This is a genomic window from Methylocystis sp. Se48 (assembly GCF_056269425.1).
On sequence record NZ_CM149850.1, the window covers coordinates 782,807 to 1,205,000 of the forward strand.

A 422,194-nucleotide genomic window follows, 5' to 3' on the forward strand; every position below is an offset into this window, starting at 1 on the left:
CCGATCGCCTTCGGACGCTCTTTCAGAAGCTGGGAGATCGCCTGCGCCGGCACATGGCCTTCGACGACAAAGCCGTCGATTTCCGCCGTGTGGCACGACGCCATCGCGTCCGGCACTCCGAGTCGCGCCTTCACCGCCTTCACGTCGGAATCGACGACTTCTTCCACGACGTAACCCGCCTCCCGCATCCGTTTCGCCCAGCCGCCGCAGCAGCCGCAGGTCGGGCTCTTGTGCACGATCATCTTCCTAGCGTCATCGGCCCGCGCGGCGCCCACAATCAGCCCGCCGACGGCGAGCCCGAAAAGCAAATTGGCCTGGCGGCGAGAGATTTTTCGCGACATGACCTCGATCGTTCCTTCTTCCGGCGGGTCCGGCGCGACCCCTCTCTCCCTTTCGTCGGGAGCCAACCTTAAAAATAGCGATGCGCGGCCTATCTTCCAATCGCCGGCCGAAAAAAGCAGCCGAAGGGAACCGCTCTCCGGCGCGGTAAGGTCTTGCAGTAAGGTCTTAAAGGAAGTCCGATCGATGCGAAAAACGATTCTTGTCGCCCTCGCCGCCGCCGTTCTTTCCTGCGCGGGCGCCGCGCAGGCGCAAAACGCCGAGAAGCCCGTAACCCCGAACGAGGATCAGGAGGACGCCTTCTCGCGCCCTGGCCGCATGTCGTCGGAGGACATGGCCGCTTTCGCGGAGGCGCGCATCGCGGCGCTCAAGGCCGGACTCCAGCTCAAGCCGGAGCAGGAAAGGAACTGGCCGGCGCTCGAAACGGCGCTGCGCGACGCGGCGAAGACCCGTATCGCCAATATGGAGGAATGGCGAGACAAGGCGCCGGCGGCCCTCGACACGGATCCGATCGGCGCGCTGCAACGCCGGGCGGCGCACATGAGCGCGCGCGCGGGCGCCTTCGACAAGATCGCCGCCGCCGCCAAGCCGCTTTACGACAGCCTCGACGACGGGCAGAAACGCCGCTTCGGCCCGCTGCTCCAGTCGGCGATCCGCGGCAAGGGAATGGGCATGGGCGTTGGCCGCGGGATGGACATGGGCGGCGGCCGAGGGATGGGCGGCCATCATCATCGTCATCATCACATGCACGGACGCTGAACCGAGCGGATCCGCGTCGCGCCTTTGACCTTTCCGGCGCGATGGGGCTTTAATGATTCCCATGCTGCCGTCCCGCTTCTGGACCGAATTGTCGCTGCGCGACATCCGCGCGCACGACATGGCGGGCGTGATCGCCGTGCTGCCCGTCGCGGCGGTCGAGCAGCACGGGCCGCATCTGCCGCTCGGCGTCGACGCCATGATCATGGAAGGCTGCGTCGCGCGCGTTGCGCGCCGCCTTCCGGACGACCTCGACGCGGTTTTCCTCCCCATACAGAGCGTCGGCGTCTCGCTCGAGCATCGCGAATTTCCCGGCACGCTCTGGCTTACGCCGGACACCGCGGCGCGCGTTCTCGCCGAGATCGCCGAGGGCGTCGCGCGCGCCGGCGTGAAGAAGCTCGTGCTGATGAATTCGCACGGCGGCAATTCGGCGCTGATCTCGACGGTCGCGCTCGATCTGCGCGCGCGCTTCGGGATGCTCGCGGTCACCTGCTCCTGGGCGCGCTTCGGCTACCCGGACGGGCTTTTCACGGCGCAGGAACAGCGCCACGGCGTTCACGGCGGCGAGATTGAGACCTCGCTCATGCTCGCCTTCCGGCCGGACCTCGTCGATATGGACCGCGCCAGGAATTTCCCGCCCGCGACGCTGGATTTCGAGCGCGATTTCGCTTGGCTGCGCGCCGACCGGCCGGCGGGATTCGGCTGGATGACGCAGGATCTCTCGCCTTCCGGCGCGATGGGCGACGCCTCGAAAGCCACGGTCGAAAAAGGCGAGGCGACAGCCGATTACTGGGCGACCGCATTCATTGAACTGCTGCGCGACGTCGAAGCCTTCGATCTGGAGCGCCTGCGCCGCTGACCCGGCGCTGGATCCGTGGATGGGTCGCTGACGATGTGGCGCCAAATTCGGGTCCGGCGCCGTAGGATGTCCGCCGCCCGGATCGTCGCGGTCTCAAATCCGCGTATTCTTCAACGAAAGCGCGACGGCGAGCAGCTTCCGCCGTTTGCGCAAGGGGGTTTCATGAAAAAATCTTGGACGTCGATCTTTCTCGTCGCGGCGATGATCGCGCTCGGCGGATGCAACGACAAGCAGGCTGCGACGTCGCCGGAGTCGGCGACTGCGCAAGCCGATGCGGAGGCGAAGGAAAAGGAGGCGCTGAAGGCCGGCGTGGAGGCGGTCGTCTACGGCCTGCCGCTCGTGATCATGGACATCACGAAAGACAAGTCGACCAATGTCGAAAAGCCTGAAGCCTTCGCCGCGCCGGTTAATCAGTTCGTCAATGTGCGGGCCTTTCCCGACGCGACCTTCAAGGACGTCGTGCGCGCGAATGTGGACACGCTTTATTCATCCGCATTCCTCGACCTCACGGCCGAGCCGATGGCGCTCTCCGTCCCGGATACGCATGGTCGTTATTACCTGATGCCGATGCTCGACGCCTGGACGAATGTCTTCGCGTCGCCGGGCAAGCGCACGACGGGAACGAAGGCGGGTCATTTCGTCGTCACCGGCCCCGGCTGGACGGGAACGCTGCCGAAGGGCGTCACCCAACTCAAGGCGCCGACCAACATGGTCTGGATCATCGGCCGCACGCAGACCAATGGTCCGAAGGACTATCCGGCTGTGCACAGGATTCAGGACGGCTACAAGCTCACGCCGCTCTCCGCTTTCGGCAAGTCCTATACGCCGCCTGCCGGCAAGGTCGACCCGGCGCTCGACATGAAGACGCCGCCGGTCGAGCAGGTCCGGAACATGAGCGCTGAAGCTTTCTTCAACCGGATGGCGACGCTGCTGAAATCGAATCCGCCGCCGGCGTCGGAGGCGCCCATCCTCGATAAACTGAAGGCCATCGGCGTTGCGCCAGGCGAGAAATTCGATCCGTCGAAGCTTGAGCCGGCGATCGCGAGAGGGCTCGAACAATCCGTGAAGGCGGCGCTGGAAAAGCTCGACGCGGCTTCGAAGGAAGTCGGCGCGCCGATCAACGGCTGGCGGGTTCCGCCGATGATCCTCGGAAACTACGAATCGGACTACGGCGCCCGGGCGGTCGTCGCGCTCGTTGGTCTCGGCGCCAATCTGCCGCAGGACGCCGTCTATCCGTCCGCCTTCGTCGACGGCGACCGCAAGCCGCTCGACGGCGCGAACAAATATGTCATCCACTTCGACAAGGGCGCGCTGCCGCCGGTCAACGCCTTCTGGTCGGTGACGATGTACGATCCGACGTCCTTCTTCGTCGCCAATCCGATCAATCGTTATGCGATCAGCAGCTGGATGCCGCTCAAGAAGAACAAGGACGGTTCGCTCGACCTCTATTTGCAGCACGACTCGCCGGGCAAGGACAAGGAATCGAACTGGCTGCCGGCGAGCGACAGGGGTTTCAATGTGAGCATGCGCCTCTATTGGCCTGCGGAGAAGGCGCCCTCGATCATCGACGGAAGCTGGAAGCCGCCGGCGGTCAAGCGGGCGCCGTGACGGATCCGGCCGCAGGCGCGCTTCACAGGGGAGGAGCTTGCTCCTCCTCTTTCCATCGTGCAAACGTGACTGCGTCAGGCGCAGGTTCCCAACTTCCCGACGCCATTCCGAGCGAGACCGATTTGACGCACGAGCCGCAATCCGACCCCACGCTCGCGGCGATGCTGAGTTGCTATCTCTCGCAGCCCCGCGTCGCCTGGCCCTATCTCGCGCTGATCATCGGAGCCATGGCTTTCATCGTCGGCGCGCTGTTCCTGCCGGTTTGACGTCACGCCGCCGGAGCCGACCAGGGATAGGTCCAGGTCTCGGTCAGCGTGCGGCCCTTCGCGCGCAGGAAGAGGCGCAGATCCGCCGTGTCGCCGGGCTTGACGGCGACGTCGAAGATCGCGCGCAGCCCGTCGATATGGGGATTGGCGGAGACGGTCGCCCTCAGCACGCGGCCGGCCGACGTCGTCGCCACGGCTTCCACCTGAGACGGATCGTTCACGTAATAGCCGAGATCGCCGCCGGCGAAATCGACGAGGAAGCGCCGCGCGCCCGGATCATTGGGCTCCGAGGACCCGAGCGCCCGCGCCGGCGCCTCGAAGGTGTGGGCCACATGGCCGTTAGGCGCGAGGCGCGGCATGTCGAGCCCCGCCGTGATGCGATAGGCGTAGGAAAAGGGCTTTCGCGGCTCCGGCGAGACGGCGGGGATCCAGCTCGCGACGATATTGTCGTTGGTTTCATCCGGCGTGGGCAGTTCGATCAGCTCCACGCGCCCCTCGCCCCAGTCGCCAACGGGCTCGACGAAATAGCTCGGCCGGTTCTGATAGTCGAGGTCGAGGTCCTGGTAGGACTCGAACGTCCGGTCGCGTTGCAGCAGGCCGAAGCCGCGCGGGTTTTTGTCGAGGAAGGCGGAGGCGCGCACGCGGGCGGGATTGCCGAGCGGTCGCCACAGCCATTCGCCTGCGCCGGTGTGAACGAGCAGTCCGTCCGAATCGTGCAGTTCGTCTCGGAAGCCGTCGCGCACGCGACGATCGTTCTCGCCCGTGAGATACATGGAGGTGAGCGGGGCCAAACCGAACTTCACACCGGCGCGGCGGGGGAAGATCGTCGCCTGAACGTCGACCGTACTCTCCTGACCGACGGCGAGGTCGAAGCGGAAGGCGCCGGTCGCGGCTTCCCCGTCGAGCAGCGCATAGATCGTCGCGCGATTGACGCCTGCGCCGGGCGTCTCGACCCAGAATTCGCGGAAGAAGGGGAAGGTCTCCTGGCCGGCGCCCGCCTCCACGCAGAGCGCGCGGGCGGAAAGCCCGTATTTCTGGTCGCGGCCGAGAAAGCGGAAATAGCTCGCGCCGAGGAAGGAAATCGCCTCGTCGTAGACATGCGGATCGTTGAGCGGAAAACGCAGCCGGAAACCGGCGAAGCCCGTGTTCACCGCCGGCGCCTTCTCGAGCTTGACCCGGCCGTAGTCGAACATGGCGGGGGAGTAGGGAATCGGCGCGGCGATTCCGTCGCGGATCGTGTTCACCGTCACGGCGCGGCGATAGAGAAAGCCGAGATGGAACGTCTCCAGCCGGAAGCCGCCGTTGACGTTGGCGAAGAGCGCATGATCGTTCTTGAAGCGGATGTCGCGCCAAGCGTCGTAATCCAGCGAATCGAAGGGCGCGGGCAGGCGCGGCGCAGGGTCTTCGAAAGGCGCTTCCACGAGCGCCTGCGCGCGCCCGAGCACGTCGTCAAAGCCGAAACGCGGGGCGGGATTTGGACCCTGCGCATAGGCGGGGCGCCTGAGTTGCGCGCCTGCGGCGGCGAGAGCGCCGATCATCTGGCGGCGGGTGTAAACGATCATTTTCGATACCGGAAACGGCGCTTCTTCGCGGCGGCGCGCAGCTTCAGCGCAAGGCGCGACGATTAACGGGAACGCTCCGGTTCCGCAAGCCGTTCGCGGCCCCGCCGGCGCTCCGGCGAAAGCTTCATGCGGGCCGTGCGTGTTCCGTTTGCGGCGCCCGGCAAAATATTCCGGGCGCCGGTCAAAAAATTCTTGTCATCGCTCGAAAAGCGCGTATCTACAGAGATGCCCAAATCGCACGTGCCTGTGGTCGTGTGTCGGTCGGCGGGGATCCGGACAAGAGGCCGGTCAACCGTCTGAGTAAAAACCGGCAGCCGGAGGCGAACCGGCGAACTCCGCCCTCAACGGAGGATCGCGACTTAAAGCAACGACGGACCGGGCTTTTTTGGTCTCTGTCGGCCCCTCCAAAGGCTGACTTACCGAAGAGGCTTGTCTTTCTTGCCGGGCGTGCGGAAAGGGTTCTTCCCCTTCCAATCGATGGCTGTTCGGATCGAGCGACATGCGCTGGCGCGCGTGTCTTTCGGCGTCCGTTAAGCCAACGGCGCATCACCGGATCGTTGCGCGCGCAAGCGCGAAACGGTCCTGGATTGCTGGCGCATTCGACCGTCGTCGCGTCTCCACCGCGCGCGAGGGAACGGCGTCGTGCATCCGCCGAAGCAAACACGTTCCTGGCGCGGCTCGACCCGCGCCCTTCGAAGGGGATGCCGCAAATGACCGACCGTATCCACGAATTCCTCGCCGAACGTCGTCGCGCGGGCCGCGACACGGGCCCCTGCCTCGTCGTCGATCTCGACGTCGTGCGCGAGAACTATCTCGGCTTCGCCAAGGCGCTGCCCGACACGCGCGTCTTCTACGCCGTGAAGGCCAATCCAGCGCCGGAGGTGCTGTCGCTGCTCGCGTCGCTGGGCTCCTGCTTCGACACGGCCTCCGTGCCGGAGATCGAGCAGACGCTCGCCGCCGGCGCCACGCCCGACCGCATCTCCTTCGGCAACACCATCAAGAAGGAGCGAGACATCGCGCGCGCCTATCAGCTCGGCATCCGTCTCTTCGCAGTGGATTGCGTCGAGGAGGTCGAGAAGATTGCGCGCGCCGCGCCGGGCTCGAAGGTCTTCTGCCGCATCCTTTGCGACGGCTCGGGCGCCGAATGGCCGCTCTCGCGCAAATTCGGCTGCGTCCCGGAGATGGCGACGGGCGTGCTGGAGCATGCGCATCGTCTGGGTCTGCAGGCCTATGGCGTGTCCTTCCATGTCGGCTCGCAGCAGACCGATCCGCGCAAGTGGGACGGCGCGCTGAAGTCGGCTTCGGACATTTTCCGTGATCTCGCGGAGCGCGGCGTCCATCTTCAGATGGTCAATCTCGGCGGCGGCTTCCCGACGAAATATCTGAAGAACGTGCCGGCGGTGAAGCGCTACGGCGACGCGATCTTCCGCGCGCTGTCGAAGCATTTCGGCAACCGCATTCCGGAGACGATCATCGAGCCGGGCCGCGGCATGGTGGGCAATGCGGGGATCATCGAGGCGGAGGTCGTGCTGATCTCGAAGAAGTCGGAGGCCGAGGGCGAATTGCGCTGGGTCTATCTCGACATCGGCAAATTCAACGGCCTCGCGGAGACGATCGACGAGATGATCCGCTATCCGATCCGAACGGAAGCCGACGGCGCGCCGACCTCGCCCTGCGTCATCGCGGGCCCAAGCTGCGATTCGGTGGACGTCCTCTATGAGAAGAAGCCCTACGACCTGCCGGTGTCGCTCGAAATCGGAACGAAGGTGCTGATCGAAGGGACGGGGGCCTACACGACCACCTATTCGGCGGTCGGCTTCAACGGCTTCCCCCCGCTCGAGACGTTCATCATCTGAGGCGGCGTCTTCGCCCTCTCCCGCTGGCGGGAGAGGGCGAAACCTCCCGAAACCGTTCCCGTCCGTCCGGCGCGTCGCCCGCGCCGGGCGAGAGGCCAGTTCGTCCCATGGAGGGGCCGATGACCTTCGATCTTCGCTCCGATATGGCGCCGTCGCGGCGCGACGCGCGCGCAGCGCGGGAAGAGCGTCTGGATGTGCTGCATCGCGTCGTGACCGGTCAGGCGGAGAACCGCAGGGAGTTGGGTTTCGCCGGCTATTTCGTCGCGGCGTGGTTCCTGATGGACCTCGTGCAATGGCTCGACTGGTTCATCGGCAAGCTCCAGTAGCCGCCAGCCTCCCCCTTCTCCCGTAAGCGGGGGAATCGAAACAACCGAGTTCAGTCCCGTACGGCGGGCGCGAAAGCGCCAGGCGCGAGGGTCGCTTGTCCTCTCGAAGGAGGAACAGATGACCTTTGATCTTCACTCTCAGCTTCTCCCGCCCGCCGCCGCGCCCACGCCGCCGCTGCGCGCCCGCGTCGCGATTCGCGACGAGCGGCCCGCCGACGTTCCCGCGCGCGAGGCGCTGCTCGACGCCGCCTTCGGCCCGGGGCGTTTTCTCAAGACCTGCGAGCGGCTGCGCGAAGGGAGCGCGCCTGCGCCCGGCCTCGCGCTCGTCGCCGCGGACGAGGAGGGCGATCTTCTCGCGACGATTCGCCTGTGGCCGATCCTCGCGGGCGGGCGGCGTCCCGCGCTGCTGCTGGGGCCGCTCGCCGTCGCGGAATGCGCCCGCTCTCTCGGCCTTGGCGGCGACATGATGCGCGCGTCGCTCGCCCGCGCCGCGGCGCTCGGCCATCGCGCCGTGCTGCTCGTCGGCGACGAGCCCTATTATCGCCGCTTCGGCTTCGAGCGCCGCTTCACGGAACAGCTCGTTCTGCCGGGGCCGGTGGAGCGCGCGCGCTTTCTGGGGCTGGAACTCGTCGCTGGCGCGCTGGAGGGCGCGAAAGGCCGAGTGACCGCGGCGCCCGCCGCCGCGGCGCGCATCCTGCCGCGCGCCGCCTGAAACTGGCGGCTTGCGCGCGCATGCGGCCGCGCCACATGAACTCCATGCGGATCGACGCTCCGGAACTCGCCTTCCTGCCGCCGGGCGGCCGCGCTGTCGTCTTCGGCGCGTCCGGGGGAATTGGCGGCGCCTTGTGCGCGCGGCTGCGCGGGCGTCCGGCCTTCGCCCGGGTCGTCGGCGTCTCCCGCGCGCAAAGCGGGGAGGCGGATATCTCGGGCGTCGACGCGACAGACGAAGCCGCCCTCGCGGAAACAGCGCGGCGTCTCGCGGAGGACGAGCGGCCGCTGCGGCTCGTCATCGTCGCGACGGGGTTTCTTCACGATCCGCGCGGCGGACCCGAGAAGGCCTTGCGCGATCTCGATCCAGAGCGGCTCGCGCGCGCCTTCGCCGTCAACGCCATTGGCCCGGCGCTGGTCGCCAAACATATCTCGCCGCTGCTGCCGCGCGAGGGCCGAAGCGTCTTCGTCGCGCTCTCGGCGCGGGTTGGCTCCATCGGCGACAACGCGCTTGGCGGCTGGCATGGCTATCGCGCGTCCAAAGCCGCGTTGAACCAGCTCATGCGCAATGCCGCGATCGAATTGAAGCGCACGCGCCCCGGCGCGATCGTCGCGGCATTGCATCCCGGAACAGTCGCGACGCGGCTCTCCGCGCCCTTTGCCGCGACGGGTCTCGACGTCGTCGCGCCGGACACGGCCGCGGCGCGGATTCTCTCCGTGATCGACCGGCTGGAGCCCGGAGATTCGGGCGGCTTTTTCGACTACCGGGGCGATGCGGTCCCATGGTGAAAAGACAGGCGCCCGGCGCGCGCGGCAAATCTCATCTGCCGGAGAAAATCTGCCTCGCGTGCGACCGGCCTTTCGCCTGGCGAAAGAAATGGCGCGCGTCGTGGGAGGAGGTGAAAACCTGCTCCGAGCGCTGCAAGGGCGAACTGAAGCGCGCGCGGCGCGCTCAGAACAACGACAGCGCGTAGCTCGACAGCGGAAAGGCGAGGGCGACGGCGAGCGCGATCCCCGCAATGACGTCGGTGGGATAGTGATGCGCCGTCGCGATTCGCGACCAAGCCATCGACAGCACGATGAGCGCCGCCGAGAGCGTCATGGCCGGCCAGGCGAGCACGATCGGCGCGAGCACGCCGGTGATGGTCATGGCGTGGCCGCTCGGGAAGCTGTGCTCGTCGAGCGTCTTCAAAAGCGACGGCAGCCGCGCGTCGACATGATAGGGGCGCTTGCGGCGAAAACGCCGCTTGATGATCGGATAGAGCGTGTGCAGCAGCGCTGCGTTGAGGCCCGCGAGCAGCACGACGCGCCAGCCGTTCCACCCCAGGCCCCAGAAGACGAGCGGCGCCAGGAAAAGGTAGATCCAGCCATTGCCGAGCTTGCTCACGCCGATGGCCAGATGGCGGATGGCGGCCGGCCGCGCCGAGCGCGAGAAGACATGAACGGCGGCGAGGTCGGCGTCTATGAGACGCTGCAGCCAGCGGGCGGTAGAGCCGTTGTGCGGGTTGGATGACGCGTCGCGCGTCAGCTTCCCCGCGAGGTCTGTCGTAAACGCCATGTCGCGAAGTTAGGCGCGTTGCGCTGCGGTTTCGCGACCGTTTGGCTGCGATTGCGTGACGGTTGGATTGAGGATGCGTGACGGCGGCGTGTTGGTTTCGTGACAGCGCGCCGCCGCGACGGCGCTCTCAAATCGCCCGCGTCGCCTCCCGCAGCCACTTCCGCGTCTTCGCGTCGGCGAGCGGCGAGAGCGTTTTCCTCACCCGCGCGTGATAGGCGTTGAGCCAGGCGATTTCCTCTGCGCTCATCAGCTTCGGCTCGATGCAGTTCAGATCGAAGGGCGCCAGCGTAATCGTCTCGAAGCCGTAGGTCTCCCGCTCGGCGCCGGCGATCTCGCGTTTCTCGACGATCACGAGATTTTCCAGCCGAACGCCGTATTCGCCCGCGCGGTAATAGCCCGGCTCGTTGGAGAGGATCATGCCGGGAAGAAGCGGCGTCGTTCCGAGTTTCGAGATGCGCTGCGGCCCCTCGTGCACGGAGAGATAGGCGCCGACGCCGTGCCCCGTGCCGTGGTCGAAATCGAGTCCCGCCTCCCACAGGTGGCGCCGCGCAAAGGCGTCGAGCTGGGCGCCGGACACGCCCTTGGGAAACACCGCGCGCGCAATGGCGATATGGCCTTTCAGCACGCGGGTGAAATGATCCTTCAACTGCTTCGACGCGCGCCCGACGACGACCGTGCGGGTCACATCCGTCGTGCCGTCGAGATATTGCGCGCCGCTGTCGACGAGATAGACCCCCTTGCCGATCGCGAGATTGCTCTTCTCCGTCACGCGATAATGCGGGATCGCGGCGTGTTCGCCGAAGGCGGAGATCGTCGGGAAGGAGATGTCGCGCAGATCGCCGTTCTCGCGGCGGAAGGTCTCCAGGGCTTCGGCGGCCGAGATCTCCGTGAGCGCGCCCTTCGGCGCGGCTTCCGAAAACCAGGCGAGGAAGCGCGTGAGCGCGAGCCCGTCGCGAATATGCGCCGCGCGCGCGCCAGCGAGTTCCGTCTTGTTCTTGATGGCCTTGGGCAAGGCGGCCGGGTCGTCGGTCACGCGCGGCTTGCCGCCCGCCGAGCGCAGCGTCTCGACGAGTTTCGCCGGCGCCGTCGCCGCGTCGAAGAGCAGCGTCTCGCCGCGGCTGCCCGCTTTCTTCAGATCGCTGGTCAGCGCGTCCGGCGCGCGCAGGACGAGGAACTTCTCCAGCGCCGCGCGGGTCTTGGCGTCGAGCTTGGCGTCGTCGACGTAGAGCGCCGGCGCGCCTTCTTTCGGCAGCAGGGCGTAGCACAGCGCGATGGGCGTATGGGCGACGTCGGCGCCGCGAATGTTGAAGGCCCAGCAGATCGAATGCGGATCCGACATCAGCGCGGCGTCGGCGTCTTTCAGCGCCTCGCGCAACTTTTTTATCTTGGCGGCGGCCGTCTCGCCGGCGTAGCGCGCGGGGTGGATCGCGACGCGGCCCAGGGGCTCGGCGGGACGGTCGGCCCAGAGCGCGTCGATCGGATTGGCGTCGAGCGGAACCAGTTCGATCTTTCTCGCCTCGCACGCCTTGGCGAAACGTTCGATCTGGCCGCTCGTATGCACCCAGGGATCATAGCCGATGCGGGCGCCCTCGCGCGCGTGGTCCGCCAGCCATTGCGCCGGCGCCGTCTCTGCAATGTCGACCGGCTTGAAAACGGCGCCGTCGATTTCCCGCCGCACCTGGATTACATAACGGCCGTCGACGAAGATCGCGGCGTCCTCCGCCAGCACGACGGCGAAACCCGCCGAGCCCGTGAAGCCCGTGAGCCAGGCGAGGCGTTCGGCGCTCTTGGGCACATACTCATTTTGATGCGCGTCGGCGCGGGGGACGAGAAAGCCGTCCAGGCCGAGGCGGGCGAGTTCGGCGCGCAGGCTCGACACCCGCGCGGCGCTGTCGTGAGACGAGGAGGCGTCGGCGAAGGACTGGAATTTTGCTTCGAACATGATGCAAAGCTAGTTCGCGCGCGCGCGTCGGGCAATGGCTCGATGCGGGTTCGGCGCCGATGCGCTATCGGCCGCCGCTGATCCAGATGCGTCCACCCTCCCGTTGCACCATCTCGTAGAGCCGCGCCGCGGCGCCAGGCGCGAGCCGGACGCAGCCATGCGAGACGGGGCGGCCGAGCGAGCGGGTTTCGTAGGTGCCGTGGATGGCGTAGCCGCCGCTGAAGAAGATGGAGTGCGGCATGGGCGCGTCGTCATATTTGCTGGAATAGTGCATCCGCTTCATCGCCTTCACCGAAAACGCCCCGCGCGGCGTGCGGTAGCCGCGCCGCGCCGTGGAGACTGGCCAGACATATTCCTCGCCGCTCGAAGAGACGACATGCATGCGTTGCGAGGAGAGGTCGATGTGGATGCGCACCAGCGCCTGAGCCGGTCCGGCGGCGGTCAGCGTCAGCAGAAGGGCGAGCGGAACCAATGGGGGTCGCAAGGCGGGTTGGTCCTTCCGGCGCTTTTCCATCCGCTTTAGAGAGATAGGCGCTGCCGGCGCCGGCCGCCATGGCCTCTCAGGGAAGGGGCAATTTTACGGTAAATGCGCTGCCCCGGCCCGACCCCTCGCTATGGGCGGAAATCTCGCCGCCATGCAGTTCGACGAGGTTGCGCGCCAGGGCGAGGCCGACGCCGAGGCCCTGCCCGGACGCGGGCCCCGCCTGGGCGAACAGTTCGAAGATCGAGGCGAGCATGTCCGGCTCGACGCCCGCGCCATTGTCGCGCACCGTCACGACGGCGTCGCCGCCGTCTTCTCGCGCGGTCACATTGATCCAGCCGCCGTCCTGCGTGTAGCGGGCGGCGTTGGAGAGGAGGTTGGCGAAGACCTGCGTGAGCCGCACCGGATCGCCCACGATCGGCAGGGCGGGCGGCAGGTCGAGAGAGAGGTCGAGCCGCTTCGCCTCGACGCCGGGGCGGGCCAGTTCCGCCGCATGGCCGAGAAGCTCGACGAGATCGGCGCGCTGCCGCCGCAGCTTGATCTTGCCGTAGCTGATGCGCGTGACGTCGAGCAGCTCGTCGACGAGGCGCAGCAGATGGTCGATCTGCCGCTCCGCCATTTTCAGCACATTCGTCTTTTTCTGCGCGGTTTCGGGCCCGCCGTCCGGTAGGCGCAGCAGCACGCTGATGGCGTTCTTGATCGGGGTGAGGGGATTGCGCAATTCATGTGCGAGGATCGCGAGAAACTCGCTCTTGCGCTGGTCCGCTTCCCGCAGCGCGCGCTCAAGTTCCTTGCGTTCGGTGATGTCGTAGACGGCGCCCATGGCGCGGAGCGCGCGGCCGTCCGGGCCGAAGCTCACCTCGCCCTTCGACGTGACCCACCGGATTTCGCCGTTGTCCGCGCGGACGATCCGGCAATCGAAGGAAATGTCGCCGTCGCCCGCGATCGCCGCGCGCATGTTGGCGTCCGCGGCCTGCCGATCGTCCGGGTGAACCCGCGCCAGATAATCTTCATAGGAGATTTCCGCGCCTTTAGGCAGGCCGTGAAGGTCATACCATTCGTCGTTGAGATAGGCGGCGTTCGTCGCGAGATCCCAGTTCCAGACGCCGATACGGCCGGCGGACTGGGCGAGGCGCAGGCGGGCGAGGGCGCCGGCGAGGGCGTCTTCCGCGTTCTTTTGCGGCGTGATGTCCTCGGTGAAGATGATGACGCCGCCAATCGCGCCCTCCGCGTCGCGCCAGGGCCGCACTTCCCATCGAAGCCAGACGACCGAGCCGTCGGCGCGCTCGAAACGGTCCTCGGCTTCGCAGATGTTTTCGCCCGCGAGGCAGCGACGATGAACCTCCCGCCATCGCCCGGGCATGTCGGGGACGACATCGTAATGAGACGCGCCGAGTTCGAGACCGTCGAGTCTGTGGTCCGCCAGCCACCGGGGACTGTAGGCGACATAACGCATGTCGCGGTCGAACATCGCCGCCCCGATCGGGGCGTCCTCGATGAAGCGGCGTAACATATCCATGAACGTCGATTGCTCGCAATGCGCTAGGGCGCGGAAAACTTCAATCGACGTTCTACAGATCGGGAACTGATTGGGCCAGCGGAAACGTCGTCGTTACATTCTGGCGACCACGACCAGCCGGCGCACCTCGCCGCGTTTGTAGGCCTGGAGGAAGGCGTTGTAGTCGCGGAAGGAAACGCAGCCGTTCGAGTCGCCGTTCGGCCCCAGCATGTAGGTGTGGGCGAGCAGTCCGGCGCGGCCGAAGACGTTTCCGCCGCCGACCGGCGTGAGGCGAAGCGCCTCGACCCCGTGGAACAGCGCCTCGCGCGGCGACAGCGCGTAAACGCTCGGCGGCGTCGGGCCCTTCATCCGCACATGCACGTAGCGCGGATCGTCGAGATGTTCGCGCAGGCCGGAATGCGCCTCGAGCCGGGTGCCGTCCGGCATGTAGACCGTATGGGCGGAGATGTCATAGACCGCCGTGCCGGCCCCCGCGCGCGGCGCGGGGCCGGAAGCGGCCGGCGCCGGCATGGCCGGGCTCGTCAGGCCGCCGAAAAGCCCGCCGGTCGGTTCCTGCGGGGCGTAGGCGAGGGCCTGCTGGGTGGGCGCGGCCGGCTGGCGGCGGCTCTGGCGGCCCATGGGCGCGGGTTGCGCGGGTTGCGCCGTCGTCTCGACGCCGGATCCTCCGAAAATCTTCTCGAAGAAGCTGCGATTGTCGGCCGGCGCGGCCGGCGTCGTCGGCGGCTGAGGCGCGAGCGCCGCCTGACGAAGCGGCGCCGAAACGGGCGCGGCTCGGCTCGCGAGGTTCTTCAGTTCCGGCGGCCGGCGCGGCGGCAACGGAACGTCGACGGCCGGATAGGGCGCCGCTTGGTCGGCGGTCTGCTGGGGCGCTGCGGCGGCCGGCGGCGGCGTCTCGGGCGCTTCGGCCTTGGCCTGGTTCTCCGCGCCGGGCGTCGGGGTCGTCGCCGCCGTGCGCGCCCAGGGGCCGAGGCTGACGATCATCGGGCCATAGGGATTGGCGACCGCGGCCGGCGGCGCCTTGGCGACGACCGGCGCTGCGGCGGGCGGATGGCGAAGCGCGGCGGCGCCCGCGAAGACGCAGGCCAGCGCTCCTGCGCCCAGGACAGTATAGGAAAGCAAGCGCCGACGGTCGTCCGCGAAGATTTTCTGTAGCGCTCGAGTGTTCTGCATCATCCGCCCCCGGAATGACTATATCCGTCGCGCGTTTCCTCGGGCTGGAGAGCCGCTCCGGCGAATCGCTTGTTCGCATCAGAAGAGGAGGGCGCGCGCAATTACGCCGCCGCAACACTTTGGAAAAGCATCGCGGCTGCGGATGGGCTGGATTTGGGCGGATTCTTGGCTGTTCGCAGGCGATTCGGGGAGCGGCGCCGTTGCGCGCTGGCAGGGAAAACGCCTCCCTGCCAGTAGGTTAGAGTCTGGAGACCACCGCGAGGCGCCGCACTTCGCCGCGTTTGTAGGCGGCGAGGAAGGCGTGGTAATCGCGAAAGGACACGCAGCCGTTGGAGTCGCCGTTGGGGCCGAGCATGTAAGTGTGGGCGAGCAATCCGGCGCGATTGTAGATCGTTCTCCCGCCGCCGCCGATCGGGTTCAGCCGCAGCGCCTCGACGCCATGGAACAGGGCTTCGCGCGGCGTCAGCTCATAGAGATGGGGCGGCGTCGGCCCGCGCATCCGCAGATGCACGTAGCGCGGATCGTCGAGATGCTCGCGCAGGCCCGAATGCGCCTCGAGCCGCGCGCCGTCCGGCATGTAAACCGTATGGGCCGAAATATCGTAGATGGCCGTATAGCGGTCGTAGCGGGCGGCCGGATTGACCGGCGCCACGGCGCTGCGCAGCCCGCCGAAGAGTCCGCCAGAGTCGGGCGCGGCGGCGTAGGCCATGGCCTCGCGGGGAGCGCGATTCGTCGCCTGCGGCGCCGCGGCCTGCGGCGCGCCGCCGAAGAGGCGCTCGAAAAAGCCGCGATTGTCCGGCGGCGCGCCGGGAACCGCCGTCGTGCGCGCCATTTGCCGGGGCGGCTGAGCGGGCAGCGCGGCGCGGACGGGGGCCGGCGGCTGCGGCGCCTGCTCGGGCGCCGGCGCGCGGGCGATCGCCACGGCCTGTTCCGGCGCCGGCGCGCGCGTTGCGACGGTCAGTTCCTGCGGGCGGCGCGGCGGCAGAGGAACGTCGACGACGGGGGCCGTCCGGGCCTCGGGCTCGGACATATCGGCGTGCGCGGCGGTCGCCAGCTCCGACGGACGCTCCGGCGGCAGGGGCGCCTGCGCGACGCGCGGAGCCGGAGCCGCGGCGGCCTGCGCGACGAAGACGTTGTGCGGTTTGACGCGCGCGCCGCGCGGAACGAAAGCGCCCGGCGCGTGGGGGCCGATGTCGGCGAGGACCGGCCCGGAGGACGCCGACGCGGTCGGCGCGGCTTCGGCGACGCCCAGCGTCGCGGCGCGGGGCAGGAGATAGGCGCCGGCCGCAAGGCTCAGCGCGAGAGCGCCGAGCGCCGGAACGATCCGGCGGAGATTGCGGGTTGTGGAGACGCGAGGATACGAAATTGTAGTACGCATGGCCCGACGCTAGCGCCGGGAACTTTCGGAATGGTTTACGGCGGCTTTACCGGAAAGCCGGGATTTCCCGAAAATATGTTGAAAATAAAACGGAAAAACGCCCGCATCGAATCTGGGAGAAGGTTAACGCGCGCCTAATCGGCCTCCCGCGACCCTACATAATAGTGAAAGCCGACGAGCAGTCCCTCGCGCGGCGATGGGTCGTGTTGGCCTTTCAGCAGCCGCGCGGTCGGCGCCGCCTCGGTCTGTGTGATGGTGACCGCCGCGCATCCGGGCGCCGCTCCGATTCGGGCGAAGTCGTAGCGCGTCACGAAACAGAACTGGTCGTCGGCCTCGACGGAAACCGGGGCGTCCGAGCCATGGAGGAAAATCTCCACGACGCCGGAGCGCGGCCCGCTGAGGAAGGAGAAAGGCCGAGGATTTCCACGCCTTCCGGCGCGGCCAGCGTGCGGCTTTCGCCCGCGGCCAATACGCCGGCGGTCAGTCGCAGCGAAAATTGCCTGCGCTCGCGCGCCGGCGCGGACGAACTGCCACACCTGCCCTGCCTGAAACTGCGCGCCCTCCTTGTCGGTGGGCACGGTGTCGCGCAGGAGGCCGCGGCAAAACGTCCGTCCTTCGTCGCGCGCCAGCCGGGCTCCGAGGTCGAGAAGCTGCCTGCCGTGGCGCGCCGCGAGCGATTCCGGCATCATGTCGTAGAGACGAAAGGGATAATCGAAATCGTCGCGATAGAGATTGATCAGCGCGACGCCGGCGCCGCTTCGCGCGACGCGTTCGAAGAGGTCGTAGAGGGCGGGGAGCGGCAAGGGATTGAGCCCGCCGACGCCGCAGACATGAACCTCGATCCTCGCCTCCGCGTCGCGCCTCGCCATGTCGGCGACGCGGAAGGCGTAGCCGTTGCGGTCGCCGGCGACGGAAAACCCCAGCAGCAGCGCGCGCCGCCGATCCGGAAGCGCCGCAGCAACGGCGCGAACGCCATTGACCGCCGCATCGCGCTTCCCTTAGGAGCAGCGCAGTCCCCGAGGAACGATCATGACCGCCGAAACCGACTATCTCTCCCCCACGCGCTCCTTTCAGGGCCTCATCCTCACCCTGCAGAACTATTGGGCGGCGCAGGGCTGCGTCATCTTGCAGCCCTATGACATGGAGATGGGCGCGGGCACCTTTCATCCGGCGACGACGCTGCGGGCGCTCGGCCCCAAGGCGTGGCGCGCGGCCTATGCGCAGCCGTGCCGTCGTCCCAAGGACGGCCGCTACGGCGAGAACCCCAACCGTCTCCAGCACTATTACCAGTTCCAGGTGATCCTGAAGCCCTCGCCGCCCGACCTTCAGAATCTGTATCTCGCCTCGCTCGCGGCGATCGGGATCGACCCGCGCCTGCACGACATCCGCTTCGTCGAGGACGACTGGGAGAGCCCCACGCTCGGCGCCTGGGGGCTCGGCTGGGAGTGCTGGTGCGACGGCATGGAGGTTTCGCAGTTCACCTATTTCCAGCAGGTCGCGGGCTTCGAATGCGCGCCGGTCGCGGGGGAGCTGACCTATGGGCTCGAGCGCCTCGCCTGCTATCTGCAGGGCGTCGACAGCATCATGGAATTGAATTTCAACGGCCGTGACGGCGCGGAGAAGGTCACTTACGGCGATGTCTTCCTTCAGGCCGAGCAGGAATATTCGCGCCATAATTTCGAGGCGGCCGACACGGCGAAGCTTTTCGAGGACTTCAGGGACGCCGAGGCCGAGTGCCGCCGCCTTCTCGATTTCGGCGCGGGCTCGGGCGACGAGAAACATCTGATGGCGCTGCCGGCTTACGACCAGTGCATCAAGGCGAGCCACGCCTTCAACCTGCTCGACGCGCGCGGCGTGATTTCGGTGACCGAGCGGCAGAGCTACATCCTGCGCGTGCGCGAACTCGCCAAGGCCTGCGGCGCCGCCTGGCTGCGCACGGCCGGAGGCGGGGCGAACGGCTGAGCGGCTTTACTTAAGCCAGCACCTCCAGGGCCGTTTCCGCCCCGACGATTTCGACCGGCGTCTCGCCGAGATAATCGCCGTCGATCTGCGCCGCCGCCGCGCCGCGCAGCGTGACGCGGCGCACCGGGAATTTGCGCACGCAGCCCGCCGCGTCGAGGCGCCCGGTCGCGAAATAGCGCGCTAGGGCGAGCGCGGCGCGCGGCGAAACCTCCGTGAGCGCGACGAGGCCGAGGCCCGGCCGCGCGACATCCGCTCCAGCGTCCACGACGAAGCGGCCGCCATAGAATTTCGATTTGGCGACGACGACGCATTTGGCGCGAATCGCGCCCGCGTCGCTTTCGGCGATCACGTCGGGGAAGCCGCCGCGCAGGAAACAGCGCGCGGCGGCGACGGCGTAGGCGAGGCGCCCGATCTTTTTCTTAAGGTCGATGTCGACGCTCTTGACCACGGCGGCGTCGACGCCGGCCGAGGCCATCAGCGTGAAGGGCCGGCCGTTGGCGAGGCCGACGTGAAGCGGCCTCGTCGCTCCGCGCGCGAAAATTTGGGCGAGCGCCGCGCCCGCAGGGGGCAGGCCGAGTTCTTGCGCCAGCACGTTCGCCGTGCCCGCCGGAACGATCCCGAGCGCGGGCCGCGGGCCGGGCCGGTCGAGCAGGCCCGCGACCGCCTGGTTGATCGAGCCGTCGCCGCCCGCGACGAGCAAAACCCCCGCCCGCGTCGTGCGCGCGGCTTCGCGGATGTCCCCGAGACGGCGCGCCTCCTCGACCGCGACCTCGCGGCCGCATGCCGTTAACCGCGCCGCGATCTCGCGCGCGGCGCGCCCGCTTTCGCCGCCGGCGTCGGGGTTCGCGACGAGAAGAAAGCTCAGGACCGGCGGCGCAGCCGCGCGCCGCCCGGCGTCGAGGATCAATTTGCGGCGCTCCCGAATGTGCGACGAACTGGCGGCGCTGGTAAACACCTCCTTGGCGTCGTCGGCAAGACGGCGCAGACGAGGCCGCGGCGGAATTGACCGCTAAGGCCATGAGGCGTCGAAAAAATCGTAAATCTTGTGAAAAACGTAAAAATATGGTTGACGTCTGCGAACAATTGCCGCAGTGGCGCGTTTCGTGAACGGCGACGCTTGTGATTTGGCCCCTGCAACGCCAAGTGCCATTAAGGTTGTCGCGGTTGGAGAGGGTCATGAGCGCTGGCGCACATCGCTTGTCATCTGTGCCGGGCATAAGTTTCGGCGAGACGCAAGGGCGTCTTGCGCCGCTGGCGAAGAGCGGCGCGGCGGGCGCCCGTCGAGGCCTTGTCCAGGAACCCGGGGCTTTGGCGGGCGCGCGCTTTCGAGCGTCTTGACGGATCGCGGCGTTTGTTCTATTTACGTTCCTGTAACGTTCCCTGAGGCAGGGCTGTCATGCAACGCTTTTTCTTTCCGAGCCCCTCCCTGCGACGTCCCGGCGGAGCGCTGTCGTCGCGTGGGCAGGAGCTCGACTCGCTCGTCGCGTCGGACGCCCTGCGCAGCCGCTTCTTCTCGTGGCGCGGCCTCTCCGGCCGCCGCTACGTCTGCTCGGTGTTCCAGCGGGGCGAAGAGGGTTTCGTCGCCGACGTCGAGAGTGGCGTGATCATCGGCGTCGCGCGCGAGGGCGCCGTCGCGCGCCCTGTCTGCGTGCTTCAGGCGAAGGAAGGCGGGCCCCGCCGTTCGCTCAGGGAACTCGCGCATGAACTGCGCGTTGTAGAATGGCATGTGCATTTCTGTGCGGAGGACGAGATCGCGCGGGATCTGGCGTCGTCCCTGCTCAGTTGATTTTCGTTCGTTGCGTTTGTTGCGTGCGTCCGGGTCTTTGCGTCGTTGCGTGAGCGTTGGGTGCGCGTTTGGTTCTTTGCGGTTTCGAGTTCTGTAGGGCGTGCCGCGTGTCTTGCGTTTTCTAACGGCCGGGGCTTGCCCCGGCCTTTTTTCGTCATGGGCCGGCCGGCGCCGGCGCTGCGCGGCAGGAGCATTGGTCGAGGCGGCGAACGACCTCGGCCAGTTCCTCGTCATGAATGTCCATTCGCCGCAAATGCTCATAGGTATTGCGCACATAGGCGGGGTTGTCGCCGTTGATCCCGACGCCCTCCGACACGAGGCGCGTCATTTCGTCCAGCGGCAGGCGTCCCGCGTACTGGCTATGGCTCCGGTCCACGACATAGGCGAGCGCATTCACGCATCCGCCTTCCGCGAAGCGCAGGCCGACCGTCTTTTCCAGATAGACCGAGGTCACGAGTTCCCGCTCGCGCAGATAAGCGATCGTTTCCGCGCGGTTTTTCGCCGCGACGCGAAAGGCGACCCCTTGGCAGGAGCCGCCGCGGTCGAGGCCCAGAACGAGTCCTGGGCGCTCCGGCGTGCCGCGATGGACATGGGAGAAAATGCAGAGTGAACGGTGATAGCCGTGAACCCAGGCCAGCGCGCTCTCGATGAAATCGAAACCGGGCCGCCACATGAGCGAGCCATAGCCGAAGACCCAGAGATCGTTGTCGCCCGTCGCGTCCAAAGCCAAGCTGCGCCTCGCCGTGTCGGTTGCCGCGCGCGCCCGCGAACCGATTCGCAGGCCCATTTTTCCGGCGCAACATACGCATTGCAACGGCAAATCGGCGGCGCCCGGCGCCCAGCGATTCGGCGTTGTTGGATCGCGTCTCGCGCTTCCCACAACATATTGCGGCCAATTCCTTGCAATCGTCATTCTTTTGTGACGGTTTTTTCAGGCATGAAATTCGAGCGCCTCAGACTTCTGGGCTTCAAGAGCTTCTGCGAACCGACCGACTTCCTGATCCAGCCGGGGCTGACCGGCGTGGTCGGGCCGAATGGCTGCGGCAAGTCGAACCTCGTCGAGGCCCTGCGCTGGGTGATGGGCGAGAATTCCTACAAGAACATGCGCGCGTCCGGCATGGACGACGTGATTTTCTCGGGCGGCGGGTCGCGGCCGGCGCGTAATTTCGCCGAGGTCGGCCTCGTGCTCGACAATACGGACCGGCTTGCCCCCGCCGCCTTCAACGACGCCGAAACGATCGAGGTCACGCGCCGCATCGAGCGCGAACAGGGCTCGACCTATCGCGTCAACGGCAAGGAAGTCCGCGCCCGCGACGTGCAGCTTCTCTTCGCCGACGCGGCGACCGGCGCGCGCTCGCCCTCCCTCGTGCGGCAGGGGCAGATCGGCGAGATCATCAACGCAAAGCCGCAGGCCCGCCGCCGCATCCTGGAGGACGCCGCTGGCGTCGCCGGCCTCCACACGCGCCGTCACGAGGCGGAGCTGCGCCTCAATGCGGCGTCAGAAAATCTCACGCGCCTCGAGGACGTTCTCAAGCAGGTCGAGAGCCAGGGCGACAGTCTCCGCCGGCAGGCGCGGCAGGCGGCGCGCTATCGCGAGCTTGCGGCGAAGATCCGGCAAAACGAGGCGCTCGTGGCGCTGGTCTCCTACCAGATCGCCGCCGACGCCCTGCGCGACGCCGCCGCGAAGCTCGATGCCGACGCCGCCAATGTGCAGGCCCGGACGCTGGAACAGGCTGAAACCGCCAAACTTCAGGCGATCGCGGCGCATGAGTTGCCCAGGTTGCGCGACGCGGAGGCCGAGGCGGGCGCGGCCGTGCACAGGCTCGTCGCGGCGCGTCAGGCGCTGGAGGCGGACGAGGAGCGCGCCAGGCGGCGCATCTCGGAACTCGGCCGCCAGATCGAGCAATTGCTGCGCGACCTCGACCGCGAGCGCGCCCTGATCGAGGACGCCGCCGAGGCGGCCGAACGTCTGGAACAGGAACGCGCCGGCCTCATCGGCGTCGATTCCGTTGACGACGACCGCGAGGCCGAGGCGCGGGAACGCCTGGCCGAAATCGAGGCGGCGCTCGCCGAAACCGAATTGGCGCTCTCCGACGCGCAGCAGCAACTCGCGGGCGTGAACGCCCGGCGCGCGGCCATCGAGTCGGCGCTGCGCGACGAAACCGCCCGCGTCGCCCGATTCGAGGCCGAACTCACGCGGCTCGACACGGAATTTGCTCTGATCGCCGGGCAGGGCGGCGGGGCGGAAGAGGCGGCGCGTCTCGCCGAGGCTTTCGACCTGGCCGCGGAGGAGGCCCGCGCCGCCGACGAAGCCGCCCAGATCGCGGAAGAGGCGCAGCGCGAGGCCCGCGACGCCGAGGCCGCCGCCCGCCAGCCCGTGGAGCAGGCGGCGCTGAAGGCGCATCGGCTGGAGACGGAAGTCCGCACCCTCGAAAATCTGCTGCAATCCGGCTCAGGCGGCCTCTGGGCGCCCGTCGTCGAGAGCATGACGGTCGAGAAGGGCTATGAGACGGCGCTCGGCGCGGCGCTCGGCGACGATCTTGACGCCTCGGCGGAGACCTCGGCTCCCGCCCATTGGGCGCTGACGCCGGACGCAGGCGACCCGCCGCTGCCGCCCGGCGTGCGGGCGCTTGGCGAGATGGTCCAGGCGCCGCCCGCCCTCCGTCGCCGTCTGGCGCAGATCGGAGTCGTGCTGCGCGCCGAGGGCGAGAGCTTGCGCAAGCTCCTGAAGCCCGGCCAGCGCCTCGTCTCGAAGGAAGGCGATCTTTGGCGTTGGGACGGCTTCACCCAGGCCGCCGAGGCGCCGACCCCCGCCGCCCGCCGCCTCGCCGAGAAGAACCGTCTCGCCGATCTGCGCGGCGAGGCGGAACGCGCGCGCGCCCAGGCCGACGCCCTCGCTGAGGAGCTGGAGGCCGCCCGGGAGGCGACGCGGCTCGCGGCCATGGCCGACGCCGGGGCCCGCGACGCGCAGCGCCGCGCCCGCGTCCGGCTGGAGGAGGCTCGCGAGCGTCACGCCGCCGCCGAGCGCCGCATGGCGCAGATCGGCCAGCGCCTGTCTGCGCTCGAGGAAGCCAAGGCGCAGACCCTCGCCAATCGCGACGAGGCGAAGCAGAAGCGCGACGCGCTGATGGCGCAGCTGGACGCGCTGGAGGAGCCGGCCTCCCTCGCCGGCGCGCTGGAGAGCCTGCGCGCCCGCGCCATGGTCGAGCGCGCCCAGGCGGGCGAGGCTCGCGCCGCGCTTGCGAGCCTGCGCAACGAGGCCGGCGCCCGGGCGTCGCGCGTCGCCGCCATCGCCCGCGAGATCGCCTCCTGGGCCGAGCGGCGCGACCGCGCCCAGGACCGGCTCGGGGAACTGGAGGAACGCCTCGAATCGGCTCGCGAGGAGCAGGAGCGCCTCGCCGAATCGCCCGACGCCTTCCTCGACCAGCGCCGCGCGCTGATGAACGCGCTGCAGGACGCCGAGACGGCCCGCCGCGACGCCTCCGATGCGCGCGCCGCCGCGGAGACGCGGCTCGCCGAGGCCGACCGCGCCGCCCGCGCCGCGCTCGAGGCCATGAGCGCCGCCCGCGAGGAGAAGGCGCGCAGCGAGGCGCAGCTGGAGGCGGCGAGGCGGCGCGTCGCCGACATCGAGCGCGCCATTCAGCACGATCTCGAATCGACGCCGGCCGCGCTCGCCGCGCTCGCCGGCGTGACGGAGGGCGACGAACTGCCGGAGATCGCGGAGATCGAGAAACGGCTCGAAGCCCTGCGCGCCGACCGTGAACGACTCGGCGCCGTCAATCTCCGCGCCGAGGACGAACTGGCCGAAGTCGATTCCCAGCGCGAGAAGATGATCGCCGAGCGCGACGACCTCGCCGAGGCGATCAAGAAGTTGCGCGCCGCCATCGCCAGCCTCAACAAGGAGGGGCGCGAGCGCCTCCTCGCCGCCTTCGACAAGGTGAACGCCCATTTCAAGGAGCTGTTCACGATCCTGTTTGATGGCGGTTCGGCCGAGCTTCAGCTTATCGAGAGCGACGATCCGCTGGAGGCGGGCCTCGACATTCTCGCCCGTCCGCCGGGCAAAAAGCCGGCGGCCATGTCGCTGCTCTCCGGCGGCGAACAGGCGCTGACGGCCATGTCTCTGATTTTCGCGGTGTTCCTGACGAACCCCTCGCCGATCTGCGTGCTCGACGAGGTGGACGCCCCGCTCGACGACTACAATGTCGAACGCTTCTGCGACCTCCTGGAAGAGATGCGCAAGAAGACCGACACGCGCTTCGTGACGATCACGCACAACCCCATCACCATGGCGCGCATGGACCGGCTCTTCGGCGTCACGCAGGCGGAGCGCGGCATTTCCCAGCTCGTCTCGGTGGATCTGGAGCAGGCGGAGAAATTCGCGCTGGCGAGTTGAGACGGCGCGCGCGACCCGAAAGGCTTGGCCGGCCGGCGCTTTCAGATTCGTTTTGGGCGTTGCCTCAAGGTCGCGCCCGTGCGATTTGCGCCGCCGTTTTTGGCGGCCGCCTATTTCCGGTTTTTCGTCCGATCGGCGGGCGGATCGGCGGCGGCCTTCGGCTCCATGCCAAGCCGCCAAGCGGAGCCTTGGCCTCTACGCTTTTCGCAAATGCACAAACTTTCAACCCGCGCGAATCGTCACAATCAGTTGTTTCCCGCTTTATTTCAGAGCGATATGACAAATCCGCGCCTCCTTGACTTCACGGTGGCCCCTCAATATGTTGCGCGCGGCTCGAAAGGGCTCGGCCGCAAGGCGGGGTTTTTTCGGCCGAGCCGTTCCCGGAATTCTGACTAAATTCCCCAAACCAGCCACCTCGGGCATCGTTCAATTTTGCGCGCCGTTTTCTTGCGCGACGGAGAGAGCCGATGATCGAGGACGACGAGCGGGACGCCGAACAGGACGCGCTGAACGCGCGGCTCGAGAAGCTCAACGAAGCGCTGCGGCGGCGCGAAGATGAGCGGCTCGCGCGAGAGGAGGCGACCCCGCCGGCGGCGAAGGGATTGACGCGGGCGTTGAGCGTCGGGCTCAACGCATTCTCCGAGTTCGTGGGGGCGGTCGTCGTGGGCGGGCTCATCGGCTGGAAGGCCGATGAATGGCTCGGCACCGGTCCCTGGCTGATGATCGGGCTTCTCGGTCTCGGCGTGGCGGCCGGCTTCTGGAACATCTATCGCTTGGCGAAGCCGAAGGCGGGCCCGGGCGAGGCGGATTAATTTTTGAAGGCGCGCGCGGCGCGCCGCCAATCGAGGGCCGGGCGGAAGCGTCCGGGAAGAGGACGATGAGTGCGGAAGCGCCCAATCCGATCGAGCAGTTCGAGCTTCATCGCTATTTTCCGCACCAGATGATGGGCGTCGAAACGTCCTTCACCAACGCCTCTCTCTACATGCTGATCGCCGCGCTCGGCGTCGTGCTGCTGATGGTTGTCGCGACCTCGCGCAAGGCGATCGTTCCAGGCCGCTTCCAGGCGCTGGCCGAGATGCTCTACGAATTCGTGGCGAATACGGTGCGCAGCACGGCGGGCAAGGAAGGGATGCGCTTCTTCCCCTTTGTCTTCTCGCTCTTTTCCTTCATCCTCATCGCCAATCTGATCGGGCTCGTTCCCTACACCTATTCGGTGACGAGCCAGATCGTCGTGACGGGCGCCTTCGCGCTGCTGGTTATCACGCTGGTGACGGCTTACGGCTTCTATCGGCATGGTTTCGGCTTCCTGAACCTTTTCGTGCCGCATGGCGTTCCGCTGCCAGTGCTGGTGATCCTCGTGCCGATCGAGATCATCTCCTTCCTGTCGCGGCCGGTGTCGCTGTCCATCCGTCTTTTCGCCAACATCCTCGCGGGCCACGTGACCCTCGCGGTGTTCGGCGGCTTCGTCGTGCTGCTGCTCGCGGCGGGCGGCGTCTATGCGGCGCTGGCGCCGGTGCCGCTGCTGGCGATCGTCGCGCTTTATGCGCTGGAGCTGCTCGTGGCCTTCTTGCAGGCCTTCGTCTTCAGCGTCCTCACTTGCGTCTATCTCAACGACGCGATCCATCCGGGCCACTGATAAACAGTCAACAATAAATGTCGCCCACAAAAAAGCAGGAGAGTACCATGGCTACTGAAATGCAACTGGTTGGCGCGGGCCTCGCCGCGATCGGCACCGGCGCTGCGGCGATCGGCGTCGGCCTCATCTTCGGCAACTTCGTCAATGGCGCCCTGCGTAATCCGTCGGCCGCCGCCTCCCAGTTCACCAACGCGATCATCGGCGCGGCGCTCGCGGAAGGCCTGGGCATCTTCGCCTTCGTCATTGCGCTGCTGCTGTATCTGAAGGCCTAAGGGCTTTCCTGCGCTCTTCGCGAGGCGCGCCCGACAGCGCGCCTCGCGGCCGTACGCCCCCGCAGAGGCGCCCCGCGTTCGAACCGAGCGCCGCGTCCGAAATCTTTGGATCATGTCCATGGCGATCATCTCTTCCGCCTTCGCCGCCGAGGCCGAGCAGGAAGCTCCCGAGACCCACGAGTCCGTGGGCGCGCCGGGCGGCGAAGCCCAACACGAAGGCGGCTTTCCGCCTTTCCAGACCGAGAATTTCGCGCCGCAGCTCGTTTGGCTCGTCCTGATTTTCGGTGTGCTGTATGTTCTCATGTCCCGCATCGCGCTGCCGCGCGTCGGCGGCATCATCGAGAACCGCGAGGCGAAGATCGCCGCCGACCTCGACGCGTCGCGCGACATGCAGGCGAAGGCGCAGGCCGCCGCCGCGGCGAACGACGAAAATCTGCGCCTGCGCCGCGAGGAAGCCCAGGCCATCGGCCGCGAGGCCCAGCAGAAGATCGCCAACGAGGCCGCGGCGCAGCGCGCCAAAGCGGAAGCCGACGCCGCCGAGAAGATCCGCAGCGCCGAGGCGCGCATCGCCGCCGCCAAGAATGCGGCCCTCGCCAATGTCGAGGAGATCGCGCTCGACGCCGCCGCCTCGATCGTCGAGAAGCTCACGGGCGCGCCCGCCGACAGATCCCGGCTCGCCGCCGAATACAAACCCGTGAACTGAGGAGTCGCGTGCCATGAATTTCGACGCGGAATTCTACGTCGCCGTCGGTTTCACGATCTTCGTCGCCGTGCTGCTCTGGGCCGGCGCCCATTCGAAGCTCGCGGCGATGATCGACGCGCGCATCAACCGCATCAAGAGCGAACTCGCCGAGGCCGAGCGTCTGCGGGCGGAGGCCGAGACGCTGCTCGCTTCCTTCGAGAAGAAACGCGCGGACGCCGAGGCGGAAGCCAAGGCGATCGTTGCGCAGGCCAAGGAAGAAGCGGAGCTCATCGCCGCCGAGGGCCGTCGCCGGCTCGACGAGTTCATGGCCCGCAGCGTCAAGCAAGTCGAGCAGAAGATTGCCCAGGCCGAAGCGCAGGCCGCCGCCGAGGTGCGCGCCGCCGCCGCCGACGCGGCCGTGAAGGTCGCCGAGCGCGTCCTTGCCCAAGGCGCGCCGGGCAAGGACTTCGTCATCGCCGGCATCAACGAGGTGAAAGCGCTTTCCGACCGCGCGCGCTTCGCGTCGAACTGACGTCGAGCCAAGGGCGCACGAGACGCTGAACAGGATCGCGCGCCTTTTGAATTGGGTCGGACGTCAGAGCCGGCCCTTTTTCTTTTTCCGAGCGGGTTTCTCGACCGGCTCGGCTCCGCCCTCGGTGAAACCGACCAGAATGTCGTAATCCTCCTGCGCCTTCGCGACGGACGGCGCCGTCATCGGCTCCGCTAGAAGCCGAAAGTCCGCCCGCGCGGCGCCCGCGGGGATCGTCGCGCTGACCCGATAGGTTTTCGAACTGACGATGGAGTCGTCCTTCGTGCGACGCAGCGCGATGCGCAGGTTGGCTCCATAGGCGCCCGGCGTTCCGGCCGGACCGAGAACGACGTCGCCCTCGACCCCGACGCGAATGTCGAGATGATCGCCCGCGACGATGCATTCCCGCACGGCCGATTTGATGGAGATCTGGTGCCTGACGCTGGCGGCGTCGGCCTCCGCCGGCGTGCGGAGCATCGTTGTGCCGGCGTCCATGACGACGAGCGGGCAATCCGCCGTCGCGCCGGGCGCAGGCGGGGCGTCCTTTCCGCCGCCGAAAAGGTCCGGAAGGCCTACCTTCGGCAATTCGAACGCCCATGCGCACTGTGCGCCGACGCCCAGCGCCATCGCCAGCGCCGCCAATTCCAGCCTGCCTGTCTTCATCTCTCTCGAACCCGTCGTCAGGGAAGTTTCGCGAAGCCTTCCTTGAAGCCCTGCAGCGCCAGCGGCAGGCCGATCCCCTCCTCGGGAACCTGATGAATGATGAAGGTCGCAACCTTGCCGCCCCGCAGCTGCTCGATCAGCTTGTCGTCCATGACGACTTCCGCGACGCAGCCCGTCGGCAGACATTTGACAAATCCGGCCCGGCCAATGTCGGTTTCGTCGATTTTCAGACCGAGCCCGTTGGGAAGCAGCACGCCGAGCGGCGCGATGACGCGAAGAAGCCTGCTTTTTCCGTCGCTTGTCTTCAGCACGATGACAACGAGATTGACGTTGCTCTTGTCCTCGGCGACGACGCTCTGAATCAGCGCACATTGTTCCGCGGATGCGCCGGCGGGCGTTTCGCAACGGATTTCCCAGTCGCCGAATTTCGATTTGACCACCCCCTGCGAGAGAGCATCTCCGGCTCCGACGGCGGCAAAGAGAAAGCCCAACGAGCCCGCGACCAGTTGTCGCAAGGGCGCGGAGATTGTCGCAGCGCGCAAAAACGTCATGATGGCTCCAGCAGCGGTTCGCCCAACTCTTAGATCCTGCGGGCAAAAGCGGGCCGCATCGCGGCGGCGCGCCATGCGCGGCGGAGCCCAGTTGGGTAGCAAATGGACCCGCCCTGTCAAGCCGGGCCGCGAACCGCGGCGCAACCTTGCGCCACGCCTCCCGGCGCGACCATTTGTCAGAGAAAATATGGCGTCGCAGCAATTGCGCGGGACGTGCGTTTGTGATTGAACCGGGGCCATGTCGCGCAAAAGCTTTCAGCGGCGGAAGCGCGCGCGAATTTTGCATTCAGAACCAAGTTGACGAAAAGGTGCGAAAGGCGACCTGCATGTCCACGAGCACTAGAAACTACCTTCCTCGCGGAGCCTTCGCGGCCGCAGTAGCGCTTCCGATGGTTCTCTTCGCCGGTTTCGCCTATGCGCAGGTCGAAGGGCAGCCAACCCCCGGCGGCATCGGCCTGCCGGCGACGGTGACGGAGGTGGGAAGGGAGACGCAGTTCTTCTATAACGGCATCCTGCTCCCGATCATCACCTTCATCGCGCTCTCGGTTCTCGGCCTTCTGCTCTATGTCTCCTGGCGTTACAACGAGCAGACCAATCCGGTGCCGTCTAAGCTGACCCATCACACCGGGCTCGAGATCGTCTGGACGCTGATCCCGATCCTCATCCTCGTGTTCATCGCCATTCCGTCCTTCCGCATCATGGCCCATCAGGTCGAGATTCCGGAGGCGAAAATCACGATCAAGGTCACTGGCAACCAGTGGTATTGGTCCTACAAATATCCAGAGGATCAGGGCGGAGGCTTCGCCTTCGACCAGCTGATGAAGCCGGAGGCGGAGCTCAAGGAGGGAGAGCCCCGACTGCTCGCCGTGGACAATGAGGCCTATGTGCCGGTCAACGAGGTCGTGAAGTTGCAGATCACCGCGGCCGACGTCATCCACTCCTTCGTGATCCCCGCTTTCGGCGTGCGAATGGACGCCGTTCCGGGACGACTGAACGAAACCTGGTTCAAGGCCGAGAAGGAAGGCGTCTATTACGGCCAGTGCTCCAAGATCTGCGGCAAGGACCACGCCTTCATGCCGATGGCGATTCGCGTCGTGAGCCGCGAGAAATACGACGAGTGGCTGGCGGAGTCGAAGAAGAAGTTTGCGGCCGCCGAATCGCCGGTGCGACTCGCTTCCGGCGAGCCGGCCCGCTGAACCAGACGCAAGACAACATAAGACATCGAGGACACAACGATGGCGAGTTCGACTGCCGGCGCGCATGACCATCCGACAGGGTTGCGGCGCTTTCTCTTCTCCACGAACCACAAGGACATCGGCACGCTCTATCTGATCCTTGCCGTCATCGGCGGCCTCGTCGGCCTGCTGATGTCAGTCGCGATCCGCGCCGAGCTGATGTATCCGGGCATCAACGTGTTCCCCGGCCTCGCCCAGCTGATCAACCACGCCGATCCCTCGATGGGCGCCGACGCGGGCAAAAATCTCTACAATGTCTTCATCACCGCCCATGGCGTTCTCATGATTTTCTTCATGGTCATGCCGGCGCTGATGGGCGGCTTCGCCAACTGGTTCGTTCCGATCATGATCGGCGCGCCGGACATGGCGTTCCCGCGCTTAAACAACATCTCTTTCTGGTTCCTCGCCGTCTCGCTGATCCTGCTGGTCATGTCGATGTTCGTCGAGGGCGCGCCGGGCATGATGGGCTTCGGCGGCGGCTGGGTGTTCTACCCGCCCTTGTCGTCGAACATCGGCCACCCCGGCCCGGCGATGGATTTCGTCATCCTGTCGCTGCATCTCGCGGGCGCGTCGTCGATCCTGGGTTCGATCAACTTCATCACCACGATCTTCAACATGCGCGCCCCGGGCATGACGCTTCACAAGATGCCGCTCTTCGCCTGGGCCATGCTGGTGACGGCCTTCCTGCTGGTGTTGACGCTTCCGGTCCTCGCCGGCGCGATCACCATGCTGCTGACCGACCGCAACTTCGGCACCATGTTTTACGATCCGGCCGGCGGCGGCGACCCGCTGCTGTTCCAGCATCTGTTCTGGTTCTTCGGTCATCCGGAAGTCTACGTGCTGATCCTACCGGCCTTCGGCCTGATCAGCCATATCGTGTCGACCTTCTCGAAGAAGCCGGTGTTCGGCTATCTCGGCATGGCCTACGCGATGGTCTGCATCGGCTTCCTCGGCTGCATCGTGTGGGCTCACCACATGTATACGGTCGGTCTGTCGCTCAATGCGCAGCGTTACTTCGTCTTTGCGACCATGGTGATCGCGGTGCCGACGGGCATTAAGATCTTCTCGTGGATCGCGACGATGTGGGGCGGCTCGATCTCCTTCCGCGCGCCGATGATCTGGGCGATCGGCTTCATCTTCGTGTTCACCATGGGCGGCGTCACCGGCGTCGTGCTGGCGAACGCGTCGGCCGACCGTCAGCTCCACGAGACCTATTTCGTGGTGGCGCATTTCCACTACACTATGTCGCTTGGCGCGGTTTTCGGCGTCTTCGCGGGTTTCTACTACTGGTTCCCGAAGATGACCGGCTATCTTTACAACGAGACGCTGTCGAAGTTTCACTTCATCGTGCTGTTCATCGGCATCAACCTGACCTTCTTCCCACAGCATTTCCTCGGCCTCGCCGGCATGCCGCGCCGTTACATCGACTATCCGGACGCTTTCGCGCTCTGGAACTACATCTCGTCGATCGGCGCGTTCATCGGAGCGCTGAGCATGCTGATTTTCTTCTACTGCGTCATCGAGGCCTTCATGAAGAAGCGGGTCGCCGGGGCCAATCCGTGGGGCGTCGGCGCGACGACCCTAGAGTGGACGCTTCCGTCGCCGCCGCCTTTTCACCAGTTCGAGGTGCTGCCGCGCATCACCGGCTCGGAGCACTGATACAGAATTCGCCGGCGCGACGCGCGCCGCGCCGGCGACACAATCGTCAAGCGCGACGGTTCGCGCTTTCTCAGAAGTAACTTGAGCGATCAGATCAGCGATGAGCGACGCTTCCTATTTCGAAGAGGGCCAGGCCCCGCGCATTCCCGTCGCGGCGCCGTCCGATTACCTTCGGCTTCTGAAGCCGCGCGTGATGTCCCTGGTCGTGCTCACGGCGCTCGCTGGAATGCTGCTCGCGCCGGTTCCGCCCCATCCGCTCATCGCCTTCACGTCGATCCTCGCCATCGCGGTCGGCGCGGGAGCGTCGGGCGCGCTCAACATGTGGTACGACGCTGACATCGACGCGGTCATGTCGCGAACCAGCAAGCGCCCCATTCCTTCCGGCCGGCTCGAGCCCGAATCCGCGCTCGCTTTCGGCGTGGTGCTGTCGCTGCTCTCCGTGTTCACGCTCGGCTTCGCCGCGAACTGGCTGGCGGCGGGTCTTCTGGCTTTCACCATCTTCTTTTATGTCGCCATCTACACGATGTGGCTGAAGCGCTCGACGCCTCAGAACATCGTCATCGGCGGCGCTGCGGGCGCGCTGCCGCCAATGGTGGGCTACGCGGCGGCGACAGGCGAGATCGGCTTCGTCAGCGTCGTTCTCTTCGCGATCATTTTCATTTGGACGCCGCCCCATTTCTGGGCGCTCGCGCTGATGAAGCATGACGACTACGGCCGCGCCGGCGTGCCGATGATGCCCAATGTTCTTGGCGCGGACCGCACCCGCCTCGAGATCCTCATCTATTCCCTCATCCTCGCGCCGCTCGGCGTCGCGCCCTGGCTGCTCGGTTTCGCTTCGCGCGCCTATGGGTTCATCGCCATGGCCTCCGGCGCATATCTCGCCTATCTCGCGGTCGAGGTTTACCGCAAACGCGTGGGAGATCCCGCGAGGCGGGCGTCCCTGAAACTCTTTCTCTTCTCGATCTACTACCTCTTTCTCCTGTTTCTGGTTCTCGTTTTCGAACGCGCGCTGCAACTTTTGGCCGTGATCTAGGCTACGGAAAGGTTACCGCTCATGAAGAACGAGCCGACCAGGAAGATGGCGACGAGCGGCGACGCCCAGGGCGGCGTCACCCTGACGCCGGAACAGGAGCGCAGCCGACGAGCGCGCAACATCGCGATCGGAATTACTGTCGCGCTGCTCGCCGTGCTGTTCTACGCCGTGACCGTCGTCAAACTCGGCGGCGCGGTCGCCAACCGGCAACTCTGAAATGGTCGCGTCCGGGCGCCAGACGTCTGGCGGACAGCGCAAGATCGCGGCGGCCCTCGTAGTGGGCTCGGTCGCGATGCTTGGCCTGTCCTTCGCCTCCGCGCCGTTGTATCGCGCCTTTTGCGCGGCGACCGGTTTCGGCGGCACGCCGCAGACCGCGAAGACAGGGCCGGCCAAGCCGGGAGAGCGTCGACTCGCCGTTCGGTTCGACGCCAATGTATCGAAGGAGCTTCCGTGGCGCTTCGAACCGGAGGTTCCGAAAGTGACGCTGCGCACCGGCGAAACGGCGACGGTCTATTACAAGGTCGCGAATCTTTCCGACCATGAAACGAGCGGTCAGGCCGCCTACAACGTCAGCCCCGATCAGGCCGGCGCCTTCTTCGTCAAAGTCGCCTGTTTCTGCTTCAGCGAACAGAAGCTCGCGCCCGGCGAGACGACGGAATGGCCGGTTGTCTTTTACCTCGATCCCGCGCTCGAATCCGACGAGGCGATGCGTCGCGTCGAGGAAATCACGCTTTCCTATTCCTTCTATCCGACCAGGTCGCCGGCGGGGGCCAAGACCAGCGAGGCCGGAACCGGAAAGCCGAAAATATAATCCCGCTGGCGTCGCTGGCGGAAATTGGCAAAACCGAACGCGCCGGGCGACCGGCGAATGACGAGGAAGAGTAAAAATGGCCGACGGACACGCGAAACCTCAACACGATTATCACCTCGTCGATCCAAGTCCGTGGCCGATCGCCGGCGCCTTCGCCGCGCTGGCCACCGCCATCGGCGCCATCATGTGGATGGCCCAGCACAAGGGTTCGCCGATCTACGGCCAGACCTGGGGCGGCACGCTCTTCTTCGCCGGATTCGCCGCCATTCTCGCCGTGATGTACGCTTGGTGGAGCGACGTTGTGCGCGAGGCCCAGGTCGAGGGGCATCACACGCCGGTCGTGCAGTTGCATCACCGCTACGGGATGATCCTGTTCATCCTGTCGGAAGTGATGTTCTTCGTCGCCTGGTTCTGGGCGTTCTTCAATTCCAGCATCTTTCCGGGCGACATCTGGCAGGTCTCGCGCACCGAGCTGTTCCAGGGCGTCTGGCCGCCGAAGGGCGTCGAAGTCTTGAGCCCGTGGAAGCTGCCGCTGCTCAACACCGTAATCCTGCTCACCTCCGGCGCGACGCTCACCTGGGCGCATCATGGCCTGCTTCACGGCGACCGCGGCCAACTTAAGAAGGGTCTGCTCGCGACGATCGGCCTCGGCCTGCTGTTCACGGCCATCCAGGGTTATGAATATGCGCATGCGCCTTTCGCCTTCTCCTTCGATCCGGCGCATCCGGCGGCCACGAATTACGGTTCGACCTTCTTCATGGCGACGGGCTTCCACGGCTTCCACGTCATCGTGGGCACGCTGTTTCTGATCGTCTGCCTCCTGCGCGCGATGAAGGGCCATTTCACGGCGAAACAGCATCTCGGCTTCGAATTCGCCGCCTGGTACTGGCACTTCGTCGACGTCGTCTGGCTGTTCCTGTTCTTCTGCATATATGTGTGGGGCAACTGGGGCGGCGCGATGGAATAGGCGTCGGCGCCGCCTGCGGCGGCGCCCGCCCTGGGCGAATTGACGGTCACGGCGCCGCCGTGACCGTTTTCTTTAGGAAATGAGTCTGAAATGTCCGAAGAGCACGTCTATCCTCCCGGCCAAATCTATATCGATGGCCTGCTCGGCAAATGCCCCCGTTGCAGCAAGGGCCATATGCTGCAAGGACTTTTGACCGTCGCCCCGAAATGCGAGGTCTGCGGGCTCGATTTCTCCTTCGCCGACACGGGGGATGGTCCGGCGATCTTCGTCATGACCATCGCCGGCTTCATCATCGTCGGACTCGCCTGGTATATCGAGGTCGTCTACCAACCGCCCTACTGGGTGCATGCGGCGATCTTCATTCCGCTGTCCGCGCTGGTCTGCATCGGCCTCCTGCGGCCGACCAAAGGTTTGCTCATCGCCCTGCAATATTTCAACAAGGCCGAGGAAGGCCGCCGCGAGTCATGAGCCGCGGCGCGAGGTCGCTGCTGTGGCCGGCGATCGCGACGACGGTCGCCTTCGCGCTGCTCGTGAGCCTCGGCGTCTGGCAGGTCCGCCGCCTTGGAGAAAAGGAAGCGCTCATCGCCCGCGTCGAAAGCCGCGCGGGCGCCTCGCCGAAAGCATTGCCGGAGCCCGATGCTTGGTCAGCTCTGGCGCCCGTAGATTACGACTTCACCCATGTCCGGACCACCGGCCGCTTTCTTGGCGGCCGCGACGCGCTCGTGTTCATGAAGCCGCCGGAAGGCGCGGGCAGCGAACCCGGCTATATGGTCGTCACGCCCTTCGCGGTCGCAGGGGGCGGGGTGGCGCTGGTCGAGCGCGGCTTTCTCCCAGCGTCCAAGGCCGAGGATGTCGCCGGCAGAGCCCCGCCAGCCGGAGAGATGACGATTTCCGGCCTGATGCGCGCGCCGCAATCTCGAAACATCTTCACGCCCGCCGACGCGCCGGAACGGTTCATCTGGTATACGCGCGATCCCGCCGCGATCGCCGCCGCCCTCGGCCTCGCCGGCGCGGCGCCTTTCACGCTCGCCCTCGACGGCCCCCCTGCGGCGGGACCGAACGGTTTTCCCCGTCTTGTCCCGACAACGCCCGAGATTGCGAACAATCACCTTTCCTATGCTTTCACTTGGTTTTCCCTCGCCGCCGCGCTTCTCGTCGTCTTCGGGCTTTTCGCCCGCGGCCGCCTCGCGCGCGGGCCGGCGGCGGACAGCCCCTGAAGCGCCTTGCGACGCGCGCGAATATGATATGAAAAGGCGACGACGCATCGCCGATCGCGTCTTTCGCCTCTCACGGACCGACTGTTGCGCTACCTTTCGACGCGCGGAGAAGCCGCGCAACTCGCCTTCGACGACGTCCTGCTCGCCGGCCTCGCGACCGACGGCGGGCTTTACACGCCTTTCGCCTATCCGCATGTCGCGCCCGGCGAGATCGCCGGGCTCGCCGGCGCGCCTTACGCGGAGGCGGCCGCGCGTCTCATCGCGCCATTCCTGACCGACGAGGCCTCGCGCGCCGGATTGCGCGCCCAGACGGAGGCCGCCTATGCGGGCTTCCGCCATCGCGCCATTGCCCCGCTCGTGCAGATCGCCGACAATCTCTTCGTGCTGGAGCTTTTCCACGGACCGACGCTCGCCTTCAAGGATCTGGCGATGCAGCTTCTCGGCCGCATGATGAACGATGTGCTGGAGAAGCGGAACCTGCGCGCCACCATCGTCGGCGCGACCTCGGGCGACACCGGCGCCGCCGCGATCGAGGCCTTTCGCGGCCTGCCGCGCGTCGACGTGTTCATTCTCTATCCGCATGGCCGCGTGTCGGACGTGCAGCGCAAGCAGATGACCTGCGTCGCCGACGACAATGTTCACACGATCGCCCTGCAGGGCACGTTCGACGACGCGCAGAACATTCTCAAGCGTCTGTTCCGCAACGCGCCGTTTCGCGAGCGGGTGGGGCTCGCCGGCGTCAATTCGATCAACTGGGCGCGCGTCGTCGCGCAAATGGTCTATTACTTCACAAGCGGGGTCGCGCTTGGCGCGCCGCATCGCCGCCTTTCCTTCGCGGTGCCGACGGGCAATTTCGGCGATGTGCTCGCAGGCTATATCGCCAAGCGCATGGGCCTGCCGGTCGAGCGCCTCATCGTTGCGACCAACGCCAACGACATTCTCGCCCGCGCGCTGGCGAGCGGCCGCTACGAGCCGCGCGGCGTGACCCCCACGCAGTCGCCGTCCATGGACATACAGGTGTCATCGAATTTCGAGCGCCTGCTGTTCGACGCCTGCGACCGCGACCATGCGGCGGTGCGCGCCGCTTTCGCGTCGCTCGACCAGTCGGGCGCCTTCGAGATTCCGTCTGCCGCGCTCTCCGCGATGCGCGCCGAATTCGACGCCATGTCCGTCGGCGAGGCGGAGACGACCGACGAGATCGCGCGGACCTGGCGCGAGGCGGGCTATGTGCTCGATCCGCACACGGCGACGGGCGTTCGCGCCGCCCGCACGCGGCTCGCGGCGGAACCGGCGACCCCGGTCGTCGCGCTCGCCACCGCGCATCCCGCCAAGTTCCCGGAGGCGATCGAGCGCGCCATCGGGCGCCGGCCGCGCCTGCCGGAGGCGCTAGAGGCGCGCTTCCAGGCGCCGGAGCGCTTCACCATTCTGGAAAACGACGAAAAGCGCATCGCCTCTTTCATCGAGGAGCGCGCGCGGGCGACGAAGGGCTGACATGGCGTTGTTTGGCGTTCTTGGCCGGCGGGACATGCCGATCCGGGGCGAAGGGGTGTATCTGCGCCCTTCCGAAATGCGAGACTATGTCGAATGGTCGTCGCTGCGCGAGCGAAGCCGCGCCTTCCTCACGCCCTGGGAGCCAATCTGGCCGGTCGACGACCTCACGCGCGCGAGCTTCCGCTATCGGGTGCGCCGCCACGCCGAGGAGATGGCGCGCGACGAGGCCTATTCCTTCTTCGTTTTCCGTGAGGAGGACGACGTTCTTGTCGGCGGCCTCTCCTTCGGCCATGTGCGCCGCGGCGTCTCGCAGGCGGCGACGCTCGGCTACTGGATGGGCGAGCCCTACGCCGGCAAGGGCTATATGACCCGCGCTGTCCGCGCGGCCTGCGCCTACGCCTTCGAGAAGCAGGGGATGCACCGCATCGAGGCCGCCTGCCTGCCGACGAACGAACCCTCGAAGCGGTTGCTGGAGCGCGTCGGCTTCAAGCATGAGGGCTACGCCCGCAGCTATCTCAACATCAACGGGCAGTGGCGCGACCATCTGCTCTTCGCGCTGCTCGAAACGGATCCGATCCCGCCCGACAAGCCGAGGGGTTGAGGGCGGCGTTGACCATATTGGAAAGTCGCGGCTGAGCTTGCGGGAAATTTCGCGTAAATTGCGTTCAATTTCGTCGCAAATTCGGAGTTCGCCGTGACCATCAGCGGAGTCGAGACAAGTTTCGTCGGCGGCGCGCCGGTAGCGCGCCTCAGCCTTGTCGAAACCGCGCGCATGATGCTCGACCTCGCGAAGGCGCCGGCGCGGGAGGAGGGGCCCTATTATCTCACCTCCGTCAACGGCGAGGTGCTGGCGCGGCGCGTCCTCGACAAGGAATTCGCGAAGCTCGTGGACTGCGCTGACTCGATCGCCGCCGACGGCCAACCGCTCGTCGCGGCCTCGCGGCTTTTGTCGAAAAAGCCGCTGCCCGAACGCGTCGCCACCACCGATCTTTACCCCATCGTCGCGCATCTGGCGCAGCAGACCGGCGCGACTTTCTACCTCCTCGGCGCGAGCGAGGAGGTGAACCGCGCGACTTACGAAGCGACCAGGCGCGTGGCGCCGCGCGTCAAGATCCTCGGCCGTTCGCACGGCTTTCTCAAGGGCGCGGCGCTGGAGGCGAAGCTCGACGAGATCAATGCGCTCGCGCCGGACATTCTCTGGCTCGCCATGGGCGTGCCGCTCGAGCAGCAATTCGTGCGCGACCATCGCCATCGCCTGAAAAACGTCAAGATCATCAAGACGTCCGGCGGCCTCTTCGATTTCATCGCCGGCGCCAAGAAGCGCGCGCCGCAATGGATGCAGGACGCTGGCCTCGAATGGGCGTTTCGTCTGGGGCTGGAGCCGAGGCGTCTACTGAAGCGCTATCTCACGACCAATCCGGTGGCGGCGTATTTGTTGCTGACGCAGACGCGTTAGCGAATCCGCACTTGGCGGAGCCTGGCGAAAAAAGCCGGAGCCGCTTGGCGGAGTCTCGACTCCTTCGCTTCGCTCCCTATGAACGCGAGGGCGGCGCGTCTTACGCTTCCAGCCGCCCCGCCAGTCTCCCCCACAGCGCATTGCCGGCGTGGAAGACGTAATCCAGCTTCGCGCTCGTCACGCTCTGCGCGCCCTTGCCGATCAGCCAGTCGGCCAGCGACGCGACCTGTTTCGTCGGGCAGGCGAAGACCGCCGTCTCGCCGTGGCGCTCGCGCAGAGTAGCCCCAAACGCCGCCTGCGCCTCCTCGACCGCCTCTCCGGAGAGCGCGACGGACGCGCGCACTTCGCGCGTTGAGCGCGCCTCTTCCTCCGCAGCGATGCGCGAAAGAATGACGCGGGCGGCCTCGCGCGCCGTCTCGCTCCACGGCGCGGCGAGAGAGGCGACGAGATTGGCCTGCGAACGCAGGATCACGCCATCGTCGAGCACCTTGAGCGCATTGGCCGCGAGGGTCGCGCCGGTCGTCGTGATGTCGACGATGAGATCGGCGGAGCCCGCCGCAGGCGCGCCCTCCGTGGCGCCGGAGCTTTCGACGATGCGATAGTCGCCGACCCCGTGCCGGGCGAAGAAGCGGCGCGTGGTGTTGATATATTTCGTCGCGACGCGCAGGCCGCGCCCGTGGCGCGCGCGAAAGCCCTCCGCGATGTCGGCGAGATCGGCCATCCCGCGCACGTCGATCCAGGCCTGCGGAACGGCGACCACGACATTGGCGTGGCCGAAGCCGAGCGGCGCGATGAGCTCCACCTTGCTGTCGGGATCGGCGATCTCCTCGCGCACGAGATCCTCGCCGGTGACGCCGAAATGCACCTCGCCGCGCGCGAGGCGGCCGGTGATTTCGGAAGCCGAAAGAAAGGCGACCTCCGCGCCCTCCAACCCCGCGATGGCGCCGCGATAGTCGCGCGCGCCGCGTCCCTGCGTCAGTTCGAGGCCGGCGCGGGCGAAAAAGGCGTTGGCGTTTTCCTGCAGGCGGCCCTTGGAGGGCGTCGCCACGATGAGTTTCTGCGTCATGCCGCGCCTCCCGCGCGCGGGGCGCCTTCGAGCCTGTCGATCCAGATGGCGGCGCCGACAGCCGGAATGTCCGACGGCGCGCCGAGCGTCTTGAGCAGCCGGTCGTATCGGCCGCCGCCGATGACGGGCTCGCGCCCCGCGACATGGCGGGCCTCGAAGACGAAGCCGGAGTAATAGTCGAGGTGGCGGGCGAAGCTCGCCGAGAAGATCATGTCGTCGAGATCGAGCCCGCGCGCGGCGATGAAGCTCGCCCGCGTGTCGAAACCGTCCAGCGCCGCGGTGAGGTCGAGGCGCGCGTCCTCGGCGAGATTGCGCAGGGCGGCGGAGGCGATGTCCGGCGGACCCTCGATGGCGAAAAAGGCTTCGGCGAGCGCGCGTTTCTCGGTCGAGACGCCAGCGCCCTCGGAGAGGGTCGCCTGGTCGAGGAAACGCTCGGCGATTTCCGCCGCGCTGCGGCCGCCGACCGCTGCGATGCCGGCAATGGACAGAAGATCCTCGACGAGGCGGCGGGCGTCGGCCGGGTCGACCGCCGTGAGCGCCGCCAGAACGCCGGAGGGATCGGCGCCGTTGCGGGGCGGCGGCGTAAAAATCTCGGCGACAGACTGGCCGCGCGCATGCCCCGCCTCAATCCGGCGCCGCCAGACCGGCGGCAGGCCGAGCCCGTCGAGGAAAGCCGCGACGAGGCCCGCGTCGCCGATGCGCACGGAAAGTTCGGCCGCGCCGGCGGCCGCCGCAGCGTCGAGCGCCGCGCCAAGGATTTCGGCGTCCGCCGCCTCGCGGTCGTCGCGGCCGAAGCTCTCGATGCCCGCCTGCAGAAATTCGCCATCGCCCGCAACGCCGTGCTCGGGCGCCCGGAAGATCGAGCCGCCATAGGCGAATGCGGCCGGCTCGCGCGCGCCGCAGGCGAGATAATGCAGGCAGACGGGAATAGTATATTCCGGCCGCAGGCAGAATTCCGCGCCGGAGGCGTCCGTCGTGAGATAGAGGCGCCCGCGAAAATCCTCGCCGGAGCGGTCGAGAAAGACGCCCGCCGGCTGGAGAAGCCGGGGCTCGTGGCGCGCGAACCCCGATCGCTCGAAATGGGCGACGATGGCCGCCAGTCTGTCGGAGGCCTGACGGTCGGGGGCTGGGGCTGTCGCGGCGGTCACGCGCAATTTTCCTTCCTGATTTTGCGCTTTCTTTAGCAACTGACCCGCCCGAGCGCACCCGCTTTCGGCGCGAAAGGTGAATGGCGCGCGGGATTTTTTGCGGCGCGCGCGCAGCGCCCGGCGGCCCCTCGAAGGATCACTCGGCCGGCAGCCGCTCCAGCACCTGCGCCAGCGGGTCGGCGTCGACCGATTTGGGCGGCGCATAGGGTTCGTCCACCGAAGCCACGAGCGCGATGGCGACGACGGCGGCCGCGGCGAAAATGGCCTGCGCCAGAAGCTGCGGCCGCGCGCTGTCGAGATGCACGGCCGCGAGGCTGATCTGGGTGATGAAAGCGATCAGAAGCACAGCCGCCCATTTGCGGTCGTCGGGATAGGCGCCCGAGATCGCGAGGCGCTGTTCGCGCGCCGAACGCAGCTTCATCACCGTGTCGACCAGCGCGTGCTGGAACGCCGGTTCGATTTTGGCGATGCTCACAGCCCGGGTCAGGGCGTTGAGCGCCGCCTCGGCTTCCGGCGACTCCTGGCCGTTCTCCATGGTCTTCCACTCCAGCCCGACGACGGCCTCCACATAGGCGCGGATGGCTTTGGGCGCATCGGCGGCGGCGCCTCCGTGGTTGTCGGTCAGGGCGGCGAGCGTGACGAGTTGCTCGCGCTCCATGGCGACGGCGCGATAGGCGCGTCGGTTGGCGTCCCACACGTCCTGGGACAAAAACGTCATGAGCAGTCCGAACAGCGTCGCCGGAACGCCGACGAAGGGCGGCGCGACGCCCTTCCAGTTCTGCACGATCGGCGCGAGCGGGGAGGCGAAGCTCAGCCAGCAAAGAAACAGCGCGACGGCGGCGAAGACGCCGCCCATCGTCAGCGCCATGATCTCGGTCGGCTGGGCCTTCCAGAGGTGGAGTAGGCCGATGTGAACCAGCACGCCGCCCCCTCGAATCGTTCGCCGCGCCGGCCGCCATGGAACACATTCATGGCGGCCGGCGCCAGCGATTTTCTCGCGCTCAGGGAGCCAGCGGCGTGAAGGCGAAGGGGTTCGAGCCGACTGCCGAAGGGGCGATTTCCCTGATCTTCGTCGTCGTCGCGGCGGTCCCGAGCGTCGACCAGGGTTCGACGTTGAACTCCGGCGGGTTGCTGGCGCTGCGCGAGTCGGCCGCCGAGAAGATCACGCCATTGCCTACGGCGGTGAAGTGATTGCTGTTGTCGCAGGCTGAAAAGCACCAGCCGACGCGGGTCGGATTGACGTCCTTGACGAGCTGAACGGCGCCGGTCGCAAGATTGTATCGGTAGAGCGCGTCATTGCAGCTCGCCGATTCGCCGCTGATCGGGTCTCTCAGATCGCCGCGGCAGCCGGGAATGCCGTATTGCATCGCGCGCGTATAGAGCCAGCCGCCGGCGATGGCGCCCCGGTCGTAGACGAGCAGTTCATTTCCGTTGAACATCGGGCGCAGTTGTCGCGTGCCCGCCGGCGTGCCGTCGGTGACGTAGAGCGTGACGCCATAGCCGTTCTGACGGCCGTTCAGAAAGTAGTTGTTGACGGCGATATAGGCCTTCCCCTGATAGGTCATGATCCGCTCGTCCGCGTAAGCCTCCTTTGCGCCCGCGTCAGAGGGAAAATTCGTCAGCCGCACCGTGCCGGCGGTCGTGCCGTCGCTTGCCCAGAACTCGGTCCCGTAGGTCGGGTCGTTCGCCAGGAAGATCAGCCGGCCGCCCGCGACGCGCGGGTTGGCGGCGGTTATCGACGTCATTCCGTCCGTCTGGCCGGGGTAGAAGGATCTGACGAAGCGTTTCCCTGCGTTCGTGCCGTCGGTGGACCAGAGCTCCACGCCGGTCGCGCGGCTCCAGGCGGCGAAGAGCAGCCGGCTCCCGACCTGCGTCTCCCAGTTCGCGCAGCAGACCCTGGAGGAAAGGCCGTAGCTGAAGGCGCTTACAAGACCAGTCGGCGTGATCCTGTAGACGATCGCCGGCGCCGTGGGAGTCGCGCTGTTCAAAAACGTCATATAATCCGCGCCGTTGAATCTGAAGATCCGGCCCACGCCGTTTCCGACGTAGCCCGGAACGAGACCGACGACCCGCGTGGAGGCGACTGTTCCCGCGCTCGCGTAGAGCGTCACCCGTCCCGTCGAAAACTCTTGTCGATAGAAATAGAATGTTGAGCCGACCGCCTGGCACCGTACGATCGCATTGTTGACGGGCGCTCGCCAATGCTCGACGGCGCCCGTCAGGCTGACATAGGAGACGGTGTCGATTCTCGGCCCGAGGCTCTCGTCGCGCTCCCAGCACATGGCGACCTTACCCGGCAGACGGTGCAGCGAGAAACCGACGCCTGTCTCGGGAAGCGGGATGCGCCGCGTTCCGGCGGCCGTGCCGTCGGTGATGTAAGGCTGGGGCCCGATCCCCGTGCTGTTGTCGGCCAGAAAGACGACCTTGGCGTTCGCCGGAAGCAACTGCGGCTTGGCGCTCTGCGCCTCACACACGCCCGGCGCCAGCGCCGCCGCACAAGCTGCCGCCGGATAGATCAACGCTGATTTGGCGCACATACGCAGCATGAAGCGCCCCCCTAATTTACGATTTCTGCGCGGGCGCCGCCCTAGAGGCGAAGCTCACGGTTCTGGGACAGTAGCTCTTGCCTCTGCGCGCGTCATCTGCCAAATAGGGTGCGGGAGGTTGGCGTTGGACGTTTCACTCGCCAACCGGGTCAGGTCCGGAAGGAAGCAGCCCTAACGAGCTTGAGCGGGTCTTCGTCCAGCCTCCTACCGTGGTTTCCGTCAAGGCGTTCGGCGCATGAGCGAGGCGTCCTACCACGGTTCCCGCCAGCGTTAGGCGGTCGAGTTCGACGCGACGCCGGACCTTAATCGCACCGTTGCCTGCAATTGCTCGCGCCGTCGGCGGCACGACGCAGCGTTGAGCTTTACGCCGGCTGGAAAGGTCCGCCTCAACAAGGGCGCGGAAGCGTTGAGCGAATATCGTTTCAACACGAAGAAGATCGGCCATCAGTTTTGCAAAATTTGCGGGATCGAGTCCTTCGTCTATGGCGTTGGGCCGGTCGGCGCGGTGAACGTCAACTGCCTCGACGGCGTCGATCCGCGCGCGCTGAAGTCAGCGCCTTACGGGGCGCAGCCTCCGAATTTTTGCGGGGCCGCGGTGGAAATGGCGGCCGCGACCCTTTAGAATTTCGCCATGGACGACGCGCTGTTCTCTGACCCGCAAGGCGCCGGCGCGCCCGCCGCCGCCTATCGCGTTCTCGCGCGCAAATACCGCCCATCGAGTTTTGCGGATCTCATCGGCCAGGAGCCGATGGTGCGCACGCTTGAAAACGCTTTCGATCTCGGCCGCATCCATCAGGCCTATCTGCTCACAGGCGTGCGCGGCGTCGGCAAGACCACGACCGCGCGCATCCTCGCCCGCGCCTTCAATTACGAACTGCCCGAAAAGGACGGCCGCCCGGCCATCGACCGGCCCACGATCCACATGCCGGAACTGGGCGTGCATTGTCAGGCCATCATCGATTCGCGCCATGTCGACGTTCTGGAGATGGACGCGGCGTCCCATACCGGCATCGACGACGTTCGCGAGATCATCGACAACGCCCGCTACCGCCCGGTGATGGCGCGCGCCAAGGTTTATATCGTCGACGAAGTGCACATGCTCTCCAAAGCCGCCTTCAACGGCCTGCTGAAGACCCTGGAAGAGCCGCCGGAACATGTGAAATTCATCTTCGCGACGACGGAAATCGACAAGGTGCCGGTCACCGTGCGCTCGCGCTGCCAGCGGTTCGACCTTCGCCGCATCGACGCCGGGCTGCTTGCGGAGCATCTTCGCAAGATCTGCGAGAAGGAGGGCGTCGAGATCGAGTCGGACGCGCTCGCCATGATCGCGCGCGCCGCGGAAGGCTCGGTGCGCGACTCGCTGTCGCTGCTCGATCAGGCGATCGCCTATGGCTCGGCGCATGGCGCGGGGGGCGCGATCCGCGCCGACGATCTGCGCCTCATGCTCGGCGTCGCCGACAAGTCGCGGGTGATCGACCTGTTCGAGGCGACCATGGCGGGCGATGTCGCCAAAGCCATCGCGCTGCTCGAAGAACAATATAACGGAGGCGCCGATCCGGCGCAGGCCTTGCTGGAAATGGCGGAGTTTGCGCATCTCGCGACGCGTCTGAAGCTCGCGCCCGAAACCGCGCAATCGGCCGCGCTCACCCCCGAGGAGCAGCGGCGCGGGCGGGAGGCCGCCGAACGCCTCTCCGTTCCCGCGCTCACGCGCGCCTGGCAAATCCTGATGAAGGGCGTCGACGAGCTGCGCGGCTCGCAACGCCCCCTTCAGGCGGCGGATATGGTGCTGGTGCGGCTCGCCTACGCCGCCGACATGCCGACGCCGGCCGAGGCGCTGAAACAATTGGGCCATGGCGCGCCGGGCGGCGGAGGGACGCCGGCGCCGGCGCCCGCGCCGCCGCGCGGAGCGCCCGTGGCGACGGGCGGGGCCGCGCCAGCGATGCGCGGGCCTGTCTCCGCCCGTCCCGCCGTCGCGCAGCCCGCGCCCGACGCGCCGGGACGCGCCATCGCAAGTTTCGGGGCGCTGGTCGCGCTGGCCGAGGAAAAGCGCGACATTCGCCTCAAGCTCGCGCTGGAATCAGAAGTGCGTCTCGTCCGGTTCGAGCCGGGCCGCATCGAATTCGAACTCGCGCCCGGCGGCTCGCGCGATCTCGCCTCCGTCCTGACGCAGAAATTGCAGCTGTGGACGAATCAGCGTTGGATGGTGTCGGTCGTCGCCGCCGGCGGCGCGCCGACGCTGAAGGAAAAGCGCGAGGCGCAGGAGCGCGAGCGGCGCTCCGGCCTCGAAGCCGATCCGGTCGTCGCGAGCGTGCTCGCGGCGTTTCCCGGCGCGCAGATCGTCGCCGTTCGCGGCAAGGAGGACGCCGCTCGCGTCGAGACGGACGAGACGGCGGATGTAGGCTATGACGACCTTTCGGCTCCCGAGGAAGATTGAGGAGAAGCGTCGATGGTGGACTTCATGGGCCTGATGAAACAGGCGCAGCAAATGCAGGCCAAGCTGGCAGAGGCGCAGCTCGAACTCGAGAACACCGAGGTCGAGGGAGAGGCAGGCGGCGGCCTCGTCAAGGTGCGGCTGACCGCCAAGGGCGCCATGAAGGCGGTCTCAATCGATCCGAGCCTCGTGAAAGCCGACGAGAAAGAAATTCTCGAAGACCTGATCGTGACCGCCCATATGCAGGCGCGCGCCAAGGCCGACGAGCTGATGGCCGAGAAGATGAAGGCGATGACCGGCGGCTTGCAACTGCCGCCCGGGTTCAAGCTGCCGTTTTGATCCCTTCCCCGCGATCGCGGGGAGAGGCGGAGGCTGCGCATGAAGAGAGAGCATGGCTGATCGCGTCGCCGGTCCTGAAATCGAACGCCTCGTGCAGCTGCTTGCGCGCCTGCCGGGCCTCGGGCCGCGCTCGGCGCGTCGCGCCGTTCTTCATCTCATCCGCAAGCGCGAGGAATTGCTCTCGCCTCTCGCTGACGCGATGGCCGTCGCGCGGGAGAAAATCGTCGCCTGCCCGGCCTGCGGCAACATAGATACGAGCGACCCCTGCACGATCTGTCGCGACGCGCGGCGCGATCCCTCCATCCTCGTGGTCGTGGAGACGGTTTCGGACCTCTGGGCCCTGGAGCGCGCGGGGCTGCTCAACGCGCGCTATCACGTGCTCGGCGGCGTTCTGTCGCCGCTCGACGGCGTCGGGCCGGAGGATTTGACGATCGCGCGTCTGATCGACCGCGCGCGGGGAGGGGAAATCCGTGAGATCGTCCTTGCCGTCAACGCCACCGTCGACGGCCAGACGACTGCGCATTACATCGCCGATCTCCTCGCGCCCACGGGCTTGAAGGTGACGCGCCTTGCGCATGGCGTGCCGGTCGGCGGCGAACTCGACTATCTCGACGAGGGCACGCTGGCGACGGCGCTGGAGCGGCGGACGGTTTTCTGATCCGCCGCCGTTGCGCGTCTCGCAATGCCGCTTATTTCGCCGGCGTCCTGGCGGCGATGATCTTGCCGAACTCCTCGACGCTGATCTCGCCGGCGTAACGGTCGCCGTTCACGAAGAAGGTAGGCGTCGAATTCACGCCGAATTTTTCGGCGGCGCGATTTCTGACCTCATTGACCTTTTTGTAGAGTTCCTGGTCCTTCAGCACCGCCTCGAACTTGTCCTGGCCGATTCCCGTCTGCTTCAGGACATTGGCCAGACCGTCGAGCGGCTTGTCGACGAAGGCCCAGTTCTTTTGCTGCGCGAAGAGCAGATCGACCGCCGCGTCGCGCTTGTCGCCGAGTTCACGCGCGAGCATGAAGGCGGCGGTGGCGAGCGGGTCGAGCGGGAACTCGCGCAGGATGAATTTCACCTTGCCCGTGTCGATGTAGTTCTTCTTCAGCGCCGGATAGACCTCGTGATGAAAGGCGGCGCAATGGCTGCAGGTCATCGAGGCGTATTCGACGATCGTCACCGGCGCGCTGGGGTCGCCCTGAACGATGTCGGGCAGCGCGTTCGGCGCCATCAAATCTTCGATCGCGACCTTGCCGGCGGCGGATTTCTCAGCCAGGGCGGGCGCCGCTCCGAGGACAAGAACGCTCGCGGCGGCGGCGAGGAGACGGCGGCGGGAAAGCGCGAAAAACGAAAAGAACATGTCGGGCCCATGGTGTGAATGGAGAGCGGAGCGACCATAGTCTCTCCGCCGATTGTGGCAAATCGAATTCGGACGCGCGGCCGGGCTCACAGGCCGGGCGGAATGCCGTGTTTGGGCTGCACGAAGTAATAGAACATGCCGATGGCCGCGACGACGACCCCGAACCAGAACACGACGTCGCCGATCATGAAATCCTGCATGCCGAAACTTGCGACGCTGATGACGAGGCCGACGATGGCGAACCACAGCGGCGACTGGCTGCGTTCCGGCTCTTTGGGTCGTTGAGACATGTTTTCCTCCCCGATCTGTTTTCTTTCATCTTAACCCGGCCTTCGACGGCGATGAAGGGGCGCCGGGAACGGGCTGATTTCCGCAATGGCGCCACTGACTGAAAATGCCATGGCGCCGCTGAATGTATTGTGTATGTATTAGCATGGCGGTCATTGTGTAGAGGCGGTCTCTATGGCAGTTTTCTCCTGGCCGATCTCGGACGATGACCTGACCATGCGCATTTCCTTTGCTTCCGCTTTCCTTCCCGCAGCGACATCTGCGCTGGTTGTGGCCGCGGTAGGGGCGATCGGTTTCATTGCCGGCCAGCCATGGCTGTTTCCTAGCCTCGGTCCGACCATGTTCATTATGGCGACCGCCCCCGAAGAGCACGCCGCGCGGCCCTGGAACACATTCGTCGGCCACGCCATTGGCGTCGCCGCAGGTTTCGGCGCCCTTTTCCTTTTCTCCGCGCAGGAGACGCCGTCGGTCTTCGCGGCGGACGCCCTTTCGGCAAGCCGCGTCGCGGCGACGGCGCTCGCAGTGGGCGCGACCATTCTGTTTCAGTCTCTTGCCGACGCCAGGCACCCGCCCGCCGCCGCAACGACGATGCTGATCACGCTCGGCGGCGTGAAGCCCGCATGGGGCACGGTCGTGACGATCGCCGTGGGCGTGACGCTGGTCGCAGGCCTCGCTGGCGCGGTTCGGTCGTGCGTCCGCTGGCGGCGCGAGGCGGCGTTCGAGAGGCCGGAGATGGCAAAGCAGCCCGACCTCGAGCCCGGCCGTTGAGAGCGCCTCGTCTCGGCGTCAGCCTTTGCGGCGCGGAACGAGATGCAGGAATCTCGCAAGCCGGCGCTCCGTCAGGAAAGCGAGACTGAAGAGCTGGACCAGATTCTCCGCTTCGATGAGCTCCAGGCCGATGCTGGCCGGAACGACTTCTTTCCGCGTGCCGAAGATGATGTCCCACACCGAGAGAACGATCCCGTAATTGCTGTCGTGCTCCGATCTCAACGTCGAGTGATGGGCGCGATGGAGATGCGGCGTGATGATGACATAGGAGACGAGCCTCTCGCCGGGGAAGGTGAAATTCCCGTGGTGGAAAAGGACGAAAAACATTCTGACGATTTCGCATACGACGACGATGCTCGCGGGCACGCCGAACAGCACCACGCAAACACATTTCACCAGAACTTCCAGAAACTGATCGAAAACATGGAATCTGAGGCCCGTCGTGACATGGTAGCTCTTGTCGCTGTGATGAATTTTATGAAACCGCCAGAGGAATTCGTATTTGTGCCCGAGGTAATGCCACACGTAGACGGCGAAATCGAAGAGAATGAAGCTCCAAATCCATTTGACCGGGCCGTCCTCCATGCCGCCGAGCAGGCCATATTGCGCATAATTCGAAGCGACCAGCAGCAGGCTCGAAACGGAGAAAATGCTCATGATGACATTGTTGACCAGAAAGGCTCCCGTGTTGGTCGCGAAGGATTTTTTGAGGGCCTCCTTCGGGACGGGCATGTAAGGAAATTTCTTTTCCACGATGAGCAGGACCGCGAACAGCAAGACGGCCCCGCCAAAAAAATAGCCTTCGATCCCCGGCGCGCTCATTTCAAAACTCCCGGCAAAGGCTCGAACGGGCCATACCGGGCAAACGGCCCAGCCGCCCGCGAGCGCGATAGATGACGGCGGGCGTTCCCGCGCTGCCCGCCCACTCCGCCGGAACCCGCCCATGCAATCATCCGGAGAATGGCTAGGATTGTCGGTTACATCCCGATATTGATGGTTTATATGAGCCAATAGCAATGGTCTATCAAGACTGTCGGGAGGAATTCATGCTCGGGATCGGGGGATCGAAACCTCTCGCCGGATCCGCGGAGGACGTGATCGACTGTCAACCATCGAAGGTCTACGAATTCATTGGGCCCGGCTTTTTCGAGAACTACCCCAAATGGTGCCCCCAGGTCGTCGAACTCGAGCAATTGTCGCCGCCGCCGGTGAAGGCGGGGGCGAAGGGCCGGCAGGTCACGAGAGATCGCGGGATCGACAGCGAATCCACCTTCGAAGTCTCCGAATACCTCCCAGAGAGCGCCTTCGAAATTTCCGGGATTTCCGAACCTTTCCGCGCGTCCTACGTCGTGTCCCCCGAGGGCGAGGAATCCACGCGCGTCGCCTTCACCTTCGAGCTCAAGGAAATCGACCTCGTCATGCGCCCTTTTCAAAAGCTGATCCGGGCGGCGCTGGAGGAGGGCGCGCTTCAGACCATCGAAAACATCAAGCGCCTGCTCGAAGACGGCGCCATCGCCTGACGCGCTCTCGATAGAAAACAGAAGTCCAGGGAGGAAACTATGTTCGTCGTCCAGAAGGATCGCGGCGTTATTCCGCATGTTCTGACGCAAATCCTCGACTCCTGCGTCAATGGCGTGACGCTCACCGACCCCGATCTCGAGGACGCGCCGATCGTCTACGCCAACAAGGCGTTCGAAGACATGTGCGGCTATACGCAGCAAGAGATCGTCGGCCGCAATTGCCGGTTCCTTCAAGGAACGGACCGCGACCAGCCCGAACTGAACCGTCTCCGAGAAGCGATCCAGAAAGGCGAGCCGGTCGAGGTCACGCTCCGCAATTATAGAAAGAACGGCGATCTCTTTTACAATCGCCTCGTGGTGAAGCCGCTCTTCGACGCGCGGGGAAACGTCGTCTATTTCCTCGGCGTCCAGTATGACATCAGCGAGCAGGTCCGTGCGCAGGAAGAAATCAAGGCGCTGTCGGAGAAGCTCACGCTCTCGGGCGTCTGACGTCGCGCCAGAGGCGTGGCCCGCCTTCCTTGCGCGGCGGACTCATCGCGTCATGAGCCGCTGAACCAATTATATCCCTGCTTCTCCCAGTAGCCGCCCGGATTGTCGTTGGTCACGAAAATCTCCGTCACGAACTTGGGATTCTTGAATCCGAGTTTCGTCGGAATCCGAATCTTGACCGGGTAGCCATATTTCGTCTCCCCCGGTTTTTCCGGAAAATCCAGGACGAGCAATGTCTGTGGATGAAGCGCAGTCGGCATGTCTATGCTCGTCCAATATTTGTCGGCGCATTGAAAGCCGACATATTTCGCGGTGAGATCCGCGCCCACGCGGTCCAGAAAGGCTCTGAACGGGACGCCGCCCCATTTTCCGATCGCGCTCCATCCTTCGACGCAGACATGGCGCGTGATCTGGGCGACTTGCGGCAAGTTTCGTAGCTCGGCGAGCGTCCACCCGCGTTTGTCTTCGATCAGACCTGACAGGCTCAATCGGTATGACGCGCCGTCGATGACCGGCGCCAGCGCTTCCTCGTAAAAGGCGTTGAAGGGGAAGGGCGTCGTAACTTCCGACTCGGGATAAGTCGGCGCCAGCTTGTCGGCGTCGAACAGCGCGGCCTGAACGCGATCGTTCCAACGCGACATCGACCACAGCAGCCGGTCCACCGCATCCTCGTCTTTCAGCGTGCATCCCGAGAGAAGCGACAGCGCGCCAAGCGAAAGGCCCTGCTTCAGAAAGAGCCGGCGCTCGACGCGTTCCAGCTGCGGTTTGAAATCGGCAAGCGAAGGTCGTTTTGATTTCGGGTTCGCTGTCATCGTCGATCGAGCCTTTCCAGCTGTCCTTTCGTCAACCGGCCCGTGAACATCGATTTGATCACGCCCTTGATGGCGAACGCCATGCTCACATGGATCAGGATGAACGTCGCCAGCACCGCCATCCCATAGAAGTGCACGTAGCGCGCCTGATCATAGCCGCCGAAAAACGCCGCCAGGTTCTGGAACTGGACCGGCTTCCACAGCGCTAGACCGGAGAAGAAGAGCAGCGCCATGTCGATTGCGACGACGACATAGAGGACGCGTTGCGCGACATTGTATTCACCGGTTCCGTGGAACAGCAGCCGGCGCATTTCCAGCTTGACGTTTCTGTAGGCCGCAATCGGTCCGATGTTGAAAATCTTGTGGAGAAAATGACCGGAGAACACGCCATAAAGCAGATAAGCGAGGCCATTGACGAACAGCAGCCACATCACCGCGAAATGCCAGGCCAATGCGCCGGCGAGCCAACCGCCGAGCGTCAGTTCCGCTGGAAAGCGGAACGGGTAAAGCGGCGAGGCGTTGTAAATCCTGAGCCCGCTCATCAGCATGGCGATGGCGGCGAAGGCGTTGATCCAGTGCGTGACGCGCACGAAGAGAGGGTGAATTATTTTTTCTTTGTTCCCCCTCTGGCTTGCTCGAGATTTTTGCGGCAACTGAGCCCACCTCCCTTTCTTTGATAGCCGGGCGCGCGGCGGGGGGAATGCGATCTTCCGCCAAAATGGCTGCAGTTCAAGCCAATGCAGAATTCAAAAAGAAAGAGATGAAGGGTTCCTCACGCTTTGTCCCAGGCGCGCGGCGCGCCGGGCTCCTCTCCGAGACGCGTCACCCGCGGCGCAGAGGTCGGAGGCGCGTGCACGTCATCGAAAACCGCGCGCCACAAATCCTTCCCGTATATGTCAGCGCAAAGGCCGTCTCAGTCTGAGGGAGAGCCGGGCGCGCAATTCCCGCCGCAGCGCGTCCGCGCCATTCCAGCAAATGCGCCCCGCGTCGCGCACATGAAAAAAGGCGTCAGCACAAAATATGCCGACGCCTGACCCTTCGCTTCTAAACGCTATATGTTGGTCTTGTAGCGTTTGTTTTATTAGCGCGAATAGAACTCGATGACGAGGTTCGGCTCCATCTGGACCGGGTAGGGCACTTCCGTCGCATGGGGGACGCGGGTGAGCTTGGCGGTCATCTTGGAGTGGTCGACATCGTAATATTCGGGCACGTCGCGCTCGGCGAGCGCCACCGACTCGAGAACGGTCACTGCCTGCTTCGAGGATTCCTTTACCTCGATTACGTCGCCAACCTTCACGAGGTAGGAAGGAATATTGACGCGCTTGCCGTTGACGCGGATGTGGCCGTGATTGACGAATTGGCGCGCGGCGAAGACGGTCGGCACAAATTTGGCGCGATAGACGATCGCGTCGAGACGGCGCTCCAGCAGGCCGATCAGATTGTCGCCCGAATCGCCCTTCATGCGGATGGCTTCGGCGTAATACTTACGGAACTGCTTCTCGGAGATGTTGCCGTAATAGCCCTTCAGCTTCTGCTTCGCCTTGAGCTGCGTGCCGTAGTCGGAAAGCTTGCCCTTGCGGCGCTGACCATGCTGGCCGGGGCCGTATTCGCGGCGATTCACGGGGCTCTTCGGGCGGCCCCAGATGTTCTGGCCCAGGCGGCGGTCGAGCTTGTATTTGGCTTCTGCGCGCTTCGTCACGTTACTTTCTTCCTCTCATGGTCGCGTTTGCGCGAGAGAGGCGAAAATACAGCGAGCCGCCCGGAGCGGATGGCCCGGGGCGTCATCGTGATCCGCGTCTCCCGCACGCGCCCGGCGGCGCCGGACTCGGGAACGCGCCCTCCTCTGCCGTGGAACCGGCCGACAGGCGTTCGGGATAGAACGCCACGGGTGCTCGCCCGGCGCGGACTTGCGCGTCAGGCTGAAGGCGGACTAACGGAAGCCGTCTCCCCAGTCAAGAAAAAAGCCCGGAGAACCAGGCTTTTTTCCAAGATCAAAACGGCAGGCCCTCGTCATAGGGCGCGATCACGTTCTGCGGCGGCCGCTGCGGCAGGGTTTCCTGCATATACCAGCTGCGCTGATTGGCCTCGACCGGATCCTGATTGAAGTAGGTCTGCTGAAGCATGTAGCGGTTCGTGCTGCCGACCGGAACCTTGTTGCCCGGCTCCAGCCAGCTGCGCTGGTCGAGGCCGGCGCGGCCGCGGCCCTCCTCGATCCCCCGGCTATAGGAGAGGTCGCGGTTCTGCTGAACCGAATAGCCTTGCTGGCGATTGCGCGATTTGGCGAGCGCGTCTCCTCCCGCGGCCATGGCGACCAGGCAGGCGAGGCCCACCGACATTTTGAACCTCTTGCGCATCTTCGGTTTCTCCAGCTCGACGCTTTCCGGACATCATATAGGATCGTTTCGCAAAAGCGATACGGGCTTGCGGCTCCTCTCAGTTTTTCGCGGCCTCAGGGTGAACGGCTGGCGAACGCGCGACGGCGTGGCCCTTCTTCGCCGCCGGCTTGGCGCGGGCGGCCCGGTGCGGCGGAATGGAGGCCGTCACATCGTCGCGCGAGACGTTCTGGCAGCCCTTGCCGCGGGCGAGTTCCGCGTTGAGGAAGAAGTCGTTGAGCGGCTTGTTGTCGCCGCCCGCCGAGTAGTTGAGCTTGTCGAGGATGCAGCCGAAGGCTGCGCGGTCGATCGGTTTCGCGGCGGCGCCGCAGGCAATGGCGGCGATTTCGAGCGGCGCCTTCGTCTCGACGAGCCGGGCCGCGAGGCAGGCGCGTTCGCTCCCTTCCGCGCCCTCGCCGCCGGGTTGCGACAGACGGATATCCGCCGCTTCGAAGGCGCCGAAGCGGGTCGTCAGCGCGCCCGGCTGGCCGATTTTCGCGACGTTGAGGCCGACCGCCTTGGCGTGACGCGTCATGTCCAGGAAGAAGTCCGCGTTCGTGACCTTCGGGTCGAGGTCCGGATGCACGTCGACGCGCAGGAAGGGCGCGCCCAGCGCGAACTGGCCGACGGTCAGACTGTCCACGCGCGGTTCGCCGTCCCTGGTTTCGCCGACGGCCGCGACCTTCTTTTCGCGCTCGAACTCGGGCGCATCGACGTCGATCCCTGCGGCGTTTTTGACCGTCAGGGCGGATTCGAGATCAGTTGGCGCCTTGGCGGCGATCTTCGCGGGGGATTCTGCGGCGGGGACGCTCGCGTCCGCCATCGCCTGAGGTCCTGCGGGACGTCCGACGAGGAGCGCCGCAGCGGCGAGAATGACCGAGGCGCCGGCGCCCATCCCCAAGGCCGCGCGTACGCCGGCCGGCCGGGCGCGGAGCGGGCCCGCATAGGGGGGAGGGGCAAAATCAGGGTCGAAAAAGTTCGCACTCATGACGCAACTCCGGCGCTAGCGCAAGTTGGGCGCATTCGGGATGCGCCGGATATTGCCGGCTTTGCAGAAAACTAACGTTAACGCCGGGCAAAGCCGGGTTTTATGGTGAATGAAGCGTTGACGGGCGAGGCGGCCCAAAAAGAAAAGGCCCGCGCGCGGGCGCGGGCCTCGTCGATGTCTGCAAGAACGGGGAGGCTTATTTATTCCTCGCCCTTCTTTCCCTTCTTGGCTTCGCCTTCGCGAGCCTTCAGCGCCGCGCCGAGAATGTCGCCGAGCGAGGCGCCGGAGTCGGCCGAGCCGTACTGGGCGATCGCCTCTTTCTCCTCGGCGACTTCGAGCGCCTTGATCGAAACGGCGATCTTGCGCGCCTTGCGGTCGAAGAGGGTGACGCGCGCGTCGACCTTCTCGCCGACGGCGAAGCGCTCGGGACGCTGGTCGGCGCGGTCGCGGGCGAGTTCGCTGCGCTTGATGAAGGTCGTCAGATCCGTGCCCGCGATCTTGACGTCGATGCCGGAGTCCTTGACCTCGATCACCTCGCAGGTGACCACGGCGCCCTTGCGGACGTCGCCGCCTTCCTCGCCGCCGCCCACGGTGGCGAAGGGATCGCCCGCGAGTTGCTTCACGCCGAGCGAGATGCGCTCCTTCTCGACGTCGACGTCGAGAACCTGAGCGTTGATCACGTCGCCCTTCTTGTACTCCTCGATCACCTGCTCGCCCGGACGGTTCCAGTCGAGGTCGGAGAGATGGACCATGCCGTCCACGTCGCCATCGAGGCCGATGAAGAGGCCGAACTCGGTCTTGTTCTTGACCTCGCCGGAGACGGTCGAGCCGACGGGGTGCTTCTCGGCGAAGGCCTCCCACGGATTCTGCAGGGTCTGCTTGAGGCCGAGCGAAATGCGGCGCTTGACCGGATCGACTTCGAGAACCTGGACGTCGACTTCCTGGCTTGTCGAGACGATCTTGCCGGGGTGGACGTTCTTCTTGGTCCAGCTCATTTCGGAGACGTGGACCAGACCCTCGATGCCCGGCTCCAGCTCGACGAAGGCGCCGTAGTCGGTGATGTTGGTCACGCGCCCATGGAACTTCGCGCCGATCGGGTACTTGGCCTCGATGCCCTGCCACGGATCCTCGAGCAGCTGCTTCATGCCGAGCGAGATGCGGTGCGTCTCGTGATTGATCTTGATGATCTTCACCCTGACGGTCTGACCGATGGTCAGCACCTCGGACGGATGATTGACGCGCCGCCAGGCGATGTCGGTGACATGCAGCAGGCCGTCGATGCCGCCGAGATCCACGAACGCGCCGTAGTCGGTGATGTTCTTCACGACGCCGTCGATCACCTGACCTTCTTCGAGGTTCGCTACGATCTCGTGACGCTGCTCGGCGCGGCTCTCCTCGAGCACGGTGCGGCGGGAGACGACGATGTTGCCGCGGCGGCGGTCCATCTTCAGGATGTGGAAGGGCTGCGGCACGTTCATCAGCGGCGCGACGTCGCGGATCGGACGGATGTCCACCTGCGAGCGCGGCAGGAAGGCCACGGCGCCGTCGAGGTCGACGGTGAAGCCGCCCTTGACCTGATTGAAGATGACGCCCTCGACCTTCTCATTGTTCTCGAAAGCCTTTTCGAGCTTGACCCAGCTCTCCTCGCGGCGCGCCTTGTCGCGCGAGATGACGGCTTCGCCCAGCGCGTTCTCGACGCGCTCCAGATAGACCTCGACCTCTTCGCCGACCTGCGGGGCGGGATCGCGGCCATAGCCGGTGAATTCCTTGAGGGGGACGCGGCCTTCGGTCTTCAGACCGATGTCGATGACGGCGACGTCTTTCTCGATGGCGACCACGCGCCCCTTGATGACGGAACCTTCGAAGGCCTCGTTGTCGCCGTAGCTCTGCTCGAGGAGGGCGGCAAAATCTTCGCGCGTCGGCGCGCGATCGGTCGTAGCGGACATTTGTTCTCCTGGGGGCCCCGGTCGGGGCGGCGCCGGCTGAAGGTTGGCGTTGCGGTCGGTTTCCGGCGATCGGAACGTCTCTTGGCGTAGAGCGCACAAAGAGACGAAAAGTTCGTAACCGAACTGGCCGGCGCGGCCCGAGGGTCGAAAACCAAGTGAATTGCGCAACGAGCCGAGCCCGCGGCGCGGCGATTGTCTAACAGCGGACCGTCTCCACGGCAAGCGCTGCGGTTCCGACTTCGTTGCTGCGGCGCGGCGGATGAGCTATTGCATTGCGGCAACGGCTTTGATTCCCGGCCACGAGCCGTTAGCCATGGCGCGGGCATGGCCGCCGTCTGGCGAAAATCTCGCTGGCGCATTCTGGACCGGGTGCTAATCTTTGCGGCAGTGGCGTGGTCTTTGCTTTACAATCGGGCGACGCGCCGCGCAAATTTTCGGAGTTTCGCTTATGTCGATGAAGATTGTCGCCCGCGCCGCGATCGCCTCCGCAGCGGTGTCCCTCGCCCTCTCGGGCGCCGCGCCCGCCGCCGCCAAAGGCAAGGCGCGCCAGTCGAATCCCGCAGCGACCGGGAAGATGGCCTGCGGCGGCAAAGGCGCCTGCGGCGCCAAGCATCAGTCCGGCGCGCAGTCGCCCAATGGCGCGCCGGCGGCGCAGACGGCGCCTGCGACGGGGCCCGCTCCCGCCGCCAACATGCCGGCCAATTGACGTCTTTCGGCGCGGCCAAGGCATCCGCCGCAGCGTGCGCCGTGTCGCCCCCCGGGGGCATTTCAGAGGAGAAACAGATGAAGTCGAAGGTCGTTTCCGGAGCCGCGCTTGCCGCAGCGGCTGTCGGCCTGGCGCTCAGCGGCGCGGTCGTCACGCCGGCCGCCGCCCATGGGTCGCACGCCTGCTCCATGGCTAAGGGCCAGTGCGGCGGCAAGATGAAGTGCATGACAAAGACCGGCGTCTGCAAGCACAATGTCGGCTCCAGCAAGGCGGCCTGCCGTCACGGATGCCATCACAAGGCCAAGTGCCATCACAGCAAGGGCGCTTGCCACCACAAGGCCAAGTGCCACACGAAGTAAGCTCGCGCGCCGGCTCTTCGTCCCGGGGGGCCGGCGCGATTGCGGCGCCCCGGCCGCGCTTCGCGGCGGCCGGGAGGAGGACGACAAGATGCAGAAACCGGCGCCGCTGGGCTACGGCCTCGGCCTCAGACCCGTCTATTACGACGAAATTCTCTCGACGAATCCGCCGGTGGACTGGTTCGAGATCATATCAGAAAATTACATGCTGGCGGGCGGGCGTCCGCTCTCGATGCTGGAGCGCATACGCGCCGACTACCCCATCGTGATGCATGGCGTGGCCATGTCGCTTGCTTCCACCGATCCGCTGGATTTCGACTATCTGGCCGAACTGAAGGCGCTCGCCGAGCGGGTCCAGCCGGCATGGGTGTCGGACCATGTCGCCTGGACGGGCGTGCACGGGCTGTCGCTGCATGACCTCTATCCGATCCCCTACACGCGCGAATCGCTCGATCACGTCGTCGAACGCATCCGCCGCGTTCAGGATTATCTGAAGCGTCAGCTCGTCGTGGAAAACGCGTCCACATACGTCTCCTTTGTCGACTCCGAGATGAGCGAGCAGGATTTCGTGCGCGAGATGGCCGAACGCGCGGACTGCCTGCTGCTGCTCGACGTCAACAATGTCTTCGTGTCGAGCTTCAATCACGGGTTCGATCCAATCGCCTTCCTCGACGGCGTCCCGGTCGACCGAGTCGTCCAGTTTCACATGGCGGGCCATACGAACCACGAGACCCACCGGGTCGACACGCACGACCAGCCGGTCTGCGAGGAAGTGTGGGCGCTCTATGAACATGCGCGCCGGCGCTTCGGCGACGTCTCGGCGATGATCGAGCGCGACGACAATTTCCCGCCTTTCGAGGAACTGCTCGGCGAGCTTCAGCGCATGCGCGACATCGACGCCCGCATCGCGGCGGAGCGGGCGCTGACCGCCGCATGAAACTCGCGGAATTCCAGTCCCTCTTTCAGGCGCGCATTCTCGCCGGCCCCGGCAAGGAAGACGCGCCGCTGCTCGCGGCGCTGCGCCCGTCGACCCGCGGCGCCGGGCGGGAGGCGCTGCTCGGGGTCTACCAGACCGGCTATCGCGCCCGTCTGGAGAGTTTCTTCTACGAGGACCATCCGGGCCTCCGGCGGCTGCTCGGAGACGAGGCGTTCGAGGAGTTGATCGGCGCCTTCGTCACCGACAATCCGCCGCGCAATCGCAACGCCCGCTGGTACACGACCGGCCTGCCGGACTACATGCGCGCGCATCCGCGCTGGCGCGACGACAGGGCCGCCGTCTCGATGGCGCTGTTCGAGCGCGCCATGGTCGACGCCTTCGACGCCCCGGACGCTGAGCCGCTGACGATCCAGTCTCTCGCGCCCTTTGCGCCAGAAGACTCGCCGCGCCTCGTCTTCGCTTTCGACCAAAGCCTCATCCTGCTCGAACTCGCCGCCGGCACGCTCGCAGCCTACGCCGCGGCGACCGAAGAGACGGAAGAAGAAGACGCGGCGGAATCCGGAGAATCCGCGACGTCGGGCGATGGCGTCGAGACGGTCGCCGTCTGGCGCCTGAACGAGGAAACCGCCTTCCGCGAGCTGGACCCCGACGAATATGTCGCGCTGAACGAAGCCAGAGCGGGACGCGCCTTCGGCGACATCTGCCAGATGGCCGCCTTTCAACAGGCGGGCGAGATCGAGCCCCAACGTCTCGCGCAATTTCTCGCGAGCTGGTTCGAGGAAGGCATGATCGTCGGCGTTTCGTTGCAGGCTTAACGCCGCCAGATTGCGAATCATCCTTTAAATCGCTAGCAATCTCTTCTTGACGCAGGCGCACAGCGTGCGGCGGCTCATTTGCGAGCAGGGAGATTTTCTATGGCCAAGGCAAAAACCACCAAGGCTGCGGCGACCCGGAAGGTCGGCAAGGCCGAGGCGCCCGCCATTCGTCCGGTCAAGGAAACCATGACGAAATCGGCGCTCATCAATCTGCTCGCCGAGCAAAACGACATTCCGCGCAAGACCGCCGCCGCCGTTTACGCCACGCTCGAAGGCGTGTTCCTCGGCTCGGTGCATCCCAAGGGCGTGGGCGAATTCACCCTGCCGGGCCTTCTGAAGGTCACGCTCCGAAAGGTGCCGGCGCGCAAGGCTGGAACGCTCGTGCGCAATCCCGCCACGGGCGAGATGGTGAAGGCCGCCGCCAAGCCAGCCAGCGTTCGCGTCAAGATTCGCGCGCTCTCCAAGCTGAAAAACGCCGCCACGAAGTAATGCGCGCCGCTCCCTGTCGCGTCCCATCGGCCGCGGCGGATGGGACGAGGGTTTTGCCATGGCGGACCGAATTCTCGAAGGACGCAAGGCGCTCGTCGTCGGCGTCGCCAATGCGCAGTCCGTCGCCCATGGTTGCGCCAGAGCGCTTGGAGAGGCGGGCGCGGCGCTTGCGTTGACGTGGCTGAACGAAAGGGCGCGGCCCCACGTCGAACCGCTCGCCCGCGACATCGGCGCAGAGATTGTCGCGTCGCTCGACGTGACCATTCCCGACCAATTGGAGGAACTGTTCGAGACCATCCGTCGCCGCTGGGGGCGTCTCGACATTCTGGTGCACTCTATCGCCCATGCGCCGCCCGCGGATTTGCGCGGCCCGCTGCTCGATTGCTCCCCCGAGGGCTTCGCGCGCGCAATGGACGTCTCCTGCCATTCCTTTATTCGCATGGCGCGGCTCGCAGCGCCGATGATGACGGACGGCGGCGCCATGTTCGCGATGAGCTTCCTCGGCGCGGCCCGCGTCGCGCCCAATTACGGCCTCATGGGCCCCGTGAAGGCGGCGCTGGAAGCCTCCTGCCGCTATCTCGCCCATGAACTCGGGCCGAGAAACATTCGCGTCCACGCTTTGTCGACCGGCCTGCTCCCGACGCGGGCGGCGTCCGGGATCAGGGATTTCGATCAGATGCGCCGCGCGTGGGCGGAAAGGGCGCCGCTGGGCGAGATCGACGCGCTCGACATCGGCCGGACCTGCGTGTTTCTGGCCTCGCCTTTCGCGCGCCGCCTCACGGGCGAGACGATCCATGTCGATGGCGGGATGCATCTTTTCTGACCAATTTTTCCCGTGACGTTCGACTTTCACAATCGGGCGCTATCTAACGTTCGAAGAAAAAGACAGGGAGCCGGGGTTCGACGGTCGATGCGGGATGAAGGGACGCGCGCCTCGGGGCGGCATGTGGTCACGGTCGAGGGCCTTCAGGCGCTGATCGACTGCTTGCGCGGGCGGGGCTTCAGCGTCGTCGGGCCAACGGCGGTCGAGGGCGCGATTCTTTTCGAGGAAATCGACTCTGTCGAGGAACTCCCGCTCGGCTTGACGGACGCGCAGGACGCCGGGCGCTACGAATTGCGCCGCCGCGACGACGACGCGCTGTTCGGTTACGCCGTCGGCCCGCATTCGTGGAAGAAGTTTCTTCACCAGCCCCTGCTGCGCCTGTGGCGGGCCGAACGCCGGGACGGCGGGGTGGTCGTCGCGGCGCAGGAGCCGGACGCGAAAAGCTACGCCCTTCTTGGCGTGCGCGCCTGCGACCTGCGGGCGATCGCCATTCAGGACCGGGTACTCCTCGGCGGCGACTACATTGATCCGCATTACCAGGCGCGGCGCGAACGCGCCTTCATCGTCGCCGTGAACTGCGGCGAGGCCGGCGGAACCTGTTTCTGCGCGTCGATGGGCGCGGGGCCGAAGGCGCGCGCCGGATATGACCTCGCGCTCACGGAGCTTCTCTCGCCGGACGGCCATTTTTTCCTGATCGAGGCCGGTTCGCCGCAGGGTGAGGCGACGCTCGCGCAATTGCCGCGTCGGCCGGCGACCGAGGCGGAGATCGCCCAAGCGGAGGAGCTCGTCGCGCGGACGGCGGAAAATATGGGCCGGCGGATGCCGCAAACGGACGTTCACGCGCTTTTGTCGCGCAATTTTCAGCATCCCCGCTGGGAGGATGCGGCGCAGCGCTGTCTCTCCTGCGCCAATTGCACCATGGTCTGCCCGACCTGTTTCTGCACCTCGGTGGAGGACCACAACGATCTCGCAGGCGTCGAATCGTCGCGCACCCGCCGTTGGGATTCCTGTTTCACCATGGATTATTCTTACATCCACGGCGGCGCCGTTCGGCCGGGCGTGGCCTCGCGCTACCGGCAGTGGATGACGCACAAGCTCGCGACCTGGCATGAGCAGTTCGGGTCGTCGGGCTGCGTCGGCTGCGGCCGCTGCATTACCTGGTGCCCAGTCGGCATCGACATTACGGAAGAAACGCGCGCCATCGCCGAGAGCGAACAAGCCAGCGGAGCGAGCCTTGGAAAATCTTGAGCGCATCCTCTCGGGGCACCCGTTCTTCGCCGGCCTCGACGACAATTTCTGCAAGCTCGCGGCGGGCTGCGCAAAGAACGCCCGGTTCGAGGCGGGTCAATTCGTTTTTCATGAAGGCGAGCCGGCGGATCATTTCTATCTCATTCGCGAGGGCCGGATCGCCTTGCAGGTCTCGGCGCCGGGACGCGGAGAGTCGACCTTCCTCACTCTTGGTCCGGGCGAGGTTTTTGGCATAAACTGGCTCGTGCCGCCTTATCTGTGGAGCTATGACGCGAGGGCGCTCGAGCTGACGCGCGCGCTCGCGATGGATGCGACCTGCCTGCGCAACAAATGCGAGGCCGACCATAGTCTGGGCTACGATCTCATGAAGCGCCTGATGCCGGTTCTCATCGAGCGGCTGCACACGGCGCGCCTGCAGATGCTCGACCTCTATCGCGCCCATGGCTGACGCGCTGGTCGATCCGGGGCAGGCGGCGGCCCTCGCCCAGCCCATGGTTCCACAAATCGCGCAGGTGCGGCGCCGGCGCCGCGACGCGCCCGACGCCTGGACGCTCGAACTCGACATGGGGAACGGCGCGCCGTTCCGATACGCTCCCGGCCAGTTCAACATGCTCACCGCCTTCGGCGTCGGCGAGGCGGCGATCAGCATGAGCGGCAATCCCGCGTCCGGGCCGCTCACCCACACCATCCGCGCCGTGGGCCCGGTGTCGCGGGCGCTGACGCAACTGCGGCCGGGCGATACGCTGGGCGTGCGCGGGCCTTTCGGCGTCGGCTGGCCGATGGCGGAGGCCGAGGGCAAGGATGTCGTCGTCGTCGCGGGCGGGCTCGGCCTCGCGCCGCTGCGGCCGGCGATCTACCGTCTGCTCGGCGATCGCGCGCGTTACGGCCGGGTGACGCTGCTGCTCGGGGCGCGCACGCCCGCCGACATCGTCTTCCGCCACGAAGTCGAGGCGTGGCGCGGCCGGTTCGACGTCGAGGTGGAGGTCGTGGTCGATCACGCCGGGCCGGAGTGGCGCGGCCATGTGGGCGTCGTCACGACGCTGATTTCCCGCGCCGAGTTCAACGCCGCCAACGCCGTCGCCTTCGTCTGCGGGCCAGAGGTCATGATGCGCTTTTCCGCCATGGCGCTGCGCGAGAGTGGCCTCGCAGAAGAGTCGATCCATCTTTCCATGGAGCGCAACATGAAATGCGCCATCGGCCAGTGCGGGCACTGCCAGCTGGGCCCGGCGCTGATTTGCCGGGACGGGCCGGTCTTCACCTATGCGCGCCTGAAGCCGCTCATCGCGATCAAGGAGTTGTGACATGGCGGCGGCGAAAAAAAAGCCGCGCGTTGCGGTGTGGAAATTCGCCTCCTGCGACGGCTGTCAGCTCAGCCTGCTCGATTGCGAGGACGAACTGCTCGCCATCGCCGGCGCGATCGACATCGCCTATTTTCCCGAGGCGACGCGCGCCTCCGTGAAGGGCGTCTATGATCTGTCGATCGTCGAGGGTTCGATCACGACGCCGCATGACGCCGAACGCATTCAGGACGTGCGCCGCCGGTCGAAAAAGCTCGTCACCATCGGCGCCTGCGCGACCTCGGGCGGCATTCAGGCGCTGCGCAATTTCGCCGACGTGCGCGAATTCGCGTCGATCGTCTACGCGCATCCGGAATATATTGCGACGCTCTCGACCTCCACGCCGATCGCGGATCATGTGCGGGTCGATTTTGAATTGCGCGGCTGCCCGATCGACAAGCGGCAGCTCGTCGACGTCGTTTCCGCCTTCCTCGCCGGTCGTCGTCCCAACACGCCCGCGCACAGCGTCTGCATCGAGTGCAAGCTGAAGGGCAATGTCTGCGTGATGGTCGCGAAGTCGACGCCCTGTCTCGGTCCCGTGACGCACGCCGGCTGCGGCGCGCTCTGTCCCTCCTACGATCGTGGCTGCTACGGCTGTTTCGGCCCGAAGGAGACGCCCAACGCTCCGTCGCTGAGCGCGGGGCTCGGGAAGATAGGCATGGACGCGCGCGCATTGGAGCGCGTTTATCGCACCTTCAACGCCAATGCCGAACCCTTCCGCGAGGAGAGCGAACGCTATGGCGCGCAAGACCATCAAGGTTGACTATCTCGCCCGCGTCGAAGGCGAGAGCGCCCTGAAGGTCGTCGTGCGCGACGGGAAGGTGCGGCGCGCCGAGCTCAATATTTTCGAGCCGCCGCGTTTCTTCGAGGCCTTTTTGCGCGGCCGCCATTACGCCGAGACGCCCGACATCGTCGCGCGCATCTGCGGCATCTGTCCCGTCGCCTATCAGATGAGCGCCGTCCATGCTCTGGAGAATCTTCTCGGCGTCGCCGTCGACGGCCCGTTGCGCGAATTGCGCCGGCTTCTTTATTGCGGCGAGTGGATCGAGTCGCATACGCTGCATGTCTATATGCTCCACGCCCCGGACTTCCTCGGCTACGAGGGCGCGATCGACATGGCGCGCGATCATGCCGAAATCGTCAAGCGCGGGCTGGAGCTGAAGAAGGCCGGCAATGAAATCCTGCAATTGCTCGGCGGGCGCGAGATTCATCCGATCAATGTGCGCGTCGGCGGCTTTCACCGCGCCCCGCGCAGGCGCGAATTGGCGCCGCTCGCCGAAAAGCTGAAATGGGCGCGCGACGCGGCGCTGGAGACCGTCCGCTGGACGTCTTCCTTCGATTTCCCGGATCGCGCGCGCGATTATACGTTCGTCACGCTGCGTCACGAACGGGAATATCCGTTCAACGAGGGACGCATCGTCTCGAATCGCGGCGTCGACATCGCCGCCGCCGATTTTGACGCGCATTTCGAGGAGGCGCACGTTCCGCACTCGACTGCGCTCCACTGCCGGCTGCGGGATGGCGGCGGCGCTTATCTCACGGGCCCGCTCGCGCGCTTCAATATGAATTTCGGCCAGCTGTCGCCGCTCGCGCAGCAGGCCGCGCGCGAGGCGGGCCTCGGCGACGGCTGCCGCAATCCCTACAGGAGCATCGTCGTCCGCGCCGTCGAGATTCTTTACGCCTGCGACGAAGCCTTGCGCGTGATCGAAGCCTACGAGGAGCCGGAGCGGCCGTTCGTTGCGATCGAGCCGCGCGCGGGCGTGGGCCATGCGGCGACGGAGGCCCCGCGCGGCATGCTCTATCACCGCTACGAACTCGACGCGCAGGGAACGGTTCTCGACGCGCGCATCGTGCCGCCGACGTCGCAAAATCAGGCGTGCCTCGAGGAAGATCTCGTCGATTACGTCGGCGGCTTTCTCGATCTGCCGGACGACGAGCTGACCCACAGATGCGAGCAGACCGTGCGCAATTACGATCCCTGCATTTCCTGCGCGACGCATTTTCTGCGTCTCGACATGGATCGCGAATGACAAAGACGCGAACCAAGACTGCGCCGGTCGTCATCGGCGTCGGCAATCCGGATCGCGGCGACGATGCGGCCGGCCGTGAAGTCGTCCGCCGGCTTCGCGGTCTCAGCGCCGCAGAAGCGCGCATTGTCGAGATCGAGGGCGAGGCGACGGCTGTGCTTGCGCGGCTGGAGCGCGCCGGCGCCGTCTGGCTGATCGACGCCAGCTTTTCCGGCGCGCCGCCCGGGACGATCCGCCGCTTCGACGCCGCCGCGACGCGCCTGCCGCGATCGGCCTTCGGCATCTCCTCCCACGGCTTCGGACTCGGCGAAGCGCTGGAACTGGCGGAGACGCTCGGCATGCTTCCCGAGCCATGCGTCGTCTATGCGATCGAAGGCGGCAATTTCGATGTTGGCGCGCCATTGTCGCCGGATGTGGCGCGCGCGGTCGAGGAAGTCGCTGAACGCGTGCGGAGGGAAATCCTTTCTTTCGTCAGCGCAGGAGTTGGCGCGCGTGCATGAAGCTCATCTGATGTCGGATCTCATGCGCCGGGTGCTCGACCTCGCCGCAGCCGAGAAGGCGCGGAAGGTCGTGAAGGTCTCGGTCTGGCTCGGCGCGCTGTCGCACATGTCGCCGGCGCATTTCGCAGAGCATTTCGCCGCGGCGAGCCGCGGCACGATCGCCGAGGGGGCGGAGCTAGAGGCGGAGGAGTCGACCAATATGCGCGATCCGAATGCGCAAAGCATTCTCATCCGCAGCGTCGACGTCGAGACATGACGCGGCTCGCGACGCGACCGGAGGCGGCCAGCGCGCGGATAAGGCGTCGCATCGTCCTCGGCGGCCGCGTTCAGGGCGTGGGAATGCGTCCGTTCCTTTATTGTAACGCTACCGCTTCGGGGCTGTCCGGCTGGGTGAGGAACGCTCCGCAAGGCGTCGTGGTCGAGGTGGAAGGCGGGCGCGACAGCGTTTCGGATTTCATCGAGAGGCTGCGCGCGTCGCCGCCGCCGGGCGCGCGCATCGACTGGATCGACGCTGAAGCGACTCCCATAGTCGGCGAGGATGGATTCCATGTGCTGACAAGCGACGCCGGCGGTTTGCCTGAGACCGAGGTCTCGCCCGATCTCGCGACATGCGGCGACTGCCTGCGCGAACTGTTCGATCCGAAAGACCGCCGTTATCGCTATCCCTTCATCGCCTGCGCGCATTGCGGTCCGCGTTATTCGATCCTCGAATCTCTTCCCTATGATCGTGCGCGCACCTCCATGCGGCGTTTCGCCATGTGCGAGGCGTGCCGAACGGAATATGAAAACCCGGCGGACCGTCGTTTCCACGCCGAGCCCATCGCCTGTCCCGCCTGCGGGCCGCGGCTCGACTTGCTGAACGCGCGAGGGGATCGTCTCGCGAGGGACGACGCGGCGCTTGCGCAAACGGCCGCCGCCTTGCGTGCGGGCGGCATTGTCGCGGTCAAGGGCGTCGGCGGATTTCATCTCTTTGCGGACGCGCGCAACGACGGCGCCCTGCGCCGGCTGCGCTTGGGAAAACGCCGCGCCGAAAAGCCCTTCGCCGTCATGTATCCGACGCTCGACGACCTGCGCGCCGATTGCCGCGTATCGCGGGAGGAAGCCGAACTGCTCGAAAGCGCCGCAAGTCCGATCGTGTTGCTGCGCCGCTCCGCGCCGCGCCTCAGCGCGCTTGTCGCGCCGGGCCTGCCATGGCTCGGCGCGTTCCTGCCCTATGCGCCGCTTCATCATCTGCTGTTGCGCGATCTGGGTTTCCCCGTCGTTGCGACGAGCGGCAATCCGGGCGGCGAACCGATTGTCGCGGAAGAAGGCGAGGCGCTCGAAAGATTGAGCGACGTCGCCGATTTGTTCCTCACGCACGACCGGCCGATCGTGCGGCCAATCGACGATTCCGTTTTGCGCGTGGTTGCGGGGCGCGCGCTCGTTCTGCGCCGGGCGCGCGGCTATGCGCCCGCTCCGATAAGGGTCGACGGCGTATCGTCCGGCGTCGTCGCCGTCGGCGGTCATTTGAAGACGACGATCGCCGTCACGCGCGCCGACGTCGTGATATTAAGCCCGCACATCGGCGATCTCGAAGGCGCCGGCGCGCGCGCGGCGCATCGTCGAGCGATCCAAGATATGCTGGCGCTCCACGGCGTCTCGCCGCGTCTTGCGGCCTGCGATCTGCATCCGGATTATGCTTCTTCGGCCTGTGCGGAAAGCCTCGACGTTCCGGTTGCGCCGGTCCAGCACCATCTGGCCCATGTGGCGGCCTGCATGGCGGAGAATGGCCTTGCGCCGCCGTTGCTCGGCGTCGCCTTCGACGGCGCAGGCTTTGGCGCCGGCGGCGGCCTGTGGGGCGGCGAATTTCTGTTGGTCGAGAAAGGGCGTTGGCGGCGCGTTGCGCATCTGCGTCCGTTCAGATTGCCCGGCGCCGACGCGGCGATGCGCGAACCGCGCCGGGCGGCGTTCGGGTTGCTCTACGAAGTGTTCGGGGAAAGAGCCGCGTCGCTGACCGGCCTTGCGCCCGTCGCCTCTTTTTCCGAAAGCGAAAGAGCGGTGATGACGGCCATGGTGAAGAGCGATCTCAACGCCCCTTTGACCACGAGCGCGGGGCGGCTGTTCGACGCTTTCGCGGCGCTGGCGGGACTGCGCCAGCGTGCGAGCTACGAGGGACAGGCGGCGGCCGAATTCGAGGGCGCGGCCGAAGGCGTAAACATGCCGCCCTATCCGTTCATTCTGGCCGACGGGGCCGGGGGGGCGCTCGTCGTCGATTGGCGTCCCGCGCTCGATGCCGCGCTCCGCGACATTCGCGCGGGACATGGGGCGGGCGTCGTTTCGGCCGCCTTCCATCTGGGTCTCGCCCGCGCCATCGCGATGGTTGCAGAACGATTTAACGAACGTCGCATTGCGCTTTCGGGCGGCTGCTTCCAGAATGCGCGGCTGACGGAAGCGGCGATCGACGCGCTGCGCGCGGCGGGGATCGAGCCGTTCTGGCATCGGCTGGCGCCGCCGAACGACGGCGGTCTCGCGTTCGGCCAGGCGGTCTGGACGGCGTGGAGCGAGAAGGGCGGAACGCAATGTGTCTAGCGGTTCCCGGACGAGTCGTCTCTGCGCCGGCGGACGATCTCATGCGTCTCGCGCGCGTCGATTTCGGCGGCGTCGTAAAAGAGGTCAGTCTCGCCTACGTTCCTGAAGCGAAGGTCGAGGATTACGTGCTCGTGCATGTCGGCTTCGCGCTCGCGGTCATCGACGAGGACGAAGCGCTGAAGACCGTCGCCTCCTTTCAGGAGGCGATCGGGCGCGCCTCCGAGGCGCGGGAGCGCGCATCATGAAATATGTCGACGAATTTCGCGATGGCGCCGTCGCGCGCGAGCTCGCCCGGCGTATCGCGCAAGAGGCGGAGCCGCGCCGTCATTATCGTTTCATGGAATTTTGCGGCGGGCATACCCACGCCATTGGGCGACACGGAATCGAAGATCTGCTTCCCGGCAATGTGGAGATGATCCACGGGCCGGGCTGTCCCGTCTGCGTGCTGCCGGCGGACCGCATCGACATGGCGATCGATCTCGTTCTGCGCCAGGACGCGACGCTGTGCGTCTATGGCGATCTCATGCGCGCGCCCGGCGCGCGGGGCGCGTCGCTGTTCGCAGCGAAAGCCGCGGGCGGCGACGTCAGGATGATCTATTCGCCGCTCGACGCGCTGCGTATCGCGGCGGCGGCGCCCGAACGGCAGGTCGTTTTCTTCGCAATCGGCTTCGAAACCACGGCGCCCGCGACGGCGCTCGCCATCCTTGCCGCCGCCGAGCGAGGTCTCGCGAATTTCAGCGTCTTTTGCAATCATGTGCTCACGCCGCCGGCGATGCGTCATATTCTCGCCGACGCCGACGGATCGACGGCGCGCATCGACGGCTTCGTCGGCCCCGCGCATGTCAGCGCCGTCATCGGGCCGGAGCCTTACGCTTTCGTCGCCTCGGAATTCGGAAAGCCTGTCGTCGTCGCCGGCTTCGAGCCGCTCGACCTGATGCAGGCGATCGAAATGCTTCTGCGGCAGATCAACGCCGGACGGCGCGATGTCGAAAATCAATATTCCCGCGCGGTGTCGCCTCTTGGCAACCAGCGCGCCCGGCGCGACATGGCGCGCGTCTTCGAGACGCGAGAGCGGTTCGAGTGGCGCGGCCTCGGCGAAATGCCGCTGAGCGCGTTGCGGATAGGAGAGGAATTCGCCGCTTTTGACGCGGAGACGCGCTTTCGGATGCGCGCGGAAAAGAGCCGCGACAATCCGGCGTGCGAATGCGGCGCCATTCTGCGCGGCGTGAAAAAGCCCGTCGACTGCAAATTGTTCGGCGGCCCCTGCACGCCGCAGACGCCGATGGGCGCCTGCATGGTGTCGTCGGAAGGCGCCTGCGCGGCTTACTGGTCTTACGGGCGCTTTCGGGAGGCGTCATGAGCAAGGCGCGACGTCCGCGACTCGACATCGGCGCCGGCCGCGTCGAACTCGCGCATGGCGCGGGAGGCGCCGCGATGGCGCAGCTCATCGAGGAGATTTTTCACGCCGCCTTCGAAAACGACTGGCTCCTGAAAGAGGACGATCAGGCGGTTTTCGACGTCGCGCCGGGGCGCCTCGCGATGGCGACGGACAGTTTCGTCGTGTCGCCGCTGTTTTTTCCCGGCGGCGACATTGGCGCGCTGGCGGTGAACGGCACGATCAACGACGTCTCGCTCGCGGGCGCGCGGCCGCTCCATCTCGCCGCGAGCTTCATTCTCGAAGAGGGCTTTCCGCTCGCAGACCTCGCACGCATCGCGGACAGCATGGGTCGGGCGGCGCGGGAGGCGGGCGTTTCCATCGTCACGGGCGATACCAAGGTCGTCGAGCGCGGCAAGGCTGACGGCGTTTTCATTACGACGACGGGCGTCGGCGCAGTGGCCGAGGGACTGGCGCTCTCCGCGGACAAGGCGCGTCCCGGCGACCTGATCCTCCTCTCCGGCTCCATCGGCGATCACGGCGTCGCCATTCTCTCGCAGCGGCAGAATCTCGCATTCGAAACGCAGATCGTTTCGGATCAGGCGGCGCTGCACGGCCTCGTCGCCGCAATGACGGAAGCGGCCGGCGCCGGCCTGAGGGTGATGCGCGATCCGACGCGCGGCGGGCTCGCGGCGGCGCTCAACGAGATCGCGCGGCGGTCGCGGGTCGGCTTCCATATCGAGGAAGCTGCGCTCCCCGTGAAGCCGGCCGTCGCGGCGGCCTGCGAAATATTGGGGCTCGATCCGCTCTACGTGGCCAATGAGGGAAAGCTCGTCGCCATCGCCGCGCCCGAGGTCGCAGGGCGCGTCCTCGCGGCGATGCGCGCGCATCCGCTGGGCCGCGACGCCGCGATGATCGGCAAGGCCGTGGCGGACGAGAATCGCTTCGTTCAAATGACGACGGCGTTCGGCGGAAGACGGATCGTCGATCGCCTGTCCGGCGAACAGCTGCCGCGCATCTGCTGAAATCTTTGCGTGAACGCGCCCGTTCGTTTGTCGCCGCGACGCGCGCAAATTAATTTCCCTGAATCGGCGGCCATTTTGGGAGCGCGCGGCCAAATGACGGAAAGCATCGGCGCCTATCTTGTCAGGCGGATTCGGGGTCAAGGTCGCCACGGAGCGGGAAATGGCGGCCGCGCTCGCTCGGGCGCGCGCGAATGCGCGAATGAAGGCGGCTGGTCGCCGATCCAGGTCGTGCTGGATCGTGACGACCGATCGCCTGCGCTGCAACGCCTCACGGGCAAGCTCGCCGAGCGTGTGCGCGCAAAGAGCTGAGCCGCAAGAATTTGAGGTTGACAGCGGCCGGGCTTGGATCGCATATGCCGCTACCGAACGGCGGGCGATGGCGCGCCGGCGTCTCGCCTCCCGGCGAGTGAGATGGGGGAATGTCCCGAGCGGCAAAGGGGGCGGACTGTAAATCCGCTGGCTAAGCCTTCGTAGGTTCGAGTCCTACTTCCCCCACCATCCCTTCCCTCGCTAGAGGAAAGAAACAGGCGGTCCGGACGCCGATCCGCCATTGAGAATAAGGTTCGTCTTTTCAGACGGGCGCCGTCCGGCGCGAGCAGATTGGCCGGGGCGGTCGGCGCCGCCGCTTCTCTCGGTCGCGCCATTGAAAATAATGTTGCTATGGCGATGGGCTAATAGCTTCCTTTCGGCCGAAGCTGGGTTGCTCTTCGAAATCCCGACTTCGGCGACGTCGCGCCGGTCTCGGCAGAGCGAATTCAGGAGGAAGTCGACAGGCTGTCCGCGGGAGCCGAGCTGATCGCCGCCCGTGGCGGGCGGCGCGCGTTATTTCTTCGCGTCGGCCTCGTTCTTTTGGCTTTGCGTTCGGCTGCGCGCGGGGGCGAATTTGTCGGGGGGCGGCGAGAGGTCCGGCGCGGAAAAACCGACGAGGCGCGCGGGCCGCGCCGGAGGTAGAAGCACGCTCGGATCCGAGGCGCGGGCGGCCGACCGCACCGGGGCGATCGGCGCGCCCATCACGGGCCGGGTCGCCGTATGGGCTGCGGGTGTGGCGGCGGTCAACGCGCTGAAATTGGAACGGTCGAGACGCGCCGGCACGACGGCGTTTTTCGCGGAGGCGCGCTGCGCATCGGGCGTGGCTACGGACGAAGGTTTCTTTTCCTCCCCTTTTTCCGGCGCATAGGCAAGCGGCGTTTCGTCACCCTCGCGAGCGGACGCTCCCTTTTCCTTGTCGACGAGATCAGCGATGGCGGCGTTGGCGTCGCCGCGCCCTTTGGCGGCGAGGGCCGCGGGACGGCGCGGGGGCGTCGGCGCCTTGACGAGAGGGCGCGCCGCAGCGGCAGGCTCTTCGGTCGACTCTCTCTCCGCCTGAGCGTCGACGGAGCTGCGCAGCTCGCGGGGGCCGCTCGCTTCGAGGCCTGCGACCTCGGCGGGCGCCTCGTCGAGCGGAGCCGGCTTGTCCAGCGCAGCGGGCCGCCCAGACGGCGGCAGCGGCACACGCGCGAATTTCGGCTTTTTCGTCGGGTCCAACGGCTGCTCCGACGCGGCTTCGACGGGCTCCTCCCGCAACTGGGACTGCGCCGCCGGCGGCGCCACGGCGACGGCGCCAGTCGCGGTCATGACGGTCTCGCCACGGGGTAGGTCGGCCTCGGCGCTGGCGATCTGATTGCGGCCCCGGCGGCCGGCGGGCGGCGATTCGGCGGCCCCGCCCTCGTCCTCGGCGGCGGCCTGCATGTCGGCCCCTCGGCCCCGCCGCGGGGCGAGCGCCGCCCATTGCTTGCGGGTGCTCGGCGCCGGCGCGGCGATCTCGGCGTCCTCGTCCTCGCCGCTGCTCAGGCCGAAGAGAGAGGCGAAGAAACCGCCGAAGGTGCGCCGGGGAGCCGTGACATAGGCTCCGTTGCCGCGCGCCTCGATTTCCGCCTTCGCTTCCTCGTAGCCGGGGAGCGGCACGCCGTTGGTGGGAAGATGCACGGTCTTGCCGTCTGGGAACAGCCTGACGAGCTGGTCGTAGGACATGCGCGGCCAGGAGCGCACATTGCCGACGTCGAGATGCACGAATGGCGTATTGGCGTTGGGGTAATATCCGACGCCGCCCCGCTGCATCCGCATGCCGATTTCTCGAATATGCGACATGGGCATGCCCGGCATGGTCGTGTCCATCGCCTTGCCGAGCATGTGCTGGGAATATTTGGCGACGGCGCGCGAGCGCGCCCGCAGCATGGCGTTGGTCTCGGGCGAACGATAGGCCGAGACGACATTGATGACCTGATTGCTCGCGCCGGCGGAACGATAGGCTTCCCACACCACGTCGAACAGGCGGGGATCCATATTTGTGGGCTCGTCGCGGCGCCAGTCGCGCAGGAACCAGTTCAACTGTTGCAGGACGCGGCTGTCGTACTGGCCGTTGACCAGATAGGTCGCCGCGATGTCCTCTCCCGTATGCGCGTGATGCAGATAGATCGTGCGCGTGTCGCCGTTGGCGACGGCGGTTTCCGTCATGTTCGGCGACAGACCTGCTGCGCAGAAAGTGAAAAAGCCGAGCGCAAGCGAGAACCGCGAGGCTGTTTTGCGTTTGTCGCTGTCGCGAGGCGTGGTCAACAGGATCGCTTCCCCGTCTTGCTCGGGGCCGCCCCGGAGGCAGGCCCAAGAGTGTGCTCCATCCCTTGCCCTTCGAGCCGGCGGAAGAACCGCTCTCAGGACGCCCCCGCCGTCCATGCGGAAGGCTCGATTATTTACGGCTTTCGCCGTTTTATCGGCGCAGGGCCGGTGCGGCTGCGAGCAGACTGCGAGACACAGGGGCTGGCGCGCCAGCCCGGACTCCCCTACGCCCGTCGAGGGGTAGGGTAACATCATGGCGAAATATTGCTCGAGGCGGAGTCGCGCCGGGCCTCACTTCGGCTCGCCGCGCAGGAAAGTCGCGCTCAGGATCGGCTGCGCGCCCTTGATGAGCGTCAATTTCGGCGATCCGACGTCCATTGCCGTGAAAGCCTCCGACGGCGGACGGCGCGGCGGCAACGGAACGTCGACGGCCTCGACCGCTCTGCGCGCGAGCGACGTCGTCTCGGAGCGGGCGACGGCGTCGGAGGAGGAAAAGCGGCTCTGCGGAACCGGCTGGCGGTCCGCCACGGCCACGCGAATCGAACCGCGCGGCTGGTCATCCGCGCTGGAAAGGGCGCTCGCCACGGCGGTCTGCACCTTGCGGGCGATGTCGCTCCAGGGGTCCGTAGCGGCGCTCGGCCGCGCGCTTGCGACGGCGACGGGCGCCGCCTGCCGCGGCCGGCGGCTGGCGATCAGCACGGGATTGTCGCCCTCGCAGTTTCTCATGCCAAGCGCGATGAGCTCCCTGCCGCTGAGAATGCGGTATTCGCGAGTCAGATAGCCGAGCCGGGCCTGGACCGGGGCCGGATAGGAGGCGAACAGCTTGGCGGAAACGCCGTAGTCCACCTCTTTGGTGATGGCGTTGTAGGCCTGATGGAATTTGACCTGCGCGTCGGGATAGACGCACACGTTCGGCAGGCTCAGCGCCAGCGTGCAGGCCGACCGACATTCGTGCAGGCGGACTTCGCGGTTCTCGCGCCTGTATTGTTCTGTCTGCGCTTCGTAATCGCTGACGAGTCCCCCGACGTCCTTGTAGACGATCACGGGCGCCGGCGACGGCGGCGGCGAAAGATAGCCCAAGACGCACCTCTACTCTAACGCTTTGAGGACTCTACGCTTCAGGCTATGTTCACCATGTCAGGGTGAACAAACGCTTAAAGAGCGGCGTCAGCTCTTTATGCCCACGCGAAGACCCGGCGAAGGACGTTCTTGCAGAACATTGCGGCGAAAATGAAATAAGGCCGCCGGCCGGCCGCCGGTCCTCAACGACATTTCTCCGGTCGGTTCTACAATTGCCGACGTTTCGACCAGTCTTCGGAAATTCTGCTTGTGCAGATGGCGTCCGGCGATCGCCTCGACTGTGCGTTGCAATTCCGTGAGCGTGAAGGCGGGGGGCATCAGCTCGAAGATGACGGGCCGATACTTCATCTTTGATCGCAACCTGCCCATGGCGGTGGCGAGGATGCGGCGATGGTCGTGCCGCATCGGCGCGCCCAGCGTCTCGAGCCGCCCGCGCCGCGCCGCCGCCTCGCGTCCGTCGCGCAGGGCTTCCTCCACCATGCCGGCCTCGTAGAGGAGTTCGTAGCGCTCGAGCACATTTTCCTCGTTGAAGCCGCGCGCGCCGAAGAGGAGATCGACGCGCTGCCGGCGCGACAGGCCCGCCGAGGACACGGCGTCGGGCGCCGCCTTGACCCAGTCGCGCAGCCCCGGCGCGATCGCCGTCTCGATGATCTCGGGGCGTCCTTTGCGCCAGTCCTCCCAAGGAAAGAAGTCGTGCCAGTTGCGCCAGGCCCCGATGGCGGGATGCTGCGTCTCGCCGCCGATGCGGGTGAGGGCCAGATAGCCGACGGACACGACATGCGGATCCCGGTCGCCGGCGCGGGCGTGGCGGCCGCGGTCGCCGAAGGTGTAGAGCTGTTCGACATAGCCGAGCGGCATGCCGGTCTGCTCCGTCACCCAGGCGCGCAGGCCGATCTCGAAGGTGCGGTGACGAACCGGATCGAAGGGGCCGGAGGGCAGAGCGGCGGCGTCGCCGGAATCGTCCGAGCGCGTCGTGAGAATGAGCGGTTCGTCGCCGCGCACGGCGACGATGGCCGCCGTCAGGCCGATCTCGACCGGGGGCGAAATCGTCCGGGCCGACTGATCCGCATCCACTTCGGTCAGGCGAGTTCGAGCGCGAAGGGCGCCCCCTCATAGCAATCCGCCCCGCGCCCGATGGCGGCGATCGCCGCGACCATGCGGCCCTCGCGGCCGAGGCGACGATCCGCGAGCGCAACAAGGCGCCGGTTGGGCGTCGCCGTCGGCGAGATGCGGCGCAGTTCCCGCGCCAACTCGAATTCGCATCGGTGGGGCGCAAGGGCGCAGGCGGCGACATAGGCGGCCGCCGGGGAGCGGCTCACCCCGGCGTAGCAATGGATGACCATCGGGTCGGACCGGTCCCAATCTTCAATGAAGGCCAGAAGCCGGTCGATATGTTCCTCCCCCGGCAGGACATGTCCGTCGAGCGGCCCGTCGATGTCGGAGACCGCGATGCGCAGGTGCCGTTCGCGGGCGATCTCGCAGGGTCGCACCAGCGACGCGCCGGCCGTGAGAATGGTGACGAGCGAGCGGGCGCCGCTCGCGCGGACGGTGTCGACCACCTTGGTCATGGAACAGACGTAAAGTCGCCCGTTCGACATCGAAAACCTCTCGGTCTTCCGCTATCCGCGGTCGATCGCGTTGAAACGGGCGAGGAACCGCGCCTGGGTCGTTTCCACGGCCGCCGGCGCGAGCTCGTCCACAAAGGACTGCGGCGAGAACGCCGGGCGGCCGAAGATGCGCTCGGCTTCGCGCCGTGTAAAGCCGGCAAGCGACACGGCCTCGAAAAAAGCCGCCGCGCGGTCCGCCTGTTTGGCGAGTTTCAGAACGGCCGGGGACGGGGTCGCCGGCAGGGAGAAGCGAAGCAGAATGGCGCTCAGAATGCGGTTTTCCACCGATTTGTATGCGTCGCCGATCACCGCCTTGAAGGGGGAGATCATGTCGCCGATGACATATTCGGGCGCGTCGTGAAGCAGCATGAACAGACGCTCCGTCCGGCCGATGGCGGTGTCCAGTTCGGCGGCGATCCTTTCCACGAGAAGGCTGTGCTGGGCGACCGAGAAGATATGCGGGCCGATCGTCTGGCCGTTCCAGCGGGCGACGCGGGCGAGGCCGTGGGCGATGTCCTCAATTTCGACGTCGAGCGGGGAGGGGTCGAGAAGATCCAGCCGCCTTCCGGAAAGCATGCGCTGCCAGGCGCGCGGCGGTTCCGGGGCCTTCGCGGGCGACCGTTTCCTGAGAGAGATTTCGGCCATTTTAGCTCTTTTTGCGCACATGGCAGTCAACGAGATGGTCGTCGACCATGCCGACGGCCTGCATGAAGGCGTAAACGATCGTCGGGCCGCAGAATTTGAAACCGCGCGCCTTCAGATCCCTGGCGAGGCGCTCGGAGATCGGCGAGCAGGTCGGGACGTCGCTCATCCGCGCGGGACGATTGACGATCGGCCGACCGTCGACGAACCCCCACAAGTAATCCGAGAACCCCCGGCTCTCCTCGATCGCGAGCCAGGCGCGGGCGGAGAGAACGGCGCCCTCGATCTTGGCGCGGTTGCGCACGATCGCGCCGTTTTGCATCAATTCGTGCACCCGCCGGTCGTCGAAACAGGAGATCGCCGCCGGGTCGAAGCCTGCGAAGGCGGCGCGGAAAGCCTCGCGCTTGCGCAGGATCGTGATCCAGGAGAGGCCGGCCTGAAAGCCGTCGAGAATCAGCTTTTCGAAGAGCGCGCGGCTGTCCCGCTCGGGTTTTCCCCATTCCTCGTCGTGATAGGCGACGTAGAGCGGGTCGAATCCCGTCCAGGGGCATCTGGCGCGTCCGTCGGCGTGAACCAGCGCCACGTCGCCCCAGCTTGCTGGTTGTTCGCGGGCCTCAGGCAAAAGCGGCTCCTTATTCTCTGCGGCGCGCGGCCGCATGCCCGGCTTTATTGCGCGTTCAGATTGCGTTCACAACCATGTTGGGACTATCGTTGCGACGCCGCAGACATGTCGTTGCAGGCTTATGGCGCGCGGCGTGCTTGTCGCGCCGTCGCAAGTCGCTGCCGAATCTTCAAAGCGGCTTCCATAAGGGGAGAATTTATATGGTGATCCGTCTCGTTGTTTCCCGCGCTGCGGTAGGCCTCGTCGCCTTGGGCCTCGGCGTGGCCGTCTCGGGCGATGCGCTCGCCCAGGCCAATGTGCTCAAGGAATGCGGATCTCGTTACCAGGCCAAGAAGGCGGCCAACGAACTCGGCGGCCAGAGCTGGCAGGACTTTCTGAAGGAATGTCGCGCGAGCCTCGCGACGCCGGAAGCCGCGCCCGCCGAAGCCGCCGCGCCGGCTCCCGCCCCCGCACCGGCTGCGGAATCCAAACCCGCCGAAACCGCCGCTCCGGCCCCTGCGCCGGCTCCCGCTCCTGCGCCGGCCGCGGAATCCAAGCCCGCGGAAACCGTCGCGCCGGCTCCTGCGCCCGCCGCCGAGGCCAAGCCCGCGGCGAAGGACGCCAAGGCGGCCCTGCAGAGCCGACAGAAGAAGTGCGCGGCCGAGTGGAAAGCCCAGAAGGCCGAACTCCTGAAGACGGACAAGAAACTCACCTGGCCGAAGTTTTGGAGCTCCTGCAACAAGCGTCTGAAGGACGCCGGCGAGTAAGCCTCGCGCGGATGATTCGAGACGCCCGGCGGAGTTTTCCGCCGGGCGTTTTTATTTTTGACGCTTTCGGAGGCGGCGCATCTTGCCCCTCGGGCGGGTTCATGTCACAGGACTGAAAAAGAGGCACGGAGGCGGGCTTGGACAAGGGCGAACTGCGAAAGCTGCAAGCGTTTCTGCGCCGTTCTTTCGGGAATGACGAGATCCGCGTCGCGCTCGACCCGAAGAATACGGAAAACGCCGCCGTCCATCTCGGCGAGCGCAAAATCGCGACGATTTCCGTCGATGATGAAGATGGCGACCGCTCTTTCGCCTTCGAGATGAAAATCCCGGTCGGCCGCGAAGTTTTGCAGTCCTATCTGCGCAAGCTGTTCGAGAATGACAGGCTCAGCATCGCCGCGCGCGGCCGCAAGACCGACTCGGTCGAACTGAACGCCGACGGAGAGTTTCTCGGCGTGATTTCCGCCGACGACGCGAAGCTCTCGAGCTTTACGCTTCAGATCGCCATTCTCGACTTCGACCTCGAAGAAGAGTGATCCGGCGCGTCAACGTTTTCGCTTGCCGGACGGGCGCGCGGTCATGCGCGCCAGAAGCGCCCGCGCGCCGTCGTGAAGCGCGTCCCACCGGTCGAGAAAAATCGCCGGATATCTCAATTCGACGTCGAGATCGCCATCGCGAAACACCGACAGGCATCCTTCGCCAGGCGCGCCGCTCTGCGGTTTTGGACAGCGCGCGAAAAAGCCGCGGCCGTCGGGCGGCGCGATGAACAATTCCTCCGAATCATAGGGCGAACCCGCCTCGAACTGCCGAAGGACGAGACCGCCCGGCCCTTCCCGCGTTTCGGGCGTGAGAAAGCGCGCGTAAAGCTTTGCGGGCCGTTCGGCGGGATCGAGACTGTCGTCTTTGGGCGTCAGGGTGAGCGTCACCCCTTCTGGCGCGGCGCGACGGCTAGTGGGAAGAGGGGAGAAAGCCGGGAAGGAGACGATGAAGGCGAGGCGGTCGGCCATGCCGCCCGCCGCCGTGCTTTCGTCGCGCGCGTAGGCGCGCGCATAGGCGAATTTCAGGCCGGCCAGTTCCGCCTGGACGAGGCCCGCCGGCGCGCCGTTGTGCGAGGCCAAAAGGAGCCATGAGCCCGTCCCGACCATGGCGACGATTAGCAGCGACGCGACGATCCCTTTCATCTGGCGACGCGCCGGCTCAACTTGTGACGCGCCAGTCGCCGTTCTGACGGCAAGCCTGGCCCTTCGCCTCTTGCGGGCGTCCGTCGATGAAAATCCTGTGCGTGTAGTCGCGGCAGGCGCCGTTCTCGGCTCCCGGGATTATGAAACCATAGGCGCCATGGCCGCCGCGCCAGCTCTTGCGCATGCCGGAGGACACCGCCTCCTGCTGGGCGGCGATGGCGGCCGCGCGATCCCTGTCGTCCAGCGACTGGCCGATGACGCTCCCGACGACGCCGGGCGCCGGCGGCGGCGGCGCAGCGGGCGTCGGCGCGGCGGCGACCTGCGTCGGATCGGAAGTCGAATTGCAGGCGGCGACGCCGAAGGTCGCGCAGAGGAGACCCATCGCCATGATCGCTTTCGCGCGCATCGTCGAGAACTCCAGTCCGTTGATCGAGTCGGAGAGAAACGACGTCATGCAGGATCGAACGGCGGCTGTCAAAAACCGGGCAGACGCAGTTGCGCGCGCAGTCCGCCGCCGGGACTGTCGTCGAGGCTGAGCACGCCGCCATAGGCCGCCGCGAGATCCACGACGATGGAGAGGCCCAGTCCCGAGCCGGGCTTGGTTTCATCGAGCCGCCGGCCGCGCTCGACAGCCTGTGTGCGCAGATGCGGCGCGAGGCCCGGGCCGTCGTCGTCAATCGTGACGAGCAGTCTGCCGCGGTTCGAACCCGCCGGGGCCGGCTCGACGACGACCGCGATGGAGACGGCGCTTTTCGCCCATTTCCCTGCATTGTCGAGGAGATTGCCGATCATCTCCTCGAGATCCTGGCGTTCGCCGAGAAAGCGCGCTTCCTGGCCAATGTCTCCGGAGAAGACGATTCCCCTGTCGCCGTAGATTTTCGTGAAGGCGCGCAGCAGCGCCTCGACGCAGGGCGCGACCGGCGTCGCCGCGCCGAGGGCGCCGCCGCGCGCCGCCGCGCGGGCGCGGTCGAGGTAGAAGGAAATCTGGTCGCGCATGATGCGCGCCTGTTCGGCCACTTTCTCGGCGAGCGGGGAGGGCGCAGCGTCCGCTTCGTTGACGATGACGCTGAGCGGCGTCTTCAGGGCGTGCGCGAGATTGCCGACCTGCGTTCGGGCGCGTTCGAGAATGTCGCGATTGGCGCTGATGAGCAGATTGAGCTCCTCGGCGAGCGGCGCCGCCTCGCTCGGATAGACGCCCGCGATCCGGTCGCGCTCGCCGCGACGGATGGCGGCGAGCTCGCGCTGCAACTGGCGCAGCGGGCGCAGACCGAAGCGCACCTGGAACGCCGCCACCATCGCGAGCGCCACGGCGAGCGCGGCGAAGGCGATCGTCAGCTCGATGCGGAAGCGCGCGATCTGCTCTTCCATTTCCTCGCCGCTCGCCGCGACCTGCACGAGATAAATGCCTGTGTCGCCCGCATCGATCACGCGTTCGATGATTCGCAGGCGCCGGCCATCCGGCCCCTGCGCGTAACCGCGTCGAAAGCCGCCGGCTTCGGCAGGCACGCCGAGATCGGCGAGCTTGGGCAGACGCTGGGCGAAGAGGGAGCGGGAGGCTTTGATGTCGTGCGCCTCGTCGTCCATCCTCGTGATCTGCCAATACCAGCCCGAACCCGGCAGTTCGAATTGCGGATCGCCGAGTTGGCCGGGCCCCGTTCGTCCCTCCTGGCCCGATTCGGAGACGTCCGCGACGATGGCGCGGAGATAAACGTCGAGACGTCGCTCGAACACTTCTTCCGCTTCCTGCCGGTAATAGGCGGTGAAGAAAACGCTCGCCAGCAGGAGAACCACCGAGCTCAACGCCGCCGCCGTCAGGAAGAGGCGCGTGGCGATGGAGCGGGTGGAGAAAGCTGAAAGGCGCATCGGCGGTCAGCGTTTACCGCCGCCGTCCCCCGCCGGCGCCGCAGCCATGTACCCCAGGCCGCGCACGGTCTGGATGATGTCGACTCCGAGCTTCTTGCGCAAGCGGCCGACGAAGACCTCGATCGTGTTCGAGTCGCGGTCGAAGTCCTGATCATAAATGTGTTCGATGATCTCGCTGCGCGAGACCACGCGTCCGCTATGATGCATGAGATAGGCGAGAAGCCGGTATTCGTGCGACGTGAGCTTCACTGGCGCGCCGTCGACGACGACGCGCCCCGCCTTGGTGTCGAGCCGCACGGGCCCACAGACGATTTCGTTCGTCGCATGACCCGCGGCGCGGCGCAAAAGCGCGCGGATGCGGGCGAGGACTTCCTCCATGTGGAAGGGTTTCGAAACGTAATCGTCGGCGCCGGCGTCGAAACCCTGGACCTTTTCGCTCCAGCGGTCTCGCGCAGTGAGGATGAGCACGGGCATGTGGCGTCCATCGGCGCGCCACTGCTCCAGCACGCTGATGCCGTCTTTCTTGGGCAGGCCGATGTCCAGCACCACGGCGTCATAGGTTTCGGTTTCACCGAGATACTGTCCCTCCTCGCCATCGAAGGCGCGGTCGACCGCATAGCCGGACTGCTCCAGCGCCTGCGCGATCTGGCGGTTGAGATCCCTATCGTCCTCGACGACGAGCAGTCGCACTCTTTCTCCTCCGGTGAAACGCGGTCCGACTCACTTTTCCTTGACGCCCGAATGCGGGCGTCCGGTCAACGCGTCGAAGACGATCTTGACGATATGGCCGTCCGACCGCAGCACGCTGATCTCGTATAGAAAGACTTCCTCGTGCCGGCAGAGCCGCGCGCCGAGCGCCTCGCCGTTCAGTTGTTGCGCGGCGGCGCGCATGCAGGCGAACGGATCCGTCAATTTGTGCGTTTCGATCGTCTCTCGCGTCTGCGCCGTAGTGAAACACTGACGTCGCGGGAGTGAATGTTCGGCGGCTTCCTCGGCGCGCGCGCAGACGGACGTCGCCGCGGTCGCGGCGGCGGCGAAGGCGCCGCAGAGACTGAGCAGGGCGGCTCGCATTCTAATCTCCCACTCGATCCTTTGCGCGGGGCGATGAACGACGCATGAACGGCCCCCGCGCCGCGAGAGCCCTTTAGACGATAATCATGGCGGGCTTCGGGGGCCGATGCAATTGGGCGCCTCAGCGCCGACGCGACGTGAGCTTGCCGGGCGGAGTCGTTGTGACGCTTCTCATGGCCGCCATCAGAATCGCCGACGCGACAGCGACGGCGCCGGCCTTGGGGTCGTCGAGGAAGGCGATCCAGTCCGTGGCGGCGAGGGCGCCGAAAATCGCGACGAGCGCCGCGGCGATATAGGTGCGATAGCCTGTCATGTCATGCTCCTTCGGGGTCGATCGGGGGATGGGTCGCGTCCACGGCGGCAAGCGCGCGTCGCAGCTGGTCGGCGGTTGCGTGAAGTTCCGTCGCGATCTGCTCGATGTCGTTCGCGTCCGCAACTTCCGCGCGGGCGGCGGCGAGCTCATGCGAGAGTTGGCGAATTCGCTCGACGCCGAGGAAGACTGCGGCGCGAATGTCGTCGAATGCGGCGGTCAGATTGGCGAGGGCGTTCATGGATGGGGCTCCTTCCGGGCGTTCCTGCGGCGGTCTGCGGCCTGAAAATGCATCGGGTCGATATCGCCGTCCGCGCCGCGCCAGATCAGCCCGCAGGCCTGAAAGGCGCGTGCGGCTTCGAGCGGGATGAAGCCCGGCCGCCATTTGGCGCGAAAGGGATTGCGCTGGGGGTCGATGTCGAGCGCGGCGCCGAAGCTGTGCGTGGACCAGGATTTCGTCGAGCCGCGCTTCAGCCGCACCATCAGCGAGCCGCCGGTGAGATGCATGCGATGCGCTTCGATATCCTTCTGCGTCCCGTAAAGTTTTTTGATCGCCAGCAGCGCCTCCCCGAAGGCGTCCCGGCATTTCCGGTGGAACCGCAGCCTCGTCACGGGCGGCCCCCAAGAATAGCGCATGGCGTAGGGAGGAACGAGGTCGACGATATTCTCGCGCTCCCATTTCGGATCGATGGAGCTGTGCAGCACGGGATCGCCAAAGAACTCGACGAGTTCGGCCGGGTTGCGTTCATTGGGCCATTTCATGGGCGTGACTTTCTTGGAGGCGCGCGGCGCGCCGGGAAAACGAGGCGCGGGTCAGGCCGAAATCGTCGCCGCGAGACGGAAGAGGTCGTCGAGCGCGGCGTCGTCGAGACCGAAAATCGCGGCGAGCGCCATGACGAAGGCGCCGTGACGCTCGACTTCGACAGCGTATTCCCACGCGAGCGACAGCGTTGGCGCGTCGAGCCGCTTCGACTCCACGTAAGCGTTCACGGCGTCGAGCAAATTTCCGCCTGTCGGGGCGGCCGTGCGGCGCAGCGCTTCGCGCGCCTGAAACATGGAAACGCTCGTCGCAGCGGCGGCGGCCTCGGGCGGCCGGTGAAAATCCTTGCCGTCGAAAGTCCAGCCGGGTCCGGCGTCGAGCGCGGGAAGAGCCTGTTCTCCCGCGTGGGGAATGAAATCCGCTTCGGCCTCGATGACATTGAGAACCAGACCGTCGCGGACAAGCGCGATTCGCATGGGGTTTGTCTCCAGATCAGAAGTATTCGATGATGACCGCGAAGCCGCCGCCGCCCGCGCCGCCGGCGCCAGAGTTCGCGCCGTTTTGGGAGGCTCCGCCGCCCCCGCCCCCGCCGCCCGGGAAGCCGCCTGCGCCGCCATTGCCCGGCGTCGTCGCGTGCGCGCCGCCGCCGCCGCCGCCGGAACCCGCCTGTTCGATCGGTCCCGGCGCCGCGCTCCATGATCCGCCCGGCGCGCCGTGCGTTCCCGCCGCGCCGCCCGCCGCGAAGCTCCCGGCCCCGTTGACGACGACGAAGCCGCCGTTGCCGCCCGCGCTCGTCGCATTTGAGGCGGTTACGCCGCCGCCCGATCCGCCGCCGGTCGGCCCGGACAAGGCGCCGCCGCCGACCGTTCCGGCGCCGCCCGTCGCGGGGGAGCCGCCGCCGCCCGCGCCGCAGCCGTCGATGAGCGAACTTTGCCCGGAGGACGCCGAGCCGCCATTGCCGGCGCCGAAGCCGGAGCCGACCGCGCCCGCGCCGCCGGTCGCGCCGGAGGCGCTGTTCCCGTTGGCCTTGGAAGCGCCGCCGCCGCCGCCCGAACCAACGCCAAGTCCGCCGCCCGAGCCCGCGCCGCCGCCGCCTGCGCGAAGCAGCGCGCCGAATGCGGTAAATCCGCCCGACGCGCCGTTGTTCCCGGCCGTCGAATTCGCGGGCTGCGCCGGGCCGCCTGCGCCGCCCGCGCCGATCGTGACCGCGATCGTCCCGCCGGATAGCGCCGAGGAGATCTGTTCGGCCGTGAAGCGCGCGCGCGCGCTGCCGGCTCCGCCGCCCCCGCCGCCGCCCGAGACGGCCGCGTTCGTGGCCTGACGACCGCCGGACCCGCCTCCGCCGCCGCCGCCGAACAACGTTACGTCGATGAAGCGAACCCCCGGCGACGGCGCGTAGGCGCCGCTCGAGGCGAAGGTCAGGATCTTGGTCGGGCCGCCGCTGGGGAAGGAAACGCCGCCCGTCGCGCGGTCGACGACGACCGCGTCCCGCCATGACGACCCGTCGGCGGAAACCTTGATGCGGAAATTGTCGTCGCCGGCGAGGCCCGTCTCGGCGCGGCCAGAGTAATTCGACTGATAGATCTGCGAGACGGTTTTCGCTGCGCTCTCCTTGTTGAGGGTCAGGCGCAGATCGCCGTTCCCGCCTTCCGCCCCTGTGCTCGCCGCGAAAAGCGCGGCGTTGAGTTTTGCTGAGAGCGGATTGGCGGCGTCGGCGGTCGTTCCTACGCCGAGGCGCGCGAGATTTTGCAGCGCGCGCAGCCCAGAGCCGAAATCGACCCAGTCCGCGCCATTGAAAAGAAGCACAAGCGACTCGGCCGCGACATAAGCCCGCCAGCCCGGCCGCGGCGCGAGGAAGGTCCAGTCGCCCGCGAGAAAAACGGCGATCTGCCCTTCCCTCCCCGCAAAAGCGCCTGTCGCCCCGGCGCCGACGAGCAGCCGGTCGCCTTCATTCGGCGTCGCTGGCGGAGAGGCCGCGTTCCGCGCGCCGACCGCGAGATGCGTGAGCGCGTCGAGCATCGCCAGCGCTTCATTGTGCGTGACATGCTTCTGGGCCTGCGCGGCGTCCATCAACGGCAGCGCAAGATGCGTCGTCTGCGTCATGTCGTGTTCCTATTGAACGGAAAGCGTCGCGGTTCGCGGGAAGCCGCGTCCCGCCGTGGCGCTCATCTGGTGAAGAGAGACGGTCAGCGACGTTTGCGGCGCGCCGAAATCCGCGAGTTCCTGCGACGCCGGATAGAGGATCGACGGCGACGCCGCCGAAAGCGTGCGCGTCCCGGCGGGCAGCGCGATGTCGATCTCGTACGCTTCGCGTTCTTCGCCGAGCGGAATGTCGAAGGCAGCCCAGGCGTCGGAGTCGATTCGCGACCGGCGCGTGAACGCGATGACGACGCCCTCCGCCGTTCGGCGCGCGCGCGGCTGGCATGGCGCATAGGGCTTCAGCGCCTTGGCGGTCGCGGTCACGGTGGCGCGCACATAGAGCGGATCCGCGTAGTCCCGATCCGCGGGGCCGATCGCATAAGCGATCGGCGCGCCGATGTCCGAGATGTTGCGCGCGAGCGGAACGAGCGCGTCGTCGAGCAGCACCACGGTCGCGCCTGACGGCGTCGCGCGCGCGGCGAGATGCTCTTCGCCGCCGAGTCCGCGGACGAGCCGCGACAGACGGTAGGTTCGATCGCCGACAAGCTCCGCGCACGCGAACGAAAAAATCTCCCAGGCTCCGTCGCTCCCCTGAATGGCCATCGCCGTGCGGCCGCCGAGCGCCGTCAGATCGTCGACGCTCGAAAGCTGGCCCGCGGCGAAACGCACGGTCACGCTCGATCCCCTGTCGAAACGGCCGACAGGCCCCGGCGGCAACTCGTCGAGCGTGTCCCCGATCATCGCGGGCTTCCGGATCATGCCCGCCGTTTCCGAACCGCCGGCGCTGGAAAGACTGACGATCGCGAGCGACCCCGGCCATGGGTCCGCAAAGGCGGCGACATAGGACAGGGCCGCCGTTTCGCGCATGATCGCGAGATCGAGAAAAACAACGCGCGGCGGGCCGAAAATCTTGGGCGGCGCAACTGCGCGCTTTTCGAGTTTCGGCGCCGGAACGTCGTAGACCAGCGGATCGACCGCGCGCGCGCTGACCTGGCGGGCGCCGCCGTCCGTAACGCGCCGGATTTGGAAAAGGCGTCCGCCGCCCGCCGCCCCAAGGCGCAACAGATCGCCAGGCTGAAGGGCGACGAGGCCCGGCCGCAAGGCGAATTCCGCCGTCTCGCGGCCGATCCACAAGTCCTGAAGCCAGACGTCCGCCAGCCGCTGCGCCTCGGCCCTGTGCGTCATCACCGCCGCTTGCGCCTCGCTCTGACGCGCCGAACGGCCGTCGAGACGGCGCGACAGCACGCGCGCCATCTGAAAATCATTCTCCGAATCCGAATAGGAGAGCGCAATCTCTCGCGGCAGCTCGCTTTCCTGCGCCCGTGTCAGCGTGACGAGCGAGCCGTCCTTTGCGGGAACAAGATCGCCCTCAGCAACGACAGGCGCGGCGCGGCTGCGTCGCTCGACGAACCGCAAACGACCGCCGCCGACGACGGCGTCGAAGCCGTAGAGCGCCGCGAGGGGATCAATGGCGTCGCGCGGCGACATGGGGCGCTCCAGCACATAGCCGTCGAGAAAGCCGCCGATCTTCGGACGCTCGACGACGAGGCCAGGCGCGTCGACCGCGGCGGCGAGCGCCGTCGCGAGACGGTCGAGCGGAACGCCTTCGAGTCGCCCATTGAGCCAGTGCCCCGTTTCCCAGTTTCCGCCGTCGCTCCAGACGCCCGTCTGCGTCGGAAAGGCGGGAAAAGGCCGCGCGTCCCAGCACCAGACGTGAAGGCGCGCCGGATCGACCATCGGCCCGCCATACACGCTCGACGTGGGATTGGCCGCGCCGCCGCCGGGACGCGCCGGATCGAAATGCGCGATCATCGCTTCGAGGAAGCGCGCCTGCATCAGATCGTCGCGGCCGTCGCGCGAAAAGTATGGCAGGCCGCCCTCGCTCGAGCGCGCGTCCGGAAAGACGTTGGGCGCGTTCGCGCCGCGATCGACGGCGGGGCATCCCGTCTCGGTGATCCAGATCGGCTTCGACTGCGGCGTCCAGGGCGTCGGCGCCGGAAGTTCGACGCCGCCCACGCGCTCGTAATGCGGTTGCGACCAGAAGGAGACGAAATCCTTCTGCCGATAGACCCATGGCTTGCCGAGACCGTCGGTGATGGGCGTGCGGATTTGATCGCGCCGCGCCTCGGCGTCGGCGTAACGCCAGTCGTAGCCTTCGCCGGAAGCGACGCGCGACGCGAGATAATCGAGATCGTAAACGCTTGCGGCCTCCTGCGCGTCGAGATGCGCGTCGCCGTCCCGCCAGTCGGAGAGCGGCCAGTAGACGTCGACGCCGATGAAATCGACGGCGGGCGACGCCCAGAACGGATCGAGCGGAAAGCGCAATTCGCCCGGCGTCGGAACATGCGCGCCATATTCCGTCCAGTCCGCCGCATAGGAGACTTTCGTCGCCGCGCCGAGAATGGCTTTCACATCGCCGGCGAGTGTCGCAAGCGCCGTCACGAAGGGATATTGCCCCGGGCCGGAGCGCACGCGCGTCAATCCGATGAATTCGGAGCCGACGAGAAAGGCGTCCACGCCGCCCGCCGCATGGCACAGATTGGCGTAATGCAGGATGAAGGTCCGGTAGCGCGCGACGAAGACGTCGATCTGCGCCGCCGCTGCCGCCGTTTCGTCCGGGGAGCCCGGTTGTCCCGGCGCGGGGTCGCAGGTGATGCGGCCGCGCCAGGGAAAAGCCGGTTGCCCGTTCGCGCCCGTGTAGGGGTTTGGCAGCGAATTTCCGGACGGAACGTCCATCATCAGGAAGGGGTAGAAAACGACGGAAAGTCCGCGCGCCTTCAGATCCGCGATGGCGCCCGCGACGGAGGCGTCGCTCGGCGTGCCGCCATAGGCCGCGCGTCCGTCGACATGGGACACAAGCTGCGCCGAGGCGCGCGTCGCGGCCCCCACGCTCCAGTCCGGCGGCCAGAACGGGCCGAGGATGTAGTTGAACTGGCCGATGGTCTTGAAGCGCGCGTCGACGCGCGGCGTAATCGTACAATGCGCGGCGCGAAGATCGTCGCCGAACCAGGCGACGACCAAAGCGACGCTTTCGAGATTCGGGCACAGCGCCTGAAGCGCGTCGATCGAGGCCTTCCAGTCGGTGGCGGCTGTGAGCTGGTGGCGATTTTCGGCCACAGTCGCGCCGGGCGACCAGAAATTGAGCTTCAGCGCCGGAAGATAGCCGGCCTCCGAGGCGCCGGGAATGAGATCGACGGCGCGGATCATCTGGCCGAGTCCCGCGACCGGCTTGACGATTTCAAACGTGAATTGCGGAATGCGATTGCCGAAAGCGGCGAGCGGCAGATCGTCGAAGACGATATAGGCGAGGCCGCGATAGGCGGGCGCATTGCCGGCGCCCTCCTTCGCGACGATGAGCGGATCGGGCTCCTGATCCTCGCCGCCCGTGTAGATGCGAATGGGCAGCGCCGTCATGTCGAGTTCCGAGCCGTCGGCCCAGATTCGCCGCACGAAAGCGATTGGCCCCTCGCACAGGCCGATCGCGAAATTGGCGGAATAATTGTAGGTGAAGACGATCTTCTGTTGCGGGCTTTCCGTGCCCTTGCCGCTCTTGGGCGCCTGCTCGAAGGAAACGGCGATGCGCTCCAGAAATCGCGTCGCCCAGATCATTTGGCCGCCGATCCGCGCGCGCCCGTAAACGCGCGGAACGCCGGCGCCCTCGGTGGAAGAGATTCCGTCCATCGACTTGAGCCGGGGGCCGACGCTGTAACGCGGGGACGCGTGCGGCTGCATCGCCTGATCGATATATGAGCCGCCAAGTCCGCCGATGAGCCGGCCGATCGTGGAGCCGATGGGGCCTGCGACGGCCCCGCCGACGACAGAGCCGATGGTTTGCAACACCAGCGTCGCCATGTGCGCCTCGATGCGTTGAGAGAGACGTTCAGACGGCGACGCCAGGAAAGGCGAAAGCCGCCGCAATGCGCTTGCGCCAGTGCGGTCCGATCGGGACTTCGCTGACGCAGGCGCCGCTATGGGCGTGGACCATGTGCGACGATGTCGTTGCGACGCCGACATGCTTCGCCGGCAGATGGTCGCGGAAACGGAAGATGAGCACGTCGCCGGGGCTGAAAGCGTCGATCGCGACCGGCGTAAAATGCCGACGCGCCGCTTCGAGCAAGGTCTCGGCGCCGAGCGCTTCCGCCCAGTCGGGCGTGTAGGGCGGCGCCGATTCCGGTTCGTCGCCGATCGTCTCGCGCCAGACGCCGCGCACCAGGCCGAGGCAGTCGCAGCCGACGCCCGGAAGCGAGGCCTGGTGCAGATAGGGCGTGCCAATCCAGCGCCGCGCCGCCGCCACGATCCGCGCGCGATCGAGGCTCATCGAAAAAAGCTCCCGCCGTCCATCGCCGGCGCCAGCGCGCTTGGATAGGCGATCACGCGATCATTGCCCGGCATATGCGGGAAGCCGCGAAAGTTGACGATATTGCCGAACTTCTTCTGGCACGTGGACGGCGACTTGTCGCAGCCGGCCGTCAACGTCACCGCGTCGCCGGGGGCGACTGCGGCGCCGGGCGCCGTCCAGAGCGCGATCGTTGCGCGCAGTCCGTCCTGGCCATGCGATTTGATCCGCAGCGTCGCGCCGGCGTTGTCGCCGCTCGTGAACGCCGCCGCGCCGCCTGTGAAAAAGCCTACGGCGACGGGCGATGCGAGATCGACGCTCAAAACGCCGCCCGTCATCGAGGCGACGACGCCCGTTCCCTTGAACGCTTCCGCATCGAGATCCACGCCGCAGCGCGCGTCGCCGAGATTCGCCGAGCAGCCGCGCTGAAAGGTCCGTCCTTGCGGCTGGTCGAATACATGCGCCGCGGAGCGCAACTCCGCGCTGAAAGCGGCCTCCCCGCGCCGGACTTCTCCGATCGTCGCGACATCGAGCAGGATGCGATCCTCGACGTTGCGCCAGTCGACCAGCCATGTCTCGACGGCGGCGCCGTCATAGAGACCATTCAGCAAGTCCTTTTCCGCGAGGCTGTCGTCCGTCAGCGCGCCGGCGGCTTCCGCGGTTCCCGGCGCGAGGCCGAGGCCCATTTCCAGTTGAGACGCCGAGAGCCCTGTGTTGGCGCGAAATGTCACGCCATTGAAGACGAGATCGCAATCGTGATCCGTGAAGCCCATGACGGCGCCGTCCGCGCGCCCGAGCCGCCAGCAATGGCAAAAACTCGTCGCAGACGCGTCGAGCTTTTCCTGAAGCGTTGCGGGAATATTCAGCATGGCCGCTCCTCAGGGCGCAATTTCGACGATGGGGATTTTCGGGATGGCGCCGGCCTCGAAGGCCTGCATGTCGATTTCGAGGAAATCCGTGTCGAAGCGAACCGGCACGTCGAAGAGAAAGCCCGCCGAAACGACGGCGCCCGCCGGCGGGATGCGGCTTGGCGCAAAGGTCACGACGCCCGTCGCGGAGTCGATCGACGCATCCGGCGCAGACATCTCGACGCCGTCGACGGCGATTCGCGCGCTTCCGGCAACGGGCTTCGCAATTGCTCTGTGATAGGGCGCAAAGGCGCCGCCATAGGTTTTCACGAGTTGAAAGCTTGCGCGCGCCCCGTCGCCGGTTCCAAGGACTTGGTCTGTCGGGGCGGGCGTCGCGCCGGGCGCGCAGGAGGAAAAATCCGCGCGATCGCGCCAGCGGAATCCATAAAGGCGTCCGCGACGCTCCTCGAAAAATGCGATCACTTGCGCAAGCTGAGCCAGCGTCTTCACGCCATAGCCCGCTTCATAGCGGCGTCGCGAATGCGCCCAGCGCGCGTTGCGCGATTCGCGGTTCGAGCCGAGCGTCACGATCTCGGTGCGCCGCTCCGGTCCGCCGCGTCCTTGGAGCGACACGTCGAGCGGAAAACGTATGTCATGGAAGTCCGTCATGCGGCGCCTCAGCGTTAGAGATTGCGTTGTCCGCGCGCCACGGCGCGCGCCAGCGCCCCCGTGATTTGCGCCTCGGATCGGCGAAAGCTGTCGACGTCCTGCGCCGCGATATTCACCGTCACGGAAACGGGTCGCGCGTCGGCGCCCTTGGCGATGACGCCGAGGCGGCCGTCCGCGCCGCGGGCAAGCGGCATGACTGCTTCGGCCCCGCGCTCGCCCATCAGGCCGACAGCGCCGCCAGTCGAGAAATACGCCGGGCTTGCGACGACGCCGCCCTCGGCGAAGGGCGTCACCGCCTGCTTGCCGTTGAGCGCCTGCGCGAACAAACCGCCGACGCCATCGACGAGCCCCTGGGCGAGCGCTTTTGTTCCCTCGCGCAAGGCGAGGCGCGCCAGCGATTGCGCGATCGTCAGAAGCGTCTCGTTGAAGCTCTTGCCGCTCGCGGCCGCCGCGCCGAAGCCGCTGAGAAGCGTCCGCGTCGCCCTCTCGCTCGATGCATTGATCTGGTCGAGAAGCTGTTTCATCGCCTTCAGATCATGAGCCGCGAGCGGCGCAGCTGCGCCGGCCTGATTGAAGACGTCGGGAAAATTGTCGGACTCGTTCATAAGGGCGCCTCAATCGGGGAAGTCGCGCATCAGGGCATCGAGCGTCGCGCGTCCGGGCGGGCCGCACGCGCGTCCGTAAATTCCCTCCGCCGCGCAAAAGAGTTCGCGCGGCGTCATGGACCAGAAATCTTTCGGCGCAAGCCGCAGGACGCCCAGGCCGAAGGCCATGGCGCGCGAGAAGGGAAAGGGCGCGCGTTGGGAGGATGCGCGCGCCGCCTTCGCCTTTCCCGCTAAAGGGCGTCCTGCGGCGTCCGAGGGTTTTGTGGCGCGCGCGTCTCCGGCTCGTCGCCGAAGGTCGCGGCGAGGAGGTCCGCCGCGATCCGCACATAGCCTGCAAGTCCCCCCGAGACTTTCATTCTCGAAATTTCGTCGTCCGTCAGCGCATGTCCGGCGCCGCGAAGCCCGCAGCCGATGATGCGCAAGATGTCGCGCGCCGAGAGCCTGTTCGCCTCGAAGCGCGCGGCGAGCGAGACGAGGTCCGCCGCGCCCAGCCCGCTTTCGAGTTCGGCGAGCGCGCCGAGGGTCAGGCAGAGCGTATAGGTCTTGCCGTCGAGGCGCGCCTCGATTTCACCTCGCCTGGTGTTCGCCATTGCCGCCTCAAATCGCAGTGAAGGTCACTTCGCCCGCGGAATCGAGCGAAATGTCGAACGTCGCTTCGGCGGCGTGTTCGCCGCGATAATCGAGATTGGAAATCTGGAACGGCCCCGCGATGACGCCGAAACCGGGCACGACGATTTGCCAGTCCCGCAACAGACCGTCGAAGAACGCCTCGCGCAGCAGAGCGTCGGACTCCTGGTCCTTGAAGATTCCCGTGCCGGAGACGCTGGCGCGGCGCACGCCGGCGCCGCCGAGAAGCTCGCGCCAGCGGCCCGTCGACTCGGCGTCCGTGACGTCGACCGTGTCAGCGTTGAGTGCGATGCGGCGCGTGCGCAGACCCGCGACCGTGACGAAAGCGCTGGCCCCGTCGCTGATTTTGAGAAGCAGATCCTTGCCTCTTTGAGCGGCCATGCCGGCTCTCCTTTCGGAATTAGAGATATTCGGTCGTTGCGCGGAACCGAAGGTTCGCGCGCGCGAAGCGTCCCGTCTGATCGCGCTTGGTTTCCAGCGAAACGAAGCGCAGATCGATCAGATGATGCCCTTCCGCCATGAGCGGCGCTTCGTCGAGCAGCGCCACGATCCATTGCGCGATGTTCAACGCCTCGGTGGCTCCGCGTTGCGTCGAGACGACGGCGATGTTCAGAAACTGTTCGGCGCCCCGCGAAAGATCGGTGGACCAATCGCGCATCTGCGTCTCCGCGAAGAGAACGTAGGGCGCATCGGCGTTGCGGGGCGTTTCATCGAAGACCTTCGGGCCGCCGAGACTTGCGACGAGCGACGCATCCGCGAGGAGACGGGCTCGAATCGCCTTTCGAAGCGCAAGGACGGGGGATGCGTTCATGATGTCTGTCTCACGATAGCTCCTCGCAATCGCAACGCAGGAAGCGGCCGGCTTCGTCGACGTCTAAAACGCCGCGGACGTAGAGCTTTCGCCCTTGCAGGTCGAAGCGCATCTGGCTCGTCACGCCCGCGCGCCAGCGGATCGTCACGCGAAGCGTGCGAGATTGTTCGAGGCGCTGTTCGGCGAATTGCTCGCCTGCGCCGGTCGCTTCGATTTTCGCCCATAGCTGTGCGACCGGCGCGAATTCACGGAGAAAGCCGCCGGCGTCGTCGGGCGCGTCCACCGGCGCTTCGAGCGTGACGCGGCGGCGCAGGGCGCCGATCTTCGGTCGGCCGTTCATCGCAAACGCTCCCGGCGGAAAGGCGCCGCAAGTTGCGCGACGGACCTGGGCAGGACATCGTCCGCGTCATCGCCGCGCTTTTCGCGCCAATGTGCGACGAGCGCCAAAATTGCGCGCCGCAGCGGCTCCGGAGTCTGAGTTGCGAGCGCTCCGTAACCAACGGAGACATCGATTTCGATTCCATCCGCCGCGCGGCCCGGAAGCGGCGGCGCGACTGTAAAGACGATGCGCCCTCCGAGATTCGCCGGGGGCGCGCGATAGGTCGCCGGCGCGAGGGGCTGCGATACGTCGTTCGCGTCGTAGACGCGAATGGCGGCGGCCGACTGGAACGGGGCGAAGGGAATTTCCAGCGTGGCGGTCGAGGCGACGGAAGCAGGCCAGGCGTCGCAAATGAGACGCCATGTCTGCGTTACGAAGAAGCGTCTCGTATAGGCTTCGAGCGTCATTCGCGCGGAGACAATCAGCCCCTGAATGAGCTGATCTTCGTCGCTTGCGTCTTCGCGCAGCCATGATTTCGCTTCCACGAGCGAGACGGGCTCGATCGCGGGCGCGCCGATGAGCATGGGTCGCATGCCGGCTCCTGTGGGGATTGTGGAAAGGAGCCCGCGGCGCGAAACCGCGGGCTCGGACGCCGGTCAGGACACGCCGAATTTGAGAAGCTTGATCGCCTCGAAATTCTGTATGCCGCCGCCGACGCGCTTCGTCGTGTAAAAGAGCACATAGGGCTTGGCGGAATAAGGGTCGCGCAGCACGCGAATGCCGACGCGGTCGACGACGATATAGCCGCGCTCGAAATCGCCGAATGCGATCGAGAAGCTGTTGGCGGCGGGGTCCGGCATGTCTTCCGCCTCGACGACGGGGAAGTTCATCAGCGACGCGGAGCCGTCGGCGGTCGCGGGCGGCGCCCAGATGTAATCGCCCGTCGTGGTCTTGAATTGACGCACGAGCGACTGCGCGCGGCGGCCCATCACGAATTTGCCGTTCTGGCGATAACCCGCGCGTAGCGCATAGATCAGGTTGAACAGCGCGTCGGACGGATTCGTCGCGGCGAAGGCGCCTGAGACGCCTGTCGTCACATAACCGACGGAGCCCCACGCCCAGCTCGCGTCGGCGACGGTCGCATAGGCGAGAAAACCTTTCGGCTTGTTGACGCCGTCGCCGTTGACGAAGGCTGCGCCTTCCTGCTCGGCGAAGGCGACCTGCACTTCGTCGGCGATCCATTGCTCGATATCGACGACAGCGTCGTCGAGCAGCGTTTGCGTCGCCGCAGGCATGGCGTAAAGCTCCATCGCCGGGAAGGTCATGTCGGCGATCTGCTGGTTCGCGGTCTGGGGGCGCGCGTCGGTCTCGGCGGCCCAGCCGGCGGCGGGACCGGTGGTGGAAAAGGCGCGACGCAACGACTGCGTCGAAATCTCGCGCACGCTGGCGATGGCCCGGATCGGCGAGAGTTTTTCGAGACGCCGGAGAATCTCGCGCTCCGCAGGAACGGGCACGAGATAGCCGCCGTCGGGCCCGGAGCCGCGCGACAGCGCTTTGGCTTCGAGCGCCCTCAGGCCAGAGGTCTCTCCGGAACGCATATAGAGTTCGAAGGCCGATTTGTGCTCTCGGGCGTTGCTCTCCTCCGGCGCGCCGCCGCCGATGCGCGGACGCGACAGGTCCAGCGCCAGTCGGTCGAGACGGCTCTTCGTTTCATCGAGCGTCTGGTCGATGCGGGCGAGCTTTTCTTCGGTGACGACGTCGGCGCCCATGCGCGTTTCGATTTGCGCGAGACGTTCGTCATTGGCTTCCTTGAAGGCGGAAAAGGCGCGGTTGAGATCCTCGACGATCGACTCGCCGGCGGATTTTATCTCGATTGATGACATGAGGAGCCTCGAAAATGGGACGCGCGACGGCGCACGGAGCGGCGGCCGCCCGCGTGCTTCGTCGCGCGTCGAAAGCGCCGCCTGATGTGTCGGTCCGCGATCGGCGGCGCGTCGCGGACGATTCATGGCGCGTCAGACGCGCGTTCGCGCGCCTAAGCTTTGCAGCTCGCGCTGAAAGCGAAGCGCCGCTTCCGTCGCGGCGAGGCGCGCTTGGGTGGCGCGCAGTTCGGCGATCGTCCGCGCAGGCGCGCGCTTGACGACGTCGACGCGCGCCTGCATCAGCATCGGGAAGGTCACGATGGAAATCTCCCAGAGGTCGATTTCATAAAGCCGGCGCAGGCCGCTCGTCTTGTCGGTCGTCGCGCGCCGCGTCCGGAAGCCGATGGAGAGTCCGTCGATCGCTCCGCCGCGCAGCAGCGACAGCGCTTCGCGCGCCCGCGCCACGGTGAGGTCCAGCCGGCCGGCGACTTTGAGGCCCTTTGCGTCCTCGACTATCGACGTCCAGACCCCGATGGGTTCGGCGGCGGCGTGCTGCCAGAGCATCTTCACGCCCGCCGCGCCGCGCCGCGCGAGGGAGCGCGCGAAGGCGCCCTTCATGACGATGTCCCCTCCCGAGTCCGCAACGCCGAAGAGCGAGGCGTAGCCTTCGATGACGCCCTCTTGCGTCGCGCGGGCGAGCGCCGCCTCGGCGCGCTTGGTCTCACGCGGGCGCATCGGCTTTCCCCGGACAGGCCGTGGCTCCATCGGCGCCGTGCCGCGCATGCGCCTGCATGCGCGTGAGCGTCTGCACGAAGGCCTTGAACACGTCATCGGAACTGTCCGCCCGGCGCGGCGGGCGCCGCCTTCCGCGTTTCGAGAAGGGCAGCCAGAATTTTCTTTGCGTCATGGGTCGCTCCTGCAACGTCGGTTGAATCGGGCTAGTTCGCGCACGAAGGCGTCGAGGCGCCGGGTCGCTTCGCTGACTTCGCGCATGGCGATATGCGCCTGCGCCGTTGCGACGCAGGCCCATAGGAAAAGCGCGAGATGGGCGAGATCGCCGCGATCGAGAATGGCGTCGAGAATGTCTGACATGCGTATTTTTACTTGCGCCAGGCGGGGTCTTTCGGCGCGGGGCCGTAGCCGACGGCTTCGCGTTGTTCGTCGAGCGTGAGGAAAGGAGCCTTGCCGACGCGCTCCCATTCGCTCGCGCGTTCGGTCGCGAGCGCTTCGAGGCGATCGGCGTTGTAGTCGAAGCGGAAGGGCCCGAAGCCCGGGGCGAGCCACGACTGGAAGCTCTTCTGGACGCGCGAGACGAGCGGCAGCACCGTCTGGCGCCAGAAAGCGCGATTGGCTTCGCTGAAATTGTTGAAGGTGTTGTCGCCGGGCAGGCCCAGCAACAACGGCGGGACGCCGAAGGCGAGCGCGATTTCGCGTGCGGCGCCGGCTTTCGACTCCATGAAATCCATGTCCTTCGGAGACAAAGACAGCGCTTTCCAGTCGAGTCCGCCTTCGAGCAAGAGCGGCCGTCCGGCGTTTTCCGTACCTGAGAAGTTTTCCTCGAGTTCCTGTTTCAAGCGATTGAACTGCTCGTCGGTGAGATGCGCGCCTTCCGGCCCGGCGTAGACCAGCGCGCCGGAGGGCCGCGCGGAATTGTCGAGCAGCGCCTTGTTCCAGAAGCTCGCGGCGTTGTGCGTATCGAGCGCGACCTGCGCGGCCGTGAGCGGCGCGAAGCCGTAATAGTCGTCGAGCGGGTGGAACAATTTGATGTGCAGGATCGGCTCGATGCCCTCGCCGCGCATCAGGTAGCGCGTTTCGTCGCCCATCGCGCGATAGACGAAAGCGGCGGGCCAGCCGTTGCGTCCCGGTTCGACGCTCATCCGGTCGGGCCGCAGCGCGTAGAGCTCGCGCAAGTCGCCGTCGAGAAGGACGGATTCGATATAGGCGTTGCCACAGAGCAGCAGGTTGGCGCAGATCGCCTCGATGAAGGAAACGCTGGTGTCGACCGGGTTGGGACGCTCGATCAGCGCGAGCAACGGATGGTCGACGAGTTCCTCGCGCCCCTGATACATGAGCCAGGGCACGGAGGCGGCGGCCTCCGCCACCATGCGCACGCAGCGATGACAGACGGCGTTGCGTTCATAACCTTCGCGCGTCATGGCCGCGCCGTTGCGCGCGGTCCAGTGCGCCTGTCCGATCGAATGCATGGCGAGCAGCTTCGCGGCGCGCGAATGCTTCGCCTCGCCCGCGGGCGCGCCGAAGAGGCGCGAGAGAAGTGATGGCATGATTTTTCCTGCGAGATGGAAAGCGCTTTCGGCGCAATCGTCGAATTACATGCGGCGCATGCGCGGCTCGGGCGTCTTCGGCGACAGCGCGAGTGCGGAGATCGCCCACACGAGCGCGTCGAGACGGTCGGGGGAGCGCCCGGAAGACAGTCCGTCGAGGCCGAAGTCGCACATTTCGTCCTCGAGCGCCGGAAAGGCGCCGACATGTTTCACGCGGCCCTGCTCATAGAGCTGCGCCACCGGCGCCGCGCGCAGATATTTGCCGCGCGTCGCGCGCACCATGGTCACGGGGGCCGACGGGTCCGCCTCGTTCAGCACGGCGCGCACCATTTCGCCACCCTGGTTGACTTCGGCGACGAGCGCGTCGGCCGACAGCTTGTGATACAGCGCGATCGCCGCGCGCGCCCATTGCGCCGGACGCGCGGCGGCGAGCGTTGCGTCTTCGATCACATGGACGAGCCCCTCGGCGTCGGCGCCGGCGGCGACGATTCCGCAATTGTCGGCGCGCTTGCCGGACGTCGCCGGCGGATCGACCGCGACGACGATGCGCGCGAGCGGCGGCGCCGAGGCGACGCGCAGGGACTCGATCACGTCGCGGCTCCACAGCGCATCCGCGCGCTCCTCGACCATCTCGCCGTCGAGTTCCTGGCGGCCGAGCCGCGTGCCGGCGTATTGCGCGATCACGCTTTCGAGGAAGGAGGGCGAGAGATGCGCGGCGTTCTCGCGCGTCAGAGCGCGGGTCAGCGCCGTCGAGGGATGGGAGAGAAGCTCCTTCAGCAGGGGCGTCGGCCGCGGCGTCGTCGTCACGATCTGTCGCGGCCAGTCGCCGAGCCGCAGGCCGAATTGCAGCATGTCCCATGTCTCCCTGGCGTAGCGCCATTTGGCGAGTTCGTCGCACCAGGCGGCGTGAAATTGCGGGCCGCGCAGGCTTTCGGGGTCTTCGGCCGAAAACGCCTGCGCGACGGCGCCGGAATCCCACACGAGACGCCGGCGGGACACTTCCCAGCGCGGCCTGTCGCGCTTGCCATGCACGGCGAGCAGGCCGGAAACGCCCTCGATCATGACGTCGCGCACGTCGGCCGCGGTTTCGCCGACGAGCGCGATGCGCCCCACCGGCCGCGCGCAGAACTGCGGCCGGCCGAGCGCGAGGCCCTTCACCCATTCGGCGCCGGCGCGGGTCTTGCCTGCCCCGCGGCCGCCGAGAATCAGCCAGACGCGCCAGGGCAGGCCGTTCTGCGCGCATCGCGGCGGCCACTGATCCTTGCGCGCGACGAACTCCCAGTCGTCGAGGAGGCGCGCCAGTTCGCGGGCCGTGAAACCGTCGAGCAGGTCATTCAGCCTGCCGTTCGCCGCGCAGGCGCTCGAGCCGTCGAGCAAGCTCCGCGCGGAGTTCGGCCAGTTCGCGGGGCGGCTCGTCGCGGGCGTCGTCATCGGGGCGCGTCGCGTCCTCTCTGGTTTCGTCGGCGTCGCGCCGCATGCGTTTCAGTTCGGCGAGCGTTTTCACCAGCGTCGCCAGCGTGCGCGCGCTCGCCTCGGTCGTCCTGGGCGCGTGTTTTTCCAGCGCGGCCTCGGCTCGCGCGAATTCGCGTTCGACCGCGTCTTCAAGCCGGGCGATGAGCCGCGCGGGGTCCGCCGGTCTTCTTGCGGGTTCGGCTTCGGGGCGACCGGTCTTCCGCCGGCAGGCGGACGGACGCAGCGGCCAATCATGTTCCTCGCGAAAGGCGCGAAAGCGGCCGGGGCTCATGGCGAGGAGCGTCGCGATCTCCGCGACCGGCGCGCCTGCGTCATAAAGGAGCTTCGCCTGCGCGATCTTCTCGCGCGGCGGAGAGGTCTTTTTCTGCATGGAAAACCGCGACGCGGCGTCCGCCCGCCAGCAGTGGGAGACGGAGGCGTTGGAGTTTGTCGTCGATGGAAAGGAGCCCCGCCGCCCGAGCGCAATTGTGGAGCATGGGCTCTTTCTACCTCGCCAGCGTTCGGCTGTCAAGGAATAATTTCATATCATGTGAAAAAATACCGATACATTCCGCCGGAGTCCAATGCTTCCTCGGCGTGTTCTCCTAAAACCGGCCGGGTTTCGTTGGCGGCTCGAAACGATCTTTCTTTCGTCTCGGGGGCCATGGCTCTCGCGCTTGTCGTGCGCATGGTTGCCGGCGCCTTCCCCGGAGCGGGCTCAGAGGACGTCGCGGGCGGCGACGGCTACGGCGATTGGCGCGACTTTGGCTATTGCGGCGGCGGCTGCGGAGAATTCCCCCGTCCCCACGACAGGGAGGCGCGGGCGTCCTCGGGGCAGGGACTCAATACCGCGCCTTCTTCGGCCAGCGTTTCGGCCACAGACGGATGTAATCGGGCGTGTCTTCCTCGTCGATGTCCGCTTCGCTGACCTCGACGCGTCCGCGCACCGAGACGCCGACGCGGTGCACGCTTTCGGGATCGCCGGCTATCAGCGGGTGCCAAGGGGGCAGGGGCTTGCCCTGGTTCCTGAGCACATAGGCGCAGGTCGGCGGCAGCCAGTCGATCTCCTGGAGCTTTTTCAGGGTCAGCCGCACGCAGTCCGGCACATGGTCGCGACGGTTCTCATAGTCGCGGCACAGGCAGGTTGCGTGGTCGAGCATCTTGCAGGAAACGCTCGTGTGATAGACAGCGCCCGTATCCTCGTCCTCGAGCTTGACCAGACAGCAGCGTCCGCAGCCGTCGCAAAGCTTCTCCCATTGCGCGCGGGTGAGTTCCGCGAGCGGTTTTTCCCAGAATGGGATCGCCGCGCCTTTTTTGCCGTTTTCGCCCGCCATCGTGCCTCTGACCCGTCGCTCCGCCGCGCGACGGAAACCATAACCGCAATGAGCGGGCGGGGCGCTGTCGTCAAGATGGTTTAAAAAGTGCTAACCTCATGCGCCGTCCGCGCATTCCGCCGGCCGGGGAGTCACGAGCCTTGTTCGAGCGTTTCTGGTCCTCGCCCCTCGTCAAGCGCGTGAAGCGCATCCTGCTGTCGGCCGACGCGCTGATCGATTCAAGCGTCTTTGACAGCGGCCGGCGCTCGCGTGAACTCTACGAGAATTTTTCGGCCTTCATGGAGCGATTCCATGTGTCAGGGCTGGCGCGGGTCGGCGTCGAACTCGCCTGCGAGTCGCTGACCTGGGGACTCGTTGGGCTCATCGGCCTGCTGGCGCTCGCGGGCTCCGCTTTCCAGATGACCAGCGAGGGCGACTGGCTGAAGCAGACCGATCTCGCCGTCACCTTCCTCGACCGTTACGGCAATGAAGTGGGCCAGCGCGGCATCAAGCACGACGATGCGGTTCCGCTGGAGGAATATCCCGATTACCTGATCAAGGCCGTGCTGGCGACGGAGGACCGCCGCTTCTACGAGCATTTCGGCATCGACGTCATCGGCACGATGCGCGCGCTCACCGTCAACGCGCGCTCGTCGGGCGTGGTGCAGGGCGGCTCCTCGATCACCCAGCAGCTCGCCAAGAATCTCTTCCTCTCCAACGAGCGCACGATCACGCGCAAGATCAACGAGGCCTTCCTCGCGCTGTGGCTGGAGCATCACCTCACCAAGCGGGAGATCCTCAAGCTCTATCTCGATCGCGTCTATATGGGCGGCGGCGCCTTCGGCATTCAGGCGGCGGCGGAGTTCTATTTCGGCAAGTCCGTCAAGGACGTTTCGCTCGCGGAGGCCGCCATGCTCGCGGGTCTGTTCAAGGCGCCGACGAAATACGCCCCGCACAACAACCTGCCGGCCGCCCGCGCGCGCGCCAACGACGTGCTGAACAATCTCGTCGACGCCGGCTTCATGAGCCAGGGCCAGATCATCGCCGCCCAACGCAGCCCCGCGACCCCCGTCGACCGCCAGAGGCAGGAGAGCCCGGACTGGTATCTCGATTACGCCTATGGCGAAATTCGCAAGCTCGCGGCGGCCGGCAAACTTGGCGACAATCGCGTGCTGACGGTTCGCACGGCGCTCGATTCGAACGTCCAGAAGCGCGCCGAGGAGGTCATCGAGAAGAATTTGCGCGAGCAGGGCCGGTCTTACCGGGTCAAGCAGGCGGCAATGGTGGCGATGGAGCCCGACGGCGCCGTTCGCGCCATCATCGGCGGGCGCGACTATGGGGCGAGCCAGTTCAACCGCGCGACGGACGGCTCGCGTCAGCCGGGCTCCTCCTTCAAGCCCTATGTTTATCTGACGGCGCTGATGACCGGCAAATTCAAGCCGACGACCATCGTCACCGACTCCCCGACCTGCATCGGCAATTACTGCGTTCACAATTACAGCGGCGGCTACGCCGGCTCCATGCCGCTCGCCATGGCGCTGGCGAAATCGCTCAACACGGTCGCGATCAAGCTTTCCATCGCCATCGGGAACGGCGATTCGCGCGTCGGCCGCGCCAAAATCATCGAGACCTGCCGCAAGCTCGGCATCACCACGCCGCTCGAGGATACGCCTTCTCTTCCCGTGGGCCAGAGCGATGTCATTCTCCTGGAGCATTCGGCCGCCTACGCCGCCTTCGTCAACGGCGGCAAGCGCACGATCCCCTACGCCGCCGTCGAAATTCGCAACCGTCAGGGCGATCTGCTGTACCGGCACGATCGCGACGCGCCGCCGCAGCAGCAGGTTCTGCCGTTCGAAAAGGTCGTCGATCTCGCGGGCATGATGAAAAAAGTGGTCGAAGAGGGAACGGGCAAGCGCGCCCAGCTTGGCGAGGGGATCGACGTCATCGGCAAGACCGGCACGACCAACGGCTACAGGGACGCATGGTTTTGCGGCTATTCGGGCACGATGGGCGGTTGCGTCTGGTACGGCAACGATGACAATGAACCCATGAACAACATGACCGGCGGCACGCTGCCGGCGGGAACCTGGCACGACGTCATGGCCTATGCGCATCAGGGGATTCAGCTCAAGCCGATCGTCGGTCTGAAGCCCGAACCGAAGCAGGAGACCGCCGCGGCGAACGGCGTCAAGGCGCTCGAACTCGGCGCCCCGCAGCGGCCGGCGACCTTGTCCAAGGGAGCGGTCCAGGCGCTCGAATCGATCGAGAAGAAAGCCAGGGCGAGCGGCGCCGGCAGGCAGGGCGCGCTCGATGCGCCAGCGACGATCGCGCAGTCGAAGGGACGCGGCGCCTTCCCGACTGTCGGCGCCGTCGAGTAACGGGACGGCTCGTGACGCGACCCTACGCCAAATATATGCGCGCCGGCTCGGCGATGATCGCGGGGCTCGTCATCGGTCTCCTCGCCACCGTCGCGTCGCTCGACAGCGGCTACGGATTTAATCCCCTGCGCGCGGGCCCCTGGACGGCCTGGCCCGCGGTCGGGGGACAGGACATCGATCCTTACGCGCGCGCGGTGGTGTCGCGCACCGGCGAGGCGCCGCTCGGCCGGGATCAGGGACTGGCCTTTGTCGCGCAGACCGATTCGGCGGGGTCGACCCTCGATGCCGCGTGCGAATACCGCATCGTCGATCCCACGCCCGCCGCCCGGTTCTGGACTCTCTCCCTCGCGAGTCCCGGCGGCGCGCTCTTGCCCAATCCGTCCGGCCGCTACGGGTTCACTTCGGTCGACATCCTGCGACGGGAGGGCGGCGCCTTCGAGATCGCGATTGCGCGAAACGCGCGTCCGGGAAACTGGCTTTCCCCGGGCGAGGCGCGCAAATTCATCGTGCTGCTTCGGCTCTACGACGCCGCGCTCGACGTCGACGCCAATCCCGATCCGCAATCCTTTCCCAAAATCGTGAAATTGACGTGCGGCTGACCATTCCCGACCGATATCTCGACTATCTCCCCCTGGCGGCGGCGACGCTGCTGATCGCCGGGATCGTGCACATCGTTTCGGTCCTGTTGATGCCCACGGTCGCGCCGCGCGACGCCTACGCCCGCGTGCTGGAGGCGGCCGGCGGCGCGCCGACCGGTACGCTTTTGCTGCTGCCGCCGGCCGCGCCCGGCGCGGAGCCCTTGCTCTTCGAGGATCCCGCCTTCGCGGAGGCCGTTTGCGTCTACGATCTCTCGCACGGGCTGTTGCGCGTGACGGCGACGGCGGATGGCGAGGATCTTCTTGCCCTCTCCTTTTTCGCGCGCGCCGGGCGACTCTATCACGCGATCACCGACAGGGCCGCGATCAGGGGCAAGATCGACATCGTAATCGGCGACGAACGCCAGATCGACGCGCTGCAAGGCGCCGAGGAAGAGGCGCCGCCGCAGGAAGTGCGCCTCACCGCGCCGACCAAACGCGGCTTCGTGCTGGTGCGTTCGTTCGCCAAGCGGCCGTCGGATCAGGCGCGGGCGCGCGAGCGGCTGAAGGCGGTGATCTGCGAGAGGTTCGATCCGCCGAAAGGCTGAAGCGTCAGTTGCCGTCGTTCGGCAGTTCCGGGATGGGCAGGATTTCGATCCCGTCCTCTAGCAGCGCCTTGGCTTCCTCGAATGTGGCCCGGCCGCGGATCGGGCGGCGCGCCGCGTCCCCTTCCTCGATCGCGCGGGCCTCCTCAGGAAAGCGGTCCCCCACGTCCTCCGTTCCGGCGACGACTTTTTCCCGCAGTTCGTAAATCATGCGACGCAGGCGCTGGGCGTCGTCGTCGCGTTTGTTTCGCGCCACATGCGGCGCCATGACGCCGCGCGAGACATTCGTCGAGGCGCAAAAGGGGCAGGAGATCAGCCCGTCTCCCGCCTGCTTCTCGAACGTCTCGCTGTCGCGAAACCAGCCGTCGAAATCGTGTCCGTCGTCGCAGATCAGCGTGTAATGGATCATGAAGCGGCTCCGGCGGCCAGCAGCGGGTCGAGCCCGCCCTTGGCGTCGAGCGCATAGAGATCGTCGCAGCCGCCGATATGCCGGCCGTCGATGAAAATCTGCGGGACGGTCGTGCGGCCGTTGGCGCGTTGGCTCATCGCGCGCCGTCCTTCCGGATCGCCGGCGACGCTGATTTCCTCGAAGGCGGCGCCTTTTTGCGTCAGCAGCTTCTTCGCGGCGATGCAATAGGGGCAGGTGGGCGTGGTGTAGATCTCGATGCGGGCCATGACGGCGGCAGACCTTGGTCGACGCTTTCGCTGCGCCGCTTATACGCCGGTTGTCAGGCGCTTGTCACGGCCCGCGCGAAGACAAGCAGATCGACCTGCGCGGCGCCCGACTTCAGCAGGGCGCGGGCCGCGGCGTTGGCGGTCGCCCCGGTCGTCAGAACGTCGTCGACGAGCACGACGTTGCGGCCGGCGATCAGGCCCGCGCGCTCGGGATCGACCCGGAAGGCGCCCGAGAGATTGGCGGCGCGCTGGGCGCGGGAAAGGCCCACTTGCGGCGTCGTCGCCTTCACCCGCTGGAGCGCGAGGGTCTCGACCGGAACGCCGCTTTCGCGCGAGACGATCCGCGCCAGCGCCGCCGACTGGTTGAAGCGGCGGACGAAGAGACGCAGGCGATGCAAGGGAATCGGAATGAGGAGGTCCGCTTCGGCCAGAAGCTCCGCGCCGGCGCGGACCATCCACCGGCCCATGGGGCCGGCGAGCTCCAGACGGTCGTGATATTTGAGCCGGTGCGTGAGCGAGCGCGCCTTTTCGCTGTCGTAGCGCGCTACGGCCCGGGCGCGGCGGAAGACCGGCGGATTGGCGGCGGCCTCCGGAGAGATCAGCCCGGACTGGCCGAGATCGCGCTCGAAGGGCGTTCCGAGCCTTTCGCAAAAGGGCCGCTCGATGAAGGCGATGTCTTGCCAGCAGGCCGCGCACAGCGCGCCATGCGCCGCCACCGCCTTGCGGCAGACGAGGCAGGAGGGCGGATAGACCAGGTCGAGCAGAAAGGCGCCGGCGCGGCGGGCGGAGAGGGCGGCGCGGCGGGGCAACGCAGGCTGCATCCTGGCAATATGCCAGAGACTTCCGTCTTGCGAAATTCCGTCCTGTCCTCAGCCCAGCAAACCGCCGCGCGTGGGCGCCAGCGGATTGTTCGTCAACGCCTCGGCGTCGGGCGCATCCACCGCCGGGCGATGGATGAGCGCCGCATAAAGCCCCTCGACGAATGTGCGGTCGAGATCCTTGACGATGAAGACGATCCGGGTGCGGCGGTCGTCGTCCGGCCAGGCCTCCAGCCGGTGGGGCGGGTGGAAGACATGTTGCACGCCGTGGATGACGACCGGCCGCTCCGGCGCGTCGGACAGGGCGACGATCCCCTTGACCCGCAGCAGACGCGACCCGTGGGTGTGGCGCAGCAGGTCGATGAATATATCGAAGGACGGCGGCGTGAAGGGCGTATCGCCGGTCAGGCAGAAGGCGCGGATGCGATCGTCATGGCGGTTGACGTCGTGACGATGGCCGTGGCCTTCGCGGCCATGATGATGATGGCCGTGATCGCCGTGTCCGAGGGCGTCTTCGACGGCTTCGGCGCTGAGCCATTCGCGCACGCGCGGCGTCTTGCCCGCCGGGTCGTAGAGGCCGCAGTCGAGCAGCGCGGCCGGGGTCGCCTCACCGGCCGCGGCGATGAGGATCCGGGCGCCCGGATTCAGCGCGCGCAGCCGCGCCTCGAGGCCCGGAAGGCGCGCGGCCCCCTCCGGCAGGTCGGTTTTGGCGATGACGAGGCGATCGGCGACAGCCGCCTGTTTCGCCGCCTCCTCATGCGCGTCCAGCGTCGCCTCGCCGTTCACGGCGTCGACGACCGTCGCCACCCCGTCGAGTCGAAAACGCAGCAAGAGATAGGGGTGGTTCATGATGGTGTGGAGAATGGGGGCCGGATCGGCAAGGCCGGTCGTTTCCAGAACAATGCGGCGGAAAGGCCTGATCCGGCCGTTGTCCAGCCGTCGCAGCAAATCCTCGAGCGTATGCGCCAGTTCGCCCCGGATCGTGCAGCAGACGCAGCCCGAGCTCATCATCACCATGTCGCCCTCGACCTTCTCGATGAAGAGATGGTCGAGGCCGATCTCGCCGAACTCGTTGATCAGCACGAGCGTGTCTGCGAGCTCCGGGCGCGCGAGCAGCCCGTTGAGCAGCGTGGTCTTTCCGGCTCCGAGGAAGCCGGTGAGAATCGTCAGCGGAATGGGCGGCGGCGGCCGGCGGTCGGCGGCCGAAGCGGATTCGGTCACTGTGCTTTCGCCTGCGGCTTCGCGGCGGGCGGGACGGGCGTCTTCGCCTTGTCCGCGGCGGCCTTGCCGGGGGCGGTCTTTCCGGCGGCGGGTTTGGCCGGCGTCTCGCGGGCCGCGTCGTTCGCGGGTTTGGCGGCGGTTTTGACCGGCGCCGGTCGGGCGGCGCCGTCCTGAGCAGAGGCTTTGGCGGCGGCCTTTGCGCCCGGTTTGTCAGCGGCCTTGGCGGACGCTGTTGGCTTTTCTTCGGGCGCGGCGCTATCGACCCGCACGATGCTCTCGACCGGCGCCGCGGCCGTCGCGACGCCTGCGCGCCTGGCGCGCTTGCCCTTGCGCAGGCTCGCCGCGTCCGGCGCGGGGCGGCTGATCGGCGAAGCGTCGCCGCCGGACGGTTCCGTATTGGCGTAAGCGGCGAGATCCGTTTGTTCGCCGATCGGGGCGCCCGGCGCGCGGGCCCGGGCGACGGGGCCGACGTAGCCCGGCGCGCGGCCGACATAGACCTGCACCGGCTGGAATTGCGGGCGGGGCAGGCGGGCGATGTTCTTCACGCTGATCTGCTGCGTCGCGCCGCCCATGGCGTCGAGCAGCGGGATGCCCGTCGCGGAGCCGACGGGGATCGACATGTCCTCAACTTCGTTCATAAACTCGGCCGTGGCGGCGCCCCTGTTGCGGCAGACGCTGTCGCGCATGTCGGGGGCGGCTGTCGGTCCGTAGCTGGGCAAGGAGGCGAGCGTGCCCTGCGCTGCGCCGGTCTGGAAGGCGCGGTCGAGCAGGGCGGCGGCCTTGGCGGTGCGCGCCGCCGCCGAAGGGGCGCCGAGAACCACGGCGATGAGCCGCTGTCCCCCGTGCGTGGCCGAGGCGACGAGATTGAAGCCCGCGGGGCAGGTGAAGCCCGTCTTCATGCCGTCGGCGCCGGGATAACGGCCGAGAAGGCCATTGTGCGTCGGGTGGATTTTCCCGCCGAGCTGCATCGCGCCAATGTTCCAGAGGTTGGCGTATTCCGGAAACTGCAGATAGAGCGCGCGGCCGAGAATTGCGAGGTCGCGGGCCGAGGTCACCTGGCGCGTGTCCGGCAGGCCGTTGGGATTGACCCATTGCGACTGGGTCATGCCGAGCGCGGCGGAGGCGCGGTTCATCTCGTCGGCGAAAGCCTCCACCGACCCCGAAACGCCCTCGGCGATGGTGACCGCGATGTCGTTGGCGGACTTCACCATCAGCATGACGAGCGCGTTCTGTAGCGTTACTTCCGTGCCCGGCCGAAAGCCCATCTTCGACGGCGCCATCCGGGCCGCGCGCGGCGAGACCATCAGCGGCGTGTCCATCGTGATGCGGCCGGCGCGAACCGCGTCGAGCGCAACATAGGCCGTCATCAGCTTGGTGAGAGAGGCCGGATACCACGACACCGTCGATTGATCCTGCGACAGCACCTGTCCCGAAGCGACGTCGATCACGAGCGACGGCGTCGCCTCCGCCGCGCGGGGAAGGGCCATTGCGGCGGCCGCGATCGACGCGAGCGCGCCAAGACGCAGCAGTCTTTTCATCGTCGTCATTGGCAAATGTCTCTCGAGGCCGCGCGAGCGGCGATGGAACGCTCCGCGACCATACTCATCATCCCGAAACGGTTCAAATATGGGCAAATTGTGGCCGCGAATCGGCCGGGCGAAAGCGTGGCTTGGCGTGAAGACGCCGGCGATGGGGCGTTTCATCCCTCGGCGCCTCTTTTCACATTATTTTTTCGGGCGTTTGCGTCGGGGTTGTGGTATGACTGAGCCTGCGCGGGCGGGCGGCGCCTCGTCCTGAAAACTTGGCGGATCCGAGGGGCGGGATCCGCGCGTTGCGCGGGCGGCCATCGGAACGCTTTGAAGTGATCGACAAACTCGAATTTCTCATCACCGTCGCCAGCGAAAAAAGTTTTTCGCGCGCGGCCGAGCTCTGCGGCGTGACCCAGCCTACCCTCTCAGCGGGGATCAAGCAGCTCGAGGACACGCTCGGCGTCCTGCTCGTCAATCGGTCGTCGCGTTTTCATGGCCTGACCGCGGAGGGCGAGCGCGTGCTGGTGTGGGCGAAGCGCATCGTCGGCGACTCCCGCGCCATGCGGCAGGAGGTGCGGACGTTGCGGGAGGGGCTCTCCGGCCAGCTCAAGATCGCCGTCATCCCGACCGCTGAGGGAATCGTTTCGGCGCTGACCACCCCCTATCGCGAGAAGCACCCCCATGTGCGCTTCTCGGTGCTTTCCGCCTCCTCGGCCGAGGTGCTGGCGATGCTCGACAATCTAGAGATCGACGCCGGGATCACCTATCTCGACAACGAGCCGCTGGGGCGGGTGCGCACCGTGCCGCTGTGCTCCGAGCGCTACAGGCTTCTGACCACGGCCGGCAATCCGCTCGGGGACCGCGACCGCGTGACATGGGCGGAGGTCGGGCGGATTGACCTCTGCCTGTTGACGCCCGACATGCAGAATCGCCGGATCATAGAGCGGCTAATTGGCGCAGGCGGAACCGAAACGGCCCCCATTCTCGAGTCGAATTCGGTGATCCTGCTGTTCGATCACGTGAAGTCCGGCAGGTGGGCGACGATTCTCCCGGAAAAGCTGGCCAAAACGCTCGGGGCCGAGCCGCCGTTGCGGTCGATACCGATCGTAGAGCCCGAAGCCGGCTACGAAATCGGCCTTGTGGCGCCACAGCGCGATCCGGTGATCCCGCTTGTCGGCGCCCTCGTCGCCGAGGCGAAAGCGCTCGCTGAAAGCGGCAGATTGGACGATTGATAGGCATGCCCTATCGTGCAACGGCGGGGACGCTATTGATCGGGGCGGGGATTTCCGGCACTGTCCTTGGAATAAAACCAATGAAGGGCGCTTGTCTTGAGCTCGACGCCCCAACGCTGGAAGGGAAGAAATGGCTGGCGCTGCTCCTTATAGCGATGAGCGGGCGCGGGAAATTATTGCGGCCCATATGGGTCTCGAAGGCCCCGCTCTGCCCATTTTGCACGCGCTTCAGGCGGAATTCGGATGCGTTCCCGAAGCCGCGGTGAAGGAAATGGCGAATGCGCTGAACGTCAGCCGCGCCGAAATGCATGGCGTTGTGACATTCTACCATGATTTTCACAGCGCCCCGCACGGACGTCACACGCTGAAAATCTGCCGCGCCGAATCGTGCCAGTCGATGGGCGCCGAAAAACAGGCCAATGAATTCCTGGCCCGCCACAAACTGGAATGGGGTCAGACCACCCCCGACGGCTCGCTGACGGTCGAGCCCGTTTATTGCCTAGGTCTCTGCGCGCACAGCCCCTCGGCCCTCTATGACGAGGAGCCCATCGGAATGGTCGACGCCGAAACGCTCGACGGAATCGTCGCGGAGGCGAAGGGCAAATGACCAAGATTTACATCCCCCTGGATATGGCCGCCATGGCGATGGGCGCCGACCGCCTCGCAGCCGCCGTCGCCAAGGAGGCCGCCGCCCGCGGCCAGCAAGTCGAGATCGTGAGAAACGGCTCGCGTGGAATGCTCTGGCTAGAGCCCCTGATCGAGGTGGAGACTCCCGCGGGCCGTGTCGGTTATGGGCCCGCCAAGGTCAAGGATGTCGCATCGCTTTTCGACGCCGGCTTCCTGACGGGCGGCGCCCATCCGCTGAACATCGGGGTCGTCGACGAACATCCCTGGATGAAGCGCCAGAACCGCGTCACCTTCGTGCGCTGCGGCGTCATCGATCCGCTCTCCGTCGCCGAATACGAGACGCATGACGGGTTCAAGGGCCTCGCGCGCGCCTTCGAGGTCGGCCCCGCCGCCGTCGTCGAAGAAGTCACGAAGTCTGGCCTGCGCGGCCGCGGCGGCGCGGGTTTTCCAACCGGCGTCAAATGGAAAACGGTCGCCGACTGCGCGCCTGGCCAGAAATATGTGGTCGTCAACGCGGACGAGGGCGACTCGGGCACGTTCGCGGACCGCATGATCATGGAGGGCGATCCGCTCTCGCTGATCGAAGGCATGATCATCTGCGGCTACGCCGTCGGCGCCTCCAAGGGCTACGTTTATCTGCGCTCTGAATATCCGGTCGCGGCCAAGGTCTTTCAGGCGGCGATCGAGAAGGCGCGCGCGGCCGGCTGGCTCGGCGACAACATCAAGGGCTCCGGTTTCGGCTTCGACGTCGAACTGCGCGTCGGCGCGGGCGCCTATGTCTGCGGCGAGGAGACCTCGCTGCTCGAATCGCTCGAGGGCAAGCGCGGCATCGTGCGCGCCAAGCCGCCGCTGCCGGCGCATGTCGGCCTTTTCGGCAAGCCCACGGTGATCAACAACGTCCTCTCCATGGCGACCGTTCCGATGATCATGGAGAAAGGCGCAAAGCATTACGCCGATCTCGGCGTCGGCCGCTCGCGCGGCACCATGCCGCTCCAGATCGCGGGCAATGTGAAATATGGCGGCCTGTTCGAGACCGATTTCGGCATTCCGCTTGGCGTGATCGTCAACGACATCGCCGGCGGCACGCGCACGGGACGTCCCGTGAAGGCGGTTCAGGTCGGCGGTCCGCTCGGCGCCTATGTGCCCGTGTCGCTGTTCGACCTTCCGATCGATTACGAGGCCTTCGCCGCCAAAGACAGCCTCATCGGCCACGGCGGCCTGGTCGTTTTTGACGACACGGTCGACATGGCGTGGATGGCGCGCTTCGGCATGGAATTCTGCGCCATCGAAAGCTGCGGAAAATGCACCCCCTGCCGCATCGGTTCGACTCGCGGCGTCGAGACGATCGACAAGATCCGCAAGGGCCAGGACGTCGAGAAGAACATCGAGCTTCTCAAGGACCTGTGCCACACGATGAAGTTCGGCTCCCTCTGCGCTTTGGGCGGGTTCGCGCCCTATCCGGTCGAGAGCGCCCTACGTCATTTCCCCGAGGACTTCCGCAAGCCGGCCCTTGAAGCCGCCGAGTGAGGTAGCCGCCATGACGCTTATCAAAGAGACCGATTACGGGACGCCGGAGTCTAAATCCGAGAACATGGTCACCCTGACCATCGACGGGAAGAGCGTCACGGTGCCCGAGGGCACCTCCATCATGCGCGCGGCGATGGAGATCGGCACCGAGATCCCGAAGCTTTGCGCCACCGACAGCATCAAGGCCTTCGGCTCGTGCCGCCTGTGCGTCATCGAGGTCGAGGGCCGCAACGGCACGCCCGCCTCCTGCACCACGCCGGTCGCGCCGGGCATCTCGGTCAAGACCCAGACGCCGCGTCTCGCCGCCATCCGTCGCGGCGTGATGGAGCTTTATATCTCTGACCATCCGCTCGACTGCCTCACCTGCGCGGCGAACGGCGACTGCGAACTGCAGGACATGGCAGGCGCTGTTGGCCTGCGCGACGTGCGTTACGGCTATGATGGCGCGAATCACGTTTTCGCCCGCAATAATGGCGAAGCGAATTTCGCATGGAAGCCGAAGGACGAGTCGAATCCCTATTTCACCTACGACCCGTCGAAGTGCATTGTCTGTAACCGCTGCGTGCGCGCCTGCGAGGAAGTGCAGGGCACTTTCGCGCTGACCATTTCTGGCCGCGGGTTCGACAGTCGCGTCTCCGCCGGCATGGACGAAGCGTTCATGGAGTCGGAGTGCGTCTCCTGCGGCGCCTGCGTGCAGGCCTGCCCGACGGCGACGCTCATCGAGAAGTCGGTCATCGCCATCGGCCAGCCGGAGCACAGCGAAGTCACGACCTGCGCCTATTGCGGCGTCGGCTGCACCTTCAAGGCGGAAATGCGCGGTGAGGAAGTCGTTCGCATGGTTCCCTGGAAGGACGGCAAGGCCAATCACGGCCACAGCTGCATCAAGGGCCGCTTCGCCTATGGCTACGCGCATCACGGCGACCGCGTGCTCGACCCGATGATCCGCGAGTCGATCGACCAGCCCTGGCGCGTCGTCTCCTGGGACGAGGCGCTGACCTTCGCCGCCGATCGGCTCAAGGCGGTGCAGGAGAAATACGGCCGCGGCTCCGTCGGCGCCATCACATCCTCGCGTTGCACGAACGAAGAAACCTATCTTGTTCAGAAGCTCGTGCGCGCCGGCTTCGGCAACAACAATGTCGACACTTGCGCCCGCGTCTGCCATTCGCCGACGGGTTACGGTCTTAATCAGGCTTTCGGCACCTCGGCCGGCACGCAGGATTTCGACTCGGTCGATGAAGCCGACGTCATCCTTGTCATCGGGGCCAATCCGACCGACGCCCATCCGGTGTTCGGCTCGCGCATGAAGAAGCGCCTGCGCGAGGGCGCCAAGCTGATCGTGATCGATCCGCGCCGCATCGACCTCGTGCGTTCGCCCCACATTGAGGCGGACTATCATCTGGCGCTTCAGCCCGGCACCAATGTCGCGATGGTCACGGCGCTCGCCCACGTCATCGTTAAGGAAGGCCTTGTGAACGAGTCCTTCGTGCGCCATCGCTGCGACTGGGACGAGTTCCAGGCCTGGGCCGACTTTGTCGCGCAGGACCGCAACAGTCCCGAAGCGCTCGAAGCGACGCTCGGCGTGAAGGCGGAAGACATCCGCGGCGCCGCGCGGCTCTACGCCACGGGCGGCAACGCCGCGATCTACTACGGCCTCGGCGTCACGGAGCATTCGCAAGGCTCCACCACCGTCATGGGCATCGCCAACCTCGCCATGGCGACCGGAAATCTGGGCCGTCGCGGCGTGGGCGTGAACCCGTTGCGCGGGCAGAACAACGTGCAGGGCTCCTGCGACATGGGCTCGTTCCCGCACGAGTTGCCGGGCTACCAGCACATCTCGGGCGAGGCTGCGCGCGCCGTCTTCGAGACGGACTGGGGCGTCAAGCTCGATCCGGAGCCCGGCCTGCGCATCCCGAACATGTTCGACGCGGCGATCGAAGGCCGGTTCAAGGGTCTTTATCTGCAGGGCGAGGACATTTTGCAGTCCGACCCCGACACGCGCCATGTTTCGGCGGCTCTCGCCAATATGGAGATCGTGATCGTTCAGGATCTCTTCCTGGTCGAGTCGGCGCACTACGCGCACGTCTTCCTGCCGGGCTCCTCCTTCCTCGAGAAGGACGGCACATTCACCAATGCGGAGCGCCGCATCCAGCGCATTCGCAAGGTGATGACGCCGAAGAACGGCTACGGCGACTGGGAAATCACCCAGTTGCTCGCCAAAAAGCTTGGCATGAGCTGGAACTACCGCAATCCGTCCGAGATCATGGACGAGATCGCGCGGCTGACTCCGTCCTTCCGCGGCGTCTCCTACGAAAAACTCGACGAGGTCGGCTCCGTTCAGTGGCCGTGCAACGACGAGGCCCCCGATGGCATGCCAATCATGCACATCGACGGCTTCGCGCGCGGCAAGGGCAAGTTCGTGATCACGGAATATGTGCCCACGGACGAGAAGGTCGGGCCGCGCTTCCCGCTGCTGCTGACGACGGGCCGCATCCTGTCGCAGTACAACGTCGGCGCGCAGACCCGTCGCACCGAAAACAGCCGCTGGCACGAAGAAGATGTGCTGGAAATCCATCCGCATGACGCGGAGGAGCGCGGGGTGCGCGACGGCGACTGGGTGCGCGTCCAGAGCCGCGCCGGCGAAACGTCGCTGCGCGCCAAGGTTACGGACCGCGTGGCGCCGGGCGTCGTCTACACGACCTTCCATCACCCCATGACCCAGGCCAATGTCGTCACCACCGACAATTCGGACTGGGCCACCAACTGTCCTGAATACAAGGTCACCGCCGTGCAGGTTTCCCCCTCAAACGGCCCGACCGAGTGGCAGGAGAAGTATCGCCATCTGTCCGAACAAGCCCGGCGGGTTGCGAGCACGATCGACGCGGCGGAATGACCGACGTTCCGTCGCCGACTCTTCGAGTAGATTGCCAGGCGCGCCGTCACGATGTGACGGCGCGTTCTTCTCGCGTAATCCCCGAGGAGACGCCGATCGCCTTCACCTATGGCGGGTCGACGCATGCGGTGATGATGGCGACCCCCGCCGACCTCGAAGATTTCGCAGTGGGGTTCGCCCTCACCGAAGGTTTGGTCGACGCGCCCCGGGACGCGGGGGACGTGGAAATCATTTCTTCAGACGCCGGCGTGGAATTGCGAACCTGGCTCGGCGGCGGGCGTCAGGAGGCCTACGCCCAACGCAGGCGTTCGATGGCCGGGCCGACCGGTTGCGGCCTTTGCGGCATCGAAAGTCTCGAAGCCGCGACGCGCCAATTGCCGACGCTCGACAATTCGCTCACTGTGGCGGCGGAAGCCCTGATCGACGCCATGGATCGCCTTCCGGCCATGCAGAAGATAAATCAGGAGACGCGCGCCGTTCACGCCGCCGCCTTCTGGAACCCTCCGTCCGGCGCCCTGATCGTGCGCGAGGACGTGGGCCGCCACAATGCTCTCGACAAGCTCGCCGGCGCGCTCGCGCGCCAGGGGATCGCCGCCTCGCAGGGCGTGGTGCTGATGACGAGCCGCATCTCCGTCGAACTCGTGCAAAAAGCCGCGCGGATCGGCGCGCCGATCATCGCGGCGGTCTCGGCGCCGACCGCATTGGCGGTTCGCAGCGCCGAAAAATGCGGTATGACGCTCGTGGCCGTGATGAGGGGCCGCGACTTCGAAGTCTTCACCCATCCAGGACGCATCCTCGAACAGGTTTCCGCACATGTCGCATGATTCAGTTGAGAAGCTCGTGAAGATGGCCAATCAGATCGGCGCGTTTTTCGCCCCCCAGAAAACCGGCGCCGCGGCCGGCATGGCGGAGCATCTGCGCAAGTTCTGGGCCCCCCATATGCGCGAGACGATCTGCGAACATGTCAAACACGGCGGCGCGGGCCTCGATCCGATCGCGATCGAGGCCGTCAAGATTCTCGACGCGGAAAAAGCCAAGGGCGCGGCCTGAGCGGCTGCATCTCCGAACCAGCGAAAAGCGGTCCGGCGTCATGCGGGCCGCTTTTCGGTTTTTCAGGGTCCGAAAGCATTGGACGCGCCCCGCGCCGTCGCATAGGTCTGTCCAGCGAAAAAACTGATTCACGAGAGCCGAGAGCATGACCGACGCGACCTGCCCCTGCCGCGTGACCGATAGCGACAAGCGCGCCTATGCGGACTGCTGCAAGCCCTTTCTCGAAGAGGGCAAGGCGCCGCCGACGGCCGAGGCGCTCATGCGCTCGCGCTATACGGCCTTTGTGCGCGGCGACATCGACTATCTTCACGATACGCTCGCGCCCGGCGCCCGTGACGATTTCGACCGCAAGGCGATCACGCACTGGTCTCGTCAGTCGCAGTGGCTCGGACTCGACGTCCTTTCGACAGAGCAGGGCCTCGAAGCAGACGACAGCGGCCATGTCGAATTCGTCGCGAGCTTCGTCAACGAGGGCCAAAGCTATGCGCATCGCGAGCGCTCGCTGTTCCGGAAGCTCGACGGGCGCTGGTATTTCCAGGAAGAGGCCAATCGAAAGAATGCGCCGATCGTAAAAGGCGCCCAGCCCGGGCGCAACGATCCCTGCCCCTGCGGCTCCGGCAAGAAATACAAGAAGTGCTGCGGAGCGGCCGCATAAAGCGCCCCGGGGCGCTTTAAGCGATCGTTAAGCGCGTTGCGGCATTGTTCTTCGCAACGACGCGACTTGATGTAAGGTCGCAACGTCGACGACAGTGATCGCAAAATTGATCGATCCCGTCGACGATAGCTTCGGACGGGCAGTTCGCCCGTGGCATGACGCCTCCTCCGTCGAGCCGGTGCGACCCCGGTATGTCCCTTGAAAACTCCAAAGTCAAAAAAGGGATCGACGAAACATGTCTAGCATTCTTGTGAACCCCTCCGCCATTACCGCCCTGCAGTCGCTGCGCATGACGCAATCCGCGTTGAACACGACGCAGAAAGAGATTTCGACGGGTCTGAAAATCTCCAGCGCCGCCGACAACGCTTCGACCTGGGCAATCGCCGAGGCGATGAAGTCCGACAAAGGCGTGCTTTCCACGATCAGCGACTCGCTGTCCGGCGCGCAATCCGTTCTCAATGTCGCGACCGCAGCCGTAAAAAGCGCGATCACGGTGATGAACGACATCAAGAACGCCGTGGCGCAGGCCCAACAGCCGGGCGCCGATCAGGCGAAGATCCTCACGAGCCTTCAGGAGCTTGGCAAACAACTCACGAGCATCGTTTCTTCGGCGACCTTCACCGGGCTCAATGTCACGGACGGCTCCCTCACCAGTCCAGTGAAATTCATCGCGTCTTACAATAACGGCGGCGGCGCGGCCGCCTCGGTCGTTGGCACGATCGATCTTGCCGTGACGGACCTGACCAACACCGGCGGCACGGGCATTCTCGAAGCGGCGCAGGCGACGGGCTCCACCGCGGCGACGAATTTCACGGCGCTCGTCGCAGGCGATCTCGCCGCGGGAACAATCGCGGATACGCTGTCGAACGCTGACAAGGCGATTGCCGATCTGACGACCTATGCTTCCGAGATCGGCGCGACAATGGCGCGCGTCAAAGCCCAGAACGAATTCATCAAGACGATGAACGAAGCGCTGACCACCGGCGTGTCGTCGCTCGTCGACGCAGACATGAATGAGGCATCGACCCGTCTTCAGGCGTTGCAGACGCAGCAGCAGCTCGGCGTCCAGGCGCTGTCGATCGCCAATCAGAACGCGCAGATGATCCTGAAGCTCTTCCAGTAACTTCCAGCCAGTATGATCCGGGGGCCGCGTCGCGCGAGGCGCGGCCTCTTCTCGTCGGGGCGCATTCCGCTAAAGGCGAAAGATGTTTGCGCTCATTATGCGCCCCTGCTTTTTGATGTGGCGCGATCTCATGTCGCTTGCATCGTTCCTTGTGCGTGGAAATCGCGCTCGCCAAGGATGAATCTTAACTATTTGTTAAGAAATAAAATTGCGCAAGCCGCGCAACGCTCGCGCAAGGCGCGACGACGACTGTAGGGCGGAAGAGTCGTCACGGAACGCCGCATTCGCCATGGACCGCATCACGCTGCTTCTCGAAAATCTGAAAGCTCTCGGCGGACGCAAGCTCGCCGCCCTCGCCATGACCTTCGCGCTGGTCGTTGGCCTGGTCTCCCTCGCCGCCTATTATCTGTCGCGCCCGACATTCGAAATTCTTTACGCCGGTCTCGACCGCGAGGACGTGAGCCGCATCGGGGCCGTACTCAAATCGACCGGCATCGTCTTCGACATCAATCCCGAAGGCAATGCGGTATCCGTTCCTTACGGACAGACCGCACAGGCGCGCATGCTACTTGCCGAACGCGGCCTGCCGCAGAGCGCCAACGCCGGATACGAATTGTTCGACAAAGTTGGCGCATTGGGCCTGACATCCTTCATGCAGGAAGTGACGCGCGTGCGAGCTCTCGAGGGTGAACTCGCGCGCACGATCCAGTTGATCCGCGGCGTCAAGGCGGCGCGAGTGCACATCGTCATGCCGGATGAAGGTTCTTTCCGCCGCCCGAAGCAACCGCCGTCCGCATCCGTCGTCATCCGTACCGAGGGGCCGGACGATTCGAGCGCGGCGCAGGCGATCCGTCATCTCGTCGCGTCCTCGCTCCCCGGCATGACAGTCGACCAGGTCACGGTGCTGAATACGGACGGGATGATTCTATCGTCGTCCGATGGCGATGCGGCGGACGCCGCGCCGGTGAAAACCCTGACCCTGGAAAAAAACCTTGCGAAGGATATTCAGGAAAACATCCGCCGCACGCTCACGCCCTATCTCCGATTGCCAAATTTCCAGGTAAGCGTTCGCGCTCGCGTGAATACGGACCGCAAGCAGACGAACGAGACGATCTATGATCCAGAGTCGCGCGTGGAGCGCTCTGTTCGCACTGTGAAGGAGACGTCGCAGTCGCAGAATAGCACCAACGCCCAGACGACGACTGTCCAACAAAACATTCCCCAGGCTCCTCCGCCGAGCGCTGATGGGAAACAATCGAGCGACGAAGCCAAGAAAAGCGAAGAGCTGACAAATTACGAGCTGTCATCCAAAACGGTCACGACGGTGAGCGGCGGATACAACATCGAGCATATCTCCGTCGCCGTTCTCATCAATCGCTCTGCATTCGTGGAACCGAATGCGAAGACATCCCCGCAGCCGGAGGCTGTGGAGCGCCAGATCAAGGAAATCGAACAGCTCGTTTCCTCCGCGGCCGGTCTGAAAAAGGAACGCGGCGACTCTCTCAAGGTGACGGCAGTCGACTTCCTGCTCGACGAACATGAGATCAGCCCCGTAGAGAGCCCCGGCTTCGTCGCGATGCTCGGCAGCCATCTGGGGGCTATCCTCAACGCGCTCACTGCGCTCGGCATCGCCGCTCTCGTCGTCATCTTCGGTCTTGCGCCGGCGCGCCGAGCCCTGCTCGCCGAACGAGTGGAAGAGAGACGCGAGCCGCCGCCGCTCATCGGCATAAGCGACCCAGCGCCGCTCGACACAGTTGGCGGCGAAGCATCCGCGCCATTGCTCTCCGCCCCGAACCACGGGTTGATCGAAAGCGCGGCGGAGAGCGCGAAGGAAGTCGCTCGCCGCAAGCTGGAACAGCTGATCGAGCGCGACGACGCGCACGCCGCCGCGGTCATGAAGCAGTGGATGCGGAGTTGATCAGCCCATGACGATCCACGGAGTTGCCTCTTATCTTGCGTGTTTCGACGCCCCGCCGACTCCAGCGCAAATATTCGACGATCGAAGCCTGCCGCCGCCCGCGCCAGAGGACGACCCAGCGGAACTGCGCCGTCAGATCGACCTCTTGCGCGCGGATCTGGAGGCGCAATTCGCGGAGAAACTGGCGCGGGAGCGCGCAGACGCGGAAGGGCGTCTCGCTCGCGCGCGCGAGCTGTGGACCTTGGAGCAGGCGGAACCGCTGATGCGTCGGACCATTCAGGCGATCGACGGCGCATTCGAAAGCCTTCGTAGCGACCTCGCGATCATTCTCGCGCCTTTCGTTTCGCAGGAGATCGCGCGAAAAGCGATCGATGATCTGGTCGGCGCGACGCGAAGCGCAATCGCCTCCGAGGACACACCGGCGCTCACGCTCGCGGGCCCGAAGGATTTGATCGAAAAGGTCGCGCGCGCGCTGGCGGCGGACAATTGGGCAATTTCGATAATCGAGTCCAAAGATGTCGACGTACGGATGACGATTGCGAAGACGACCATAGAAACTGGCGTTCGTGACTGGATCGCGCGCCTTGCCGATGACGGGAGCGAGCCGTCATGAGCGATGATCATGGCGGTCACGTTATCATCCGCAAGAAAAAGTCGGACGGCGAAGAAGAGCATCACGGCGGCGTGTGGAAGCTCGCCTTCGCCGACTTCATGACAGCCATGATGGCCTTTTTCCTCGTGATGTGGCTCATCAACTCCACCTCGAAAGAAACGAAAGCGTCCATCGTTCAATATTTCAATCCTGTGCAGCTCATCGACGCCAATCCGGCGCACAAGGGTCTTCACGACCCGAAGGAAAAAGGGCGAGGACAATCGATTGACCAAGCCGATGCCCAGAACGTTGTCGAGAGTCAGGAGCGGAAAAAAGAGGAGGCGTTGCACAAGGAGCCGATGAAGGCGTTGGAGCAGATCGCGCAGCGAGATCCGCCGCCCCAACCTTCCCACGATCGAGCGCCGCCGGCGGCGTCTGCGGAGACCAGAGACCCCTTCGACCGAGATGAAGGCGAAGCGGCGAGCCGGAATTTTGAGTCGCAAAGTCGCGCAGCTGGATTGTCGCGAGATAACGCGGCCACTGCGACAAAATTGGCCGCGGAGATCGCGCGCATGACGGCGCGCGAAAGCCATGCGCCAAAAGTGGAGGTTCGCCAGACGGAGGAAGGCATCCTGATCAGCCTAACCGACGACGCGAATTTCTCGATGTTCGCCGTCGGCTCGATCGAACCGAAGCCACAGCTTGTGCGCCTTCTTGCCCAAATCGGAAAGGCTCTCGCCAGCAGAAGCGGAGAGATCGAATTGCGCGGGCATACGGACGCCCGCGTCTATGCGAGCAAGAGTTACGACAACTGGCGTCTGTCATCTGATCGGGCGACGATGGTCAATTACATGCTCTTGCGCGGCGGCCTGCCGTCGACGCGTATTGGCAAGATCGTCGGATTCGCGGATCGGCGCCCGAAAAACTCGAAAGATCCCTTTGCGGCGGTAAACAGACGAATTGAAATCCTCTTGCACGGAGACGGCGGATGAGAGGACGTGTCGCGACCGCATGTGCGGTTCTGGCTTTTTGGCTTTATGTCGGTGACGCGGTAGCCGCTGACTTTCCGACGATCGTTCGCGATCTCACCATTCTTCAAAACCGCATGGTCTCCGGCGATGAGGAAGCACGGAAGGCTGTGGCGCGACAATTCGAGCGCGCAAACATGTTGGTCGAAGGGGTTGAGCCGGAACGTTGGATGGATGACCGGTACATGAAGGCGGCAATCGTCTATCTCCTATGCGGCGGGGCGCCGAAGCCGTTGCGAGAGATATACGAGGCGGGCTTTGCGTCTGGAAGCTTGGCGACGTTGTTGGATGCGAGCCTTCGATACGCAGAAGGACAGGATGCTCGGGGAAAGGCGCTGCTCGATTTCGACGCTCGCGACTTTCCTCCGCTTGTCGGAGGCCACATTGCGCTGATTCAAGGCGCGTCGCTTATTGGAACCGATGATGCGCGCGCAATTGATTTGCTGGATCTGGCGCGACTACTGATGCCGGGCTCTCTTGTCGAAGAAGCAGCGTTGAGACGAGAGATCGCATTGCTTGATCCCGTCGAATCAAGCGATAAGCTCCAACTCCTCGCAACCCGTTATGCTGCGAAATATAGCGCTTCGCCATACGCGGAGGGATTCTGGAAGCAGTTTGAGGCCGTCTATTTGACGGTGGCGTCGGGCCGAAGCGGGCAAGGCGTCGCCGGTCTGGACGGAATTCTGGAAAAGGCGCCGGGAGCTTTCCGTCGCGACGCTTATATGACGCTCGCACGTAATGCGCTGCTCGCCGGCGATTTCGATAAGGCAGGCCAAGCTCTTTCTAAAGCAGAGACAGTTGCGACCGATTCAAATGGACGCAAGCGCGTCGCGTTGCTTCGCGCAGCTATAAAATCACTTGGAGACATCGACGCGACGTCTCTCGACGCGGCGATGTTGGCGGGTGCAAGTCCCCAGGACCAGGAGCTTGCACGAATTGTCGCGGGCGTCATCGCTCGGATCAAGGCGTCGGAGGGAGGGCGGTTCGATCTCGAGAAGGCAGACAATGCGGCGTCGGAGCAAGTCGATAGCGTCATCCTTGCAGGACGCGAGGCGTTGGAGCAAACCGACGCGCTCTTGAAACGTGCGACTGCCCAATGATCCAGCAGCCAGGTTCATTGCCGCTATTCTTCGTTCCGACGCAGATGGCGTCGGGCGAAGCTTCGCCAAACAACAGGTCGGCGACGAGAGCGGACAGCTTTTCTGGGGTTCTTGAACAGTCGAACGAGGTGATGTCCGAAACAAGAAATGAGGGCGTCGATCGAGCGGAGGTTCCTCTTGAACGCATGGCGACACCGGCGCCGATAGAACCTGCGATCATACAGATTTCTCTATTCGGGCCGGCGGTCGGCGGCTCGCGGTCGCGAGAGAGAATCGAGCATACGACAGTTTGTGCTGGGATGTTGGGTCACGATGAAGCGATGAGAGGCGTGAGCGAGCTGAGTCCGGATAAAGATTTGCCGAGGGTCGGAAGGCTTATCGAAGGCTTGCCTGGCCCGTCCGATCTCCTGTTCGGCTCAGAAACTGACGATCGCGATCGAGTTTCAGGAGAGGCAAATACGCCCTCCCTGCTGCCGTCCACATCAATGCAACCCAGCGTCATCCACGTCAGCATGATTCAGACACATCTGCCGGCGGCGATAATTTCTTCTCTGGCGGAGATGGCCAGAGGTTCTCCAGAAACGCCGGGAGCGTCCGGCTTCCACCTGCTCATTCAGGAAAAGAGCGCCGTTCCAATCAAATTCGTCAAGTTCGATATCGAACCCGCGAGCTTGGGTCCTATCGTCGTCAGGATGCGGCTGACCCAAGCTAGTGTGGAAATCGAAATGAGCGCGTCGGCTGCGAAGACGGCGGTTCTGCTCGACGATCTCCGCGAGGCGCTGACGAAAGCTATCGGGGACCAAGGCTACGCTTTGAGTCGCCTCGATATTCAGATGGCTACGGTTGTTCCTGGGGCGGAAGCCACGCAACGGGGCGGCGATCGCGGCCCGCCGGTTTCCGATCATTCGCCGACACAGGATTTCGCTAATGACGAAAGTTCGAACCATTCAAACCACCGCGGCCGGTCCCCGCACCAATCGACCGCGGAGAGAGAGAGCGTGGGCGATCGGAGGGGCGATCGCGCTGGCGTGTTTCTCTAGCCCATCAAGCGCGAGCGAAAATATATGCGAGGCGGAAATGATGCGCGCAGCCCGCGAAAACGCGGTGCCGGTGGCCGTTCTTTACGCAGTTGCTCTCACGGAAACCGGACAGCGTGGCGCTTTGAACGCCTTCGCGATGAACATTCACGGACGACCCTCTTTCAATGCGACGCTACAGGAAGCCGTCGCGACATTCGACGACGCGCGTCGGCGTGGAATCAAGCTCATCGACATCGGTTGCATGCAAATCAACCATCACTATCATGGTAGAAAATTTTCTTCTGTCGAAGACATGTTCGAGCCTGCGCAAAATGTCGATTACGCGGCGAAGTTCCTAAAAGCGCTGCGCAACAGCGAAGGATCCTGGACAGGCGCGGTGGCGCGCTATCACGCCGGCCCAGGCAATCCGCCGGCCCAGCGCAGCTACGTGTGCGCGGTCATTCGAAACATGGTCGCGAGCGGCTTTGGCGCCTGGACGACGGAGTCGGCGCGTTTCTGTCGGGTTTGAGGGCGCACTTCAGTCTCGCGCAAGTCCCATAGCTTAACCAGAGCTTGTCGGCATGAACCTGCGAGCGTGATGAAATGAGCTTCGTCATTGGATTGGTCGTCACAATGGGCTGCATGCTGGGCGGTTTCGCCGCGCTCGGCGGGCATCTTGTCGTTCTCTGGCAGCCCTGGGAGTTCGTCATTATCATGGGCTCGGCGCTCGGCACCTTCATTGTCGCGAATCCGACCAAGGTCATCAAGGATACGGGAAAGGCGCTCCTGCAGGCGATTCTCGAGAAGACGCCCAAGCGCCGCGATTATCTTGATATACTCGGTCTGTTGCACGCATTGATGCGCGAGTTGCGCAGCAAGTCGCGAGCCGAGGTCGAGGCGCACATCGAGCAGCCGGCGGAGTCGCCCCTGTTCGCAGCGTTTCCGAATGTTCTAAAGAATGCCGAGATCACCACCTTTATCTGCGACTATTGCCGTCTTTACATGATCGGCAATGTGAAGACATTCGAGATCGAAAGTCTGATGGACGAGGAGATGGCGGAGATCAAGCACGACAAACTGAAGCCCTACCATGCGCTCACCGCGGTCGGCGATGGCTTGCCGGCGCTCGGCATTGTCGCTGCGGTGCTCGGCGTGATCAAGGCGATGGGCGCTCTGGATCAGTCGCCGGAACTCCTCGGCGGCTTGATCGGCGCTGCGATGGTGGGGACGTTTGCAGGCATCTTTGTTTCCTACGGGATCATGACGCCTCTTGCCTATAAGGTGAAAGTCGCGCGCAGCAAGGAGTGCCACGTCTATCTGATCATCAAGCAGACGCTGCTGGCCTTTATGAACGGCGCCCTGCCGCAGGTCGCGGTCGAGCACGGTCGAAAGTCGATTCCCGCGCACGAGCGTCCGTCGATCGATGAAGTAGAAAACGAAACGCTGAATGGCGGGGCGCCGATGGCGGAGGCGGCATGACTGCGGAAGAGGACCACTCGAGCGAGGAAAGATTCGCGGTTCGTGACGAACCCTTGGTCTCCGTCAGCGAGGCTGCGCTCGATAGGATGCCGGCGCTCACGCTGATCTTCGAGGAAAGCGCATCGCGCGCGACCCGCGCCTTTGCCGCCTACACAGAAATTCCGGTCGATTTTTACCTTGAACGTTTGGAAGTGTCTCGTCTGCTCGATCTTGCAGGGGCCGACGATGAAGGCAGGCCGATTTTCGTCTTTCGGGCGATCGGGCTCGACGCGAATATTGCGGCGGCGATGGACGACGCCATGTGGCGCGTCGTCGTCGAGGTCTTGCTCGGATCGGGAATGGTCGATCATGCGACGGACCGGAGACCGACGAAGCTGGAGAAGCGGCTGGCGGAATTCGCGGTGGGGCGATTTCTGAAGGAACTTGCGGAGGCGCTGTCGTCGCTCACGCTGGTCGCCTTCGAGAGGGATCCGCTCGCGGAAGAATCTGGCCTCGGAGCGCTTGGTCAAAAGACGGAAGTCGTGATTTCGGCGGTGATCGGTTTCCAGGCTCTGGAGAGGCAGGGAAGGCTCTCGGTTCTGATGCCGCGCTCGGCGCTAGATCCTTTTGCGACGGCGCTTGCACGGATGCCGGGGGCGGAGGGAAAGGCGCGCGACGAGCATTGGGCCGAGCGTCTTTACGAACAGATCGTGCGAACCGAAGTGAGGATCGATCTGAAACTCGAAGCTCGCGGACTGACGTTGGGAGAGATTTCCCGTCTTGCCGTCGGAGACGTGTTGCGTCTGCCCGTCGCTCCGGACGGTCTCATAAGGGTGACGTCGGAAGACGCAACGCTCTTCTGGTGCACGCTCGGTCAGAAGGACGGTTTCTACACCGTGCGGATCGAGGAATTTTCGGACGAACGTCAGTCTTTCATCGAGAACATTCTGGGCGTATGAAGCGACGCAGAGGAACTAGTCGCCATGAGCAATGTCGAGATCGGGCGCGAGCGGGGTGACCAGACGCGGCGCGCCATTGGGAAGGAAGACAAGGGACGGGATGGCGAACGCCCGCAGTCGGTGCGCGTCGACTCGATCATGCGCATTCCCGTCGTGGTGCAGGTCGTCGTCGGCTCGGCGACGCTTCCTGTTTCTACGCTGATGAAACTTGGCCGAGGGGCTGTCGTTCCGCTCGATCACCGCGTAGGAGATCCCGTCGATGTCGTTGTCAACGGCCGAACGATCGCACGCGGCGAGGTCGTGGTCGTGGAAGAGGACGGCGCCAGGTTTGGCGTGTCGCTCACGGAAATCTGCGACGCGCAGAATGAGTCCCGGAGCTAGCCGAACGAGGGGCTATGACGACTCTCGTTTCGCTCGATGAGGGCCGGCCTCTTGGCGGCGCCGAAAAGGTCGCCGCCGTGCTGCTGGGGCTCGATCGGGAGGCTTCGAGCCGAATATTGAAACACTTCGATCAGCAGGACTTACGGCGGATCGCGCGAGTGGCGGCTAGCCTCGGCGCCATTCCCGCCGCGCGCCTCGAGCAACTCTACAACGGGCTGATCGAGGAGATTTCCGACGGCGAGATCGACCTAGTCGGGGGCGTCGCGCAAGCGGAGAATCTCATAGCGGGTGTGCTGCCCGAGGAGCAGGTTGCGGACATCATGTCGGAGGTAGGAGGCCGTTCGAACCAGTTCTTCTGGCGCCGCATTGCCGCGATGCCGGAAAAAACCTTGGCGGATTATCTCGTCAAGGAGCATCCGCAGACCGTCGCCGTAATCTTGGGCAGACTCGATTCCGCCTTGGCTGCGAAAGTGCTCGCGCTTGCGCCGGCGGCCTTGCGGGCCGACTCGATGCGGCGGATGCTGATCTCGCGACCGCTTGCCGAGCCGGTGCTAAGGGTGATCGAAGACGCCCTGCAGGAAGATTTTTGTGCGTCTGCGGCGACGCCATCGTCGAAAGAAATCAGCGCGCGAGTCGCCGGCATCGTCAATCAACTCGAACGCGAACAGGTCAACGAAATTCTCGATGGAATCGCACAGAGCGAGCCGCTTCTCGCCGCTCAATTGAAATCCTTGATCTTCTCTTTCGAGGACATTGTAAAGCTCGGACAGCGCGCGCGGCTGATCATTTTCGATCAGGCGCCGACCGATCGAGTGATTTTGGCGTTGAGAGGCGCCGAGGCGGCTGTGCGGGATGCGGTATTGCCATGCCTTTCGGCGCGGACGCGGCGCATGGTTGAGGCTGAGCTCGCGTCGCCGGCCGAACCGTCGCGCCAGGAAGTCGTCGCAGCGCAGCGCGAGATCGCCAATCTCGTCTTGCGGCTGGCGGATCAGGGACTCATCGAACTCGCTGGCGATGACCCGCAATTGGTTGGCTGAGGAAACGCCGCGTGTCGGAGAATGACGATCCGGAGTCAAAAACCGAGGAAGCGACCGAGAAAAAGATCCGCGATACGCTCGAGCAGGGGAACACGCCCGTAGCGCGCGACGTGGGAACCGCCTTCGGCGTGTTCGGTCTGCTCGGCGCACTCGTTTTTCTCTTCGGCTCCGCGACTCCGCCCTTCGTCGAAGGGATGGGGATCCTGCTCGGCAATGTGGGCGCCTTGCCTTTGCGTTCCGGCGCTGACGCCCTGCGTTATCTGGAGGTGGTGGTTCAGGATTCGGCGCGCGCGCTCGCATCCGTTCTCATTGCAATTACGGTCTCCGGGCTCGCGGCGGCCTTTGTTCAGGGCGTTCCGCAAATTGTCTTTCAGCGGATCGAGCCCGATTGGTCTCGATTATCTCCTTATGCGGGGTGGCGGCGGATCTTCGGAATCGCCGGGCTCGTCGAGCTGGCGAAAGCCATTGTGAAAATTTCCGTGGTGGGCGGCGCCGTCGCCCTTGCCGGCGCCAGCGAGATGGCGGCCTGTATCGACGCCATGCGCACGGAGCCGGGGCGAACGCCGGCGCTCATTCTGCGACTGTTGATTCATCTCGCCAGCACGGTCGCCATCGCGCTCGCGGTTCTCGCGGCCGCGGATTATCTCTGGACGAAACTCAAATGGCGGCGCGATCTGCGGATGAGTCGCCAGGAACTGAAGGAGGAGATGAAGCAGGCGGAAGGCGATCCGCTCGTGAAGGCGCGCATGCGCTCGCTCGCGCTCGATCGGTCGCGCCGACGGATGATGGCGTCGGTGCCGAAAGCGAGCTTCGTGGTGGCCAATCCAACGCATTATGCGATCGCCCTGCGCTATGTGCGCGAGGAAGGCGGCGCGCCGCTGGTGCTCGCGAAGGGGAAAGATCTCATTGCGTTGAAAATTCGCGAGATCGCCCTCGCGCATGACATTCCTGTTCTGGAGCGCAAGGAACTGGCGCGGGCGATGTTCGATTTGGTCGAGGTCGACCGCATGATCCCGCAGGAGTTTTATCGCCCGATCGCGGAGCTGATACATTTCCTGAACACGGCGGGACAGCGGCGTCATTGAATGACGAGATCGGCCTGCAGCGCGCCGGCGCTCTTGATCGCCTGGAGGATTGAAATAATTCCGGTGGGTTTGAGGCCGACCTGATTCAGCCCTTTCACGAGCTGCTTCAAGGTCGGCCCCGCGAGTATCGCGACCTGGCCCGTTTGCTCCGCGGCCGAAATCGTCGTTTGCGACGTCACGACCGTGCGTCCGTTCGATAAGGGCGCCGGCTGCGACACTTCGGGGGTCTCGGTGATGCGCACCGTGAGTCCGCCGTGCGTGACGGCGACCGGCGATATTTGCACGTCGGCTCCGATGACGACCGTTCCCGTGCGTTCGTCGATGACGACGCGGGCCGGCGTGTCGACTGCGACTTTCAGTTCGCCGACTTCTGCGAGAAAACGCGTCGCATGCGCGCCTTTGGGCAAGGCGAGAAGGACGCTTCGATCGTCTCGCTCCCGCGCCAGAGCCGATTTGTAGCGTTGGCGCGTGAAGGCGTTCACGACGTCCGTGATGCGCACCGAGGTGGCGTAGTCGGGGTTGCGCAGTTGGAGGATGACCTTGCCGTCTTCCGTGGCGGCCGGACGCGGCGGCTCTCGCTCGATCGTGGCGCCGTTGGGAATGCGGCCGACAGTCGCGACGCCATGGGTAAGCGTTTCGCTTTGTCCTTGCGCGGCGAAGCCGGAAACAGCTATGGGCCCCTGCGCGAGGGCGTAGACGGCGCCGTCGACGCCCGAAAGCGACGTGAGCACCAGCGTGCCCCCCATCAGCGACGTCGCGTCGCCCATGGAAGACACTGTGACGTCGACCGTCGAGCCCCAGTTTGCGAATGGCGGCAGCGACGCCGTCACCATGACGGCGGCGATGTTGCGGGTGCGCATGCTGTTATTCGGCCGCACATTGACGCCCATGCGGTCGAGCAGCGCGGAAGTGGATTGCTCAGTGAAGGGCGCGTTGCGCATCGTGTCGCCCGTGCCCTGCAAGCCGATGACGAGGCCATAGCCGACCAGCTGATAGTCGCGCGGTCCCTGCGGATAGGTGATGTCCTTGATCCGCACCAGCGCATGGGCGGGTTCGACAAAAAATATCAGCGCCAGCAGGGCGAGCTTTCGTCGCATCATCCCTCGCCGACGCGCACGGAGCCGTCCGCTTGCACGCGGCCTGAAATGAACAGGCCGCTGTCCTGATTGCGCACGCGGATGATGTCGCCGACGGCGCCCGCCTGTTGCGCAACGCCATAGGCGACGATCTGAAGCCCACCTTCCAGAAAGACGATCTTGATCTGCGCGCCGGCCGTCACGATGCGGGGATTGTCGACGGCGATCGTTGGTATGGGCTGGCCCGGCAGAAGGGTGCGACGCGCGACCTTGCCGACCAGCGCGTCGCGCGACTGCGCATAGAGCGCTTCGGTTCCAGCCGCGAGCGCATAGGCGCGTTCGTCGATCATCGCCTCCGAGATCACGTCGCCGGGGTAGATGACGATACGGGCGACCGGCAGACCTTCGGCGAGGGCCCGCGAAGCGCCGACCGTGATCGCGACGCAGGCGACGCCGCGAAGGAGTCTCATCATCTGATCCCCTTGGAGATCGTGCCGGCCATTTCGTCGGCGGCCTGAATGACCTTGGAGTTGAGTTCGAAGGCGCGTTGCGCGGCGATGAGGCTGACGAGCTCCTTCACGGGATCGACGTTCGAGCTTTCGAGATATCCCTGATTGATGACGCCGAAGCCGGGATCGCCCGGCACGCCGACGATCGGCTGGCCCGATGCGGCGGTCTGCCGGAAGAGATTTCCGCCCAGCGCTTCAAGGCCTGCGTCGTTGGGGAAGGTGGCGATTGTCAATTGGCCGAGCTGTTGTGGTTGCGTCTGGCCAGCGATGATCGCGGAGACGAGGCCCGTCTGGCTGACGGTTACCGCCAGCGCATTGTCTGGAACGGTGATCGTGGGCGTGAGCTGATAGCCGTCGACCGTCACGAGCTGCCCGATGGCGTTGGTGCTGAAAGAGCCGGCGCGGGTGTAGAGGGTTTCGTTGTCCGTGCCGAGAATCTGGAACCAGCCGCGCCCGTTGAGGCTCAGATCGTAGGGGTTGCCGGTGTTGGTCATCGCGCCTTGCTGCTGAAGGCTGCGCACGGCCGCCGCGCGCACGCCGAGGCCGAATTGCGCGCCCTGCGGAACGGTTGCGTCGCGCCCCCGGTTGGAGACGCCCTGAAGCCGCTCCGTTTGATAGAGAAGATCCGTGAACTCGGCGCGCGAACGCTTGAATCCGGTAGTGTTGATGTTGGCGATGTTGTGCGCAATGACTTCGATATTGTGCTGTTGCGCGCTCATACCCGTCGCGGCGATGGCGAGTGCCCTCACGTGTGTGCTCCTCAGATCGCCATACGGCTGATTTCCTGATAGGCGGCGACGGCCTTGTCGCGCAGCGCGATCGCCGTTTGAAGGTCGCGCTCGGCCTGCATCACCGAGCTCACGACCTTTTGCAAGGAGACCTTGCCTTCGATCCCGCCGATCGCGGCGGCCTCTCCCTGTTTCAGGGAATCGACGGTCTGCGCGGCGAATTGCTGAAGAACCGCGCCGAAACTCGATCCCGCTGCTTCGACGGATTCGGCCGCCTGTGGCGCATTGGCGAGCGCTGTCGTCGCGGTCTCGGCGAGCGCGCCGATGGCGGATGCGGCGATGGGGGACAAGGAAAACATCAGGCGCCTTTCAGGAGATCGACGGTCATTGCGACAAGGTCGCGCGTCTGTTTCATGATCTGGAGATCGGCCTCATATGCGCGATTGGCTTCGCGCAGGTCGGCCATTTCGACGAGCAGATTGACATTGGGGCGTTTTACGTCGCCATTGGCGTTCGCCGCCGGATTTCCGGGATCGTGCTCGATCGCGAAGGGCGAAGGATCGACGCCGATGGCGCTGACGCGAACGAGCGGCACGCCGCTCGCGCGGTCGAGTTCGTTCGTGAAGGAAATGGTCTTGCGCGCGTAGGGGTCTGCGCCGGCCGTCTTTCCGGTAGACTGCGCATTCGCCATGTTTTCGGAAACGACGCGTAGGCGCGCGGATTGCGCAGCGAGGCCCGCGCCGGCGATTTTCATCGATGCGTCGAGCGGATCGATCATGAGCGCACCGTCGACATCCACATGCCGTGAAAGGCGCGCATCAGATTGGTGTCGAGCGTGAAGGCGCTGCGAACTTGTCCCGCCTTGATCATCTCGAGCTCCGGCGTGACGGAGTTGCCCGAATGCGTCGTTTCCCAGCTGTCGGCAGGTCTGACGGCGCCTGCGAGCGTTTCGGCCTGGGAAGGACGCATATGCCGCGGATCGGCGCCCGCCATCTCGAACGCCTGACGCTCCATCACGGCGGCGAAAGGCAATACGTCTCTCGCTTTGTAGCCGGGCGTGTCGGCGTTCGCGATGTTCTGCGCGACGATGGACTGACGCGCGGAAAGCCAGCTCTTTTGTCGATCGATCAGGTTGAAAAGATACACCGGATCCATATTCCGCCTCGCATGACCGGACGAAGCGAAATTAGGCTCGGGCGCTTGCGTCTGGCTGGAGGCGGATCAGGCCCGAAGCGCCGTGGCGCTTTCGCGCGCGAGCAGCGTGCGCTTGCGTTCGACGCCCCAGCGGTAGCCGGAAATGGAGCCGTCGGCGCGCAGCACGCGGTGGCAGGGAATGGCCACAGCCACGGGATTGGCGGCGCAGGCGCCGGCGACCGCGCGCGTCGCCGCCGGCGCGCCGATGCGTCGCGCGATGTCGCCATAGCTCGCCGTCGCGCCCGGCGGGATGGCGCGAAGCGCCGCCCATACGCGCTGCTGGAAAGCCGTGCCGCGCGCGTCGACGGGAAAGGAAACGGGCATGGCGGGCGACTCGACGAGCGCGAAAGCCGCGGCGTCGATCGCGTTTCCTTGCCGTGCGTCCTCGATGACGGCCGCGCCCGGGAAACGGCGGCGAAGCTCCTCGCGCAAGGCTTCCGGCGCATCGCCGAAGATGATCGCGCAAACGCCTCTATCGCTCGTAGCGACCACCGTCCATCCGAGACTACACGGGCGTATCGCGCTGTGGAGGCGTTCCCCTGCGGCGACCTTGGCCTGCCCGGCGCCGAAGGGGCCCGGATCGCATGCGTAAGGTTCGAACGGCTGATCGGGGCCCTTCGCGGCCCGGGCTTTGATTGACCCCATGCGCATCTCCCTTGACCTCGATCGGGAGTTTAAGGCGCGGCGAGGCGCACGGGAAGAGCCGGGCGCGTCTTGCGCCCGGCTCCCGGATGCGGAAGCGCGTTACGGCTGATGGCCGCGGATCGCGTCGCGGATTTCCGTCAGGAGAATTTCCGTTTTCGTCGGCTCCGGCGGCGCGCCGGGAGCCTCGGCGGGTTTCCGCCTCATGCGCTCGAAAGCCTGAATGACAAGGAACAATACGAAGGCGATGATGATGAAGTTCACCGCGACAGTGATGAATTGCCCGTAACCGACGACGGCGCCAACCTTTTTGGCCTCCTCATAGGTCATGTCCGTATGCGCGGCCTTGGATAGCGGAAGAAAATAGTTGGAGAAGTCGAGTCCGCCGGTGATGGCGCCGATGACCGGCATGATGACGTCGCTCACGAGCGAGTCGATGATCCTGCCGAACGCCGCGCCGATGATGACGCCGACGGCGAGATCCACGACATTTCCACGCAACGCGAAGTTCTTGAAATCCTGCAGCATGCCTTCCTCTAAACTGGCGCGCGGCGCTCTGCGCGACCCCGAGCCGCGCGACCTTTGCCGGCGCCGCGCCAGTTGGCGCCGGTCGAACGCGAGCGTCACGTTACGGGTTCTGGGCGCTGCGTCAATCGCCGCGGAATAGCGATTGTCTATTACGATGTTACTGACGCCAGCGCCGCCAGTTCGGAGTCGGAAAAGAGCCGCGAGCGCGTCAGGAATCGCTGTCCCGTGCCGTTGTCGAGCGAAAACATGCCCCCTTGGCCCGGCACGACGTCGATGATGAGCTGCGTATGTTTCCAGTAATCGAATTGCGCGGCCCCGATGTAAAAGGGCGCGCCGCCGATCTCGCCAAGCTTCACGTCATTGTCGCCGACGAAGAAGTCGCCTTGCGGGTAACACATCGGCGCCGAGCCGTCGCAGCAGCCGCCGGACTGGTGGAAGATAAGGGCGCCATGCGCACGCCGCAGGCGCTCGATCAGATCGAGCGCCGCGGGAGACGCGACGACGCGAAGCGGCGCCTCCATCAGAAGAAGCCCAGCTTTTTCGGACTGTAGCTCACCAGCATGTTCTTCGTCTGCTGATAGTGGTCGAGCATCATCTTGTGATTCTCGCGCCCGATGCCCGACTGCTTGTAGCCGCCGAAAGCCGCATGCGCGGGATAGGCGTGGTAGCAGTTCGTCCAGACGCGACCGGCCTGAATCGCGCGGCCGAAGCGATAGCAGCGGTTGACGTCGCGGCTCCACACGCCCGCGCCGAGCCCGTAGAGCGTGTCATTTGCGATGCGCAGCGCTTCCTCGTCGTCCTTGAAGGTGGTCACCGACACGACGGGGCCGAAGATTTCTTCCTGGAAGACGCGCATGCGGTTGTGGCCCTGAAGCACAGTCGGCTTCACATAGAAGCCGCCGGCGAGGTCGCCTTCGAGCGTGTTGCGCTCGCCGCCGGCCAGCACCTTGGCTCCCTCCTGCTTGCCGATGTCGATATAGCTCAAAATCTTTTCGAGCTGCTCGGAGGACGCCTGCGCGCCGATCATCGTCTCGGGGTCGAGCGGGTTGCCCTGCTTGATCGCGGCGACGCGCTTGAGGGCGCGCTCCATGAAGCGGTCGTATATCTTCTCGTGGATGAGCGCGCGGCTCGGGCAGGTGCAGACCTCGCCCTGATTGAGCGCGAACATCACGAAGCCTTCGATGGCCTTGTCGAGATAGTCGTCGTCCTCGCGCGCCACGTCCTCGAAGAAGATATTGGGCGATTTGCCGCCGAGTTCGAGCGTCACGGGGATCAGAGTCTGACTAGCGTATTGCATGATCAGACGGCCCGTCGTCGTCTCGCCGGTGAAGGCGATCTTGGCGATGCGGTTCGACGAGGCGAGCGGCTTGCCGGCCTCGAGGCCGAAGCCGTTGACGATGTTGAGGACGCCCTTCGGCAGCAGATCGCCGACGACCTCCGCCCAGACGAGAATGCTCGCGGGCGTCTGCTCGGCGGGTTTCAGCACGACGCAATTGCCGGCGGCGAGCGCGGGGGCGAGCTTCCAGGCCGCCATCAGCAGCGGGAAGTTCCACGGAATGATCTGGCCGACGACGCCGAGCGGCTCGTGGAAATGATAGGCGACGGTGTCGTGGTCGATCTCGGATATGCCGCCTTCCTGCGCGCGCACGGCGCCGGCGAAATAGCGGAAGTGGTCGATGGCGAGCGGGATATCCGCCGCCATGGTCTCGCGGATCGGCTTGCCGTTGTCCCAGGTCTCGGCGGTCGCGAGGAGGGCGAGATTTTCCTCCATGCGATCAGCAATTTTGTTGAGGATGCGCGCGCGCTCCGCCGCGCTGGTCTGGCCCCAGGCGTCCCTGGCGGCGTGCGCCGCGTCGAGCGCGGCCTCGACGTCGTCCTTGTCGGAGCGCGCGATCTCGCAAACCTTTTGGCCGGTGATCGGCGAGATGTTGTCGAAGGTGCGGCCCGACTTCGCGTCCGCCCATGCGCCATTGATAAAATTGCCATAGCGCGCCTTGAAAGGCGGCTTCGCGGCGGCGAAAGTCTCGTGCTTGGTCATGGGCGGCCTCTTTAGGGTTTCCTCGATTCGCGCGCTTTTGCCGCGCTTGTCCTGCGTCCGAAGATAGTAAGGCACAGGCGCGCGCCAAGAGAAAGAGCGGCGCGCGCCGGCTCTCCCCGGAATTGGCGGCTCGAGCTCGGGCGAAATGCCGCGGCGCGATCCTTCAGTCGAGACACGCCTTCGCCAGCGCCTGAAACGCCCTTGCGCGATGCGACAGCGCGCGGGAGCCGTCGCCGGGCAGGGCGTGCTTTTCGGCCGACATCATCTCGCCGAAGGTCTTGTCGAGTTCGTCGGGCTTGAAGATGGGATCGTAGCCGAATCCCTTGTCGCCCTTGGGCGGAAACACCAGAACGCCGTCGACGCGGCCTTCGAACTCCTCGATGTGCCCGTCGGGCCAGACAACCGCGAGCGCGCAGGTGAAATTGGCGCGATAGGGCGGAGTCGCGCCGCGCTCTTCGAGCTTCTGGCGCACGAGCGCGCAGGCGGCCTTGAAGTCTCTGGTTTCGCCCGCCCAGCGCGCGGAATAGACGCCGGGCGCGCCGTCGAGCGCGTCGACGCAAAGTCCCGAATCGTCGGCGAAGGCGGGCAGGCCCGCGGCCATAGCCGCCGCGCGGGCCTTCAGCGCCGCATTGCCACGAAACGTCGTCTCGGTTTCTTCGGGCTCCGGAAGCCCGAGGTCGCCGGCCGAAACCGCATCGACGCCATGCGGCGCAAGTAGTTGCTGAAGCTCCCAGAGCTTGCCGGGATTGTGCGTCGCAATAACGAGTTTGCCGTGGATCTTGCGGTGGGTCATGACGCCAGGGCAGCCTTTTGCAGCGCAACGAGATCGGCGACGCCTTTCTTCGCGAGCGACAGCATGGCGGAGAGTTCGTCCGGCGAAAAAACGGCGACCTCCGCCGTCGCCTGGATCTCGACGAGACCGCCGGAGCCGGTGATGACGAAATTGGCGTCGGTCTGCGCGGTGGAGTCCTCCGCGTAATCGAGGTCGATCACCGGCGTCCCGTTGAAGATGCCGCAGGAGACGGCGGCGACATGGTCGCGCAGCGGGTTCTCCTTGACGATGGAGCGCGCGCGCATCCACTCGAAACAGTCCCGCAGCGCAAGCCAGGCGCCGGTGATGGAGGCGGTGCGCGTGCCGCCGTCGGCCTGGATCACGTCGCAATCGAGCACGATCTGGCGCTCGCCGATCGCGGGCAGGTTCGTTACGGCGCGCAGGGAGCGGCCGATGAGGCGCTGGATCTCCTGCGTGCGGCCGGAGAGCTTGCCGGCGGAGGACTCGCGGCGCGTGCGCGTATGGGTTGCGCGCGGCAGCATGGAATATTCGGCCGTCACCCAGCCGCGTCCCTGCCCCCGCAGCCACGGCGGCGGCTTGTCCTCGAGCGACGCGGCGCACAACACCTGCGTGTTGCCGAATTTCACGAGGCAGGAGCCTTCGGCGTAGCGGGCGACGCCGCGCTCGAAACTGACCGGGCGCATCTCGTCGGGCGCGCGCTTGCTGGGACGCATGAAGACTCCTTTGTGCTCGTGATTAGAAGCGTTCTAACGCGCTTTGGCCTTTGGTGGAAGCGCCGCGGACAGCCGTCCCTTGCGCGAAGGGGAACATGGTGGGAGCATCACGCAACGGAGCGGCTCGAATGGCTCCGATGCAAAAGGGAGGAAACAATGGGCGAAACGACCTTCTCCCACGAAGCGAGAACGCGCGGTTCCCGGCTCATCGCGCTGGCCGGTCCCTTCCAGTGCGGCAAGACCACGCTTCTCGAAGCGATCCTCGCGCATGCGAACGCCATCCCGAAGCAGGGGTCCGTCGCGGACGGCTCGAGTCTCGGCGACTCGAGCGCCGAGGCGCGCGCCCACAAGATGAGCGTGGAGCCCAATATCGCCTTCGCCGACTACATGGGCGATCGTTATGCCTTTATCGATCTTCCCGGGTCCATCGAATTCGCGCACGACGCGCGCAACATTCTCCCCGCCGTCGACGCCGCGATCGTCGTGTGCGAGGCGGACGAGCGCAAGATCCCTGCGCTGCAACTGACGCTGCGGCAGCTCGAGGAACTCGGCGTTCCGCATTTCCTTTTCCTGAACAAGATCGACGCCGCCGCCATCGACGTGCGGGACGCCCTCGGCATTCTTCAGCCCGCGTCGCGCACGCCGTTGCTGCTGCGACAGATACCGATCTGGAACAATGGCGTCGCCGTCGGCTTCATCGATCTCGCGCTCGAACGCGCCTATGTCTATCGCGAGCACGCGCCTTCGGAAGTCGTCGAGATTCCCAAGGATCAGGCCGCGCCGGAGAAGGAGGCGCGCTATTCGATGCTGGAGCGCCTCGCCGATTACGACGACGCGCTGATGGAGGAGCTGATTTCCGACATCGAGCCGCCGCGTGATCAGATTTTCGACGATCTGACGAAAGAATTGCGCGCGGGGCTCGTCGCGCCGGTCTTCATCGGCTCCGCCGAACGCGGGGCGGGCGTCACCCGGCTCCTGAAGGCGCTGCGTCACGAGGCGCCCGGAATCGCGCAAACGCGCGCGCGCCTCGGAGTCGAGGAAAACGGGCCGCCCATGGCGCGCATTCTGCGCAGCCTACACACGTCGCATGGCGGCAAGCTCTCCATCGCGCGCGTGCTGCGCGGCGCTTTCGCCGACGGCCAGACGATCGTCTCCGCGCATGGCGAGGATCGCGTCTCGGGTCTGTCGCGGCTCATGGGCGCCAATGTGTCCAAGGCGGCCGACGCGAAAGAAGGCGACGTCGTCGCGCTCGGCCGGCTCGAACACGCGCACACCGGCGACACGGTCGTCGCGGACGGCAAGGCCGACCCGGGCAAGCTCGTCACCCGAGCGCCGATCCCCGATCCGGTGCATGCGCTGGCGCTTGCGGTGAGGGACCGCAAGGACGAGATGCGTCTGGCCGCGGCGATGGCGAAACTCGTCGACGAAGATCCGTCGCTCGTCTTCCTGCACGATCAGGAGATGTCCCAGATCAGGCTGTACGGCCAGGGCGAAATGCATCTGCGCGTCGCGCTGGAGCGGCTGCAATCGCGTTTCGGCGTCGTGGTGGACGTGTCGAGGCCGACGGTGGCTTATCGCGAGACGATCCGTCAGAAAGTCACGGTGCGCGGCCGCCATAAGAAGCAATCTGGCGGACACGGGCAGTTCGGCGACGTGGTGCTGGAGGTCGCGCCACGCGGGCGCGGGGAGGGGTTCGCCTTCTCCGAGCGCGTACACGGCGGCGCGGTGCCGAAGCAATATTTCTCGTCCGTCGAGGCCGGCTGTCAGGACGCCCTGCAACAGGGGCCGCTCGGTTTTCCGGTTGTCGACGTCGAGGCCGTGCTGACGGACGGCTCCTACCATACGGTCGACTCGTCCGACATGGCGTTCCGCACCGCCGCCCGCATCGGCATGAGCGAGGCGCTCGGCAAGGCGGAGCCGATCCTGCTGGAGCCGGTGCTCGCCGTCGACATCTTCGTTCCGAGCGAGGCCATGTCGCGCGCGACGGGACTCGTCTCCGGGCGGCGCGGGCAGATCATGGGCTTTGGCCCGCGCGACGGCTGGGAGGGGTGGGACAAGCTCGAAGCGCTCATCCCGGAGGCGGAGATGGATAATCTGATTGTCGAACTGCGCTCGGCGACGGCGGGCGCGGGATTTTTCCAGGCCCGCTTCGACCATCTGGCGGAGGTCGTCGGCAAGCAGGCGCGCGACATCGTCGCCGCGCACGCCGGCCATGCGCCGAGGGCGGCGGTCGGATAACGACGCACGGGACTGCGCGGGTGTTCCCGAGATCGGGCGCGTGGCGGGCGGCTATCCCGCCGCGCGCCGTCCTCGCGGATGGTTTTTCATCCAGACGGTTGATGTGCGGCGCCGCATCGCGGTCTATCTGCTTCTGGGGAAGACTCGGGCGGGTTCGGAAATACATCTGAACGGTCCGAAAATCGCCGGAGCGGAACCATGCGCATGTTCGTCTTTCTCGTTGCCGTTTGCTGCGCGTCCTCGCTGAGCTTCTTCGCCAGCGCCGACAATTCGCGCGGCCTTGCCTTTCGCCGGCCGGCCGAAGATAGCGCCTCGCCCTCGACGGCGTCCCGCTGCGTGAAGAAAGTCGCGCTCGGCGCGGACGGGGCGGAGACCGGCTGTCTGATGCAGAAGCGCAGGGGCCGGGCCTCCTGATCTCAGCAGGAGGCTCCCCGCCAGCGGTTCAACGCCAGATGAACCGGCGCGAACATCGCGAGCGGCAGTCCAGCCATCATCAGAGTCAGCCATGCCCAGGCGGGCGCAAAGCTTTGCGGGGCGGCGTCGCTGGGGCCGAAGACGTAATTGACGTTCACAGGCGTCAGCCCGGCGTCGGGTCTCGGCCCGGGCAGGAAAAGCCAGGAAATCAGCATCAGCGCCCAGGCGAGCGCAGTCCAGGCGGCGAGGGCGCGGCGGTCGTAGCCCAAACGCCCGACAAGATAGAGAAGCAGGAACGGCAACCAGCCGTGAAAGAGCGAGAGTCCGCGCAAGAGCGGCGGGGTCGCGACGTTGAACATATAATCTGTCATGCCCATGAGGCGGACGCCCGCAAGATTGAGCCCGAAGTCCGCCACCCACAGAAATTGCGGCGCGAGAATGCCGACCGCCGGCATGGAGACGAGAAACGGACTTTCCGTCCAGACGCCGGCGAGCGTCACGAGCAGGGCCATGTCGCAGAAGTAGAGGAAATTGGTCGGTCCGTAATTGACCCAGTACACCGGGATCAGCACCGCCATGAAAGCCGTATAGGCGAATTTCAGCGCGAGCGGGAGGCGGGGCCGACGCGCGGCGGGGCGTATGGGCGACATGATCGATCTCATCCTGAACTGTGTTCTATGAACTATGTTCCTAGTCTTGGCCCAAAGCCGGGTCAAGCCGCGGGCGCGGATGACCCGTCCATTTTTTGGCGTTTGGTTGATCGGGCGTCGCCGCGGACCGGCCCGGAAAGGGTCAGGGGGTCATGATGACGGTGGCGCCGACCGCGACGCGCTCGTAAAGGTCGACGATATCCTCGTTCAGCATCCGGATGCAGCCGTATGACGCGGCGGAGCCGATGGACTTGCGCATCTTCTGGGTCGTGCCGTGGATGGCGACCTGTCCCAGGCTCAGCGTCATGGCGCGAGCGCCCATGGGATTGTTCGGCGCGCCGCCGGGGATCACCTCGGGCAGTTCCGGATGATCGCGCTTCACGTCCTCAGGGGGCGTCCAGTCGGGGGCCACATATTTGGCGTCGACGTGAACGACGCCGGACCACTGCTTGCCGGCTTTGGGCACCGCCACCCTGTAGGCGATGGCGTCGTCTCCGTCGACGATCAGATAGAGCTTGCGCTCGTGTTCGCTGACGACGATGGAGCCGGGCGTCAGATCGGAATGGTAATGCACGACTTCGCGCACGGCGGCGGTCTGTGAGGCGGCGCCAGCGAGGGCGGCGGCGGCAAAGAGGGTGGAGGAAAGGCGGTTCATCGTTGCGCTCGGTTGTGGTGTCTCAATGAGCGCGTTCTAGAAGAGGGCGTCTGCTGCTTCCGTGCGCCGACGCACGGGAGGAGCGCCGCTGGCGCCGGTTCGCATCATGCCGACCGTCGTCTTGCCGATAATTTCCACAACCCGATTGCGAGAAAAAGAATGGCGAAGAGACTATGCGGCGCAGTGATCGAAAAATGGTACGCGAGCGCCGCCGAGAGCGCGCGCTCCTTCTCAACGCCGTGAGCGCTCATCAGATAGGCGACGATTCCGGCTTCGAAAACGCCGAGGCCCGCCGGGCTGGCGGGAACGGCGATCGCCAGCGCGCCGATCAACAGCACCGTCATCGCGCCGAAAACGTCGAAGTCCGCTCCCGGCAGCAGCGCGCGGAAGGCGACGAAGACGAGGCAGACGTTCGTCAGCCATATCGAGAGCGTGAAAACCGCGGCGCGCGCGGCGTTGTGGCCGGCGATTGCCGTCGCCGAGGCCAGAAGCGCATCGAGACGCAACGCCTTCACGATCCGAAAATCAAGGAGCGCAAGCAGGCGACGAAGCCCTTTCGCCCGGGCGAGTAACGCGATCCCGACGCCAATGGCGGCGATGGCCGCGAGGACCGCGGATGTCTTGAAACCCACGATGCGCCGTTCGGCCGTCGCGCCGAGCGTCATTGTCAGAACCGCCAGCGCGCCGGCGTCGTACAGCTTTTCCATGACGATGGCGGCGAGAAGGCTGCCGACCGCAAATTGGTAATAGGACTTGCCGAGATAGATCTTGACGCCTTCGCCGGCCCTGAACGGGATGAGGGCGTTGAACGTAAACCCCACCGTCGTGATGACGAAGCACGCCAGGACGCTCTTGCCGAGAATGGTCGACAGACGCAGGGCGTAAAAGGACAGGACCGCCGTATTCATCGTCATCGCGAGAATGACGGCCTTCGGTGGAATCCGGTCGATTTCCCGCATCAGTTCGGCAAAGTTGACGTTGCGCGCGAGCCAATACGCGAGGAACGCGAGGACGCACGCATTCAGAACGACCAAAAGCCGTCTTCTTCGTACAAAAAGATGGGCGACGGAGCTTCTCATGATGGGGCGGCCCGGCCGGGGCGCGAATATGGGCGGAGTCAAAAAAATGGCCGGCGCAGCGGCCGGCCATTCGCGCTGCGACGATGCGCGGAAACTAGGTCATATATTGGCCGCCGTTGATGGTCAGCGTCGAGCCGGTGATGAAGCCGGCGTCGTCCGAGGCCAGGAACACGACTGCGCGCGCGATCTCCTCCGGCTCGCCGAGGCGCCCGACGGCGATGTAGGGGATGATGTGCTTGTCGAGCACGTCCTGCGGCACCGCCTTCACCATGTCCGTGGCGATATAGCCCGGCGCGATGGCGTTGACGGTGATGCCCTTCGCGGCCGACTCCTGCGCCAGCGCCTTCACGAAGCCGATGTCGCCGGCCTTGGAGGCCGAGTAGTTCGTCTGGCCGGCCTGGCCCTTCTGGCCGTTGATCGACGAAATGACGATGATGCGGCCGAAGCCGCGGTCGCGCATGCCGTTGATGACCGGACGGGTGACGTTGAAGAGGGAGTTCAGATTGGTGTTGATCACCGCCTGCCACTGCGCCAGCTCCATCTTGTGAAACAGGCGGTCCTTGGTGATGCCGGCGTTGTTGACCAGAACCTCGACCGGGCCGAGTTCCTTCTCGATCTGCGCGAGGCCGGCGGCGCAGGCGTCGTAATCGGAAACGTCGAACTTAAAAACCGGAATGCCCGTCTCCGCCTTGAATTTGTTGGCGGCTTCGTCGTTGCCGGCGTAGGTCGCGGCGACATTGTAGCCGGCGGCCTTCAGCGCCTTGGAAATCGCTTCGCCGATGCCGCGCGTGCCGCCCGTCACAACTGCAACTCTCGCCATTTGATCTGTCTCCTCTGCTCATGTTCCCAATGAAAAGCCGGCGCCGGACCGCGCGCCGTTCGGCGCGCCCGTCCACGGCGCCGGATCAAGGCGCGCCCGCCCGCGCGCGCTCTGGCGTCTCAGCGCTCCACGGTCAGCGCGATGCCCATGCCGCCGCCGATGCAGAGCGTCGCGAGGCCTTTCTTGGCGTCGCGGCGGCCCATCTCATGCAGAAGCGTGACGAGAATGCGCGCGCCCGAGGCGCCGATCGGATGGCCGATGGCGATGGCGCCGCCGTTCACGTTCACCTTGTCGAGATCCCAGCCCATGTCCTTGTTGACGGCGATCGCCTGCGCCGCGAAGGCCTCGTTCGCCTCGATGAGGTCGAGATCGGCGACCTTCCAGCCGGCCTTCTCCAGCGCCTTGCGCGAGGCCGGGATCGGGCCCGAGCCCATCACGGTCGGATCGACGCCGGCGGTCGCCCAGGAGGCGATGCGCGCGAGCGGCGTGAGGCCGCGCTTCTGAGCTTCGGCGGCGCTCATGACGACGAGCGCCGCGGCGCCGTCATTGATGCCGGAGGCGTTCGCCGCCGTCACCGTGCCGTCCTTGATGAAGGCGGGCTTCAGCTTCGCGACGCCCTCCAGGGTGACGCCGTGCTTGATGTACTCGTCGGCGTCGACGGTCACGTCGCCCTTGCGGGTCGAGATGGTGAAGGGGATGATCTCGTCCTTGAACCTGCCGGCCTTCTGGGCGGCTTCGGCCTTGTTCTGCGACTTCACCGCGAACTCGTCCTGCTGCTCGCGGGTGATCTGCCACTGGCGCGCGACGTTCTCGGCCGTGATGCCCATGTGATAGTTGTTGAAGGCGTCGGTGAGGCCGTCCATGATCATCGTGTCGATGAACTTGACGTCGCCCATCTTGGTGCCTGCGCGCATATGGGCGGCGTGGGTCGACAGCGACATGGACTCCTGGCCGCCGGCGACGACGACGGAGGCGTCGCCCGCCTGGATTTGTTGCGCGGCGAGCGCCACGGCGCGCAGGCCGGAGCCGCAGACCTGATTGACGCCGAAGGCGGTCGCGCTGTCCGGAATGCCGGCCTTGATCGCGGCCTGACGGGCTGGATTTTGGCCCTGGGCCGCCGTCAGCACCTGACCGAGAATGACTTCGTCCACCGAACCGGGCTCGACCTTGGCGCGCTCCAGAGCGGCCCTGACAGCAGCGGCGCCGAGTTCGTGGGCCGGAACCGTTCCAAGGGCTCCGTTGAACGATCCGACGGCGGTGCGCGCCGCGGAAACGATCACGATATCGGTCGTCATGTCTGTCTCCTTGCAGGTGGTTCGGGCTCTCGAGCCTCTCAGGCGCCCGGCCCGGGGCGGACGTGGTTGAGCAGTTCGCGCTTGCGTTCGTCAAGCCGCGGCCCGTTTTGCACGGAATTGGGGCCGAACGAAAGCCACCGGCGAGGAAAATATTGCCGCAGGCGCCAAAATTCGCTTATCGTCCCATGGGGTGGGCGTGGCGTTATTTTGGGCGGCGGTCCGAGGCGAGGGGAACGGGTCAGGCGTATGGCGACCGAGAAGAAACCAACTGTGATCAAGAAATACGCCAACCGTCGTCTCTACGACACGGGAACAAGCACTTACGTCACGCTGGAAGACCTCGCCGCGATGGTCAAAAGGGGGGAGGACTTCGTCGTCTGCGACGCCAAGACCGGGGAGGACATCACCCGCCCGGTGCTGACCCAGATCATTTTCGAGCAGGAGGGCAAGGACGGCCAGAGCCTGCTGCCGATCGCCTTCCTGCGCCAGCTCATTCGCTTCTACGGCGACTCCATGCAGATGCTCGTGCCGAGCTATTTGGAGTTTTCGATCGACAAACTCACCAAGGAGCAGCAGAAATTCCGCGATCAGATCTCCTCCGCGCTGCCTGCCGGCCCCTTCGCCGAGCCGACCCGCGCCGCCTTTCAGGCGATGGAGGAGCAGGCTCGCAAGAATATGGCCGTGTTCCGTCAGGCGCTCACCATGTTCAACCCCTTCGGCCTGCAGACCGAGGGCGTGACCGGCACGACCGGGCCGTCTCTCGACGAGCATGAGGGCGTCGCGAAAGAGAGCGGCGACGTGGCTGAGCTGAAGCGGCAGCTCGATGAGTTGAACAAGCGGATCGATAATTTGTCTAAGGGGTGAGAAGACTCAGCCCGCAACGCGTTCCTTCACGTATTGAACCTGAAATGCATCACGTCGCCGTCGGCGACCTCATAATCTTTGCCTTCCAGCCGCAGCCGTCCCGCATCCCGCGCGCCCGTCTCGCCCTTGTTGGCGACGTAATCGTCATAGGCGATGGTTTCGGCTCGGATGAAGCCCCTTTCGAAATCCGTATGGATTACGCCGGCCGCCGCCGGGGCGCGCGTGCCTTTCTCGATCGTCCAGGCGCGCGCTTCCTTGGGGCCGACGGTAAAGTATGTGATGAGGCGCAGCAGCTCGTAGCCGGCGCGGATGACGCGGTTGAGGCCGGGCTCCGTCAGGCCGACGGCCTCCAGAAAGTCCTTCTGCTCCTCAGGCGGCATGACTGCGATCTCGCTCTCGATCTTCGCCGACACCACGACCGCCGCCGCGCCCTCTTCCTCGGCGCGCGCCGCGACCTTGGCGGAATTGGCATTGCCTTCGGCGGCCGACTCCTCTTCCACGTTGCAGACATAGAGGACGGGCTTGGAGGACAGGAGGCCCAACCCCTCGAAGGTCTTGCGCTCTTCTTCCGAGACTTTCGCCATGCGGGCGGGCTTGCCCTCGCGCAGCAGCACGAGGCAGCGGTTCATGAGGTCGACCTGTTCCTTGGCCTCTTTATCGCCGCCCTTGGCTTTCTTCTCCAGGGCGACCACGCGCTTCTCGAGACTTTCGAGATCGGCGAGCATCAGCTCGGTCTCGATCGTCTCGATGTCGCGGATCGGATCGACGCCGCCCTCGACATGGGTGACGTCCCCGTCCTCGAAGCAGCGCACCACATGGGCGATGGCGTCGCATTCGCGGATATTGGCGAGGAACTGGTTGCCAAGCCCTTCGCCCTTGGAAGCGCCGCGCACGAGGCCGGCGATGTCCACGAAGGTGAGCTGCGTCGGGACGATCTGCTTTGAGCCCGCGATCCGCGCGAGCGTTTCGAGGCGCGGGTCAGGCACCGCCACGGCGCCGACATTGGGCTCGATGGTGCAGAAGGGATAATTCGCGGCCTGCGCCGCCGCCGTCTGGGTCAGCGCGTTGAAAAGGGTCGATTTGCCGACGTTCGGCAGACCGACGATGCCGCATTTGAATCCCATATTCGTCCCGTTCGCTTAGAGAAGGTCGTCTTGGCGCGGGGTATGCGGGGCGGCGGCCGAAAAGGCAAGGGGGCGCATCCGGCGCGCGCGACCTTGACCGAAGGGACGGGCGCGCCCAAAAGCGGAACAAACCAACGGGCGCCTCCGCGATTCGCCTCGAGAGACATGTGATGACACGACTGAAAAGACCGCATGCCACGGCGCGGGTTTTCCTTCTGGCGGCGGTTTTCTCCTGGGCCGCTCCCGACGCCGCCCTGTCGCAGGGGCCCGTTCCGGCCGCGCCTCCCGCCGCTCCCGCCCCGGCGGCGCCCGCGCCTGTCGCGCCGGCTCCGGCTCCCGCTCCGGCGGCGCCCGCAGCGCCCCCGGCGGACGCGGGAACGCCGGGCCCAGCCGCCGAGGCCGCGCCTGCGCCCAAGCCCAAGCCCAAACCGCGTCCGCCGGCTCCGCCGCGCGAGACGGCGCTTTCCGACGATCCGACGCCGGTGCTGCAGCCGGAAACCTTCTTCACGACCTCCAAGGCCTCCGAGCGTTACGCCCAGATCGTCGATCTCGGCGGCTGGCCGAAGGTGGGCGTCTCCCTGCGTCCCGGCGCCAAGGGGCCGGCGGTGGTCGCGCTTCGACGGCGCCTCGCCGCCGAGGACGATACGCTCGGCAACACGACGAAAGCCGCGTGGGACGCGGAGCTGACGGCGGCTGTGAAGCGTTTCCAGTTCCGAATGGGACTGAAGCAGACGGGCGTCGTCGCGGGGGCGACGCTCAAGGCGCTGGACGTTCCGGCGACCGTGCGCTTCCGGCAATTGGCGTCTTCCGCGCAGCGTCTCGCGGGCCTCGATTTCCCCTTCGGCGACCGCTACATCGTCGTCAATATTCCCTCGACCGCGGTGGATGCGGTGGAGAACGATCGCGTCGTGCGCCGCTACGCGGCGATCGTCGGCGATCCCGAACATCATTCGCCGGAGGTTCAGGCGAAGGTCGTCGCGGTGAACATCAACCCGACATGGACCGTGCCCGCCTCGATCATCAAGAACGAAATCGCGCCGCGCATGTTGCGCGATCCGGGTTATCTGACGCGCTCGCGCATTCGCGTGCTCAACAGCAAGGGCGAGGAAATCAACCCGCGTTCGGTCGACTGGTCGAGCGAGCGCGCGGTCAATTACACGCTGCGGCAGGATTCGGGCGCGGGCAATTCGCTGGGCTCGATCCGCATCTCGATGCCCAATCCGCATTCGGTCTATATGCACGACACGCCGTCGCGGAACCTGTTCGCGAACGACTACCGCTTTCTGTCGCATGGCTGCGTGCGCGTGCAGGGCGTCGTCGATCTCGCCGCCTGGATTCTCGACGGCGCGAGCGGTCCGCAGATGTCAAAGGAGCAGATCGAGGCGAAGATCGCGAGCGGCGAGCGCGAGGAGGTGCGTCTGTCCCGCGCCGTGCCGGTGGTGTGGGTCTATATGACGGGCTGGGCGTCGTCGGACGGGACCGTGCATTTTCGGGACGATGTCTATCGCCTCGACGAGGTGGGCGGCGAGGCGGGGCAGTAGCGCTTCGCGGGCCCGTCCTGCCTCCTCTCCCGCTTGCGGATGAGAGGCTTACTCCCCGCGTTCCCGCGCGCTCTCATGCCAGCCGCGCAGCAGATAATGCGACAACGCCGCCAGCGCGCCGTAAATGGCGAGCCCTGTCAGCGATATCAGCGCTAGCGCCGCGAACATGCGCGTAATGTCCAGCCGAAACCCCGCCTCCACGATGCGATAGGCAAGGCCCGTCCCCTGCCCGGAGGCGCCTGCCGCGAGTTCCGCGACGATGGCGCCGATAAGAGACAGGCCGCCGCCGATCCGCAGTCCCGTGAGAAACTGCGGGAGGGCCGCAGGCAGGCGCAGATAGACGAGCTTCTGCCAGGCGCTCGCGCGATAGAGATCGAAAAGATCGCGTAAGGAATGATCGACCGAGGCGAGGCCAAGCGCCGTGTTCGACAGGACCGGGAAGAAGGCGACGAGAAAGGCGCAGACCAGCACGGCGTTTTCGGGCTGCATGTAGACGAGCAGCAGCGGCGCGATCGCGATGATCGGCGTCACCTGCAACACGATCGCGAAGGGCAGCAAGGCGCGCTCGAGCCATTTCGATTGCGCGAGCAGCAGCGCTAGGGCGCCGCCGCAGATCGTCGCGGCGAGCAGAGCTTTCAGCGTCACGGCGAGCGTGACGATCAGCGAGGAGAAAAGCAGCGCCCGGTCTTCGACCAGCTTGGCGAAAATCGCGGAAGGCGCCGGCAGGATATAGGGCGGAATGTCGTTCGCCGCGACGATCCACTCCCAGAGCCCGAGCGCGGCGGCGAAGACGGCGAGGGGAATCGCAATGTCGCGAAGTCTGGTCACGCCGCTTCCCCTGTCGCATGGCGCAGCGCGCGGGAGGCGCGCCGGCAAATGTCGGAGAAACGCTCGCTCATGCGAAACTCGGCGTCGCGTGGGAGACCAGGATCGATGTCGATTTCCTCGACGATCTTTCCGCGCGCCTTCGACATGACGACGATCCGCGTCGAGAGAAAGGCGCTCTCGAAAACCGAATGCGTGACGAAAACGATCGTCGCGCCGAGATCGTTCTTCAAAGCGACGAGATCGTCGTTGAGCTTGAACCGCGTCGGTTCGTCGAGGGCCGCGAAAGGCTCGTCCATGAGGATGAGCGCAGGCTTCGTCACCAGCGCGCGGGCGATCGAACACCGCATCTTCATGCCGCCGGAGAGCTCGCGCGGAAGCGCCCTTTCGAAGTCCGCAAGCCCCACGCGCGCGAGCGCCTCCATGACGCGCTCCCGCGCCGAGGCGCGGCTTTCGCCCTCGAGGCGCAGCGGGAGATAGACGTTGTCGAAGACATTCGCCCAGGGAAGGAGCGTCGGCTCCTGAAACACCATGCCGAGATTCTTCTTGGCGCCCGGGTCGCGCCATGCGATCGCGCCCGCGCTCGGACTGGAGAGGCCCGCGACGAGCCGAAGCACGGTGGACTTGCCGCAGCCGGAAGGCCCGAGCAGAGTCAGCGTTTCGCCCGCGCGCACGTCGAGATCGAAACCGGCGAGCGCGGTCACGCCGTTGGGAAAGGTCTTGGCGACGCCATGCAGCGAGACGACGGGAGCGTTCATTGTTTCGGCCGCAGCTCCATGCCGACCTTTTTGCCGATGAAGCGCAGTGTGTAGCCTTTCCTATAATCGAGGCCGGCCGGAACGACGCCCGCTCCGGCCATCTTGTCGAAGAAGCTTTTCATCCGCGCGTCGGTCATCGCGCCGACGCCCATCGTGAGCGCGTCGCCGGAATCGACGACGCCATGTTCCTTCATCTTCGCGAGCGAGAAGGCGATCTGCCCGTCCGTCATCTCCGGATTGTCGCGCTTGATCGCGGCGTTGGCGGCGGCGTTGTCGCCATAAACGTAATTGTACCAGCCGATGATCGAGGCGTCGACGAAGCGCTGCACGAGATCCGGATTCCGCTCGATGGTCTCGGCGCGCGCTTCGATTGTGGTCGAATAGCTGTCGTAGCCGAAGTCGGGCAGAAGAAAGACGTTCGGCTTGAAGCCGCCCTGCGTTTCGATCGCGTAGGGCTCGGAGGTGAGGAATCCCTGCTGGATCGACATTTTGTCAGCGATGAACGGCGCGGAGTTGAACCCATAAGGCTTAACTTTTTCGTCTTTGAAGCCATAGGCCTGCTTCAGCCATTGCCACACGGAGGCGCGCATGTCGTTCGCAATGAAGGCGGTCGCTTTCGGCAGATCCATGAAACGGTCGAGACCCACGCCCGGATGCGACATGAAGATCACGGGATCGATCTGGAACATGCTCGCGACCGCGACGATCGGCACGTTCTGCTGAACGGACTCGAACATCTGGATCGTATTCGCGCCCATGGCGAAATCGACGCGGCCCGCTGCGAGCAGAAGCCGCGCGTTGATCTGGGGTCCGCCCTGGTGGATCGTCACGTCGAGGCCGTAGCGGGCGTAGGTTCCGTCCGCCACGGCCTGGTAGAAGCCGCCATGCTCGGCCTGCGCGCGCCAATTGGTGGCGAAACTTACCTTTTCCAGCGCAGCGGCGGGAAGGATGAAGAGTGCGGCGAGACAGGCGATAACGGCGCGAAGGGTCATGCGGCGCTCCAGCGGGGCGTCCGCAACATACACGAAATCGCGCGTCAGATGCCGCTGGATTTGGACGAGAAGTGGAACTTCTCCGCCAGCATCGGGGGCGCCGCCGCCGCGCCGCCGCCGCCCGAGGCCCGCCAGGCGCGTTCGGTCCGTCCAAAGGCGATCACGTTGGCGAAGAGTTCGCCCAGCCGCTGGTTGAAGCGCATGTTGCGCACGGGCGCCGTGACGTGGCCGTTCTCTATGAGGAAATTGCCGTCGCGCGTGAGGCCGGTGAGCAGAAGGCTCTTCGGCTCCACGATGTTTTCATACCAGATGCGCGTGACGAGCACGCCGCGCTTCACGGAGCGGATCAGGTCGTCGAGCGTGGCGCCGCCGCCCTCGATGATGAAATTGCGGCCGAAGGGAACAGGCTCGGCGCCCGTCTTCTGCGCCCAGCTGCGCGAGCGGTAGAGCGCGCTCACAACGCCCCTGTCGATGAAGGCGCGGGCGCGATGCGGCACGCCCTCCCAGCCGACGCCGCTTTCCGGCGCCAGCGGATCGGCGGGGTCGATGCGGATGGTCAGTTTCTCGTCGAAGAGCTTTTCGCCGACCATCGTTCCGCCGCCGGGTCGCGCATAGAAGCTGCGGCCTTCGTCGGCGGCGCGCGCATCCATCGCGCTCATGAGCCAGAAGGCGAGCTCCGCGACGGCGGCGGGTTCGAGAACCACCGTATAGTCGCCGGGTTCGAGATCGACCGGTTCAACGTCATAGGCGGCCTTCGCGCAGGCGCGTTTTGCGACGGCGTCGGCGTCGAGGCGCGCGCCGAAGAAGTGATGCGCGCCCGCCCAGCCGGACCATGTGTCCGTCCTGTTTCGCGCGGTGGCGGAGAGATCGATCTCGCTGCGGCGCTCATAGGCGAAGAGGCCGTTGCTCGTGGCGAGCGCCTCGAACCGGCGCGCGCTCGCGGCGCAGCCGAAGGTGTCGACGCCGCGCGCCGCCCCCTCCGCGATCACGCGCGCCGCATGGGCCGCCAGCGCGTCGAGACCAAACGCGGCGTCGTTGTCGTCGTAGCGCGCGGAGACGTCATAGGTCTGCGGCCCGAGCGGCGCGACATAATCGGGATCGACCGGTAGCATGCGCGCGATTTCTTCCGATCGCGCGCGCGCCGCCTCGATCGCGTCGTCGTCGAGGCTGCCCGTCGTGACGGAGCCGACGCGCCCGCCGATATGCGAGGAGATGCGCAGGCTCGACTCGGAGGCCGTGACATTGGTCGTGGCGCCGCCGCGCGCGAAGCGCAGGCTGTTGTCTTCGCCGCCGTCGATCTTCACGACGCAGGCGTCGGCGGTCGATCGCGCGATGATTTTACCGGCGATGGCTCTGGCGTCTTCGGAAGAGAGGAACATGCTCTTATGCGCCGCCGCTCGTGTTCAGCACGCGCACCTTGCGGAAGCGCGCGGGCGGGCTGCCGTGCGAGACCGGCGCGACCTGCACCGGCTCGGCCTTGCCGCAGGTGAAGGTGCCATCGAGATGATAGGTCGAGGCGTCGCCGAGTCCGTCGAGCGCGTTCCAGAAGGGGATTGTGCGGCCCTGATAGGCGACGTCGCGCAGCATGTCGCCAAGCCTTCCGTTCCTGATTTCATAGAAGAGCTGGCCGCCGAACTGGAAATTGTCGCGCTGCTGGTCAATGCTCCAGCTTCCCGCGCCGACGATGTAAACGCCGTTGTCGATCCCGCTCACCAGATCGTCGAGCGAGCATTTTTCCGGGTTCGGGGCGAGCGAGATATTCGGCATCCGCTGGATAGGAAAGGCGGTCGGACTGTCGGCGTAGGCGCAGCCGTTCGACGCTGGGAGGCCGATGTAATGCGCCTGGCCGAGCGCCATCTGGAAATTCTTGAACACGCCTTTGTCGATGATTTTGAATTCGGCGGTTTCCGCCGGCGCGCCGTCGTCGTCGTAGCCGATTGTCGACAGCGCCCCCGGTTGCGAGCGGTCGGCGACGATGGTCATGAGCTCGGAGCCGAAGCGCAGCGTGTCGAGCATAGCGGGCTTCACGAAGGTCGTGCCCGCGAAATTCGCCTCCCAGCCGAGCGCGCGGTCGAGTTCGGTCGAATGGCCGACAGTCTCGTGAATCGTGAGCCAGAGATTGGTGGGGTCGATGACGACGTCGTAATCGCCGGAGACGACGGGCCGCGCCGCGAGCTTTTCGCGGGCCTGCCGTCCCGCGAGCGCGGCTTCTTCGAGCAGGCCGGCGCCGGCCACATACTCCCATCCGGCGCCGCGCGCCGGGGTGAGGCTGTCGCGCGACGCCACGCGGCCGGCGGCGCGGTCGATGGCGGTGGCGGTGAACGATGGGTGGACGCGCGTACGGGTCTGGTGAATGCGGGCGCCGAGGCTGTTGGCGAAGAATCGCTCCTCCCGCGCGAGCGACAGCGAGGCCGAGCAAAAATCCGCGCCATTGTCGCGCGCCGCCGCGCAAATCGAAAGCAGCAGGTCGGACTTTTCCCGCGTCGGCGCGGCGAAAGGATCGGTCGCCATGGGCATGACCCATTCGGCCTCATGCGCGGGGAGCCGCTCGAGCGAGATGGGCCGCCCCTGGATCGGCCGCACGGCGCGGGCGTTCGCCAGCGCGCGCGTCACGCCCTCGCAGACGCTCGCCGCGTCGAGCCGGCGCGCGCCGTAGAACCCCCAGGATCCGTCGAGGAGGACGCGGACGCCAAAGCCGCACGTCGAGCGTTCGTCGAACTGTTCGAGCCGGTCGTCCTTGGCGTAGGCAAATTCTCGCAAAGTCTCGCCGAAACGGATGTCTGCGTAGCTCGCGCCGGCGCGGTTGGCGGCCTCGATCGCGAGGCCGGCGAGGTCGTACAGCAGCCCGCGGTCGAGTGCGAAGCGATCGCCCCGCACGGCGGCGGGACGTTCTGGCGCGTCCCTGTTGGGCGCGAAATTGGGCGCCACGGAGTTCTCCTCGAAGTTATTCTGCCAATCTGAGCGCTTCATCGGCTTTTGGCAATTGCGGCGCCAGATTTACCTGAACGGCGCCGTCCTCCCGCCAGCCGCAGGCGGCCATGGCTTCGCGCATATGCGCCGGCGCGGGGGCTTCGGCCCGCACCGGCTCCTTGCTTTCCTTTATGGGAATGACGATCCCGCGCGCATGGAGATGCAGCGGCGGCGCGCCCTCGCGTCGGCCGCTACCGTATATCGGATCGCCGAGGATGGGCCATCCCATCGCCTGCGCGTGGACGCGGATCTGGTGCGTGCGCCCCGTGTGCGGGGTAAATTCGACGAAAGTCAGCGCGGCGTCCGCGGAACGGCCGAGCACGCGCCAGCTCGTGCGGGAGGGCAGGCCGAGCGGATCCGGCCGCATCCACCAGCCGCGGGCGGCGTCCAGACGGCCGAGCGCAAGGTCGATCTCGCCAGCGTTCTGCGCCGGCGCGCCCTCCACGACGGCCCAGTAGGTCTTGGCGATTCGGCCCGTTTTAAAGAGCTTGCCCAGCCGCTCCAGCGCTTTGCGGTGGCGGCCCAGCACAAGGCAGCCGGAGGTGTCCTTGTCCAGCCGATGAGCAAGAGCGGGGGCGCGGGGCAGGCCGAATCGTAATTGGTCGAAAGCGTCCTCCAGACTCGGGCCGCCCTTGGGGCCGCGGTGCACGGGAACGCCCGCGGGCTTGTCGACAATGAGCATAAGCCCGTCGCGGTGCAGTAGGCGGGAGAGGAGATCCATTGAGCGCTTATAACAGGAAAGCGCCTAATTCCGCTGGCTCGCTTTTGCGGGCAAGGTCATGGCGCCGCCGATGAAGGCTCCGTATTTGTGGTAGTATTCGTCGGTGAGATGCACGCCATCGAACAGATAGTATTCTTCGTGCCCTTCGAACTTGTCGATGAAGTCGTCGAATTCAAGTATGTGTAGATCGGGGTGGTCGCGCCAGAGCGCCACGCGGTATACGTCGTTCACCTGGAAATCGCAGCCGTCGTACACGCAGCGCAAAATGTTGCGCTTCATGCGGCTGAACAGATTCGGCGGTTTGAACCAGCGCTCGTTGACGCGCGGAATCGAAATGACTTCGACATCGTCGGCGTCCGAGAAATATTCCACGAGTTTCTTGGTGAATTCGACGTAGGCCGAAGCGCCGACATGCTGGATTTCGTCATTGACGCCAGTCATGAGAATGACCTTGTGGGGAACCATTCCCTCGTAAAGCGAATAAAGCTTGTATTTAGGGAATTTCTCGCGCAACTCCGAATAGAGCAGGCGAGAGTTGCGGCCATTAAATCCGATGCTGCACGCCTTAACGCCGCGGCCGCCGAGGCGCTTCGAGACGGCTTGGGGCAATTCGGGGAAGATTTTCCCGTCCGACGCCCAGCTTTCCCCCACGACCAGCACGCGATAGTCGTCCGCGCCGCCATTGGCGACGGAACAAGCCACTGACGGTTGGTCCGTGCGCTTCAGGCTCATCAGCGACAGGCCGCTCGTCACTGCGAAGATGACGAAGGCGCGCTGCAGGCCGGGCAGGAGCATTGCAAACCCTCGTGACGTCGACGGCGTTCGGGCGCGGCGGACGACCGGCCACCGGCCGCCGCGGCCATGGAGCCACGGCGGGCCGGAAGCTAACAGCTTTGCTCCGGCGGCGCCATACCGCGGCAAGTCGATTTGCGGAGGGGGAGCGAGGGCGAATTTTCTACGCGAAAACAATGCGCCGGGGAATTGCTTCCCCGGCGCATGGGATTTCCGGCGTCGTGCGGGGTCAGGCAGCCAGCGGCTGCAGGGCGGGCTCGAGGGAGATCAGACGGCCGGACACCCAGGCCGAACGCCGCTTACCGATGGGACGGTCGAAGAGCCGCCAGATGAGAAACGACAGCGCGAGAATGAGCGCGACGGCTTCCGTGCAGAGGAAGAGGCGCTGGAGATAGCCGCCTTCGCCCGTGCCCAGCGCGCCGATGACGGGCCAGTGCAGCAGATAGAAGATGTAGGAGAGTTCGCCGAACATCCGGTCGGCCGCGCCGCTCGTCTGACGCGTCGTATAGAGCGCGAAGGGCGTCATCAGCACGGCGATGAGAAGGTTCGTCTTTCCGCTGAAGGCGAGGAGGGGCGCGCCTGCCGTTCCGCCGCCCAGCATGAGGTTCTTCGTCAGAATAGCGGCGCAGACGGCCATCACCGCGAGCGCGGCGAAAAGGGCGCCATAGGCAAGCCTGCGACTTGGCCGCAGGTCGTGAAGGGCGGAGGCGACGCCGATGCCGAAGAAGTAAAGAAACGTCAGAACGCTCGTCGGCCCGCCGAGCTTTTGAGACAGCAGCGAGAGCGCGACGCAGCCGAGCAAAACATAAACATTCTTGGCGACCAGGAAGATCAGCAGCGGCGCGATGAGATAGAACTGCATCTCCATGTCGAGCGACCAGCCCGGCACATTCGCCTGATAGGACAATGAATTATAGCCGAGGATCATGACATTGGAGAGAATCTGGTGCAGGGCGCCTCCGGCGTTCTCCGGCGCGGCGCCCCGCAAGACCAGCAACGCCCAAGTGATCGCCGAGCATAGCGCGAAGACGGGGACGACCCGCCACATCCGCGAGACGAGGAAAGTGAAATAGGACCACGCCGTCTTCGAATAGGTCTTCCGCCACATGACCGCGACCCAGTAGCCGCTCAGCACGAAGAAAATCAGCACCGCGGACATGCCGAGGTTGAAGAGCGTCGTGTGATGAACGAAGACCGCGAAAGCCAGCGCCATTCTCAGCGCGCCCGGCGCGGCGAATTTGTCCGATTCGACCGTCATGGCCACTCCATTGCGTCGCACGGGTAACCATCGGCCGGCGATGAGGGACCATAACCGCTTCCCGTCGGCGCGCCCTGTGGCAGGAGGTCGCGATCGGCCTTGCGCGCCTGTGGCGAGTCGTCGCGGGCCTCCCGGGGCCGAGCGCGGCGCCCGTCGCAGTTTGACCCCAAAGCAAGGCTCAAATCCCGCCGCCTCGAAGCGGCGCGCGCCGATTCGCTTCGGGTCCGAAATCAAGGGGGTAGAGATGCAGAAATCGCAAAAGAAGACGGCCGGCCGGCTATTCGGCGCGGGCGTGGCGGCGCTCGTCGCCGCGCACGCCGCCCGCGCGCAGGAGGCGCCGGCGGCCGGGGAAGGCTATCGCGACCTTCGCCAGACATTGCTCGCCAAGGGCTGGAAGCCGGACGTCAAATACGGGCTCAAGACCGCGAAAGGAACGCCGCTCTATCGCTTTCCAGAGATCGTTTGTGGCCCGACGCTCTGCAACGCCAAATGGCGCGACTCCGGCGGCGTCGAACAGATCGTTTCCCTCCTGCGCGGCGACGGCAAGGAGGATTACCGCGTCGCGCCCTGAGGGCGGCGCGCGAGGCTAGCCTTTCGGGCGCTTCTCTTGCTAGAGAGCCGCATGGCCATCGTTTCACCGTCTTCGAAACTTCGCGTCGACGTCGAGCGAGGCGTCGCGCGCCTCTTCATCGACAATGGCGCGAAGCGCAACGCCTTTGATCTCGACATGTGGCGCGCCCTGCCGCCGTTGATGGCGGCGATCGACGCCGATCCTGAGACGCGAGTCGTGATCGTCAGCGGCGCGCCGGGATTGCCCTTCTGCGCCGGCGCGGACATTTCCGAGTTTGCGACCGTTCGCGCGACAAGCGCGGGCGGGCGCGCCTATGAGCAGGCCAATGTCGAGGCCTTCGACGCCATTTCCGCCTGCTCGAAGCCGACGATTGCGGCGATCTCCGGCTTTTGCATGGGCGGCGGCATGGGGATCGCCGCCGTATGCGACCTCCGCGTGGCGCAGCAGGGCGCAGTTTTCGGCGTTCCCGCGGCGCGTCTCGGCGTCGGCTATCCGCCCTCCGCCATGCGATATGTGGTGGCGGCGGTCGGCGCGCAGCAGGCGCTCGACCTGTTCTTCACGGCCCGGCGCATGACCGCCCGGGAAGCGCTGGAGATCGGCTTCATTGCGCGTCTTCTCGAGCCGGAGAGTTTCGAGGGCGCGGTGGACGAACTCGCCGAGACGATCGCCGGCAACGCCCCGCTGACGCTGAAAGCCGCCAAGGCCGCCATCCGCGCCGCCGCGCAATTGCCGAACGCGCCGGCGCCCGCGGAATGCGAGACCCTCGCCGCGCAATGTTTCGACAGCGCCGATTATCTGGAAGGACGCGCGGCGTTCCTGGAGAAGCGCGCGCCGCGCTTCGAGGGGAAATAGTCCGCGTCGTAGCCGATCGGGGACGTCGGAACCGCCCGCGCGATGACGTGACGCTGCGAAACGGAAAAGGAAAAGGCCATGCGCCCGGGCATGGCCTTTTTCATGCGCCGCCTTTTTCGTTTCGCTTACGCGGTGATGCGCTCGTCGGCTTCGTTGGGCTCGCGCAGCACATAGCCGCGGCCCCAGACTGTTTCGATGTAGTTGCGTCCGTCGCTGGCGTTGGCGAGCTTCTTGCGCAGTTTGCAAATGAAAACGTCGATGATCTTGAGTTCCGGCTCGTCCATGCCGCCGTAAAGATGATTGAGGAACATCTCTTTGGTGAGCGTGGTGCCCTTTCGCAGCGAGAGCAGCTCGAGCATCTGATATTCCTTGCCCGTCAGATGAACGCGGGCGCCGCCCACTTCGACGGTCTTCTGGTCGAGGTTGACGACGAGATCGCCCGTCGTGATGACCGACTGCGCATGGCCCTTGGAGCGGCGGACGATGGCGTGAATGCGGGCGACGAGTTCGTCCTTGTGGAAAGGCTTGGTCAGATAGTCGTCGGCGCCGAAGCCGAGGCCCTTCACCTTGTCCTCGATGCCGGCGAGGCCGGAAAGAATGAGGATGGGCGTCTTCACTTTCGCGACGCGCAGCGTGCGCAGAACCTCATAGCCCGACATGTCCGGGAGGTTCAGGTCGAGAAGGATGATGTCGTAATCATAGAGCTTGCCGAGGTCGATGCCTTCCTCGCCGAGATCCGTCGTATAGACGTTGAAATTCTCGGATTTGAGCATGAGCTCGATGCTCTGAGCCGTCGCGCTGTCGTCTTCGATCAATAAAACGCGCATGTTGGTTCCCCACCGAGCTCCATCGAATCGTCAAGGGCGACGTCACGCTATATTTGCGCGCGCCTGCGGCAGGCGAGAGACCCGGCCGCAACTCTTCCCGTCTAGTGTCGACGGTAAGCGGAATTGGTTAATAAACCTTCACTTGCACCCGCAATCCGGCCCAAAATCTTAATTCGGGTCTCGCATGCGGGAAAACGCCTGGACGCTACAGAGAAGGATGCTGAAGCAGCCGCTCGAATCACGACTGTTCCCAATCTATACGCCCTCGCGACTCCAAGGCGCAAAGGCAAAAAGTTGCAATCGGGAGAATTTGCGGCTTGCATTACGCCACGGGTCGACGGCCGTCTCGCGCGGTTGGGAAGGCGCCCGAATCGGCCTTCATCGCGGCGTCGGTCTGGCGACAAAATGATGAAAGCTGGGCAAATTTCAGCTTTCCGGACTTTGCAGAATTTTACCCGCCCGCTTTTTCTGACGCCTCTTTGGGCCGCAGGGCCGGCCGCGCTAGCAGGTGCGTCGCCAAAATCCGCCGTTTAGGCGGCCGGTCCTTCGCGAGGGCGTCTCGCCGCCGGCTTCGGTCGACGGCGTCGCGCTTCTCCGGCCGGACCGTGTCATTTCGGCAATACCGCGCGGCCCCATTTTTTCCTAATATGAAAAATGCCGCTCCTCCAATGCGAGACGATCCAAGATGGATTCTCCGACCCGCGCCGTCGTGGCGCTCGCTTTCGCCGCCGCTGGCCTCGCCGGCTGTAATTCGACCCGGAGCGCGGTCGACGATGCGGTCGCCATCGCCTCGCCGAAGCCTGAACCGCTCGAATCCGCGATCCACAATGCAGCGGCGGTTCCCGAAACCGCCGAGCTTAAGCATAGCGCGATTTATGGCGAGACGAGGGACGGCGAGCATATCGTCCCGGCCGTGAAGCTCAGTCAGATCAACCCGCAGTTCCTGCGCAAGAATGTCGTTTATGCGACCAGGGAGCCGCCGGGAACGGTCGTCGTCGATCCGGCGAATCACTTCCTTTATTTCGTTGAGGGCGGCGGTCGGGCGACCCGCTACGGGGTCGGCGTGGGCCGCGAGGGTTTCATCTGGTCCGGCGAGGCGACGATCAAGAACAAGCAGGAGTGGCCGGACTGGTATCCGCCCAAGGAAATGATCGAGCGCCGTCCCGACCTCAAGGCCAAAATGGTCAAGCTGCAGAGCGGCGAGGGCATGCGCGGCGGCCCCGGCAACCCGCTGGGCGCCCGGGCCATGTATCTCTGGCAGGGCGACAAGGATACGCTGTTCCGCATCCACGGCACCAACGAGCCCTGGACCATTGGCCACAGCGAGTCCTCCGGCTGCATTCGCATGATCAACCAGGACGCGATCGACCTTTACAACAAGGTTCAGCCGGGCGCCCGGGTCGTGGTGCTTGGTTCGCGCGGCGCGCAGCCGGTGGAGAAGCTGGCCCAGCGGTGACTCGCGCGCCCGGGCGTTCCTCGCGGCGATCGCCGGCCGAGCTGCGGGTTGCGTTGCGCGAGAGTTGGACCCGAGACGGACGACGCCCGGCCTTTGGCCGAAAACCATGGGTTCGCCGCATTGACTACGGCCGCGGCTTTCTCCTATATGCCTGCCAGCGGCGCCGCTCCGAAAGGGGCGGCGAATGCTTTGTGGCGGCTCGTTTAGCGGTCGCCGTAAGCGCCCGCGCCTTATTCCGCCCGATGCGCGAGAGCCGAGGGCAAGAAACGACAATCGAGAGCGCAAGGGCGAGCGATCGCTCTTCCGCCAGCGGAGAAGAACGGTGAAAAGGACTTATCAGCCCTCCAAAATCGTGCGCAAACGCCGTCATGGCTTCCGCGCTCGCATGGCGACCGTCGGCGGCCGCAAAGTGATCGCGACGCGCCGCGCGCGCGGCCGCAAGCGCCTGTCGGCCTGAGGTCGGCCAGGCGGATCGACGGAAAGGCGGACGGAGAATGACGACGGACGCCCCCGCCGAAGAGCAGTCGAAAGCCAAAAAGCTGGCGCGTTTGCGCCGGCGACAGGAGTTCCTGCGCGCGTCGAAAGTCGGCGCGCGTTTTTCTGCGCGTCTGTTCACGCTTCAGATGGCCGCCCGTCAGCCCGACGAAGGGTCTCGCGAAGCACGGTTCGGTTTCACCGTCACGAAGAAAGTGGCGGGCGCCGTGGGGCGCAACCGCATTCGCCGACGCCTTAAGGAAGCGCTTCGCGTCGGCGGAGACCTTGGCGCGCGGCCCGGACGGGACTACGTGTTTGTCGCCCGGCGAGAGGCGCTCGACGCGCCATTCGCCGATATCGTCACTCAAATGGCCGAAGGGTTCGCGCGGCTCGATGAGCGCCATGCCGCGAACGCCCGGCGCAAACAGAAAGACAGGCCTGCGGCGTCATGACTGAAAATACGAAAAACATGCTCATGGCCGCGGCGCTCTCGCTGATTTTCATCGGGCTGTGGGACTACTTCTACGCCTTTCCAGAGATGGACAGGCAGAAGCAGGCTCTTTCCGAACAGCAGCGCATGGCGAAGATTCCGAAGCTCGGGGCGCCGGACAAGGCGGCGGCGCCGGCGAAGCCGGTATTCCGCTCGCGCGCCGACGCCCTCGCCGCGAGCCCGCGCGTCGCCATCGACACGCGCTCGCTTTCCGGCTCGATCGCGCTGAAAGGCGCGCGCATCGACGATGTGTCGCTTAAGGCGTACCATCAGACGGTCGATCCCGCGAGTCCGATCATCACCCTTCTCTCGCCGGAGGAGGGGCCCGATCCCTATTATGCGGAACTCGGCTATCTCACCGCCGAAACGGAGAATGCGCCGCTTCTGCCGACGACAGAGACGCTGTGGACCGCAGACGGCGACAAACTCACCCCTTCGAAACCGCTGACGCTCTCCTGGGACAATGGCCAGGGCCTTGTCTTCAAACGCGTCATTTCGGTCGATGACGAATATCTCTTCACCGTCAAGGACAGTGTGGAGAACAAGTCGGGCAAGCCGGTCTCGCTCTTCACTTTCTCGCGCGTAAGCCGCATCGGCCATCCGCCGTCTGCGGGCTACGCCGCGCTGCATGAGGGCTTCGTCGGCGTCGTCGGCGACGTCGGGCAGGAAGTCACCTACGACAAGATCGAGAAGGAGCCCAACGCCACCAAGACCTTCAAGGGCGTCGGCGGCTGGGTTGGTTTCACAGACAAATATTGGGGCGCCGTCGTCGCGCCGGACCAGAATGCGGCGATCGAGGCCCGCTATATCGCCATGGGCGGGACGACCAAGACGTACCAGGCCGACACGGTGAGCGAGCCGAAGACGGTCGAGCCCGGCGCGACCGCCGAGACCACGACCTATGTCTTCGCCGGAGCCAAGGAAGTCGACACGCTCGACGGTTACAAGGCGAATCCCGGGTTGAAGCGTTTTGACCTCCTGATCGACTGGGGCTGGTTCTATTTCATCACCCGGCCGATGTTCCGGTTGATCGACTTCCTCTATCGTGTGCTCGGCAATTTCGGCCTCGCGATCCTGGCCGTGACGGTCATCGTGAAACTCGCCTTCCTGCCGCTCGCGAACAAGAGCTACAAGTCGATCGCCAAGATGAAGGAGATTCAGCCCAAGATCAAAGAGCTGAAGGAAAAATACGGTGACGACAAGCATGCCTTCAACATGGCGCAGATGGAGCTATACAAGCGCGAGAAGGTGAATCCAGCGAGCGGCTGTCTTCCGGTGCTGCTTCAGATCCCGGTCTTCTTCTCGCTCTACAAAGTGCTCGTGGTCACGATCGAAATGCGCCACGCGCCTTTCTTCGGCTGGATCAAGGATCTGTCCGCGCCGGACCCAACCAACGTCTTCAATCTCTTCGGTCTGCTGCCCTTCGACCCCACGCACGTCGCCTTCTTCGGCCCCTATCTGTCGCTGGGCGTATGGCCGCTCGTGATGGGCGTGACCATGTGGCTGCAGATGAAGATGAACCCGGAGCCGACGGACGAAATCCAAAAGACTATGTTCGCCTGGATGCCGGTGATGTTCACTTTCACCATGGGCAGCTTCGCCTCCGGTCTCATCATCTACTGGTCATGGAACAATCTGCTGTCGATCGTTCAGCAGGGCGTGATCATGAAGCGCGCCGGCGTGAAGTTCGAATTATGGGACAATCTCCGCAAGTCCTTCGGGCTCGCGTGACGAATTCCGGCGGCCGGGGCGGCGACGCTCCGGCCGCCGACTTTTGGACATCATGACAGAGCCCGATTTCCTTGAGGATGGCCGCCGTCTCTTCGCCGGCCCCTGCGAATTCATTTTCGCCAGCGCCAGAGCGTCGGACCTACCGCCGCTCGGCCCGCCTGAAATCGCGTTCGCCGGCCGCTCCAACGTCGGCAAGTCCTCCCTGCTCAACGCATTGACGAACCGGAAGACGCTCGCGCGCGTCTCGCATACGCCCGGTCGCACGCAGCAGCTGAATTTCTTCGCGCTCGGCGGCCCGCCGGGGGCCGAGCGCCTGCGTCTCGTGGACATGCCCGGCTACGGCTATGCCGCGGTCGGCAAGGAGAAGGTCGCGAGTTGGGGCGCGTTGATGCGCGATTACCTGCGCGGCCGCGCGACGCTCGCCCGCGTCTTCGTGCTGATCGACGGGCGGCGCGGCGTGAAATCCGTCGACGAGGAAATGCTAAATCTCCTCGATCAATCCGCGGTTTCCTATCAGGCGATCCTCACCAAACACGACGAATTGAAAATTTCCGAGCGCGAGGACGTCGTCGCGGCGACGGCGGCCGCGCTCGCCAGACGTCCCGCCGCCTATCCCGAGATCATTTTCACCTCGTCGCATTCCGGCGAAGGCGTCGCCGCCCTGCGTGGCGCGGTCGCCCGGCTTCTCGCTGAACGAAACGCTTGAAAGCGACGGAAACTCCGGTCTAGGTGAGTCGCCCGCGACGCTCTGCGGGTTCTTCCCGAGAGGCCACCGCCATGACTGCCGACTCCGCCGAAAGCGCGCTCGCACAGGCCCGCATCCTCATGCAGGCGCTGCCGCACATGCTGCGCTACGACGACGCCATCGTCGTGGTGAAATACGGCGGCCACGCTATGGGCGACGACGAAGTCGCGCGCAATTTCTCGCGCGACATGGTGCTGCTCGAGCAGTCCGGCGTGAACCCCGTCGTCGTGCACGGCGGCGGCCCGCAGATTGGCGCCATGCTGAAACGTCTCGGCGTCGAGTCGCGTTTCGCCGACGGGTTGCGCATCACCGACGGCGAGACCATGGGCATCGTCGAAATGGTGCTGGCCGGCGCGATCAACAAGCAGATCGTCGGCTACATCAATTCCGAAGGCGGCCGCGCCATCGGCCTCACGGGCAAGGACGGCCGACTGCTGACGGCCAAGAAGCTCGAACGTCCGGACGGCGTCGATCTCGGTTATGTGGGCGAACCCGACAAGGTCGACACGACGGTGCTCGACCAGGTGCTCGGCCGCGAGCTTATCCCCGTGCTGGCGCCTGTCGCGCAGGGGCCGGGCGGCGCGAGCTTCAACATCAACGCCGATACGTTCGCGGGCGCCATCGCGGGCGCGCTCGGGGCGAAGCGTCTCATATTCCTGACTGACGTTCCGGGCGTGCTCGACAAGAACAGGGAACTGATCCGCGAACTGAGAGTCGCCGACATTCCCGGCCTTATCGCCGACGGCACGATCACCGGCGGCATGATCCCCAAGGTCGAGACCTGCATGTACGCGATCGAGCGCGGCGTCGAGGGCGTCGTCATCCTCGACGGCAAGCTGCCGCATGCGGTGTTGATCGAGCTGCTGACCGACCACGGCGCCGGCACGCTGATCACGCGGTGAAGCGGCGCCGGAACGATTCGCGGCGCAACCAGCCTCCCGTAATGGCCGGGGCGGGACCGGCCATGACGATGGGGGAGGTCGCCGCCGCATGAGCGACGCGCATCCGAACGGCCGGTTCTCGCACATCGACACATGGGTGTTCGATCTCGACAACACGCTCTATCCGCAGACGGCCGATCTCTGGCCCAAAATCGATGCGCGCATCACCCTCTTCATGATGCGCATGTTTGGACTCGACGCGATTTCGCTGCGCGCGTTGCAGAAGCATTATTATCTGCGTTACGGCACGACGCTGCGCGGGCTGATGGAGGAGCACGACATCGACGCCGAGCATTATCTCGACTATGTGCACGACATCGACCGCTCGTCGCTCGACCCCAATCACTCGCTCGCGGCGGCGATCGCGGCGCTGCCTGGCCGCAAGCTGATCCTCACCAACGGCTCGCGGCACCACGCCATCGCGACGGCGAAACAGCTCGGGATCGACCATCTTTTCGACGACATCTTCGACATCATCGCCGCCGATTTCATCGCTAAGCCGGAGGAGGGCGCCTATGAGCGTTTCTTCCGCCATCTGAAGGTGGACCCGGCGCGCGCGGCGCTGTTCGAGGACATTCCGCGCAACCTCGTCGTGCCGCACAGACGCGGCATGACGACCGTGCTGGTGCGCCCGGGGGCGGGCGAGAATGTCGAGCGCGAGACCTGGGAGATCGCGCAAGGCGACGAGCCGCATATCGATTTCGCGACGGATGATCTCGTGGGGTTTTTGGACGACATCGCGGCGCGGGGCTGAACTTGCGCGCGAGGCGCGGTCGCGCCAAACTGATTTTTTGCTCTAAACCGTCAGGGAGATCCCCCGGCTTAGCCGGGGTGGCAGTAGAAGTTTGACGTTTTCAGCAGTCCACCGTCGACATTTCCAGTCGTGAGCCGCCAAGCACACGATAGGGAAATCCGACGATGGACGATTATGAGAGCTTAAGTCACACGCGATGGGACTGCAAATACCACGTTGTGTTCATTCCCAAATGTCGCAGGAAAGCGCTGTATGGCGAACTTCGGCGTCACCTCGGGGAAGTGTTCAAGAAACTGGCCGCGCAGAAGGAGAGCCGGATCGAGGAGGGGCATTTGATGCCCGACCATGTTCACATGATGATCTCGATCCCTCCGAAATTCGCGGTGTCCCAGGTGGTGGGATACATCAAGGGCAAGAGCGCGATCCATATGGCGCGGGTTTATGCGGAACGTCGGCGCAATTTCGTGGGTCAGCATTTTTGGGCGCGGGGATATTTCGTCTCGACCGTGGGTCGGGACGAACAGGGGATCCGGGAATATATCCGCAACCAGGAACTCGAAGACGCCCGATTGGAGCGGTTGAACCTGTGGCGTTGACGTTAAGCAGCCGCCTGTAGGCGGCAAAAGAAATCGGGGCCGCGTCAGCGACCCCGCAGCCGCTATGAGCGGCTCACATCATAAAGCCCCCGGCTTTGCCGGGGGATACTTACTGTTCCGCAGAGGGAAATCAAACCACGTCGCATTTCCTCGAGGCTTTGGCGCCATTCAATTTCCTTTTATTGGCGCCATGCGGCTGAAGTCCCTTCGACCTACCTCTCTTGTGACAAGGGAAGCAGGCCTCCCCGGCCCGCGCCCATAACCATCTCGGGAGGAACGTCATGAATACTTTCGCACGCGCGTCATTCGCGATTCCCGCTGTCGGGCTCTTACTCGGGCTCGTCCTCGCAGGGGCTGCGCCGGTTTCGGCCGCGGAAGGCGTGAAGACCGCCTTTCTGCACGAGTCGCATGGGCACGGCGGGGCGCATCGCGGATCTCATCACGGCGGGGGGTGCTTCGTCACCACGTCTCCGGGGCACCACACGAAAGGCATTCGTCATTGGCGCAATCCGTGTCCACATACGGAGCGCAAGCATATGAACCCCTATCATGCCCCGCACCACCGTCCGCACCGTCCGCATCCCGCGCCGCATTGGTGACGGCGTCGACGCGAAAATGGGCGCCTTCCGCCATTATCGTTAACCTTTGTTAAGGGTTCGCCGCGAAGATCAAAGCCGCGCGATATCGCGCGGCATGATTCGACGGGCGGTGATGACAGACGCAGCGAAGCGACGAGAAGCGGATGCGGCCTTCGCTCCGGCGCCTGGCTCCGGCAGCGGCCGGAAAGACCAGACGTGGACAGGCTCGATGCGGTCGCGTCTCGAGATGATGCTCGTCTCCGGCGGAGACGAGCGCATCTGGCCGGATCCGATCACCCGCCGCAACAGATATGGGACGCCGACGCCGCCCGCGCCGGACGAACTGTGGTTTTCCTCCTCGACCGCCTCGGCGATTTCGCCGCGCGGATACGCCGCCGCGCAGCGCGCGCTGGAGGCGCTCTCGAAAGACGACGCCGACCTTCCGGGCTGGTTCGACGATATTCGCGCGCGCATTCGCGCGCAGTTCGGCGCGCCGGGCGTCGAGGTCGTGCTCACGGCTTCCGGCACGGAGGCGGAACTCGCGGCGCTCGCGGTCGCCAAGGCGCTGCTGCGCCGTCCCATCGCGAATATCGTCGTCGCGCCGGACGAGACGGGCAGCGGCGTCGCGCTCGCCGCCACGGGGGCGCATTTCGCCGGGACTGCGGCCTTCGAGCCGCATGTCGCGCGCGGAGCGACGCTCGCCGGCTGGGAGAAGGACGAGGTGGTCCTGCGCCGCGTCGACATTCGCGATGCGACGGGGCGTCCACGCGCCGCCGCCGAGATCGACCGCGCCGCGGGGCTCGCCGTCGCGGACGCTCTGCGCACCGGCCGCGCCGCTCTCCTTCACCTGCTCGATTCCTCGAAGACGGGCCGCGGCGGTCCCAGCCGCAAAGCGGCCCGGGAGATCATGGTCAGCGCCGGAGAGCGCGCGCTGGTTCTCGTCGACGCCTGTCAGCTTCGCTGTTCTTTCGATCAGATAAGGGCGGATCTCGCAGCCGGCTTTCTCGTCATGGTGACGGGGTCGAAATTCGCCGGCGGCCCGCCCTTCTGCGGCGCGCTCCTCATTCCGCCGCAGCAGGCCGAACGGTTGCGCGCGCTCTCGTTGCCGGAGGGGTTCGCCGCCTATGCGGCGCGTCTCGACTGGCCCCAGACTTTCGAAGGCGCCTTCGAGGCCACGGGCTTCGCGCCCGCCAATCTCGGCATGGGCCTGCGCTGGGAGGCCGCGCTCGCCGAGATCGAGGCCTATGCGGCGATCCCCGCCAAGCTGCGGGACGACATCGCCGCGCTCTTCGCCGAGTCGGCGCGCCGTTGCGTCGCCGGCAACGCCGATCTCGATTTCCTCGACGCCGAATGCTGGCGGCTCGGCGGAAAGCCGGCGACGATTTTCCCCATTTTGACGCATCGCGGCGATCCGGCGCAGGCGCGTCTGATCTACGAGTCGCTGCGCGCCTCGACGGGATCCTTCGAGAAGCCGGAATATGCGCGGGTCTGCCACGTCGGCCAGCCGGTGGTCGTCGGGGGACGGGCGGCGCTGCGCCTGTGCTTCGGCATGCCCCACGCCAACGCCGTCGCGGAACGCGCCGCGCAGGACATGGATCTGGACGCCGCCTTCCGGCCGCTGCGCCAGGACATGGAGCTTCTCTTTCGCAAATGGGGCGCGCTCGCAAGGCGCGTCTGTGCGGGCGGCCCCACGCTCGCCGCCTCGAACAGCTGACAAATCTGGCGCCCGCGACCGGCGGCGCCGTACGAGACGGAGGATCGGCCGTGGCTTTTTCTTTTCTGAGCCGCAAGCAGAAAACCGAACAGCCGGCCGAAGCCGCAAGCTTCGACACGGCGCATGAGGGCGCGCAGGTCTCGATGGCGGAAGCCATGCAGCGCGCCGCCGCGGAGACGGGCGCGCCGCCGATGCAGCTGATGCGCGAATATTCGCGCCTCGCTTTCGGCCCCGGCAAGCTCTCCTTCGAGGACTATGTCAAGTACCGTCTCTTCGACGACGCTTGGCTCGCCGGCGCCGACAAGGCGGATTTCGTCGGCGCGCGCCGCAATCGCGATCTCGTCGTAGAGATCAATTATCGCCACGATTGGCACGGCCTGTTGACCAACAAGCTCGTCTCGCAAAGCTATCTGTCGACCTATGGTCTGCCGACCATTCCGCCGCGCGCCATTTACGCGCCGGGCATGACCGTCGCCTCGGAAAGGCTGCTGCGCTCGCGCGCGGAATTGCGCGCCTTTCTACTGGATTCGGCAAACTATCCGCTGTTCGGCAAGCCGCTGGAGAGTTTCCAGAGCCTCGGCGCGCTGGCGCTTCAGGGCTGCGACCCGCCGGCCGGCGAACTGATCGCCGTCGGGGGCAAGCGGCTGAAAGCGGAGGCGACGCTCGACGACATCGAAACGCATTATTCGGCGGGCTATCTCTTTCAGCGGCTGGTGACGCCTCATCGCGATCTCGTTCCCGCGATCGGCGAGCGTCTGGCGACCGTGCGTATCCTCACCATCGCCACGCCCAATGGGCCGAAGGCCTTCCGCGCGGGCTGGAAGATTCCGGCGGCGGGCAATGTCGCCGACAATTTCTGGCGCGCGGGAAATATGCTCGCAGGGCTCGACTTCGAAACGGGCCGCGTGCTGCGCGTCACGAGCGGCGCCGGATTCCAGATGAAGGACGTCACGCATCACCCCGATACGGGCGCCGGACTGATCGGGCTCGCCGTCCCGGAGTGGGAGAAGATGAAGGCCGTCGCCGTCGAGGGCGCGAAGGTGTTGCGCCACTTCGGCGTGATCGGCTGGGACATGGCGGCGACCGACGACGGGCCGGCGATCGTCGAGGCAAACGAGACCCCTGATTTTGGCCTCGTGCAGATCGCCGACCGCCGCGGGATCCTGTGCAAGGAGTTCAACGATCTCCTCGCCGCCCAGCAGGCCGCCGGCGCCGCACATGTGAAGAAGATCAAGGAGGCGGTGGCGCGTCTGTGACGTTCCGCGCGAGCCGGCTGTGACGCCGGCCATAAAGGAAATAGACAACGAGGCCGATCGCCATCCAGAGCAGGAAGCGCTCCCAGGCGATAGCCGGGAGCCGCGACAACAGCCATAGCGAAAAGCCCACGCCGACGAGCGGCGTGTATGGAACGAAGGGCGTGCGAAAGCTTCGCGGCGCGTCGGGCTGCGTCCGGCGCAGAACGACGACGGCGACGCAGATCACGACAAAGGCGGAGAGCGTGCCGATATTCACGAGCTCCGCCACCTCCTTGATGGGATAGAACGCCGCGACGATCGCGGTGAGCGCGCCGGCGATCAGCGTCGGCCGATGGGGCGTGCGAAAGCGCGGGTGAGGGACCGCGAACCACGCGGGCAGCAACCCGTCGCGGCTCATCGCGAACCAGATGCGCGCGCAGCCCAGAAGGAAGGCCAGCATGACGCTCGTAATGCCGGCGACGGCGGCGAGCGACACGATGAAAGCGACCCAGGGCAGGCCGATCGAGGCGAAAGCCGTGACGACCGGCGCTGGGTTGTTCAGCGTGTCGTAACGCGCGAGACCCGTGAGCACGAGCGACATCGCCACATAGAGCGCCAGCGCGACCACGAGCGACAGCAGCACGGCGCGCGGCAGATCGCGTTGCGGATCGCGCGCTTCCTCCGCGGCGGTCGTCAACGTGTCGTAGCCGAAAACGGCGAAGAACACGACAGCCGCCCCTTCCGCGACGCCGGAGAAGCCGAAAGGCATGAAGGGCGTCCAGTTGTCGACGCGCACATAGGGCAGGCCGACGACGATGACGAAGAGCGCGGCCGCGATCTTGAGAATCACCATCGCCGTATTGAAGCGCGCGCCCCATTCGATGCGCAGCGTGAGCAGCGCCGCGACCCCGAGCGCGCCCAGGGCCGCCATGAGGTCGATCGCATGGCCCGGTCCAGTGCCGGGCGCGCCGGCGGCCCAGTCGGGGAGGGGCAGGCCCAGTTGCGACAGAAGCGATTGGAGATAGCCCGACCAGCCTATCGAGACGACGGCGACGACAAGAGCGTATTCGAGCAGCAGATCCCAGCCGATGATCCAGGCGACCAACTCGCCGAGGACGGCGTAGGCATAAGTGTAGGCGCTGCCGGCGACCGGAATGAGCCCAGCAAACTCCGCATAGGACAAAGCCGCGGCGCCGCTTGCGACGCCGGCGATGAGAAAGGACAGGGCGACCGCCGGCCCAGCCTGCGTCGCCGCGACGACGCCCGTGAGCACGAAGACGCCGACGCCAATCAGCCCGCCCAGCCCGATGCTGGCGAGCTGCCAGACGCCGAGGACGCGGCGAAAACCGCTGTCGCGGTTCGCCTCGGCGCGCAACAGCTCGATCGATTTGGCGCGCGTCAGCTCTGTCCACTTCATCTTCGCCCTCCCGAGTTCCGGGAGAGTGACATAAGCGATCGGGCCAACGCTGTCATGCGCGCGAAAAAGAAGCGGCTTCGAAGTAGAAGCCGCTCCCGTTTTGGCCTTTTACTTCGTCGCCGCCTCGAGATGCGTCAAAGCTTCTTCCGCATGTTTCGTCGCGACATCGGCGTGTTTCTGCTTGCCGTGGTCGATCGCGGCGTCGAGATGCGTGATGCCTTCCTTGACGTGATCGTTGGGCTTTTCAGCCTGCGCTTCTTTCGCGTGCTTCAGAGCCTCTTCCGCGTGGGTCACGAGCACATCCGCGTGACCCATCTTGCCGTGTTCGATCGCCTGCTTGGTGTGCGTGATCGCTTCGGCGAGATGATGGCTTTCGGCGAGCGCTACTTTCGGCGCGAGGAATGTCGCGGCGCCGAGGGCGAGAGCGACAGCGAATATCCTTCGGTTCATCGACTTCTCCTCGAAATACGCCGGCGTCAGGCGCCGACGTGCCTTTGATATGGTGGCGGCGTAATCCTTCGTCCAGCCCCCGACCGCGCTACGAGACCTGGAGAGAGTCCAATTTCTGTTCCGCTCCCCGGGCGCAATGCGTCCTGCGTTCCACCGCTTGCGGGCGCCAACGGGCCCCGAGGCTCGGCTCTTGTCCGGCGCCCCTCGGCCTTTCATATAAATTGCGCGTCTCGCGTTTTGCGGAGCCGCCAAGCAGATATCTGGAGCAAGCGATGCGGATCGGGGCGCCCAAGGAAATCAAGGACAATGAGTTTCGTGTCGGTTTGATCCCTTCCTCGGTCGCTGAAATTACGCAGGCAGGACATGTCGCGCTCGTCGAGAGGGGCGCGGGCGTCGGCGCCGGAATTTCAGACGAGGATTACGCGCAAGCCGGAGCGCTGCTGGTCGATGGGCCCGAAAGGATATTTGCAGACGCCGATCTCATCGTGAAGGTGAAGGAGCCGCAGCCGCACGAAGTCGACAGGCTTCGTCCCGATCAGACTCTTTTCGCCTATCTCCATCTCGCCGCCGACGCGCGTCTCACGCGCGATCTGATGCGGAGCGGCGCGCATTGCATCGCTTATGAAACGGTGACGGCGCCTGGCGGCGGATTGCCGCTGCTCGCGCCCATGTCGGAGATCGCAGGACGTCTCGCGCCGCAAATGGGCGCGCGCTATCTCGAAAAGCAGGCTGGCGGCCGCGGCGTTTTACTTGCGGGAGCGCCCGGCGTGCCGCCCGCCGAGACGCTCGTTCTCGGCGCCGGCAGCGTTGGCGCGCAGGCCGCGGCGATTGCGCTCGGCATGGGCGCGAGCGTGCTCGTCGCCGATCGAAATCCCGATGCGTTGCGCCGTCTCGAGGTCAGGTTTGGCTTCGCGGTGCGGACGATTTATTCGACGCGGGCGGCGATCGCGGAGTCGATCAAGCGGGCCGATCTGGTCATTTGCGCTGCTCTGGCGCCCGGCGCCCGCGCGCCAATCCTTGTCACGCGCGACATGCTGACGACGATGAAGCGCGGCGCGGTGATTGTCGACGTTGCGATCGATCAGGGCGGCTGCTGCGAGACCTCGCGTCCGACGACGCATTCCGATCCGACCTATGTCGTGGACGACGTCGTGCATTACTGCGTCACCAACATGCCGGGCGTCGTGCCGCGCACTTCGACCTTTGCGCTCAATTCTGCGACGCTCCCCCTGATTTTGGCGATTGCGAACAAGGGCTGGCGCCGCGCCGTTGAGGACGATCCGCATCTGCGCGCGGGGCTGGAAATCACCGCCGGACGGCTCGTCTCCGCGCCGGTCGCCGCCGCGCACGACCTGCCCCTGACGCCGATCTCCGAAGTCTTGAATCGTTAATAAAATCTTAATGGTTGACATTCAACTGTCTCAACCGGGGAGCGTCTGTATATTATCTGATTGTATACTATCAGTATTCAGTTGACCGGGAGGTTTTCGCGACCTTAACTGGGCTCATCAGCCGATTCGAGACGGCGCGCCAATCATCGCGGAACCAGGAGCCAGAGCATGTTCATCATCGTCGACGAGCGCGATCTCGTAACGAATGGATACGCCTGCCGGTTCAGTCAGGAGGGCGTCGCCTCCGCCGGCTTTCGTCCAGGGCAATTTCGCGATTGGGTCGGTTCCGCCATGGAGGGCGATGTTCAGGCCGTTGAAGCCTTTCTGATCGGCGAGTGTCCGGAACGCGAAGAATTCCCGAAGCTCATCCGTCGACGCTCGCAGGCGCCCGTGATCGCGATGAACGATGCGTCTTCGCTCGAGCAAACGCTGGGCCTCTTCAGCGCTGGCGTCGACGACGTGGTGCGCAAGCCGGTTCATGTGCGCGAAATACTCGCGCGCGTCCACGCCATCCGCCGGCGCGCGGAAGCGCGCCAGGACTGCGCGAGCGTTCCTGGCATTCAGGTTTTCTTCAATGGCGGCGATCCCATCGTGAACGGGGAAATTTTGTCGCTGCCGCGCCGTGAGCGCCGCATTCTCGAATATCTTGTGGTCAACCGCGGACGCAGACTAACGAAGTCGCAAATCTTCAACGCCGTCTACGGATTGTTCGACGACGACGTCGAGGAGAATGTCATCGAGAGCCATATCAGCAAGCTGCGCAAAAAATTGCGCGCGCGCCTGGGCTACGATCCGATCGATTCCCAGCGATTCCTCGGATATCTGCTGACGTCGTCGAGCCAGACGCCGGCGTCGAATGACGATCTCGCGGCGGCTGGCTGATCTCGCAGAGCGCCGCTAATGCGCCCTTAGCAACTGTCACGTAGCGTGCCTGCGTGATGTTGCGTGGGGCGCGATGACGACCTTCGACGAAGTGCTCTCCAGAATTGAGGCGATAGAGGAGGCGCGCTGCGCGCCTCGATCCCTGTGCGTTCCGATCTCCGCGCCCATGTTGGATCCGTCGCCTCCCGCAAGCGGGAGCGCGCTTCGCGCCGTGCGTGCGGCCTACCTCCGCACGCGGGACGATGTCAAAACCAAACCGCCCGAAGCGTATGGGGAAACCCTCGCGCGCGAATTAAGGGCAGCGGCCGGCGACGTCGACAGCTTACGTCGGCTGCGACGCCGCTTCGCCTGGCTGCTGCATCCAGACCGGCAAGTAGACGTCGCTCAATGCGGGGAGATCTCGCTCGCGCGCATCAATGCGGAGATCGACGACGCTCTGCGACGACTCGAAACTAGCGTTGCTCAAGCACGCCCGCGCTCGTGACGACTGCCCATTTTCCCATTCTCTGACGAATCGAGACGATCTCGCCGATTTGGGGCAGTCTGTCTCCTGCGGAGACGCGCGCGACGCGTCCTTCCGGCAGCCGAATTATCGCATGGTCGCGCGACGCCTCGAGAACTTCATAGCCGGCGAGCGCAATCCGAGAAAAATTGCCTCTCGTCGAGCCCACCGGCGCGAAATCGATCTCCCGAGGCGTGGTGCGGCGCTTGGCTTGCGTAGACGAGGGCTTTGCGTAGATCGCAAGATGCTGAAGCCCGGCGATATCCGGCTTACGGTTTGTGTTGGCGTTCATGTCGATGGCGAAAAGGACGCTGCCCAGCGCGAGCGAAACGCCAGCGATGCCGAGCGCGGCGTCGGAGTCGACACGCGGGAGTCGAATTTGGCGCATGATTTTTTCCCCTTGTTCGTAACGACGAAACTATGTCGGCGCAATCGCGCGAAACTTTTCGCGGGCGCAAGGGGGTAAAGGATTTCTTTACCACACAAGCTCCGCAAAAGGTTGTGGAAATAGCTTCGTATGGCAACACCCGAGAGGTCTTTCCATGAATCATCTGGCTCAGTTGGATCAGCTTCGCAGACACATGGCGGAGGAGCTGACGCAGATCCCGCAGTATCGCGCCCTCAAGACGATGGAGCGGTTCATCGCGGAATTGTCCGCCATCTATGAAACGCCCGTCGAAACCGCAGAGGAAGAGGAAGAGGCTGACAATTCGAACAAGAAAATCGCTCAGGCGATAGAAAACCATTTACGCGGCGAGTCGGGGCCGTCGATCGTCAAGAACGCTGCATATCTTCCGGTTCACCGGGTAGCGTAACCGCCACACGCGCGCGGCGGACGACGGCCGCGCGCGCCGTCAGCGCGGCAAGTCGTCGCGCGAAACGAAAGTAAAATTCTTCACGAGCACCTCCTTGACGACGGCCTTGCCGAGACGCTGATTCACATTTTCGGCAAGTTGCTTGGTAAGGCTGGACAGGTCCGCGCGATCAAGTTTCGAGAAGTCGATTTTGGTGTCCGAGTAGATGAGGCGGAACGCTTCGTCCATGATGAAGCTTTCGGGATTGAGCGCTTCTGCATGGGCGTCGAGCTTGGGCGCGACCACGTTGAATTCGGCCGAGACATAGCCTTTCACGACGCCCTCCGCGATGATCGGAACCGTGATCGGCTTGATCCTCGCGATCTCAAGCTTTTCCGCATGTTCTTCGGCCGGAGCGTCGTGATGAGCGCGAAAATAGACGCCGCCGTAAGTCGCGGCCAGCGTCACAAGGCATGTCCATGCGCCAAAAAGAATCGTACGAAACATGCCTCACCGCCGCGCGACGCCATTAATGGAGTAGGTCCCGTCGGACTCTTCCTTGCGGATGCCGTCGATAATTAAGGCCGAGATTTCCCGTATCGCTTGCAGATGCCGCTCCAGCGTCTCCGCATTCTCCGCGAGCCGGTCCTGAAGATCGCGGATACGGTGACGGGCATGGACGAGACTTTCCTCGCGAACGCTCCGGGAGACCTGCATGAATTCGAGAAGCGCGTGGGTCTTTCGAAGGTTCAGCGCTTCGAAATCGATGCGTTCGCAATTTCTGAGCGTGGCGGTTTCGGCGTTGATCAGCGTTTCAAGCCGCTCGATACAGTTGATGAAGGCCTGATCGGCGTTCATTGAGCTTGCTGCCATGGCTGGGCTTCGCATGTTCTCAGGCGGTGTGGGTCGGGTCAGGCTTGGCGCCGCCGAGATCGAGAATTTTTTGTATTCCGACGCCTCCGGCCCGCGCAATTTGGGCGCCGAGTTGCTCGGCCATCATGGAGCGCCATACGCTGCCGGCTTCCCCCGATCCGAAGGACGCCTCGTTGGCTTTCGGTAATAGGAGTTCCAGCCAGCTTTGCAGGATGAAAGCCTCGAACTTTTGCGCGACGCTGGCTTCCGTCCCGGATGTGGGGGGCGTGGGTCGCGCCGTTGGCGCGGAGCGCGCCGTCAAGCCATTCGGGAGTGCAGCGGAAAAAGCTGTCGCATTCGCGTCAGGCGTTCTGGCGATCATACGGGCGCGCGGCGCCGTGAGGGAGCCCGCGTCGTCCAAGCGTTTCATGGCGACGTTAAGCCGACGCGGATCAGCGGCCCGGGCAACGTCCAACACAATGTCGGTTGACGGAAAGATCGACATGTCCCCTCCTGAGATGCGTCAAACATCATAGAGGCGCGGACTTACGGCGCGCTTACGTCGGGTTGGTCGCTGAGAGCCCGCATTTGAAGGGCGACGCGCTCGCGCCGCCAGATCGCATCGGCTTTTTCGAACAGCCGTTGCGTTTGCTTCGCGCGCCGACCATATCCGCGCGCGCTTTCCATTTGCCTTGCATGAGCCGCTTCGGCTTCCCGCCGCGCTGCGCTGAATTGAGAAAGTTGAGCGAGCGTCAGGCGGGGATCGATCAGTCCCTGTTCGAGCGCCGCCAAAGTGCGCTGCTCTGCGGCGCGCAACGCGTTCAATTTGGTCTCGATCTGGCCCAATCGCGTCAGTTCGAGACGCCAGAGACTTTGACTGACGACAAGTGCGCGTTCGAGGCGGTCGCGTCGAGCCTTCATCAGCGACCCCTCAGAAGCCAGCCGCCGACGTCGGCCGAAAAGGCGGCGAAGAAATCAGGGGCTATCACCGAAAGGGAATAGACGCCGAGAAGCGCGGCGAGCGGCGTGGAGACGAAGTAAACCTGAACTTGCGGCGTAAGCCGGGAGAGAAGCCCGAGCGCGACATTCAGAACGAGGCCGAAGATCAGGAAAGGACTGCACAGACGCAATGCGATCAGATGAGATTGAGTCAACACATTGGTCAATTCGATGAGAAGCGCACGTGGCGATGGCGAGGCGGCGACGGGCGCGGTTTCATAGGAAAGATAGATCGCACGCAGGAGGAGAAGATGTTGGTCCGAGACGAAGAAGAGCGTGACGGCGCATAGCAGGACGAAAGACGCCAGCGCGGGCGTCGGCTCTGGTTCGTTCACGGCGGCGCCGAAAATGTTTCCAAGCCCGAACGCCAGGGCGACGCTGGTCGCCAGCGTTTCGAGGGCGAGAAAGTAGAAGCGGGCGAGAAGGCCCAGGACGACGCCGATCATCAGTTCGGCGATAATTGTGGCGGCGAGGTCGATGGGTTCGCGAGTTCCGAGCGCAGGGTCGATTTGCTGCATCAGGGGCGGCGTTAGCGCGAGCGTGATCGCCAGGGCGAGGTAGAGGCGGGCGCGCAGCGGCACGCGGTCGCTCGATACGCCGGGCGCGGCCAGCAGGCAGGCGCCGACGCGGCAGAACAGGACGAAGGCGGGCAGGATTGGGTTTGGAAAAACCGTCACGAAACGAACCCCAACGATCTGACCTGAACCCCGCTCGCGATTTCGAGATGAGACAAAACCGCCTGCGCCGGAAAGGGACGGGCGAGGATCAGACGCACATAGGGCCTGGCTTCCGGGGTCGTCAAAACGACGAAAACTTCTCCACGCTCGAGACGCTCGCGGATCGCCGCGCCTGCCTCCTGCGAAAACGACTCGATCTGGGCCGGATCCGCGTCGAAACCAGCGAGTTCGCCTTTTGAGTCGCGTTTGAGATGTTCATGGAAAAAGAGATCCCATCTCGCGCCGAGCCGAAGTACGCCCAGGACGCCGTCGAGCGATAGATCGCTGCAAATCTGGGAAGCGAGCCGGGCGCGAACATGTTCGACGATCGCCTCGGCGCGTCTTGCGAAGGGCGCGATTTCGGCGACTGCTTCGAGGATCAGGGGGAGGTTTCGGATCGAGACGCGCTCGACCAGAAGAAGTTTCAGAACGCTCTGAAGCGTGGAATGCGTGATGAGATTCGGAACGATCTCCTCAAGAAGACGTCGATATTCAGGCTCTATTCCGTCGATGAGCGCCCGCATGTCCTTGTAGGTGAGGAGCTGGGCGAGATTGCTGCGCAACGTCTCCGAAAGATGCGTAAGGAGGACAGAAACCGGATCGATCGGCGTGAAGTCCAGTCGCCGCGCTTCATCCGCCATGACGTCGGGAATCCACATGGCCCGCATCCCGAACGCAGGGTCTGTCGTGACTTCTCCGCCGAGGTCCGGCGCCGCAGCCGCGCCTAGAATGACCATATGATGTCGTAGCCGAAGTTCACGGCTCGCGACGAGCGCGCCGTGAATGCGGATCTGATAGTGTTTCGGGCGGACGTCGAGGTCGTCCGTGAGTTTTATGTCGGGAAACACGAAGCCAAATTCACGCGCGAAGTTTCTGCGCATCTTGAAGACACGCTGGCTCAACTCGGGTTGGGACGCCAGGAGGCCCGCCCAAAGCTGTTTGCCGAGACGCAATTCGACAGGGGGGATCGCGAGAGCGTCGCGCGCGGATTTTTCCGCGTCCTTGCTCGCCTTGGCCTCGGCGGCCCGCTGATTTGCATCTTCCAACAGACGCGCCTGTTCGGCCTGCTTCGGGATGAGATAGGCGACGAAGGCCATGACCGAGCCGAGAGTTCCGAATGGCGCAAGGGGCAGGCCGGGAATGAGCGCCAGCACGAACATCAGCGCCGCCGCAACGAAGAGCGCGCGCGGATACATGCCCAGTTGTCGCAGGATGTTTTGTTCGGCGGAACCGCGCGTGCCGCCTTTCGACACCAGAAGGCCCGCGGAAAGCGACACGATGAGGGCGGGGATCTGCGATACGAGGCCGTCGCCGACCGAAAGCTTGGTGTAGACGTCCGCAGCGGCGGAGAGCGACATCCCGTGTCGCGTCACGCCGATGATGACGCCGCCGAAAATATTGACGGCCAGGATGATAAGGCCGGCAATCGCGTCGCCCCGAACGAATTTGGAGGCGCCGTCCATGGAACCGAAGAAGGCGCTTTCTTCCTCGAGTTCGCGTCGTCGCGCCTGCGCCTCGCGCTCGTCGATAAGGCCCGCGGAAAGATCGGCGTCGATCGCCATCTGCTTTCCGGGGATGGCGTCGAGGGTAAAGCGCGCCCCGACTTCCGCGATGCGCGTCGCGCCCTTCGTGATGACCAGAAAATTGACTGTAACGATGATCGCGAAGACAGTGAGGCCAATGACGAAGTCGCCGCTCATGACGAGCTTCGAGAAGCCGCTGATGATATAGCCGGCGGCCGTTGACCCTTCTGCGCCGTGCGAAAGAATGAGCCTCGTCGTGGCGATGTTGAGGGAAAGCCGTAGAATTGTCGCAACGAGCAGAACGGTCGGAAAGGAGGAGAAGTCGAGGGGCTTCTGAATCCAGAGCGCCACCATCAGAATGAGAACCGACAAACCGATCGAGACCGCGAGGCCAGCGTCGAGCAGAAACGGCGGTATCGGCAAAAAGAAGACGCACAGGATGAAGACGATCGACATGGCGAAGCCGATGTCTTTCGAACTTCCCTCGACGGGCCCCGGCTTCATGCCGACGGCGTCTGACATTCCTTGGCTCCCTGCCGCGAACTTTGGCGGTCTATGTCAGTATCCGGTTTCGATGCGCGAATAGACGAATTGCGCGAGCGCGTTGATCTTCGAACCGATGAATGGCGCGGCAAAACCGAGCGTTGCGACCATTGCGATCATTTTTGGGACGAAGGTGAGCGTCATTTCCTGCACCTGCGTCAACGCTTGAAGGAGCGCCACAACGATCCCGACAGCCATTGCGGCGCCGACGAGCGGACCGGAGACAACGAGGATGGTCGCGATGGCGCGATGCACGATTTCGAGGGCTTCGGCTTCGTTCATGTTCAGCTGATTGAAACGCCGGAGCCGAGCGGAAGCTCGCGCCCGTCAACGAGCTTGGCGATCAAGGTTCCATCGGAAATCATGATGGACTTGACGACGCCGCTGATCCTGCCGTCGGCCGACGTCACAGTCCTGCCGATGAGGGCGCTCGCCTGGGAGAGGGCGGAGTTGTCGGCGAGCGCGGCGAGCAAAGCGTTTGTTTGCACCGCCTGTTCGACAGAAGCGAAGGTTGCGAGCTGTGTGACAGTCTGGGTAGGATCCATGGGCTTCATCGGATCCTGGTTTTTCAGCTGGGTGACGAGCAGCTGGAGAAACGCATTATAGGTTCCGGCCTCACGGGAGGCGGTGGCGGCGGCGGCGCTCGCGTTCGAGCTTGTCTGTACTGGACCGATGATCATTGCAGGCCTCGTTCAGGCAATGTCGCGCGCGCAGGTCGGCGCGGCGGTCGAGGGCGTTTCGAGAGGGAAAAGCGCGCGGACGTCCTTGAGCGCATCGAACACGCGCTTTTCCTCGATGTGACGAACCGCTGCGGCGAGGCCGTCGAGGATCCGCCGATCGCGCACATTGTCGTTGAGCGAAACGAGAATATCCCGGCTGAGCGCGAGAGCGGCGTCACAATCGTTCGGAGACATGAGCATGGTCTGGATAGCGAAATAGAGCCGCCGAAGCGGGGTGGTCGCTTGCTCCGGCTGCATCACGTGATTTTCAAGAAGAAAGGTCACGTCGTTCAGGAGCTCGATGCAAACCTTCCGGTCGACCCGCAAGACGGCGCCATTGATGAAAATTCGCTCGCCGCGACGAAGTGAGATATTCATGTCAAATAAGTCCGTCGGCGATGAGTTGATTGACGTCGATCAGACCGTCGAAGTTTTCCGACTTTCCCTGATCGATGAGATCGGCTTCCCGCCTTACCCAGATGCCTATGGAGATGAGCGAGGCGCGCAGATCGGGCGGCAGGCCGTTGTCGTCATTGCTGAGATCCATGATGAAAATGGACCAGAGGCGGCGCAGAAAATCGGTGGCCTCGAAAGCCTCCGGGGAAAGAGCGCCGCGCGCTTTCCCGAGGGCGAGCTTGGCGATGGCGGTTTCGAGAGCCTGCCTTTCCCGTTGGCGCGCGCACTTCCCGGACTCGCTGGCGATTTCGGCGTAGCGTTGCTGATACATCGGGTTTTCTTTTTCTGGACTATAGATATCTGGCGAGGTTGAGCTGGCTGATTCGCGAGGTCAACGTGAAAGAGGTCTCGATTTGAGTCATCAGGTCGTTGATGCGTGCGGCCGTTTCGGTCTGTTCGACCGCTTCGAGATCGTGGAGCTGGGATTGAAGGGCTGCAGATTGGACATTCATCGTCTCGCTCGCGTTTCGGACCGTGCCGCGCATGACGCCGACTCTGGCCTGCGTTCTCGTGAGGTGGTCGATGGCGGAGTCGATCGTCTGCATCGCCTGGCGGAGGACGACCCGATAGGCGTCGCCATTCATGTTGGCGGCGCCGAGGTCGCCGACCATCGCATAGGCCTCGGCGAGCTTGCGAAGCGCGTGATCATTGGCGGTTACAGACGATTCTATCACGAGGGAGATCGAGACCTGGCTTCTGAGCGGCTCATCGGCTGCGACGGACCAGTCGGCCTTCCAGCCGGCCGGCGAGAATAGATCTCGGAAGCGGCCGGAGAGGAAGCTTTCCATTTGCGTCGGGGTGATGCCGGCGACCGCTGGGTCGGTCTGCGAAAATCCGAAGGCTGCGACAAAGGCGGCGTCGAGCGCGCGCTTGTTCGCTGGCGGCGGATCGGCGAAATAATTGGCGATCGGAGCGACGGCGGCGTTCGCGCCAGCGAAAAGAAACGCGCCGCCGTCGCTGGAGTTGAGCGATGCGATGAGCGCGGACAAGGCGTTGCGCGCCTGGGTGACGATCGCGGCGGGTTCGCCCCCGTCTGTCTGCGCCGCGAGCAGCGTCGCACGCATGCCCCGCGCGGCGGCGGCCAGCGCGTCAAGAGAGGTTTGCGTCAGGTCGAGACGGGCCGAGACGAGCTGGTTCGTCGATTGAATTGTTGAGATCGTCGCGATCGCGTCGCCGATCGAATAGCTGCGGCCGGCTTGCGCGCCGAGCGACGCCGCAAGATCGGCGCGGCGGCCCGTGGCAAGCTCCTGCTGCCGTCGAGCCATTTCGACTTGCAGCCTGCCGAGCGTAAGTCGGAGCGACGCTGTTGAGGAATAGGTAGAGACGAGGTAGGACATGGCGACACTCACGCGCGGACGGCGGCGACAAGGGAGTCGAAAAGCGCGTTGACCGTTTCGAGCAGCTTCGCAGACGCCTGATAGGAATTTTCGAGCGCGAGCATTTGCGACATCTGGTCGTCGAGATTGACTCCGGTCGCATTCGATAGCGCCTGCGTCGTCTGTGCGACCAGGGCGTTGAAATAGGTTTTCTCGCCGTCGGATTGCTTGCGCTGAGCGCCGATCCAGCCGATGGAGCCGGCGGCGATCGCGTTCAATGACCCGCTCGCGCCGAGTCCGGCGACGGGGTCGAAATCTTGCGGGGCGGCGGCGGCGCCCACGAGCTGAAGTAGACGCGCCGAATAGCCGGCGGCGCCGCTCGGGTTGTAGACATAGGCGGGGTTTCCGGAAACGCCGCCGTCGCGAAGGCGCGTGAGGACGCCGCCGCGCGACGGATCGACGTTGGCGTTGATCTCGATCGCGCCGGCGAGACCTGCGATCGACGTCGGGCCGGGCGCGCCGGCCGCGCCCAAGAAGGTGAAAAGTCCCGGAAGCGGCGGGCCGCCGGCGCCGGATTGATCGGCTTCGGCGAAGGCGACGACGAGGCCGCGGGCGATTTCGTCGAGCTGCGCCTGAAACTGGGGCGCGGCGACGTCGCGAATCTGCGTCAGTCCGAAAATTTCGCCGGACCGCAAGGCGAAGGGAGAGCCCGGGGCGCCGGTGGCCTGCACGCCGTCGATATAGACCTGCGCGCCTGCGACTCCGGGCGCGAGATTCGGGGTCGGCTGAAAGGTGATCTTGCGCGGCGTGGTTTCGAACAATGTGAGTCCGCTGTCGGCGTAGATCACCATATCGTTGTTGGGCCGCGTAACGGTGGTCACGCCGATCTTCGCAGAGAGTTGCGCGAGCAGACCGTCACGTTCGTCGAGCGCGTCGGTGATGTCCGCGCCATTCGTGGTTCCCGCGACGATCTCTCGATTCAACTCGGCGAATTTGGTCAAAATGTCGTTCACTTCGCCGACGGCGGAGGCGATGGCTTCGTCAGCGCGGCGGCGCTCGTCCTGGGTCGCCGCGGTCGCGTCGCGCAGGGAGGCGACCACGTCCTTCGCCGCCGCGAGCGCCATTTGCGCGGCGCTCTCGTTGTCCGGAGACGCGCTGTAGCTCTGCAAGGCGCTCGTGAGCCTCGTGATCGTCGCGGCCGGCGAGCGGCTCGTCGATGGATCGGAGAGGCCCAGGGCTCGGTCGATGCGGCTGAGAGCGTCGGAGACCGTCGCGGAAGCGCCTTGCGACGCCGTCGCGGAGAGAAGGCTGCGAAAGAGCGCGAAATCGGCCGCGCGTCCGACGCCGAGAAAATCGACGCCGTTCTGTCCCGCCGCGAGGAGCGGAGCCTTTCGACTGACGCCGGCGAGGCCGGCTCCGGCGATGTTGCGGGAGACGACGCTGATCTGATTGGAGATGACGCCGAGAGACTTTCCAGCGATCAATCCGGCTGTGGTGAGTGACATCGCGCTGCTCCGCGCTTACTTGAGATTGTTGAGAACCTGCAGGATTTCCGACGCGACCTGGAAGGACTGCGTGTTAGCGGTGTAGGCGCGCTGCGCGATGATCATCGTTGAGAGTTCCGTCGCGAGATCGACGGTCGAGGCTTCGAGAGTCGCGGAGGCGACGAGGCCGAGGCCGCCGCTTCCCGGCGCGCCGACGGCGATCTGTCCGGATTCGCCTGTCGCGGCGTAGACATTGCCTGTGTAGTTGGCCAGGGCGGTCGGCGCCGGGACATTGGCGAGGCCGATGCGGTAGGCGGGAGCCATCTGGCCGTTGTCGAGCTGGTAGCTCAATGTTCCATCGGAAGAGATCTGCACGTCGCGGATGGCGCCCGCGGCGTTGCCGTTGACCGTCGCCCTGTTGACGGCGAAGGGCGCGCCGAGCTGGGTGGTGTTGCTCATATCCAGCCTGATTGGCGATCCGCCTGGAAGCGTGAAGGCGAGTTCTCCGCCCGTCAGGATCGAGCCGTTGGCGGAATCGAATGTCAGCGTCTGCGTCGCAATCGGCGGGGATGAGTAAGGGAAGCCTCCGCTCGTTGCGCCAGCGGAGTCATAGACCGTCATTTCCCATGTGTTCGCGGCGGTCTTGGCGTAATAGACGTCGAGCACAACCGGCTTGCCGAGATTGTCGTAGACGGTGAGAGACGTCTTGGCGCTGAATCGCGCGCCGGCCGTATTGGTCGACGGCAGGTTTGCAGCGGGAATGATTTCCGCGGAGGAAGGCAGATTGACGGAGAGCGTTCCGGCGGTGGTCGGATTGGCGTAGAGGCGGTCGTTGCGAATGCGAACGACCTCCATGTTCGAGAGCGCGCCCGTTCCCGCGCCGGCGGGGAAGCCCATCAGATAATAGCCGGCGGCGTTGACGAGGCGGCCTTCGGCGTCGGGCACGAAGGAACCGGCGCGGGTTAGGAAGGTCGCCCCGGAGCGATCCGACACAACGAAGAAACCGTTGCCCTGAATCGCGAGATCGGTGGAGGAGCCCGTGTGCATGAGCGCACCCTGGCCCGTCACGTCGTAACGGCTACGCGTCGACACGCCGCCGCCGAACTGGTTCGAGCCCTGGAAACCGCTGAGCACGGTGAGAAAATGCGTTGTCGCGCGTTTGTAGCCGACCGTGCCGGAATTCGCGATGTTTTCAGAAATATTGGCGAGCGCGTCCGCCTGCGCGGACATGCCCATGATAGATGTATTGAACAGGCCGAATGTGGTGCTCATTACGCCGTCTCGAAGAGATTGACCCGAGGAGAGTTAAACCCGGGCGGCTTGTCCGAAGCTTTCAGCCTGCGCCGCGACGGCGTTGCGCGAGAGGCGGCGCGTCGCTTAACGAGAAGTCGCAGTCTGCGGAAAGAAAGCATTCATGAAAGAACCGCGGTTCGTCGAAGCCGTTCGCCTGGACGCCGGAATGTCGGCGCTGACGCGCTGGCGCGCGCAGCGCCGAGGTCTTGCGACTTTCGCGCGCCTGAACGAGACGGCGCCGGAAAGACGCAGCGAAAGGCGTCGCGAGACGCGGTTGAAATGGGGAAAGGCGCTCGACGCCGCCGACCGGTTCATTTGCGATTGCATCGTCGCCGATCGCACCGAAGGCGGCGCGCGTCTCGGCCTGACGCGCAATGTCGTTTTGCCGCCGCGCTTCCAGTTTTTCGATGAAGCGCGCGGCGAGATTTTCGCCGCGCAAGTCGTTTGGCGCCGCGGCGGCGAGGTCGGCTGCCGCCTGTCCCGCTCGCCGACGCCCGGCAAGACGCAGGCCGCGCGACGCATGCGAAGCCGATGGTACGCGCTTTAGCGCGCAGCCCGCAAGAGTCGACAGGCCTTCGCGATCGGAATGCGCGTTAGGCTTCGCCGCCAAGGCAATATCTCAGCCGCCGTTCCCCCGCCCATCGGGCTGCGCTGTCCGCGCTCGCGACGAATGAACTTTTGTCGAAAGCCATTCTCCGGTCTTCCGCCGCCCGCGCCACAAGGCCCGCGGCGATGGACAGCAGAACGGCGGAAGAGGCGGTTACGAAGATCGTGTCGTCGGCGCCGGCCTCGCTTGCTTCCTTGCGAATGCGGGAGACGAGGCTGCGGATCTCGTAATCGAGCACCTCGAGGTCGCGCCGCAGCGGCGCCTCCAGGCGCTGACATTCCTCGATCGACATTACGGCGATCTCGCCGGTTTTCACGACACGCATCTACGCCTCCGCATTACTCTCGGCCCTGGCGCCGACGGCGGTCCGGGCGCCTGAAAAATCTTCGCGCCCGTCCGCCCCCGGGGCGGACCGCACGGCGCGCGCAAAACTCATCCCTCGCGCGCCACGCAGCCGGCGCGTTCGAGTTGCTCGGCGAGCGCCAGCGCCTCGCCCTTCAGCCGGGCGACCTCCGCCTCGCGGTTTTCGTCGAACAACGTCGCCATCGGCGTGGGGACGCCGAAGGTGCGCGTGCGATCGTCGGCGTGATGCTGATCCTGAATGATGCTGGAGAAAACGAGGGAGCGCATGGTTTTCGCGTGCATCAGCGATAATTGGCGGCAGGTCGCCGGCTCGTAGGCGAAAGGCGGGATTGGCTCCGGCTCGATTTCCCCGTGGCGCCGCGCGCAGCCGGCGACGGCGCAGAAGGTCGAGAGGACCAGAATCGCGCCGCGCGTCCGTCGCAACATGTTCGTCTCCGCCTCCGCCGGCGGGCGCCGGCCTTCCCCGCCCTTTTTGCGCGGAGAGGCTGGCGCGAAGCCTTCCGCACGCGGCTCGCCGCGACATCATGGCTCGCCGGCGCGGCTTTCCGGACCCTATCGAATTGTAATAGAAGCCGCTTATATCGATGAAGGGCGCGCGGCGGGGGCCGTCGGCAGATATTTTTCGAGACGGACGCGACGATAGAACAAGACGCGCCCGACCAGTACGTTCATAATGAACGCCCGCTTCCGACGGAAGCGACGGCGCGTCCGGAACAGCTACGGGAAAGAGCATGACGATCAGTCGCGACGAAGAGCCTGCGGTCAAACGGCGAAAAGCTTCGCCAGGGACCGGGGCGGTTTCGGAGCGCAAGGCCAAGTCCGACAAGAAGGGCGGCAAGAAAGCCAAGACGAGCGAACCCGCCGCCGCCTCCAAGGCGAGGGTCAAGCCGCCGGCGAATAAGGCTGAGAACGGCGCCCAGGACGCGCCTGCAATCCCGAAGCCGACTGCCGGAGCCGTTTCGCCGCCAGCGGCGTTCGCGCCGCTTCCGGGGCCGCTGACCAGCGTCGATTTCGAGACGATGGCGGAGAATATGGCGGAGTTCGTCGACCAGGGCCGCAAGGCGCTCGCGGCGGCGATCGGCAGCGTCGAAGCTACGGGGCCGCGCAGCGAACTGGCCGCGAATGTGGCCGACGCCACCAAGACGCTCGGGACGGTGGCGGAATATTGGCTCGCCAAGCCCGAGCGGGCGGCGATCGCGCAGGCGGAGCTTTACGGCGGGCTGAGTGAAATCTGGCGCCAGACGATGCGTCGCTATTCCGGCGAAAAGGTTCCGCCGGTCGTCGAGCCCGATCCGGGCGACAAGCGCTTCGCCTCGCCCGAGTGGGAGCAGAACCCTTTCTTCGACTGGTTGCGGCAGTCCTATCTGCACGCCTCCCGCTGGGCGGGGGAGATGGTCGACAAGGCCGAGGGGCTCGATCCCCACACGCGCGCGAAGGCGGCCTTCTACACACGGCTCATCTCCAGCGCCATGTCGCCGTCGAATTTCGTCCCGACCAATCCCGAACTTTTGCGCGCGACGATCGAGAACAGGGGCGAAAATCTGGTGCGCGGCCTGAAGATGCTCGCGGAGGACATTTCCGCCGGCGGCGGCATGCTGAAGATCCGTCAGACCGACGACAGCAAATTCCGTCTCGGCGTCGATCTCGCCACGACTCCTGGCAAGGTCGTCTGGCGCAACGACGTTATGGAGCTCATCCAGTATGCGCCGACGACCGAGGAGGTTTATGCGCGCCCCCTGTTGCTGACGCCGCCGTGGATCAACAAGTTCTACGTGCTCGACCTCACCCCCGAGAAGAGCTTCGTGCGCTGGGCGGTCGATCAGGGCTTCACGGTCTTCATCATCTCCTGGGTCAACCCGGACGAATCCCAAGCCGAAAAGGGCTTCGACGCCTATATGAACGAGGGCATTCTCACCGCCCTTGACGCGATCGAGAAGGCGACGGGCGAGCGCAAGGTGACCGCGGCCGGCTATTGCGTCGGCGGCACGCTGCTCTCGCTCACACTGGCCTATATGGCGGCCAAGGGCGACGATCGAATCGAAAGCGCGACTTTCTTCGCCACGCAGGTCGATTTCAGCGAGGCGGGCGATCTCCAGATCCTCATCGACGAGGCGCGGCTCGAGGCGCTCGACGAGGCCATGGCCAAGACCGGCTATCTCGAAGGCGTGAAAATGGCCAACGCCTTCAACATGCTGCGTCCAAACGAACTGATCTGGAATTATGTCGTCAACAATTACATGAAGGGCGTCGAGCCAGCGGCCTTCGATCTTCTCTACTGGAATTCCGACTCGACGCGCATTCCGCGCGCCAATCACTCTTTCTACATGCGCAGCTGCTATCTCGAAAACCGCATCACGCGCGGCGAGATGACGATGAACGGCGTGCCGATCAATCTGCGGCTGGTGACGATCCCGATCTATTCGATCGCCACGAAGGAAGATCACATCGCGCCAGCGCGCTCCGTCTTCCGCGGCGTCAAATTTTTCGGCGGCGAGGTGACCTATGTGCTCGGCGGCTCGGGCCATATCGCCGGCATCATCAATCCGCCGGCCAAGGGCAAATACAACTACATGACCGGCGGGCCGGTGAAGGGAACCTTCGAGGAATGGGTCTCGAGGGCCGAGGACCACAAGGGATCGTGGTGGCCGCATTGGCTGCAATGGGTGACGGCGCAGGCGCCGGGCAAGGTTCCCGCGCGCGAACCCGGCGGCGGCAAGCTGAAGCCATTGTGCGACGCGCCGGGCGAATATGTGCGGGTCAAGGGCTGATGCGCGGCCGGCCGCCGACTTTCGCGGCAAAATCGGGGGCGGACGGCCCGACCCGGTCCGCCCCGGATGACGTCGCTCAGCCCGGCAGCACGCCGATGCGCTGCAGCAGCCAGTAGACGCCCGCCAGGGCGATGAGGCCCGAGATCGCGTAGACGAGCTTTTCGCTGCGCTTGCCGCCCGTAGCCTTGTCGATCCCGAAGAGGAGGGGCATCACCGCCATGACGATGGCGATCTGCCCGGCTTCGACGCCGATGTTGAAGGCGGCGAGCGCCGGCACGACCCCGCCTTGCGGCACGCCCATTTCCGTCAACGCCGTTGCGAAGCCGAAGCCGTGGATGAAGCCGAAGAGGAAGGTGTTGCGCCAGCGGTTGTCGACGTCTCGGGAAAAATAATTCTCCGCTGCGACGAAAATGATCGAGGCGGCGATCAGCGCCTCGGTGATGTTCGAGGGCAGGGCGAAGATGTTGAGCGCGGCCAGCGACAGGGTGATGGAGTGCGAGATGGTGAAGGCCGTGACGATCTTGACCACCGGCCAGACGCGCGTCGCCCACAGGATCAGCGCGAAGAGGAAGCACAGATGGTCGTAGCCGGTGACGATGTGTTCGATGCCGGCGAGGAAGAACTTCCACATCAACTGCCCGGTCGTTTCCAGCGGCTGGGCGAGATCGAGCGGGGGGTCCTGTGGGTAACGCATGGCCTCCCCGGCGTTTTCGCCGAGCAGGGTCACGAGATGCTTGCCCTTGGAGCCCTGCGTCGCGAGGAGCTTCGTCGGGTCGTAGTAAATCTTGCCTGTCGCGCCCGAGCAATCGAAGCGCATCACGATGAGGGCGCTGTCCTGGTTCGTCGGGTCTTCGCCAGATTTCTCGACGTCGCCGACGCAGGCGCGGCCGGTTTCGTCGCGCATGGCGACGCGCTTCGCGACGAATTTGCCGATTTCGGATTCGAGCGCGCCGGGCGGGGAGAGATCGACTCCCGCGCGCTCGTCCATCGTTTCCTGGAACATGCGCTCGAGGTCGGTCGCGAGGAAGCCGACGTCGACGACATAGACCTTGCCGGCCTGCGGCGCGATCTTGCCCGTGGAAATGTCGGGCGTGTGCGCAAGGGCGGGCGGGGCGGCGGCGAGGCTCGCCCCGGCGCAGAACAACAGTACGGCGGCCAATCTCCTCCAGAACCCGGTCATCGTCGGCGTTTCCCTTTGTTTTGGTTGGCGCGCAACATGCCAAAGGCGAGCAGGGCGGACAAGGTCGCGTGGGCGCGAATTTCTGCGTTCGGCCTTGTTTACGGCGTGAGTATGATGTGTTTATAAAAACATCATACTTTTGCGGCTGCGCCGCGCCCACGGAGCGAACGCAATGTCTCCAAAGCTTGTTATTGTCATGTTGAGCATCGTCGCGACGTCCTTTTTGGGCGCGCCTGCCCGCGCACACACGGCGGATATTTCCAGCGGCCGCGTCGTGCCGCAGGGCGGCGACAAGTATCGCGTCGACATCGGCGTTCTCGGCACGGACATCGAGCGTATGTTCCAGGAGACGCAATCAGAGCGGGAGGGGATTGATCTCTCTCCGCCCGGCGCGCTCGAATCCGAAATCGGCAAATTCATTCAGCGTCGGGTGGAGTTGCAGAATGAAGCCGGCGAGACCTGCGCAAGCCGAGTGGATTCCGTGGGCGAAGATCCAACCAATCCTTACGACGCAAAAATCGTACTTTACTTCGACTGCTCGCAAACGCGCGGACAGATTTTTTACCATCCGGAGAAGCTTCTGAAAGCGCAGGGCGCGCGCGGCAAGCACCTCTTCGGGATTGGCGAACGCTCCGCGACCGAGGAACTCACCGACGCGCAGAAGAGGGGAGCCGAGCCCGCACCCGGTCAGGTGATGCTCTTTGCGGGCGATGGCCCCGTCGATCTATCGAAGCCTCTGCTCTCGCCATGGGAGCTTGCGCCGAAATTCTTCGCGGCCGGCGTCGAACACATCATGACCGGCTACGATCATCTGTGCTTCCTGCTCGCGGTGGTTCTCTGGGCGACGCGCGTCTGGCCGGTGGTGAAGATCGTCACCGCCTTCACTGTCTCCCATTCGGTGACGTTGTCGCTCGCCGCGCTGCAGCTTGTCGATCTGCCAAGCTTCTGGGTCGAGATCGCCATAGCTTTGTCAATCATATACGTGGCGGTCGAGAATTTTTTCACCCGAAAGACCGACGGCCGCTGGCGCGACACTTTCGCCTTCGGCTTCATCCACGGTTTCGGTTTCGCGAGCGGTCTGATTGAACTTGGGGTGCCGCAGCGCGCGATCGTCCCGGCGCTGGCGAGCTTCAATCTCGGCGTCGAGGCGGGCCAGATCGGCGTTGTGATTGTCGTGCTGCCGCTGCTGGCGGCCATCGACCGGCTGTTCAACAAGGGCGAGCGCAGCTACCGGTTCGTCTACGCCTGTTCGGCGCTCATCGCCGCTCTCGGAACCTACTGGCTCCTCGTTCGTCTCGGCGTTGTAAATTAGCGCGGCCGCTGCTAGTTGCTTCGATGCGCAGAAAGCCGGAGCAACAGCAGTGCAGCGCGTGACGGTGACGATCGACGACGAGCTGATGAGTGCGCTCGACCGCTACATGGAGGCGGGCGGGCATCAGAACCGTTCAGAGGCGGTGCGCGATCTGGTGCGCGCGGGGCTGGTCAGGGAGCCGAAGGCGGACGACGGCTCCCGCCACTGCGTCGCGGCTCTCGTCTATGTCTACGACCACGAAACGCGGCAGCTGTCCAAGAAGCTCGTTCACGACCATCACACCCACGCCGACATGTCGATCGCCACGCTTCATGTGCATCTCGACGAAGCGACCTGCCTGGAAGTCTCCCTGCTCAAGGGGCAGAAATCAGAGGTCGAACATTTCGCGAGCCATCTCGTCGGCGAGCGCGGCGTTCGCTACGGCCAGCTCGTCGTGGTGCCGGCCGATCCCGAGGCGGAAGAGAAGACGGCCCTCGGCGGCGCGCATCGCCACGCGCATCCTTAGGTTGATCGCGCCTTAACCTTCTGTTGCAAAAAAGTAACATCCATCTCAATTCAGGCGCGGCAGATTGACAGCCCTGCATAGAGTAAGACAAGTTTCAAAAAAAATCACAACCGCGTCTTACGGGAGTTGCGCATGATCCGCCGCCGTCTCGCATCCGTCTCGCTTTGCGCGATCGCTACGGCCCTCTGGAATTGCGAGGCGCGGGCGCAATTCACCTCTTTGCCCACGATCGTCGTCGGCGGGCAGCAGCATCATCGCACGGCGGCCCCCGCCGCACCGTCTCAGGCGCCTCGCGCGCCCGCCCGCGCGGCGCGCGGTCCGGTTCCCTCGTCGCCGATCCTGCAGGCTGCGCCGGCGCCACAGCCGTCGGGACCGAAGCCGCCGCCGATCACCTCGTCGAGCGAGAAGTTTTTCACGGGTCCCCAGGTCACGGCCTATCCCTATTCGCGTCCGAGCGAATCGCTTGAAATTGTGCCTGGACTTGTTGTCACGCAGCACTCGGGCGACGGCAAGGCGAACCAGTATTATCTGCGCGGCTTCAATCTCGACCACGGCACGGATCTCGCGATCTATCTCGACGGCATGCCGCTGAACATGCGCACCCACGGCCATGGGCAGGGGTATGCGGACACGAATTTTCTGATCCCGGAACTTCTGTCCTATGTGCTGGCCCGAAAGGGGCCGTATAGCGCGGAAGACGGCGATTTCTCCTCCGCCGGGTCGATCTACATGCAATATATCGACAAGGTCGACAAAGGCTATTTCGGCCTCACCGGCGGCAGTTTCGGCTATGGCCGCGCCTTCGCCATCCAGCCCTACAAGGATTTCGCGGGCGGTTCGGCCTATGGCGCGGCGGAGGCCAACTATTACAACGGCCCGTGGGAGCGGGGCGACAATCTGAGGAAGTTCAACAGCGTGCTGCGCTGGTCGCGCGGCACGGAGACCGACGGCGCGGCGGCGACCTTCATGGGTTACGTCAACAAGTGGTATTCGACCGACCAGATCCCGATGCGCGCCGTGACCTCGGGCCTCAAGTCTCTGTGGGGCACGCTCGACGCCACCGACGGCGGCGCGACGTCGCGCTTCTCGCTCTCCGGGCGCTGGAGCCAGACGGACGGCGATCATTCCACCCGCGTAGAAGGCTACGTCGTTCGCCAGACGCTGGAGCTTTACAACAACTTCACCTATTTCCTCGCGCATCCCGACCTTGGCGACCAGTTCCGTCAATTCGACAATCGCACCATCGTCGGCGTCAACGCCCAGCACGGGATCAAATGGACCGACATGTTCGGAGTTCCCGTCGAGACGCGGATCGGCCTGCAGGGCCGCTATGACGACATCCGCCTGGGTCTGCAGGAGAGCCTGCGGCGCACGCCCTATCAAACGATCGGCAATAATTACGTCGGCGAGGGCAGCATCGGAATCTGGACGGACGCCTCTGTTCATGTAACGCCCTGGCTCACGACGATCGGCGGCGTGCGCTTCGATTATTTCAACGCCAATGTGGCCAACGTCCAGTCGCTCTACGACGCGCCGAAGGTCTTCGACAGCAACGGTTTGCCGGCCTTCGTCTGGGCCGGGCCGTTCAACCAGGGCGTCAAGGGCGCCGCGCTTGTGAGCCCGAAGGCGTCGATCATCGTCGGCCCCTTCTACAAGACCGAGCTTTACTTCAACTACGGCGAGGGCTTCCATTCGACCGACGCGCGCGGCGCGGTGCAGCGCGTCGCGACGACGGAGCTCGGGGATGACGACGCCTTCGTTCCGGTTGCGCGCATTCCGCTGCTCGTGAAATCGCGCGGCGCGGAAATCGGCGCGCGCACGAAATTCATCGAGGGCCTCGATTCGAGCATCAGCTTCTTCTGGCTCAATCTCGAGTCGGAGAACCAGTATGTCGGCGACGCGGGCACGACGGAATTCGGCCGCCCGAGCCGCCGCTACGGCATCGAAATCGCCAACCATTACAAGCCGACGTCCTGGCTGATGTTCGACGGCGACGTGTCCCTTGTGCGCGCCCGCTTCCGCGGCGTCGACCAGCAGGCCTGGCTCGGCTATCTCGATCTGATCGCCCCCGAGGCGCTGCCCTATGGAACCTATCTCGGCAATGCGCCGGGCAATTATCTCTTCAACGCGCCGGCGATCGTCGCGATGGGCGGGCTGGAGATCGGCGAGTCGACGGGCTGGTTCGGCGGGCTGAAATACCGCTATTTCGGCCAGCGGCCGCTGACGCCCGACGGCTACCTCAAATCGCCCGCGACCGGCACGGTCAATGCGCGCCTGGGCTATCGCTGGGCGGACGGCTGGCGCTTCCAGATCGACGCCTTCAACATCTTCAACTCCCGCTCGGACCAGATCACCTACGGCTACGGCTCGCTCCTGCCGAGCGACCCGCTCTACCAGCAGTGCGTGGCCGGAATCGCCCCCGCTCCGGTCTGCGGCGTCGGCGTCATGGACCGCCATTTCAAACCCGTCGAGCCCCCGGCCCTGCGCGTCAGCATCGGAGGGCCGCTGACCCTCGACGGCGGCCCGATCACGAGCTTGCCCGACGCGGCGGAGCCGTTCCGGGCGTTCTCGAACTGAGTGGCGGAGGCGCCCGCGCGCCGCTCCCTTTCGACTCTCGGAGTCCGCCCCTGAGATGCTACAACCGCAGTCCAGGGACTGCGGACAGATCATGCGCTTCTCACCCACTTTCCTCGATGAAATCCGCGCGCGCGTGCCGGTCTCGGAGGTCGTGCGCCAGAAGGTGAAGCTCAGGAAAGAGGGCCGCGAATGGCGCGGCCTCTCGCCCTTCAACGCCGAAAAGACGCCCTCCTTCTACGTCAACGACCAGAAGATGCGCTGGTTCGACTTCTCGGCGGGCAAGAACGGCAACATCTTCGATTTTCTCATGGAGACCGACGGGATTTCCTTCCCCGAGGCGGTGGAGCGGCTCGCCGCCATGGCGGGACTCCCCATGCCGGTCGAAACCGAGGCGCAGCGCGTCGAAGAAAGGAAGCGCGCCACGCTGCAGGAGGTTCTGGACCTCGCGGCGGAGTTTTTCATCCGGCAGCTCTCGGGCCCTTCCGGCCGCGAGGCGCGCGCCTATCTCGACCGCCGTCAGGTCTCCGCCGACTCCCGCGAGAAATTCCGCCTCGGCTACGCGCCGCCGGAGCGCCACGCCCTGCGCGACTGGCTCGCGGAGAAGGGCGCGAGCGTCGAGACCATGATCGAGGCGGGCCTCCTCATCCACGGCGAGGACATCGCGGTTCCCTACGACCGATTCCGTAACCGCGTGATGTTCCCGATCTGCGACCGCGCGGGCCGGGTGATCGCCTTCGGCGGGCGCGCCCTGGAGGCGGACGCGCAGGCCAAATATCTCAACTCCCCGGAGACGCCGCTCTTCCATAAGGGCGCGACGCTCTACAATCTTCACAACGCCCGAAAAGCGGCGCACGACTTCGGCGCCGTCGTCGTCGTCGAAGGGTATATGGACGTCATCGCGCTCACGGCGGCGGGCTTTCCGCACGCGGTCGCGCCGCTCGGCACGGCGCTGACCCCCGAGCAATGCGGCCTCTTGTGGCGCATGGCGGAGGAGCCGATACTCTGTTTCGACGGCGACAAGGCCGGACGGAAGGCCGCCTATCGCGCCGTCGACACCGCCCTGCCGCTCATCGGCCCCGGCCGCACGCTGCGTTTCGTGCTGCTGCCCGGCGGGCAGGATCCGGACGAACTGTTGCGCGCGGGCGGCCCGGGCGCGGTCGCCAAGGCGCTGGGCGCGCCTCTGCCGCTGGTCGACCTTCTCTGGATGCGCGAGACGGAGGGGGCCGTGCTCGACACGCCGGAGCGCCGGGCCGGGCTCGATCGGCGCCTGCGCGAGATCGCGGGCCAGATCGGCGACGAGACGCTGCGCCGCTACTACGCGCAGGAGTTGAACGATCGCCTCTCCCGACTCTTTGGCCGCGCGCCGGGAGCGCCCGCCCGCGGACGTGAATTCATGGCCCGCCGTCGCGCGCCCTTCCGGCCCGGCGCGCCCGAGACGGGACCCGTCCAGATAAGTCCTGCGCTCGCCAATTCCCCGCTGTTCAGAGGCGTCCAGCCGGCCATCGCGCCGCGTGACGCGCTGATCTTGCTCATCCTCATGAACCACCCCGAGGTTCTCTTGGCGCAGGTCGAGGAGGTCGCGGGCCTCGAATTCGCGTCGCCCGACGCGTCGTCCCTGCGCGACGCTCTGGTGCGTTTCGCGGAGGGCGGCGGCGGCGAACGCGAAGACCTGGCGCGGGCGCTGGCGGAGGCCGGCCTCGGCGGCGTGGCGTCCCGTCTCGAAGGCATGGTTGCGCACGCCGCGCTCTGGAGCGTGCGCCCCGAGGCGGCGGCCTCGGACGCGGCGGAGAGCCTTCGTCAGGCTTTGGTCTTGCATCGACGCTTCTTCGCGTTAAATAGGGAGCTTCGCGCGGTTGAAGCCCGTCTGGCCGCAAATCCCAGCGAGCGAGATTCAGCGCGACTGAGGGATATTCAAACGCAACTGACCGCGCTAGATGGCGCAGAAGCGGCTCTCGAGGGGTTCGGAGCCCTTTCGGGCCGCTTGTCGCGCCCACTTTGACTTTTTAGTCTCCGGGCGCGATTTCTGGTTGGTTAGCGGGGCGTTAAGACCCCGAGGCGAATGTTGGGGCGAATCGGAGCGCGTCGTCGCGCCCGCCCCCTGGCTGTATTGGGGGGAGGGGCCGAGGTTGGCGATCTCCGGAAGAATGTCGACAGATGCGAGGCCCGGCGTCGCTGTCCCGTAGGGGGCCGCGCCGGGAACCGTGTGGAGCTGTTTATGGCGAAGAAAGACGAAGACAAGGTCGAAAACGAGGGCGTCGCCGCGGTCGACACCGCCGACGGGCCGCTTCTCGATCTCAACGACGCCGCCGTCAAGCGGATGATCAAGCTCGCCAAAAAGCGCGGCTTCGTCACTTATGCCGAACTGAACGCCGTTTTGCCGTCGGAGGAAGTGTCCTCCGACCAGATCGAGGACGTCTACGCCATGCTCTCCGAGATGGGCATCACCGTCTCCGAGGGCGACGATCCGGACGACGAGGAAGAGGAGCAGGGCGCCGAGGAGGAGGAGGTCGAGGGGGGCGAACTCGTCGAGAGCCCGCGCGCGACCGCCGTCGCCACCCGCTCTTCGGAGCCTGCCGACCGGACCGACGACCCCGTGCGCATGTATCTGCGCGAGATGGGATCGGTCGAATTACTGTCGCGCGAGGGCGAAATCGCCATCGCCAAGCGCATCGAGGCCGGACGCGAGGCGATGATCGCCGGTCTGTGCGAAAGCCCGCTCACCTTCCAGGCCATCATCATCTGGCGAGAGGAGCTCGAAGCCGGCAAGGTTCTGCTGCGCGACATCATCGACCTCGAGGCGACCTACGCCGGGCCTGACGGCAAGGCGGCGGCGAAATCCGCCGGAGAGGGCGCGGTCGAGATGGCGCCCGCGACTGCCCCGCGCACGCCGCCCGCCGGCCTCGCCGAAGACGCCGCGCCGCCGGAGGAAAGCTTCGAGGAAGAGGACGACATGGAGAATTCCGTGTCGCTTTCGGCCATGGAGGCTGAGCTCAAGCCGAAAGTGCTCGAGACCTTCGCGCGCGTCGCCGACGCCTACAAGAAACTGCGCCGCCTGCAGGACCAGAACGTCGAGAACAAGCTCAAGAACGAGACGCTGACCCCGGCGCAGGAACGCAAATACAAGCAGCTCAAGAAAGAGATCGTCACCGACGTGAAGTCTCTTTCCCTCAACCAGAACCGCATCGAGGCGCTGGTCGAGCAGCTCTACGACATCAACAAGCGCCTCATCGGCTATGAGACGAAGCTCCTGCGCCTTGCCGACAGCCACGGCGTCGCGCGCGACGATTTCATCGAAAAGTTCCACGGCTCGGAACTCGACCCGAAATGGGTCATGCGCGTCGCGCAGCTCCGCTCCAAGGGCTGGAAGGAATTCGTCGCGGAGGAGAAGGACCGCATCAAGGATCTGCGCGCTGAAATCCATGCGCTCGCGACCGAGACGGGCCTCGAAATCTCCGAGTTCCGCAAGATCGTGCACATGGTGCAGAAGGGCGAGCGCGAGGCCCGGCAGGCGAAGAAGGAAATGGTCGAGGCGAATCTGCGCCTCGTCATCTCCATCGCTAAAAAATATACGAACCGCGGTCTGCAGTTCCTCGACCTTATTCAGGAAGGCAATATTGGCCTGATGAAGGCGGTCGACAAATTCGAATACCGCCGCGGCTACAAATTCTCGACCTACGCCACCTGGTGGATTCGTCAGGCGATCACGCGCTCCATCGCAGATCAGGCGCGCACGATCCGCATTCCGGTGCATATGATCGAGACGATCAACAAGATTGTGCGCACGTCACGCCAGATGCTGCACGAGATCGGCCGCGAGCCGACGCCGGAGGAGCTGGCGGAAAAGCTCGCCATGCCGCTCGAAAAAGTGCGCAAGGTCCTGAAGATCGCCAAGGAGCCGATCTCGCTCGAAACGCCGATCGGCGACGAGGAAGATTCGCATCTCGGCGATTTCATCGAGGACAAGAACGCCGTCCTGCCGATCGAGGCGGCGATCCAGTCCAATCTGCGCGAGACGACGACCCGCGTGCTGGCCTCGCTCACGCCGCGCGAGGAGCGCGTGCTGCGCATGCGTTTCGGCATCGGCATGAACACGGACCATACGCTCGAGGAAGTCGGCCAGCAATTCTCGGTGACGCGCGAGCGCATTCGCCAGATCGAGGCGAAGGCGCTTCGCAAGCTGAAGCACCCGAGCCGAAGCCGGAAGCTCAGGAGCTTTCTGGATAACTGATAAAAAGGGACGCTCAGGCGTCCCTTTTTGTTTGTTGCATGCGAGTCGTATCTTTCGTCTCCGGCATCGTCGCATAAACGACGAGCGACACGAAAATCGCCGCGCTCGCATACCAGTAGAACCAGCTCTCGCGACCCAGCGACTTGAACCACAGCGCCACATATTCCGCCGAGCCGCCGAAGACGGAAACCGTCGCCGCATAGGGCAGGGCGACGCCGGTGACGCGGATCGCGGCGGGGAAGAGCTCCGCTTTCACGACGGCGTTGATCGAGGTGTAGAGCGCGACGATCAGCCAGGCGAGGCAGACCAGCGCGAAGGCCGTCCAGTCGTCGCGCGTCTGCCCGATCGCCGTCAGCAGGGGGACCGTGAAGAGGGTTCCGAGCACGCCGAAGGCGATCAGCATGGGGCGGCGGCCGATGCGGTCTGAAAGCGCGCCATAGATCGGCTGCAGGATCAGCGCGAAGAGCAGGGAGCCGGCGGAAATCCATGTCGTCTGCGACGCGGTGAGCCCCGCCGAGAGCTTCAGGAATTTCTGCATGTAGGTCGTGTAGACATAGAAGGCGATGGTGCCGCCCAATGTCAGCCCCACGACGGTCGCCGTCTCGCGCTTGTGATCGAGAAGGGCGCGCAGCGATCCGCGCTGCGTTTCCTTCTTCGCCGCCTCGAAGGCGGACGTTTCCGCAAGATCGCGGCGCATGAGCAGCGCGACGATGGCGAGCAGCGCGCCGATCGCGAAGGGAATGCGCCAGCCCCAATCGCGCAGCGCCTTGTCGTCGAGCAAGAGGTTTTGCAGCACGAGCAGCACGACGAGCGCAAGAAGCTGCCCCGCAATCATCGTCACATATTGGAAGCTCGAATAGAAGCCGCGCCGCGCCGGCGTCGCCAACTCGGCGAGATAGGTCGCGCTCGACCCATATTCGCCGCCGAGGCTCGCGCCCTGCAAGAGCCGCGCGAGAAGCAGCAGGGCAGGGGCGGCGGCCCCGATCGTCGCGTAGGTCGGAACGACGGCGATGACGAGCGAGCCCGCGCACATCAGCAGCACGGAGAGCATCAACGCCGCGCGTCGTCCACGCCCATCCCCGATGCGCCCGAAGATATAGGCGCCGATGGGCCGCATGAGGAAACCGAGCGCGAAGACGCCCGATGTCGACAGCATCTGCGCTACCGGATCGTCGCCCGGAAAGAAGGCGTCAGCGAAATAGAGCGAGAAGGCCGAATAGACGTAGAAGTCGTACCATTCGACGAGATTGCCGATCGAGCCGACGAGTATTGCGCGAATGCGGGCTTGCTCGCTCGACGGCGATGCGGCCCGGTCGAGCATCAGACGAGCCCGCTCGAAATATTCACCATCAGCGCGAGGATGGTCGTGTTGAAAAAGAAGGCGACGACACCGTGCACCAGCGCCACCTTGCGCATGCCGCGCGACCATATCTCGACATCGGCGGTTTGGAAGGCCACGCCGATAACGTAAGAAAAATAGAGGAAGTCGATATATTGCGGCGTTTGCGTGTTGGGGAAGCGCAAGCCGCCGCGCCCTGCGACGGCGTCATGCGGCGCGCGGGCTTCCTCGCTGTAAAATTCATGCGCGTAGTGAAACGCGAATATCAAATGCATGAACGCCCATGACGTGAAGACGGTGGCCACGGCCAGAGAGATATGGGCGGCCTTTTCTTCTTCGAAGAACATTTTCGATTGGCCGAGTTCAGCGATGATCGCGCCGATCGCCACGCAGGTGGCCGTCGCCGTGAGAATGAGCACGGCGGTGCGGCCTTCGTCGCTCTTGATCGCGCGGCGCCGGATCGATTCATGCGTCGAGCGCAGGATGGTCTTGGTCGCCGCGATGAAATAGAGCAGGACGGCGACATTCCAGCCGACGAGTCCGCGCGTCACTGGCGTGAATTCCCAGGGCAGCCAGCCCGCCCCCCATGCGTTGTGATCGATCGTCGGCGGCAGCGCCAATCCGATCGCGGCGCCGACCGCGCCGCAGATGACGAGCCGGTAATGCGCCACCAAAACCCGCCACATGGCGCCGAGCGGCGATCGACTCAGCCAAGGTCCGCTCGCCGCCATTTCCTTGTCGCCTAATTGCGCCGCGCGGCGACGAAACGCGCCGCTTCCGCGAGGATGTCGGTCTTCTCGCCGAGCCCCGTGTCGAGCAAAGCGGTCGTGGCCTCCTGCACGAGCGCTTCGCAACGCGCCTTGGCGCCCTCGAGCCCGAGAAGGCCGACGAGCGTCGCCTTGCCGCGTTCGGCGTCCTTGCCCGCGCGCTTGCCGAGCGCGGCCGTATCGCCCTCCGCGTCGAGAATGTCGTCGGCGACCTGGAAGGCCGCGCCGAGCGCCTTGCCATAACGATGTAGAGCCTGCGCCTGCGAGGCCGTCGCGCCGCCGAGGATGGCGCCGGCGTCGACCGCGAAGCGCAGCAGCGCGCCCGTCTTCATCGCTTGCATTTGCAAAGTCTCGCTCTGATTGAGCGGAACGGCGGCGGTTTCGGCCGCGAGGTCGAGCGCCTGCCCGCCGACCATGCCGCCGAGCCCTGCAGCGCGGGCGAGCGCAAGCACGAGGGCTGCGCGCAGGGCGGGGTCGGCGTGAGTCGCCGGATCGGCGACGACGTCGAATGCGTAGGTAAGCAGACCGTCGCCCGCGAGGATCGCCGTCGCCTCGTCGAAGGCCTTGTGCGCCGTGGGGCGTCCGCGGCGCAAATCGTCGTCATCCATCGCCGGCAGATCGTCGTGGACGAGAGAATAGCAGTGGATCATCTCCAGCGCGCAGGCCGTGCGCAGCGCGCTCTGGCCCTCGACGCCGAAGAGGCGCGCGCTCTCGATCACGAGAAAGGGCCGCAGCCGCTTGCCGCCGCCGAGCGTCGCATAGCGCATCGCTTCGAGAAGGCGCGCCGGGCGCGTGATTTCCCCGGGCAGGGCGGCGGACGGCGACAGCAGCGCGTCGAGCGCGGCCTCGGTGGCGTCGGCGGCCGCATCCAGGCGGCGGCGAAACTCCTCGGCGCGGTTTGCGGCGTCCATCGGCGGCGGTGTCCTTTCGTCTGGTTTCTTGCGTCCCGCGGGCGGCGGGCGTTCCGCGCGCAGGCCATCCCGCGAGCGACAAGAAGTCGCGCCAAAACAAAAAATTGTAGCGCATTCTGACCGCAAGAGCCTGTCTACTCTTGCCAAATGCGCTCTAGCAAATTTGCCGCGAAACCCCAAGGCCCGCGCGCGAACCGGCTAGACGGCGCCCGAAAGATAGGTGGTTGGGGCGAGCTTGCGGCAAATTCACGGCCTTCGCCAAAGGCGAAGCCGTCAGCTGTTGCAAAATTGCGACAGCGAAGACGCTCCGGTTTATCTAATCTTCACCGAAACGCCCGAGCTTCGCGTCGTGGCGCTTGCAGGCTGCGCGGCGGGTTCCGGGCGTTGCGTCGAGAGGCGTTGCGGCATGCTCATGTGGAAGAGAGTTCGAGCGTCATCCCCAAAGGAGACATTGAATGAAGAAGATTTTGCTGCTGACGACGGTGATCGCCACGGCGGCGCCGTTGATGGCCTGTAATTCGCCGGGCGAACGCGCTGCGGGCGGCGCCGTCATCGGCGGACTGGGCGGCGCAGGCATCGGCGCGCTGGCTTCGGGCGGGCGCACGGGCGCAACGCTTGGCGGGGCGGCCCTCGGCGCGGCGACGGGCGCCATCGTCGGCGCGGCGACCGCTCCGCCGCAGCGTTGCGCGCGCTGGGGCTGGGACTATTACGGCCAGCGCGTCTGCGTCGCCTATTACAACTACTGAGACGCGAGCGAGTCTCGAGAGTCGCCGGCCGCGGGTTTTCCTACCCGCGGCCTTTCTTGTCAGCCGTTCGGCCAGAGAAATCCCGACAGCCCGGGAATCGGGTCCGTCATGCGCTGGAGCTTTTCCCGGCCCAGCACGATCTCGGCCCCGCCGAAAATCTCGTGCGCGAGACGCTTCAGCTGATCGCCGGAGAGGCCCAGGCCGGTCAGGTTCGACGTGAGCGCAAGCATGTCGCCCTTGGCGCCGCCCACCATTCCGCCGATGCCGTTGAGAACGCCGCCCAGCAGCTTGCGGCTGCGCTTGCGGGGACGGGCCGCCGCGGCCTCGGCGATCGCCGCGCGCGAGCCGGGGATTCGGTCGATCAATTCGTCGGCCGGCCCGTCGGGGAAGCGTTTCAACAGGAAGCCGAAGACATGTCCGACGGCGAGGCGCGCCGTCGCCGCATCCGTTCCCACCGAATTGGCGATATGAGCGACCCACTGATCCACGAAACGCCTCCAAGCTTTCGACAACGCGCGCTTTTTTCTCCCATCACGGGCGCGCGGGCAACAGTTTCGCTCACGCTTTTGCGGATTTGTTCACATCCCGATCCTGACGTCGGCGTCCACGGCCGTCGCCATGAGCAGGCCCGGCGTCGACCGCGCGGCGCCGCAGCGTCCGCGCCGATCGACGAGGATCAGCCCGCCGGACCCGTTCACCTTCCGCACGAGATAGGCGACAGCCTCTTTGGCGGCGCCCTCGGCCGTCATGCCCTGTTCGACCAAAAAGGCGGCCGTCCGCGCGAGGGAGGTGCGCAGGAAATGTTCGCCGACGCCCGTGCAGGAAATCGCGCAACTCTCATTGTCGGCGAAGACGCCCGCGCCGATGACCGGCGAGTCGCCGACGCGGCCGGCGATCTGATTGACGAGCCCGCCGGTCGAGGTCGCGGCGGCGAGATTGCCGTCGGCGTCGCGCGCGACGGCGCCGACCGTCCCGAGCTTGTCGTGCGCGGTCGTGGAATGATCCAGCGCCATCTCCTGCCGCATTTTTTTCGCGCGGGCGAGCTGCGCCAGCCGTTCCGGCGTCACGAAATAGGAGTCGTCCTCGAAGACGGCGCCATGGGCGCGGCCGAAACGCTCCGCGCCCTCGCCGATGAGAAAGACATGCCGGCTTTTCTCCATTGTCAGCCGGGCCAGCAACACGGGATTTCGGACCCGTTGGACGCCGGCGACGGCGCCGGCGGCGAGCGTGCGTCCATCCATGATCGAGGCGTCGCAAAAGGCGGCGCCGTCCGCGTTCAGCACGGAGCCCCGCCCCGCGTTGTAGAGCGGATCGTCTTCGAGCAGCGTCACGCAATGGGCGACCGCGTCGAGCGCGCTGGCTCCCGCGGCGAGACGCGCCGCGCCCGATTCGACGATGCGCCGCAGCGAGTCCGCATATTTCTCGGGGTTCAGAATGGCGCCGGCGCCGCCGTGGATCATGAGCGAAAAGGACATGGCCTCGCAATTTTCATGAAAACGCGCGCCGGGGCAAACGGTTCTGCGCCGCATTCCCGCGCGGCTTTGGCGAGAATCGCGCGTGGATTGGCGGGCGCGCGGCTGTCCGCAACCACGCCCTGAGTTATTTTGACGTCAGGAACCTCCCTTCTTCCACTTGGCCCGGGTCACACCGGGCCTTTTTTTATTGGTCAACCATCGCTCTGGGCTTGCGTCTCGCGCAGAACGCGCCGCAGCGTCTTCCCGAGCGGCGTCTTGGGAATTTCCTTCCGGAATTCGACGATGCGGGGGACTTTATAGGCCGCGAGATAGTTTCGGCAGAAGATTTTCAGCGCCTCGCCCGTCAGCGCCGGGTCACGGCGCACGACCACGATTTTGACCGCCTCGCCGGATTTCGGGTCCGGCACGCCAACAGCGCCGACGTCCGCGACGCCGGGATGCATCGCCACGACCTCCTCTACTTCATTCGGATAGACCTTGAGGCCGGAGACATTGATCATGTCTTTCTTGCGGTCCACGATACGCACGAATCCGGCGTCGTCGATCGTCGCGATGTCGCCTGTGCGCAAATAGCCGTCCTCCGTGAAAGCCGCCGCGCTTTCCGCCGGGCGGCTCCAGTATTCTCTCATCACCTGCGGGCCGCGCACGCAGAGTTCCCCCGGCTGGCCGACCGGCGCCTCCGCGCCGTCGTCGCCGCGGATCGAGACGTCGGTCGAAGGGATCGGCAGGCCGCAGGATCCGTTATAGCGTTCCAGATCGACCGGCGAGCAGGTCACGACCGGCGAGGTCTCCGTGAGGCCGTAGCCGTCGAGCAGCGTCTTTCCGGTAAGTTCCTTCCATTTTTCCGCCACGCGCTCCTGTAGCGGCGAGCCGCCCGACGCCGCGATGTTCAGCGCGGAGAAGTCGATCCGTGAGAAGGCGGGATTGTCCACGAGCGCGGCGAAAAGACGGTTGACGCCGACGAAGCAGGTGACGCGATGCTTCGCGAAGGCCTCGACGAGTCCGGATATGTCGCGCGGATCGGCGATGAGCACATTCGTCGCGCCAATCTTGAACGGCAGGAGGCAGCTCACCGTCAGCGCAAGGATATGAAAGAGCGGGATTGCGGTGAGAGCGACATCCTCTCCGTCCTGTAGACTTGCGCCGATGAAGGCGTGATGCTGCACGAGATTCGCGACGATGTTTCTGTGGGTGAGAACCGCGCCCTTCGGCGTCCCGGTCGTTCCGCCGGTGTATTGCAGAAAGGCGACGTCCTCGGCGTCGATCGTTTCGGCGCGCCAGATCAGCGCCTTCCCCTGTTCGAGCGCGTCGCGGAAAGGAATTGCGCCCGGCATACGCCAGGGCGGGACGAGGCGCTTGACGTATTTGACGACGACATCGACGAGAAAGCCTTTCGGAAATCCCAGCATGTCGCCGAGCCGCGTCACGACCACGTGCTCGACGTTCGTGCCGGCGAGCGCCTTTTCCACAACGGCGGCGAAATTTTCGAGCACGACGATGGTTTGGGCGCCGCTGTCGGCCAGTTGCTTTTCGAGTTCATAGGCGGTGTAGAGCGGGCTGCAATTCACCACGACGCATCCCGCCCGCAAGGCGCCGAAAAGAGCGATCGGATATTGCAGAATGTTCGGCATCATCAAGGCGACGCGCGCCCCCTTGCGCAGGCCGAGCGCGTTTTTCAGATAGGCCGCGAAAGCGCGCGACGCGCGCTCCACGTCGTTGAAGGTGAGCGAGGCGCCCATCTGGACGAAGGCGGGCCGGTCCCCGTAGCGTTCGACGCTGCGGTCGAACATGTCGATAATCGAGCGATGGACGTCGACGTCGACCTCGCGCGGGACGTTCGGCGGATAGCTCTTTAGCCAGATGCGATCCATGCGTTGTCCATTTCTCATCGAGGCGTTAGGTCGATGCGTTCGTGGGCGAGATCGGGCTCGCCGCAATGGGCGAGTATTTCCGCTCTGACGGCGTCGCGAAGCGCGACGCCCGCCTGAAAATCCTCGCCCTGCGGCAAGACGGGCGCGCTGAAGCGCACGCGAATGTTCCCACGCCGGGGCAGCCAGGAGCCGCTGCGCAAAATCGACCGCGTGCCGCTGATCGTCATCGGGACGACGGGAAGCCGCAGTTCGACCGCCGTGGCGAAGGCGCCGAGACGGAAAGGCAGCAGGCCCGGCATACGCGAGAAGGTTCCCTCGGGAAACCAGACGAGGCGCGCGCCGCCACGGGCCGCCTCCAGCGCGCGCCGCGCGTCGGCGACGCCGCCGGCGGGGTCGGTGCGGCGCACGAAGACCGCGCCGAGCCGCCGCAGGAAAATCCCCGCGAAAAACTGCCGCGCGAGTTCCTCCTTGGCGACAAAGGAAAGCGCGCCGGGACAGACGGCCGCGACAACCGCGCCGTCGAGATAGCTCGCGTGATTGGTTGCGATGATCGACTGCGCGGCGGGCGCGCGGCCTTCGACGTCAATGGCGAGCCCGGCGAGACGAAAGAAGAGCCGCGCGCCCGCGGCGAAGATCGCGTGACGCCAAGCGCGCCTCGGCGCCGCCGCCACGGCGGGCCAGACCACCGCCGCAATGACGGCCAGCAGCGCCCAGACATAGGCGCCGTAGGCAAGCGCCGCGAGCCGTCCCAACATGCGGCGCGCAAGGGGCAGCCCGCCGGAGAGGGCGAGCCGCGCCACTTGCCAGCGCGGATCGACGCGGGCGCCTTCCAGCGCGCCCGCTTCGTACAGGGCGCGCGCGGCGGCGCGGCGGATCTTGCCGCTCGAGGTTTTGGGAATGGCGTGCGGCGGCGCGAGCACGACGTCGTCTGGCGGAAGGTCTAGCAGCGCCTGCGCGGTTTCCACGATCGCCTTGCGCAGCCTTTCTCGAGCCGCCGGATCGCGCGACCGCGTTTCGGCAATGACGATCAGGCGTTCGGAGCCAGTCTGCGGATCGAGCGCCTGAAAGGCCGCCACGCAGCCTTTTCGCGCGCCGTCGAGCGCGCCGACAGCTTCCTCGAGCTCTTGCGGGTAGATGTTTCGGCCGCCGCGTATGATGACGTCTTTCACGCGGCCGGTGATGAACACGTCGCCGCCCGCGATATATCCGCGGTCGCCCGTGTCCAGCCAGTCGCCGTCGAAGAGCGCGCGCGTCTTTTCGGGGTTGCGGAAATATCCCTTCGTCGCGGAAGGCCCTCGGAATTGCAGGCGGCCCTCGTGCCGCTCCGGAGCCTCGAATCCCGATGCGTCGATGACGCGGATTTCGTGATGCGGCAGCGGCTGTCCGCAGGCGACGAGCAGCAACGGATTTTTGTCGTCCGCCCCGGCCAGTCGCGCAATTCCCTCGCGGTCCAGCGCGCGGCGGTCGATGCGTTCGACGATCGGTCCTCTCCCGAGCGGCGGAAAGGCGAGGCCGACGGAGTTTTCGGCGAGTCCATAGACCGGCGCCAGCATCTCGCGTCGAAATCCGTACGCCGCGAACTTCTCGATGAAGCGCGTCATCGTCGACGGACTCACCGGCTCCGCGCCATTCAGCAAGGCCCGCAAGGACGAGAGGTCGAGCCCCTCGATGCGCCCAGGATCCGCGGACTTCAGGCAAAATTCGAAGGCGAAATTCGGCGCGGCGGAAATGGTTGCCCTGTGCCGGTCGATCGCCCACAGCCATCGTGTCGGATCGGAGAGGAAGGCGAGCGGGGACATGACCAGGACCGGCGCGCCGTAGTAGAGGCTTCCGAGCCAGCAGCCGATGAGACCCATGTCGTGATAGAGCGGCAGCCAGCTCGCCACCCGGTCGGACGACGACGCTTTCAGCACGGCGCCCATGGCGCGGATGTTGGCGAGAAGATTGGCGTGGGTCAGCGTGACGCCCTTCGGATCGCCCGTGCTGCCGGATGTGTATTGAACGAGCGCCAGCGTTTCGGGGCCGGCGGGAAAGGGCGCCCGAAGCGGCTGCGCTTTACGAAGATTTTCCACTGTCGCGAGGCTGCGAAGCGTCGGAACCAGGCCGAGCAGCAATTGCCCAATCGTCATTATCTCTAAACTGGCGATGAGCGCGACGGTTCCCGCATTGTTCAATATGCCGGCCTGCCGGCGCAGATGGTCCTCAATCTGCGCCAGCCTGAAGGGCGGATAGATCGGGACAGGAACGCCGCCGGCGAAGAGGATCGCGAAAAAGGCCACGAAGAATTCGCGGCTCGTCGGCAGCATGAGGGCCACGCGATCGCCCGGCGCCGCGCCGCATTCGACGAGCCCACCCGCCGCGGCGAGCGCCTCGTCGTAGAGCGCGCGATAGCTCAGCGCGTCGGGCGGGCCGTCGGCCCGCCACAGCAGCGCATGGTCCCGTGCGCCATGGCTCCGTGAGTGGGACGTCAGCGCCTCGATCAGCGTCCGCGCGCCGATCGGCTCCTCGACGGTTTCGAGCGTCTCGGGCGCCTTCTCCGGCGGTCGGGCCTGCGGCGCGGGAGACGGCCGGGCCTGCAGAATCGCGGTCAAGAAATCCTGCGCCGTTTCAGCTTCTCCGATCAGCCGCTCCGGCAAGGCGACGCCGAATTGGCGGTTGAGCCGCAGCAGCAACTCGGCGCGCGCGAGGCTGTCGAGCGCGAGATCCCTGTCGAGATGGCTTTCGAGCCCGACGGCGCGCGGCTCTATGGCGCCGGGACGCAGTTCCGCGAGCAGCCCGCGCAATGTCTCGAGCGTCGCCGTCTGAACGTCTTCGCGACGCGTCGATTCGGTCTCGTTGTTTTGCCTACCGGAAACCGACATCGAACGTCCCCGAAACGCGCCCGGCGCCGAAAGGCGCGAGCGCGCGTCGATGATCTTCGCGCGCCGCGCGCCGGGCCGCAACGCCGGGCGCCGGCCGAGTTTCCGGTGGAACGGCGCTTATCCGCAGGATTTTATGAAACTCTTTTGCCCTTTTTGTAAGGACTTCGCCTTAGCGTCGTCGACCGATCAGGATTATCGGGGGGTCCACAGTGGTTTCCGTCGCACGCGCCTTCGCCGCCGTCGCCGCGACCCTCGCTGCGTTCGTCGCCGCGCCGGCGTTCGCTGGCGTGAACAGGGCTTTCGTATCCGCGACGGGTTCGAACGCGGCGAGTTGCGGGGCGGCGACGGCGCCGTGCAAGACGCTTCAATACGTCCACGACTCCATCATCAACTGGGGCGGCGAAATCGTCATCATGGGGTCGGGCGACTACGGGCCGCTGACGATCACGAAGGCGCTCACCGTGGCGAATGCCGGCGGGGCCGTCGCGAGTCTCACACAGCCGCTCACCGGCCAGAACGCAATCTGGATCAAGGCCGGGGCGGGCGACGCCGTGCATCTGCGCGGACTGACCCTCGAAGGCCTTGGCGCCGCGGCGTCGGGGATTTATTTCCAGTCGGGCGCGTCACTGACCATCGAGAGTTGCGTCATCAGACGATTCAGGAACTCCGGTCTCTATGCGGCGCCCAGCGGCTCGGCGAAACTACTGATGAGCGACACGCTGTTCTCGGATAACGGCGGCGGCGCCGTCATTGCGCCTGCGCAATCCTTTTCAGGCGCCGTCAGCGGCCTGCGGATGATCAACAATGGCAACGGGCTCGAGATCACAGGGCGCAACGCGCCCGCCGGCACGCCGATCTATCTCGTCGCCGCCGACAGCCTCGCCTCGGGCAACGCCATGGGCTTTTTGTCGACGTCCATCGCCGGCAAGGCGATCCCGACGCTCGCGCTCGATCGCGCCTATGCCAGCGGGAATGGTTTCGGCGTGACGGCAAACCGCGGCAACGTGCGCCTCTCCAATTCCACGATCGCGGGCAATGGCTACGGCGTCTCGATTTCGAGCGGCGTTGTGTTTTCGACGAAGACGAACAGCGTGGTCGACAACGGCTCGAAGGTCGCCGGCGGCGCTCTGACGGTCATCGCGCCCGATTGACGCATTCCGTCGCCTGGAATTCTCTCGGTTCGGAAAGCGCACGGCAAGATGGCGGCGTCCACGACATTTTTGCGTCCAAGGATCGTTTTATAGGGAAAGCGGCAAGAGTTCGCTCGTCAATTCCTGCGCTGGCTTTTTTGCTTTCGATCGCAGCTTTTATAGATGGAGGGGCTATGCGCCATCGAAGAAGGGCATTTGGCCCTGTCGCCGCGGCAGCGATGGCCTTCTCGACGGTCGTGCGTGCGGACGACGTTTTCCCGGGAAGCGCCGTTCAGCCCGGCGTCTCGCCGCCCTTGACCTACGGCTCGATGGCGAGGGCGAACCTCGGCGTCGGCGCCAATCTGAACGGGTCGATCCCATTCCCGAGGGACAACCGCTGGAACGTCGACGTTTCGCGGCTGCCGGTCGATCCGAATTCGGCGAATTTGATCGCGTCGATCGGATTGAGCGCCGGCTTGCATCCCGATTTCAGTTCGGGCACGTACGACGGCGCGCTCATCGGCATACCCTACGTGGTCGTGTCCAGAGCGCAGCCTGCCGTTTCCATTCGCTTCACTGATTACGGCGACGAGAGCGACCCCGGTCCCTATCCCGTTCCGCGAAACGCGCCGATCGAGGGGCGGCTGATTTCCGGCGCGCCGTTCGGCGGCGATCGGCATGTGCTGGTGATCAATCGCGACTCAAATCGCCTGTATGAAATGTACGACGCATTTCCGAACCCGAACGGCAGTTGGAACGCCGCGTCGGGCGCAGTCTTTCATCTCGACTCCAACAATGTCCGGCCAACGGCGAGACCCGGCTGGACCAGCGCGGACGCGGCCGGTCTGCCGATTTTCCCTGGGCTCGTGCGTTACGAGGAGGCGCACAACGGTCTCATCGCCCATGCGCTGCGCTTCACGGTGACGCGTGCGCGCCGCGCCTATGTTCCGCCGGCGACCCACTACGCCTCGACGCTGACGAGCCCGAATCTGCCGCCGATGGGCATGCGCGTGCGCCTCAAGGCGAGCTACCAGATTCGGGCAAGCTTCAGCCCCGAGGTCAAAGCGATCCTCGTCGCGCTGAAACGTTACGGCATGTTTGTCGCAGACAACGGAAGCAACTGGCGCCTCAGCGGCGCGCCCGACGCGCGCTGGAACAACGATCAGCTCGTCAGTCAATTGCGGCAGGTAAAGGGATCCAACTTCGAGGTGGTGAAGATGGTCGGGATCGTGACTCGCTGAGGCGCAATGGCGCGCGCGACGAATCGGCGCGCCTTCGCACGCGTGATGCGCGACGCCGTCACTCGCCCAGATGTTTCCCAAAAGCGAGATAGGCGTCGGGAAAGCAGCGCCTGACGTCGCGCAACGCAGAAGCGGCTTTCGTGCGGGATTCGAACGCCCCAAGGACGACGACGTCAAATCCAGGCGCAAATCCTCGAAATTTGTTCGAGAAATCGTTGAACGGATCGAACCCGCAGCGCGCCGCCGAGGCGCGAATTTTTGCAATTTTCGCATTCTGAACGATGGAAAGGTCCGGATTCGGAAGCGAAGCAAGAATGATCCACCAACCTTCGTCGCGAGAGCTTCCGCCCGCCAATGCAGACGACGCAAGAATCATACCGAAGAGCGGCAGGACGACTCTCATGAAATGGTCGCGGCGCATTGTTTTCTCCATCGGAGATGGCCCCCGTTGTTTGGACAGCTCCTCGCGGATTTTAACTGGATCTTTGTCGGGTGTTGCTGAACGCGGGGCGGTTCAATATCGTTAACTTCGTCAACATACGTTGACGACCTTGCGCCAAGGGTGAAACTGCGCGTAAGTCCGCGTAGAAAATTCATCATGGATCAGCCGGCATTTTTTGTCGACAAGGCAGGGACAGAAGCTTAGCAATGAACCTCGACGTATCGGAGAATCCCCCTTCAGGCGCCGAACAAGCAACTCGGCCCCTCGTTTCAATTATCATCCCGTGTCGCAATGAGAGAAATTATATCGCAAAACTCTTGGATTCGATCCTCGCGAACGACTACCCTAGGGACCAACTGGAGATTTTTGTCGTCGACGGCATGAGCGACGATGGAACGCAAGATATCGTTCGATCCTACGCTGCGCTTTACCCCTTCATCCGCCTGCTCGAAAACCCCGGAAAGACGGCGCCGGCCGCGCTCAACGTCGGGATCGCGAGAGCGGCCGGCGATATTGTGATGCGCATGGACGCACATGCCGAATACCCCGTTAATTATATTTCCGGGTTGGCGTCGGCCCTCATGGAAAGCGGCGCAGACAATGTCGGCGGCGTCTGCCGCACTCGGCCTGGCGACAACACTGCGATTGCGAAAGCGATCTCTCTAGCGCTCGCTCATCCATTCGGGGTTGGCGACTCCTATTTCCGAATTGACATGCTGTCGAAACCTCGGTGGGTCGACACCGTTCCATTCGGATGCTTCCGCCGGACCATATTTGAGCGGGTCGGCGTGTTCGACGAGGAACTTGTCAGAAATCAAGATGATGAATTCAACCTACGAATTATCAAGAACGGCGGCAAGATTTTACTTCTTCCTCAAATTCATTCAATTTATTATGCGCGTAGTTCGCTGGAAAAGCTCTGGCTGATGTATTATCAATACGGGTATTTCAAGCCGCTTGTGATAAAGAAAATTGGCGGCGTTTTCACGCTGCGCCAGCTTGTGCCCGCAACGTTTGTAATGTCGCTCGTCGGCTTCTCGATCTTGTCGTTATGGTTTGAATGGGCTCGTTATGCGCTGGCGGCCGTCGCCGTCGCTTACCTCGGCCTCAATCTGGCTTTTTCCGCAGTCGCAGCATGGCGAACGGAACCTGTCCTTGTTTTCCCGCTGTCCCTTGCCTTCATGCTCATTCACATCGGGTATGGGATCGGATTTTTGAAGGGCGTCTGGGATTTTCTGCTTATGGGCCAGCGCAGGAAGGCCCAGGGAGCGAACGTAATTTCATCGAGATAAACGGCAGCCAGAGCGAGGGGAGTGCGGAAGAGAAAAGGCCGAGAGCGGACGCTTCCATCGTTGATTAGCATTACAGTTGCATTATATTTGGAGTTCTGACTCGATGGGACGCCATGATTCGGCAAGGGGATCATGGGATGTCGGGAGCTTCGATCGAAACGACGCTGGAGTTGTGGGCGTCGTCTCTGCGTGACGTGAAGCGTCGGATGCGGCCTCTGTTCACGCAGGAGCGCGTGGCGCGATTGGCGGAGCGCTTTCTGGACGGGTTGCTGGGCGAAGAGCGGCGCAAGACGGGCTGGATGCGCGCCGAAGCGGCGGGCGATCCGGGACCGTGGCGGCGGCAGGCAATTCTGGGTCGCGCGCGCTGGAGCGCGGATGGGCTGCGCGACATTGTGCGCGATTATGCGCTCGAAGCCTTGGCGGACGAAGATGCGGTTCTCCTTGTCGACGAGACGGGGTTTCTGAAGCAGGGTAAGGCCTCCTGCGGCGTCGCACGGCAATATACAGGCTCAGCGGGGAAGATCGCGAATTGCCAGATCGGCGTTTTCGCGTGCTGCGCCACAGAGCGCGGCCATGCGTTCATCGACCGCGAGCTTTATCCGCCCAAGAGCTGGACCGAGGATAAAGCGCGCATGGCCAAGGCGCATATTCCGCAGGAGATCGTCGACAGCGCGTCTGGCGGCTTTGCGACCAAGCCGGCGCTGGCGCTCGCTATGATCGAAAGAGCGATCAAAGCGAAGGTCCCATTCTCCTTCGTAGCGGCCGACACAGTCTAGGGCGTCGGCGATATCGAAATGGCCTTGCGGCGCGCTGGCAAAGGCTACGTGCTGGGCGTCAAATCCAACGAGCCGTTCCACTCCTGGGGCAAGTCGAAATTGATTTCGGGCGCAGCCAAAGAAATTGCGGACGGCTTGCCGGCCTCCGCCTGGCGCCGGCTCTCGACGGGCGCGGGGACGAAGGGCGAGCGCCTGCGCGACTGGGCCTATCTCGAACTCGCCGACCTCGACGCGGGCGATTACAACGATGCGCTTGCGGGCGTTTCCTGGACGCGGGGACTTCTGATCCGTCGCAAAATCGCCGACGGCGATCTTGCCTTTTTCACGACATGGGCCCCGAGCGGAACCTCAATCGAAAGGTTGACGAAAATCGAAGGCCGTCGTTGGGCGATCGAAGATAGCTTTGAAACCGCCAAGAACGAACTCGGCCTCGACCACAACGAGACGCGCTCCTGGCGCGGATGGCGCCGTCATGTTTCGCTCGTCATGCTGGCCTTCGCCATGATGGCTGCGATCCGCGCTCACGCCAATGCCGTTGCGCCGCCCCCAAAAACAATCCGCCGCACAAAGACAAGCGCGCGTCGCTTGTCGTCGAAGATTCCCTGATCCATTGGTCGATGCAGGAAATCCGCCGCTTGGCGACGCCCTTGGCGAGAAAACGCATTCGACCCGAGTTTATCATTGCTTGGTCGCTCTGGAGACGAGCCCATCAGGCCCAAGCAAGACGCTCCCACATCAAAATGCAACTGTAATGCTAGGGAGGTCTCTTGCTTCCCATATGCTTCCCAACGGTAAGTTTTGGAAAGCAAGCTGATCGCCGGAGTGCGATAACTGTCTGTTTTTAATGGTGGGCGCACAAGGGCTCGAACCTTGGACCCGCTGATTAAGAGTCAGCTGCTCTACCAACTGAGCTATGCGCCCGCCCTGCGAGCGCCACAGCGCCCTTGGGACGGGCAGCGAATATCAAATGCCCGCCCCCCTGTCCAGCGCCGTGACGCCCCTGTGGAAATATTTTCGCTATTTGGCGACGGCCGAGGGCCAGCCGTGCGTCGCCCTGGCCTTGGTCACCAGCTCGGACCACGGGCCCTTATAGGCGTTTCCCGCTTCCGCCGTGGGCGCCGCCTGCATTTTCGCGCAAACCTCCCGGGCGGCGTCCGATTTCGGCCCCTCGACAAAGAAATAGATCACGTTGAGCCGAAGCGCCGAATAATACTGGTTCAGCACCGTGCCGCGTTTCAGCACGTTGATTCCCCATACGGCGTTCTTGCGCTGGCCCGGCGGCTCCGCGGGGTTCAGGCCGTAGCCATAGTCTCCCTCGCCCTTAACGAGATCGAAGCGCACGTAGCACAGCTCCCCCTTGGGCTGCTCGTCCTTGAACACAAGCTCCCGGGTTACGACCGCGTCCTGGTTGTTGTAACGGACAGTGGCGTCGACCGGGAAATGCCAGACGTCCACTTTCTCGAAATTTTTCAGCAACTCCGCCTCGTCCGGGTCGGCGGCCGCCAAAGCCCCGCCCGCGACGGACGCCGCCGAGGCCGCGACAAAGGCGGCCGCGATAGAGTTGCGCACGATTGAAATGCCCATTCTCTGCCCTCATCAGACGCCCGAACGGCGCTCACGCTCAACGTGGTGGGCGCACAAGTTTTGCGCAACCGCCTGCGACATTTGCGCCCGGTCCACCGTCGCGGGATTGCGCAGGTCCGAGGCGCCGGCCCGGGGCGCCGCGCTTTTGGGCGTTCGGCTGCGGCGTCGCGGCTTTGTTCCGGTTGGGATTTCGCAATGCCGAAAATCGCCCGAAACGTCTTCCCTCCCGCGTGAAAGCGCGCTAGCAAGTTGGAGAAATCACAGCACGAGATCGATTATGTCGCGAAAGAAAATCGCTTTGGTCGGCGCCGGAAACATCGGCGGAACGCTCGCCCATCTCGCCGGCCTCAAGGAACTCGGCGACATCGTGCTCTTCGACATCGTCGACGGCGTCCCCCAGGGCAAGGCGCTCGACATCGCCCAGGCTTCGCCCGTTTCGGGCTTCGACGCGGCGCTCTCCGGGGCGTCGGACTATTCAGCCATCGCCGGGGCGGACGTCGTCATCGTCACCGCCGGCGTGCCCCGCCAGCCGGGCATGAGCCGCGACGATCTTCTCGGCATCAATCTGGGCGTCATCTCCAAGGTCGGCGCGGGCGTCAGGCAATATGCGCCGGACGCCTTCGTCATCTGCATCACCAATCCGCTCGACGTGATGGTCTGGGCGCTTCAGAAGGCGTCCGGCCTGCCGACGAATCGCGTCGTCGGCATGGCCGGCGTGCTCGATTCCGCCCGTTTCCGCTATTTTCTCTCCGAGGAATTCAAGGTTTCGGTGGAGGACGTCAGCGCCTTTGTCCTCGGCGGCCATGGCGACGACATGGTGCCGTCGGTCCGCTATTCGACCGTCGGGGGCGTGCCGCTGCCCGATCTCGTCGCCATGGGCTGGACGACGCAGGCGCGCATAGACGCCATCGTCCAGCGCACCCGTCAGGGCGGGGGGGAGATCGTCGGTCTGCTCAAGACCGGCTCCGCGTATTACGCCCCGGCCACGTCGGCCATTGCGATGGCCGAGAGCTATCTCAAGGACAAGCGCCGCGTCCTGCCCTGCGCCGCCTATCTCGACGGCGAATATGGCGTGAAGGGCCTTTATGTCGGCGTGCCCGTGGTGATCGGCGCCAACGGGGTTGAAAAGGTGATGGAAATCAAGCTCGACGCCGCCGAGCAGGCGATGTTCGACAAATCCGTTTCGAGCGTGAAGGCGGTCATCGAGGCGGCGAAAGGGCTCAATTCCGATTTCGCCTGAGGGCGCTCGTTTCCGACCGCGCCCGCAGGCATTTTCCCGTCGCGCAGTGGCGCCGGGAGCCGTATGGAAGAGCGCCATGTCGGGCCCTTTCCCGGCTTGCCTTGCGCAATCTCGGCGCACGCAAGAGGCCTGAAGGGCGGTGCGCTGGACGTCTTCCCGTCTCGCGGCGATTTTCAAAGCCGGTCTTCTCGATCGTCTTATTTTCTGCGGTTCGACAGAAGCCAGCGGTAAGTCGCCGCGCGAATGGCGGCGCTCGCCGGCGCGAGATGGGGCCGTCCTGCTGCGCCCGGACATTCGCATTGCTCGGGAGCGGCGTCGCCTCTGCTTGCGGCGTCCACCTCATATCCTCTGCTGGCGATAACGCTTAAGCAGTCCATCGTGGGGCAAAAGGACTCGTCGCACCCGCCCCAGGAAAAAAACATGCGCGGCGGCGTCGCCCCAGCCTTCGATACGGCGGGACAACTCGCCTGCTGCCATTCCGCATATACGCCATGCGCAACGCCAGCGAGATAGGGTTGAAGGACCGGATCGAGCGCCCGATAAATCAGATATCTCGTGTCGTCGAACCCGAAGAATTGAACGCGGTCATGCGCAAAGCGCACATGTGCGGCGAAATCCCTGAGCACGTCCCGGACGGCCTCCGCCGGCACGAACATCCAGGCGGGACAGGCCGGCGAGCATTCCGCGCCGTCGCCGGCGTCGATCTTGTCGCGCAGCCACCGATTTCGGCTCCCGCCAGGGCCAATGAAGATGACAAGCGCGCTTTCGTAAAGTTGGCGGTGCGCCATGAGGGCGCCGTCGCCGGGCGCTCCGACGACGATCAACGGCATGCGGGACGTATCCCCGCTCGGAACGCGCGCGAGATAATCGATCCGGTCATCCCCGGTCCTGGGACCGTCATGCCACTTCTGCCCCACGAAGCGGGAATCGTTCGCGGCCGGCGCTTTCGGGAATGGGTCGCGCCAGGGATTTGACGTTTCGACTTGGCTCCCGGACGCGCCTCGTGCGTCCGAGGCCTCGCTTCGACTGGCTGCGCTCCCGGGCCGCGCGCCGGCTGACGCCGGCTCGAGGGAGGATCCTCCGACCAGCGCGAGGCCGGCGACCATGACGAGGGCCGGGAGCTTCACATACGCGCCGCTCATAGGAATCCCCCCGCATTGAAGGCGCCGCCCGCCGCCCCCGCGACCACCCGTCCGCTTGACGCCGCCGCTCCGCCATGGCCATTAAGCCAGGAGTCGCTTTCCGTTTGGAGCGCATTCTCATCGCAGAAGTCTGCGGCTTTTTCGGAATGCGCGCGTGGCGCGCCGGTTTTTGCTTCGAGGAGACACTCCCGCATGAATATCCATGAATACCAGGCCAAAGCCATTCTGCGCGAGTTTGGCGCGCCCATCGCCGCCGGCTTTCCGGTCCTGAAGGCCGAAGACGCGGCCGAGGCCGCGAAGAAACTGCCGGGCCCGGTGTATGTCGTCAAGGCGCAGATTCACGCCGGCGGCCGCGGCAAGGGCAAGTTCAAGGAAGAGGCGGCGGGTCCGCAGGGCGGCGTGCGAATCGCCAAGTCGATCGATGAAGCCGCCGCTTTCGCCAAGCAGATGCTCGGCTCGACGCTCGTGACGCTTCAGACCGGCGAGGCCGGCAAGCAGGTCAACCGCCTCTACATCGAGGACGGCGCTGCGATCGACAAGGAATTCTACCTCTCCATGCTCATCGACCGCGCGACCTCGCGCATCGCTTTCGTGGTTTCCACGGAAGGCGGCATGGACATCGAGAAGGTGGCCCATGACACGCCCGAGAAGATCGTGACCTTCTCGGTCGATCCGGCCACGGGCCTCATGCCGCACCACGGCCGCCGCGTCGCCGACGCGCTGAAGCTCACGGGCGACCTCGCCAAGCAGGCGGGCGACCTCGTCGAAAAGCTCTATGCGGCCTTCGTCGCCAAGGACATGGAGCTCCTCGAGATCAATCCGCTCATCACGACGAAGGACGGCAAGCTGCGCTGCCTCGACGCCAAGGTGAGCTTCGAGAACAACGCCCTCTATCGTCATCCCGAACTCGCCGAGCTGCGCGATCTGTCCGAGGAGGACGAGAAGGAGATCGAAGCCTCCAAGCACGATCTCGCCTATATTTCGCTCGACGGCAACATCGGCTGCATGGTGAACGGCGCCGGCCTCGCCATGGCGACCATGGACATCATCAAGCTCTACGGCGCCTTCCCCGCGAACTTCCTCGATGTCGGCGGCGGCGCGAGCAAGGAGAAGGTGACGGCGGCCTTCAAGATCATCACCGCCGATCCGAAGGTGAAGGGCATTCTGGTCAACATCTTCGGCGGCATCATGCGCTGCGACACCATCGCCGAGGGCGTCATCGCCGCGGTAAAGGAAGTGGGCCTTACGGTTCCGCTCGTCGTGCGCCTCGAGGGCACCAATGTCGATCTCGGCAAGAAGATCATCAACGAGTCGGGGCTGAACGTGATTCCCGCCGACGATCTCGACGACGCGGCGCAGAAGATCGTGAAGGCGATCAGCTGAGGCTGAATAAACGTTGGCTTTCTGGATCGGGCCGGCCGTCGCGCCGGCCCTTTCCGTTTGGCGGCGCGCATCGCCTACTTCGAGCGAGCCTTCTTCCGCCGCCTTGCCTCCCGGGCCCAAAACCGCCATCTTTACGCACGATTCTTGGACACGCCGGCCACTCGTTCCGGCGGATCGGCCGCGCGTCGCGATGTAGCCGTACCGCCCTCTGCTAGGAAAGCGCCTGTGCCTCACTTCGTTCGTCCGCTCGCCTTCGTTTCTCGCGGCGCAAGGCGCCTGATGCTGCGCACGGGCGTGGCGGCCGCCGCGGCATGCGCGGCGTGGTGCGCCTTTCCGGGTGCGAGTTTCGCGCTCGCCCGCGAAGCGAGCCTTTCCGTCGCGCGCCCCTTCGAGGTGGGCTCCAGCCTCTCCGGCAATTACCTCGCGGCCATCGTCGCCGGAGCGGAGCGGGACACGCTCGCCGCCTCGACCTTCTTTCGCGAGGCGCTCCGCGACGATCCCAAGAATCAGGATCTCGTCGACCGCGCCTTTGTCGCCGCGCTCGCCAACGGCAATATGGCGGAGGCGATTTCTCTCTCCCAGCGCGTCATCGCCCATGACAAAGGCAACGGCCTCGCCCGGCTGACCAAGGGCGTCGATCTCATCAAGAACCGCCGCTACGCCGCGGCGCGGGCGGAGCTTGCGCGCGGCGGCGGCGACCGGCGCCGCGACATCACCTCGACGCTGCTGGCCGCCTGGAGCTATGCGGGCGCGAAGGACACGCGCAAGGCGCTCGCGACGCTCGACCAGCTCAACGACGAGGCCTTCGTCGTGTTCCGCGATTACCACGCCGCGCTCATCGCCGATCTCGGCGGCGACAAGGCCGAGGCGGAGAAGCGCTTCAAATCGGCCTATGCCGCGGAAAAGAACACGCTGCGCCTCGTCGACGCCTACGCTCGGTTCCTCGCGAGCCGCGGCCAGCGGGACGAAGCGAAAAAGATTTACGAAGGCTTTGAGGAAGTGGCGCCCGGCCATCCGATCATCGTCGCGGGCCTCAAGGCGCTCGACGAAGGAAAGGCGCTGCCGCCCTTCGTCCGCACGCCCGACGAGGGCGCGGCGGAAGCGCTCTACGGCCTCGGCGCCGTCGGCGGCCGGCAGGGCGACGAACTCGCCTCGCTGATCTATCTGAGGCTCTCGCTCTATCTCGCGCCAGAGAACGCGCTCGCCATTATCACGCTCGGCGACGTCTATGAGCGCATGAAGCAGGAGGAGATGGCCATAGACCTCTACGACAGCGTGCCGAAGGACAGCGCGCTGCGCGTCAATGCGGACGTTCAGGCGGCGCTGCTGCTGGAGACGCTCGGCAAGTCGAAGGAGGCGACCGAGCATTTGTCGGCGGTGGTCGCGGCCAATCCGAAAAATCAGGAAGCGCTGACGGCGCTCGGCAATCTACAGCGGTCGCGCAAGCTGTTCGCGGATGCGGCGGCGACCTATTCGCGCGTGATCGAGCTTCAGCCCAATCCCGACAAGGGCCAGTGGCTGATCTATTACTATCGCGGCATCGCCAATGAGCGCCGCAAGAACTGGAAGGAAGCCGAGTCGGATTTGAAGAAGGCGCTCGAGCTCAACCCCGATCAGCCGCTGGTGCTGAATTATCTTGGCTACAGCTGGGTGGATCAGGGCGTCAATCTCGACGAGGCGTTCAGAATGCTGCGCCGCGCGGTCGACCTGCGCCAGCGCGACGGCTATGTCGTGGACAGTCTCGGCTGGGCCTATTACAAGCTCGGCCGCTATGACGACGCCGTGCGGGAGCTGGAAAAGGCGATCGATCTCAAGCCGTCCGACCCGGTCATCAACGACCACCTCGGCGACGCCTACTGGCGCGTCGGGCGCAAGCTGGAGGCGCAGTTCCAGTGGAACCACGCCCGCGATCTGAATCCCGATCCCGAAGACCTGCCGAAGATTCTCGACAAGATCAAGAATGGGCTGAAAGAGCCGGCGGTGGCCGGGGATGCGGCGAAGACGGGGGGATAAGGGGCTCCTGAAATCGCGCCCGGCCCGTTCCGAATCGTGTTAGCAAACCGGGCATGACGCCGCAGGAATTCATCCGCAAATGGAAGAACCACGCGCTGACCGAACGGGCGTCGGCGCAGGAGCATTTCATCGATCTCTGCCGGCTCTTCGAACACCCGACGCCTGCGGAGGCGGACCCCGGCGGCGAGACGTTCGCCTTCGAGAAAGGCGCCGCGATCACCGGGGGCGGCGACGGCTGGGCGGATGTCTGGAAGAAGGGCTATTTCGCCTGGGAATACAAGAAACGCCGCCGCAATCTCGACGAGGCGATGGCGCAGCTCGCGCGCTATGCGGCGGCGCTGGAGCACCCGCCGCTGCTCGTCGCCTGCGACACGATCCGTTTCCAGATTCTAACCACCTGGACCAATCTCGAAACCAAGAAATACGAGTTCGAACTCGAGGATCTCGCGGAGCCCGACAAATTCAGGCTCCTGCGCGCGGTCTTTCACGACCCCGAGGCCTTAAAGCCCAAGCGCACGCGCGCCATGATCACGGCGGACGCGGCGAGCAAGTTCCAGACGATCTCGGATGCCCTGCAGAGCCGCCATCCCGACCGCGAGGCGGTGGCGCATTTCGTCAACCAGCTCGTCTTCTGCTTCTTCGCCGACAGCGTGAAGCTGCTCCCCGAGGGGCTGCTCAGGAAGCTGCTCACCACCGCCGAAAAGCGCCCGTCGCGCTCGAAGGACTATTTCGACAAGCTCTTCGAGCAGATGGAGAAGGGCGGCGAATTCGACCTCACGGAAATTGCGCATTTCAATGGCGGGCTGTTCGACGGACGGCGCGCCCTTCCGCTCGAACACGCTGAAATCCAGCTCCTCTTCGCGGCTGCGAGCCTCGACTGGAGCCTCATCGACCCCACCATCTTCGGCACGCTGTTCGAGCGCTTTCTCGATCCCGACAAGCGCGCGCAAATCGGCGCCCATTACACCGACGCCGACAAGATCATGCTGATCGTCGAGCCGGTCGTGCTGCGCCCCTTGCGGCGGGAATGGGAGGCCGCGCGGGCGGAGATCGAGGCGCTCATGGCGCCCGCGCGCGAGGCCGGGCTCGCGGGACGCAAGGGGCAGGCGCAACACGGCAAGAAGATCGCGGAGGCGCGCGCCAAGGCCGCGCGGCTGCGCGACGATTTCATCGAGCGGCTGGCTTCCTTGCGCATTCTCGATCCCGCCTGCGGCTCGGGCAATTTTCTTTATCTCGCGCTGCAGGGCGTGAAGGACCTCGAAAATCGCGCCATCAATGAATGCGAGGCGCTGGGCCTCGACCGCCCCGCCATGATGCGCGTCGGGCCGGAGATTTTGCGCGGCATCGAAATCAATCCCTTCGCCGCCGAACTCGCCCGCACGACAATCTGGATCGGCGACATTCAGTGGGGGATCAAGAACGCGATCTATTCCCGCCCCTCGCCCATTCTGCGCAAGCTCGACTCCATCGAATGCCGCGACGCCATTCTGACCCCGGAGGGGAAAGAGGCGGAGTGGCCCGAGGCGGATTTCATCGTGGGCAATCCGCCTTTCCTCGGCGGCAAGCTGCTGCGCAAGGGCCTTGGCGACGATTATGTGAACGCGCTCTTCGCCGCCTATGACGGCGCCGTGCCCGCCGAGGCCGATCTCGTATGCTACTGGTTTTACAAGGCGTGGCGCGCGGTCGAGAGCGGCAGGGCGCGGCGCGCCGGGCTCGTCTCCACCAACTCCATCCGCGGCGGCGCCAATCGGCGGGTGCTGGAGCCCATCGCGCGGGCGGGCGCGATTTTCGAGGCGTGGAGCGACGAGCCCTGGATGCAGGACGGCGCGGCGGTGCGGGTGAGCATCGTGTGTTTCGCGCAACCACAAGGCCCTCATGCCGAGGAGGGCGCGGAGCAGGATGAGGCAGGGCAGGCTTGTCGGCTCGACGGCGTGGCTGTGGCGACGATCAACGCGGATTTGAGCGCGGGGCTCAGCTTTATCGAAGCAAAGCGACTTTCGGAAAACGAGAATGTTTGCTTCGAAGGCTTCAAGAAATACGGGCCTTTCGATGTTGCCGGCGGCATCGCGCGAGCATGGCTACGAGAGCCGCTAAATGCGAACGGTCGGCCGAACGCAGACGTGATTAAGCCTTGGCTCAACGCCATGGACGTGATGCGCAATAATTCCGATACTTGGGTTATTGATTTCTCTGGGCTTTCAGAACAAGAGGCGGCATTTTTCCAAGAGCCGTTCAAATACGCACAAGCCAATGTCTTTCCGATACGCATAAGCGATCGCGCAAAAAGAACAAGAGAAAATTGGTGGCTCTTTGAACGAGACCGCCCCGCCCTTCGCAAAAAGCTTCGCAACATGCAACGCTTCATAGCTACGCCTGTTGTGGCCAAGCATCGCGCCTTCGTCTGGCTCGATAGACGTAGTTTGATCGCCAATCTCCTTGACGCCATCGCCCGCGACGACGACACGACTTTCGGCGTTCTCCATTCGCGCTTTCACGAGGCGTGGTCGCTGCGGCTCGGCACGTCGCTCGAAGACCGCCCGCGCTACACGCCCACCACCACCTTCGAAACCTTCCCCTTCCCGGAAGGCCTCACGCCCAACATCCCCGCCAAAGAATACGCCGCAGACCCCCGCGCGCGCCGCATCGCGCAAGCCGCGAAAAAGCTCGACGAGTTGCGGCGCAACTGGCTCAACCCGCCCGATCTCGTCGAGATCGTTCCCGAGGTGGTTCCCGGCTATCCGGACCGCATATTGCCGAAGGACGAACAGGCGGCGGCGATCCTGAAAAAGCGCACGCTCACCAATCTCTACAATGAGCGCCCGCAATGGCTCGTGAACGCCCACGCCGAGCTCGACAGGGCCGTGGCGGCCGCCTATGGCTGGCCGGAGGACATTTCGACGGAAGACGCGCTGGCGAAATTGCTGGCGCTCAATCTGGCGCGGTCGGGCGGCGCCCGCGACAAATGAAAAAAGCTTAACTCTCCCCCGCCATCCCCATCACCACCGCCCACTCATCATCCGTCACCGGCTGCACCGACAGGCGCGAATTCTTCACCAGCGCCATGTCAGCGAGGCGCGGCTCGGCCTTGATCTGCGCGAGCGTCACAGGCTTTTTGAGCGCCTTCACGGCCTTCACGTCGACCATGCCGAATTTGCCGGTCTCGTCCGTATGGTCAGGGTAATATTCCTTGATGATTTCGACGACGCCGACGATCGCGCGCTCTTCGTTCGAATGGTAGAAGAAGCCGCGTTCGCCCTTTTTCATCGCCATCAGATGCTTCTTGGCGAGATGGTTGCGCACGCCGTTCCAGAACGTGCCCTTGGCCCCCGCCGCGACCTGCTGGTCCCAGGACCAGGTGGAGGGTTCGCTTTTCAGAAGCCAGTGCGCCATCAGATCCCGGCTCCGACGACGCGCTTCCAGCCGCGCAGCTCCACGCGCTCGAACAGGCCGGCCTTGGCGTAGGGGTCTTCCGCCAGGAGATCGCGCGCCTCGGCGTGATCGGCGCAATCGAGGATGAGCATGGAGCCGACGGGCTTGTCGCCGTCGAGAAAGGGGCCGCCGAGTTTCACTTTCGCCGCATGCTTGTCGAGAAAGGCGAGATGGTCGGCGCGGGTGGCCATGCGCAGATCGACCTGACCGGGCTTGTCGAAACAAAGGGCGACGAAGAGCAAGGCGGACCTCATTGAAAGGCGTGGGCGTCGCGCCCTTGTCCCAAAGGGGGCGGCGCCGGTCAACCCGCTCTCAGTTGGCGCGCTGCGCCGCCGGCTTTTCGGCGCCCTCCGCGAGTTCGGACACGCGGTCTCCGAAGGCGACGAGCGCCTCGCGCAGCGCCGCGACGTCCGCCTGCGACGGCGGCTCGCTCCTGACGAGCGAGAGCGGCGCGCCGCCCGCCCGGCGCCGTTCGGCGCGCTCGGCGCGCAGCACTTCCACCGCGCCATGCAGCATGGCGTTGTCGGCGCGCGCGATCTCCAGCTTGTCGGCGGTGTCGCGCGCTTCGGCGCGGGCGACGCGCAGCGCGTTTTCGAGATGGTCGACCTCGTTGCGCCGGCGCTCCTCCTCGGCGAGCAATTCGTTGCGCAGCCGATCGCGTTCGGCCGTCAGCGCCTGATGTTCGATCTGCAGCGTCTCGCGTTCCGTGGAGATGCGGTCCAGATCCCGCTGGAGGTGGGGAACGCGCGCGGCTTCCGCCGAAACGCGCTCGAACGCTTCCTTCAGCGATTCGAGATCGCGTTGCAGCCGGGTGTTTTCCTCGTGCAGCGCGCCGATCTTCGCTTCATGCGCCACGACGCGGCTGTATTGCGCCTCCTTCTCGCGGCCGAGCTCCTCCTTGTCCGATTCGAGCAGGCGCAGACGCTCGACGCCGCGGTCGGCGCGTTCGGTCATTTCGAGCAGCGCGAGCTCGGTCGAGCGGAGCAGATCGGTGCGTTCGGCCAGAACTTTCTGGGCTTCGCGCAGCCGCGCCTCCATGTCGCGATTGCCGGCCTCGGCGAGCTTCAGCCGGTTCTCCGCCTCCGCGACGCGCGCGGCGTGACGGCCGATGGCGGCGAGATCATAGGCCTTGGAGGCCCTGATCGCCTCCATTTGCTGTTCCATCCGGCGCTCGCGCACGGCGAATTCGGCGCGCAGCAGGTCGCGCTCGGCGACGACCTCCTCCATGGACATGGGCGCGAGCATCTGCAGCCGCCGCATGGAAAGACGCAGCGCGCGCCGCCAGAAGGCGGGCAGAAACATGAGCGTGAGAAGCCCGGCGACGAGAAAGCCGAGCGCGAAATACATCGCCTGTTCGATCAAGACTCGCAACCCCGCGCCGCCGCGCGCCCTGCCGCGCTCGGGCCGGCGCAGAGACTGCCACGTCCCGCGCGCGAAATCAAAAAAGGCGCGCGCCCGGCGATTGTGGCGTCAGAAAGGGTTCCAGGTCGAGTCGGGCGTGAATTTGAGATAGCCGAGCGCAAGCCCCAGACGCGCGCCGAGGCCCGCGCGCACGGGCATGACGACGACGTCCTCGTTGTTGAGCGCGGTGAAGCCGAGCCCGCCGACGAGATAGGCCGAGCCGTTGACGCCCGCGTAGCGGCGGTAGATGGCGTCGACCTCGGGCAGGTTGTAGACCAGCATCATCGTGCGGTCGCCGTCCGCGCCGGCGTCCACGCCGATCGAGGGGCCCTGCCAGAAGACGCGGCGCTGGCCGGCGTTGCGCGTATACATCGCACCCTCGCCGTAACGCACGCCGCCGACGAAGGCGCCGCCCGCCTCCTGTCCGAGAATATAGGCGTTGGGACGTCCCCACTGCTTGTTGGCGCGCTCCAGCCCCTCGGCGAGGCCGCGCGAGATGGAGCCGAAGAAGCGGTGCCCGTTCTCGACGATTTCGCCGCTCGAATAGGTCTCCGGGCGCAGGGCGGCGCGCGCCGCGCCGGGAAGCGCGGCCGAAAAGGCCGAGGCCGCCGCTAGACGAAGGAGATCGCGGCGAGACGAGGATTGCGAGGCGCTCATGATCGCTCAACTCCGAAAACGCGTAACCGTTACAGGCCTTCGACGCTTCGCGGTCGAATGCGGCCGTCGCGCGGCGCGGATGCGTCTTGGTTGCGACGGCGTTGCCGTTTTCGCTAAGAGTTGCGCGACGTCGTTAAGAAAGCGTTGCCGCTTCCGGATCGCCCCAGGCGATGAAGGAGCCGTTGCGGTAATGCGCGCTCGCCTTGTTGTAACGCAGGCGCTCGCCGGCGGGGTCGAGCACCACGCCGCCCGCGGCGCGCAGAATGGCGTCGCCCGCCGCCGTGTCCCATTCCATCGTGCGGCCGAAGCGCGGATAAACGTCCGCCGAGCCCTCCGCGACGATGCAGAATTTCACCGACGATCCCATGGCGACCTGCTCGGCCACGGGATAGGCGGTCAGAAACTTTTTGGTCTCCTCGTCGAGATGGGACTTCGACACGAGAGCGGTGAGGCCCTGCGGCGGACGCTTGCGGGTCTTGAGCGGACTCCAGTCCTGCGCGGCGGGCAGGGCGCCGCCCGGCGCCGCGGCGGCCGCGAAGCCCTTCGCGCCCGCGAACCAGACGCGGCTCTGCACGGGCGCGAAAATGGCGCCCACGGTCGGCTGATTGTTCACAATGAGCCCGAGATTGACGGTGAAATCCGGACTGCGCGCGAGAAATTCGCGCGTGCCGTCGACCGGATCGATCAGCAGGAAGGCGTCGCCATGGGTCACGGTTACGTCGCGCGCGGCGGCTTCTTCCGCCACCACGGGGACGCCGGGCAGCGCCGTCGCCAGTCTCTCGAGAAGGTAGGACTCGATGCGTTCGTCCGCCTCGCTCACCGGCGATCTGTCGGCTTTCAGCTGCGAGGAGATGTCGGGACGTTCCAGCACTTCCATCGCAATGGCGCCCGCTTCGACGACGAGCTTCGCGAAGAGTCGGGCGAGTTGTTCCCGGTCGGAATCATGGTTGGCGGCGCCGGCGGTCATGAGCGATCCTTTAGGTTTTGTTTACGACCCCACGGCGCGCAATTTGCAATCCGCGAGATGACGGTTACTTTTCTCATAGACTGTTTGCAGTGATTCGCGATTTGCGTCTGCCGGTCTGCGTTCGAATGGCGAAAGTTTCCGACGCTTTCTAAACCAGCATGCGCCGTGAGCGGCGCCATCGGGATGGCCCCATGACCCAGTTCTCGCTCGACGCCCTCGACCTCGCGGCCCTGCTGTCGTCGCGGGTTTGCCACGACGTGATTTCGCCCGTCGGGGCGATCGTCAACGGCCTCGAGGTGCTGGAGGAGGAGAAGGACGCCGAGATGCGCGGCCATGCGCTGGCGCTCATCAAGTCCAGCGCCAACGAGGCGTCGTCGCGTCTCCAGTTCTGCCGGCTGGCTTTCGGCGCTGCGGGCTCCAAGGGAGCCTCGATCGACACCGGCGACGCGGAGCTTGTCACCCGCCAGCTGCTCGCCGACGAGCGCACCCAGCTCAACTGGTCCGTGCCGCGCGTCCTGATGTCGAAGAACAAGGTCAAGCTGCTGCTCAACCTCTGCCTGCTTGCGGACGCCGCGATTCCGCGCGGCGGCGTCATTTCCGTGTCCTCGACGGGCGACGAGGAGCGCATCGCCTTCCGCATCGAGGCCAAGGGAACCAACGCCCGCGTCGCCGCCAACATTCCGGCCCTGCTCGCCGGCGAGGCGGAGGACGGGGCGATCGACGCGCGCGCGATCCAGCCCTATTACGCCGGCCTCGTCGCCAAGTCCTGCGGCCTCGAGGTTTCGGTGACGAGCGAGCCGGAACTCGTGACAATCGAGGCGAAGCCGGCTGCGGAAGCCCGCGCCGAGGCGGACGAACCCCAGAGCGCTGTCGCCTGACGCGGCTCCGGCGCGGCCCGCGCGACGCCGGCCGCGTCCGCCGCCTCAAACCTCCATCCTCGAATTTCGCTTCTTTTAACCCGTTTTGCCCATACTTCGCCCATTCGCCGCCTGCGGCGGCGCGGGGCGCGGAATGGACGATCTGCTAAAAGAGTTTCTTCAGGAAGCGACGGAGCACATCGACGCCGCGTCGGTGGAGCTGCTGCGTTTCGAGAAGGATCAGACAGATCCCGCGCTGATCGCTAGCTTGTTCCGCCACATCCACACGATCAAGGGGTCGAGCGGGTTTCTGAGCTTGCCGCGCGTGGCGCGCCTCACTCATGCGACCGAGACGCTGATTGGCCGATTGCGTGACGGCGCGACCGCCGCGCCCGCGCATGTCTCGCTGGTTCTCGCCGCCGTCGATCGCCTCTCGGCGCTGCTCATCGACATCGCCTGCAACGAGTCCGAGCCGGAGGGCGACGATTCCGATTTGCTGCGGGAGCTGGAACTCGGCGCGAACAGCCTGCGTTCAGGCCAGGCGGCGGCGCCCTCGGCCGACGGCGCATCGCCGAACGCGGCGGCCCCGCCGCCTTTCAATCCGTCGCATCTGGCGACGATGCCCGAGCATATCCACGCGCCGGGCGCGCGGATCGGCGAGACGGTGCGCGTCTCCGTCGGCGTGCTCGACCGACTGATGGGCATCGTTTCCGAACTGGTGCTGACGCGAAACCAGTTGCTCGAACTCTCTGGCGCGGTCGGCGACGAGACGGTCAAGGCGTCGGTGCAAAATCTGTCGAGCGTCACGAGCGACCTGCAGGACGCGGTGATGCGCGTGCGCATGCAGCCCGTCGAGCGTCTGTTCGCGACGCTCCCGCGTCTCGTGCGCGACCTCGCGATCGATCTCGGCAAGAAGATCGAACTCGTCACGTACGGCGCCGAAACCGAACTCGACCGCCAGGTGATCGAACTCATCCGGGCGCCGCTCACCCACATCATCCGCAACGCCGCCGATCATGGCCTCGAAACGGTCGCCGAACGTTTGGCTGCGGGCAAGCCGGAGATCGGCGTCATTCGCGTCAGCGCAACATACGACGCGGGCCAGATCACGATCGAGGTGCAGGACGACGGGCGGGGCCTCGATCTCGCGCGCATCAAGGCCAAGGCGATCGCGCGGGGGCTCGCGACGGAAGCGTCGCTCGCCCGCATGAGCGACGCGGAAATCTTCCAGTTCGTGCTGCTCCCGGGCTTCTCGACCGCCGCAAACGTCACCAAGGTCTCCGGCCGCGGCGTCGGCATGGACGTGGTGCGCGAGAACATTCAGTCGATCGGCGGCACGGTTTCGCTGAACTCCCTGGCGGGCAAGGGCACGACGGTCACGCTGCGCATTCCGCTCACGCTCGCCATCGCGCCGGCGCTCATCCTGTCGAGCGGCGGTTCGCGCTTCGCCATTCCGCAGATGGCGGTGGTCGAGGTTGTCGGCGTCGGACGCGGCTTCGACCATCAAATTCAGTTGATCCATGACGCGCCCGTGCTGCGCCTGCGAGGCGACGCCGTGCCGCTCGCCGATCTCGCCGCCGCGCTCGATCTCGTCGCCCCGGGCCGGCCGCCGCTGTGCGACGGCTACGTCGTCGTCTTGCGCGCCGGCGGCGTGCGTTTCGGCCTTCTCGTCGAGACGATCGCCGACGTTCAGGAGGTGGTCATCGAACCGCTCGTAGGGCCGCTGGCGCGCATCGGCGTCTTCTCGGGACAAACGATTCTGGGCGATGGAGCGGTGGTGTTGATCCTTGATCCGGCGGCGATCGTCGAACGCGTCGGGCTCGAAAACATCGCCGACACGCAGCAGCCGGCGTCGCTGGAGTCTTTCGCGCCGGAGCGCGAGAAAACCCGCGTAGTGCTGATGCGCGCCGGGCCCGGACCGTTGAAGGCGATGCCGCTTTCGCTCGTCATGCGCATCGAGGAGGTGGAGGCCGATCGCTTCGCGGCCGCCGGCGACGGCTATCTGATGCTGCACGAGGGGCGGCTTCTGCCGATCCTTCCCGCCGCCAAGGCCATGCGCCTCGAGAAGGCGTCCTATCCGGTGCTGATCCTCGCCGGGGCCGGCCAGGCGATTGCGCTTCTTGCAGAAGAAATCGTCGACGTCGCTGAGGAGGCGCTCGTATTTCAGAAGAAGAGCGCCGATCCCGGCGTGGTGGGAACGGTCAACATCAACGATCAGATCGTCGACATTCTGGATGTCGCGCATTTCATCGAGAGCGTCGATCCCAGCATTCTGTCGCGCGGCGTCAATCAGCGGCCGCGCATTCTCTTGGTCGACGACAAGCAGTTCTTCCGCGACATGCTCGCGCCGGTTCTGCTCGCCGCCGGCTATGAGGTGACGACGGCCGCCTCCGGCCGGGAAGCGCTGGCGCTCGTCGAGCGCGGCCTGCGCATCCATGTCGCCGTCACCGACATCGATATGCCCGAAATGGACGGCTATGCGCTCGCGCGCGCCCTGCTGCAATCGCCGGGCCTGGAAAAACTGCCGATCGTCGCGCTCGCGCCGCAACGGACTGCGAGCGCGGAGGAGGCCGCGGCGCTGTGCGGCGTGCGCGCGCTCGTGGGCAAGTTCGACAGGCGCGCCCTTGTCGAAACCGTCGGAAGGCTGCTCGAAGGCGTGTCGTCCCTGGGCGACGACATTGAGCGGCGCGTGATGGCGGAGATCGCGGCATGAGCTTCGACATTGCCGATTTCAGCTATAGCCGGAAACGCGCGGTCGCCGCCGTCGCGCTGAGCCGGCATTTCATGATCAAGGTCCGCGGACAGACGATCGGACTGCCGGTGGATTGCGTGAAGACCATCTTCCACGTGGACAATCTGACGCCCGTACCCCTCGCGCCGCCGGAGGTCGCGGGGCTCGTCAATCTCCGCGGACGCATTGTGACGGCGCTTCATCTCGACCGCTGCCTCTGGCGCGGCGAGGCCGGCGGGGGAACCCGCGGACTCGCCGTGGGCATCGAGCGCAACGGCGAGGAATATGCGCTGCTCGTGGACGAGACCGAGGACGTCGTCGCGACCAGCGAGAGCGATCGCATCGGCTGCCCGGCGCATATCGACCCGCGTCTCGCGGAGTTGATCGCCGGGTGTTACCGCCTCGATGAAGGCTTTCTGTCAATCCTGGACATCGACGCCGTCCTGCGGCGCGTCGGACGCGCTGACGACAGCGCGGTGCGCGAGGGCGGGCAGACTATTTGACAATAGAGGAGTGAGCAAATGAAACAGGTGCTGGTCGTCGACGACTCGGCCGTGATCCGCAAGGTGGCGCGGCGCATTCTGGAGGGCTTGCATTTCCGCACGAGCGAGGCGAGCGACGGAAGGACCGCGCTCGCCGAATGTGAGAAGGGCATGCCGGACGCGATCCTTCTGGACTGGAACATGCCGGAGATGGACGGTTTCGAGTTCCTGTGCGCCCTGCGCAAAATGCCGGGCGGCGCGGCGCCGAAGGTCGTTTTTTGCACGACGGAAAACGAGGTCGGCCATATCGCGCGCGCCATGCATGCCGGCGCCGATGAATACATCATGAAGCCGTTCGACCAGAACATCGTGCGGTCGAAGTTCGAGGAAATCGGCCTCGTATGAGGCCGGTTCTCCCGCGCCGGCCGAACCGCCGGCGCGTCGGTGAAAAGGCGTCGCGAGTATGCGTCATTCCCTTGCGTTCCGACGGAGGATTCCGTCGGCCTTTGCGTCTTGTCGTCCCGTCGGGAGGCGGAGCGCATGAATTTCACTTTCGCGCGCTTTCGGCGCCAGCTTGCCTCGCTCACGGGCATCGCCCTCGACGCCGACAAGCAATATCTCGCCATGGGCCGCCTCGCGCCGGTCATGCGCGACTACGGCCTCGCCGATTTCGTTCAACTCGTGGACGCCCTTGAGCGCCGCGACGATTCTTCTTTCGTCAGGGATGTGATCGACGCCATGACAACAAACGAGACGCTTTTCTTCCGCGACCGCACGCCTTTCGAGAATTTCCGCGCGCATGTTCTGCCGGATCTGCTCACGGCGCGCGCCAATGAGCGGCGGCTCCGCTTCTGGTGCGCGGCCTGCTCGACGGGGCAGGAGGCCTATTCGCTCGCCATGACGCTCGATCAGGAGGCCCGCGCCTTGCGCGGCTGGACGCTCGAAATCCTGGCCACCGATCTGTCGACGTCGGCGATCCAGGCTGCGCGCAGTGGCGCCTACAGCCAGTTCGAGGTTCAGCGCGGCCTCTCGACGAGCCAGCTTTTGCGTTATTTCCATCGCGAGGACGAGACCTGGCGCGTCAACGAGCATTTGCGCGCGCGAATCGACTTCCGCGACTTCAACCTGCTGTCGGATTATTCCGAGCTCGGAGCCTTCGACGTCATCTTCTGCCGCAACGTGTTGATGTATTTCGAGCCGGAGATGAAGCGCGCCGTTCTTGCGCGCCTCAGCCAGGCGCTCAACGAGGGCGGCTATCTCTTCCTCGGCGCGTCCGAGACGGCGAGCGAGGCCAACGCCTTCTTCACGCCGGCGTCCTTCGACGGCGTGTGGCGCGTCCGCCGCCGCGCATCGCCGCAGCTGCGGCTGGCGTGAGGCCGCCGCGAAGCGGCCGCCTGCGTCAGATCACATAATCGAAGGAATCATAGGCGAGCCCGCGCAGGATCTGGTCCATGTCCCGCGCGGGCTCGGATTTCGGCTCGACGCCGACGACCTTCGCCGGCGCGCCGGCGACGACGGAATGCGGCGGCACGGCGTGCAGCACGACAGACCCCGCCGCGATCCGAGAATAGGCGCCGATTTCGATATTGCCCAGTATCTTCGCTCCCGCGCCGATCATGACGCCGCGACGCACCTTGGGGTGACGGTCGCCGGCGACCTTGCCCGTGCCGCCGAGCGTGACGCCGTGAAGGATGGACGTCTCGTCCTCCACCACCGCCGTCTCGCCGACGACGAAGCCGGTTGCGTGATCGAGGAAGATTCCCTTGCCGAAACGCGCCGCCGGATGAATGTCGGCGGAGAGGGCGTCTGAGGCGCGACTCTGGATGTAGAAGGCGAAATCCCGCTTGCCTGCGCGCCAGAGCGCATGGGCGAGCCGCGAGGCCTGGATCGCGTGATAGCCCTTGAAATAGAGAACCGGCTCGATGAGCCGCCGGCAGGCTGGATCGCGCTCCACATAAGCGGCGGCGTCGACGCGGAAGGCCTCGCCGATCTCCGGCTCGCTCTCGAGCGCGGCGAGAAAGGCGTCGGCGATGGCCGAGGCGTCCATGGCGGAGGCGCCGAGCCGCCCGCTCACGCGATGTATGACCGCCTCCTCGAGGCTGCGGCGGTTCAACGCTTCGCCGATGAAAAGCGGCGCGAGGGACGGATCGAGACGGAGCGCGTCCTCCGCCTCCTGACGCATATGCGCCCACATGGCGTCGCGTCGCGCGCAAAGCGCGCAAAGCTCTTCCGGCGGGCGCTCGAGCACGGCGCGCCTCCTAGAACTTGACCTGCGGCGCCTGCTGCGCCGCCTCGCTCGCCGAAAATTCCGCCATGGGCTTGGTCCCCGAGAAAAATGTCTTCGCCCAGAGCAGCGTCGGGAAGGTGCGCAGCGAAGTGTTGAACTCGCGCACCGCGTCGATGTAGTCGCGCCGAGCGACATTGATGCGGTTCTCGGTGCCCTCGAGCTGCGACTGGAGCGCCAGGAAGTTCTGGTTGGATTTGAGGTCGGGGTAGGCCTCGCTCACCGCCATCAGCCGCCCGAGCGCGCCGGTCAGTTGCGCCTGCGCATCCTGGAACTGCTTCATTTTCTCGGGGTCGGTGATCGTCGAGGCGTCGATCTTCACCGCGGTCGCCTTGGCGCGCGCTTCCACGACCGAGGTGAGCACGTCCTTTTCCTGCTTGGCGTAGCCCTGCACGGTCGCGACCAGATTGGGGATGAGGTCGGCCCGGCGCTGATATTGGGACTGCACCTCCGCCCATTTGGCCTTGGCGTTTTCCTCGAGCGTGGGAATAGTGTTGTAGCCGCAGCCCGAAAGCGACAAGGCGGCGACGATCGCGACGGCGAACATGCGCCAGCGGGTCATGAGGCTCATAGGCGTCTCCGTATCAATTTGGGCGCTGTCGCCGCCCCGGAAAATTTCGACAAAGGGAAACTTAAGGCCTTGCCAAACGCATGGAAAGAGCGCGCGCGTTTGGTCTAAAATGCCGGAAAAGGGAAGAGGCGATGGCCATCGACGACATCATCGGCAATTTCGAACTGCTCGAGGAGTGGGAGGACCGCTACCGCTATCTGATCGAACTCGGCCGCACGCTCGAGCCGTTGCCGAAGGAAGCCTACACGGACGAGAACAAGGTCCGTGGCTGTGCGAGCCAGGTCTGGCTGGAAACGACGCGTGGGCGCGACGCCGCCGGCGCGCCCACGCTGACCTTCCGGGGCGACAGCGACGCCCATATCGTGCGCGGCCTCGTGGCGCTGGTGCTGGCGCTCTATTCGGGCCGCCGCGCGCAGGAGATCGTCGACACCGACGCCGCGCCGCTGTTCAAACAGCTCGGCCTCGCGGAGCATCTCACGCCCCAGCGCGCCAATGGCCTGCGCTCGATGGTGGAGCGGATCAGGAAAGAGGCGCGGGACGCGCTCGCCGCCTGACGCGCGGCGCGGAGTTGGCCGGGACGCGCCCGGCCAATGGGGGCGGCATTCAGAGCGTCGGCCGGTAGTCCTCCGCGCCCCAATGGGCGATGCCCCTCGACCGCGCCGGGCCCGCCGCCGCGCTCGCGAACCCGTAGTGACGCGCGAGCCGGTCGAGCGCGATTCGCAGCACCACCTTGCCCGAGCGCGCCGGCCAGCCGCGTTCGCTCTCCACCATTTCGAGCCCCTTCAGATAGCCGCAGACGTCCGTGAGCAGTCCGGCGAGATCCGGCCCCACCGCCGCACAGGCGCGCGCGAGACGTCGGCGCGCGTCCATGGCGACTTCCGAAACGGCGCCGCCGGCGTCCGCGCCGCGGCGCGCGGCGGCGATCGAGGCCTCCCAATTCGCCGTGACGCGCTGGAGAAGCTGCGCCTGTTCGACGTCGCGGCGGAAGCGCTCGCCCGCCTGAACATGCGCGGCGTCGAGGAAAGGCTGGCCATCGGGCCCCTTGCGTCGCGCCAGCCAGGCGAGGGGGCTTTCCGCCTCGTTGACCAGCGCGGGGCGCGCGCCTTTTTCCACGGCGCGTTTCTGGAATTCCCCGTGTTGGGCGCGGAACGGATCAAGCTGTGGCCGATCCGACGCGGCCCGGCGCAAATAGGCGCGGCCGGCGTCGGTGATCTTCATGCGCCGCGTCAGGCCGTCCCGCTCCCATTCCGCGAGGCCCTGCGCGAGCGCCGCGTCGCCCGTCGCGGCGGGCAGGCGGGCGCGCACGACGGTGACGCCGTTGCGCGGCGCCAGCACGACGAGCATGGCGTCCTCGAGGTCGCTCGCCGCCGCGCGGGCGCCGGTTTCGCCCAGCGCCTCCAGCAGACGGCGCAGCGCGCGCGGCGCCTCGGCGTTTCGTTTCTCTTGCGCAGTCTTGCTCATTGCGCCCCTCCCTCGATCGCGGCGACGAGTTCCGTCACCATGTCGCGCTGCGCGGCGAGCGCCTGTTCCAGTCGCGCGGCGCAGCGGTCGAAGCTCGGATCGTCCCGCATGTCCTCGATCACCGCGCAGGCGTGCCGCACCGTCGCGCGGTCGCGGCCGAAATGGCGGGCGCAGGCCGAAAGGCTGGCGCCGAAGGCGACATGGTGGAGATAGACCGCGAGCTGCCGGGCGCGGGCGACCGGCGCGCGGCAACGGGTAGGCGCGGCGAGAGCGCGCGCGGGAACGCCGACGGCCGCCGCGGCCGCGGCCGCGCTGAGCCCGAAAACGGGCGGGGGAACTGGCAGAACTGCAGCGGGGTCGAATGCGGGCATGAACAGGCCTCGTGACGTTGGTTGCCTGCCAAGGCTATGACGGAAAATAATCCTATACAAGAGATAAAAAGCATATCCCCAGGCGTATTGCGGAGATCATTCTTTGTCGCCTGGAGGAAAGAGCATGATCAAGACGCTGAATTCCGCCCGCGACGCCGACGCCCGCGCCATTGCGCGCCTGCGTTCGGCGGCGCGTCCGGCCGTGGAGCGCGCGCTCGATGCAAGTATGTCCGTCTATGACCGGCGGTCGGCGCTCTCGCGCTTTCACCGGCTGACGCCCGACGCCGTCATGAGCGAGACGCCGGAGGCGGCGCGCGCCATCCTGCGCGAGATCGAACGCGCCCTGCGGGCGGAGCGCGCGAGAAAGGGTCATTGGAGCTATGATCTCAACCGGCACATCGCGCTTCTCGTCGCCCATCGCTGCGAAAGCGCGCGACTCGCGCGGCTGGAGGCGGGGCGCGACGACGCTTGCGCTTTTCAGGACAGCCGCCTTTGCATAAATTCTGAAATTCGCTCAGCCGGCGCCAAGGGCAAATAATGCTGGAACGAATTTTGGCTCTCGCGACCGCTGCGGTGGTCGCCTTCTGTCTCGGGATCGGACTGATGATCCTGGCGTTCAGCCCGCCCAGGCCGGGCGGGGCGCTGCAGGCCCTGACGGGACCGCTGGACAAGGGCGCAGCGCGCCAGATCGTCGAAACGCTGATCGCGCAGACGCCAGATTACGCGCGTTTTTTCGCGCGCTTTCGCGAAACCTTCACCTCCGATTATGAAGCCGCGCTGAACGACTTCGCGGGGCGTCTCGCCGACACGAAGCAGGAGCAGAGCGTTGACTATTATCTCTCGGAGGGGGTGCGCCGTTTGCGTCAGGCGCGGGGCGGGCTCGCCGCCAAAGCGGAGCCGGAGCTGATGTCTCAGGTCTTCGCCCGGCAGCTCGAAGCGTTGCGGGCGGCCGCGCAGGAAGACAAGAAAATGTGCGTCGCTTTTCTCTATGGCGCGAATAATCTCGATTTCCAGCGCTTCGCCGCCGCCCGTCGCACGCTTGTCGCCGACATGGCGATCGCGGGACTCGAGGCGATGGCGAGCGGGCAGGCGAAGAAGATCGATCACGCGCAGCCCAACGAGGCCGATTTCAAGCTGCTCGAAAAGGCGCTCGCCGACCGCGGCCTTGGAAAGGCGGAGATCGACGCGCTGCTCGACGGCAAAATGCCCGATCCGCCGATCGAGGATGCGCGCATGTGCGACGCGGGCCAGACCTATCTCGACGTTTTGCGCACGCTGCCCGAGGCGTCCCGCACGCGGATTTACGGGCTTACGCTCGAACTGATGGCGAAGTCGTAAGCAGGAGCCGGGCGGCGCCCGGGGTCAGGCGTCGTCGCGCTCGACGCTTTCGCACTGGAAGGGGCCGCGCCAGCGGGCGTAGCGCCAGGGCGTGAGCGCGCTCGCGTGAGCCGGCAGATGCTCCGGCACGGGATCAAAACCTTCGCCGCCGCCCGGCCGGCAGCGGCAGATGCGCGCAAATCCCATCCAGCCGCCGGCCCAGAGACCGTGTTTCGCGATGGCTTCGTCGGCGTATTCCGAGCAGGTCGGCGCATAGCGGCAGGTCCGGCCGGCGAAGGCCGAGAAGGTGACGCGATAGAACAGGATCAGCGCGCGGACGGCGCGGGCGGGAAGAGAGAGGAGCGTCCCCATCATCGGCTAACCTGCGTAAAAGCAAAAGGCCGCCCGTTTCGGGGCGGCCTATTCGATTTCAGCTCAGCGCTCATTCCGCCGGCGGCAGGGCCGGGGCGGGCTCGGTCCCTTCGGCGCGCTGCGTGATGATGAGATCGTCGCGGCCCGAAGCGATGCCGCGGAACTTCGCCATCGCCGCGCCGGTGCCGGCCGGAATGAGGCGGCCGACGATGACGTTCTCCTTGAGGCCGACGAGCGGGTCGATCTTGCCGTTGACGGCGGCCTCGGTGAGAACGCGCGTCGTCTCCTGGAAGGAGGCTGCGGAGAAGAAGGACCGCGTCTGCAGCGAGGCCTTGGTGATGCCGAGCAGCACCGGCGTGCCATGCGCCGGCTTGCCGCCGTTCTCGATCGCCCTGGCGTTTGCCTCGTCGAGTTCGACGTGATCCACCTGCTCGCCCTCGAGGAAGCCGGTGTCGCCCGGATCGACGATGTCGACCTTCTGGAGCATCTGACGGACAATCACTTCGATGTGCTTGTCGTTGATGTTCACGCCCTGCAGACGGTAGACCTCCTGGATTTCATTGACGAGGTAGGCCGCAAGCTCCTCCACGCCCTTGATCGCCAGAATGTCGTGCGGCGCCGGATTGCCGTCGACGATGTAATCGCCCTTCTCGACGACGTCGCCGTCCTGAAGGTGAATGTGTTTGCCCTTCGGGATCAGATACTCGACCGGCTCCGCGCCTTCTTCCGTCGGCACGATGGTGATGCGCTGCTTGTTCTTGTAGTCGCGGCCGAACTGCACCGTGCCGGAGATTTCCGCGATGATCGCGTGATCCTTGGGACGGCGCGCCTCGAACAGTTCCGCGACGCGCGGCAGACCGCCGGTGATGTCGCGGGTCTTCGCGCTTTCGACCGAAATACGCGCGACAATGTCGCCGGCCCTCACCGTGCCGCCGGGCTCGACTGCGATGATCGAGTCGACGGGCAGGAGATAGCGGGCGTCGCCGCCGCGCGCGAGCTTGGCGATTTTGCCGTCCGGGCCCTTGATGACGATCGAGGGCTTGAGGCTCGCGGAACGCAGGTTGAGGCGATAGTCCATGACCATGCGCTTGGCGATGCCGGTCGACTCGTCGACCGTTTCCGACATGGACTGGCCTTCGACGAGATCCTCGAAGCCGATCACGCCGTCCACCTCGCTGATGATGGGACGGGTGTAGGGGTCCCATTCCGCAAGGCGCTGGCCGCGCTTGACCGTATCGCCTTCATCGACCTTCAGCTTGGCGCCGTATTGGATGCGGTTCACCGCGCGCTCCGCGCCATCGGGGCCGAGGATCACGATGGCGACGTTGCGCGCCATGACGATCAGATCGCCGTCCGAGTTGCGGGCCACATGCCGGTTGCGGATGTGAACCTTGCCCTCGAAGTTCGATTCGATGAACGACTGGTCCGCGAGCTGCGCCGCGCCGCCGATGTGGAAGGTGCGCATGGTGAGCTGCGTGCCCGGCTCGCCGATCGATTGCGCCGCGATGACGCCAACAGCCTCGCCCATGTTGACAGGCGTGCCGCGCGCGAGGTCGCGGCCGTAGCACTTGGCGCAGACGCCGTTCTTGGCCTCGCAGGTGAGGACCGAGCGGATCTTCACCTCCTGAATGCCGGCGGCGTTGATCGGCTCGATATGCCACTCCTGGATCATCTCGCCGGCCGGCACGATGATCTTGCCGTCCTGCGTCTTGAGATCCTCCGCCGCCGTGCGGCCAAGAATGCGCGTCGCAAGCGACGCGACGACCTGACCGGCGTCGATGATCGCCCGCATGCGGATGCCGCCCGTGGAGCCGCAGTCCGTCGAGGAGATGATCGAATCCTGCGCGACGTCGACGAGACGGCGGGTGAGGTAGCCCGAGTTCGCGGTCTTCAACGCCGTGTCGGCCAGGCCCTTGCGGGCGCCGTGGGTGGAGTTGAAGTATTCGAGAACGGTCAGGCCTTCCTTGAAGTTCGAGATGATCGGGCTCTCGATGATCTCGCCCGAGGGCTTGGCCATCAGACCGCGCATCGCCGCGAGCTGCTTCATCTGCTGCGGCGAGCCGCGCGCGCCCGAGTGCGACATCATGTAGATCGAGTTGATCGGCTTGTCGCGTCCGTGCTCGTCCTTGCGCACCGCGGAGATGCGTTGCATCATCTCTTCGGCGAGCTTGTCCGTGCACTTCATCCAGGCGTCGACGACCTTGTTGTATTTCTCGCCCTGGGTGATGAGGCCGTCGTTGTACTGTTGCTCATATTCCTTGGCGGCGGCGCGCGTCTCGGCGACGATCCTCTCTTTCGTTTCCGGCACGACCATGTCGTCCTTGCCGAAGGAGATGCCGGCCTTGAAGGCCTCGCGGAAGCCCAGCGCCATGATGCGGTCGCAGAAAATGACCGTCTCCTTCTGACCGCAGTTGCGGTAGACGGTGTCGATCATGTTCGAGATTTCCTTCTTGGTCATCAGCTTGTTGACGACGTCGAAGGGGATCTTCTGGTGTTTCGGCAAGAGCTGGCCGAGCACCATGCGGCCGGGCGTCGTGTCGAAGATTTTTGACACGCGGTTGCCGGCGGCGTCATAGGTCCAGCCGCGTCCTTTGATCTTGGTGTGCAGAGTGATGGCCTTGGCGGCGAGCGCATGTTCGATCTCGCCCTGATTGGCGAAGCACATGCCCTGGCCCGGCTCGCCGTCGCGCTCCAGCGTCAGGTAATAGAGACCGAGAACGATGTCCTGCGAGGGCACGATAATCGGCTGGCCATTGGCCGGATGCAGGATGTTGTTCGTCGACATCATCAGCACGCGCGCTTCCAGCTGCGCCTCGAGCGACAGCGGCACGTGGACGGCCATCTGGTCGCCGTCGAAGTCGGCGTTGAAGGCCGCGCAAACGAGCGGATGCAGCTGGATCGCCTTGCCCTCGATCAGCACCGGCTCGAAGGCCTGAATGCCGAGGCGGTGCAGCGTCGGCGCGCGGTTGAGCAGCACCGGATGCTCGCGGATGACTTCGTCGAGAATGTCCCAGACCTCGGGCTTTTCCTTTTCGACGAGTTTCTTCGCCTGCTTGACGGTCGCCGAATAGCCCTTCGCGTCGAGACGCGAATAGATGAAGGGCTTGAACAGCTCGAGCGCCATTTTCTTCGGCAAGCCGCACTGATGAAGCTTGAGCTCGGGACCGACGACGATGACGGAGCGGCCGGAATAGTCGACGCGCTTGCCGAGCAGGTTCTGGCGGAAGCGGCCCTGCTTGCCCTTCAGCATGTCGGCGAGCGACTTCAGCGGACGCTTGTTGGCGCCCGTGATGACGCGGCCGCGGCGGCCGTTGTCGAACAGCGCGTCGACGGCCTCCTGCAACATACGCTTCTCGTTGCGGATGATGATGTCCGGCGCGCGCAGTTCGATGAGGCGCTTCAGGCGGTTGTTGCGGTTGATGACGCGGCGATAGAGATCGTTGAGATCGGACGTTGCGAAACGGCCGCCGTCGAGCGGAACGAGCGGACGCAGGTCTGGCGGGATGACCGGGATCTCTTTCAGGATCATCCATTCCGGCTTGTTGCCCGACTGGATGAAGGCCTCGATGATCTTCAGGCGCTTGGCGAGCTTCTTGGGCTTCAGCTCGGTCTTCGCTTCGGCGATCTCCTGGCGCAGCGACGCGGCGATGCCTTCGAGATCCATCGACTCGAGCAGACGACGAATCGCCTCCGCGCCGATCATCGCCGTGAACGTGTCCTGGCCGAATTCGTCCTGCGCCGTCAGATATTCCTCTTCCGACAGAAGCTGACGCTCCTTGAGCGGCGTCAGGCCCGGATCGATGACGATATAGGACTCGAAATAGAGAATGCGCTCCAGATCCTTCAGCGTCATGTCGAGCAAAAGGCCGATGCGCGACGGCAGCGACTTCAGGAACCAGATGTGCGCAACGGGCGCCGCGAGAGAGATATGGCCCATGCGGTCGCGGCGCACGCGCGCGAGCGTGACTTCGACGCCGCACTTCTCGCAGATGACGCCCTTGTATTTCATGCGCTTGTACTTGCCGCACAAGCACTCGTAGTCCTTGATCGGCCCGAAGATGCGCGCGCAGAACAGGCCGTCGCGCTCGGGCTTGAAGGTACGGTAGTTGATCGTCTCGGGCTTTTTGATCTCGCCGAAGGACCAGGAGAGAATCTTCTCCGGGCTCGCGATGGAAATCTGAATCTGGTCGAAGGCCTGCGTCGCCACGACCGGATTGAAGAGATTCATGACCTCTTGCTGATTCATGGTCTTCTCCTGGGACGCCGCGGCGGCGGAGCCGCTCGACTAGCGTCGTAAAATTTCAAAGGCAGGCTACGCCGTCAGTGCAAGGCGCGAAGCGGCGAAAGATTCCGGAGCCGTTCGCCGCTCTGGATTGCTTCGCCGCGCTCGCACTGACGGGGGAATGTCGCATCGACTATTCCGCGGCCTCCGCGGTCGGCGGCGCGATTTCTTCCGTCTCCGGCGTCGCGCTGGTCAGTTCGACGTTGAGCGCCAGCGACCGCATTTCCTTGATGAGCACGTTGAAGCTCTCCGGAATGCCCGATTCGAAAGTGTCGTCGCCGCGAACGATCGACTCGTAGACCTTGGTGCGGCCAGCGACGTCGTCCGATTTGACGGTCAGCATTTCCTGCAGCGTGTAGGCCGCGCCATAAGCTTCGAGCGCCCAGACCTCCATTTCGCCGAAACGTTGGCCGCCGAACTGCGCCTTGCCGCCCAGCGGCTGCTGGGTGACGAGAGAGTAGGGACCGATCGAGCGCGCGTGGATCTTGTCGTCGACCAGGTGATGGAGCTTCAGCATGTAGATGTAGCCCACCGTCACCTTTCGGTCGAAGGCTTCGCCGGTGCGTCCGTCGAACAGCGTCACCTGTCCCGACGGGTCGTGGCCCGCCTTGGTGAGCATGTCGACGATGTCCTTCTCGCGCGCGCCATCGAACACCGGCGTCGCAATCGGCACGCCGCGACGCAAGTCCTTCGCGGTTTCCAGCAGCAGGCTTTCGTCGAGTTTCTCTATCTCTTCGTCCTTGCCATATATGTCGGTCAGCGCGTTGCGCAGGATCGCTGCGTCTCTCGACTTCATATAAGCGTCGACCGCCTTGCCGACCTGCTTGCCGAGGCCCGCGCAGGCCCAGCCGAGATGCGTCTCCAGAATCTGGCCGACGTTCATGCGCGAGGGCACGCCGAGCGGGTTCAGCACGATGTCCACGGGTGTGCCATCTTCGAGAAACGGCATGTCCTCCTGCGGCACGATCCGTGATACGACGCCCTTGTTGCCGTGGCGGCCGGCCATCTTGTCGCCAGGCTGAATTTTGCGCTTCACCGCGACGAAGACCTTCACCATCTTCATCACGCCGGGCGGCAGCTCGTCGCCGCGCTGCAGCTTTTCGACCTTGTCGAGGAATCGGTTCTCGAGGCCCTTCTTCGACTCGTCGTATTGCTTGCGGACGGCTTCGATCGCGGCCATCAGCTCGTCGTCCTCGACCACGAAGGTCCACCATTGCGAGCGGGGATATTCGTCGAGGATCGCCTGCGTCAGAACCTGATCCTTCTTGAAGCTCTTCGGGCCGGCGATCGCATTCTTGCCGATGAGCATCTCGGCGAGACGCGCATAGACGTTACGGTCGAGGATGGCTAGCTCGTCGTCGCGGTCCTTGGCGAGACGCTCGATCTCCTCGCGCTCGATCGCCTGCGCGCGCTCGTCCTTCTCGACGCCGTGGCGGTTGAAGACGCGCACTTCGACGATGGTGCCCTGAACGCCCGGCGGCACGCGCAGCGAGGTGTCGCGCACGTCGGAGGCTTTCTCGCCGAAGATGGCGCGCAGGAGCTTTTCTTCCGGCGTCATCGGGCTCTCGCCCTTCGGCGTGATCTTGCCGACGAGAATGTCGCCGGCCTGCACTTCCGCGCCTATATAGACGATGCCCGCCTCGTCGAGATTCTTCAGCGTCTCTTCCGACACGTTCGGAATGTCGCGGGTGATTTCTTCCGGACCGAGCTTGGTGTCGCGGGCCATCACCTCGAATTCGTCGATATGGATCGACGTGAACACGTCCTCCTTCACGATGCGCTCGTTGAGAAGGATCGAGTCCTCGAAGTTGTAGCCGTTCCACGGCATGAAGGCGACGAGAACGTTGCGCCCCAACGCCAGATCGCCGAGATCCGTCGAGGGGCCGTCGGCGATGATGTCGCCTTTCTTCACCAGGTCGCCGACGCGAACGAGCGGCTTCTGGTTGATGCAGGTCGACTGGTTTGAGCGCTGGAACTTCATCAGGCGATAGATGTCGACGCCAGGCTTGGCCGGGTCGAGCTCTTCCGTCGCGCGGATGACGATACGCGTCGCGTCGATCTGGTCGACGACGCCGGTGCGGCGCGCGGAGATCGCCGCGCCGGAGTCGGCCGCGACGACGGCCTCCATGCCCGTGCCGACGAGCGGGGCGTCCGCCTTCACCAGCGGCACGGCCTGACGCTGCATGTTCGAACCCATGAGCGCGCGGTTGGCGTCGTCGTTCTCGAGGAAGGGGATGAGCGCCGCGGCGACCGAGACGAGCTGCTTGGGCGACACGTCCATCGCGTCGACCTTTTCGCGCGGGACAAGCATCACATCGCCGGCGTGACGGCAGAGCACGAGGTCTTCCGTCAGATTGCCGTCGGCGTCGACCGGCGCGTTGGCCTGGGCGACGTGATACTTCGCCTCCTCCATGGCGGAGAGATAGGCGACCTCGTTCGTCACCTTGCCGTCGCGCACGCGGCGGTAGGGCGCTTCGATGAAGCCGTATTTGTTCACGCGCGCAAAGGTCGCGAGCGAGTTGATGAGGCCGATGTTCGGACCTTCCGGCGTCTCGATCGGGCAGATGCGGCCGTAATGCGTGGGGTGCACGTCGCGCACCTCGAAGCCGGCGCGCTCGCGCGTGAGGCCGCCCGGACCCAGCGCCGAGAGACGACGCTTGTGCGTGATCTCGGAGAGCGGGTTCGTCTGGTCCATGAACTGCGAGAGCTGCGAGGAGCCGAAGAACTCGCGCACCGCCGCGGCGGCGGGCTTCGCGTTGATCAGATCCTGCGGCATCACTGTGTCGATATCGACCGACGACATGCGCTCCTTGATGGCGCGCTCCATGCGCAAGAGGCCGAGGCGATACTGATTTTCCATCAGCTCGCCGACCGAGCGCACGCGGCGATTGCCGAGATGGTCGATGTCGTCGATCTCGCCGCGGCCGTCACGGAGATCCACGAGCGCCTTCACCACCGCGAGAATGTCCTCGCGGCGCAGCGTGCGCACCGTATCCGGCGCGTCGAGATCAAGGCGCATGTTCATCTTCACGCGGCCGACGGCCGAGAGGTCATAGCGCTCCGCGTCGAAAAACAGCGAATGGAACATAGCTTCCGCCGTGTCCATGGTCGGCGGCTCGCCCGGACGCATGACGCGGTAGATGTCGAACAGCGCTTCCTCGCGGTTCGAATTCTTGTCGACCGCGAGCGTATTGCGGATGTAGGGACCGACGTTGATGTGGTCGATGTCCAGAATCGGCAACTCGTCGAAGCCTTTTTCGACGAGGAGCGGCAGCGTCTTCGCCGTGATTTCGTCACCGGCTTCGGCGAAGATTTCGCCGGTGTTCGGATCATAGAGATCCTGCGCGAGATATTGGCCGTAGAGCTCCTCGGCGGAGACGCGAATCGCCTTGACTCCCTTTTCGGCGAGCTGGCGCGCGGCGCGCACGGCGAGCTTCTTGCCGGCTTCGAGAATGACCTGGCCGGTGTCGGCGTCGATCATGTCGGCGACGGCCTTCACGCCCTTGATGCGGTCGGCGTCGAACGGCATGCGCCAGTTCTCGCCGTCGGCCGTATAGGTGATCGTCTTGTAGAAAGTCGACAGGATCTCTTCGCCGTCGAGCCCAAGGGCGAAGAGGAGCGAGGTCACCGGGATCTTGCGGCGGCGGTCGATGCGCGCATACACGATGTCCTTGGCGTCGAACTCGATGTCGAGCCACGAGCCGCGATAGGGAATGATGCGGGCCGCGAAGAGCAGCTTGCCGGAAGAGTGGCTCTTGCCCTTGTCGTGGTCGAAGAACACGCCCGGCGAGCGGTGCATCTGCGAGACGATGACGCGCTCGGTGCCGTTGACGATAAAGGTGCCGTTCGACGTCATGAAAGGCATGTCGCCCATGTAGACGTCCTGCTCCTTGATGTCCTTGACGGACTTCGCCTGCGTGTCGGGATCGACGTCGAACACGATGAGGCGCAGCGTCACCTTGAGCGGCGCAGCGAACGTCATGCCGCGCTGGCGGCATTCGTCGACGTCATATTTCGGCGGCTCGAATTCGTAGCGGACGAATTCGAGCAGCGCGACGCCGGAGAAATCGGAAATCGGGAAGACGGATTTGAAGACGGACTGCAGACCCTCTTCGGGGCGGCCGCCCTTGGGCTCGTCGACAAGGAGGAACTGATCGTATGAGGCCTTCTGCACTTCGATCAGATTGGGCATCTCCGCGGCTTCCCGGATGTGACCGAAGAATTTGCGGGTGCGCTTGCGACCGGTGAACTTGCGGGCCGACGTCTGAGCCATGTCGCTTTTCGAGCCTCTCTCGTAAGGGCCGGACGGCTCGATGCGAGCCGCTCTCGCCCTGTCGGGCGCTTGGCGGATAGCGCCCCTTTCAACCGCGCGCGGCCCCGGCCTGAGCCGGGACCGCGAATCTCGTCACGCAAGGCGCCGGTGAGCGGCGGCGAGCGGAATTACTTGAGCTCGACCTTGGCGCCGACCTTCTCGAGGGTCGCCTTGATCTTTTCGGCCTCTTCCTTGGAAGCGCCTTCCTTGATCGGCTTCGGGGCGCCCTCGACGAGGTCCTTGGCTTCCTTCAGGCCGAGGCCGGTGATGCCGCGGACTTCCTTGATGACCTCGATCTTCTTGTCGCCGGCCGAAGCCAGGATCACGTTGAACTCGGTCTTCTCTTCGGCGGCCGGGGCGGCGGCGCCAGCGGCCGGAGCGGCGGCGACGGCCACCGCAGCGGCGGCGGAAACGCCCCACTTCTCCTCGAGCATCTTGGCGAGCTCAGCCGCCTCGAGGACGGTGAGAGCCGAGAGGTCTTCGACGATCTTTTCGAGATTAGCCATTTGCATGCGTCCTTTGAATTTGGTTCGGTTCGGTAGGCGTGCCTCTTAGGCCGCGTCTTTCTTGGCGTAGGCGCCGAACACGCGCGCGAGCTTGGCGGCAGGCGCGGTGGAGAGCTGGGCGATCTTGGTCGCGGGCGCATTGATGAGGCCCACGAGCTTGGCGCGCAGTTCGTCCAGAGACGGCATCGTCGCAAGCGACTTGACGCCGTCGGCGTTCAGCAGCGTGGCGCCCATGGCGCCGCCCAGAATCACGAATTTGTCGTGATCCTTGGCGAAGGCCACGGCGACCTTCGGCGCCGCCACCGGATCGTCCGAATAGGCGATCAGGGTCGGCCCCTTGAGCAAGGGGCTGAAATCGGCGACGCTCGAGCCATTCAGAGCGATCTTGGCGAGGCGGTTCTTTGCGACCTGAACGGAGGCGCCCTCTTCGCGAGCCCGCTTGCGCAGGGCCTGCATCTGGGCGACCGTCAAGCCGGAGTAGTGCGCAACGACGATCGCGCCAGCCTTCGAGAAGGTCTGGTTGAGCGCCGCTACGGCTTCTTTTTTCTCCGCTCTATCCACGGTTGCTCTCTTCTAACAGGCGGGAAACCCCGCCGGTTGCGACATGCCGCCTGCCGAAGCAGACGGCGCCGTAGATCCTGTCCCCAGCGCGCTCCGCCGAAGCGAAGGCTCTGGTTGAAGGGGCGCGAACCAAAATCGAAGGACGTTGGCGAAAAGCCGCCAACGGCCAAAAATTACGGTTTCCCCGTCTGTGCAGGCCGCCGTCGGACGATCGGATTCCTTTCGTCTCTCGGGCGATTGAGCCGCTCAGGGTTGTGGATAACCCGTCGCGCGCGCCGGCAGTCTCGGACAGGACATGGCCGGACGGGACGCGAGGCATGAACCCCGGGTCCGCCGGCCTATCCACCGCCATTTCCCTAAGCCGTTGACAAAGCCTTGGATCAGGCGGAAGCTCCAAATAAGAAAGCGGGGCTACAGATGAACGGCGTGCCCCGGAACGGCTCTTTTAATGGGACCGCGCCCGTTTGCCAAGAGGTAAATTCGGGCTTTATGAGCGTGCGCCCGAACCGTCCGTCCATCGTTGTTTTCCCGTTCACCGACGGCCTGGCGCGAACTCCATGCGCATCCGGCCGCTTCGACCATGGGTCACGCGCGCGCCATAACCGAGCGCGGAGGCGGCGCGGCGGGCCGGGACGGCCTTGGTCCCGTTCCCCCTCGCGCGGCCGCTCTCCTTTTCCCCCTCGCTCGCCATGCCCGGATAGCTCGCGCCATGCTGACCGCGGACCGGGCCGAAGGAGGCGAGGCAAAGATTATAGGCGTTGGCGTCCTTGATCGCCTCGCAGTCGTCGATGGTCCGGGGGCCGGCTGCGACGGGGAGAGCGATCAGGAGCGGAAGAACGAAGACGATGATCCTCAACGCAACGCCGCCCCGCATTTCCTCTCCGCCTCCGTCACGATCCTTTGCGCCACCGCCTCGATTTCGGCGTCCGTCAGCGTTTTTTCGCGCGGCTGAAGCGTGACTGCGACGCCGACCGACTTCTTGCCCTCCGGCACGCCGACGCCCTCATAGACGTCGAAGACGCTGACATTCGTGATGAGCGCCTTGTCGGCGCCGGCCACTGCCTTGACGAGATCGCCGGCGTTCGCCGCGCGGTCGACGATGAAGGCGAAGTCGCGGGAGAGCGGCTGGAGGTCCGAGAGTTCGAGCTTCGGCTTGATCTTGGTGGGCTTGGCCTTGGGCGCCGGCAGATTGTCGAGCACGATCTCGAAGGCGGCGATCGGGCCTTCGACGTCCAGCGCCTTCAGCGCGCGCGGGTGCAATTCGCCGAAATAGCCGATGACGGCTTTGGGGCCGAATTGCAGCGTGGCCGAGCGGCCTGGATGGAACCATGACGGCCCGCCTGGCGCGACCTGCAGGCCGCTCGTCGCGACGCCGAGCGCGCCTAAGAGCGCCATCGCGTCCGCCTTGGCGTCGAAAGCGCCGGCGCGCTGCGCTTGCGCCGACCAGTGGCGGCCGGCGCCCGCGAGGCCGCGGCGAATGCCGGCGGCGGCGAGGCGCTGGCCCTTCTCGCTCGGGTCGAGGAAGATCTGGCCGACTTCGAAGAGATCCTGATCGCCGAGCCCCCGCGCGGCGTTGCGTCCCGCCGCGGCGACAAGGCCGGGCAGCAGGCTCGGGCGCATGTCGGAAAGTTCGGCGGCGATCGGGTTGGCGAGCTTCAGTCCCGCCGAGCCGCCGCCAAAGGCTTCCGCCTGCTCCTTGGAGATGAAGGACCAGGTGACGGCCTCGACCAGCCCCTGCGCGGCGAGCGCGCGGCGCGCGTTGCGGGCGCGCTTCTGCATCACGGTGAGCACGGCGGGCGCGACGCCTTCCGCGCGGGGCAGGGGGGTGGAGGGCACATTGTCGACGCCGAGGATGCGGACGATCTCCTCGACAATGTCGGCTTTGCCTTCGATGTCGGGGCGCCAGCTCGGCGCGGCGATGTTCGCGCGGTCCTCGCCGTTCTTTTCGACCGTGAAGCCGAGGCGCTCGAGAATGGCGGTCGCGTCGGCCTGAGAGACGTCGACGCCCGCGAGGCGCTGCGTCTCGCTCCACGGGAAATCGATCACGCGCGCCTCGCGCGGCGCGGCGCCGGCGATGATCCATTCGGAGGGCTCGCCGCCGCAAAGATCCATGACGAACTGCGTCGCGAGTTCGCCGCCTGGCAGCGCGAAGGCCGGATCGACCCCGCGCTCGAAGCGGTAGCGCGCATCGGTGACGATGCCCAGTTTGCGGCCCGTATGGGCGATGTTCTGCGGGTCCCAAAGCGCCGTTTCGATGAGCGCGTCGGTCGTGTCGTCATTGCAGCCCGACGCCTCGCCGCCCATGACGCCGGCAATGGATTCGACTCCATTGTCGTCGCAGATGACGACCATGGCCTCGTCGAGCTCATGCGTCTTGCCGTCGAGGGCGAGCAGCGTTTCGCCCTTCTTCGCTTTACGTACGACGAGAGCGCCTTTCACCTTTTTCGCGTCGAAGACGTGCAGCGGCCGCGCGCGGTCGAAGGTGAGATAATTGGTGATGTCGACGAGCGCGTTGATCGGGCGCAGGCCGATTTCGCGCAAGCGCCTTTGCAGCCAGTCCGGGCTCGGGCCGTTCCTGACGCCGCGCACGAGGCGCAGGCCGAAGAAGGGCGCGAGATGTTTCTCGCCTTCCGAAAAATCCAGCGTCACCCCGACCGGGCAGGGGAATTTGCCCTCCACCGGCAGAATGTCTTTCGTCTTGAGCACGCCGAGGCCGGCGGCCGCGAGATCGCGCGCGACGCCATAGACGCCCGCGGCGTCCGGACGGTTCGGCGTGAGATTGATTTCGATGACCGGATCGTCGAGCCCCGCCCATTGCGCGTAAACCGCGCCGATGGGCGCGTCGTCGGGCAATTCGATGATGCCGTCGCTTTGCGTCGCCAGCTCTAGCTCCTCGAAGGAGCACAACATGCCGAGCGACTCGACGCCGCGAATATTGCCCTTGCCGAGCGTGATTTTTTTGCCGGGAATATAGGTTCCCGGCGCGGAGAAGACGCTCTTCAGTCCCGCGCGCGCATTCGGGGCGCCGCAGACGACCTGCACAAGTTCGCCCGCGCCCGTATCGACCTTGCAGACGCGCAGGCGGTCGGCGTTCGGATGCTGCGTCGCCTCCACGATCTGCGCGATCCTGAAGTCTTTCAGTTGCGCGGCGGGGTCGTGCACATGCTCCACTTCGAGGCCGATGCGCGTGAGCGTCTCGACGATCTCGGCGAGCGTGGCGGACGTATCGAGATGCTCTTTGAGCCAGGAGAGGGTGAGTTTCATTGCGAGGCCGAAATTACGCGAGACTCCGCGATTGAGATGCCTGCGCCAGTCAAGCGCTGTGCAATCTTCGCGGCGACTTCCTTCACGTGGGTGTTGTATTCGATGCGAATAATACCTTCTAAGTCCGAAGGCAGCTCTAGCGCACCCTTCTTTATCAATGCTACGTGATCTGATCCAAGCTTCGATAACGCCATGCCCGCTTCTAAGATCACGTTTTGTCTCGCGCGGGGTTGCCGCTCTGTATCCTTTTGGTCCTTGCGATAACCGTAATCGTCTGGGGTCATGAGCACGAAGACGAAGTCCGACCCACTACCAATATTTTCCATCAGCGCCTGAAATAACGGCAGTCCCTTGCCGTCGACGTTTTTCTGAACCAAAGGCTCAATCCCCAACCGAAATAAAACCAGTTCAAGTTGCTCTAAAGCTTCATGGTCGCTGCCGTGAACGATAAAAATCCGACTTACGTTATTTGAGGCTTTGGCCTCAAAATTTGCTTTCTCGCCGAGAACGCGAGTTAAGTCGGTTTTGAAAGCGTCAGGGCGCTTGCCTTGACACAAAATAGTTCCCGTTTTTGGCCACCAATTTAGGATATCTCCTGATTTTGACTGGAAGCGATGACAGCCTTTCCCGTCATCTGACCAGTCGCCATCACGACCAGAAAACTTGACGCACGACTTGAGCTCTTCGAGCTCGCCATGAAACTTCATTGAGATAATCCCCCCGCCAGCGTCGGGAAATCCGGCGGCCTGAATCCGTAATGCTCCAGCCAGCGCGTGTCGGCGTCGAAGAAGGCGCGCAGAAGCATCTCACGCCGTTTTTTCCAGCGGCGCAGCCCCCGGCGCGCGTTGCCCGCGCAACATGCTGGCGACGCTGATGTCCTCGTCGATCTGTGGCCAATGCACGCCCATTGGCGTCAGTTCGATCTCGCATCTTTGCGACGGCGACGCCTTGAAGAGGCGCGGATACCACCAGAGCGGCGTCGACAGGACACGACCGTCGGCGAGCGTGACGGTGAGACGATCATTGTCGCAGGACGCCGCGACAGGTCTGCTGTCTTCGACGTCAATTTGCAAAGTAGTCATTCCACTCCTTCAGGAAGGCCTCACGCATTTCGCGCGTCTTCTTCACGATTTCGTTCAGTTCCTGCGCCGAGAAGCCCATATTGACGGCAAGCCCGACATTCTCAAGCCAGATTTTCGCTTCCTTGCCGTCCTTTGTCACGTGGATATGCGCGGGCTCCCAACCATCAGCCGAGTAGAAAAAGAAGCGATAGCCATTCCACCGCAGCAGCGTCGGCATCGCTACCCGCTCAACCCGCCCGCAAGCGTCGGGAAATCCAGCGGCCTGAATCCGTAATGCTCCAGCCAGCGCGTGTCGGCGTCGAAGAAGGCGCGCAGATCCGACATGCCGTATTTGAGCATGGCGAGGCGGTCGATGCCGACGCCGAAGGCGAAGCCCTGATAGACGTCCGGGTCGTGGCCGCAATTGCGCAGCACGTTCGGATGCACCATGCCGCAGCCCAGAATCTCCATCCAGTCCTCGCCCTCGCCGAAGCGGATTTCGCCGCCCTGGCGCCGGCACTGGACGTCGACTTCCATCGACGGCTCGGTGAAGGGGAAGAAGGAGGGCCGCATGCGCAGCTTCACGCCCTTCACCTCGAAGAAGCTCTTGAGGAACTCCTCCAGCACCCATTTGAGATGACCCATATGCGTCGACTGGTCGATGACGAGGCCCTCGATCTGATGGAACATCGGCGTATGGGTCTGGTCGAAATCGCAGCGATAGACGCGGCCGGGGCAGATCACCCGGATCGGCGGCTTTTGCGTCAGCATGGTGCGCACCTGCACCGGGCTCGTATGCGTGCGCAGCAGCTTTTTCTCCCCGGCTTCCGGCGCGAGGAAGAACGTGTCCTGCATCTCGCGGGCCGGATGGCCCTCGGGGAAGTTCAGCTTCGTGAAATTATAGTCGTCGCTCTCGATGTCCGGCCCTTCCGCCACGGCGAAGCCCATATCGGCGAAGATGACGGAAAGCTCGTCCATCACCTGCGAGATGGGGTGGATGCGGCCGCGCTCGAGCGGGCTCGTCGCGGCGGGGAGCGTCACGTCGAGCGTCTCGGCCTTGAGCCGCGCCTCCATCGCCGCCTCGGCGAGTTCCGCGCGGCGGGCGGCGAGCGCCTCGGTCGCCCGCTCCTTGAGGGCGTTGATTTTCGCGCCTTCGGTCTTGCGCTCCTCGGGCGACATTTTGCCGAGCGTCGAGAGCAGGGCGGAAATCGCGCCCTTCTTGCCCAGCGCGGCGAGGCGCACGGCCTCGAGCGCCTGTTCGTCCGGAGCCCCGGCGATCTGGCGCAGCGTGTCTTCTTCGAGTTTCGCGATGTCGGTCATGTTTTGCGTCGCGCGTGGGAAAAACTTTCGGGCCGCCTTCTGCCATGTGCGCGCAGCGATGTCGAGAAGCGGACCCGGGAAGCGGTTGCGGCGCTGGCGGCGGGCGGATAATGGACGGTGACAGGGAAGGGGGACGCCAATGGCGAATGAGAACGACACGCGTCGGGAATTCATCGAGGGCCGCCCGGCGCGCGCGCGGTTTTGGGGCCCGCCGGGCGCCGTGTGGGAGCCGATCATCCTCTCGGAGGGAGAGCGCCAGGTTTGGTACGACGTGCGCTACGACAAGCGCACGCGCCGCTGCCATATGCGGGGCCTGGGCCAATATTTCTTCGACGCGGAGCCGCAACTGATCGAAATCAGCCCCATCGTGTTCGCCCACGACAGCTGGGACAGCGGCGCCTTTCTGGCTTGGGGCAAGCTCGTCTACTTCGATACCGAAGGCAGACTGATGATCCGCGATCCGAATTCGACGCCGATGCAGGCCGGAGAGTATGTATTCGCCTAAATCCTAACCTGCCCCCTTTCCTGTTCTGTGCGTGAAAAGCTGCGCCAGTGCGGAGGAGGCGACGCGCGACGCCACGTCGTCGGCGCGGCTCGTGAGCACGATCGGGACGCGCGCGCCGAGCACGATGCCGGCCGTGTCGGCGCCGGCCAGAAAGACGAGCTGCTTGGCGAGGATATTGCCGGATTCGAGGTCTGGCGCGACGAGAATGTCGGGGTCGCCCGCGACTTCCGACGCGATGTGCTTGGCCTCCGCCGCCTCGCGGGAGATGGCGTTGTCGAAAGCGAGCGGACCGTCGAGGGTGGCGCCGGCGATCTGGCCGCGGTCGGCCATCTTGCAAAGGGCGGCGGCTTCGACCGTCGAGGGAATTTTCGCCTCCACCGTCTCCACGGCGGAAAGGATCGCGACCTTTGGCCGCGCAAGCCCGATGGCGTGGGCGAGATCGACGGCGTTGCGCACGATGTCGCGCTTGATGTCGAGCGTCGGCGCGATGTTGATCGCCGCGTCCGTGACGAGCAGAAGCTTGTGATAGGTCGGCGCGTCGATGACGAAGACATGGCTGATGCGCCGGTCGGTGCGCAGGCCCACGCCCTCGCGCACGATGGCGACCATCAGTTCATCCGTGTGCAGCGCGCCCTTCATCAGCGCGTGAATCTTGCCGCGCCGGGCGAGCTCCACGGCCTGTTCGGCGGCCGCGTGACTATGCGGCGCTTCGACGACGTCGACTCCCTCCAGCGAAACGCCCGCCTGGTTGGCCGCGGCCTCGATCTTGGCGGGCGGACCGACGAGGGTCGGCACGATGAGGCCCTTGTCGCGCGCCGAGAGCGCTCCCTCGAGCGAAGGCCGGTCGCAAGGGTGAACCACGCCCACCCGGATCGGCGGGAGCGATTGCGCGCGCTTGACGAGGTCGTCGAGCAAGGCGCCGCGGGGCCTAGAAAAAACCGCGCTCCAGGGCGGAGCGGCCTTGCCGCTGCTGCTCTCGCTCATAGCTTTCCCCTGTTCAGGTCACGGGATCGCGCGCGATCCGCTCGGTGAGAAATTTCGCGGCGCGCGCGTAGGAAGTGTCGTTGTCGCCGCGAAAGTCGAAGCCCTGATGGTAAATAAGCTCGCCGGATGACGCGCGCGTGATGGAGACGCCCATGCTGAGGATGAGCGTGCTGACCTTGTTGACAAGCCCCGTCATCACAAGATCCGCCCCCGCCTTTCTTGCGAGCGCGCTTTCGCAACCATTGCAGGTTCGGATGTAGGTCCGTTTCAGGATCTCGTCGAGATCGCTCTGGATGGCGGCGCGATCGACGACCTCATAGACCCCTCGCGCCGCAAGGCCGGCGGCGATGGCCTCGCGCGCCGCGGCGAGGCGCCGGGCATGATCGGCGCGCTGGTCGATCGGCTCCTGCGAGGTGTCGATGATCTCGAAATCGAGAATGAGAAGACGCTTGCCGGTCTTGACCCACGGCTCCTGCGCCTGCGCGGCGAGGGGCAGCAGCGCCGCGCAGGCGATGAGACGGCGGCGGTCCAGCATCATTCCCTGGCTCCATATTTGTGCAGATGCGCGCCATTCGCCGATAGCCAGGCTTCGGCGCGATCCGTGTCGGCGCACAGGCGGCGCGCAAGCGACCAGAATCGCGGCGAATGGTCGAGATGGACGAGATGGGCCACCTCATGCGCGGCAAGATAGTCGAGAACGTAGGGCGGAGCCATCACGAGGCGCCAGGAAAAATTGAGGGAGCCTGTCGCCGAGCAGGAGCCCCAGCGGCTGACCGGATCGCGCAGACCCACGCCGCGCGGCGGCAGCCCGAGCGTCGACGCGTGGCGCGCGACCGCGTTTTCAAGATCGCGTCGCGCCTCGCGTTTCAAATGATCCTGAACGCGCCGGTGCACATGCTCCGCGCGTCCGGCGACGCACAGGGCGTAACGCGATTCGACGTCGTCGCGTTCCTCGGTCCACACCGTGCCGCGCCGATCCGGCACATGCAGCAGCATGTGGTCCACGCCGCGCAATGGCACGATGGAGCCATGCGCAAAGGGAATGGTCGCGGGCAGACGATCAAGACGCGCGGCGATCCACGCGGCATGACGCTCTGCGAAATCTCGCGCGTCCCTCAGCGAGGCGCGTTGCGGCATCGTCAGCACCGCGTCCCGCGCAGCGAATCGTACGCGCAATGTGAAGCGTCGCGCCGTGGATGCGCGGCGCAGGGCGACGACGATCGTTTCGCCGGCGTGTTCAAGCGTGATGACAGACGAACCGATGCGCGCAGGTCCGTCGCGCAGGAGTCGAAGCATATGCGCATGCTACCGAAAGGCGCCGTGAGTCGCGAGTTCGAAAAGCGCCACGGACGCAAAATTTTTCGCCGCGCGTCAACAGGCGTCACAGATAACGTGCGAGATCTTTCGCCGCTTCTTCCGGCTTGCGGCCGACGTTGAAGGAGGTGACGAAACGTCCGTTCTTGTCCATCAGGTAGACGACGGTGGTGTGGTCGACGGCGTAATCGTCGTCCTTGCCGGCCGAGCGCTTGGAGTAGATGCGGTATTCACGCAGCATCGGGTCGAGCTGCGCGCGCGGCCCGGTGAGGCCGATAATGCGGGAGTCGAAATTCGCGAGATAATCCTTCAAAATTTCCGGCGTGTCGCGCTCGGGGTCGACCGTGACGAACAGGGCGCCGACCTTCGCGTCGGGCCCCATGGCGCGGAGAATTTCCGACATCTCGAACAGGGTCGTGTGGCACACGTCGGGACAGTGGGTGTAGCCGAAGAACACGAGATAGGGCTTGCCAAGCAAATCCCGCTCGCTCACCTGCGTTCCGATGTGCGAGGTGAGCTGGAACGGGCCGCCGATGGCGGACGGCGGCGGCGCGGGCGGCGTGTTGCTGGTCAGCGCGACGAACGTCCCGAAGATCGCCGCGAAAACGGCGCCGGCGCCGATGAGGACGGTCTTGGAGACCGCGGGTTCTTTCCCGCTCGCTTTGTCTCCGCGCCGCCCCGTCCGGCCGTTACCCTTCATTCCCAACTTCGACATGCGCGCGTTTCCTGCTTCTTCTTGGCCGCTCCGCAATCGCGGAACGCGGGGCGACGTTTGGGATGGCCCTGTCTAGTCGATGAGCACGATATGTGCGTCGTTGCAAAGGTCGACGTCGCCGGAGTCCTTGATGTCATCGAAAGCCCAGCGGGCCCGGAAGACGCAGCCCGTTCCGCCGTTCAAAGGAAAGCTTGCGCTCTCCCCCGCGGCGAGCGGCCTGGCGAGCTTGCCGACGAGGGTCTCGGGCGCATCGTCCTTCGCGGGCGTCACGATCTCGAAATTCAGCAGCGGGGCCGCGCGTCCGTTTTCCAGACTGACGGCCCTGGCGAGTTTGAGCGTTCCGGGCCGCGGCTTCGCCGCCGCCGCCGGCGTGCAGAAGCATATGTCGACGACGCCCACGATCGCGGAACACTCTCTCATCCAAACCCTCTCGCAACGAGAACCTTAGCCCGGTCCGCCGCATTCGCCAAGACGCCGTCCGCCGCGTCCGCGCGGCGCGCCGCTTGTGCGCCGCAAGCGCAGCGGGCGGGCGGGATGCGGCGCCCGCGAGAATGATATAGCTTCTGCCGCATCGCGATGATTCGCCCGAAAGCGCCCGCCTCATGAGCGACAGCCCGAACGCGGTTCCCGGAAAGATTCTCGTCGGCGCGACGCATGAACGCGCCTATCGGTATCTGACTCTCTCCCTCGGCAACCGGCACGGGCTGATTTCCGGGGCGACGGGCGGCGGCAAGACCGTGTCTCTGCAACTGCTTGCGGAAGGGTTTTCCAACGCCGGAACCGCCGTGTTTCTGGCCGACGTCAAGGGCGACCTCGCCGGCCTCTCGCAGCCCGGCGACGCCAAGCCCCCGTTCGTCAAGCGCGCCGAGGAAATCGGGCTCTCCTATCAGCCCGATCGTTTTCCGGTCGCGTTCTGGGACGTGTTTGGCGAGCAGGGCCATCGGGTGCGCGCGACGATCTCCGAGATGGGGCCGTTGCTGCTGTCGCGCCTGCTCGACCTGAACGACACGCAGGAGGGCGTGCTCAACATCGTGTTCAAGGTCGCCGACGAGCAGGGGCTTCTGCTGCTCGACCTCAAGGACTTGCGCGCGGCGCTTGCGCATGTCGCCGAGAACGCTGCGGAGCTCAAGATCAAATACGGCAATATTGCGCCCGCGAGCGTCGGCGCCATTCAGCGCCAGCTTCTGGTGCTGGAGACGCAGGGCGGCGACTGTTTCTTTGGAGAGCCGGCGCTCGAAATCGAGGATTTCATCCGCACGGATCGCGACGGGCGCGGCGTGATCAACATTCTCGCCGCCGACAAACTCATGCGCGCGCCGCGCCTTTATGCGACGTTCTTGCTGTGGATGCTCTCGGAGCTTTTCGAGACGTTGCCGGAAGTCGGGGATCTCAAAAAGCCCAAGCTCGTCTTCTTTTTCGATGAGGCGCATCTCCTGTTCGACGACGCGCCAAAGGCGCTTCTGTCTGCGATCGAGCAGGTCGTGCGCCTGATCCGCTCCAAGGGCGTCGGGGTTTACTTTGTCACGCAAAATCCGCTCGACGTGCCGGACACGGTTCTGGGCCAGCTTGGCAACCGCATCCAGCACGCGCTACGCGCCTTCACGCCCCGCGACCAGAAGGCCGTGCGCGCGGCGGCGGAAACCTTCCGAAAGAATCCGTCGTTCGACACGGCGGACGCCATCATGCATCTCGCCGTCGGCGAGGCGCTCGTGTCCATGCTCGGGGCGAAGGGCGCGCCCGAGATGGTCGATCGCGTCCTGATCGCGCCGCCCGCCGCGCGCGTCGGTCCGGTGACGCCGGAGGAGCGCGCGGCGGCGATGGCGGACAGCAGATTCGCCGGCAAGTACGATACGGCGCTCGATCGGGAGTCGGCGTTCGAAATTCTCAAAGCGCGGGCCGAGGGCGCCAGGGGCGGTTCGCCGGGCGGCGGCGGGTTCCTCGGCTCTGTCGTGGGCGGCGTGCTCGGAACCCTGTTCGGCTCGGCGAGGGGCAAGCGTCTGTCGCCGGCCGAGATTGCGATGCGTTCGGCCGTGCAGAGCGCGGCGCGCTCGGCGGGCACGCAGATCGCCAAGCAGATTCTGCGTGGCGTGCTCGGCGGGATTAGTAAGTGATTTTTTAGCTTTCGTCTTCGGGCGCGCGGCGATTGGCTAAATGAGTCTCTTGACTTGGGCGCGCGCCGCCGCCGCCACGCTTCCGCCCGAGTTTTATTACAGAATCTTAATCCCTACTTTAGCGACTTGTCACGCGGCGGTCATTTTCTCGCCCGGCCGTTCCGGCCTATACTGATTTCGTTGCGATCGGCGTGAGCGCGATCGACCATTGCGGGCTCGCCGGCGCCCGGGAGCTCGTCAGGAGGGACGAAATATGGCGAATTCCTTGCCCATCGTCGCGGAAGGCGGCCTCGCCCGCTATCTCGCCGAGATTCGTCGGTTCCCGATGCTGGAGCCCCAGCAGGAATATATGCTCGCCAAACGCTGGCGCGAGCACGAAGATCCCAAGGCCGCGCAGGAGCTCGTGACTTCGCATTTACGCCTCGTCGCCAAGATCGCGATGGGCTACCGTGGCTATGGCCTGCCGATCGGCGAAATCATCTCCGAGGGCAATGTCGGCCTGATGCAGGCCGTCAAGCGCTTCGAGCCCGATCGCGGCTTTCGTCTCGCCACCTATGCGATGTGGTGGATTCGCGCCTCTATTCAAGAATATATCCTGCGCTCCTGGTCGCTCGTGAAGATGGGCACCACCGCGAGCCAAAAGAAGCTGTTCTTCAATCTGCGCAAGGCTAAGAGCAAGATCTCCGCCTTCGAGGAAGGCGACCTCCGGCCCGAGAATGTCGCGAAAATCGCCGCCCGCCTTGGCGTTTCGCAGCAGGACGTGATCGAGATGAACCGTCGCATGAGCGGCGACGCCTCGCTCAACGCCCCGCTGCGCGAGGAAGGCGAGGGCGAGTGGCAGGATTGGCTCGTCGACGAGAGCGACAGTCAGGAGCACATTCTCGCCGCGCAGGAGGAGAGCGACAACCGGATGCGGGCGCTGCGCGGCGCCCTCGATGTTCTGAACCCGCGCGAGCGCCGCATTTTCGAGGCCCGCCGCCTCGCCGACGACCCGGTGACGCTCGAGCAGCTCTCCGAGGAGTTCGGCGTCTCACGCGAGCGGGTCCGCCAGATCGAGGTCCGCGCTTTCGAAAAGGTGCAGGCCGCCGTCAAGAGCGGCGTCGCACGCCTGGAGGCGGCGCAGCATGCGGCGGCGATGTAAACAGCGACTGCGCTTTTCCCGCAATTCCGCGGCCCTCGTCTGAACGCGGACGGGGGCCGTTTCTTTATGCCCGCCGAAGTCCGCGTTACCCGCAAATGCCTTTCAGCGCGCGCCACTCGTCGTCGCTCAGAAGGGGCGGGGCCGTCGGTCCCTTGTCGGCGGCCGTGAGCTTGGCCAGCCGATTCTCGCTCAGCGGATGGTCATGGAGGATCGAGAAGGCGCCCGGGTCTTGGCCGTCGGAGATGCGGATCAGCAGTTCGCCCAGCGGCTTCGACGGCCGCCCGAGCCGGGCGAGCGTCCGCGCCGCGAAGGCGTCCGCCTGCGCCTCGTTCTCGCGGGAGTGGGCGGCGTTGAGCAGCGCATTGCCGATGACGATCATCGCGCCCCCGCCGGTGACGTCTCCGAAGACGAGGCCGACGAGCAGCGCCGTCCCGCCCGTCGCGATGATCCGGCGCAGATGGTCGCGATGCTGGAGATGGCCGAATTCATGGGCGAGGACGCCCACGACCTCATCCTGCGACTGCGCCTTGTCCAGCAAGCCGGACAGCAGATAGACCCTGCCGCCCGGCAGCGCGAAGGCGTTGGGAATTTTCGACGAAACCGTTTCGATCGTCGCCGGCAGGCGCAGGTTCGAGGCTTCCTGCAGCCGGTCGGCGAGCTTCTTCAGGGCTTCGGCCCCTTTCGGGGCGTTGCAGCTCTTGCCGGGGAAGGTCTTGCGAATTTCATCGTTCGCCGCCTCGCCGAGTTTCCTTTCCCATTCGACAGGGATGACCGGCGCGATGACTCCGGCCATGCGCGGCAGCCCGCCCCATAGAAAGGCGCCGAACATGACCGCGGCGAGCGCGCCATAGGCGAGCCGTTTGCGGCCTTCCCGATTTGGGGCCGCCGTCTCGCCGCCGAGCAACAGACAGTGACGGCGGATTTCCGTCTGGGTCTCGCCGTCGTAAATCTCCAGCCAGGCGCCTTTGGGCGCGCCGAGCGCTCGAAGCCGCATCGCGCCGCCGGTCGCGGGCAGGCGGCGCACGTCCGCATAGGGCCAGGCGGCGAGCAGCGCGCCGTCCTCGACGATCTCCAGCGCCGGGCCGAACACGAGATCGACGGTTCGTCGCTCGACGACATGGCCGTCGAAATACCGGCCCATGCCGGCGCGTGCGTCCGTCATCCGCTTCCCCCTTGCGCTGCCTGCGCGCACGCTAACACCGGAGGAGGCGAAGGCAAGGCGGCGCGCTATATGAAGGCCGAAACGTTTTCAGGGAGCCATCATGTCTCATTGGCTGATTGCCGGCGCAAGCCGGGGCATCGGGTTGGAGCTGGCGCGGCGGCTCGCCGCGCGCGGCGACCGCGTGACGGGAAGCGTGCGCGACGAGAAGGGCCGCGCCGCGCTCGCGGCCGCTCTTGCGCCTGCGGGCGACAGGGGACGGATCGTGACGTTCGACACCCGGGACGCGGCGCAGATCCGCTCGGCCGCCGGGAAAGTCGGCGAACCGATCGACGTTCTGATCGCCAACGCGGGCGCCTACGGCCCCCAGCGTCAATCTACGCTCGACATGGATTTTGACGGCGCGCTGGATCTTCTGTCCGTCAATACGCTCGGCCCGCTGCGCGTCGTTCAGGCGTTTCTGCCGTTGCTGCGCGGCGGCGAGCGGCCGCGCATCGTGCTCATGTCCAGCGTGCTGGGGTCGATGACGCTCGAGGGCACGTTCAACGTCGCCTATCGCGCATCGAAAGCGGGTTTGAACAAGATCGCGCAATGTCTCGCGGACGATCTGCGGCCCGAGGGAATCGCGGTCGTCGCCATGCATCCGGGGTGGGTGCGCACGGACATGGGCGGACCGAACGCGACGATCGGCGTCGAGGAAAGCGCCGCCGGAATCATCGAGACGGCCGACGGCCTCACCATGTCCGGCACGCGCCGGTATCTCGACTACCGAGGCGCCGAAATCGACTGGTGAGCGAAGGTTCCGCTCAATGCCGCGCCGCGAGCGGGCGCGGTCACTTGCGAGCCCGGCGCGCGCGGACCAGCGCCTCGTGCGCCTGCGCGGCGAGCGCGGCGGCGGCTTCCGTCGCGAGGCGTCCGCGCGGCGCCGGAATGTCGAGCGTCGCGACGACATGGGCGGGGCGGGGCGACAGAAGAAAAATCCTGTCGGCGAGCGCAATCGCCTCCGAAAGATCGTGCGTGACGATCAGCGTCGTGATGCGCCTTTCCTCGATCAGCGTTGCTATCCTGTCGCGCAATTCGCGCGCCAGCGCCGCGTCGAGTGAGACGAGCGGCTCGTCGAGCAGCAGCAAATCGGGCTTTGCGGCGAGCGCGCGCGCGAGCGCGGCGCGGCGCGCGAGGCCGAGCGACAGTTCGCCGGGAAAATGCGCAGCGTGTTCCGCAAGCGCGAGCGCGTCGAGAAGCGCGGCGATCTCCGCCTCGCCGGCGTCGGGAACGGCGATGCGGATATTGTCGACGACGCTGCGCCAGGGCAGGAGACGGGGCTCCTGAAAAACCATGCCGACGCGGCCGTGGGAGGGCAGCGTCACGCGCCCGACGAAATTATGGTCGAGCCCGGCGATGAGGCGCAGCAGGGTCGTCTTGCCGCAGCCGGACGGCCCCACCACGGCGCCCGCCTGGCCCACAGGCAGCGCGAGGCGCAAATCCTCGAGCGCGCGCACGATGCGCCCGTCGGCGCGACGGTGATCCTTATGCGCGATCGCGACGTCGAGCGACGCCGCGCCGCCAGCGGGCGACATGTCGTTCAAGGGGCTGCACCAGAAAGGTTTCGACGCCGAGCATGAGCGCGACGAAGGGCAGAGCATAGGCGAGGAGGAGCTTCATGTCGAAGAGCTGGAACGCCATGTTGATTTCGAAGCCCACGCCGTTCGAGCGGCCGAGCAGTTCGACGACGAGCACGATTTTCCAGACCAGCGACAGGCCCGACCGCGTCGCGGCGGCGAGGTAGGGCGCAAGCTGCGGCAAAACGAGATGGCGCAGCCGCGCGGCGCGCGAAAAGCGAAAGACCTGCGCCATCTCTTCGAGATGCGGGTCGAGCGCGCGGGCGCCTTCGCGAATGACGACGATGGCGTTGGGGAGTTTGTTCAGCGCGACCGCCGAGATCGCCGCCGTCTCCGTGAGGCCCGCCCAGACATAGGCGAGCACGATGACGACGAGCGCTGGCAGATTGAGCAGGGCGACCAGCCAGGGGTCGAGCAGGCGGTCGGCGAGCCTGTTGCGGCCCATCAGATAGCCGATCGACGCGCCGAGGCTCATGGCGAGCGCAAAGGCGGCGGCGACGCGCGCGAGCGTGACGGCGAGATTGGAAAAGAGCGCGCCGGATCGCGCCTCCTCGGCGATGACGTCGAACACCAGCAGCGGCCCCGGCAGGCGGCGCGGATCGGAAAACAGGGCGGCCGCCTGCCAAATTCCGAACAGAGCGGCGAGCGAGGCGAGGCGGATCACCGCGCGCCGGCCTCTCCACCCTTGTAGAAGACGTTGGGATCGAGCGCCTTGCCGCGGCCGACGAGCTTTTCGCCGCCGATGCCGGCGAGCGTTTCATAGAGCGCCGCCGCGTCGGCTTCTTCCTGCGCGACCGTGCGCTTCGGGATCCCGGCGACATAGCGCTTGCGATAGATGTCGAGCGTCGCCGCGTCTTTCGGGCCGATGCGTTGCGCGGCGGCGGCCCAGGCCTTGTCGTCGCGCGCGATCAGCGCCTTCGCCTTCGCGGTCATGGCGAAGAAACGCGACAGCGCATCCCGGTTCTTCGCCGCGAAATCCTCGTCGAAGACATAGCCGGTGATGACGACGTCGCCCTTCGCTCCGAGCGCTTTTTCGACGTCCGCGACGTCGATGGCGCGCGTGAATCCCTTGCCTTCGAGATCGGCGGCGAAGTTCCAGAATTCAAGCGCGGCGTCGATTTCGCCCTGCAGGGCTTTTTCCGCGATGAGCGGCGGCGCGCCGTAGAGGATGGTCGCGCTTTTTTCGAGATCGACGCCCTGATTCAGGGCGTGGGCCTTCAGCATCAGCCAGCTTTTGTCGAGCGGTCCGCCGGCGACGCCGAGCTTCCTGCCGGCGAGGTCTTTTACGGTCTTGATCGCCGGATCCTTCGTCATCACGGCGCCGACGCTCGCGGAGTAAGGATAGAAGGTCAGCTTCGCGCCCTGCGCCCGCTCCCGCGCAACCCACAACCAGTCGGAAACGATGATGTCCGCGCCGCCGCCCTGAATGGCGATCTTGCCGGCTTCCGGCGCGGCGAGCTCGGCGACGTCGAGTTCGAGGCGCGCCTCCTTGTCGAGGCCGAAGGCTTTGACGACGGCCATCTCCCAGCCGGTGGTGCCAGTCTTCTGGAGGGCGAGACGCAGCTTTTCCGCATGGGCCGGCGTGGCGAGGAGGAGGGCGGCGATCAGGGCGAGCGGGCGTTTCATCTTCGATCCTGCGATTTTCAGATCGGCGTCTTAGCGCGCTTTCCGCTCGCATGGAATTATGCGAGCGGAAAGAAATCGCGCCAGATTGGAATTGCGGCGGGCATTCCCAGCGCGAAATTCCGTCAACTTCGGGGGAATGCGCCGGGGCCCGGCGTCTCGGCCGCGTCGACGCCGGCTCAGGCCGCGGCGCGGCGCGCCAGCGCGCGGTCGTAAACCGCGCGCGTTTCCGCGACATGGCGTTCGAGCGTCGCGGGCGCGGCCCAATAGGCGTCATAGGCCTTGCGCGACATATCGGCGATGACGGCGTCGTTAGCCAGCGCGCGGATGGCGGAGGCGAGCGAGTTCGCGTCGCCGCTTCTGAACCAAAGGCCCGTGACGCCGTCCTCGACCGCCTCGCGGGCGGCGCAGCCGTCGGCGACGATCGCGGGCGTGCCCGCGGCCTTGGCCTCCAGCGCCGTCAGACCGAAGGTCTCGTGCCAGAGGGAGGGAAAAACGAGGGCGCGGGCGGCCCGCATGGCTTCTCGCGCCTCTGCGGGCGCGCGCCAGCCGAGAAGCCGCGCCTGCGGAAAGCGTGTGCGCAAATCCGCCGCGACCGGCCCGTCGCCGATGAAAACGGGCGTCACGCCGGCGCGGCGGGCCGCCTCCGCGAAAAGGAAGGGGCCTTTCTCGGGCGAGAGGCGTCCGACGTAGAGGAATTCGCCGCTCGCGGGATCCGCCTTTTGGCCGAGCGGCTCCGCCTCCACGGGATTCGTCACGCGATGAATCGCGGCGCCCGGCGGCAGGCAGTTTTGCAGGACTTGCTCCTGCAAGTCCGACAGAAGCAGGATGTCCGAAAAGGTTTCCGAAAGATGCGCGACATGCTGCGCGACGAAGAGGCGCGCGTTGCGCCACAGCTTGAAAGGATAGTTGCGCGAGTCGCAATGCGTCGTCCAGCAGGCGAGCGACATCGGCCGCAGCGGGCAGGTTTCGCCCTTCTGGTAATCGTAGAAGCCGCCGTTCGGGCAATTCAGGAAATATTCGTGCATCGTGTAGACGGCGGGAAAGCCGGCCGCGCGGATGGGCCCCGCGATTGCGGGCGACAGCGCCTTCGCCCAGCCGTGGACATGAACGATCGTCTCGCCGCGCGGCAACGGGGCCAGCGTTTCGGCGAGCGCGCGGGCGGCGGCCCGGTTCCATATTCCCTGCCGCGCGGCCTCGAGCCGGGAGGGGTTGCCGAGAATGTCGTATTGGCCGAGACAGACGGTCTCGACGCCCGCGGCCGCGAGCCTGCCGTCGGCGGGCCCGCAGGCGGCGAAAAAGATCACGCGCGCCCCGGCGGCCGTCAGCCCGATCGCGCTTTCGATCGCGACCTTGGCCTGCCCGCCCGTGACGGAGGCGTGATCAGCGCAGATGACGACGGTAGGCGGCGGCATGGCGGCTCCGGGGCGAGGAAGCAGCGAGGGTAGAGGGAGGCCAATTTCGGCGGAGTTAAGGCTTTGCCCGACGGCCCCTCCGGAGTCGCCCCTCGCTTTCCGAATCGCGCTATTATCGCCCCATGGCCACCAAACCCGATCTTTTCGGCGGCGCGCCCCGCAAGGCGCCCGCGCTCAAAACCGCAGGGAAAACCGCGCCTGCCGAATATTCCGCCGCCTCCATCGAGGTGCTGGAGGGACTCGAGCCCGTGCGCCGGCGCCCCGGCATGTATATCGGCGGCACGGACGAGACGGCGATGCACCACCTCTTCGCCGAGGTGCTGGACAACGCCATGGACGAGGCCGTCGCCGGCCACGCGACCTTCATCGAGGTGACGCTGGAGCCGGGCGGCTGGCTCACGGTCACCGACAACGGCCGCGGCATTCCCGTCGGCCCGCACCCGAAGATGAAGGACAAGTCGGCGCTCGAGGTCGTCATGACCGTCCTCCACGCCGGCGGCAAATTCGATTCGGGCGCCTATCAGACGTCGGGCGGCCTGCATGGCGTCGGCGTCTCGGTCGTCAACGCGCTCTCGGAAAAGGTTGAGGTCGAGGTCGCGATCGAACAGCAGCTCTACCGCATGGAGTTCTCGCGCGGCCTGCCGCTGGGCAAGCTGCAAAACGTCGGCAAGGCGCACAACCGCCGCGGCACGCGGGTGCGCTTCAAGCCGGACCCGCAGATTTTCGGCGAGAACGCGCATTGGAAGCCCGCGCGGCTCTTCCGCATGTCGCGCTCCAAGGCCTATCTCTTCGGCGGCGTCGAAATCCGCTGGCGCTGCGATCCGGCGTTGATCGAGCCGGGCGCCGACGTTCCCGCCGAGGCCGTGCTGCGCTTTCCGGGCGGCCTCAAGGACTATCTCGCACGCGAGACGTACGACAAGGAACTCGTCACCGATCAGCCCTTCATCGGCAAGGTGACGCGCGAAGGCGGCCACGGCTCGCTGGAATGGGCGGTCTCCTGGTTCGCGGAGGACGACGGTTTCGTTCATTCCTACTGCAACACGATCCCCACGCCGGACGGCGGCACGCATGAAGCGGGCTTCCGGAACGCGCTGCTGAAAGCGCTCAAGGATCACGCCGAGCGCGTGGGTCAGTCGAAGCGCGCGAAGGACGTGACCGGCGACGACGTGATGGGCCAGGCGGCGGCGATGATCTCGGTTTTCATCCGCGAACCGGAGTTTCAGGGCCAGAACAAGAGCCGCCTCATGACGGTGGAGGCCTCGCGCATCGTCGAGAGCACGGTGCGCGACGCCTTCGACCACTGGCTCGCCGCCGCGCCGACTCAGGCCAACAAGCTTCTCGATTTCGCCGTGACGCGCGCGGAGGAGCGTTTGCGCCGCCGCGCTGAAAAGGACGTCGCCCGCAAGACGGCGACGCGCAAACTGCGCCTTCCCGGCAAACTCGTCGACTGCACCAATAATTCGGCGGAAGGCTCGGAGCTCTTCATCGTCGAGGGCGACTCGGCGGGCGGTTCCGCGAAGGAGGCGCGTAATCGCGCGACGCAGGCCGTGCTGCCGCTGCGCGGCAAGATCCTCAACGTCGCCTCAGCCACGAAGGACAAGCTTCTCGCCAACCAGCAGCTCGCGGATCTCGCGCAGGCGCTCGGCTGCGGATTGGGCGCGCATTACCGCGAGGAGGAGCTGCGCTACGACAAGGTGATCGTGATGACGGACGCCGACGTTGACGGGGCCCATATCGCGTCGCTGCTCATCACCTTCTTCTACCGCCAGATGCCCAGGCTCATCGAGAAGGGCCATCTCTATCTGGCGCAGCCGCCGCTCTACAAGCTCACGCAAGGCCCGAAGACCGTTTATGCGCGCGACGACGATCATCGCGACGAACTGATCCGCACTGTCCTTACCGGCAAGGGCAAGGTCGAGGTGAACCGCTTCAAGGGCCTTGGCGAAATGAGCGCGCAGCAGCTCAAGGAAACGACCATGGATCCGGCGAAACGCACGCTGCTCAAGGTCGTTCTCGCGAGCGAGGAGCGAGAGGAAACCGCCGATTGCGTCGAACGGCTGATGGGCGCCAAGCCCGAGGCGCGTTTCGCCTTTATTCAGGAGCGGGCGGCCTTTGCAAGCGAACTTCTGGATGTTTGACGCCGTCCAATTATACTGTCGCCTTCCGCGAAGGGGCGAGGCGTGAGCGAAACGGAAACTCTCTTGGACCCCGGCGAGGAGCACGCGCCGTCGTCGGGCTGCAGCGCAAACAAGGACCAGGCCTATGCGCTCGAGCGCATGCAGCTTGCGCTCGACGCCGGGCGCACCGGCGTCTGGGACTGGAACCTCATGACCGGCGAAGTGCATCTCGACGCGCGCGTGCGGCGTTTGTGGGGACTGGGCGATGACGTCGAGCCGAGCTTCGAGGTCTTCCGCAACGCCCTGCATCCGCAGGACCGGCGCCGCAGCAAGGAGGCGGTAGGGCTCGCGCTCGATCCCACTTACGAAGGCGATTACGAAATCGAATACCGCGTCATCGGCGTAAAGGACAAGATCGAGCGCTGGGTCTCGATCCGCGGCCGCACCTTCTTCGAAGACGGGCGTCCGGTCCGAATCCTCGGCACCGCGCGCGACATCACCGAACGGAAAATGCGCGAACAGCATGTGCGCGTGCTGTTGCGCGAGCTGGTGCACCGCTCGAAAAATCTGCTCGCCGTCGTGCAGGCCATGTCGCGGCAGACGGCGGCTCGCGCGCCGTCGGTTGAGGAGTTTCAGCGCAAGTTCAGCGCGCGGCTTCAGGCGCTGTCCATGGCGCACGATCTCCTTGTCTCGCAAGACTGGCGCGGCGCGTCCATGCGCGAACTGGTGCGGGCGCAGCTCGCCTATTGCATGGACGTGCCCAAGGACGACGTCGGCGAACATGCGTCCCTGGAGGGGCCGAAAATCATGCTGAAGCCGGAAGCCGCGCAAAACCTCGGCCTCGCGCTGCACGAACTCGCCACCAATGCGCTGAGCTATGGCGCGCTGTCGCGTCCGGACGGACGCGTGTCGCTCAAATGGGGCTTCGAGGACGATCGGTTGAATGTCGAATGGCGCGAGAGCGGGGGGCCAGCCCTCGCCATGCCGCCGAGCGAAGGGTTCGGCCACAAGGTTTTGCGGCGGCTCGTTGCACAGGCGCTCGATGGCGAAGCGACGCTGCGTTTCCCGCCCGACGGGCTGACCTGGACTCTGTCGATCCCCGCGAGCTACGCGCTGACGCGGGAATAGTCAGCCGAGCAGGTCGACCAGCGGCGCGATGAGCGGCGCGTCCGCGGGCGGCATGTCGTATTTGCGCAGGTCGCGCACGCGCACCCATTTCACCGCCTGGCCTTCGGCAGGCGCGACGAAGCCTTCCCATCTGCGGCAGACGTAGAGCGGCATGAGGAGATGGAAGTCCTCATAGGCGTGGCTCGCGAAAGCGAGCGGCGCGAGGCAGGGCGCCTTCACCGTGATGCCGAGTTCCTCTTTCAACTCGCGAATCAGCGCGTCCTCCGGCCGCTCGCCGCTATCGAGCTTGCCGCCGGGAAACTCCCACAGGCCGGCGAGCTGCTTGCCCTCGGGACGCTGCGCGATGAGGACGCGATTGTCTTCGTCGACCAGCGCGGCGGCAACGACCAAGAGGAGCTTCATGTCGCCGGTCAACTCCGGTAGTCGCCGTTGATCGCGACATATTCCTGTGTGAGATCGCAGGTCCAGACCGTGGCGGCGCCCGCGCCGAGGCCGATGTCGACGTTGATGACGATCTCCCGCCGCTTCATGATCGCGGAGATTTCTTCCTCGTCGTATGCGGGGTCGCGCAGGCCCTTGTGGGCGACGCGCACGCCGCCGAACCAGATGGCGAGCTTGTCGCGCTCCGCGCGCTCGCCCGCCTTGCCGACAGCCATGACGATGCGGCCCCAATTGGCGTCCTCGCCCGCGATCGCCGTCTTCACCAGCGGCGAATTGGCGATGGAGAGCGCGATTTTCTTCGCCGATTTGGCGCTTTCGGCGCCCGTCACCGTCACCTCCACGAATTTGCGCGCGCCCTCTCCGTCCTTGACGACCTGATGCGCGAGATCGAGCAAAACGGCGTCGAGCGCGCGCTTGAAGTCGGCGAGGCGGCGGTCGCCCGCCTTCTCGATCTTGGGCGCGCCGCGTTTCTTTGCGGCGCCGGTGGCGAACAGCAGCAGCGTGTCGGAGGTCGAGGTGTCGCTATCCACCGTGATGGCGTTGAAGGAGGTCTGAACCGCCTTGGAGAGCATCGTCTGCAGCGCCTCGGCGGCGATGGGCGCGTCGGTGAAGACGAAGGAGAGCATGGTCGCCATGTCGGGCGCGATCATGCCGGCGCCCTTGGCCATGCCGCTGATCGTCACCTCCACGCCGCCGATCGTCGCCGTGCGCGTCGCGAGTTTGGGGAAGGTGTCCGTTGTCATGATGGCCCGCGCCGCCTCGGCCCAGGCGTCGGACCGCGCGTCCTGCGCGAGCTTTTCCAGCACGCCGTCGAATTTGGAGGCGTCGAGCGGTTCGCCGATCACGCCGGTGGAAGCCATGAAAATCTGGCGCTCGCTCGCGCCCGTCGCTTTCGCCGCGAGTTTCGCGGCGAGTTTGACGGCGTCGGCGCCGGCCTTGCCGGTGAACGCGTTGGCGTTGCCGGAGTTCACGAGCAGCGCGCGCGCCTTGCCGCCTTTCAGCTTCGCGCGGCACCAATCCACGGGCGCGGAGGGGCATTTGGATTTGGTGAAGACGCCGGCGACGGTCGTTCCCTCGTCGAGCAGCGCCAGCATGACGTCCGTGCGCTCCTTGTAGCGAATGCCTGCCGCGCCGGCGGCGAAGCGCACGCCGTCGAGTGGAGCCACGTCGGGAAGGGATTTCGGCGCGAACGGCGAAAGAGGGGCGTCGTGGGCCATCGGAATCACCCGGGCTGAGGAGAATGCGACGGGTTTGGCGGCCTATGGCGACGACGTCAAGACGCTGGCGCGCGCTTTTGCGCCGAACGTCGGCCGGCGCGCCGTGGGGACGCGCCGGCGGAGGCGATTACTTCTTTTCGGCGGGCTTCGCGGCCGGAGCGGGCGCCGCAGGCGCCTTGCCCGCATCGGCCGGCGGGTCCGTGCGCTCGATCTTGGCGCCCTCGCGCAGCTTCATGACCAGTTCGCTCTGGGCCTTCTGCACAACGTAGCGGGCGACCTGATCCTTGATCTGGTCGAGCGGCGGGAAGGTCTTTGGGCGCGTCTCGTCGAGCCGGATGATGTGCCAGCCGAACTGGGTCTTCACCGGCTCGGAGAGCTCGCCGGGCTTCAGCTTGGCGGCAGCGTCGCCAAATTCCGGCACCATGCGGTCCTTGGTGAACCAGCCGAGGTCGCCGCCCTTGGAGCCCGGATCCTTCGACACTTCGCCCGCAACCTTGGCGAAATCCTCGCCGCCCTTGACGCGCGCCAGCGCCTTCTTGGCCTCGTCCTCGGTGGGAACGAGAATGTGGTGGGCGTGATATTCGGTTTCCGGCTTCTGGTTTTTGGCGGCTTCGTCGTAGGTCGCCTTGATTGCGGCGTCGGTGGCGGCGGTCTTGGCGACATTGCCGAGCAGCGTCTCCATCAACGCCTTGTCGCGCAGATAGGCCATCTTCTTGGCGAAGTCGGGGGTCTCGGCGAGCTTGTCGGCCTGAGCCTTCTGCACGACGAGCTGCTCGTCGATCAGGAAGTCGAGCACATAGCTGTCGCGCGCCTTGCCTTCGAGCTGATGCGGAATGCCCGGGCCGAGATCCTCCAAGGCGAGCTTCAGATCCTCGTCGGTGATCTCGACGCCATTGACCTTGGCGAGCACCTTGGCCTGCGCGGGCGCGACAGCGGCCGTCAGGGCGACGAGGCCGATCGCTCCGATCGCGGCGCGGGTCGTGAATCGCGCAAATTTGCGGGCATGTGACATGAGTTGCTCCAGAAATCGGGGCGAAACGCCCCACAAAGCCGCCGCCACGGCCGGTCTGAAAGGGTCCTGCGTGACGAATGGGGCGTATCTATGCCCGAGGCGGCGCCTCTGACAACTCCCTGCCGCCCGATAATTCCCCGCCTTTGACGGGGCCCACGACCGCCACGAAGATCTCGCGGGTCTTTTTCTCCGTCTCGGCGAGGAGCGCTTCGAGATGGGAGAGGCTCGGAGAATCGCCGACGCGCAGAAGCAGTTCGGCGAGGCCGCGCGGCGCGTCTTCCGGGCGGAAGGCGCTGTCGATCGCGAGCCGCAGAAGCTGCATGAGTCCCTGGTAGAGCCGATAGGCGGCGAGCAGCGCCTCGGCGGCTCCGGGGTCGAGGAGGCCGGCGTCGCGCAGCTTCTCCAGCGCGTCGGGCGTCGTGGTCGAAAAGACCTCGGGCCGGCTCCCGCCGTGCAGCAGCATCAGATATTGGGCGAGAAATTCGATGTCGATCAGTCCGCCCGCGACCTGCTTGACCTCCCATGGGTTCGTCGCGCCCTTTTCCTTTTCGATCAGCCGCCGCATCGCCAGGACGTCGTTCCTGAGCTTTTCGGGGCTTCGCGGCAGCATCATCGCGTCGCGGATCGCCGCTTCGACGCGCGCGGCGAACGCTTTCGGTCCGGCGATCACGCGGGCGCGGGTCAACGCCATATGCTCCCAGGTCCAGGCCTCGTCGGCCTGATACAGCTCGAAGGATTTCAGGCTCGCCGCGATCGGTCCCTTGTTGCCCGAGGGGCGCAGGCGGAAATCCGTCTCGTAGAGCAGACCCTCGGCGGTCGGCGCGGACAGGGCCGTGATGAGGCGCTGCGTCAGGCGCGCGTAATATTGCGGCGTCGGGAGCGCGCGTTCGCCGCCGGCGGATTCGGCGAAAGGATCGGCGTCGTAGAGCAGCATCAGGTCGAGATCGGAGGCCGCCGTCATTTCGCGCCCGCCAAGCTTGCCCATGGCGACGACGGCCGCCGCGCCGCCCTCGATGCGGCCGTGAATCTTCTCGAATTCGGCGCCGACCTCGTCGAAGAGCGCCGAGATCAGCGTCTCTGCGAGGCGCGAATAGGCGAGCCCCGCGTCGGCGACTGAGACGGAGCCGGTGAGCACGCGCACGCCGATCAGGAATTTCTGCTCCTGCCCGAAGATGCGGGCGCGGTCGAGAACGTCCTCATAGGAGCGCGCTTCCGAAAACTGCGCCGCGAGACGGTCGCGCAGATCGGCTTCGCTCGGCACGGTCTGGAAGAAGGCGGGCTCCATCAGCGCGTCGAGCACCCGCGGGCGCTTCGAGATCGTGGCGGAGAGCTTGGGCGCGGAGCCCGTGACGGCGGCGAGCAGGTTGAGAAGACGCGGCTGCGAGACGAGGAGCGAGAAGAGTTGCACGCCGGCCGGCAGCTTCTGGATGAGCTTGTCGAACGCCAGGAACGCCTGATCGGCGTTTTCCGTCGCCGCCAGCGCTTCGAGCAGGGCGGGCGTCAGCTCCGTCAGCCGTTCGCGCGCCACGGTCGAGCGCGTCGCGGCGTAGCGGCCGAAATGCCAGCCGCGGATCGTCGCCGTCACCATCTTCGGGTCTTTGAAGCCCATTTTGGCGAGCGTCTCGATCGTGCCGGGATCGTCGTCGCCGCCGGTGAAAACGAGATTGCCGCCGGTCGACGACAGTTGCGGCGCGCTTTCGAACAGGCGCGCGTAATGCCCCTGCACGATGTCGAGCCGCTTCAGCAACGCCTCTGCGAAATCGGCGTGGCCCGAAAAGCCCATCATGCGGGCGATGTTGCCGACGCCTTCCTCCGTGTCGGGCAGCGTATGTTTCTGCTCGTCGGCGACCATCTGGATGCGATGCTCGACGTCGCGCAGGAAAAGATAGGCTTCGCGCAGATCGTCGCGCGCCTGCGGCGCCACCCAGCCGCTGTCGACGAGTTGATCGAGCATCGGCAGGGTGGCGCGGCCGCGCAGTCGCTTGTCGCGCCCGCCCGTTATGAGCTGCTGCGTCTGGGTGAAGAATTCGATCTCGCGAATGCCGCCGCGGCCGAGTTTGATGTTGTGGCCGAGAACAGCGATTTTGCCGTGTCCCTTGTGCGCGTGAATCTGTCGCTTGATCGAATGCACGTCGGCGATGGCCGCGAAGTCGAAATATTTGCGCCAGACGAAGGGCGCGAGTTCCGCGAGGAATTCCTCGCCCGCGAAAATGTCGCCCGCGACGGGGCGAGCCTTGATATAGGCCGCGCGCTCCCAGTTCTGGCCCATGCTTTCGTAATAGGCGAGCGCGGCCTCGAGCGGGATCGCGATGGGCGTCGCGCCGGGATCGGGCCTCAGGCGCAGGTCAATACGAAACACATAGCCGTCGGGCGTGCGCTCGCTCATGATCTTCACGACGCGCTTTGTCAGCTTCACGAAGAGGTCGGTGTCCTCCATCGGATCGGCGACGCGGGCGCGGGAGCGGTCGAAAAAGACGATGAGGTCGATGTCGGAGGAATAATTCAGCTCATAGGCCCCGCCCTTGCCCATGCCCAGGAAAATCCAGCCAGAACCGCGTTCAGGGTCGCGCTGGTCGGCGAGCTCCAGCTTTCCGGCGGCTTGCGCCTGCCGCAGCGTGAAGCGGATCGCCGCCGAAAGCGTCGCGTCGGCGACGCGGGTGAGCGCCTCCGTGGCCTGCAAGGTCTCCCAAACCTTCGAGAGATCGGCCAGCGCAATGACGAGCGCGGCTTCTTGCTTGACGAGCCGCAGCCGCCGCATCAGCTCGGGCTCGTCGTCGGTTTCGAGCGATCGCGCGTCGGCGATGAGCGCGTCCACGCGCGCCTTCGGATCGACCGCGAGCGCCGCCGCGAGGCGGGCGGGGGCGCGGGCGGCGAGGTCGGTCAGATAGGGGGACGTTCCGAAAACGCCGAGGAGCAGGTCGCGCGCCGGGGGGTGTTCGGCGAGCAGGGCCGCGAGCGCGCCGTCCGCGTCCCTGTCCAGAACCCGGTCGAGGCCGCAACGCGCCTTTTCGGCGTCGGCGGGCGAGATGAAGACCTTGGCCCGGCCGAGCAGGCTGTTTTCCGCCAGTTGTGACACGCAGGATCCCCCGTTTCGAAGCGGCGCGGGGCGGGTATAATGGATTGGCCGGGGCGGCGCATCCGGCGCATGGTCGCAGCGGCGGACTTTAAATTCCGGCCGGGAACGTCCATATCCGCAGCATCAAGGAGGCGACCGGGCCAATGACGGACAACACCCACGACGACATGGACGGCTTGTCGGATCCGTTCGGCTACGAGGATCTGATTTCCCAGCGCGCCATGGCCTTTTACCATGTGGCCCGGCTGACCGACACGGTCAAGGACGAGGCCGTCAAGGAACTGTGCCTGACCATGCTGCGCAAGCTCAATGCGAGCATCAAGGCGCCGTCCACGGCCGAGCTGCGGTCGATCGAGGGCAGCCGCGGCTAGGGGCCGGCGATTGGCGCGGCTGGAAACTCGGGGTAAGTGAGCGCAACCGCCGCAGGATCCCGACAGCCGATGACCGACCTCGTCACCCTTCTTTCCCGCATCGCAGGAGCGCTGGAGCGCCTCGCGCCGCCAGACCCGGCCGCGCCGGATTTCTCGGCCGCCGAGGCCTTCGTCTGGCGAGCGGCGGGCGGGACGTTCCACCCCGTCGCCCGAGTGAACCGGGTCGATCTGGCGCTGCTCGAGGGGATCCGCCTGCAGCGCGACATTCTGCTCGGCAACACGGCCCGTTTCGCGAAAGGCCTGCCCGCCAACAACGCGTTGCTCTGGGGCGCGCGCGGCATGGGCAAGTCCTCGCTGGTCAAGGCCGTGCATGGCGCGCTCGCGGGCGAGGGCCGGCTCAAGCTCGTCGAAATCCACCGCGAGGACATAGAGGCGCTGCCTGATCTCCTCGGCGCGCTGGCGGGCCAGCCCTTCCAGTTCATCGTCTTTTGCGACGATCTCTCCTTCGACGGGCCCGAGACGAGCTACAAGGCGCTCAAGACCGCGCTCGAGGGCGGCGTGGAGGGGCGGCCGGCGAACGTGATATTCTACGCCACGTCCAACCGCCGTCATCTCATGCCGCGGGACATGGTGGAAAACGAGAGCGCCCACGCCATCCACGGCAAGGAGGCGGTCGAGGAAAAAGTGTCGCTCTCCGACCGCTTTGGCCTGTGGATCGGCTTCCACAATTGCAGTCAGGACGATTATCTCGCCATGGTGATCGGCTATGCGCGCCACTTCGGGCTCGCCGCGCCGGAGGCCGAGATTCGCGCGCAGGCGCTGGAGTGGTCCATGACCCGCGGCGCGCGCTCGGGGCGCGTGGCCTGGCAGTTCGTGACGGATCTCGCCGGGCGGCTGGGGAAAACGCTGTGACGGCCCGACGCGCGCTCGCCGCGGCGGGCGCCGCCGCGTTGGCCCTGCTCCTCGTCTGGTTTCTCGCGCAGCGCGGGGAGGACGAGGCCGCCCGGCGCATCGAGCGGCGCGCGCGCATCGATCTCCTCGGCGCCTGCAATCAGGCCGCCCTCGCCTCCGGCGAGCGCGTGCGCTTCCAGCCGGAAGACATCGCCGCCGGCCGGGAGGAACTCCTTGGGCGCGACGACGGCGTCGCGACGCTCGTCTCGGCGTTCGAGGCGCGGCGCAACGGTCTTGTTTGCAAATGGAACGGGATCGAGCCCGCGACGATCTCGCGCGATCAGTGATCCCCGTGCGCGTGGTCGCCGTCGGGAACCGGCATGAGCGACCCCTTGCCTTCCGGCATCGCCGCAGGCAACAGTTCGAAATTCAGCAGAACGACGGGCGCCGATCCGACATTGCTCGATTCATGCGTCATGGCGCCGGTCTCGGTGAAACAGTCGCCGGCTTTGTAGATCGTCGTCTTGCCGCCGATCTCATATTTCATCTCGCCGGAAACCATGCAGCGAATGCCGGGGCCGAGATGATGATGGGCGTGCATGTAGCCGCCGGGGTCCATGGTCACTTCCGTGACGCGGATGCGATATTTGCCGTTAAGCTCGGAGAGATGGCCGAGATCGGCGAGATCCGCTTTGATCTTGGCGTGAAATCCCTTCAAATCCACGCCCTCGGCGCGGACTGGCGCGGCGGCGAAAAGCAGAACCAGGGCGAGGCCGGCGGATGTTTTTGACATTGAGCGCTCCCGTTCAGTCGTCGATTTTCAGCCAACTTACCGCGCCCGCCCGGCGCGGCAAGCGAGGAAGTCACGGACCGTGCGCCGCCGTCTTTCCCTTGAACCGGCAGTAGTCGAAGATCACGCAGCGGCCGCAATCCGGCTTACGCGCCTTGCAGACGTAACGCCCGTGCAAAATCAGCCAGTGATGGGCGTGCAGGAGATATTTTTCGGGGATGACGGCTTCGAGCCCGGCCTCGACCGCCTCGGGAGTCTTGCCTTTCGCCAGCGGCAGGCGGTTCGAGAGGCGGAAGATATGCGTGTCGACGGCGATGGTCGGCTGATGGAAGGCGATGTTGAGCACGACATTGGCCGTCTTGCGGCCGACGCCCGGCAGCGCGGTCAGCTCCTCGCGCGTCTGCGGCACTTTCCCGCCGTGGCGCTCCACGAGCAGTTTCGACAGGGCGACGACGTTCTTCGCCTTGTTGCGGAAGAGGCCGATGGTCTTGATCGCCTCGCGCACCTCGTCCTCGCCGAGCGCGGCCATCTTTTCGGGCGTGTCGGCCTTGGCGAACAGCGCTGGCGTCGCCTTGTTGACCCCCGCGTCAGTCGCCTGCGCCGACAGCACCACGGCGACGAGCAGCGTGAAGGGATTGGTGTAGTAAAGCTCGCCCCTGGGCTCCGGGTTGGCTTCGGCCAGACGCGCGAAAATCGCCTCGATCCGCGCGGCCTCGGCGGCGGGAAGACGGCGCCGGGGCGTCTTCGCCGCCGCTGCGGAGGACGTCGATTTTTCGCTGTTTTTTCCCGCCATTCGGGCGTTATATCGTCAGGTTATCTGGGACGAAAGCGCTGTTCGGGACGATGAGCGACCCTCTGGAGGAAAGGATTTTCGCGACGCGGCTCGTCCCGCACCGCTCCATGACGCCGCGCGCCTTCTACGTCTTCATCGTCGCCTTTTGCGTTGCGCAACTCATTTTCGCGTTGCCTTTTCTCGTCATGGGCGCCTGGCCGGTCGCCGGCTTCATGGGGCTCGACGCGCTGGCGTTGTGGATCGCCTTCCGCATCAGCTTCCGGGACGCCCGCGCCTATGAGACGCTGGACGTGACGCCGCTGGAGCTCGTCTTCGCCAAGGTGGCGGCGAGCGGGCGGCGGAGGGAGTGGCGCTTCAACCCGTCATGGGTCCGGCTGGAACAGCAGGTGCACGAGGAGTTCGGCACGCTGAGCGTCGCCCTGGTCTTTCGCGGAGAGATGGTCGAGGTCGGCTCATTTCTGGGGCCGGACCAGAAAGCGGAACTCGCCCGCGACCTGGCCCGCGCGCTGGCCGCGGCGCGAAGGGGCCCTCGCTTCGGCTGACGTCAGCGGTCGCGTCGCGCGAGCGCCGTTTCGGCTTCGGCCAGCAGGCGGGACTCGTTGAGCTTGTAATATCGCCACAGGAGAACGAGCCCCGCCAGCGCGGACAGCGCGGCCGCCGTCGCGAGGGGGCCTTCGATCTCCTGAAAACTCGCGGTGAGGCGATAGGCGCCATAGCCGAAGACGATCGCCCAGACGATCCCGCCCGATGCGTTGTAGACGAAGAAGCGGCCCGGAGGCAGGCGGTTTGCGCCCGCGAGCAGCGCCGCGAGAATGCGCAGAAGCGCCACGAAGCGCCCGAAGAAAACGATGGCGCCGCCCCATTTGAGAAAAAGATACTGGCCGAGCCGGATCCTATCCGGGCCAAGGCCAATGCGATGGCCATGGCGTTCCAGAAATTTCACGCCGAACTCCCGCCCGACCCAATAGCCCACATTGTCGCCGGCGATGGCGCCGGCCGCAGCGGCGGCGACGACGGCGTCAATGGACAGGAGGCCGGAAAGCCGGGCATAGATGGACGCACCGACGAGCAGGGTCTCGCCGGGCAGAGGAAGTCCCGCGCTTTCGAGAGCGACGACAGCGAAGATCGCCCAGTACCCATATTCGGCGAGGATAGAAGCGATATGCGCCTGATCGAGTATTTGACTCATCTCACGCCGATGCGACCGAGTTCTGATGACATAAAGATCGAAGAAAACAAAAAGCGACACCGCCGTCGCGATGTCGCTTCATGCGTCTCCCGCCTCCTGGCGTTATTGATATCTGTGCACGCCGGCGCAGTTCGATCCGATCGACACGCAACGGGCAATTGCCCGTTCGTCGTCGACGAATACGGCTCCATCTTCGAGCGCGGGCTCAAGCACCGCGCGCAGTCCTTGAAGCAGCGGTTGATCGGTCCCGGAAATTTTTTCGCGCAAGGCTTCGAGAACGCCATTATCGGCGCGCCGCGCAAAATCCCTCACGACAGCCGATACGAACCTGCCGACATTCATGCCCTTCTCGTGCGCGGCGACGCGCACCCGCTCGGCAAAGCGGCCGCCGATGCACATCAGCGCCGCTTGAGCGACTTTTTCGTTGGAGCAGGAATGGATCAAATCCGCAATCAGCATGACGTCCTCCGCTTTTCCCTTTTCCCTCAGCTTTTTTTACCCTCTTGGTTGCGATTGTTCCGCACGGCGTAAAACCAGCCGGCAGAGGATTGACGCTGGAACGGAGCGACGGAACAAGCTGTCCGACCTCCGCGTTTTAGGAGCGGTCCCCTCAAGGGAGCGCCGCTCAGAGAGTTCTCTGCCCTGTCGCCGGCATGAAGCCGATCGGCAGGCAGAGACTACTAACCGCGTCAGAATAACGAAGCCCTGTGACGAGCTTACGACGATCGACGCGAAGAATTTTGGCGACGGAGGCGCAGCGCCGTCCCTCCTGAACCCCCGTATCGGTCTAACGCTCCACTTGGGCTAAAGTTTCATGCCCAAGAGGAATTTTCTTCGCTGCGTCTGCTCACGTAAATCGTGGGACGACGCATTTTGCGGCGCAGCGCGTTCTCTCGCCTCACCAGCTTCCGACATTGGCCGCCGAGGCCCAGGGCTCGGCCGGCTCCAGCGGTTTGCCTTTCTGGAGCAATTCGATCGAAATTCCGTCGGGCGTGCGCACAAAGGCCATGTGACCGTCGCGGGGCGGCCGGTTGATCGTGACGCCCGCTTGCTGAAGCCGGGCGCAGACCTCGTAAATGTCGTCTACGGCGAAAGCGAGGTGGCCGAAATTGCGCCCGCCGGAATATTCGCGCTCATCCCAATTGTAGGTCAGTTCGATCGTCGGCGCGCCGGTGCGCAGGGCCTCGTCTGCGTCTTCCGGCGCCGCAAGATAGACGAGCGTATAGCGCCCCTTTTCGTTCTCTGTGCGGCGCACTTCGCGCAGGCCCAGAATGTCGCAGAAAAAGCGCAGCGAACGGTCGAGATCGCCTACGCGGATCATCGCATGCAGAAACTTCATTCCCTTGAACTCCGATTGACCCAGCCATGATAACACTGTTGCGGCGCCGCGGCGCGCTTGCTAGGCGAAAGCCTGTCGAACCATCCTGCGGCGGACACGATTCCTCATGACCGAGACGAAAGCGCTCGACGCGACGGGCGCCAGCCGGAAACTCGCCGCCGCTCGGGCCTCCATCGCCGCGAGCGCGCTGCTCGCCGCAACGAAGCTCGCGGCCGGCCTCTGGTCCGGCTCGCTCGCGCTGCTGTCGGAGGCGGGTCACGCTTTCGTCGACACGGGCGCGACGGCGCTCACCTATTACGCGGTGCGGGAAGCCGAAAAGCCGGCGGACGCCGAGCATCACTACGGACATGGAAAATATGAGGCGCTTGCGGCGCTTGTCGAGACCGGCCTGCTGTTCGGCCTCGCGCTCCTCGTCGTCGGCGAGGCGATCCGTCGTCTTGGCGCGGGCAGCGTCGAGATCGACGTCGGCTGGCCGGTCTTCAGCGCGCTCCTCGGGTCAATTCTGGTCGACGCCGTCCGCGCCCGCCAGCTCGGCGTCGTCGCGCGGGAGGAGCGCAGCGACGCCTTGGCGGCGGACGCCATGCATTTCGCGAGCGATCTTGTCTCCTCCGTGTTCGCGCTTGCGGGAGTCGTCGCCGCGCATTACGGCTTTCCGCAGGCGGACGCGGTGGCCTCTCTCGGGGTGGCGGGCTTCATCGCCATCGCGGGCTATCGTCTCGGCCGCCGCACGATCGACACGTTGCTCGACGCAGCGCCCGGCGATCTGTCGCCCCGGATCGAGGCGGCGATTCGCGGCGCGCCGGGCGTGATCTCTCTCGAGGGTCTGCGGCTGCGCAGCATGGGCGCCGAGGCGATTGGCGAGGCGACGATCGGCGTCGCGCGCAGCCTGCGCGTCGAGCAGGCCGCCCGCATCAAGGAAAACGTGACCGCCGCCATCCGCGCCGTCGCGCCGCATGCGCGCGTGACGGTGACCGCCGACCCGCGCGCGCTAGACGACGAGACCGTGACCGAGCGGATTATGCTCGTCGCCGCGCGTCGGCGGCTCTCCGCGCATCACGTCGTCGCGCAGCAGATCGGCGAGCGCCTCGCGATTGGCCTCGACATCGAAGTCGACGGCGCCATGCCCATGGGGCGGGCGCACGCCATCGCCACCGATTTCGAAAACGCCATTCGCGACGAATTCGGCGCCGACGTCGAAATCGAAACGCATATCGAGCCGCTCTCGCCGCATGTGCTCGTCGGGCGCGACGCGGACGCGCCGATCGCGGGCGCAATCGCCGAGGCGCTGCAACGTCACGGCGCGGTTGTCGGTTACGTCGCCAATGTGCACGACGTGCGCGTTCGCGAGATGGCCGGCGGTCTCGTCGTAATTTATCACTGCCGCGTCGATCCGGCCGCTCCCGTCGAGACGATTCATGCGGCGGTCGACCAAGTCGAGCGCCGCGTGCGCGAGGAATATCCGGAAATCCTCCGCATCGTCGGCCACGCGGAGCCGAGCGATCATTAAAATGCGAGGCGTTCGCGCCGGATATTGTGTTTTTCGACGAAGCGCCATAGGCTCTTTACGTTTGCTGAAATGATTTCGAGGCGCGGGACATGTCGAACGTCGCCGGCAAGGCATATGCGATCAACGCTCTTTCGCCGATGCGGCGACATCTGACTTGGCTGACAGATTTCGCGTTCATGTTCGCGCGGTCCAAGCCATCGACGCTGCGGTCGCTCCTGGGGCTCTCCTTCATCCATTTCGCGCGCTGGGTGATCGTGCGCCGCAACGACTGGCCCGACCTCGGGCAGGGCAAGCAGAATCTGACCAACGACTATCTTCTGTTCTGCTCAAATTTCAACGGCACCTGGGATCAATATATCGACGCCTTCGCCGACGGCTTTCCGAGCGGGCTGGATTTCTTCTGGACGACGAGCACGAAATATCCGCAGTCGATCCCGATCACGCCCTTCAAGAACTACATCCGCGTCAATCAGGCGGACACCGATTATTATTACAATGCGACGCCCGGCGCTGCGCAATGGGACATCAAGGCCGCATTGCGCGTCCGGCGCGAATTGCTGGCGCTCGCGCGCGAGAGCAAGGAGCTTTCCGCCGAAGAGTTCCAAAAATCGTATGTGAAACGGCTGCTGAAAGTTCAGCACGATCTCGGCTCGCAGGGCTATGCGCCGGTGGCCAGCAACGACACGTACGCGGCGGACCGTCTGCGCCGTCGCGCCTGATTGGCGCATGTTTCAGCCCGGAGTTTCGATATGCCCAATTTCGATTGCGGGGCTTACTTTCTGTCGACGCTGATACCCGTGAAGACCATCGTGGCCGATCCCGAAAAAGGCGCGGAGGCGTCCCCGGTCCATCAGCTGCGGGCGGCGCTCGCGAAGCTCGCGCCCGCGCAACAGACGCCTTTTTGCACGGGGACGAGCCCCTTCGCGAAAAATGCGCGCAATCACTTCGCGCGTTTCGTCGTCATCGAGGACGTCGCCTATGTCGGCCGCAAGCCGGTCAACGCGCTTTTCACCGTCCTAACGGAATTGCTGGCGCCGCCGCGCCTGCATGTGAATCCGGTCAATCCTCAGGCGCAGGATCATCTCTCCAATCCGTTTCTGTTCTTCTCGGCGGATTTCGACTCGGCAAGCGGCGGCGACAGCGAGCGCGACGCCTATCTCGTCGAATTGTGGAACGCTTCGGGCGACGAATTGAGGGAGGTCTTCCGGCACTGTGAACGATTCGAGGAAGTGACCGACGCGGAAAGTTTCGCGCGCTATATAGCGCGTTGCCAGGTAAAGACGACTATGCCTTTCCATGACTATTTCATGGACAATATCCCCATCAAGGAGCATCCCGACAGCCTGTCTCCTGAAGCTGGACGTCTGCCCGAGATCAGCATCTGGACGTATACGGCCGTCTTTGCGGCGACGGCCTTCGCCGTCTATTTCCTGTTGCAGTCGGTCGCCGACTCGGCTTCACATCTCTTGTGGCTTTTGCATGTTGCGCTGGGCTTCGCCGCCGGCACGGCCGCGGTCGTCTTCATGGCGAATCAGGCGGGGGAGAAGCCGTTCCCGCCGGCTGAGAACGCGACATTGCCAGAGGTGTTGAAGGCGCTCTATCTGCGCGACCATTTCACGCGCTTCGCCATCGACAACCAGACCCTCGCCGTCGATCCCGCGAAGGCGCAGGCGTTGCAGGAGCGCTTCTGCGAATTCGCGCGCGCGCATGAGCCCGAAAATGTGACGTCGCCGACGCAGGCGCCGGGCGCGATCGGCATGGGGGCCTGAGATGGCTGTGACTCTCGATCTCGCCGACATCCAGGGCAATATTCTCGCGGGTTATGGCAAGCAGGGATTTCCCTATGGCCGGATGCTCCTCTTTTTCATCGAGGAGACCGGCGACGCGCAGACGCGCGCAGACAACGGCCGGCGCTTCATCGACGCGCTGCGCCCGCATGTGACGAGCGCGCTGCGCTGGGAGGGCAAGCCCTCGAAGCCCGGCGAAAAGCTCGTCCCCAGGCCGGCGGTCACGCTCAACATCGCCTTTACCTACCCGGGGCTTGTGGCCATTGGCGCGCCGACGCGCACTCTGCGCGTCATGCCCGACGCCTTCATCGACGGCATGGCGAAGCGCGCCCGTCTTCTGGGCGACGATTTCGCCGGCGCTGACTGGCGCTCGAAATGGGACGAGGTATGGCAGGACGACGCGCGGCCCGCGCATATCCTCGTGTCGCTGAACGCCCGGACGGAAACGCGCGGCAAGCTGGACGACATGACCGATCTGGTCATGGAGGCCGCGCGGCGCAATGGCGTCATGCGCCTTGAAGGCCACAACCGGAAGGGCGCGCCGCGCGCGCCCTATCAGGAACTCGCCGCCCTGTTCGGCGCCGATGGCGAGCCGCGCCGGGTAGAGCATTTCGAACTTGCCGACGGGATCAGCGATCCCGTCTTCGAGGGTCAGTATCTCTTCGGCGACGGGGAACTGCAGGCGCGCGGCAATGGCGCGGTGGACGGCGAGGGCAAATGGCGTCCGCTCGCGACGGGCGAGTTTTTGCTGGGATATCCCGACGAGGCGCAGGAAACCTCTGGCCCCATCACGCCGATTTCCTTTTTCCGCAACGGCACGTTCATGGCCTATCGCAAGCTCCATCAGAATGTGAAGAGCTGGCGCGATTTCATCGCGAGAGCTGCTGCGGATTTTCAGAAAGTGTCGGGAATCGAGACAGTCGAGGACGCGGCGAATCTGCTGATCGCAAAGATGGTCGGCCGCTGGCGGGACGGCGTTCCGCTCTCGAAGGCCGCCGATTTCGCGGCGAAGGAAAAATTCGACAGCGACTATGGTCCGAAAAAGAAAGAGCTGAAAGCGCTCAAGAAAATCAAGAGTCCCTCGCCGCCGCAGGAAGCGCGGATTCGCGACCTGGAAAAGGAACTGCAACTGGCCTATTCGGATTTTTCCTACGCGAACGACCGCCAGGGCGGAACCTGTCCGCTGACGTCGCATACGCGCCGGGTCAATACGCGCGACGGGCTCGACCCGCGCGGGGATCTGACCGATCCGAAACTTGCGATTCTCAAAGGCGGCTCCGTGCTCAATAACCGCCGCCGCATCCTGCGCCGCGGCCTGCCTTACGGCGAGTCCGGGCCCGACGCGACGGACGAGGGCGAGCACGGCATCGTCATGCTGGCGGTTTGCGCGGACCTGTTCCGGCAGTTCGAATTCGTGCAGCAGCAATGGATCAATTACGGGCTCGACGCGCGCGCCGGCAGCGACACATGTCCGATCGTCGGCAATCATTCGCTCGGCGCCGACGCGACGGATCCGGAGGCCCGCCGGCGGAACGGACCGAAGGCGAAATTCGTGATTCCCGCCGATCCGCACGGCGCGCGGCCGCCCTTCATCGTCGAGGGAATACCGCAATTCGTGGAGATGCGCGGCGGTGATTACTTCTTCGCGCCGAGCCTGACAGCGCTGCGGATGATCGCCGAGGGCGCCGTGGACCCGACATGAGCGCGCGGCGGCGTAGCCAAAGGCGCGCGTCTGCGTTAGAACCGGCGCATGCCCACCGAAAAGACCGAAAGCAGCGTGAACGTCGCCGAAATGGCCTTCGAGAAGGCCATGCAGGAGCTTGAGCGCATCGTCGGCGAACTTGAGAAGGGCTCTGTCTCGCTGGACGAGTCGGTTCGCCTTTACGCCCTCGGCAAGGCCTTGCAGGAGCGTTGCGAAAAGCTCCTGGCCGACGCAGAGGCGCGGGTCGAAAAGATCACGCTCGGGGAAAACGGCGCGCCCAAGGGCGTCGCGCCGCTCGATCTGGAATAGTCAGTCGATCTTCTCTTCCTTGGCGGCGCGGTTGGAGAGAAACCGCACGCGCGCCATGAACGCCCATGAGACAAGCAGCGCGAAGGGAACGGCGATCGCCTCGATGACATCGGCCGAAATTGTTGGCGGCAGGGCGCCCGCGTCCTTCATTCCCTTCGCAACAAAGGCGAACAGACCGACGAGATAATAGGCGAGGCCGGCGACGGATATGCCCTGCACCATGCGATTGAGACGCATTTGCAGGCGCGTGCGGCGAACCATGTCGTCGAGCAGCGCGCCGTTCTGGCGCTCCATCTCCAGCGTGATGCCCGTGCGCATAAGATTGGTGGTGCGCGCGACGTCGGTCGAAAAGCGCGTCTGCCGCGCCTGGAGCGCGTTACAGGTCTCGATCGCCGGGTCGAGGCGCGCACTGAGGAAATTCGAGATCGTCGGATATTGGCCTTCCTTCGTCTCCTGCAGGAGTTCAAGCCGGTTCTTGACGAGCGCGTGATAGGCGCGGCTCGCGCCGAAACGAAAGGCCGTGCGCGTCGATAGCGCCTCATTGGCCGCCAGCAGATCGGAAAGACGCTTCAACAGCTCGTGGCTGTCGAGCGCGCCGCGATCCGAGCACAGGGCGTGGGTGATCTCGGACAGTTCCTCCTCCATCATGGCGATGTCTGGCGCCACAGAGCGGGCGAGCGGCAGGCCGAGAAGCGCCATGGTGCGGTAGGTCTCGACCTCCAGCAGCCGCTGCGCGAGGCGGCCCGCCTCCAGCGGCGGCGCGTGCAACGTGCGGATCGCGAGCCGGGTGAAGCCCTGCGCGTCGACGGCGAAATCGGTGAGGGCGTGGGCGCCGTCCTTGCCCAGCCCCACGACGCAGAGGCTTTGCGAGTTGAATTGCGCCGCCAGTTCGTCGAGCGAAATCTGCCGGTCGACGACGCAAAGATGCGCAGCGACGACGAGGCGGCCCGGCGGGCGGAAAGCGATCTCGTTTGTTCCGATCGGATCGGGATGGTGGAAGGGCCGTTCGGCGTCGAGCCAGGTCGACCAAGTGTAGGTGGTGAATTCGGTGTGCTCCTCCCAGCGCAGTCGCCAGTCGCGGAAGCGGAAATAATGAAACTTGGCGTCGGGCGGCGGCGGTTCGCCCCCGCCGGCGCGCGCCAGTTGCTCCAGCGCGGCGCGGTCGGCCGCCGCTTCCTCACGGCTCGTCGCAAAGGCGAAGTGATAGATGCGGCGGGGAACGCGCAGCGGCAGGAAGGGCCGGGCGTGCAGCTCCGCGAGAATCGTCGCGCGCGATTCATGTTCGATCCACCGTGCGCCTGCCGCCGCTTCGTTCATGCCGCCCTCCTGCGTCAGCCGCGTTTATAGCTGTGGGGAGCGCCGGATGGCGAGGCGGTCGCGTCAGATTTCGCGCGACTTGTTCGGGTCCGTCTTCGAGGCCCGGATCATGAAGGCCTCGCCGCGGCTCAGTTTCTTTCCCTCCGGCCAGTCGTTAAATATGCGTTTGCCGGAATGGGTGCGGTTGTCGACCGGAGAGACATATTCATATTCGAGACGGATCTTCGATCTGACTGTGAAGCCCTGCCATTTCGGATGGTTCTTCACGGCGTAATGTGCGACGTCGCAAGCGACGACGTCCGAAGTGGTCGTGGCGCGCCCGCTCTTTTTCTCCATGTAGCAGAGCTCCGCCACGTTGGAGACGCGCGCCTGCGCCGGGATGTAATGGGCTTTCTTGTCATATTGGTCATAGGCGAAGTACAGACCGCTACAGCCGATCATGACGGCGCCGATCTTCATTCGCAGAAATTGATGATCGAGAAAGGTTTTGATCACTGCGCGCTCCCATTGCCGCTTGGCGATGGGTCATGCTAGCGCGGAGCTCGTTCGTTCTTCCCCAAGCGGCAGGATTAACGCCGGTTACGCTTAATCCCCGCTGTCACATCTTCAAGTAATCACGCTCGGCGCCGTGCGTCCCGTGAAGCGTTCGATCCCGGCGATCTCGCGCGAGAGCGCGATGAGGTCGGCGAGCGCCGCCTGCGTTTCCACGAACTGCTTCGCGGGGTCCGGCTCGTAGCGTTCTATGTAGACGCGCAGCGTCGCGCCCGCCGTGCCGGTGCCCGAAAGGCGATAGACGATGCGCGAGCCGTCCGCGAACATAACGCGCAGGCCCTGATTTTTCGAATCCGAGCCGTCGACCGGATCGTGATAGGCGAAATCGTCGGCGCCGGCGACTTCGAGCGCGCCGAACGTCCTGCCCTTCAGGCTTGGCAGCCCGTCGCGCAGCGTCTTGATGAGCGCATTGGCGCCGTCGGCGTCGACCTCCTCGTAGTCGTGGCGGGAATAATAGTTGCGGCCATAGGTCGCCCAGTGCTCGCGCACGATCGCGTCGACGCTCTGCTTGCGCGCCGCGAGAATGTCGAGCCACAGCAATACGGCCCAGAGGCCGTCCTTCTCGCGCACATGGCTGGAGCCGGTGCCGGCGCTCTCCTCGCCGCAGATCGTCACGAGTCCGGCGTCGAGCAGATTGCCGAAGAATTTCCAGCCGGTAGGCGTTTCATACATCCCGACGCCCAGCTTCGTCGCCACGCGATCGGCGGCCCCGCTCGTTGGCATGGAGCGCGCGATGCCGGCGATGCCGTTCCTGTAGCCCGGCGCGAGATGAGCGTTGGCGGCGAGAATGGCGAGGCTGTCGGAGGGCGTCACGAAGCGGTTGCGCCCGATGATGAGATTGCGGTCGCCGTCGCCGTCCGAGGCCGCGCAAATGTCGGGCGCGTTTTCCGACATTGCGAGATCGTAGAGGTGCTTCGCATGGACGAGATTGGGGTCGGGGTGATGGCCGCCGAAATCCGGCAGGGGATCGCCGTTGAGCACGCTGCCAGGCGCGGCGCCGAGCATGCCTTCGAGGATCGCCGTGGCGTAAGGCCCCGTCACCGCCGACATGGCGTCGAACTTCATGGTGAAGCCGGCGCGGAAGGCGTCGCGAATGCGGTCGAAGTCGAAGAGCGTCTGCATCAGCGCGGCGTAGTTCTCGACGCTGTCGACGATCTCGACGCGCATGGCGCCGATCTGCGACGCGCCGGGCCGGTCGATGTCGATATCGGGCGCATCCTCGATCTTGAAGGACGTGATTTCCTTCGTGCGCGCGTAGATCGCGTCCGTCACTTTCTCGGGCGCCGGGCCGCCATTGGCGACATTATATTTGATGCCGAAATCGCCCTGCGGCCCGCCGGGATTGTGGCTCGCCGAAAGGACGACGCCGCCGAAGGCCTTGATGGAGCGGATGAGCGCCGAGACGGCGGGAGTCGAGAGAATGCCGCCGCGCCCGACCACCGCGCGGCCGAAGCCATTGGCGGCGGCGATCTTCAGGATCGTCTGGATCGCCTCGCGATTATAGTAGCGGCCGTCGCCGCCGCCGACGAGCGTCCGCCCTTCGAAGCCCTCCAGGCAGTCGAAGATCGACTGAACGAAATTCTCGACGTAATGGCGCTGCTGGAAGACCGGAACCTTCTTGCGCAGCCCCGATGTGCCGGGCCGCTGGTCGGTGAAGGGGGTGGTTGCGATCTCTTTCGCCATTCCTGCCTCTTTGCGCGGGCGGGCCTCGGCGGCCGCCGGATGAGCGCGCAATCTTTAGGCGGGAAGGCGTTAAAAAAACGGCGGCGCGGGCCCGCGCCGCCGTCTGCACAGCGATTATCGGAAGGCGCTCACCAGCCCCAGTAACCGGAGGACGGATACCCGTAACCGTAGTAATATGGGGAATATCCGTAATTATAATACGGATAATAACCGCCGTAATAGCCGCCGCTCGAGGCGGCGAGACCGGCGCCGAGCAGGCCGAGGCCCACGCCCGCGGCGATCGCCGCGCCGGGGTTGTAATGGCGGCGATAATAGCCGCCGTAATAGGGATGATAGCCGCGGTAGTAACCGCCGCCCCACCGGCGGTACCAGACCTTGTCAGCCTGCGCCGACAGGCCGACGGCGGCGGGCGGCGCCGCCATCGGGGCGGCGAAAACATCCGAAGGCAGGGCGGCCGCCAGAACCGCGCCGCACAGGGCGCCGGACAGCGCCTTCTCGATGCCCTTACGCATATCGATCCTCCAAATGCGGGCGACATCCTACGCTACGCAACCGGCCCGCCGAGCTTACGCGTCAACAATTCTATTTAATCCGGGAACGACCGTCTGGGAGAGGGGCGGTCGCGTCTTTTCGCCGCGTAACGTAAATCCGCGATCAATCCCCGCTTGAGAGGCTCGCGGCGGCGTTGCGGGCGAAGTCGATGAGCCGGTCGCGGAAGAAATCGCGCGTCCGCGCCGCAGTCAGCGGATGCCGTTCGAGGATCTGATGAAAGGTCTTGCGGTCGATTTTGAGCACGGTGGTCGGCTCCGTCGCCCGCGCCGTCACCGGCCGCAGGGAGGGCGAGACGAGGGCGGTTTCGCCGATAAGCGCCCACGGCCGCACGATATGGGCGGGCGGCCTGCCGTCGTCGTGCGTCGAGAGGGCGACCGAGCCGAAGGTGAGGATGTAGCCGCCGTCCGACTCATCCCCGCGGTGAAACAGCGCCTCGCTCGCCCGCAGGAGGCGCGTCTGCGAGGAGAAGGCCAACATGCGAAGCGCGCCCGTCTCGAAAATGGCGAAGAGCGGGATGCGCGTGAGATTGTCGATATCGTCGTCGGGAGTCATTCGGCTTCCACAGAGCCGCAGTCATATCGTTTTTTTAAGGCGTGGGAAGCGCCTCGCCCTCAATCCGGCGCGCGGGGGCGCGCGAGCCGGTAGCCGCCGCCCTCCGTGAGCAGCCGGCGCGGGCGCGACGGATCCGCCTCGATCTTGCGGCGCAGGCGGCAGATATGCGTTTCGAGCGTCCGGGTCGAGACATTCGGGCCATAGCCCCAGACCTCGGCGAGAAGGGCGGCCTTGGGAATGACCGCGCCCTCCGCGCGCGCGAGCCGTTCGAGAATCGCCGCCTCCTTTTCGGTCAGCCGGGCGCCGAAGCCGGCGTTTTCCTCCCGCGCCGCACGCGCTGATTCGAGGCTGGCGACGAGGTCGGAGAAGCGAAACGGACGCTTCACGACCGCATCGGCGTTGGGGCAGGCGCCGGTCGAGATCGTCAAGATTGCGTCGCCGAAGCCGCTTTCCCGCAGCCGTCCGGCCAGCGTGACCGCGTCGCAGGCCTCCGCGTCGAGCAGAAAAGCGTCGGGCCAAGGGGCGGCGAGCGCCGCTTCGCCGTTTTCGACAGGCTGGACGTCGAAGCCGCCCAGCGCCTCGAACTGCTCGGCGAGCAAGGCCGTGAGCCGAGGGGCGGCGACGATGCGGATCATGCAGGTCATCGCCGGCCGGAAAGTCTGATATGAAGGCTGATCCTCATCGGCGCGATTTTCCGTCAGGGCGGCCATGCGTTCAACAGTCATCACAACGCTGCGCGTGTCGCGGCGCATCTGCGGCAAGCCGCACGAGGGGCGGTTGATCGCGGGCGGGCTCGTCCTGCCCTGCGCGCTCGGCCGCAATGGCGTGACGCGCTTCAAGCGGGAGGGCGACGGCGCGACGCCGGCGGGCGAATGGGCCGTCCTGCGTTTTTATCTGCGCCGTTCCGCCTTCCTGCGCGCCCCCTGGCGGCTGACGCGCCGCGACGACATCTGGTGTGACGACGCGCGCTCCTTCCTCTACAACCGCCCGCTGCGCGCGCCCTCGCGGTTGAGCCACGAGGAGATGTGGCGCAATGACCGGCTCTACGACGTCGTCGGCGTGATGGACTACAATCTCAGGCCGCGCGTGCGCGGGCGGGGCAGCGCGATATTTTTCCACGTCGCGCGTGAAGACCTCGGGCCTACGGCCGGCTGCGTGGCGCTGCGCGCGCGCGACATGGCGCGGCTGCTGCCGCGGTTAGCGCGCCGCGTCGCGATCATCGTGGGTCAGGGATAATCCCGTGCGCCCATGATCGCGGAGCCGATGCGCACATAGGTCGCGCCGAGCTGAATCGCGAGTTCGAAATCCGAGCTCATGCCCATCGAGAGTTCGCCGAGCCCGTTCCGCTTCGCGATGTCGGCGAGCAGCGCGAAATGCGGCGAGGCCTGCTCGTCGACCGGCGGCACGCACATCAGGCCCGAAATCTCCAGCCCGTGTTTTTCGCGGCAAAGCGCGATGAAGGCGTCCGCCTCCTGCGGCAGGACGCCCGCCTTTTGCGGCTCGGCGCCGGTGTTGACCTGCACGAAAAGTCGGGGACGCTTGCCCTGCTTGTGCATTTCCTCGGCCAGCGCGGCGGCGATCTTTTCGCGGTCGACGCTCTGAATGACGTCGAACGTCTCGACGGCCTCCTTCGTCTTGTTCGATTGCAGCGGGCCGATGAGATGCAGTTCGACGCCCGGGAATTTTTCGCGCAGCGCGGGCCATTTGCCCATGGCCTCCTGCACGCGGTTCTCGCCGAAGACGCGATGACCCGCCTCCAGCAGCGGAACCACGTCCTCGGCCGGAAAGGTCTTGGTCACGCAGACGAGCGTGACGGCTGCGGGGTCGCGGCCGCAGTCGGTCGCGGCGCGGGCAATGGCGGCTTTGGCGCCGTTGTAGCGATCGATGATGGTCATGAGGGCCACATCGGGGATTTGCGGCCGGGGGTCAAGTCGCCCTTGCGGCCGTGCGGCGGGAGCCTATCTCCCCATGGCGAACCGCTTTTCGGAGAGAAGAAGCCGCGCCGCCGGGAGGCGCGGCGAAGGACGCCTATGCCGTCGAGCGAGACGTTCCATAGTGACTCGTTTCTCGATCACGCGGCTCATTGCCGCGCCAAATGGGCGTGGTTCGTCCTGCTCGGAACGCTTTTCATCGCGTCCGGCGTCTTCGCGGTCTTCAACGTCTTCCTCGCCACCGTTTTGGCGGTCCTTTACATCGGCGTCGCGATGATCGTGTCCGGCCTCTGGGAGATCGTCACCGCTTTCCAGATGCGGCCGCGGGGACGCGCCCTCCTTTGGGCGGGCGTCGGCGGCCTGACGGCTTTCACCGGCATGGCCGCCGCCCGATTTCCCCTCCAGACCGCCGTGTCCCTCACGGCGCTCATTGGCGCGCTGCTCATCGCCGCGGGCGTCGTCAAGATCGCGCTCGCATTTCTGCTGCGCGATCTCGGGCGATGGGAGGTGGTGGCGGTCGCCGGGGCGTTGAGCCTGCTCTTGGGCGCGCTCATCCTCGCCGAATGGCCGGCGTCCGGGCTTTACACGCTGGGGTTCTTCCTCGGGGTCAATCTAATGGCCGAGGGTTTCGGCTGGGTCGCGATGGGGACAGCGGCGCGACGGACGGCGCGATCGTCGCGACGAGGGCGGGCTTCCCTTTGACAACCCCCCGCTCGCCCGGCATTTAGGGGCGCAATTCTCACCGCTCCCACCGGACAGCCGCCCTCCATGAGACCCGACCGTTATAATTTCGCCGAAGCCGAGCCGCGCTGGCAGAAGACATGGGAGGAGCGCGACGTCTTCAAGGCGGGATCGAAGCCCGACGCGCCCAAATATTACGTGCTGGAGATGTTTCCCTATCCCTCCGGGCGCCTCCACATGGGCCATGTCCGCAACTATTCCATGGGCGACGTCATCGCCCGCTACATGCGCGCCAAGGGCTATGACGTGCTGCATCCCATGGGCTGGGACGCGTTCGGCCTGCCGGCGGAAAACGCCGCGGCGCAGACCGGCGCGCATCCCGCCCGCTGGACCTACGCCAATATCGCGGCCATGCGCGCCCAGCTCAAGACGCTCGGCCTCTCGCTGGACTGGTCGCGCGAGATCGCGACCTGCGATCCGGAATATTACAAGCACCAGCAGAAACTCTTTCTCGACTTTCTGAAGGCCGGCATCGTCGACCGCAAGAAATCCAAGGTGAACTGGGACCCGGTCGACATGACCGTGCTCGCCAACGAGCAGGTGATCGACGGGCGCGGCTGGCGCTCCGGCGCGCTCGTCGAGCAGCGCGAGCTGACGCAGTGGTTCCTCAAGATTACGAGCTATTCCGTCGAGCTGCTGGAGGCGCTCGACACGCTGGAGCGCTGGCCCGACAAGGTGCGCCTCATGCAGCGCAACTGGATCGGCCGCAGCGAGGGCATGCTGGTGCGCTTCGCGCTCGCAGAGCCGCTGGATGATGCGCGCGAGGTCGAGGTCTTCACGACGCGCGCCGATACGCTGTTCGGCGCGAAATTCGTGGCGCTCGCCGCGGATCATCCATTGGCCAAGGCCGCCGCCGCGAGGAATCCGGCGCTCGCCGAATTCTGCGAGGAATGCCGTCGGGGCGGCACGTCGGCCGAGGCGATCGAGACAGCCGAGAAGCAGGGCTTCGACACCGGGCTTCGCGTCGTGCATCCCTTCGATCCCAACTGGACGCTGCCGGTTTACGTCGCGAACTTCATCCTGATGGATTACGGCACGGGCGCGATCTTCGGCTGCCCGGCGCATGACCAGCGCGATCTGGATTTCGCGACGAAATACGGGCTCGGCTTCAAGGTCGTCGTCGCCCCCGAGGGCGTCGACGCCATCGAACTCGAAGCGAAGATCGCCAAAAGCGGCGAAGCCTTCGACGCCGACGGCAGACTCGTGAACTCCGGCTTCCTCGACGGCTTCACCGTCGAACAGGCGAAGAATGAGGTCGCCAACCGCCTTGAGAATACAGCGCTGTTCAACGCGCCGCAGGGCGTGCGCAAGGTGAACTACAAGCTGCGCGACTGGGGCGTGTCGCGCCAGCGCTATTGGGGCTGCCCGATCCCCATCATCCATTGCGAGACCTGCGGCCCCGTGCCCGTTCCGGACGCCGATCTGCCGGTGAAGCTTCCCGAGGATGTGAGCTTCGACCAGCCCGGCAATCCGCTCGACCGCCATCCGACATGGAAGAATGTCCCCTGTCCCTCCTGCGGAAAGCCGGCGCGCCGCGAGACCGACACGATGGACACTTTCGTCGACTCGTCCTGGTATTACGCGCGCTTCACCGACCCGCTGAACGCCGACGCGCCCGCGAGCCCCGAGGCGCTCAAACGCTGGCTGCCGGTCGATCAATATATTGGCGGGATCGAGCACGCGATCCTGCATCTGCTCTATTCCCGCTTCTTCGCCCGCGCTATGCGCGATTCCGGGCATGCGGCGGTCGCCGAGCCCTTCGCCGGCCTCTTCACGCAGGGCATGGTCGTGCACGAGACCTATAAGGGTCCGGACGGCTGGGTATCGCCCGCCTCGATCCGCATCGAGAGCGGGGAGGGGGGACGGCGCGCCTTCCTTCTCGATGGCGGCGCCGAGGTCGAGATCGGCCCCATCGAGAAGATGTCGAAGTCGAAGAAGAATACGGTCGATCCCGACGACATCGTGGCGAGCTACGGCGCCGACACGGCGCGCCTTTTCGTGCTCTCCGACTCGCCGCCCGACCGCGACGTGATCTGGTCGGACGAGGGCGCTCAAGGCGCCTGGCGCTTCGTGCAGCGCCTGTGGCGCATCACCGGGGAGCTTGGCCATGTCGCGGCGCCTGTGGGGGCGCAGGCTCCGGCTGAGATCGGCGCGGAGGCGCTCAAGATTCGCAAGGCGACGCACAAGACCGTCGCGCAGGTCTCCGAGAACATCGAGCGCCTGCGCTTCAACAGCGCCATCGCCCGCATCCGCGAATTCGTGAACGAACTCACCGCGGCGCTCGACGCCGTGACGCAGACGCCGGTTGGCGCCGATCTCGCCTTCGCCTTCCGCGAGGCGACGGACGCGCTCATCCGCCTCGTAGCGCCCATGACGCCGCATGTCGCGGAGGAATGCTGGACCGATCTCGGCCACAAAGGGCTGGTATCGGAAGCCGACTGGCCGGCCGCCGACCCGGCGCTCGTCGCGCAGGACATGATCAGCCTGCCCGTGCAGGTGAACGGCAGGAAGCGCGCGGAGATTCTGGTGGCGCACGACGCCGACGAGGAAACGATTCGCAAAGAGGCGCTCGCGCAAGATGGCGTGATCCGCGCCATGGAAGGCAAGCCGCTCAGGAAATTCATTCTCGTGCCGAAGAGGATCGTCAATGTGGTCGTTTAGCGAGGCGAGCCGCGCGGCGAAAGACTTGCTTTCTCCGAGAAGCCCGCAGGCGGCGCCTCGGCGCAAGAGGTCGAGAGTTTGGCGGCTAATTCCGGCGTTTCTCGCCTTCTCCGCCGCGCTTCCTCTCGCAGGCTGCATCGAGCCGTTGTACGGCGCGAGCGGCGGCTTGGACAATTCGTCGCTGGCGACCGAGCTTCAGGCGATCGAGGTTGACGAAATTCCAGGTCGGATCGGCCATTACATCCGCAACGAGCTGATTTACGGCTTCAACGGCACGGGCTCGACGGTTCAGCCGCGCTATCGTCTTTCCGTCACCCTGCGCGAGCGCGTGCAGACGCCGATTCTCGACACGGTCACCGGCCGCGCCACCTCCGCAACGGTCATCGCCGACGCCGACTACCGGCTTGTCACCTGGCCGCAGAATGTGGAAGTGACCAGGGGCACGGCCTTTAATATCGCGAGCTACGACCGCTTCTCGAACCGTTTTTCCAACGTCCGCGCGGCGCGCGACGCGGAAATCCGCGACGCCAAGGTGATCGCCGATTCGATCCGCACGCGCGTCGCGACCGAATTGGCGGCGTGGGGACCGGCCTCCGCCCCGACTCCCGCCCGCTGACGCGGGAGGGGGACAGGGAGAGGCTTGAATGGTCGCTGTCCCGCACAAGGACGCTGAACGCTTCGTCGCTTCGCCGCCCGAGGGCGTCTTTCTCTTCCTCGTCCATGGCCCGGACGCGGGCATGGTCCGAGAGCGGGCGCTGACGGTTGTCGCGAGGCGCATTGACGACCGCCGTGATCCCTTCCAGTTCGTCGAACTCTCCGGCGACGCGGTCGCCGCCGATCCGCTGACGCTGCTGGACGAGGCCAACACCACGCCGCTTTTTGGCGGGCGGCGCGCCATTCTCGTCGAGACGGGCGCGAAATCGGTCGTCCCGGCCGTGACCTCGCTCATTTCCGCGCCGCCCGCCGCCTGCACGGTCGTGCTCACCGCCGGCGCGCTGAAGAAGGACGCGCCGCTGCGCAAGCTGGTCGAGGGCGCGAAACAGGGCGCCGGGATCGAATGTCCGCCCGACACGGAGCAGGACATCCACGCCCTCGTCGACCGGACGCTGCGCGAAGCGGGGCTCGTGGCGAGCCCCGAGGCCCGCGCGCTGCTCCTCTCCGCGCTCGGCGAGGACCGGCTCATGAGCCGCGCCGAACTCGCCAAGCTCGTTCTCTTCATGCACGGGCGCGAACATGTGGAGGCCGCCGACGTCGAGGCGATCGTCGCCCATGCGTCGAACGTCGCCTCGGACCGGGTGGTCGCGGCGGCGTTTGCGGGCGGCGCGGGCGAAACTCTAGATGCTTATTTCGCGCAAGGTGGCGATCCCGGCGCGCTGCTCTTCGCCGCGTTGCGTTACGCGGTGGCACTGCATCGCGCCCGCCTCGCGATGGAGCGCGAGGGCGGGCGCCCGGACGCTGGCGTCAATGCGCTCTTTCGCGCCGGCTTCGGCTTCATGCATCGGGGTTTGATGGAGGCGCAGCTCAAGACCTGGACCTCGGCGCGCCTCGGCGCGCTGATCGAGCCCTTGCGCGAGGCCCAGACGCGCGCCCGCGCCAGCGCCGCGAGCGCGCGAATGGAGGCCGAGCGGGCCTTGTGGCGGGTGGCGAAGGCGGCGGAGAGGAGGTGATCACGCCGCGCTGGCGAGACTCTCGAACAGCGCCCGGCCGTCTATCCCGCCGACCAGCGGGTCGATGAGATTTTCCGGGTGCGGCATCAGGCCCAGCACATTGCGCTTGCCGGAATAAATCCCCGCGATGTCGTTGCGCGAGCCGTTGGGGTTCGCCGCGCCCCCCACGACGCCCGCCGCGTCGCAATAGCGGAAGGCGACCAGCCCCTCGCCCTCGATTCGCTCGATCGTCGCGTCGTCGGCTTCGTAATTGCCTTCGCCATGGGCGATGCAAACCTCGATGACCTCACCTTTCGCATATTGCCGCGTGAACGCCGTGTCGTTCCGCTCCACGCGCAGATGCTGCATCTTGCAGACGAAGCGCAGGTTGGCGTTGCGCATCAGAACGCCCGGCAGCAGGCCGCTCTCGCAGAGGATCTGGAATCCGTTGCAGACGCCCAGCACGAGGCCGCCTCGGGCGGCGTGGGCGCGCACCGCATCCATGATGGCGGCGCGGCCGGCGATGGCGCCGCAGCGCAAATAATCGCCGTATGAGAACCCGCCCGGAAGCACGACGAGATCCGTGCCCGTCGGCAAATCATGGTCGGCGTGCCAGAGCATGTCGGGCTTTTTGCCCGTCGCCTGCTCGAGCGCGCGCGCCATGTCGCCTTCGCGATTGGAGCCGGGGAAGACGATGACGGCGGCTTTCATCTGCGTAACCCTCGGGCGTGTTCTTTAGAGGTCGATCTGGTAGTTCTCGATGACGGTGTTCGCCAGCAGCTTCTCGCAGGCGGCGGTAAGCTGCGCCTTGGCGGCGGCCGGGTCGGCGCCCGCCATCTCCACGTCGAACACCTTGCCCTGGCGCACGCTCGCGACGCCTTCGACGCCGAGCGACTTGAGCGCGCCCTCGATCGCCTTGCCTTGCGGATCGAGAACGCCGTTTTTCAGGGTGACGACGACACGTGCTTTCATGGGCTTGGAATCCAGTTGGCTCGCCCCACGGTTAGCGAGGCGAGCCGGAAAGCGCAAGACGCCGGGGCGTCCTTATGCGGCGGATCGCGAGGGGCTGCCGCCCGCGGCGCGCAAGGCCTCTCGCGCTGCGCGCCTCATTGCGAGCCGCCGGGCAGCTTGGCGATGGCGGCCGCGGGCTTCTGGGCCGGGGCCGCGAAGCTCGTCACCGGAGACGTCGGCGGGCTGCACTGAAGGTTTGTCGACGTCGTGCGGAGAACCTGAACGGTGAAGTCGGCGTTCACCGCGGCGCCGTTATAGTGGGACAGGCGGAGAATATGCCAGCCGCGCGTCACCGTGATCGCCTTTACCAGCGGGCGAAGCGAGCCGTTGCCGTCATCGTCGCGCCAAGTGCGGCCGTCCGGCGAAACCAGAGTCGCCTCAAGATCCGTCCCCTGAGAGGTTACGGCGATCCTGAGGCATTCGTTGCCAGCTGAGAACAACTGGACCACGAAGGGGTCGACATTGTTGTTGGCCGTCGTTTCGGTCGTCCCGTTGAAAGTCATCACGCTCCCGAAAAAGGGCACGAGTTTCGAGCCTGCTGAGGCCGGGCCCGTCATGGCGATCGCGGCGCCGAGGACGAGGCTGGCGGCGAACGCGTGGCGCGACAGATTGGATCGAGTCGTCATAAGTCCCTCCAGTAAAAAATGGTGTATTATCTTCGTTCGGACGCATTGAAGCATCCGTCATTGTAGAAGACGGGTCACAAGATCGCTTTTAGATAAAAATATTCGAGTTGCGATACAGCTGAATTAGGCGATAAATTTCCAAGATCGCCAATCAGCTGTATGTCTCCTGTCCCGCAACGCTATAAATATAGATGCAATAAGCGGCAGACTTCATCATCCAATCAGACGAAGCCTTGAAAAAAAGCGCCGGCGAGCAGCGAAAGGACCACAATCGCTGTGAGCGGCCGGCGCAGCAGCGGATACCATTGTGGAACCCGCCCGGCCTGCGTTTCCCATTCGTCGTAGAAAAGCAATCCGCCGAAACCGGCTGCGAGAAGGATCAGGCCCGCCCGGCCGCCGGCGAGCGGGGCGGGCAGGGCGATCAACGCAGGGACGACGCTGCGGCCGAGCGTCCCGGCGTCATTGTCGTTGCGGAGCAGGGCCGCGCCCCAGTGCACGCCGCCCATGAATGATAGGATGATCGCCCCGTAATCGAGAAGCAGCGCCATTCCCAAGGGGCGTAGCGGCGCGGCGGCCGGCAGGCAGGCAAGCGCGCCGGCGACGAAGGGAATTGCGCCGGCATAGCCGAGCCATTTTGCCGCCGGGGGAACGGAAAGTTCTGTCGTCATGAAGACGTCTCCTTCTACCGTCTAGGTGCGGCGAGGGAGGCGTCCAGCCAAGGGCCGCCATTGGCCAAAGGCCAGACGGGTTTCGCCAGATCATCGCAGGCCGGCGTCGCGATAGACGTTGCGCAGGGTAAGGGTCCGCCGACGTCCGCAGCGGCAAGCCCATGTTCCGCCGCTAGACGCCTCCGCGCGGTCCAGAAGGACGATGAGATGGCGCACGATGCGCCTGGCGCAAGAAACCGGTGGATGAGATCGGGACGGGGCCCCGTCGGTCAGCTCCCAGTTTTCTTCGCCCGAGCCCGTGGCGGCGAAGGCGAAGAAGTCCTCCGCGTTCATCGGCCGGGGCTACTAGAAAACGGACGCCCATGCGCGGGCGCCGGTTCCCGTCCTTTTTACTGCACCAGTTTCGGCGCGCCGACTCGGACCGTTTCGCCTTCCTGCATTATCCCGAGGCGGCGGGCGACTTCCGTATAGGCTTCCACGAGGCCGCCCATGTCGCGGCGGAACCGGTCCTTGTCGAGCTTGTCGTTCGACTTGATGTCCCACAGCCGGCAACTGTCGGGCGAAATCTCGTCGGCGACGACGATGCGCATCATGTCGCCCTCCCACAGGCGGCCGCACTCCATCTTGAAGTCGACGAGGCGGATGCCGACGCCCAGGAACAGGCCTGAGAGGAAGTCGTTGACGCGGATGGCGAGCGCCATGATGTCGTCGATCTCCTGCGGCGTGGCCCAGCCGAAGGCGGTGATGTGCTCCTCAGAGACCATCGGATCGTCGAGCGCGTCGTTCTTGTAGTAGAACTCGATGATCGAGCGCGGCAGCTGCGTGCCTTCCTCGAGCCCGAGGCGCTTGGCGAGCGAGCCGGCGGCGACGTTGCGCACCACGACTTCCAGCGGAATGATCTCCACCTCGCGGATGAGCTGCTCGCGCATGTTCAGCCGGCGGATGAAATGCGTCGGCACCCCGATGTTATTGAGATGCTGGAAGATATATTCCGAGATGCGGTTGTTGAGGACGCCCTTGCCATCGATCACTTCGTGCTTTTTGGCGTTGAAGGCGGTGGCGTCGTCCTTGAAGTGCTGAATCAACGTGCCAGGCTCCGGGCCCTCATAAAGGACCTTGGCCTTGCCTTCGTAGATGCGGCGACGGCGGTTCATAGGGATCAACCGGGGCTTGAGAAAATCCATGGGGTCGGCCGCGGCTCCTCCGTTTGGCTCCCGCGCCGGGCGTTCGACCAGGGAGCGGGCTTCAGGATGGCCGACCGCAACGAGCGCGGTCGTAGCGTCTTTGGGGGCCAGTGACAAGCCAGAGGTCGTCTCACGACGACGATAGGCTAGTCTATCCGAAACCGGCAGCCGGCACAACGCGCTCTTTTTGGCGGCGTTTCAGCCTTTTTCGGCGCCCGTGTGCGAATGTCGCATTGGCGGCGCCTGGCATTGGCGCCGCGGGTTGTTTTCGCCTATATGCGTGCGGCGCGACCGAAATGCGGCGCGCGGCGGTTTCCCCGCAGAATTTCCTGTCAGAGACAAACCCGACCGAGGATGGACATGAGCACTTTCGACCAGCGCGAGGAATCGTTCGAGAAACGCTTCGTCCATGACGAGGAGCTGCGGTTCCGCGCCGAGGCGCGCCGCAACAAGCTCGTCGGTCTCTGGGCGGCGGAAAAGCTCGGCAAAACCGGCGCCGACGCCCAGGCCTATGCGGACGCTCTCGTCGCGGCGGAAGTCTCCGCCGACGCGGACGAGCGCGTGGTTGCGACGGTGAAGAAGGATTTCGAGGCGGCTGGCGTGGACCAGTCCGAGCATCAGATTCGCCGCACGATGGACGAGATGCTCGCCAAGGCCAAGGCGGAGATCCAGGCCGGCGCGTGACGTCCCGGCCGCGGGCTCGCGGAAAGCGGTTCTTGTTTTAAGCTTTTTGCGGCACGCTCGGCCCATGTCCGATTCTTTTCTGAATAGCCCGCGCGGCGCTTCGCGGCGCGCGCGGGCGGCGAAACCGCCGCCAGGCGCGGCGGCTTTTCGCGCGTCGCCGGAGATCGCTGGCGAGGCGGCGGCATGGATCGTGGCGCTCGCCGGCGAGCGGCGCGCCTCCCGCCATACGATCGACGGCTACGCCCGCGACGTCGGCGGCTTCCTGACTTTCCTGACCGAACACCTCGGCGCGCGGCCGGACGCGGCGGCTTTGCGGGCGCTCCAGCCCGCGGATTTGCGCGCCTATCTCGCGCGGCGGCGCAACGACGGGCTCGAGAGCCGGTCACTGCTGCGGGCGCTCGCCGCGATCCGAAACTTCCTGAGATTTCTGGAGAAGAAGGGTCTCGCCACGACTGACGCCTTCGGCGCCGTCCGCGCGCCGAAGAAGCCGCACAGCCTGCCCAAGGCCCTCACGGTCGCCGACGCGCGCGATCTGATCGACCCCGAACAGCGGGCGGGCGAGGCGCGCGAGCCCTGGGTGCTGGCGCGCGACGCCGCCGTTCTAGCGCTGCTCTATGGCGCGGGGCTGCGCATCTCCGAGGCGCTCTCCATCGCGCGGGCGGATGCGCCCGTCGGCCGGGTCGACCGCGTCGCCATTATCGGCAAGGGCGGCAAGACGCGCACGCTGCCCGTGATCGAGCCGGTGCGGCGGGCGATCGAGGCCTATCTCGCCATCTGTCCCTATGATCTTTCCGGCGGGCCGCTGTTTGTCGGCGCGCGGGGCGGGCCGCTCTCGCCGCGGATCGTTCAACTCGCGGTGCAGCGCCTGCGCGGGGCGCTGGGCCTGCCCGACAGCGCCACCCCCCACGCGCTGCGCCACTCCTTCGCGACGCATCTTCTGGGGCGCGGCGGCGATCTGCGCACGATCCAGGAATTGCTCGGCCACGCCTCGCTCTCTACCACGCAGGTCTATACGGCCGTGGACAAGAAGCGGTTGCTTGACGCCTACAGGTCGGCGCATCCGCGGGCGGAGTGAGCCGGGGCGCTACTCCACCGGCTCCACGCCCGTAATCTCGATCCCGAACCCCGACAGCCCCACGAAGGCGCGCGGCTTGGCGGAGGAGGAGCGCAGGCGGATCGACGACACGCCGAGATCCTTCAGAATCTGCGCGCCGAGCCCGACGTCGAGCCATTGCCGCTTGCGGGTTTCCTCGGCGTTTTCCGGCGCGCGGCCGACGACGTTCGCCGGCACGCCGGCGGCGCCGTCGCGCAGATAGACGAGCACGCCGCGGCCTTCCCGCGCGAAGCGCGCGAGCGTCTTCTTGATGGTCGGCGCGCCGCCCATCACGTCGGACAGAATGTCCGCGCGATGCAGCCGCGTCGGCACGTCGCGGCCGTCCCCGATGGCGCCGAGCACGAACGCGAAATGCTGCACGCTGTCAAAAGGCGTGACATAGGCGTGTCCGGCGAAGTCGCCGAACTCCGTCTTCACGGGGAAGGTCGCGACGCGCTCCACGAGCTTCTCGCGCGCCTGCCGGTAGGCGATAAGATCCGCGACCGAGACGAGCTTGAGGCCGTGCCGCGCGGCGAAATCGACGATCTGCGGTCCAGTCATCACCGTGCCGTCGTCATTGGCGAGTTCGCAGATCACGCCCACCGGCGGCAATCCCGCGAGCCGGCACAGGTCGACGGCCGCTTCCGTGTGGCCGGAGCGCATCAGCACGCCGCCATCCCTGGCGATGAGCGGGAAGACATGGCCGGGCCGCACGAAATCCGCCGCCCCCATATTGCCATTGGCGAGCGCGCGCACCGTATTGCAGCGCTGCTCGGCGGAAATGCCGGTGGTCAGTCCGTGCCGCACGTCGACCGAGACGGTGAAGGCGGTGCCGAGCGGCGCGTCGTTCTCCGCGACCATCGGCGCGAGGTGAAGGCGCCGCGCCTCCTCCAGCGTGATCGGCGCGCAGACGATGCCGCAGCAATGGCGGATGATGAAGGCCATTTTCTCGGGCGTGCAGAGCGCCGCGGCGATGACGAGATCCCCCTCGTTCTCGCGGTCGTCGTCGTCCGTGACGACCACGATCTCGCCGCGCGCGATGGCCTCGATGGCCTCTGTAATGGAATGGGACAAGCCGGTCTCCGGAACGCGCCGCCGGGCGCTGGTTCCGCCTATCTAGCGGCGCCGGCGCGCCGTTTCAAATCGGCGTCATTCCGCCAGCGGGGCGGCGCTGTGCAGGCGCGGCGCGCCACAGGCCGGGCAGGTTCCGAAGCGAAGGCCCGAAACGCCGTCGATGACGCCCTTCGTCGGTTCGCGGCGGATCGGCGCGTCGGCCGCGCTGGCCGAGACGATCCGGATCCGGATGTCGTCGTCCATCCGCAACGCCGTGTCCTCGACCCATTCCACGCTCATTTCACCCGCCGGATCCGAGGCGTCGAGGCCGCCGACGCGCAGGTCAAGCCCCTCGATCTCGCCGCTCAAAGTGACCTGCGATGACGCCCCGGCCCCCTTGCCGACCCAGGTGAGCATGAACGACATCGCTCCGGCGCCGGCGAGCCCCGTCGTCGCGATCTTCCGGCCGTTCTTCCAGATTTCGAACCCCAGCACCTTGGACCCCCTCCTGCGGCGACGCGACGCTCCGCGCCTTTGTCGAGACCGTAACCGCGCATTTGTTGCTAATTCCGTCCGGCATTTGCTTTCAATTCTAATCGTCGCCGATAGACTGCCGCGGCTGCTTTCCGCTTCGCGTCACGATCCTGGAGCGTTTCGAGATGACCGTCGCCACGAGATGGCTGACGTTGGCCTTCGCCGCCGCCGCGGCCTTTGCCCCCGGCGCCGCGCGGGCGGGCCCCTGCGCAGAGATCGAGGAGGCCGGCGCTTCCTACGCCGTCTGCGAATTCGACGCGCGCAAGGCGTCGATCCGGCTCTTCCTGCGCGACCGCGCCGGCGCGCTCTACGGCGATTTCTCGCGCCTCTCGTCGGATGCGGCCGCGCGGGGCGAGACCCTCGTCTTCGCCATGAACGCCGGCATGTACGCCGGGGATTTTTCTCCCGTCGGCCTGTTCGTGGAAGGCGGCGAGACGCTTCACGCCGCCAATACCGCGTCCGGCCCCGGCAATTTCCACATGAAGCCCAATGGCGTCTTCTGGATCGACGGCGCGCGGGCGGGCGTCAGCGAGACCGGTCGCTTCCTGAAATCGCGAGCTCGCCCCGCCTATGCGACCCAGTCGGGACCGATGCTGCTCGTCGGCGGGCGGATCAATCCGCGCATTCACGAAAGCGGCGTGTCGGAGAAATACCGCAATGGCGTCGGAGTCGCGGACGGGCATGTCGTGCGTTTCGCGATCTCCAATCAGCCGGTGACCTTTCACGCTTTCGCGAAGCTTTTTCGCGACCGTCTGAAATGCCCCGACGCGCTCTTTCTCGACGGCGGATCGGCCTCGGCGCTCTATGCCCCGTCGATCTCGCGGCATGACCGCTTTCACCCGATGGGGCCGATGGTGGGCGTGGTCGAGAAGAGCCGCCGCTAGATTTCGGCGAGCGCGCCGACATGCGCGGCCACACAGGCCGCGAGGTTTTCGGGCCGGTAGCCGCCTTCGAGCAGCGACACGATGCGCCCCTCGCAACGGCGCGCGGCGACCTCCATCACGCGCAGAGTCGCGTCGCGGAAATCTTCCTCGACGAAACGCAGGCCGCCCAGCGGATCATGCAAATGCGCGTCGAAGCCCGCGCAAAGTACGACGAGGTCGGGCGCGAAGGCGTCAAGCCGAGGCAGGATGCGCGCGGTCAGCGCCGCGCGAAAGGCGTCGCCGCCGTCGCCCTTGCGCAGCGGCGCGTTGACGATGTTGTCATGCGCGCCCGCCTCGTTCACGGCGCCTGTGCCGGGATAGTGCGGCATTTGATGCGTCGAGCAGTAGAGAATCTTCTTCTCGTCCCAGAAAATCTCCTGCACGCCATTGCCGTGATGCACGTCGAAATCGACGATGGCGACGCGCTCGGCGCCCTGCGCGGCGATCGCGTGACGCGCGGCGACGGCCGCGTTGTTGAAGAAGCAGAAGCCCATCGGCGCCTCCGCGCGCGCATGGTGGCCCGGCGGACGCGTGGCGACGAAGGCGTTGCGGACGTCCTTGCGCATGACCGCGTCGACAGCCGCAACGGCGCCGCCGGCCGCGCGCGACGCCGCCTCCAGCGTGCCGGCGTTCATGACGACGTCCGCTTCGAGCCGGGCGCGGCCGTCCCTCGGCGCCGCCTGTTCGAGACGCGCAAGATGCGCGGGCGCATGGACGCGCAGCAGCGTCTCGCGCGGGGCGGCCGGCGCCTCGGCCCGCGCGAGCCCGGAGAAGCTCGGCGCGGCCAGGGCGGCCATGAGCGCATGAAGCCGCTCAGGGCTATCCGGCCAGCCCGGGCCGGGATCGTGCGCGAGGGCCGACGGGTGGGAAAGGAAGAGCGTTGTCGGCCGCTCCTCCGCGCGAGCGCCCGCTGCGAGGAGGCATGCCGCGCCGGCGAGCGCCGCGCGCCGCGTGAGGTCCGCGGAAGCCGCCGGGCTCGTGCGACTCTTTTTTTGTCGTTCCGTCATCGCCGCTCTTTTCCGCCGTCGGGGATTTGCGCATTGTGCGCGCCGCCGCGGCCGCAGGGAAGGGGGCGCGGCCTCATGAGACGCGGAAAGGGCGATCCGGCATGTTCCGAACATTTTTTCTCGCGATGTCGGCCGTTCTGGCGATCTCCGCCGCCGCGAGCGCGAAAGACGCGGCGCCGAAGACGTTGACCGGCGCCATCAGGAAATTCGAATGCGGCGACAACTGCTATCTGACGATCGAGACCGCCGAGGGCGAAAAGACCGGCCTGTGCGAAGCCAGGCCCTGCGTCCCCTGGTTCGAAAACCAGACCATGCCGAAGAAATTCATCGGCAGGAAGGTCAGGGTCACGACCGGGATCGGCAAGCAGTTCGACGGCAATTACGACGTCGTCGGACGCACGCTGTCGTTCAGGAAGATGGAGTTCGTGAAGTAGGGGCCGGGATCACCCGCACTGCCCTCTGTGCCGCAGGAAGTGGTCCGCCAGAACGCAGGCCATCATCGCCTCGCCCACGGGGACCGCGCGGATGCCCACGCAGGGGTCGTGGCGGCCCTTGGTGACGATCTCCGTTTCGTTGCCGTCGCGGTCGATCGTGCGGCGAGGCGTCAATATCGAGGAGGTGGGCTTCACGGCGAAGCGCACGACGATGGGCTGCCCCGTCGAGAGGCCGCCGAGCACGCCGCCCGCGTGATTCGACAGGAACCTTGGGCCCGCGCGCATCTCGTCGGCGTTCTCCTCGCCGGAAAGCTCCGCCGCCGCGAAGCCGTCGCCGATCTCGACGCCTTTCACGGCGTTGATCGACATCATCGCCGATGCGAGATCGGCGTCGAGCTTGCCATAGAGCGGCGCGCCCCAGCCGGCCGGCGCGCCTTCCGCGACGACCTCCACGACCGCGCCGACGGAGGAGCCCGCCTTGCGCACGCCGTCGAGATAATCCGCCCACGTCCCGGCCATGACGGCGTCCGGGCAGAAGAGGGGGTTTTTTTCCACTTCCGTCCACTCGAAGCGGGCGCGGTCGATCCTGTGGGGGCCGATCTGCACCAGCGCGCCGCGGATCGTCACGCCGGGGATCACCTTGCGCGCCACGGCTCCCGCCGCGACGCGCGCGGCGGTCTCGCGCGCGGAGGAGCGCCCGCCGCCGCGATAGTCGCGAACGCCGTATTTGGCGTCGTAGACGTAATCGGCGTGGCCGGGCCGGTATTTGTCGGCGATTTCGCCGTAATCCTTGGAACGCTGGTCGGTGTTTTCGATCACGAGCGCGATGGGGGTTCCGGTCGTGACCTGAACGCCGTCGGCGCGCGCGAAGACGCCGGAGAGGATTTTCACTTCATCCGCCTCGCGCCGCTGCGTCGTGAAACGCGACTGACCCGGCTTGCGCTTGTCGAGGAAGCCCTGGATGTCCGCCTCGGTCAGCGCGATTCCGGGCGGGCACCCGTCGACGACTGCGCCGAGCGCGATCCCGTGGCTTTCGCCGAATGTCGTGACGCGGAAGAGGTGGCCGAAGCTGTTGTGGGACATGGGCGCCTTCTAGGCCGGGCGGGCGGGCCGGTCAAACTGGGAGGCGTCCGCGGCGGCCGGCGAGAGGCTTTTGCTGCGGGCGAAAGAGGCGTAACAGGGAGGCCGAAAGACGTAAGCAGGGGTCCCTCTATGCTGAAATGGCTCGCGCCGGGCGCGTTTTCCCTACTCCTGATCGCCGCGCCGGCCGCCGCCCGCGACGGGTACGGCGTGGATTACGGACGTGACGACAATAGGCATTCCCGCCAGCATCACAGGCGCGGCGGCGCATGGATCGGCCCCCGTCACGGCCATGGCGGCCCGCATCATGGCGGGCATTTCGGCGCGGGCCACGACCACTTCAGCCCGCGCGGCCAGGGCGGCCATCACTGGGGCTGGTGACGCCGCCCAACGCCGCCAGCCGCGCGGGTTCATCTCACGGGGCGGGCGGCCCGGGAACGGCGGCGGCTGCGGCCGGATCCTCGAGCAGTCGCCGCAACTGTGCGACCGCCGCCGTCACGAGACCGGGGCGCGGGCGCGACGGGCCGATCTCGACGGCGGCCATATTGGCGAGCGCCCTGGCGAGATTGCCGGTTGGCCGGCCGGCGTCGTCGAAGAGCTGCAGATCATCGTTGGGGCTCGCCGCAATGCCCTCCGCCACATGCGCCGCGTAATTGGCGATGCGCAGGAGTTCGCCGGAGCAGTCGACGGCGCCTGCGAAGGGCGGCGGCGGCGGCGCGATCGGCGCAGGGAGGTCGGCGAGCGCAGAGGCCGCGTCGATCGCCGAACCGGCGTCCGGCGCGGGTTTCGCCGCCAGCGAGCGTTCGTGATGCGCGCGCGTCTCGGCTACTCCCGCCATGATGGAGGGGGCGGGCATCAAGCGCAGCGGGTGCGGCGGCGTGCGGTGGACGCGGCGGAAGGCCGCGAGACGATAGGCCTCTGCGCGCTGGCGCAGCTCCAATATTTTCTCGGCGCGTTCCGCGCGCGCGGCGGCCGGCGCCGGGGCCGACCACGCCACGCCGCCGCGGCCGTGCGCCGCGAGCCAGCGGGCGCGCAGCGTGTTCTGGATGCCGCGCGGCGCGAGGCCCATCGGCACGACGCGCTGCGGCAACATGCGCGCCATTCCCTCGCGCGAGGCCGGAACGCCCGGCGTGGCGCGCGGCATCATCGGGGAACATTGCGCCGGCGCCCAGCGCTCGACGATGGCGCGGGCGGATTTTCGCTTGTAGTCGACATAGTAGCGGCGCAGCAGCAGGGCGGCGACCGCCGCCCCTTCCTCCGCCGAGGCGAAGGCCACGTGGCCGTCGGCGTCTGCGGCGATCTCGCCGTTCCAGCCGGCGCGCTTCACGCACCAATAGTTGTTGAGCTTGACGCAGCGGGCCGGATCGCCGTCTTCTGCGCCGAGCGCGCGTTTGGCCGCCGCGAGCGGGCTCATCTCGAGCCACAGCGCGCTTTCCGCGCGCCAGTTGTCGACCGCGCGCTGACCGGGGTCGTAGGCAGGCGCCGGCGTGCGCCAGAAGATCGACGCGGGCGCGACGACAACCGGCGGCGGCTTAGCGGGCGCCGCGGCGGAAATAAGAACAGCGAGCGTTTCGATCAGCATGCGGGCTCCGCGCCCTTGGGCCTCAGTCCGGGTCGTCTTCCTCGTCGCCGCGCAGCGTCGCGGGCGTCACGAATCGGTTGAGCCGCGCGGCGCCTCTGCGCACTTCCGCCCAATGGTCGGAGTCGAAATCGAGAATCGCAAGCGCGGCCGTAGGGTAACTGGACCGCATCCGGTCGATTTCAGCCGCGTCGCCGCCGCCGGCGAGCCAGTAGGCGAGCTCCGCGAAGCCCGGATTATGACCCACGGCGAGCAGCGTCCCCACCTTGTCCGGCGTCTGGCGCAGCACATCGACAAGGTGATCGACGGTTGCGAGATAGATCGTATTTTCGATGAGATGCGTGACATGGCCGGGGAAGGCTTCCAGCGTCCGTTCGAGCGTCTGCTTGGCGCGCCGCGCGTTGGAGGCGACGGCGAGATCCGGCGTCATGCCTTCGTCGCGCAGGAACTGTCCCATCCGGCGGGCGTCCTCCTCCCCGCGCCGCGTGAGCGGCCGTTCGCGGTCCCCGCCGGCGGAGTGTCGGTCGGCCTTGCCGTGGCGCATCAAAAGAAGTCGTCGCATGGGCGCCTCTGTAACATGCAAATCGGTGAAGTCGCCATCTGGCGGCTTGCGGCGGAACCAGCCTGCGACGAAACAACACGGGTCTTTACCCGAGCCGTCGCGGCGTGCAAGCTCCCGGTTCGTCCCGCTCCCCGGCTGATGCGGAAAGCTCAATCCATGCAAAAACTTGTCCACCGAAACGGCATGGCCGCGCTCGCCCTGCGCCTCGGATTCGGCTTGGGAGCGGCCCTTTTTCCGCTGGCGGTTCTCCAGGCGGCGGAAGGCGACGTCGTTCTCGACGATCTCGTCTTCACGCTCGGCGCCTCGACCTACCGGATCCCGCATCTGGAGTTGAAGGGGGCGACGCTTCCGCCCGCCGAATTGTCCGCGCTGTTCACAGGCGACGAAAAGACAATCGACGCCCGCCTCGCGCGGCTTTCGGCCAGGAGCCTGACGGTTCCCTCGCTCATCGTCGAATCGCGGGCGGGCGCGACGGTGGAGCGCAGCGTCTATCGCGACGTCGTCGCACAGGATGTCGCGAACGGGCGAATCGCGCTCGCGCGCGCTGCCGGAGCCGAGCAGACCGTCGAGAAGCCGGAGGGCGGATCGGGACGCTATCTCTGGGGCGCGAGCGTCGCGAAGGGAATCGACCTCAGGCAATTCGTCCATCTCGCGCTCGCGGCTGTCCCCGATCCCGTGGAGGCGATCAAGCCGCTGATCGACGAGGAGAGCGTCGAGTCGCTTTCATTCGAGGAGAAAGGCGAAAGATTCTCGGTCAGGACCGGCAGGCTCGCCGTCTCGGGCGTGAAGGGGCGCGCCTCCGCCGTGCGTCTGTCGCAGCTTCTCGAACGGCTGGAGAAGCCGGCCCCGGACCCAACCACGCTCGGCGATCTCGTCGGCGCGCTCGCGGCCTTCGAGGCGGCCGCGCTCGAGGCGCGCGATGTGACGGCGAGCGGCAAGGGCGAGCCGGCGGAAAAGCCTTACGTGATCCGCATCGGCCGCGTCTCGGCGAAGAAAATCGCCGACGCCGCGCTGGGCGACGTCGCGGCGGATGATTTTTCGCTCGTCTCTTCCGACGGCGGAAAGATCGCGCTGAAACATTTCGCCCTGCGCGATGCGCAGCTTTCCTCGCTCGTCGACGCTCCCTACCCGCGTCTCGGGCGAATCGAGATGAAAGGGCTCGACGCCGATCTGCCCGACGCGCGGCTGGGCGAGCCGGCGCGAATGAAATTCCGTCTCGACGGCGGGGAGGCCGAGTTCGCCAACTACCGCGAGATTGCGCCCACCAAATTCTCCATGCGGATGGACCGCCTCGCGATCGACCTCGCCGCGCGCGGCGAAGCGCCGTCGACGGCGCAGTTCATCGCGCTCGGCTACCGCGACCTCGAATTCTCGGCGGCTTTCGCGGGCGAGTGGCGCGAGAAGACGCAGGAGGCGGTTTTCTCGCCGATCCATGTGCAGGGCAAGGACATGGGCGCCGCCACGCTCGGCGCGACATTCGGCAATGTCTCGAGCGCGGTTTTCTCGCCAATGACGATCGTCTCGCGCGCGGCGGCGCTCGCCGCATCCCTGAAAGCCGTCGATCTCACGGTCGAGGGCGGAGGGCTGCTGGACCGCATTCTGGCTGCGGAGGCGAAGGCGGCGAAGACGCCGCTGGAAAAGGCGCGCGCCGATTATGCGAAGGCCGCGGGAGACGCGGTTGCGGCGCTCGGCGGGGGCGGAGAGAAGGCGAGACGCATCGGCGACGCGGTCGCGGCATATGTTTTAGCGCCCAAGCGCCTGCATCTGCGGCTCGACGCCGGGAAAGGGATCAACGCCCTCGACGCCTTCGCCAAGAAGCCGGGCGACCTGCTCGAAAGCGTCGAGGTGGAGGCGACAGTGGAGCGCTGACGTTGTTGCGGCGGCGATTTGCTCCCGCCGCGTGCCGCCGCGCACAGAAGCCCGCGGCGCATCCTCTAGATTGCCGGCATCGGGTTCGAACGAGCCGACAACCTGGGGAGGATCACATGTCGAAGAATTTCCATAAAGCCGCGCGCAAGGCGCTCGTCGCGGGCGCCGTTTCCACCGTCATGTTCAGCGCCGCGGCGGCGCGCGCCGAGGTCGCAATCGATGTCGACCTCGTCTCGCAGACCATGCATGTCGTCTCGTCGGAGGGCTCTTACGACTGGCCGGTGTCGACGGCGCGCGCGGGCTTCACGACGCCGCGCGGCCATTTCGCGCCGATCGGCATGGAGCGGATGCATTACTCGAAAAAATACCACAACTCGCCCATGCCCTATTCGATCTTCTTCCGGGGCGGCTACGCCATTCACGGCACCTATGCGACCGCCGCGCTCGGAACGCCCGCGTCGCATGGCTGCGTGCGGCTTTCGCCGGCCCATGCGCGCCAGCTTTACGAGATGGTGCAGCGCGAGGGCGCCAGCATTTCGATCATGGGCGCGCCGCGCGGCGTCGAGCGCTACGCCAGCCGGTGAGGCGGCGGGCGGCCGGGAGCCGCCGGCGGCGGCCTAACCGCCCGAACAGCAGGCCGTCCCGCGCCCTTGCTCCCGCGCCTCCTGAATTGGCGGACACGGAACGTCGCCGAAGGAGCAGAAGACGCAGCAATCTCCCGCCTTGGGCTTCAGTAGCGCGCCGCAGCCCTTGCACTGGTAGAAGAACTGACAGGCGTCGGTGGGCATGGTCTCGGTTGAGCGATGGCCGCAGGCCGGACAGCAAATGGTGGATTGAAGCTGCATCGCCGGCTCACTCGACGCTGGCCGGATAGCCTGCATCGGCCGTCGCCTTCAGCAAGACATCGGCGTTCGCCTGGTCGGGGTCGAAAGTCACCGTCGCGGTTTTCTTGGCGGGATCAACCTTGACGGCCGATACGCCGCGAACTTTTTCGAGCGCCTTTCTGACCGTGATCGGACAGATCGCGCAGGTCATGTTTTGCACGGAGAGGGTCACCGTTTGCGGCGCGGCGGCCCGCGCGGCTAAGGGCCACGACGCGGCCGCGGCCGCCAAGAGCCAAATCATGGGGCGGCGCATGACGCTTCCTTTCTTTCAGTAGAACAGCGGCGCGAACCAAGGCGCCGCGAGAAGCCCCAGCAACGGCAGGGCGGTCGTCCAGAATGTCAGCCGCTGGCGTCTCGCGACCGCCGGGTTGGCGCACGCCGCTCCTGTTTCGCAGCGCGGCGCGGCGAGATGGAGTCGGTGATACGCCAAGCCCAGGAAGACTAGCGCGAGACCGGTAAACATAGGGCGGTAGGGCTCCAGCGCCGTCAGATTGGCGATCCATGCGCCGCCAACGCCAAGGCCCAGAAGCACAAGGGGGCCGACGCAGCAAAGAGACGCGCCGATCGCAGCCAGCGCCCCAGCGAGAAGCGACGCCCTCGGGCTGAACGGAATCATTCGACCTTGCCTCTCCATTTTCCGGGAAGGATTATAAGGTCCGTATCATGGTACGGCTTCAAGAGGCCCCAATGGCGCGACAGGCGATGACGATCGGTCGGCTCGCGGCGGCGGCGGGCGTCAATGTTGAAACGATTCGCTACTATCAGCGTCGCGGGCTGCTCGACGAACCGGAGAAGCCGTTTCGCGGCTGCCGGCGATATCCGCCCGGCGCGGCGCGGCGCGTGCGCTTCATCAAACGCGCGCAAGCCCTGGGGTTCACGCTGGAGGAAATCGCCGGGCTCTTGCGCCTGGACGGCGAGGGCTGCTGTTCGGACACACGCGCCCTCGCCGAGCAAAAGCTGGCGGCGATCGAGCAAAAATTACGGGGTCTGACCGCGATGCGAGATGCGTTGGCGGATCTCGTCGGCCGTTGCGGAGATGAGCCCCCGGCGCGACGTTGTCCGATCATTTCCGCCCTGGCGCAAGACGGATGAATTTTTAATGTCCGGCGGGGGCGGCGCTCCCGCCGGAGGTTTGACCGCGTTGCGGCCCACGGCTTCTCAGCCCGCGAGACTGCGCGCCAGTTCGTCCGTGTGGGCGTGCATGCGGCGGGCCATGGCGTCGATTTCGCGGGCCATGCTCACCATGGCCTCGACGCCGGCTCCGGTCTGGGCCATGGCGTTGGCCACCTGATCGGCGTGGGCCGACATGGCGCCGGCGCTCGTCGCGGCGGAACGGACGCTGCGGGCGATCTCCTTGGTTGCGGCGTCCTGCTCATGGACGGCGTGCGTGATGATCGCCGAAATATGCTCGACTTCGGCGATCTTGGACTTGATCCGCTCGATCGAGGCGACCGACTGGTCGGTCGCGGCCTGAATTTCCGCGATCTGGTCGGCGATGTCCTGCGTCGCCTTGCCGGTCTGGGTCGCGAGGCTCTTCACCTCCTGCGCCACGACCGCGAAGCCGCGCCCGGCCTCGCCCGCGCGGGCCGCCTCGATGGTCGCGTTGAGCGCGAGCAGGTTCGTCTGGGCGGCGATGCGCGAAATCAGGTTCACGACGTCGCCCACGCGATTGGCGGCGGCGGCGAGGCGCAGCATCTCGGCGGAGGAGCCGTTGGTCTCGACCACGGCCTGGCGGACGACGGCCGTCGACTCGACCGCCTGCTTGCTGATCTCGCCGATCGCGGCCAGAAGCTGTTCGGAGGCGGTGGCGACGGACGCCACGTCGGCGGCGGCCTGGGTGGAGGCCGTGCGGGCGAAATCGCTGTCGGCGCGGGCGCGGCGCTCCTGCACGATCATTTCCTCGGAGGAGGCGGCCATGCGCTTGGTCATTTCCCCGAGCTTCGCCGTGGTCGCCGAAAGCTCCACGGAGTAGTGCTCGACCTTGTCGCGGATCGCGGCCTCGCGGCGCAGGCGCTCCTCGCGGTCGTCGCGGGCCTTGATCTCGGCGGCCATTTCGTTGTTGGCCCGCACTGCGTCGCGCAGCACGACGAGGGCGCGGGAGATGTCGCCGATCTCGTCCGTGCGGCCCGTTTCCTTGACCTCGATGCGCGTGTCGCCGGCGGCGAGGTCGGTCATCTGTCTGGCGATGGTCTTGATCGGGACGGCGATCGTCTGGTGCATGGTGGGCACCGAGACGCCCACCACTAGAAAACCGGCGACGAGCGTGCCGACGAAGAGCTGGATGGAGAGGGAGCTCGCCGCTTCATAGGCGGCGGTCGTCGCCGCCGCCATCTGAGCGTGGTCGGCCGCGCCCGCCGCTAGGGCGGTCAGGTCTCGGACGTTGATGGTGCCGAAATAGGCCGCAGCCCCCATCAGCAGCAGCAGCGCAAGAAAGAGGAACTGGCGGAAGACGAGGCCGGCGCCGATGGAAAGGTTGCGCATATGCTCGGTTGTCCTGCTATTGGAACGTCGGCAGGGTAAATGCGAGACTTTCACAGCCAGTTAACGGTCACGGTCGAGTCTCCGGCCGGTTCGGTCCCGGGTCAGGAGGGGTAATGCTAGAAATCGCGGTCCAGATGGACCCCTTGGAGCGGATCAATTTCGCCGGGGACTCGACCTTCGCCCTGATGCTGGAGGCGAAGCGGCGCGGCCACCGGCTCTGGTTCTACACCCCGGACCAGCTCTCGCTCGAGGGCGGGGGGCTCAGCGCGCGCGCCCGCCACATCGAGGTTTTTGACGACCCTGACCGCTATTATGCGCTCGGCGAGGCGACCGATCTCGATCTGATTCGCATGGACGTGGTGCTGCTGCGTCAGGATCCGCCCTTCGACCTCGCCTACATCACCTCGACGCATTTTCTGGAGCGCATCCAGTCGCGGGTTCTGGTGGTCAACGATCCCGGCCACGTCCGCAACGCGCCGGAAAAGGTCTTCGTGATGGAGTTCGCGGATCTCATGCCGCCGACGGTCATCACCCGCGACCGGGCGGCGATCGAGCGTTTCCGGGCCAAATACGGCGACGTCGTCATGAAGCCGCTTTACGGCCACGGAGGCGCGGCGGTCTTCAAGGTGACCCCGCGCGACCCGAATTTCGGCTCGCTCTTCGACATGTTCAGCGCGACGTTTCGCGAGCCATGGGTGGTGCAGCAATTCCTGCCCGAGGTCGCGAAGGGCGACAAGCGCATCATCCTGATCGACGGCGAGGCGCTGGGCGCCATCAACCGTGTGCCGGCCCAGGACGACATCCGCTCCAACATGGTGCGCGGCGGCGCGGCGGCGGCGACCGAACTCGACGCCCGCGAGCGGGAAATCTGCGCCCGTCTGGGGCCGGAGCTGAAGAAGCGCGGGCTCCTCTTCGTCGGCATCGACGTGATCGACGGCCGGCTGACGGAGATCAACGTCACCTCGCCGACGGGCCTGCGCGCGCTAAAACGCGTCGGGGGGCCGGACCTCGCGGTTCCGCTGTTCGACGCGATCGAGAAAAGATTGACGGCGCTGCGCGCCGCGGGATGATCCAGATGGACAATGTGGTTTCGGCGAGCGCATTCGATCGCCTCGATCCGGCGACGGGCTTTCGCGGCCTGCGCGCGGCGCTGGGGCCGGCGGTCGCGGACGTCTGCAGGACCGAGAAGGGCCATGCGCGCCGCACGGCGGCGGTCGATCTTTTCCGTTCCGCGCTCGCAGAAGGGCGAGAGCGCGCCCGCGCGCGGCTGGAGGCGCGCGGCTCGGGATTGGCCTGCGCTCAGCTCATCTCGCAGCTTCAGGACGAATTGATCGGCGCCATCTACGATTACGTCGTCAATTACGTCTATCCGGCGGACAATCCGACATTCGCCGAGCGCCTCACGGTCGTCGCCGTTGGCGGCTACGGGCGCGGCATGCTGGCGCCGGGTTCGGACATCGACCTGCTTTTCCTGCTGCCCTACAAACAGACGCCCTGGGGCGAGAGCGTCGTCGAGGCGATCCTCTACGTCCTTTGGGATTTGCGCCAGAAGGTCGGCCACGCCACGCGCTCCGTCGCCGAATGCATCCGTCAGGCGCGCGCGGACATGACGATCCGCACGACGCTGCTCGAGGCGCGGTTCCTGCTCGGCAGCACGGAGTTGTTCACAGAGCTGCAGGAGGCGTTCGACAAGGAGGTCGCGCGCTCCGACGCCAGTGAATTCGTCGCCGCGAAACTCGCCGAACGCGACGCCCGCGTGCGGCGCGCCGGCGCCTCGCGCTATCTCGTCGAACCGAATGTGAAGGAGGGCAAGGGCGGACTGCGCGATCTCAACACGCTCTTTTGGATTTCCAAATATGTCTATCGCGTGCGCGACGTGAAAGAGCTCGTCGCCGCGGGCCTGTTCACCAGCGCGGAGCTGTCGCGCTTCGAACGGTGCGAGGAGTTCTTGTGGAGCGTGCGCTGCCACCTGCACTTCGCCACGGGCCGGGCGGAGGAGCGGCTTTCCTTCGACATTCAGCCGACGATGGCGAAGCGTCTCGGCTATCACGACCGCGCCGGCCTGTCGCGCGTCGAACGCTTCATGAAGCATTACTTTCTCGTCGCGAAGGACGTCGGCGATCTCACGGCCATCGTCTGCGCGGCGCTGGAAGAAAAACAGGCCAAGCCGCGCGCGATCTTCGACCGCTTTCTGCAACCCTTCCGGCGCCGTCGCAGCAGGGCGCCGCACGGCGATTTCATCATCGCGCACGACCGCATCAGCGTCGCCGACGCCGACGTGTTTCATCGCGATCCCGTGAACATCATCCGTCTTTTCTGGATGGCGGACCATCACGGCCTGCCGCTCCACCCCGACGCGCTGCGCGCCGTGACGCTGTCGCTGCGCGAGATCGACGCCGATCTGCGCAATGACAAGGAGGCGAACCGGCTGTTCCTCGAAATCCTGCTGTCGCGGAACATGACGGAAATCATTCTGCGCCGCATGAACGAAACCGGCGTGCTCGGCCGTTTCATTCCGGATTTCGGACGCATCGTCGCGATGATGCAGTTCAACATGTATCATCATTACACGGTCGACGAGCATTTGCTGCGCGCCGTCGGCGGCCTCTCCGATCTCGAAGCCGGGCGCCTGCCGGAGCATCAGCAGCTCGTGGGCGAAATCCTGCCCACCATCGTCAACCGCAAGGTTCTCTATCTGGGCCTCTTTCTTCACGACATCGCCAAGGGCCGCAAGGAGGATCACTCTCTCGCGGGCATGGAGGTGGCGCGCACGCTCTGCCCGCGGCTGGGGTTCACGCCCGGCGAGACGGAGACGGTCGCCTGGCTCGTCGAACATCATCTCACCATGTCGAGCTACGCCCAGAGCCGCGACCTGTCCGACCGCGTGACGATCGAAAGTTTCGCGGCCATCGTGCAGACGATGGAGCGGCTCAAAATGCTCTTCGTGCTCACGGTCTGCGACATCAACGCCGTGGGCCCCGGCGTGCTCGACGCCTGGAAATCGCAGCTTCTGCGCGTGCTCTACTGGGAGACGGAAGTCGTGCTCGGCGGCGGCCATTCCTCGGTCGACCGCAAGAGCCGGGTTTCGGCCGCCGTGGCGGAGCTGCGCGCCGCGCTGCCCGACTGGAGCGACGAGCAGTTCGACGCCTATGTGAAGCGCCATTATCCGGCCTATTGGCTCAAGGTCGACGTCGCCCGCAAGGTGCGTCACGCGCAAATGCTGCGCAAGCTCACGGGCGCCGTGACGCCGCTCGCGACCGCCGTTGAGCTCGACCGCACGCGCGGCGCCGTGGAGCTGACGGTCGTCGCGCCGGACCACCGACGGCTGTTGTCGATCATCGCCGGCGGCTGCGCAGCGAGCGGCGCGAACATCGTCGACGCGCATATTTTCACGACCGCCGACGGGCTCGCGCTCGACACCATCTTCTTCTCGCGCGCCTTCGATTTCGACGAGGACGAATTGCGCCGCGCGCGCCGCATCGCGGAGTTCATCGCCAAGGCGCTGCGCGGCGAGGTGATCGTCTCCGACGCGGTGAAGGCGCGCGTGAAGCAACATCAGGCGCACACCGCCTTTTCCATCGCGCCGGAAGTGGTGATCGACAACAGCCTCTCCAACGTCTACACGGTCATCGAGGTGTCGGGCCTCGACCGCGAGGGCCTGCTGTTCGACCTCACCAACGCGATTTCGAGACTCAATCTCAACATCGCCTCGGCCCATATCGTCACTTTCGGCGAGCGGGCGGTCGACGCCTTCTACGTCACCGATCTGACGGGCGCGAAAATCGTCTCGCCGCAGCGTCAGGGCGCGATCAAGCGTCAGCTTCTGGAGATTTTCGCGCCATCCGCCGAGAAGCGGCCGGGCAAGTCCCAGAATGTCGCGGCGACTTGATTTTGAGCGCCGCAGCGCAGATATCGTGGCGTTTGAGACGCGCCCCATAGCGAAAAGACGGACATGAGCATGAGCGACCAGAGCAACGCCGAGAACAACGCCCCGACCCCCCCGCAGGGCGCGGAGGGGGATCCGGCGCATGCGTCCTCCCTGTCGCAGCCCTCGGCGGAATCGAGCATCAACGAGCCAGAGCCCTTCACAGAGCTCGAAAATCTTTACGCCGAGAACGCCGGCCTCAAGGACAAGCTGCTTCGCGCGCTGGCCGAGGTCGAGAACGTGCGCCGCCGCGCCGAGAAAGAGGCGGGCGACGCCAAGCTTTACGGCGTCGCCAATTTCGCCCGGGAGATGCTGACCTTCGCCGATAATCTCCGCCGCGCGATCGAGAGCGTGCCGGCGGAGGCGCGCGCCGGGCTCGACCCGGCGGTTGCCGCCTTCGTGGAGGGCGTCGAGGTGACGGAGCGCGACTTCCTGTCGCGCCTGGCTCGTTTCGGCGTCAAGAAGATCGAGGCGCAGGGCGCGAAATTCGACCCCAATCAGCATGAAGCGCTGTTCGAGATTCCCGACGAGACGCTGCCGGCAGGCACTGTCGCCCAGGTCGTCGAGCAGGGCTACATGATCGGCGAGAGGGTGTTGCGCCCGGCGAAAGTCGGAGTCACCCGCGGCGGGCCGAAGGCCTGACCCCGCGCATGGACGCCTCCCCGCCGGAAGCGCCGCCCGCACCGAACGGCGAGGCCGGGTTCCGGCGCGGCGTCGTCAACGCCGTCGCCTATTGCAAAGGCGTCAAGGTCGCCGACATCGGGATCGAAGAAGCCGGCGATTGGGCGAAACGCCCGGATCACGTGGTCTGGATCGGACTTTACGAGCCTGATCTTGCGCTCCTGGAGCGCGTCCGGGCGCAGTTCGCGCTGCATCCGCTCGCGATCGAGGACGCCGCGAAGGCGCATCAGTTCCCCAAGCTCGAGGAATTCGACGACGGTCTGTTCATCGTCGCGCGCACGGCGCAGATGGTCGACGGCCGCGTGGCCTTCGGCGAAACCCATCTCTTCGTCGGCCAGGGCTATGTGGTCAGCGTGCGTCACGGCCCCTCGCGCACCTATGCAGAGGTTCGGCAGCGCAGCGAAGCGCGGGTCCAGCGGCTGTCGGAGGGCGAGGATTTCATCGTCTACGCCATCCTTGACTTCATCGTCGACAATTACTCCCCCGTGCTCGACAGCATCAACGATCAGGTCGACGACATCGAGGACCACGTCCTCACGACCACGATCGGGCCGGCGGAGATCGAGCAGCTCTACACCCTGCGCCGCGACCTGCTGCGTCTGCGCAACGCCGTGCTGCCGCTGGCCGACGTCTGCCGGCAACTGGAGCGCACCGACCTCGTGTTCGTCGACCCGGCGATGCGTCCGCATTTTCGCGACGTCCGCGACCATTTGCGCCGCGCGCAGGAGCGCATCGACACGCTACGCGAAACGCTGGCGTTCGCCTTCGAGGCGAGCCTGATGAACGCGCAGATGCAGCAGACCAATATCTCCCGCAGGCTCGCGGCCTGGGCGGCGATCCTCGCCGTGCCGACGGCGATCGCCGGCATATATGGCATGAACTTCGAGCACATGCCCGAGCTCAAGTGGGAATACGGGTATTTCATGGTCCTCGGCCTCACCTTCGCGATTTGCGCCGGGCTGTATTGGCGCTTCCGCAAGTCTGGCTGGTTGTAGCCGTCGGAGAAACGCCCCCGGCAAAGCCGGGGACGCCTTGGACCAAGTCTTAATTTACTGGCGGGCTCTGAATTGCACCGCGTCCGCCGGATCCCAGAGGACGAAGCCCGGCTGCACGCCCGCGCCCTGCGTGCTGCTGCCGATTTCCTGGTCTTCGCCGGTCGGCGACGTTCCGATGCCCACCGAGGACGCGAGAACGCCCAGCAGTCCGACATTATAAGTGCGGCCCGGGCATTGGCTGCTGGCCATGCCCTTGACGTTGAAACGCGCGTTCTGCGATTGCAGCGTCGAATATTCGTAAGCGCTGTTCTGCTCGCACCTGTTTTGAATGAGTTGGGGCGACGATAATCGGAGCGAAAGGGGCTCCGACACATGTCGATTTCAGAGCGTAAGCATATGTCGGAGCCTGAAGCAGCTCCGATGCGGCGGATCGAGGTTTTCACGGGCGCGGGACGCCGGAGAACGTGGGGCTCCGATCAGAAGGCGGCGATCGTCGCTGAGAGCTTTGCGGAGGACGCGAGCGTTTGTGAAGTGGCGCGGCGGCACGGTCTGACGGCGCAGCAGCTTTTTACGTGGCGTCGTCAGGCGCGCAAAGAGACCGAGGCTCGCGCGGACGCAGGCGCGCCGCCATTGTTTGTTCCGGCAATCATGCAAGGGCCTGCGCCCGCGCCGCCGGCGAAGCGCAAACGCCGCGCCGTCGACCAGGAAATTGGTTCGACGCCGACGATCGAACTTGAAATTGACGGCGTTACGGTTCGGGTCGGACGCGGCGCGCAAGCGAAGACCATCGCTGCGGTGATCCGGGCGTTGAAAGTCGCCAAATGATCGGCCCGACGGGCGCGGTGCGCGTGATGGTGGCGACGAAGCCTGTCGACTTCCGCAAGGGCGCAGAGGGTCTCGCGGCGCTGGTGCGCGAGACGATGCAGTGCGATCCCTTCGACGGCGCGATCTACGTCTTTCGCGCGAAACGGACGGACCGCATCAAGCTGGTCTTCTGGGACGGCACGGGCGTGTGCCTCTTCGCCAAGCGGCTGGAGGATGGCGAGTTCCGCTGGCCGAAGATCGAAGACGGGGTGATGCGGTTGTCGGCGGCGCAATTTTCGGCGCTGCTGGAGGGGCTGGACTGGCGGCGCGTCCACAGCGTGAAGGAGACGCCGGCGCCGGCCTTGGCGGGATGATCTGCGACACAATGAATCAGGGCGTCGAAGAGCGTCGAAAGACCGCAGAAAATATGGTCTTCTGTGTCTATGGCGCAGGCGGTCGAGACGCTTCCCGACGATCCGAATGAACTGAAGGCGATGCTCCTCGCCGAGCGGGCGCGCAACGAGCGCCTCGTTCAGATCATCAAGGAGATGCAGCGTCATCGCTTCGGACGGCGCGCAGAGACGCTTCCCGATGACCAGATGCTGCTGGCGCTCGAAGAGGTCGAGCAGACGGAAGCCGGCGCAGCGGCGGAGGGGGAAGCCAAGTCCGCCGCCGAACGCGAGAAGGCGTCCAGAAAGCGCCGCACGAACCGAGGCGCGCTGCCGGCGCATCTGCCGCGCATCGAGACCGTCGTCGATGTCGAGGACTACGCCTGCCCCTGCTGCAAGGGACTGCTGCACAAGATCGGCGAAGACGTCTCCGAGCGGCTCGACATCGTCCCGGCGCAGTTCCGGGTGCTGGTGACGCGGCGTCCCAAATACGCCTGCCGCGCCTGCGAGGGCGCAATCGTGCAGGCGCCGGCCCCGCCGCGGCTGATCGAGGGTGGACTGCCGACCGAGGCGGCAATCGCCCATGTGCTCGTCTCCAAATATGCCGATCACTTGCCGCTTTATCGCCAGGCGCAGATCTACGCCCGACAGGGGATCGCCCTCGACCGTTCGACGCTCGCCGACTGGGTTGGCCGCGCCGCCTGGCATTTGCGGCCCGTTCATGAGCGGCTTCTGGAACACATCCGGTCGTCGACGAAAATCTTCGCCGACGAGACGACGGCGCCGGTGCTCGACCCCGGGCGGGGCCGCACGAAAACCGGCCAACTTTGGGCCTATGCCCGCGACGACCGGCCATGGGGCGGCGCCGATCCGCCGATCGCCGTCTATGTCTATGCGCAAAACCGAAAGTCCGAGCAGCCGCTCGCGCATCTCGCTGGCTTCACGGGCGTCGTGCAGGTCGACGGTTACGCTGGCTATCGCGCGCTGGCGCACAAGAACAGCGTGGCGCTGGCCTTCTGCTGGTCCCATGTCCGCCGGCGCTTTTACGAACTCGCCGCGGCAGGTCCTGCGCCGATCGCCAGCGAGGCGCTCGAACGCATCGGCGCGCTCTACGCCATCGAGAGCGACGTCCGCGCGCAGAACCCGGATGACCGGCGCGCGGCGCGACAGGAGAAATCCCGCCCGATCCTCGACGCCCTCGAGCCATGGCTGCGTGAAAAGCTCGCGCTGATCAGCCAGAAGACCAGGCTCGCCGAGGCGATCCGCTACGCGCTCTCGCGTTGGGACGGCCTGGCGCGCTTCATCGACGACGGGCGCATCGAGATCGACTCCAACATCGTCGAGCGCGCCATCCGCCCCATTGCCCTCAATCGCAAGAACGCGCTTTTCGCGGGCTCAGACGGCGGCGCAGAGAATTGGGCGATCGTCGCCTCGCTCATCGAGACCTGCAAGCTCAATGGCGTCGATCCGCAGGCCTATTTGGCCGACGTTCTCGTGAAGATCATCAATGGCCATCTCGCGAGCAAACTCGACGAGCTCATGCCCTGGGCCTACGCGCAGCCGGTCGCTCTCGAAGACGTGGCCTGATAACAGCGGTTACGAATATTCGAAGTGGGCGCCGTTTACGAGTCGCCTGTTCGCCACGCCGAGCGGAACCGAATTCACGCTGTCGACGCAGACGTAGGATCCCGTGAAGGAATTTTCGCGCGAGTTCCACACGGTGAACTGAAGTTTGCTCTGATAGACGACGAAGTCCTGCCTCAGATCCTGGTTGCAGCTCACGACCGAGAGCGTGTTGTCGAAGGTCGTGAGATTGCCCAGAGTCGCCCGATTTGGCATGAATTTTGCGATGTTATAAGACGGGCAGGCGTCGTAGGTTCCGGCTCCGCCGCCGGTCAGGTTTAGTCGGCCGGGCGCGCCCTGCACCACGTTGTCCTGCTCCGGCAGGCCAGTCGCGCTACGCGCGACGAAGCTCCAGGGATTGTATCTGAAGGCCTGTCTGGGTTGGCGAACTCCCGCCGTCGAGTCATTCAGATCGATGACCGTGGCGGTCCCGGTGAGGTGATTGAACGCGATCTGATTCTGCCGTCCAGCATCCGTGGCGAAGCACGCCAGAGCGCCGCGATTCGCGTTTCCGGGATAGAAGCCGTTGGTTGGCCAGGCGGCGGGAGTCATCTGGTCGCCCTGCAAGGTTTTCACGTCCCAGGAGGCCGTGGCTTTGGCCGAGAGGTGGAAGTCGAAATCCACCCGGCCTTTTCTTTCGTTGACATAGTAACACTCAACATGGACGGCCGAGTTGGCGTCGTTGGAAATTTCGATGAGCGTATCCTGCGTGTCCGCAGGATCGACCGTGATGAGCGGAAAAATCAGCAAACTGCCCTTTTGCGACGTATTGGCCACGTTCTGCGCCGCGAAGGCCGATCCGGCGCAGAGCGCGACGGTCAGGGAAAGAGTCGAAGCTAAAGTTTTCATTATTACTCTCCTTTACTAAACGCACTGCGTTCCGCTTGAAACGGAATTTGCAGACGGCATAGTAAAGAGCCGCCATCAATGTGCGTCTTGCTCTTGTCGAGCAAGGATATTTTATATTATAATTAAAATATTGATGGCTGCCCCTCTCAAGCTCACGCATATAAATCAGGAAGCTGGCTTCTTGGATTAAATGGTGAGCAAAAACATGAAAGTTTATAAATAACAAAAAATCAATTAAACAAATTACGTACGAAAATGTACGTACAATAATTAGCAATTAACGTAATCTTAACCAGTTTATTGTCAAGTATATATGGATTGAAGTGGTTGGATAAGTTTTGTGAAGCTGGAGGTTGTTTTGCGTTGTTCGGCCTGCTTCCGGCGCCCTGGCGTTCGGGTCGGCTCTGGAGCCGTCGATCCAATGGCGGCTCCCTTTCAGGGGCCGACGCGCGCGACGCGCAAGGGCGTCTTCCGGTTTACGAAAGTTTCATCCGGCGGCCATTGGACCGAAACGGGCGCATCTCCATTTTCGTGTTGCAGGCGGCGAGGTCGCAGGTTCCGCCCGTCAGCTCTCGCCGCGAAGATGGAGAGTATTTGAAATGCATCATCCGATTTATGAGCGCAGCTCCCGCATGTCGGCGCCGACGCGGCGGCGACGCGCGTCGCGCCTTGCGCTGATGGGCGCCGCCGCGGCGCTCGCCTTCGGAGCGGCGGTGGGGGCGCCTGTTCAGAAAGCATTCGCGGAAGCGCCCCTCGCGCAGACGGCCGCGCCCGCGACGGGTCCCGCCTCCTTCGCCGATGTCGTCGAACGCGTGAAAGGCGCGGTCGTCGCGATCAAGGTCAAGGCCTATGAGGAGTCGCAAAATCCCTTTGACGGTCAGGAATTTTCGCCCGACGATCCGATGTATCGGTTTTTCAAGCGTTTCGGCGACATGCCGCAGCGCCGCATGACCCAGTCCCAGGGCTCGGGCTTCATCATCAGCGCGGACGGCTATGTCGTCACCAACAATCACGTGGTCGAACATGCGACCGAGGTAGAAGTGTCGCTCGACGACGGCCGCTCGCTGCCCGCCAAGGTCATCGGCACGGACAAGCGCACCGATCTCGCCCTTCTGAAAATCAACGATGGAAACAAGCTTCCCTTCGTCGAATGGGCGAGCGCGCAGCCGCGCGTCGGCGACTGGGTGATCGCGGTCGGCAATCCCTTCGGCCTCGGCGGCTCGGTGACGGCGGGCATCGTCTCGGCGCGCGGCCGCGACATCGGGGCCGGCCCCTATGACGACTTCCTGCAAATCGACGCGCCGGTGAACCGGGGCAACTCGGGCGGCCCCGCCTTTGACGTGCGCGGCAATGTCGTCGGCGTCAATACGGCGATCTACTCGCCGACCGGCGGCTCGGTCGGCATCGGCTTCGCCATTCCCGCGGAAGTCGCCAAGGACGTCGTCGCCGCGCTCAAGGAGAAGGGGTCTGTTTCACGCGGCTGGATCGGCGTGAAGATACAGCCGGTGACTCAGGAGATCGCTGAAAGTCTCGGTTTGAAGTCCACGAAGGGCGCGCTGATCGCGCAGCCGCAGAAAGGCGCGCCGGCGGAGGCCGCTGGACTGAAGGCGGGGGACGTCATCGTCTCAGTCAATGGCGAAAAGATCGAAACGCCGCGAGAATTGGCGCGCCGCATCGCGGCGATGGGCCCCAACAAGACGGTGGAGATCGGCTATCTGCGCAATGGCGCCGAGAGAACGGCGAAGCTCACGCTCGGCGCGCTGCCTGAGGAGAAGGACGCGCGCGCGGATGACGACGCCTTCGGCTCAAATGGCGGCGCGGGCAATGTCGCCGCGCTCGGCGTCGAGGTCGCCCCGGCCTCCGAAATCCGCGGCGCCGGGAGCGAAGGGCTGTTCGTCACCGACATCGACCCGAGCGGCGTCGCCGCCCAGAAGGGCCTGCGCCGCGGCGACGTGATCGTCGAGGCGGGCGGCCAGCCGGTCAATTCCCGCGCCGATCTCGGCAATGCGATTGAGGCCGCGCGAAAGGAAGGCCGCCGGTCGATCCTGCTTCGCGTCAGATCGGCGGACGGCGCCAAGTTCATCGCTGTGCCGGTGAAGGCCAGCGCGGGCTAACAGGCTTCTTGCGACGCGGACCGCGAGACTGCACCCGCCCGCAGACGGTCCCGCGCAAGCAAGAGCGACGGCTTTCGGCCAGCCCCCTCCTGGCCCCGTCGCAGGCGGGCCGGCGGTCCAACGCCGGCCTGCCGTTTTTTCGTCAGGTCGGGTATCATGACGGCGATGCGCATTCTGATCATCGAAGACGACAAAGAAGCCAGCGATTATCTCGTCAAGGCGTTCCGCGAGCAGGGCCATGTCGCCGATTGCGAGGCCGACGGACTTGCGGGCTACGCCGCCGCCCAAGAGGGCGATTACGACGTGCTGATCGTCGACCGGATGCTGCCCAAGATGGACGGCCTCTCGCTCATCTCAAGCCTTCGCGAGCAGAAGGTGGAGACGCCCGTGCTGATCCTCTCCGCGCTCGGTCAGGTGGACGACCGGGTGAAGGGCCTGCGCGCCGGCGGGGACGATTATCTGCCGAAGCCCTACGCCTTTTCGGAGCTGCTGGCGCGCGTCGAGGCGCTGGTGCGCCGCCGCGTCGGCCCGCGCGGAGAGGAGACGCATTATCGCGTCGGCGATCTCGAACTCGACCGCTTGTCCCACAAGGTGACGGTGGGCGGACAGGAGATCGTGTTGCAGCCGCGCGAGTTTCGCCTGCTCGAATATCTCATGAAACATGCGGGCCAGGTCGTGACCCGCACCATGCTGCTCGAGAACGTCTGGGACTATCATTTCGATCCGCAGACGAACGTCATCGACGTGCACATCTCGCGCCTGCGCGCCAAGATCGACAAGGGGCGCGAAAATCCGCTCCTGCACACCATTCGCGGCGCGGGCTACATGATCCGCGACGGCGTGAGATGACGCCCCGCGCCGTTGCGGCCGCGCGTCACCACCACCAGCCGGGACCGCCCCATCCCCAACCGGGACCGCCCCATCCCCAGCCATAGCCGTAGCCCCAGCGCGGCCGGGAGGCGGCCGCGATGCCGGCGCCCATGATCCCGAGCGCCGCGGCGGTGAAAAGCGCCGCGCCGGGATCGTATCCATAGCCGTATCCATAGGCCGGATAAGAATAGCCATAGGGATAGCCGTAATAGACGCGCCGCGGGTAGTAATAGACGACCCGGCGCACCACGACCGGACGATAGTGTCGCCGGTAGTGACGCACCGGCGCAACCGGCGACGTCAGGCTGACGGCGGCCGGCGGCGCAACCGAAATAGGGCCGGCGAGCGCCTCGGGCGGCATGGCGCTCAGCCCGGTGGAGCCGCACAGGATTCCAAGCAGCGCTTTTCTGAGACTCTGACGCATTTTACTCATGCCTCGTTCGCCCCCGGATTGAACCTCGATCGGCGGCCGAATGTTCCGTCGCGTACGGCGCGCGCCTGATCCGGGACGCCCCCGCGCGCCTGAAACACGGCGGTCGGATCCATCAAATTGATGTCCTGTGGTCCTATAAATTTCCGTTGAATGGCGAAATATTCTCTCCACATAGCGCTTGTGAGCCGGGAGACAGCGCTACGGCGCGCGAGATCGCGACGTCTTTCCGGCGCAGCATTCAGCATCTGGAGGAGTTCGAGCCATGAAGATTCGCAACGCCCGGAGCCTCGCGACCGCAGCGATGGTCTGCTTCGCGGGCGGAGCGCTCGCCAATGAGATCAAGTCGTCGAGCGACGCGAAAGTCGCGGCCCCCTTCGACATCGTCGAAAGCCGCATCACGATCGACCAGGACCATGCGGTTTTCCGCACGCGCGTGCGTGCCGACGTCGGCGCGCAGAAGCCGAAAGCGACCGGCAAGTTCGAGGGATCCGAGGTCTACGCCTATGTTTGGCCGACGTCTCTCGACAGCGCCGAGGTGGGCTTCGAGAAGGGGCAGGGAATCGTGGCGCTCGCCGTCACCTATCATCCCGACTTCGACGACGGCGCAAAGGGCGCGAAAAACCGCGACCGCTGGCATCCGCACTGGGTCGTGCTCGTCAAGGATCCGAACTGCGGCGGCGGGCTGAAAGTCCTCGACATTCCCAAGGACGCCAAGCCGAAGCTGCCCGAGAACTGGCCCGGCGCGCCGCTGCTGATCGACAGCCCGGATTATCCGACGTCGCTGTCGGGCGACGCGGTCGAAGTGCGCGTGCCGCTCGCGAGACTCGGCGCGCTCAAGGGCGCGTCCTTCGACGCGGTCGCCTCGGGGCTGAAGGTCAACGCCGACCTGCATGCGCCGCTGCTTTGCGTCGCCAATGTGTTCAAGGTCGCGTCGGGCGATCTGAGCCTGCCGGGGAAACCGGTCCAGGCGCAGTAAAATCGTTCCCCTTCCCGCGAGAGAGGGGCCCGGCGCTTGGCGCCGGGCCTTTTTTACCTTTGCGCGCGCCGGACAATCCCCATTTCGACAGGAGCGCCGGCGTCGTCTATGACGTCGCGGCCGTCGGCGCCGCGCCGCGATCCGCCGGGGACACGAGACCCGCATGACTTCACTCAGCCAGTACAGGGGCGGCCCCGGCCGGTTCGGCGGTCTTGGAAAGCTCTTCCGCACGACGGCCTTCAAGCTGTCGCTCGCCTATCTGGTGCTGTTTTCCATCGGCGCGGGGCTCGTGCTCACGCGCGTTGGCGCGCGAGTCAAGGAGGTGCTCGACGAGCAGATCGAGCAGACCGTCGAGGCGGAAATTCGCGCGCTTTCCGAGCAATATGCGCAGGGCGGGCTGCGTCAGCTCACAACCGCGCTGGAGCGGCGCGTGCGCGCGCCGGGCGGCTCGCTTTATCTGCTCATGACGCATTCCGGCGAGGTCATCGTCGGCAATATCGAGCCTCCCAACGCCCTTCCCGCCGGCGGTTCGGCGCTCGTCGAAACGCCCTATCAGCGGCGCGGCGAAACCACCGAAACCCATCCTGCGCTCTTGCGGCTTTTCCTGATCCCAGGCGGGTTCCGGCTGCTCATCGGCCACGACATCGAAGACCATCAGGTGCTGCGCGACATTCTGCGGCGCGCGCTCGGCGTCTCCCTGTTCTGGCTCGCGCTCGTCGGCGCGCTCGGCGGGCTCTTTGTCGCGCATCGCATGTTGGAGCGCGTCGACGTCATGTCCGCTTCCGCGAGACGCATCATGGCGGGCGATCTGCACGAGCGCCTCGCCGTGACCGGCGCCGGCGACGAACTCGATCGCCTGGCCGAGAATTTCAATGCGATGCTGGAGCGCATCTCGGAACTCATGACGGGCCTGCGCGAAGTTTCGGACAATATCGCGCACGATCTCAAGACGCCGCTCACGCGGCTGCGTAACCGCGCCGAGGCGGCCCTGCGGGGGGGCGGCGAGAACGGCGCGCATCGCGAGGCGCTGACCGCGGTCATCGAGGAATCGGACAGTCTCATCCGCGTGTTCAACGCGCTGCTGATGATTGCGCGCGCGGAGGCTGGTTACTCCACCGACAATCTGACGACGCTCGACGCCGACGCCGTGGTGAGCGACATCGCGGAGATGTACGAGCCCGTCGCCGAAGAGCAGGGCGTGCGTCTTGTTTGCTTCACCGAGCCCGGCCTCACCGTGTCCGGCAGCCGGGAACTGCTCGGGCAGGCGGTCGTCAATCTCGTCGACAATGCGCTTAAATATGGCGCGGCGGGCGAGAACCCGGCGATCGAACTGAGCGCGAAGCGCGTCGGCGACCGCATTGAGATCACGGTGGCGGATCACGGGCCCGGCATTCCGGCGCCGGATCGCGAACGGGTGGTGGGGCGTTTCGTCCGGCTGGAGAATTCGCGCTCGCGGCCAGGTTCGGGACTGGGGCTGTCCATGGCGGCGGCGGTCGCCCGCCTGCATCACGGCGCGCTGCGGATCGAGGACAATGCGCCGGGATTGCGCGTCGTGCTGTCCATCCCAGGAATCCGCGCCGTGGCCTCGCGCGAGCGCGCATAGGGAAGCGCGCGGACGGCGGGGGCCTTGGCGGGGGCGGATTCCTCCATGGACCGGCCTTTGAGCGGCGTCACGTTTTTGCCCGCGCAATGCGCGCAGGCGAGCCGGATCATGGCGATCGTGCCCCGTCCGAGCCGCGAACGGAACCTCAATGAGCCGCCATGGAGGTCGATCAGCGCGCGGGCGATGGCGAGGCCGAGCCCGGAGCCCTTCATCCCGTTCTCCATGACGCCCGCGCTCTGCTCGAACGGCCGCCCGAGTTTCGGAAGGGCGCGCGGATCGATGCCCTGTCCCGTGTCCTCGACGAAGAAGGCGATGGCGTCGCCGTGGTGACGCACGCGCACGCGCACGAAACCGCCGGCGCCAGTGAATTTGACGCTGTTCGAGAGCAGCGCGCCGAGCGCTTTGCCGATCGCCGCCTCGTCGCCGACGCAGCGCAGTTTCTCGTCGACTTCGACGATGAGAGTGATCTTCTTTTCCTCGGCGCGCGCGCGCCATTCGCCGACCGCGCGGCGCACGGCTTCCGCGACATGCACCTCGCGCTCCGAGAGTCGCACGAGGCCGGCTTCCAGCCGCGACATGTCGAGAATGTCCGACAGCACTTCGTTGAGATAGGCGCCGCCCTGGCGGACGTTGTTGCAATATTCGACATATTTCGGCGAACCCAGCGCGCCGAAAGGCTCGGCCAGCATCATTTCCGTGAAACCGATGATGGCGTTGAGCGGCGTGCGCAATTCGTGGCTCATATTCGCCAGGAATTCCGACTTCGCGAGATAGGCGGCTTCGGCTTCCGCTTTCTGGTGGTGATATTGCTCGGCGAGCGTCGCGAGCTGCTGCGCCTGCATTTCGAGCGTCTGACGGGAGCGCATGAGGTCGGCGACGCTCCCCGTCAGGCGCCGTTCGGACTCGATGAGCTTTTCCTGATTGCGCTTGAGGGCGGTGATGTCCGCCCCGACCGAGACATAGCCGCCGTCCTTCGTGCGGCGCTCGTTAATTTGCAGCCAGCGGCCGTCGGCGAGGCGCGCTTCATAGGTGCGCGCGTCCGCGGCGCGCCCTTCGGCGGGCGAAATTTCGGTCTGGATGATCGGGCCCTTCGCACGCATCATGATGCGCGAATAGCTCGCGCCGGCGACGGCGACGTCCGGCGACAGGCCGTGGAGATCAAGAAATTTGGAATTGCAGGTGACGAGGCGGTTCTGCGCGTCCCACAGGACGAACGCTTCCGAAATCGCGTCGATGGCGTCGCGCAGGCGCATATTGGCCATGGCCGTGTGTTCGGCGAGCGCCTTCTGCTCGGAAACGTCCACGGCGATGCCGACGAGATGGCGCCCCGCATCCTGCGCGTCGTCGACGATCTGCGCGCGGGCCCTGATCCAGATCCATTCGCCGCTCGCGTGGCGGGCGCGGAATTCGTGGTCGACGCTGTTGGTCTTGGAGGCCGAAACCATTTCCGCGATTACGGAAAGATCGCCGTCCTGCGGGTGGATGAGCGCGTTGAGTTCGCCGAAGGAGAGGCAGCGCGGTTCGGCGGGCAGGCCCAGCATCTCGTACATCGAGTCGGACCAGTAGATGCGTCCGCGCGCAATGTCCCAGTCCCACAGGCCGCAGCGTCCGCGCGAGAGCGCGGCGTCGAGCCGCTTGCGGATATAGCCGTTCACCTGCTCCGCCGCCTGGCGCCGGCGCGACTGGCGGAAATAGGCGAAGACGATCGCGAGCAGCATGAGCGTCGTGAAGGCGAAGACCACCGCATAATGCGCGGCGATCGCGCGCCACTCGCCGAGAACGTTTTCGAGCGGATAGATCATCGCCAGCTGGCCATAGGGCGCGGGCAGTTTCTGCACCGTGGCGAGCGCCGCCGTTCCGTCCGGCAGGGTGACGCGCATGACGCCGGCCTTCTCGGCGAATTCGGTCAGCACCTGTTCGGCGCCGAGGATGTCGTGCAGCGTCGCGTTCTTGGCGGCGATGGGCGGGAAGGCGGCCGCGACATGGCCGTGGTCGTCCGTGACGAGAATGCGGCGTCCCCGCGCCGTGGCCGGGCGCGGCACGATCTTGTTCAGGGGCTCGACGAGGTGCTTTTGCGCGTCGGCCTGAATCTTGTCCTGCAGGTCGCGCGAAACGGCGCGCGCGAAGACTTCGAGGTCAGCCGTCGCCTCCTCGACGAGTTGGTCCTGCATGGCGCTCGTGAGCGATGCGGCGAAGGCCGTGAGCGAGACGAGGCAAATCCCCGAGACGATGAAGGCCACCCGGCGCAGCCAGGGGCTTTCCTTCGGATCCTTCTCGCCGTTGCCGTTGAAACGATAGGCGCCCCACACCGTTTCCGCGTGACTCATCGCACGAGCTGCGGTGACGCGCGCCATCAAAAATCTCCGAAATCAGGCGATCTTTCATCTGGGCTGGGAACGCCCGAATCACCTTCATTCGAATCTCTCAGGCCTCGATTGTCCAGACCTTAATTGACCGTTAACGGCTCCCGGGACGCCGCGCGCCGGTCAGGCCAGCGCGCGCGTGGCGATGTCCTTGACGTCCGCAGAAAGATCTTCTCTTTCAAGGATTTGTCTTAGGCGCGCCTCGACCAGCGCGCGCCGGCGCGGCTCCAGCGTGCGCCAGGAGCGCAGGGAGGAAAGCAGCCTTGCTGCGAGCTGCGGATTCTTGGCGTCGAGCTCCAGGACGACCTGCGTCAAAAGATCGTATCCAGAGCCGTCGAGCGCGTGGAAGCGGGTGAGATTGGCGTTGGCGAAGGCGCCCAGCAGCGCCCGCACGCGATTGGGATTGGCGAGCGAAAAATCCGGATGGGCCATCAGCTCGACGACCCGCTTGGTCGTGCGGGTTTCGGGGATCGTCGCCTGCAGCGCGAACCACTTATCGATGACCAGCGGATCGCCGGCGAAGCGCTCGTAGAACTGCGCGAAAGCCTCCTCGCGCGCGTCGCCGCCGATGAGCGCGAGGGCGGAAAGCGCGGCGAGGCGGTCGGTCATGTTCCCGGCCATGGCAAATTGACTCCGGGCGAGCGCGCGGCCCTTTTCGGGGTCGCCGGCGGCGATCAGGTCGAGCGCCACAGCCTTTAGCGCCCGGCGTCCGGCGCCGGCGGCGTCCGGCCTGTAGGGTCGCGCGTCGTCGAGCCGCGCGTAGGCGGCTTCGGCGTCGGCCAGAAGGGCTCGGCCGATCTCCTCACGCAGCGCCATGCGCGCGCCGAAGAGCACGTCGGGATCGACATTCTCGCCGGCTTCGCGCGCAAGGTCGATTTCCGAGGGCAGGGTCAGCGCCTGCGCGGCGAAGGCCGGGTCGGCGTCCGCTCCAGCGAGAATGGCGCGCAGCGCGGCGACGAAACCCGCGGAGCCGGGCGCCTGCGCGCCGGACGCGGCCGCGTCGACGCGAGCGAAAATGGCGCGCAGGGCGAGGCCCTGCGCCGCCTGCCAGCGGTTGAACGGATCGTCGTCGCAGGCGAGCAAGCGTTCGAGATCCGCGCTCGACGGCGCGGGTTCCAGCCGCACCGGCGCCGAGAAACCGCGCAGCAGCGAGACGACAGGCCGCGACGGGACGTTGCTGAAGACGATCCGCCGCGAGGGGCCGGAGAGCTCGAAGAGCCCCCGCGCCAGTTCCTCGACGCGCGCATCGGCGCTCGCGAGGTCGAGCTTTTCGCCGTTCTCGCCGAAAAGGGCGAGAGCGACCGGAATGACGAGCGGCTTCTTGTCCTTCTGGCCTGGAGTCGGGTGAGTTTCCTGACGCAGCGTCAGCGCGAAGGTCTTGGCTGCCGGGTCGTAATCGCCGTCGCAGGCCAGCACGGGCGTGCCCGCTTGGCTATACCACAGAGAAAAATGCGACAGGTCGCGGCCCGAGGCCTCGGCGAAGCAGGAGAGGAAGTCCTCGACCGTCGCCGCCGTCCCGTCGAAGCGGTCGAAATAAATGTCCATGCCCCGCCGGAAGGCGTCGTCGCCGATCAGCGCGCGCAGCATGCGGACGATCTCGGCGCCCTTCTCATAGACGGTCGCCGTGTAGAAGTTGTTGATTTCGTGATAGACTTCTGGCCGCACCGGATGCGCCAGCGGCCCCGCGTCCTCTGGAAACTGCGCGAGCCGCAAGCCGCGCACGTCGCCGATCCGCTCCACCGCGCGCGACCGCATGTCGGCGGAAAACTCCTGATCGCGGAAAACGGTAAGACCCTCTTTCAGGCAGAGCTGGAACCAGTCGCGGCAGGTGATGCGATTCCCCGTCCAGTTGTGGAAATATTCATGGGCGACGACCGCCTCGATGCCGGCGTAATCCGCATCTGTCGCGGTCTCGGGCGAGGCCAGAACATATTTGTCATTGAAAATGTTGAGGCCCTTGTTCTCCATCGCGCCCATGTTGAAGTCGGACACGGCGACGATGTTGAACACGTCGAGATCATATTCCCGGCCGAACTTCTCCTCATCCCAGCGCATCGCGCGCTTCAGAGCGTCCATGGCGTAGGCGGCGCGCGGCTCCTTGCCGTGCTCGACATAGATCGCGAGGTCGATCTTGCGGCCCGACATGGTGGTGAAGCTGTCGCGCAGCGCGCCCAGATCGCCGCCAACGAGCGCGAAGAGATAGGAGGGTTTCGGGAAGGGATCGCGCCAGACGGCGTAATGGCGGCCGGAGCCGGGGATATCCCCGCTTTCCACAGGGTTGCCGTTGGACAGGAGGACCGGCGCCTCGCTCTTCTCGGCCTCGATGCGGGTCGTGTAGACGCTCAGCACGTCCGGCCGGTCGAGGAAATAGGTGATGCGGCGGAAGCCCTCCGCCTCGCATTGGGTGCAATAGGCCGAGCCGGATCGATAGAGGCCCGAGAGCTGGGTGTTGGCGGTCGGATTGACCTCGGTTTCGATTTCCAGAACGAAGTTCTCGTCCGGAACGGCCGCCAGAACCAGGCGGTCGGGCGTCGCCGAATAGTCGCCCGGCGACAGGATCCGGCCGTCGAGCTTGACGCCCAGCAGGGAGAGGCCGTCGCCGTCGAGCGCGAGCGGCGCCTCGGCCGCGCCCTTCGGATTGCGTCGCATGGACAGGGCGGCGACCACTTTCGTCGCGGTCCGATGCAGGGAGATGTCGAGAGAGACCGAGTCAATGAGGAAATCGGCGGGGCGATAGTCGACGAGACGGACGGCGACGTTGGACGGATGGCGCATGAATTCCTCGGGCGGATCGAATCGGAACGTGCCGGGAATATAGGCCCCCGCCTGCGGTTTGCGACGCCGCGGCCGTCACAAGTCCGAAAAAACTCCCATTTTCGTTGGATAGCTGCGTTGCGGCGCGCAGACGTCTTGAGCCCGGGGGGCAGGGCTGTAAAACTCCGGTAAACAGGCGTCACCGCGTGGCGCGATTCCGGGCAGGGCGCGTTCCGGGCGCCATCCGGATTTGACCGGCGCCGCTCGCGCCCTAAATCAGGCGTCAATCCTCGATATGCGGCCAAAACTTGCTCTCATCCTCTTTCTGACCGCGTGCGGCGCGCGGGCGGCCTTCGGGGAGCCCCTGCCCGCTCAGCCGCCGATGCGCGAACTCTCCGTGCCGCTGACGGAGGAGCAGATTCGCGCCGCCGGCGTCGAGACGCAGCCGGTCGAGCCGGAATCCGGCGTCGGCGAGCTGGTCGTTCCCGGCGTCGTGACCGTGCCGCCGCAGCAGCTGCGCATCGTCGCGGCGCCGGCGGCGGGTCTCGTCGAGACGCTGCTCGTCGCCCCCGACGAGGACGTGAAGGAAGGCGATCCCATCGCCACGCTGAAGTCCTCTGAACTGGTCGAGGCGCAGCGGGCGTTCCTGCTGTCCCTCTCGGAGGCCAATCTCGCAGCCGAGAAGCTGCGCCGCGACGAGCAGCTTTATAAAGAGCGCATCATCGCCGAGCGCCGGCTCATCGTGACGCGCGCGGAGGCGGCGCAGGCGCGCTCCTCGCTCGACGAGCGCGCCCAGATTCTCGCCCTCGCCGGCATGACGGAGCCGGAAATCGCCGTGCTGCGGAAGGAGCGCAAACTGGCGAGTTCCCTCCTCGTGCGCGCGCCGATCGGCGGCACGATCCTCCAGCGGCACGGCACGACGGGCGAGCGCGTGCAGGCCTCGGCGCCGCTCGTGACGATCGCGCGGCTCGACCCGATCTGGGTCAATCTGCAGGTGCCGCTTGGCCGCGCGGTCGCCCTCGACAGCGTCGAGCGCGTGCATCTTCCCTCGGCCGATCTCGACGGGCGCCTTATTCGCGTCGGACGCACGGTCGACTCCGCGACCCAATCGGTTACGGCGGTCGCGGAGTTCCGTCCCGGCCGTAGCCCCTTGCGGCCGGGGCAGGCCTTGCAGGCCATTCTGCGCGTCAGGGGCGGCGGCGCCTCGCAGTGGCGCGTGCCGGCCGACGCGGTGGTCAGCCATCTCAATCACAGCTGGGTCTTCGTGCGCACCGCGGAGGGCTTTCGCGCGGTTCCGGTGACGCTGATCTCGGAGACGCCGCAATTCGCCTCGGTGCAGGGCGCGCTGGCGAATGGCGAGCGCGTCGCGACCCGCGGGCTGCTCACGCTGCTCGCCGAACTCGCGGAGGCCGAGAGCAAGTGACAGTTCTTCATGCTTGAACGCCTGATCCATTTTTCGCTCCGTCAGCGGCTCCTCACCCTCCTCGGCGCGCTTTTCATCGCCGGCTGGGGCGCGGTCAGCTATATGAAGCTGCCGATCGACGCCTTTCCGGACGTCGCGCCGGCGCAGGTTCTCGTTGCCATGCGCGCGCCGGGCCTCACTCCCGAGGAACTGGAGGCGCGGGTCACGGCCCCGATCGAAATCGCCGCGAAGGGCATCCCCTCGCTCGTGCGCATGCGATCGACGACGCGCTATTCCGTCGCGCTCCTCACCTTCGAATTCGCTGAAGGGACGGACATTTACTGGGCGCGCGCCCAGGTCAACGAACGCCTGTCGCAAGTGCAGGACCAGTTGCCCGCAGGCGTGTCCGGCGGCCTCGCGCCGATCGTCACGCCGCTCGGCGAAATGCTGATGTTCACCATCGTCGGCGGGGATTTGACGCCGACGGAGCAGCGAAGCCTTCTGGACTGGACCATCCGGCCCGCGATCCGCGGCCTGCCGGGCGTCGCCGACCTCAATGTCCTCGGCGGCTTCGTGCGGACCTTCGAGGTCGCCCCATCGCCCGCCGCCATGGCGTCGCGCGGCGTCACGGTCGAGATGCTCGAGTCGGCGCTGAAGGACAACAATCGCAACGACGGCGCCGGCCGCGTGCGCGACGGCGAGGAGGCGCTGCTCGTGCGCGCGGAGGGCCGCTTGCGCTCGCTGGACGACATCCGGTCCGTCGTCATCGATTCGCGCAAGACCGGCATCGTGCGCGTCGGCGACGTGGCCGAGGTGCGCTTCGGCTCGCTGCCGCGCAACGGCGTCGTCAATCGCAACGGCGATGCGGAGGCCGTGTGGGGCCTGGTGCTCGGTCTGCGCGGCGCCGACGCGCGCACGGTGGTCTCCGGCGTGAAGGAGCGGTTCGCGGAACTCGCGCCCATGCTGCCGAAGGGCGCCAGGATCGAGATTTTCTACGACCGCAGCGAGCTGATCGGCAAGGCCGTCTGGACTGTGCAGAAGGTGCTGATCGAAGCCATCGTGCTCGTCGTCATCCTGCTGGCGCTGTTCCTTGGCGATCTGCGCGCGGCGCTGGTCGTTTCAGTCATTTTGCCGCTCGCCGCGCTCGCGACTTTCGGCATCATGAAATGGTGGGGGCTCTCGGCGAACATCATGTCGCTCGGCGGCCTCGCCATCGCCATCGGCCTCCTCGTCGACTGCGCCGTCGTGGTCGTCGAGAACGTCGAGCACCGCATGGCGCATGCCCGAGACGCGAGCCTCGCCGATCGCCTCTACATGACGCTCGAGGCGACGAGCGAGGTGGCGACGCCGCTCGCCTCGGGTGTGGTCATCATCGTCACCGTGTTTCTGCCCCTCCTCTCGCTCGAGGGGCTGGAAGGGCGTCTCTTCGCGCCCGTCGCGCTAACCATCGCCTTCGCGCTCGGCTCCGCGCTCGTCCTGTCTTTGACGGTGGTGCCGTCGCTGAGCGCCACACTGCTTCAGCCCGGCCATGCCGACGAGCCGTGGCTCGTGCGCAAAATCGCCGCGGTTTACGAGCCTTTGCTGGAGCGCGCGCTGGCGCGTCCGCTCATCGTCGCGGGATTTGCGGGCGTGGGGCTCGTCGTCGCCGGTCTAGCCTATACGGGCATCGGCCAGACCTTCATGCCGGTCATGAACGAGGGAACGCCCGTCATCACCATTCGCAAACATCCGACGATCAGCGTCGCCGTCGCCGCCGAGACCGACCGGCGCATCCAGCGCGAGATCATGGCGAAGGTGCCGGAGGTGAAAGGCATGATGGCCCGCGCCGGCGCCGACGAACTCGGCATTGATCCCGTCGGCCTCAATGAGACTGACAATTTCCTCACCCTCGCGCCGGAGAAGGAATGGCGCGGGCGTGGGATCGACTGGCTGATGGGCGAAATCCGAAAGGTGCTGGACGAGATTCCCGGCATCTCCTACGCCTTCTCGCAACCGATCGACATGCGCGTGCAGGAAATGATCATCGGCGCCCGCGGCGACGTGGTCGTCAAGATTTTCGGCGACGACATCAACGAGCTCAATCGCCTCACGCGCGAGGTGGCGGGCGTGCTGAAAAAAATTCCCGGCTCGCGCGACGTCTTCGGTCTGCAAAACGACGGCATGCGCTATCTCATCGCGCGCGTCGACCGCCTAGCGGCGGGCCGCTTCGGCCTCAACGCCGGCGAAATTCAGGATGCGCTGCGGGTCTGGGTCGACGGCCAGCAGGTGGGCATCGTGCTCGAGGGACCGATCCGCACGCCGCTCGTTATCCGCGGCTCAGAGACCTCGCGCCGTTCCTCGGTCGATTTCGCCAGGCTGCCCATGGTGTCGAACGACGGCAAGGTCGTAGAATTGTCGCAGCTTGCCGACGTTCACGCCGAGAACGGGCCAATTCAGGTCATCCGCGAGGAGGGCCGCCGCTTCGCGACGGTGCTCGCCAATGTCCAGGGACGAGACCTCGTCGGTTTCGTGGACGAAGCGAAATCCGCCGTGGCGCGCAATGTGAAGACGCCGAAAGGCTACGCTTACCAATGGGGCGGGCAGTTTGAGAACCAGCAGCGCGCCTCGGCGCGTCTCGCCATCGTCGTGCCCATCGCGCTCGCGCTCATCTTTCTGCTGCTCTATTTCACCTTTAATTCCGCGCTGCAGGCGACGCTCGTCTTCTGCAACGTGCCTTTTGCGGCGATCGGCGGCATTCTCGGTCTCTGGCTTTCGGGAGAGTTCATCTCGGTGCCAGCGTCCGTCGGCTTCATCGCGCTCATCGGCATCGCCGTGCTCAACGGCGTAGTGCTCATTTCCTACATCAACAAGCTGGTTTCGGAAGGAACCCGCACGACGCGCGAAGCGGTGGTCGAGGGTGCGCGCCGCCGCATGCGGCCTGTGGCCCTGACGGCGACCATCGCGGCCTTCGGCCTCATTCCTTTCCTTTTCGCAACGGGGCCCGGCGCGGAGATTCAGCGTCCGCTCGCGATCGTGGTGATCGGCGGCCTCATCTCGGCGACGACTCTCACCCTCGTGCTGCTGCCGATTCTTTACGATCGCGCCACGACCTGGCGGCTGCGCGGCAAGCGCGGCCGGCTCGGCGCGCGTCAGGGCGTCGTCCCGTGAGCCCGCGCGCTTCCGTCCTCCTCGGCCTCGCCGCCCTGGTCGCCGCTTCCGCCGCGGCCGCCGGGCCCAAGCCGCGCGGCGCGGTGACGGTGAAGGAGGGCGCGACCGTCGAAAAGCGCGGGAAGAAGCCCCTCGGCCATCAGCTCGCCCGGCATCTCGACATGGCCGTCGCCATCGACGCGCAATCCAAGGCGCTGGAGGCGCAGTTCGGCGCCGTTTCGGCGCGCTACGCGACAACGCGCTCGATCTCGCCGGGCTCGCCCTACGTCGGCGGAGCCCAGCGCAACGCCGTCGCCGGCAATTTGCGCAATTACAACGAAACGGAAGTCGAGGCCGGCCTGCCGCTGTGGCTCCCCGGCCAGCGCGACGCGATGGAGGCGACCGTCTCTTCCGGCGTGATCGAGATCGAGGAAAAGATCGCCCTACGGCGCCTCGACGTCGCAGGTCTCATCCGCGACGCCTGGTGGGCCGCGCAGCGCGCCGCGCGCGAAGTCGTCGTCGCACGCAATCGCGTCGCGACGGCGCGCGAGATCGGCCAGGACATGACGCGGCGCGTCCAACTCGGCGACGCGGCGGAGGCGGACGCGCTGCTCGCCAAAAACGAATTGCTGGCGGCGGAGACGGAGCTCGCCCAGGCGGAGGGCGCCGAAAAGGTCGCGCGGGTGAATTATCAGGCGCTCACTGGCGGCGCCCCGCCGGACGGGACGCTGGAGACCGCGAAGCCGGCGGGCGACATCGAGGAGCATCCCGCCCTGCGGACGCCGCTCGCGGCGCTGCGCCGCGCCGAGACGCAGTTGCAGCTCGTCGAAGCGACGCCGATCGACAGTCCCGAAGTCGGCGTGTTCGGGCGGCAGGAGCACAACAGGCAATATTCGACCGATCCGTCGCAGCAGATTACCGATCAATTGACCAATGCGACGACGGTCGGCGTGCGCATTCGCATTCCCCTGCCGACGGACGGACGCCAGGAACCGCGCCGGGCGGAGGCGATCGCGGAAATGACGCGCGCCCGCGCCGAATATGAAAAGGCGAAACGGGTGGTTCTGGCCGAGATCAAGGCCGCGCGCGCCAATCTCGCCGCCGCGCAAAAGGCGTCAGGTCTCGCCGAAAAGCGGCTCTCGGTCGCCAATGAGCAATTCGATCTCTCGCGCAAATCCTTTGCGCTCGGCGAAATCAGCGCTTTCGATCTTTATCGCGTGCGCCAGCTGCAACTGGAGGCGCAACGCGCGCAGGCGGCGGCCGCCGTGAGCGTAGGTCAGGCGATTTCCCGGCTCAATCAGGCGCAGGGCTATGCGCCCTAGCTCACGGCTGGGCGTCAAGAAAGGACGCGATCCGCCCGATCGTCGGCGCGTCGAGCAGTAGCGGCGCATGGCCTTGTCCCGGAACGGTGAACCGCTCAAGCCGCGGCGCCCGGCGGGCCATTTCGTCGAGCGTTTCGACGGAGAGAATGTCCGACGTCTCGCCCCGGATCGCCAGAATGGGAACGGCCGAGAGCGCCGCGAAGGGCTCCCAGAACTCGTCCAGTTCCGACTCCGGCGTGACCGCGTCGAGCGTATGCGTCAGCTCTGGATCGTAGCGCAGCTCCACCTTCCCGCCCTTCTCGACGAAGGTCTGGCGCGCGTAGACCTCCCACTCCTCCGGGCTTACGCCGACGAATTGCGGGGCCGCCGTCATGCGCATCAACGCAATGGCGTCGCTCATCCGCGCGAGGGGCGGCATTTTGCCGACATAGCGCTTGATGCGCAGCAGCCCGTCGCGCTCGATCCTTGGTCCGATGTCGTTGAGGACGGCGGCGCGCGCGAGGCCGGGCCGCGCCTTTGCGATCCGCATCGTGTGCAGCCCGCCGCGCGACGTGCCGAGGAAGACCGCTTCCGCGACGCCCGCGTCGGCGAGGACAGCGAAAATGTCATCCTGCTCGACGTCGAGATCGTATCGGCGCCAGTCCTTGTCCCACTCCGAGCGCCCGCGCCCGCGATAGTCGACCGCCAGAACGCGGCGGCCCGCCTGCCGCGCCGCCTCCGCCACGCGCCAGAAATCGTCCGCCGAGCGAGCGAGCCCGGGCAGACACACGAGCGGCAGACGCGCCGCGGCGGGGCAGGGGTAGTCGAGATAATGCAGGCGGAGACCGTCGCGTGCGGCGACGAAACGGCTCTCTGGCGGCGGCAGGGTCGAGCTCAAGGGCGGATCCTCCTTCTGTCTCCCCTGATTGCGACATTCGGCCCGCGAAATCCAGCGGCGGCGGCGCATCGGCTTCCTTGACTTCCCGTCTTGATGCAGCGAGTTTGCGCGCGCCCGAGAGGCTCCGGGCGCCGTTCGTTCTGGCCCAGGAAACATTGTCGCCCATGCGCTCCTATCTCGACTTCGAAAAGCCCGTCGCCGAACTCGAAACCAAGGTCGAGGAGCTGCGCGCGCTGGCCGAAAAGGGCGAGGGCGTCTCCATCGCGGAGGAGCTGACGAAGCTCGAGGCCAAGGCCGCCAAGGCGCTCGCCGACCTCTACGCCGCCCTCACGCCCTGGCAGAAGATTCAGGTCGCGCGCCATCCGCAGCGACCGCATTTCTCGGATTATGTGAAGCAGCTTATCGCCGAATTCACGCCGCTGGCCGGCGACCGCCTCTTCGGCGAGGACTCCGCGATCGTCGGTGGCTTCGGGCGCTTCAAGGGCGAGCCTGTCTGCGTCATCGGGCAGGAGAAGGGCTCGGACACGGCGAGCCGCCTGCATCACAATTTCGGCATGGCGCGGCCCGAGGGCTATCGCAAGGCCGTGCGCCTCATGGAGCTCGCCGACCGGTTCGGCCTCCCGGTGATTTCACTGGTCGACACGGCCGGCGCCTTTCCCGGCATCGACGCCGAGGAACGCGGCCAGGCGGAGGCCATCGCGCGTTCGACGGACGCCTCGCTCTCGCTCGGCGTGCCGAATGTCGCCGTGGTGGTGGGGGAAGGGGGCTCCGGCGGGGCCATCGCCATCGCCGCCGCCAACAAGGTGCTGATGCTGGAGCACGCGGTCTATACGGTCGCCTCGCCAGAAGCGTCGGCCTCCATCTTGTGGCGCGACGCGGCCAAGGCGCAGGACGCGGCGACGAGCATGAAGATCACAGCGCAGGATCTGCTGAAATTCGGCATCATCGACGTGATCGTCACAGAGCCGGCCGGCGGCGCCCACAGAGATCCGCAGGCGGCCATCGCCTCGGTCGGGGACGCGATCGCAACGGAGCTGTCGCGCCTGACGAATCTTTCCCGCGAGCAGCTGCGCCACGCCCGCGCCGAGAAGTTCCTCGCCATGGGCCGCAAGATTGAGGAAAAGCGTTAACTCAATTGGCGAAAATGCGCTGCATTTGTCGCATCCGATGGCGCCACGGACACTTTCTCGTCCCAATTCGAGCCTCTAGTGCTTTGTGGCGGAGAGGGGTCTTTCCACCGCCCGATTAGGAATGCGTTACGTTATTGCGCGCAATATGACGCGCAGTTGCGTAAAAATGCGCGGGCGCTGGGGCGCAGAGGGGAGCTGTGCGCATGAAGTTTCGGGTCTTGAAGCCGGCCGCGGCCGTCGTCGTTTTCGGCGGTCTTGCGCTATCCGCCTGTCAGGACAGCGGCCTCTCCCAACGCGCGCTCGCGCCCATTCCTCCGGAAACGGTCGCGTTGATGGAAAAGATCGGCACGACCAAGGAGGCGCCGGTGCTGATCCGCGCCTACAAGAAGGAGGCGGAGCTCGAAATCTGGAAGATGCGGCCGGACGGGCGCTACGCCTATCTCAAGACCTTCCCCATGTGCCGCTGGTCGGGCCAGCTCGGCCCCAAAACGCGGGAAGGCGACCGTCAGGTGCCGGAGGGCTTCTATACGATCACGCCGGCCCAGATGAACCCGAATTCGGCCTATTATCTGTCGTTCAACGTCGGCTATCCGAACCAGCTCGACAAGGCGCTCGGCCATACGGGCGGCACGATCATGGTCCACGGGGCCTGCTCGTCGGCGGGCTGCTTCTCCATGACCGACGCGCAGATTTCCGAGATTTACGCCATCGCCCGCTCGGCCTTCAATGGCGGCCAACGCGCGATTCAGATGCAATCCTATCCGTTCAAGATGACGGCGGAAAATCTGGCCAAACATCGTCTGGATCCTAATATCGGCTTCTGGAAAAACTTGAAGGAAGGCAACGACCATTTCGAGGTGACGAAGCAGGAGCCAGCGGTGGCGTACTGCGGCCGGCGCTACGTGTTCAACGCTGCGCCCGCGGGCCATATGGATCCGCTTTCGGCCTGTCCGCCGCTCAAGCACGATCCGGAGCTCATCGCGAGCGTGTCGGCCAAAGCCGCGAAGGACGACGAGAAGATCGCCGAATTGGCGTCGAGCGTGAAGCCCGTCCGGCTCGTTTATCAGGACGGCGGCATGCATCCGAGCTTCCTCGCCCGCATCGCCGAAACCAGCCGCCCCGAGGCGCTGCAGCCGCCAATGGAGATCGCGCTCGAGGAGAAGCCGATCCGCCCCGCTGGCAAGGCCACGCAGCTTGCCGCCAAGTCGCCGATCGTGACGATGGCGGCCGCCAAGGCCGCCGCGCAGTCGCGCGAGGCTGAGACATCGACGGTCGCGCAGTCGCTGGCGCCGGACGATCGCCGCGAAATGTCGGCGCTTGCGCCCGACGACAGCCCCACGGCGTCGATCCGCCGCGCGCTCCGCGCGAGCAAGTAGCCGCGCGCGGGCTCCTGCCGAATCCAGGCCGCGCCCCGCAAGAGCGCGGCCTCTTCGCGTAAGCGGCCGTTAACCGCGCCGCGACGATGGGGCTTGCGGAACGCACCGCGAACGTCTATAAATCGTTCATGATTTGTTTGTAGCAGCGAGTCGTGCGGCGCGGGCAGGAACGTGGCATGTTGACCAAAAAGCAGAGCGATCTGCTGCGATTCATTCACGAGCGGCTGAAAGAGTCCGGCGTTCCGCCGTCTTTCGACGAGATGAAGGACGCTCTGGACCTGAGGTCCAAGTCCGGCATTCATCGCCTCATCCTCGCGCTCGAGGAGCGGGGCTTCATTCGCCGCCTTCCCAACCGCGCGCGCGCGCTCGAAGTGCTGCGTCTTCCCGAATCCGCGACGCCGCGGGGCGGAGGGGGCGCGCGCGGCGGCAAATTCGCGCCCGCCGTCATTCAGGGCAATCTCGGCCGCGTCCGGCCGCTGCACGAGCGCGGCGAGGAGGAGAGCAGCCCGCTCGTCGCCATACCCGTCATGGGCCGAATCGCCGCCGGCACGCCCATTTCCGCGATTCAGAGCCGTAGCCATACGATTGCGCTGCCGCCCGACATGCTGTCGGCCGGCGAACATTTCGCGCTCGAGGTGCGCGGCGACTCCATGATCGAGGCCGGCATTCTCGACGGCGATACCGTCGTCATCAAGAAGCAGGACTACGCCGACACGGGCGACATCGTCGTCGCCCTCATCGAGGACGAGGAAGCGACGCTGAAGCGGCTGCGCAAGCGCGGGGCCTCCATCGCCCTCGAAGCGGCGAATCCGGCGTACGAGACCCGCATCTTCGGTCCCGACAAGGTGCGCATTCAGGGTAAACTCGTCAGCCTGCTGCGGAAATATTGACGCCGCGCCGGACGCGGCCAATCCGGCTCCGCATCGCCCGCGCAACGGCGCCCCGCGAGAGCGCTCAGCTCTCTCCGAGGACGTCCGCGAAGCTCCACGTGGGCTTTCCTTTCAGCGGTCTTAGCCAGGCGAGAGCGCTTCACTCCAGCGGCTCCGACAGCTCGGCCGCCTCGTCTTCTTCCTCGTCGGGAAGGGCGGGGCGGCTCGCGGCCGGGGCCGGGCGCGGCGACCAGGGACGATCCTCGTCGACGCCGCGCGCGGCGGTCCAGCGGACGCCGCCGTCTTTCAGGAAACGGAGCGAGACGGAACCCGTTTCCGCGAGCCTGCGCCGGTCGATGACGATTGGGGCGCCGCATCCTTGTGGCGCAGCGAGCGGCGTCACGATGATCGCGGCCCGCGCGCAGTCTTCGGCAAAAGCCGCCGGCGCGGCAACGAGCGAAACGAACCTGCCGTCGAAGGCGCGTCCGACGCAGCCGTAATCGTCGCAGACGACGCCGCTTCGCGCATCCGCCGCGGCGCGGCCGTCCGCGTCGGCCCGCAGCCATTGCTCCGAGGCGAATGCGCCCGGCTTTTTGCCGAGCAGGGCGAGTTCGCCGGAGGGCAGGCGCAAGGCCGCAGCTTCTCCGGTCAGGAGGACGGCAAGGTCGAATCCCGGGCCGTTCGTCGCGCCGAGCAGGCCAAGAAGCGCGAAGGGGATTGCAGTCGCGCGCCAGGCCCATGTCCGCCATAAAACGGCGCAGAGCACCGCCAGCGAGAGGAAGACGATCGCCCAGGGCGCAAAGGCCTTCACATGCAGGCTGGCTCCCGGCGCGCTGGCGATGAGCGTCGCGAGCCAGGTCACGAGGCTGATGCCCATTTCGAGATAGCGCCACACGAAGCCGTCGAGGCCGAAAGGATAGAGCGCGGCGCCGACGAGCGCGCAGGGAATGGCGAAAAACTCGATGATTGCGAGCGTCAGCGGATTGCCGATCAGCACATAGGGGCTCAGTTCATGGAAATCATTCGCCATGAAGGAGGCGGTGGCCGAGGTCGCGCAGAGCGTCGCCACGATCGTCGCGCCCGGCCCGTTCAGGAGACGCTCGACAAGCTCCTCCCTGATTTCGGCGAGGCGGCCCCGCAGACCCGTCCTCGAACCGCCCGCGCGCCGCCGCGCAAGATAATCGCCGCGCAGTTCATAGACGGCGATGAGCGCGGCCACCGCGGCGAAGGAGAGTTGGAAGCTCGCGCCGAGGAGCGCCTCGGGCTCGACGGCGATGATGAAGAAGGCCGCGAGCGCGAGATTGCGCATGGAGAGCGAGGGCCGGTCGAACAGCACGGCCGCGAGCATGATGAGCGTCATCGCCAGCGCGCGCTCCGTGCCCACACGCGACCCCGTGCCGATGTCGTAGAGAACGGCCCCGACGATGGCGAGCGCCGCCGCCCATTTCTTGATCGGATAGTCGAGCGCGAGCGTTTGCGACATCGCCAGGAGCCGCCGCAGGCCAAAGAAGAAAATGCCGGCGACGAGCGTCATCTGCATGCCCGAGATGGTCACGATGTGAAAAATCCCGGCGCGGCGAATCAAATCCTTCGCGTTCTCGGAGAGGAAATCGCGCTTGCCGGTCACCATGGCGGCGGCGATGGCTCCGGCGTCGCCGCCGATCGTTTTGTAGACGCGTCGCGCCAGAGCGTTTCGCATTCGGTCCACGGCGGCGAAAAAACGAAGGGAGAAGGGCGCAGGGTCGGGCGGCGGCATGACCTCGATCCGCCCGAGCGCGGTCCCGACGCCGCCCAGCCGGGCGAAATAGGCGTCGCGTGCGAAATCATAGCCGCCGGGCAGCGCCGCGCGGGCGGGCGGCAGGAGACGGGCCTTCAACGCGATGAAATCGCCCGCCGAGAATTGCGGTTCGCTCCGCGTTGTCAGCCGCACCCGCGCGGGAACGACGTCGGCCGGCAGACCTTCCGCGCTCGCGACGCGCAGAATGAACCGCGCGCCCGCCGGCCGCAGGTCGATCTCCTCGACGAAGCCGGTCAGCTCGCCGACGCCTGGGCGGGGAACGATGGGCGCGGCGACCCGCGCCGCGCGCCAGGCCCCAGAGGCGAATCCGGCGGCGACGAAGGCGAGGGTCAGAAACAGCGCATGGGCCCGCGCATGACGGCGCCAGAACACGGCGAGCGACGCAGCGGCGGCGAGCGCGCCGACGCACAGCGCGAGCGGCGGTTCGCGCTCTGCGGAGAAATAGAGGACGACGCCGGCGCCGGCGGCGACCGCGAGCCACAGGAAGGGCCGCCGAAGCTCGGCTTCCTGCGCATAGGCCGCCTGCAGGGCCCCGGCGATTTTTTGCGCGGGCGGCGCGAGCCAGAGGGCCAGGCCGCCGCCTCGGCCCGCGTCGCGTTCCGCGGCGCGCGTCGCGTCTGTCACCGCAAACTCCCGGCTCGGTGGAGTCGCGCGAGATTAGTGCGATTTTCGATCTGAGGCTACGGTCCCGCTTCAGGCCGGCCGGATCATGCGCGGGCGCGGCTCTTGCGTTTCTTGCCGCCTCGGGGGCCCTGCCCGCGATCGGGCGAGCGCGCGTCGAAGGTTTCCGGCGGCTCGTCCGCGCGCATGTAGCGGACGCCAAGGAAGAACAGGATTTGCGCGTCGCCCGTCGGCGGCTCGCCGTCGCGGCGCGAGGATTTCTCGCGCGTCCGGAAGGCCACGACCTCCCCCATCTCGTCCTCCCCGCGTCGGGCGCGGCCAAAAGTTAAGCGACCTTTTCCTGATTAGGGGTCCGGGAGGGTTAATGTTCCGTCAACGACCCTTTGCTATTTTGAAAGTGCAAGTCGCGTAAAGAGTTTGAGTGAGTGCTCGTCAATGGACTCCGACAAGAGCAGCCGCCGAATCGTCGACGCCTCGCTTCTTCGCGCCATCGTCGACCAGTTCGTCAGACGTCCGACGCATCCGATCGGCGACATCCGGCAATTCGAGCAATTGGCGCTCGGGCTGATCGACATCGTCGATTCGGCTTCCGTCGCGCAGGTCGCGCGTCCGCTCTGCTTCCACGCCGAGACGCCGCCGTCGATCTTCGCCCGCCTGCTCGGGAAAGGCGGGCCCTGCGCCGAGCTTGCGCTCGAATACGCGCCCGCCCTGCCTCGCGCCGAGTTGCAGAAGGCCGCGCTGCAGGGCGCGGCGCCGCTGGCTTGCGCCGTCGCGCGTCGGGCCGACATCGACAGGGATCTGACGATCGCCCTGGCGCATCGCGGGGAACGTGAAGTCCTGCGCGCACTCGCGGGCAACGCCTCGCTCCATTTCGACCCCGCCGCCCGGCGAGTGCTGACGATGGCGGCGCGCGACGACGCGACGTTGGCCCGCATGCTGCTCGACCGCGACGACGTCGACCTCGATCCGGAGCCGCTGTTCCTCGCGGCGACGCGGCTGGAGCGCGCCGGCATAATTCTGAACGCCTGCCGCCGGGCGCTCACGGCCGGAACCCTCGGTTCTCGCCCTGCGCCTCCGGATTTCGTCGCGCGTTTCGAAACGGCGGCTGTCGCGCGCGACCGCGAAGCGATGGCCGATCTCATGGCGAGCGCGCTGGAGTGCCGCAAGGAGCGTCTGCGCGCGATTTTCGCCGACGCTGGCGGCGAGGCGCTGGCTCTGGCGCTTGCAGCGCTGGGCTATGACGCCGACGCCGCGACCCGCGTCTTTCTTTGCGCAAATCCGGCGATCTCGCACGATACGGATCGCGTGCGCGCGCTCGTCGCGCTGGTCCGCTCGACGCCGCAGCGGGCCGCGGCGCAGGTTGTCGTCGCCTTCGCGGGCGCTACGCCGCGGCCCGAGAAGGAGCCGGCGCGCGCCGGAGCCTTGGGCGTAGACAGCTACGCAGCGCGCGGGTGGCGCCGCGTCGTGGCGGCTCCTCCCACCGGCGACTCCACGCGAAAGACGGTATGAGGCGGGGAAGGGTTCAGGCGGCCAGGTCGACGAAGACTCGGCCCTGCCTATCCTCGATCTCGACGATCCACAGATCGGGATCGAACATGATTTCTCGCTTGAGCCTAGCTTCGGCCTCGACCGGATCGAGCCATTCCCCGGCGTGCGCCCGGGCGAAAAGCCTGTCGACGCCCTCGGGCGGCTCCTCGCTCTGCGGCGCGGGGCCATAAACCGCGGCGCGGCCGTCGAGCATGTCGAGCTTGATGAACAGGGCGCCGGCTTCCGCCGCGCCCCGCCGCCGCAACACGGCGACGGCGCCCTGAGTTTCCGCCCGGCGGATGAGGGCGGTCGCGAAAATATCTGAACGGAGACGCATTCAAGACATTTAGGATGAATGCGCCCGCCGTCCAAGACTCTCCTGCTTCCGGGTCGCTCTCACTCCTGCGCGAGACCCGACCGCGCCGCCAGCAGCTTCAGGAGTTTCGGGTTGATCTGGCCCTTCACAGGCAGGCCGTTGTCGCGCTCGAAGTTCTGGATCACCTGACGGGCGCTGGGGTCGAGCTTGCCGTTGGCGTTCACGACATAGCCGAGCCGCTGAAGCGCCCGCTGGGCGAAATAAACGTCCTTGTTGGCCGTCTCGGCCGGAGCCGGGTGCGTCTTGCCGCCGCCGATCAACTGGCCGATCGGATCGCGCGCCGCAACATCGCGCTTTTTCTCCGCCTTGGCGGCTACAGCCTTCGTCGGCCGGGCGGCGGGCGCTTCCGATTTCAGGATTTCCGCCTTGAGCGCCGCCGCATCGGGCTTCGCTTCCGGCTTAACGCCGTTCTTTTGCGCCGCGCGCGGCGCAGGCGCGGGATTCACTGGCTCGGACGCGGCGGGGGTTGCGTCCAGCCGCGCTGCGTCGAGCTGGGTGGGGCGCACGGGCGGCGTCGGCGCTGCGGCCGTCTCGGTCCTCTCGGGCTCCGCCGCCGGCAGGGTCGCGCGGGCGGAAAAGAGCGGCGCCGGATGGCGGCCGTCTTGGAAGAAGAGGGCGTTCATCGGCACGCCGACGAAGGCGAGGCCGCCAATGCCCAAAAGAACCAGCGCGCCCATGCGCTGAAGCCCGAAGACCCGGGCGAGCACGGAGCGCTTTTTTTTCGGCGCGCGGGCGGGGGCGGGGGAAGCCGCGCCGCGGCGCTTTGGCGCGGCGCATTCATCCTGGAAGTCCTGAAACTTCGAAGCGCTGAGCGAGGCGTCACGCAATTTTCTTCACCGTTTCCTTTTCGTGGCCGAAGTCGTCGCCCGGGACGGCCCCGTGGCGCGGGATGGTTTCGATTTTCGCGCAGACGCTTCCCGTCGCCGGAACGCGGCAATCGAGCGGGAGACGCACGGTTACGGACGTGCCCTTCTTCGGCGCGCTCTCCACCGTGATCGTCCCGCCGTGCAGGCCGACGAGTCCGCGTACGACCGAAAGGCCGAGGCCGGTGCCTTCATATTCCCGATCATGCGAGGCGCTCGCCTGGAAGAAGGGGTCGCCGAGACGGACGAGATCCTGAGCCGCAATGCCGATGCCCGTGTCGGATACGGTGATCGCCAGGCGGTTGCCATCGGGTTCGAGGCGCACGCGCACCCGTCCGCCCGCAGGCGTGAATTTCACCGCGTTGGACAGAAGATTCAGGAGAATTTGCTTGCAGGCGCGCTTGTCCGCGACGAGCTCCTCGACGTCGCGGCGATAATCGCGCAGAAGCGTCACGCCGCCCTGGTCGGCCTTGATCTGGACCATGTCGCAGCTCTGGTCGACGAGCGCGGGCAGAGAGAAGGGCTCCGGGAAAATCTGCATGGAGCCGGCGTCGATTTTCGACATGTCGAGGATCGTGTTGACGACTTCGAGCAGATGGTGGCCCGAATTGCTGATGATCCCCGCGTATTCGCGCTGTTTGGCGGGATCGGTCGGCGCGAGATCGGGGTTCGCCAGCATTTCCGAAAAGCCGATGATGGCGTTGAGCGGCGTGCGCAGCTCATGGCTGACATTGGCGAGGAAACGCGTCTTGCTCGCGGTCGCGCGTTCGCTCTCGGCGCGGGCCGCCGCTATGGCCTCCTCGGCGCGCTTCTCGGCGGTCACGTCGCGAAGGATGCAGACGACCGGCAATAGGGCTTCCGCGGCCGTCGGATCGTCGCCCAGTTCGTCAGAGACCGCTTGCGCGAGGCACATGCGCGCGTCGAAATAATTGAAGACCGGCTCGACATATTTGCCTGACGCCGACGGCGCGAGGCTAACCTGCACGCGCAGCACGGTCGTGAGCGGCGCGCGCTTCTCGAAGGCGTCCGAGACGAGTTTGAGGAACGCCGGACGGTCCGCGATGTGGACGCGCTGGAAAAAGCCGCGTCCCGCGAGATCGCGCTGGTCGAGTCCGTAGGCCTTGTGCGTGTCGCCGACGACCGATGCGACGGCTCCGGTGCGGTCGAGGTGAAGAACGATGTCGCCGATCGCTTCGGTGAGGAGGCGCAGGTCGCGCGCATTGGCGGCGTCGGAGCGCATGCGGGCGCGCTCCGCGCGGATCGCGCAAATCGCGACGACGCCGACATAAAGCAGCAGCGGGGCCGTGAGAATCGCTAGACTGGCCGAGCGTTCCAGAACCGCGAAATCCGGGGCGCGAACATCGGGGCCGGCGGTCAGCGCGAGAAGATCGATCGTCGCCGCCTGAATGACGAAGATCATCACGATCTCCGGCGTCAGCGCCGCCTCGACGAGCGCGATCGCGAGCAGGGCGATCGAGATGGTCTCATAGCCTTCCGTGAGTCCGTGAACGGCCAGCGCCATCGCGAGCCATCCGAAGATCGACACGCTCTGGGCGAGGCGCAGATTGCCCGTGCGCGCGAGAATGGCGACCGAGATCAGCGGAATTTGCGCAAGGAGGAAAAGCAGGCTTTGATACGCCGTCGGCGACCCGTAAAGAAAAAGCCAGATCGGCGCGCCGAGAAGCACGCAGGCGGCGACCACGAGACGCGGCAAAATGAAAAAGCGATGGCGCGCCGCGTCGAGAGGGCGCGCCGCAGCGCTTTCATGGATCAGAGCATCGATCCAAGGCGCCGGCCGGTCGAATGATGCAAAGTTACGCAAATCACACGCTCCTGATTGCAGGAATCGTGTCAGACCTATCTTAAGTGTCTGCTAAACGCGCGGCGCCGTGCGCGATTTTCGGTCCGCGCCGGGGCGCTGATGGTTTGCGTTTCCTTTTCGCGACGCGCGGAATTCGGCGCATTGGAATTTACGAACGCGCAACTTCGACGCGCGAAAACCGCCGGATGCGGGCGCCGCCGCGCCCGGCCGGAGTCGCGCCGTGGGTTTCCTGCTGAAATGCTTCCTCTGCATCGCGGCCGTTCTCATTGCGCTGCAATGGCGGGGAGGCGAGTCCGGCGCGCCGTCGGCGCCGCCGAGAACGCGCGCCGCCGCCCCGCAGCCGCCCCGTCGCCCGCAAATCGAGGAGGCCGCCCGCGGCCTTGCGGCAAGCGGCGCGGAGGCGCTCATGTCGGCGGCGCGCGACCGCTGCCTGTCCGCGCCACGCGAATGCTCCGCCGCGCTGCAAAAATTGCAGGGCGCGACTTGGGGCCGCTAGCCGCAGTCCCGGGGCCAAGTCGTTCCAGAACCGGACATTTTTGCCTAAATGGAAAATTAACTCTAAACATGCAAAGGGTTGGTCAGCGTTTCCGAGGCCGAACCGCTACCCACGCCCATCCCCCAAAGCGCCCCTTGCGCGCTTCGCACCGATCCCAGCTTGAAGGAGACGGTCATGTCCGACGAAACCGTTCCGCCGCAGCCTGAAGACGCGTTTGGCCGCGCGGAAATCGAGAGCCTGCAGGAGCAGTTGAAGGCCGCCAAGGCCGAGCGCGACCGCCAGATTTTCGAGAAGACGGAGATCGTCGCCAAGGCCAACGCCTGCGCCAAGGAGCGCGACGATCTGAAAGAGCAACTCGCCTCGGTTCTTTCCGAGCGCGACAAGATGATTGGCGACGTCGTGGCCGATCACGACAAGATTGTCGCCGACATTTCCTCCCAGCGCGACGCCCTCGCCAAGGAGAAGGCCGCCGTGGAGGCCTCCCTGCAGGACGCGACGCGCCGGGCGGAGGAGGCGGAGCGCCGCGCCGCGGAGGCCGCAGCCGAAATTCAGCGCCTGCGCGGCGTCATCGCCGCCGGCCCCTCGAGCGATCCGCTCGAGCTGCTACTGGCGGTCCTGGCCGAAAAGACCAAGGCCGCCGTCGCCTGGCTCCGCGCCAGGATCCCGGCCGACAGCCCGCTTCTGCCGTGGTTCGACAAGACAGTCGACGCCGTGACCAGAATCGGCTGCATGGCCGTCAAGCTGACGAAGGAGTTCATCGTCTGGGCGACGCCGCGCGTGCTCGAACTCTCCAAGCGGACGGTGGCCAAGGTCGAGGAGATGCTGGCCAAGAAATAGGCGTCTTCCGCCCCTTGCGGGCCGGCCGGACCTTACCGTTTGCGGGCGCGGTTGGTTAACCGCGCCCTTTCTTTTGGAGCCGGGCGCTGCTATCCGAGGCGCCATGAGCGCCCCCCACAAATTCGACAACATCCGCAATTTCTCGATCGTCGCCCATATCGACCACGGCAAGTCGACTCTGGCCGACCGGCTGATCCAGGAGACCGGCGCGCTCGCCGCGCGCGAGATGGTCGAGCAGGTGCTCGATTCGATGGACATCGAACGCGAGCGCGGCATCACCATCAAGGCCCAGACCGTGCGCCTGCACTACCGGGCGAAGGACGGAAAAGACTATATCCTCAACCTGATGGACACGCCCGGCCACGTCGACTTCGCCTATGAGGTCTCGCGGTCGCTGAAGGCCTGCGAGGGCTCGCTGCTCGTGGTCGACGCCTCTCAGGGCGTGGAGGCGCAGACGCTCGCCAATGTCTATCAGGCGATCGACGCGGGACACGAGATCGTGCCCGTGCTCAACAAGATCGACCTGCCGGCCGCCGAGCCCGACCGCATCAAGGAGCAGATCGAGGAGGTCATCGGCCTCGACGCCTCCGACGCCGTGCTCATCTCGGCCAAGACCGGCATCGGCATCCCGGACGTGCTGGAGGCGATCGTCACCCGCCTGCCGCCGCCCAGGGGCGACGAAAAGGCCCCGCTCAAGGCGCTGCTGGTCGATAGCTGGTACGACGCCTATCTCGGCGTGGTCGTCCTGGTGCGCATTTTCGACGGCACGCTGAAGAAGGGCCAGAAAATCCAGATGATGGGCACAGGCGCCCATTACGAGGTGGACAAGATCGGCGTCTTCCGGCCCAAGATGCAGGACGTCGCTGAGCTCGGCCCCGGCGAGGTGGGGTTCATCACCGCGCAGATCAAGCAGGTGGCCGACACCCGCGTCGGCGACACCATCACCGACGACAAGAAGCCCTGCGACGAGGCGTTGCCGGGCTTCAAGCCGGCGCAGCCGGTCGTGTTCTGCGGCCTTTTCCCGGTCGACGCCGCCGATTTCGAGGATTTGCGCGCTGCGATCGGCAAGTTGCGGCTGAACGACGCGAGCTTTTCCTATGAGATGGAGACCTCGGCGGCGCTCGGCTTCGGCTTCCGCTGCGGCTTCCTCGGCCTGCTGCACCTTGAAATCATTCAGGAGCGCCTCCAACGCGAGTTCAATCTCGACCTCATCGCGACGGCGCCCTCGGTCGTCTACAAAATCCTGCTGACCAATGGCGAGGAGATCGAGCTGCACAATCCGGCCGACATGCCGGATGTCGTGAAGATCGAGGAGATCAAGGAGCCGTGGATCCGCGCCACGATCCTTACGCCCGACGATTATCTCGGCTCGGTGCTGAAGCTCTGTCAGGACCGGCGCGGCGTACAGGTCGACCTCAATTACGTCGGCAAGCGCGCCATGGCGATCTATGACCTGCCGCTCAACGAAGTCGTCTTCGACTTCTACGACCGTTTGAAGTCGATCTCGAAGGGCTATGCGAGCTTCGACTATCAGCTCACCGACTATCGCGCTGGCGATCTCGTCAAGATGAGCATTCTCGTCAATGGCGAGCCGGTGGACGCGCTCTCCATGCTCGTACACCGCACGCGCGCGGAGGGGCGCGGCCGGCAGATGTGCGAGAAGCTCAAGGAGCTCATTCCCCCGCACATGTTCCAGGTGCCGATCCAGGCCGCCATCGGCGGCAAGATCATCGCCCGCGAAACCGTGCGCGCCTTCCGCAAGGACGTGACCGCCAAATGCTACGGCGGCGACGCCACCCGCAAGCGCAAGCTTTTGGAGAAGCAGAAGGAAGGCAAGAAGAGGATGCGCCAGTTCGGGCGGGTCGAGATCCCGCAGGAGGCGTTCATCGCGGCGCTGAAGATGGAGGATTGAGGGTAGCTGTGCGCTCTCACCGCCGGCAAGACGGCGGTGCCGCAGGTATCCACAGCGCGCGTGACCGAGTTGGCTTTGTTGACTAGCCTCCTCATAAAAATGGCATAGCTAAACCGTAAGGGAGATCCCCGGCTTAGCCGGGGTGGCAGTGGAAGTTTGACGTTTTCAGCAGTCCACCGTCGACATTTCCAGTCGTGAGCCGCCAAGCACACGATAGGGAAATCCGACGATGGACGAGTATGAGAGCTTAAGTCACACGCGATGGGACTGCAAATACCACGTTGTGTTCATACCCAAATGTCGCAGGAAAGCGCTGTATGGCGAACTTCGGCGTCACCTCGGGGAAGTGTTCAAGAAACTGGCCGCGCAGAAGGAGAGCCGGATCGAGGAGGGGCATTTGATGCCCGACCATGTTCACATGATGATCTCGATCCCTCCGAAATTCGCGGTGTCCCAGGTGGTGGGATACATCAAGGGCAAGAGCGCGATCCATATGGCGCGGGTTTATGCGGAACGTCGGCGCAATTTCGTGGGTCGTTTCCCCGGTGATGGTGTAGCTGGATGGGAGCAAGCGGCCCGCGACGCGCGCTTTTCATAGCGCCGTAGCGAGCGGGCGGCTTGCGGTGGTCATTGACGATTCGCCGATAGGATCGGGTTGCGACACTCAAACGCAACCGAGGAACCGCCGATGACCGATGAGATGATGAACCTGCGCGCGCTCGTGGAGAAGGCCCCCGACGCGGATATTTTGCGCGAGATGATTGGTTTTGCCGCCGAGCGGCTGATGGAGATCGAGATCGGCGCCCTGACCGGGGCCGGCTATGGCGAGAAGAACCCCGAGCGGCTCGCTCAGCGCAACGGCTATCGCGAGCGGACCTGGGAGACGCGCGCCGGCGCCGTGGGGCTGCGCATCCCCAAGCTACGCAAGGGCAGCTATTTTCCCGGCTTTCTGGAGCCGCGGCGGATGGCCGAAAAGGCGCTGACCGCTGTCATCCAGGAGGCCTATATCCAGGGCGTTTCAACGCGCTCGGTCGATGATCTCGTCAAGGCCATGGGCATGAGCGGCGTCTCCAAGAGCCAGGTCTCGCGCCTGTGCGAGGAGATCGACGAGCGCGTCAAAGCCTTCCTCGAGCGGCCGATCGAAGGCGACTGGCCCTATCTTTGGATCGACGCGACCTATGTGAAGGCGCGGCAGAATGGCCGCATCGTCTCTCTGGCGGCGATCATCGCCGTGGGCGTCGACGCCGACGGCCGGCGCGAAGCGCTCGGCATGGACATCGGTCCCTCGGAGGCCGAGACATTCTGGACCGAGTTCCTGCGCAAGCTGCGTCGCCGGGGGCTGCGTGGCGTCAGGCTCGTCGTCTCCGACGCGCATGAAGGACTGAAGGCCGCAGTCGCCAAGGCGCTGCAATCGACCTGGCGGCGCTGCCGCGTCCACTTCATGCGCAATGCGCTCGCCCATGCCGGCAAGAGCGGCAGGCGCGTCGTCTCCGCCTTCATCGCCACCGCCGTCGCGCAGGACGACGCCGAGGCGGCAAAAGGCCAATGGCGCAAGGTCGCCGACCAGTTGCGCCCCAAGCTGCCGAAGCTCGCGACCTTCATGGACGACGCCGAGGCGGACGTGCTCGCTTATATGAGCTTCCCGGCGGCGCACCGCGCCAAGCTGCACAGCACGAATCCGATCGAGCGCCTGAACGGCGAGATCAAGCGGCGCACCGAGGTCGTCGGCATCTTCCCCAACGAGGCCGCCATCATCCGCCTCGTCGGCGCGATCCTGCTCGAACAGAACGACGAAGGGGCCGTCCAGCGCAGCCGATACATGACGCTGGAAACAATCGCGCCGTTCAGCGATGATGCGATCGTCCGGCTGCCCGCCGTGGCCGCCTGACCGACCCGGCTTGCCGGCGAGCGTCGTGATCACGCCAACCAGCTACGCCACGCCAAGGGACACGATCCGGCATGCTTCTCAGAAAGGTACTCGCGTTTCACCCGAGACACGACGTCAGCCCAAACGGCCGTCGTGTCCGCATCGTCGTCAGCTGTCGTTACTGCGCTCTGAGACATGGTTACTCTTATTGACAATGGGGTGATCGAACCTATCCGATTCGCTTGGCATAATGGGAGGGCGGCGCAGGTTTCACCAAATTTATCTGGTGGACGATGTGGGCGAGCGAGGGCATTGCCGCCATCCCAATTCCCGGGCCTAAGCTTGACGCACGGGGGCTCAAACGGGGAAGGTCAAGTGGCCGAGAACGCGTGTATGGTTGCGGCCTTCGATTTCGCAGTCTTATCCCCAGCGATGGGCGAGGGTTATCTACCTAGAGCGTCACCATATATGCTTTTTTTAAAAAATTTGTTTATGACAACCTGAAAAGCCCCCGGCCATATGGCTTTGAACCCCCCTTGGGGGAGTCGCTGTGGCCGAAGAATTCTTTTGATGCGAGGCTCGGAGCCGGAGCCGGTGGGGCCTTCGCGCGCTCGGGTCTCGTTTTGTCTCGAATAAGGCCACCGCGGGGAGGGGGCATCGACAGGGCGAGTGTTCGTCACTCCTCCCATCATGCCGTGGCCGCTGACGTTCGCCGACGCTTATCGGGCAAATGTTGGGCGCGCCGGGTTATTGGGTGCCAAGATCTTTCGCAAGTGCTTGATTTTTCTGGCGCTCCCTAGGGGACTCGAACCCCTGTTTTCGCCGTGAGAGGGCGACGTCCTAGACCGCTAGACGAAGGGAGCGGGGAGGAGGTTCTTTAGACTGCCCGCTGCGGCTCGGCAAGAGGCCATCGGGCGGACTTTCGCGCTTCTTTTCGTCGTGATAGCCAGACACTCCGCGTTTTTCAGGATTTACGTCATGACGCAGCCCCTGACCAAGGACACGCCTGACGCCGCGCGCGTCGAGACCGCCCTCGCCGAACTCGGGCGCGCCGCTCGAAAGGCGGCGCATGTCGTCGCCCTGGCCTCCACCGAGGCGAAGAACACGGCGTTGCGCGCAGCGGCCGGGGAAATCCGCCGCCGGCGCGCCGCCATTCTCGCCGCCAACGCCCTCGACGTCGCCGACGCGCGGGCGCGGGGGACTGCGGGCTCCTTCATCGACCGGCTGACGCTCGATCCCGGCCGCGTCGAAGCCATTGCGCGCGGCGTCGAGGAAATCGCCGATCTGCCCGACCCGGTCGGCCGCCTGCTCGCGCGGTTCGAGCGGCCGAACGGCCTCCTCATCGAGCGCGTCTCGACGCCGCTTGGCGTCATCGGCGTGATCTACGAGAGCCGCCCCAATGTCACCGCCGACGCAGGCGCGCTCTGCCTCAAGGCTGGCAACGCCTGCATTTTGCGCGGCGGGTCGGAGAGCCTGCGCTCCTCGCGCGCCATTCACGCCTGCCTTGTCGCGGGGCTCGACGCCGCGGGCCTGCCGGCGGCCGCGATCTCGCTCGTCGATACGCCCGACCGCGCCGCCGTGGGCGCCATGCTCGCGGGGCTCGACGGCGCGATCGACGTCATCGTGCCGCGCGGCGGCAAGAGCCTCGTCGCGCGCGTGCAGCACGAAGCGCGCGTGCCTGTCTTCGCCCATCTCGAGGGCATCGTTCACGTCTTCGTGCACGCGGACGCCGATCTCGACATGGCGAAGCGCGTGCTGCTCGACGCCAAGATGCGGCGCACCGGAATATGCGGCGCGGCGGAAACGCTGCTCGTCGACCGCGCCTGCGCCGAAACCCATCTGGCCCCGCTCGTTGCGATGCTGATTGACGCGGGCTGCGAAGTGCGCGGCGACGCGGCGGCGCAGGCGGCCGACCCGCGCGTGAAGCCCGCCGTCGAGGAAGACTGGAGCGCGGAATATCTCGACGCGATCATCGCCGCGAGGGTGGTGGACGGGGTCGACGCCGCAATCGACCATATCGAGACCTACGGCTCGCATCACACGGACTGCATCATCACGCGCAACGGCGCCGTCGCGCAGCGCTTTATGAAGGAAGTCGACTCGGCGATCGTGCTGCACAACGCCTCGACGCAATTCGCGGACGGCGGCGAATTCGGCTTCGGAGCCGAAATCGGCATTGCGACGGGACGCATGCATGCCCGCGGGCCGGTGGGCGTCGAGCAGTTGACGTCGTTCAAATATCGCGTGCATGGCGACGGCCAGGTGCGGGGGTGAGCGCGGGGGTGAGCGCGGGGTCACGCGCCGGCCTGCGCGCCCGGCCTGCGCGCGCGGTCGCGCTTGCGCCATGAGAAGCTTTGTCCGGCTCCCGCCGCACGCCCCCGGCATGCGCATCGGGCTCTTCGGCGGATCGTTCAATCCGCCGCACGAGGGTCATTTGCTGGTTTCGCGCACGGCCCTGAGGCGGCTTGGCCTCGATCGGCTGTGGTGGCTCGTGACGCCCGGCAATCCTCTGAAGGACCAGCGCGAACTCGATGCGCTCGCGGCGCGGGCGACGGCCGCCCGAGCCATCGCCCGCGATCCGCGCATCGCCGTCACCGAGTTGGAGTCCGAGATCGGCGCGCGCTACACCGCCGATACGCTGCGCTTCCTTCGCGCACGTTGTCCGGGGGTCCGTTTCGTCTGGATCATGGGCGCGGACAACCTCCTGCAATTCCATCGCTGGCGGCGATGGGAGGACATCATGCGCGCCGTGCCGGTCGCGATCGTCGACCGCCCGGGCGCGACGTGGCGCGCCGCGAATTCGAAAGCCGCCCGGCGATTTTCGCGGGCGAGACGACGCGAGGAAGAGGCGGGACGGATCGCCCGCGCCGCGCCGCCGGCCTTCGTATACCTCCATGGTCCGCGCAGCCCGCGGTCTTCCACGGAGCTGCGCCGAAAGACTCGAGGCTGAATTATTTCCGGTCGAAGAGCGGGATGATCCAGCGTTGGTAGGCCCAGAAGCTCGCCGGAATGCCGATGAAGATCGCGACCCACATCATCATCGAATTGTCGGTGACGTTCTCGTAGAAGCTTCCGCCCTCGTGCACCGCCTGGGTGTAGGGGTTGCGCACGAAGAGCGTCATCAGGAACGAGCCGATGAAGATCGCGCCAACGATGTAGAAGACGCTCTTCGGAATGAGCATGACAGGTTTCTGATTTTGTGGTTGTTTCTGGTCCTGGGGCGCCTGCGGGGGGGTGGCGTTCGGTTCGTCGGTCATGTCGCTTCGCTCCTGAGCGTTTTCCTCTCCGACTAATATGGATCACGCCGGGGCGTAGCGCCATAGAGGCGCGGCGGGGAAACCAATTGGCGTGACCTCTTGGATATAGGCGGTTGCAAGCGGATGGAAGCCAGCTTTTCTCGCCAAAGAGCGCGCAAAAAGCCGGCATGGGTAAAGGGTAACCGTCTCAACGGCTCTGGCCGCGCTTCAATTATTCGTGAAGACGCCGCCCCATAATGTGGGCGCATCTCGACAGGATGGCGCGATGACGGGCGTTCGGGACTTTTCCTTCATGGCTTTTTTGGACGGCGCCTTCTCGTCGCTGCTCTGGTCGGCGGTGGGCTTCGCAGCCTGGTGGGTGATGTTTCGCGCGCCGCTGGGCCGTCGACCCTTCAGGGCCCGCATTCTCGTCAAGGCTCCAGCCGAGCGGATCTGGGCGGCCTGTCTGACGGAGCCGTCGCCGCCCGGCGGCTGGAGCGGGGCGCTCGAAATTTCCCGTCAGGGTTTCGAGGGCGGAGATCCGCCGGATCGGCATCGGGCTTTCGTGCGTCACGGCGGCGACGGGCCGTTCCGCGAGTCGCGCTGGCGGGTGCGTCGCTATGTCCCGAACCGTCTTTTCGAGGCGGAGCAGCTGGCGATGGAGGGCGCGAAGCCCGGGTCGGTCGAACGCACCGGCGTTCGTCTGAAGCTCACGCCGCAGGGCGAGGCGGTGCTCGTCGAACATGAAACGACCCGGCTGGCGCGCGGCGTCTTCGGGCACCTCTACGTTCCACGCGCCAGTCGGCGCTTTCTGGAGCATGTGCGGTCCCATTGCGAGGGCCTGGACGCCGCGCCGCATAGGGCGGTGGTGAGCCGCCGCGCGAGCTTTTTCCTCGCCGTTCTCGCCTTTGCGGCCATCGTCGGGATATTCAGCGCCGGCAATCCGGAGGTGTGGGGGGTCGCCGCCTTCGTCGCGATCTTTTTGCAGCTCGCGATCTGGCTGCACGAATATGGCCATCTCGTCGCCATGCGCTGGTTCGGCCACGCAGACGCGGCCTTCATGATGGTCCCGCTTCTCGGCGGCGCGGCGATCAACGCGCGGCGGTCGAAGACGCGGTTCGAGGAGGCCGTGATCGCGCTGATGGGGCCCGCCCTGTCCGGAGCGGCCGTCCTTGCGCTGACGCCTTTCGTCCCGTTGGGACTGCGCTTCTTCACCTCCGCCATCGGCGCCGAGCCGATGAACTGGCTGGATCCGGAATCGCTTGCGACCTGGGCCGGGCTTTGCGCGATCGCCTTTCTCGCCATGGCGATCCCGATCAATCTCTACAATCTGGTTCCGCTCGGCGCGCTCGACGGCGGCCGCGTCGTTTCGGCGCTGGCGAGGGGGCGCGTCTCGCAGGCGCTGCTCGCTTCGGCGATTTTCGGGGCGCTGGCCTTCGCTCTGGTCGGCACGGCGAACGCGGTCGATCTTGGCGCCGCGCTCGCTTTCGTCGTGATCGTCTGGGTCGTGGGCCAGCTCACCTCGGAAAGTTCGCTCGAGCAGGCGCCGCCGATGAGCCTTCGGGAGACCTGCGTGACGCTGGCGCTGCTCATCATGACGTTGACCGTTTACGTGGACGCGTCGCGGTCGATCACCCCGGCCGTCCTGGCGGCGCTGCGGGAGGGCGTCGGGGGCGGCGTCGATCAGGACAAAGCTGACGGCGTCTGAGCGCCGTCAGACGGCGGCGCCGTAGACGTCATAGGCGTCCGCGCGCTCGACCTTGATGGTCACGAGGTCGCCCGGCCGCAGCGGCCGCCGCGCGGCGACGAAGGCCGCGCCGTCGATCTGCGGCGCATCGGCCTTGGTCCTGCCTTTGGCGGGCGCGCCGCCCGGGCCGCCGCCGGCTTCGTCGACGATGACCTGGAGCCGTTTGCCGAGCTTGCGCTTCATCAGCCGCTCGGAAACGGCCTGCTGCTTCTCCATGAAGCGCTTCCAGCGGCTCTCCTTCACCTCGTCGGGGACGGGCGTCAGGCCGAGGTCGTTCGCCGGCGCGCCGGCGACGGGCTCGAATTTGAAGGCGCCGGCGCGGTCGATCTCGGCTTCGTCGAGCCAGTCGAGGAGCGTCGCGAAATCCTCCTCCGTCTCGCCCGGAAAGCCGACGATGAAGGTGGAGCGCAATGTCAGATCCGGGCAGGCGGCGCGCCAGGACTTGATCCGGGCGAGGGTCTTTTCCTCGTTCGCCGGACGCTTCATCGCCCTCAGGACGTCGGGCGCCGCGTGCTGGAAGGGAATGTCGAGATAGGGAAGGACCTTGCCCTCCGCCATCAGGCCGATGACCTCGTCGACATGAGGGTAGGGGTAAACGTAATGGAGCCGCACCCAGGCCCCGAGTTCGCCGAGCTCCCGCGCCAGATCGAGGAAGCGCGCGCGCACCGTCCGGTCGCCGAAGACGCTTTCGGCGTAGCGCAGGTCGCGGCCATAGGCGCTCGTGTCCTGCGAGATGACGAGCAATTCCTTCACGCCGGCGCGTACGAGCTTTTCCGCCTCGCGCAGCACCTCGGCGGCCGGGCGCGAGACGAGCGGCCCGCGCAGATGCGGGATGATGCAGAAGGAGCAGCTGTTGTCGCAGCCTTCCGAAATTTTCAGATAGGCGTAATGGCGCGGCGTAAGCTTCACGCCCTGTTCGGGCACGAGATCGACGAAAGGATCGTGCGCGGGCGCGGCGGCGCGATGCACGGCCTCGACCACGCTTTCATATTGCTGGGGGCCGGTGATCGCCAGAACGTCCGGAAAATGCGCGCGGATCGCCTCCGGTTCGGCGCCCATGCAGCCGGTGACGACGACCTTGCCGTTTTCGGCCAGCGCCGCGCCGATGGCGTCGAGCGACTCGGCCTTGGCGCTGTCGAGAAAGCCGCAGGTGTTGACGACGACCACGTCGGCGCCTTCGTGGCGCCGCGCGAGTTCATAGCCCTCGGCGCGAAGCCGGGTGACGATGCGCTCGCTGTCGACGAGCGCCTTGGGACAGCCGAGCGAGACGAAAGAGACGCGCGGGGCGGGACGCTTCTGGTCTTCCTGCATCGCGCCCGATTGCCACGGCGCGGCCCGGAACGCAATCGAAACGCGCCGGTCAGGCCGTCATGGCGCCGACAAGGGCGTAGAGCGCGACGGCGGCGAAGACGAGGGCGTGAACCATGGACGCGAACTCCACTGGCGCGCCGCGGGGGCGCGCGGAACAAGACGAGGATTTTTCTGAGGCCGAAGCCGGGCGGCGGCGCGCCGCATCGACCGGACGTTAATAGTTTCCCGCGCGTTAAAAAAAGGTTTCAGAAACGCCGGATCGGCCGCCCGAAAAGCGGGCGTCCTCGGCGCCGGAGCGTCTTCTGTCCGCATTCTTCATTCAAGATCATTGGCTTGCGAGGCGACGCAAAAACTGTTTGCGCTCCGCGCCTGCGCAACTATGAATAGCCGCGCCGGAGCCCGCCCGCGCGCCGACTGCGCCGCCGCCGGTTAACGCCAAGCCTTCAGCGCCAATCAGAAAGACCCGAGCCTTGCCGAAGTCGATCGTTCTCGGAACCGGTTCCTATGCGCCCGAGCGCGTTCTCACCAACGCCGATCTCGAGAAGATGGTCGCCACCAATGGCGAGTGGATTGTCAGCCGCACGGGCATCAGGGAACGGCGCGTCGCCGCCGAGCGCGAGGCGACATCGGACCTTGCCGCCGCCGCCGCGCGCCAGGCGCTGGACTTCGCGGGTGTGCGCCCGGAGGAGGTGGACATGATCGTCGTCGGCACCGTCACCGGCGACACGCCGACGCCCTCCTGCGCCGCCTTCGTCCAGGAGCTTCTCGGCGCGCGCAACGCCTTCTGCTTCGACGTCGCGGCGGCCTGCGCGGGCTCGCTCTACGGCCTCACGATCGCCGACCAGTTCATCCGCTCCGGCATGGTGAGGCGGGCGCTCGTCATCGGCGCGGAGACGCTGAGCCGTTTCGTCGACTGGACGAACCGCGAAACCTGCGTCCTTTTCGGCGACGCGGCCGGCGCCATCCTGCTCGGCGCAACGGAGGAGGAGGGCCGCGGCCTCCTCGCCGCGACGCTGCGCACGGACGGCTCCATGACCGGGATCCTCGGCATATTCGGCGGCGGCAGCCGGCGGCCGTTGTCGCCGGAGCTGATCGCCGACAACGGCAATAAAATCAAGATGCGCGGCCGGGAGGTCTACAAGGTCGCGACGCGGCTCTTGCCGGAAGTCGTCGCTGAGACGCTCGCCAAGGCGGGGCTGACGGCCGCCGACGTGACTCATGTCATCGCCCATCAGGCCAATCAGCGCATCATCGAATCCGCGCTCGACAATCTCGGCGTGCCGATCGAGAAATGCTGGATCAACATCGACCGCTACGGCAACACCTCGAGCGCCTCCATGCCCATCACGCTGGACGAAGCCAACCGTGCGGGCAGGCTGAAAAAGGGCGACGTCATCGCCATGATGGCGATCGGCGCGGGGATGACCTGGGGCGGGGCTGTGCTGCGGTGGTGAGCCGCCGCGCGTCCTGATCGACGCCCGACCATCGACGTTGCGCGCGCAATTGTCGGAGACTGGCGATCTTGCCCGTGGCCGCTAGCCCTTTATGCGTTACTAGTGTAGGCAGTGCGCCGATCGAGGGGACGCATGACGGACGCAGACGGGTCTAAAAAACGCGGCATGTTCGCCCGCCTGTTTGGCAGGGGCGGCGGGGATGAGAAGGCGGACGCGGCCGGGGCGCCGGCCGAGGAGGCCCCCAAGCGCTCATGGTGGCAGCGGCTGACAGGCGGCCTCGCCCGCACCTCGCAGGCGATCACCCAGGGCGTCGCCGACATTTTCACCAAGCGCAAGCTCGACGCGCTCACGCTCGAGGAGCTGGAGGACGTGCTGCTGCGCGCCGACCTTGGGGTCGGCGCCGCGTCGCGCATCACCCAAGCCGTGGGCAAAGTCCGCTACGAACGGGACATTGCGCCCGAGGAAGTGCGCGCGATCCTCGCCCGTGAGGTCGAGGCGGTGCTGACCCCGGTCGCAAAGCCTTTCGATGTTGACGAGAGCAGGAAGCCGTTCATCGTTCTCGTCGTGGGCGTCAACGGCTCCGGCAAGACGACGACCATCGCCAAGCTCGCCTCCAAATGGACGAGCGAGGGCCGGAAGGTCGTGCTCGCCGCGGGCGACACCTTCCGCGCGGCGGCCGTCGATCAGCTCAAAATCTGGGGCGCACGGCTCGACGCCGAGGTGGTGGCGGGCAAGGAGGGCGCCGACGCCGCCGGCCTCGCCTTCGACGCCATCAAACGCGCCCAGGAGACCGGGGCAGACATTCTGCTGATGGACACCGCCGGGCGGCTCCAGAACCGCGCCGAACTCATGGCGGAACTCGAAAAGATCGTCCGCGTGATGAAGAAGGCCGAGCCCGATGCGCCGCATTCGGTGCTGCTCGTGCTCGACGCCACCGTCGGCCAGAACGCGCTCCAGCAGGTCGAGGTCTTCGAGCGCACGGCGGGCGTCACCGGCCTCGTCATGACCAAGCTCGACGGCACGGCCCGCGGCGGCATTCTCGTCGCCATCGCCGAGGCCTACGGCCTGCCGATCCACTTCATCGGCGTTGGCGAGGGAGCCGACGACCTCGAACCCTTCACCGCCAGGGATTTCGCGCGCGCGATCGCCGGCCTCGACTCGGAAGACGAAGAAGATGCGCCCCAGGCGGCGCCGGAAAGCTAAGTTTCTCATGACTCAGGAAACGACGGACCGTCCGGCGGCGACCCCGCCGGCGGGCCACAAGAAAAAGAAGCTCAATCCCTGGCTGAAACTCGCGCTCGAACTCGGGCCGCTCATCGTCTTCTTCATTGTCAACGGGCGGTTCGGCATTTTCGCCGCGACCGGCGTGCTGATGGCCGGCGTGGTGCTCACCCTCGGGGTTTCCTGGGCGATCACGAAACATCTGCCGGCGATGCCGGTCGTCACCGCCGTCCTGGTTCTGGTCTTCGGCGGACTCACCGTGTTTCTCCAGAACGAGGACTTCATCAAGCTCAAGGTGACGATCCTCTATTCCATGTTCGGCGCGACGCTGATCGGCGCGCTTTACTTCGGGAAGCTCTTGCTGCCCATCGTTTTCGACCTTGCGATCCACATCGACGACGCGGGATGGCGCAAGCTGACGTGGCGCTGGGGGCTGTTCTTCTTTTTCCTGGCCGGTCTCAACGAAGTCGTTCGCCGCGCGCTGTCGACCGACGACTGGGTGAATTTCAAGGTCTTCGGCATCCTGCCGCTGACCGTCCTGTTCGCGCTCGCGCAGGCGCCGCTTATCATGCGGCACGAAATCCCCGCCGAGGAGGAAGACTCCGAGTCGCATTTCTGAACCCGCGGCGCCGGCGCGCAAGGGCTCGTTCATGATTAACATTCATCTGCCGATAACCAAGTATAGCTTGGATTTGGTTATTGGTAACTAAGATAATTGCTTATGATTTACCGTAAAAATCTACCGTATATGATCGAAACTGTCTCCAATCGCGTCGACCCCAAGCAGATCGCGCGTTCGCAGTGGTTTTCGTCATGTTCAAGCGTGTCCGTGTTTTCCGGCTTGCCGCTTCCGTTTCCCTGGCCGCTCTCCTCGTCGGCGCGGCTCATGCCAATCCCGCCATTTCCGCGGCGCCCGTGTATCCGGGCGGCTATTACGATCAGCGGCAAAGTCCCCTCGGCGGCGGCCTGATCGAGGCGCTGGTCGGCGACGATCCGGCGCCGGTTCGCTATGCGACGCCGCATCCCAATGCGGGGGCCGCGCATGTCGCCGCCTATGCGCCGCAGCAGGTCGAAATGCAACGCGCGGTCGATCCGATGTATGCGCGCACGGAGGTCGATTACCGCGGCGTCGAGGCGCCCGGCACCATCGTCGTCGACACGCCGAACAAGTTCCTTTATTTCATTCAGGGACGCGGCCGCGCGATCCGCTATGGCATCGGCGTCGGGCGTCCCGGCTTCGAATGGTCGGGCGTGAAGACGGTCAGCCGCAAGGCGGAGTGGCCGGATTGGACGCCGCCGGCGGAAATGCTCGCCCGCCGCCCGGATTTGCCGCGCCATATGGCGGGAGGACCCGCCAATCCGCTCGGCGCCCGCGCGCTCTATCTCGGATCGTCGCTTTATCGGATCCACGGCACGAACGAGCCTCACACCATCGGTCAGAATGTGTCGTCGGGATGCATCCGCATGATGAACGACGACGTGGTCGATCTCTACGATCGCGTGCCCGTCGGCGCGAAAGTGGTGGTGCGATGACGGATCGGCGGTTGCAATCGCGCGCGCTTCGCGCGATAGCTGGTTAACAGAGGTTGACGACGGATCCTTTCATTGCCGAGCCTTCTCCGTTTTTTGGCGCTCGTCGCCGCGATTGTCGGACTGGTGTATGGCGCGATGGTCGCGGTCGTTTCCTTCGTGACGCCGCAGCCGCGCGAAATGACCTATACGATCCCGGCGCAGCGTCTCAACAAGTGAGACGCGCGCAGTGAGCGTGAGCGCCGCGCGCCTGCTGGACTCCTTTCTCGACATGCTGGCCGCCGAGCGCGGCGCGGCGCGCAACACGCAGGACGCCTACCGGCGCGACCTCGTCGACTACATCGACTTTCTGAAAAGGCGCGGCCAGGATCCGGGCGACGTTTCCACGGACGGCCTGCGCGCTTACCTCGCCGCGCTCGACGGCCGCGGCATGTCGACCGCGACGGTGGCCCGGCGCGTCTCGGCCATCCGCCAGTTCCACAAATTTCTTTATGTGGACCGCCATCGCAGCGACGATCCGGCTGCGGCGCTCAAGGCGCCGCGCCAGGCGCGCAGCGCGCCGGGCGTCATGTCGGTCGACGATGTGGACCGGCTGCTCGCGACGGCGGCCGAGGGGCTGGACGACGAAAACCGTCCTCTGCGAGATCGGCTCCGCGCCGCGCGGCTCCATGCGCTGCTCGAAACCCTTTATGCGACGGGGCTGCGCGTTTCGGAGCTGGTGTCGCTCCCAAAAAGCGCGGCGCGAGCGCGCGATCCTTTCATCGCCATCCGGGGCAAAGGCGGGCGCGAACGATTGACTCCCCTGACCGGGCGGGCAAAACGCGCCATCGGCGCCTATCGACGGATGCTGGAGTCGCTGTCGCCGGCATTGGCGGAAGGTCCGTTTCTCTTTCCCGCCGACAGCGACAGCGGCCATCTGACCCGACAGGCTTTCGCGCGCGAAATGAAGGCGCTGGCCGCCGCGGCGGGCCTGTCGGCCGCGCAGGTTCATCCTCATGCGCTGCGCCATGCTTTCGCCAGCCATCTCCTGCAAAATGGAGCGGATTTGCGCGTCGTGCAGGAGTTGCTCGGCCACGCGGACATCTCGACGACACAGATCTACACACATGTTCTCGACGAACGGATGCGCGCCATGGTTCGCGACCTGCACCCCCTGTCGGACCCTCCTGCAAGGAATGAAAAGATTTGATTTTTGTCTGAAAGAAAAATTGGGCAGGTGCGAAAGTAATCAACGCTGAAGGGTAATGTTTTTACGGGCTTGTTCTTCGCTATTGCCGGTTCGTCGCACGGTCGAGGCTGCGCTCGTAAATTTCGGTGCAAATTCAATGACGGCTAGCTTGATCGCAGTCAGAGCGTCCGGCGCGCCGGACGGCGTGGAAACAAGAAAAGTCTTTTTCGGATGAAACGGCCGCGTGCACGCTCTGTTCGCCCTTTTTTATTGCAGGTAGCGTTTTTGTAACGTAGTCTGTCAACGTTAACCAATTTGGCTTTGGGCAAAAGGGTGGGTTAAATGGCGATCAATGCAACCGCGAGTTTCAGGCCTGACCAGGAAAATGTTGTTTATGTTGGCGCTGGGGTCACCCTGAAGGGCGAGATTTCTGTTCCGGATCTGATCGTGGTCGACGGCACGGTCGAAGGCGACGTCACCGCCCGCGTGGTCTGCGTCGGTCAGTCCGGCGTCATCCGTGGAAATATTTCGGCGACCGAGGCCGACATCAGCGGATGGATCACCGATCACATCGAGATCAAGCAGCTTCTCATCGTCCGCTCGACCGGCCGCGTCGAGGGGCGAGTCACGTATGGCGAGATCGAGCTCGAGAAGGGCGCGGTCGTCACGGGCGATCTCTCCGCCACCGATGATTATCGCGTCATGGCCAGGCCCGCCGCTCAGGCCCGGGCCGTCAGCGAACGCGACGAATTCGAACCCGCCCCGGTCGCGAAGAGTGCCGGAAGGTCGCTCGACCGCCTGAACGAGGCGGTGCGCGCAGCCAAGAACGGCGCCGCCAAGGGCCCTCTTTACCTCGCGGCGGACGCAGAACCGCTGAAGCGCAATGTGGTCCGTTCGTCGCTGAATCGTCGCGTCACGGCCTGACGGCTCTGCTATCCGCCGCGTCCGAAGCCCCTCGCCCGGTCTTTGCGCTCTGCGCGAAAGCCGGGCGTTTTCCTCTCGGGCGGCGTCTCAAGAAGCCGCGGCGCGGAGGCTCCATCGCTGATCGCCGCGATTGCCATGCGCCGATGCGGCTATCCGAAAAAGCGCTTCTTGAGAATGTTGTAGAGGAGGGTGACGATCGCGCCCGTCATGCCGCCGCCGACGGCCTGACCCAAGAAAACGCCGATATCGAAACCGCTTCCGCCGCTCGCCGCGCTGGCCAGCGACGGAATGATCGCGCTGAGCAACTGGCCGCCGAGTCCGCCGCCGAGGGCGCCGCTGATAAGGTCGCCGAGCGCGTTGTCGCTCTTCGTGGCCTTGCCGGCCGCCTTGCCGCCGAGCGCCCCGGCGACGGCCTGAACAAGAATGTCGGTGAGCACAGACATGAAAAAACGCTCCAGATTTCGAGGGCGCGGTCCGCCGGAGTGGCGGTCCTCGCTCTGATTAAGCGATTTGGACCCTTTAAGGTTCCCCGGGCCGTCGTCTGCGGCCGCGCGCCATGAAGCTCAGGCCGCGAGATCGGCCACCACCGCGTCGAGGACGGGGAAGCCTTCGGAACTCACGCGAAGGCGGTTTTCCCGGGTGATCTCGACCAGGCCGTCGCCGATGAGTTCGCTGATCCGCGATTGCGACAGCTTCTTGCCAGTGAGCAGCATATAGCGCTGAGGATCGATGCCTTCGCGCAGGCGCAGGCCCATCAGCAGGAACTCGTCGCCTTCCTGCTCCGGGTTCAGCAATTCGTCCTCGACGAGGCCGTGGCCTTCGGTCTCGACGCAGGTGAGCCACATCTCCGGATGTCTTTCGCAGGCCTGTGCGCGGCGCCCGCGCGTCGTGACGATGCGACCGTGCGCGCCGGGGCCGACGCCCGCATATTCGCCATAACGCCAGTAGACCAGATTGTGCCGGCACTCCGCGCCCGGGCGCGCGTGGTTGGAGACCTCGTAGGAGGGCAGGCCGTGGCGCGCCGTCGCCTCCTGCGTCACGTCCCACAGCGCGCGCTGCGTATCGATGTCGGGGATCGACATTTTCCCGGCGTTGACCATGCGCTCGAACATGGTGTCCGGTTCGATCGTCAACTGATAGAGCGACACATGCTCCGGCGCGCGGGCGAGCGCGAGGTCGAGCTCCTTGCGCCAGGCCGCGGGCGTCTGACCCGTGCGACCGTAGATGAGGTCGAAAGAAACGCGCTCGAAGACGGAGCTCGCGACGTCGAGCGCCATCAGCGACTCGGCGACCGAATGCTGGCGCCCGAGCGCCTTGAGGTCGATGTCGTTCAGAGCCTGGAGGCCGAGCGAGACGCGGTTGACGCCCGCCGCCTTGAAGCCGCGAAAGCGCGAGGCCTCGACGCTCGTGGGATTGGCTTCGAGCGTCACCTCGACGTCCCGCGCCATAGTCCAGTGGCTGGCGATCTGGCCGAGGACGGCCTCGACGGTCGAGGGCGACATCAGGGAGGGCGTGCCGCCGCCGAAAAACACCGAACGCACTTCCCGTCCCGGCGCGAGGCGGGCGCGATGCGCGATTTCTATGGCGAAGGCCTCGACGAAGCGGTCCTCGTCCACGTCGCCGCGGCGGACGTGGCTGTTGAAGTCGCAGTAGGGGCATTTCGACAGGCAGAACGGCCAGTGGACGTAAACGCCGAAGCCGGGGTCGAAAGCATTCCGAATCGTCGCCATGCCTCCTTATCGCACGAAATCGCCCAAAACGCAGGAGTCGCGCGGCGGCGGCTCATGCGCCGTCCGGCCTCCCGACGGGCGACAATGCGCTGCGGATCGTTTCCATCAGGTCGTCGACGTCCGGCCCCGCGACCGCGTCGCCGGAGGGCTCCAGCCGCAGGACAGGGTCGCGCGTGCAGAGCCGCAGGCAATCGCGCGTCGCGAGCTGCAGGCGAGCGCCTGCGAGTTCTTCCGGATAGGTCCGGGCGAGGGCCGCTCGGACCTCCGCCAGCAGGGCGCGCCCGCGCCCTTCGGCGTCGCAGCGCGGGCCGACGCAAACGAGGATGCGGATTGGCGGGGCGGGGAGAGTCACGTGAGGGATCGCAGCCGGCTGCTCTTCTAATGAGGCTCAATTTGTAATGAGGCTCAATTTGGCCTGATCTACCCGAAACGAAAACAGGCGATGTCCTTGCTGCGACCGAGCGCCGCGGCGCCCTATGTGCGCCGCAATGCGGTTTTTCCCGGGAAATTGGCGGAAAATGCAGTCGTTCCCGCGCGAAGAAAACGGGACACTAATTCCCTGATGTTCGGCTTAACAGCCCGAGGTCGCGGCGAACGCCGGGCCGGGCATGGGCGCGGGAGGTTAGCATGGCGGGATACGGACTTGCCGTCCTGGTCTTTGCGGTGGCGACGGCCACGTTGGGCTATTACTGGCTCCGCAACGACTGACAGCGTCGAGGGCCGCGCTCCGCCGCCGGTGGTTGCGGACGGAGCGCCGTCGCTCGTGGTCCAGGAGGAGAAGCGGCGGCCCCGCGCGTCAAAGGCGCGTCAGTTCGTCGATCTCGCCCCGCCCGAAGGGCGTGACGAATTCCCCTGCGAATCCGTTCTCAAAATGGCGCACGACGACGATCGGCGTTGTTCCGATCAAGACGGGCGTTCCGAGATTCGGCTGCAATTCGGACTCGACTGCGACGCCTGACCTGGAAAAATTCAAAATTTTTACGATTGTTTCCTTGCTGTTGGGGAGCCGCAGCACAGCGCGGCGCAGGATTGGCGCGAAGCGCTCGTGGCGTCTCTCGTCTTCGAGGTTGAGGGCTTTCCGGTTCGCGAACCATGTCAGCTGGTCGGCGAGATGTTCCCTTTTTCGCGGCGACATGTTCAAGGTCATGGCGAAGCCTTCGGGAACGATGCGCACGGCGTTGCCCTCGAATCGGCCCAGCGCATCCAGATAGACGACGACCGCTTCCCCGATCGCCGGTTTCCCCGGACAGGTCAGCAACATCCCGCCGGGCGAAATATTCTCCGTCCGGCACGGAAACTCGCTGCGCGATGCGAGCATGTAGCGTCCGGACAGATTGAGGCGCACGCGCTGGAAACGGCGCGTTTCGGGCAATCCATAGGCGTTGGGAAGCGGTTGCGGCATGGCTGGCGTGGGCGGACTGTCAGAGCGTCGATCGCCGCCAGATTAGAAAACTCCTATTAAAAAACGGCTACTTAGCTAAGCCTGAGCGTTCAGCGCGCGGCGGTTCCTTCAAATAGCGCGTCTTTGCCATTTCGGCCGGAAGATCGCCGGCGCGGGGCCGATGACGCCGATCAGGCCGACGTGCCCCGCGAGCCAATATTCCCCCGCCAGGATCAACGCGGCCGCGAACAGATACAGGATAGCCGCCGACATCCTGAACCGGATGGCGCGGAAGCGGCCCGCCAACGGCAGGGCGGATTCCGGCTCCGCGCGCTTTTCCTTCTGAAATGTCATCGACATCGGTCTGCCTTCCGTTGGAACCCCTCCATTGCGCGAGTCTGGCGCCAAACGCCTTGTCAAACCGTTGCGCGATTGATGGACGCGCCCCTCTTCCCGCGGCTGCGTTTCTCGCAGCGTGCGCGCGCACATTCTTTTCAGGTCAACTCCCGTAAACCAACAAATGTGATGAGTTTATTGGCCACGAAGTAATGATAATATTGAATATTATAAGCATTATTATGATATATTTCAAGAAAATGTCCGCGACGAAATTCAATTCCGTTGCGGGTTACGTCGTCCCAACAGCTGTCGCCGACGCCGTTCTGGCGATAAGCAACCCGGCATCCGCTGGACCTAAGCTGTTTTTTTATTTCAACAGCCGCATTGCTTTCAACAGCACAACCGAAAGGACGGCGGCCACGTCGATCCCTCACGGTCCAGATCTTCTCGACCGGCAACGAATGCCTGCGCATCGCCGTTGCCGCGCAGGGCGCCGACATGGAGGCGACGCTGGCGGCTCCGATGGCCGCAGCTGGCGCGACGACGACGACAACGGCGGCCTGCGCCCGCTGGTGAAGGCCGTCACCACGACCAGCGGCTGGCATATCCTCCGCATCTCGCATTTCGCCGGCTCATCGGTCCACGCCGACCGCGCTGTTCGGCGACCTCTGCCTAAAAATACGGCATGGCGCGCCCGGCCTCTGCCTCCGCAGCCATCGGAGCGTTTCTCAAGATTGGTTAAATAATTGATAAAACGGTGTGTCGTTCGTGGCCCGTCATTTGCGTGATCAATTCCAGGCAACATGAATGGAGGCGCTCTCGCATGAGGTCGATAGTCTTTCTCGCCGCTTTGGTTTGCAGCGCTGGCTCCGCCTTCGCCGAGCCCGACGAGAACGCCCCGGCGGCGAAAAGCGACCCCGGCGCGCGCGGCCGGATCGTCGAATTCACGAGCGCTTCCGGCAAACCGCTAGGAAGCGTCACGACAATTGGCGGGATCACCTATTTCATGGCGGCCGATGGAAGCCCGCTCGGGACGGCGCAGACGATCGACGGCCGTCGCGTCTACAAGTCCTATTGAACGGCGTGATCCCTCCGGCTCGGCCAAAGAAAGCGGGCCGGGAGGTCGCGCTGCTCCCGGCCCGTTTCGCTTAGCGGACGTTCAGTTCCGCTTCAATTTGAGGAAGGCGCCGGCGTCCGCCGATCCGCCGCGAGCGGCGGCGCGGTAATTTGCTCCTTCCGTGTCGGAGGCGACCGGCGCGACGGGCGCGGCCCCGTCGGTTCCCTTGAAGCTGTGCAGAATCGCCTTGCCCCATGCGTAGCAATACGCGGGAGGCGTCAGATTGACGACCGTTCCTTTGCCGCCGGCGCCGCCCGTCGGCGTCACGCCATAGAGCGCGCCGGGCTGGCGATCAGGCGGCCGGCTGGGACGAATGGGACTTTCGTCCGCTTCTGCGCCGCGAGCGGCGGCGGGCGTGATGGCGAGCCCCCGGCGCGTCTTCCGAATGGTCGGGCTCTTCATGCGGCGGCGCATCGGTTTCCGGTTCGTCGGCGGCGCCCGTCAATTCGCGATAGTGTCTGCGCGCGCTGTCAATCAGATCGAGGCCGCCGTAGCCGTCGACGGGATACATTGCGAGACCGGCGGGAATCGACGGCGCATCCTCCGGAACGATCCCGCGCCGGCGCGCGGCCGCGCCAAGACGCCAGGCGATGGTTTCCAGATCCTTGCGGCTCGCGAGCAGACAAACGCAGACGACGAGCTGATTGCGGTCGATGATGGCGACATGATCCGTCGCGCGCAGCGCGCGGCGGAAATCCGCCGCGAGCGCGTTGATCAATTCCTCCGCCGCCGCAGTCCCGTGCTCGCGTTCGAAGGAATGGAACGACGGGACTTCGAAATAGATGAGGCCGATTGAGCGGCTCAGCCGCACGCAGGCTTCGGCGGCGATTTCGATTTCCGCGGCGAGCGTTTTGGGGTTCATCGACGGGGTGAACGGACTTTTGGGCAGCGTTCGCGGAACGATCGGATTTCTGTTCGACGACGCGGGCTGGATCGCCGAGACGGCGGACTTGATGCTGTCCTCATTGTCCGGGACCGTCTCCGGCGTCTCCCGGCCGCTCTTGTGAACCAGCCAGTAAAATCCGCCGAAGACCGCGCAGGCCAATGCGAATATCTGCAGGTGCGAGAAGAGGTCGCCTTGGTCCGGCATGTTCTGCGTCCCCCATGCGGATTGGCCGATGGCGGCGTCCTCCAGCTTCGTAATGTTGCGCCCGGCCGACTTTAATTCAACCGCCGGCGGCTCGACTTCTGGCGCGAAACGCGCAAGGGATCCCATTTTGGGAACCCATTGCGGCGAGACGATGCGAGTCATTTCCACCCGATCGAGACAAGGACCGCCGCGCGTTGCGGCCGCGATGAGCGACAGCAGCTTCAAGGTTGCGGGATAATAATTCTGCCGATCGTTGAAGCGATAGAAATCGCCGGGATATCGCGCGCCAGTCGTAACGCAGCGCGCGAGCGCCGCCAGCGCCTGATAGCCCGGCTCGGTGAGCGGCGTAACCGGAGCCGACGCGGAGCCGAAGTCCACGATCGCGGCGCCTCGGGTCCAAATCTGGTCGAACGGTTTCAGCAGTTCCGCGCTCGCCGCGCCTCCCCAGAACAGATAGAGCGGGATGCGCAGCGCGTCGTATCCGAAGCGGTTTTCGAAGCCCTGCGCGGGCGCGGGCCGCTCCTTGCCGAGCGACAGCCAGTCCGTCGGCAGGCCGCGCGCGCCGAACCGCGCCTCGCGCAGAAGGCTCAACCCGCTCTGAATGAGCGCGTTCCAGTCGAAATTCGGTTCGACCTGCGCGAGACGGTAAAAGGCGGGCAAGACCCAATAGGAGAGATTGACGACGGGTCCGTCGGGACGCTCGCGCGCTGCGAAACTTTCCGCGCCGGCCAGCAGAACGGGACCGAACTCCTGCGTTTGCGAGACCGTTCGCGAGACGATGTCGCGCGTGATCGCCCGGGCGGCGTCGAGATAGCCGGAATCGTTCCAGTAATCCGCGGCCTCGGCGAGCGCCCAGGCGATAAGAATGTCGGCGTCCGTGGCGTTGTGGCGGTCCGCTTTGGCGCCTGTCGACGGCGTCCACCGCCAGGCCATGAGATTGTCGTTGCGGATGTGGAGGTTGAGCGTCGTCCAGGTCAGGATTTTATCGAAAGTCGGGCGGTCGCCTGCGGCGACCGCAAGCAGCATGCCGTAGCCTTGCCCCTCGCTGTGGCTGACTGCGGCGTTGGCCGTGTCGACGATCCGGCCTGAGTCGCTGACGAAACGGCGCCGGTAGGCCTCCCACGCCGGGCTGTCGCGCAGAACGCCGCCGATCGCCACCGGCCCCGGGGCGCTCCCGATGACGGCGGCTTGCGCCCTGTGACTGGCGGAGGTTGGGGACAGGGCGAAAAGGAGCGCGAAAAGCGCCCCGCCCAGAGCCGCGGCGAGACAGAACTTATTCATGAAATTTTCCTTCAAGCGATTGGATTTGAAAAGAATATCTTTAGGTCGGCCTACGAGGCGATCGGGGCTGCTTGTCATGTATCGAAGAAATCACGGCAAAAAATATAAACGGTAATGGCGGTCGATAGATTTATCTGCAACTGAACCGTTTGGCTGAACCGGTTCCTTCGCGCGCCGCAACCGGCGGTCCAATTTTTCGCCTCGATTCGCCCCCACATAGGGACGAGACGCAAAATGGCGGATCCGATGGCGCGAAACAGAAAACGACTCTCCACGCCGATCGCAGGCGCCTTGCTTCTGTTCTGGCAAAGCCTCGCGTTCGGGCAGGCCTATGAAACCTATCCCGGCGACCCTTACGCCTATGATCGGCCCTATGCCGATCAGGGCGGCTACTACGACGACCCTTACGGCGATTTCGATCGGCCGCAGCGGGCGCGTCCGCGCCGTGGTCGCGCCGGGGCGCTCGATGGCGGCGACTATCTCCCGGAGGAAGAGCCCCCCGCGCGCGGCGCGCGGCGGGGCGCCCGGCTCGCGATGCTGCCGCCCGACGCCGATCCCGCCTATTCGACTGGTCTCGATTACGACGATGAGGTCGATCCGAATGTCGCCACGCGAACCATGGTCGATGATCCGACAGGGCAGCCGGCCGGCGTGATCACGATCGATACGGGCGCGCGGAAGCTTTATCTGTCGCTCGGGGGAGGGCAGGCGATCGAATATGGCGTCGGCGTCGGACGCGAGGGATTCGCCTGGAAAGGAACGGCGCAGATCGGCCGCAAGGCCTTCTGGCCGGGCTGGACGCCGCCCAAAGAGATGCTACTGCGCCGCCCGGATCTGCCCGATCACATGGAGGGCGGCCTCGACAATCCGCTCGGCGCCCGCGCGCTTTATCTGTTCAAGGGAAACAAGGACACGCTGTTCCGCATCCACGGAACCAACGAGCCGGACACGATCGGCAAGGCGGTTTCGTCCGGGTGCATTCGCATGCTCAACGCCGACGTCATCGACCTTTATCGCCGCGTCTCGAAAGGCGCGCGCGTCGTCGTGCGCTGACGGTCAGCCTTTTCGTCCGCCCTCTAGGTCGGCGACGAGCTGGACGATGCGCTCCGGAACGGGCTCGCGAAGGATGGACTGATAAAAGTCCTTCAACTGCTGTGAGATCCGATCCTCGGGTTCCGTCCTGGCGCGCGCGGCGAGGATCGTCGTCGCCGGATCGCCGCGCAGGGGCGCAGCTTTTCCCGCCTTGCCTGCGCGCCGCAACACGGCGGAGCCGGCGAGCCCGTCATAGAGCTTTTGCGGCCGCCTTTTGACGGGCTTCGACAGGCTCGTGGGATTTCCGATCTCCGAGAAAGTCATGGGCGCCTCGTTTCTGTGCGCGGCCAGTCCCGGAAAGCGGAAACGATTGGTCGGGCGAAATTGAGCAAAATTGAAAAGGTTTAATTAATGGTAAAGACACGCTGTCCGTCGACGCGGCTTTGCCGTCCGCGGCCCGCGCTGTCATCGTGCGAACAGCGGCTTGCCGGCGCCGAAGCGCGCGAGATGCGGCTCGAGCCGGGGCCGGACAATAATTTTCCGTCAATGTATGCGCGCCATCGTCCTTGCCGGAAAGATCAGTCGAAAGGCTCGAAGTTGTTCGCCGATCAGCGTTTTCAGCAAAGTTTCAGTCTCCCGCGCGACGCCGAAATCATTCTTTCGATGTTCGCCAGAAGGCACCGCGGCGTGTTCATGCTCGATGGACCGATCGACGTTCCTGGCGGACCGACGCAGGCGCTCGATGTCTATTGCGTGTTCGGGCAGGACGCTTTGCCGCACGCCCTGCTCGCCGCGCAAAATGCGCTCGCGGCGGTCGACGGTCTTGACGTGCGCTATCACGCTTGCCGGGAGTCGGACGGCGAGCGGCTGAATGCGATTTGCGGGCGCGCCCGCGTCTTCGGCGAGCGGCGCCGCGCCGCGCGCTGAGGCTGTCTGCAAAGCCGAAAAACGCGCGCTTCGTTGACTTGCGCGAAGGGCGCGTCGATCGTTTTCCTCGCATTGTTCGAAAAAATCGGAGCGCCGTCTTGTTGCTTTTTCTCTGCTCGTTGCCGCTGTGGCTCGGCGCCTTCTTCGTGGTCGTCATTCCGACCGCCTTCGCGATGCTGGGCACAATTCTCGTGCGCCAGCGCGTCAAGCTCTCCGTGCTTGTCAAGAACAACGAGATCGCCGGATTCAAATTCGCCACGGTCGGCGTCATCTATGCGGTGATCCTCGCATTCGCGATCGTCTCCGTTTGGGATAGATTCAGCGAGGCGGAAATTCTCGTGCTGCGGGAGGCGGGCGCATCGGCCACGCTCTACCGCATTTCAGCGTCGGACGGTCCCGAGGGGGCGGCGACGCGATCGGCGCTCGACAAATACCTCCGCGCGGTCATCGAAGACGATTGGCCGCGCATGAAGATCGAAAAGGAAAGCCCGGATGCCTCGAAAGCGCTCGATGCGCTTTATGCGGCCGCGATGCGTCTCGCGGACGGCAAGGCGCAGGCGATCGGCGTCGAAATCATGAAGGAGCTCGGGGTCATCACAGAGGCGCGCCGGGGACGCCTCCATCTCTCGAGGGGAGTGGTTCCGCCGGCGCTGTGGCTGATGCTCGTCGGCGGCGCGCTGTTGACGGTCGGATTCACCTATTTCTTCGGCCACGAAAACCTGCGCGCACAAGTGACCATGACCGGCGCGCTCGCGGTCATCATCTTCATGGGGCTCTTCGTGATCGTCTCCTACGATCATCCCTTCACGGGCGACGTCGCGGTCGAGCCCGATCCGCTGAAGATGGTGTTCCAGGACTTCCGGCCCGACTGAGATCAGCGCGGCGCGAAGGCGACGACCCGCGCCGGGGCGCCCGACCCTTGCGCGATCTTCATGGGCATCGCCATTACGACGGCCCCCGTCGCCGGCACTTGATCGAGGTTGGTCAGGTTCTCGAGGCCCGGCACATTGGCGGCTCCAATGATGCGATGGACCATGAAATCCTGGGAGGGGCCAATATCGACGCTCGCCGTGTCGACGCCGATGAGCGACGCATGCCGGTCGCTGACGAGGAAGGCGGCCGCCTCCGCGCCGAAAGAGGGGAAGTGGAGATTGGTCGCGACGCCGGGCGTATCGTCTCCGAGATAGGCCTTGCGGTCCGGCCAGCGCGCGCTCCAGCCCGTGCGCAGCAGAACGATCGCGCCGTTGGCGATGCGCCCGTTCTTTTCCTCCCAGGACAAGACGTCCTCGCGCGTGAGCGCATAGTCCGCGTTCTTCGCGGCCTTGTCGGAAACGTCGATGACGACGGCGGGGCGGATCAGCCGGTCGAGGGGGATCTCGGCGTTCGTCCAGCGGCTTTCGGCGAAATGCATCGGCGCGTCGATATGCGTGCCGCCATGCTCGGGCGAGCAGAACGCATTCGAGTAATAGAAAAAGCCGCCCTTCGTGAGGCCCTTGTGTTCCTGCTTGAGCTGAAACCCCGTCGGCTCGGTCGGCCAGTAGATCGTATTGGCGTCGAAGGCGTGGCTGAGGTCGACGACCTTGGTCGCCGAGAGGTCGATGGTCTGCGCTTGCGCGCCGCCCTGCGCCAGGCCCGCAAGCACGGAAGCGACAAGGAGTTCGATCAGCCTGCGTCCCATCGCCAGCCCCTCCGCAAGACGCCGCGCTCCGGCGGCCGGGACCAGATTGCACGCGCGGAGCGTTTCTGCCAACGGCGGGCGCTGTCGTCAGCCCGCTTTCCGCCCGCATGATTTCATGCCGGCGACGTGAAATCTCGCCAAAATGAAGACGGAAGCGCACCGTGATCGCAAAGGTCCGTCAACTTTTGCGTCATGCGCACTCAGGCGCAGCGTTGCTGGGCTTCGCCGGCCGTCCGGTCGCCGTCGCGCCGGGAAAGCTCGGCGATCTTGATGACGGCTTCGGTCCGGTTGCGCACCTGGAGCTTTCTCATCACGTTGCGGACATGAACCTTCACGCTGCTCTCGCTCATACTGAGCTCGAAGGCGATCACCTTGTTGGATTTGCCTTTCAGCAGGGCCTGAACCACGTCCTTTTCGCGCGCGGTGAAGTCGAGTTTCGCTTCCGGGCGCAGCGGCTCGGGTTCAGGATCGAGAAAGACGCTCGCGGGCGCAAAGACGCCGCCAACGAGCACGAGTTTGATCGCTTTGGCGACGACTTCGAGCGGCGTGTCGCTGGGGATGAAGCCCTTGGCGCCCGAGCGGAGGCTGACCGCGACGTCGTTTCGGCTGTCGCTGTCGGAGAAGACGACGACCGGAACGTCCTTTTCCCATTGCGCCAGTTCGCGGATGGCTTCCGGCCGCTCGTCGTCGAGACGGCCGAGAATGATGAGGCAGGCGGAGGCTCCTGCAGGGTCGTGACTCCAGCTTTCGACGTCGCGATAGGTGAGGACAGGAAGTTCCAGTTTTTCCTGCAGACAACGCGCAAGGCATTCGCGAAAGAGCGTGCGCGTTTCTATGATCGTCACGGAAGGAGAGAATCCTGCCGAAAGATTCGACGTCGACAACAGCTCCGGAGAGCCGGTCTTGTCTTGAGTTTCTCCGAACATAACGCACCTCTACGCGGACACACACAAAGGTTTAACTATACCGCTTCATCGCCTTTTTGCCAGCTGAGCTATATAGCCGGGAAACGACTGGGCGGCGACCCTTCCCCGGGAGGCGGCGCGCGGGATCTTACTTCGCGGATTCCGCGGTTTTTCTCGGCTGCTTCTTGTCATCCTTTCGCGCAGAGAGGACGGCGCACAAAAATGCGGCCGCCGGCAGGGCCGGCGACCGCTGGAGGGCTGGTCAGAAGGCGCAGGCGGTCCGATTGCCGAGCGCGATCCTTGCCGAGAGACCGGAGAGCCAGGACTTGTGCGCCTCGTCCCACGCGCCGAAGTGGTTCTTGTCCGCCATCCCGCTCGCATAATTTGCGAAAGTCGCCGCCTTGTTCAGCACGTCGTCCTGCGGGAGGTTCATCAGCCCGGCCGTCGCGTAACCGACATGATATGCGGCGTTCACGCAGGGCAGGCCGCTCTGGATCGCTTCGGCCGCCGAGCCGGCGGCGAGATGGTCGGCGTGATCGCCGGGGTTGAAGGTCGTGTCGGGATCGTTTGCGTTCAGCCACACGTTCGGCTTCTCCGATCCCTCGCCCCTGACGATCGCCGAGATCGTTGCGACCAGATCGGACCAGCCCCTGTATGTCGTCGAGCCGTCGATGGCGCGCAAGGTCGCGATCGACCCGCTATAGAGCTTGGAAAGGGACGCGTAGCCCGTTCCGGGGAATCCCTCGCCGTCGCCATTTCCATCGGGCAGGCGCAGGAAATAGGCGGCGGTGCTCCGGTAATAAACGGCGTAGATCGGATGCCCGTTCACCGTCACCTTGGCGGTCGTCGAGTCCTCCGGCCAGGGTTTGCCGGCGTCGGCCATGAAGCGTATGCCCCGGATCGCCGCCGCCTCTCGCGCGAGATAAAGAGGCGCGCCGACCGGCCCCGCGCCGAGGCCCGCATCGCCGGCGGTCAGGAAGATGAACGCGGCCCGCGTCCGCGGCGCCACGACGTCCCGATAGGGATAGGCGAAGAGCGCAAAGTCGTCTGGATGGGCCGACAAATAGACCATCGTCGAGATATCGGAAAAGTCGTCGTCGGCGACGCGACGCGCCGTCTTCGCCGGAGCGATCGAGGCCGACCGGACGCCGGGGGCGGGCCTCGCCGGCGTCGCGGTTCCGGCCGGGCGGGCATGTTTGGCGCCCAGCGCGGCGAGCGGGGGCCTCGCCTGGAAAGGGTGCCCATATCGCGCGATCTTCTCGAAGAAGCGCACTTTCTCGCGGATCAACGCGTTGAGGTCGCTGGGCCCCGCCATCGCCGGCGCGCCGCTGGAAAGACTCGCCGCCATCGTCGCGGCGATAAGGGTTTTGAACGAGCCCCGCATGAATCCCGCCTCTGTTGTCCGACAGTGACTGTCGATGTCTTCAGGGTTTTGCGGGATGGTGGCCGCGTGCGGCGGATTAAGCAATGATTTACCATAATATCGTAGCGGTTAAGATTAATGAGCCGTTAATCAAATAGTAGACAATCGCCGGTTTCTCGGCGGCCGGGGGCTGTCGGCGAATTCACGTTCAACGAGCCACGGGAACTCTTCCTTCGTCTTTTTGAGAAAGGCATGGATGTCAAATCGTTGCGGGTTCGCTTGAAAAATCCAGCAATTCGCCATTGCGGTCCTCCCCAGCGGCCAGCTCCGCCCCCATCTATCATCAAGCGCTCACACATCGAGATTCGCCACGCTCAACGCATTTTCCTGAATGAATTCGCGACGCGGCTCCACCACGTCGCCCATCAGCTTAACGAATATGTCGTCGGCCTCGGCGGCTTCCTTCACCTTCACCTGCAGGAGCGAGCGCGCCTCGCGGTCGAGCGTCGTCTCCCAGAGCTGCTCGGCGTTCATCTCACCCAGACCTTTGTAGCGCTGGATGGCGAGGCCCTTGCGGCCGATCTGGTTCATCGCGTCGTAGAGCGCGAGGGGGCCGGAGAGTTGCGCCTCGTCGCCGCGGCGGATGAGCGTCGCGGGCGCTGAGAAAACGTCGCGCAGCGACTCCGCGCGCTCGTGCAGCTTGCGCGCCTCGGAGGAATTCAACATCGCCGCGTCGAGGACAACCGCCTGCGTCACGCCGCGCAGCGTGCGCTTGAAGACGTAACCGCCCTCGCGGGGCTCGCCGGTCCAGCCGCGTTCGGTCTCTTCCGCAATGGCGTCGAGACGGCGGGCGACCTCGGCCGCGAGCTTCTCGGCCTCGCCATCTTCGCCATGCGGCTTGAGCGCGCCCGCCATCGCCGCCTGCTCCACGACGCTGCGGTCATAGCGCGAATGAAGGCTCGCCATCACGGTGCGGAAGGCGCGGGCGTCTTCGAGCACCCTGCGCAGATCGGCGCCGGCGCGATCCTCGGAGCCCGTGCGCAGCACCGCGCCATCGAGCAGCGAATCAATCAGATAATCCTCGAGCGCCCGCTCGTCCTTGAGATATTGCGTCGACTTGCCCTTGGTCACCTTGTAGAGCGGCGCCTGCGCGATGAAGACGTGGCCGCGCTCGATCAGCTCCGGCATCTGCCGATAGAAGAAGGTCAGGATCAGCGTGCGAATATGGGCGCCGTCGACGTCGGCGTCGGTCATGATGATGATCTTGTGGTAGCGCAGCTTGTCGGCGTTGAATTCGTCGCGCCCGACGCCCGTGCCAAGCGCCGTGATGAGCGTGCCGATCTGCTCCGACGACAGCATCTTGTCGAAACGCGCGCGCTCGACGTTCAAAATTTTGCCGCGCAGCGGCAGCACCGCCTGATAGGCGCGGTCGCGGCCCTGTTTCGCGGTGCCGCCGGCCGAGTCGCCCTCGACGATGAAAAGTTCGGCCTTGGCGGGATCGCGCTCCTGACAGTCGGCGAGCTTGCCAGGAAGATTCGCGACGTCGAGCGCGCCCTTGCGCCGCGTCAGTTCGCGGGCCTTGCGCGCCGCCTCGCGCGCCGCCGCCGCCTCCACGACCTTGGAGACCACGTTCTTGGCTTCGGCCGGATGCTCCTCCAGCCATTGTCCCAGCATTTCGTTGACGACGTTCTCGACCGCCGGACGCACCTCGGAGGAAACGAGCTTGTCCTTCGTCTGGGACGAGAATTTCGGGTCCGGCACCTTGACGGAGAGAACGCAGGTCAGGCCTTCGCGGCAGTCGTCGCCGGAGAGATCGACCTTCTCGCGCTTGGCGAGGCCCGACGACTCCGCATAGCCGGTGATCTGGCGCGTCAGCGCGGCGCGGAAGCCCGCGAGATGCGTGCCGCCGTCGCGCTGCGGGATGTTGTTGGTGAAGGCCAGCACGTTCTCGTGGTACGAGTCGTTCCACCACAGCGCGACCTCCACCGTGATGTGTTCGCGCTGGCCCTTGATGAGGATCGGCGCGCTGATCAGAGGCTGCTTGGCGCGGTCGAGCCAGCGCACGAAAGCCTCCAGCCCGCCTTCGTAAAAGAGCTCCTCCTGCTTCACCTCGGCGTGGCGCGCGTCGGTGAGGATGATGCGCACGCCCGAATTCAGGAAGGCGAGCTCGCGCAGACGATGCTCGATCGTCGCATAATCGAAGTCGACCATGGTGAAGGTCGCGGGGGAGGGCAGGAAGGTCACTTCCGTGCCGCGCTTGGGCTCGCCGTCTTCCATCGGCGCGTCGCCGACGACTTCGAGGTCTTTCACCGCGTCGCCGTGCGAGAACTCCATGAAGTGCTCTTTGCCGTTGCGCCAGATGCGCAGCTTGAGCCACACCGAGAGCGCGTTGACGACCGAGACGCCGACGCCGTGCAGGCCGCCCGAGACCTTGTAGGAGTTCTGGTCGAACTTACCGCCGGCATGGAGCTGGGTCATGATGACGTTCGCCGCCGACACGCCCTCTTCCGGGTGGATGTCGGTCGGGATGCCGCGTCCGTTGTCCGTCACCGTGCAGGAGCCGTCGGCGTTGAGCGTGACCGTAACGCGCGTCGCATAGCCGGCGAGCGCCTCGTCGATCGCGTTGTCGACGACCTCGTAGACCATGTGATGAAGGCCGGTGCCGTCGTCCGTGTCGCCGATATACATCCCCGGGCGCTTGCGGACGGCGTCGAGGCCGCGCAAAACCTTGATGGATTCGGCGCCATATTCGGCGGGGTCGTTCGGCTTCTCGTTCTCGCTCATTTCGCTCGCTTTTCCGGGGCTTGGAGGCCCATGATTCGTTAAGCTCCATTCTATCCCGGAACCGATGGCGATTGCGAGCCGATAAAGGGCTTTTCCTTTCCTCTCAAGGATTTGAAATTTCTATCTCTTCTCCAATCAGAACCATGCGGAGGATCAGAATGCTCAAAATCGCCCCCGAAAGCAGGCTGAAAAAGCCGGCGATCGTCCTCACGGTGAGCCGCCAGAAGGAAAATCCGACGACGAACCGGTCGTCCTCGACGCTGATCCGCTCCAGCGCCGCCTTCATGACGACGCCTTTCGCATCGTCCTTCAGCCGATAGACGGGCCGTTCCGCGAGGAAACGACGGATCGCGGCTTCGGCCGCCGCCGCCGCCCCCTGATCGGCCCGGCGCGCGATCTCCCTCGCGACGGGACCAGGCGCGAGGCGGGCGGCGAGATCGGCCGCGCTTCGCCCCTCGAGGGCGACCCGTTGGACGTCGATCCTTTCCGGCTCGAAATAGAGCGCGCCTCCGGCGTAGGTCGGCGCGCCGCGCGCCGTGGCGGCGAGTTCGAAGCTCTTGCCCGCGCGCAAGACGCCTTCGACGTCGAAGGCGAACCACGCTTTGCCGTCGCGCAGGGCGACCGTCGCCGACTTTACGCGGACAGATTTCAGCAGCGCCGCCGCGGGGCCATCGATCATGATGTCCTTGTCGAGCGCCCGGTCGATGCGGCGCTGGATTTCCTCCTGGCCGAGCGAAATCTCATGCTGGCCCTTCACTGTCCACAGGCAGCCCGCGCCCAGGGTCAGGAGCAATAGAACGCCGCCCCAGCCGAGGCGGCGGCGTGCGGTCGTCATGCGGTGCATTTTCCTTCTCCGGCGACAGCCTCCGATGGAAGGAAGACGATAACCGTCTCGCGGGCCGGCGCCGTGCGCGGCGACACGTCCCGCGCGCATTTCGTTCGAACGGAACCCTGCGAGCGGCGAGACGCCGCGCCGAAACGGTAGGCGCCCTACCGCAACGCCTCTTCGAGCGCTTCGAGAAAGGCGTCGCCGTAGCGCGCGGCCTTGCGCTCGCCGACCCCATGCACGGCGAGCAGGTCGTCGAGCGTCGCCGGACGCTTGCCGGCCATGTCGATCAGCGTGCGATCGGCGAAGATCACATAGGCCGGCACGCCTTCCTCATGCGCGAGCTCACGACGCTTGCGCTTTAGCGCCGAGAGGATGCGATCGGTTGCGTCGTCGAGATCGGCGGGAACCTTCTCGCGGCGGCCGCGGCGCGTCAGCGGATCGCTTCGCAGCAGGATCGTTTCGCGGCCGAAGAGAATATCCCGCCCTTCGCCGTCAGCGCGCAGCCGCCATGCTCGACGCTCGCTGTCCGGAGCGCGCCGGCGCCGCAACGCCGGCGATGATCGCGTGCCATTGCCAGTCCATTGAACTCCCCCGCTCGGTCTGTGCTTCCCTGTCGATATCAGGAAGGAAGGTCCCGCTTCAATCTCGCGAGAGCTTTCCCGGGACGACCAGCAACATGTCCGCGCGCCCCTCCAGCGACGCGAAGAGCGCGGGGTCGGCGCCGGTCATCCAAACCTGCCCGCCGAGCGTCGCAAGCTCCTCGAACAAGGCCCCGCGCCGTTTCGGATCGAAATGCGCCGCGACCTCGTCGAGGAGCAGGAGCGGCGGCTTGCCGGTCATCGCGCCGACGAGCCGCGCATGCGCCAGAGTGAGGCCCATCAGCAACGCCTTCTGCTCCCCGGTCGAACAGTCGCGCGCGGCTTCGTCCTTGGGGCCGTGGCGCACGGCGAGGTCGCTCGTTTGCGGGCCGGTGAGCGTGCGGCCGGCGGCGGCGTCGCGGCGTCGCGTGGCCGCAAGCTTCTCGCGGAATCGTTCCTCCACCATGAGCGCCGGCGCCTCGGCGAGCAGCGTCTCGATCTCGCCGTCGATCGCAATCTCCGCCCATGGAAAGACGCTGTCGCCCGCGACGATCATCGCCGAGAGCCGCGACACGATTTCGCGCCGCGCCGCCGCCACCGCAACGCCCAGCGCCGCGATTTCCTGCTCGGCGGCGTCCAGCCAGCGGCGGTCGGAGACGCCTTCCTCCAGCAGGCGATTGCGATTGCGCAGCGCGCGTTCGAGCCTGTTGACGCGCGCGCCGTGGTCGGCGTCGACTCCGAGCGCGAGACGATCGAGGAACCGGCGTCTTTCGCCGGCCGGGCCCATGAAGAGACCGTCCATCGCCGGCGTGAGCCACAGAACGCGCAGATGGTCGGCGAAGGCGCGCGCGGAGGAGGCCGGCGCGCGGTCGACGCGGAACTGGCGCTCTCCCGTGGGCGAGAGCCCGTGGCCGAGCTGCGTCGCGGCGCCGTCGTTTTCGACGTCGATGGAAACCGCGAAGCCGCCGGCGCCGCCCCGCCGCGCGCATTCCGCGAGTTCCGCGCGCCGCAGGCCGCGACCCGGCGAAAAGAGCGAGAGCGCTTCGAGAAGGTTGGTCTTGCCGGCGCCATTCTCGCCGACGAGCGCGACGAGCCGCGCGCCGATCTCGCAGCGCGCTTGCGGATAGGAGCGATAGTCGGCGAGCGTCAGTCGCCGCACGAGCGGCGCAGGCGGCGTTTCGCGCGTCATTCGGCGCGTCGTCTCACTGCGGCCGGGACACGCGCCGGCCCGGCGAGAGGAAACTGTAGCTGTGCGTGCCGACGAAAGACGCCATCGCCGCTTCGATCGCCGGCTCCTCGCCGCCGGCGGGCGTGGACCAATCCACCGTAAAGCTCGCGCCCACGCCCGCCCGCACGTCGTCCTGCGCGATCGCGATCTGCATGGAGGCGTAGGGCTTGAGATAGATGGGTTCGCTCACGTAGGTTTCGACGACCTGACCGGAACCGCTGCGATACTCGACCCTGTCGACGGCGAGCGCATTGGTGGCAGAGGCGTTGTGGATCGACAGCGTCCCGGAAAAATTGAGGCGCGTGACGCCGCCGTGGCCGATCAGCGTCGAATGGAGGGGCACGAAAGTCCGGCCCCGGGCGGTCAGCGTCTGTTCGGGAGCCGTGGCGGCGGCTTCCGGAGGAATGTTGACCGCGGGCCGCTCCCTATCCCTCGCCTGCGCCGGTACGGCCGACGCGCCGCAAAGAACCAGCGCGGCGATACGCAGACTTGAGGCAATCGGCGTTGCGCGAGACATCTCATTTCGCCTAGGGCTGACGGGGGCGCCCGAAGGCGTCTCGGAAAAGATTAATGATCCAGCGGCGAAAGGTCCAATCGAAATGTCGGTGACGACGGAAGAGCTCCGCGAGGCCGTGGTGTTTCTGGGCGCGGCCGGGCTCGTCGTGCCGGCCATCCACAGGCTGAGGGTCAGCCCAGCGCTCGGCTTTCTGGTCGTCGGCCTTATCGTCAGCCCCTTCGGCTTGGGGCGATTCGCCGAGCGCTATCCCTGGCTGGCGCATGTCGTCATCGAGGATCGGAAAGCGGTCGAAGTCGCGGCCGATTTCGGCGTCATTTTCCTGATGTTCATGATCGGCCTCGAGCTTTCGCTCGAGCGCCTTCGCGCGATGTGGCGCTATGTGTTTCTTCTCGGCGGCGCGCAAGTGGCGCTGTCGGCGACGGCCATCGCCGCCGTCGCGGCCTACGCCGGCTTTCGCCTTGACGTCGCCGCTGTGCTCGGCGGCGCTTTCGCCATGTCTTCGACCGCCATCGTCGTGCATCTTCTCGCCGAGACGGGCCGGCTCGGAACGCCCGCCGGGCAGGCGAGCTTTGGCGTGCTGCTGTTTCAGGATCTCTCCGTCGTGCCAATCCTGTTCATGATCGGCGCGCTGGGGATGGACTCGGGATCGCTCGCCGCGGCGATGGAGCTTGCGGTCGGCAAGGCGATTATGGTCATTTTTCTCATCCTCGGCCTGGGACGGCTCATCGCGCGGCCTCTGTTCCGCCTCGTCGCGGCGACGAGAAGCCGAGAACTGTTCCTCGCCGCCGTGCTCCTCACCGTCATCGGCGCGTCTGTCGGCGCCCAGGCCGTTGAGCTCTCTTCGGCGCTCGGCGCCTTTCTCGCGGGCCTGCTGCTCGCCGACACCGAATATCGCCATCGCATCGCAGTTGACGTCGAGCCTTTCAAGGGGCTTCTGCTCGGCGTGTTCTTCGTCTCAGTCGGGCTCAGCGTCGATCTCGCGGAAATCGGCGCGGAGCCAGTGAAAATTCTTGGTTCGGCCTTCGGGCTGATCGCGCTCAAAGGCGTCATCGTCTATGCGCTCGCGCGTCTCGGCGGCCTTGCGCCGGGCGCCGCCTTCGAGGCGTCGATGCTGCTGGGGCCCGGCGGCGAATTCGCCTTCGTCGTCACCGACGTCGCGACGAACGTGGGCGTGATCTACGACGACACGGTTCAATTCGCGCTTCTCGTCGGCGGCCTCACCATGATGGTCGCGCCGCTGCTTGCCGCCTTCGCCCGCATCGCCACGACGCGCGCCGCCGCGCGATCCGCGCGGGTCGAGGCGCTCGCGCAATTGCCGGGGCAGATGTCGGGGCATGTGCTGGTCGTCGGCTACGGGCGCGTGGGCCAGTCGATCGGCCGACTCCTGGACAGCCAGATGATCCCCCACGTGGCGATCGACGCGAATCCGGGCTTGGTCGCACGGCTGCGCGGCCAGGGAGCCGCGATCTATCTTGGCGACGCGCGGCAATTCGAAATTCTCGCGCGACTGGGATTGCGGCAGGCGACGGCGCTGGTGGTGACGATGGACGATCCCGAGACCGCCCTGCAGACTGTGATCTGCGCCCGCCGCGACGGCTCCACGCTGCCGATCTACGCCCGCGTGCGCGACGAGGATCACGCGGCGGCGCTGCTCGACGCGGGCGCGACTCTCGTCATCGAGGAGGCGCGCGAGGCGTCATTGCAACTCGGCGAGGCCGTGCTGCGCGGCGTGGGGGTGCCCGAGGAAGCCGCGCGCGGCCTCGTCGAGGAACGCCGCGCCGTAATGCAGGCGGACCCGTCCGCAGAGGCCGAGGGCGCGGTCTGAGCCGGCGCCGCCGCTTTGGCCTTGCGCGCAAAATCTGTATTCTCCGCGCGCAACGAGCGGGGGAGCAGGGGATTGGCAGGGTCGGCAGTGGCGCAAAGCCTTGACGGAAAGAGCATTTTGCTCATCGTCGGGGGCGGGATCGCCGCCTACAAATCGCTCGATCTCGTGCGGCGGCTGCGCGAGCGAGGGGCCCGCGTGCGCGTCGTCATGACCGCCGCCGCCAAGGAATTCGTCACGCCGCTGGCCTTCGTCAGCCTGACGAACGAGAAGGTTCACGACGATCTCTTTTCCGCGACCGATGAGCGGGAGATGGGCCATATCCATCTCTCGCGCGCGGCGGATCTCATTGTCGTCGCGCCCGCGACGGCGCATCTTCTGGCGCGTGCGGCGCAAGGACTTTGCGACGATCTCGCGACCACGCTGCTTCTCGCGACCGACAAGCGCGCGCTCTATGCGCCCGCGATGAATCTGCGCATGTGGCTCGCGCCCGCGACCCGGCGCAACGTCGCGGCGCTGCGCGCGGACGGCGCCCTGTTCGTCGGGCCGGAGGACGGCGCGATGGCCTGCGGCGAATATGGGGCGGGACGCATGAGCGAACCGCTGGAGATCGTGGCGGCCGTAGAGGCGGCGCTGTCCGGCGACATGCGGATTCCATTGCCCGCGGCCGCGCATCCGGGCGCCGGGCCGCTCGCCGGCCGCCATGTGATCGTCACCTCGGGGCCGACGCACGAGGCCATTGACCCCGTGCGCTACATCGCCAATCGCTCGTCCGGCAAGCAGGGCCACGCCATCGCGGCGGCGGCGGCGGCGGCCGGCGCGCGGGTGACGCTGGTTTCCGGCCCCGTGACGCTCGCCGATCCGCCGGGCTGCGATGTCCGCCGGGTCGAGAGCGCGCGCGACATGTTCGCCGCCGTCGAACGGGCGCTGCCTGCCGACGTCTTCGTCGGCGCGGCGGCCGTCGCCGACTGGCGCGTGGAGGCCGCGCCGCAGAAGATCAAGAAAGAGCCGGGCGCGGCGGCGCCGGCCCTCGTCCTCGTCGAAAACCCCGACATTCTCGCGCGCGTCGCGCGGGGCGCGGAGCGCCCGCGGCTCGTCGTCGGCTTTGCGGCCGAGACCAGCGACGTGATCGCCCACGCGAAGGAAAAGCTCGTCCGCAAGGGATGCGATCTCATCGTCGCCAATGACGTTTCCGAGGGGGCGGGCGTGTTCGGCGGCGACGCCAACGAGGCGCATCTTGTTTCCGGCGCGGGCGTCGAGAGCTGGCCGCGCATGAGCAAGGACGCCGTCGCCGGCCGCCTCGTTGAGCGGCTGGCGGAGATTCTTGCAACGGGCGAGGCTGCAGAATGAAAGTTTCCATCAGACGCCTGACCAATGGCGAAGGCCTTCCCGCGCCAGCCTACGCCAGCGCGGGCGCCGCCGGCCTCGATCTCTACGCGGCGCTGCCGCCGGGACAGAAGCTGGTGCTGGAGCCCGGCGCGCGCGACCTCGTGCCGACGGGCGTCCAGATCGCGCTGCCCGACGGCTACGAGGCGCAACTGCGCCCGCGTTCGGGGCTCGCGGTCGAACATGGCGTCACGGTGCTGAACGCGCCGGGCACGATCGACAGCGACTATCGCGGGGAGGTCAAGGCGCTGCTCGTCAATCACGGCGGCCAGCCTTTCGAAATCACGCGCGGGATGCGCATCGCGCAGCTCGTCGTCGCGCCCGTCGTCCGCGCCATATTGGTCGAGGCCGACGATCTCGGCGAGACGGCGCGCGGCGCCGGCGGTTTCGGCTCGACGGGAATCGGCGGGGACGGCGGCGAATGAGGCTTTTGCCGCGTCCCGCGCGTTACGCTTTGATGGCGGCGCTCGACGTCGCGCTCTACGCGCGCGGACGTCCGGTGTCCTCGAAGGAACTCGCCGCCCGCCACGAACTGCCGCCGCGACGGCTCGAGACGCTGCTCCAGGCGCTCGTGCGGGCGGGCGTGCTGAAGAGCGTTCGCGGCCCGGCCGGCGGCTATGAACTCGCGCGGGAGCGGCGCCGACTTTGCGTCGGCGAAATCGTGCGCGTCGCATTGCGCGCCGAAGAAGAAGAGGACAAGTCGCCGGCCCTGCTCGCCGCGGTTCTCGAGCCGCTGATCGCCGAAACGGAGGAAGCGGCGCTCGCGCGGCTCGACGACATCACGCTCGAAGATCTCTACGCCCACGCCGTCGCGCAAGGCTTCGGCGAAAAACAGGCGGCGAGCGACTTCGACATCTGACCCACCGGCAACAAGGAGGCCCGCATGAGTTACGACACGATCGACATCGAAACGCACGGCCGCGTCGCGCTCGTGCGCCTCAACCGGCCGCAGGCGCTCAACGCGCTCAACACGCAGCTCATCGGCGAACTCGATTGCGCGCTGGCGGGCTTCGAGAAGGACGAGGGAATCGGCTGCGTGGTGATCACGGGCTCCGAGAAAGCCTTCGCCGCCGGGGCCGACATCAAGGAAATGAAGGACAAGACTTTCTCCGAGGCCTTCCTCGGCGATTTCATCGGCCGCTGGGACGCTGTCGCCCGCTCGCGCAAGCCGATCGTCGCGGCCGTCGCCGGTTTTGCGCTCGGCGGCGGCTGCGAGCTCGCCATGATGTGCGACTTCATCATCGCCGCGGATACGGCCCAGTTCGGCCAGCCGGAGATCAAGCTCGGCGTGATTCCCGGCGCGGGCGGCACCCAGCGCCTCACGCGGGCGATCGGCAAGGCCAAGGCCATGGACCTCGTGCTCACCGGCCGCATGATGGGCGCGGAGGAGGCCGAGCGCGCGGGCCTCGTCGCGCGCGTGGTCCCCGCCGCCGATCTCGTCGCCGAGGCGCTGAAGGCCGGAGCCGCGATCGCCGCCATGTCGCTGCCCGCCGCGCTGGCGGCCAAGGAGGCGGTCAACGCCGCTTTCGAAACCACGCTGACGGAAGGGGCGCGATTCGAGCGCCGTCTCTTCTATGCGCTGTTCGCGACGGAAGACCAGAAGGAGGGCATGGCCGCCTTCGTGGAGAAGCGCAAGGCGGCCTTCCGGAACCGCTGAGCGGGCGCCATTGACGAAAGGGCCGCGCCGCGCTTATAAACCGCGCTACGTGGCCGCGATTTCGCGGCCGCATCGGTTTCTGGCGCTCAAAAGCCGCCCCGCAGAGTCGAGGACATAAAGACCATGGCCAATACCAGTTCGGCCAAAAAAGCCGTTCGCAAGATCGAGCGCCGCACCGCGGTGAACCGCGCGCGACGCAGCCGCATGCGCACCTTCGTCCGCAAGGTCGAGGAAGCGATCGCCGCGGGGGACGCCGCGCTGGCGGCCGCCGCTTTGCAGAGCGCCGTCCCGGAGATGATGCGCGCGGCGCAAAAGGGCGTCGTTCACAAGAACACGGCCTCGCGCAAAGTGTCGCGTCTCAGCGCGCGCGTGAAGGCGCTCTCTGCAAAAGTGTGAGGCGAATTGCGCCTCTGGCGTGCATCTTCTGTCTTGAATGAGGCAGAGTGAGCTTCCAAAAAAAGCCCGGCTTTGCCGGGTTTTTTTTGTCCGCGCTTCTGCGTCCAGCGTCGTGAGACGGGCGCGACACAGTCTCAATTTTTTTTCTCTCCCTTTAGTTGTGCGCAACCAAACGCGCCGCGATTCAATCTCTTGCAACCAAGGCCACGACAGAAGGCTTCAGAAGCGCCCCTTGACAGCCGTGTGACGGCGATTCGGCTTTGGCGGCGGCGATTTCCGCGCGCTTTCGATATCGCCTTTCGTAGCGGCGGCGAATCATCGGTTTACAAGGAGAGAAACCGATGTCGTGAGCGTCGCGCGCTATGCGAAGGCGCGCGCGACATCGAGGATCGTTGCGCAAAACAGCGCTCGCGTGTAGGGTCGAAAAGTCGAACGAAAGCGGTCGACGTCGAATGATCCGCCTGCGGCTGAGCGCAAACAAAGGGAGCGACGCAATGTCGGATTCCTGCCTCGAAACGCCATTGGCGACGACGTTTGTCAGCTTTCCTTTCCGTTCGATGTGAAATTCAAGCGATCAGTTCGCAAGGGCGTAAGGTAGCGTGCGTAACCTCGCGAAGAGCGTAGCTCCGGGACGATCTCCGTTCCCGGATACCCGGGGGTCTGTCATGACGAATGGGCGGCGAGTCGAGACCATCGGAGTGTTGTCCGCCGGGCGAGATTTTCCAGCGCCGCGGTTTATGATGTCCGATATTGTTATGCGTTGCGATCGTTCGACTTTGAAAGCGAATACGACAGGCTTTGCCGTCGGGCCGCCGCGTTGAGGCCGCCTCCCGCGCCTCGCGCGCGCTAGCCGAGAATAATCCATTTGCGACGCCGCCTGTCGCCCGCTTATCGCGCGGCGCTGATGAGGTCGTTCGCACGATGAGGAAAAACTCACAGATGTCGGATCGTGAAGGGATGAACGACGCCGTTTCCGCCGAGGATCAGAAACGTTGGGAACGCGTCCGTCATCGGTTGCGGGCGGAACTTGGCGATGCGGTGTACAACTCGTGGTTCACGCGGTTGGAGCTCGATCGCGTCGAAGGCCCGACGATCCATCTTTCCGTCCCGACCAAATTCCTCAAGAGCTGGGTGCAGTCGCATTACGCGTCGCGCATAAAGGCGCGCGTCGCCAATGAATTCGAGACGATCGAGCGCGTCGTCATCGACGTGCGGTCGACCGCGCGCAAGGCCAAGCCGCGCGAGAACGCCGTCGAGCGCGAGCCGGAGGCGCCCTCGTCGCTTTTCGTTGAGAAAGCGCCCGCCTCATTCGGCGGCGCCGAAGCGACGGAAACGTCCCCCGCAGCGCGCCGCGCGCCTCGCGCTGCGCCGCGCGCAGAGCCGGACGCCGTTATCGGCTCGCCGCTCGACCGACGTTTGTCCTTTTCGACGTTCCTCGTCGGTCCGTCCAACCAGCTCGCCTACGCCGCCGCCTGCCGCGTCGCAGAGGCGCGCCCCGGCGAAACGCCGATGTTCAATCCGCTTTACGCGCATGCGGCCGTCGGTCTCGGCAAGACGCATCTCCTTCAAGCCCTGGCCCACGCCACCAACGACAATCGCCGTCGCGCAGTCTATCTGACCGCCGAGCGCTTCATGAGCGGCTTCGTCTCCTCACTCACCACGCAGACCTCGCTCGCCTTCAAGGAGCGTTTGCGGACCATCGACATGCTGATCATCGACGACGTCCAGTTTCTGCAGGGCAAGTCGATCCAGCAGGAGTTCTGCCACACGCTGAATGCGCTGATCGACGCCGGACGCCAGGTCGTCGTCGCGGCGGATCGTCCGCCATCGGAGCTGGAGACGCTCGACGAGCGGGTGTTGTCGCGTTTCAAGGGCGGGCTCTGCGTCGACATCGGACCGCTCGACGAAGCCTTGCGCGTGAAGATCCTTAACGCCCGTATCGCCGCCGCGCAGGAGACGCAGCCGGGCTTTCACGTGCCGAAGGATGTCGTCGACTATGTCGCGGGCGCCATCGTCACTAACGGCCGCGATCTCGAGGGCGCCGTGAATCGCCTGCTCGCGCATGTAACGCTCAACGGCGCGCCGCTGACCGTGGAAACGGCGGAGACGGCGATCCGCGACCTCGTGCGCACGCAGGAGCCCAAGCGCGTCAAGATCGACGACATTCAGAAACTCGTCGCTTCCCATTACAATATCTCGCGCGCGGACATTCTCTCCTCGCGGCGAACCGCGAATGTCGTGCGGCCGCGCCAGATCGCGATGTATTTGTCGAAAGTGTTGACGCTGCGCTCATTGCCGGAGATCGGCCGCCGTTTCGGCGGTCGCGATCATACGACCGTTCTTCATGCGGTGCGGAAGATCGAGGAACTGGCTGCGAAGGACAAAAGCCTTGCGGAAGTGATCGAGCTGCTGAAGCGAATCCTCAGCGAGCAATAAACGCCCCGTCGGCCCTGCTCGCGCGACGACCGCAAAGGCGCCGCCGTGATCCACACGATCTACCTTCCGGTTTTCACCATCGTCCAGAGCCGGGTGATGAACTTCTGCTCCGGCTGGTTCGGCGTCGTGACGGTGAAGAGGCGGCGCATGGTCGCTTCGCTCGGATAAACGGACGGATCGTCTGCGATCGACTTGTCGAGGAGCGCGCGCGAGGGCGCGACGCCATTGGCGAAATTCGTGGCCCTGGTGTTTCGTGCGGCGACGTCGGGTCTCAGAAGATAGTCGATGAACTGATAGGCCTCGGCGACATGCGGGGCGTCCACAGGGATGGCCAGATTGTCCATCGACATCAACGCGCCTTCGTTCGGTATGGCGTAGGCGATCTCGACCTCGGAGCCCGCTTCGCGGGCGCGGTTGCGCGCCTGCAGACTGTCGCCTGCCCAGCCGATCGCAAGGCAAATGTCGCCATTGGCGAGCGCGTTGATATATTCCGACGAGTGGAACTTCTTGATGTAGCGGCGCAGCCCCGCGAGATGATCGGCGGCGCGCCTCAGATCGCTCTCGCGCTTCGAGTTCGGATCGAGCTTCAGATAGTTCAGCGTTATGGAGAAGACGTCCTCGGGACTGTCGAGCACATAGACGCCGCAGTCGGCGAGCTTCTTCAGCGCGTCGGGGCGCAGAACCTGCTCCCAGCTCGTAATCGGCTTGCCGATCCGCTCCTTGATCTTCGCGACATTGTAGGCGACGCCGGTCGTATACCACATGTAATTGATGGCGTGCGCGTTGCCGGGGTCGTAGAGCGACAGCTTGCCGTCAATCTCCGGCCAGATGTTGCCCGCGTTGGCGAGGCGCTTGCGGTCGATGCGCTGCAAGACGCCGGCCTTGATCTGGCGTTCGAGGAAAGTCGCCGAGGGCACGACGATGTCGTAGCCGGTGGACCCGGCGAGCAAGCGCGACTCGAGCATCTCGTTCGAGTCGTAGGTGTCGTAAATGACCTTGACGCCGGTTTCGCGCGTGAAATCCTCCAGCACGCCGGGATCGACGTAATCGCTCCAGTTGAAGATGTTGACGACGCGTTCGGCCGCGGCGGCGGGCGCGGCGGCGAGGGCGAAGAGGAGGGCGGCCAGAAATCTGTTCATCTTCGGATCTATCGGGAAATGCGCGGCCGGGGCGCGGCGACGCGCTGACGTCGAGGTTATCACGCTTGCGCAGCGATTGGCGACGCGCGAAGCTCGGCGTCGAGCGAGGAACGATGCAGTCTGGAGAATTTGCCGGGGGCGGCGCGGCGTCGCGACGCGCGCGGCCGGAAATGACGACGGAGGTCACGCGCGGCGCGCGCCGTTTTTTGCGCGCCTGCGGCTTCGCCGTTCTGGCGGAGGCGCCCCTGCCGGACGGGCGCCGCGCCGACCTCATGGCGCTCGCGCCCGATGGCGTTCTGCGGATCGTGGAAGTCAAATCCTGCGGCGAGGATTTCCGGGCGGACCAAAAATGGACGCGCTATCGCGACTTTTGCGACCGCTTCTACTTCGCGGTTCCCGACGGCCTCGATACGGCGCTGTTTCCGCCGGACGCGGGGCTCATCGTGGCGGACGCTTATGGCGCCATGCTCCTGCGCGAAGCGCCGGCGCTACGTCTCGCGCCCGCGCGCCGGCGGGCGATGCTCGTGCGTTTCGGCGCGCTGGCGGCCGAGCGATATTGCGCGCTCGCGTTCGGCGACGAACCTGCCCAAAACTAGCGGGGAGCGCGCTTCGCGAGGATGCGCTGGAGCGTGCGGCGGTGCATATTGAGGCGACGCGCCGTCTCCGAAACGTTCCGATCGCAGGATTCGAAGACGCGCTGGATATGCTCCCAGCGCACCCGGTCGGCGGACATCGGATTTTCCTGCGCGTCCGGCTTGTCGATCGTCGTCGCCATCAGCGCATGATAGATTTCGTCCGCGTCGGCGGGCTTGGCCAGATAGTCGAAGGCGCCGAGCTTCACCGCCGTCACGGCGGTGGCGATATTGCCGTACCCTGTGAGGACGATGCCACGGGCGTCGGGGCGCGCTTCCTTGAGCTTCTGAATTACGTCGAGGCCGTTGCCGTCGCCCAGGCGCATGTCGATGATCGCGAAGGCCGGGGCCGCGTTTTCGAGGGCCGCTAGGCCCTCCGCGACCGACTCGCATTGCGTGACCACGAAGCCGCGCGACTCCATGGCGCGGGCGAGGCGATGGAGGAAAGGCTTGTCGTCGTCGAGGATGAGCAAAGAACGGTCGCTCGGCAACGCCGGGGCGGCCATGGCGTCCGCCTGGGCGTCGGTCGCGCGATCGGTCTCGTTCATTTCTTCGCCGTTCATGTCCCCGCGTCTCCCAAGGGCTGATTTTTGTCAAAACTACTCCATGGCGTCGGCGGCGTCGACCCTGGAGGGTTGCATGGCTAGTCGCTGGCCGTTTGGAGTTTGGCCGCCGGAATTTCCAGCGCCGAACGGGCCCAGGTGACGCGTACGACGGCGCCAGTGCGCGGCGGCGACACATTGAACGTCTCCACGGTCGCGCCGGAGCGCTCCAGAAGCGTTTTGGCGATGAACAGTCCGAGCCCCAGGCCCGCCTGGCTATCGTTTTTCGTGCGCCGCTCGGTTGGGCGGCCGCGCAAATAAGGGTCGCCGAGCCGGTCGAGAATGGCCGGCGAAAATCCCGGCCCGTCGTCCTCGATGGAGATCGTCACCAAATCGCGCGTCCACCAGGCGTCGATGCGCACCCGCGACTCGGCGAAGTCGATGGCGTTTTCGACGAGATTGCCCAAGCCGTAAAGAATGCCAGGATTGCGCACCAGGGCCGGGGGGGCGGCCGTGCCGTTGCCGCGCTTCGAAATCTCCAGCTTGACTCCGAATTCCCGCTGCGGTCCGACAACCTCTTCGAGGAGCGTATCGATCGACAGGACGTTCATGACCGAGCCCTGGTCCGCGCCGAGCGAGGCGAGCTTGCCGAGGATTTCTCGACATCGCTTGGTTTCCTGCGCGACGAGGTCGAGATCTTCCTTGACGCCGGCGGGACATTCGGAGGCCATTTTCTGCAATTCGCGAATGATGAGCGTGATGGTCGCGAGCGGCGTGCCGAGCTCGTGGGCCGCCGCCGCGGCGAGGCCGTCGAGCTGGGAAAGGTGCTGCTCGCGTTCGAGCACCAGCTCGGTTGCGGCCAGCGCCGTCGCCAGCAGCCGTCCCTCGTCGGAAACGCGCGCGGCGTAGAGCGCGATGAAGGCCGCCGACAGCGCCAGCGAGACCCAGATGCTCGCGCGGTAGAGCAGGGGGAATTTCAGTTGCTCGTCCTCGTGCCAGGGGAGCGGCATAAACTCCACGCAGAGGAAGGTCGCGGCCACCAGCATGACGATGCCCATGAAGATCGTCAGATTGCGGGGAAGCGAAACGGCCGAGATCGTCACCGGCGCGAGAAGCAGCATCACGAAGGGGTTGGTCACGCCGCCGGTCAGGTAGAGCAGGAAGCTCAGCTGCACGACGTCGTAACAGAGCAGCACGACCGCCTCGATGTCGCTGAGGCGGAAAGTGCCCGACGTGCCGAAGCGAAGGCCGATGTTGAGCGTCGCCGACGCGACGATGAAAACGAAACAAAGGCCGACCGGAAAGTCGAAGCCCAGGAAGAAATACACGAAAAGACAGGCGAGACTCTGGCCGATGATCGCGACCCAGCGCAGAACGATCAGCGTCCCGATTCTGAGGCGTCGGCTGTCTTCGTCGTAGACGTCGGGTCTCATCGCTCTCTTCCTGTCGCTCCCGCGCCGTCTGCGTTGCGCAGCGGCGCGCGGGTCACAAGCCGACGCCTCTGGCGGCGCGCCAAATTCTCCATTGCCGGCGCAGCGGCGACGGCTCTCCGGCTCCGCGGAAAGGATCGCAATCCTTGCGCGCCAGGCGCTCCAGATAAAGAGGAACCGTCGCGGCGGGCAACAAGGCTTCCCGCCCTTGGGCGAGCGCCGAGGCGGCGCCGCGGGCCGCCGCATAGCGGGCGGCGGCCATTTCGCGCAGTTCGGCGAGCGCGGCCCGAAGCCCGGCGGAGTCGGCGTGGATGCCGGCGTCGTGACGGGCGAGCAGGTCCGCGGGAATGAAGGGGCCGGGCGGAGACAGCAGGATTTTCGTGAGGCCGAGCGCGAGGCCCGCCTCCTCGAAGGCGGGCGCCGCCGCCGCGCCGAGAATGCGCGCCGCCCAGCGCATCGGCCCTGCGCGCGTCGCGCGGCAATAGACGTCGAGCGTCTCGACGTCGGGAATCGGATCGTCGTAGAGGTCTGCGACGTGCGCCTCGGCGAGGGCGATCAATTCCTCGCGCGGCAGCGAGAAGCGCTCGGCGGTGTCGAGGAGCGCGTCCGCGACCGGATGCGCGCGGGCCCCTGCGGCCGCATCTTCCGACGACAGGGCGTCGGTCCACCAGCGCAGGCGCATTTCGCCGAGGAGCGGCTGGCTCACTTTCTCGCGGACGGCGGCGACCTCCGCCGCATAGGCGTAAACGGCGTGAATGTGACGGCGCGCGGGCTGCGGCGCGAAAAGGCAGGCGAGCCACAGGTCGCGGTCGCGTTCGCGCAACAGCGCGTCGCAATGCCCGTAATGTTCCGGCGCAGCATCTCCCATCATACGGCGATCAGCAGCGCGCCGACGCGGCGTCCTTCGTCCAGGAGCATATTGTAAGTGCGCACGGCGGCGCCGGTCGCCATTGTCTCGCAGCCGACGCCGGCGTCGCGCAGCTTCGCGCGCAAGGCGGATGCGAGCGGCATCAGATCTCTGCCTGTGCCGACGATGAAGAGATCGAGCCCGCCGGCGTCCGACAGCGCGAGATCGATCGTTGTGGCGTCTATCTCGCTCCAGATCGTCGGCGCGATCGCGCGGACGCCTGTCGGCAGGGCAAGGATCGATCCGCGATGCGACATGTCGGCGAAGCGGAAGCCGCCGCCGCCGTAGTCGTCGATCCTGTGACGGCCGGGCACATAGCCCCGGGGCGCAGTCATCGGGCGCGTCTCTTTGCGGCCCGCCTACTTCGGCCGTCGCCGCGCGCCGGATTTCGCGGCGTTCCGGGAGCCGGGTTTCGGCGCCGGGCGCTTGGGCGCCGGAGCGGCTGGAACTGGCTCGTCGCCGACGTCGTCGAACATCGACGCGAGAGCTTCCGGCTGCGCTTCCAGCTCTGCATCGGGTTCGGGCTGCGTCGCCGCTTCGACCTTGCGGTCGGCGTCTTCATTGCGCAAGCCCAGATAGATCAGCATCGGCGAGCAGATGAAGATCGAGGAATAGGTCGCGACGAAAATGCCCCAGATCATCGCCAGCGAGAAGGAACGGATGACCTGGCCGCCGAAGGCGACGAGCGCGAAAAGCGCGAGCATCACGGTCGTCGCCGTCATGATGGTGCGCGGCAGGACGGCGTTGATCGACATGTCGACCATCTGAGCCGTCGGCATTTTCTTGTATTTGCGCATGTTCTCGCGGATGCGGTCAAGCACGACGACGGTTTCGTTGAGAGAGTAGCCCACGATCGTCAGAATCGCGGCGATCGACGTCGTGTTGAACTCGAGCTGCGTCAGCGAGAAAAAGCCGACCGTCAGCAACAGGTCGTGCATCGTCGCGATGACCGCGCCGATCGCGAACTGCCACTCGAACCGGAACCAGAGGTAGGTTAGGACGGCGATGATCGAGAGCACGACGCCGAGCGTGCCCGACTGGACGAGTTCGTTCGAGACGCGCGGACCGACGACTTCGACGCGGCGCAGGTCGTAGTCGGCGCCGACGGCCTGCCGCACGCGGTCCACCGCCGCCTGCTGGGCCGCGTCGCCGCCCGGCTGAAGGCCGAAGCGCAGCGTCGCGTCGGCGGGATTGCCGAAGGCCTGCACCTCGATGTCGCCGAGCTTCAGTCCTTCGCTGATCGCGCGCAAAGTTCCGACTTCCGCCGCGCCGGACTTGGCGCGCAGCTCGATCACCGTGCCGCCGGCGAAGTCGATGCCGAAGTTCATTCCCTTGAAGACGAACAGCGCGACGGCGATGAGCGACAGCAGGGCCGAGAAGGGATAGCTCACGCGCCGGAAGCGCATGAAGGGGAATTTCGTATTCTCCGGAGCGAGGCGCAGGAGTTTCATCGGTCGTTTCGCCCCTTAGATCGGCAGCTTCGTCGGACGCGCGTAGTGATACCAGACGGCGATCATCATGCGCGTCATGGTCACGGCGGTGACGATGGTCGTGAGAATGCCGAGCGCGAGCGACACGGCGAAGCCGCGCACCGGGCCCGAGCCCAGGAAGTAGAGGATCGCCGCGGCGACGAACATCGTGACGTTGGAGTCGACGATGGTCGCGAAGGCGCGGTTGAAGCCTGCGTCGAGCGAGGCGAGGATGGAGCGGCCGGCGTGGTTCTCTTCGCGGATGCGTTCGTAGATCAGCACGTTCGAGTCGACCGCCATGCCGATGGTGAGCACAATTCCCGCGATGCCCGGCAGGGTCAGCGTGGAGCCGAGCAGCACGAGGCCCGCGAAAATGAAGGCGATGTGGACGAACAGCGCAAGATTGGCGAAGACGCCGAAGACGCCGTATGTGATGAGCATGTAGATCACGACGAGGCCGGCGCCGACGTAGGCCGCGCGCTTGCCGGCGTCGATTGAGTCCTGGCCGAGGCCGGGGCCGACGGTGCGCTCCTCGACGATGTTGAGTTTGGCGGGCAGCGCGCCGGCGCGCAGCAGAATCGCGAGATTATTCGCCTGTTCGACCGTGAAGTGGCCAGAAATCTGGCCCGAGCCGCCGGTGATGGGCGTGAGAATGCGCGGCGCCGAAATCACCTTGTTGTCGAGCACGATGGCGAACAGACGGCCGACGTTCTTGGACGTCACTTCCCCGAACTTCTGCGCGCCGCGGATGTTGAAGCGGAAGTTGACGACAGGCTCGCCGCTGCGCTGCTGGTCGAAGCCGGGCTGGGCGTCGGTCAGGTCTTCGCCCTGCACCATCACCTGCTTTTCGATCGGCAGCTTGTTCGGGTCGTCGACCTGATCGAGCTCCTCGACTTCGGACGGGTTCTGGCCGGGCTCGGCGACGAGGCGGAATTCGAGCTTCGCGGTCTGGCCAAGAATTTCCTTGAGCGTCTGGGGATCCTGGAGGCCGGGAACCTGCACGAGCACACGGTCGTCGCCCTGACGCTGGATGCTGGGTTCCCGGGTGCCGAGCGCGTCGACGCGGCGGCGAATGACTTCGATCGACTGCTCGACCGCTTTGCGAGACTTGTCCCTCAGCCCGGCGTCGGTGACCGTGACGCGAATGAGTCCATCGGCTGTGGTCTCCACCTCGAGCGGCGGCTGGCCGCCGATGTTCGAGCTGAAGCTGTTCCGCAACTGCCGGATCCGCGGCAAGATCTTCTCGCGGTCGGCGGCGTCGGCGACGCGAACCTGCACGCCTCGCGCCGTCGCGCCTATGCCGCCCGTGATCGCGACTTTCTCCTCCCGCAGGATGCGGCGGACGTCGTCGCGCAGATTCTTAATCTGCGTGTTGACGAGATCCGCCTGATCCACCTCGAGCATGACGTGGGAGCCGCCCTGGAGGTCGAGGCCGAGGACGATCGTCGGCGGGACGAGCCAGGACGGCAGCCGCGACGCGAGCGCTTGGTAGTGCGCGGTCGACAACATGCTCGGCGCCACAACCAGTACGGCGGCGACCGTCATCGCCACGATGGCAAAAAACTTCCAGGTCGAAAATCGCAACATCGTGTCGCTTGTCCGTCAGAGAGGTCGGGCGCCCGCGAGAAGGCCGGAACGAGAGGGCGTCGGGACTTGGGCCTTACGACTTGGCTTTCGTGTCCGACGATTTGGCCGTCTTGCCGGAAGCGGGCTTCGCCTCCGCGGCGGGCTTGGGCGCCGGCGCGGGAGCATCCTTCACGGGCTCGCCCTTGGCGCGCACTTCTGCGATGGCCGTGCGGACCAGGCGGATGCGAACGTTGGGCGCAATTTCGACCTCGACCTCGTTGTCGTCGATCGCGCGCGTCACCTTGCAGATGACGCCGCCGGTCGTGACGATCGTGTCGCCGCGGCGGACGTTGCGAAGGGCGGCGAGCTGTTCCTTCTCGCGCCGGGCGCGCGGGCGGATAACCAGAATATAGACGATGCCCATCACCACGAAGATCGGGACGAGCTGGGCGAAGAGGTCGGGCAGCGATGGCGGCTGGTTCGGGTCCGGGGCCCCAGGGGTCGCGATCGTGCCCGTCTGCGCCGGTTCTGGGTGGGGCGTGCTCGGCGCCGGGGCGGCGGGGGCAGGCGCCGGCGCGGTCTCGGCGTTGGCCGCCGGTTGTTCGGTTTGGGCCATGGCGTCCGTGATCAGTTTCATCGCAGCGTCTCTGTCATATCGGCGCGACGCGCGCAGCGGGCGTCGGGCAGGCGTCGGAATGGGCGCGGACTATAGCCGCTCGACTTACGAAAGCAATGGCGGACGGCGGCCTTCGTCCCGCTCGCCATCCGTCATTGGGGCGTCGCGGCGCATTCAGCCGGCGATCGGCCGTCAAATCGCCGCGACGACGGCGCAGAGAAGGGCGTCCGCATCCGCGGCGGGCGGAACCTGCGTCGCGGAACGGCGTTTCAGAAGATTGAAGCCGGAGCGGCGCGGCCGATGCGGCCGGCACGCATGGGCGCGAGAAACCCGCGCGCCCTCTTTTGGGAGAAAAACGCAATGATCAGGAAGATTTCTTGCGCCGCGCTGCTCGCGGGCGCGCTGGTCGCCGCCCCGGGCGCGGCTTCCGCGGGCGGCTGGCACGGCGGCGGCTGGGGCGGTCACGGCTGGCACGGCGGCGGCTGGGGCGGTCACGGCTGGCATGGCGGCGGCTGGGGCGGTCACGGCTGGCATGGCGGCGGCTGGGGCGGTCACGGCGCCTGGCATGGCGGCTACGGTTGGCGCGGCGGCGGCTACTACGCGCGTCCTTATGGGTGGTACGGCGGTCACGCCGGCGGCTGCTGGCGCTGGTGGTACGGCCGCTGGGTCTGGGCCTGCTGATCCAGACGCGGATCGACGGAAACAACAGGCGGGCCCGGTTGCGGGCCCGCTTTTTTTTGCGCCGCTCGGCCGTTGACCGCTAGCGTGGCGTGGCCGACTGTGCGAGCGATGATTCCATTGGCGCCGCGCCGCCGCAGACAAAGGGGCCGACATGTCTAAGCTTCGAAAATTGGGCGCCGCCGCCGCAATCTTCGGCGTCCTTTCGATTCCGGCGATCGCCGCGGCGCAGAGCGGCTGGGATGACGGCCGCCAGGACGGTTGGGCCGGCGGACGCCGAGGCGGATGGTCCCGCGGCGAGGGGGGCGGCTGGCGGGATCGGCCGGTCAACCCGGGCGAGGTCGGCAAGTGGGGCGGCGGCGATCCGCGCGGACCGCGCTGGCGCGGCGAAGGTCCGGCGCCGGACGGCTACCATTACTGGCGCGGCGGCGGGGGCTACCCCGGAACCGGCGAGTATCGCGGCGGCGGCCGAGGCCGCTGGCATGACGGACGTTTTTATCCCTACGGCGTGGGCTCCTGCTGGCGCTGGAGCCATCGCCGCCAGGACTGGAAATGGACCTGCTATTGAGCGCTCCGGCGCTCAGTGCTCAAGTTCGCGCGCCAGGCCGCGCATGAAGTCGACGCAGGCGGCCAGGTCGGAGATGTCGATATATTCTTCCGGCTGGTGCGCCTGATCGATGCGGCCGGGTCCGCAAACGACGGTGGGTAAGCCGGCGAGCTGGAAATGTCCGGCCTCCGTCCCATAGGGCACGGCGATGGTGCTGTTGCGGCGGGCGAGGCGCAGGGCGAGCGTTTCGGCGGCGGAACCGGGTTGCGCCGCGAGGCCGGGAATCTCGTTGACGGTCTCCGTGACGACGCCCGTTTTCGGGAAACCGGCGAAAACCGTCTCGCGCAGGCGCTGCGCGAAAATCTCCAGCCGCTCCCGCGCCAGCGACGGCGGGACGCCCGGCAGGGCGCGAAACTCCCAGTCGAATTCGCAGTCTTTCGCGACGATGTTGCGGGCCGTGCCGCCCTTGATGACGCCGACGTGAATGGTGGAGTAGGGGGGATCGAAACGGCCGGTGGGATCGCCCGCCTCGCACAGTTCCGCGCCGATGCGTTCAAGCTCTACGACCATGCGGCAGGCGACATGCACGGCGCTCACGCCCCGGTGCAGATTGGCCGAGTGAATTTCATGCCCCGTGACGCGCGTGACATGGGTGGTGATGCCCTTGTGCGCGTCGGCCACCTGCATGGAGGTGGGCTCGCCGACGATCACGGCGCCCGGGCGCGGCAGGTCGGCGCCGAGACGGGCGATGACATCGAGCGGACCGAGACAGGTCGTCTCTTCGTCGTAGCTGAGGAAAATGTGGACGGGACGCGCCAGCGCGGCCTTCTTGAACTCCGGGATCATCGCCAGCGCGACGGCGCCGAAGCCTTTCATGTCCACCGCGCCGCGTCCGTAAAGGCGGCCGTCCTCGCGACGAAGGACGAAGGGATCGGCGCACCATTCCTGACCCTCGACGGGCACGACGTCCGTGTGCCCGGAAAGCACGACGCCGCCCGACGTCATCGGGCCGATGGTCGCGAACAGCGCGGCCTTGTCTCCCGCGGCGTTTGGCGCGCGTATGTAAGGCACGTCCTGTTCACGCAGATAATTTTCGACGAAATCGATGAGCGGGAGGTTCGACTTCGAGCTTTCGGTGTCGAAAGCGACGAGCCGCGCCGTCATGTCGATTGCGCGTTCGAGAGCGTCCATCAGTTCAACGTTGGATTGGACATCGGGCTGTCGAGGGAAAAGGCAGGGATTTCGACGTCGAAGGTCTCGCCCGAATCTGTGACCATCCGATAGGTGCCCTGCATCAGCCCGGAGGGCGTCCCGAGCGGACATCCGGAGGCATAGCGGAACGTTTCGCCCGGCTCGAGCACAGGCTGCTCTCCCACGACGCCCGGCCCGCGCACTTCCTCGCGGCGGCCGTTGGCGTCGATGATGATCCAGTGGCGGGAGAGAAGCTGCACGCGCACGCGTCCGAGATTGGCGATCTCGATCGTGTAAGACCAGAAATAGCGGCTCTGATCCGGATCGGAGCGGTCCGGCAAAAAGTCCGGCAACGCCGTGACCTGAATGTCTCTGGTGATGGCGACGTACATGAGGCGGAGCTTAGAACGGCGACGTCGAAAGGGGAATCATTTTTCGGCGCGCCGCGAGGCTTTCCCGCGATCCTGGACCGCGCGTCGAATGTGACAATTCTGACACATGGCCGAGCTTTTGGCCGTCAGAAGCGTTGCCGGTCTTGGCTCCAGCGCCGATCGATCGGATAAGTTACCCAAAAGTTATCTGCCCGAGTCGCCATGTCCCTGTCGTCGCTCCGCGCTTTGCTGCTCGCTCTGGCGATGGTCGCGCAAACCATCGCCGGCGGATGGAGCGTCGCGCTTTCGGCGCCGGCCGTTGGCGTCACCCATCATTGCGAGAAGACGAGCGTTCCGTCGGAGCGCGCCGGCCACGCCAAGTCGGGCGCGCCGCGTTGCGCCTGCGAATGCTGTCTCCTCTGTGGAGAGCCGCTTTCCTCGCCGCTCCCGAGCGAGGGATATGCGCTCGCCGCGCCGCGCGATGGAGGGCTTGCGCTTTTCGCTCCGGAGACCCTGCTCGGGCCGGTCGTCCGGACGAAGGACGCCTGGCTGGCGCGTGGTCCTCCCGGGCGCGCTCTTCTGTCGTGATCTGACCCGCCCGGTCGGTCTCGGCGCGATCCAGACCATCGACGTCGCGGCGTCGCCGCATCCCAAGAAAACTTCGCTCGTTCCGCCGAACGCGCCCGCATGCGTCCGCACCCGGACGATGGGCTCCGGCTGGAGCGCGTCGCGAAACGCCAGGGTTTTTCGTTATGAAGCTCCGTTCCCACCTGCTCGGCGCCGCGTCCGTCAACGCGCTCGCGCTGCTGTTCGCCGCCTCCGCCCTCGCACAGCAGTCCCTGCCCACGATCGAGGTGGGCGGGGCCCGCGGCCCGGCGCGGCCCGGCCCGTCCTCCGGTCAGCGCGCGGCCGGTCCGGCCCGCGCCGCTGGACCGGTCGCGGCGCCGCCGACCCAGGCGCCGGCGGTCGGCGCGGATCGCTACGCCGAGCCGAAACCCGCGCCGTTCAGCCGCACGATTCCGGCTAACGTCCCGGCCGTCGTCGAGTCCCGCACCCGAAAGGAGATCGACAAAACCGTCAATATGCTCACGACGGCTCAGGCGTTCAAATACATGCCCTCGCTGCTCATCCGCGAGCGCTACATCGGCGACCGCAACGCCATCGTCTCAGGCCGCACCACGGGCACGATCGAAAGCGCCAAGACCCTGGTCTACGCCGACAACATTCTTCTTTCCAATCTGCTCGGCAACAGCTTCAACTTCCCGCCGCGCTGGGGCATGGTCTCTCCGGCCGAGATCGACCGCATCGACGTGATCTACGGCCCGTTCTCGGCGCTCTATCCCGGCAACTCGATCGGCGGCGTGCTCGCGATCACGACGCGCATGCCGGACAGTTTCGAGGCGCACGTTTCGGCGACCGCGGCCGTCCAGCCCTTCAACCTCTACGGGACCAACGAACTCAATCTCTCCGGCAACGCCAACATCCTCGTTGGCGACCGCATCGGCGACTTCCGCTATTTCTTCGCCTACGACCATCTGGACTCACAGGGTCAGGCGATGACCTTTCCCGGCAACTTCCTGACTCCCTTCCAGGCGCCCGGCACGCGCTTCTTCGGCGGCTTTCAGGATTTCAACCAGAACGGCGTTCCGCGCATCATCGCCGGCGCGGCCGGCGCGGACTTCACCCAGCAGGACATGGCGAAGCTGAAGATGTCCTACGACATCGCGCCGCTCGTCCGCGCGACCTATACGGTCGGGGTGTGGAATCTCAACAGCAGCACCACGGTCGAGAGCTATATCCGCGACCGAAACGGCTTTCCAATCTACAATACGCAGAACGGCCGCCTCGGGATCGGCGGTTTCGCGATCTCGCCCGGCGGCGTGAACCCCGGCTGGGCTGGCTCGACCCATCTCATGCAGGCCTTCTCGCTCAAGCGCGACACGGGCGGCGAGTTCGACTTCGACTTCTCGGGCACGTCCTACAATTTCCTGCGCGATTTCTCGCAGAGCTACACGTCCTACGGCATTCGCCCGAACACGAACGCGGACCTCGATCGCTACAATATCGACCCGACCGGCCTCAACACCGTGCTGACCGGCACCTACTGGCGCACGGGCGACATGCGGTTCATCTGGCGGCCCGCGGAGGATTACCTCGGCAAGCACGAGGTCTCCTTCGGCGCGCACGCCGACCAGTATTCGCTGAACTCGGTCCAGACCAAGACTGCGCTCGCGGGGAATAATTTCGCGCTTGCCCTCAACGGCGTGAACTACGGCAAGACCGACGCCAAGGGCATATACATTCAGGACGCCTGGAAATTCCTGCCGCAGTGGAAGCTCATCGCCGGCGCGCGCGGCGACTTCTGGCACGCCTACAATGGCTCGAACGTCAGCGGCGGCCTCGGCCCGGGCAACAATTTCGCGCCGGGCGTCGTTCCGCTCGCGCCCGTCGCGGCGACGGCCGGTTATTTCCCGGACACGTACAAGAACGGTTTCTCGCCCAAGGGGTCGATCGAATACCAGGTGACGCCGGACTTCCAGATGCGCGGCTCCGTCGGCCGCGCCTATCGGTTCCCGACCGTCACGGAGCTGTTCCAGGGGCTCACGACGCCGAACAGCGTGCTCGTCAACAACCCCAATCTTCAGCCGGAGATTTCGACGTCCTATGACCTGACGGGCGAATACCGGAAGGTCGACGCCTTCAACGGCGCCATCGGCCTGTTCAACCCGCGCGTCAGCCTGTTCCTCGACGACCGCTGGAACGCCATCGTGACCCAATCAGCGATCGGCCCGACGGGCCAGATCGTCTCGCAGTCCACCAACCTCGACAAGGCGCGGTTTCGCGGCGTGGAGGCGGCGCTGGTCATGAAGGACATCTATTGGCCCGGCCTCGACTTCTCGGGCAGCGTGACCTTCACCGATTCGAAGATTCTTTCGAACGGCAGCGCGCTCACCTTCGTGGGCGCTCCGGCCGGTTCGCCCTTCCCGACGGCGGGCGGCATTCTGCTGGAGGGCATGCAGTATCCGCGCGTGCCGCGCATCCGCATCCGCTCGGTCGTGAGCTACAGCCCGACGCAGGAACTGTCGGTGGCTTTCGGCGCGCGCTACGCCTCCGCCGCCTTCGTGACGCTGAACAACGTGGACTTCAACCACAACAACTACGGCAATGTGGACAGCGAATATCTCGTCTTCGACGCGAAGGTGAATTACAAGGTCGCGCCGAACTGGACGCTCACCGCCGGCGTGGACAACATCGGCCGCTGGAAATATTACGTGAATCCGAACCCCTACAACCAGCGCACCTTCTTCCTCGGCCTGAGATACGACCTCGGCGGCAAGGATGGCGGCGCGACCTTGGCCGGCCTTGGCGGCGGCGCGGGCGGGCCAGCGCCCGCGCCGACCGCGCGCTAAGGACAAAGCGGCCGCGCGCTCCGCGCCATGGGGAGTGCGGCTTCTTGCCGCGCCAGTCCCCGGAACGGAGCAAAAACCGGGCGGTTCGCCTTGCGGATGCGCCTGGTTTTTGCTTCAATAATCAGTAAGCGTTTTTCGGCGCGAGAGATTATCGGACTTTTCTCCCATGCACCGCAGGTGGCTGACAGCTGTCTTGTTCGCGCTGGCGCTGGCCGTTCAGGCCCTGGCGCCAGTCGCGACTGGCGTCGCCATGGCGCATGGGGCCGGCGAGTCGGGGCCGTTCGAGCTCTGCCTGAAGGCCGGCCGAGCGGCCGCAAACCACCATGGGTCCGGCGGCCATGTCCACCGGCAGCATGATTCCTGCGCCCTGTGCCAGGCGTTCTGCGACGGCGTCGCGCCAGTCTCGGTGCGGTCGGCGTCCCTTGGCATGGCGCCCGTTCGATGGACATCGTTCCGTTGGACGGTGGCGGACCGCGCCGTGCCCGTCGCCGCGCGCGACTATGCCCGACAGGCGCGCGCGCCGCCCGTTTTCTCCTGACCATCGTAAAACCGCGTCCTGCGTTCGCCGCGTCCTTTCAGGCGTGACGGCAATAGGGCGCGGCGTCGACATCGATCGCGAATAGCGGCGGATCGGGAGAATTATCGTCATGAAGAACGGGAAACGGCCGAACGGCCGTGAAGGCGCGCTTGCGCGCGCGGCCCTTGCGGCCCTGAAGGCGCGCGAGGAGCGCGAAAACGACGTCGCGGCCTCGGCTGTGTCCGCGCTTGCCCCTATGTGGCGCGGCGCGCAGCAGGGCGCGATACGTCTGATCGATCTCGAACGGCGGGCGCGTTTCGCGCGCCTCGCCTTCGAGACCAACTGACGCGGCGCCGATGACGCCGAGCGTCTCCCCTGTCCCGCGAGCGGGCGCGTCGAGCCTTTTCAGGTTCGCGCTGCTACTGGTCGCGGCGCTGTCGACGGGCGCGCCTTTCGCTGCGCCCCTCGCGGCGCGCCTGCTCGCGGGGCGCCTGGAGACGCTCGCATTGGCGTTCGTGTGCTTCGCGTCGGGGGCGCCGGCTCCCGACGCGCAGACGGGGCGGCCGGGCCCCTCGGGCGACCGCGGCATCGACTGCGTCTTGTGTCAGACGCTCTGCTGCGGCGCCGCTCCCCTCGCAGGGGGGCCTGGCCACGTTGTCGCGGCGCCCATCCAGAGCGATTCCCTCCGCTGGATGGTGGCGGACCGCGCCGCGCCGACGCCTCGGTCCCGTCTGTCCCACCGCCCCCGCGCGCCCCCGCGCTTTCCTGCTTGACCCCAAGCGGATTTGCGTCGGCGCCGGCTGCCTCCTTACTGCGCCGACGCGAATCTCGGGATCGAAGTCGCCGCGGGATGCGGCGTGGGAGGATGAAATGACAGAATCATTGTTGTCGGTCGGTCCGGAGATTGTCGGCGCGGTTCTGGCCGCGGCGTTTGTCGTCGTCGAAACCGTCAGACGCGAAGCCGCCGTCGCGCTTCGCCCGGCGAGAGTCGCTAAGTCACGGGCCCGGTAGGGTGAAAAAGGGCGGACGCGCGTCAGCCGCGTCCCGCCGCCGCGAGGCCGATCGCCAGATCCTCGATGAGATCGTCGACGTCCTCCAATCCGACGGAAAGCCTCAACATGCCGTCGGTGATCCCCAGCGTCTCCCGCGCCTCGGGCGTCAGGCGCTGATGGGTCGTTGTCGCGGGGTGCGTGATCAGGCTCTTGGCGTCCCCGAGATTGTTCGAAATCTTGATCACTTCCAAGGCGTTGGCGAGCCGGAAGGCTGTCTCCTTGCTTTCCAGGAAGAAGCTGACCAGCGTGCCGCCGCCCGTCATCTGCCGCCGGGCGAGCTCCGCCTGGGGGTGGTCCTTGCGGAACGGGTAGAGCACTTTCGTCACGCGCTTCTGCGCTGCGAGGAAATCCGCGATCTTGCCAGCGCTCGCCGTCTGCCGCTCGACGCGCAGCGGCAGGGTCTCGAGCCCCTTGAGCATCACCCAGGCGTTGAACGGCGACATGGCGGGGCCGGTCTGACGCAGGAAATTGTGGATGCTCTCCTCGATGATCGCCTGCGAGGACAGGATCACCCCGCCGAGGCACCGGCCCTGGCCGTCGATATGTTTGGTCGCCGAATAGACAACCACGTCGGCGCCGAGCGCCAGCGGCTTTTGCAGCAGCGGCGTCGCGAAGACATTGTCCACGACGAGCCGCGCGCCGGCATTGTGGGCGAGATCGGCGATCGCTTTCAGGTCGTAGACGTCGAGCCCCGGATTGGTCGGACTTTCGAGGAAAAAGAGCCTGGTCTCCGGGCGGATCGCGGCCTTCCACTGGGCGAGATCGGCGCCGTCGACCAGGGTGGAGGCGACGCCGAAGCGCGGCAGAAGGTCTTCGACGACGTAGAGACAGGAGCCGAAGAGCGCCCGCGCGGCCACGACATGGTCGCCGGCCTTTGCCTGCGCCAGCATGGCGGCCGTCACCGCAGCCATGCCGCTCGCCGTGGCGCGCGCCGCTTCGGCGCCTTCGAGCAGGATCATCCGCTGCTCGAACATGGCGACGGTCGGATTCGAGAAGCGAGAATAGATGAAGCCGGGGTCGTCGCCCTTGAAACGCGCCTCGGCGGCTTCCATCGTCGGATAGGCGAAGCTCTGCGTCAGAAACAGCGCCTCGGACATTTCACCGAAGGGCGAGCGCGTCGTTCCGCCGTGAACGAGCTGCGTCGCCGGTCTGAATTTGCGCGGGGCGTCTGCGGACATGCCTCTCTCCCTGCGGCGCGCGGGCGCCGGATTGCTGAAGCGCGCGTTGCGCGCGCGGCCGAAAATGCGGGTTTCCTCAGGGAGACCCGGCCTTTTAGCGCTTTATTTTTCGTGGCGGCAAGCCGGCCGGCTCAAATAACCACGCGCGGCAGTAATCCGAAATGCAGGCAGGCCTGTCAATTGCCTCTTTGCGCCTCTTTGACTTCGCGTCATGGGGCCATATGTCCGCCGTCATGGCCAAGACCCTGCGCTTCATCCTCGGCGATCAGCTCACGCGCGCGATCGCGACGCTCGATGGCGTCGCGCGCGGCGACGTCGTGCTGATGGCCGAAGTCGACGCGGAGGCCCGCTACGTCCCTCACCACGGGCAGAAGATCGTCCTGATCCTGTCCGCGATGCGCCATTTCGCGGCGAGACTGCGCGCGGAAGGAATCGCGGTCGACTATGTGCGGCTTGACGATCCCGGCAACACGGGCTCCTTTTCGGGCGAGCTGGCGCGCGCCGTCGCGCGCCACAGGCCATCGCGCATCGTCGTCACAGAGCCCGGCGAATGGCGGGTCCGGGAGATGATGGCCGGATGGGCCGAGGCGCTGGGCCTGCCGGTCGAGAGTCGCGAGGACGACCGATTCTTCTGTTCGCGGGCCGATTTCGCGCGCTGGGCGAAGGGCCGCGAGACGCTGCGCATGGAGTTCTTCTACCGCGACATGCGGCGGCGCACGGGGTTTCTGATGGCGGATGGCGCGCCCGTCGGCGGCAAATGGAATTTCGACCCCGAGAATCGCAAGCCGCTGCCTGCGAAATGCCGCGCGCCGGACCGCCTGCGCTTCCCGCCCGACGAGATCGCGCGGGAAGTCATGGCGCTCGTGGCGCGCCGATTTCCTGACGGATTCGGCGACGTCGCGCGATTCGACTGGGCCGTGACGCGCGCCGGGGCGCTCGCCGCGCTCGACGATTTCATCGTAAATTGTCTGCCGTTCTTCGGCGATTATCAGGACGCGATGAAGAGCGGCGCGCCCTTCCTCTATCACGCGACGCTCTCCCCCTATCTCAACATCGGACTGCTGACGCCGCACGAGGTCTGCGTCGCGGCGGAGAGCGCCTTCCGCGCCGGCGCGGCGCCGATCAATGCGGCCGAGGGCTTTATCCGGCAAATTCTCGGCTGGCGCGAATATGTGCGCGGGATCTACTGGCTGCGCATGCCGGGCTACGCGGACACAAATGCGCTGGCCGCCGCGCGTCCGCTACCCTGGTTCTACTGGTCCGGCGAGACGCGCATGAACTGCATCAGGGAGGTTGTGGGCGAAACGCGCCGCCACGCCTATGCGCATCATATCCAAAGGCTGATGGTGACGGGGAATTTCGCGCTTCTCGCGGGGATCGCGCCTCGGGAGATCGAGGCGTGGTATCTCGCCGTCTATGCCGACGCCTTCGAGTGGGTCGAACTCCCCAATGTCCACGGCATGGCGATTTTCGCCGACGGGGGCGTTCTCGCGTCCAAGCCCTACGCCGCCTCGGGCGCCTACATCGACCGCATGTCGGATTATTGCAAAGGCTGCGCCTATGACGTCAAGGCGAAGAGCGGCCCGGACGCTTGCCCCTTCAACTATCTTTACTGGAATTTCTTTCTCGAAAACCGCGGCCGCCTGCCAATGACGCCGCGTCTCGCCATGCCGCTTCGCACGCTCGACGCCATGAGCGCGGAGCGCCAGGCGGAAATCCGGCGCGACGCGGCGGCTTTCCTGAGCGGGCCGGAGATGGACGCGCGGCCTCGCGAGAGTTATCCCGGGGCGCGGGGCGGCCTGCCATTGTGACGGCGGCGCCGCAGCTTTATTGTTTCGCGGCAGGGTTCTAAAGGGTGAGGGTGCATGGCGCCTTTAGACAAGACGCAGGGCGGCGTGCTCTCCAGCCGGCAAATTCGGGCGATGGCGGAAACGGGCGCGATCCGCGCCGCGGCGCCGCTCGCCGCCGGGCAGGTGCAGCCCGCGAGCCTGGATCTTCGGCTCGGCGCGAGCGCCTACCGGGTGCGCGCGAGCTTTCTGCCGGGCAAGGACCGCCGCGTGGGGGACATTCTCTCCGCCCTCGCCTATGACGAGATCTCCCTTTCGGAAGACGGCGCGATTCTCGAGCGCGGCTGCGTCTATGTCGTGCCGCTGCTGGAGGGTCTCGCGCTGCCGCCTGACGTCTCCGGAGCCGCCAACCCCAAAAGCTCGACCGGCCGCCTCGATATTTTCACCCGTCTGATCGCCGACCGCGGGGAGCGCTTCGACGAGGTCGCGCCGGGCTACGACGGGCCGCTTTACGCCGAAGTGTCGCCGCGCAGTTTTTCCGTGCGCGCGAGGATGGGCTCGCGCCTCAACCAGCTGCGATTCCGAACCCTCCCGGCAGGGGCGGGGCAGGGCGGCGTCGCGCTTTCCGACGCCGCTCTCGCCGGGCTGCACGAGCGTTCGCCGCTCGTCGACGGGCCGCTGAACCTGCGGGACGGCGTGGTTCTGCGCGTCGCCCTCGGTCCCGAGGCCTTCGGCGGCGTCGTCGGCTATCGCGCGCAGAAGCATACGGACGTCATCGACGTCGACCGCGTCGGCGCCTACCGGATCGACGACTATTGGGACCGACTGCCGGCGCGCGACGGCCGGCTGATTCTCGACCCCGGCGACTTCTACATTCTCGCCTCGCGCGAGCGCCTCGCCATTCCGCCGGAGCTCGCCGCCGAAATGGCGCCGATGGATGCGGCGATCGGCGAGTTCCGGGTGCATTACGCGGGCTTTTTCGATCCCGGCTTCGGCGCCGGGCCGGACGGCCGCGCCTGCGCCCGGGCGGTGCTGGAGGTGCGCTCGCGAGAAGTGCCGTTCGTCTTGGAGGACGGCCAGTTCATCGGCCGCCTCGTCTACGAACGCATGGCCGAGACGCCGGAGACGCTCTACGGCGAGGCGGGCGCCTCCAATTATCAAGGGCAGGGGCTGAAACTGTCGAAGCACTTCGTGGAGACTTGAGGCGTCAAGAAAACGCCGCGCGCGGTCCTCCATCGCCATGCGGCGAGGGGTCACAAATCTGCATTCCTGCGTCCGCAAGAACGGGCGGGCCGCCAAAAGGAACGCCGCTATGGTTCTGTCCGATTTCGTCCGCCGGCTTCGGCCCAATCACCTCCTCGGCCAGATAACGCTGCTGATTCTCGCGTCGATCGTCGTTCATCAGATCGTCATTCTGCTGATGCTGCACGTCATGGAGCGGGAGGGGCGCCGGCATTACGTCTCCGAGGCGGATTTCCTGACCGGAGTGTTCATCGCGCTAGACTCGGTTCCCGTCGGGGAAAGAAGCGCCCTCATTCAAAAGGTGCGTTTCGCGACGCCCTATACGAATGTCGCCATCCAGGAGGCGAAGCCGCCGGCGCGCGACGCCGGAGAACCAGTGTTCGCCGCCGAAATCCGGCGAATCAACGCTCATCTGACCGGGCCCTCGAAAGCCTTCGCCACGACGCCGCTTCACGACTCGGAGGACGCGCTGGCGCTGCCGCTCGAGAAGGGCGGGTACGCCGTTATTTCCGTGACGCAGCATCGCAAGCCCTCGCGGCTGTTGTGGCGCTGGCTGCGGGAGCCGGAACCCGACGTCCCCTTCTTCCTGACGCGCTGGGCGCGGGCGGGATTTCTTTTTTTCATCAGCGCCGCCGCGGTGATGGTCTTCCTGTCGAACTACATCATCGCGCCGCTGGACGAACTTGCGAGGCGGGCCGAGTCCTTTCCGACGCGGGAAGGGCTCAAGGCCCCGCTCGTCGATTGCGGACCGCGGGAAATCCGCGATTTGAGCCGCGCAATCAGGGGCATGAAGGAGCGCATTCTCGCCATGATGGCGGAGCGCACGCATATTCTCGCGTCCGTCAGCCACGATCTGAAGACCATCATCACGCGTCTGAGGCTTCGAACGGAATTCATCGCCGACAACGAATTGCGGCGAAAGATGCAGAACGACATTTCTCTGATGGACTCGATGCTTCGCAAAAATCTCGAGTATCTGCGCACCGAGAACAAGCGCAGCGATCACACCATGATCGACCTCGGCAGCGTGACGCAGACGGTCGCGGACGAATTCAACGACCTCGGCCACAGGGTCGCCTACGCCTTCGACGGGAAACTCATGATGCGCGGCTCGCTGTCCGACATGCTGCGCGTCTTCACGAACCTGGTCGAGAACGCCGTCAATCACGCCGAAAACGTGGAAATCTCGGTCGTCGAGCTCCCCGGCGGCGCCGCCCAGATCGACGTCTCGGACGACGGGCCGGGGATACCGGACGACATCAAGTCCGCGGTCTTCGAACCTTTCGTGCGCGGGCAGTCGGGCCGGACGATCGGCGACGGCGCGGGGTTCGGCCTCGGGCTCTCCATCGTGCGCTCGCTCGTCGAAAGCCACGGCGGCTCCGTTAAAATGCTGGATCGCGCGCCGCACGGCCTGACGGTGAGGGTCGTGCTGCCGCTGGCGGGCGACGCGGCGGAGCGGGAAGCCGCCTGAAACCGGCGCCGGAGGCCGCACCTCCCGTTGAAACCCGCCGCCACAAGCGCTACAAAAGGCCTCGCGCGGGCGTAGTTCAGTGGTAGAACGACAGCTTCCCAAGCTGTATGTCGAGGGTTCGATTCCCTTCGCCCGCTCCATTTTCGCGCTTATCCTGTCACGCCCCGCCGGGGGGTGGCGTCTCGCGCCATCCTTTCCGCTCCGGATCCCGCTGTCGCGGGCATGACATCGCGTCTCCTCCCGGTTAGAAGTCGGCGGATCAGACCGCCGCTTTTCGCCAAGGATCACGCATTGGACGCCGCCGCCACCCCCGCCCCCGCCGCGCCGCTGAGCGCTTCCGCCTCGGGTCCGCTCACGGGCCGCGTTCGGCCGCCGGGCGACAAATCCGTTTCCCATCGCGCAATGATCTTCGGGCTCCTGGCCGTGGGCGAGACGAAGATCGAGGGCTTGCTCGAGGGCGAGGACGTGTTGCGCACGGCGCAGGCGGCCCGCCAGCTCGGCGCGAAGGTCGTCCGGCGCGCGCCCGGCTCGTGGAGCGTCTGGGGCGCGGGGCTCGGGTCGCTCCTGCAACCCACGGAAACGCTCGACTTCGGCAACGCCGGCACAGGCTCGCGTCTGATGATGGGCGTCGTCGCGGGGCATCCGATCGTTGCGCGCTTCGACGGCGACGCCTCGCTGCGCAAGCGCCCGATGCGGCGCATTATCGATCCGCTCGCGCTCCAGGGCGCGCAGGTGCTGGAGCAGGCCGAAGGCGGCCGATTGCCGCTGGTTTTGCAGGGTTCCGCCGAGCCGCTGCCCGTGGAATACAAGACCCCGGTCGCCTCGGCGCAGATCAAATCCGCCGTGCTGCTGTGCGGCCTGAACTCCCCCGGCCGCACGGTCGTGATCGAGGCGGAGGCCTCTCGCGACCACACCGAGAAGATGTTGGCGCATTTCGGCGCCAGGGTCGTGAGCGAGCCGCATGGGCCGCATGGCCGCAAGATCACGCTTCAGGGCCGTCCCGAACTCGTCGCCCGCCCCGTGCGCGTGCCGGCCGATCCGTCCTCGGCGGCCTTTCCGATCGTCGCCGCGCTCATCGTTCCAGGCTCGGACATCGTCGTGGAAGGGGTGATGACCAATCCGCTGCGCAGCGGTCTTCTGACGACCTTGCTGGAGATGGGCGCCGACATTTCGCTCGATAACCGGCGTGAGGAGGGCGGCGAGGAAGTCGCCGACGTGCGCGCGCGGTTTTCTTCCCTGAAGGGCGTCGACGCGCCGGCCGAGCGCGCGCCGTCCATGATCGACGAATATCCGATCCTCGCCGTCGCCGCCGCTTTCGCGACGGGGGAGACGCGCATGCGCGGGCTCTCCGAATTGCGCGTGAAGGAATCGGACCGTCTCGCGGCGATCGCCGCGGGCCTTGCGGCCAATGGCGTCGATTGCGAGATCGTCGGCGACGATCTCATTGTGCGAGGCGGCGCGGTGAGGGGCGGCGGCGTGGTGGAGACGCATCTCGACCATCGCATCGCCATGAGCTTCCTGGTCATGGGACTCGCCACGCAAAACAAGGTCACGGTCGACGACGAGACGATGATCGCGACGAGTTTCCCGACGTTCCGCACGCTGATGGAAGGGCTGGGGGCGCGTTTCTCGTGAGTTTCGTCATCGCCATCGACGGTCCGGCGGCGTCCGGAAAGGGCACGCTCGCGCGCAAGCTCGCCGAGCATTACGGGCTTCCGCATCTGGACACGGGGCTCCTCTATCGCGCGACCGCCTGCGCGCTGCTCGACGAGGGCCTGCCGCTCGACGACACGGAGGCGGCGGTCGAGGCCGCGCGCGGCCTTTCCCTTGTCGATTTCGACGAGACGCGGCTGCGCGCGCGGGAAATGGGCGAGGCGGCTTCGGTCGTCGCCGCCATGGCCCCGGTGCGCGCGGCGCTCATCGACATGCAGCGCGCTTTCGCCGCGCGTCCCGAGGGCGCCGTGCTCGACGGCCGCGACATCGGAACGGTGATCTGTCCGCAGGCGACGGTGAAAATCTTCGTCACCGCGACGCCGGAGACGCGCGCCCAGCGCCGCGCGCTGGAGCTCGCGACGCGCGGCGAGTCCGTCGATTACGCCGCCATTCTCGAGGACGTAAAAAAGCGCGACGCGCGCGACAGCGAACGCAGCGCGGCGCCGCTGAAGGCGGCCGCGGACGCGGTGACGCTCGACACGAGCGAACTGGACCGCGACGAGGCTTTCGCAGCGGCGCTGGCGATCACGGAAAAGGCCCGCCGCCGTTGAGCGACGGCCGTCCCGTCTTCCGCTTCGCGCCGTCGCCCAATGGCTTTCTCCACCTCGGCCACGCCTATTCGGCGCTGCTGAATGTCGCGCTGGCGCGCGCTTGCTGCGGGCGCTTTCTGCTGCGAATCGAGGATATCGACACGGGGCGCGCACGGGCGGAATACGAGGCGGCGATCTACGATGACCTCGCCTGGCTTGGGGTCGATTGGGAACAGCCCGTGCGCCGGCAGTCGGAGCATTTCCAGGATTACGCCTGCGCGCTGGAGCGGCTCGACGGGATGGGGCTGCTGTTCGCTTGCGATTGCAAGCGTTCGGATATTGCTCATTTTGCGCAGGCGCGTCCCGGCTGGCCGCGCGACCCGGACGGCGCGCCGCTCTATCCCGGAACCTGCCGCGCGAAGCCGCGCCGGTCTGCGCGGGACGCGCTGGCGCAAGGCGGCGTCGCGCTGCGGCTCGACATGGCGAAAGCGGCGGCGCTCGCCGGGGAGGGGCTGAGCTGGCGGGAAGGAGTCTCGCGCGATCCGCTTCCCGCCATATCCGGCGAGGCTGAGGATTTTTCGATCATTCCCGCCGCGCCCGCGCAATGGGGCGACGTCGTCCTCGCCCGCAAGGATACGCCGGCAAGCTATCACATCGCCGTCGTGGTCGACGATGCGCTTCAGGGCGTCACCGACGTCGTGCGCGGGCGCGACCTCTTTCACGCCACAAGCCTGCATCGCCTGCTGCAACGTCTCCTCGGCCTGCCCGAACCGCGCTACCGGCATCACGCGCTCGTGCTGGACGAGGCCGGCGAGAAGCTCGCCAAGAGCAGAGGCTCGGAAACGCTCCGAGCGCTGCGGGAAAGCGGCGTGAGCGCAAGCGACGTCAGGCGGCGTCTCGGCTTCTGACCGCTCCCGTCGCCATTCCACGGGCGGCCCCGACTTCCGTGTGCGCCCGCGCACGAACTTTCGCCGCTTCCCCCGCTAGCTTTCCATCATCGGGATTTCAAAAAGCGGCAGGGAGAAATGAAATGTTCGCCACCATTCAGCGCCTCATCGATTGCGAAGCCAGCCTCGTCGTTCCGGCCGCGAATCTTACGCCGCGCGCAAATCTTTACGATCTCGGCCTCACGTCTTTCGACGCCATCCGCCTGCTGGTCGCCGTCGAGCGCGCGTTCAAGGTCGAGTTCCCGCGCGAGACGCTGAGGCGCGACGCGATGGCCTCGATCGAATCGATCGCCAAGGCCGTCCGGGCCGCGCAGCGCGCCGCCCACGAACAAACGACGTGCCGTGAGGCCGCTTGATCCGATTTTCTTCAGGGCAGGGGAGAGAAGCCATGTTGACCGCCATCCGCCGCATCCTCGAGCAACACGTCCGGCTCGCCGTTCCGGCCGCCGATCTGACGCCGCAAGCCAATCTCTACGCCCTGGGGCTTACCCCCTATTCGGCGGTGCGCATCCTGCTCGCGATCGAGCGGGAATTCGATATCGAACTGCCGCGCGACATGCTGAGGCGCGAGACGATGGGCTCGCTCGAGGCGATCGTCGGGGCGGTGCGCGCCGCCCGCGCGTCGGCGCGGCCGGATGCGGCCTGAGCGGCTTAACGGTTCGTCGTCGGATTCGGGGTTCCGCGGCTTGCGATCTTCGCGCCGTTGGGCGCCTTGGCCATGAGCGAATCGATGCGGTCGCGCTCCTTCTTGAACTCGACCAGCATCCGTCCTTCGATTTCGCGCGTGCGCGCGAGTTTCACGCGCATTGGATCGACGAAGTGGCCGTTGACCATCACCTCGTAGTGGAGGTGCGGGCCCGTCGAAAGGCCAGTGGAGCCGAGGAAGCCGACGACCTGGCCTTGCTTGACGCGCACGCCTTCCGCAATGCCGCGCGCGAAGCCGGACATGTGGTTGTACGTCGTGATGTAACCGTTGGCGTGCTGGATTTCGACGCGGCGGCCGTAACCCGAGTCCCATTGCGCCTTGATGACCGTGCCATTGCCAGCCGCGAGAATCGGCGTGCCGATCGGCGCCGCCCAGTCGACGCCCGTGTGCATCTTGTAATAGCCGAGGATCGGATGGCGGCGCATGCCGAAGCCCGAGCGCGTCTCGCCGATCGAGATCGGCTTGCGCACGAGGAATTTGCGGCTGGAGCGGCCGTTCTCGTCGTAATAATCGACGAGTCCGTCGTCGGGCGTCTGGAAGCGGTAATAGCGGTAGGTCTCGTTGCGCGTCGTCAGCGACGCGAAGAGCAGCGAATCGCGCGTGGGGCCGGAGCCGTCTTCCGGCTCGTCGTAAAAGACGTCGAGCGTATCGCCGGCGGCGACGCCGCGCTGCAGATCGACGTCATTTGCGAAGACGCGCACGAGTTCGTTGATGACAGGCTTCGGAATCTGCTGCTTGAGCGCCGTCTCGTAGAGCGAATCGTAGAGACGCATGGCGCCGGGGTCGTCCTCGTCCTCGCCGGCGAAGTCGTCGATCGCCGGGGCGTAGCGCTTGGGCGCCTTTCGCGCGGTCGGCGCGGGGGCGGTCGGCGTCTGCACGAATGTTCCCTTGTCGGTCGCGGCGACGATCGATTCGACTTCTTCATCGTTGTAGACGGACATGCGCGCGAGCTGCATGTTTTTGCCCGAGCCGTCGAAGTCCGCGAAGAGGAGCTTGACGCGCTGACCTTCGCGGACCGGATCGCGCTTGCCGCGATAGGCGGCCGCGACCGCTGCGATTCGGGCCTTGGGAACGCCATTCGCGGAGAGAATCTCCTCGAGACCTTCGCCGTGGCGGACGACGACGAGCTTTTCCTCCATCTGAGTGGGCTGGGGCGTGTCGCGCGGCGCTATGGTCACGTTTTCGGGGACCATGCGCACTTCGATCGACGAAAAAGGCGCCGTGAGGGAAGTTCCCGGCGTCGCATAGGCGAGCGCCGTGGGATCGATCGCTGCGGCGCGGCTCGTGCGCGAGAGCAGGGCTTGGCCGGGCAGGGGCAAGGCGGCCTTCGGACCCGCGGCGATCGTGCTCTTCACCTGTTCGAGGACTTGCGCCTCGGCTTCCTCGAACGACAGCTGCGCGCTTTGCGCCCGTATGTCGGCGGCGCTCAAATCGCGCGTCACGAAGGAGACTTCCGCCTCGTCGAGCGCGACGTCCGAATCATTACTGCTGTCCGGCGCGCGCGCATCGGTGACCAGTTTGAGCGGGTTGAAGCTTGGCACCTCGTTGGCGAAACTCGTCGGCGCGAGGGTCAGCGTCGCGGCGACGCGCGTGAAGGCCCTGGTGCGAACGACCTCCTTCTCGCCGGACTTGGACGTTGTCGCGGCGCGGAAGGTCTGCTTGGCCGCGACGACGTCGACCGCGCGCATGAGT

The 422,194-nt window shown here is 65.8% G+C and carries 430 protein-coding genes, 4 tRNA genes, 1 other RNA gene, 4 pseudogenes and 1 riboswitch (2 of these 440 cut by a window edge); of the genes and pseudogenes, 212 read left to right on the forward strand and 227 right to left on the reverse strand.

The genetic code is table 11. The annotated features are described in order from the left end of the window. Nucleotides 1–341: the 5' portion of a DUF411 domain-containing protein gene (locus tag ACV959_RS03705; RefSeq protein ID WP_475738572.1), read on the reverse strand. The gene continues 133 nt to the left of window position 1, outside the view; 341 of the gene's 474 nt are visible here — the first part of the coding sequence; its start codon is at nucleotides 339–341; its stop codon lies off the left edge, out of view. A gap of 184 nt (nucleotides 342–525) precedes the next feature. Between ACV959_RS03705 and ACV959_RS03710 the strand changes: the two genes are divergently transcribed. The 4 genes from ACV959_RS03710 to ACV959_RS03725 all read left to right on the forward strand — a co-directional run bounded on the left by ACV959_RS03710 (nucleotide 526) and on the right by ACV959_RS03725 (nucleotide 3,828). Then, complete coding sequence (locus tag ACV959_RS03710) at nucleotides 526–1,098, forward strand: Spy/CpxP family protein refolding chaperone (protein ID WP_475738573.1); 573 nt, start codon at nucleotides 526–528, stop codon at nucleotides 1,096–1,098. Nucleotides 1,099–1,159: 61 nt separating this feature from the next. After that, nucleotides 1,160–1,954 carry a creatininase family protein gene (locus tag ACV959_RS03715; RefSeq protein WP_475739581.1) on the forward strand — a complete coding sequence of 265 codons (795 nt, stop codon included), beginning with the start codon at nucleotides 1,160–1,162 and terminating at the stop codon, nucleotides 1,952–1,954. A 162-nt stretch (nucleotides 1,955–2,116) separates the two neighbouring features. Then, nucleotides 2,117–3,562, forward strand: a complete 1,446-nt coding sequence (locus tag ACV959_RS03720) for a DUF1254 domain-containing protein (protein ID WP_475738574.1) — start codon at nucleotides 2,117–2,119, stop codon at nucleotides 3,560–3,562. A 122-nt stretch (nucleotides 3,563–3,684) separates the two neighbouring features. Further along, nucleotides 3,685–3,828 (forward strand): hypothetical protein, encoded by a 144-nt coding sequence (locus ACV959_RS03725; RefSeq protein ID WP_475738575.1) that lies wholly within the window; start codon nucleotides 3,685–3,687, stop codon nucleotides 3,826–3,828. A gap of 2 nt (nucleotides 3,829–3,830) precedes the next feature. Here ACV959_RS03725 and ACV959_RS03730 read toward each other — a convergent pair whose 3' ends face one another. Next, a complete protein-coding gene (locus ACV959_RS03730; RefSeq protein WP_475738576.1) occupies nucleotides 3,831–5,390 on the reverse strand; it encodes an OpgD/OpgG family glucan biosynthesis protein in 1,560 nt (519 codons plus the stop codon). A gap of 710 nt (nucleotides 5,391–6,100) precedes the next feature. On the opposite strand from ACV959_RS03730, the gene ACV959_RS03735 reads away from it, so the two are divergent. From ACV959_RS03735 to ACV959_RS03755, 5 genes are all read left to right on the forward strand, one after another. Beyond that, nucleotides 6,101–7,246 (forward strand): type III PLP-dependent enzyme, encoded by a 1,146-nt coding sequence (locus ACV959_RS03735; RefSeq protein WP_475738577.1) that lies wholly within the window; start codon nucleotides 6,101–6,103, stop codon nucleotides 7,244–7,246. 119 nt (nucleotides 7,247–7,365) lie between these two features. Further along, the gene (locus tag ACV959_RS03740; RefSeq protein ID WP_475738578.1) at nucleotides 7,366–7,572 is read left to right on the forward strand and encodes a hypothetical protein; all 207 of its coding nucleotides are present in this window, start codon (nucleotides 7,366–7,368) and stop codon (nucleotides 7,570–7,572) included. Nucleotides 7,573–7,690: 118 nt separating this feature from the next. Next, the gene (locus tag ACV959_RS03745) at nucleotides 7,691–8,284 is read left to right on the forward strand and encodes a GNAT family N-acetyltransferase (RefSeq protein ID WP_475738579.1); all 594 of its coding nucleotides are present in this window, start codon (nucleotides 7,691–7,693) and stop codon (nucleotides 8,282–8,284) included. A 44-nt stretch (nucleotides 8,285–8,328) separates the two neighbouring features. Beyond that, nucleotides 8,329–9,069 carry an SDR family oxidoreductase gene (locus tag ACV959_RS03750; protein ID WP_475738580.1) on the forward strand — a complete coding sequence of 247 codons (741 nt, stop codon included), beginning with the start codon at nucleotides 8,329–8,331 and terminating at the stop codon, nucleotides 9,067–9,069. Further along, on the forward strand, nucleotides 9,063–9,254 hold the full coding sequence (locus ACV959_RS03755) for a DUF2256 domain-containing protein (RefSeq protein ID WP_475738581.1): 192 nt from the start codon (nucleotides 9,063–9,065) through the stop codon (nucleotides 9,252–9,254). The genes ACV959_RS03750 and ACV959_RS03755 overlap by 7 nt, the downstream gene beginning before the upstream one ends. Here the strand turns inward: ACV959_RS03755 and ACV959_RS03760 are convergent. From ACV959_RS03760 to ACV959_RS03790, 7 genes are all read right to left on the reverse strand, one after another. Next, entirely contained in the window at nucleotides 9,233–9,838 is a 606-nt protein-coding gene (locus tag ACV959_RS03760; protein ID WP_475738582.1) for a phosphatase PAP2 family protein, read from the reverse strand. The two genes, ACV959_RS03755 and ACV959_RS03760, sit on opposite strands and share 22 nt — an antisense overlap. Nucleotides 9,839–9,965: 127 nt before the next feature. Further along, entirely contained in the window at nucleotides 9,966–11,780 is a 1,815-nt protein-coding gene (locus tag ACV959_RS03765) for an aminopeptidase P family protein (RefSeq protein WP_475738583.1), read from the reverse strand. Between the two features lie 64 nt (nucleotides 11,781–11,844). Continuing rightward, nucleotides 11,845–12,264 (reverse strand): L,D-transpeptidase, encoded by a 420-nt coding sequence (locus tag ACV959_RS03770; RefSeq protein ID WP_475738584.1) that lies wholly within the window; start codon nucleotides 12,262–12,264, stop codon nucleotides 11,845–11,847. A 76-nt stretch (nucleotides 12,265–12,340) separates the two neighbouring features. Next, the gene (locus tag ACV959_RS03775) at nucleotides 12,341–13,780 is read right to left on the reverse strand and encodes a sensor histidine kinase (RefSeq protein ID WP_475738585.1); all 1,440 of its coding nucleotides are present in this window, start codon (nucleotides 13,778–13,780) and stop codon (nucleotides 12,341–12,343) included. 93 nt (nucleotides 13,781–13,873) lie between these two features. Then, entirely contained in the window at nucleotides 13,874–14,950 is a 1,077-nt protein-coding gene (locus ACV959_RS03780) for a DUF2778 domain-containing protein (protein ID WP_475738586.1), read from the reverse strand. Nucleotides 14,951–15,188: 238 nt separating this feature from the next. Then, entirely contained in the window at nucleotides 15,189–16,328 is a 1,140-nt protein-coding gene (locus tag ACV959_RS03785; protein ID WP_475738587.1) for a DUF2778 domain-containing protein, read from the reverse strand. A 134-nt stretch (nucleotides 16,329–16,462) separates the two neighbouring features. After that, nucleotides 16,463–17,197, reverse strand: coding sequence for a hypothetical protein (locus ACV959_RS03790; protein ID WP_475738588.1), 735 nt, complete (start codon nucleotides 17,195–17,197; stop codon nucleotides 16,463–16,465). Nucleotides 17,198–17,357: 160 nt separating this feature from the next. Here ACV959_RS03790 and ACV959_RS03795 point away from each other — a divergent pair, with 160 nt between their 5' ends. Further along, nucleotides 17,358–18,290 (forward strand): glycine--tRNA ligase subunit alpha, encoded by a 933-nt coding sequence (locus tag ACV959_RS03795; RefSeq protein ID WP_475738589.1) that lies wholly within the window; start codon nucleotides 17,358–17,360, stop codon nucleotides 18,288–18,290. A 10-nt stretch (nucleotides 18,291–18,300) separates the two neighbouring features. Here the strand turns inward: ACV959_RS03795 and ACV959_RS03800 are convergent, their stop codons facing one another. Further along, nucleotides 18,301–19,197: a diacylglycerol/lipid kinase family protein gene (locus ACV959_RS03800; protein WP_475738590.1), complete on the reverse strand. Its 897-nt coding sequence runs from the start codon at nucleotides 19,195–19,197 to the stop codon at nucleotides 18,301–18,303. A 489-nt stretch (nucleotides 19,198–19,686) separates the two neighbouring features. Here ACV959_RS03800 and ACV959_RS03805 point away from each other — a divergent pair, with 489 nt between their 5' ends. Next, nucleotides 19,687–20,076: a hypothetical protein gene (locus tag ACV959_RS03805; protein WP_475738591.1), complete on the forward strand. Its 390-nt coding sequence runs from the start codon at nucleotides 19,687–19,689 to the stop codon at nucleotides 20,074–20,076. A 154-nt stretch (nucleotides 20,077–20,230) separates the two neighbouring features. Here the strand turns inward: ACV959_RS03805 and ACV959_RS03810 are convergent, their stop codons facing one another. Beyond that, nucleotides 20,231–20,800 carry a gamma-glutamylcyclotransferase gene (locus ACV959_RS03810; RefSeq protein WP_475739582.1) on the reverse strand — a complete coding sequence of 190 codons (570 nt, stop codon included), beginning with the start codon at nucleotides 20,798–20,800 and terminating at the stop codon, nucleotides 20,231–20,233. 213 nt (nucleotides 20,801–21,013) lie between these two features. On the opposite strand from ACV959_RS03810, the gene ACV959_RS03815 reads away from it, so the two are divergent. From ACV959_RS03815 to ACV959_RS03840, 6 genes are all read left to right on the forward strand, one after another. Further along, entirely contained in the window at nucleotides 21,014–24,469 is a 3,456-nt protein-coding gene (locus tag ACV959_RS03815) for a chromosome segregation SMC family protein (RefSeq protein WP_475738592.1), read from the forward strand. A gap of 467 nt (nucleotides 24,470–24,936) precedes the next feature. Then, the gene (locus tag ACV959_RS03820) at nucleotides 24,937–25,281 is read left to right on the forward strand and encodes an AtpZ/AtpI family protein (protein WP_475738593.1); all 345 of its coding nucleotides are present in this window, start codon (nucleotides 24,937–24,939) and stop codon (nucleotides 25,279–25,281) included. Nucleotides 25,282–25,346: 65 nt separating this feature from the next. Continuing rightward, nucleotides 25,347–26,105, forward strand: a complete 759-nt coding sequence (locus tag ACV959_RS03825) for a F0F1 ATP synthase subunit A (protein ID WP_475738594.1) — start codon at nucleotides 25,347–25,349, stop codon at nucleotides 26,103–26,105. Nucleotides 26,106–26,152: 47 nt separating this feature from the next. Further along, nucleotides 26,153–26,377, forward strand: coding sequence for a F0F1 ATP synthase subunit C (locus ACV959_RS03830; protein ID WP_424361346.1), 225 nt, complete (start codon nucleotides 26,153–26,155; stop codon nucleotides 26,375–26,377). A 118-nt stretch (nucleotides 26,378–26,495) separates the two neighbouring features. Beyond that, nucleotides 26,496–27,080 (forward strand): F0F1 ATP synthase subunit B family protein, encoded by a 585-nt coding sequence (locus ACV959_RS03835; RefSeq protein ID WP_475738595.1) that lies wholly within the window; start codon nucleotides 26,496–26,498, stop codon nucleotides 27,078–27,080. Between the two features lie 13 nt (nucleotides 27,081–27,093). Next, the gene (locus tag ACV959_RS03840; protein ID WP_475738596.1) at nucleotides 27,094–27,591 is read left to right on the forward strand and encodes a F0F1 ATP synthase subunit B family protein; all 498 of its coding nucleotides are present in this window, start codon (nucleotides 27,094–27,096) and stop codon (nucleotides 27,589–27,591) included. Between the two features lie 63 nt (nucleotides 27,592–27,654). Here ACV959_RS03840 and ACV959_RS03845 read toward each other — a convergent pair whose 3' ends face one another. Together ACV959_RS03845 and ACV959_RS03850 are read right to left on the reverse strand one after the other, a co-directional pair. Then, entirely contained in the window at nucleotides 27,655–28,251 is a 597-nt protein-coding gene (locus ACV959_RS03845) for a hypothetical protein (protein ID WP_475738597.1), read from the reverse strand. A 17-nt stretch (nucleotides 28,252–28,268) separates the two neighbouring features. Next, nucleotides 28,269–28,802, reverse strand: coding sequence for an invasion associated locus B family protein (locus tag ACV959_RS03850; protein WP_475738598.1), 534 nt, complete (start codon nucleotides 28,800–28,802; stop codon nucleotides 28,269–28,271). 326 nt (nucleotides 28,803–29,128) lie between these two features. Here ACV959_RS03850 and coxB point away from each other — a divergent pair, with 326 nt between their 5' ends. The 11 genes from coxB (at nucleotide 29,129) to ACV959_RS03905 (ending at nucleotide 38,671) form a co-directional block, all read left to right on the forward strand. Continuing rightward, nucleotides 29,129–29,998 (forward strand): cytochrome c oxidase subunit II, encoded by an 870-nt coding sequence (gene coxB / locus ACV959_RS03855; RefSeq protein ID WP_475738599.1) that lies wholly within the window; start codon nucleotides 29,129–29,131, stop codon nucleotides 29,996–29,998. Nucleotides 29,999–30,037: 39 nt separating this feature from the next. Continuing rightward, the gene (ctaD, locus tag ACV959_RS03860) at nucleotides 30,038–31,696 is read left to right on the forward strand and encodes a cytochrome c oxidase subunit I (RefSeq protein WP_475738600.1); all 1,659 of its coding nucleotides are present in this window, start codon (nucleotides 30,038–30,040) and stop codon (nucleotides 31,694–31,696) included. 100 nt (nucleotides 31,697–31,796) lie between these two features. After that, nucleotides 31,797–32,729 (forward strand): heme o synthase, encoded by a 933-nt coding sequence (locus tag ACV959_RS03865; RefSeq protein ID WP_475738601.1) that lies wholly within the window; start codon nucleotides 31,797–31,799, stop codon nucleotides 32,727–32,729. Between the two features lie 21 nt (nucleotides 32,730–32,750). After that, a complete protein-coding gene (locus ACV959_RS03870; RefSeq protein ID WP_475738602.1) occupies nucleotides 32,751–32,945 on the forward strand; it encodes a hypothetical protein in 195 nt (64 codons plus the stop codon). Nucleotide 32,946: 1 nt separating this feature from the next. Continuing rightward, nucleotides 32,947–33,540 (forward strand): cytochrome c oxidase assembly protein, encoded by a 594-nt coding sequence (locus ACV959_RS03875; protein ID WP_475738603.1) that lies wholly within the window; start codon nucleotides 32,947–32,949, stop codon nucleotides 33,538–33,540. A gap of 76 nt (nucleotides 33,541–33,616) precedes the next feature. After that, nucleotides 33,617–34,507 (forward strand): cytochrome c oxidase subunit 3, encoded by an 891-nt coding sequence (locus ACV959_RS03880; protein ID WP_475738604.1) that lies wholly within the window; start codon nucleotides 33,617–33,619, stop codon nucleotides 34,505–34,507. Between the two features lie 90 nt (nucleotides 34,508–34,597). Then, nucleotides 34,598–34,975, forward strand: coding sequence for a DUF983 domain-containing protein (locus ACV959_RS03885; RefSeq protein ID WP_475738605.1), 378 nt, complete (start codon nucleotides 34,598–34,600; stop codon nucleotides 34,973–34,975). Next, complete coding sequence (locus tag ACV959_RS03890; RefSeq protein ID WP_475738606.1) at nucleotides 34,972–35,724, forward strand: SURF1 family protein; 753 nt, start codon at nucleotides 34,972–34,974, stop codon at nucleotides 35,722–35,724. The genes ACV959_RS03885 and ACV959_RS03890 overlap by 4 nt, the downstream gene beginning before the upstream one ends. Before the next feature lie 84 nt (nucleotides 35,725–35,808). Next, a complete protein-coding gene (thrC, locus tag ACV959_RS03895) occupies nucleotides 35,809–37,215 on the forward strand; it encodes a threonine synthase (protein ID WP_475738607.1) in 1,407 nt (468 codons plus the stop codon). Between the two features lies 1 nt (nucleotide 37,216). Further along, a complete protein-coding gene (locus ACV959_RS03900) occupies nucleotides 37,217–37,816 on the forward strand; it encodes a GNAT family N-acetyltransferase (protein WP_475738608.1) in 600 nt (199 codons plus the stop codon). 93 nt (nucleotides 37,817–37,909) lie between these two features. After that, nucleotides 37,910–38,671, forward strand: coding sequence for a WecB/TagA/CpsF family glycosyltransferase (locus tag ACV959_RS03905; RefSeq protein ID WP_475738609.1), 762 nt, complete (start codon nucleotides 37,910–37,912; stop codon nucleotides 38,669–38,671). A gap of 100 nt (nucleotides 38,672–38,771) precedes the next feature. Here the strand turns inward: ACV959_RS03905 and hisG are convergent, their stop codons facing one another. The 4 genes from hisG to ACV959_RS03925 all read right to left on the reverse strand — a co-directional run bounded on the left by hisG (nucleotide 38,772) and on the right by ACV959_RS03925 (nucleotide 43,431). Continuing rightward, nucleotides 38,772–39,737, reverse strand: coding sequence for an ATP phosphoribosyltransferase (gene hisG, locus ACV959_RS03910; RefSeq protein ID WP_475738610.1), 966 nt, complete (start codon nucleotides 39,735–39,737; stop codon nucleotides 38,772–38,774). After that, nucleotides 39,734–40,885 carry an ATP phosphoribosyltransferase regulatory subunit gene (locus tag ACV959_RS03915; protein WP_475738611.1) on the reverse strand — a complete coding sequence of 384 codons (1,152 nt, stop codon included), beginning with the start codon at nucleotides 40,883–40,885 and terminating at the stop codon, nucleotides 39,734–39,736. Before ACV959_RS03915 ends, hisG begins: the two co-directional genes overlap by 4 nt. 136 nt (nucleotides 40,886–41,021) lie before the next feature. Further along, entirely contained in the window at nucleotides 41,022–41,807 is a 786-nt protein-coding gene (locus tag ACV959_RS03920) for a bestrophin-like domain (RefSeq protein ID WP_475738612.1), read from the reverse strand. 79 nt (nucleotides 41,808–41,886) lie between these two features. Further along, a complete protein-coding gene (locus ACV959_RS03925; protein ID WP_475738613.1) occupies nucleotides 41,887–43,431 on the reverse strand; it encodes a hypothetical protein in 1,545 nt (514 codons plus the stop codon). A gap of 112 nt (nucleotides 43,432–43,543) precedes the next feature. Between ACV959_RS03925 and ffs the strand changes: the two genes are divergently transcribed. The 5 genes and pseudogenes from ffs (at nucleotide 43,544) to recR (ending at nucleotide 46,859) form a co-directional block, all read left to right on the forward strand. Next, nucleotides 43,544–43,640, forward strand: an RNA gene (ffs, locus tag ACV959_RS03930) — signal recognition particle sRNA small type. 80 nt (nucleotides 43,641–43,720) lie between these two features. Then, nucleotides 43,721–44,053 (forward strand): annotated as a pseudogene (locus ACV959_RS03935) (GFA family protein); the annotation flags it as partial. Between the two features lie 9 nt (nucleotides 44,054–44,062). After that, nucleotides 44,063–45,865 (forward strand): DNA polymerase III subunit gamma/tau, encoded by a 1,803-nt coding sequence (locus ACV959_RS03940; protein WP_475738614.1) that lies wholly within the window; start codon nucleotides 44,063–44,065, stop codon nucleotides 45,863–45,865. Between the two features lie 12 nt (nucleotides 45,866–45,877). Beyond that, a complete protein-coding gene (locus tag ACV959_RS03945) occupies nucleotides 45,878–46,201 on the forward strand; it encodes a YbaB/EbfC family nucleoid-associated protein (protein WP_475738615.1) in 324 nt (107 codons plus the stop codon). Between the two features lie 52 nt (nucleotides 46,202–46,253). Further along, nucleotides 46,254–46,859, forward strand: a complete 606-nt coding sequence (recR, locus tag ACV959_RS03950; protein ID WP_475738616.1) for a recombination mediator RecR — start codon at nucleotides 46,254–46,256, stop codon at nucleotides 46,857–46,859. A 31-nt stretch (nucleotides 46,860–46,890) separates the two neighbouring features. Here recR and ACV959_RS03955 read toward each other — a convergent pair whose 3' ends face one another. Further along, a complete protein-coding gene (locus tag ACV959_RS03955) occupies nucleotides 46,891–47,550 on the reverse strand; it encodes a DsbA family protein (RefSeq protein ID WP_475738617.1) in 660 nt (219 codons plus the stop codon). 86 nt (nucleotides 47,551–47,636) lie between these two features. Next, a complete protein-coding gene (locus tag ACV959_RS03960; RefSeq protein ID WP_475738618.1) occupies nucleotides 47,637–47,840 on the reverse strand; it encodes a hypothetical protein in 204 nt (67 codons plus the stop codon). A gap of 172 nt (nucleotides 47,841–48,012) precedes the next feature. On the opposite strand from ACV959_RS03960, the gene ACV959_RS03965 reads away from it, so the two are divergent. Beyond that, nucleotides 48,013–48,606, forward strand: coding sequence for an HPP family protein (locus ACV959_RS03965; protein WP_475738619.1), 594 nt, complete (start codon nucleotides 48,013–48,015; stop codon nucleotides 48,604–48,606). 18 nt (nucleotides 48,607–48,624) lie between these two features. On the opposite strand, the gene ACV959_RS03970 is transcribed toward ACV959_RS03965, so the two are convergent. Then, entirely contained in the window at nucleotides 48,625–49,428 is an 804-nt protein-coding gene (locus ACV959_RS03970; RefSeq protein WP_475738620.1) for a sterol desaturase family protein, read from the reverse strand. Nucleotides 49,429–49,622: 194 nt separating this feature from the next. Between ACV959_RS03970 and ACV959_RS03975 the strand changes: the two genes are divergently transcribed. Together ACV959_RS03975 and ACV959_RS03980 are read left to right on the forward strand one after the other, a co-directional pair. After that, nucleotides 49,623–50,126 carry an SRPBCC family protein gene (locus ACV959_RS03975; protein ID WP_475738621.1) on the forward strand — a complete coding sequence of 168 codons (504 nt, stop codon included), beginning with the start codon at nucleotides 49,623–49,625 and terminating at the stop codon, nucleotides 50,124–50,126. A 39-nt stretch (nucleotides 50,127–50,165) separates the two neighbouring features. Then, nucleotides 50,166–50,615 (forward strand): PAS domain-containing protein, encoded by a 450-nt coding sequence (locus tag ACV959_RS03980; RefSeq protein ID WP_475738622.1) that lies wholly within the window; start codon nucleotides 50,166–50,168, stop codon nucleotides 50,613–50,615. 50 nt (nucleotides 50,616–50,665) lie between these two features. Here ACV959_RS03980 and ACV959_RS03985 read toward each other — a convergent pair whose 3' ends face one another. From ACV959_RS03985 to rpsA, 6 genes are all read right to left on the reverse strand, one after another. Next, nucleotides 50,666–51,427, reverse strand: a complete 762-nt coding sequence (locus ACV959_RS03985) for a molybdopterin-dependent oxidoreductase (protein WP_475738623.1) — start codon at nucleotides 51,425–51,427, stop codon at nucleotides 50,666–50,668. Next, nucleotides 51,424–52,017, reverse strand: coding sequence for a cytochrome b/b6 domain-containing protein (locus tag ACV959_RS03990; RefSeq protein WP_475738624.1), 594 nt, complete (start codon nucleotides 52,015–52,017; stop codon nucleotides 51,424–51,426). Before ACV959_RS03990 ends, ACV959_RS03985 begins: the two co-directional genes overlap by 4 nt. Before the next feature lie 491 nt (nucleotides 52,018–52,508). Beyond that, entirely contained in the window at nucleotides 52,509–53,126 is a 618-nt protein-coding gene (rpsD, locus tag ACV959_RS03995) for a 30S ribosomal protein S4 (protein ID WP_475738625.1), read from the reverse strand. 292 nt (nucleotides 53,127–53,418) lie between these two features. After that, nucleotides 53,419–53,781: a hypothetical protein gene (locus tag ACV959_RS04000; protein WP_475738626.1), complete on the reverse strand. Its 363-nt coding sequence runs from the start codon at nucleotides 53,779–53,781 to the stop codon at nucleotides 53,419–53,421. 79 nt (nucleotides 53,782–53,860) lie between these two features. Continuing rightward, complete coding sequence (locus tag ACV959_RS04005) at nucleotides 53,861–54,787, reverse strand: hypothetical protein (RefSeq protein ID WP_475738627.1); 927 nt, start codon at nucleotides 54,785–54,787, stop codon at nucleotides 53,861–53,863. 200 nt (nucleotides 54,788–54,987) lie between these two features. Continuing rightward, nucleotides 54,988–56,733, reverse strand: a complete 1,746-nt coding sequence (gene rpsA, locus ACV959_RS04010; protein WP_475738628.1) for a 30S ribosomal protein S1 — start codon at nucleotides 56,731–56,733, stop codon at nucleotides 54,988–54,990. A gap of 448 nt (nucleotides 56,734–57,181) precedes the next feature. Between rpsA and ACV959_RS04015 the strand changes: the two genes are divergently transcribed. From ACV959_RS04015 to ACV959_RS04105, 19 genes are all read left to right on the forward strand, one after another. Then, nucleotides 57,182–57,439, forward strand: coding sequence for a hypothetical protein (locus ACV959_RS04015; protein ID WP_475738629.1), 258 nt, complete (start codon nucleotides 57,182–57,184; stop codon nucleotides 57,437–57,439). Between the two features lie 77 nt (nucleotides 57,440–57,516). Next, a complete protein-coding gene (locus ACV959_RS04020) occupies nucleotides 57,517–57,798 on the forward strand; it encodes a hypothetical protein (RefSeq protein WP_475738630.1) in 282 nt (93 codons plus the stop codon). Between the two features lie 88 nt (nucleotides 57,799–57,886). Then, the gene (bufB, locus tag ACV959_RS04025) at nucleotides 57,887–58,732 is read left to right on the forward strand and encodes an MNIO family bufferin maturase (protein ID WP_475738631.1); all 846 of its coding nucleotides are present in this window, start codon (nucleotides 57,887–57,889) and stop codon (nucleotides 58,730–58,732) included. Next, nucleotides 58,729–59,547: an HvfC/BufC family peptide modification chaperone gene (locus ACV959_RS04030; protein WP_475738632.1), complete on the forward strand. Its 819-nt coding sequence runs from the start codon at nucleotides 58,729–58,731 to the stop codon at nucleotides 59,545–59,547. Before bufB ends, ACV959_RS04030 begins: the two co-directional genes overlap by 4 nt. Before the next feature lie 99 nt (nucleotides 59,548–59,646). Further along, nucleotides 59,647–60,036, forward strand: a complete 390-nt coding sequence (locus ACV959_RS04035) for an HU family DNA-binding protein (RefSeq protein WP_475738633.1) — start codon at nucleotides 59,647–59,649, stop codon at nucleotides 60,034–60,036. A 58-nt stretch (nucleotides 60,037–60,094) separates the two neighbouring features. Next, complete coding sequence (fabI, locus tag ACV959_RS04040) at nucleotides 60,095–60,859, forward strand: enoyl-ACP reductase FabI (RefSeq protein ID WP_475738634.1); 765 nt, start codon at nucleotides 60,095–60,097, stop codon at nucleotides 60,857–60,859. An 87-nt stretch (nucleotides 60,860–60,946) separates the two neighbouring features. Further along, nucleotides 60,947–62,107, forward strand: coding sequence for a 4Fe-4S dicluster domain-containing protein (locus ACV959_RS04045; RefSeq protein ID WP_475738635.1), 1,161 nt, complete (start codon nucleotides 60,947–60,949; stop codon nucleotides 62,105–62,107). Then, complete coding sequence (locus tag ACV959_RS04050; protein WP_475738636.1) at nucleotides 62,094–62,555, forward strand: cyclic nucleotide-binding domain-containing protein; 462 nt, start codon at nucleotides 62,094–62,096, stop codon at nucleotides 62,553–62,555. Before ACV959_RS04045 ends, ACV959_RS04050 begins: the two co-directional genes overlap by 14 nt. After that, nucleotides 62,548–63,408: an FAD/NAD(P)-binding protein gene (locus ACV959_RS04055; protein WP_475738637.1), complete on the forward strand. Its 861-nt coding sequence runs from the start codon at nucleotides 62,548–62,550 to the stop codon at nucleotides 63,406–63,408. Before ACV959_RS04050 ends, ACV959_RS04055 begins: the two co-directional genes overlap by 8 nt. 1 nt (nucleotide 63,409) lies before the next feature. Then, nucleotides 63,410–64,207, forward strand: coding sequence for an NADH-quinone oxidoreductase subunit B family protein (locus ACV959_RS04060; protein ID WP_475738638.1), 798 nt, complete (start codon nucleotides 63,410–63,412; stop codon nucleotides 64,205–64,207). Further along, entirely contained in the window at nucleotides 64,182–65,474 is a 1,293-nt protein-coding gene (locus tag ACV959_RS04065; RefSeq protein ID WP_475738639.1) for a Ni/Fe hydrogenase subunit alpha, read from the forward strand. The genes ACV959_RS04060 and ACV959_RS04065 overlap by 26 nt, the downstream gene beginning before the upstream one ends. Further along, a complete protein-coding gene (locus ACV959_RS04070; protein WP_475738640.1) occupies nucleotides 65,471–65,971 on the forward strand; it encodes a hydrogenase maturation protease in 501 nt (166 codons plus the stop codon). Before ACV959_RS04065 ends, ACV959_RS04070 begins: the two co-directional genes overlap by 4 nt. Continuing rightward, nucleotides 65,964–66,227, forward strand: a complete 264-nt coding sequence (locus ACV959_RS04075; protein WP_475738641.1) for a hydrogenase/urease maturation nickel metallochaperone HypA — start codon at nucleotides 65,964–65,966, stop codon at nucleotides 66,225–66,227. The genes ACV959_RS04070 and ACV959_RS04075 overlap by 8 nt, the downstream gene beginning before the upstream one ends. Further along, nucleotides 66,224–68,539 carry a carbamoyltransferase HypF gene (hypF, locus tag ACV959_RS04080; RefSeq protein WP_475738642.1) on the forward strand — a complete coding sequence of 772 codons (2,316 nt, stop codon included), beginning with the start codon at nucleotides 66,224–66,226 and terminating at the stop codon, nucleotides 68,537–68,539. Before ACV959_RS04075 ends, hypF begins: the two co-directional genes overlap by 4 nt. Nucleotides 68,540–68,580: 41 nt before the next feature. Continuing rightward, nucleotides 68,581–68,784, forward strand: coding sequence for a HypC/HybG/HupF family hydrogenase formation chaperone (locus ACV959_RS04085; RefSeq protein ID WP_475738643.1), 204 nt, complete (start codon nucleotides 68,581–68,583; stop codon nucleotides 68,782–68,784). Continuing rightward, nucleotides 68,781–69,899 (forward strand): hydrogenase formation protein HypD, encoded by a 1,119-nt coding sequence (gene hypD / locus ACV959_RS04090; RefSeq protein WP_475738644.1) that lies wholly within the window; start codon nucleotides 68,781–68,783, stop codon nucleotides 69,897–69,899. Before ACV959_RS04085 ends, hypD begins: the two co-directional genes overlap by 4 nt. Beyond that, a complete protein-coding gene (gene hypE / locus ACV959_RS04095; RefSeq protein WP_475738645.1) occupies nucleotides 69,896–70,939 on the forward strand; it encodes a hydrogenase expression/formation protein HypE in 1,044 nt (347 codons plus the stop codon). Before hypD ends, hypE begins: the two co-directional genes overlap by 4 nt. A gap of 93 nt (nucleotides 70,940–71,032) precedes the next feature. After that, nucleotides 71,033–71,248, forward strand: a complete 216-nt coding sequence (locus ACV959_RS04100; RefSeq protein ID WP_475738646.1) for a hypothetical protein — start codon at nucleotides 71,033–71,035, stop codon at nucleotides 71,246–71,248. Nucleotides 71,249–71,352: 104 nt separating this feature from the next. After that, nucleotides 71,353–71,437, forward strand: a tRNA-Tyr gene (locus tag ACV959_RS04105). A gap of 324 nt (nucleotides 71,438–71,761) precedes the next feature. Here the strand turns inward: ACV959_RS04105 and ACV959_RS04110 are convergent. The 6 genes from ACV959_RS04110 to ACV959_RS04135 form a co-directional block, all read right to left on the reverse strand. After that, nucleotides 71,762–73,432: a peptidoglycan L,D-endopeptidase MepK gene (locus tag ACV959_RS04110; RefSeq protein ID WP_475739583.1), complete on the reverse strand. Its 1,671-nt coding sequence runs from the start codon at nucleotides 73,430–73,432 to the stop codon at nucleotides 71,762–71,764. 390 nt (nucleotides 73,433–73,822) lie between these two features. Then, nucleotides 73,823–74,611, reverse strand: coding sequence for a hypothetical protein (locus tag ACV959_RS04115; RefSeq protein WP_475738647.1), 789 nt, complete (start codon nucleotides 74,609–74,611; stop codon nucleotides 73,823–73,825). An 87-nt stretch (nucleotides 74,612–74,698) separates the two neighbouring features. Next, entirely contained in the window at nucleotides 74,699–75,685 is a 987-nt protein-coding gene (locus tag ACV959_RS04120) for an NUDIX hydrolase (protein WP_475738648.1), read from the reverse strand. A gap of 5 nt (nucleotides 75,686–75,690) precedes the next feature. Continuing rightward, nucleotides 75,691–76,209 (reverse strand): tyrosine phosphatase family protein, encoded by a 519-nt coding sequence (locus ACV959_RS04125; protein WP_475738649.1) that lies wholly within the window; start codon nucleotides 76,207–76,209, stop codon nucleotides 75,691–75,693. 21 nt (nucleotides 76,210–76,230) lie between these two features. Then, nucleotides 76,231–76,863, reverse strand: coding sequence for an HD domain-containing protein (locus ACV959_RS04130; protein WP_475738650.1), 633 nt, complete (start codon nucleotides 76,861–76,863; stop codon nucleotides 76,231–76,233). Nucleotide 76,864: 1 nt separating this feature from the next. Continuing rightward, nucleotides 76,865–77,482, reverse strand: a complete 618-nt coding sequence (locus ACV959_RS04135) for a DNA-3-methyladenine glycosylase I (RefSeq protein WP_475738651.1) — start codon at nucleotides 77,480–77,482, stop codon at nucleotides 76,865–76,867. Nucleotides 77,483–77,682: 200 nt separating this feature from the next. On the opposite strand from ACV959_RS04135, the gene ACV959_RS04140 reads away from it, so the two are divergent. Continuing rightward, nucleotides 77,683–78,228, forward strand: coding sequence for a hypothetical protein (locus ACV959_RS04140; RefSeq protein ID WP_475738652.1), 546 nt, complete (start codon nucleotides 77,683–77,685; stop codon nucleotides 78,226–78,228). A gap of 137 nt (nucleotides 78,229–78,365) precedes the next feature. Next, on the forward strand, nucleotides 78,366–78,761 hold the full coding sequence (locus ACV959_RS04145) for a DUF3126 family protein (protein ID WP_475738653.1): 396 nt from the start codon (nucleotides 78,366–78,368) through the stop codon (nucleotides 78,759–78,761). Between the two features lie 9 nt (nucleotides 78,762–78,770). On the opposite strand, the gene ACV959_RS04150 is transcribed toward ACV959_RS04145, so the two are convergent. From ACV959_RS04150 to ACV959_RS04290, 29 genes and pseudogenes are all read right to left on the reverse strand, one after another. Continuing rightward, nucleotides 78,771–79,406, reverse strand: a complete 636-nt coding sequence (locus ACV959_RS04150) for a hypothetical protein (RefSeq protein ID WP_475738654.1) — start codon at nucleotides 79,404–79,406, stop codon at nucleotides 78,771–78,773. 16 nt (nucleotides 79,407–79,422) lie between these two features. Then, nucleotides 79,423–79,860: a hypothetical protein gene (locus ACV959_RS04155; protein ID WP_475738655.1), complete on the reverse strand. Its 438-nt coding sequence runs from the start codon at nucleotides 79,858–79,860 to the stop codon at nucleotides 79,423–79,425. 20 nt (nucleotides 79,861–79,880) lie between these two features. Beyond that, nucleotides 79,881–81,269, reverse strand: coding sequence for an ATP-binding protein (locus ACV959_RS04160; RefSeq protein ID WP_475738656.1), 1,389 nt, complete (start codon nucleotides 81,267–81,269; stop codon nucleotides 79,881–79,883). Nucleotides 81,270–81,275: 6 nt separating this feature from the next. After that, the gene (locus ACV959_RS04165; protein ID WP_475738657.1) at nucleotides 81,276–81,959 is read right to left on the reverse strand and encodes a response regulator transcription factor; all 684 of its coding nucleotides are present in this window, start codon (nucleotides 81,957–81,959) and stop codon (nucleotides 81,276–81,278) included. Between the two features lie 30 nt (nucleotides 81,960–81,989). Next, entirely contained in the window at nucleotides 81,990–82,340 is a 351-nt protein-coding gene (locus tag ACV959_RS04170) for a PepSY domain-containing protein (RefSeq protein ID WP_475738658.1), read from the reverse strand. A 121-nt stretch (nucleotides 82,341–82,461) separates the two neighbouring features. Beyond that, a complete protein-coding gene (locus ACV959_RS04175; RefSeq protein WP_475738659.1) occupies nucleotides 82,462–82,653 on the reverse strand; it encodes a hypothetical protein in 192 nt (63 codons plus the stop codon). 1 nt (nucleotide 82,654) lies between these two features. Next, the gene (locus ACV959_RS04180) at nucleotides 82,655–82,891 is read right to left on the reverse strand and encodes a hypothetical protein (protein WP_475738660.1); all 237 of its coding nucleotides are present in this window, start codon (nucleotides 82,889–82,891) and stop codon (nucleotides 82,655–82,657) included. Further along, nucleotides 82,888–83,412, reverse strand: coding sequence for a M15 family metallopeptidase (locus tag ACV959_RS04185; protein WP_475738661.1), 525 nt, complete (start codon nucleotides 83,410–83,412; stop codon nucleotides 82,888–82,890). The genes ACV959_RS04180 and ACV959_RS04185 overlap by 4 nt, the downstream gene beginning before the upstream one ends. Nucleotides 83,413–83,463: 51 nt before the next feature. Beyond that, on the reverse strand, nucleotides 83,464–83,886 hold the full coding sequence (locus ACV959_RS04190) for a hypothetical protein (RefSeq protein WP_475738662.1): 423 nt from the start codon (nucleotides 83,884–83,886) through the stop codon (nucleotides 83,464–83,466). Nucleotides 83,887–83,902: 16 nt separating this feature from the next. Continuing rightward, nucleotides 83,903–85,513, reverse strand: coding sequence for a DUF2793 domain-containing protein (locus ACV959_RS04195; RefSeq protein ID WP_475738663.1), 1,611 nt, complete (start codon nucleotides 85,511–85,513; stop codon nucleotides 83,903–83,905). Between the two features lie 9 nt (nucleotides 85,514–85,522). Beyond that, on the reverse strand, nucleotides 85,523–89,401 hold the full coding sequence (locus ACV959_RS04200; protein ID WP_475738664.1) for a baseplate multidomain protein megatron: 3,879 nt from the start codon (nucleotides 89,399–89,401) through the stop codon (nucleotides 85,523–85,525). A gap of 28 nt (nucleotides 89,402–89,429) precedes the next feature. Beyond that, nucleotides 89,430–89,867 carry an NlpC/P60 family protein gene (locus ACV959_RS04205; RefSeq protein WP_475738665.1) on the reverse strand — a complete coding sequence of 146 codons (438 nt, stop codon included), beginning with the start codon at nucleotides 89,865–89,867 and terminating at the stop codon, nucleotides 89,430–89,432. After that, nucleotides 89,864–90,754 (reverse strand): DUF2163 domain-containing protein, encoded by an 891-nt coding sequence (locus ACV959_RS04210; protein WP_475738666.1) that lies wholly within the window; start codon nucleotides 90,752–90,754, stop codon nucleotides 89,864–89,866. Before ACV959_RS04210 ends, ACV959_RS04205 begins: the two co-directional genes overlap by 4 nt. A gap of 9 nt (nucleotides 90,755–90,763) precedes the next feature. After that, the gene (locus tag ACV959_RS04215; RefSeq protein ID WP_475738667.1) at nucleotides 90,764–91,402 is read right to left on the reverse strand and encodes a phage distal tail protein, Rcc01695 family; all 639 of its coding nucleotides are present in this window, start codon (nucleotides 91,400–91,402) and stop codon (nucleotides 90,764–90,766) included. Nucleotides 91,403–91,416: 14 nt separating this feature from the next. Further along, on the reverse strand, nucleotides 91,417–92,007 hold the full coding sequence (locus tag ACV959_RS04220) for a phage tail tape measure protein (protein ID WP_475738668.1): 591 nt from the start codon (nucleotides 92,005–92,007) through the stop codon (nucleotides 91,417–91,419). Nucleotides 92,008–92,016: 9 nt separating this feature from the next. After that, nucleotides 92,017–92,184 (reverse strand): annotated as a pseudogene (locus tag ACV959_RS04225) (rcc01693 family protein); the annotation flags it as partial. A gap of 53 nt (nucleotides 92,185–92,237) precedes the next feature. Next, complete coding sequence (locus tag ACV959_RS04230; RefSeq protein ID WP_475738669.1) at nucleotides 92,238–92,597, reverse strand: gene transfer agent family protein; 360 nt, start codon at nucleotides 92,595–92,597, stop codon at nucleotides 92,238–92,240. Between the two features lie 7 nt (nucleotides 92,598–92,604). After that, on the reverse strand, nucleotides 92,605–93,015 hold the full coding sequence (locus ACV959_RS04235; protein ID WP_475738670.1) for a phage major tail protein, TP901-1 family: 411 nt from the start codon (nucleotides 93,013–93,015) through the stop codon (nucleotides 92,605–92,607). Between the two features lie 19 nt (nucleotides 93,016–93,034). Beyond that, nucleotides 93,035–93,445, reverse strand: coding sequence for a DUF3168 domain-containing protein (locus ACV959_RS04240; protein ID WP_475738671.1), 411 nt, complete (start codon nucleotides 93,443–93,445; stop codon nucleotides 93,035–93,037). A 10-nt stretch (nucleotides 93,446–93,455) separates the two neighbouring features. Beyond that, nucleotides 93,456–93,785, reverse strand: coding sequence for a phage head closure protein (locus tag ACV959_RS04245; RefSeq protein WP_475738672.1), 330 nt, complete (start codon nucleotides 93,783–93,785; stop codon nucleotides 93,456–93,458). Next, nucleotides 93,782–94,357 carry a head-tail connector protein gene (locus tag ACV959_RS04250; protein WP_475738673.1) on the reverse strand — a complete coding sequence of 192 codons (576 nt, stop codon included), beginning with the start codon at nucleotides 94,355–94,357 and terminating at the stop codon, nucleotides 93,782–93,784. The genes ACV959_RS04245 and ACV959_RS04250 overlap by 4 nt, the downstream gene beginning before the upstream one ends. Before the next feature lie 63 nt (nucleotides 94,358–94,420). Next, a complete protein-coding gene (locus tag ACV959_RS04255; RefSeq protein ID WP_475738674.1) occupies nucleotides 94,421–95,647 on the reverse strand; it encodes a phage major capsid protein in 1,227 nt (408 codons plus the stop codon). A gap of 132 nt (nucleotides 95,648–95,779) precedes the next feature. Beyond that, nucleotides 95,780–96,361 carry an HK97 family phage prohead protease gene (locus ACV959_RS04260; RefSeq protein WP_475738675.1) on the reverse strand — a complete coding sequence of 194 codons (582 nt, stop codon included), beginning with the start codon at nucleotides 96,359–96,361 and terminating at the stop codon, nucleotides 95,780–95,782. Beyond that, nucleotides 96,348–96,533, reverse strand: a complete 186-nt coding sequence (locus ACV959_RS04265; protein WP_475738676.1) for a histidine kinase — start codon at nucleotides 96,531–96,533, stop codon at nucleotides 96,348–96,350. Before ACV959_RS04265 ends, ACV959_RS04260 begins: the two co-directional genes overlap by 14 nt. Then, nucleotides 96,530–96,718 carry a hypothetical protein gene (locus tag ACV959_RS04270; RefSeq protein ID WP_475738677.1) on the reverse strand — a complete coding sequence of 63 codons (189 nt, stop codon included), beginning with the start codon at nucleotides 96,716–96,718 and terminating at the stop codon, nucleotides 96,530–96,532. Before ACV959_RS04270 ends, ACV959_RS04265 begins: the two co-directional genes overlap by 4 nt. Nucleotides 96,719–96,726: 8 nt before the next feature. Next, complete coding sequence (locus tag ACV959_RS04275) at nucleotides 96,727–97,908, reverse strand: phage portal protein (RefSeq protein ID WP_475738678.1); 1,182 nt, start codon at nucleotides 97,906–97,908, stop codon at nucleotides 96,727–96,729. Nucleotides 97,909–97,953: 45 nt separating this feature from the next. Beyond that, nucleotides 97,954–99,285 carry a DNA-packaging protein gene (locus ACV959_RS04280; RefSeq protein WP_475739584.1) on the reverse strand — a complete coding sequence of 444 codons (1,332 nt, stop codon included), beginning with the start codon at nucleotides 99,283–99,285 and terminating at the stop codon, nucleotides 97,954–97,956. Then, on the reverse strand, nucleotides 99,239–99,892 hold the full coding sequence (locus ACV959_RS04285) for a hypothetical protein (RefSeq protein WP_475738679.1): 654 nt from the start codon (nucleotides 99,890–99,892) through the stop codon (nucleotides 99,239–99,241). The genes ACV959_RS04280 and ACV959_RS04285 overlap by 47 nt, the downstream gene beginning before the upstream one ends. A gap of 310 nt (nucleotides 99,893–100,202) precedes the next feature. Beyond that, nucleotides 100,203–100,694, reverse strand: coding sequence for a YcgN family cysteine cluster protein (locus tag ACV959_RS04290; RefSeq protein WP_475738680.1), 492 nt, complete (start codon nucleotides 100,692–100,694; stop codon nucleotides 100,203–100,205). Nucleotides 100,695–100,834: 140 nt separating this feature from the next. Between ACV959_RS04290 and ACV959_RS04295 the strand changes: the two genes are divergently transcribed. From ACV959_RS04295 to ACV959_RS04305, 3 genes are read left to right on the forward strand one after another with little or no spacing between them, the layout of a single operon-like run. After that, a complete protein-coding gene (locus ACV959_RS04295; protein ID WP_475738681.1) occupies nucleotides 100,835–103,051 on the forward strand; it encodes a transglycosylase domain-containing protein in 2,217 nt (738 codons plus the stop codon). An 11-nt stretch (nucleotides 103,052–103,062) separates the two neighbouring features. Next, entirely contained in the window at nucleotides 103,063–103,650 is a 588-nt protein-coding gene (locus ACV959_RS04300) for a DUF1214 domain-containing protein (protein ID WP_475738682.1), read from the forward strand. Beyond that, entirely contained in the window at nucleotides 103,641–104,234 is a 594-nt protein-coding gene (locus ACV959_RS04305) for a DUF1254 domain-containing protein (protein ID WP_475738683.1), read from the forward strand. The genes ACV959_RS04300 and ACV959_RS04305 overlap by 10 nt, the downstream gene beginning before the upstream one ends. A gap of 4 nt (nucleotides 104,235–104,238) precedes the next feature. Here the strand turns inward: ACV959_RS04305 and ACV959_RS04310 are convergent, their stop codons facing one another. Genes ACV959_RS04310 through ACV959_RS04330 form a run of 5 tightly spaced genes read right to left on the reverse strand, consistent with a single transcriptional unit; the run spans nucleotide 104,239 to nucleotide 108,492 of the window. After that, nucleotides 104,239–104,640: a DUF1178 family protein gene (locus tag ACV959_RS04310; RefSeq protein ID WP_475738684.1), complete on the reverse strand. Its 402-nt coding sequence runs from the start codon at nucleotides 104,638–104,640 to the stop codon at nucleotides 104,239–104,241. After that, nucleotides 104,637–104,906, reverse strand: a complete 270-nt coding sequence (grxC, locus tag ACV959_RS04315; RefSeq protein ID WP_475738685.1) for a glutaredoxin 3 — start codon at nucleotides 104,904–104,906, stop codon at nucleotides 104,637–104,639. Before grxC ends, ACV959_RS04310 begins: the two co-directional genes overlap by 4 nt. Nucleotides 104,907–104,959: 53 nt before the next feature. Then, nucleotides 104,960–105,727, reverse strand: coding sequence for a ComF family protein (locus ACV959_RS04320; RefSeq protein ID WP_475738686.1), 768 nt, complete (start codon nucleotides 105,725–105,727; stop codon nucleotides 104,960–104,962). 48 nt (nucleotides 105,728–105,775) lie between these two features. After that, nucleotides 105,776–106,945 carry a CobW family GTP-binding protein gene (locus tag ACV959_RS04325; protein ID WP_475738687.1) on the reverse strand — a complete coding sequence of 390 codons (1,170 nt, stop codon included), beginning with the start codon at nucleotides 106,943–106,945 and terminating at the stop codon, nucleotides 105,776–105,778. Continuing rightward, complete coding sequence (locus ACV959_RS04330; protein WP_475738688.1) at nucleotides 106,942–108,492, reverse strand: D-alanyl-D-alanine carboxypeptidase family protein; 1,551 nt, start codon at nucleotides 108,490–108,492, stop codon at nucleotides 106,942–106,944. The genes ACV959_RS04325 and ACV959_RS04330 overlap by 4 nt, the downstream gene beginning before the upstream one ends. Nucleotides 108,493–108,806: 314 nt before the next feature. On the opposite strand from ACV959_RS04330, the gene ACV959_RS04335 reads away from it, so the two are divergent. The 19 genes from ACV959_RS04335 to ACV959_RS04425 all read left to right on the forward strand — a co-directional run bounded on the left by ACV959_RS04335 (nucleotide 108,807) and on the right by ACV959_RS04425 (nucleotide 128,155). Next, nucleotides 108,807–109,706, forward strand: coding sequence for a LysR family transcriptional regulator (locus ACV959_RS04335; RefSeq protein ID WP_475738689.1), 900 nt, complete (start codon nucleotides 108,807–108,809; stop codon nucleotides 109,704–109,706). A gap of 130 nt (nucleotides 109,707–109,836) precedes the next feature. After that, complete coding sequence (locus ACV959_RS04340) at nucleotides 109,837–110,313, forward strand: formate dehydrogenase subunit gamma (RefSeq protein WP_475738690.1); 477 nt, start codon at nucleotides 109,837–109,839, stop codon at nucleotides 110,311–110,313. Beyond that, nucleotides 110,310–111,860 carry a formate dehydrogenase beta subunit gene (locus ACV959_RS04345; protein WP_475738691.1) on the forward strand — a complete coding sequence of 517 codons (1,551 nt, stop codon included), beginning with the start codon at nucleotides 110,310–110,312 and terminating at the stop codon, nucleotides 111,858–111,860. The genes ACV959_RS04340 and ACV959_RS04345 overlap by 4 nt, the downstream gene beginning before the upstream one ends. Nucleotides 111,861–111,870: 10 nt before the next feature. Next, nucleotides 111,871–114,750 carry a formate dehydrogenase subunit alpha gene (fdhF, locus tag ACV959_RS04350; RefSeq protein WP_475738692.1) on the forward strand — a complete coding sequence of 960 codons (2,880 nt, stop codon included), beginning with the start codon at nucleotides 111,871–111,873 and terminating at the stop codon, nucleotides 114,748–114,750. Further along, nucleotides 114,747–115,574: a formate dehydrogenase accessory sulfurtransferase FdhD gene (gene fdhD / locus ACV959_RS04355; protein WP_475738693.1), complete on the forward strand. Its 828-nt coding sequence runs from the start codon at nucleotides 114,747–114,749 to the stop codon at nucleotides 115,572–115,574. The genes fdhF and fdhD overlap by 4 nt, the downstream gene beginning before the upstream one ends. After that, nucleotides 115,564–115,800, forward strand: coding sequence for a formate dehydrogenase subunit delta (locus tag ACV959_RS04360; protein WP_475738694.1), 237 nt, complete (start codon nucleotides 115,564–115,566; stop codon nucleotides 115,798–115,800). The genes fdhD and ACV959_RS04360 overlap by 11 nt, the downstream gene beginning before the upstream one ends. A gap of 145 nt (nucleotides 115,801–115,945) precedes the next feature. After that, nucleotides 115,946–116,455 (forward strand): YchJ family protein, encoded by a 510-nt coding sequence (locus ACV959_RS04365; protein WP_475738695.1) that lies wholly within the window; start codon nucleotides 115,946–115,948, stop codon nucleotides 116,453–116,455. 235 nt (nucleotides 116,456–116,690) lie between these two features. Next, a complete protein-coding gene (locus ACV959_RS04370; protein ID WP_475738696.1) occupies nucleotides 116,691–117,578 on the forward strand; it encodes a flagellin in 888 nt (295 codons plus the stop codon). A 289-nt stretch (nucleotides 117,579–117,867) separates the two neighbouring features. Further along, nucleotides 117,868–119,496 (forward strand): flagellar basal-body MS-ring/collar protein FliF, encoded by a 1,629-nt coding sequence (gene fliF / locus ACV959_RS04375; RefSeq protein WP_475739585.1) that lies wholly within the window; start codon nucleotides 117,868–117,870, stop codon nucleotides 119,494–119,496. A 7-nt stretch (nucleotides 119,497–119,503) separates the two neighbouring features. Continuing rightward, on the forward strand, nucleotides 119,504–120,109 hold the full coding sequence (locus ACV959_RS04380; RefSeq protein ID WP_475738697.1) for a hypothetical protein: 606 nt from the start codon (nucleotides 119,504–119,506) through the stop codon (nucleotides 120,107–120,109). Next, nucleotides 120,106–121,080, forward strand: coding sequence for a flagellar motor protein MotB (locus tag ACV959_RS04385; protein ID WP_475738698.1), 975 nt, complete (start codon nucleotides 120,106–120,108; stop codon nucleotides 121,078–121,080). Before ACV959_RS04380 ends, ACV959_RS04385 begins: the two co-directional genes overlap by 4 nt. Beyond that, nucleotides 121,077–122,216 (forward strand): hypothetical protein, encoded by a 1,140-nt coding sequence (locus tag ACV959_RS04390; RefSeq protein ID WP_475738699.1) that lies wholly within the window; start codon nucleotides 121,077–121,079, stop codon nucleotides 122,214–122,216. Before ACV959_RS04385 ends, ACV959_RS04390 begins: the two co-directional genes overlap by 4 nt. Next, entirely contained in the window at nucleotides 122,213–123,256 is a 1,044-nt protein-coding gene (gene fliK / locus ACV959_RS04395) for a flagellar hook-length control protein FliK (protein ID WP_475738700.1), read from the forward strand. The genes ACV959_RS04390 and fliK overlap by 4 nt, the downstream gene beginning before the upstream one ends. Before the next feature lie 37 nt (nucleotides 123,257–123,293). Beyond that, nucleotides 123,294–123,764: a transglycosylase SLT domain-containing protein gene (locus ACV959_RS04400; protein WP_475738701.1), complete on the forward strand. Its 471-nt coding sequence runs from the start codon at nucleotides 123,294–123,296 to the stop codon at nucleotides 123,762–123,764. 74 nt (nucleotides 123,765–123,838) lie between these two features. Beyond that, nucleotides 123,839–124,714 carry a flagellar motor stator protein MotA gene (gene motA / locus ACV959_RS04405; protein ID WP_475738702.1) on the forward strand — a complete coding sequence of 292 codons (876 nt, stop codon included), beginning with the start codon at nucleotides 123,839–123,841 and terminating at the stop codon, nucleotides 124,712–124,714. Further along, nucleotides 124,711–125,652, forward strand: a complete 942-nt coding sequence (locus ACV959_RS04410) for a FliM/FliN family flagellar motor switch protein (protein WP_475738703.1) — start codon at nucleotides 124,711–124,713, stop codon at nucleotides 125,650–125,652. The genes motA and ACV959_RS04410 overlap by 4 nt, the downstream gene beginning before the upstream one ends. Nucleotides 125,653–125,676: 24 nt before the next feature. Beyond that, entirely contained in the window at nucleotides 125,677–126,033 is a 357-nt protein-coding gene (gene fliN, locus ACV959_RS04415) for a flagellar motor switch protein FliN (protein WP_475738704.1), read from the forward strand. A 14-nt stretch (nucleotides 126,034–126,047) separates the two neighbouring features. Continuing rightward, nucleotides 126,048–127,070 (forward strand): FliG C-terminal domain-containing protein, encoded by a 1,023-nt coding sequence (locus tag ACV959_RS04420; RefSeq protein WP_475738705.1) that lies wholly within the window; start codon nucleotides 126,048–126,050, stop codon nucleotides 127,068–127,070. A gap of 11 nt (nucleotides 127,071–127,081) precedes the next feature. Then, nucleotides 127,082–128,155 (forward strand): EscU/YscU/HrcU family type III secretion system export apparatus switch protein, encoded by a 1,074-nt coding sequence (locus ACV959_RS04425; RefSeq protein WP_475738706.1) that lies wholly within the window; start codon nucleotides 127,082–127,084, stop codon nucleotides 128,153–128,155. On the opposite strand, the gene ACV959_RS04430 is transcribed toward ACV959_RS04425, so the two are convergent. The 12 genes from ACV959_RS04430 to rph all read right to left on the reverse strand — a co-directional run bounded on the left by ACV959_RS04430 (nucleotide 128,149) and on the right by rph (nucleotide 136,376). Continuing rightward, on the reverse strand, nucleotides 128,149–129,255 hold the full coding sequence (locus ACV959_RS04430) for a flagellar basal body P-ring protein FlgI (RefSeq protein WP_475738707.1): 1,107 nt from the start codon (nucleotides 129,253–129,255) through the stop codon (nucleotides 128,149–128,151). The two genes, ACV959_RS04425 and ACV959_RS04430, sit on opposite strands and share 7 nt — an antisense overlap. Continuing rightward, nucleotides 129,252–129,701: a flagellar basal body P-ring formation chaperone FlgA gene (gene flgA, locus ACV959_RS04435; protein WP_475738708.1), complete on the reverse strand. Its 450-nt coding sequence runs from the start codon at nucleotides 129,699–129,701 to the stop codon at nucleotides 129,252–129,254. Before flgA ends, ACV959_RS04430 begins: the two co-directional genes overlap by 4 nt. Further along, a complete protein-coding gene (gene flgG / locus ACV959_RS04440; RefSeq protein ID WP_475738709.1) occupies nucleotides 129,701–130,489 on the reverse strand; it encodes a flagellar basal-body rod protein FlgG in 789 nt (262 codons plus the stop codon). Before flgG ends, flgA begins: the two co-directional genes overlap by 1 nt. Nucleotides 130,490–130,500: 11 nt before the next feature. Further along, the gene (gene fliE, locus ACV959_RS04445) at nucleotides 130,501–130,827 is read right to left on the reverse strand and encodes a flagellar hook-basal body complex protein FliE (RefSeq protein ID WP_475738710.1); all 327 of its coding nucleotides are present in this window, start codon (nucleotides 130,825–130,827) and stop codon (nucleotides 130,501–130,503) included. After that, the gene (flgC, locus tag ACV959_RS04450) at nucleotides 130,827–131,243 is read right to left on the reverse strand and encodes a flagellar basal body rod protein FlgC (RefSeq protein ID WP_475739586.1); all 417 of its coding nucleotides are present in this window, start codon (nucleotides 131,241–131,243) and stop codon (nucleotides 130,827–130,829) included. Before flgC ends, fliE begins: the two co-directional genes overlap by 1 nt. Further along, nucleotides 131,243–131,623, reverse strand: a complete 381-nt coding sequence (locus ACV959_RS04455) for a flagellar basal body protein (protein ID WP_475738711.1) — start codon at nucleotides 131,621–131,623, stop codon at nucleotides 131,243–131,245. The genes flgC and ACV959_RS04455 overlap by 1 nt, the downstream gene beginning before the upstream one ends. Nucleotides 131,624–131,689: 66 nt before the next feature. After that, complete coding sequence (locus ACV959_RS04460) at nucleotides 131,690–132,307, reverse strand: methylated-DNA--[protein]-cysteine S-methyltransferase (RefSeq protein ID WP_475738712.1); 618 nt, start codon at nucleotides 132,305–132,307, stop codon at nucleotides 131,690–131,692. A gap of 99 nt (nucleotides 132,308–132,406) precedes the next feature. Then, nucleotides 132,407–132,832 carry a large conductance mechanosensitive channel protein MscL gene (mscL, locus tag ACV959_RS04465; RefSeq protein WP_475738713.1) on the reverse strand — a complete coding sequence of 142 codons (426 nt, stop codon included), beginning with the start codon at nucleotides 132,830–132,832 and terminating at the stop codon, nucleotides 132,407–132,409. Between the two features lie 149 nt (nucleotides 132,833–132,981). Then, on the reverse strand, nucleotides 132,982–133,353 hold the full coding sequence (locus tag ACV959_RS04470) for a DUF779 domain-containing protein (RefSeq protein WP_475738714.1): 372 nt from the start codon (nucleotides 133,351–133,353) through the stop codon (nucleotides 132,982–132,984). After that, complete coding sequence (gene adh, locus ACV959_RS04475) at nucleotides 133,353–134,870, reverse strand: aldehyde dehydrogenase (protein WP_475738715.1); 1,518 nt, start codon at nucleotides 134,868–134,870, stop codon at nucleotides 133,353–133,355. The genes ACV959_RS04470 and adh overlap by 1 nt, the downstream gene beginning before the upstream one ends. Before the next feature lie 163 nt (nucleotides 134,871–135,033). Beyond that, on the reverse strand, nucleotides 135,034–135,663 hold the full coding sequence (gene rdgB, locus ACV959_RS04480; RefSeq protein ID WP_475738716.1) for an RdgB/HAM1 family non-canonical purine NTP pyrophosphatase: 630 nt from the start codon (nucleotides 135,661–135,663) through the stop codon (nucleotides 135,034–135,036). Next, nucleotides 135,660–136,376 (reverse strand): ribonuclease PH, encoded by a 717-nt coding sequence (gene rph / locus ACV959_RS04485; protein WP_475738717.1) that lies wholly within the window; start codon nucleotides 136,374–136,376, stop codon nucleotides 135,660–135,662. Before rph ends, rdgB begins: the two co-directional genes overlap by 4 nt. Before the next feature lie 156 nt (nucleotides 136,377–136,532). On the opposite strand from rph, the gene ACV959_RS04490 reads away from it, so the two are divergent. Together ACV959_RS04490 and ACV959_RS04495 are read left to right on the forward strand one after the other, a co-directional pair. Beyond that, entirely contained in the window at nucleotides 136,533–138,614 is a 2,082-nt protein-coding gene (locus ACV959_RS04490; protein WP_475738718.1) for an elongation factor G, read from the forward strand. Nucleotides 138,615–138,812: 198 nt separating this feature from the next. After that, complete coding sequence (locus ACV959_RS04495) at nucleotides 138,813–139,028, forward strand: hypothetical protein (RefSeq protein WP_475738719.1); 216 nt, start codon at nucleotides 138,813–138,815, stop codon at nucleotides 139,026–139,028. Between the two features lie 2 nt (nucleotides 139,029–139,030). On the opposite strand, the gene ACV959_RS04500 is transcribed toward ACV959_RS04495, so the two are convergent. The 5 genes from ACV959_RS04500 to ACV959_RS04520 form a co-directional block, all read right to left on the reverse strand. Then, nucleotides 139,031–139,678: a hypothetical protein gene (locus ACV959_RS04500; RefSeq protein ID WP_475738720.1), complete on the reverse strand. Its 648-nt coding sequence runs from the start codon at nucleotides 139,676–139,678 to the stop codon at nucleotides 139,031–139,033. A 142-nt stretch (nucleotides 139,679–139,820) separates the two neighbouring features. Then, nucleotides 139,821–140,333: a L,D-transpeptidase gene (locus ACV959_RS04505; protein ID WP_475738721.1), complete on the reverse strand. Its 513-nt coding sequence runs from the start codon at nucleotides 140,331–140,333 to the stop codon at nucleotides 139,821–139,823. Nucleotides 140,334–140,437: 104 nt separating this feature from the next. Beyond that, nucleotides 140,438–141,367, reverse strand: a complete 930-nt coding sequence (locus tag ACV959_RS04510; protein ID WP_475738722.1) for a lysylphosphatidylglycerol synthase transmembrane domain-containing protein — start codon at nucleotides 141,365–141,367, stop codon at nucleotides 140,438–140,440. 139 nt (nucleotides 141,368–141,506) lie between these two features. Further along, nucleotides 141,507–142,232, reverse strand: coding sequence for an acetoacetyl-CoA reductase (phbB, locus tag ACV959_RS04515; RefSeq protein WP_475738723.1), 726 nt, complete (start codon nucleotides 142,230–142,232; stop codon nucleotides 141,507–141,509). Nucleotides 142,233–142,351: 119 nt separating this feature from the next. Continuing rightward, a complete protein-coding gene (locus tag ACV959_RS04520) occupies nucleotides 142,352–143,527 on the reverse strand; it encodes an acetyl-CoA C-acetyltransferase (protein WP_475738724.1) in 1,176 nt (391 codons plus the stop codon). Nucleotides 143,528–143,773: 246 nt separating this feature from the next. Here ACV959_RS04520 and phaR point away from each other — a divergent pair, with 246 nt between their 5' ends. Continuing rightward, nucleotides 143,774–144,391 (forward strand): polyhydroxyalkanoate synthesis repressor PhaR, encoded by a 618-nt coding sequence (gene phaR / locus ACV959_RS04525; protein ID WP_475738725.1) that lies wholly within the window; start codon nucleotides 143,774–143,776, stop codon nucleotides 144,389–144,391. A gap of 26 nt (nucleotides 144,392–144,417) precedes the next feature. Here the strand turns inward: phaR and ychF are convergent, their stop codons facing one another. Further along, nucleotides 144,418–145,515, reverse strand: a complete 1,098-nt coding sequence (ychF, locus tag ACV959_RS04530) for a redox-regulated ATPase YchF (protein ID WP_475738726.1) — start codon at nucleotides 145,513–145,515, stop codon at nucleotides 144,418–144,420. Nucleotides 145,516–145,685: 170 nt separating this feature from the next. Here ychF and ACV959_RS04535 point away from each other — a divergent pair, with 170 nt between their 5' ends. Next, nucleotides 145,686–147,056 (forward strand): L,D-transpeptidase family protein, encoded by a 1,371-nt coding sequence (locus ACV959_RS04535; RefSeq protein WP_475738727.1) that lies wholly within the window; start codon nucleotides 145,686–145,688, stop codon nucleotides 147,054–147,056. A gap of 48 nt (nucleotides 147,057–147,104) precedes the next feature. Here ACV959_RS04535 and ACV959_RS04540 read toward each other — a convergent pair whose 3' ends face one another. The 8 genes from ACV959_RS04540 to ACV959_RS04575 form a co-directional block, all read right to left on the reverse strand. Continuing rightward, nucleotides 147,105–147,884: an ABC transporter permease gene (locus ACV959_RS04540; protein WP_475738728.1), complete on the reverse strand. Its 780-nt coding sequence runs from the start codon at nucleotides 147,882–147,884 to the stop codon at nucleotides 147,105–147,107. Further along, nucleotides 147,881–148,639, reverse strand: coding sequence for an ABC transporter ATP-binding protein (locus ACV959_RS04545; protein ID WP_475738729.1), 759 nt, complete (start codon nucleotides 148,637–148,639; stop codon nucleotides 147,881–147,883). The genes ACV959_RS04540 and ACV959_RS04545 overlap by 4 nt, the downstream gene beginning before the upstream one ends. After that, complete coding sequence (locus tag ACV959_RS04550; protein ID WP_475738730.1) at nucleotides 148,636–149,631, reverse strand: ABC transporter substrate-binding protein; 996 nt, start codon at nucleotides 149,629–149,631, stop codon at nucleotides 148,636–148,638. Before ACV959_RS04550 ends, ACV959_RS04545 begins: the two co-directional genes overlap by 4 nt. A gap of 44 nt (nucleotides 149,632–149,675) precedes the next feature. Beyond that, the gene (locus ACV959_RS04555) at nucleotides 149,676–151,010 is read right to left on the reverse strand and encodes a TldD/PmbA family protein (protein WP_475738731.1); all 1,335 of its coding nucleotides are present in this window, start codon (nucleotides 151,008–151,010) and stop codon (nucleotides 149,676–149,678) included. Nucleotides 151,011–151,014: 4 nt separating this feature from the next. After that, on the reverse strand, nucleotides 151,015–152,559 hold the full coding sequence (locus tag ACV959_RS04560) for a TldD/PmbA family protein (protein WP_475738732.1): 1,545 nt from the start codon (nucleotides 152,557–152,559) through the stop codon (nucleotides 151,015–151,017). A gap of 16 nt (nucleotides 152,560–152,575) precedes the next feature. Continuing rightward, nucleotides 152,576–153,322 (reverse strand): RluA family pseudouridine synthase, encoded by a 747-nt coding sequence (locus tag ACV959_RS04565; protein WP_475738733.1) that lies wholly within the window; start codon nucleotides 153,320–153,322, stop codon nucleotides 152,576–152,578. A gap of 24 nt (nucleotides 153,323–153,346) precedes the next feature. Continuing rightward, nucleotides 153,347–154,117, reverse strand: coding sequence for an SGNH/GDSL hydrolase family protein (locus tag ACV959_RS04570; protein ID WP_475738734.1), 771 nt, complete (start codon nucleotides 154,115–154,117; stop codon nucleotides 153,347–153,349). Nucleotides 154,118–154,343: 226 nt separating this feature from the next. Next, a complete protein-coding gene (locus ACV959_RS04575) occupies nucleotides 154,344–155,372 on the reverse strand; it encodes an acyltransferase family protein (RefSeq protein ID WP_475738735.1) in 1,029 nt (342 codons plus the stop codon). A gap of 244 nt (nucleotides 155,373–155,616) precedes the next feature. Here ACV959_RS04575 and ACV959_RS04580 point away from each other — a divergent pair, with 244 nt between their 5' ends. Together ACV959_RS04580 and ACV959_RS04585 are read left to right on the forward strand one after the other, a co-directional pair. Continuing rightward, nucleotides 155,617–155,943 (forward strand): hypothetical protein, encoded by a 327-nt coding sequence (locus ACV959_RS04580; protein ID WP_475738736.1) that lies wholly within the window; start codon nucleotides 155,617–155,619, stop codon nucleotides 155,941–155,943. A 51-nt stretch (nucleotides 155,944–155,994) separates the two neighbouring features. Further along, the gene (locus tag ACV959_RS04585; protein WP_475738737.1) at nucleotides 155,995–156,795 is read left to right on the forward strand and encodes an enoyl-CoA hydratase; all 801 of its coding nucleotides are present in this window, start codon (nucleotides 155,995–155,997) and stop codon (nucleotides 156,793–156,795) included. A 125-nt stretch (nucleotides 156,796–156,920) separates the two neighbouring features. Here the strand turns inward: ACV959_RS04585 and ctrA are convergent, their stop codons facing one another. After that, a complete protein-coding gene (gene ctrA, locus ACV959_RS04590; protein ID WP_475738738.1) occupies nucleotides 156,921–157,622 on the reverse strand; it encodes a response regulator transcription factor CtrA in 702 nt (233 codons plus the stop codon). A gap of 685 nt (nucleotides 157,623–158,307) precedes the next feature. Between ctrA and ACV959_RS04595 the strand changes: the two genes are divergently transcribed. The 11 genes from ACV959_RS04595 (at nucleotide 158,308) to ACV959_RS04645 (ending at nucleotide 168,357) form a co-directional block, all read left to right on the forward strand. Beyond that, nucleotides 158,308–159,078, forward strand: coding sequence for a L,D-transpeptidase (locus ACV959_RS04595; protein WP_475738739.1), 771 nt, complete (start codon nucleotides 158,308–158,310; stop codon nucleotides 159,076–159,078). Between the two features lie 322 nt (nucleotides 159,079–159,400). Next, nucleotides 159,401–159,535 (forward strand): 50S ribosomal protein L34, encoded by a 135-nt coding sequence (rpmH, locus tag ACV959_RS04600; protein WP_475738740.1) that lies wholly within the window; start codon nucleotides 159,401–159,403, stop codon nucleotides 159,533–159,535. Between the two features lie 37 nt (nucleotides 159,536–159,572). Next, nucleotides 159,573–160,004, forward strand: a complete 432-nt coding sequence (gene rnpA, locus ACV959_RS04605) for a ribonuclease P protein component (protein ID WP_475738741.1) — start codon at nucleotides 159,573–159,575, stop codon at nucleotides 160,002–160,004. After that, nucleotides 160,001–161,773 carry a membrane protein insertase YidC gene (yidC, locus tag ACV959_RS04610; RefSeq protein ID WP_475738742.1) on the forward strand — a complete coding sequence of 591 codons (1,773 nt, stop codon included), beginning with the start codon at nucleotides 160,001–160,003 and terminating at the stop codon, nucleotides 161,771–161,773. The genes rnpA and yidC overlap by 4 nt, the downstream gene beginning before the upstream one ends. A gap of 52 nt (nucleotides 161,774–161,825) precedes the next feature. Further along, nucleotides 161,826–162,479, forward strand: a complete 654-nt coding sequence (gene yihA, locus ACV959_RS04615) for a ribosome biogenesis GTP-binding protein YihA/YsxC (RefSeq protein WP_475738743.1) — start codon at nucleotides 161,826–161,828, stop codon at nucleotides 162,477–162,479. A 71-nt stretch (nucleotides 162,480–162,550) separates the two neighbouring features. Then, nucleotides 162,551–163,420, forward strand: coding sequence for an acetylglutamate kinase (gene argB / locus ACV959_RS04620; protein WP_475738744.1), 870 nt, complete (start codon nucleotides 162,551–162,553; stop codon nucleotides 163,418–163,420). A gap of 88 nt (nucleotides 163,421–163,508) precedes the next feature. After that, entirely contained in the window at nucleotides 163,509–164,213 is a 705-nt protein-coding gene (locus ACV959_RS04625) for a pyrimidine 5'-nucleotidase (RefSeq protein ID WP_475738745.1), read from the forward strand. A 164-nt stretch (nucleotides 164,214–164,377) separates the two neighbouring features. Then, nucleotides 164,378–164,809 carry an IS200/IS605 family transposase gene (gene tnpA, locus ACV959_RS04630; protein ID WP_475737349.1) on the forward strand — a complete coding sequence of 144 codons (432 nt, stop codon included), beginning with the start codon at nucleotides 164,378–164,380 and terminating at the stop codon, nucleotides 164,807–164,809. A gap of 281 nt (nucleotides 164,810–165,090) precedes the next feature. Then, nucleotides 165,091–165,408 (forward strand): hypothetical protein, encoded by a 318-nt coding sequence (locus tag ACV959_RS04635; RefSeq protein ID WP_475738746.1) that lies wholly within the window; start codon nucleotides 165,091–165,093, stop codon nucleotides 165,406–165,408. 208 nt (nucleotides 165,409–165,616) lie between these two features. Then, nucleotides 165,617–167,101 carry a hypothetical protein gene (locus tag ACV959_RS04640; RefSeq protein ID WP_475738747.1) on the forward strand — a complete coding sequence of 495 codons (1,485 nt, stop codon included), beginning with the start codon at nucleotides 165,617–165,619 and terminating at the stop codon, nucleotides 167,099–167,101. A gap of 50 nt (nucleotides 167,102–167,151) precedes the next feature. Beyond that, nucleotides 167,152–168,357 (forward strand): sugar-transfer associated ATP-grasp domain-containing protein, encoded by a 1,206-nt coding sequence (locus tag ACV959_RS04645; protein ID WP_475738748.1) that lies wholly within the window; start codon nucleotides 167,152–167,154, stop codon nucleotides 168,355–168,357. Here ACV959_RS04645 and ACV959_RS04650 read toward each other — a convergent pair. Then, nucleotides 168,332–169,753 carry an amino acid permease gene (locus ACV959_RS04650; protein ID WP_475738749.1) on the reverse strand — a complete coding sequence of 474 codons (1,422 nt, stop codon included), beginning with the start codon at nucleotides 169,751–169,753 and terminating at the stop codon, nucleotides 168,332–168,334. The two genes, ACV959_RS04645 and ACV959_RS04650, sit on opposite strands and share 26 nt — an antisense overlap. 108 nt (nucleotides 169,754–169,861) lie before the next feature. Continuing rightward, complete coding sequence (smbP, locus tag ACV959_RS04655) at nucleotides 169,862–170,203, reverse strand: small metal-binding protein SmbP (RefSeq protein WP_475738750.1); 342 nt, start codon at nucleotides 170,201–170,203, stop codon at nucleotides 169,862–169,864. 272 nt (nucleotides 170,204–170,475) lie between these two features. Here smbP and ald point away from each other — a divergent pair, with 272 nt between their 5' ends. Together ald and ACV959_RS04665 are read left to right on the forward strand one after the other, a co-directional pair. After that, nucleotides 170,476–171,594: an alanine dehydrogenase gene (gene ald, locus ACV959_RS04660; RefSeq protein ID WP_475738751.1), complete on the forward strand. Its 1,119-nt coding sequence runs from the start codon at nucleotides 170,476–170,478 to the stop codon at nucleotides 171,592–171,594. A gap of 168 nt (nucleotides 171,595–171,762) precedes the next feature. Continuing rightward, nucleotides 171,763–172,476: a response regulator transcription factor gene (locus ACV959_RS04665; protein ID WP_475738752.1), complete on the forward strand. Its 714-nt coding sequence runs from the start codon at nucleotides 171,763–171,765 to the stop codon at nucleotides 172,474–172,476. A gap of 322 nt (nucleotides 172,477–172,798) precedes the next feature. On the opposite strand, the gene ACV959_RS04670 is transcribed toward ACV959_RS04665, so the two are convergent. Both ACV959_RS04670 and ACV959_RS04675 read right to left on the reverse strand, forming a co-directional pair. Continuing rightward, nucleotides 172,799–172,942, reverse strand: a complete 144-nt coding sequence (locus tag ACV959_RS04670) for a hypothetical protein (protein WP_475738753.1) — start codon at nucleotides 172,940–172,942, stop codon at nucleotides 172,799–172,801. Then, complete coding sequence (locus tag ACV959_RS04675; protein ID WP_475738754.1) at nucleotides 172,929–173,366, reverse strand: hypothetical protein; 438 nt, start codon at nucleotides 173,364–173,366, stop codon at nucleotides 172,929–172,931. Before ACV959_RS04675 ends, ACV959_RS04670 begins: the two co-directional genes overlap by 14 nt. Before the next feature lie 154 nt (nucleotides 173,367–173,520). Here ACV959_RS04675 and ACV959_RS04680 point away from each other — a divergent pair, with 154 nt between their 5' ends. Next, nucleotides 173,521–173,793, forward strand: a complete 273-nt coding sequence (locus ACV959_RS04680; protein ID WP_475738755.1) for a hypothetical protein — start codon at nucleotides 173,521–173,523, stop codon at nucleotides 173,791–173,793. A 39-nt stretch (nucleotides 173,794–173,832) separates the two neighbouring features. Here ACV959_RS04680 and ACV959_RS04685 read toward each other — a convergent pair whose 3' ends face one another. The 13 genes from ACV959_RS04685 to ACV959_RS04745 all read right to left on the reverse strand — a co-directional run bounded on the left by ACV959_RS04685 (nucleotide 173,833) and on the right by ACV959_RS04745 (nucleotide 183,652). Continuing rightward, nucleotides 173,833–174,279: a B-box zinc finger protein gene (locus ACV959_RS04685; protein WP_475738756.1), complete on the reverse strand. Its 447-nt coding sequence runs from the start codon at nucleotides 174,277–174,279 to the stop codon at nucleotides 173,833–173,835. Between the two features lie 3 nt (nucleotides 174,280–174,282). After that, nucleotides 174,283–174,630, reverse strand: a complete 348-nt coding sequence (locus tag ACV959_RS04690; RefSeq protein ID WP_475738757.1) for a hypothetical protein — start codon at nucleotides 174,628–174,630, stop codon at nucleotides 174,283–174,285. A 34-nt stretch (nucleotides 174,631–174,664) separates the two neighbouring features. Further along, the gene (locus ACV959_RS04695) at nucleotides 174,665–175,129 is read right to left on the reverse strand and encodes a rod-binding protein (protein WP_475738758.1); all 465 of its coding nucleotides are present in this window, start codon (nucleotides 175,127–175,129) and stop codon (nucleotides 174,665–174,667) included. Between the two features lie 41 nt (nucleotides 175,130–175,170). Then, the gene (locus ACV959_RS04700; RefSeq protein ID WP_475738759.1) at nucleotides 175,171–175,470 is read right to left on the reverse strand and encodes a hypothetical protein; all 300 of its coding nucleotides are present in this window, start codon (nucleotides 175,468–175,470) and stop codon (nucleotides 175,171–175,173) included. 74 nt (nucleotides 175,471–175,544) lie between these two features. Continuing rightward, entirely contained in the window at nucleotides 175,545–176,300 is a 756-nt protein-coding gene (locus ACV959_RS04705) for a flagellar biosynthetic protein FliR (protein ID WP_475738760.1), read from the reverse strand. Further along, nucleotides 176,297–178,384, reverse strand: a complete 2,088-nt coding sequence (flhA, locus tag ACV959_RS04710) for a flagellar biosynthesis protein FlhA (RefSeq protein ID WP_475738761.1) — start codon at nucleotides 178,382–178,384, stop codon at nucleotides 176,297–176,299. Before flhA ends, ACV959_RS04705 begins: the two co-directional genes overlap by 4 nt. A gap of 36 nt (nucleotides 178,385–178,420) precedes the next feature. Beyond that, nucleotides 178,421–178,687: a flagellar biosynthetic protein FliQ gene (locus tag ACV959_RS04715; RefSeq protein WP_475738762.1), complete on the reverse strand. Its 267-nt coding sequence runs from the start codon at nucleotides 178,685–178,687 to the stop codon at nucleotides 178,421–178,423. 2 nt (nucleotides 178,688–178,689) lie between these two features. Beyond that, complete coding sequence (gene flgD / locus ACV959_RS04720; RefSeq protein WP_475738763.1) at nucleotides 178,690–179,085, reverse strand: flagellar hook assembly protein FlgD; 396 nt, start codon at nucleotides 179,083–179,085, stop codon at nucleotides 178,690–178,692. Nucleotides 179,086–179,097: 12 nt separating this feature from the next. Beyond that, a complete protein-coding gene (flbT, locus tag ACV959_RS04725; RefSeq protein WP_475738764.1) occupies nucleotides 179,098–179,502 on the reverse strand; it encodes a flagellar biosynthesis repressor FlbT in 405 nt (134 codons plus the stop codon). A 1-nt stretch (nucleotide 179,503) separates the two neighbouring features. Continuing rightward, nucleotides 179,504–179,851 carry a flagellar biosynthesis regulator FlaF gene (gene flaF / locus ACV959_RS04730; RefSeq protein ID WP_475738765.1) on the reverse strand — a complete coding sequence of 116 codons (348 nt, stop codon included), beginning with the start codon at nucleotides 179,849–179,851 and terminating at the stop codon, nucleotides 179,504–179,506. A 19-nt stretch (nucleotides 179,852–179,870) separates the two neighbouring features. Continuing rightward, nucleotides 179,871–180,917: a flagellar hook-associated family protein gene (locus ACV959_RS04735; RefSeq protein WP_475738766.1), complete on the reverse strand. Its 1,047-nt coding sequence runs from the start codon at nucleotides 180,915–180,917 to the stop codon at nucleotides 179,871–179,873. 8 nt (nucleotides 180,918–180,925) lie between these two features. Next, on the reverse strand, nucleotides 180,926–182,401 hold the full coding sequence (gene flgK, locus ACV959_RS04740; protein WP_475738767.1) for a flagellar hook-associated protein FlgK: 1,476 nt from the start codon (nucleotides 182,399–182,401) through the stop codon (nucleotides 180,926–180,928). A gap of 15 nt (nucleotides 182,402–182,416) precedes the next feature. After that, nucleotides 182,417–183,652: a flagellar hook protein FlgE gene (locus ACV959_RS04745; RefSeq protein WP_475738768.1), complete on the reverse strand. Its 1,236-nt coding sequence runs from the start codon at nucleotides 183,650–183,652 to the stop codon at nucleotides 182,417–182,419. A gap of 142 nt (nucleotides 183,653–183,794) precedes the next feature. On the opposite strand from ACV959_RS04745, the gene ACV959_RS04750 reads away from it, so the two are divergent. Next, nucleotides 183,795–184,220 carry a hypothetical protein gene (locus ACV959_RS04750; protein WP_475738769.1) on the forward strand — a complete coding sequence of 142 codons (426 nt, stop codon included), beginning with the start codon at nucleotides 183,795–183,797 and terminating at the stop codon, nucleotides 184,218–184,220. Nucleotides 184,221–184,266: 46 nt separating this feature from the next. Here the strand turns inward: ACV959_RS04750 and ACV959_RS04755 are convergent, their stop codons facing one another. Together ACV959_RS04755 and ACV959_RS04760 are read right to left on the reverse strand one after the other, a co-directional pair. Further along, nucleotides 184,267–184,605, reverse strand: coding sequence for a hypothetical protein (locus ACV959_RS04755; RefSeq protein WP_475738770.1), 339 nt, complete (start codon nucleotides 184,603–184,605; stop codon nucleotides 184,267–184,269). Between the two features lie 107 nt (nucleotides 184,606–184,712). Beyond that, nucleotides 184,713–185,069, reverse strand: coding sequence for a hypothetical protein (locus ACV959_RS04760; RefSeq protein ID WP_475738771.1), 357 nt, complete (start codon nucleotides 185,067–185,069; stop codon nucleotides 184,713–184,715). A 305-nt stretch (nucleotides 185,070–185,374) separates the two neighbouring features. Between ACV959_RS04760 and ACV959_RS04765 the strand changes: the two genes are divergently transcribed. Further along, complete coding sequence (locus ACV959_RS04765) at nucleotides 185,375–187,411, forward strand: PHA/PHB synthase family protein (RefSeq protein ID WP_475738772.1); 2,037 nt, start codon at nucleotides 185,375–185,377, stop codon at nucleotides 187,409–187,411. Between the two features lie 76 nt (nucleotides 187,412–187,487). On the opposite strand, the gene ACV959_RS04770 is transcribed toward ACV959_RS04765, so the two are convergent. Next, complete coding sequence (locus tag ACV959_RS04770) at nucleotides 187,488–188,591, reverse strand: HupE/UreJ family protein (protein WP_475738773.1); 1,104 nt, start codon at nucleotides 188,589–188,591, stop codon at nucleotides 187,488–187,490. 172 nt (nucleotides 188,592–188,763) lie between these two features. Between ACV959_RS04770 and ACV959_RS04775 the strand changes: the two genes are divergently transcribed. From ACV959_RS04775 to rpoD, 5 genes are all read left to right on the forward strand, one after another. After that, nucleotides 188,764–189,903, forward strand: coding sequence for a HupE/UreJ family protein (locus tag ACV959_RS04775; protein WP_475738774.1), 1,140 nt, complete (start codon nucleotides 188,764–188,766; stop codon nucleotides 189,901–189,903). Nucleotides 189,904–189,952: 49 nt separating this feature from the next. Then, complete coding sequence (gene nikR, locus ACV959_RS04780) at nucleotides 189,953–190,408, forward strand: nickel-responsive transcriptional regulator NikR (protein WP_475738775.1); 456 nt, start codon at nucleotides 189,953–189,955, stop codon at nucleotides 190,406–190,408. Nucleotides 190,409–190,540: 132 nt separating this feature from the next. Then, nucleotides 190,541–192,985 carry a TonB-dependent receptor gene (locus ACV959_RS04785; RefSeq protein ID WP_475738776.1) on the forward strand — a complete coding sequence of 815 codons (2,445 nt, stop codon included), beginning with the start codon at nucleotides 190,541–190,543 and terminating at the stop codon, nucleotides 192,983–192,985. 91 nt (nucleotides 192,986–193,076) lie between these two features. Beyond that, a complete protein-coding gene (gene dnaG / locus ACV959_RS04790) occupies nucleotides 193,077–194,984 on the forward strand; it encodes a DNA primase (RefSeq protein WP_475738777.1) in 1,908 nt (635 codons plus the stop codon). Nucleotides 194,985–195,200: 216 nt separating this feature from the next. Then, nucleotides 195,201–197,213, forward strand: a complete 2,013-nt coding sequence (gene rpoD, locus ACV959_RS04795) for an RNA polymerase sigma factor RpoD (protein ID WP_475738778.1) — start codon at nucleotides 195,201–195,203, stop codon at nucleotides 197,211–197,213. A 13-nt stretch (nucleotides 197,214–197,226) separates the two neighbouring features. Here rpoD and ACV959_RS04800 read toward each other — a convergent pair whose 3' ends face one another. From ACV959_RS04800 to ACV959_RS04810, 3 genes are read right to left on the reverse strand one after another with little or no spacing between them, the layout of a single operon-like run. Beyond that, nucleotides 197,227–198,534, reverse strand: a complete 1,308-nt coding sequence (locus ACV959_RS04800) for an MFS transporter (protein WP_475738779.1) — start codon at nucleotides 198,532–198,534, stop codon at nucleotides 197,227–197,229. Continuing rightward, a complete protein-coding gene (locus tag ACV959_RS04805) occupies nucleotides 198,534–199,283 on the reverse strand; it encodes a DUF1345 domain-containing protein (RefSeq protein ID WP_475738780.1) in 750 nt (249 codons plus the stop codon). Before ACV959_RS04805 ends, ACV959_RS04800 begins: the two co-directional genes overlap by 1 nt. Nucleotides 199,284–199,294: 11 nt before the next feature. Further along, nucleotides 199,295–200,230, reverse strand: a complete 936-nt coding sequence (locus ACV959_RS04810) for a polyprenyl synthetase family protein (RefSeq protein ID WP_475738781.1) — start codon at nucleotides 200,228–200,230, stop codon at nucleotides 199,295–199,297. Between the two features lie 455 nt (nucleotides 200,231–200,685). Between ACV959_RS04810 and ACV959_RS04815 the strand changes: the two genes are divergently transcribed. Next, a complete protein-coding gene (locus tag ACV959_RS04815; RefSeq protein ID WP_475738782.1) occupies nucleotides 200,686–200,976 on the forward strand; it encodes a hypothetical protein in 291 nt (96 codons plus the stop codon). Between the two features lie 59 nt (nucleotides 200,977–201,035). On the opposite strand, the gene ACV959_RS04820 is transcribed toward ACV959_RS04815, so the two are convergent. From ACV959_RS04820 to ACV959_RS04835, 4 genes are all read right to left on the reverse strand, one after another. Next, entirely contained in the window at nucleotides 201,036–201,464 is a 429-nt protein-coding gene (locus ACV959_RS04820) for a DUF2267 domain-containing protein (RefSeq protein ID WP_475738783.1), read from the reverse strand. A gap of 90 nt (nucleotides 201,465–201,554) precedes the next feature. After that, nucleotides 201,555–202,451: an isoaspartyl peptidase/L-asparaginase family protein gene (locus ACV959_RS04825; RefSeq protein ID WP_475738784.1), complete on the reverse strand. Its 897-nt coding sequence runs from the start codon at nucleotides 202,449–202,451 to the stop codon at nucleotides 201,555–201,557. Nucleotides 202,452–202,642: 191 nt separating this feature from the next. Then, nucleotides 202,643–204,322, reverse strand: a complete 1,680-nt coding sequence (locus tag ACV959_RS04830) for an AMP-binding protein (protein ID WP_475738785.1) — start codon at nucleotides 204,320–204,322, stop codon at nucleotides 202,643–202,645. Nucleotides 204,323–204,336: 14 nt separating this feature from the next. Beyond that, complete coding sequence (locus ACV959_RS04835) at nucleotides 204,337–207,183, reverse strand: AMP-binding protein (RefSeq protein ID WP_475738786.1); 2,847 nt, start codon at nucleotides 207,181–207,183, stop codon at nucleotides 204,337–204,339. A 209-nt stretch (nucleotides 207,184–207,392) separates the two neighbouring features. Here ACV959_RS04835 and ACV959_RS04840 point away from each other — a divergent pair, with 209 nt between their 5' ends. Further along, nucleotides 207,393–208,334 (forward strand): right-handed parallel beta-helix repeat-containing protein, encoded by a 942-nt coding sequence (locus ACV959_RS04840; protein WP_475738787.1) that lies wholly within the window; start codon nucleotides 207,393–207,395, stop codon nucleotides 208,332–208,334. Nucleotides 208,335–208,552: 218 nt separating this feature from the next. Beyond that, nucleotides 208,553–209,554: a hypothetical protein gene (locus tag ACV959_RS04845; RefSeq protein WP_475738788.1), complete on the forward strand. Its 1,002-nt coding sequence runs from the start codon at nucleotides 208,553–208,555 to the stop codon at nucleotides 209,552–209,554. 58 nt (nucleotides 209,555–209,612) lie between these two features. Here ACV959_RS04845 and ACV959_RS04850 read toward each other — a convergent pair whose 3' ends face one another. Then, a complete protein-coding gene (locus ACV959_RS04850) occupies nucleotides 209,613–209,975 on the reverse strand; it encodes an SPOR domain-containing protein (RefSeq protein ID WP_475738789.1) in 363 nt (120 codons plus the stop codon). A gap of 227 nt (nucleotides 209,976–210,202) precedes the next feature. Between ACV959_RS04850 and ACV959_RS04855 the strand changes: the two genes are divergently transcribed. Both ACV959_RS04855 and ACV959_RS04860 read left to right on the forward strand, forming a co-directional pair. After that, nucleotides 210,203–211,288: a glycosyltransferase family 2 protein gene (locus ACV959_RS04855; protein WP_475738790.1), complete on the forward strand. Its 1,086-nt coding sequence runs from the start codon at nucleotides 210,203–210,205 to the stop codon at nucleotides 211,286–211,288. Nucleotides 211,289–211,401: 113 nt separating this feature from the next. After that, a pseudogene (locus ACV959_RS04860) lies at nucleotides 211,402–212,670 on the forward strand (IS701 family transposase). 239 nt (nucleotides 212,671–212,909) lie between these two features. Here ACV959_RS04860 and ACV959_RS04865 read toward each other — a convergent pair. Further along, nucleotides 212,910–212,985 (reverse strand) — tRNA-Lys (locus tag ACV959_RS04865). A 96-nt stretch (nucleotides 212,986–213,081) separates the two neighbouring features. Further along, nucleotides 213,082–213,648: a hypothetical protein gene (locus ACV959_RS04870; protein WP_475738791.1), complete on the reverse strand. Its 567-nt coding sequence runs from the start codon at nucleotides 213,646–213,648 to the stop codon at nucleotides 213,082–213,084. Nucleotides 213,649–213,925: 277 nt separating this feature from the next. Between ACV959_RS04870 and mdh the strand changes: the two genes are divergently transcribed. Beyond that, complete coding sequence (gene mdh, locus ACV959_RS04875) at nucleotides 213,926–214,888, forward strand: malate dehydrogenase (RefSeq protein WP_475738792.1); 963 nt, start codon at nucleotides 213,926–213,928, stop codon at nucleotides 214,886–214,888. 197 nt (nucleotides 214,889–215,085) lie between these two features. Here mdh and ACV959_RS04880 read toward each other — a convergent pair whose 3' ends face one another. Further along, the gene (locus ACV959_RS04880; RefSeq protein WP_475738793.1) at nucleotides 215,086–215,718 is read right to left on the reverse strand and encodes a hypothetical protein; all 633 of its coding nucleotides are present in this window, start codon (nucleotides 215,716–215,718) and stop codon (nucleotides 215,086–215,088) included. A 504-nt stretch (nucleotides 215,719–216,222) separates the two neighbouring features. Here ACV959_RS04880 and sucC point away from each other — a divergent pair. The 3 genes from sucC (at nucleotide 216,223) to ACV959_RS04895 (ending at nucleotide 222,392) form a co-directional block, all read left to right on the forward strand. Then, a complete protein-coding gene (gene sucC, locus ACV959_RS04885) occupies nucleotides 216,223–217,413 on the forward strand; it encodes an ADP-forming succinate--CoA ligase subunit beta (protein ID WP_475738794.1) in 1,191 nt (396 codons plus the stop codon). Between the two features lie 279 nt (nucleotides 217,414–217,692). Beyond that, on the forward strand, nucleotides 217,693–219,426 hold the full coding sequence (locus ACV959_RS04890; protein WP_475739588.1) for a tetratricopeptide repeat protein: 1,734 nt from the start codon (nucleotides 217,693–217,695) through the stop codon (nucleotides 219,424–219,426). Between the two features lie 53 nt (nucleotides 219,427–219,479). Continuing rightward, nucleotides 219,480–222,392 carry a class I SAM-dependent DNA methyltransferase gene (locus tag ACV959_RS04895; protein WP_475738795.1) on the forward strand — a complete coding sequence of 971 codons (2,913 nt, stop codon included), beginning with the start codon at nucleotides 219,480–219,482 and terminating at the stop codon, nucleotides 222,390–222,392. Between the two features lie 7 nt (nucleotides 222,393–222,399). Here ACV959_RS04895 and ACV959_RS04900 read toward each other — a convergent pair whose 3' ends face one another. The 5 genes from ACV959_RS04900 to cysQ form a co-directional block, all read right to left on the reverse strand. Further along, nucleotides 222,400–222,816, reverse strand: coding sequence for an EVE domain-containing protein (locus tag ACV959_RS04900; protein WP_475738796.1), 417 nt, complete (start codon nucleotides 222,814–222,816; stop codon nucleotides 222,400–222,402). After that, nucleotides 222,816–223,097 (reverse strand): YciI family protein, encoded by a 282-nt coding sequence (locus ACV959_RS04905; protein ID WP_475738797.1) that lies wholly within the window; start codon nucleotides 223,095–223,097, stop codon nucleotides 222,816–222,818. The genes ACV959_RS04900 and ACV959_RS04905 overlap by 1 nt, the downstream gene beginning before the upstream one ends. Before the next feature lie 70 nt (nucleotides 223,098–223,167). Next, entirely contained in the window at nucleotides 223,168–224,226 is a 1,059-nt protein-coding gene (locus tag ACV959_RS04910) for a hypothetical protein (protein WP_475738798.1), read from the reverse strand. Nucleotides 224,227–224,325: 99 nt separating this feature from the next. Then, the gene (locus ACV959_RS04915) at nucleotides 224,326–224,913 is read right to left on the reverse strand and encodes a DUF1134 domain-containing protein (RefSeq protein ID WP_475738799.1); all 588 of its coding nucleotides are present in this window, start codon (nucleotides 224,911–224,913) and stop codon (nucleotides 224,326–224,328) included. Between the two features lie 133 nt (nucleotides 224,914–225,046). After that, complete coding sequence (gene cysQ / locus ACV959_RS04920) at nucleotides 225,047–225,880, reverse strand: 3'(2'),5'-bisphosphate nucleotidase CysQ (protein WP_475738800.1); 834 nt, start codon at nucleotides 225,878–225,880, stop codon at nucleotides 225,047–225,049. Nucleotides 225,881–226,071: 191 nt separating this feature from the next. Here cysQ and chpT point away from each other — a divergent pair, with 191 nt between their 5' ends. From chpT to ACV959_RS04945, 5 genes are all read left to right on the forward strand, one after another. Continuing rightward, entirely contained in the window at nucleotides 226,072–226,758 is a 687-nt protein-coding gene (chpT, locus tag ACV959_RS04925; protein WP_475738801.1) for a histidine phosphotransferase ChpT, read from the forward strand. A 133-nt stretch (nucleotides 226,759–226,891) separates the two neighbouring features. After that, nucleotides 226,892–229,450, forward strand: coding sequence for a hybrid sensor histidine kinase/response regulator (locus ACV959_RS04930; protein WP_475738802.1), 2,559 nt, complete (start codon nucleotides 226,892–226,894; stop codon nucleotides 229,448–229,450). After that, complete coding sequence (locus ACV959_RS04935) at nucleotides 229,447–229,971, forward strand: chemotaxis protein CheW (protein ID WP_475738803.1); 525 nt, start codon at nucleotides 229,447–229,449, stop codon at nucleotides 229,969–229,971. Before ACV959_RS04930 ends, ACV959_RS04935 begins: the two co-directional genes overlap by 4 nt. Before the next feature lie 18 nt (nucleotides 229,972–229,989). Further along, nucleotides 229,990–230,355 carry a response regulator gene (locus ACV959_RS04940; RefSeq protein ID WP_475738804.1) on the forward strand — a complete coding sequence of 122 codons (366 nt, stop codon included), beginning with the start codon at nucleotides 229,990–229,992 and terminating at the stop codon, nucleotides 230,353–230,355. Nucleotides 230,356–230,490: 135 nt separating this feature from the next. Then, a complete protein-coding gene (locus ACV959_RS04945) occupies nucleotides 230,491–231,324 on the forward strand; it encodes a CheR family methyltransferase (protein ID WP_475738805.1) in 834 nt (277 codons plus the stop codon). A 25-nt stretch (nucleotides 231,325–231,349) separates the two neighbouring features. Here the strand turns inward: ACV959_RS04945 and cysE are convergent, their stop codons facing one another. Both cysE and ACV959_RS04955 read right to left on the reverse strand, forming a co-directional pair. After that, nucleotides 231,350–232,144 (reverse strand): serine O-acetyltransferase, encoded by a 795-nt coding sequence (cysE, locus tag ACV959_RS04950; protein WP_475739589.1) that lies wholly within the window; start codon nucleotides 232,142–232,144, stop codon nucleotides 231,350–231,352. Nucleotides 232,145–232,208: 64 nt separating this feature from the next. Further along, on the reverse strand, nucleotides 232,209–232,805 hold the full coding sequence (locus ACV959_RS04955; protein ID WP_475738806.1) for a LemA family protein: 597 nt from the start codon (nucleotides 232,803–232,805) through the stop codon (nucleotides 232,209–232,211). A 131-nt stretch (nucleotides 232,806–232,936) separates the two neighbouring features. Here ACV959_RS04955 and ACV959_RS04960 point away from each other — a divergent pair, with 131 nt between their 5' ends. Beyond that, nucleotides 232,937–233,359, forward strand: a complete 423-nt coding sequence (locus ACV959_RS04960; RefSeq protein ID WP_475738807.1) for a SufE family protein — start codon at nucleotides 232,937–232,939, stop codon at nucleotides 233,357–233,359. A gap of 49 nt (nucleotides 233,360–233,408) precedes the next feature. Here the strand turns inward: ACV959_RS04960 and ACV959_RS04965 are convergent, their stop codons facing one another. Both ACV959_RS04965 and ACV959_RS04970 read right to left on the reverse strand, forming a co-directional pair. Next, a complete protein-coding gene (locus tag ACV959_RS04965) occupies nucleotides 233,409–234,266 on the reverse strand; it encodes a DUF6456 domain-containing protein (protein WP_475738808.1) in 858 nt (285 codons plus the stop codon). Continuing rightward, nucleotides 234,263–234,637, reverse strand: a complete 375-nt coding sequence (locus tag ACV959_RS04970) for a helix-turn-helix domain-containing protein (protein ID WP_475738809.1) — start codon at nucleotides 234,635–234,637, stop codon at nucleotides 234,263–234,265. The genes ACV959_RS04965 and ACV959_RS04970 overlap by 4 nt, the downstream gene beginning before the upstream one ends. A 124-nt stretch (nucleotides 234,638–234,761) precedes the next feature. On the opposite strand from ACV959_RS04970, the gene ACV959_RS04975 reads away from it, so the two are divergent. Together ACV959_RS04975 and ACV959_RS04980 are read left to right on the forward strand one after the other, a co-directional pair. Further along, nucleotides 234,762–235,175 (forward strand): hypothetical protein, encoded by a 414-nt coding sequence (locus ACV959_RS04975; RefSeq protein WP_475738810.1) that lies wholly within the window; start codon nucleotides 234,762–234,764, stop codon nucleotides 235,173–235,175. Nucleotides 235,176–235,189: 14 nt separating this feature from the next. Then, entirely contained in the window at nucleotides 235,190–235,975 is a 786-nt protein-coding gene (locus tag ACV959_RS04980) for a hypothetical protein (RefSeq protein ID WP_475738811.1), read from the forward strand. A 24-nt stretch (nucleotides 235,976–235,999) separates the two neighbouring features. On the opposite strand, the gene yidD is transcribed toward ACV959_RS04980, so the two are convergent. From yidD to pheS, 11 genes are all read right to left on the reverse strand, one after another. Then, the gene (yidD, locus tag ACV959_RS04985) at nucleotides 236,000–236,329 is read right to left on the reverse strand and encodes a membrane protein insertion efficiency factor YidD (protein WP_475738812.1); all 330 of its coding nucleotides are present in this window, start codon (nucleotides 236,327–236,329) and stop codon (nucleotides 236,000–236,002) included. Nucleotides 236,330–236,396: 67 nt separating this feature from the next. Next, on the reverse strand, nucleotides 236,397–240,572 hold the full coding sequence (rpoC, locus tag ACV959_RS04990; RefSeq protein ID WP_475738813.1) for a DNA-directed RNA polymerase subunit beta': 4,176 nt from the start codon (nucleotides 240,570–240,572) through the stop codon (nucleotides 236,397–236,399). A 169-nt stretch (nucleotides 240,573–240,741) separates the two neighbouring features. Then, complete coding sequence (gene rpoB, locus ACV959_RS04995; RefSeq protein WP_475738814.1) at nucleotides 240,742–244,881, reverse strand: DNA-directed RNA polymerase subunit beta; 4,140 nt, start codon at nucleotides 244,879–244,881, stop codon at nucleotides 240,742–240,744. A gap of 167 nt (nucleotides 244,882–245,048) precedes the next feature. Next, nucleotides 245,049–245,426, reverse strand: a complete 378-nt coding sequence (gene rplL, locus ACV959_RS05000) for a 50S ribosomal protein L7/L12 (RefSeq protein WP_475738815.1) — start codon at nucleotides 245,424–245,426, stop codon at nucleotides 245,049–245,051. Nucleotides 245,427–245,471: 45 nt separating this feature from the next. Then, the gene (rplJ, locus tag ACV959_RS05005; RefSeq protein ID WP_475738816.1) at nucleotides 245,472–245,987 is read right to left on the reverse strand and encodes a 50S ribosomal protein L10; all 516 of its coding nucleotides are present in this window, start codon (nucleotides 245,985–245,987) and stop codon (nucleotides 245,472–245,474) included. A gap of 532 nt (nucleotides 245,988–246,519) precedes the next feature. Further along, the gene (locus ACV959_RS05010; RefSeq protein ID WP_475738817.1) at nucleotides 246,520–246,861 is read right to left on the reverse strand and encodes a hypothetical protein; all 342 of its coding nucleotides are present in this window, start codon (nucleotides 246,859–246,861) and stop codon (nucleotides 246,520–246,522) included. After that, entirely contained in the window at nucleotides 246,840–249,251 is a 2,412-nt protein-coding gene (gene pheT / locus ACV959_RS05015) for a phenylalanine--tRNA ligase subunit beta (protein WP_475738818.1), read from the reverse strand. Before pheT ends, ACV959_RS05010 begins: the two co-directional genes overlap by 22 nt. Then, nucleotides 249,248–249,958, reverse strand: coding sequence for a TIR domain-containing protein (locus tag ACV959_RS05020; protein WP_475738819.1), 711 nt, complete (start codon nucleotides 249,956–249,958; stop codon nucleotides 249,248–249,250). Before ACV959_RS05020 ends, pheT begins: the two co-directional genes overlap by 4 nt. Before the next feature lie 99 nt (nucleotides 249,959–250,057). Then, nucleotides 250,058–250,333, reverse strand: a complete 276-nt coding sequence (locus ACV959_RS05025; protein ID WP_475738820.1) for a DUF2442 domain-containing protein — start codon at nucleotides 250,331–250,333, stop codon at nucleotides 250,058–250,060. Beyond that, nucleotides 250,314–250,550, reverse strand: a complete 237-nt coding sequence (locus tag ACV959_RS05030) for a DUF4160 domain-containing protein (protein ID WP_475738821.1) — start codon at nucleotides 250,548–250,550, stop codon at nucleotides 250,314–250,316. Before ACV959_RS05030 ends, ACV959_RS05025 begins: the two co-directional genes overlap by 20 nt. 2 nt (nucleotides 250,551–250,552) lie before the next feature. Next, nucleotides 250,553–251,632 carry a phenylalanine--tRNA ligase subunit alpha gene (gene pheS / locus ACV959_RS05035; RefSeq protein ID WP_475738822.1) on the reverse strand — a complete coding sequence of 360 codons (1,080 nt, stop codon included), beginning with the start codon at nucleotides 251,630–251,632 and terminating at the stop codon, nucleotides 250,553–250,555. Nucleotides 251,633–251,771: 139 nt separating this feature from the next. Here pheS and ACV959_RS05040 point away from each other — a divergent pair, with 139 nt between their 5' ends. Further along, complete coding sequence (locus tag ACV959_RS05040; RefSeq protein ID WP_475738823.1) at nucleotides 251,772–252,137, forward strand: hypothetical protein; 366 nt, start codon at nucleotides 251,772–251,774, stop codon at nucleotides 252,135–252,137. Between the two features lie 3 nt (nucleotides 252,138–252,140). Here ACV959_RS05040 and ACV959_RS05045 read toward each other — a convergent pair whose 3' ends face one another. The 5 genes from ACV959_RS05045 to ACV959_RS05065 form a co-directional block, all read right to left on the reverse strand. After that, complete coding sequence (locus ACV959_RS05045; RefSeq protein WP_475738824.1) at nucleotides 252,141–253,121, reverse strand: bifunctional enoyl-CoA hydratase/phosphate acetyltransferase; 981 nt, start codon at nucleotides 253,119–253,121, stop codon at nucleotides 252,141–252,143. A 13-nt stretch (nucleotides 253,122–253,134) separates the two neighbouring features. After that, nucleotides 253,135–253,659, reverse strand: a complete 525-nt coding sequence (locus tag ACV959_RS05050) for a DUF3280 domain-containing protein (RefSeq protein ID WP_475738825.1) — start codon at nucleotides 253,657–253,659, stop codon at nucleotides 253,135–253,137. Next, nucleotides 253,656–254,417: a M48 family metallopeptidase gene (locus ACV959_RS05055; protein WP_475738826.1), complete on the reverse strand. Its 762-nt coding sequence runs from the start codon at nucleotides 254,415–254,417 to the stop codon at nucleotides 253,656–253,658. The genes ACV959_RS05050 and ACV959_RS05055 overlap by 4 nt, the downstream gene beginning before the upstream one ends. Before the next feature lie 85 nt (nucleotides 254,418–254,502). Continuing rightward, entirely contained in the window at nucleotides 254,503–255,150 is a 648-nt protein-coding gene (locus ACV959_RS05060) for an SCO family protein (protein WP_475738827.1), read from the reverse strand. Nucleotides 255,151–255,222: 72 nt separating this feature from the next. Beyond that, nucleotides 255,223–255,570, reverse strand: coding sequence for a hypothetical protein (locus tag ACV959_RS05065; protein ID WP_475738828.1), 348 nt, complete (start codon nucleotides 255,568–255,570; stop codon nucleotides 255,223–255,225). Nucleotides 255,571–255,752: 182 nt separating this feature from the next. Between ACV959_RS05065 and ACV959_RS05070 the strand changes: the two genes are divergently transcribed. Beyond that, a complete protein-coding gene (locus ACV959_RS05070) occupies nucleotides 255,753–257,261 on the forward strand; it encodes a helicase HerA-like domain-containing protein (RefSeq protein ID WP_475738829.1) in 1,509 nt (502 codons plus the stop codon). 253 nt (nucleotides 257,262–257,514) lie between these two features. Further along, the gene (rpoH, locus tag ACV959_RS05075) at nucleotides 257,515–258,402 is read left to right on the forward strand and encodes an RNA polymerase sigma factor RpoH (RefSeq protein ID WP_475738830.1); all 888 of its coding nucleotides are present in this window, start codon (nucleotides 257,515–257,517) and stop codon (nucleotides 258,400–258,402) included. 85 nt (nucleotides 258,403–258,487) lie between these two features. Here rpoH and ACV959_RS05080 read toward each other — a convergent pair whose 3' ends face one another. Further along, nucleotides 258,488–259,564, reverse strand: a complete 1,077-nt coding sequence (locus ACV959_RS05080; protein ID WP_475738831.1) for a M48 family metallopeptidase — start codon at nucleotides 259,562–259,564, stop codon at nucleotides 258,488–258,490. A gap of 100 nt (nucleotides 259,565–259,664) precedes the next feature. On the opposite strand from ACV959_RS05080, the gene ACV959_RS05085 reads away from it, so the two are divergent. Then, nucleotides 259,665–260,354, forward strand: coding sequence for an SDR family oxidoreductase (locus tag ACV959_RS05085; RefSeq protein WP_475738832.1), 690 nt, complete (start codon nucleotides 259,665–259,667; stop codon nucleotides 260,352–260,354). A 40-nt stretch (nucleotides 260,355–260,394) separates the two neighbouring features. Here ACV959_RS05085 and ACV959_RS05090 read toward each other — a convergent pair whose 3' ends face one another. The 4 genes from ACV959_RS05090 to ACV959_RS05105 all read right to left on the reverse strand — a co-directional run bounded on the left by ACV959_RS05090 (nucleotide 260,395) and on the right by ACV959_RS05105 (nucleotide 264,218). Next, a complete protein-coding gene (locus tag ACV959_RS05090) occupies nucleotides 260,395–261,138 on the reverse strand; it encodes an ATP-binding cassette domain-containing protein (RefSeq protein WP_475739590.1) in 744 nt (247 codons plus the stop codon). After that, nucleotides 261,089–261,844: an ABC transporter permease gene (locus ACV959_RS05095; protein ID WP_475738833.1), complete on the reverse strand. Its 756-nt coding sequence runs from the start codon at nucleotides 261,842–261,844 to the stop codon at nucleotides 261,089–261,091. The genes ACV959_RS05090 and ACV959_RS05095 overlap by 50 nt, the downstream gene beginning before the upstream one ends. Continuing rightward, nucleotides 261,841–262,806 (reverse strand): ABC transporter substrate-binding protein, encoded by a 966-nt coding sequence (locus tag ACV959_RS05100; protein ID WP_475738835.1) that lies wholly within the window; start codon nucleotides 262,804–262,806, stop codon nucleotides 261,841–261,843. Before ACV959_RS05100 ends, ACV959_RS05095 begins: the two co-directional genes overlap by 4 nt. A gap of 176 nt (nucleotides 262,807–262,982) precedes the next feature. After that, nucleotides 262,983–264,218, reverse strand: a complete 1,236-nt coding sequence (locus tag ACV959_RS05105) for a glycosyltransferase family 4 protein (protein ID WP_475738836.1) — start codon at nucleotides 264,216–264,218, stop codon at nucleotides 262,983–262,985. A 122-nt stretch (nucleotides 264,219–264,340) separates the two neighbouring features. On the opposite strand from ACV959_RS05105, the gene parE reads away from it, so the two are divergent. Together parE and ACV959_RS05115 are read left to right on the forward strand one after the other, a co-directional pair. Beyond that, nucleotides 264,341–266,356 carry a DNA topoisomerase IV subunit B gene (gene parE / locus ACV959_RS05110; RefSeq protein ID WP_475738837.1) on the forward strand — a complete coding sequence of 672 codons (2,016 nt, stop codon included), beginning with the start codon at nucleotides 264,341–264,343 and terminating at the stop codon, nucleotides 266,354–266,356. Between the two features lie 42 nt (nucleotides 266,357–266,398). Then, nucleotides 266,399–267,463, forward strand: coding sequence for a sensor histidine kinase (locus tag ACV959_RS05115; protein WP_475738838.1), 1,065 nt, complete (start codon nucleotides 266,399–266,401; stop codon nucleotides 267,461–267,463). Here ACV959_RS05115 and mutT read toward each other — a convergent pair whose 3' ends face one another. The 4 genes from mutT to ACV959_RS05135 form a co-directional block, all read right to left on the reverse strand. Next, nucleotides 267,464–267,865: an 8-oxo-dGTP diphosphatase MutT gene (gene mutT / locus ACV959_RS05120; protein WP_475738839.1), complete on the reverse strand. Its 402-nt coding sequence runs from the start codon at nucleotides 267,863–267,865 to the stop codon at nucleotides 267,464–267,466. An 8-nt stretch (nucleotides 267,866–267,873) separates the two neighbouring features. After that, nucleotides 267,874–269,121, reverse strand: a complete 1,248-nt coding sequence (gene argJ, locus ACV959_RS05125) for a bifunctional glutamate N-acetyltransferase/amino-acid acetyltransferase ArgJ (RefSeq protein ID WP_475738840.1) — start codon at nucleotides 269,119–269,121, stop codon at nucleotides 267,874–267,876. Nucleotides 269,122–269,248: 127 nt separating this feature from the next. Next, the gene (locus ACV959_RS05130; RefSeq protein ID WP_475738841.1) at nucleotides 269,249–270,133 is read right to left on the reverse strand and encodes a peptidyl-prolyl cis-trans isomerase; all 885 of its coding nucleotides are present in this window, start codon (nucleotides 270,131–270,133) and stop codon (nucleotides 269,249–269,251) included. Nucleotides 270,134–270,221: 88 nt separating this feature from the next. Beyond that, nucleotides 270,222–273,209, reverse strand: a complete 2,988-nt coding sequence (locus ACV959_RS05135) for a bifunctional [glutamine synthetase] adenylyltransferase/[glutamine synthetase]-adenylyl-L-tyrosine phosphorylase (protein ID WP_475738842.1) — start codon at nucleotides 273,207–273,209, stop codon at nucleotides 270,222–270,224. Nucleotides 273,210–273,352: 143 nt separating this feature from the next. Here ACV959_RS05135 and ACV959_RS05140 point away from each other — a divergent pair, with 143 nt between their 5' ends. From ACV959_RS05140 to ACV959_RS05150, 3 genes are all read left to right on the forward strand, one after another. Then, entirely contained in the window at nucleotides 273,353–273,580 is a 228-nt protein-coding gene (locus ACV959_RS05140) for a hypothetical protein (RefSeq protein WP_475738843.1), read from the forward strand. Nucleotides 273,581–273,649: 69 nt separating this feature from the next. Next, complete coding sequence (locus ACV959_RS05145; protein WP_475738844.1) at nucleotides 273,650–274,492, forward strand: ATP-binding protein; 843 nt, start codon at nucleotides 273,650–273,652, stop codon at nucleotides 274,490–274,492. Then, nucleotides 274,489–274,818, forward strand: coding sequence for a hypothetical protein (locus tag ACV959_RS05150; RefSeq protein WP_475738845.1), 330 nt, complete (start codon nucleotides 274,489–274,491; stop codon nucleotides 274,816–274,818). Before ACV959_RS05145 ends, ACV959_RS05150 begins: the two co-directional genes overlap by 4 nt. Here the strand turns inward: ACV959_RS05150 and ACV959_RS05155 are convergent. Both ACV959_RS05155 and nth read right to left on the reverse strand, forming a co-directional pair. Continuing rightward, nucleotides 274,812–275,264, reverse strand: a complete 453-nt coding sequence (locus ACV959_RS05155; protein WP_475738846.1) for a cupin domain-containing protein — start codon at nucleotides 275,262–275,264, stop codon at nucleotides 274,812–274,814. The genes ACV959_RS05150 and ACV959_RS05155 overlap by 7 nt on opposite strands. 70 nt (nucleotides 275,265–275,334) lie before the next feature. Further along, nucleotides 275,335–276,054, reverse strand: coding sequence for an endonuclease III (gene nth, locus ACV959_RS05160; RefSeq protein WP_475738847.1), 720 nt, complete (start codon nucleotides 276,052–276,054; stop codon nucleotides 275,335–275,337). Between the two features lie 50 nt (nucleotides 276,055–276,104). Between nth and ACV959_RS05165 the strand changes: the two genes are divergently transcribed. Continuing rightward, nucleotides 276,105–276,596, forward strand: a complete 492-nt coding sequence (locus ACV959_RS05165; protein ID WP_475738848.1) for a DUF2244 domain-containing protein — start codon at nucleotides 276,105–276,107, stop codon at nucleotides 276,594–276,596. Nucleotides 276,597–276,598: 2 nt separating this feature from the next. Here the strand turns inward: ACV959_RS05165 and ACV959_RS05170 are convergent, their stop codons facing one another. After that, the gene (locus ACV959_RS05170; RefSeq protein ID WP_475738849.1) at nucleotides 276,599–277,243 is read right to left on the reverse strand and encodes a DedA family protein; all 645 of its coding nucleotides are present in this window, start codon (nucleotides 277,241–277,243) and stop codon (nucleotides 276,599–276,601) included. On the opposite strand from ACV959_RS05170, the gene ACV959_RS05175 reads away from it, so the two are divergent. Then, the gene (locus ACV959_RS05175; RefSeq protein WP_475738850.1) at nucleotides 277,217–277,774 is read left to right on the forward strand and encodes a hypothetical protein; all 558 of its coding nucleotides are present in this window, start codon (nucleotides 277,217–277,219) and stop codon (nucleotides 277,772–277,774) included. The two genes, ACV959_RS05170 and ACV959_RS05175, sit on opposite strands and share 27 nt — an antisense overlap. A 367-nt stretch (nucleotides 277,775–278,141) precedes the next feature. Here ACV959_RS05175 and gloA read toward each other — a convergent pair whose 3' ends face one another. Continuing rightward, the gene (gloA, locus tag ACV959_RS05180) at nucleotides 278,142–278,582 is read right to left on the reverse strand and encodes a lactoylglutathione lyase (RefSeq protein ID WP_475738851.1); all 441 of its coding nucleotides are present in this window, start codon (nucleotides 278,580–278,582) and stop codon (nucleotides 278,142–278,144) included. Nucleotides 278,583–278,688: 106 nt separating this feature from the next. On the opposite strand from gloA, the gene ACV959_RS05185 reads away from it, so the two are divergent. The 5 genes from ACV959_RS05185 to ACV959_RS05205 all read left to right on the forward strand — a co-directional run bounded on the left by ACV959_RS05185 (nucleotide 278,689) and on the right by ACV959_RS05205 (nucleotide 283,887). Next, nucleotides 278,689–280,089 carry a cation diffusion facilitator family transporter gene (locus ACV959_RS05185; RefSeq protein ID WP_475738852.1) on the forward strand — a complete coding sequence of 467 codons (1,401 nt, stop codon included), beginning with the start codon at nucleotides 278,689–278,691 and terminating at the stop codon, nucleotides 280,087–280,089. An 89-nt stretch (nucleotides 280,090–280,178) separates the two neighbouring features. Beyond that, on the forward strand, nucleotides 280,179–280,808 hold the full coding sequence (locus ACV959_RS05190; protein WP_475738853.1) for a hypothetical protein: 630 nt from the start codon (nucleotides 280,179–280,181) through the stop codon (nucleotides 280,806–280,808). 30 nt (nucleotides 280,809–280,838) lie between these two features. Next, on the forward strand, nucleotides 280,839–281,858 hold the full coding sequence (locus ACV959_RS05195; protein WP_475738854.1) for a hypothetical protein: 1,020 nt from the start codon (nucleotides 280,839–280,841) through the stop codon (nucleotides 281,856–281,858). 1 nt (nucleotide 281,859) lies between these two features. Then, nucleotides 281,860–283,578 (forward strand): Dyp-type peroxidase, encoded by a 1,719-nt coding sequence (locus ACV959_RS05200; RefSeq protein WP_475738855.1) that lies wholly within the window; start codon nucleotides 281,860–281,862, stop codon nucleotides 283,576–283,578. Nucleotides 283,579–283,626: 48 nt separating this feature from the next. Continuing rightward, the gene (locus ACV959_RS05205; RefSeq protein ID WP_475738856.1) at nucleotides 283,627–283,887 is read left to right on the forward strand and encodes an exodeoxyribonuclease VII small subunit; all 261 of its coding nucleotides are present in this window, start codon (nucleotides 283,627–283,629) and stop codon (nucleotides 283,885–283,887) included. Here ACV959_RS05205 and ACV959_RS05210 read toward each other — a convergent pair whose 3' ends face one another. The 6 genes from ACV959_RS05210 to ACV959_RS05235 form a co-directional block, all read right to left on the reverse strand. Next, a complete protein-coding gene (locus tag ACV959_RS05210) occupies nucleotides 283,888–285,204 on the reverse strand; it encodes a DUF3422 family protein (RefSeq protein WP_475738857.1) in 1,317 nt (438 codons plus the stop codon). A 63-nt stretch (nucleotides 285,205–285,267) separates the two neighbouring features. Then, the gene (locus ACV959_RS05215; RefSeq protein WP_475738858.1) at nucleotides 285,268–285,699 is read right to left on the reverse strand and encodes a hypothetical protein; all 432 of its coding nucleotides are present in this window, start codon (nucleotides 285,697–285,699) and stop codon (nucleotides 285,268–285,270) included. Nucleotides 285,700–285,810: 111 nt separating this feature from the next. Beyond that, nucleotides 285,811–287,439, reverse strand: coding sequence for an alpha-D-glucose phosphate-specific phosphoglucomutase (locus tag ACV959_RS05220; RefSeq protein WP_475738859.1), 1,629 nt, complete (start codon nucleotides 287,437–287,439; stop codon nucleotides 285,811–285,813). A gap of 128 nt (nucleotides 287,440–287,567) precedes the next feature. Next, nucleotides 287,568–287,951 carry a hypothetical protein gene (locus tag ACV959_RS05225; protein ID WP_475738860.1) on the reverse strand — a complete coding sequence of 128 codons (384 nt, stop codon included), beginning with the start codon at nucleotides 287,949–287,951 and terminating at the stop codon, nucleotides 287,568–287,570. A 142-nt stretch (nucleotides 287,952–288,093) separates the two neighbouring features. Next, a complete protein-coding gene (locus ACV959_RS05230; protein ID WP_475738861.1) occupies nucleotides 288,094–288,543 on the reverse strand; it encodes a cyclic nucleotide-binding domain-containing protein in 450 nt (149 codons plus the stop codon). Nucleotides 288,544–288,602: 59 nt separating this feature from the next. Then, entirely contained in the window at nucleotides 288,603–289,268 is a 666-nt protein-coding gene (locus ACV959_RS05235; protein ID WP_475738862.1) for a winged helix-turn-helix domain-containing protein, read from the reverse strand. Here ACV959_RS05235 and ACV959_RS05240 point away from each other — a divergent pair. Beyond that, nucleotides 289,252–289,779 carry a L,D-transpeptidase family protein gene (locus ACV959_RS05240; RefSeq protein ID WP_475738863.1) on the forward strand — a complete coding sequence of 176 codons (528 nt, stop codon included), beginning with the start codon at nucleotides 289,252–289,254 and terminating at the stop codon, nucleotides 289,777–289,779. The genes ACV959_RS05235 and ACV959_RS05240 overlap by 17 nt on opposite strands. On the opposite strand, the gene ACV959_RS05245 is transcribed toward ACV959_RS05240, so the two are convergent. After that, nucleotides 289,770–290,438 carry a YggS family pyridoxal phosphate-dependent enzyme gene (locus tag ACV959_RS05245; protein ID WP_475738864.1) on the reverse strand — a complete coding sequence of 223 codons (669 nt, stop codon included), beginning with the start codon at nucleotides 290,436–290,438 and terminating at the stop codon, nucleotides 289,770–289,772. The two genes, ACV959_RS05240 and ACV959_RS05245, sit on opposite strands and share 10 nt — an antisense overlap. A gap of 135 nt (nucleotides 290,439–290,573) precedes the next feature. Here ACV959_RS05245 and ACV959_RS05250 point away from each other — a divergent pair, with 135 nt between their 5' ends. The 4 genes from ACV959_RS05250 to holA all read left to right on the forward strand — a co-directional run bounded on the left by ACV959_RS05250 (nucleotide 290,574) and on the right by holA (nucleotide 295,543). Then, complete coding sequence (locus ACV959_RS05250; RefSeq protein WP_475738865.1) at nucleotides 290,574–291,176, forward strand: HdeD family acid-resistance protein; 603 nt, start codon at nucleotides 290,574–290,576, stop codon at nucleotides 291,174–291,176. Between the two features lie 66 nt (nucleotides 291,177–291,242). Continuing rightward, nucleotides 291,243–293,876: a leucine--tRNA ligase gene (leuS, locus tag ACV959_RS05255; protein ID WP_475738866.1), complete on the forward strand. Its 2,634-nt coding sequence runs from the start codon at nucleotides 291,243–291,245 to the stop codon at nucleotides 293,874–293,876. A gap of 166 nt (nucleotides 293,877–294,042) precedes the next feature. After that, the gene (locus tag ACV959_RS05260) at nucleotides 294,043–294,492 is read left to right on the forward strand and encodes a hypothetical protein (RefSeq protein ID WP_475738867.1); all 450 of its coding nucleotides are present in this window, start codon (nucleotides 294,043–294,045) and stop codon (nucleotides 294,490–294,492) included. Between the two features lie 28 nt (nucleotides 294,493–294,520). Beyond that, nucleotides 294,521–295,543, forward strand: coding sequence for a DNA polymerase III subunit delta (gene holA / locus ACV959_RS05265; RefSeq protein ID WP_475738868.1), 1,023 nt, complete (start codon nucleotides 294,521–294,523; stop codon nucleotides 295,541–295,543). Here holA and purQ read toward each other — a convergent pair whose 3' ends face one another. The 5 genes from purQ to purC form a co-directional block, all read right to left on the reverse strand. Beyond that, nucleotides 295,544–296,233 (reverse strand): phosphoribosylformylglycinamidine synthase subunit PurQ, encoded by a 690-nt coding sequence (gene purQ, locus ACV959_RS05270; protein WP_475738869.1) that lies wholly within the window; start codon nucleotides 296,231–296,233, stop codon nucleotides 295,544–295,546. Nucleotides 296,234–296,257: 24 nt separating this feature from the next. Then, nucleotides 296,258–296,494, reverse strand: a complete 237-nt coding sequence (purS, locus tag ACV959_RS05275; RefSeq protein WP_475738870.1) for a phosphoribosylformylglycinamidine synthase subunit PurS — start codon at nucleotides 296,492–296,494, stop codon at nucleotides 296,258–296,260. Between the two features lie 134 nt (nucleotides 296,495–296,628). After that, nucleotides 296,629–297,159, reverse strand: coding sequence for a hypothetical protein (locus ACV959_RS05280; protein WP_475738871.1), 531 nt, complete (start codon nucleotides 297,157–297,159; stop codon nucleotides 296,629–296,631). Nucleotides 297,160–297,380: 221 nt separating this feature from the next. Further along, nucleotides 297,381–297,827 carry a DUF3429 domain-containing protein gene (locus ACV959_RS05285; RefSeq protein ID WP_475738872.1) on the reverse strand — a complete coding sequence of 149 codons (447 nt, stop codon included), beginning with the start codon at nucleotides 297,825–297,827 and terminating at the stop codon, nucleotides 297,381–297,383. A 389-nt stretch (nucleotides 297,828–298,216) separates the two neighbouring features. Then, nucleotides 298,217–299,011, reverse strand: a complete 795-nt coding sequence (purC, locus tag ACV959_RS05290; protein ID WP_475738873.1) for a phosphoribosylaminoimidazolesuccinocarboxamide synthase — start codon at nucleotides 299,009–299,011, stop codon at nucleotides 298,217–298,219. Between the two features lie 360 nt (nucleotides 299,012–299,371). Here purC and ACV959_RS05295 point away from each other — a divergent pair, with 360 nt between their 5' ends. Both ACV959_RS05295 and ACV959_RS05300 read left to right on the forward strand, forming a co-directional pair. After that, entirely contained in the window at nucleotides 299,372–299,695 is a 324-nt protein-coding gene (locus tag ACV959_RS05295; protein ID WP_475738874.1) for a DUF1476 domain-containing protein, read from the forward strand. A gap of 64 nt (nucleotides 299,696–299,759) precedes the next feature. Further along, nucleotides 299,760–300,770 (forward strand): tyrosine recombinase XerC, encoded by a 1,011-nt coding sequence (locus ACV959_RS05300; RefSeq protein ID WP_475738875.1) that lies wholly within the window; start codon nucleotides 299,760–299,762, stop codon nucleotides 300,768–300,770. 9 nt (nucleotides 300,771–300,779) lie between these two features. Here ACV959_RS05300 and ribB read toward each other — a convergent pair whose 3' ends face one another. Next, nucleotides 300,780–301,862, reverse strand: a complete 1,083-nt coding sequence (gene ribB / locus ACV959_RS05305) for a 3,4-dihydroxy-2-butanone-4-phosphate synthase (RefSeq protein ID WP_475738876.1) — start codon at nucleotides 301,860–301,862, stop codon at nucleotides 300,780–300,782. Between the two features lie 75 nt (nucleotides 301,863–301,937). After that, a complete protein-coding gene (locus tag ACV959_RS05310; RefSeq protein WP_475738877.1) occupies nucleotides 301,938–302,336 on the reverse strand; it encodes a hypothetical protein in 399 nt (132 codons plus the stop codon). 164 nt (nucleotides 302,337–302,500) lie between these two features. Between ACV959_RS05310 and ACV959_RS05315 the strand changes: the two genes are divergently transcribed. Next, a complete protein-coding gene (locus ACV959_RS05315) occupies nucleotides 302,501–303,259 on the forward strand; it encodes a phosphodiester glycosidase family protein (RefSeq protein WP_475738878.1) in 759 nt (252 codons plus the stop codon). Here ACV959_RS05315 and ACV959_RS05320 read toward each other — a convergent pair. Beyond that, nucleotides 303,256–304,305 (reverse strand): histone deacetylase family protein, encoded by a 1,050-nt coding sequence (locus tag ACV959_RS05320; protein WP_475738879.1) that lies wholly within the window; start codon nucleotides 304,303–304,305, stop codon nucleotides 303,256–303,258. The genes ACV959_RS05315 and ACV959_RS05320 overlap by 4 nt on opposite strands. Before the next feature lie 101 nt (nucleotides 304,306–304,406). Between ACV959_RS05320 and ACV959_RS05325 the strand changes: the two genes are divergently transcribed. Further along, nucleotides 304,407–304,739 carry a hypothetical protein gene (locus tag ACV959_RS05325; protein ID WP_475738880.1) on the forward strand — a complete coding sequence of 111 codons (333 nt, stop codon included), beginning with the start codon at nucleotides 304,407–304,409 and terminating at the stop codon, nucleotides 304,737–304,739. 9 nt (nucleotides 304,740–304,748) lie between these two features. Here the strand turns inward: ACV959_RS05325 and aroC are convergent, their stop codons facing one another. Next, entirely contained in the window at nucleotides 304,749–305,822 is a 1,074-nt protein-coding gene (gene aroC, locus ACV959_RS05330; protein ID WP_475738881.1) for a chorismate synthase, read from the reverse strand. Between the two features lie 129 nt (nucleotides 305,823–305,951). On the opposite strand from aroC, the gene ACV959_RS05335 reads away from it, so the two are divergent. Then, nucleotides 305,952–306,200 carry a hypothetical protein gene (locus tag ACV959_RS05335; protein WP_475738882.1) on the forward strand — a complete coding sequence of 83 codons (249 nt, stop codon included), beginning with the start codon at nucleotides 305,952–305,954 and terminating at the stop codon, nucleotides 306,198–306,200. 34 nt (nucleotides 306,201–306,234) lie between these two features. Here the strand turns inward: ACV959_RS05335 and ACV959_RS05340 are convergent, their stop codons facing one another. Beyond that, nucleotides 306,235–307,401, reverse strand: a complete 1,167-nt coding sequence (locus tag ACV959_RS05340) for a hypothetical protein (protein WP_475738883.1) — start codon at nucleotides 307,399–307,401, stop codon at nucleotides 306,235–306,237. A gap of 22 nt (nucleotides 307,402–307,423) precedes the next feature. Next, on the reverse strand, nucleotides 307,424–307,960 hold the full coding sequence (locus tag ACV959_RS05345; RefSeq protein WP_475738884.1) for a SixA phosphatase family protein: 537 nt from the start codon (nucleotides 307,958–307,960) through the stop codon (nucleotides 307,424–307,426). A 156-nt stretch (nucleotides 307,961–308,116) separates the two neighbouring features. On the opposite strand from ACV959_RS05345, the gene ACV959_RS05350 reads away from it, so the two are divergent. Further along, complete coding sequence (locus ACV959_RS05350; RefSeq protein ID WP_475738885.1) at nucleotides 308,117–309,829, forward strand: hypothetical protein; 1,713 nt, start codon at nucleotides 308,117–308,119, stop codon at nucleotides 309,827–309,829. 116 nt (nucleotides 309,830–309,945) lie between these two features. Then, nucleotides 309,946–310,413, forward strand: a complete 468-nt coding sequence (locus ACV959_RS05355) for a L,D-transpeptidase (protein WP_475738886.1) — start codon at nucleotides 309,946–309,948, stop codon at nucleotides 310,411–310,413. A 33-nt stretch (nucleotides 310,414–310,446) separates the two neighbouring features. Here ACV959_RS05355 and ACV959_RS05360 read toward each other — a convergent pair whose 3' ends face one another. The 3 genes from ACV959_RS05360 to ACV959_RS05370 are packed head-to-tail and all read right to left on the reverse strand — an operon-like array spanning nucleotide 310,447 to nucleotide 311,329. Next, nucleotides 310,447–310,674 carry a GDCCVxC domain-containing (seleno)protein gene (locus ACV959_RS05360; RefSeq protein WP_475738887.1) on the reverse strand — a complete coding sequence of 76 codons (228 nt, stop codon included), beginning with the start codon at nucleotides 310,672–310,674 and terminating at the stop codon, nucleotides 310,447–310,449. A gap of 7 nt (nucleotides 310,675–310,681) precedes the next feature. Then, nucleotides 310,682–310,942: a mercury resistance system periplasmic binding protein MerP gene (gene merP / locus ACV959_RS05365; RefSeq protein WP_475738888.1), complete on the reverse strand. Its 261-nt coding sequence runs from the start codon at nucleotides 310,940–310,942 to the stop codon at nucleotides 310,682–310,684. A 39-nt stretch (nucleotides 310,943–310,981) separates the two neighbouring features. After that, nucleotides 310,982–311,329: a mercuric transporter MerT family protein gene (locus tag ACV959_RS05370; RefSeq protein WP_475738889.1), complete on the reverse strand. Its 348-nt coding sequence runs from the start codon at nucleotides 311,327–311,329 to the stop codon at nucleotides 310,982–310,984. A 71-nt stretch (nucleotides 311,330–311,400) separates the two neighbouring features. Here ACV959_RS05370 and merR point away from each other — a divergent pair, with 71 nt between their 5' ends. Beyond that, nucleotides 311,401–311,805 carry an Hg(II)-responsive transcriptional regulator gene (merR, locus tag ACV959_RS05375; RefSeq protein WP_475738890.1) on the forward strand — a complete coding sequence of 135 codons (405 nt, stop codon included), beginning with the start codon at nucleotides 311,401–311,403 and terminating at the stop codon, nucleotides 311,803–311,805. Between the two features lie 66 nt (nucleotides 311,806–311,871). Here the strand turns inward: merR and ACV959_RS05380 are convergent, their stop codons facing one another. Continuing rightward, complete coding sequence (locus tag ACV959_RS05380; RefSeq protein WP_475738891.1) at nucleotides 311,872–313,194, reverse strand: methyl-accepting chemotaxis protein; 1,323 nt, start codon at nucleotides 313,192–313,194, stop codon at nucleotides 311,872–311,874. 113 nt (nucleotides 313,195–313,307) lie between these two features. Here ACV959_RS05380 and gshB point away from each other — a divergent pair, with 113 nt between their 5' ends. From gshB to corA, 4 genes are all read left to right on the forward strand, one after another. Beyond that, on the forward strand, nucleotides 313,308–314,264 hold the full coding sequence (gshB, locus tag ACV959_RS05385) for a glutathione synthase (RefSeq protein WP_475738892.1): 957 nt from the start codon (nucleotides 313,308–313,310) through the stop codon (nucleotides 314,262–314,264). 5 nt (nucleotides 314,265–314,269) lie between these two features. Further along, complete coding sequence (locus ACV959_RS05390; protein WP_475738893.1) at nucleotides 314,270–317,083, forward strand: [protein-PII] uridylyltransferase; 2,814 nt, start codon at nucleotides 314,270–314,272, stop codon at nucleotides 317,081–317,083. Between the two features lie 69 nt (nucleotides 317,084–317,152). Next, nucleotides 317,153–317,761, forward strand: a complete 609-nt coding sequence (grpE, locus tag ACV959_RS05395; protein WP_475738894.1) for a nucleotide exchange factor GrpE — start codon at nucleotides 317,153–317,155, stop codon at nucleotides 317,759–317,761. An 8-nt stretch (nucleotides 317,762–317,769) separates the two neighbouring features. Continuing rightward, nucleotides 317,770–318,795, forward strand: a complete 1,026-nt coding sequence (gene corA, locus ACV959_RS05400) for a magnesium/cobalt transporter CorA (RefSeq protein WP_475738895.1) — start codon at nucleotides 317,770–317,772, stop codon at nucleotides 318,793–318,795. A gap of 54 nt (nucleotides 318,796–318,849) precedes the next feature. Here corA and ACV959_RS05405 read toward each other — a convergent pair whose 3' ends face one another. Beyond that, nucleotides 318,850–319,167 (reverse strand): hypothetical protein, encoded by a 318-nt coding sequence (locus tag ACV959_RS05405; RefSeq protein WP_475738896.1) that lies wholly within the window; start codon nucleotides 319,165–319,167, stop codon nucleotides 318,850–318,852. Here ACV959_RS05405 and tnpA (ACV959_RS05410) point away from each other — a divergent pair, their 5' ends adjacent. The 3 genes from tnpA (ACV959_RS05410) to tnpC all read left to right on the forward strand — a co-directional run bounded on the left by tnpA (ACV959_RS05410) (nucleotide 319,168) and on the right by tnpC (nucleotide 321,575). After that, nucleotides 319,168–319,620, forward strand: coding sequence for an IS66-like element accessory protein TnpA (gene tnpA, locus ACV959_RS05410; protein WP_475736305.1), 453 nt, complete (start codon nucleotides 319,168–319,170; stop codon nucleotides 319,618–319,620). Then, nucleotides 319,617–319,973 carry an IS66 family insertion sequence element accessory protein TnpB gene (gene tnpB, locus ACV959_RS05415; protein ID WP_475736306.1) on the forward strand — a complete coding sequence of 119 codons (357 nt, stop codon included), beginning with the start codon at nucleotides 319,617–319,619 and terminating at the stop codon, nucleotides 319,971–319,973. The genes tnpA (ACV959_RS05410) and tnpB overlap by 4 nt, the downstream gene beginning before the upstream one ends. A 69-nt stretch (nucleotides 319,974–320,042) precedes the next feature. Beyond that, nucleotides 320,043–321,575: an IS66 family transposase gene (gene tnpC, locus ACV959_RS05420; RefSeq protein WP_475736307.1), complete on the forward strand. Its 1,533-nt coding sequence runs from the start codon at nucleotides 320,043–320,045 to the stop codon at nucleotides 321,573–321,575. A gap of 9 nt (nucleotides 321,576–321,584) precedes the next feature. Here tnpC and ACV959_RS05425 read toward each other — a convergent pair whose 3' ends face one another. Then, a complete protein-coding gene (locus ACV959_RS05425) occupies nucleotides 321,585–322,460 on the reverse strand; it encodes a hypothetical protein (protein ID WP_475738897.1) in 876 nt (291 codons plus the stop codon). Between the two features lie 599 nt (nucleotides 322,461–323,059). Between ACV959_RS05425 and ACV959_RS05430 the strand changes: the two genes are divergently transcribed. Both ACV959_RS05430 and ACV959_RS05435 read left to right on the forward strand, forming a co-directional pair. Further along, nucleotides 323,060–324,574, forward strand: coding sequence for a Do family serine endopeptidase (locus tag ACV959_RS05430; RefSeq protein WP_475738898.1), 1,515 nt, complete (start codon nucleotides 323,060–323,062; stop codon nucleotides 324,572–324,574). Nucleotides 324,575–324,739: 165 nt separating this feature from the next. Further along, nucleotides 324,740–325,423, forward strand: coding sequence for a response regulator transcription factor (locus ACV959_RS05435; RefSeq protein ID WP_475739591.1), 684 nt, complete (start codon nucleotides 324,740–324,742; stop codon nucleotides 325,421–325,423). A gap of 25 nt (nucleotides 325,424–325,448) precedes the next feature. Here ACV959_RS05435 and ACV959_RS05440 read toward each other — a convergent pair whose 3' ends face one another. After that, entirely contained in the window at nucleotides 325,449–325,868 is a 420-nt protein-coding gene (locus tag ACV959_RS05440; RefSeq protein WP_475738899.1) for a hypothetical protein, read from the reverse strand. Between the two features lie 271 nt (nucleotides 325,869–326,139). Here ACV959_RS05440 and ACV959_RS05445 point away from each other — a divergent pair, with 271 nt between their 5' ends. Beyond that, on the forward strand, nucleotides 326,140–326,853 hold the full coding sequence (locus ACV959_RS05445) for a hypothetical protein (protein ID WP_475738900.1): 714 nt from the start codon (nucleotides 326,140–326,142) through the stop codon (nucleotides 326,851–326,853). Between the two features lie 163 nt (nucleotides 326,854–327,016). Further along, on the forward strand, nucleotides 327,017–328,456 hold the full coding sequence (locus tag ACV959_RS05450) for a sensor histidine kinase (RefSeq protein ID WP_475738901.1): 1,440 nt from the start codon (nucleotides 327,017–327,019) through the stop codon (nucleotides 328,454–328,456). Here the strand turns inward: ACV959_RS05450 and ACV959_RS05455 are convergent. Then, nucleotides 328,360–330,810 (reverse strand): PAS domain-containing sensor histidine kinase, encoded by a 2,451-nt coding sequence (locus tag ACV959_RS05455; RefSeq protein WP_475738902.1) that lies wholly within the window; start codon nucleotides 330,808–330,810, stop codon nucleotides 328,360–328,362. The genes ACV959_RS05450 and ACV959_RS05455 overlap by 97 nt on opposite strands. Before the next feature lie 132 nt (nucleotides 330,811–330,942). Next, on the reverse strand, nucleotides 330,943–333,594 hold the full coding sequence (gene pepN / locus ACV959_RS05460) for an aminopeptidase N (RefSeq protein ID WP_475738903.1): 2,652 nt from the start codon (nucleotides 333,592–333,594) through the stop codon (nucleotides 330,943–330,945). Nucleotides 333,595–333,868: 274 nt separating this feature from the next. On the opposite strand from pepN, the gene ACV959_RS05465 reads away from it, so the two are divergent. From ACV959_RS05465 to ACV959_RS05475, 3 genes are read left to right on the forward strand one after another with little or no spacing between them, the layout of a single operon-like run. Then, on the forward strand, nucleotides 333,869–334,996 hold the full coding sequence (locus ACV959_RS05465) for an efflux RND transporter periplasmic adaptor subunit (protein WP_475738904.1): 1,128 nt from the start codon (nucleotides 333,869–333,871) through the stop codon (nucleotides 334,994–334,996). 9 nt (nucleotides 334,997–335,005) lie between these two features. Further along, nucleotides 335,006–338,122, forward strand: a complete 3,117-nt coding sequence (locus ACV959_RS05470) for an efflux RND transporter permease subunit (protein ID WP_475738905.1) — start codon at nucleotides 335,006–335,008, stop codon at nucleotides 338,120–338,122. Further along, nucleotides 338,119–339,423 carry a TolC family protein gene (locus tag ACV959_RS05475; RefSeq protein WP_475738906.1) on the forward strand — a complete coding sequence of 435 codons (1,305 nt, stop codon included), beginning with the start codon at nucleotides 338,119–338,121 and terminating at the stop codon, nucleotides 339,421–339,423. Before ACV959_RS05470 ends, ACV959_RS05475 begins: the two co-directional genes overlap by 4 nt. Before the next feature lies 1 nt (nucleotide 339,424). Here ACV959_RS05475 and ACV959_RS05480 read toward each other — a convergent pair whose 3' ends face one another. Continuing rightward, nucleotides 339,425–340,300 carry an alpha/beta fold hydrolase gene (locus ACV959_RS05480; protein ID WP_475738907.1) on the reverse strand — a complete coding sequence of 292 codons (876 nt, stop codon included), beginning with the start codon at nucleotides 340,298–340,300 and terminating at the stop codon, nucleotides 339,425–339,427. A gap of 164 nt (nucleotides 340,301–340,464) precedes the next feature. Here ACV959_RS05480 and ACV959_RS05485 point away from each other — a divergent pair, with 164 nt between their 5' ends. The 3 genes from ACV959_RS05485 (at nucleotide 340,465) to lexA (ending at nucleotide 343,696) form a co-directional block, all read left to right on the forward strand. Further along, entirely contained in the window at nucleotides 340,465–341,430 is a 966-nt protein-coding gene (locus ACV959_RS05485) for an acetyl-CoA carboxylase carboxyltransferase subunit alpha (protein WP_475738908.1), read from the forward strand. A 203-nt stretch (nucleotides 341,431–341,633) separates the two neighbouring features. Further along, complete coding sequence (locus ACV959_RS05490) at nucleotides 341,634–342,806, forward strand: L,D-transpeptidase family protein (RefSeq protein ID WP_475738909.1); 1,173 nt, start codon at nucleotides 341,634–341,636, stop codon at nucleotides 342,804–342,806. Nucleotides 342,807–342,982: 176 nt separating this feature from the next. Next, nucleotides 342,983–343,696 carry a transcriptional repressor LexA gene (gene lexA, locus ACV959_RS05495; protein ID WP_475738910.1) on the forward strand — a complete coding sequence of 238 codons (714 nt, stop codon included), beginning with the start codon at nucleotides 342,983–342,985 and terminating at the stop codon, nucleotides 343,694–343,696. Between the two features lie 139 nt (nucleotides 343,697–343,835). On the opposite strand, the gene ACV959_RS05500 is transcribed toward lexA, so the two are convergent. Both ACV959_RS05500 and ACV959_RS05505 read right to left on the reverse strand, forming a co-directional pair. Further along, on the reverse strand, nucleotides 343,836–346,097 hold the full coding sequence (locus ACV959_RS05500; RefSeq protein WP_475738911.1) for a ComEC/Rec2 family competence protein: 2,262 nt from the start codon (nucleotides 346,095–346,097) through the stop codon (nucleotides 343,836–343,838). A gap of 83 nt (nucleotides 346,098–346,180) precedes the next feature. Continuing rightward, nucleotides 346,181–346,387, reverse strand: coding sequence for a hypothetical protein (locus ACV959_RS05505; protein ID WP_475738912.1), 207 nt, complete (start codon nucleotides 346,385–346,387; stop codon nucleotides 346,181–346,183). 142 nt (nucleotides 346,388–346,529) lie between these two features. Here ACV959_RS05505 and ACV959_RS05510 point away from each other — a divergent pair, with 142 nt between their 5' ends. Beyond that, nucleotides 346,530–347,603, forward strand: coding sequence for a DUF2336 domain-containing protein (locus ACV959_RS05510; protein ID WP_475738913.1), 1,074 nt, complete (start codon nucleotides 346,530–346,532; stop codon nucleotides 347,601–347,603). Nucleotides 347,604–347,616: 13 nt separating this feature from the next. Here ACV959_RS05510 and ACV959_RS05515 read toward each other — a convergent pair whose 3' ends face one another. From ACV959_RS05515 to ACV959_RS05525, 3 genes are all read right to left on the reverse strand, one after another. After that, the gene (locus ACV959_RS05515) at nucleotides 347,617–347,958 is read right to left on the reverse strand and encodes a DUF1491 family protein (RefSeq protein WP_475738914.1); all 342 of its coding nucleotides are present in this window, start codon (nucleotides 347,956–347,958) and stop codon (nucleotides 347,617–347,619) included. A 59-nt stretch (nucleotides 347,959–348,017) separates the two neighbouring features. Further along, nucleotides 348,018–348,704 (reverse strand): peptidoglycan-binding protein, encoded by a 687-nt coding sequence (locus tag ACV959_RS05520; protein WP_475738915.1) that lies wholly within the window; start codon nucleotides 348,702–348,704, stop codon nucleotides 348,018–348,020. Between the two features lie 112 nt (nucleotides 348,705–348,816). Beyond that, nucleotides 348,817–350,682 carry a sensor histidine kinase gene (locus ACV959_RS05525; RefSeq protein ID WP_475738916.1) on the reverse strand — a complete coding sequence of 622 codons (1,866 nt, stop codon included), beginning with the start codon at nucleotides 350,680–350,682 and terminating at the stop codon, nucleotides 348,817–348,819. 220 nt (nucleotides 350,683–350,902) lie between these two features. On the opposite strand from ACV959_RS05525, the gene ACV959_RS05530 reads away from it, so the two are divergent. The 5 genes and pseudogenes from ACV959_RS05530 (at nucleotide 350,903) to ACV959_RS05550 (ending at nucleotide 355,815) form a co-directional block, all read left to right on the forward strand. Further along, the gene (locus tag ACV959_RS05530) at nucleotides 350,903–351,178 is read left to right on the forward strand and encodes a hypothetical protein (protein ID WP_475738917.1); all 276 of its coding nucleotides are present in this window, start codon (nucleotides 350,903–350,905) and stop codon (nucleotides 351,176–351,178) included. Between the two features lie 174 nt (nucleotides 351,179–351,352). Next, nucleotides 351,353–352,015, forward strand: a complete 663-nt coding sequence (locus ACV959_RS05535) for a hypothetical protein (RefSeq protein WP_475738918.1) — start codon at nucleotides 351,353–351,355, stop codon at nucleotides 352,013–352,015. Between the two features lie 103 nt (nucleotides 352,016–352,118). Beyond that, nucleotides 352,119–353,927 carry a translation elongation factor 4 gene (lepA, locus tag ACV959_RS05540; protein WP_475738919.1) on the forward strand — a complete coding sequence of 603 codons (1,809 nt, stop codon included), beginning with the start codon at nucleotides 352,119–352,121 and terminating at the stop codon, nucleotides 353,925–353,927. 229 nt (nucleotides 353,928–354,156) lie between these two features. Then, nucleotides 354,157–354,465 (forward strand): annotated as a pseudogene (gene tnpA, locus ACV959_RS05545) (IS200/IS605 family transposase); the annotation flags it as partial. Between the two features lie 150 nt (nucleotides 354,466–354,615). Further along, nucleotides 354,616–355,815 carry an IS256 family transposase gene (locus ACV959_RS05550; protein ID WP_475738920.1) on the forward strand — a complete coding sequence of 400 codons (1,200 nt, stop codon included), beginning with the start codon at nucleotides 354,616–354,618 and terminating at the stop codon, nucleotides 355,813–355,815. 766 nt (nucleotides 355,816–356,581) lie between these two features. Here the strand turns inward: ACV959_RS05550 and ACV959_RS05555 are convergent. Then, nucleotides 356,582–356,657: transfer RNA gene (locus ACV959_RS05555), tRNA-Glu, on the reverse strand. Between the two features lie 115 nt (nucleotides 356,658–356,772). On the opposite strand from ACV959_RS05555, the gene ACV959_RS05560 reads away from it, so the two are divergent. Together ACV959_RS05560 and ACV959_RS05565 are read left to right on the forward strand one after the other, a co-directional pair. Further along, a complete protein-coding gene (locus ACV959_RS05560) occupies nucleotides 356,773–358,068 on the forward strand; it encodes a glutamate-5-semialdehyde dehydrogenase (protein WP_475738921.1) in 1,296 nt (431 codons plus the stop codon). A 70-nt stretch (nucleotides 358,069–358,138) separates the two neighbouring features. Further along, the gene (locus ACV959_RS05565) at nucleotides 358,139–358,744 is read left to right on the forward strand and encodes a nicotinate-nucleotide adenylyltransferase (protein ID WP_475738922.1); all 606 of its coding nucleotides are present in this window, start codon (nucleotides 358,139–358,141) and stop codon (nucleotides 358,742–358,744) included. Nucleotide 358,745: 1 nt separating this feature from the next. Here ACV959_RS05565 and ACV959_RS05570 read toward each other — a convergent pair whose 3' ends face one another. Continuing rightward, nucleotides 358,746–359,051 carry a hypothetical protein gene (locus ACV959_RS05570; RefSeq protein ID WP_475738923.1) on the reverse strand — a complete coding sequence of 102 codons (306 nt, stop codon included), beginning with the start codon at nucleotides 359,049–359,051 and terminating at the stop codon, nucleotides 358,746–358,748. A 292-nt stretch (nucleotides 359,052–359,343) separates the two neighbouring features. On the opposite strand from ACV959_RS05570, the gene ACV959_RS05575 reads away from it, so the two are divergent. Further along, nucleotides 359,344–360,738, forward strand: a complete 1,395-nt coding sequence (locus tag ACV959_RS05575) for a site-2 protease family protein (RefSeq protein ID WP_475738924.1) — start codon at nucleotides 359,344–359,346, stop codon at nucleotides 360,736–360,738. Nucleotides 360,739–360,744: 6 nt separating this feature from the next. On the opposite strand, the gene rimO is transcribed toward ACV959_RS05575, so the two are convergent. Beyond that, complete coding sequence (gene rimO, locus ACV959_RS05580) at nucleotides 360,745–362,088, reverse strand: 30S ribosomal protein S12 methylthiotransferase RimO (protein WP_475738925.1); 1,344 nt, start codon at nucleotides 362,086–362,088, stop codon at nucleotides 360,745–360,747. 470 nt (nucleotides 362,089–362,558) lie between these two features. On the opposite strand from rimO, the gene ACV959_RS05585 reads away from it, so the two are divergent. The 7 genes from ACV959_RS05585 to ACV959_RS05615 all read left to right on the forward strand — a co-directional run bounded on the left by ACV959_RS05585 (nucleotide 362,559) and on the right by ACV959_RS05615 (nucleotide 368,385). Next, nucleotides 362,559–363,542 (forward strand): beta-ketoacyl-ACP synthase III, encoded by a 984-nt coding sequence (locus ACV959_RS05585; protein ID WP_475738926.1) that lies wholly within the window; start codon nucleotides 362,559–362,561, stop codon nucleotides 363,540–363,542. A 132-nt stretch (nucleotides 363,543–363,674) separates the two neighbouring features. After that, nucleotides 363,675–364,745: a signal recognition particle-docking protein FtsY gene (gene ftsY, locus ACV959_RS05590; protein WP_475738927.1), complete on the forward strand. Its 1,071-nt coding sequence runs from the start codon at nucleotides 363,675–363,677 to the stop codon at nucleotides 364,743–364,745. Between the two features lie 7 nt (nucleotides 364,746–364,752). Then, a complete protein-coding gene (locus ACV959_RS05595; protein WP_475738928.1) occupies nucleotides 364,753–365,382 on the forward strand; it encodes a septation protein A in 630 nt (209 codons plus the stop codon). Nucleotides 365,383–365,576: 194 nt separating this feature from the next. After that, nucleotides 365,577–366,296, forward strand: a complete 720-nt coding sequence (locus tag ACV959_RS05600) for a L,D-transpeptidase (RefSeq protein ID WP_475738929.1) — start codon at nucleotides 365,577–365,579, stop codon at nucleotides 366,294–366,296. 72 nt (nucleotides 366,297–366,368) lie between these two features. Continuing rightward, complete coding sequence (locus ACV959_RS05605) at nucleotides 366,369–366,512, forward strand: oxidoreductase (RefSeq protein ID WP_475738930.1); 144 nt, start codon at nucleotides 366,369–366,371, stop codon at nucleotides 366,510–366,512. A 10-nt stretch (nucleotides 366,513–366,522) separates the two neighbouring features. After that, the gene (locus ACV959_RS05610; RefSeq protein WP_475738931.1) at nucleotides 366,523–367,482 is read left to right on the forward strand and encodes a tyrosine recombinase; all 960 of its coding nucleotides are present in this window, start codon (nucleotides 366,523–366,525) and stop codon (nucleotides 367,480–367,482) included. Nucleotides 367,483–367,803: 321 nt separating this feature from the next. Then, nucleotides 367,804–368,385: a bactofilin family protein gene (locus tag ACV959_RS05615; RefSeq protein WP_475738932.1), complete on the forward strand. Its 582-nt coding sequence runs from the start codon at nucleotides 367,804–367,806 to the stop codon at nucleotides 368,383–368,385. A 149-nt stretch (nucleotides 368,386–368,534) separates the two neighbouring features. Here ACV959_RS05615 and ACV959_RS05620 read toward each other — a convergent pair whose 3' ends face one another. The 6 genes from ACV959_RS05620 to ACV959_RS05645 all read right to left on the reverse strand — a co-directional run bounded on the left by ACV959_RS05620 (nucleotide 368,535) and on the right by ACV959_RS05645 (nucleotide 372,458). Then, nucleotides 368,535–368,828 (reverse strand): hypothetical protein, encoded by a 294-nt coding sequence (locus ACV959_RS05620; protein ID WP_475738933.1) that lies wholly within the window; start codon nucleotides 368,826–368,828, stop codon nucleotides 368,535–368,537. Between the two features lie 120 nt (nucleotides 368,829–368,948). Beyond that, on the reverse strand, nucleotides 368,949–370,115 hold the full coding sequence (gene hemW / locus ACV959_RS05625; protein ID WP_475738934.1) for a radical SAM family heme chaperone HemW: 1,167 nt from the start codon (nucleotides 370,113–370,115) through the stop codon (nucleotides 368,949–368,951). A 52-nt stretch (nucleotides 370,116–370,167) separates the two neighbouring features. Beyond that, on the reverse strand, nucleotides 370,168–370,467 hold the full coding sequence (locus ACV959_RS05630) for a (2Fe-2S) ferredoxin domain-containing protein (RefSeq protein ID WP_475738935.1): 300 nt from the start codon (nucleotides 370,465–370,467) through the stop codon (nucleotides 370,168–370,170). A 444-nt stretch (nucleotides 370,468–370,911) separates the two neighbouring features. Then, on the reverse strand, nucleotides 370,912–371,517 hold the full coding sequence (locus ACV959_RS05635; protein WP_475738936.1) for a PilZ domain-containing protein: 606 nt from the start codon (nucleotides 371,515–371,517) through the stop codon (nucleotides 370,912–370,914). A gap of 108 nt (nucleotides 371,518–371,625) precedes the next feature. Then, nucleotides 371,626–371,856: a hypothetical protein gene (locus tag ACV959_RS05640; RefSeq protein WP_475738937.1), complete on the reverse strand. Its 231-nt coding sequence runs from the start codon at nucleotides 371,854–371,856 to the stop codon at nucleotides 371,626–371,628. 134 nt (nucleotides 371,857–371,990) lie between these two features. Beyond that, the gene (locus tag ACV959_RS05645) at nucleotides 371,991–372,458 is read right to left on the reverse strand and encodes a hypothetical protein (RefSeq protein WP_475738938.1); all 468 of its coding nucleotides are present in this window, start codon (nucleotides 372,456–372,458) and stop codon (nucleotides 371,991–371,993) included. A 200-nt stretch (nucleotides 372,459–372,658) separates the two neighbouring features. On the opposite strand from ACV959_RS05645, the gene ACV959_RS05650 reads away from it, so the two are divergent. Then, on the forward strand, nucleotides 372,659–372,913 hold the full coding sequence (locus tag ACV959_RS05650) for a hypothetical protein (protein ID WP_475738939.1): 255 nt from the start codon (nucleotides 372,659–372,661) through the stop codon (nucleotides 372,911–372,913). A gap of 81 nt (nucleotides 372,914–372,994) precedes the next feature. Here the strand turns inward: ACV959_RS05650 and ACV959_RS05655 are convergent, their stop codons facing one another. Both ACV959_RS05655 and ACV959_RS05660 read right to left on the reverse strand, forming a co-directional pair. Next, entirely contained in the window at nucleotides 372,995–373,219 is a 225-nt protein-coding gene (locus ACV959_RS05655; protein WP_475738940.1) for a hypothetical protein, read from the reverse strand. A 25-nt stretch (nucleotides 373,220–373,244) separates the two neighbouring features. Then, nucleotides 373,245–375,323 (reverse strand): family 8 glycosyl hydrolase, encoded by a 2,079-nt coding sequence (locus ACV959_RS05660; RefSeq protein WP_475738941.1) that lies wholly within the window; start codon nucleotides 375,321–375,323, stop codon nucleotides 373,245–373,247. A gap of 246 nt (nucleotides 375,324–375,569) precedes the next feature. Between ACV959_RS05660 and ACV959_RS05665 the strand changes: the two genes are divergently transcribed. Beyond that, nucleotides 375,570–376,376, forward strand: coding sequence for a L,D-transpeptidase (locus tag ACV959_RS05665; protein ID WP_475738942.1), 807 nt, complete (start codon nucleotides 375,570–375,572; stop codon nucleotides 376,374–376,376). A 3-nt stretch (nucleotides 376,377–376,379) separates the two neighbouring features. Here ACV959_RS05665 and ACV959_RS05670 read toward each other — a convergent pair whose 3' ends face one another. Then, complete coding sequence (locus tag ACV959_RS05670) at nucleotides 376,380–376,679, reverse strand: NepR family anti-sigma factor (protein ID WP_475738943.1); 300 nt, start codon at nucleotides 376,677–376,679, stop codon at nucleotides 376,380–376,382. Between the two features lie 363 nt (nucleotides 376,680–377,042). Between ACV959_RS05670 and ACV959_RS05675 the strand changes: the two genes are divergently transcribed. Both ACV959_RS05675 and ACV959_RS05680 read left to right on the forward strand, forming a co-directional pair. Continuing rightward, on the forward strand, nucleotides 377,043–377,282 hold the full coding sequence (locus tag ACV959_RS05675; protein WP_475738944.1) for a hypothetical protein: 240 nt from the start codon (nucleotides 377,043–377,045) through the stop codon (nucleotides 377,280–377,282). Between the two features lie 98 nt (nucleotides 377,283–377,380). Then, the gene (locus ACV959_RS05680; RefSeq protein WP_475738945.1) at nucleotides 377,381–378,154 is read left to right on the forward strand and encodes a bestrophin-like domain; all 774 of its coding nucleotides are present in this window, start codon (nucleotides 377,381–377,383) and stop codon (nucleotides 378,152–378,154) included. Between the two features lie 2 nt (nucleotides 378,155–378,156). Here the strand turns inward: ACV959_RS05680 and ACV959_RS05685 are convergent, their stop codons facing one another. From ACV959_RS05685 to ACV959_RS05720, 8 genes are all read right to left on the reverse strand, one after another. Continuing rightward, nucleotides 378,157–378,960 carry a cyclase family protein gene (locus ACV959_RS05685; protein WP_475738946.1) on the reverse strand — a complete coding sequence of 268 codons (804 nt, stop codon included), beginning with the start codon at nucleotides 378,958–378,960 and terminating at the stop codon, nucleotides 378,157–378,159. Nucleotides 378,961–379,160: 200 nt separating this feature from the next. Next, entirely contained in the window at nucleotides 379,161–379,805 is a 645-nt protein-coding gene (locus tag ACV959_RS05690) for a LuxR C-terminal-related transcriptional regulator (RefSeq protein ID WP_475738947.1), read from the reverse strand. Nucleotides 379,806–380,127: 322 nt separating this feature from the next. Next, nucleotides 380,128–381,249: a PIG-L family deacetylase gene (locus ACV959_RS05695; RefSeq protein ID WP_475738948.1), complete on the reverse strand. Its 1,122-nt coding sequence runs from the start codon at nucleotides 381,247–381,249 to the stop codon at nucleotides 380,128–380,130. A 330-nt stretch (nucleotides 381,250–381,579) separates the two neighbouring features. Then, nucleotides 381,580–384,012: a DNA topoisomerase (ATP-hydrolyzing) subunit B gene (gene gyrB, locus ACV959_RS05700; protein WP_475738949.1), complete on the reverse strand. Its 2,433-nt coding sequence runs from the start codon at nucleotides 384,010–384,012 to the stop codon at nucleotides 381,580–381,582. Between the two features lie 103 nt (nucleotides 384,013–384,115). After that, nucleotides 384,116–384,847 carry a YceB family lipoprotein gene (locus ACV959_RS05705; RefSeq protein WP_475738950.1) on the reverse strand — a complete coding sequence of 244 codons (732 nt, stop codon included), beginning with the start codon at nucleotides 384,845–384,847 and terminating at the stop codon, nucleotides 384,116–384,118. Nucleotides 384,848–385,002: 155 nt separating this feature from the next. Then, nucleotides 385,003–385,389 carry an HRDC domain-containing protein gene (locus tag ACV959_RS05710; protein WP_475738951.1) on the reverse strand — a complete coding sequence of 129 codons (387 nt, stop codon included), beginning with the start codon at nucleotides 385,387–385,389 and terminating at the stop codon, nucleotides 385,003–385,005. A gap of 91 nt (nucleotides 385,390–385,480) precedes the next feature. Continuing rightward, complete coding sequence (recF, locus tag ACV959_RS05715) at nucleotides 385,481–386,608, reverse strand: DNA replication/repair protein RecF (protein ID WP_475738952.1); 1,128 nt, start codon at nucleotides 386,606–386,608, stop codon at nucleotides 385,481–385,483. A 13-nt stretch (nucleotides 386,609–386,621) separates the two neighbouring features. Beyond that, on the reverse strand, nucleotides 386,622–387,164 hold the full coding sequence (locus ACV959_RS05720) for a DUF3124 domain-containing protein (protein ID WP_475738953.1): 543 nt from the start codon (nucleotides 387,162–387,164) through the stop codon (nucleotides 386,622–386,624). An 88-nt stretch (nucleotides 387,165–387,252) separates the two neighbouring features. Here ACV959_RS05720 and ACV959_RS05725 point away from each other — a divergent pair, with 88 nt between their 5' ends. The 7 genes from ACV959_RS05725 (at nucleotide 387,253) to dnaA (ending at nucleotide 394,861) form a co-directional block, all read left to right on the forward strand. Next, a complete protein-coding gene (locus ACV959_RS05725; protein ID WP_475738954.1) occupies nucleotides 387,253–388,989 on the forward strand; it encodes a cation:proton antiporter domain-containing protein in 1,737 nt (578 codons plus the stop codon). Between the two features lie 87 nt (nucleotides 388,990–389,076). Next, nucleotides 389,077–390,336, forward strand: a complete 1,260-nt coding sequence (gene coaBC / locus ACV959_RS05730; protein ID WP_475738955.1) for a bifunctional phosphopantothenoylcysteine decarboxylase/phosphopantothenate--cysteine ligase CoaBC — start codon at nucleotides 389,077–389,079, stop codon at nucleotides 390,334–390,336. Beyond that, nucleotides 390,333–390,797 carry a dUTP diphosphatase gene (gene dut, locus ACV959_RS05735; protein ID WP_475738956.1) on the forward strand — a complete coding sequence of 155 codons (465 nt, stop codon included), beginning with the start codon at nucleotides 390,333–390,335 and terminating at the stop codon, nucleotides 390,795–390,797. Before coaBC ends, dut begins: the two co-directional genes overlap by 4 nt. After that, entirely contained in the window at nucleotides 390,794–391,231 is a 438-nt protein-coding gene (locus ACV959_RS05740) for an RrF2 family transcriptional regulator (protein ID WP_475738957.1), read from the forward strand. Before dut ends, ACV959_RS05740 begins: the two co-directional genes overlap by 4 nt. 24 nt (nucleotides 391,232–391,255) lie before the next feature. Further along, a complete protein-coding gene (locus ACV959_RS05745) occupies nucleotides 391,256–392,029 on the forward strand; it encodes an enoyl-CoA hydratase (RefSeq protein WP_475738958.1) in 774 nt (257 codons plus the stop codon). A 123-nt stretch (nucleotides 392,030–392,152) separates the two neighbouring features. Further along, on the forward strand, nucleotides 392,153–392,425 hold the full coding sequence (gene rpsT, locus ACV959_RS05750; RefSeq protein WP_475738959.1) for a 30S ribosomal protein S20: 273 nt from the start codon (nucleotides 392,153–392,155) through the stop codon (nucleotides 392,423–392,425). A gap of 939 nt (nucleotides 392,426–393,364) precedes the next feature. Next, complete coding sequence (gene dnaA / locus ACV959_RS05755) at nucleotides 393,365–394,861, forward strand: chromosomal replication initiator protein DnaA (protein ID WP_475738960.1); 1,497 nt, start codon at nucleotides 393,365–393,367, stop codon at nucleotides 394,859–394,861. A 59-nt stretch (nucleotides 394,862–394,920) separates the two neighbouring features. Here dnaA and ACV959_RS05760 read toward each other — a convergent pair whose 3' ends face one another. Continuing rightward, nucleotides 394,921–396,000 carry a polyamine ABC transporter substrate-binding protein gene (locus ACV959_RS05760; RefSeq protein WP_475738961.1) on the reverse strand — a complete coding sequence of 360 codons (1,080 nt, stop codon included), beginning with the start codon at nucleotides 395,998–396,000 and terminating at the stop codon, nucleotides 394,921–394,923. Nucleotides 396,001–396,113: 113 nt separating this feature from the next. Here ACV959_RS05760 and ACV959_RS05765 point away from each other — a divergent pair, with 113 nt between their 5' ends. Beyond that, the gene (locus ACV959_RS05765; RefSeq protein ID WP_475738962.1) at nucleotides 396,114–396,596 is read left to right on the forward strand and encodes an MmcB family DNA repair protein; all 483 of its coding nucleotides are present in this window, start codon (nucleotides 396,114–396,116) and stop codon (nucleotides 396,594–396,596) included. On the opposite strand, the gene ACV959_RS05770 is transcribed toward ACV959_RS05765, so the two are convergent. From ACV959_RS05770 to yajC, 7 genes are all read right to left on the reverse strand, one after another. Continuing rightward, on the reverse strand, nucleotides 396,593–397,180 hold the full coding sequence (locus tag ACV959_RS05770; RefSeq protein ID WP_475739592.1) for an ActR/PrrA/RegA family redox response regulator transcription factor: 588 nt from the start codon (nucleotides 397,178–397,180) through the stop codon (nucleotides 396,593–396,595). The genes ACV959_RS05765 and ACV959_RS05770 overlap by 4 nt on opposite strands. Nucleotides 397,181–397,275: 95 nt before the next feature. Then, entirely contained in the window at nucleotides 397,276–398,607 is a 1,332-nt protein-coding gene (locus tag ACV959_RS05775; RefSeq protein WP_475738963.1) for an ActS/PrrB/RegB family redox-sensitive histidine kinase, read from the reverse strand. A 52-nt stretch (nucleotides 398,608–398,659) separates the two neighbouring features. Further along, nucleotides 398,660–399,475, reverse strand: coding sequence for a phytoene/squalene synthase family protein (locus tag ACV959_RS05780; protein WP_475738964.1), 816 nt, complete (start codon nucleotides 399,473–399,475; stop codon nucleotides 398,660–398,662). Then, entirely contained in the window at nucleotides 399,472–399,846 is a 375-nt protein-coding gene (locus ACV959_RS05785; protein WP_475738965.1) for an Mth938-like domain-containing protein, read from the reverse strand. The genes ACV959_RS05780 and ACV959_RS05785 overlap by 4 nt, the downstream gene beginning before the upstream one ends. A gap of 24 nt (nucleotides 399,847–399,870) precedes the next feature. Further along, nucleotides 399,871–400,962 carry a protein translocase subunit SecF gene (secF, locus tag ACV959_RS05790; RefSeq protein WP_475738966.1) on the reverse strand — a complete coding sequence of 364 codons (1,092 nt, stop codon included), beginning with the start codon at nucleotides 400,960–400,962 and terminating at the stop codon, nucleotides 399,871–399,873. A gap of 15 nt (nucleotides 400,963–400,977) precedes the next feature. Further along, the gene (gene secD, locus ACV959_RS05795) at nucleotides 400,978–402,567 is read right to left on the reverse strand and encodes a protein translocase subunit SecD (protein WP_475738967.1); all 1,590 of its coding nucleotides are present in this window, start codon (nucleotides 402,565–402,567) and stop codon (nucleotides 400,978–400,980) included. A gap of 73 nt (nucleotides 402,568–402,640) precedes the next feature. Then, nucleotides 402,641–403,183 carry a preprotein translocase subunit YajC gene (gene yajC, locus ACV959_RS05800; RefSeq protein WP_475738968.1) on the reverse strand — a complete coding sequence of 181 codons (543 nt, stop codon included), beginning with the start codon at nucleotides 403,181–403,183 and terminating at the stop codon, nucleotides 402,641–402,643. A 339-nt stretch (nucleotides 403,184–403,522) separates the two neighbouring features. On the opposite strand from yajC, the gene ACV959_RS05805 reads away from it, so the two are divergent. Both ACV959_RS05805 and ACV959_RS05810 read left to right on the forward strand, forming a co-directional pair. Further along, nucleotides 403,523–403,843: a hypothetical protein gene (locus ACV959_RS05805; RefSeq protein ID WP_475738969.1), complete on the forward strand. Its 321-nt coding sequence runs from the start codon at nucleotides 403,523–403,525 to the stop codon at nucleotides 403,841–403,843. A 151-nt stretch (nucleotides 403,844–403,994) separates the two neighbouring features. Further along, nucleotides 403,995–404,408 (forward strand): hypothetical protein, encoded by a 414-nt coding sequence (locus ACV959_RS05810; protein WP_475738970.1) that lies wholly within the window; start codon nucleotides 403,995–403,997, stop codon nucleotides 404,406–404,408. A 12-nt stretch (nucleotides 404,409–404,420) separates the two neighbouring features. On the opposite strand, the gene argE is transcribed toward ACV959_RS05810, so the two are convergent. Both argE and apaG read right to left on the reverse strand, forming a co-directional pair. Then, entirely contained in the window at nucleotides 404,421–405,578 is a 1,158-nt protein-coding gene (gene argE, locus ACV959_RS05815) for an acetylornithine deacetylase (RefSeq protein WP_475738971.1), read from the reverse strand. Beyond that, nucleotides 405,578–405,970, reverse strand: a complete 393-nt coding sequence (gene apaG, locus ACV959_RS05820; RefSeq protein ID WP_475738972.1) for a Co2+/Mg2+ efflux protein ApaG — start codon at nucleotides 405,968–405,970, stop codon at nucleotides 405,578–405,580. Before apaG ends, argE begins: the two co-directional genes overlap by 1 nt. A gap of 201 nt (nucleotides 405,971–406,171) precedes the next feature. On the opposite strand from apaG, the gene ACV959_RS05825 reads away from it, so the two are divergent. The 4 genes from ACV959_RS05825 (at nucleotide 406,172) to ACV959_RS05840 (ending at nucleotide 410,222) form a co-directional block, all read left to right on the forward strand. Further along, nucleotides 406,172–406,537 carry a hypothetical protein gene (locus ACV959_RS05825; protein ID WP_475738973.1) on the forward strand — a complete coding sequence of 122 codons (366 nt, stop codon included), beginning with the start codon at nucleotides 406,172–406,174 and terminating at the stop codon, nucleotides 406,535–406,537. A gap of 164 nt (nucleotides 406,538–406,701) precedes the next feature. Then, nucleotides 406,702–409,359, forward strand: coding sequence for a TonB-dependent receptor (locus tag ACV959_RS05830; protein WP_475738974.1), 2,658 nt, complete (start codon nucleotides 406,702–406,704; stop codon nucleotides 409,357–409,359). 166 nt (nucleotides 409,360–409,525) lie between these two features. Continuing rightward, entirely contained in the window at nucleotides 409,526–409,897 is a 372-nt protein-coding gene (locus ACV959_RS05835; RefSeq protein WP_475738975.1) for a DUF2946 family protein, read from the forward strand. Between the two features lie 109 nt (nucleotides 409,898–410,006). Then, nucleotides 410,007–410,222: a hypothetical protein gene (locus tag ACV959_RS05840; RefSeq protein WP_475738976.1), complete on the forward strand. Its 216-nt coding sequence runs from the start codon at nucleotides 410,007–410,009 to the stop codon at nucleotides 410,220–410,222. A 687-nt stretch (nucleotides 410,223–410,909) separates the two neighbouring features. Here ACV959_RS05840 and ACV959_RS05845 read toward each other — a convergent pair. Beyond that, complete coding sequence (locus ACV959_RS05845) at nucleotides 410,910–412,106, reverse strand: O-succinylhomoserine sulfhydrylase (RefSeq protein ID WP_475738977.1); 1,197 nt, start codon at nucleotides 412,104–412,106, stop codon at nucleotides 410,910–410,912. A 74-nt stretch (nucleotides 412,107–412,180) separates the two neighbouring features. Then, nucleotides 412,181–412,259: riboswitch (SAM riboswitch) on the reverse strand. A gap of 68 nt (nucleotides 412,260–412,327) precedes the next feature. Here ACV959_RS05845 and ACV959_RS05850 point away from each other — a divergent pair. From ACV959_RS05850 to ACV959_RS05890, 9 genes are all read left to right on the forward strand, one after another. Further along, nucleotides 412,328–413,917: a cryptochrome/photolyase family protein gene (locus ACV959_RS05850; RefSeq protein WP_475738978.1), complete on the forward strand. Its 1,590-nt coding sequence runs from the start codon at nucleotides 412,328–412,330 to the stop codon at nucleotides 413,915–413,917. A 54-nt stretch (nucleotides 413,918–413,971) separates the two neighbouring features. Then, nucleotides 413,972–415,096: a 2'-deoxycytidine 5'-triphosphate deaminase gene (locus tag ACV959_RS05855; RefSeq protein WP_475738979.1), complete on the forward strand. Its 1,125-nt coding sequence runs from the start codon at nucleotides 413,972–413,974 to the stop codon at nucleotides 415,094–415,096. Between the two features lie 109 nt (nucleotides 415,097–415,205). Beyond that, entirely contained in the window at nucleotides 415,206–416,606 is a 1,401-nt protein-coding gene (locus ACV959_RS05860) for a sensor histidine kinase (RefSeq protein ID WP_475738980.1), read from the forward strand. A 65-nt stretch (nucleotides 416,607–416,671) separates the two neighbouring features. Further along, a tRNA-Gly gene (locus ACV959_RS05865) sits at nucleotides 416,672–416,746 on the forward strand. 151 nt (nucleotides 416,747–416,897) lie between these two features. Then, entirely contained in the window at nucleotides 416,898–418,241 is a 1,344-nt protein-coding gene (gene aroA, locus ACV959_RS05870) for a 3-phosphoshikimate 1-carboxyvinyltransferase (RefSeq protein ID WP_475738981.1), read from the forward strand. Further along, complete coding sequence (cmk, locus tag ACV959_RS05875; RefSeq protein WP_475738982.1) at nucleotides 418,238–418,870, forward strand: (d)CMP kinase; 633 nt, start codon at nucleotides 418,238–418,240, stop codon at nucleotides 418,868–418,870. The genes aroA and cmk overlap by 4 nt, the downstream gene beginning before the upstream one ends. Then, entirely contained in the window at nucleotides 418,867–419,757 is an 891-nt protein-coding gene (gene gluQRS, locus ACV959_RS05880) for a tRNA glutamyl-Q(34) synthetase GluQRS (protein WP_475738983.1), read from the forward strand. Before cmk ends, gluQRS begins: the two co-directional genes overlap by 4 nt. 122 nt (nucleotides 419,758–419,879) lie before the next feature. Beyond that, entirely contained in the window at nucleotides 419,880–420,152 is a 273-nt protein-coding gene (locus ACV959_RS05885) for a phosphopantetheine-binding protein (RefSeq protein ID WP_475738984.1), read from the forward strand. Nucleotides 420,153–420,184: 32 nt separating this feature from the next. Continuing rightward, complete coding sequence (locus ACV959_RS05890; RefSeq protein WP_475738985.1) at nucleotides 420,185–420,442, forward strand: acyl carrier protein; 258 nt, start codon at nucleotides 420,185–420,187, stop codon at nucleotides 420,440–420,442. A 5-nt stretch (nucleotides 420,443–420,447) separates the two neighbouring features. Here the strand turns inward: ACV959_RS05890 and ACV959_RS05895 are convergent, their stop codons facing one another. Then, on the reverse strand, nucleotides 420,448–422,194 hold the 3' portion of the coding sequence (locus ACV959_RS05895; protein WP_475739593.1) for a M23 family metallopeptidase. It continues 308 nt past the right edge of the window; only the last 1,747 of its 2,055 coding nucleotides appear in the window; its start codon lies beyond the right edge, outside the window; the stop codon is at nucleotides 420,448–420,450.

Coding starts and splice junctions, on each gene's coding strand:
- ACV959_RS03710 (WP_475738573.1), top strand. CDS start 526: ATGCGAAAAACGATTCTTGTCGCCCTCGCCGCCGCCGTTCTTTCCTGC.
- ACV959_RS03715 (WP_475739581.1), top strand. CDS start 1,160: ATGCTGCCGTCCCGCTTCTGGACCGAATTGTCGCTGCGCGACATCCGC.
- ACV959_RS03720 (WP_475738574.1), top strand. CDS start 2,117: ATGAAAAAATCTTGGACGTCGATCTTTCTCGTCGCGGCGATGATCGCG.
- ACV959_RS03730 (WP_475738576.1), bottom strand. CDS start 5,390: ATGATCGTTTACACCCGCCGCCAGATGATCGGCGCTCTCGCCGCCGCA.
- ACV959_RS03735 (WP_475738577.1), top strand. CDS start 6,101: ATGACCGACCGTATCCACGAATTCCTCGCCGAACGTCGTCGCGCGGGC.
- ACV959_RS03740 (WP_475738578.1), top strand. CDS start 7,366: ATGACCTTCGATCTTCGCTCCGATATGGCGCCGTCGCGGCGCGACGCG.
- ACV959_RS03745 (WP_475738579.1), top strand. CDS start 7,691: ATGACCTTTGATCTTCACTCTCAGCTTCTCCCGCCCGCCGCCGCGCCC.
- ACV959_RS03750 (WP_475738580.1), top strand. CDS start 8,329: ATGCGGATCGACGCTCCGGAACTCGCCTTCCTGCCGCCGGGCGGCCGC.
- ACV959_RS03755 (WP_475738581.1), top strand. CDS start 9,063: ATGGTGAAAAGACAGGCGCCCGGCGCGCGCGGCAAATCTCATCTGCCG.
- ACV959_RS03760 (WP_475738582.1), bottom strand. CDS start 9,838: ATGGCGTTTACGACAGACCTCGCGGGGAAGCTGACGCGCGACGCGTCA.
- ACV959_RS03765 (WP_475738583.1), bottom strand. CDS start 11,780: ATGTTCGAAGCAAAATTCCAGTCCTTCGCCGACGCCTCCTCGTCTCAC.
- ACV959_RS03775 (WP_475738585.1), bottom strand. CDS start 13,780: ATGGATATGTTACGCCGCTTCATCGAGGACGCCCCGATCGGGGCGGCG.
- ACV959_RS03780 (WP_475738586.1), bottom strand. CDS start 14,950: ATGCAGAACACTCGAGCGCTACAGAAAATCTTCGCGGACGACCGTCGG.
- ACV959_RS03785 (WP_475738587.1), bottom strand. CDS start 16,328: ATGCGTACTACAATTTCGTATCCTCGCGTCTCCACAACCCGCAATCTC.
- ACV959_RS03790 (WP_475738588.1), bottom strand. CDS start 17,197: ATGGCGAGGCGCGACGCGGAGGCGAGGATCGAGGTTCATGTCTGCGGC.
- ACV959_RS03795 (WP_475738589.1), top strand. CDS start 17,358: ATGACCGCCGAAACCGACTATCTCTCCCCCACGCGCTCCTTTCAGGGC.
- ACV959_RS03805 (WP_475738591.1), top strand. CDS start 19,687: ATGCAACGCTTTTTCTTTCCGAGCCCCTCCCTGCGACGTCCCGGCGGA.
- ACV959_RS03815 (WP_475738592.1), top strand. CDS start 21,014: ATGAAATTCGAGCGCCTCAGACTTCTGGGCTTCAAGAGCTTCTGCGAA.
- ACV959_RS03820 (WP_475738593.1), top strand. CDS start 24,937: ATGATCGAGGACGACGAGCGGGACGCCGAACAGGACGCGCTGAACGCG.
- ACV959_RS03825 (WP_475738594.1), top strand. CDS start 25,347: ATGAGTGCGGAAGCGCCCAATCCGATCGAGCAGTTCGAGCTTCATCGC.
- ACV959_RS03830 (WP_424361346.1), top strand. CDS start 26,153: ATGGCTACTGAAATGCAACTGGTTGGCGCGGGCCTCGCCGCGATCGGC.
- ACV959_RS03835 (WP_475738595.1), top strand. CDS start 26,496: ATGGCGATCATCTCTTCCGCCTTCGCCGCCGAGGCCGAGCAGGAAGCT.
- ACV959_RS03840 (WP_475738596.1), top strand. CDS start 27,094: ATGAATTTCGACGCGGAATTCTACGTCGCCGTCGGTTTCACGATCTTC.
- ACV959_RS03845 (WP_475738597.1), bottom strand. CDS start 28,251: ATGAAGACAGGCAGGCTGGAATTGGCGGCGCTGGCGATGGCGCTGGGC.
- ACV959_RS03850 (WP_475738598.1), bottom strand. CDS start 28,802: ATGACGTTTTTGCGCGCTGCGACAATCTCCGCGCCCTTGCGACAACTG.
- coxB (WP_475738599.1), top strand. CDS start 29,129: ATGTCCACGAGCACTAGAAACTACCTTCCTCGCGGAGCCTTCGCGGCC.
- ctaD (WP_475738600.1), top strand. CDS start 30,038: ATGGCGAGTTCGACTGCCGGCGCGCATGACCATCCGACAGGGTTGCGG.
- ACV959_RS03865 (WP_475738601.1), top strand. CDS start 31,797: ATGAGCGACGCTTCCTATTTCGAAGAGGGCCAGGCCCCGCGCATTCCC.
- ACV959_RS03870 (WP_475738602.1), top strand. CDS start 32,751: ATGAAGAACGAGCCGACCAGGAAGATGGCGACGAGCGGCGACGCCCAG.
- ACV959_RS03875 (WP_475738603.1), top strand. CDS start 32,947: ATGGTCGCGTCCGGGCGCCAGACGTCTGGCGGACAGCGCAAGATCGCG.
- ACV959_RS03880 (WP_475738604.1), top strand. CDS start 33,617: ATGGCCGACGGACACGCGAAACCTCAACACGATTATCACCTCGTCGAT.
- ACV959_RS03885 (WP_475738605.1), top strand. CDS start 34,598: ATGTCCGAAGAGCACGTCTATCCTCCCGGCCAAATCTATATCGATGGC.
- ACV959_RS03890 (WP_475738606.1), top strand. CDS start 34,972: ATGAGCCGCGGCGCGAGGTCGCTGCTGTGGCCGGCGATCGCGACGACG.
- ACV959_RS03900 (WP_475738608.1), top strand. CDS start 37,217: ATGGCGTTGTTTGGCGTTCTTGGCCGGCGGGACATGCCGATCCGGGGC.
- hisG (WP_475738610.1), bottom strand. CDS start 39,737: ATGACGCAGAAACTCATCGTGGCGACGCCCTCCAAGGGCCGCCTGCAG.
- ACV959_RS03925 (WP_475738613.1), bottom strand. CDS start 43,431: ATGCTGCGTATGTGCGCCAAATCAGCGTTGATCTATCCGGCGGCAGCT.
- ACV959_RS03940 (WP_475738614.1), top strand. CDS start 44,063: ATGGACGACGCGCTGTTCTCTGACCCGCAAGGCGCCGGCGCGCCCGCC.
- ACV959_RS03945 (WP_475738615.1), top strand. CDS start 45,878: ATGGTGGACTTCATGGGCCTGATGAAACAGGCGCAGCAAATGCAGGCC.
- recR (WP_475738616.1), top strand. CDS start 46,254: ATGGCTGATCGCGTCGCCGGTCCTGAAATCGAACGCCTCGTGCAGCTG.
- ACV959_RS03955 (WP_475738617.1), bottom strand. CDS start 47,550: ATGTTCTTTTCGTTTTTCGCGCTTTCCCGCCGCCGTCTCCTCGCCGCC.
- ACV959_RS03960 (WP_475738618.1), bottom strand. CDS start 47,840: ATGTCTCAACGACCCAAAGAGCCGGAACGCAGCCAGTCGCCGCTGTGG.
- ACV959_RS03965 (WP_475738619.1), top strand. CDS start 48,013: ATGGCAGTTTTCTCCTGGCCGATCTCGGACGATGACCTGACCATGCGC.
- ACV959_RS03970 (WP_475738620.1), bottom strand. CDS start 49,428: ATGAGCGCGCCGGGGATCGAAGGCTATTTTTTTGGCGGGGCCGTCTTG.
- ACV959_RS03975 (WP_475738621.1), top strand. CDS start 49,623: ATGGTCTATCAAGACTGTCGGGAGGAATTCATGCTCGGGATCGGGGGA.
- ACV959_RS03980 (WP_475738622.1), top strand. CDS start 50,166: ATGTTCGTCGTCCAGAAGGATCGCGGCGTTATTCCGCATGTTCTGACG.
- ACV959_RS03985 (WP_475738623.1), bottom strand. CDS start 51,427: ATGACAGCGAACCCGAAATCAAAACGACCTTCGCTTGCCGATTTCAAA.
- ACV959_RS04000 (WP_475738626.1), bottom strand. CDS start 53,781: ATGCGCAAGAGGTTCAAAATGTCGGTGGGCCTCGCCTGCCTGGTCGCC.
- ACV959_RS04005 (WP_475738627.1), bottom strand. CDS start 54,787: ATGAGTGCGAACTTTTTCGACCCTGATTTTGCCCCTCCCCCCTATGCG.
- rpsA (WP_475738628.1), bottom strand. CDS start 56,733: ATGTCCGCTACGACCGATCGCGCGCCGACGCGCGAAGATTTTGCCGCC.
- ACV959_RS04015 (WP_475738629.1), top strand. CDS start 57,182: ATGTCGATGAAGATTGTCGCCCGCGCCGCGATCGCCTCCGCAGCGGTG.
- ACV959_RS04020 (WP_475738630.1), top strand. CDS start 57,517: ATGAAGTCGAAGGTCGTTTCCGGAGCCGCGCTTGCCGCAGCGGCTGTC.
- bufB (WP_475738631.1), top strand. CDS start 57,887: ATGCAGAAACCGGCGCCGCTGGGCTACGGCCTCGGCCTCAGACCCGTC.
- ACV959_RS04030 (WP_475738632.1), top strand. CDS start 58,729: ATGAAACTCGCGGAATTCCAGTCCCTCTTTCAGGCGCGCATTCTCGCC.
- ACV959_RS04035 (WP_475738633.1), top strand. CDS start 59,647: ATGGCCAAGGCAAAAACCACCAAGGCTGCGGCGACCCGGAAGGTCGGC.
- fabI (WP_475738634.1), top strand. CDS start 60,095: ATGGCGGACCGAATTCTCGAAGGACGCAAGGCGCTCGTCGTCGGCGTC.
- ACV959_RS04045 (WP_475738635.1), top strand. CDS start 60,947: ATGCGGGATGAAGGGACGCGCGCCTCGGGGCGGCATGTGGTCACGGTC.
- ACV959_RS04055 (WP_475738637.1), top strand. CDS start 62,548: ATGGCTGACGCGCTGGTCGATCCGGGGCAGGCGGCGGCCCTCGCCCAG.
- ACV959_RS04060 (WP_475738638.1), top strand. CDS start 63,410: ATGGCGGCGGCGAAAAAAAAGCCGCGCGTTGCGGTGTGGAAATTCGCC.
- ACV959_RS04065 (WP_475738639.1), top strand. CDS start 64,182: ATGGCGCGCAAGACCATCAAGGTTGACTATCTCGCCCGCGTCGAAGGC.
- ACV959_RS04070 (WP_475738640.1), top strand. CDS start 65,471: ATGACAAAGACGCGAACCAAGACTGCGCCGGTCGTCATCGGCGTCGGC.
- hypF (WP_475738642.1), top strand. CDS start 66,224: ATGACGCGGCTCGCGACGCGACCGGAGGCGGCCAGCGCGCGGATAAGG.
- ACV959_RS04085 (WP_475738643.1), top strand. CDS start 68,581: ATGCGTCTCGCGCGCGTCGATTTCGGCGGCGTCGTAAAAGAGGTCAGT.
- hypD (WP_475738644.1), top strand. CDS start 68,781: ATGAAATATGTCGACGAATTTCGCGATGGCGCCGTCGCGCGCGAGCTC.
- hypE (WP_475738645.1), top strand. CDS start 69,896: ATGAGCAAGGCGCGACGTCCGCGACTCGACATCGGCGCCGGCCGCGTC.
- ACV959_RS04100 (WP_475738646.1), top strand. CDS start 71,033: ATGACGGAAAGCATCGGCGCCTATCTTGTCAGGCGGATTCGGGGTCAA.
- ACV959_RS04110 (WP_475739583.1), bottom strand. CDS start 73,432: ATGACGGAAACCGCCGTCGCCAACGGCGACACGCGCACGATCTATCTG.
- ACV959_RS04125 (WP_475738649.1), bottom strand. CDS start 76,209: ATGTCGAACGGGCGACTTTACGTCTGTTCCATGACCAAGGTGGTCGAC.
- ACV959_RS04130 (WP_475738650.1), bottom strand. CDS start 76,863: ATGGCCGAAATCTCTCTCAGGAAACGGTCGCCCGCGAAGGCCCCGGAA.
- ACV959_RS04140 (WP_475738652.1), top strand. CDS start 77,683: ATGGTGATCCGTCTCGTTGTTTCCCGCGCTGCGGTAGGCCTCGTCGCC.
- ACV959_RS04150 (WP_475738654.1), bottom strand. CDS start 79,406: ATGAAAGGGATCGTCGCGTCGCTGCTAATCGTCGCCATGGTCGGGACG.
- ACV959_RS04155 (WP_475738655.1), bottom strand. CDS start 79,860: ATGACGTCGTTTCTCTCCGACTCGATCAACGGACTGGAGTTCTCGACG.
- ACV959_RS04160 (WP_475738656.1), bottom strand. CDS start 81,269: ATGCGCCTTTCAGCTTTCTCCACCCGCTCCATCGCCACGCGCCTCTTC.
- ACV959_RS04170 (WP_475738658.1), bottom strand. CDS start 82,340: ATGCGAGCCGCCCTGCTCAGTCTCTGCGGCGCCTTCGCCGCCGCCGCG.
- ACV959_RS04175 (WP_475738659.1), bottom strand. CDS start 82,653: ATGACAGGCTATCGCACCTATATCGCCGCGGCGCTCGTCGCGATTTTC.
- ACV959_RS04180 (WP_475738660.1), bottom strand. CDS start 82,891: ATGAACGCCCTCGCCAATCTGACCGCCGCATTCGACGACATTCGCGCC.
- ACV959_RS04185 (WP_475738661.1), bottom strand. CDS start 83,412: ATGAAATGGCCCAATGAACGCAACCCGGCCGAACTCGTCGAGTTCTTT.
- ACV959_RS04190 (WP_475738662.1), bottom strand. CDS start 83,886: ATGCGAATCGCGCTTGTCCGCGACGGTCTGGTTCTCAATGTCATCGAG.
- ACV959_RS04195 (WP_475738663.1), bottom strand. CDS start 85,513: ATGACGCAGACGACGCATCTTGCGCTGCCGTTGATGGACGCCGCGCAG.
- ACV959_RS04200 (WP_475738664.1), bottom strand. CDS start 89,401: ATGGCGACGCTGGTGTTGCAAACCATCGGCTCTGTCGTCGGCGGGGCC.
- ACV959_RS04205 (WP_475738665.1), bottom strand. CDS start 89,867: ATGAGCCTCGATCGCGCGCGGATCGTGGCGGCGGCGCGGCGCTGGATT.
- ACV959_RS04210 (WP_475738666.1), bottom strand. CDS start 90,754: ATGCTGAATATTCCCGCAACGCTTCAGGAAAAGCTCGACGCGTCTGCG.
- ACV959_RS04215 (WP_475738667.1), bottom strand. CDS start 91,402: ATGACGGACTTCCATGACATACGTTTTCCGCTCGACGTGTCGCTCCAA.
- ACV959_RS04220 (WP_475738668.1), bottom strand. CDS start 92,007: ATGAACGAGTCCGACAATTTTCCCGACGTCTTCAATCAGGCCGGCGCA.
- ACV959_RS04230 (WP_475738669.1), bottom strand. CDS start 92,597: ATGGCGAACACCAGGCGAGGTGAAATCGAGGCGCGCCTCGACGGCAAG.
- ACV959_RS04235 (WP_475738670.1), bottom strand. CDS start 93,015: ATGGCCGCTCAAAGAGGCAAGGATCTGCTTCTCAAAATCAGCGACGGG.
- ACV959_RS04240 (WP_475738671.1), bottom strand. CDS start 93,445: ATGAACGCATCCCCCGTCCTTGCGCTTCGAAAGGCGATTCGAGCCCGT.
- ACV959_RS04245 (WP_475738672.1), bottom strand. CDS start 93,785: ATGAACGGCCGACCGAAGATCGGCGCCCTGCGCCGCCGCGTCACGCTC.
- ACV959_RS04250 (WP_475738673.1), bottom strand. CDS start 94,357: ATGCGACCCATGCTCATCGGCGCGCCCGCGATCGAGCCCGTCTCGCTC.
- ACV959_RS04255 (WP_475738674.1), bottom strand. CDS start 95,647: ATGTCATCAATCGAGATAAAATCCGCCGGCGAGTCGATCGTCGAGGAT.
- ACV959_RS04260 (WP_475738675.1), bottom strand. CDS start 96,361: ATGCGCCCGCGTGAGACCAAGCGCGCCGAGGCGGCGCTCGCCCGCGCG.
- ACV959_RS04265 (WP_475738676.1), bottom strand. CDS start 96,533: ATGACGCAAAGAAAATTCTGGCTGCCCTTCTCGAAACGCGGAAGGCGG.
- ACV959_RS04270 (WP_475738677.1), bottom strand. CDS start 96,718: ATGTCAGACATTCTCGACGCCATTCTCGATCGCGGCGATCTCGCCCAT.
- ACV959_RS04275 (WP_475738678.1), bottom strand. CDS start 97,908: ATGCCATCACTTCTCTCGCGCCTCTTCGGCGCGCCCGCGGGCGAGGCG.
- ACV959_RS04290 (WP_475738680.1), bottom strand. CDS start 100,694: ATGGCGGGCGAAAACGGCAAAAAAGGCGCGGCGATCCCATTCTGGGAA.
- ACV959_RS04310 (WP_475738684.1), bottom strand. CDS start 104,640: ATGATCCATTACACGCTGATCTGCGACGACGGACACGATTTCGACGGC.
- grxC (WP_475738685.1), bottom strand. CDS start 104,906: ATGGCCCGCATCGAGATCTACACCACGCCCACCTGCCCCTATTGCATC.
- ACV959_RS04320 (WP_475738686.1), bottom strand. CDS start 105,727: ATGCAGCCTGCGTTGCCCCGCCGCGCCGCCCTCTCCGCCCGCCGCGCC.
- ACV959_RS04330 (WP_475738688.1), bottom strand. CDS start 108,492: ATGACGACGATGAAAAGACTGCTGCGTCTTGGCGCGCTCGCGTCGATC.
- ACV959_RS04340 (WP_475738690.1), top strand. CDS start 109,837: ATGGCTGGCGCTGCTCCTTATAGCGATGAGCGGGCGCGGGAAATTATT.
- ACV959_RS04345 (WP_475738691.1), top strand. CDS start 110,310: ATGACCAAGATTTACATCCCCCTGGATATGGCCGCCATGGCGATGGGC.
- fdhF (WP_475738692.1), top strand. CDS start 111,871: ATGACGCTTATCAAAGAGACCGATTACGGGACGCCGGAGTCTAAATCC.
- fdhD (WP_475738693.1), top strand. CDS start 114,747: ATGACCGACGTTCCGTCGCCGACTCTTCGAGTAGATTGCCAGGCGCGC.
- ACV959_RS04360 (WP_475738694.1), top strand. CDS start 115,564: ATGTCGCATGATTCAGTTGAGAAGCTCGTGAAGATGGCCAATCAGATC.
- ACV959_RS04365 (WP_475738695.1), top strand. CDS start 115,946: ATGACCGACGCGACCTGCCCCTGCCGCGTGACCGATAGCGACAAGCGC.
- ACV959_RS04370 (WP_475738696.1), top strand. CDS start 116,691: ATGTCTAGCATTCTTGTGAACCCCTCCGCCATTACCGCCCTGCAGTCG.
- fliF (WP_475739585.1), top strand. CDS start 117,868: ATGGACCGCATCACGCTGCTTCTCGAAAATCTGAAAGCTCTCGGCGGA.
- ACV959_RS04380 (WP_475738697.1), top strand. CDS start 119,504: ATGACGATCCACGGAGTTGCCTCTTATCTTGCGTGTTTCGACGCCCCG.
- ACV959_RS04385 (WP_475738698.1), top strand. CDS start 120,106: ATGAGCGATGATCATGGCGGTCACGTTATCATCCGCAAGAAAAAGTCG.
- ACV959_RS04390 (WP_475738699.1), top strand. CDS start 121,077: ATGAGAGGACGTGTCGCGACCGCATGTGCGGTTCTGGCTTTTTGGCTT.
- fliK (WP_475738700.1), top strand. CDS start 122,213: ATGATCCAGCAGCCAGGTTCATTGCCGCTATTCTTCGTTCCGACGCAG.
- ACV959_RS04400 (WP_475738701.1), top strand. CDS start 123,294: ATGATGCGCGCAGCCCGCGAAAACGCGGTGCCGGTGGCCGTTCTTTAC.
- motA (WP_475738702.1), top strand. CDS start 123,839: ATGAGCTTCGTCATTGGATTGGTCGTCACAATGGGCTGCATGCTGGGC.
- ACV959_RS04410 (WP_475738703.1), top strand. CDS start 124,711: ATGACTGCGGAAGAGGACCACTCGAGCGAGGAAAGATTCGCGGTTCGT.
- fliN (WP_475738704.1), top strand. CDS start 125,677: ATGAGCAATGTCGAGATCGGGCGCGAGCGGGGTGACCAGACGCGGCGC.
- ACV959_RS04420 (WP_475738705.1), top strand. CDS start 126,048: ATGACGACTCTCGTTTCGCTCGATGAGGGCCGGCCTCTTGGCGGCGCC.
- ACV959_RS04430 (WP_475738707.1), bottom strand. CDS start 129,255: ATGATGCGACGAAAGCTCGCCCTGCTGGCGCTGATATTTTTTGTCGAA.
- flgA (WP_475738708.1), bottom strand. CDS start 129,701: ATGAGACTCCTTCGCGGCGTCGCCTGCGTCGCGATCACGGTCGGCGCT.
- fliE (WP_475738710.1), bottom strand. CDS start 130,827: ATGTTTTCCTTGTCCCCCATCGCCGCATCCGCCATCGGCGCGCTCGCC.
- ACV959_RS04455 (WP_475738711.1), bottom strand. CDS start 131,623: ATGGATCCGGTGTATCTTTTCAACCTGATCGATCGACAAAAGAGCTGG.
- ACV959_RS04460 (WP_475738712.1), bottom strand. CDS start 132,307: ATGGGGTCAATCAAAGCCCGGGCCGCGAAGGGCCCCGATCAGCCGTTC.
- mscL (WP_475738713.1), bottom strand. CDS start 132,832: ATGCTGCAGGATTTCAAGAACTTCGCGTTGCGTGGAAATGTCGTGGAT.
- ACV959_RS04470 (WP_475738714.1), bottom strand. CDS start 133,353: ATGGAGGCGCCGCTTCGCGTCGTCGCGTCTCCCGCGGCGCTCGATCTG.
- adh (WP_475738715.1), bottom strand. CDS start 134,870: ATGACCAAGCACGAGACTTTCGCCGCCGCGAAGCCGCCTTTCAAGGCG.
- rdgB (WP_475738716.1), bottom strand. CDS start 135,663: ATGACCCACCGCAAGATCCACGGCAAACTCGTTATTGCGACGCACAAT.
- rph (WP_475738717.1), bottom strand. CDS start 136,376: ATGCGTCCCAGCAAGCGCGCGCCCGACGAGATGCGCCCGGTCAGTTTC.
- ACV959_RS04490 (WP_475738718.1), top strand. CDS start 136,533: ATGGGCGAAACGACCTTCTCCCACGAAGCGAGAACGCGCGGTTCCCGG.
- ACV959_RS04495 (WP_475738719.1), top strand. CDS start 138,813: ATGCGCATGTTCGTCTTTCTCGTTGCCGTTTGCTGCGCGTCCTCGCTG.
- ACV959_RS04500 (WP_475738720.1), bottom strand. CDS start 139,678: ATGTCGCCCATACGCCCCGCCGCGCGTCGGCCCCGCCTCCCGCTCGCG.
- ACV959_RS04505 (WP_475738721.1), bottom strand. CDS start 140,333: ATGAACCGCCTTTCCTCCACCCTCTTTGCCGCCGCCGCCCTCGCTGGC.
- phbB (WP_475738723.1), bottom strand. CDS start 142,232: ATGGCGAGAGTTGCAGTTGTGACGGGCGGCACGCGCGGCATCGGCGAA.
- ACV959_RS04520 (WP_475738724.1), bottom strand. CDS start 143,527: ATGACGACCGATATCGTGATCGTTTCCGCGGCGCGCACCGCCGTCGGA.
- phaR (WP_475738725.1), top strand. CDS start 143,774: ATGGCGACCGAGAAGAAACCAACTGTGATCAAGAAATACGCCAACCGT.
- ychF (WP_475738726.1), bottom strand. CDS start 145,515: ATGGGATTCAAATGCGGCATCGTCGGTCTGCCGAACGTCGGCAAATCG.
- ACV959_RS04535 (WP_475738727.1), top strand. CDS start 145,686: ATGACACGACTGAAAAGACCGCATGCCACGGCGCGGGTTTTCCTTCTG.
- ACV959_RS04545 (WP_475738729.1), bottom strand. CDS start 148,639: ATGAACGCTCCCGTCGTCTCGCTGCATGGCGTCGCCAAGACCTTTCCC.
- ACV959_RS04550 (WP_475738730.1), bottom strand. CDS start 149,631: ATGACCCTTCGCGCCGTTATCGCCTGTCTCGCCGCACTCTTCATCCTT.
- ACV959_RS04555 (WP_475738731.1), bottom strand. CDS start 151,010: ATGTTCCTCTCTTCCGAAGACGCCAGAGCCATCGCCGGTAAAATCATC.
- ACV959_RS04565 (WP_475738733.1), bottom strand. CDS start 153,322: ATGGATCTCCTCTCCCGCCTACTGCACCGCGACGGGCTTATGCTCATT.
- ACV959_RS04570 (WP_475738734.1), bottom strand. CDS start 154,117: ATGCTCCTGCCCGGCCTGCAGCGCGCCTTCGTCATCTTCGCAGTGACG.
- ACV959_RS04575 (WP_475738735.1), bottom strand. CDS start 155,372: ATGACGGTCGAATCGGACAAATTCGCCGCGCCGGGCGCGCTGAGAATG.
- ACV959_RS04580 (WP_475738736.1), top strand. CDS start 155,617: ATGCAGAAATCGCAAAAGAAGACGGCCGGCCGGCTATTCGGCGCGGGC.
- ACV959_RS04585 (WP_475738737.1), top strand. CDS start 155,995: ATGGCCATCGTTTCACCGTCTTCGAAACTTCGCGTCGACGTCGAGCGA.
- ctrA (WP_475738738.1), bottom strand. CDS start 157,622: ATGCGCGTTTTATTGATCGAAGACGACAGCGCGACGGCTCAGAGCATC.
- ACV959_RS04595 (WP_475738739.1), top strand. CDS start 158,308: ATGGATTCTCCGACCCGCGCCGTCGTGGCGCTCGCTTTCGCCGCCGCT.
- rnpA (WP_475738741.1), top strand. CDS start 159,573: ATGACGACGGACGCCCCCGCCGAAGAGCAGTCGAAAGCCAAAAAGCTG.
- yidC (WP_475738742.1), top strand. CDS start 160,001: ATGACTGAAAATACGAAAAACATGCTCATGGCCGCGGCGCTCTCGCTG.
- yihA (WP_475738743.1), top strand. CDS start 161,826: ATGACAGAGCCCGATTTCCTTGAGGATGGCCGCCGTCTCTTCGCCGGC.
- argB (WP_475738744.1), top strand. CDS start 162,551: ATGACTGCCGACTCCGCCGAAAGCGCGCTCGCACAGGCCCGCATCCTC.
- ACV959_RS04625 (WP_475738745.1), top strand. CDS start 163,509: ATGAGCGACGCGCATCCGAACGGCCGGTTCTCGCACATCGACACATGG.
- tnpA (WP_475737349.1), top strand. CDS start 164,378: ATGGACGATTATGAGAGCTTAAGTCACACGCGATGGGACTGCAAATAC.
- ACV959_RS04635 (WP_475738746.1), top strand. CDS start 165,091: ATGAATACTTTCGCACGCGCGTCATTCGCGATTCCCGCTGTCGGGCTC.
- ACV959_RS04640 (WP_475738747.1), top strand. CDS start 165,617: ATGCGGTCGCGTCTCGAGATGATGCTCGTCTCCGGCGGAGACGAGCGC.
- ACV959_RS04650 (WP_475738749.1), bottom strand. CDS start 169,753: ATGAAGTGGACAGAGCTGACGCGCGCCAAATCGATCGAGCTGTTGCGC.
- smbP (WP_475738750.1), bottom strand. CDS start 170,203: ATGAACCGAAGGATATTCGCTGTCGCTCTCGCCCTCGGCGCCGCGACA.
- ald (WP_475738751.1), top strand. CDS start 170,476: ATGCGGATCGGGGCGCCCAAGGAAATCAAGGACAATGAGTTTCGTGTC.
- ACV959_RS04665 (WP_475738752.1), top strand. CDS start 171,763: ATGTTCATCATCGTCGACGAGCGCGATCTCGTAACGAATGGATACGCC.
- ACV959_RS04675 (WP_475738754.1), bottom strand. CDS start 173,366: ATGCGCCAAATTCGACTCCCGCGTGTCGACTCCGACGCCGCGCTCGGC.
- ACV959_RS04680 (WP_475738755.1), top strand. CDS start 173,521: ATGAATCATCTGGCTCAGTTGGATCAGCTTCGCAGACACATGGCGGAG.
- ACV959_RS04685 (WP_475738756.1), bottom strand. CDS start 174,279: ATGTTTCGTACGATTCTTTTTGGCGCATGGACATGCCTTGTGACGCTG.
- ACV959_RS04690 (WP_475738757.1), bottom strand. CDS start 174,630: ATGAACGCCGATCAGGCCTTCATCAACTGTATCGAGCGGCTTGAAACG.
- ACV959_RS04695 (WP_475738758.1), bottom strand. CDS start 175,129: ATGTCGATCTTTCCGTCAACCGACATTGTGTTGGACGTTGCCCGGGCC.
- flhA (WP_475738761.1), bottom strand. CDS start 178,384: ATGTCAGACGCCGTCGGCATGAAGCCGGGGCCCGTCGAGGGAAGTTCG.
- ACV959_RS04715 (WP_475738762.1), bottom strand. CDS start 178,687: ATGAACGAAGCCGAAGCCCTCGAAATCGTGCATCGCGCCATCGCGACC.
- flgD (WP_475738763.1), bottom strand. CDS start 179,085: ATGATCATCGGTCCAGTACAGACAAGCTCGAACGCGAGCGCCGCCGCC.
- flbT (WP_475738764.1), bottom strand. CDS start 179,502: ATGAATATCTCACTTCGTCGCGGCGAGCGAATTTTCATCAATGGCGCC.
- flaF (WP_475738765.1), bottom strand. CDS start 179,851: ATGTATCAGCAACGCTACGCCGAAATCGCCAGCGAGTCCGGGAAGTGC.
- ACV959_RS04735 (WP_475738766.1), bottom strand. CDS start 180,917: ATGTCCTACCTCGTCTCTACCTATTCCTCAACAGCGTCGCTCCGACTT.
- flgK (WP_475738767.1), bottom strand. CDS start 182,401: ATGTCACTCACCACAGCCGGATTGATCGCTGGAAAGTCTCTCGGCGTC.
- ACV959_RS04745 (WP_475738768.1), bottom strand. CDS start 183,652: ATGAGCACCACATTCGGCCTGTTCAATACATCTATCATGGGCATGTCC.
- ACV959_RS04750 (WP_475738769.1), top strand. CDS start 183,795: ATGAAAGAACCGCGGTTCGTCGAAGCCGTTCGCCTGGACGCCGGAATG.
- ACV959_RS04755 (WP_475738770.1), bottom strand. CDS start 184,605: ATGCGTGTCGTGAAAACCGGCGAGATCGCCGTAATGTCGATCGAGGAA.
- ACV959_RS04760 (WP_475738771.1), bottom strand. CDS start 185,069: ATGTTGCGACGGACGCGCGGCGCGATTCTGGTCCTCTCGACCTTCTGC.
- ACV959_RS04765 (WP_475738772.1), top strand. CDS start 185,375: ATGACGATCAGTCGCGACGAAGAGCCTGCGGTCAAACGGCGAAAAGCT.
- ACV959_RS04770 (WP_475738773.1), bottom strand. CDS start 188,591: ATGACCGGGTTCTGGAGGAGATTGGCCGCCGTACTGTTGTTCTGCGCC.
- ACV959_RS04775 (WP_475738774.1), top strand. CDS start 188,764: ATGTCTCCAAAGCTTGTTATTGTCATGTTGAGCATCGTCGCGACGTCC.
- ACV959_RS04785 (WP_475738776.1), top strand. CDS start 190,541: ATGATCCGCCGCCGTCTCGCATCCGTCTCGCTTTGCGCGATCGCTACG.
- dnaG (WP_475738777.1), top strand. CDS start 193,077: ATGCGCTTCTCACCCACTTTCCTCGATGAAATCCGCGCGCGCGTGCCG.
- rpoD (WP_475738778.1), top strand. CDS start 195,201: ATGGCGAAGAAAGACGAAGACAAGGTCGAAAACGAGGGCGTCGCCGCG.
- ACV959_RS04800 (WP_475738779.1), bottom strand. CDS start 198,534: ATGCTCGACCGGGCCGCATCGCCGTCGAGCGAGCAAGCCCGCATTCGC.
- ACV959_RS04805 (WP_475738780.1), bottom strand. CDS start 199,283: ATGGCGGCGAGCGGACCTTGGCTGAGTCGATCGCCGCTCGGCGCCATG.
- ACV959_RS04810 (WP_475738781.1), bottom strand. CDS start 200,230: ATGGACGCCGCAAACCGCGCCGAGGAGTTTCGCCGCCGCCTGGATGCG.
- ACV959_RS04815 (WP_475738782.1), top strand. CDS start 200,686: ATGAAGAAGATTTTGCTGCTGACGACGGTGATCGCCACGGCGGCGCCG.
- ACV959_RS04825 (WP_475738784.1), bottom strand. CDS start 202,451: ATGTCCTTTTCGCTCATGATCCACGGCGGCGCCGGCGCCATTCTGAAC.
- ACV959_RS04830 (WP_475738785.1), bottom strand. CDS start 204,322: ATGGATCGCATCTGGCTAAAGAGCTATCCGCCGAACGTCCCGCGCGAG.
- ACV959_RS04835 (WP_475738786.1), bottom strand. CDS start 207,183: ATGTCGGTTTCCGGTAGGCAAAACAACGAGACCGAATCGACGCGTCGC.
- ACV959_RS04845 (WP_475738788.1), top strand. CDS start 208,553: ATGGCCTTCTCGACGGTCGTGCGTGCGGACGACGTTTTCCCGGGAAGC.
- ACV959_RS04850 (WP_475738789.1), bottom strand. CDS start 209,975: ATGCGCCGCGACCATTTCATGAGAGTCGTCCTGCCGCTCTTCGGTATG.
- ACV959_RS04855 (WP_475738790.1), top strand. CDS start 210,203: ATGAACCTCGACGTATCGGAGAATCCCCCTTCAGGCGCCGAACAAGCA.
- ACV959_RS04870 (WP_475738791.1), bottom strand. CDS start 213,648: ATGGGCATTTCAATCGTGCGCAACTCTATCGCGGCCGCCTTTGTCGCG.
- mdh (WP_475738792.1), top strand. CDS start 213,926: ATGTCGCGAAAGAAAATCGCTTTGGTCGGCGCCGGAAACATCGGCGGA.
- ACV959_RS04880 (WP_475738793.1), bottom strand. CDS start 215,718: ATGCCGTTGATCGTCGTCGGAGCGCCCGGCGACGGCGCCCTCATGGCG.
- sucC (WP_475738794.1), top strand. CDS start 216,223: ATGAATATCCATGAATACCAGGCCAAAGCCATTCTGCGCGAGTTTGGC.
- ACV959_RS04890 (WP_475739588.1), top strand. CDS start 217,693: ATGCTGCGCACGGGCGTGGCGGCCGCCGCGGCATGCGCGGCGTGGTGC.
- ACV959_RS04895 (WP_475738795.1), top strand. CDS start 219,480: ATGACGCCGCAGGAATTCATCCGCAAATGGAAGAACCACGCGCTGACC.
- ACV959_RS04900 (WP_475738796.1), bottom strand. CDS start 222,816: ATGGCGCACTGGCTTCTGAAAAGCGAACCCTCCACCTGGTCCTGGGAC.
- ACV959_RS04915 (WP_475738799.1), bottom strand. CDS start 224,913: ATGAGCGCCTCGCAATCCTCGTCTCGCCGCGATCTCCTTCGTCTAGCG.
- cysQ (WP_475738800.1), bottom strand. CDS start 225,880: ATGACCGCCGGCGCCGCCAACCATGATTCCGACCGGGAACAACTCGCC.
- chpT (WP_475738801.1), top strand. CDS start 226,072: ATGACCCAGTTCTCGCTCGACGCCCTCGACCTCGCGGCCCTGCTGTCG.
- ACV959_RS04930 (WP_475738802.1), top strand. CDS start 226,892: ATGGACGATCTGCTAAAAGAGTTTCTTCAGGAAGCGACGGAGCACATC.
- ACV959_RS04935 (WP_475738803.1), top strand. CDS start 229,447: ATGAGCTTCGACATTGCCGATTTCAGCTATAGCCGGAAACGCGCGGTC.
- ACV959_RS04940 (WP_475738804.1), top strand. CDS start 229,990: ATGAAACAGGTGCTGGTCGTCGACGACTCGGCCGTGATCCGCAAGGTG.
- ACV959_RS04945 (WP_475738805.1), top strand. CDS start 230,491: ATGAATTTCACTTTCGCGCGCTTTCGGCGCCAGCTTGCCTCGCTCACG.
- cysE (WP_475739589.1), bottom strand. CDS start 232,144: ATGTGGGCGCATATGCGTCAGGAGGCGGAGGACGCGCTCCGTCTCGAT.
- ACV959_RS04955 (WP_475738806.1), bottom strand. CDS start 232,805: ATGAGCCTCATGACCCGCTGGCGCATGTTCGCCGTCGCGATCGTCGCC.
- ACV959_RS04960 (WP_475738807.1), top strand. CDS start 232,937: ATGGCCATCGACGACATCATCGGCAATTTCGAACTGCTCGAGGAGTGG.
- ACV959_RS04965 (WP_475738808.1), bottom strand. CDS start 234,266: ATGAGCAAGACTGCGCAAGAGAAACGAAACGCCGAGGCGCCGCGCGCG.
- ACV959_RS04970 (WP_475738809.1), bottom strand. CDS start 234,637: ATGCCCGCATTCGACCCCGCTGCAGTTCTGCCAGTTCCCCCGCCCGTT.
- ACV959_RS04975 (WP_475738810.1), top strand. CDS start 234,762: ATGATCAAGACGCTGAATTCCGCCCGCGACGCCGACGCCCGCGCCATT.
- yidD (WP_475738812.1), bottom strand. CDS start 236,329: ATGATGGGGACGCTCCTCTCTCTTCCCGCCCGCGCCGTCCGCGCGCTG.
- rpoC (WP_475738813.1), bottom strand. CDS start 240,572: ATGAATCAGCAAGAGGTCATGAATCTCTTCAATCCGGTCGTGGCGACG.
- rpoB (WP_475738814.1), bottom strand. CDS start 244,881: ATGGCTCAGACGTCGGCCCGCAAGTTCACCGGTCGCAAGCGCACCCGC.
- rplL (WP_475738815.1), bottom strand. CDS start 245,426: ATGGCTAATCTCGAAAAGATCGTCGAAGACCTCTCGGCTCTCACCGTC.
- ACV959_RS05010 (WP_475738817.1), bottom strand. CDS start 246,861: ATGCGGGGCGGCGTTGCGTTGAGGATCATCGTCTTCGTTCTTCCGCTC.
- pheT (WP_475738818.1), bottom strand. CDS start 249,251: ATGAAACTCACCCTCTCCTGGCTCAAAGAGCATCTCGATACGTCCGCC.
- ACV959_RS05020 (WP_475738819.1), bottom strand. CDS start 249,958: ATGAAGTTTCATGGCGAGCTCGAAGAGCTCAAGTCGTGCGTCAAGTTT.
- ACV959_RS05025 (WP_475738820.1), bottom strand. CDS start 250,333: ATGACTACTTTGCAAATTGACGTCGAAGACAGCAGACCTGTCGCGGCG.
- ACV959_RS05030 (WP_475738821.1), bottom strand. CDS start 250,550: ATGCCGACGCTGCTGCGGTGGAATGGCTATCGCTTCTTTTTCTACTCG.
- pheS (WP_475738822.1), bottom strand. CDS start 251,632: ATGACCGACATCGCGAAACTCGAAGAAGACACGCTGCGCCAGATCGCC.
- ACV959_RS05040 (WP_475738823.1), top strand. CDS start 251,772: ATGGCGAATGAGAACGACACGCGTCGGGAATTCATCGAGGGCCGCCCG.
- ACV959_RS05045 (WP_475738824.1), bottom strand. CDS start 253,121: ATGAGCGAGAGCAGCAGCGGCAAGGCCGCTCCGCCCTGGAGCGCGGTT.
- ACV959_RS05050 (WP_475738825.1), bottom strand. CDS start 253,659: ATGATGCTGGACCGCCGCCGTCTCATCGCCTGCGCGGCGCTGCTGCCC.
- ACV959_RS05055 (WP_475738826.1), bottom strand. CDS start 254,417: ATGCTTCGACTCCTGCGCGACGGACCTGCGCGCATCGGTTCGTCTGTC.
- ACV959_RS05060 (WP_475738827.1), bottom strand. CDS start 255,150: ATGTCGAAGTTGGGAATGAAGGGTAACGGCCGGACGGGGCGGCGCGGA.
- ACV959_RS05065 (WP_475738828.1), bottom strand. CDS start 255,570: ATGAGAGAGTGTTCCGCGATCGTGGGCGTCGTCGACATATGCTTCTGC.
- ACV959_RS05070 (WP_475738829.1), top strand. CDS start 255,753: ATGAGCGACAGCCCGAACGCGGTTCCCGGAAAGATTCTCGTCGGCGCG.
- rpoH (WP_475738830.1), top strand. CDS start 257,515: ATGGCGAATTCCTTGCCCATCGTCGCGGAAGGCGGCCTCGCCCGCTAT.
- ACV959_RS05080 (WP_475738831.1), bottom strand. CDS start 259,564: ATGACGGACGCACGCGCCGGCATGGGCCGGTATTTCGACGGCCATGTC.
- ACV959_RS05085 (WP_475738832.1), top strand. CDS start 259,665: ATGTCTCATTGGCTGATTGCCGGCGCAAGCCGGGGCATCGGGTTGGAG.
- ACV959_RS05090 (WP_475739590.1), bottom strand. CDS start 261,138: ATGTCGCCCGCTGGCGGCGCGGCGTCGCTCGACGTCGCGATCGCGCAT.
- ACV959_RS05100 (WP_475738835.1), bottom strand. CDS start 262,806: ATGAAACGCCCGCTCGCCCTGATCGCCGCCCTCCTCCTCGCCACGCCG.
- ACV959_RS05105 (WP_475738836.1), bottom strand. CDS start 264,218: ATGCCGCCGCCTACCGTCGTCATCTGCGCTGATCACGCCTCCGTCACG.
- parE (WP_475738837.1), top strand. CDS start 264,341: ATGGCCACCAAACCCGATCTTTTCGGCGGCGCGCCCCGCAAGGCGCCC.
- mutT (WP_475738839.1), bottom strand. CDS start 267,865: ATGAAGCTCCTCTTGGTCGTTGCCGCCGCGCTGGTCGACGAAGACAAT.
- argJ (WP_475738840.1), bottom strand. CDS start 269,121: ATGGCCCACGACGCCCCTCTTTCGCCGTTCGCGCCGAAATCCCTTCCC.
- ACV959_RS05130 (WP_475738841.1), bottom strand. CDS start 270,133: ATGTCACATGCCCGCAAATTTGCGCGATTCACGACCCGCGCCGCGATC.
- ACV959_RS05140 (WP_475738843.1), top strand. CDS start 273,353: ATGACGGACAACACCCACGACGACATGGACGGCTTGTCGGATCCGTTC.
- ACV959_RS05145 (WP_475738844.1), top strand. CDS start 273,650: ATGACCGACCTCGTCACCCTTCTTTCCCGCATCGCAGGAGCGCTGGAG.
- ACV959_RS05155 (WP_475738846.1), bottom strand. CDS start 275,264: ATGTCAAAAACATCCGCCGGCCTCGCCCTGGTTCTGCTTTTCGCCGCC.
- nth (WP_475738847.1), bottom strand. CDS start 276,054: ATGGCGGGAAAAAACAGCGAAAAATCGACGTCCTCCGCAGCGGCGGCG.
- ACV959_RS05165 (WP_475738848.1), top strand. CDS start 276,105: ATGAGCGACCCTCTGGAGGAAAGGATTTTCGCGACGCGGCTCGTCCCG.
- ACV959_RS05175 (WP_475738850.1), top strand. CDS start 277,217: ATGCGCCTGATCGAGTATTTGACTCATCTCACGCCGATGCGACCGAGT.
- ACV959_RS05170 (WP_475738849.1), bottom strand. CDS start 277,243: ATGAGTCAAATACTCGATCAGGCGCATATCGCTTCTATCCTCGCCGAA.
- gloA (WP_475738851.1), bottom strand. CDS start 278,582: ATGAAGTTTCTGCATGCGATGATCCGCGTAGGCGATCTCGACCGTTCG.
- ACV959_RS05185 (WP_475738852.1), top strand. CDS start 278,689: ATGACCGAGACGAAAGCGCTCGACGCGACGGGCGCCAGCCGGAAACTC.
- ACV959_RS05190 (WP_475738853.1), top strand. CDS start 280,179: ATGTCGAACGTCGCCGGCAAGGCATATGCGATCAACGCTCTTTCGCCG.
- ACV959_RS05195 (WP_475738854.1), top strand. CDS start 280,839: ATGCCCAATTTCGATTGCGGGGCTTACTTTCTGTCGACGCTGATACCC.
- ACV959_RS05200 (WP_475738855.1), top strand. CDS start 281,860: ATGGCTGTGACTCTCGATCTCGCCGACATCCAGGGCAATATTCTCGCG.
- ACV959_RS05205 (WP_475738856.1), top strand. CDS start 283,627: ATGCCCACCGAAAAGACCGAAAGCAGCGTGAACGTCGCCGAAATGGCC.
- ACV959_RS05210 (WP_475738857.1), bottom strand. CDS start 285,204: ATGAACGAAGCGGCGGCAGGCGCACGGTGGATCGAACATGAATCGCGC.
- ACV959_RS05220 (WP_475738859.1), bottom strand. CDS start 287,439: ATGGCGAAAGAGATCGCAACCACCCCCTTCACCGACCAGCGGCCCGGC.
- ACV959_RS05225 (WP_475738860.1), bottom strand. CDS start 287,951: ATGCGTAAGGGCATCGAGAAGGCGCTGTCCGGCGCCCTGTGCGGCGCG.
- ACV959_RS05230 (WP_475738861.1), bottom strand. CDS start 288,543: ATGACTCCCGACGACGATATCGACAATCTCACGCGCATCCCGCTCTTC.
- ACV959_RS05240 (WP_475738863.1), top strand. CDS start 289,252: ATGCGTTCAACAGTCATCACAACGCTGCGCGTGTCGCGGCGCATCTGC.
- ACV959_RS05235 (WP_475738862.1), bottom strand. CDS start 289,268: ATGACTGTTGAACGCATGGCCGCCCTGACGGAAAATCGCGCCGATGAG.
- ACV959_RS05245 (WP_475738864.1), bottom strand. CDS start 290,438: ATGACCATCATCGATCGCTACAACGGCGCCAAAGCCGCCATTGCCCGC.
- ACV959_RS05250 (WP_475738865.1), top strand. CDS start 290,574: ATGCCGTCGAGCGAGACGTTCCATAGTGACTCGTTTCTCGATCACGCG.
- leuS (WP_475738866.1), top strand. CDS start 291,243: ATGAGACCCGACCGTTATAATTTCGCCGAAGCCGAGCCGCGCTGGCAG.
- holA (WP_475738868.1), top strand. CDS start 294,521: ATGGTCGCTGTCCCGCACAAGGACGCTGAACGCTTCGTCGCTTCGCCG.
- purQ (WP_475738869.1), bottom strand. CDS start 296,233: ATGAAAGCCGCCGTCATCGTCTTCCCCGGCTCCAATCGCGAAGGCGAC.
- purS (WP_475738870.1), bottom strand. CDS start 296,494: ATGAAAGCACGTGTCGTCGTCACCCTGAAAAACGGCGTTCTCGATCCG.
- ACV959_RS05280 (WP_475738871.1), bottom strand. CDS start 297,159: ATGACGACTCGATCCAATCTGTCGCGCCACGCGTTCGCCGCCAGCCTC.
- ACV959_RS05285 (WP_475738872.1), bottom strand. CDS start 297,827: ATGACGACAGAACTTTCCGTTCCCCCGGCGGCAAAATGGCTCGGCTAT.
- purC (WP_475738873.1), bottom strand. CDS start 299,011: ATGGATTTTCTCAAGCCCCGGTTGATCCCTATGAACCGCCGTCGCCGC.
- ACV959_RS05295 (WP_475738874.1), top strand. CDS start 299,372: ATGAGCACTTTCGACCAGCGCGAGGAATCGTTCGAGAAACGCTTCGTC.
- ACV959_RS05300 (WP_475738875.1), top strand. CDS start 299,760: ATGTCCGATTCTTTTCTGAATAGCCCGCGCGGCGCTTCGCGGCGCGCG.
- ACV959_RS05315 (WP_475738878.1), top strand. CDS start 302,501: ATGACCGTCGCCACGAGATGGCTGACGTTGGCCTTCGCCGCCGCCGCG.
- ACV959_RS05320 (WP_475738879.1), bottom strand. CDS start 304,305: ATGACGGAACGACAAAAAAAGAGTCGCACGAGCCCGGCGGCTTCCGCG.
- ACV959_RS05325 (WP_475738880.1), top strand. CDS start 304,407: ATGTTCCGAACATTTTTTCTCGCGATGTCGGCCGTTCTGGCGATCTCC.
- aroC (WP_475738881.1), bottom strand. CDS start 305,822: ATGTCCCACAACAGCTTCGGCCACCTCTTCCGCGTCACGACATTCGGC.
- ACV959_RS05335 (WP_475738882.1), top strand. CDS start 305,952: ATGCTGAAATGGCTCGCGCCGGGCGCGTTTTCCCTACTCCTGATCGCC.
- ACV959_RS05340 (WP_475738883.1), bottom strand. CDS start 307,401: ATGCTGATCGAAACGCTCGCTGTTCTTATTTCCGCCGCGGCGCCCGCT.
- ACV959_RS05345 (WP_475738884.1), bottom strand. CDS start 307,960: ATGCGACGACTTCTTTTGATGCGCCACGGCAAGGCCGACCGACACTCC.
- ACV959_RS05350 (WP_475738885.1), top strand. CDS start 308,117: ATGCAAAAACTTGTCCACCGAAACGGCATGGCCGCGCTCGCCCTGCGC.
- ACV959_RS05355 (WP_475738886.1), top strand. CDS start 309,946: ATGTCGAAGAATTTCCATAAAGCCGCGCGCAAGGCGCTCGTCGCGGGC.
- ACV959_RS05360 (WP_475738887.1), bottom strand. CDS start 310,674: ATGCAGCTTCAATCCACCATTTGCTGTCCGGCCTGCGGCCATCGCTCA.
- ACV959_RS05370 (WP_475738889.1), bottom strand. CDS start 311,329: ATGATTCCGTTCAGCCCGAGGGCGTCGCTTCTCGCTGGGGCGCTGGCT.
- merR (WP_475738890.1), top strand. CDS start 311,401: ATGGCGCGACAGGCGATGACGATCGGTCGGCTCGCGGCGGCGGCGGGC.
- ACV959_RS05380 (WP_475738891.1), bottom strand. CDS start 313,194: ATGCGCAACCTTTCCATCGGCGCCGGCCTCGTCTTCCGCCAGTTCCTC.
- gshB (WP_475738892.1), top strand. CDS start 313,308: ATGCTAGAAATCGCGGTCCAGATGGACCCCTTGGAGCGGATCAATTTC.
- ACV959_RS05390 (WP_475738893.1), top strand. CDS start 314,270: ATGGACAATGTGGTTTCGGCGAGCGCATTCGATCGCCTCGATCCGGCG.
- grpE (WP_475738894.1), top strand. CDS start 317,153: ATGAGCGACCAGAGCAACGCCGAGAACAACGCCCCGACCCCCCCGCAG.
- corA (WP_475738895.1), top strand. CDS start 317,770: ATGGACGCCTCCCCGCCGGAAGCGCCGCCCGCACCGAACGGCGAGGCC.
- tnpA (WP_475736305.1), top strand. CDS start 319,168: ATGTCGATTTCAGAGCGTAAGCATATGTCGGAGCCTGAAGCAGCTCCG.
- tnpB (WP_475736306.1), top strand. CDS start 319,617: ATGATCGGCCCGACGGGCGCGGTGCGCGTGATGGTGGCGACGAAGCCT.
- tnpC (WP_475736307.1), top strand. CDS start 320,043: ATGGCGCAGGCGGTCGAGACGCTTCCCGACGATCCGAATGAACTGAAG.
- ACV959_RS05425 (WP_475738897.1), bottom strand. CDS start 322,460: ATGAAAACTTTAGCTTCGACTCTTTCCCTGACCGTCGCGCTCTGCGCC.
- ACV959_RS05430 (WP_475738898.1), top strand. CDS start 323,060: ATGCATCATCCGATTTATGAGCGCAGCTCCCGCATGTCGGCGCCGACG.
- ACV959_RS05435 (WP_475739591.1), top strand. CDS start 324,740: ATGCGCATTCTGATCATCGAAGACGACAAAGAAGCCAGCGATTATCTC.
- ACV959_RS05440 (WP_475738899.1), bottom strand. CDS start 325,868: ATGCGTCAGAGTCTCAGAAAAGCGCTGCTTGGAATCCTGTGCGGCTCC.
- ACV959_RS05445 (WP_475738900.1), top strand. CDS start 326,140: ATGAAGATTCGCAACGCCCGGAGCCTCGCGACCGCAGCGATGGTCTGC.
- ACV959_RS05450 (WP_475738901.1), top strand. CDS start 327,017: ATGACTTCACTCAGCCAGTACAGGGGCGGCCCCGGCCGGTTCGGCGGT.
- ACV959_RS05455 (WP_475738902.1), bottom strand. CDS start 330,810: ATGGCGCGCGTCACCGCAGCTCGTGCGATGAGTCACGCGGAAACGGTG.
- pepN (WP_475738903.1), bottom strand. CDS start 333,594: ATGCGCCATCCGTCCAACGTCGCCGTCCGTCTCGTCGACTATCGCCCC.
- ACV959_RS05465 (WP_475738904.1), top strand. CDS start 333,869: ATGCGGCCAAAACTTGCTCTCATCCTCTTTCTGACCGCGTGCGGCGCG.
- ACV959_RS05470 (WP_475738905.1), top strand. CDS start 335,006: ATGCTTGAACGCCTGATCCATTTTTCGCTCCGTCAGCGGCTCCTCACC.
- ACV959_RS05485 (WP_475738908.1), top strand. CDS start 340,465: ATGCGCTCCTATCTCGACTTCGAAAAGCCCGTCGCCGAACTCGAAACC.
- ACV959_RS05490 (WP_475738909.1), top strand. CDS start 341,634: ATGAAGTTTCGGGTCTTGAAGCCGGCCGCGGCCGTCGTCGTTTTCGGC.
- lexA (WP_475738910.1), top strand. CDS start 342,983: ATGTTGACCAAAAAGCAGAGCGATCTGCTGCGATTCATTCACGAGCGG.
- ACV959_RS05505 (WP_475738912.1), bottom strand. CDS start 346,387: ATGGGGGAGGTCGTGGCCTTCCGGACGCGCGAGAAATCCTCGCGCCGC.
- ACV959_RS05510 (WP_475738913.1), top strand. CDS start 346,530: ATGGACTCCGACAAGAGCAGCCGCCGAATCGTCGACGCCTCGCTTCTT.
- ACV959_RS05515 (WP_475738914.1), bottom strand. CDS start 347,958: ATGCGTCTCCGTTCAGATATTTTCGCGACCGCCCTCATCCGCCGGGCG.
- ACV959_RS05535 (WP_475738918.1), top strand. CDS start 351,353: ATGTCCGACGAAACCGTTCCGCCGCAGCCTGAAGACGCGTTTGGCCGC.
- lepA (WP_475738919.1), top strand. CDS start 352,119: ATGAGCGCCCCCCACAAATTCGACAACATCCGCAATTTCTCGATCGTC.
- ACV959_RS05550 (WP_475738920.1), top strand. CDS start 354,616: ATGACCGATGAGATGATGAACCTGCGCGCGCTCGTGGAGAAGGCCCCC.
- ACV959_RS05560 (WP_475738921.1), top strand. CDS start 356,773: ATGACGCAGCCCCTGACCAAGGACACGCCTGACGCCGCGCGCGTCGAG.
- ACV959_RS05565 (WP_475738922.1), top strand. CDS start 358,139: ATGAGAAGCTTTGTCCGGCTCCCGCCGCACGCCCCCGGCATGCGCATC.
- ACV959_RS05570 (WP_475738923.1), bottom strand. CDS start 359,051: ATGACCGACGAACCGAACGCCACCCCCCCGCAGGCGCCCCAGGACCAG.
- ACV959_RS05575 (WP_475738924.1), top strand. CDS start 359,344: ATGGCTTTTTTGGACGGCGCCTTCTCGTCGCTGCTCTGGTCGGCGGTG.
- rimO (WP_475738925.1), bottom strand. CDS start 362,088: ATGCAGGAAGACCAGAAGCGTCCCGCCCCGCGCGTCTCTTTCGTCTCG.
- ftsY (WP_475738927.1), top strand. CDS start 363,675: ATGACGGACGCAGACGGGTCTAAAAAACGCGGCATGTTCGCCCGCCTG.
- ACV959_RS05595 (WP_475738928.1), top strand. CDS start 364,753: ATGACTCAGGAAACGACGGACCGTCCGGCGGCGACCCCGCCGGCGGGC.
- ACV959_RS05600 (WP_475738929.1), top strand. CDS start 365,577: ATGTTCAAGCGTGTCCGTGTTTTCCGGCTTGCCGCTTCCGTTTCCCTG.
- ACV959_RS05615 (WP_475738932.1), top strand. CDS start 367,804: ATGGCGATCAATGCAACCGCGAGTTTCAGGCCTGACCAGGAAAATGTT.
- ACV959_RS05620 (WP_475738933.1), bottom strand. CDS start 368,828: ATGTCTGTGCTCACCGACATTCTTGTTCAGGCCGTCGCCGGGGCGCTC.
- hemW (WP_475738934.1), bottom strand. CDS start 370,115: ATGGCGACGATTCGGAATGCTTTCGACCCCGGCTTCGGCGTTTACGTC.
- ACV959_RS05635 (WP_475738936.1), bottom strand. CDS start 371,517: ATGCCGCAACCGCTTCCCAACGCCTATGGATTGCCCGAAACGCGCCGT.
- ACV959_RS05640 (WP_475738937.1), bottom strand. CDS start 371,856: ATGTCGATGACATTTCAGAAGGAAAAGCGCGCGGAGCCGGAATCCGCC.
- ACV959_RS05645 (WP_475738938.1), bottom strand. CDS start 372,458: ATGCGAGATGCGGAGGATATGCCAGCCGCTGGTCGTGGTGACGGCCTT.
- ACV959_RS05650 (WP_475738939.1), top strand. CDS start 372,659: ATGAGGTCGATAGTCTTTCTCGCCGCTTTGGTTTGCAGCGCTGGCTCC.
- ACV959_RS05660 (WP_475738941.1), bottom strand. CDS start 375,323: ATGAATAAGTTCTGTCTCGCCGCGGCTCTGGGCGGGGCGCTTTTCGCG.
- ACV959_RS05665 (WP_475738942.1), top strand. CDS start 375,570: ATGGCGCGAAACAGAAAACGACTCTCCACGCCGATCGCAGGCGCCTTG.
- ACV959_RS05670 (WP_475738943.1), bottom strand. CDS start 376,679: ATGACTTTCTCGGAGATCGGAAATCCCACGAGCCTGTCGAAGCCCGTC.
- ACV959_RS05685 (WP_475738946.1), bottom strand. CDS start 378,960: ATGGGACGCAGGCTGATCGAACTCCTTGTCGCTTCCGTGCTTGCGGGC.
- ACV959_RS05695 (WP_475738948.1), bottom strand. CDS start 381,249: ATGCGGGGCTCGTTCAAAACCCTTATCGCCGCGACGATGGCGGCGAGT.
- gyrB (WP_475738949.1), bottom strand. CDS start 384,012: ATGAGCGAGAACGAGAAGCCGAACGACCCCGCCGAATATGGCGCCGAA.
- ACV959_RS05705 (WP_475738950.1), bottom strand. CDS start 384,847: ATGACGACCGCACGCCGCCGCCTCGGCTGGGGCGGCGTTCTATTGCTC.
- recF (WP_475738952.1), bottom strand. CDS start 386,608: ATGACGCGCGAAACGCCGCCTGCGCCGCTCGTGCGGCGACTGACGCTC.
- ACV959_RS05720 (WP_475738953.1), bottom strand. CDS start 387,164: ATGTCTCGCGCAACGCCGATTGCCTCAAGTCTGCGTATCGCCGCGCTG.
- dut (WP_475738956.1), top strand. CDS start 390,333: ATGAAAGTTTCCATCAGACGCCTGACCAATGGCGAAGGCCTTCCCGCG.
- ACV959_RS05740 (WP_475738957.1), top strand. CDS start 390,794: ATGAGGCTTTTGCCGCGTCCCGCGCGTTACGCTTTGATGGCGGCGCTC.
- ACV959_RS05745 (WP_475738958.1), top strand. CDS start 391,256: ATGAGTTACGACACGATCGACATCGAAACGCACGGCCGCGTCGCGCTC.
- rpsT (WP_475738959.1), top strand. CDS start 392,153: ATGGCCAATACCAGTTCGGCCAAAAAAGCCGTTCGCAAGATCGAGCGC.
- dnaA (WP_475738960.1), top strand. CDS start 393,365: ATGTCGGATCGTGAAGGGATGAACGACGCCGTTTCCGCCGAGGATCAG.
- ACV959_RS05760 (WP_475738961.1), bottom strand. CDS start 396,000: ATGAACAGATTTCTGGCCGCCCTCCTCTTCGCCCTCGCCGCCGCGCCC.
- ACV959_RS05765 (WP_475738962.1), top strand. CDS start 396,114: ATGCAGTCTGGAGAATTTGCCGGGGGCGGCGCGGCGTCGCGACGCGCG.
- ACV959_RS05770 (WP_475739592.1), bottom strand. CDS start 397,180: ATGAACGAGACCGATCGCGCGACCGACGCCCAGGCGGACGCCATGGCC.
- ACV959_RS05775 (WP_475738963.1), bottom strand. CDS start 398,607: ATGAGACCCGACGTCTACGACGAAGACAGCCGACGCCTCAGAATCGGG.
- ACV959_RS05780 (WP_475738964.1), bottom strand. CDS start 399,475: ATGATGGGAGATGCTGCGCCGGAACATTACGGGCATTGCGACGCGCTG.
- ACV959_RS05785 (WP_475738965.1), bottom strand. CDS start 399,846: ATGACTGCGCCCCGGGGCTATGTGCCCGGCCGTCACAGGATCGACGAC.
- secF (WP_475738966.1), bottom strand. CDS start 400,962: ATGAAACTCCTGCGCCTCGCTCCGGAGAATACGAAATTCCCCTTCATG.
- secD (WP_475738967.1), bottom strand. CDS start 402,567: ATGTTGCGATTTTCGACCTGGAAGTTTTTTGCCATCGTGGCGATGACG.
- yajC (WP_475738968.1), bottom strand. CDS start 403,183: ATGAAACTGATCACGGACGCCATGGCCCAAACCGAACAACCGGCGGCC.
- ACV959_RS05805 (WP_475738969.1), top strand. CDS start 403,523: ATGATCAGGAAGATTTCTTGCGCCGCGCTGCTCGCGGGCGCGCTGGTC.
- ACV959_RS05810 (WP_475738970.1), top strand. CDS start 403,995: ATGTCTAAGCTTCGAAAATTGGGCGCCGCCGCCGCAATCTTCGGCGTC.
- argE (WP_475738971.1), bottom strand. CDS start 405,578: ATGGACGCTCTCGAACGCGCAATCGACATGACGGCGCGGCTCGTCGCT.
- apaG (WP_475738972.1), bottom strand. CDS start 405,970: ATGTACGTCGCCATCACCAGAGACATTCAGGTCACGGCGTTGCCGGAC.
- ACV959_RS05825 (WP_475738973.1), top strand. CDS start 406,172: ATGTCCCTGTCGTCGCTCCGCGCTTTGCTGCTCGCTCTGGCGATGGTC.
- ACV959_RS05830 (WP_475738974.1), top strand. CDS start 406,702: ATGAAGCTCCGTTCCCACCTGCTCGGCGCCGCGTCCGTCAACGCGCTC.
- ACV959_RS05835 (WP_475738975.1), top strand. CDS start 409,526: ATGCACCGCAGGTGGCTGACAGCTGTCTTGTTCGCGCTGGCGCTGGCC.
- ACV959_RS05840 (WP_475738976.1), top strand. CDS start 410,007: ATGAAGAACGGGAAACGGCCGAACGGCCGTGAAGGCGCGCTTGCGCGC.
- ACV959_RS05845 (WP_475738977.1), bottom strand. CDS start 412,106: ATGTCCGCAGACGCCCCGCGCAAATTCAGACCGGCGACGCAGCTCGTT.
- ACV959_RS05850 (WP_475738978.1), top strand. CDS start 412,328: ATGTCCGCCGTCATGGCCAAGACCCTGCGCTTCATCCTCGGCGATCAG.
- ACV959_RS05855 (WP_475738979.1), top strand. CDS start 413,972: ATGGCGCCTTTAGACAAGACGCAGGGCGGCGTGCTCTCCAGCCGGCAA.
- ACV959_RS05860 (WP_475738980.1), top strand. CDS start 415,206: ATGGTTCTGTCCGATTTCGTCCGCCGGCTTCGGCCCAATCACCTCCTC.
- ACV959_RS05885 (WP_475738984.1), top strand. CDS start 419,880: ATGTTCGCCACCATTCAGCGCCTCATCGATTGCGAAGCCAGCCTCGTC.
- ACV959_RS05890 (WP_475738985.1), top strand. CDS start 420,185: ATGTTGACCGCCATCCGCCGCATCCTCGAGCAACACGTCCGGCTCGCC.